435 protein-coding genes, 13 tRNA genes, 17 pseudogenes and 1 riboswitch (1 of these 466 running past the window's edge) are annotated in these 454,453 nt (G+C 71.2%); of the genes and pseudogenes, 199 read left to right on the top strand and 266 right to left on the bottom strand.

The features are described 5' to 3' along the window. Positions 1-106: 106 nt before the first annotated feature. The 6 genes from QRX50_RS27065 (at position 107) to QRX50_RS27040 (ending at position 6,948) form a co-directional block, all read left to right on the top strand. Positions 107-1,012: an ABC transporter ATP-binding protein gene (locus tag QRX50_RS27065; protein ID WP_285965973.1), complete on the top strand. Its 906-nt coding sequence runs from the start codon at positions 107-109 to the stop codon at positions 1,010-1,012. A 26-nt stretch (positions 1,013-1,038) separates the two neighbouring features. Continuing rightward, positions 1,039-1,764 (top strand): ABC transporter permease, encoded by a 726-nt coding sequence (locus QRX50_RS27060; protein ID WP_285965972.1) that lies wholly within the window; start codon positions 1,039-1,041, stop codon positions 1,762-1,764. Positions 1,765-1,818: 54 nt separating this feature from the next. Beyond that, positions 1,819-3,276 (top strand): glycosyltransferase family 39 protein, encoded by a 1,458-nt coding sequence (locus QRX50_RS27055; protein ID WP_285965971.1) that lies wholly within the window; start codon positions 1,819-1,821, stop codon positions 3,274-3,276. A 179-nt stretch (positions 3,277-3,455) separates the two neighbouring features. Next, positions 3,456-4,982 (top strand): glycosyltransferase family 39 protein, encoded by a 1,527-nt coding sequence (locus QRX50_RS27050; protein ID WP_285965970.1) that lies wholly within the window; start codon positions 3,456-3,458, stop codon positions 4,980-4,982. 20 nt (positions 4,983-5,002) lie between these two features. After that, positions 5,003-6,325 carry a sensor histidine kinase gene (locus tag QRX50_RS27045; protein WP_285965969.1) on the top strand — a complete coding sequence of 441 codons (1,323 nt, stop codon included), beginning with the start codon at positions 5,003-5,005 and terminating at the stop codon, positions 6,323-6,325. Further along, the gene (locus QRX50_RS27040) at positions 6,322-6,948 is read left to right on the top strand and encodes a response regulator (RefSeq protein WP_285965968.1); all 627 of its coding nucleotides are present in this window, start codon (positions 6,322-6,324) and stop codon (positions 6,946-6,948) included. Before QRX50_RS27045 ends, QRX50_RS27040 begins: the two co-directional genes overlap by 4 nt. Positions 6,949-7,122: 174 nt before the next feature. Here QRX50_RS27040 and thrS read toward each other — a convergent pair whose 3' ends face one another. Together thrS and coaE are read right to left on the bottom strand one after the other, a co-directional pair. After that, positions 7,123-8,361, bottom strand: a complete 1,239-nt coding sequence (thrS, locus tag QRX50_RS27035) for a threonine--tRNA ligase (RefSeq protein ID WP_285965967.1) — start codon at positions 8,359-8,361, stop codon at positions 7,123-7,125. Between the two features lie 185 nt (positions 8,362-8,546). Then, the gene (gene coaE, locus QRX50_RS27030; protein ID WP_285965966.1) at positions 8,547-9,734 is read right to left on the bottom strand and encodes a dephospho-CoA kinase; all 1,188 of its coding nucleotides are present in this window, start codon (positions 9,732-9,734) and stop codon (positions 8,547-8,549) included. Positions 9,735-9,949: 215 nt separating this feature from the next. On the opposite strand from coaE, the gene QRX50_RS27025 reads away from it, so the two are divergent. Beyond that, a complete protein-coding gene (locus QRX50_RS27025) occupies positions 9,950-10,165 on the top strand; it encodes a hypothetical protein (protein WP_285965965.1) in 216 nt (71 codons plus the stop codon). Between the two features lie 16 nt (positions 10,166-10,181). On the opposite strand, the gene QRX50_RS27020 is transcribed toward QRX50_RS27025, so the two are convergent. Together QRX50_RS27020 and QRX50_RS27015 are read right to left on the bottom strand one after the other, a co-directional pair. Next, positions 10,182-11,171 carry a GlxA family transcriptional regulator gene (locus QRX50_RS27020; RefSeq protein WP_285965964.1) on the bottom strand — a complete coding sequence of 330 codons (990 nt, stop codon included), beginning with the start codon at positions 11,169-11,171 and terminating at the stop codon, positions 10,182-10,184. Between the two features lie 17 nt (positions 11,172-11,188). Further along, positions 11,189-11,629: an OsmC family protein gene (locus QRX50_RS27015; protein WP_285965963.1), complete on the bottom strand. Its 441-nt coding sequence runs from the start codon at positions 11,627-11,629 to the stop codon at positions 11,189-11,191. Between the two features lie 225 nt (positions 11,630-11,854). On the opposite strand from QRX50_RS27015, the gene QRX50_RS27010 reads away from it, so the two are divergent. After that, on the top strand, positions 11,855-12,487 hold the full coding sequence (locus tag QRX50_RS27010) for a TetR/AcrR family transcriptional regulator (RefSeq protein ID WP_285965962.1): 633 nt from the start codon (positions 11,855-11,857) through the stop codon (positions 12,485-12,487). 162 nt (positions 12,488-12,649) lie between these two features. Here the strand turns inward: QRX50_RS27010 and rpsA are convergent, their stop codons facing one another. Continuing rightward, a complete protein-coding gene (gene rpsA, locus QRX50_RS27005; protein ID WP_285965961.1) occupies positions 12,650-14,155 on the bottom strand; it encodes a 30S ribosomal protein S1 in 1,506 nt (501 codons plus the stop codon). A 304-nt stretch (positions 14,156-14,459) separates the two neighbouring features. On the opposite strand from rpsA, the gene QRX50_RS27000 reads away from it, so the two are divergent. From QRX50_RS27000 to QRX50_RS26970, 7 genes and pseudogenes are all read left to right on the top strand, one after another. Further along, positions 14,460-15,332: a class I SAM-dependent methyltransferase gene (locus tag QRX50_RS27000; RefSeq protein WP_285965960.1), complete on the top strand. Its 873-nt coding sequence runs from the start codon at positions 14,460-14,462 to the stop codon at positions 15,330-15,332. A gap of 19 nt (positions 15,333-15,351) precedes the next feature. Beyond that, positions 15,352-16,269 (top strand): GNAT family N-acetyltransferase, encoded by a 918-nt coding sequence (locus tag QRX50_RS26995; RefSeq protein WP_285965959.1) that lies wholly within the window; start codon positions 15,352-15,354, stop codon positions 16,267-16,269. Positions 16,270-16,413: 144 nt separating this feature from the next. After that, the gene (locus tag QRX50_RS26990) at positions 16,414-17,100 is read left to right on the top strand and encodes an ATP-binding cassette domain-containing protein (protein WP_285965958.1); all 687 of its coding nucleotides are present in this window, start codon (positions 16,414-16,416) and stop codon (positions 17,098-17,100) included. Between the two features lie 26 nt (positions 17,101-17,126). Further along, a complete protein-coding gene (locus tag QRX50_RS26985) occupies positions 17,127-19,022 on the top strand; it encodes a YhgE/Pip family protein (protein WP_285974570.1) in 1,896 nt (631 codons plus the stop codon). After that, positions 19,019-19,591, top strand: a complete 573-nt coding sequence (locus QRX50_RS26980) for a TetR/AcrR family transcriptional regulator (RefSeq protein ID WP_285965957.1) — start codon at positions 19,019-19,021, stop codon at positions 19,589-19,591. Before QRX50_RS26985 ends, QRX50_RS26980 begins: the two co-directional genes overlap by 4 nt. Positions 19,592-19,870: 279 nt before the next feature. After that, positions 19,871-20,698, top strand: coding sequence for a DUF72 domain-containing protein (locus QRX50_RS26975; RefSeq protein WP_285974569.1), 828 nt, complete (start codon positions 19,871-19,873; stop codon positions 20,696-20,698). After that, positions 20,699-20,893 (top strand): annotated as a pseudogene (locus QRX50_RS26970) (DUF72 domain-containing protein); the annotation flags it as partial. 29 nt (positions 20,894-20,922) lie between these two features. On the opposite strand, the gene QRX50_RS26965 reads toward QRX50_RS26970, so the two are convergent. The 6 genes and pseudogenes from QRX50_RS26965 to polA form a co-directional block, all read right to left on the bottom strand. Beyond that, positions 20,923-21,045, bottom strand: coding sequence for a CU044_2847 family protein (locus QRX50_RS26965; protein ID WP_285965956.1), 123 nt, complete (start codon positions 21,043-21,045; stop codon positions 20,923-20,925). Next, positions 21,024-21,506, bottom strand: a complete 483-nt coding sequence (locus tag QRX50_RS26960; RefSeq protein WP_285965955.1) for a trypsin-like peptidase domain-containing protein — start codon at positions 21,504-21,506, stop codon at positions 21,024-21,026. Before QRX50_RS26960 ends, QRX50_RS26965 begins: the two co-directional genes overlap by 22 nt. A gap of 74 nt (positions 21,507-21,580) precedes the next feature. After that, positions 21,581-22,081, bottom strand: a complete 501-nt coding sequence (locus QRX50_RS26955) for a MarR family winged helix-turn-helix transcriptional regulator (protein ID WP_285965954.1) — start codon at positions 22,079-22,081, stop codon at positions 21,581-21,583. A 55-nt stretch (positions 22,082-22,136) separates the two neighbouring features. After that, a complete protein-coding gene (locus QRX50_RS26950) occupies positions 22,137-22,691 on the bottom strand; it encodes an EF-hand domain-containing protein (RefSeq protein WP_285965953.1) in 555 nt (184 codons plus the stop codon). A gap of 195 nt (positions 22,692-22,886) precedes the next feature. Further along, positions 22,887-23,796, bottom strand: a pseudogene (locus QRX50_RS26945) (IS5 family transposase). 35 nt (positions 23,797-23,831) lie between these two features. Further along, on the bottom strand, positions 23,832-26,573 hold the full coding sequence (gene polA / locus QRX50_RS26940) for a DNA polymerase I (protein ID WP_285965952.1): 2,742 nt from the start codon (positions 26,571-26,573) through the stop codon (positions 23,832-23,834). A 62-nt stretch (positions 26,574-26,635) separates the two neighbouring features. On the opposite strand from polA, the gene QRX50_RS26935 reads away from it, so the two are divergent. Next, positions 26,636-27,106: a PaaI family thioesterase gene (locus tag QRX50_RS26935; RefSeq protein WP_285965951.1), complete on the top strand. Its 471-nt coding sequence runs from the start codon at positions 26,636-26,638 to the stop codon at positions 27,104-27,106. A 167-nt stretch (positions 27,107-27,273) separates the two neighbouring features. Here QRX50_RS26935 and QRX50_RS26930 read toward each other — a convergent pair whose 3' ends face one another. From QRX50_RS26930 to QRX50_RS26905, 6 genes are all read right to left on the bottom strand, one after another. After that, positions 27,274-27,987, bottom strand: a complete 714-nt coding sequence (locus QRX50_RS26930) for an ABC transporter ATP-binding protein (protein WP_285965950.1) — start codon at positions 27,985-27,987, stop codon at positions 27,274-27,276. Then, positions 27,974-28,903, bottom strand: coding sequence for an ABC transporter ATP-binding protein (locus tag QRX50_RS26925; protein ID WP_285965949.1), 930 nt, complete (start codon positions 28,901-28,903; stop codon positions 27,974-27,976). Before QRX50_RS26925 ends, QRX50_RS26930 begins: the two co-directional genes overlap by 14 nt. After that, positions 28,900-30,048, bottom strand: coding sequence for a branched-chain amino acid ABC transporter permease (locus QRX50_RS26920; RefSeq protein ID WP_285965948.1), 1,149 nt, complete (start codon positions 30,046-30,048; stop codon positions 28,900-28,902). Before QRX50_RS26920 ends, QRX50_RS26925 begins: the two co-directional genes overlap by 4 nt. Further along, entirely contained in the window at positions 30,045-31,055 is a 1,011-nt protein-coding gene (locus QRX50_RS26915; RefSeq protein ID WP_285965947.1) for a branched-chain amino acid ABC transporter permease, read from the bottom strand. Before QRX50_RS26915 ends, QRX50_RS26920 begins: the two co-directional genes overlap by 4 nt. 93 nt (positions 31,056-31,148) lie before the next feature. Further along, complete coding sequence (locus QRX50_RS26910) at positions 31,149-32,327, bottom strand: branched-chain amino acid ABC transporter substrate-binding protein (RefSeq protein WP_285974568.1); 1,179 nt, start codon at positions 32,325-32,327, stop codon at positions 31,149-31,151. Between the two features lie 449 nt (positions 32,328-32,776). Further along, a complete protein-coding gene (locus tag QRX50_RS26905; RefSeq protein ID WP_220242049.1) occupies positions 32,777-33,388 on the bottom strand; it encodes an ANTAR domain-containing response regulator in 612 nt (203 codons plus the stop codon). A 171-nt stretch (positions 33,389-33,559) separates the two neighbouring features. Here QRX50_RS26905 and QRX50_RS26900 point away from each other — a divergent pair. From QRX50_RS26900 to pip, 4 genes are all read left to right on the top strand, one after another. Then, positions 33,560-33,636 (top strand) — tRNA-Leu (locus QRX50_RS26900). Between the two features lie 45 nt (positions 33,637-33,681). Next, on the top strand, positions 33,682-34,083 hold the full coding sequence (locus QRX50_RS26895) for a hypothetical protein (protein WP_285965946.1): 402 nt from the start codon (positions 33,682-33,684) through the stop codon (positions 34,081-34,083). Positions 34,084-34,090: 7 nt separating this feature from the next. Beyond that, positions 34,091-34,558 (top strand): GNAT family N-acetyltransferase, encoded by a 468-nt coding sequence (locus QRX50_RS26890; protein WP_285965945.1) that lies wholly within the window; start codon positions 34,091-34,093, stop codon positions 34,556-34,558. A gap of 248 nt (positions 34,559-34,806) precedes the next feature. Further along, positions 34,807-35,793: a prolyl aminopeptidase gene (gene pip / locus QRX50_RS26885; RefSeq protein ID WP_285965944.1), complete on the top strand. Its 987-nt coding sequence runs from the start codon at positions 34,807-34,809 to the stop codon at positions 35,791-35,793. Positions 35,794-35,999: 206 nt separating this feature from the next. On the opposite strand, the gene QRX50_RS26880 is transcribed toward pip, so the two are convergent. From QRX50_RS26880 to QRX50_RS26855, 6 genes are all read right to left on the bottom strand, one after another. Further along, positions 36,000-36,191 carry a hypothetical protein gene (locus QRX50_RS26880; RefSeq protein ID WP_285965943.1) on the bottom strand — a complete coding sequence of 64 codons (192 nt, stop codon included), beginning with the start codon at positions 36,189-36,191 and terminating at the stop codon, positions 36,000-36,002. Between the two features lie 165 nt (positions 36,192-36,356). Continuing rightward, positions 36,357-41,285 (bottom strand): AAA family ATPase, encoded by a 4,929-nt coding sequence (locus QRX50_RS26875; protein WP_285965942.1) that lies wholly within the window; start codon positions 41,283-41,285, stop codon positions 36,357-36,359. 857 nt (positions 41,286-42,142) lie between these two features. Beyond that, a complete protein-coding gene (locus QRX50_RS26870; protein ID WP_285965941.1) occupies positions 42,143-42,610 on the bottom strand; it encodes a hypothetical protein in 468 nt (155 codons plus the stop codon). 881 nt (positions 42,611-43,491) lie between these two features. Beyond that, the gene (locus QRX50_RS26865; protein WP_285965940.1) at positions 43,492-46,218 is read right to left on the bottom strand and encodes a bifunctional YncE family protein/alkaline phosphatase family protein; all 2,727 of its coding nucleotides are present in this window, start codon (positions 46,216-46,218) and stop codon (positions 43,492-43,494) included. Positions 46,219-47,045: 827 nt separating this feature from the next. Further along, entirely contained in the window at positions 47,046-47,306 is a 261-nt protein-coding gene (locus QRX50_RS26860) for a hypothetical protein (protein WP_285965939.1), read from the bottom strand. Positions 47,307-47,503: 197 nt separating this feature from the next. Then, positions 47,504-47,785, bottom strand: coding sequence for a hypothetical protein (locus QRX50_RS26855; protein WP_285965938.1), 282 nt, complete (start codon positions 47,783-47,785; stop codon positions 47,504-47,506). Between the two features lie 418 nt (positions 47,786-48,203). Between QRX50_RS26855 and QRX50_RS26850 the strand changes: the two genes are divergently transcribed. Both QRX50_RS26850 and QRX50_RS26845 read left to right on the top strand, forming a co-directional pair. Then, on the top strand, positions 48,204-49,382 hold the full coding sequence (locus tag QRX50_RS26850) for a TerC/Alx family metal homeostasis membrane protein (RefSeq protein WP_285965937.1): 1,179 nt from the start codon (positions 48,204-48,206) through the stop codon (positions 49,380-49,382). A 3-nt stretch (positions 49,383-49,385) separates the two neighbouring features. After that, positions 49,386-49,511 carry a hypothetical protein gene (locus QRX50_RS26845; protein ID WP_285965936.1) on the top strand — a complete coding sequence of 42 codons (126 nt, stop codon included), beginning with the start codon at positions 49,386-49,388 and terminating at the stop codon, positions 49,509-49,511. Between the two features lie 335 nt (positions 49,512-49,846). Here the strand turns inward: QRX50_RS26845 and QRX50_RS26840 are convergent, their stop codons facing one another. After that, entirely contained in the window at positions 49,847-50,083 is a 237-nt protein-coding gene (locus QRX50_RS26840) for a hypothetical protein (protein ID WP_285965935.1), read from the bottom strand. Between the two features lie 299 nt (positions 50,084-50,382). On the opposite strand from QRX50_RS26840, the gene QRX50_RS26835 reads away from it, so the two are divergent. After that, positions 50,383-51,453 (top strand): NAD-dependent epimerase/dehydratase family protein, encoded by a 1,071-nt coding sequence (locus QRX50_RS26835; RefSeq protein WP_434533142.1) that lies wholly within the window; start codon positions 50,383-50,385, stop codon positions 51,451-51,453. 9 nt (positions 51,454-51,462) lie between these two features. Continuing rightward, entirely contained in the window at positions 51,463-53,046 is a 1,584-nt protein-coding gene (locus QRX50_RS26830; protein ID WP_285965933.1) for a phytoene desaturase family protein, read from the top strand. A 62-nt stretch (positions 53,047-53,108) separates the two neighbouring features. On the opposite strand, the gene QRX50_RS26825 is transcribed toward QRX50_RS26830, so the two are convergent. From QRX50_RS26825 to QRX50_RS26800, 6 genes and pseudogenes are all read right to left on the bottom strand, one after another. Beyond that, on the bottom strand, positions 53,109-53,570 hold the full coding sequence (locus QRX50_RS26825) for an SRPBCC family protein (protein ID WP_285965932.1): 462 nt from the start codon (positions 53,568-53,570) through the stop codon (positions 53,109-53,111). Positions 53,571-53,728: 158 nt separating this feature from the next. Then, a complete protein-coding gene (locus QRX50_RS26820; protein WP_285974777.1) occupies positions 53,729-54,154 on the bottom strand; it encodes a hypothetical protein in 426 nt (141 codons plus the stop codon). A gap of 148 nt (positions 54,155-54,302) precedes the next feature. Continuing rightward, positions 54,303-54,425 (bottom strand): annotated as a pseudogene (locus QRX50_RS26815) (DUF2637 domain-containing protein); the annotation flags it as partial. 311 nt (positions 54,426-54,736) lie between these two features. Then, positions 54,737-55,754 (bottom strand): annotated as a pseudogene (locus QRX50_RS26810) (transposase). Between the two features lie 135 nt (positions 55,755-55,889). After that, entirely contained in the window at positions 55,890-56,381 is a 492-nt protein-coding gene (locus QRX50_RS26805) for a hypothetical protein (protein WP_285965931.1), read from the bottom strand. Positions 56,382-56,508: 127 nt separating this feature from the next. Beyond that, positions 56,509-57,078, bottom strand: a complete 570-nt coding sequence (locus tag QRX50_RS26800) for a deazapurine DNA modification protein DpdA family protein (protein ID WP_285965930.1) — start codon at positions 57,076-57,078, stop codon at positions 56,509-56,511. 168 nt (positions 57,079-57,246) lie between these two features. Here QRX50_RS26800 and QRX50_RS26795 point away from each other — a divergent pair, with 168 nt between their 5' ends. After that, positions 57,247-58,032: a class I SAM-dependent methyltransferase gene (locus tag QRX50_RS26795; RefSeq protein ID WP_285965929.1), complete on the top strand. Its 786-nt coding sequence runs from the start codon at positions 57,247-57,249 to the stop codon at positions 58,030-58,032. A gap of 1,066 nt (positions 58,033-59,098) precedes the next feature. Here the strand turns inward: QRX50_RS26795 and QRX50_RS26790 are convergent. Together QRX50_RS26790 and QRX50_RS26785 are read right to left on the bottom strand one after the other, a co-directional pair. Beyond that, positions 59,099-59,860 carry a DUF4389 domain-containing protein gene (locus QRX50_RS26790; RefSeq protein ID WP_434533141.1) on the bottom strand — a complete coding sequence of 254 codons (762 nt, stop codon included), beginning with the start codon at positions 59,858-59,860 and terminating at the stop codon, positions 59,099-59,101. After that, the gene (locus QRX50_RS26785) at positions 59,857-60,867 is read right to left on the bottom strand and encodes an NAD(P)-dependent alcohol dehydrogenase (RefSeq protein WP_285965928.1); all 1,011 of its coding nucleotides are present in this window, start codon (positions 60,865-60,867) and stop codon (positions 59,857-59,859) included. Before QRX50_RS26785 ends, QRX50_RS26790 begins: the two co-directional genes overlap by 4 nt. 168 nt (positions 60,868-61,035) lie before the next feature. Between QRX50_RS26785 and QRX50_RS26780 the strand changes: the two genes are divergently transcribed. After that, positions 61,036-61,746: a TetR/AcrR family transcriptional regulator gene (locus QRX50_RS26780; protein WP_285965927.1), complete on the top strand. Its 711-nt coding sequence runs from the start codon at positions 61,036-61,038 to the stop codon at positions 61,744-61,746. A gap of 131 nt (positions 61,747-61,877) precedes the next feature. Here QRX50_RS26780 and QRX50_RS26775 read toward each other — a convergent pair whose 3' ends face one another. Then, entirely contained in the window at positions 61,878-62,648 is a 771-nt protein-coding gene (locus tag QRX50_RS26775) for a GAF and ANTAR domain-containing protein (protein WP_285965926.1), read from the bottom strand. A gap of 93 nt (positions 62,649-62,741) precedes the next feature. Then, a complete protein-coding gene (locus QRX50_RS26770) occupies positions 62,742-63,470 on the bottom strand; it encodes a GAF domain-containing protein (protein ID WP_285965925.1) in 729 nt (242 codons plus the stop codon). Between the two features lie 1,238 nt (positions 63,471-64,708). Between QRX50_RS26770 and QRX50_RS26765 the strand changes: the two genes are divergently transcribed. The 4 genes from QRX50_RS26765 to QRX50_RS26750 all read left to right on the top strand — a co-directional run bounded on the left by QRX50_RS26765 (position 64,709) and on the right by QRX50_RS26750 (position 66,706). Then, complete coding sequence (locus QRX50_RS26765; protein WP_285965924.1) at positions 64,709-64,858, top strand: DUF5994 family protein; 150 nt, start codon at positions 64,709-64,711, stop codon at positions 64,856-64,858. A 585-nt stretch (positions 64,859-65,443) separates the two neighbouring features. Continuing rightward, positions 65,444-65,614, top strand: coding sequence for an RGCVC family protein (locus QRX50_RS26760; RefSeq protein ID WP_285974567.1), 171 nt, complete (start codon positions 65,444-65,446; stop codon positions 65,612-65,614). After that, complete coding sequence (locus tag QRX50_RS26755; protein WP_285965923.1) at positions 65,604-65,765, top strand: DUF6307 family protein; 162 nt, start codon at positions 65,604-65,606, stop codon at positions 65,763-65,765. Before QRX50_RS26760 ends, QRX50_RS26755 begins: the two co-directional genes overlap by 11 nt. Positions 65,766-66,055: 290 nt before the next feature. After that, positions 66,056-66,706, top strand: coding sequence for a phosphoribosyltransferase (locus QRX50_RS26750; protein WP_285965922.1), 651 nt, complete (start codon positions 66,056-66,058; stop codon positions 66,704-66,706). Between the two features lie 9 nt (positions 66,707-66,715). Here the strand turns inward: QRX50_RS26750 and QRX50_RS26745 are convergent, their stop codons facing one another. Then, the gene (locus QRX50_RS26745; RefSeq protein ID WP_285965921.1) at positions 66,716-68,260 is read right to left on the bottom strand and encodes a GAF domain-containing sensor histidine kinase; all 1,545 of its coding nucleotides are present in this window, start codon (positions 68,258-68,260) and stop codon (positions 66,716-66,718) included. 198 nt (positions 68,261-68,458) lie between these two features. Here QRX50_RS26745 and QRX50_RS26740 point away from each other — a divergent pair, with 198 nt between their 5' ends. Next, positions 68,459-69,364, top strand: a complete 906-nt coding sequence (locus QRX50_RS26740; protein ID WP_285965920.1) for a hypothetical protein — start codon at positions 68,459-68,461, stop codon at positions 69,362-69,364. Here QRX50_RS26740 and QRX50_RS26735 read toward each other — a convergent pair. Continuing rightward, positions 69,324-69,974 (bottom strand): response regulator, encoded by a 651-nt coding sequence (locus QRX50_RS26735; RefSeq protein ID WP_285974566.1) that lies wholly within the window; start codon positions 69,972-69,974, stop codon positions 69,324-69,326. The two genes, QRX50_RS26740 and QRX50_RS26735, sit on opposite strands and share 41 nt — an antisense overlap. A 116-nt stretch (positions 69,975-70,090) precedes the next feature. On the opposite strand from QRX50_RS26735, the gene QRX50_RS26730 reads away from it, so the two are divergent. From QRX50_RS26730 to QRX50_RS26695, 8 genes are all read left to right on the top strand, one after another. Then, a complete protein-coding gene (locus QRX50_RS26730) occupies positions 70,091-70,765 on the top strand; it encodes a BON domain-containing protein (RefSeq protein ID WP_285965919.1) in 675 nt (224 codons plus the stop codon). Between the two features lie 98 nt (positions 70,766-70,863). Next, positions 70,864-71,712, top strand: a complete 849-nt coding sequence (locus QRX50_RS26725; protein ID WP_285965918.1) for a slipin family protein — start codon at positions 70,864-70,866, stop codon at positions 71,710-71,712. A gap of 58 nt (positions 71,713-71,770) precedes the next feature. Further along, positions 71,771-72,901 carry a glycosyltransferase gene (locus tag QRX50_RS26720; protein ID WP_285965917.1) on the top strand — a complete coding sequence of 377 codons (1,131 nt, stop codon included), beginning with the start codon at positions 71,771-71,773 and terminating at the stop codon, positions 72,899-72,901. Further along, positions 72,898-73,917 carry a hypothetical protein gene (locus tag QRX50_RS26715; protein WP_285965916.1) on the top strand — a complete coding sequence of 340 codons (1,020 nt, stop codon included), beginning with the start codon at positions 72,898-72,900 and terminating at the stop codon, positions 73,915-73,917. The genes QRX50_RS26720 and QRX50_RS26715 overlap by 4 nt, the downstream gene beginning before the upstream one ends. Then, positions 73,914-75,287: a glycoside hydrolase family 130 protein gene (locus QRX50_RS26710; protein WP_285965915.1), complete on the top strand. Its 1,374-nt coding sequence runs from the start codon at positions 73,914-73,916 to the stop codon at positions 75,285-75,287. The genes QRX50_RS26715 and QRX50_RS26710 overlap by 4 nt, the downstream gene beginning before the upstream one ends. Continuing rightward, positions 75,254-75,400 carry a glycoside hydrolase family 130 protein gene (locus QRX50_RS26705; RefSeq protein WP_285965914.1) on the top strand — a complete coding sequence of 49 codons (147 nt, stop codon included), beginning with the start codon at positions 75,254-75,256 and terminating at the stop codon, positions 75,398-75,400. Before QRX50_RS26710 ends, QRX50_RS26705 begins: the two co-directional genes overlap by 34 nt. A gap of 201 nt (positions 75,401-75,601) precedes the next feature. Next, positions 75,602-75,973 (top strand): DUF5994 family protein, encoded by a 372-nt coding sequence (locus QRX50_RS26700; protein ID WP_285965913.1) that lies wholly within the window; start codon positions 75,602-75,604, stop codon positions 75,971-75,973. A gap of 433 nt (positions 75,974-76,406) precedes the next feature. Beyond that, the gene (locus QRX50_RS26695; protein WP_285965912.1) at positions 76,407-76,553 is read left to right on the top strand and encodes a hypothetical protein; all 147 of its coding nucleotides are present in this window, start codon (positions 76,407-76,409) and stop codon (positions 76,551-76,553) included. Between the two features lie 717 nt (positions 76,554-77,270). Here the strand turns inward: QRX50_RS26695 and QRX50_RS26690 are convergent. The 6 genes from QRX50_RS26690 to fmdA all read right to left on the bottom strand — a co-directional run bounded on the left by QRX50_RS26690 (position 77,271) and on the right by fmdA (position 86,133). Further along, the gene (locus QRX50_RS26690; protein WP_285965911.1) at positions 77,271-77,738 is read right to left on the bottom strand and encodes a hypothetical protein; all 468 of its coding nucleotides are present in this window, start codon (positions 77,736-77,738) and stop codon (positions 77,271-77,273) included. Positions 77,739-77,933: 195 nt separating this feature from the next. Continuing rightward, positions 77,934-78,932: an ROK family glucokinase gene (locus tag QRX50_RS26685; protein WP_285965910.1), complete on the bottom strand. Its 999-nt coding sequence runs from the start codon at positions 78,930-78,932 to the stop codon at positions 77,934-77,936. Beyond that, positions 78,929-79,717 carry an HAD family hydrolase gene (locus QRX50_RS26680; RefSeq protein ID WP_285965909.1) on the bottom strand — a complete coding sequence of 263 codons (789 nt, stop codon included), beginning with the start codon at positions 79,715-79,717 and terminating at the stop codon, positions 78,929-78,931. The genes QRX50_RS26685 and QRX50_RS26680 overlap by 4 nt, the downstream gene beginning before the upstream one ends. Next, a complete protein-coding gene (gene otsB / locus QRX50_RS26675) occupies positions 79,701-83,024 on the bottom strand; it encodes a trehalose-phosphatase (protein ID WP_285965908.1) in 3,324 nt (1,107 codons plus the stop codon). Before otsB ends, QRX50_RS26680 begins: the two co-directional genes overlap by 17 nt. Before the next feature lie 2 nt (positions 83,025-83,026). Next, positions 83,027-84,484: a sugar porter family MFS transporter gene (locus QRX50_RS26670; protein ID WP_285965907.1), complete on the bottom strand. Its 1,458-nt coding sequence runs from the start codon at positions 84,482-84,484 to the stop codon at positions 83,027-83,029. Positions 84,485-84,885: 401 nt separating this feature from the next. Further along, a complete protein-coding gene (gene fmdA / locus QRX50_RS26665; RefSeq protein ID WP_285965906.1) occupies positions 84,886-86,133 on the bottom strand; it encodes a formamidase in 1,248 nt (415 codons plus the stop codon). A gap of 396 nt (positions 86,134-86,529) precedes the next feature. Between fmdA and QRX50_RS26660 the strand changes: the two genes are divergently transcribed. The 8 genes and pseudogenes from QRX50_RS26660 (at position 86,530) to QRX50_RS26625 (ending at position 93,583) form a co-directional block, all read left to right on the top strand. Continuing rightward, on the top strand, positions 86,530-86,706 hold the full coding sequence (locus QRX50_RS26660) for a hypothetical protein (RefSeq protein WP_285965905.1): 177 nt from the start codon (positions 86,530-86,532) through the stop codon (positions 86,704-86,706). Positions 86,707-86,867: 161 nt separating this feature from the next. Further along, the gene (locus QRX50_RS26655; RefSeq protein ID WP_285965904.1) at positions 86,868-88,355 is read left to right on the top strand and encodes an FAD-linked oxidase C-terminal domain-containing protein; all 1,488 of its coding nucleotides are present in this window, start codon (positions 86,868-86,870) and stop codon (positions 88,353-88,355) included. Further along, a pseudogene (locus tag QRX50_RS49725) lies at positions 88,355-88,642 on the top strand (FAD-binding protein); the annotation flags it as partial. The gene QRX50_RS26655 and the pseudogene QRX50_RS49725, both read left to right, overlap by 1 nt. Before the next feature lie 89 nt (positions 88,643-88,731). Continuing rightward, a pseudogene (locus QRX50_RS26645) lies at positions 88,732-88,818 on the top strand (hypothetical protein); the annotation flags it as partial. 3 nt (positions 88,819-88,821) lie between these two features. Beyond that, complete coding sequence (locus QRX50_RS26640) at positions 88,822-89,625, top strand: FAD-binding oxidoreductase (RefSeq protein WP_285974776.1); 804 nt, start codon at positions 88,822-88,824, stop codon at positions 89,623-89,625. Continuing rightward, positions 89,626-90,942: a (Fe-S)-binding protein gene (locus QRX50_RS26635; RefSeq protein ID WP_285965903.1), complete on the top strand. Its 1,317-nt coding sequence runs from the start codon at positions 89,626-89,628 to the stop codon at positions 90,940-90,942. It begins immediately after the preceding gene. 43 nt (positions 90,943-90,985) lie between these two features. Then, complete coding sequence (locus tag QRX50_RS26630; protein ID WP_285965902.1) at positions 90,986-92,716, top strand: L-lactate permease; 1,731 nt, start codon at positions 90,986-90,988, stop codon at positions 92,714-92,716. Between the two features lie 465 nt (positions 92,717-93,181). After that, positions 93,182-93,583, top strand: a complete 402-nt coding sequence (locus QRX50_RS26625; RefSeq protein ID WP_285965901.1) for a VOC family protein — start codon at positions 93,182-93,184, stop codon at positions 93,581-93,583. Positions 93,584-93,932: 349 nt separating this feature from the next. Here QRX50_RS26625 and QRX50_RS26620 read toward each other — a convergent pair whose 3' ends face one another. Next, positions 93,933-95,444 carry an FAD-dependent oxidoreductase gene (locus QRX50_RS26620; protein ID WP_285965900.1) on the bottom strand — a complete coding sequence of 504 codons (1,512 nt, stop codon included), beginning with the start codon at positions 95,442-95,444 and terminating at the stop codon, positions 93,933-93,935. A gap of 426 nt (positions 95,445-95,870) precedes the next feature. Between QRX50_RS26620 and QRX50_RS26615 the strand changes: the two genes are divergently transcribed. The 12 genes from QRX50_RS26615 (at position 95,871) to QRX50_RS26560 (ending at position 103,359) form a co-directional block, all read left to right on the top strand. Continuing rightward, positions 95,871-96,551, top strand: coding sequence for a hypothetical protein (locus QRX50_RS26615; protein WP_285965899.1), 681 nt, complete (start codon positions 95,871-95,873; stop codon positions 96,549-96,551). After that, entirely contained in the window at positions 96,548-97,672 is a 1,125-nt protein-coding gene (locus QRX50_RS26610) for an SRPBCC family protein (protein ID WP_285965898.1), read from the top strand. The genes QRX50_RS26615 and QRX50_RS26610 overlap by 4 nt, the downstream gene beginning before the upstream one ends. Next, positions 97,669-98,079 (top strand): gas vesicle protein GvpJ, encoded by a 411-nt coding sequence (gvpJ, locus tag QRX50_RS26605; protein ID WP_285965897.1) that lies wholly within the window; start codon positions 97,669-97,671, stop codon positions 98,077-98,079. Before QRX50_RS26610 ends, gvpJ begins: the two co-directional genes overlap by 4 nt. A gap of 5 nt (positions 98,080-98,084) precedes the next feature. Next, complete coding sequence (locus tag QRX50_RS26600) at positions 98,085-98,870, top strand: GvpL/GvpF family gas vesicle protein (RefSeq protein WP_285965896.1); 786 nt, start codon at positions 98,085-98,087, stop codon at positions 98,868-98,870. Between the two features lie 4 nt (positions 98,871-98,874). After that, positions 98,875-99,141 carry a gas vesicle protein GvpG gene (locus QRX50_RS26595; protein ID WP_285965895.1) on the top strand — a complete coding sequence of 89 codons (267 nt, stop codon included), beginning with the start codon at positions 98,875-98,877 and terminating at the stop codon, positions 99,139-99,141. A 6-nt stretch (positions 99,142-99,147) separates the two neighbouring features. Continuing rightward, positions 99,148-99,477 (top strand): gas vesicle protein GvpO, encoded by a 330-nt coding sequence (locus QRX50_RS26590; protein WP_285965894.1) that lies wholly within the window; start codon positions 99,148-99,150, stop codon positions 99,475-99,477. A 3-nt stretch (positions 99,478-99,480) separates the two neighbouring features. Next, on the top strand, positions 99,481-99,840 hold the full coding sequence (locus QRX50_RS26585; protein ID WP_285965893.1) for a gas vesicle protein: 360 nt from the start codon (positions 99,481-99,483) through the stop codon (positions 99,838-99,840). Then, positions 99,827-100,597: a GvpL/GvpF family gas vesicle protein gene (locus QRX50_RS26580; protein ID WP_285965892.1), complete on the top strand. Its 771-nt coding sequence runs from the start codon at positions 99,827-99,829 to the stop codon at positions 100,595-100,597. The genes QRX50_RS26585 and QRX50_RS26580 overlap by 14 nt, the downstream gene beginning before the upstream one ends. Beyond that, positions 100,594-100,779, top strand: coding sequence for a gas vesicle protein (locus tag QRX50_RS26575; protein ID WP_285965891.1), 186 nt, complete (start codon positions 100,594-100,596; stop codon positions 100,777-100,779). Before QRX50_RS26580 ends, QRX50_RS26575 begins: the two co-directional genes overlap by 4 nt. Beyond that, positions 100,772-101,059, top strand: a complete 288-nt coding sequence (locus QRX50_RS26570) for a gas vesicle protein K (protein WP_285965890.1) — start codon at positions 100,772-100,774, stop codon at positions 101,057-101,059. Before QRX50_RS26575 ends, QRX50_RS26570 begins: the two co-directional genes overlap by 8 nt. 579 nt (positions 101,060-101,638) lie before the next feature. Then, positions 101,639-102,484, top strand: coding sequence for a mechanosensitive ion channel family protein (locus tag QRX50_RS26565; protein WP_285965889.1), 846 nt, complete (start codon positions 101,639-101,641; stop codon positions 102,482-102,484). A 362-nt stretch (positions 102,485-102,846) separates the two neighbouring features. Then, positions 102,847-103,359, top strand: coding sequence for a DUF2231 domain-containing protein (locus QRX50_RS26560; RefSeq protein ID WP_285965888.1), 513 nt, complete (start codon positions 102,847-102,849; stop codon positions 103,357-103,359). A gap of 15 nt (positions 103,360-103,374) precedes the next feature. On the opposite strand, the gene QRX50_RS26555 is transcribed toward QRX50_RS26560, so the two are convergent. After that, positions 103,375-104,019, bottom strand: a complete 645-nt coding sequence (locus QRX50_RS26555; RefSeq protein ID WP_285965887.1) for a phosphate signaling complex PhoU family protein — start codon at positions 104,017-104,019, stop codon at positions 103,375-103,377. A 522-nt stretch (positions 104,020-104,541) separates the two neighbouring features. On the opposite strand from QRX50_RS26555, the gene QRX50_RS26550 reads away from it, so the two are divergent. The 3 genes from QRX50_RS26550 (at position 104,542) to QRX50_RS26540 (ending at position 107,393) form a co-directional block, all read left to right on the top strand. Then, entirely contained in the window at positions 104,542-104,832 is a 291-nt protein-coding gene (locus tag QRX50_RS26550) for an iron-sulfur cluster biosynthesis protein (protein WP_285965886.1), read from the top strand. Positions 104,833-105,216: 384 nt separating this feature from the next. Next, on the top strand, positions 105,217-105,939 hold the full coding sequence (locus QRX50_RS26545) for a GAF and ANTAR domain-containing protein (protein WP_285965885.1): 723 nt from the start codon (positions 105,217-105,219) through the stop codon (positions 105,937-105,939). Beyond that, the gene (locus QRX50_RS26540) at positions 105,936-107,393 is read left to right on the top strand and encodes a PP2C family protein-serine/threonine phosphatase (RefSeq protein WP_285965884.1); all 1,458 of its coding nucleotides are present in this window, start codon (positions 105,936-105,938) and stop codon (positions 107,391-107,393) included. Before QRX50_RS26545 ends, QRX50_RS26540 begins: the two co-directional genes overlap by 4 nt. Before the next feature lie 100 nt (positions 107,394-107,493). Here QRX50_RS26540 and QRX50_RS26535 read toward each other — a convergent pair whose 3' ends face one another. The 4 genes and pseudogenes from QRX50_RS26535 to QRX50_RS26520 form a co-directional block, all read right to left on the bottom strand. Then, positions 107,494-110,745: a TIM-barrel domain-containing protein gene (locus QRX50_RS26535; protein ID WP_285965883.1), complete on the bottom strand. Its 3,252-nt coding sequence runs from the start codon at positions 110,743-110,745 to the stop codon at positions 107,494-107,496. 134 nt (positions 110,746-110,879) lie between these two features. Then, complete coding sequence (locus QRX50_RS26530; protein ID WP_285974565.1) at positions 110,880-111,236, bottom strand: STAS domain-containing protein; 357 nt, start codon at positions 111,234-111,236, stop codon at positions 110,880-110,882. Between the two features lie 270 nt (positions 111,237-111,506). Further along, positions 111,507-112,501, bottom strand: a pseudogene (locus QRX50_RS26525) (SulP family inorganic anion transporter); the annotation flags it as partial. Between the two features lie 655 nt (positions 112,502-113,156). Further along, positions 113,157-113,396, bottom strand: coding sequence for a hypothetical protein (locus tag QRX50_RS26520; RefSeq protein WP_285965882.1), 240 nt, complete (start codon positions 113,394-113,396; stop codon positions 113,157-113,159). A 43-nt stretch (positions 113,397-113,439) separates the two neighbouring features. On the opposite strand from QRX50_RS26520, the gene QRX50_RS26515 reads away from it, so the two are divergent. Further along, positions 113,440-113,856, top strand: a complete 417-nt coding sequence (locus tag QRX50_RS26515; RefSeq protein WP_285965881.1) for a hypothetical protein — start codon at positions 113,440-113,442, stop codon at positions 113,854-113,856. Positions 113,857-114,043: 187 nt separating this feature from the next. Here the strand turns inward: QRX50_RS26515 and QRX50_RS26510 are convergent, their stop codons facing one another. Then, positions 114,044-115,093, bottom strand: coding sequence for an aldo/keto reductase (locus tag QRX50_RS26510; protein WP_285965880.1), 1,050 nt, complete (start codon positions 115,091-115,093; stop codon positions 114,044-114,046). A gap of 106 nt (positions 115,094-115,199) precedes the next feature. Here QRX50_RS26510 and QRX50_RS26505 point away from each other — a divergent pair, with 106 nt between their 5' ends. Beyond that, positions 115,200-115,784, top strand: coding sequence for a TetR/AcrR family transcriptional regulator (locus tag QRX50_RS26505; RefSeq protein ID WP_285965879.1), 585 nt, complete (start codon positions 115,200-115,202; stop codon positions 115,782-115,784). Positions 115,785-116,274: 490 nt separating this feature from the next. On the opposite strand, the gene QRX50_RS26500 is transcribed toward QRX50_RS26505, so the two are convergent. The 6 genes from QRX50_RS26500 to QRX50_RS26475 form a co-directional block, all read right to left on the bottom strand. Further along, positions 116,275-117,486, bottom strand: coding sequence for a beta-ketoacyl-[acyl-carrier-protein] synthase family protein (locus QRX50_RS26500; protein ID WP_285965878.1), 1,212 nt, complete (start codon positions 117,484-117,486; stop codon positions 116,275-116,277). Positions 117,487-117,673: 187 nt separating this feature from the next. After that, positions 117,674-118,576: an LLM class flavin-dependent oxidoreductase gene (locus QRX50_RS26495; protein ID WP_285965877.1), complete on the bottom strand. Its 903-nt coding sequence runs from the start codon at positions 118,574-118,576 to the stop codon at positions 117,674-117,676. Between the two features lie 27 nt (positions 118,577-118,603). After that, on the bottom strand, positions 118,604-119,815 hold the full coding sequence (locus QRX50_RS26490) for an ABC transporter permease (RefSeq protein ID WP_285965876.1): 1,212 nt from the start codon (positions 119,813-119,815) through the stop codon (positions 118,604-118,606). Then, positions 119,806-120,492 carry an ABC transporter ATP-binding protein gene (locus tag QRX50_RS26485; protein WP_285965875.1) on the bottom strand — a complete coding sequence of 229 codons (687 nt, stop codon included), beginning with the start codon at positions 120,490-120,492 and terminating at the stop codon, positions 119,806-119,808. Before QRX50_RS26485 ends, QRX50_RS26490 begins: the two co-directional genes overlap by 10 nt. Beyond that, a complete protein-coding gene (locus QRX50_RS26480; protein ID WP_285965874.1) occupies positions 120,489-121,718 on the bottom strand; it encodes a hypothetical protein in 1,230 nt (409 codons plus the stop codon). The genes QRX50_RS26485 and QRX50_RS26480 overlap by 4 nt, the downstream gene beginning before the upstream one ends. A gap of 1 nt (position 121,719) precedes the next feature. Beyond that, positions 121,720-122,634: a hypothetical protein gene (locus tag QRX50_RS26475; RefSeq protein ID WP_285965873.1), complete on the bottom strand. Its 915-nt coding sequence runs from the start codon at positions 122,632-122,634 to the stop codon at positions 121,720-121,722. A 162-nt stretch (positions 122,635-122,796) separates the two neighbouring features. Here QRX50_RS26475 and QRX50_RS26470 point away from each other — a divergent pair, with 162 nt between their 5' ends. Both QRX50_RS26470 and QRX50_RS26465 read left to right on the top strand, forming a co-directional pair. Next, the gene (locus tag QRX50_RS26470) at positions 122,797-123,330 is read left to right on the top strand and encodes a DinB family protein (RefSeq protein WP_285965872.1); all 534 of its coding nucleotides are present in this window, start codon (positions 122,797-122,799) and stop codon (positions 123,328-123,330) included. Positions 123,331-123,379: 49 nt separating this feature from the next. Continuing rightward, positions 123,380-124,207 (top strand): SDR family oxidoreductase, encoded by an 828-nt coding sequence (locus QRX50_RS26465; protein ID WP_285965871.1) that lies wholly within the window; start codon positions 123,380-123,382, stop codon positions 124,205-124,207. Positions 124,208-124,212: 5 nt separating this feature from the next. Here QRX50_RS26465 and QRX50_RS26460 read toward each other — a convergent pair whose 3' ends face one another. After that, positions 124,213-124,857 (bottom strand): NAD(P)-dependent oxidoreductase, encoded by a 645-nt coding sequence (locus QRX50_RS26460; protein WP_285965870.1) that lies wholly within the window; start codon positions 124,855-124,857, stop codon positions 124,213-124,215. Further along, positions 124,854-125,773 (bottom strand): annotated as a pseudogene (locus QRX50_RS26455) (EamA family transporter). Before QRX50_RS26455 ends, QRX50_RS26460 begins: the two are co-directional and overlap by 4 nt. 54 nt (positions 125,774-125,827) lie before the next feature. Here QRX50_RS26455 and QRX50_RS26450 point away from each other — a divergent pair. After that, positions 125,828-126,697 (top strand): LysR family transcriptional regulator, encoded by an 870-nt coding sequence (locus QRX50_RS26450; protein ID WP_285965869.1) that lies wholly within the window; start codon positions 125,828-125,830, stop codon positions 126,695-126,697. A gap of 113 nt (positions 126,698-126,810) precedes the next feature. Here the strand turns inward: QRX50_RS26450 and QRX50_RS26445 are convergent, their stop codons facing one another. Continuing rightward, a complete protein-coding gene (locus QRX50_RS26445) occupies positions 126,811-128,301 on the bottom strand; it encodes a glycosyltransferase family 39 protein (RefSeq protein WP_285965868.1) in 1,491 nt (496 codons plus the stop codon). A gap of 143 nt (positions 128,302-128,444) precedes the next feature. Further along, entirely contained in the window at positions 128,445-129,143 is a 699-nt protein-coding gene (locus QRX50_RS26440) for a TetR/AcrR family transcriptional regulator (protein ID WP_285965867.1), read from the bottom strand. A gap of 79 nt (positions 129,144-129,222) precedes the next feature. Between QRX50_RS26440 and QRX50_RS26435 the strand changes: the two genes are divergently transcribed. Beyond that, a complete protein-coding gene (locus tag QRX50_RS26435; RefSeq protein WP_285965866.1) occupies positions 129,223-129,951 on the top strand; it encodes an SDR family NAD(P)-dependent oxidoreductase in 729 nt (242 codons plus the stop codon). 4 nt (positions 129,952-129,955) lie between these two features. Here the strand turns inward: QRX50_RS26435 and QRX50_RS26430 are convergent, their stop codons facing one another. Then, on the bottom strand, positions 129,956-130,561 hold the full coding sequence (locus QRX50_RS26430) for a nitroreductase family protein (protein ID WP_285965865.1): 606 nt from the start codon (positions 130,559-130,561) through the stop codon (positions 129,956-129,958). Positions 130,562-131,003: 442 nt separating this feature from the next. Between QRX50_RS26430 and QRX50_RS26425 the strand changes: the two genes are divergently transcribed. The 3 genes from QRX50_RS26425 (at position 131,004) to QRX50_RS26415 (ending at position 134,030) form a co-directional block, all read left to right on the top strand. Next, positions 131,004-131,738 carry a LysM peptidoglycan-binding domain-containing protein gene (locus tag QRX50_RS26425; protein ID WP_285965864.1) on the top strand — a complete coding sequence of 245 codons (735 nt, stop codon included), beginning with the start codon at positions 131,004-131,006 and terminating at the stop codon, positions 131,736-131,738. A 252-nt stretch (positions 131,739-131,990) separates the two neighbouring features. Beyond that, a complete protein-coding gene (locus tag QRX50_RS26420) occupies positions 131,991-133,139 on the top strand; it encodes an acyl-CoA dehydrogenase family protein (RefSeq protein ID WP_285965863.1) in 1,149 nt (382 codons plus the stop codon). Positions 133,140-133,229: 90 nt separating this feature from the next. Then, on the top strand, positions 133,230-134,030 hold the full coding sequence (locus tag QRX50_RS26415) for an alpha/beta fold hydrolase (RefSeq protein ID WP_285965862.1): 801 nt from the start codon (positions 133,230-133,232) through the stop codon (positions 134,028-134,030). A 42-nt stretch (positions 134,031-134,072) separates the two neighbouring features. On the opposite strand, the gene QRX50_RS26410 is transcribed toward QRX50_RS26415, so the two are convergent. The 7 genes from QRX50_RS26410 to QRX50_RS26380 all read right to left on the bottom strand — a co-directional run bounded on the left by QRX50_RS26410 (position 134,073) and on the right by QRX50_RS26380 (position 141,490). Beyond that, on the bottom strand, positions 134,073-134,765 hold the full coding sequence (locus QRX50_RS26410) for a TetR/AcrR family transcriptional regulator (RefSeq protein WP_285965861.1): 693 nt from the start codon (positions 134,763-134,765) through the stop codon (positions 134,073-134,075). A gap of 152 nt (positions 134,766-134,917) precedes the next feature. Further along, on the bottom strand, positions 134,918-136,834 hold the full coding sequence (locus QRX50_RS26405) for an oxidoreductase (protein WP_285965860.1): 1,917 nt from the start codon (positions 136,832-136,834) through the stop codon (positions 134,918-134,920). Next, entirely contained in the window at positions 136,831-137,025 is a 195-nt protein-coding gene (locus QRX50_RS26400; protein ID WP_285965859.1) for a ferredoxin, read from the bottom strand. The genes QRX50_RS26405 and QRX50_RS26400 overlap by 4 nt, the downstream gene beginning before the upstream one ends. Beyond that, the gene (locus tag QRX50_RS26395) at positions 137,022-138,275 is read right to left on the bottom strand and encodes a cytochrome P450 (protein WP_285965858.1); all 1,254 of its coding nucleotides are present in this window, start codon (positions 138,273-138,275) and stop codon (positions 137,022-137,024) included. Before QRX50_RS26395 ends, QRX50_RS26400 begins: the two co-directional genes overlap by 4 nt. Before the next feature lie 10 nt (positions 138,276-138,285). After that, positions 138,286-139,104, bottom strand: a complete 819-nt coding sequence (locus QRX50_RS26390) for a nuclear transport factor 2 family protein (RefSeq protein WP_285965857.1) — start codon at positions 139,102-139,104, stop codon at positions 138,286-138,288. Next, entirely contained in the window at positions 139,104-139,913 is an 810-nt protein-coding gene (locus QRX50_RS26385; protein WP_285965856.1) for an enoyl-CoA hydratase/isomerase family protein, read from the bottom strand. The genes QRX50_RS26390 and QRX50_RS26385 overlap by 1 nt, the downstream gene beginning before the upstream one ends. Beyond that, on the bottom strand, positions 139,910-141,490 hold the full coding sequence (locus QRX50_RS26380) for an acyl-CoA carboxylase subunit beta (protein ID WP_285965855.1): 1,581 nt from the start codon (positions 141,488-141,490) through the stop codon (positions 139,910-139,912). The genes QRX50_RS26385 and QRX50_RS26380 overlap by 4 nt, the downstream gene beginning before the upstream one ends. A gap of 159 nt (positions 141,491-141,649) precedes the next feature. Between QRX50_RS26380 and QRX50_RS26375 the strand changes: the two genes are divergently transcribed. After that, positions 141,650-143,401, top strand: a complete 1,752-nt coding sequence (locus QRX50_RS26375; protein ID WP_285965854.1) for an acetyl/propionyl/methylcrotonyl-CoA carboxylase subunit alpha — start codon at positions 141,650-141,652, stop codon at positions 143,399-143,401. Positions 143,402-143,410: 9 nt separating this feature from the next. Here the strand turns inward: QRX50_RS26375 and QRX50_RS26370 are convergent, their stop codons facing one another. From QRX50_RS26370 to QRX50_RS26335, 8 genes are read right to left on the bottom strand one after another with little or no spacing between them, the layout of a single operon-like run. After that, positions 143,411-144,211, bottom strand: a complete 801-nt coding sequence (locus QRX50_RS26370) for an SDR family NAD(P)-dependent oxidoreductase (RefSeq protein ID WP_285965853.1) — start codon at positions 144,209-144,211, stop codon at positions 143,411-143,413. Positions 144,212-144,235: 24 nt separating this feature from the next. After that, positions 144,236-144,997, bottom strand: coding sequence for an SDR family NAD(P)-dependent oxidoreductase (locus QRX50_RS26365; protein ID WP_285965852.1), 762 nt, complete (start codon positions 144,995-144,997; stop codon positions 144,236-144,238). Continuing rightward, positions 144,994-145,827: a mycofactocin-coupled SDR family oxidoreductase gene (locus QRX50_RS26360; RefSeq protein WP_285965851.1), complete on the bottom strand. Its 834-nt coding sequence runs from the start codon at positions 145,825-145,827 to the stop codon at positions 144,994-144,996. Before QRX50_RS26360 ends, QRX50_RS26365 begins: the two co-directional genes overlap by 4 nt. A gap of 48 nt (positions 145,828-145,875) precedes the next feature. Then, complete coding sequence (locus QRX50_RS26355) at positions 145,876-147,228, bottom strand: phytoene desaturase family protein (RefSeq protein ID WP_285965850.1); 1,353 nt, start codon at positions 147,226-147,228, stop codon at positions 145,876-145,878. A gap of 22 nt (positions 147,229-147,250) precedes the next feature. Next, a complete protein-coding gene (locus tag QRX50_RS26350) occupies positions 147,251-147,703 on the bottom strand; it encodes a VOC family protein (protein WP_285965849.1) in 453 nt (150 codons plus the stop codon). After that, complete coding sequence (locus QRX50_RS26345) at positions 147,700-149,265, bottom strand: class I adenylate-forming enzyme family protein (RefSeq protein WP_285965848.1); 1,566 nt, start codon at positions 149,263-149,265, stop codon at positions 147,700-147,702. Before QRX50_RS26345 ends, QRX50_RS26350 begins: the two co-directional genes overlap by 4 nt. A 31-nt stretch (positions 149,266-149,296) precedes the next feature. Beyond that, positions 149,297-149,707, bottom strand: coding sequence for a nuclear transport factor 2 family protein (locus QRX50_RS26340; RefSeq protein ID WP_285965847.1), 411 nt, complete (start codon positions 149,705-149,707; stop codon positions 149,297-149,299). A gap of 12 nt (positions 149,708-149,719) precedes the next feature. Then, positions 149,720-150,934 (bottom strand): cytochrome P450, encoded by a 1,215-nt coding sequence (locus QRX50_RS26335; RefSeq protein WP_285965846.1) that lies wholly within the window; start codon positions 150,932-150,934, stop codon positions 149,720-149,722. A gap of 107 nt (positions 150,935-151,041) precedes the next feature. Between QRX50_RS26335 and QRX50_RS26330 the strand changes: the two genes are divergently transcribed. Beyond that, positions 151,042-152,253 carry a Rossmann-fold NAD(P)-binding domain-containing protein gene (locus QRX50_RS26330; protein WP_285965845.1) on the top strand — a complete coding sequence of 404 codons (1,212 nt, stop codon included), beginning with the start codon at positions 151,042-151,044 and terminating at the stop codon, positions 152,251-152,253. On the opposite strand, the gene QRX50_RS26325 is transcribed toward QRX50_RS26330, so the two are convergent. From QRX50_RS26325 to QRX50_RS26315, 3 genes are read right to left on the bottom strand one after another with little or no spacing between them, the layout of a single operon-like run. Next, positions 152,248-152,619, bottom strand: coding sequence for a nuclear transport factor 2 family protein (locus QRX50_RS26325; RefSeq protein ID WP_285965844.1), 372 nt, complete (start codon positions 152,617-152,619; stop codon positions 152,248-152,250). The two genes, QRX50_RS26330 and QRX50_RS26325, sit on opposite strands and share 6 nt — an antisense overlap. Next, entirely contained in the window at positions 152,616-153,737 is a 1,122-nt protein-coding gene (locus QRX50_RS26320) for an LLM class flavin-dependent oxidoreductase (protein ID WP_285965843.1), read from the bottom strand. The genes QRX50_RS26325 and QRX50_RS26320 overlap by 4 nt, the downstream gene beginning before the upstream one ends. After that, the gene (locus QRX50_RS26315) at positions 153,738-155,123 is read right to left on the bottom strand and encodes a phytoene desaturase family protein (RefSeq protein WP_285965842.1); all 1,386 of its coding nucleotides are present in this window, start codon (positions 155,121-155,123) and stop codon (positions 153,738-153,740) included. Positions 155,124-155,247: 124 nt separating this feature from the next. Here QRX50_RS26315 and QRX50_RS26310 point away from each other — a divergent pair, with 124 nt between their 5' ends. Together QRX50_RS26310 and QRX50_RS26305 are read left to right on the top strand one after the other, a co-directional pair. Next, complete coding sequence (locus QRX50_RS26310) at positions 155,248-156,897, top strand: class I adenylate-forming enzyme family protein (protein WP_285965841.1); 1,650 nt, start codon at positions 155,248-155,250, stop codon at positions 156,895-156,897. Positions 156,898-156,913: 16 nt separating this feature from the next. After that, on the top strand, positions 156,914-158,539 hold the full coding sequence (locus QRX50_RS26305; RefSeq protein ID WP_285965840.1) for a class I adenylate-forming enzyme family protein: 1,626 nt from the start codon (positions 156,914-156,916) through the stop codon (positions 158,537-158,539). Positions 158,540-158,785: 246 nt separating this feature from the next. Here the strand turns inward: QRX50_RS26305 and QRX50_RS26300 are convergent, their stop codons facing one another. The 3 genes from QRX50_RS26300 to QRX50_RS26290 form a co-directional block, all read right to left on the bottom strand. After that, entirely contained in the window at positions 158,786-159,532 is a 747-nt protein-coding gene (locus tag QRX50_RS26300) for a VIT1/CCC1 transporter family protein (protein ID WP_285965839.1), read from the bottom strand. A gap of 138 nt (positions 159,533-159,670) precedes the next feature. After that, complete coding sequence (locus QRX50_RS26295) at positions 159,671-160,630, bottom strand: alpha/beta hydrolase (RefSeq protein ID WP_285965838.1); 960 nt, start codon at positions 160,628-160,630, stop codon at positions 159,671-159,673. After that, positions 160,627-160,977, bottom strand: a complete 351-nt coding sequence (locus QRX50_RS26290) for a nuclear transport factor 2 family protein (RefSeq protein WP_285965837.1) — start codon at positions 160,975-160,977, stop codon at positions 160,627-160,629. The genes QRX50_RS26295 and QRX50_RS26290 overlap by 4 nt, the downstream gene beginning before the upstream one ends. A 114-nt stretch (positions 160,978-161,091) precedes the next feature. Here QRX50_RS26290 and QRX50_RS26285 point away from each other — a divergent pair, with 114 nt between their 5' ends. Continuing rightward, a complete protein-coding gene (locus QRX50_RS26285) occupies positions 161,092-161,913 on the top strand; it encodes a MerR family transcriptional regulator (protein ID WP_285965836.1) in 822 nt (273 codons plus the stop codon). A gap of 40 nt (positions 161,914-161,953) precedes the next feature. Here QRX50_RS26285 and QRX50_RS26280 read toward each other — a convergent pair whose 3' ends face one another. Next, complete coding sequence (locus QRX50_RS26280) at positions 161,954-162,385, bottom strand: OsmC family protein (RefSeq protein ID WP_285965835.1); 432 nt, start codon at positions 162,383-162,385, stop codon at positions 161,954-161,956. 161 nt (positions 162,386-162,546) lie between these two features. Here QRX50_RS26280 and QRX50_RS26275 point away from each other — a divergent pair, with 161 nt between their 5' ends. Both QRX50_RS26275 and QRX50_RS26270 read left to right on the top strand, forming a co-directional pair. Continuing rightward, positions 162,547-164,307 (top strand): sulfatase, encoded by a 1,761-nt coding sequence (locus QRX50_RS26275; protein ID WP_285965834.1) that lies wholly within the window; start codon positions 162,547-162,549, stop codon positions 164,305-164,307. 81 nt (positions 164,308-164,388) lie between these two features. Continuing rightward, entirely contained in the window at positions 164,389-165,783 is a 1,395-nt protein-coding gene (locus QRX50_RS26270; protein ID WP_285965833.1) for a S8/S53 family peptidase, read from the top strand. Positions 165,784-165,971: 188 nt separating this feature from the next. On the opposite strand, the gene QRX50_RS26265 is transcribed toward QRX50_RS26270, so the two are convergent. Together QRX50_RS26265 and QRX50_RS26260 are read right to left on the bottom strand one after the other, a co-directional pair. Then, positions 165,972-166,859 carry an alpha/beta fold hydrolase gene (locus tag QRX50_RS26265; RefSeq protein WP_285965832.1) on the bottom strand — a complete coding sequence of 296 codons (888 nt, stop codon included), beginning with the start codon at positions 166,857-166,859 and terminating at the stop codon, positions 165,972-165,974. 69 nt (positions 166,860-166,928) lie between these two features. After that, positions 166,929-167,243: a hypothetical protein gene (locus QRX50_RS26260; RefSeq protein WP_285965831.1), complete on the bottom strand. Its 315-nt coding sequence runs from the start codon at positions 167,241-167,243 to the stop codon at positions 166,929-166,931. Positions 167,244-167,546: 303 nt separating this feature from the next. On the opposite strand from QRX50_RS26260, the gene QRX50_RS26255 reads away from it, so the two are divergent. Together QRX50_RS26255 and QRX50_RS26250 are read left to right on the top strand one after the other, a co-directional pair. Next, entirely contained in the window at positions 167,547-167,996 is a 450-nt protein-coding gene (locus QRX50_RS26255) for a group II truncated hemoglobin (protein ID WP_285965830.1), read from the top strand. Between the two features lie 48 nt (positions 167,997-168,044). Then, positions 168,045-168,956, top strand: coding sequence for a glutaminase (locus QRX50_RS26250; protein ID WP_285965829.1), 912 nt, complete (start codon positions 168,045-168,047; stop codon positions 168,954-168,956). 9 nt (positions 168,957-168,965) lie between these two features. Here the strand turns inward: QRX50_RS26250 and QRX50_RS26245 are convergent, their stop codons facing one another. After that, positions 168,966-169,550 carry a uracil-DNA glycosylase family protein gene (locus tag QRX50_RS26245; protein ID WP_285965828.1) on the bottom strand — a complete coding sequence of 195 codons (585 nt, stop codon included), beginning with the start codon at positions 169,548-169,550 and terminating at the stop codon, positions 168,966-168,968. Positions 169,551-169,575: 25 nt separating this feature from the next. After that, positions 169,576-169,824: a hypothetical protein gene (locus QRX50_RS26240; RefSeq protein WP_285965827.1), complete on the bottom strand. Its 249-nt coding sequence runs from the start codon at positions 169,822-169,824 to the stop codon at positions 169,576-169,578. 69 nt (positions 169,825-169,893) lie between these two features. Here QRX50_RS26240 and QRX50_RS26235 point away from each other — a divergent pair, with 69 nt between their 5' ends. Then, positions 169,894-170,043 carry a hypothetical protein gene (locus QRX50_RS26235; RefSeq protein ID WP_285965826.1) on the top strand — a complete coding sequence of 50 codons (150 nt, stop codon included), beginning with the start codon at positions 169,894-169,896 and terminating at the stop codon, positions 170,041-170,043. Positions 170,044-170,155: 112 nt separating this feature from the next. Here the strand turns inward: QRX50_RS26235 and QRX50_RS26230 are convergent, their stop codons facing one another. Continuing rightward, the gene (locus QRX50_RS26230) at positions 170,156-171,256 is read right to left on the bottom strand and encodes a helix-turn-helix transcriptional regulator (protein WP_285965825.1); all 1,101 of its coding nucleotides are present in this window, start codon (positions 171,254-171,256) and stop codon (positions 170,156-170,158) included. A 264-nt stretch (positions 171,257-171,520) separates the two neighbouring features. Between QRX50_RS26230 and QRX50_RS26225 the strand changes: the two genes are divergently transcribed. After that, on the top strand, positions 171,521-171,892 hold the full coding sequence (locus QRX50_RS26225) for a cupin domain-containing protein (RefSeq protein ID WP_285965824.1): 372 nt from the start codon (positions 171,521-171,523) through the stop codon (positions 171,890-171,892). Positions 171,893-171,920: 28 nt separating this feature from the next. On the opposite strand, the gene QRX50_RS26220 is transcribed toward QRX50_RS26225, so the two are convergent. The 15 genes from QRX50_RS26220 to QRX50_RS26150 all read right to left on the bottom strand — a co-directional run bounded on the left by QRX50_RS26220 (position 171,921) and on the right by QRX50_RS26150 (position 175,119). Then, positions 171,921-172,361, bottom strand: coding sequence for a hypothetical protein (locus QRX50_RS26220; protein WP_285965823.1), 441 nt, complete (start codon positions 172,359-172,361; stop codon positions 171,921-171,923). Positions 172,362-172,612: 251 nt separating this feature from the next. Continuing rightward, a tRNA-Arg gene (locus QRX50_RS26215) sits at positions 172,613-172,684 on the bottom strand. 26 nt (positions 172,685-172,710) lie between these two features. Further along, positions 172,711-172,800 (bottom strand) — tRNA-Ser (locus tag QRX50_RS26210). 34 nt (positions 172,801-172,834) lie between these two features. Further along, positions 172,835-172,924, bottom strand: a tRNA-Ser gene (locus QRX50_RS26205). 18 nt (positions 172,925-172,942) lie between these two features. Further along, positions 172,943-173,014 (bottom strand) — tRNA-Gln (locus QRX50_RS26200). Positions 173,015-173,024: 10 nt separating this feature from the next. Beyond that, a tRNA-Gln gene (locus QRX50_RS26195) sits at positions 173,025-173,097 on the bottom strand. A gap of 5 nt (positions 173,098-173,102) precedes the next feature. Further along, positions 173,103-173,176 (bottom strand) — tRNA-Leu (locus QRX50_RS26190). A 43-nt stretch (positions 173,177-173,219) separates the two neighbouring features. Continuing rightward, positions 173,220-173,293: transfer RNA gene (locus QRX50_RS26185), tRNA-Leu, on the bottom strand. A gap of 1 nt (position 173,294) precedes the next feature. Further along, positions 173,295-173,366: transfer RNA gene (locus QRX50_RS26180), tRNA-Glu, on the bottom strand. Between the two features lie 120 nt (positions 173,367-173,486). Next, positions 173,487-173,559, bottom strand: a tRNA-Asp gene (locus tag QRX50_RS26175). 12 nt (positions 173,560-173,571) lie between these two features. Next, positions 173,572-173,645, bottom strand: a tRNA-Arg gene (locus QRX50_RS26170). Position 173,646: 1 nt separating this feature from the next. After that, positions 173,647-173,721: transfer RNA gene (locus QRX50_RS26165), tRNA-Glu, on the bottom strand. A gap of 5 nt (positions 173,722-173,726) precedes the next feature. Then, positions 173,727-173,811, bottom strand: a tRNA-Tyr gene (locus tag QRX50_RS26160). 184 nt (positions 173,812-173,995) lie between these two features. Beyond that, a complete protein-coding gene (locus tag QRX50_RS26155) occupies positions 173,996-174,166 on the bottom strand; it encodes a hypothetical protein (RefSeq protein ID WP_285965822.1) in 171 nt (56 codons plus the stop codon). Positions 174,167-174,249: 83 nt separating this feature from the next. Beyond that, positions 174,250-175,119 (bottom strand): LysR family transcriptional regulator, encoded by an 870-nt coding sequence (locus tag QRX50_RS26150; protein WP_285965821.1) that lies wholly within the window; start codon positions 175,117-175,119, stop codon positions 174,250-174,252. Positions 175,120-175,223: 104 nt separating this feature from the next. Here QRX50_RS26150 and QRX50_RS26145 point away from each other — a divergent pair, with 104 nt between their 5' ends. Both QRX50_RS26145 and QRX50_RS26140 read left to right on the top strand, forming a co-directional pair. Further along, the gene (locus QRX50_RS26145) at positions 175,224-176,252 is read left to right on the top strand and encodes a nitronate monooxygenase (RefSeq protein ID WP_285965820.1); all 1,029 of its coding nucleotides are present in this window, start codon (positions 175,224-175,226) and stop codon (positions 176,250-176,252) included. A 99-nt stretch (positions 176,253-176,351) separates the two neighbouring features. Beyond that, entirely contained in the window at positions 176,352-177,047 is a 696-nt protein-coding gene (locus QRX50_RS26140; RefSeq protein WP_285965819.1) for a type 1 glutamine amidotransferase domain-containing protein, read from the top strand. A 25-nt stretch (positions 177,048-177,072) separates the two neighbouring features. On the opposite strand, the gene QRX50_RS26135 is transcribed toward QRX50_RS26140, so the two are convergent. Genes QRX50_RS26135 through QRX50_RS26105 form a run of 7 tightly spaced genes read right to left on the bottom strand, consistent with a single transcriptional unit; the run spans position 177,073 to position 183,067 of the window. Then, positions 177,073-177,423: a VOC family protein gene (locus QRX50_RS26135; RefSeq protein WP_285965818.1), complete on the bottom strand. Its 351-nt coding sequence runs from the start codon at positions 177,421-177,423 to the stop codon at positions 177,073-177,075. Between the two features lie 55 nt (positions 177,424-177,478). After that, positions 177,479-178,114, bottom strand: a complete 636-nt coding sequence (locus QRX50_RS26130) for a TetR/AcrR family transcriptional regulator (RefSeq protein WP_285965817.1) — start codon at positions 178,112-178,114, stop codon at positions 177,479-177,481. A 39-nt stretch (positions 178,115-178,153) separates the two neighbouring features. Then, on the bottom strand, positions 178,154-179,332 hold the full coding sequence (locus tag QRX50_RS26125) for a CaiB/BaiF CoA transferase family protein (RefSeq protein WP_285965816.1): 1,179 nt from the start codon (positions 179,330-179,332) through the stop codon (positions 178,154-178,156). 40 nt (positions 179,333-179,372) lie between these two features. Further along, positions 179,373-180,470, bottom strand: coding sequence for an ABC transporter substrate-binding protein (locus tag QRX50_RS26120; protein WP_285965815.1), 1,098 nt, complete (start codon positions 180,468-180,470; stop codon positions 179,373-179,375). Between the two features lie 41 nt (positions 180,471-180,511). After that, positions 180,512-181,381 carry an ABC transporter permease gene (locus QRX50_RS26115; protein ID WP_285965814.1) on the bottom strand — a complete coding sequence of 290 codons (870 nt, stop codon included), beginning with the start codon at positions 181,379-181,381 and terminating at the stop codon, positions 180,512-180,514. Then, positions 181,356-182,144, bottom strand: coding sequence for an ABC transporter ATP-binding protein (locus QRX50_RS26110; RefSeq protein WP_285965813.1), 789 nt, complete (start codon positions 182,142-182,144; stop codon positions 181,356-181,358). Before QRX50_RS26110 ends, QRX50_RS26115 begins: the two co-directional genes overlap by 26 nt. After that, positions 182,129-183,067, bottom strand: coding sequence for an alpha/beta hydrolase family protein (locus QRX50_RS26105; protein WP_285965812.1), 939 nt, complete (start codon positions 183,065-183,067; stop codon positions 182,129-182,131). Before QRX50_RS26105 ends, QRX50_RS26110 begins: the two co-directional genes overlap by 16 nt. 210 nt (positions 183,068-183,277) lie before the next feature. On the opposite strand from QRX50_RS26105, the gene ligD (QRX50_RS26100) reads away from it, so the two are divergent. From ligD (QRX50_RS26100) to QRX50_RS26090, 3 genes are read left to right on the top strand one after another with little or no spacing between them, the layout of a single operon-like run. After that, positions 183,278-184,222: a non-homologous end-joining DNA ligase gene (gene ligD, locus QRX50_RS26100; protein ID WP_285965811.1), complete on the top strand. Its 945-nt coding sequence runs from the start codon at positions 183,278-183,280 to the stop codon at positions 184,220-184,222. Further along, on the top strand, positions 184,219-185,085 hold the full coding sequence (gene ligD, locus QRX50_RS26095) for a non-homologous end-joining DNA ligase (protein ID WP_434533140.1): 867 nt from the start codon (positions 184,219-184,221) through the stop codon (positions 185,083-185,085). The genes ligD (QRX50_RS26100) and ligD (QRX50_RS26095) overlap by 4 nt, the downstream gene beginning before the upstream one ends. A gap of 37 nt (positions 185,086-185,122) precedes the next feature. Beyond that, positions 185,123-185,491, top strand: a complete 369-nt coding sequence (locus QRX50_RS26090) for a DUF5313 family protein (protein ID WP_285965810.1) — start codon at positions 185,123-185,125, stop codon at positions 185,489-185,491. Positions 185,492-185,629: 138 nt separating this feature from the next. Here QRX50_RS26090 and QRX50_RS26085 read toward each other — a convergent pair whose 3' ends face one another. The 6 genes from QRX50_RS26085 to QRX50_RS26060 form a co-directional block, all read right to left on the bottom strand. Then, a complete protein-coding gene (locus QRX50_RS26085) occupies positions 185,630-185,869 on the bottom strand; it encodes a hypothetical protein (RefSeq protein WP_285965809.1) in 240 nt (79 codons plus the stop codon). A 20-nt stretch (positions 185,870-185,889) separates the two neighbouring features. After that, entirely contained in the window at positions 185,890-186,255 is a 366-nt protein-coding gene (locus QRX50_RS26080) for a hypothetical protein (protein ID WP_285965808.1), read from the bottom strand. A 72-nt stretch (positions 186,256-186,327) separates the two neighbouring features. Beyond that, positions 186,328-187,113 (bottom strand): nucleotidyltransferase domain-containing protein, encoded by a 786-nt coding sequence (locus tag QRX50_RS26075; RefSeq protein WP_285965807.1) that lies wholly within the window; start codon positions 187,111-187,113, stop codon positions 186,328-186,330. 68 nt (positions 187,114-187,181) lie between these two features. After that, positions 187,182-188,567, bottom strand: coding sequence for a UDP-N-acetylmuramate--L-alanine ligase (gene murC, locus QRX50_RS26070; RefSeq protein ID WP_285965806.1), 1,386 nt, complete (start codon positions 188,565-188,567; stop codon positions 187,182-187,184). 116 nt (positions 188,568-188,683) lie between these two features. Next, positions 188,684-189,385 carry a phosphatase PAP2 family protein gene (locus QRX50_RS26065; protein WP_285965805.1) on the bottom strand — a complete coding sequence of 234 codons (702 nt, stop codon included), beginning with the start codon at positions 189,383-189,385 and terminating at the stop codon, positions 188,684-188,686. 113 nt (positions 189,386-189,498) lie between these two features. After that, positions 189,499-190,524 (bottom strand): LacI family DNA-binding transcriptional regulator, encoded by a 1,026-nt coding sequence (locus QRX50_RS26060; RefSeq protein WP_285965804.1) that lies wholly within the window; start codon positions 190,522-190,524, stop codon positions 189,499-189,501. Between the two features lie 89 nt (positions 190,525-190,613). Here QRX50_RS26060 and QRX50_RS26055 point away from each other — a divergent pair, with 89 nt between their 5' ends. Together QRX50_RS26055 and QRX50_RS26050 are read left to right on the top strand one after the other, a co-directional pair. After that, complete coding sequence (locus QRX50_RS26055) at positions 190,614-191,543, top strand: dihydrodipicolinate synthase family protein (protein ID WP_285965803.1); 930 nt, start codon at positions 190,614-190,616, stop codon at positions 191,541-191,543. Positions 191,544-191,579: 36 nt separating this feature from the next. Further along, positions 191,580-192,887: an MFS transporter gene (locus tag QRX50_RS26050; protein ID WP_285965802.1), complete on the top strand. Its 1,308-nt coding sequence runs from the start codon at positions 191,580-191,582 to the stop codon at positions 192,885-192,887. Positions 192,888-193,049: 162 nt separating this feature from the next. Here QRX50_RS26050 and QRX50_RS26045 read toward each other — a convergent pair whose 3' ends face one another. The 3 genes from QRX50_RS26045 to QRX50_RS26035 form a co-directional block, all read right to left on the bottom strand. Next, entirely contained in the window at positions 193,050-193,466 is a 417-nt protein-coding gene (locus QRX50_RS26045; RefSeq protein WP_285965801.1) for a hypothetical protein, read from the bottom strand. Positions 193,467-193,572: 106 nt separating this feature from the next. After that, complete coding sequence (locus QRX50_RS26040) at positions 193,573-195,459, bottom strand: FUSC family protein (protein ID WP_353073997.1); 1,887 nt, start codon at positions 195,457-195,459, stop codon at positions 193,573-193,575. 118 nt (positions 195,460-195,577) lie between these two features. Next, on the bottom strand, positions 195,578-199,039 hold the full coding sequence (locus QRX50_RS26035) for an indolepyruvate ferredoxin oxidoreductase family protein (protein WP_285965800.1): 3,462 nt from the start codon (positions 199,037-199,039) through the stop codon (positions 195,578-195,580). Between the two features lie 173 nt (positions 199,040-199,212). On the opposite strand from QRX50_RS26035, the gene QRX50_RS26030 reads away from it, so the two are divergent. The 3 genes from QRX50_RS26030 to QRX50_RS26020 all read left to right on the top strand — a co-directional run bounded on the left by QRX50_RS26030 (position 199,213) and on the right by QRX50_RS26020 (position 200,816). After that, complete coding sequence (locus tag QRX50_RS26030) at positions 199,213-199,656, top strand: Lrp/AsnC family transcriptional regulator (RefSeq protein ID WP_285965799.1); 444 nt, start codon at positions 199,213-199,215, stop codon at positions 199,654-199,656. Between the two features lie 33 nt (positions 199,657-199,689). Beyond that, positions 199,690-200,160, top strand: a complete 471-nt coding sequence (locus QRX50_RS26025) for a GNAT family N-acetyltransferase (RefSeq protein ID WP_285965798.1) — start codon at positions 199,690-199,692, stop codon at positions 200,158-200,160. A 164-nt stretch (positions 200,161-200,324) separates the two neighbouring features. Continuing rightward, a complete protein-coding gene (locus QRX50_RS26020) occupies positions 200,325-200,816 on the top strand; it encodes a GNAT family N-acetyltransferase (protein WP_285965797.1) in 492 nt (163 codons plus the stop codon). A 90-nt stretch (positions 200,817-200,906) separates the two neighbouring features. Here QRX50_RS26020 and surE read toward each other — a convergent pair whose 3' ends face one another. After that, positions 200,907-201,683, bottom strand: a complete 777-nt coding sequence (gene surE / locus QRX50_RS26015) for a 5'/3'-nucleotidase SurE (protein WP_285965796.1) — start codon at positions 201,681-201,683, stop codon at positions 200,907-200,909. 192 nt (positions 201,684-201,875) lie between these two features. Between surE and QRX50_RS26010 the strand changes: the two genes are divergently transcribed. From QRX50_RS26010 to QRX50_RS26000, 3 genes are all read left to right on the top strand, one after another. Continuing rightward, complete coding sequence (locus QRX50_RS26010; RefSeq protein WP_285965795.1) at positions 201,876-202,064, top strand: ferredoxin; 189 nt, start codon at positions 201,876-201,878, stop codon at positions 202,062-202,064. Positions 202,065-202,067: 3 nt separating this feature from the next. Then, on the top strand, positions 202,068-203,216 hold the full coding sequence (locus QRX50_RS26005; RefSeq protein ID WP_285965794.1) for an NAD(P)/FAD-dependent oxidoreductase: 1,149 nt from the start codon (positions 202,068-202,070) through the stop codon (positions 203,214-203,216). Between the two features lie 68 nt (positions 203,217-203,284). Beyond that, positions 203,285-205,024, top strand: a complete 1,740-nt coding sequence (locus QRX50_RS26000; RefSeq protein ID WP_285965793.1) for a PEP-utilizing enzyme — start codon at positions 203,285-203,287, stop codon at positions 205,022-205,024. 74 nt (positions 205,025-205,098) lie between these two features. Here QRX50_RS26000 and QRX50_RS25995 read toward each other — a convergent pair whose 3' ends face one another. Together QRX50_RS25995 and QRX50_RS25990 are read right to left on the bottom strand one after the other, a co-directional pair. Continuing rightward, on the bottom strand, positions 205,099-205,719 hold the full coding sequence (locus QRX50_RS25995; protein WP_285965792.1) for a MarR family transcriptional regulator: 621 nt from the start codon (positions 205,717-205,719) through the stop codon (positions 205,099-205,101). A gap of 3 nt (positions 205,720-205,722) precedes the next feature. Next, on the bottom strand, positions 205,723-207,258 hold the full coding sequence (locus tag QRX50_RS25990; RefSeq protein ID WP_285965791.1) for an AMP-binding protein: 1,536 nt from the start codon (positions 207,256-207,258) through the stop codon (positions 205,723-205,725). 169 nt (positions 207,259-207,427) lie between these two features. Between QRX50_RS25990 and QRX50_RS25985 the strand changes: the two genes are divergently transcribed. The 6 genes from QRX50_RS25985 (at position 207,428) to QRX50_RS25960 (ending at position 214,559) form a co-directional block, all read left to right on the top strand. Continuing rightward, positions 207,428-208,645, top strand: a complete 1,218-nt coding sequence (locus QRX50_RS25985; protein WP_285965790.1) for a cytochrome P450 — start codon at positions 207,428-207,430, stop codon at positions 208,643-208,645. After that, on the top strand, positions 208,638-210,059 hold the full coding sequence (locus QRX50_RS25980; RefSeq protein WP_285965789.1) for an aldehyde dehydrogenase family protein: 1,422 nt from the start codon (positions 208,638-208,640) through the stop codon (positions 210,057-210,059). Before QRX50_RS25985 ends, QRX50_RS25980 begins: the two co-directional genes overlap by 8 nt. Continuing rightward, positions 210,056-210,865 (top strand): SDR family oxidoreductase, encoded by an 810-nt coding sequence (locus QRX50_RS25975; RefSeq protein WP_285965788.1) that lies wholly within the window; start codon positions 210,056-210,058, stop codon positions 210,863-210,865. The genes QRX50_RS25980 and QRX50_RS25975 overlap by 4 nt, the downstream gene beginning before the upstream one ends. Next, the gene (locus QRX50_RS25970) at positions 210,862-212,355 is read left to right on the top strand and encodes a pyruvate, phosphate dikinase (RefSeq protein WP_285965787.1); all 1,494 of its coding nucleotides are present in this window, start codon (positions 210,862-210,864) and stop codon (positions 212,353-212,355) included. The genes QRX50_RS25975 and QRX50_RS25970 overlap by 4 nt, the downstream gene beginning before the upstream one ends. A 19-nt stretch (positions 212,356-212,374) precedes the next feature. Continuing rightward, on the top strand, positions 212,375-213,139 hold the full coding sequence (locus tag QRX50_RS25965; protein ID WP_285965786.1) for a TetR/AcrR family transcriptional regulator: 765 nt from the start codon (positions 212,375-212,377) through the stop codon (positions 213,137-213,139). A gap of 442 nt (positions 213,140-213,581) precedes the next feature. Continuing rightward, positions 213,582-214,559, top strand: coding sequence for an FUSC family protein (locus QRX50_RS25960; RefSeq protein WP_285965785.1), 978 nt, complete (start codon positions 213,582-213,584; stop codon positions 214,557-214,559). A gap of 444 nt (positions 214,560-215,003) precedes the next feature. On the opposite strand, the gene QRX50_RS25955 is transcribed toward QRX50_RS25960, so the two are convergent. Beyond that, positions 215,004-215,936, bottom strand: coding sequence for a hypothetical protein (locus QRX50_RS25955; protein WP_285965784.1), 933 nt, complete (start codon positions 215,934-215,936; stop codon positions 215,004-215,006). A 129-nt stretch (positions 215,937-216,065) separates the two neighbouring features. Between QRX50_RS25955 and QRX50_RS25950 the strand changes: the two genes are divergently transcribed. From QRX50_RS25950 to ku, 8 genes are all read left to right on the top strand, one after another. Beyond that, the gene (locus QRX50_RS25950) at positions 216,066-217,259 is read left to right on the top strand and encodes an amidohydrolase (RefSeq protein ID WP_285965783.1); all 1,194 of its coding nucleotides are present in this window, start codon (positions 216,066-216,068) and stop codon (positions 217,257-217,259) included. A gap of 27 nt (positions 217,260-217,286) precedes the next feature. Next, positions 217,287-218,387: a carboxylate-amine ligase gene (locus QRX50_RS25945; protein WP_285965782.1), complete on the top strand. Its 1,101-nt coding sequence runs from the start codon at positions 217,287-217,289 to the stop codon at positions 218,385-218,387. Positions 218,388-218,484: 97 nt separating this feature from the next. Next, a complete protein-coding gene (locus QRX50_RS25940; RefSeq protein ID WP_285965781.1) occupies positions 218,485-219,135 on the top strand; it encodes a response regulator transcription factor in 651 nt (216 codons plus the stop codon). A gap of 71 nt (positions 219,136-219,206) precedes the next feature. Next, positions 219,207-219,596, top strand: a complete 390-nt coding sequence (locus QRX50_RS25935) for an ATP-binding protein (RefSeq protein ID WP_285965780.1) — start codon at positions 219,207-219,209, stop codon at positions 219,594-219,596. Between the two features lie 43 nt (positions 219,597-219,639). Next, complete coding sequence (locus QRX50_RS25930; RefSeq protein ID WP_285965779.1) at positions 219,640-221,067, top strand: PAS domain-containing sensor histidine kinase; 1,428 nt, start codon at positions 219,640-219,642, stop codon at positions 221,065-221,067. Next, positions 221,064-221,438, top strand: a complete 375-nt coding sequence (locus QRX50_RS25925) for a response regulator (RefSeq protein ID WP_285965778.1) — start codon at positions 221,064-221,066, stop codon at positions 221,436-221,438. Before QRX50_RS25930 ends, QRX50_RS25925 begins: the two co-directional genes overlap by 4 nt. A gap of 184 nt (positions 221,439-221,622) precedes the next feature. Next, complete coding sequence (locus QRX50_RS25920; protein ID WP_285965777.1) at positions 221,623-222,042, top strand: DUF6292 family protein; 420 nt, start codon at positions 221,623-221,625, stop codon at positions 222,040-222,042. 62 nt (positions 222,043-222,104) lie between these two features. Next, entirely contained in the window at positions 222,105-223,031 is a 927-nt protein-coding gene (gene ku / locus QRX50_RS25915) for a non-homologous end joining protein Ku (protein WP_285965776.1), read from the top strand. A 21-nt stretch (positions 223,032-223,052) separates the two neighbouring features. Here the strand turns inward: ku and QRX50_RS25910 are convergent, their stop codons facing one another. Continuing rightward, positions 223,053-223,880 (bottom strand): alpha/beta fold hydrolase, encoded by an 828-nt coding sequence (locus QRX50_RS25910; RefSeq protein ID WP_285965775.1) that lies wholly within the window; start codon positions 223,878-223,880, stop codon positions 223,053-223,055. Positions 223,881-223,943: 63 nt separating this feature from the next. Here QRX50_RS25910 and QRX50_RS25905 point away from each other — a divergent pair, with 63 nt between their 5' ends. After that, positions 223,944-224,399 carry a hypothetical protein gene (locus tag QRX50_RS25905; protein ID WP_285965774.1) on the top strand — a complete coding sequence of 152 codons (456 nt, stop codon included), beginning with the start codon at positions 223,944-223,946 and terminating at the stop codon, positions 224,397-224,399. 111 nt (positions 224,400-224,510) lie between these two features. Next, entirely contained in the window at positions 224,511-225,482 is a 972-nt protein-coding gene (locus QRX50_RS25900) for a pirin family protein (protein WP_285965773.1), read from the top strand. On the opposite strand, the gene QRX50_RS25895 is transcribed toward QRX50_RS25900, so the two are convergent. From QRX50_RS25895 to QRX50_RS25885, 4 genes and pseudogenes are all read right to left on the bottom strand, one after another. Further along, a complete protein-coding gene (locus tag QRX50_RS25895) occupies positions 225,460-226,851 on the bottom strand; it encodes a pyridoxal phosphate-dependent decarboxylase family protein (RefSeq protein WP_285965772.1) in 1,392 nt (463 codons plus the stop codon). The two genes, QRX50_RS25900 and QRX50_RS25895, sit on opposite strands and share 23 nt — an antisense overlap. A 108-nt stretch (positions 226,852-226,959) precedes the next feature. Next, entirely contained in the window at positions 226,960-227,139 is a 180-nt protein-coding gene (locus QRX50_RS25890; RefSeq protein ID WP_285965771.1) for a hypothetical protein, read from the bottom strand. 274 nt (positions 227,140-227,413) lie between these two features. Continuing rightward, positions 227,414-227,470, bottom strand: a pseudogene (locus QRX50_RS49720) (hypothetical protein); the annotation flags it as partial. A 273-nt stretch (positions 227,471-227,743) separates the two neighbouring features. Next, positions 227,744-228,649 carry a phosphatase PAP2 family protein gene (locus QRX50_RS25885; protein WP_285965770.1) on the bottom strand — a complete coding sequence of 302 codons (906 nt, stop codon included), beginning with the start codon at positions 228,647-228,649 and terminating at the stop codon, positions 227,744-227,746. A 111-nt stretch (positions 228,650-228,760) separates the two neighbouring features. Here QRX50_RS25885 and QRX50_RS25880 point away from each other — a divergent pair, with 111 nt between their 5' ends. Genes QRX50_RS25880 through QRX50_RS25870 form a run of 3 tightly spaced genes read left to right on the top strand, consistent with a single transcriptional unit; the run spans position 228,761 to position 231,353 of the window. Continuing rightward, entirely contained in the window at positions 228,761-229,447 is a 687-nt protein-coding gene (locus QRX50_RS25880) for a response regulator (RefSeq protein WP_285965769.1), read from the top strand. Beyond that, the gene (locus QRX50_RS25875) at positions 229,444-230,874 is read left to right on the top strand and encodes an ATP-binding protein (RefSeq protein WP_285965768.1); all 1,431 of its coding nucleotides are present in this window, start codon (positions 229,444-229,446) and stop codon (positions 230,872-230,874) included. The genes QRX50_RS25880 and QRX50_RS25875 overlap by 4 nt, the downstream gene beginning before the upstream one ends. Then, positions 230,871-231,353, top strand: a complete 483-nt coding sequence (locus QRX50_RS25870) for a hypothetical protein (RefSeq protein ID WP_285965767.1) — start codon at positions 230,871-230,873, stop codon at positions 231,351-231,353. Before QRX50_RS25875 ends, QRX50_RS25870 begins: the two co-directional genes overlap by 4 nt. 19 nt (positions 231,354-231,372) lie before the next feature. On the opposite strand, the gene QRX50_RS25865 is transcribed toward QRX50_RS25870, so the two are convergent. Then, complete coding sequence (locus QRX50_RS25865; protein ID WP_285965766.1) at positions 231,373-231,954, bottom strand: NADPH-dependent FMN reductase; 582 nt, start codon at positions 231,952-231,954, stop codon at positions 231,373-231,375. 98 nt (positions 231,955-232,052) lie between these two features. Here QRX50_RS25865 and soxR point away from each other — a divergent pair, with 98 nt between their 5' ends. Beyond that, positions 232,053-232,550, top strand: a complete 498-nt coding sequence (gene soxR, locus QRX50_RS25860; protein ID WP_285965765.1) for a redox-sensitive transcriptional activator SoxR — start codon at positions 232,053-232,055, stop codon at positions 232,548-232,550. Here the strand turns inward: soxR and QRX50_RS25855 are convergent. From QRX50_RS25855 to QRX50_RS25845, 3 genes are all read right to left on the bottom strand, one after another. Continuing rightward, complete coding sequence (locus tag QRX50_RS25855; RefSeq protein WP_285965764.1) at positions 232,523-233,029, bottom strand: mycothiol transferase; 507 nt, start codon at positions 233,027-233,029, stop codon at positions 232,523-232,525. The two genes, soxR and QRX50_RS25855, sit on opposite strands and share 28 nt — an antisense overlap. A gap of 116 nt (positions 233,030-233,145) precedes the next feature. After that, a complete protein-coding gene (locus QRX50_RS25850) occupies positions 233,146-233,604 on the bottom strand; it encodes a hypothetical protein (protein ID WP_285965763.1) in 459 nt (152 codons plus the stop codon). Between the two features lies 1 nt (position 233,605). After that, entirely contained in the window at positions 233,606-234,271 is a 666-nt protein-coding gene (locus tag QRX50_RS25845; RefSeq protein ID WP_285965762.1) for a hypothetical protein, read from the bottom strand. 182 nt (positions 234,272-234,453) lie between these two features. Here QRX50_RS25845 and QRX50_RS25840 point away from each other — a divergent pair, with 182 nt between their 5' ends. Further along, on the top strand, positions 234,454-234,621 hold the full coding sequence (locus QRX50_RS25840) for a hypothetical protein (RefSeq protein WP_285965761.1): 168 nt from the start codon (positions 234,454-234,456) through the stop codon (positions 234,619-234,621). Between the two features lie 15 nt (positions 234,622-234,636). Here the strand turns inward: QRX50_RS25840 and QRX50_RS25835 are convergent, their stop codons facing one another. Both QRX50_RS25835 and QRX50_RS25830 read right to left on the bottom strand, forming a co-directional pair. After that, on the bottom strand, positions 234,637-235,020 hold the full coding sequence (locus QRX50_RS25835) for a VOC family protein (protein WP_285965760.1): 384 nt from the start codon (positions 235,018-235,020) through the stop codon (positions 234,637-234,639). A 27-nt stretch (positions 235,021-235,047) separates the two neighbouring features. Further along, positions 235,048-235,482, bottom strand: a complete 435-nt coding sequence (locus tag QRX50_RS25830) for a DUF6314 family protein (protein ID WP_285965759.1) — start codon at positions 235,480-235,482, stop codon at positions 235,048-235,050. A 160-nt stretch (positions 235,483-235,642) separates the two neighbouring features. Here QRX50_RS25830 and recQ point away from each other — a divergent pair, with 160 nt between their 5' ends. After that, positions 235,643-237,478: a DNA helicase RecQ gene (gene recQ, locus QRX50_RS25825; RefSeq protein ID WP_285965758.1), complete on the top strand. Its 1,836-nt coding sequence runs from the start codon at positions 235,643-235,645 to the stop codon at positions 237,476-237,478. An 87-nt stretch (positions 237,479-237,565) separates the two neighbouring features. On the opposite strand, the gene QRX50_RS25820 is transcribed toward recQ, so the two are convergent. After that, positions 237,566-237,766, bottom strand: coding sequence for an antitoxin (locus QRX50_RS25820; RefSeq protein ID WP_434533139.1), 201 nt, complete (start codon positions 237,764-237,766; stop codon positions 237,566-237,568). 143 nt (positions 237,767-237,909) lie between these two features. Here QRX50_RS25820 and add point away from each other — a divergent pair, with 143 nt between their 5' ends. After that, positions 237,910-238,881, top strand: coding sequence for an adenosine deaminase (gene add / locus QRX50_RS25815; protein ID WP_285965756.1), 972 nt, complete (start codon positions 237,910-237,912; stop codon positions 238,879-238,881). On the opposite strand, the gene QRX50_RS25810 is transcribed toward add, so the two are convergent. Together QRX50_RS25810 and QRX50_RS25805 are read right to left on the bottom strand one after the other, a co-directional pair. Next, positions 238,859-240,241, bottom strand: a complete 1,383-nt coding sequence (locus QRX50_RS25810) for a vWA domain-containing protein (RefSeq protein ID WP_285965755.1) — start codon at positions 240,239-240,241, stop codon at positions 238,859-238,861. The two genes, add and QRX50_RS25810, sit on opposite strands and share 23 nt — an antisense overlap. Then, positions 240,238-241,119 carry an AAA family ATPase gene (locus tag QRX50_RS25805; RefSeq protein ID WP_285965754.1) on the bottom strand — a complete coding sequence of 294 codons (882 nt, stop codon included), beginning with the start codon at positions 241,117-241,119 and terminating at the stop codon, positions 240,238-240,240. The genes QRX50_RS25810 and QRX50_RS25805 overlap by 4 nt, the downstream gene beginning before the upstream one ends. Before the next feature lie 182 nt (positions 241,120-241,301). Between QRX50_RS25805 and QRX50_RS25800 the strand changes: the two genes are divergently transcribed. From QRX50_RS25800 to mgrA, 3 genes are read left to right on the top strand one after another with little or no spacing between them, the layout of a single operon-like run. Beyond that, positions 241,302-241,478: a hypothetical protein gene (locus QRX50_RS25800; protein ID WP_285965753.1), complete on the top strand. Its 177-nt coding sequence runs from the start codon at positions 241,302-241,304 to the stop codon at positions 241,476-241,478. After that, positions 241,479-241,715: a hypothetical protein gene (locus QRX50_RS25795; RefSeq protein WP_285965752.1), complete on the top strand. Its 237-nt coding sequence runs from the start codon at positions 241,479-241,481 to the stop codon at positions 241,713-241,715. An 11-nt stretch (positions 241,716-241,726) separates the two neighbouring features. Continuing rightward, on the top strand, positions 241,727-242,755 hold the full coding sequence (gene mgrA / locus QRX50_RS25790) for an L-glyceraldehyde 3-phosphate reductase (RefSeq protein WP_285965751.1): 1,029 nt from the start codon (positions 241,727-241,729) through the stop codon (positions 242,753-242,755). A 56-nt stretch (positions 242,756-242,811) separates the two neighbouring features. Here the strand turns inward: mgrA and QRX50_RS25785 are convergent, their stop codons facing one another. From QRX50_RS25785 to QRX50_RS25775, 3 genes are all read right to left on the bottom strand, one after another. Then, positions 242,812-244,056 carry an RsbRD N-terminal domain-containing protein gene (locus tag QRX50_RS25785; protein WP_285965750.1) on the bottom strand — a complete coding sequence of 415 codons (1,245 nt, stop codon included), beginning with the start codon at positions 244,054-244,056 and terminating at the stop codon, positions 242,812-242,814. Positions 244,057-244,236: 180 nt separating this feature from the next. Beyond that, on the bottom strand, positions 244,237-244,692 hold the full coding sequence (locus QRX50_RS25780; protein WP_285965749.1) for a (2Fe-2S)-binding protein: 456 nt from the start codon (positions 244,690-244,692) through the stop codon (positions 244,237-244,239). A 28-nt stretch (positions 244,693-244,720) separates the two neighbouring features. Continuing rightward, a complete protein-coding gene (locus QRX50_RS25775; RefSeq protein ID WP_285965748.1) occupies positions 244,721-246,997 on the bottom strand; it encodes a xanthine dehydrogenase family protein molybdopterin-binding subunit in 2,277 nt (758 codons plus the stop codon). Positions 246,998-247,457: 460 nt separating this feature from the next. On the opposite strand from QRX50_RS25775, the gene QRX50_RS25770 reads away from it, so the two are divergent. Then, positions 247,458-248,606: an ROK family transcriptional regulator gene (locus QRX50_RS25770; RefSeq protein ID WP_285974563.1), complete on the top strand. Its 1,149-nt coding sequence runs from the start codon at positions 247,458-247,460 to the stop codon at positions 248,604-248,606. A 3-nt stretch (positions 248,607-248,609) separates the two neighbouring features. On the opposite strand, the gene QRX50_RS25765 is transcribed toward QRX50_RS25770, so the two are convergent. Continuing rightward, positions 248,610-249,098: an SRPBCC family protein gene (locus QRX50_RS25765; RefSeq protein ID WP_285965747.1), complete on the bottom strand. Its 489-nt coding sequence runs from the start codon at positions 249,096-249,098 to the stop codon at positions 248,610-248,612. A 178-nt stretch (positions 249,099-249,276) separates the two neighbouring features. Between QRX50_RS25765 and QRX50_RS25760 the strand changes: the two genes are divergently transcribed. From QRX50_RS25760 to QRX50_RS25750, 3 genes are read left to right on the top strand one after another with little or no spacing between them, the layout of a single operon-like run. After that, positions 249,277-249,645, top strand: a complete 369-nt coding sequence (locus tag QRX50_RS25760; RefSeq protein ID WP_285974562.1) for an ArsR/SmtB family transcription factor — start codon at positions 249,277-249,279, stop codon at positions 249,643-249,645. A gap of 10 nt (positions 249,646-249,655) precedes the next feature. After that, entirely contained in the window at positions 249,656-250,387 is a 732-nt protein-coding gene (locus tag QRX50_RS25755; RefSeq protein WP_285965746.1) for an HAD family hydrolase, read from the top strand. Then, complete coding sequence (locus QRX50_RS25750; protein ID WP_285965745.1) at positions 250,384-252,765, top strand: glycoside hydrolase family 65 protein; 2,382 nt, start codon at positions 250,384-250,386, stop codon at positions 252,763-252,765. Before QRX50_RS25755 ends, QRX50_RS25750 begins: the two co-directional genes overlap by 4 nt. 230 nt (positions 252,766-252,995) lie before the next feature. Here the strand turns inward: QRX50_RS25750 and QRX50_RS25745 are convergent, their stop codons facing one another. The 4 genes from QRX50_RS25745 to QRX50_RS25730 form a co-directional block, all read right to left on the bottom strand. After that, a complete protein-coding gene (locus QRX50_RS25745) occupies positions 252,996-253,178 on the bottom strand; it encodes a hypothetical protein (protein WP_285965744.1) in 183 nt (60 codons plus the stop codon). A gap of 42 nt (positions 253,179-253,220) precedes the next feature. After that, entirely contained in the window at positions 253,221-254,183 is a 963-nt protein-coding gene (locus tag QRX50_RS25740) for a Ppx/GppA phosphatase family protein (protein WP_285965743.1), read from the bottom strand. 210 nt (positions 254,184-254,393) lie between these two features. Next, positions 254,394-255,434 carry an LLM class F420-dependent oxidoreductase gene (locus QRX50_RS25735; protein WP_285965742.1) on the bottom strand — a complete coding sequence of 347 codons (1,041 nt, stop codon included), beginning with the start codon at positions 255,432-255,434 and terminating at the stop codon, positions 254,394-254,396. Between the two features lie 96 nt (positions 255,435-255,530). Further along, positions 255,531-256,124: a TetR/AcrR family transcriptional regulator gene (locus QRX50_RS25730; RefSeq protein ID WP_285965741.1), complete on the bottom strand. Its 594-nt coding sequence runs from the start codon at positions 256,122-256,124 to the stop codon at positions 255,531-255,533. Between the two features lie 292 nt (positions 256,125-256,416). Here QRX50_RS25730 and QRX50_RS25725 point away from each other — a divergent pair, with 292 nt between their 5' ends. After that, positions 256,417-257,688, top strand: a complete 1,272-nt coding sequence (locus tag QRX50_RS25725) for an MFS transporter (protein WP_285965740.1) — start codon at positions 256,417-256,419, stop codon at positions 257,686-257,688. Positions 257,689-257,812: 124 nt separating this feature from the next. Here the strand turns inward: QRX50_RS25725 and QRX50_RS25720 are convergent, their stop codons facing one another. From QRX50_RS25720 to QRX50_RS25710, 3 genes are all read right to left on the bottom strand, one after another. Then, a complete protein-coding gene (locus QRX50_RS25720) occupies positions 257,813-259,267 on the bottom strand; it encodes a phospholipase D-like domain-containing protein (protein WP_285965739.1) in 1,455 nt (484 codons plus the stop codon). A 121-nt stretch (positions 259,268-259,388) separates the two neighbouring features. Next, positions 259,389-260,594: a fumarylacetoacetase gene (fahA, locus tag QRX50_RS25715; protein WP_285965738.1), complete on the bottom strand. Its 1,206-nt coding sequence runs from the start codon at positions 260,592-260,594 to the stop codon at positions 259,389-259,391. Beyond that, complete coding sequence (locus tag QRX50_RS25710) at positions 260,591-263,920, bottom strand: DUF885 domain-containing protein (RefSeq protein WP_285965737.1); 3,330 nt, start codon at positions 263,918-263,920, stop codon at positions 260,591-260,593. Before QRX50_RS25710 ends, fahA begins: the two co-directional genes overlap by 4 nt. A gap of 227 nt (positions 263,921-264,147) precedes the next feature. Here QRX50_RS25710 and QRX50_RS25705 point away from each other — a divergent pair, with 227 nt between their 5' ends. Beyond that, positions 264,148-265,167: an AsnC family protein gene (locus tag QRX50_RS25705; protein ID WP_285965736.1), complete on the top strand. Its 1,020-nt coding sequence runs from the start codon at positions 264,148-264,150 to the stop codon at positions 265,165-265,167. On the opposite strand, the gene QRX50_RS25700 is transcribed toward QRX50_RS25705, so the two are convergent. The 6 genes from QRX50_RS25700 to QRX50_RS25675 all read right to left on the bottom strand — a co-directional run bounded on the left by QRX50_RS25700 (position 265,164) and on the right by QRX50_RS25675 (position 271,035). After that, positions 265,164-266,093: an RluA family pseudouridine synthase gene (locus tag QRX50_RS25700; RefSeq protein ID WP_285965735.1), complete on the bottom strand. Its 930-nt coding sequence runs from the start codon at positions 266,091-266,093 to the stop codon at positions 265,164-265,166. The genes QRX50_RS25705 and QRX50_RS25700 overlap by 4 nt on opposite strands. Next, on the bottom strand, positions 266,090-266,746 hold the full coding sequence (gene lspA, locus QRX50_RS25695; RefSeq protein WP_434533138.1) for a signal peptidase II: 657 nt from the start codon (positions 266,744-266,746) through the stop codon (positions 266,090-266,092). Before lspA ends, QRX50_RS25700 begins: the two co-directional genes overlap by 4 nt. A 24-nt stretch (positions 266,747-266,770) precedes the next feature. Continuing rightward, positions 266,771-266,983 carry a hypothetical protein gene (locus QRX50_RS25690; RefSeq protein ID WP_285965734.1) on the bottom strand — a complete coding sequence of 71 codons (213 nt, stop codon included), beginning with the start codon at positions 266,981-266,983 and terminating at the stop codon, positions 266,771-266,773. 439 nt (positions 266,984-267,422) lie between these two features. After that, complete coding sequence (locus tag QRX50_RS25685; RefSeq protein WP_285965733.1) at positions 267,423-268,766, bottom strand: aminotransferase class V-fold PLP-dependent enzyme; 1,344 nt, start codon at positions 268,764-268,766, stop codon at positions 267,423-267,425. A 40-nt stretch (positions 268,767-268,806) separates the two neighbouring features. Continuing rightward, a riboswitch (SAM riboswitch) is annotated at positions 268,807-268,921 on the bottom strand. 79 nt (positions 268,922-269,000) lie between these two features. Beyond that, the gene (locus QRX50_RS25680; protein WP_285965732.1) at positions 269,001-269,822 is read right to left on the bottom strand and encodes a phosphoenolpyruvate hydrolase family protein; all 822 of its coding nucleotides are present in this window, start codon (positions 269,820-269,822) and stop codon (positions 269,001-269,003) included. A gap of 1 nt (position 269,823) precedes the next feature. Further along, positions 269,824-271,035, bottom strand: coding sequence for a Tm-1-like ATP-binding domain-containing protein (locus QRX50_RS25675; RefSeq protein WP_285965731.1), 1,212 nt, complete (start codon positions 271,033-271,035; stop codon positions 269,824-269,826). Here QRX50_RS25675 and QRX50_RS25670 point away from each other — a divergent pair. Beyond that, positions 271,034-272,491 carry an aminotransferase-like domain-containing protein gene (locus QRX50_RS25670; RefSeq protein WP_285965730.1) on the top strand — a complete coding sequence of 486 codons (1,458 nt, stop codon included), beginning with the start codon at positions 271,034-271,036 and terminating at the stop codon, positions 272,489-272,491. The two genes, QRX50_RS25675 and QRX50_RS25670, sit on opposite strands and share 2 nt — an antisense overlap. 1 nt (position 272,492) lies before the next feature. Here QRX50_RS25670 and QRX50_RS25665 read toward each other — a convergent pair whose 3' ends face one another. The 7 genes and pseudogenes from QRX50_RS25665 to QRX50_RS25640 form a co-directional block, all read right to left on the bottom strand. Further along, positions 272,493-273,971: a potassium/proton antiporter gene (locus tag QRX50_RS25665; protein WP_285965729.1), complete on the bottom strand. Its 1,479-nt coding sequence runs from the start codon at positions 273,969-273,971 to the stop codon at positions 272,493-272,495. A gap of 215 nt (positions 273,972-274,186) precedes the next feature. Further along, positions 274,187-274,864: pseudogene (locus tag QRX50_RS25660) on the bottom strand (ArsR/SmtB family transcription factor); the annotation flags it as partial. 43 nt (positions 274,865-274,907) lie between these two features. Further along, entirely contained in the window at positions 274,908-275,129 is a 222-nt protein-coding gene (locus QRX50_RS49715; protein ID WP_353073996.1) for a penicillin-binding transpeptidase domain-containing protein, read from the bottom strand. Then, positions 275,126-276,550 carry a penicillin-binding transpeptidase domain-containing protein gene (locus QRX50_RS25655; RefSeq protein ID WP_353073995.1) on the bottom strand — a complete coding sequence of 475 codons (1,425 nt, stop codon included), beginning with the start codon at positions 276,548-276,550 and terminating at the stop codon, positions 275,126-275,128. The genes QRX50_RS49715 and QRX50_RS25655 overlap by 4 nt, the downstream gene beginning before the upstream one ends. 138 nt (positions 276,551-276,688) lie before the next feature. Further along, on the bottom strand, positions 276,689-279,868 hold the full coding sequence (gene ileS / locus QRX50_RS25650) for an isoleucine--tRNA ligase (protein WP_285974560.1): 3,180 nt from the start codon (positions 279,866-279,868) through the stop codon (positions 276,689-276,691). Between the two features lie 290 nt (positions 279,869-280,158). Further along, positions 280,159-280,365 (bottom strand): hypothetical protein, encoded by a 207-nt coding sequence (locus tag QRX50_RS25645; RefSeq protein ID WP_285965728.1) that lies wholly within the window; start codon positions 280,363-280,365, stop codon positions 280,159-280,161. 50 nt (positions 280,366-280,415) lie between these two features. Next, on the bottom strand, positions 280,416-281,780 hold the full coding sequence (locus tag QRX50_RS25640; protein ID WP_285965727.1) for an MFS transporter: 1,365 nt from the start codon (positions 281,778-281,780) through the stop codon (positions 280,416-280,418). Positions 281,781-281,845: 65 nt separating this feature from the next. On the opposite strand from QRX50_RS25640, the gene QRX50_RS25635 reads away from it, so the two are divergent. Continuing rightward, positions 281,846-282,583 carry an ArsR/SmtB family transcription factor gene (locus QRX50_RS25635; protein ID WP_285965726.1) on the top strand — a complete coding sequence of 246 codons (738 nt, stop codon included), beginning with the start codon at positions 281,846-281,848 and terminating at the stop codon, positions 282,581-282,583. Between the two features lie 11 nt (positions 282,584-282,594). Here QRX50_RS25635 and QRX50_RS25630 read toward each other — a convergent pair whose 3' ends face one another. The 11 genes from QRX50_RS25630 to QRX50_RS25580 all read right to left on the bottom strand — a co-directional run bounded on the left by QRX50_RS25630 (position 282,595) and on the right by QRX50_RS25580 (position 292,606). Continuing rightward, entirely contained in the window at positions 282,595-283,338 is a 744-nt protein-coding gene (locus QRX50_RS25630; protein WP_285965725.1) for a hypothetical protein, read from the bottom strand. Positions 283,339-284,055: 717 nt separating this feature from the next. Further along, a complete protein-coding gene (gene wag31, locus QRX50_RS25625; RefSeq protein WP_285965724.1) occupies positions 284,056-284,904 on the bottom strand; it encodes a DivIVA-like cell division protein Wag31 in 849 nt (282 codons plus the stop codon). Positions 284,905-284,956: 52 nt separating this feature from the next. Beyond that, a complete protein-coding gene (locus QRX50_RS25620) occupies positions 284,957-285,232 on the bottom strand; it encodes a YggT family protein (protein ID WP_091616814.1) in 276 nt (91 codons plus the stop codon). Between the two features lie 126 nt (positions 285,233-285,358). Continuing rightward, positions 285,359-285,955, bottom strand: coding sequence for a cell division protein SepF (locus QRX50_RS25615; protein ID WP_285965723.1), 597 nt, complete (start codon positions 285,953-285,955; stop codon positions 285,359-285,361). Between the two features lie 80 nt (positions 285,956-286,035). Then, positions 286,036-286,770, bottom strand: coding sequence for a YggS family pyridoxal phosphate-dependent enzyme (locus tag QRX50_RS25610; protein WP_285965722.1), 735 nt, complete (start codon positions 286,768-286,770; stop codon positions 286,036-286,038). Between the two features lie 49 nt (positions 286,771-286,819). Beyond that, a complete protein-coding gene (gene pgeF, locus QRX50_RS25605; protein ID WP_285965721.1) occupies positions 286,820-287,527 on the bottom strand; it encodes a peptidoglycan editing factor PgeF in 708 nt (235 codons plus the stop codon). Between the two features lie 88 nt (positions 287,528-287,615). Continuing rightward, positions 287,616-288,917: a cell division protein FtsZ gene (ftsZ, locus tag QRX50_RS25600; RefSeq protein ID WP_285965720.1), complete on the bottom strand. Its 1,302-nt coding sequence runs from the start codon at positions 288,915-288,917 to the stop codon at positions 287,616-287,618. A 318-nt stretch (positions 288,918-289,235) separates the two neighbouring features. Further along, positions 289,236-290,000, bottom strand: coding sequence for an anti-sigma factor (locus tag QRX50_RS25595; protein WP_285965719.1), 765 nt, complete (start codon positions 289,998-290,000; stop codon positions 289,236-289,238). Next, the gene (gene sigK, locus QRX50_RS25590; RefSeq protein WP_285965718.1) at positions 289,997-290,602 is read right to left on the bottom strand and encodes an ECF RNA polymerase sigma factor SigK; all 606 of its coding nucleotides are present in this window, start codon (positions 290,600-290,602) and stop codon (positions 289,997-289,999) included. Before sigK ends, QRX50_RS25595 begins: the two co-directional genes overlap by 4 nt. Then, positions 290,595-291,329 carry a DUF1365 domain-containing protein gene (locus QRX50_RS25585; RefSeq protein WP_285974559.1) on the bottom strand — a complete coding sequence of 245 codons (735 nt, stop codon included), beginning with the start codon at positions 291,327-291,329 and terminating at the stop codon, positions 290,595-290,597. Before QRX50_RS25585 ends, sigK begins: the two co-directional genes overlap by 8 nt. Beyond that, positions 291,323-292,606: an NAD(P)/FAD-dependent oxidoreductase gene (locus QRX50_RS25580; RefSeq protein WP_285965717.1), complete on the bottom strand. Its 1,284-nt coding sequence runs from the start codon at positions 292,604-292,606 to the stop codon at positions 291,323-291,325. Before QRX50_RS25580 ends, QRX50_RS25585 begins: the two co-directional genes overlap by 7 nt. Positions 292,607-292,700: 94 nt before the next feature. Between QRX50_RS25580 and QRX50_RS25575 the strand changes: the two genes are divergently transcribed. After that, positions 292,701-293,978: an SAM-dependent methyltransferase gene (locus tag QRX50_RS25575; RefSeq protein WP_285965716.1), complete on the top strand. Its 1,278-nt coding sequence runs from the start codon at positions 292,701-292,703 to the stop codon at positions 293,976-293,978. Next, complete coding sequence (locus QRX50_RS25570) at positions 293,978-294,763, top strand: DUF1295 domain-containing protein (protein WP_285974558.1); 786 nt, start codon at positions 293,978-293,980, stop codon at positions 294,761-294,763. Before QRX50_RS25575 ends, QRX50_RS25570 begins: the two co-directional genes overlap by 1 nt. Here QRX50_RS25570 and QRX50_RS25565 read toward each other — a convergent pair. Then, entirely contained in the window at positions 294,750-295,259 is a 510-nt protein-coding gene (locus tag QRX50_RS25565; protein ID WP_285965715.1) for a DinB family protein, read from the bottom strand. The two genes, QRX50_RS25570 and QRX50_RS25565, sit on opposite strands and share 14 nt — an antisense overlap. A gap of 135 nt (positions 295,260-295,394) precedes the next feature. Here QRX50_RS25565 and QRX50_RS25560 point away from each other — a divergent pair, with 135 nt between their 5' ends. Then, positions 295,395-295,829: an OsmC family peroxiredoxin gene (locus QRX50_RS25560; protein ID WP_285965714.1), complete on the top strand. Its 435-nt coding sequence runs from the start codon at positions 295,395-295,397 to the stop codon at positions 295,827-295,829. Between the two features lie 261 nt (positions 295,830-296,090). Beyond that, entirely contained in the window at positions 296,091-297,299 is a 1,209-nt protein-coding gene (locus QRX50_RS25555; protein WP_285965713.1) for an MFS transporter, read from the top strand. Between the two features lie 20 nt (positions 297,300-297,319). Here QRX50_RS25555 and QRX50_RS25550 read toward each other — a convergent pair whose 3' ends face one another. The 14 genes from QRX50_RS25550 to QRX50_RS25485 all read right to left on the bottom strand — a co-directional run bounded on the left by QRX50_RS25550 (position 297,320) and on the right by QRX50_RS25485 (position 316,319). Then, positions 297,320-298,153 (bottom strand): NAD(P)H-binding protein, encoded by an 834-nt coding sequence (locus QRX50_RS25550; protein ID WP_285965712.1) that lies wholly within the window; start codon positions 298,151-298,153, stop codon positions 297,320-297,322. Between the two features lie 104 nt (positions 298,154-298,257). Next, positions 298,258-299,127, bottom strand: a complete 870-nt coding sequence (locus QRX50_RS25545; RefSeq protein ID WP_285965711.1) for a cell division protein FtsQ/DivIB — start codon at positions 299,125-299,127, stop codon at positions 298,258-298,260. Next, the gene (gene murC, locus QRX50_RS25540; RefSeq protein ID WP_434533363.1) at positions 299,124-300,473 is read right to left on the bottom strand and encodes a UDP-N-acetylmuramate--L-alanine ligase; all 1,350 of its coding nucleotides are present in this window, start codon (positions 300,471-300,473) and stop codon (positions 299,124-299,126) included. Before murC (QRX50_RS25540) ends, QRX50_RS25545 begins: the two co-directional genes overlap by 4 nt. Positions 300,474-300,525: 52 nt before the next feature. Next, a complete protein-coding gene (gene murG, locus QRX50_RS25535; protein ID WP_285965709.1) occupies positions 300,526-301,650 on the bottom strand; it encodes an undecaprenyldiphospho-muramoylpentapeptide beta-N-acetylglucosaminyltransferase in 1,125 nt (374 codons plus the stop codon). Continuing rightward, on the bottom strand, positions 301,647-303,152 hold the full coding sequence (gene ftsW / locus QRX50_RS25530; RefSeq protein ID WP_285965708.1) for a putative lipid II flippase FtsW: 1,506 nt from the start codon (positions 303,150-303,152) through the stop codon (positions 301,647-301,649). The genes murG and ftsW overlap by 4 nt, the downstream gene beginning before the upstream one ends. After that, positions 303,139-304,542, bottom strand: coding sequence for a UDP-N-acetylmuramoyl-L-alanine--D-glutamate ligase (murD, locus tag QRX50_RS25525; protein ID WP_434533362.1), 1,404 nt, complete (start codon positions 304,540-304,542; stop codon positions 303,139-303,141). Before murD ends, ftsW begins: the two co-directional genes overlap by 14 nt. A gap of 21 nt (positions 304,543-304,563) precedes the next feature. After that, a complete protein-coding gene (mraY, locus tag QRX50_RS25520; RefSeq protein ID WP_285965706.1) occupies positions 304,564-305,646 on the bottom strand; it encodes a phospho-N-acetylmuramoyl-pentapeptide-transferase in 1,083 nt (360 codons plus the stop codon). Further along, positions 305,643-307,214 carry a UDP-N-acetylmuramoyl-tripeptide--D-alanyl-D-alanine ligase gene (locus tag QRX50_RS25515; protein ID WP_285965705.1) on the bottom strand — a complete coding sequence of 524 codons (1,572 nt, stop codon included), beginning with the start codon at positions 307,212-307,214 and terminating at the stop codon, positions 305,643-305,645. The genes mraY and QRX50_RS25515 overlap by 4 nt, the downstream gene beginning before the upstream one ends. Beyond that, positions 307,211-308,770, bottom strand: a complete 1,560-nt coding sequence (locus QRX50_RS25510; RefSeq protein ID WP_285974557.1) for a UDP-N-acetylmuramoyl-L-alanyl-D-glutamate--2,6-diaminopimelate ligase — start codon at positions 308,768-308,770, stop codon at positions 307,211-307,213. The genes QRX50_RS25515 and QRX50_RS25510 overlap by 4 nt, the downstream gene beginning before the upstream one ends. A 309-nt stretch (positions 308,771-309,079) precedes the next feature. Further along, positions 309,080-310,999, bottom strand: a complete 1,920-nt coding sequence (locus QRX50_RS25505; protein ID WP_285965704.1) for a peptidoglycan D,D-transpeptidase FtsI family protein — start codon at positions 310,997-310,999, stop codon at positions 309,080-309,082. Next, on the bottom strand, positions 310,999-311,736 hold the full coding sequence (ftsL, locus tag QRX50_RS25500) for a cell division protein FtsL (RefSeq protein ID WP_285965703.1): 738 nt from the start codon (positions 311,734-311,736) through the stop codon (positions 310,999-311,001). Before ftsL ends, QRX50_RS25505 begins: the two co-directional genes overlap by 1 nt. Further along, the gene (gene rsmH, locus QRX50_RS25495) at positions 311,733-312,686 is read right to left on the bottom strand and encodes a 16S rRNA (cytosine(1402)-N(4))-methyltransferase RsmH (protein ID WP_285965702.1); all 954 of its coding nucleotides are present in this window, start codon (positions 312,684-312,686) and stop codon (positions 311,733-311,735) included. Before rsmH ends, ftsL begins: the two co-directional genes overlap by 4 nt. Positions 312,687-312,901: 215 nt before the next feature. Further along, positions 312,902-313,333: a division/cell wall cluster transcriptional repressor MraZ gene (mraZ, locus tag QRX50_RS25490; protein WP_285965701.1), complete on the bottom strand. Its 432-nt coding sequence runs from the start codon at positions 313,331-313,333 to the stop codon at positions 312,902-312,904. A 1,000-nt stretch (positions 313,334-314,333) separates the two neighbouring features. Continuing rightward, complete coding sequence (locus QRX50_RS25485; protein WP_285965700.1) at positions 314,334-316,319, bottom strand: lysylphosphatidylglycerol synthase transmembrane domain-containing protein; 1,986 nt, start codon at positions 316,317-316,319, stop codon at positions 314,334-314,336. Between the two features lie 120 nt (positions 316,320-316,439). On the opposite strand from QRX50_RS25485, the gene QRX50_RS25480 reads away from it, so the two are divergent. After that, entirely contained in the window at positions 316,440-316,892 is a 453-nt protein-coding gene (locus QRX50_RS25480; RefSeq protein WP_285965699.1) for an Lrp/AsnC family transcriptional regulator, read from the top strand. A gap of 12 nt (positions 316,893-316,904) precedes the next feature. On the opposite strand, the gene QRX50_RS25475 is transcribed toward QRX50_RS25480, so the two are convergent. The 4 genes and pseudogenes from QRX50_RS25475 to QRX50_RS25460 all read right to left on the bottom strand — a co-directional run bounded on the left by QRX50_RS25475 (position 316,905) and on the right by QRX50_RS25460 (position 319,138). After that, complete coding sequence (locus QRX50_RS25475; RefSeq protein ID WP_285965698.1) at positions 316,905-317,624, bottom strand: ESX secretion-associated protein EspG; 720 nt, start codon at positions 317,622-317,624, stop codon at positions 316,905-316,907. A gap of 10 nt (positions 317,625-317,634) precedes the next feature. Next, positions 317,635-318,186 (bottom strand): annotated as a pseudogene (locus QRX50_RS25470) (PPE domain-containing protein); the annotation flags it as partial. Between the two features lie 33 nt (positions 318,187-318,219). Then, entirely contained in the window at positions 318,220-318,765 is a 546-nt protein-coding gene (locus QRX50_RS25465) for a DUF3558 family protein (protein WP_285965697.1), read from the bottom strand. Continuing rightward, positions 318,758-319,138: a hypothetical protein gene (locus tag QRX50_RS25460; protein WP_285965696.1), complete on the bottom strand. Its 381-nt coding sequence runs from the start codon at positions 319,136-319,138 to the stop codon at positions 318,758-318,760. Before QRX50_RS25460 ends, QRX50_RS25465 begins: the two co-directional genes overlap by 8 nt. Positions 319,139-319,410: 272 nt before the next feature. Between QRX50_RS25460 and QRX50_RS25455 the strand changes: the two genes are divergently transcribed. Genes QRX50_RS25455 through QRX50_RS25445 form a run of 3 tightly spaced genes read left to right on the top strand, consistent with a single transcriptional unit; the run spans position 319,411 to position 324,359 of the window. Further along, positions 319,411-320,487 (top strand): AAA family ATPase, encoded by a 1,077-nt coding sequence (locus QRX50_RS25455; RefSeq protein WP_434533137.1) that lies wholly within the window; start codon positions 319,411-319,413, stop codon positions 320,485-320,487. A 33-nt stretch (positions 320,488-320,520) separates the two neighbouring features. Then, entirely contained in the window at positions 320,521-321,792 is a 1,272-nt protein-coding gene (locus QRX50_RS25450; RefSeq protein WP_285965695.1) for a DUF58 domain-containing protein, read from the top strand. After that, complete coding sequence (locus QRX50_RS25445; protein WP_285965694.1) at positions 321,789-324,359, top strand: transglutaminase TgpA family protein; 2,571 nt, start codon at positions 321,789-321,791, stop codon at positions 324,357-324,359. The genes QRX50_RS25450 and QRX50_RS25445 overlap by 4 nt, the downstream gene beginning before the upstream one ends. A 207-nt stretch (positions 324,360-324,566) precedes the next feature. Here the strand turns inward: QRX50_RS25445 and QRX50_RS25440 are convergent. The 4 genes and pseudogenes from QRX50_RS25440 to QRX50_RS25425 all read right to left on the bottom strand — a co-directional run bounded on the left by QRX50_RS25440 (position 324,567) and on the right by QRX50_RS25425 (position 328,358). Next, positions 324,567-325,375, bottom strand: a pseudogene (locus QRX50_RS25440) (SCO6745 family protein). A gap of 263 nt (positions 325,376-325,638) precedes the next feature. Continuing rightward, the gene (locus QRX50_RS25435; RefSeq protein ID WP_285965693.1) at positions 325,639-326,046 is read right to left on the bottom strand and encodes an SCO2097 family morphological protein; all 408 of its coding nucleotides are present in this window, start codon (positions 326,044-326,046) and stop codon (positions 325,639-325,641) included. A gap of 232 nt (positions 326,047-326,278) precedes the next feature. Next, positions 326,279-327,496, bottom strand: coding sequence for a DNA polymerase IV (locus tag QRX50_RS25430; protein WP_285974555.1), 1,218 nt, complete (start codon positions 327,494-327,496; stop codon positions 326,279-326,281). A 124-nt stretch (positions 327,497-327,620) separates the two neighbouring features. Next, positions 327,621-328,358 carry a methyltransferase domain-containing protein gene (locus QRX50_RS25425; RefSeq protein ID WP_285965692.1) on the bottom strand — a complete coding sequence of 246 codons (738 nt, stop codon included), beginning with the start codon at positions 328,356-328,358 and terminating at the stop codon, positions 327,621-327,623. 116 nt (positions 328,359-328,474) lie between these two features. Between QRX50_RS25425 and QRX50_RS25420 the strand changes: the two genes are divergently transcribed. The 7 genes and pseudogenes from QRX50_RS25420 to QRX50_RS25390 form a co-directional block, all read left to right on the top strand. Further along, entirely contained in the window at positions 328,475-329,344 is an 870-nt protein-coding gene (locus tag QRX50_RS25420) for a ParA family protein (protein WP_285965691.1), read from the top strand. Between the two features lie 3 nt (positions 329,345-329,347). Beyond that, on the top strand, positions 329,348-330,151 hold the full coding sequence (locus QRX50_RS25415; protein WP_285965690.1) for a DNA-formamidopyrimidine glycosylase family protein: 804 nt from the start codon (positions 329,348-329,350) through the stop codon (positions 330,149-330,151). Positions 330,152-330,687: 536 nt separating this feature from the next. Beyond that, entirely contained in the window at positions 330,688-331,254 is a 567-nt protein-coding gene (locus tag QRX50_RS25410) for a GNAT family N-acetyltransferase (protein ID WP_285965689.1), read from the top strand. 142 nt (positions 331,255-331,396) lie between these two features. Further along, complete coding sequence (locus QRX50_RS25405; protein WP_285965688.1) at positions 331,397-331,714, top strand: alpha/beta fold hydrolase; 318 nt, start codon at positions 331,397-331,399, stop codon at positions 331,712-331,714. A gap of 33 nt (positions 331,715-331,747) precedes the next feature. Next, positions 331,748-331,948 carry a hypothetical protein gene (locus QRX50_RS25400; protein WP_285965687.1) on the top strand — a complete coding sequence of 67 codons (201 nt, stop codon included), beginning with the start codon at positions 331,748-331,750 and terminating at the stop codon, positions 331,946-331,948. A gap of 123 nt (positions 331,949-332,071) precedes the next feature. Continuing rightward, positions 332,072-333,103, top strand: coding sequence for a quinone-dependent dihydroorotate dehydrogenase (locus tag QRX50_RS25395; protein ID WP_285965686.1), 1,032 nt, complete (start codon positions 332,072-332,074; stop codon positions 333,101-333,103). Positions 333,104-333,368: 265 nt separating this feature from the next. Further along, positions 333,369-333,479, top strand: a pseudogene (locus QRX50_RS25390) (quinone-dependent dihydroorotate dehydrogenase); the annotation flags it as partial. On the opposite strand, the gene atzF reads toward QRX50_RS25390, so the two are convergent. The 9 genes from atzF to QRX50_RS25345 form a co-directional block, all read right to left on the bottom strand. After that, on the bottom strand, positions 333,448-335,193 hold the full coding sequence (atzF, locus tag QRX50_RS25385) for an allophanate hydrolase (RefSeq protein ID WP_285965685.1): 1,746 nt from the start codon (positions 335,191-335,193) through the stop codon (positions 333,448-333,450). The pseudogene QRX50_RS25390 and the gene atzF overlap by 32 nt on opposite strands. Positions 335,194-335,541: 348 nt before the next feature. Next, positions 335,542-336,525, bottom strand: coding sequence for a phage shock envelope stress response protein PspM (gene pspM, locus QRX50_RS25380; protein WP_285965684.1), 984 nt, complete (start codon positions 336,523-336,525; stop codon positions 335,542-335,544). 35 nt (positions 336,526-336,560) lie between these two features. After that, positions 336,561-337,406, bottom strand: a complete 846-nt coding sequence (locus tag QRX50_RS25375; protein ID WP_285965683.1) for a PspA/IM30 family protein — start codon at positions 337,404-337,406, stop codon at positions 336,561-336,563. 241 nt (positions 337,407-337,647) lie between these two features. Further along, on the bottom strand, positions 337,648-338,118 hold the full coding sequence (locus QRX50_RS25370; protein WP_285965682.1) for a helix-turn-helix domain-containing protein: 471 nt from the start codon (positions 338,116-338,118) through the stop codon (positions 337,648-337,650). A gap of 100 nt (positions 338,119-338,218) precedes the next feature. Further along, the gene (locus tag QRX50_RS25365) at positions 338,219-338,710 is read right to left on the bottom strand and encodes a CinA family protein (RefSeq protein WP_285965681.1); all 492 of its coding nucleotides are present in this window, start codon (positions 338,708-338,710) and stop codon (positions 338,219-338,221) included. Continuing rightward, positions 338,710-339,420: a CDP-diacylglycerol--glycerol-3-phosphate 3-phosphatidyltransferase gene (gene pgsA / locus QRX50_RS25360; protein ID WP_285965680.1), complete on the bottom strand. Its 711-nt coding sequence runs from the start codon at positions 339,418-339,420 to the stop codon at positions 338,710-338,712. The genes QRX50_RS25365 and pgsA overlap by 1 nt, the downstream gene beginning before the upstream one ends. Further along, on the bottom strand, positions 339,417-340,865 hold the full coding sequence (gene rimO, locus QRX50_RS25355) for a 30S ribosomal protein S12 methylthiotransferase RimO (RefSeq protein ID WP_285965679.1): 1,449 nt from the start codon (positions 340,863-340,865) through the stop codon (positions 339,417-339,419). The genes pgsA and rimO overlap by 4 nt, the downstream gene beginning before the upstream one ends. A 118-nt stretch (positions 340,866-340,983) precedes the next feature. Continuing rightward, positions 340,984-343,725: an AAA family ATPase gene (locus QRX50_RS25350; RefSeq protein WP_285965678.1), complete on the bottom strand. Its 2,742-nt coding sequence runs from the start codon at positions 343,723-343,725 to the stop codon at positions 340,984-340,986. 581 nt (positions 343,726-344,306) lie between these two features. Continuing rightward, a complete protein-coding gene (locus QRX50_RS25345; protein ID WP_285965677.1) occupies positions 344,307-346,355 on the bottom strand; it encodes an acyltransferase family protein in 2,049 nt (682 codons plus the stop codon). A gap of 167 nt (positions 346,356-346,522) precedes the next feature. Here QRX50_RS25345 and QRX50_RS25340 point away from each other — a divergent pair, with 167 nt between their 5' ends. After that, positions 346,523-347,047, top strand: coding sequence for an amino-acid N-acetyltransferase (locus QRX50_RS25340; RefSeq protein ID WP_285965676.1), 525 nt, complete (start codon positions 346,523-346,525; stop codon positions 347,045-347,047). 178 nt (positions 347,048-347,225) lie between these two features. Further along, on the top strand, positions 347,226-347,852 hold the full coding sequence (locus tag QRX50_RS25335) for a nitroreductase family protein (protein ID WP_285965675.1): 627 nt from the start codon (positions 347,226-347,228) through the stop codon (positions 347,850-347,852). Here QRX50_RS25335 and QRX50_RS25330 read toward each other — a convergent pair whose 3' ends face one another. Further along, on the bottom strand, positions 347,853-348,293 hold the full coding sequence (locus QRX50_RS25330; protein ID WP_285965674.1) for a hypothetical protein: 441 nt from the start codon (positions 348,291-348,293) through the stop codon (positions 347,853-347,855). It lies immediately after the preceding gene. Positions 348,294-348,337: 44 nt separating this feature from the next. Next, a complete protein-coding gene (locus QRX50_RS25325) occupies positions 348,338-350,668 on the bottom strand; it encodes a DNA translocase FtsK (protein ID WP_285965673.1) in 2,331 nt (776 codons plus the stop codon). Between QRX50_RS25325 and QRX50_RS25320 the strand changes: the two genes are divergently transcribed. Beyond that, on the top strand, positions 350,640-350,903 hold the full coding sequence (locus QRX50_RS25320; RefSeq protein ID WP_285974775.1) for a hypothetical protein: 264 nt from the start codon (positions 350,640-350,642) through the stop codon (positions 350,901-350,903). The genes QRX50_RS25325 and QRX50_RS25320 overlap by 29 nt on opposite strands. Positions 350,904-350,990: 87 nt before the next feature. Here QRX50_RS25320 and QRX50_RS25315 read toward each other — a convergent pair whose 3' ends face one another. Beyond that, entirely contained in the window at positions 350,991-351,338 is a 348-nt protein-coding gene (locus QRX50_RS25315) for a DUF732 domain-containing protein (protein ID WP_285965672.1), read from the bottom strand. A 482-nt stretch (positions 351,339-351,820) separates the two neighbouring features. Here QRX50_RS25315 and QRX50_RS25310 point away from each other — a divergent pair, with 482 nt between their 5' ends. From QRX50_RS25310 to QRX50_RS25300, 3 genes and pseudogenes are all read left to right on the top strand, one after another. After that, positions 351,821-352,660, top strand: a complete 840-nt coding sequence (locus tag QRX50_RS25310; protein WP_285965671.1) for a lysophospholipid acyltransferase family protein — start codon at positions 351,821-351,823, stop codon at positions 352,658-352,660. A gap of 29 nt (positions 352,661-352,689) precedes the next feature. After that, complete coding sequence (wrbA, locus tag QRX50_RS25305) at positions 352,690-353,310, top strand: NAD(P)H:quinone oxidoreductase (RefSeq protein WP_285965670.1); 621 nt, start codon at positions 352,690-352,692, stop codon at positions 353,308-353,310. Positions 353,311-353,352: 42 nt separating this feature from the next. Further along, positions 353,353-354,298, top strand: a pseudogene (locus tag QRX50_RS25300) (EamA family transporter). On the opposite strand, the gene QRX50_RS25295 reads toward QRX50_RS25300, so the two are convergent. After that, the gene (locus QRX50_RS25295; protein WP_285965669.1) at positions 354,295-355,035 is read right to left on the bottom strand and encodes an SDR family oxidoreductase; all 741 of its coding nucleotides are present in this window, start codon (positions 355,033-355,035) and stop codon (positions 354,295-354,297) included. The pseudogene QRX50_RS25300 and the gene QRX50_RS25295 overlap by 4 nt on opposite strands. Before the next feature lie 96 nt (positions 355,036-355,131). On the opposite strand from QRX50_RS25295, the gene QRX50_RS25290 reads away from it, so the two are divergent. Beyond that, positions 355,132-355,704 carry a TetR/AcrR family transcriptional regulator gene (locus tag QRX50_RS25290; protein WP_285965668.1) on the top strand — a complete coding sequence of 191 codons (573 nt, stop codon included), beginning with the start codon at positions 355,132-355,134 and terminating at the stop codon, positions 355,702-355,704. On the opposite strand, the gene QRX50_RS25285 is transcribed toward QRX50_RS25290, so the two are convergent. The 7 genes from QRX50_RS25285 to thyX form a co-directional block, all read right to left on the bottom strand. After that, complete coding sequence (locus tag QRX50_RS25285; RefSeq protein ID WP_285965667.1) at positions 355,701-357,266, bottom strand: substrate-binding domain-containing protein; 1,566 nt, start codon at positions 357,264-357,266, stop codon at positions 355,701-355,703. The two genes, QRX50_RS25290 and QRX50_RS25285, sit on opposite strands and share 4 nt — an antisense overlap. A 360-nt stretch (positions 357,267-357,626) precedes the next feature. Further along, a complete protein-coding gene (locus QRX50_RS25280; protein WP_285965666.1) occupies positions 357,627-359,324 on the bottom strand; it encodes a ribonuclease J in 1,698 nt (565 codons plus the stop codon). Next, the gene (dapA, locus tag QRX50_RS25275) at positions 359,321-360,346 is read right to left on the bottom strand and encodes a 4-hydroxy-tetrahydrodipicolinate synthase (protein ID WP_285965665.1); all 1,026 of its coding nucleotides are present in this window, start codon (positions 360,344-360,346) and stop codon (positions 359,321-359,323) included. The genes QRX50_RS25280 and dapA overlap by 4 nt, the downstream gene beginning before the upstream one ends. A 103-nt stretch (positions 360,347-360,449) precedes the next feature. Beyond that, a complete protein-coding gene (locus QRX50_RS25270; RefSeq protein WP_285965664.1) occupies positions 360,450-361,937 on the bottom strand; it encodes a serine/threonine-protein kinase in 1,488 nt (495 codons plus the stop codon). Between the two features lie 86 nt (positions 361,938-362,023). Then, positions 362,024-363,265, bottom strand: a complete 1,242-nt coding sequence (locus QRX50_RS25265; protein ID WP_285965663.1) for an Nramp family divalent metal transporter — start codon at positions 363,263-363,265, stop codon at positions 362,024-362,026. A gap of 150 nt (positions 363,266-363,415) precedes the next feature. Continuing rightward, positions 363,416-363,814, bottom strand: coding sequence for an ACT domain-containing protein (locus QRX50_RS25260; RefSeq protein ID WP_285965662.1), 399 nt, complete (start codon positions 363,812-363,814; stop codon positions 363,416-363,418). Then, positions 363,814-364,566 carry an FAD-dependent thymidylate synthase gene (gene thyX / locus QRX50_RS25255; protein ID WP_285965661.1) on the bottom strand — a complete coding sequence of 251 codons (753 nt, stop codon included), beginning with the start codon at positions 364,564-364,566 and terminating at the stop codon, positions 363,814-363,816. The genes QRX50_RS25260 and thyX overlap by 1 nt, the downstream gene beginning before the upstream one ends. A 132-nt stretch (positions 364,567-364,698) precedes the next feature. Here thyX and QRX50_RS25250 point away from each other — a divergent pair, with 132 nt between their 5' ends. Then, on the top strand, positions 364,699-365,205 hold the full coding sequence (locus tag QRX50_RS25250; RefSeq protein WP_285965660.1) for a toxin-antitoxin system HicB family antitoxin: 507 nt from the start codon (positions 364,699-364,701) through the stop codon (positions 365,203-365,205). A 15-nt stretch (positions 365,206-365,220) separates the two neighbouring features. Beyond that, positions 365,221-366,210, top strand: a complete 990-nt coding sequence (locus QRX50_RS25245; RefSeq protein WP_285965659.1) for a DUF4097 family beta strand repeat-containing protein — start codon at positions 365,221-365,223, stop codon at positions 366,208-366,210. A 537-nt stretch (positions 366,211-366,747) separates the two neighbouring features. Here QRX50_RS25245 and QRX50_RS25240 read toward each other — a convergent pair. Then, positions 366,748-367,962 (bottom strand): winged helix-turn-helix domain-containing protein, encoded by a 1,215-nt coding sequence (locus QRX50_RS25240; RefSeq protein ID WP_285965658.1) that lies wholly within the window; start codon positions 367,960-367,962, stop codon positions 366,748-366,750. A gap of 64 nt (positions 367,963-368,026) precedes the next feature. Between QRX50_RS25240 and QRX50_RS25235 the strand changes: the two genes are divergently transcribed. Further along, the gene (locus QRX50_RS25235; RefSeq protein WP_285965657.1) at positions 368,027-368,587 is read left to right on the top strand and encodes a GNAT family N-acetyltransferase; all 561 of its coding nucleotides are present in this window, start codon (positions 368,027-368,029) and stop codon (positions 368,585-368,587) included. On the opposite strand, the gene QRX50_RS25230 is transcribed toward QRX50_RS25235, so the two are convergent. Then, positions 368,577-369,056 (bottom strand): GtrA family protein, encoded by a 480-nt coding sequence (locus QRX50_RS25230; RefSeq protein WP_285965656.1) that lies wholly within the window; start codon positions 369,054-369,056, stop codon positions 368,577-368,579. The genes QRX50_RS25235 and QRX50_RS25230 overlap by 11 nt on opposite strands. Before the next feature lie 166 nt (positions 369,057-369,222). Between QRX50_RS25230 and QRX50_RS25225 the strand changes: the two genes are divergently transcribed. Further along, positions 369,223-369,750, top strand: coding sequence for a YqaA family protein (locus QRX50_RS25225; protein WP_285965655.1), 528 nt, complete (start codon positions 369,223-369,225; stop codon positions 369,748-369,750). A gap of 108 nt (positions 369,751-369,858) precedes the next feature. Here QRX50_RS25225 and QRX50_RS25220 read toward each other — a convergent pair whose 3' ends face one another. The 12 genes from QRX50_RS25220 to QRX50_RS25165 form a co-directional block, all read right to left on the bottom strand. After that, positions 369,859-370,305, bottom strand: coding sequence for a tetratricopeptide repeat protein (locus QRX50_RS25220; protein WP_285965654.1), 447 nt, complete (start codon positions 370,303-370,305; stop codon positions 369,859-369,861). Continuing rightward, positions 370,302-371,051, bottom strand: a complete 750-nt coding sequence (gene dapB / locus QRX50_RS25215; protein ID WP_285965653.1) for a 4-hydroxy-tetrahydrodipicolinate reductase — start codon at positions 371,049-371,051, stop codon at positions 370,302-370,304. Before dapB ends, QRX50_RS25220 begins: the two co-directional genes overlap by 4 nt. Beyond that, on the bottom strand, positions 371,048-372,412 hold the full coding sequence (locus QRX50_RS25210) for a M16 family metallopeptidase (RefSeq protein WP_285974554.1): 1,365 nt from the start codon (positions 372,410-372,412) through the stop codon (positions 371,048-371,050). Before QRX50_RS25210 ends, dapB begins: the two co-directional genes overlap by 4 nt. An 86-nt stretch (positions 372,413-372,498) precedes the next feature. Continuing rightward, entirely contained in the window at positions 372,499-374,757 is a 2,259-nt protein-coding gene (locus tag QRX50_RS25205; protein WP_285965652.1) for a polyribonucleotide nucleotidyltransferase, read from the bottom strand. A gap of 233 nt (positions 374,758-374,990) precedes the next feature. Continuing rightward, positions 374,991-375,260 carry a 30S ribosomal protein S15 gene (rpsO, locus tag QRX50_RS25200; RefSeq protein WP_285965651.1) on the bottom strand — a complete coding sequence of 90 codons (270 nt, stop codon included), beginning with the start codon at positions 375,258-375,260 and terminating at the stop codon, positions 374,991-374,993. A gap of 141 nt (positions 375,261-375,401) precedes the next feature. Beyond that, complete coding sequence (gene thpR / locus QRX50_RS25195) at positions 375,402-375,905, bottom strand: RNA 2',3'-cyclic phosphodiesterase (RefSeq protein WP_285965650.1); 504 nt, start codon at positions 375,903-375,905, stop codon at positions 375,402-375,404. Positions 375,906-375,910: 5 nt separating this feature from the next. After that, on the bottom strand, positions 375,911-376,384 hold the full coding sequence (locus QRX50_RS25190; protein ID WP_285965649.1) for a helix-turn-helix domain-containing protein: 474 nt from the start codon (positions 376,382-376,384) through the stop codon (positions 375,911-375,913). Positions 376,385-376,534: 150 nt separating this feature from the next. Continuing rightward, entirely contained in the window at positions 376,535-377,500 is a 966-nt protein-coding gene (locus tag QRX50_RS25185) for a bifunctional riboflavin kinase/FAD synthetase (protein WP_285974553.1), read from the bottom strand. 47 nt (positions 377,501-377,547) lie between these two features. Next, positions 377,548-378,390, bottom strand: coding sequence for a tRNA pseudouridine(55) synthase TruB (truB, locus tag QRX50_RS25180; protein ID WP_434533361.1), 843 nt, complete (start codon positions 378,388-378,390; stop codon positions 377,548-377,550). Between the two features lie 118 nt (positions 378,391-378,508). Next, entirely contained in the window at positions 378,509-379,831 is a 1,323-nt protein-coding gene (locus QRX50_RS25175) for an MFS transporter (RefSeq protein WP_285965647.1), read from the bottom strand. A gap of 123 nt (positions 379,832-379,954) precedes the next feature. Beyond that, positions 379,955-380,773, bottom strand: coding sequence for a PhzF family phenazine biosynthesis protein (locus QRX50_RS25170; RefSeq protein ID WP_285965646.1), 819 nt, complete (start codon positions 380,771-380,773; stop codon positions 379,955-379,957). A gap of 20 nt (positions 380,774-380,793) precedes the next feature. Continuing rightward, on the bottom strand, positions 380,794-382,137 hold the full coding sequence (locus tag QRX50_RS25165; protein WP_434533136.1) for an MATE family efflux transporter: 1,344 nt from the start codon (positions 382,135-382,137) through the stop codon (positions 380,794-380,796). A gap of 204 nt (positions 382,138-382,341) precedes the next feature. On the opposite strand from QRX50_RS25165, the gene QRX50_RS25160 reads away from it, so the two are divergent. Further along, positions 382,342-382,569: a hypothetical protein gene (locus QRX50_RS25160; RefSeq protein ID WP_285965645.1), complete on the top strand. Its 228-nt coding sequence runs from the start codon at positions 382,342-382,344 to the stop codon at positions 382,567-382,569. 194 nt (positions 382,570-382,763) lie between these two features. Here QRX50_RS25160 and QRX50_RS25155 read toward each other — a convergent pair whose 3' ends face one another. Further along, positions 382,764-383,789, bottom strand: a complete 1,026-nt coding sequence (locus QRX50_RS25155; protein WP_285965644.1) for a DHH family phosphoesterase — start codon at positions 383,787-383,789, stop codon at positions 382,764-382,766. A gap of 25 nt (positions 383,790-383,814) precedes the next feature. Between QRX50_RS25155 and QRX50_RS25150 the strand changes: the two genes are divergently transcribed. Beyond that, positions 383,815-384,855: a TRM11 family SAM-dependent methyltransferase gene (locus QRX50_RS25150; RefSeq protein WP_285965643.1), complete on the top strand. Its 1,041-nt coding sequence runs from the start codon at positions 383,815-383,817 to the stop codon at positions 384,853-384,855. 13 nt (positions 384,856-384,868) lie between these two features. Here QRX50_RS25150 and QRX50_RS25145 read toward each other — a convergent pair whose 3' ends face one another. Further along, positions 384,869-385,840, bottom strand: a complete 972-nt coding sequence (locus tag QRX50_RS25145; RefSeq protein WP_285965642.1) for an amidohydrolase family protein — start codon at positions 385,838-385,840, stop codon at positions 384,869-384,871. A 70-nt stretch (positions 385,841-385,910) separates the two neighbouring features. Between QRX50_RS25145 and QRX50_RS25140 the strand changes: the two genes are divergently transcribed. Next, entirely contained in the window at positions 385,911-386,393 is a 483-nt protein-coding gene (locus tag QRX50_RS25140; RefSeq protein ID WP_285965641.1) for a MarR family winged helix-turn-helix transcriptional regulator, read from the top strand. 180 nt (positions 386,394-386,573) lie between these two features. Here the strand turns inward: QRX50_RS25140 and rbfA are convergent, their stop codons facing one another. From rbfA to rimP, 6 genes are all read right to left on the bottom strand, one after another. Further along, on the bottom strand, positions 386,574-387,068 hold the full coding sequence (gene rbfA / locus QRX50_RS25135; protein WP_285965640.1) for a 30S ribosome-binding factor RbfA: 495 nt from the start codon (positions 387,066-387,068) through the stop codon (positions 386,574-386,576). Positions 387,069-387,098: 30 nt separating this feature from the next. Next, positions 387,099-387,392, bottom strand: a complete 294-nt coding sequence (locus tag QRX50_RS25130) for a DUF503 domain-containing protein (RefSeq protein WP_285965639.1) — start codon at positions 387,390-387,392, stop codon at positions 387,099-387,101. Between the two features lie 148 nt (positions 387,393-387,540). After that, positions 387,541-390,594: a translation initiation factor IF-2 gene (infB, locus tag QRX50_RS25125; RefSeq protein ID WP_285974551.1), complete on the bottom strand. Its 3,054-nt coding sequence runs from the start codon at positions 390,592-390,594 to the stop codon at positions 387,541-387,543. A gap of 121 nt (positions 390,595-390,715) precedes the next feature. Continuing rightward, on the bottom strand, positions 390,716-390,937 hold the full coding sequence (locus tag QRX50_RS25120) for a YlxR family protein (RefSeq protein ID WP_285965638.1): 222 nt from the start codon (positions 390,935-390,937) through the stop codon (positions 390,716-390,718). Positions 390,938-391,089: 152 nt separating this feature from the next. Beyond that, complete coding sequence (gene nusA, locus QRX50_RS25115) at positions 391,090-392,136, bottom strand: transcription termination factor NusA (RefSeq protein ID WP_285965637.1); 1,047 nt, start codon at positions 392,134-392,136, stop codon at positions 391,090-391,092. After that, positions 392,133-392,681, bottom strand: a complete 549-nt coding sequence (gene rimP, locus QRX50_RS25110; RefSeq protein ID WP_285965636.1) for a ribosome maturation factor RimP — start codon at positions 392,679-392,681, stop codon at positions 392,133-392,135. The genes nusA and rimP overlap by 4 nt, the downstream gene beginning before the upstream one ends. 128 nt (positions 392,682-392,809) lie before the next feature. Between rimP and QRX50_RS25105 the strand changes: the two genes are divergently transcribed. Further along, positions 392,810-393,724: a ferritin-like domain-containing protein gene (locus QRX50_RS25105; protein ID WP_285965635.1), complete on the top strand. Its 915-nt coding sequence runs from the start codon at positions 392,810-392,812 to the stop codon at positions 393,722-393,724. Positions 393,725-393,801: 77 nt separating this feature from the next. Here the strand turns inward: QRX50_RS25105 and QRX50_RS25100 are convergent, their stop codons facing one another. From QRX50_RS25100 to QRX50_RS25080, 5 genes are all read right to left on the bottom strand, one after another. Further along, complete coding sequence (locus tag QRX50_RS25100; RefSeq protein ID WP_434533135.1) at positions 393,802-394,356, bottom strand: hypothetical protein; 555 nt, start codon at positions 394,354-394,356, stop codon at positions 393,802-393,804. A 236-nt stretch (positions 394,357-394,592) separates the two neighbouring features. Then, the gene (locus QRX50_RS25095; RefSeq protein WP_285974549.1) at positions 394,593-395,252 is read right to left on the bottom strand and encodes an HAD family hydrolase; all 660 of its coding nucleotides are present in this window, start codon (positions 395,250-395,252) and stop codon (positions 394,593-394,595) included. A gap of 84 nt (positions 395,253-395,336) precedes the next feature. Beyond that, positions 395,337-396,113 carry an isocitrate lyase/PEP mutase family protein gene (locus QRX50_RS25090; RefSeq protein ID WP_285965634.1) on the bottom strand — a complete coding sequence of 259 codons (777 nt, stop codon included), beginning with the start codon at positions 396,111-396,113 and terminating at the stop codon, positions 395,337-395,339. Positions 396,114-396,241: 128 nt separating this feature from the next. Continuing rightward, positions 396,242-396,856 carry a GPP34 family phosphoprotein gene (locus QRX50_RS25085; RefSeq protein WP_285965633.1) on the bottom strand — a complete coding sequence of 205 codons (615 nt, stop codon included), beginning with the start codon at positions 396,854-396,856 and terminating at the stop codon, positions 396,242-396,244. Beyond that, positions 396,853-398,319, bottom strand: coding sequence for an ArnT family glycosyltransferase (locus QRX50_RS25080; RefSeq protein ID WP_285965632.1), 1,467 nt, complete (start codon positions 398,317-398,319; stop codon positions 396,853-396,855). Before QRX50_RS25080 ends, QRX50_RS25085 begins: the two co-directional genes overlap by 4 nt. Before the next feature lie 157 nt (positions 398,320-398,476). Between QRX50_RS25080 and QRX50_RS25075 the strand changes: the two genes are divergently transcribed. The 4 genes from QRX50_RS25075 (at position 398,477) to QRX50_RS25060 (ending at position 401,692) form a co-directional block, all read left to right on the top strand. Next, positions 398,477-399,688 carry a sensor histidine kinase gene (locus QRX50_RS25075; RefSeq protein ID WP_285965631.1) on the top strand — a complete coding sequence of 404 codons (1,212 nt, stop codon included), beginning with the start codon at positions 398,477-398,479 and terminating at the stop codon, positions 399,686-399,688. Further along, positions 399,685-400,335, top strand: coding sequence for a response regulator (locus tag QRX50_RS25070; protein WP_285965630.1), 651 nt, complete (start codon positions 399,685-399,687; stop codon positions 400,333-400,335). The genes QRX50_RS25075 and QRX50_RS25070 overlap by 4 nt, the downstream gene beginning before the upstream one ends. Positions 400,336-400,393: 58 nt before the next feature. Then, on the top strand, positions 400,394-400,564 hold the full coding sequence (locus tag QRX50_RS25065; protein ID WP_285965629.1) for a KOW domain-containing RNA-binding protein: 171 nt from the start codon (positions 400,394-400,396) through the stop codon (positions 400,562-400,564). Positions 400,565-400,669: 105 nt separating this feature from the next. Further along, the gene (locus QRX50_RS25060) at positions 400,670-401,692 is read left to right on the top strand and encodes an alcohol dehydrogenase catalytic domain-containing protein (RefSeq protein ID WP_285965628.1); all 1,023 of its coding nucleotides are present in this window, start codon (positions 400,670-400,672) and stop codon (positions 401,690-401,692) included. Between the two features lie 13 nt (positions 401,693-401,705). Here QRX50_RS25060 and QRX50_RS25055 read toward each other — a convergent pair whose 3' ends face one another. The 3 genes from QRX50_RS25055 to QRX50_RS25045 form a co-directional block, all read right to left on the bottom strand. Next, positions 401,706-402,059: a VOC family protein gene (locus tag QRX50_RS25055; RefSeq protein ID WP_285965627.1), complete on the bottom strand. Its 354-nt coding sequence runs from the start codon at positions 402,057-402,059 to the stop codon at positions 401,706-401,708. A 10-nt stretch (positions 402,060-402,069) separates the two neighbouring features. Further along, positions 402,070-402,441, bottom strand: a complete 372-nt coding sequence (locus QRX50_RS25050) for a winged helix-turn-helix transcriptional regulator (RefSeq protein WP_285965626.1) — start codon at positions 402,439-402,441, stop codon at positions 402,070-402,072. A gap of 121 nt (positions 402,442-402,562) precedes the next feature. Continuing rightward, entirely contained in the window at positions 402,563-402,997 is a 435-nt protein-coding gene (locus QRX50_RS25045) for an SRPBCC family protein (protein WP_285965625.1), read from the bottom strand. Positions 402,998-403,047: 50 nt separating this feature from the next. Between QRX50_RS25045 and QRX50_RS25040 the strand changes: the two genes are divergently transcribed. From QRX50_RS25040 to QRX50_RS24990, 11 genes are all read left to right on the top strand, one after another. Beyond that, on the top strand, positions 403,048-403,605 hold the full coding sequence (locus QRX50_RS25040; RefSeq protein WP_285965624.1) for a TetR/AcrR family transcriptional regulator: 558 nt from the start codon (positions 403,048-403,050) through the stop codon (positions 403,603-403,605). A 38-nt stretch (positions 403,606-403,643) separates the two neighbouring features. After that, the gene (locus tag QRX50_RS25035) at positions 403,644-404,654 is read left to right on the top strand and encodes an Lrp/AsnC family transcriptional regulator (RefSeq protein ID WP_285965623.1); all 1,011 of its coding nucleotides are present in this window, start codon (positions 403,644-403,646) and stop codon (positions 404,652-404,654) included. Then, positions 404,651-405,547: a polysaccharide deacetylase family protein gene (locus QRX50_RS25030; protein ID WP_285965622.1), complete on the top strand. Its 897-nt coding sequence runs from the start codon at positions 404,651-404,653 to the stop codon at positions 405,545-405,547. The genes QRX50_RS25035 and QRX50_RS25030 overlap by 4 nt, the downstream gene beginning before the upstream one ends. Continuing rightward, a complete protein-coding gene (locus QRX50_RS25025) occupies positions 405,544-406,842 on the top strand; it encodes an MFS transporter (RefSeq protein WP_285965621.1) in 1,299 nt (432 codons plus the stop codon). The genes QRX50_RS25030 and QRX50_RS25025 overlap by 4 nt, the downstream gene beginning before the upstream one ends. Continuing rightward, positions 406,843-407,646 carry an SDR family NAD(P)-dependent oxidoreductase gene (locus QRX50_RS25020; protein WP_285965620.1) on the top strand — a complete coding sequence of 268 codons (804 nt, stop codon included), beginning with the start codon at positions 406,843-406,845 and terminating at the stop codon, positions 407,644-407,646. It begins immediately after the preceding gene. Further along, the gene (locus tag QRX50_RS25015) at positions 407,639-408,634 is read left to right on the top strand and encodes a ketopantoate reductase family protein (RefSeq protein ID WP_285965619.1); all 996 of its coding nucleotides are present in this window, start codon (positions 407,639-407,641) and stop codon (positions 408,632-408,634) included. Before QRX50_RS25020 ends, QRX50_RS25015 begins: the two co-directional genes overlap by 8 nt. Further along, positions 408,631-409,782: a M20 family metallopeptidase gene (locus QRX50_RS25010; RefSeq protein ID WP_285965618.1), complete on the top strand. Its 1,152-nt coding sequence runs from the start codon at positions 408,631-408,633 to the stop codon at positions 409,780-409,782. The genes QRX50_RS25015 and QRX50_RS25010 overlap by 4 nt, the downstream gene beginning before the upstream one ends. 108 nt (positions 409,783-409,890) lie before the next feature. After that, a complete protein-coding gene (locus QRX50_RS25005) occupies positions 409,891-410,313 on the top strand; it encodes a hypothetical protein (protein WP_285965617.1) in 423 nt (140 codons plus the stop codon). Further along, on the top strand, positions 410,310-410,498 hold the full coding sequence (locus QRX50_RS25000; RefSeq protein WP_285965616.1) for a hypothetical protein: 189 nt from the start codon (positions 410,310-410,312) through the stop codon (positions 410,496-410,498). Before QRX50_RS25005 ends, QRX50_RS25000 begins: the two co-directional genes overlap by 4 nt. 51 nt (positions 410,499-410,549) lie before the next feature. Continuing rightward, the gene (locus QRX50_RS24995) at positions 410,550-411,236 is read left to right on the top strand and encodes a response regulator transcription factor (protein ID WP_285965615.1); all 687 of its coding nucleotides are present in this window, start codon (positions 410,550-410,552) and stop codon (positions 411,234-411,236) included. After that, a complete protein-coding gene (locus QRX50_RS24990) occupies positions 411,233-412,615 on the top strand; it encodes a HAMP domain-containing sensor histidine kinase (protein WP_285965614.1) in 1,383 nt (460 codons plus the stop codon). Before QRX50_RS24995 ends, QRX50_RS24990 begins: the two co-directional genes overlap by 4 nt. Here the strand turns inward: QRX50_RS24990 and QRX50_RS24985 are convergent. Further along, a complete protein-coding gene (locus QRX50_RS24985) occupies positions 412,569-412,772 on the bottom strand; it encodes an ester cyclase (RefSeq protein WP_285965613.1) in 204 nt (67 codons plus the stop codon). The genes QRX50_RS24990 and QRX50_RS24985 overlap by 47 nt on opposite strands. 230 nt (positions 412,773-413,002) lie before the next feature. On the opposite strand from QRX50_RS24985, the gene QRX50_RS24980 reads away from it, so the two are divergent. From QRX50_RS24980 to QRX50_RS24950, 7 genes are all read left to right on the top strand, one after another. Then, positions 413,003-413,143, top strand: a complete 141-nt coding sequence (locus tag QRX50_RS24980) for a hypothetical protein (protein ID WP_285965612.1) — start codon at positions 413,003-413,005, stop codon at positions 413,141-413,143. A gap of 69 nt (positions 413,144-413,212) precedes the next feature. Beyond that, positions 413,213-414,121 (top strand): LysR family transcriptional regulator, encoded by a 909-nt coding sequence (locus QRX50_RS24975; RefSeq protein ID WP_285965611.1) that lies wholly within the window; start codon positions 413,213-413,215, stop codon positions 414,119-414,121. 125 nt (positions 414,122-414,246) lie between these two features. Next, complete coding sequence (locus QRX50_RS24970; protein WP_285965610.1) at positions 414,247-415,407, top strand: CaiB/BaiF CoA transferase family protein; 1,161 nt, start codon at positions 414,247-414,249, stop codon at positions 415,405-415,407. A 29-nt stretch (positions 415,408-415,436) separates the two neighbouring features. Further along, entirely contained in the window at positions 415,437-416,201 is a 765-nt protein-coding gene (locus tag QRX50_RS24965; protein WP_285965609.1) for a crotonase/enoyl-CoA hydratase family protein, read from the top strand. 5 nt (positions 416,202-416,206) lie between these two features. Continuing rightward, the gene (locus tag QRX50_RS24960) at positions 416,207-416,953 is read left to right on the top strand and encodes an acetoacetate decarboxylase (RefSeq protein ID WP_285965608.1); all 747 of its coding nucleotides are present in this window, start codon (positions 416,207-416,209) and stop codon (positions 416,951-416,953) included. Beyond that, positions 416,950-417,909, top strand: a complete 960-nt coding sequence (locus QRX50_RS24955; RefSeq protein ID WP_285965607.1) for a 3-hydroxyacyl-CoA dehydrogenase NAD-binding domain-containing protein — start codon at positions 416,950-416,952, stop codon at positions 417,907-417,909. Before QRX50_RS24960 ends, QRX50_RS24955 begins: the two co-directional genes overlap by 4 nt. 1 nt (position 417,910) lies before the next feature. Further along, positions 417,911-419,107: an acyl-CoA dehydrogenase family protein gene (locus QRX50_RS24950; RefSeq protein ID WP_285965606.1), complete on the top strand. Its 1,197-nt coding sequence runs from the start codon at positions 417,911-417,913 to the stop codon at positions 419,105-419,107. 12 nt (positions 419,108-419,119) lie between these two features. On the opposite strand, the gene QRX50_RS24945 is transcribed toward QRX50_RS24950, so the two are convergent. Next, positions 419,120-420,361: an LCP family protein gene (locus tag QRX50_RS24945; RefSeq protein WP_285965605.1), complete on the bottom strand. Its 1,242-nt coding sequence runs from the start codon at positions 420,359-420,361 to the stop codon at positions 419,120-419,122. 194 nt (positions 420,362-420,555) lie between these two features. Further along, the gene (gene dprE2 / locus QRX50_RS24940; RefSeq protein ID WP_285974318.1) at positions 420,556-421,299 is read right to left on the bottom strand and encodes a decaprenylphospho-beta-D-erythro-pentofuranosid-2-ulose 2-reductase; all 744 of its coding nucleotides are present in this window, start codon (positions 421,297-421,299) and stop codon (positions 420,556-420,558) included. Positions 421,300-421,400: 101 nt separating this feature from the next. On the opposite strand from dprE2, the gene QRX50_RS24935 reads away from it, so the two are divergent. The 3 genes from QRX50_RS24935 (at position 421,401) to QRX50_RS24925 (ending at position 424,691) form a co-directional block, all read left to right on the top strand. After that, positions 421,401-422,009, top strand: a complete 609-nt coding sequence (locus QRX50_RS24935) for a TetR/AcrR family transcriptional regulator (RefSeq protein WP_285974317.1) — start codon at positions 421,401-421,403, stop codon at positions 422,007-422,009. Positions 422,010-422,138: 129 nt separating this feature from the next. Then, complete coding sequence (locus QRX50_RS24930; protein ID WP_491700792.1) at positions 422,139-423,653, top strand: MDR family MFS transporter; 1,515 nt, start codon at positions 422,139-422,141, stop codon at positions 423,651-423,653. 15 nt (positions 423,654-423,668) lie between these two features. Next, positions 423,669-424,691 carry an RNA polymerase subunit sigma-70 gene (locus QRX50_RS24925; protein ID WP_285974315.1) on the top strand — a complete coding sequence of 341 codons (1,023 nt, stop codon included), beginning with the start codon at positions 423,669-423,671 and terminating at the stop codon, positions 424,689-424,691. A 119-nt stretch (positions 424,692-424,810) separates the two neighbouring features. Here QRX50_RS24925 and QRX50_RS24920 read toward each other — a convergent pair whose 3' ends face one another. After that, on the bottom strand, positions 424,811-425,080 hold the full coding sequence (locus QRX50_RS24920) for a WhiB family transcriptional regulator (protein ID WP_285974314.1): 270 nt from the start codon (positions 425,078-425,080) through the stop codon (positions 424,811-424,813). A 272-nt stretch (positions 425,081-425,352) separates the two neighbouring features. Between QRX50_RS24920 and QRX50_RS49710 the strand changes: the two are divergent. Beyond that, positions 425,353-425,817 (top strand): annotated as a pseudogene (locus QRX50_RS49710) (RNA polymerase sigma factor); the annotation flags it as partial. A 216-nt stretch (positions 425,818-426,033) separates the two neighbouring features. After that, entirely contained in the window at positions 426,034-426,582 is a 549-nt protein-coding gene (gene shbA / locus QRX50_RS24910; protein ID WP_285974548.1) for an RNA polymerase sigma factor ShbA, read from the top strand. 129 nt (positions 426,583-426,711) lie between these two features. Here the strand turns inward: shbA and QRX50_RS24905 are convergent, their stop codons facing one another. Continuing rightward, positions 426,712-427,560, bottom strand: a complete 849-nt coding sequence (locus tag QRX50_RS24905) for a LysR family transcriptional regulator (protein ID WP_285974313.1) — start codon at positions 427,558-427,560, stop codon at positions 426,712-426,714. Between the two features lie 97 nt (positions 427,561-427,657). On the opposite strand from QRX50_RS24905, the gene QRX50_RS24900 reads away from it, so the two are divergent. From QRX50_RS24900 to QRX50_RS50420, 3 genes and pseudogenes are all read left to right on the top strand, one after another. After that, the gene (locus QRX50_RS24900) at positions 427,658-428,692 is read left to right on the top strand and encodes a bile acid:sodium symporter family protein (RefSeq protein ID WP_285974312.1); all 1,035 of its coding nucleotides are present in this window, start codon (positions 427,658-427,660) and stop codon (positions 428,690-428,692) included. 135 nt (positions 428,693-428,827) lie between these two features. Further along, a pseudogene (locus QRX50_RS50425) lies at positions 428,828-429,134 on the top strand (hypothetical protein); the annotation flags it as partial. 9 nt (positions 429,135-429,143) lie between these two features. Beyond that, positions 429,144-429,254, top strand: a complete 111-nt coding sequence (locus tag QRX50_RS50420; RefSeq protein WP_434533360.1) for a hypothetical protein — start codon at positions 429,144-429,146, stop codon at positions 429,252-429,254. 138 nt (positions 429,255-429,392) lie between these two features. Here QRX50_RS50420 and QRX50_RS24890 read toward each other — a convergent pair whose 3' ends face one another. Then, a complete protein-coding gene (locus tag QRX50_RS24890; protein WP_285974310.1) occupies positions 429,393-430,238 on the bottom strand; it encodes a PIN domain-containing protein in 846 nt (281 codons plus the stop codon). A 289-nt stretch (positions 430,239-430,527) separates the two neighbouring features. On the opposite strand from QRX50_RS24890, the gene QRX50_RS24885 reads away from it, so the two are divergent. The 6 genes and pseudogenes from QRX50_RS24885 to QRX50_RS24860 form a co-directional block, all read left to right on the top strand. After that, positions 430,528-431,880, top strand: coding sequence for an MFS transporter (locus QRX50_RS24885; protein ID WP_285974309.1), 1,353 nt, complete (start codon positions 430,528-430,530; stop codon positions 431,878-431,880). Further along, on the top strand, positions 431,880-432,899 hold the full coding sequence (locus tag QRX50_RS24880; protein ID WP_285974547.1) for an alcohol dehydrogenase catalytic domain-containing protein: 1,020 nt from the start codon (positions 431,880-431,882) through the stop codon (positions 432,897-432,899). Before QRX50_RS24885 ends, QRX50_RS24880 begins: the two co-directional genes overlap by 1 nt. After that, positions 432,896-433,864, top strand: a complete 969-nt coding sequence (locus QRX50_RS24875; RefSeq protein ID WP_285974308.1) for a CaiB/BaiF CoA transferase family protein — start codon at positions 432,896-432,898, stop codon at positions 433,862-433,864. The genes QRX50_RS24880 and QRX50_RS24875 overlap by 4 nt, the downstream gene beginning before the upstream one ends. A gap of 1 nt (position 433,865) precedes the next feature. After that, a complete protein-coding gene (locus tag QRX50_RS24870) occupies positions 433,866-434,393 on the top strand; it encodes a type II 3-dehydroquinate dehydratase (protein WP_285974307.1) in 528 nt (175 codons plus the stop codon). Positions 434,394-434,478: 85 nt separating this feature from the next. Next, complete coding sequence (locus QRX50_RS24865; RefSeq protein ID WP_285974306.1) at positions 434,479-435,267, top strand: IclR family transcriptional regulator; 789 nt, start codon at positions 434,479-434,481, stop codon at positions 435,265-435,267. 69 nt (positions 435,268-435,336) lie between these two features. Next, positions 435,337-435,627 (top strand): annotated as a pseudogene (locus tag QRX50_RS24860) (IS481 family transposase); the annotation flags it as partial. Between the two features lie 8 nt (positions 435,628-435,635). On the opposite strand, the gene QRX50_RS24855 reads toward QRX50_RS24860, so the two are convergent. After that, positions 435,636-436,070, bottom strand: coding sequence for a VOC family protein (locus QRX50_RS24855; protein WP_285974305.1), 435 nt, complete (start codon positions 436,068-436,070; stop codon positions 435,636-435,638). Between the two features lie 231 nt (positions 436,071-436,301). On the opposite strand from QRX50_RS24855, the gene QRX50_RS24850 reads away from it, so the two are divergent. Beyond that, positions 436,302-436,835 carry a DUF1062 domain-containing protein gene (locus tag QRX50_RS24850; protein WP_285974304.1) on the top strand — a complete coding sequence of 178 codons (534 nt, stop codon included), beginning with the start codon at positions 436,302-436,304 and terminating at the stop codon, positions 436,833-436,835. A 56-nt stretch (positions 436,836-436,891) separates the two neighbouring features. Here the strand turns inward: QRX50_RS24850 and QRX50_RS24845 are convergent, their stop codons facing one another. The 8 genes from QRX50_RS24845 to QRX50_RS24810 form a co-directional block, all read right to left on the bottom strand. Further along, positions 436,892-438,022, bottom strand: a complete 1,131-nt coding sequence (locus QRX50_RS24845; protein WP_285974303.1) for an Rv3169 family protein — start codon at positions 438,020-438,022, stop codon at positions 436,892-436,894. Positions 438,023-438,032: 10 nt separating this feature from the next. Further along, entirely contained in the window at positions 438,033-438,431 is a 399-nt protein-coding gene (locus QRX50_RS24840; RefSeq protein ID WP_285974302.1) for a hypothetical protein, read from the bottom strand. 1 nt (position 438,432) lies between these two features. After that, the gene (locus QRX50_RS24835) at positions 438,433-439,416 is read right to left on the bottom strand and encodes a phosphotransferase family protein (protein WP_285974301.1); all 984 of its coding nucleotides are present in this window, start codon (positions 439,414-439,416) and stop codon (positions 438,433-438,435) included. Next, positions 439,413-440,615, bottom strand: a complete 1,203-nt coding sequence (locus QRX50_RS24830) for an acetyl-CoA hydrolase/transferase family protein (protein WP_285974300.1) — start codon at positions 440,613-440,615, stop codon at positions 439,413-439,415. Before QRX50_RS24830 ends, QRX50_RS24835 begins: the two co-directional genes overlap by 4 nt. Further along, positions 440,612-441,487 carry a cyclase family protein gene (locus QRX50_RS24825; RefSeq protein ID WP_285974299.1) on the bottom strand — a complete coding sequence of 292 codons (876 nt, stop codon included), beginning with the start codon at positions 441,485-441,487 and terminating at the stop codon, positions 440,612-440,614. Before QRX50_RS24825 ends, QRX50_RS24830 begins: the two co-directional genes overlap by 4 nt. After that, complete coding sequence (locus QRX50_RS24820) at positions 441,484-443,079, bottom strand: class I adenylate-forming enzyme family protein (protein WP_285974298.1); 1,596 nt, start codon at positions 443,077-443,079, stop codon at positions 441,484-441,486. Before QRX50_RS24820 ends, QRX50_RS24825 begins: the two co-directional genes overlap by 4 nt. A 197-nt stretch (positions 443,080-443,276) precedes the next feature. Then, the gene (locus QRX50_RS24815) at positions 443,277-444,455 is read right to left on the bottom strand and encodes a CaiB/BaiF CoA transferase family protein (RefSeq protein WP_285974297.1); all 1,179 of its coding nucleotides are present in this window, start codon (positions 444,453-444,455) and stop codon (positions 443,277-443,279) included. Continuing rightward, on the bottom strand, positions 444,452-445,630 hold the full coding sequence (locus tag QRX50_RS24810) for an acyl-CoA dehydrogenase family protein (protein WP_285974296.1): 1,179 nt from the start codon (positions 445,628-445,630) through the stop codon (positions 444,452-444,454). Before QRX50_RS24810 ends, QRX50_RS24815 begins: the two co-directional genes overlap by 4 nt. A gap of 105 nt (positions 445,631-445,735) precedes the next feature. Here QRX50_RS24810 and QRX50_RS24805 point away from each other — a divergent pair, with 105 nt between their 5' ends. Further along, positions 445,736-446,533 carry a methyltransferase domain-containing protein gene (locus QRX50_RS24805; protein ID WP_285974295.1) on the top strand — a complete coding sequence of 266 codons (798 nt, stop codon included), beginning with the start codon at positions 445,736-445,738 and terminating at the stop codon, positions 446,531-446,533. Between the two features lie 16 nt (positions 446,534-446,549). Here QRX50_RS24805 and QRX50_RS24800 read toward each other — a convergent pair whose 3' ends face one another. After that, complete coding sequence (locus QRX50_RS24800) at positions 446,550-446,828, bottom strand: hypothetical protein (RefSeq protein WP_353074143.1); 279 nt, start codon at positions 446,826-446,828, stop codon at positions 446,550-446,552. 365 nt (positions 446,829-447,193) lie between these two features. Here QRX50_RS24800 and QRX50_RS24795 point away from each other — a divergent pair, with 365 nt between their 5' ends. Continuing rightward, entirely contained in the window at positions 447,194-448,129 is a 936-nt protein-coding gene (locus QRX50_RS24795; protein ID WP_285974294.1) for a TIGR03619 family F420-dependent LLM class oxidoreductase, read from the top strand. Between the two features lie 36 nt (positions 448,130-448,165). On the opposite strand, the gene QRX50_RS24790 is transcribed toward QRX50_RS24795, so the two are convergent. Genes QRX50_RS24790 through QRX50_RS24770 form a run of 5 tightly spaced genes read right to left on the bottom strand, consistent with a single transcriptional unit; the run spans position 448,166 to position 453,301 of the window. Continuing rightward, positions 448,166-449,023, bottom strand: coding sequence for an NAD(P)-dependent oxidoreductase (locus QRX50_RS24790; RefSeq protein ID WP_285974293.1), 858 nt, complete (start codon positions 449,021-449,023; stop codon positions 448,166-448,168). Next, positions 449,020-450,072, bottom strand: a complete 1,053-nt coding sequence (locus tag QRX50_RS24785; protein WP_285974292.1) for a zinc-dependent alcohol dehydrogenase — start codon at positions 450,070-450,072, stop codon at positions 449,020-449,022. The genes QRX50_RS24790 and QRX50_RS24785 overlap by 4 nt, the downstream gene beginning before the upstream one ends. Before the next feature lie 8 nt (positions 450,073-450,080). Further along, on the bottom strand, positions 450,081-451,061 hold the full coding sequence (locus QRX50_RS24780; protein WP_285974291.1) for a zinc-dependent alcohol dehydrogenase: 981 nt from the start codon (positions 451,059-451,061) through the stop codon (positions 450,081-450,083). Between the two features lie 14 nt (positions 451,062-451,075). Continuing rightward, positions 451,076-452,461, bottom strand: a complete 1,386-nt coding sequence (locus QRX50_RS24775; protein WP_285974290.1) for a M24 family metallopeptidase — start codon at positions 452,459-452,461, stop codon at positions 451,076-451,078. Positions 452,462-452,521: 60 nt separating this feature from the next. Continuing rightward, a complete protein-coding gene (locus QRX50_RS24770; protein ID WP_285974289.1) occupies positions 452,522-453,301 on the bottom strand; it encodes an SDR family NAD(P)-dependent oxidoreductase in 780 nt (259 codons plus the stop codon). 170 nt (positions 453,302-453,471) lie between these two features. Between QRX50_RS24770 and QRX50_RS24765 the strand changes: the two genes are divergently transcribed. Beyond that, positions 453,472-454,170: a cupin domain-containing protein gene (locus QRX50_RS24765; RefSeq protein ID WP_285974288.1), complete on the top strand. Its 699-nt coding sequence runs from the start codon at positions 453,472-453,474 to the stop codon at positions 454,168-454,170. Positions 454,171-454,274: 104 nt separating this feature from the next. Here QRX50_RS24765 and QRX50_RS24760 read toward each other — a convergent pair whose 3' ends face one another. After that, positions 454,275-454,453: the 3' portion of an SDR family oxidoreductase gene (locus tag QRX50_RS24760; RefSeq protein ID WP_285974287.1), read on the bottom strand. It continues 901 nt past the right edge of the window; only the last 179 of its 1,080 coding nucleotides appear in the window; its start codon lies off the right edge, out of view — the gene reads right to left on this strand; it ends in the stop codon at positions 454,275-454,277.

Genomic DNA, 454,453 nt, shown 5'->3' with positions numbered 1-454,453 from the left:
GCCTGGCGGTGGATGCCGGTTCTGGCCGTTCCGGCGATCCTCCGCGCCCCTTCCCCGCGGGACTCTTCTTCACGACGGAAGAAGAGCTCGAGAGGGGACGGCGGACATGCCGGTGATCGAGGTCCAGCACCTCCACAAGACCTACGGGGACAAGGTCGCGGTGGACGACGTGTCGTTCACCGTCGAGCCGGGCGAGATCTTCGGGATCCTCGGCCCGAACGGCGCCGGCAAGACCACCACGGTCGAGTGCCTGGAAGGCCTGCGCACGCCCGACGGCGGCACGCTGTCGGTGCTCGGGCTCGACCCGCGCCGCGACCGGCACGAGCTGCGCCAGCGCCTGGGCGTGCAGCTGCAGGAGAGCCGGCTGCCCGACCGGCTGCGCGTGGGCGAGGCGCTGGAGCTGTACTCGTCCTTCTACCGCAAGCCGGCCGACACCGAGCGCCTGCTCGACCTGCTGGGGCTCACGCACCAGCGCGACACCGCTTACAAGAAGCTCTCGGGCGGGCAGCAGCAGCGCCTGTCGATCGCGCTCGCGCTCGTCGGCAGCCCCGAGATCGCGGTGCTCGACGAGCTCACCACGGGCCTCGACCCGCAGGCCCGGCGCGACACGTGGGACCTGGTCGAGGCGGTGCGCGACGAGGGCGTGACGGTCGTGCTCGTCACCCACTTCATGGAGGAGGCCGAGCGTCTCTGCGACCGCATCGCCGTGATCGACTCGGGCCGCGTGGTCGCGATCGACACGCCCGCCGGGCTGGTCCGCCAGGTCGGCGACGAGCAGCGCATCCGGTTCCGCCCGTCGGCGCCGGTCGACCTCGCGCAGCTCGCGGCGCTACCCGACGTGCTCGAAGTCGAGCGCCACGGCTCGCAGCTGGTGGTCACGGGGCGCGCCACCGCGCTGCAGACCGTGACGTCGTTCCTCGCCCGCAACCAGGTGCTCGCGGGCGACCTGCGCGTGGACCAGGCGAACCTTGACGACGCCTTCGTCGCGCTGACCGGCCGGAAACTGGACTGAGGGGACTGACCGCAATGCTCACCAAGATGACCGCCGTCGAGGCGAAGCTGTTCCTGCGCGACCCGGGGGCACCCGTCACCGTGGTCGGCATCCCGCTCGCGCTGCTGCTCGTGTTCGGCCTGATGCCGGGTTCGAGCAAGCCCAGCGCCGAGTTCGGCGGCTACGCGCCGCTGCCGACCCTGATCGCGCCGATGGCCGCGGCGATCCTCATCGCGATGCTCGCGGTGATGATGTTCCCGGCCGCCGTGGCCACCTATCGCGAGAAGGGCGTGCTCAAGCGCCTGTCCGCGAGCCCGGTGCCACCCGGGCGGCTGCTCGCCGCTCAGCTGCTCGTGAACCTCGCCGCCGCAGCGGTCGCGATCCTGCTCGTCCTGGGGGTGGGCAGGATCGCGCTCGGCATGGCGTTGCCGGAGAACCTCGGCGGGTTCCTGCTCGTGATGGTGCTCGGCGCGCTGGCGTTGTTCTCCGTCGGCACGCTGATCGCGGCGCTCGCGCCCACCAACCGCGCGGCCAGCGGCATCGGCGCCGCAGCGTTCTTCCCGATGCTCGCTCTCGGCGGCGTCTGGGTGCCGAAGGAGCAGCTGCCGCCCGTGCTGCAACACGTGGCCGACGTCCTCCCGCTCGGCGCGACCATCAACGGCCTGCGCGAAGCGGCCGCCGGGAACTCGCCCGAGCTGCTGCAGCTCGGTTCGCTCGTCGCCTTCGCCGTGGTCTGCTCGGCGATCGCGGCCCGCGCCTTCCGGTGGGAGTGACCATGTCCGTGACGACACGGCCGGCCGCCAAGCGTGTGGCCGCCCCGTTCGCCCGTGTCCCGGTGTTCGTGCTCGCCGGCCTGCTCGGCGTGGCTGCTGCTCACCGCGAGCCGCTACGGCTACATGGGCGACGAGCTCTACTTCCTCGCCGCCGGCAGGCACCTGGCGTGGGGCTACGTGGACCAACCTCCGATGCTGCCCCTGATCGCCCACGTCATGGACACGATCGCCCCGGGTTCGGTGTTCGTCCTGCGACTCCCGGCGGTGCTCGCGATGGTCGCGTCGGTGGTGTTCGCCGCGCTCATCGCCCGGGAACTGGGCGGCCGCGCGAAGGCCCAGACCCTGACCGCGGCCACGTGCGCGGTGTCCACTCAGTTCATCGCGTCCGGCCACTACCTGGCCACCTCGACGCTGGACCCGTTCCTGTGGACCGTGGTGATCTGGCTGCTGGTCCGCTGGATCCGCACTCGCAGCGACAACCTGTTGCTCTGGGCGGGGATGGTCACCGCCGTGGCGCTGTACGTGAAGTTCCTGATCGGTGGCTTCTGGGTGGTCGCGATCGTCGCCCTGCTGGTCTTCGGGCCGCGGGAGCTGCGGCGCCGCCCGAAGCTGTGGGCGGGCGCGGCCATCGCGGTGGCGGCGCTGGTCCCGACGCTGATCTGGCAGGCCACGCACGGCTGGCCGCAGCTCGGGATGGGCGAGGCGATCGCGGCCGAGGTGGACCAGACGTGGGGCGGACGCCTGGTGTGGCTGCCTTCGGCGCTGCTCACCGCCGGGTTCCCGATCGGGATCGCGCTGCTGTGCTACGGCGTCTGGCGCCTGCTGCGCTCGCGGCAGCTGCAGCCGTACCGCTTCCTGGCGTGGGCCACGCTCGGCCTGGCCGTGGTGTTCATCGCGGTCGACGGCCGCTCGTACTACATCGCCGGCATGTTCGGGCCGTGCTGGGCGGCGGCCGCCGTCGAGCTGGAGACCGGCCGGGCCGCGCGCTGGTGGCGCTGGCTCGCGACCTGGCCCGTGTACGTCGTCGCGGCGCTGCTGGCCTTGCCGATCTCCCTGCCGGTGTGGCCGCAGGTGTGGCTCTCCGCGAACCCCGCGCTGCCCTCGCCGACGTTCGCGTTCGCCGAGATCGGCTGGCCGGAGGCCGCGCGCTCGGTGGCGGACCAATTCGCCAAGCTGCCCGACCCGGCGCACACGGCCCTGGTCGGCGAGTCCTACTGGTCGGCCGGCGCGCTCGACCACTACGGCCGCCCGCTCGGCCTGCCCGAGCCCGCCGGCCCGAACCGCGGCTACGCGACACTGGTCGTGCCGCCCGACTCCGACACCAGCGTGCTGTTCCTCGGCGCGGACCCGCAGCCGCTGCTCGGCCACTTCACCGACCTGCGCCAGGTCGGGAAGGTCGACACCGGCACGGCCCTGCCGAGCGTCGCCGACGACACGCCGCTGTGGCTCGCCACCGGGCGCCTGCAGCCGTGGCAGCAGATCTGGCCGCACCTGGTGAACACGCACAACTGACCCCCGCGTGTGCCCGGCGCCACACACCAGCCGGTGGCGCCGGGCCCCGGGCCGTAGGGTGCCGCGCAACAGGCCCGACCGGCGACCGTGCCTGACCGGTGACTGTGCCTGACCGGTGACTGTGCCTGACCGGTGACTGCCTGAACGATGACTGTGCCCGAACGAGGACAGGGAGCACGATGGAAGCCGTGACCACGGCAGGCGCGCCCACCAGGCCGGACGTGGGCGTCGCCGAGTTCGCGCGGCGACCGGTGGCGCTGCTCGCGGCCGGGACCGCGGCGATCCTGCTCGCCACGGCCGGCCGCTACGGCTACTTCGGCGACGAGCTGTACTTCCTCGCCGCCGGCAAGCACCTGTCGTTCGGATACGCCGACCAGCCGCCGGTGCTGCCGCTGCTCGCCGCGCTGATGAACGCGATCGCACCGGGGTCGCTCGTCGTCTTCCGGATCCCGGCGATCCTCGCCACTGCCGCCGGGGTCGTGGTGGCCGCGCTGATCGCGCGTGAGCTCGGCGGCGGTCGCAAGGCGCAGACGCGAGCCGCCGCCGCGTACGCGATCTGCGGCCAGTTCGTGGGCAGCGGCCACTACCTCGCGACCTCCACCGTGGATCCGCTGCTGTGGACGCTCGTGCTGTGGCTGCTCGTGCGCTGGCTGCGCACCCGCGACGACAACCTCCTGCTGTGGCTGGGCCTGATCACCGCCGTCGCGCTGAACGTCAAGTTCCTCATCGGCGCGTTCTGGGCCGTCACCGCCGTGACGGCGCTCGTCTTCGGCCCGCGCGATCTGCTGCGCCGGCCCAAGCTCTGGGCCGGCGCGGGGATCGCCGCCCTCGCGTGCGTGCCGACGCTGCTGTGGCAGTCGCTCCACGGCTGGCCGCAGCTGGGCATGGGCGACGCGGTCTCGCGCGAAGTCACCGAAGGTGGCGGCCGCACGGAATTCCTGCCGGGCCTGCTCGCCGGCGCCGGGCTCGTGATCGGCACCCTCGGCGTTTGCTACGGCCTCGGTGTGCTGCTCGCCGCGCGAAGCCTGCGGCCGTACCGCTTCCTCGGCTGGACGGCGATCGGCGTGGTCGCGGTGTTCCTCGTCGCCAACGGCCGCTTCTACTACGCCGCGGGAATGTTCCCGATCCTGTGGGCCGCCGCGGCCGTGCACCTGCAGGACCACCGGCCCGCACTGTGGTGGCGGTGGGTCCCGGCGTGGCCGGTCTTCGTGCTTTCCGCGCTCTACAGCCTCCCGTACGCGCTGCCGGTGTGGCCTGCGCAATGGCTGGTGGAGCACCCCGACGCGCCGCATCCCGCGTACGCGACCGAAGAGGTCGGCTGGCCGGACCTGGCCGGCTCCGTCGCGGACGTCTACCGGCTGCTGCCGCCCGAGCAGCGCTCGCACACCGCGCTCGTCACCGCGGGCTACTGGCAGGCCGGCGCGCTCGACCGCTACGGCCCGGAAGCCGGTCTGCCCCAGGCGTATAGCGGCAGCCGCGGCTTCTGGTACTTCGGGCGGCCGGCCGATGACGCCGACACCGTGCTGTTCGTCGGCGCCGACCCGGCGACGCTCGCGCCACACTTCCGCGATGCCCGCGTCGTCGGCTCGGTGCGGAATCACCTGGGTGTGCTCAACGCCAGCGAGCACCTGCCGATCTGGCTGCTCACCGGTCGCACCGAAAGCTGGCCGGTGATCTGGCCCCAGGTGAAAGACCTGAAGGCATGAGGTTCGACCAAGAGCGACCGATGAAGCTCGACTGGCGGGGATCGCTGCTGGCGCCCCTGCCGAGCCGCGGCGGAGATCCCCCGCTGCGGTGGCACTGGTGGTTCAACCGCGTCGAGTCGACGGTCCCGTTCGTCCTGCTGGCGATTCCCGCCCTGCTGAGCGCGCTCCATTCCGACCAGACGGCGGCCCACCGGCTCACCACGCTCGCGATCGCGGCCGGCGCCGCGGTGTGGCTCGTGCTGACCCAGGTGCTGCCGAGCCCCCGGATACGCGAGAACGCGGCGTTCGCCGCGCTCACCTTCGTCGGCGTGATCAGCTTCGCTTCGGTGCTCCAAGCGCGCGAGACCTACTTCCTGATCTTCACGGTGCACGCCTTCTTCCCGGCCATGCGAATGCGCCCGATACCGGTGTCACTGCTCGCCGTGGCCACCACTTCGCTGCTCATCAACACCGTCTCGAACGGCGGCCCGATCCAGGCGCTGGCCACGGCTCCGGCGATCTGGGTGACGATCGTGATCGTGCAGACCACCGCGATCGGCGGGGGCGGCGCCGTGTTCGCGGCCGTCGGCAGGCAGAGCGCGGACCGCAAGCGGATGCTCGACCAGCTCGCCGCCGCCGAGGCGGAAAACCGGGGCCTGCAACGACAGTTGCTCACCCAGGCCCGCGAAGCCGGCGTGCTCGACGAGCGCCAGCGGCTGAGCCAGGAGATCCACGACACGCTCGCCCAGGGCTTCACCGGGATCATCACGCAGCTCGAAGCCGCCGCCCAGGCCCGGGAAAACCCCGCCGAGTGGCAGCGGCACCTCGACACCGCGAAGGCGCTCGCGCGCGAGAACCTGACGGCGGCACGGCGGTCCGTGCACGCGCTGCGGCCGGAGCTGCTGGAGTCGGCGACGCTGCCCGACGCGCTCGCCGAGGTGGCGCGGCTGTGGAGCGAACGCACCGCCGTGCCCGCCGCGTTCTCGACCACGGGCACGGCCGAGGCGCTGCACCCCGAGATCGAGGCGACGCTGCTGCGGATCACGCAGGAAGCACTGTCCAATGTGGCCAAACACGCCCAGGCCGGGCGCGTGGGCCTCACGCTGTCGTACATGGGCGACGAGGTCACGCTCGACGTGGTCGACGACGGCGTCGGCTTCGACCCCGAAAACCCGCCGCCAAGCGAAGGCGGCTTCGGGCTGCCCGGGATGCGAAGCCGCGTGCAGCGGCTCGCGGGCACGCTGCACGTGGAGTCGGAACCCGGTGGCGGCACGGCGATCTCGGTGAACCTGCCCGCCGTCCCGGCTGCCACACTGGGCGAGCTGAAAACCGACGGGATCGACCACCAGGGGGCGTCAGCATGACCGTCACGCTGCTCATCGCCGACGACCACCCGATCGTCCGCGACGGCCTGCGCGGCATCTTCACCGGCGAGCACGGTTTCGAGGTGCTCGGCGAGGCCGCGAACGGCGGCGAGGCCGTGACGCTCGCGGTCTCGCTCAAGCCCGACGTCGTGCTGATGGACCTGCGCATGCCGGGCACCGACGGCGTCTCCGCCATCACCGAACTCGCCCGCCTCGGCAACCCGGCGCGCGTGCTGGTGCTGACCACCTACGACACCGACTCCGACGTCCTGCCCGCCATCGAGGCCGGCGCCACCGGCTACCTCCTCAAGGACGCGCCGCGCGAGGAGCTGTTCCGCGCCGTGCGCGCGGCCGCCCGCGGCGAGGCCGTGCTCTCCCCCGCCGTCGCGAGCCGGCTCATGGGGCAGATGCGCGCGCCGGCGAAGGAACCGTTGTCCCAGCGCGAGATCGAGGTCCTCACGCTCGTCGCGCGCGGCTCCACGAACAAGGACGCGGCGAAAAAGCTCTTCATCAGCGAGGCGACGGTGAAGACGCACCTGATCCACGCGTACGCCAAGCTCGGCGTGAAAGACCGGGCCGCCGCCGTGGCCGTGGCGTTCGAACGAGGCCTGCTCGGCACGTGAGGTATCTCGGGCTGCCGCTCACCGGCACCCGGTCGCGCGAGGCACCCGCGGCCCTGTGTTCGGCGTGACGGTCGAATGAGGCGCCCGTGTGAGATCGCGCCGGTCTCTGGACTGAGCGATTTCGCCCGGCCCCACGGGCCGGGCGAAATCGGGAGGGAAGAAACCGGCGCGATCTCACCACCTCAGCGGAGCCGAGGGAGAAAATTCAGTCCACAGCACGCCGCCGCGCGCCGCGACGCGCTCGGCGACCGCGGCCACGAACTCCGCCGCCGGCAACGGATCCAGCCGCCGGGCGTCACGCAGGCGTGGCGCGACGAGGTCCGCCTCGGCCTCCCGGGCGCCGATCACCGCCTGGTACGGCACGAGCCGGTGGTCCCGGATCCGGGCACCGAGACTCCCGCGATCGGGGCCGGCGAGCTCCACCCGCAGACCGGCTTCCTGCCCCCGCCGCACGAGCGCGTCGGCCTGCGGGAGTTCGGCGTCGGACACCGGCAGCACCACCACCTGCACCGGCGCGAGCCATGGCGGCAAGGCGCCGCCATGCTCTTCGAGCAGCTGCGCCATCGCGCGTTCCAGGCTGCCGAGCAGGCTGCGGTGCACCAGCACGGGCCGGTGCTCGGCGCCGTCGGAGCCGACGTACCCGAGGTCGAACCGCTCGGGCTGGTGGAAGTCGACCTGGACGGTGGACAGGGTGGCCGAGCGCCCGGCGCTGTCGGTGACCTGGACGTCGATCTTCGGGCCGTAGAAGGCCGCCTCGCCCGGCGCCACGTCGTAGTCGAAGCCCTCCAGCGCCTCGACGAGCAAGGCTTCGGCGCGCGCCCAGTGCTCGGCGGAGCCCACGTAGTCCCCCGCGCCGCCGGCGAGCGAGAGCCGGTAGCGCGCCGGACGCAGCCCGAGGTCCGCGTGGACGCGGCGGATCAGCTCCAGCGCCCCGCGGGCCTCGGCGGCGACCTGGTCGAGGCGGCAGAACAGGTGGGCGTCGTTGAGCTGGATCGCGCGTACGCGACCGAGCCCACCGAGCACCCCGGACAGCTCCGCGCGGTACATCCCGCCCAGCTCGGCGATCCGCAGCGGCAGCTCGCGGTAGCTGCGTGACCGGGAACGGTAGATCAGCGCGTGGTGCGGGCACAGGCTGGGCCGCAGCACGAACTGCTCGCCGCCGACGTCCAGCGGCGGGAACATGTCGTCGCGGTAGTGCGCCCAGTGTCCCGAAATCTCGTACAGCTCGCGTTTGCCGAGCACCGGCGAGTACACGTGGCGGTAGCCCGCGCGGCGCTCGACGTCGCGGACGTACTCCTCCAGCTCGTGCCGGATCACGGCACCGTCGGGCAGCAGGTAGGGCAGGCCGGCGCCGATCAGCGGGTCGGTGCCGAACAGGCCGAGCTCACGGCCGATCCTGCGGTGGTCGGGCATCGGGGTCTCCTCGGGGACGGCCGAGGCGGAAACCCTGGGACACGACGAAGCCCCGGGGTGACCACCCCGGGGCTTCGTTCGCTCAGGTTTCAGCGCGCCGGGACGGTGTCCGGCGTCGTCGTGCTGGCTGAGCGCTGCATGCCGGCGACGCTAACAGCGCCACCGCCGGCCGCGCACCCGGTTTTTCACGGCCGCCACGACGTCTGCTCGGCCCAGACCTCGGCGCGGGTGAACGCGTCGTTGACCCAGCCCTGCTTGGCGTCGGTGTACTTCGCGACGGTGCCGTCGGCTGAGTGCTCGCGCGCGAGCTGCTCCTTCACCGCCGCGTACGCGTCGCGCTCCGCCGGGTTCGCGCGCATCCAGTCGCGGAACAACAGCGCGAGGCGCCACGCCGGCGTCTCGGATGTGCGCACGTGCAGGTTCACCGGGCGCTTCGGGTCGGCTCCGACGTGGAGGCGCTTCGGCCACGGCGACGCCGAGCCGTCCTGCGGGTCGTCCCACCAATCGCCCTCCAGCCGGGGGAAACCGGCGTCGGCCAGTGGCTCGGCGAGCGCGTCGGCGTCGGCCGGCGTGGGGACGGTGAGCTGCAGGTCGAGGACGTCCTTGGCGGGCAGCCCCGGCACTGCGGTGGACCCGATGTGGTCGGCGCGCAGCAGGCGTTCCCCCGCGATCTGCCGCAGGCGCGCGAGCCGGCGTTCGGCCTGCAGCGGCCATGTCGGGTCGTACGGCGCGATCATCGGCGACATCGGCGGGCGGGGCTTGCGCAGCCGCAGGTTGGCCTCGAACGGCACCAGCCGGTCGGCCCACAAGGCGTCGACCTCGGCCAGCACGGCGTCCTGCGCGCCGCCGTTGTCGAGCCAGACGTCGGCGACCGCGCGGCGCTGCTCGTCGCTGGCCTGCGCGCGGATCCGCGCCCGCGCGTCGGCCTCCGCCATGCCGCGCACCTCCACGAGCCGGCGCACGCGGACCTCCACGGGCGCGTCGACGATCACCACGAGGTGATACGCCGACGCCAGGTTTCCCTCCACGAGCAGCGGGATGTCGTGGACGATCACCGCGTCGTCGGCGGCCTCGGCCATCAGCTCGGCCGTGCGCTTGCCGACGAGCGGGTGGACGATCCCGTTGAGGCGCTTGCGCGACGCGTCGTCGGCGAACGCCTTCGCCGCCAGCGCCGGGCGGTCGAGCGACCCGTCGGCGGCGAGGATGTCCTCACCGAACGCCTCCACCAAGGCCGCCAGCCCGGGCGTGCCCGGCTCCACGACCTCGCGCGCGATCCGGTCGGAGTCCACGAGCACGGCGCCGTGCTCCGCGAACCGGTTCGCCACCGTCGATTTCCCCGCGCCGATCCCGCCCGTCAGACCCACTCGCAGCATGACCTCACCCTAGCCAGACCCGAGCGCCACCCGATCAGGGGACGTCAGAGCCCTGCACGTGCACTCGCACGGGTACACGCACACCCCAAGTCGAAAATCAAGGGCATTGTCCGGAACTCGCTGACTGATCCGGGTGACACGCCGAGCGGCTACCCGGTTTTACCGGCGCGATTGCGTACCGTGCGCGGCGGAAGGGTCGCCCACACGGAGGAACGATGGCGGAAAAGCACGTCGGGAAGCACCGGCTCGGAACGCCGGGGCTGGTGCACTGCGTCGGCTACCGCCCGGTCGCGGAAGCCCTCGCCGAATACCGGCGCACGTGGCTCAGCGCCCTCCTCGTACCCGCCCAGCACAGCTTCGCCGGCCTCCGCCGCCGCGCCCGCGCCGCGGCGCTGGAACGCATCTGGGTTCCGGTCGTCTCTCCCTCTTGAGCGGTGACCGGCTGACTCAGCGACCGGCGCCGGCCAACGCCGGTGTGACCGTGGTCCGGAAGCGGGCCCGGTAAGCGCTCGGCGGCACCCCCAGCTCGCGGGTGAACACCCGGCGCAGCGTCTCCGCCGAGCCGAACCCCGTGCGGCGCGCGACCACGTCGAGCGGGGCCGTGCCCGTCTCCAGCAGCTGCTGCGCCGCCTCCAGCCGCGTGCTCTCCACGAACCGGGCAACCGAGGTGCCCATCTGGTCGCGGAACAGCCGCGTGAGGTGGCGGACGCTGACGCCCGCGTCGTCGGCCAGCAGCGACAGGCTGTGGTCGGCCGACGGGTCGGCGGTGATGCGGTCCATGATCCCGCGCAGCAGGTCGTTTCGCGCGGGCTGGGCCGCCAGGCGAACGCTGAACTGCGACTGCCCGCCCGGCCGCTGCAGGAACACCACCAGGTGCTTCGCGACGAGCCGCGCGGCCTCGGAGCCGAGGTCCTCCTCCACGAGGGCCAGCGACAGGTCGATGCCGGAAGTGACGCCGGCCGAGGAGATCACCGGGCCGTCACGCACGAAGATCGCTTCGCAGTCCACTTCGACACCCGGGTAGCGGCGCGCGAGCTGGTCGGCGAGCTCCCAGTGCGTGGCCGCGCGGCGGCCTTCCAGCAGGCCGGCGGCCGCGAGCGTGAAGGCGCCCGCGCACACCGACGCGGTGCGCCGCGCCTGGCGGGACAGGCGGCGAACCTGGTCGAGCAGGTGCTCGTCGGTCACGGTGATCTGCCAGTTCGGGCTGCCCGGCACCACGAGCGTGCCACCCTCGACGTCGACGTCCTCGAGCGCCACGTCGGCACCGAGGCGCGTGCCGGTGGTGGTGCGCACGTCGGTGCCGCCCGGCGACGCGGTGAGCAGCTCGTAGTGCGCGCCGTGCTCGTTGGCCATCCCGAACACCTCGAGCGGCCCGGTCACGTCCAGGAGCCGCACCGCGTCGTAGACGACCACGACGACCCGCTCGCTTCGCTCCATGGCGCGCACCCCGTTCCTCAGACCAACTTCGTCTGGACGTCGATTTCGTGCTCCAGCGTGCGGTGCACGGGGCACTTGTCCGCGATCTCCAGCAACCGCGCGCGCTGCTCGTCGTCGAGGTCGCCTTCGAGCTCGATCTCGCGGCTGATGCGGCTGACCATGCCGACCTCGGTTTCGCAGCGCTCGCAGTCGCGGGCGTGGATGCGGTCGTGGCGCAGCCGGACGCTCACGTTCGCCAGCGGGATGTTCTTGCGGTCCGCGTACATCCGCAGCGTGATCGCCGTGCAGGAGCCGAGCGCGCCGAGGAGCAGGTCGTACGGAGTCGGGCCGCTGCCGTCGCCGCCGACCGACTGGGGCTCGTCCACGACGAGCTCGAAACCACCCGCGGTCACGTGCTGGGTGAAGCGGCCTTCGCCTGCTTCACTGACGACAACACTGCCCGGTTCCGGCTCAGTCATCCGGTTGTCCTCCTGCTCGGGATACTCGACGGTGCCACTGCGCCGCTCCACCTAACCGAACGTCGCTTGTGGACGAAGTGGTGCCACGCCGTGGCGAGGTCCACAAGACGAAGATCCCACAGATCCGGCCGCATGGCGAAGTTCCCAAGCGAGCGTGAATATCGTATCTTCGGCAGGCGAGACGCGGACCTGTCCTGCGCGGCACGGGCGAAGGGGGTAACGGTCGTGGCCACCCGCCATCTGTCGACGCAGCCTGCCGACCAGCACAACCGGAGCCGGTTCCTCGACGCCGCGTTGACCGTGCTCACCGACCGCGGCGTCGGCGGCCTCACCGTGCGCGGCGTGGCCGAGGCGGCCGGCGCGTCCACCATCACCGTCTACACGCGCTTCGGCGGCCGCACCGGTCTGCTGGACGCGCTGTACGAGCGCGCGTTCGACCTCCTGCGCGACGAGCTGCTCGACGTGCCGCCGGAGACCGACGACGGCGTCGCGGACCTCCTCGAGGTCGCGCTGGCCTACCGCCGCTTCGCGCTGGAGAGCCCGGCCCGCTACGCGATGATGTTCGAACGCTCGGTCCACGGCTACGACCCGGACCCGGAGCTGCGCACGGCGGTGCTGCGCACGACGTTCGCGATGTTCGTCGGCAAGATCCGCCGCGTCAGCGATCGCGGCACGGACTCGCGTGGCTACGGCTATCTGCTGTGGACGTCCATGCACGGCTTGGTGAGTGTCGAGCTCACGATCCGCTCGCAGACGCCGCTGAGCGACTGGTTCATCGAGCCGACCGACGAAGCCAACGAGGCCATGTACCGCAGCGGCGTGCTGTCGATGATCACCGGGCTCGGCCTCCACAACTGACACCGGCGCACGCCAGTGCGTTCTGCCGGCCTTCCTGCAACCCGACGTCGGGGCGGTCCACTTCGCACACCTCAAGCGCACACGAAAACATCGCGGCCCCGGTCCGAACTGGACCGGGGCCGCGATGTCAGAACTCAGTGGCGCTCAAGCGTCAGGCGTGACTCAGCCCTGGCCGCCCGACAGCTTCTCGCGCAGAGCCGCGAGCTGCTCGTCGCTGGCCAGCGTGCCGCCGCTCTTGGCCTCTGCCGGAGCGGAGGTGTAGGTCTGGTCGCCCCCGCTGCTGCCACCCTCGATGCCGGTGGCGGCGTCGGCAGCGGCTTCGGCGTCGGCCTCGGCAGCCTTCTTGACCTGCGCCATGTGGGCCTCGTAGCGCGTGAGGGCCTCGGCGTACTGCCGCTCCCACTCCTCGCGCTGCTTGTCGAAGCCGTCCTGCCACTCCTGGGTGTCCGGGTCGAAGCCTTCGGGGTAAATGTAGTTGCCCTCGGCGTCGTACTCGGCGGCCATGCCGTACTGGGTCGGGTCGAACTCGGTGTCCGGCGTGACGCCCTCGTTGGCCTGCTTCAGCGACAGCGAGATGCGACGGCGCTCGAGGTCGATGTCGATGACCTTGACCATGACGTCGCCGTTGACCTGGACGACCTGCTCCGGGATCTCCACGTGGCGCTCGGCCAGCTCGGAGATGTGCACCAGGCCCTCGATGCCCTCCTCGACGCGCACGAACGCACCGAACGGGACGAGCTTGGTGACCTTGCCCGGCACGATCTGGCCGATCGCGTGGGTGCGGGCGAACTGGCGCCACGGGTCTTCCTGGGTCGCCTTCAGCGACAGGGACACGCGCTCGCGGTCCATGTCGACGTCGAGGACCTCGACCGTGACCTCCTGGCCGACCTCGACGACCTCGGACGGGTGGTCGATGTGCTTCCAGGACAGCTCGGAGACGTGCACCAGGCCGTCGACGCCACCCAGGTCCACGAAGGCACCGAAGTTGACGATGGAGGACACGACGCCCTTGCGGACCTGGCCCTTGGCGAGGTTGTTGAGGAACTCGCTGCGGACCTCGGACTGCGTCTGCTCGAGGTAGGCGCGGCGGGACAGGACCACGTTGTTGCGGTTCTTGTCCAGCTCGATGATCTTCGCCTCGAGCTCGCGGCCGACGTACGGCTGCAAGTCGCGCACGCGGCGCATCTCGACCAGCGAGGCGGGAAGGAAGCCACGGAGGCCGATGTCCAGGATGAGACCACCCTTGACGACCTCGATGACGGTGCCCTTGACGGGCTCGTCCTTCTCCTTGAGCTCTTCGATCGTGCCCCAGGCGCGCTCGTACTGAGCACGCTTCTTGGACAGGATCAAGCGGCCTTCCTTGTCCTCCTTCTGGAGAACGAGAGCTTCGACCTCATCGCCGACGGAGACAACCTCAGCCGGGTCGACATCGTGCTTGATGGAAAGCTCGCGCGAGGGGATGACGCCCTCGGTCTTGTAGCCGATGTCGAGCAGGACCTCGTCGCGGTCGACCTTGACGATCGTGCCTTCGACGATGTCGCCATCGTTGAAGTACTTGATGGTCTTGTCGATAGCCGCGAGGAAGTCTTCCTCCGACCCGATGTCGTTGATGGCGACCTGCGGGGCCCCGGTGGGGGCGGTCGGGGCGGTGGCGGTGTCGGTGGTCATTAGGCGGGTTGCTCCGGAGGATGGGATCGTAGGGTGTCCAGTTGGCGGCGCGATGGGGCGTGAGACGGGAACATGCGACGACCCCACGAGCAACGTCCACCAGTGAACGACCGCGGCATGACCCGCAAACGGTGCGCTCCCCCGGCAAGTGAAGACCCAGGCAGCGCGAACCCACTGCGCTAACACGTATCGTACGCGGGCCCCGGTAGGGCACACAATCAGGGTCCCCACAGCTCCCGGTACCCTTCCGCCAACGTTTCGGCCGGTGCCGGCATTCCCCCCGTCATTCCCGGAAGGACCCAGCATGTCCGACCACTCGGCAGCCCCCACCGCGGACACGGCGGACACGGCCGACCGCCACGCCCAGGCCGAGCTGCAGCTCGGCACGGCCGGCGTCGCGCACCGCGCGGTCGGCGGCGGCGAGGCGGCCGCGGCGAACCTCGCCTGGTGGGACGCCGATGCCGACGACTACCAGGCCACCCACGGCGAGTTCCTCGGCGACACCGACTTCGTGTGGTGCCCGGAGGGCGTGCGCGAGGAGGACGTGCGGCTGCTCGGCGACGTGCGCGGCCGGCGTGTGCTGGAGGTCGGCTGCGGCCAGGCGGCGTGCTCGCGCTGGCTCTCCTCGGCGGGCGCCGAGGCCGTGGCGACCGACCTGTCCGGCGGGATGCTGCGCCACGCGCGCGAGGGCAACGAGCGCACCGGCGTCGCCGTGCCCCTCGTCCAGGCCAACGCCGAGTACCTGCCGTTCGCCTCGGGCAGCTTCGACGCCGCGTGCTCCGCGTTCGGCGCGCTGCCGTTCGTGCCTTCGCTCGCGACGGTGTTCGCCGAGGTGCACCGCCTGCTGCGCCCCGGCTCGCCCTGGGTGTTCTCGGTGACCCACCCGATGCGGTGGATCTTCCCCGACGACCCGGGCCCGCTGGGCCTCACCGTCGCGCAGCCGTACTTCGACCGCACGCCGTACGTGGAGGTCGACGACGACGGCGAGGCCACCTACGTCGAGTACCACCGCACGCTCGGCGACTACGTGCGCGCGCTGGCCGCCGGCGGGTTCGCGCTCGAGGACCTGCTGGAACCCGAGTGGCCCGAGGGCCACACGCGCACCTGGGGCCAGTGGAGCCCGTTGCGCGGCAAGCTCTTCCCCGGCACGGCGATCTTCCGCACGCGCCGCTCCTGAGCGGCTACGCTGCGCTTTCGTGGCCACCACCGAACCCGCGACGCGGTTCGCCGCGCTCGACCCGCTGCTGCCGCCGCCCGCGCCGTCGATCGGCGACACGGCCGGCGAGCGCGTCAGCGCGGTGACGGGCGCGGGCGAGCGCGTGTCCGGAGTCGTGCAGCGCCATCGCCACGGCCCGGGCGACACTCCCCTGCTGTGGTCGGCCGCTCAGGTGTGGCAGCTGTTCCCCGACGCGGACACCGCGGGCACCGAGGGGTTCGACCTCCTGCTGGGCGAGCTGCGGTCCCTGCTGGACACCGAGCCCGCCGAAGCCGACTCCGCGTGCGTCGTGAACTGGCCGAGTCGCGACGCGGAGGCGATCCGGGCGTTCCTCGACCACGGCCTCGCCCCGATGTCCGCGCTCGCCGTGCGGACGGACCCGCCGCCCCTCGCGGCCGCCGGCACCGACGGGATTGCCGTGCGCCTGGCCGGGCCGGGCGACTTCGACACCGTGCTGGAGCTGTGCGCGGCCACGTTCGACTACACCGGACTGGTGGCGCACCGCCGCCGGGACCAGACGGCGGAACTGCTGGCGCCCGCGTTGCGCCGCGCACTCGACGAACCGGCCACCTGGCTCGCGGAAGCCGGCGGCCACCCGGTGGCGCTGGCCCAGTGCGCGTGGGTGGACTCGGCTCCGGGCACCGAGGCGGCCGAGCTCCTGCCGCCGGGGAGGTGGGCCTACGTGAACAACGTCGTGACCGCGCCCGGCCACCGCGGCGGCGGGATCGGGCAGGTCCTCATGGACCACGTCCACCGCGAGCTGCTGCGTCCCGGCACGGTCGGCGCGTACCTCTACTACAACCCGATGAACCCGCTCTCCTCGGTGTTCTGGCACCGGCAGGGCTATCGTCCACTGTGGACCTCATGGGAAGCCCATCCGGCGACCGCGCTGCGCTGACCAGCACTGCTCACCGGGACACGGCCGCCCCGGTCGTGTGACGTGTGACCACCCGACTTGCCGCCCGTTGATCTTGTGCGCTAAATTTTTGCACTGACCGGTCAGTTCAAAAGTCCGGTCAATGGAAAAAATTGGAGTGTCCTCGTGCAGGTACGAGCCGACCAGGTGTCCCTGGAGGGACCCCACGGCACACTGTTGCCACCCACCTCGCTGACCGTCGAGGACGGCTGCGTGACGCTGGTCCACGGCGAGCCCGGCGTCGGGATCACCGCGCTGGGCCTCGCACTGGCCGGCCGCGTCGAGCCGAGCACCGGCACGGTCACCGCCGACGTCCCCGGCCTGCTGCGCGACCTCGTCGCCGTGGTCGACGCCCCGAGCGTGAGCGAGCCCGACGAGGCGCTGGCCCTGCGCGTGGTCGCCGGTGAGGAGCTCGCGCTGGCGCACCGGCCGGCGGGCAAGGAGGACGTGGCGCGCTGGCTCACCGAGCACGACGCCGCGCCGTTCGCCGGGACCCGCTTCGAGAACCTCGAGCCCGCCATGCGCACCCGGCTGCTCGCCGAGCTGGCCGCGGAGCGCACCGGCGTCCGCGTGCTCGTGCTCGACACTCCCGACCGGCACACGAGCCTCGTCGAGACGTGGACCGCGGTCGCCGAGGAGCACGCGAAGCGCGGCCTCGCCGTCGCCGTGCTCACCGCGACGACGCCCGCTTCCGCCCTCCCCTACTCCCCGACTCGCATCGGGTCGACCGACCAGCCCGCGCCGGTGCGGCTGCTCGCCCTCACCGAAGAAGATCGCGCCGAAGAGTTCAGCGCCGAAGGAGAACCGGCATGACCGCCCCCGACAAGCGCGCCGGCGGCCTGAACGCCTTCCGCATCGCCCTCAACGAACTGCGCCGCCTCTCGGCCGGCACGCTGCCGAAGCTGGCGATGGCCGCGCTCGTGCTGGTGCCGCTGCTCTACGCGTCCTTCTACCTGTATGCGAACTACGACCCGTACGGCCGGCTCGACAAGCTGCCCGCCGCCATGTTCACCAGCGACGCCGGCGCGAAGGACTCGACGGGGGCCACGCGCAACGTCGGGCGTGAGGTGACCGGCGAGCTCGTGAAGTCCGGCACCTTCCAGTGGCACGAAGTGTCCGAAAAGGACGCCCGCGACGGCGTGCGCGACGACAAGTACTCCTTCGCCATCGGCATCCCGCGCGACTTCTCCACCGCGCTGCTGTCGTCGGGCAACTTCACGCCGCAGCAGGCCACGATCACGCTCACCACCAACGACGCCAACAACTACCTCGCGGGCACCATCGCGAAGCAGGTGGCCGACCAGGTGCGCAAGACCATCGCCGAGAAGGTGGGCGGCGAGGCGGCCGACCGGTTCCTCGTGGGCTTCTCCACGATCTACGGCAAGATCTCCGACGCCGCCAACGGCGCGAAACAGCTCGCCGACGGCGCCGCGCAGCTGCAGACCGGCCAGCACCAGCTCGCCGACGGCGCGAGCCAGCTGGCCACCGGTTCCAGCACCCTCGCGACCGGGCTGAACACCCTGAAGACGAGCACGGCGCAGCTGCCGAGCCAGACGCAGCAGCTCGCGACCGGCGCCGGCCAGGTCGCCGACGGCAACCAGCAGGTGGCCGACGCCGCCTCGCTCGCCGCGTCCGCGTCGGCCGACATCCAGGGCAAGCTCGACGGCTATCGGACACAGCTGAACACCGACCTGCACAACGCGGGCCTGTCCGACACCCAGGTCAACGGCATCCTGGCGCAGCTCGACCAGCTGCGCTCGCCCGTCGACCAGGCGAACACGAAGATCCAGACCGCCAACGGTGACCTCGCCAAGCTCGCCGGCGGCGCTCGTCAGGTGTCGGACGGTGCCCACCAGCTCGCCTCGGCCACGCCGCAGCTGACCAGCGGGATCGCGCAGGCGTCCGACGGCGCGAACCAGCTCCGCGACGGCGCGGCGAAGCTCAACGACGGGGAGAAGACCGCCGTCACCGGCACCGACCAGCTCGCGAGCGGTGCGAACCAGCTGCGCGACGGACTGTCCTCGGGGCTGTCGCAGATCCCGAACCCGGACGACCCGACGCGCACCGCCACGGCGAACACCATCGCCGACCCGGTCGCGGTCACGGCCAACGGCGTCGCTTCGGCGGGCACGTACGGCGCGGGGCTGGCCCCGTTCTTCATCTCGCTGGCCACGTGGATCGGCGCGTTCGTGCTGTTCCTGCTCATCCGGCCGCTGTCCACGCGGGCGCTCACCGCGGGCGCCGCGCCGCTGCGGGTCGCGCTCGGCGGCTGGCTGTCCTCGGCCGTGCTCGGCATCGCGCAGGTGATCGTGCTATTCGCCGCGGTGACGTGGCTGGTCGGCATCCACATCGCGCATCCGTTGGGCGCCCTCGGGTTCGCGATCCTCGTCTCGCTGGCGTTCACCTCGGTGGTGCACGCGCTCAACGCGTTCTTCGGCGCCGTCGGCAAGTTCCTCGGCCTGGTGCTGCTGGTGCTGCAGCTGGTGAGCGCGGGCGGCACGTTCCCTTGGCAGACGATCCCCGACGCGCTCTACCCGCTGCACATCGTGCTGCCGATGGGCTACGCCATCGACGGCTTCCGGCACCTGCTCTACTCCGGCGCGTCGCTGCAGATCCTCGGTGACGTCGGGGTGCTGCTGGCCTACCTCGTCGGCGGGATCGTGCTCTCGACCCTGGCGGCGCGCAAGCACCGGGTCTGGACGGTGTCCGCGCTCAAGCCCGAGCTCAGCCTGTGAGGGAGACGACCAAGCGGAGGCTCTTCGAGGCGACCCTGCGGCTTTCGGCCAGCAGGGGCCTCGTGGGGCTGACGGTGGACGAGATCGCGACCGAGGCCGGCGTCGCCAAGGGCACGGTGTACTACAACTTCGGGTCCAAGGACGGGCTGATCGACAGCCTGCTCCGCTTCGGCGTCGACCTGCTGGCCGGGCGCCTGCGCGCGGCTGTGACCGACGACGAGCCCCTCGACGTGATCGAAGCGCAGGTCGACACGACGCTGCGGTTCATCGCCGAGTACCCGGGGTTCTCGCAGATCGTGGTGAGCGAGCTGTGGCGCACACCGGGCCAGTGGCACGACACGCTGGCTTTGCTGCGCGAGGAGATCATCTCGATCGTGAAGGCGCAGCTGTACCGCCTCGACGAGGCCGGCCGGCTGCCCGCGGGCGTCGCCATCGAGACCGCGGCGGCGGGCCTGTTCGGCACGATGCTGGTCGTCGCGCTCGACTGGCAGGTCTTCCAGCCCACCCGCACCCGGGCCGACGTGCGCGATTCGGTGATGGTGCTGATCCGGGGCCTCGGCCGTGGCTGAGACCCCGGACGGTTCTTTCGCGCGCCGGGTCAGCCGCAGTTGGCGCAGCAGCCGCAGCCCTTGCCGGTGCACGCGGCGCAGCAGCCGTGGCGCATGACGAACTTGAAGAGCCGCTTGATCATCTCTCGGTCCTCCGCTATCGATCGACACCAACGCATGTCACGCTAAGTGAGGCGGCCGTGACGCGGGTACCGCTGACCGGGCGGGTGACGCGGGTGAATCACCTGACCGTGGTGTCCCCACTAGGCTGGCGGCGTGAAACTCCACGTCGGCTGCGCGATGTGGACGCACGCGCCCTGGCAGGGCCGGCTCCTGCCGCACCCCCTGGCCCCTCGCGAGCGCCTGCGCGCGTACGCGACGTGGTGCAACGCGGTCGAGGGCAACACGACGTTCTACGCCACGCCGTCGCGCGCCACGGTCGAGACCTGGGCCGAGCAGACGTCGGCCGATTTCCGGTTCGTACTCAAGCTGCCGAAGCCCATCACGCACGAACGCGGTCTCGGCGACGGCGACGCGCTGCTGACCCCGTTCCTGGCGGCGATCGAGCCACTGGGCGAACGCGCCCACACCCTGTGGATCCAGCTTCCGCCGTCGTTCTCGCCGGAGGCCCTCGGTGCCCTAGCCGGTTTCCTGCGGCGCTTGCCCCGCGAGTACCGCTACGCCGTCGAGGTCCGCGACCGCGCGTTCTTCGAAGACGGGCGCGCCGCCCAGGCCTTGGAACGTGTCCTCGCCGGCGTCGGCGCCGAATGGATCACCTTCGACACCACGGTGCTGTTCGCCCAGCGACCGACGTCCGAAGCCGAACAAGAGGCGTGGCTGAAGAAGCCCCGCATGCCCCGGCGGATCCGCGCCCTCACCGCGAACCCCGTCGTCCGCTATATCGGCCGCGACGACCCCGAGCAGACCGCAGCCGGCTGGCTGCCCTGGGCCGAGGCCGTGGCGCACTGGCTGCGCGAAGGCCGCTCCCCCACGGTCTTCCTCCACACCCCGGACAACGCCGACGCGCTGCTGCTGGCCCGCCGCTTCCACGACGACGTGCGGGCGCGCGTGCCCGAGCTGGCACCGCTGGCCGAACCGACGCCGGTGGGACCGCCGACGTTGTTCTGAGGCTGGCTGCCCTGGGCCGAGGCCGTGGCGCACTGGCTGCGCGAAGGCCGCTCCCCCACGGTCTTCCTCCACACCCCGGACAACGCCGACGCGCTGCTGCTGGCCCGCCGCTTCCACGACGACGTGCGGGCGCGCGTGCCCGAGCTGGCACCGCTGGCCGAACCGACGCCGGTGGGACCGCCGACGTTGTTCTGAGCCGGACCGTCCACACCGGACCTGCGGTCTCACCCCCCGTCGGCACCGTCTCGGCGCCACTTGAGCTTGATCTCGAGCTGTCCCTCCACGCCGGTCTTCGCGATGACGGCGCCCGCCTCGGCGCTGAGCTTCACCCCGAACTTGATCTCCACCTTCCTCGGCCTGCACGGCCGCGCCGGAGAAGCCGCCGGTGATGGGGTGCGCTTCGTGGTCCCGGGCGAGCTGCACCCATTCGCAGCCCGGCCCGCCCTCGTCGACGATCCGACCCTGCCACCAGAGCCCGTGGTCCGAGCCTGGCGGGAAGCATCCGGTGCAGCGGCGCGGCCAGCGAACCCGGTTGCCGGTTCGCGAGGCGCAGCACCGCGATGTCCCCGCGTTCGTCGCGCGCCGGTGGGAACCACGCACCGGGCACCACTTTCGCGACCGTGCCGCCGGATTCGCGCATCCCGACGAAATCCACGGACAGCTCGGCTTCGGGGCCGCCGGCGTCCTCGACGACGTGGGCGCAGGTGAGCACGTGGTCCTCGTCGAGCATCGTGCCCGCGCCGTGGATCCGGCCGCCGTGGTCGCGCAGCCGCACCCGCCAGCGTCTTCGCTCGGCCGGGAAACCCACTCAGGCGACCCTACGCGGGGACCCGCCGGGATTGGGCCCGCTTCGGGAAAGTGGACCAGCCCGGGCCAGCGCACTCACCCGTTCGGCGCCGTCCGCAAGGCACCCTCCGCCGTCAGTGGTCCAGACCTTTCGCGGCTCTCCGCGACGGAACGGAGTTCGCGGGCGAGCCGTTCCGCGGCGGGGCCGAAGAAAGCGCTGTCGAACTCGGCCGCGACGGCCGCGGCGTCGGCCGCCAGGTCGCGTCCCGCGAGGGTGAGGGAGACGCGGACGGCGCGGGCGTCGCGTTCGTGGGCCGTGCGGCTGAGCATGCCGCGGACTTCCAACGCCCGCAGGACTTTCGACGTCATCATGCGATCGGCGCCGGCGTGTTCGGCCACTTCCTGCTGGGTGGCGGGGCCGGCGGTGCGCTCGAGGCGGGCGGCCGCGGACAGCAGGAGGAACTGCGTCGGCGTGAGGCCCAGCGGGCGCAGCCGGACATCGAGTGCGGCGCGCCAGGCCAGGGCCGCCTGGTGGAGCCAGAAGCCGGCGCCGGCAGCGGCGCCGTCCTCCGCGAGATCGGAGATCTCGTACATCATGTCTCCCCGTTCGCGTGCCGCGGCCGCCGGAGGTGCGGCCGCGGCACGCAAGTCGTCAGCGGGCGCCCAGCGGCAGGTCGAACCGGCCGAACACCCAGGTGCCCGGTGCGTCGGCGTTGTCGCCGGCCCAGAACTCGAGCCAGTGCTCGGTGAACTCGTCGGCCGCGAGGTAACCGTCGCCGTTGAGGTCCAGCACCGGGAACACCGTGTCGGTGTCGGTGGCCGTGCCGTTCCAGGTCTCGATGAGCCGGCGGTACTCCTCGCGCGAGATGCGCTCGTCGCCGTTCTCGTCGATGGCCTCGAACATCGCGGCCGCCGTGCCGCGTACCGAATCGGGCATGTCCCCCAGCTGGTCCACCACGAGCAGGACCTCGTCGAGCGTCACCTTCTCGTCGCGGTCGATGTCGGACGCGGCGAGCAGCGTGGTCCACCAGCCCATCATGATCTCGCTCAGGCGGGTGGCCTGGGGCGAGCCGGGAATGAGGCCGCGTGCCTTCGTCCAGCGGTCGGTGAGCGCCTGGAAATCGGTCTCGGTGAGGAATCCGTCGCCGTCGACATCCATCGCACCGAACACCGTGGAGATCTTGCGTCTCTGCAGTTCACTCGCCATCGTTCGCCGTCCTTTCTCCGATCCCCCTTGGCCGGGGACCCCGTGGGCGAAGCTCAGCGTTGTCTCGACTCAAGATCACCTGCACCGGCACCCGGGTTCTCCCCCGGCCCGACCTGGTGATTTCGTTAGTGACGCGAAGTAACCAGAGAGGCTCCTTCCCCGCGGGGAAGGAGCCTCTCTGGTCCGTTCGGAGTCCTAGAGCACGTCTGACAAAGCCTTGGTCCAGGTGATCACGGCGTGGAGGAGTACGGCGGAGCGGTAGACGATGGCCAGCTTGTCGAAGCGGGTGGCCAAGCCACGCCATTGTTTGAGCAGGTTGAAGCCGCGCTCGACGACGTTGCGGCCGCGGTAGTCGAGGACATCGAACGCTGGTGGGCGGCCGCCGCGTGAACCCCGGCGTGTGCGGTGCCCGACCTGATCGGCAGGTTCGGGGATGACGGCGGTGATGCCGCGGGTGCGCAAGTGCCCGCGGATCGCTCGCGAGGAGTAGGCCTTGTCGCCCCGGACCCGGTCGGGACGAGTACGTGCCCGACCACGCCCAGCCCGACGGATCCGCAGGTGCCGCATCAGGTGCGGAAACATCGGTGCGTCGCCGGCCTGACCGGGACCGACCAACGTCACCAGTGGTCGGCCGTTCCCGTCGACGAGGTGGTGGACCTTCGTGCTCCAGCCGCCGCGCGAGCGGCCGATCGCATGATCAGGCGGCTCGGCGAGCAGATCCGTGTAGTTCGACCCAGCCCCCTGTGACACGCCTGATGTTGGTGGCGTGCTGATGCGCCCGCGCGATCGTGGAATCCACCGACACCGCCCAATCCACCATCCCGGCCGCATCCGCAGCGGTCAGCAGCCGCTGCAACACGGTGTCCCACGTGCCGTCACCGGCCATGCGACGGTGCCAGGTCCAGATCGTCTGCCACGGACCGAACACCGCCGGCACATCCCGCCACGCGATCCCGCACCGATACCGGTAGATGATCCCTTCCACCATCGCCCGCGCGTCCGAAAACGGACGACCCCGCTTACCGGTACGCACCGGCAACAGATCCTCGATCAACACCCACTGCTCATCCGACAGCAACTCAAACCGCGACACGACCGACAGCATCCCAGCCGCCACACACGACGTTTGTCAGACACGCCCTAGTGCGCGGCTTCGTTCCACGAACGGCCGTAGCCGACGGAAACCTCCAGCGGCACGGCGAGGTCGTAGGCCGACCCCATGCCTTCGCGCACGAGCTTCTCGACCTCGGCGCGCTCGCCCTCGGCGACCTCCAGCACGAGCTCGTCGTGCACCTGCAGCAGCACACGGCTGCGCAGCTTCGCCTTGACCAGCTCGCCGTGCACGTTGAGCATCGCGACCTTGATGATGTCGGCGGCGCTGCCCTGGATCGGTGCGTTGAGCGCCATCCGCTCCGCCATCTCGCGGCGCTGGCGGTTGTCGCTGTTGAGGTCGGGCAGGTAGCGGCGGCGGCCGAAGATCGTCTCCGTGTAGCCGGTCTTCCCGGCTTCGCCGACCACGGACTGCAGGTAGTCGCGCACGCCGCCGAAGCGGTTGAAGTACGCCTCCATCTGCGATTTCGCGTCCTCGGTCGAAATGCGCAGCTGCTGCGAAAGCCCGTAGGCCGACAGCCCGTACGCCAGGCCGTAGGACATCGCCTTGACGCGGTAGCGCTGCTCCGCCGTGATCTCGTCGGCGGGCACAGAGAACGCGCGCGACGCGACGAACGTGTGCAGGTCCTCTCCGCTGTTGAAGGCCTCGATCAGGCCCTCGTCCTTCGACAGGTGCGCCATGATCCGCATCTCGATCTGGCTGTAGTCCGCGGTCATCAGTTCGGCGTAGCCCTCGCCGACCACGAACGCGTCGCGGATGCGCCGGCCCTCTTCCGTGCGCACCGGGATGTTCTGCAGGTTCGGGTCGACCGACGACAGCCGCCCGGTCGCCGCGATGGTCTGCTGCAGCGTGGTGTGGATGCGCCCGTCGTCGGCGACCGACTTGATCAGGCCCTCGACGGTGGTGCGCAGCCGTGTGGCGTCGCGGTGCTCCAGCATGTGCTGCAGGAACGGGTGCTCGGTCTTCTCGAACAGGCTCTGCAGCGCCTCGGCGTCGGTGGTGTAGCCGGTTTTGGTGCGCTTGGTCTTCGGCATGCCGAGCTCTTCGAACAGCACGACCTGCAGCTGTTTCGGCGAACCCAGGTTGATCTGCTTGCCGATCACCTTGTACGCCTCTTCGGCGGCCTGCGTGACACGGCCGAGGTAGTGGGCCTCCAGCTCGGTGAGCTGCTCCACGTCCACGGCGATGCCCGCGGCCTCCAGCTCGGTGATGACCTCGAGCAGCGGCAGCTCCAGCTCGGCGAGCAGCTTCGCGCCGCCGAGGTCCTCCAGCTCCTTGCCGAGCGCACCGGCGAGCTCGTAGATCGCACGGGCCTTCACCAGCTCGTCGGAGATCTCCTTCTGCTCCAGACCCTCGGCGCCACCGTCGAGCAGCGACAGCTGGCCGTCGCCCTCGGCGGCCTCGGAGCGCAGCTCGCGGTGCAGGTAGCGCAGCGCCAGGTCGTCGAGCTCGAAGGTGCGCTGGCCGGGGCGCACGAGGTAGGCCGCGAGCGCGGTGTCGAGCACCAGCCCCGCGAGCGTCCAGCCGCGGGCGCGCACGGCGTGCAGCGCCACCTTGAGGTCGTGGCCGATCTTGCGGATCTTCTCGTCGGCCAGCCACGCGGCCAGCGCCGTGTCGTCGGCCTCGTCCATCGCCGTGACGTCGATGTACGCGCCTTCACCGTCGGCGCACGCGAAGGCCAGCGCCCGCAGGTCGGAGCGGATCGACGTGCCCGTGGCGCGGAACGCGACCGCCACCGGCTCGCCCTCGCCGGTGTGCGCGGCGAGCCAGGCGCCGAGCGCACCGGGCGCGAGCGCTTCACCCGAGACGTCGAAGCCTTCCTCGGCCTCCGGCTCGGCGCTGCTGAGCGTGGCGAAGAGCCGGTCGCGCAACACGCGGAACTCCAGCTCGTCGAACAGGCGGTGCACCGCGTCGCGGTCCCACGGCCGCAGCTCCAGCTGGTCGGGCACCAGGTCGAGTTGCACGTCGCGAACCAGCTCGGTGAGCTGGCGGTTGAGGGTGACCGACGTCAGGTTCTCGCGCAGCGCGTCGCCGACCTTGCCCTTGACCTCGTCGACGCGGTCGATGAGGTCGGCCAGCGTGCCGAACTGGCGGATCCACTTCGCCGCCGTCTTCTCCCCCACCCCGGGGATGCCCGGCAGGTTGTCCGAGGGGTCGCCCCGCAGCGCCGCGAAGTCGGGGTACTGGGTCGGCGTGAGGCCGTATTTCTCTTCCACCGCGTCGGGCGTGAAGCGAACCAGGTCCGACACGCCGCGCTTCGGGTAGAGCACGGTGACGTGCTCGTTGACCAGCTGCAGCGCGTCGCGGTCGCCGGTACAGATCAGCACGTCGAAGTTCTCGACGCCGGCCTGCGTGGTGAGGGTGGCGATGATGTCGTCGGCCTCGAAGTTCTCCTTGACCAGCGACGGAATGCCCAGCACTTCGAGCACCTCTTTGACCAGGTCGACCTGGCCGCGGAACTCGTCGGGCGTGGTGCTGCGGTTGGCTTTGTAGTCGGCGAACGTCTCCGACCGGAAGGTCTTGCGCGAGAGGTCGAACGCCACCGCGAGGTGCGTGGGCTCCTCGTCGCGCAGCAGGTTGATGAGCATCGAGGTGAACCCGAACACCGCGTTGGTGACCTGACCGGTCTTCGTCTTGAAGTTCTCCGCGGGCAGCGCGAAGAAGGCGCGGTAGGCCATCGAATGACCGTCGATGAGCAGCAGGCGGGGCCGCTCGGCCGTGGTCGTGGCTGCTGTGGCGTTCACTACGGTTCGGTTCTCACTCGGGCTCACGGGAGCGAGTCTAAGGTGAGGGTCCGACACTCTTACGTGTCGCATAGGTTGAGGAGCATTGCGTGACCGAGCAGGCCGGCGACTTGGCGCTGGAAACCCGCGCGGGGATCGACCCCGCGGCCGCCGACCAGCAGCTGAACGACAAGATCGGGCTGAAGATCCTCGAGGCCACTCCCGAGCGCGTCGTCGGCACGATCCCCGTCGAGGGCAACCTCCAGCCCTACGGCCTGCTGCACGGCGGAGCCAACGCCACCGTCGCCGAAGCACTCGGCTCGATCGTCGCCGCGCTCAACGCGGGCACCGACCGCGCGGCAATGGGTCTCGAGCTGTCGTGCACGCACCACCGCGCCGTGCGCTCGGGAATGGTCACCGGCGTCGCCACTCCGCTGCACGTCGGGCGCGGCATCATCACCGCGGAGATCGTGCTCACCGACGACGAAGGCCGGCGCACCTGCACCGCCCGCCTCACCTGCGTGGTGCGGGACCGGCCGCCGGGAGCTGTGTCTTCTGCCTCGGCTCCGCCGAGGCGGTGAGATCGCCTCAAGCCGATTTCTTCCCTCCCGATTTCGCGCGGCTCGAGGGGCGGCACGAAATCGCTCAGTCCAGAAACCGGCGCGATCTCACACCGGGTTTCGCCGGCTGAAATGGCAACGGCCCCTCACCCACCGGGGCGAGGGGCCGTCGCACAGGGTCTCCTGCCTCAGCCGACGCCGAGGTAGGCCTCCTTGATGCTGGTGTCGGCCAGCAGTTCCTTCCCGGTACCGGACTTCGTGATGCGCCCGGTCTCCAGCACGTACGCGCGGTGCGCCCGCGAAAGGGCCTGCTGCGCGTTCTGCTCCACCAGCAGCACCGTGGTGCCCTGGCGGTTGATCTCCGTGATGATCCGGAAGATCTGCTGGATGAACTGCGGCGCGAGCCCCATCGACGGCTCGTCGAGCAGCAGCAGCCGCGGCTTCGCCATCAGGGCGCGCCCGATGGCCAGCATCTGCTGCTCGCCGCCGGACATCGTGCCGCCCATCTGGGTCTTGCGTTCCGCGAGCCGCGGGAACAGCTCGAAGACACGGTCGAAGTCCGGCTGAAGGTTCTTCCGGTCCTTGCGCGCGTACGCGCCCATGTCAAGGTTCTCGAGCACCGTCATGCCCGGGAAGATCCCCCGGCCCTCGGGCGACTGCGAGATCCCGCGGACCACGCGCAAGTCACCGCGCAGGCGCGAGATGTCCTCGCCGTCGAAGCGGATCGCGCCGGCCGAGATCGGCCGGATTCCGGAGATGGCCCGCATCGTGGTGGACTTGCCCGCGCCGTTGGCCCCGATCAGCGTGACGATCTCGCCCTCGTCGACCGTGATGGACAGGTCCGACACGGCCTGGATCCGGCCGTAGTGGACCGAGACCTCGGACAGCTCAAGCAACGTCATCGTCGGGCACCCCCAGGTAGGCGGCGATCACGGCGGGGTTCTCCCGGATCTCGGCAGGCACCCCTTCCGCGATCTTCTTGCCGAACTCCAGCACCACGATCCGGTCGGTCACGCCCATGACCAGCTTCATGTCGTGTTCGATCAGCAGGACGGTGTAGCCGTCGTCGCGGATCGTCCGGATCAGCCCCATGAGCTCTTCCTTCTCCGCCGGGTTGAACCCGGCGGCCGGCTCGTCGAGGCACAGCAGCTTCGGCTCGGTCGCGAGCGCCCGCGCGATCTCCAGGCGCCGCTGGTAACCGTAGGGCAGGTTCTTCGCGCGGTCGGCCGCCCGGTCGGCGATGCCGACGAACTCCAGCAGCGCCATGCCCTTCTCGATCGCCTGCTTCTCCTCGCGGTGGTGGCGAGGCGTGCGCAGCAGGGCGCCGACGAGGCTGGTCTTGTGGCGGGCGTCGGTGCCGACCACCACGTTCTCCAGCGCCGTCATCTCGGAGAAGAGCCGGATGTTCTGGAACGTGCGCGCGATGCCGAGCTGCGTGATGGCGTGGCGCGAGGCCTTGCCCAGCGGCTTGTCCTCCAGCAGCACCTGGCCGGAGCTGGGCCGGTAGACGCCGGTCATCGCGTTGAAGCACGTGGTCTTGCCGGCACCGTTGGGCCCGATCAGGCCCAGGATCTCGCCGCGGCGGATGTCGAACGACACGCCGTCGAGCGCCACGAGACCGCCGAAGCGCACGGTGACGTCGTCGACCTTGAGCAGGGTCTGCCCGATCGCGACGTCGATCTCACGGTCCGCTGCGACGACCTCGGCGACCTCCGCCTCGTGCTCGGCGAGCTGTTCCGCGTTCATCTGGGCGACCTCGGCCACGAGGCCGCCCTCGGCCGGGACCTCGGGGCCCGTGCCGCTGCCAGGGGCGGTCATGCCTTCTCTCCCGTGGGGTCGGAGGCCAGCGAGCCGTCGCTGCTGACCTGCTCGCCGCGGCCGAGCAGCCGCTGGTACGCCTGCCTGCCGTACGTGAGCAGCCGTTGCCGCGCACCGAGCAGGCCCTGCGGGCGAAAGATCATCAGGATGATCAGCGCGAGACCGAAGATCAGGTACTTGTACTCGGCGATCGCCTGGAACCGCAGCGGGATGTAGGCCACCACGATCGCGCCCAGCAGCACCCCGACCTTGTTGCCCGCACCACCGAGGATCACCGCGGCCAGGAACAGCATCGACGTGACGACGTCGAACTTCTGGTTGTTCACGAAGCCCAGCTGCCCGGCGTAGAGCGCGCCGGACAGGCCGCCGACCGCGGCGCCGGACACGAACGCCCAGATCTTGAACTTGTACGTCGGCAGGCCCATGATCTCGGCGGCGTCCTCGTCGTCGCGGATCGCGACCCAGGCGCGGCCGACGCGGCTGCGTTCCAGGTTCCCGACGAGGAACAGCACCAGGATGATGAGCGTGACGCACAGCCAGTACCACGGTGTGCCGTCGGAGTTGTTGAACAGCGGGCTGCCGTCGGCGTTGGTGCCCGGCGGGTGCCCCACCGATTGGAAGCCGCGGTTGCCGCGCAACGGGTCGACGTTGTCCGCCAGCAGACGCACGATCTCGCCGAACCCGAGCGTGACGATCGCGAGGTAGTCCCCGCGTAGTCGCAGCGTCGGTGTCCCGAGGATCACGCCGAAGATCATCGTGACCACCATGGCGATCGGGAGCACGACGAGGAACGGCAGCTTGTGCAGCGTCGAATCGGGACTCGTGAACAGCGCCATCACGTACGCGCCGACCGCGAAGAAGCCGACGTACCCGAGGTCCAGCAGGCCGGCCTGGCCGACCACGATGTTGAGCCCGATGGCGACCAGCGCATAGCGGGAGACCTCGAACATCGCGATCGGGAAGTCGTACCCCGGCTGCGTGGTGATGATCGGCGGGTTGAGCACGGGCAGCAGGTAGATCAGCGCCACCAGGGGCACGAGCACGAGCCACTGCTGCACGCGCGGCAGGTTGTTCCACCAGTCCGAGATCGGCCGCTTGCGCTTCGCGGGGGCGGTCGCGGCCGGCGGCGTCGAGGTCACCGTCATACCCGTGCCTTTCCGAGCGACTCGCCGAGGATACCGGTCGGGCGGACCATCAGGATCAGCACGAGGAGCACGAACGCGACGACGTCGCGCCACTCGCCGCCAAACAGCGACTGGCCGTAGTTCTCGACGACCCCGAGCAGCAGGCCGCCGAGCAGCGCGCCGCGCAGGTTGCCGATACCGCCCAGCACCGCGGCGGTGAACGCCTTGATGCCGAGGATGAAGCCGCCCTGGTACGAAGCGCCCTGCGGGATCTTCATCATGTAGAACAGGGCCGCCGCGCCGGCGAGCAGACCGCCGATGAGGAACGTGAGCGTGATGACGCGTTCCTTGTTCACGCCCATGAGCGTGGCGGTGTCCGGGTCCTGCGCCACCGCGCGGATGCCGCGGCCGAACTTGGTGCGGTTCACGAACGCGTTGACGGCGAGCATCAGCACGATCGACGCGATGACCGTGATGATCGTGACGTTGGTGACGTCGGCGCCGAAGATCTTGAACACCGGTTCGTTGCGCATCAGGCGGATGCCCTGCTCGGCGTTGCCGCCGCGCCAGATGAAGAGAATCTGCTGCAGTACGAAGGAAGCGCCGATCGCGGTGATCAGGAAGACCAGCTTCGGCGCGCCGCGTTTCCTCAGCGGACGGTAGGCCACGCGTTCGAGGAGTACCGCCGTGCCGCCGGACACGGCCATCGCCGCGATCAAGGCCAGCAACAGGAACCCGATCAGCTCGACGACCGGGAGCTCGGGCGTCGCCCCGGACCGGAAGCCGAGGCCGAAGAAGGTGAACCACACCGCGTAGGCGCCGTAGATGAACACCTCGGAGTGGGCGAAGTTGATGAGCTTCAGGACGCCGTAGACGAGGGTGTAGCCCAGCGCCACGAGCGCGTAGATGCTGCCGTAGGCAAGACCGTCGATCGTGTTGGCCCAGAAGTTTCCAACGAAGGCGCCCACGTCGAAGGTGATCCAGCTGTCGCCCTGCGCGAGGACGAGCGAGCTCAGGTCATGGGTCATCGACACACTAGTTCTCCATGTGGGTCCGGGGTGCGGGCCCGGCGGGATCGATCCGCCGGACACGCACCCCGGTGAGTGGAACGGAAGCTTGGGCTACTTGATCTCGGTGTTGCGCACGATCTTGCCGTTTTCGACCTTGTAGGTCCACACGGTGGTCGACGACAGCTCACCCTTGTCGTCCCACTTGAAGTGCTTCGTGAGGCCCTGACCGTCGTAGGTCTTGACGAAGTCGAGCAGCGCCGGACGCGTGGTCTTGCCGCTGTCGATGCCCTTCAGCAGGATCGTGGCGAGGTCGTAGGCCTCGGGCGAGTAGGTGCCCGGGTCCTTGCCGGCCGCGGCCTTGTACGCGTCGGTGAACTTCGTGAACTGGTCCGCCGGCACACACGGGCAGGTGAAGTACGCGTTCGCGGCGGCGTCGCCGGCGTTCTTCACGAACTCGTCGTCCTTGACGCCGTCCGGGCCCACGAACTTCGCGGTGACGCCGGCGTCGTTCAGCTGCTGCGCGAACGGAGCGGCTTCCTGGTAGTAGCCGGAGTAGAACACCGCGTCCGGAGCGGCGGCCTTGACCTTGTTGACCACGGCCGAGAAGTCGGTCTGCTTCGTCTTGACCTTGTCCTCGCACGCCAGCGCGCTGCCGAGGCCCTGCTTGGTCGTCGCGGCGAGACCGGTGCCGTACTCGGAGTCGTCCTCGATGACGCAGACCTTCTTGGCGCCGAGCTCACCCGTCATGAACTTCGCGGCGGCCGGGCCCTGGCTGTTGTCGTTGCCGAGGCCGCGGAAGAAGGTCTTCCAGCCGTTGGTGCTCAGCACGGGGGCGGTGGCCGACGGCGTGACCGTGACGAGGCCGGCGCCGTTGAAGATGTTGCCCGCGGCCTTGGACTCACCCGAGAACGGGAGGCCCACGACGCCGATGATCCCCGGGGTGTTCACGATCTGGGTCACGATGCCGGGCGCCTTGTCGGGCGTGCCTTCCGTGTCGAACTGCTCCAGCTTGACCTGGCAGCCCGGGTTCGCCTTGTTGTGCTGGTCGACCGCGAGCTTGGCGCCGTTCAGGATGTTGATGCCGAGGGCCGCGTTGGCGCCGTTGATGGTGCCGGCGTAGGCGATGGAGGTCGGCGAACACTGCGCCTTGCCGTCACCCGCCGGGTCGGCGGCGTCGGCGGCGGCCGACGGAGCCGCGGCCTGCGGCGCGCTGCTGTCGGATCCGCCGGATCCACTGTCGGTACGCGCCGCGCACGCGCTCAGGGAGATGGCCCCCGCAGCCGCCAGCACGAAGATCTTCGTGAGTCGTGCTCTCTGCACTCTTCCTCCAAATGCCACCCAACCGTTCGAAGCGAACGGCTCGTCCCTATGTGGGAACTGACTGGCCGCTGAAAGTAGCCGCCCCGCGAAGTGTTGCACAGAGTTACCCACTGTCTTGTATCCACATCGTGACGGTCGTCACCGGCAGTAATGGACGTTCTCCACCCGATTGTCGCAATCTGACAACCGGGTGATGACACTGAGTACTCGGATAGCACCTCAATCGGCGTACTTGACTTGCGGTCAGATCGATGTCGGCAGTCTAGGGGCTCCGCTCAGCAGGTGAAGAAGCAACGAGCCATGATCGGACTCGAAGGTAGCAAACGTGCCCTCTCGCACCGCGCAGAGCGACGGAAGACCACACCAAAACGGGCGCGACCCCCTGGTCACGCCCGTTTTGCCACTCGAATGGGTGAGACCTAGCCGATGCTCTCCACCACGGCCTCGGCCACCGCCTTCATCGTCGTGCGGCGGTCCATCGCGGTGCGCTGTATCCACCGGAACGCGTCCGGCTCGGTGAGCCCCTGGCGGCTCATCAGCAGGCCCTTCGCCCGGTCGATGACCTTGCGGGTCTCGAGCCGGTCGGTGAGGCCCGCGACCTCGGCCTCCAGCGCCTGCAACTCGGAGAAGCGGCTCACGGCCAGCTCGATGGCCGGCACGAGGTCACGCTTCGCGAACGGCTTGACCAGGTACGCCATCGTGCCCGCGTCACGGGCCCGCTCGACGAGGTCACGCTGGCTGAACGCGGTGAGGATGACGACCGGCGCGATCCGGTCGCTCGTGATCTTGGCAGCCGCCTCGATGCCGTCGAGTTTCGGCATCTTGACGTCGAGGATGACGAGGTCGGGCTTGAGGTCGGTGGCCAGGTTGATGGCTTCTTCACCATCGCCGGCCTCGCCGACCACCTCGTAGCCCTCTTCACGCAGCATCTCGACCAGGTCGAGCCTGATGAGCGCCTCGTCCTCGGCAACGAGCACCCGACGCTGCGGCACGGTGGCGGCACCGTTGGCCTCGGTAGCCTGTTCGGTCACCGGGGTCCTCCTGAAGGCTCGGCGGGACGGTTGACTCGCGGTAACCCGCGAAAGGTCAGACTACCGGGAACGATCCAGTTCCCAAGATGGCGTTCACCACGAAGTGGCGACCGCGACACCCCGCCCCGCCACACGCGCGTCACCGGTGATCGCGTAAAGTTCCCCGCGCTCGCCCCCGTAGCCCAACTGGCAGAGGCAACGGATTCAAAACCCGTCCAGTGTGAGTTCGAATCTCACCGGGGGCACCAAGGCCCACCAGCACAAATCGGCCCCTGACCAGGTGCAATCCGGTCATGGGCCGATCTTGTGTCAACCGGTGGCGCGCGACGGCGACCGGCAAAGTACGGCTGCGCGCGGTCTATTCGCGGTCTACATCGTCCTCGGCCGGTAGGCCCGGGAAGCGCGGTCCGCGCCCGGCCCCTACTGGAAGGCGCTGGCAGGCGCTCTCGGGGTACCTCACCGTCCTCGCACTCGTCGGTATCGCCGCGCTCGCCTGCTGGCACCTCGACGGCGACACGACCATGCTGGTCATCACCATCGGCTCGGCCGTGCTCGCCACCGCCACCATCGCCGTCGCCGTCGCCGTCGGCGGCGCGAAGACGAACGACCTCGATGTGCAACCGATACGTCGTACGTTCACCCTTCCTCGCATGGGGAATGTCGGGTGGGAGGACTGGCGGGTCCCGGGCCGATAATGGCCAGGTGACCGAACACGTCGAACTGCGTGAGATCACCGACGACAACCGCGACGCGGTGTGCGCCGTACGTGTCCGGCCGGACCAGAAGAAGTTCGTCGCTTCGGTGAAGAAGTCGCTGAAGGACGCACGCAAGAAACCACACTTGTCGCCCTGGTACCGCGCTGTGTACGCGGACGACGTGCCTGTCGGTTTCGTCATGCTGAACTGGGCGGTGCCGCCAGGTACGCGCGGCGTGGTCGGCTCATACGTCCTGTGGCGGCTGCTTGTCGGAGCGGAGTTCCAGCACCGCGGCTACGGGCGCGCCACGCTTGCCAAGGTCATCGAACTGGTCAGGGCGGACGGCGGCACCGAACTGTTCACCAGTTACCAACCTGGAAAGGGAGAACCGTGGCCGTTCTACCGGGGCTTCGGCTTCCAGCCGACCGGCGAGATCGACGACGGCGAGATCGTCCTGCGGTGCGCACTGACCTAATCCGCCAACCGCGACGACCGGAGGGGTGTTCCGTAGTCCCGTCGCCGCTGGTGGAAGACGGCCTCACGATCCGCCAGCGCAGGCAGCGAAGTGGGAGGTGCGGTTCGACCCGCACGAACTGTGAACCAGCCGCCGACGGGACTCCGCGCGTGCGGGGGTAGCCCGTCCGTGACGACGAACGGTGCTTCACGTTTCTGCTGGTGTGGGCCGCTTAGTCTCGTCGGGCACCGGCGCGCGATCATGCCTGTATGGCGAGTACATCCGACGACGGGCGATATCCATCGATCGAGCCGCACGAGTCAGGCATGCTGGCGGTCGGCGACGGCCATTCGCTGTATTGGGAGGTGTCGGGCAACCCCAACGGCAAGCCGGCCGTCGCGCTGCACGGCGGTCCCGGTTCGGGGAGCTCTCCGCGATACCGGAGCCTGTTCGACCCGAACCGCTACCGCGTGGTCGTGTTCGACCAGCGCAACTGCGGGCGCAGCACCCCTTCGGCGACCGACCCGGTCGTCGACCTGTCGGCCAACACCACCCAGCACCTTGTCGCCGACATCGAGGCGCTGCGCGTTCACCTGGGAATCGATCGCTGGCTGGTAGAAGGTGGCTCGTGGGGCGTCACCCTCGCTCTCGCCTACGCGCAGGCCTACCCGGAGCGGGTGACCGAATTGGTGCTCGCGGCCGTGACCAACGGCAACCGCAGCGAGACTGACTGGATCACTCGTGACATGGGCCGCGTTTTCCCGCGCGAGTGGGAACGGTTTCGCGACGGCGTACCCGCCGCCGAACGCGACGGCGACCTCTCAGCCGCCTACAGCCGGCTGCTCCACGATCCCGACCCCGAGGTCCGGGCCAAGGCCGCCCGCGGGTGGTGCGAGTGGGAGGACACGCACATGTCGCTGGCCCCCGACGCCGCACCGTCCCTATCGGTCGCCGACCCGGCATTTCAGCTGGCCATCGCCCGTATCGTGACCCACTACTGGTCCCACGGCTGCTTTCTCGACGAGGGGCAGATTCTGCGTGACATCGAGCGGCTCCACGGGATTCCGGCCGTGCTGATCCACGGGCGTTACGACGTCAGCGGTCCACTCGGCACAGCCTGGGCGCTGCACCGGGCCTGGCCCGGAAGCGAGCTCGTCGTGCTCGACGACACCGGCCACGGCGGCGACAGCATGACCGCAGCGATCATCGCCGCCACCGACCGCTTCGCCCGAATGGCCGCGGACCAGATCCACTGACCGCTGGCACCCGAAACCCGTCCAGTGAGAGTTCGAAATCTCTCCGGAGCACCAGGCGTCGCCAGCAGAAAATGGCCCCTGACCAGGAGGTACCTGGTCAGGGGTCAGATCTTGTGTCGTCCGGCAGCGCGGGGAGCCGCCCGGCAATGTACGGCTGTGCGCGGTGTTTCGCGGTCCACGTTTGTCGCGGCGAGAACGGCTAGCGCCTACTCGTCCTCGACCAGACCGAGGATTGTGGCGATCTTCGCCAGCGAAACCTCTTCCAGCCCTGACAGCACCTTGGCGTACACCTCGTGCAGTACAGCAACTGAGTGCCCGGCCCAGGCAGCCACCTGGGCGGACTGTACGCCTGGCGGCTGCGTGTGCTCCAGCTGATTCGTATCTAGAGTGATCGCCAATGAACGCTCCGCATCCCTCGATCTCTGCATCGCAGGCACGTCGAAGGGCGACTGCGCACTCGGCGTCGTGGTGCTTGGCGACGGTCAAGTAGTGATGAAGCAGGACCTGTCGGGACCGTTCGCACCCCGACCTGACAGCGGGAAGCCCCCACCTTGCGGCTCAGGTCATCTTCGGGGGTCCCGGGCCTTGTGGGCGTGTGACAGCGGGAGTTCGGCATGCAGGGTGGTGCCTGCGCCGGGGGCGCTGTGCACCACCAGTCGGCCGCCGAGTGCTTCGGCCCGGTCTTTGAGTCCGACGAGGCCGGTGCCGCGGGTGAGGTCGGCGCCGCCGCGCCCGTCATCGCAGACGCAGACGCGTAGGACGTCGCCGGTCTCCTGGTCGGTGGTGTCGACCGTGACGCCGATGGTGGTGGCGTGCGCGTGTTTGGCTGTGTTGGTCAGGGCTTCGGCGACCAGGTAGTAGGCGGCGATCTCGAGTTGTTCGGGTAGCCGCCGCGGGATGGTCACGTCCAGCTCGACCGGGACCGACGAGCGGCGGGCCAGGGCTTTGAGCGCGGATTGCAGCCCGCCGTCGGCGAGGATGGCCGGGTGGATGCCGCGGGCGAGCTCGCGCAGTTCGTCGAGTGCGGTGATGGCTTCGGTGGCGAGGTTGTCCAGCTGGGCCCGGAGCTCACTGGCGTCGAGAGGTGCTGATGCTTGTGCCGTGCGGGCGTGGAGAGCGAGGGAGACCAGCCGTTGTTGCGCGCCGTCGTGAAGATCGCGCTCGATGCGCCGGCGGGCCTGGTCGGCGGTGGTGACGACGCGGGCGCGTGAGGTGGTCAGCTCGGCGTAGAGCTGCGCGTTGTCCAGCGACACAGCCAGTTGCCCGGCGATGAGGCTGACCGCGTCGAGCCGCCCGGCAGTGAACGCGGCGCGGATGAGCCGGTTCTCCAGCAGCAACACCGCCCGCAGGCTGCCGCGGCTGAGGATGGGCACGGCCAGGAGGGAGCAGCGGTCGAGGTCGGAGAAGTAGGGGTCACGGGCGAAGCGGTCGTCCTCGGTGGCGTCGGCGACCAGCACCGATTCGCCGAGGCGTTGGACATAGCGCAGCACAGACAGCGGGACCATGGGTTCCCCGGCGGCGCTCGGGGCGGTGCGTGCGATCTGAGTGATGTCTTGGAACTGGGTGGTGCCGGTGTCGCTGTCGGGAGCGGGGAGCAGCCAGTCGTCGCGTTCGGGGTTCCACAGCAGCAGCTGCACACCGGTGGCGCCGGTCAGCGCGCTGAGGACCTCGACGACTCGGGTGCGCAGGCGTTCGATGCTGGTCTCGGAGCTCAGTGCCTGAGAGGCGGCCAGGATGCCCAGCAGGTCCAGGGTGCCGGTGGTGACCGGGCCCGTTTGCTGCGACAGATGAGCGGGCTGGTCTCCGCTCAGCCCAGTGGTCGCGTCGGAGTGTGGCCGCAGTCTGGGGTAGGCCCAGTCGAGTTGGTCGACCTTCGCGCTCGCACCCCAGGCGGCATAGGTCTGGCGGGCCTGGGCGAGCAGCTCACCACCGACGCGGTCCAGGCCGTGGGCCAGATAGAAGCGGGCTGCGCGTTCGGTGATCAACGCCCGGTGCCAGGGCCGCGCACGGCCGGCGACCTCGCGGCGGGCGGCGTCGAACGCCAGCTCGGCGGCCCGGTAATCCCCCACCACCCACGCCCGCTCGGCCTCCAGCCACCGCTGCAGATGCAGGAAGTTGTCCGGCACGGCTGCGGCACGTGCAGCCAGCCACCGCGTCGTCTCGTCCAGCTCGGCCAGCAGAGCGGCGCGCTCGTCACCGGCCGTGTTGCGGGCTTGCCCGGCCAGGGCCAACCCACGCAGCAGGCGGGCCACGGCGGTCGAGTAGTGGCCCAGGACGGCCGGTAGTAGCGGCATCGCCGCCGCGGTGTGCTGTGCCAAGCCGGATGGATCGCCGAAGACGGCGGCGGCGAGCGCCCGGCTGAGATGCGCGTACAAAAGCGCCATCGGATTGTCGGCGTACCTGTCGGTGGGATCCGCCGTACCAATCGCGTCCGAGCTTCCGCCACACAGCACACCGGCCAGCCATCGGTGACCGTCGAGCACCTGGCCGATCTGTTCGTTGCCGGTGCGCCGTGCAAAGGCGACGCCCGCCTCCAGCTGCTCGACGAGGTGGTCGAGGGTTGGCGGGCAGTCGAGCAAGAAGTACTCGATCGAGTGATAGGTGTAGCCGGCGTACGCCAGGTCGCCACCTGCGATCAGCCCCTCGCGGGCACGCAGCATGGCGTGGAGACCGTTTTCGAGGGGCTCGAACCAGCAACTGAGGATGGCGAAGTAGTAGTGCGCGTACGAGGTCTCGGGCTCATAGCCGCGGGCTTCGCCCCACGCCAGGAGCCGCCCCAACGCCCGATATCCGGCGCTGTCGCCGCGCTGTACCACAGCGTAGTAAGAGGCGAAGCAGGCGGGGCAGACCAGGGTACGTCCGGGCCCGTGCTCGAGCCAGATCCGCAGGGCTTCCAGGCTCAGCCAGGCGAGCCTGGTGTGGTCGGAGAGGAAAGAGACCGGCGGCAGGGTCGCGTCGAGCAGGCGGGTCGCAGCGAGCAGCGTGGGGTCGGTGATCTCCGGCCGAACCAGATCCTCGGCGGTGTCGGTTTCCAGCCACCGGTACAGGTACTCGTACTGGTGGTCGAGATCGGCGGCGAGCTGGTCGGCGGCCGGGATCGTGATGCCGCACGCGCGCAGCGACTTCAGGCCCAGATCGATCGCCTCTGTGAAGCGTTTGCGGTGGGTCAGGCTGCGCACCTGCACCGCTGTCGCGTCGGCGCGTCGGATCGTGCTGGGACACAGCCGCTCGATCGTGTGGTACTCCGCGTCCGCCTCGTCCAGTCGCCCGAGGCTGTACAGGGCGGCGTGGCGGCCGATGTGCACCTGGATCAGCGTGGCAGTCTCCCCCGGGCCGATCAGCCGCAGCGCGGCGACCAGCAGCGCGTTCACCGGCGTGTACTCGCCGATCAACGCCGCTTGGTCGGCGGCGCGGCGCAGCAGCCCCACCACCAGCCGGCGCTCCGCCGCCTCGACGACGGCGTCGATCACCGGCAGGTACTGCTCGGCCGCCACCGCGAACAGCTCCGGCACCCCGGCCAGTCGCCGCGCGATCGCCAGCTGCAGGGCACTTCGCCGCAGAGGCTCCAGCCCACTCAGGATGACCTCACGGGTGCGGTCGTGGCGAAACCGCACGGCCTCCTGCGGTCCCGGCTCGACCACCAGGACACCCTCGTCGAGAGCGGGCGCCAACTGCTGGTCCACCACGCCCGCCTCTGTGGCGGTGGCGATCTGCAGCAGACTCACCTCGGCTCGCCCGCCCAGACACGCCATCGCCTCGACCAGCGCCCGCGAGGACGGCGGCATCGCCGCGACCCGCGCCGCCAGCAGCCCTGCCACCTCGGACCGGCCCAGCCGAGCCCGCACCGCCGCGTCGTCCCACCGCCACCCGACGGCGGTCGCCGCCAGCACCCTCTCCCTGTGCAGCGCGTTGAGCAGCTCCACCGTCTCGTACGGGTTGCCGGACGTGCGCTCGCTGATCATCTCGGCCAGTCCAGCCACGGTGGCGCGATCCGCGTGCAGCGTCTCCGCCATCATGGTGACCAGGCTCGGCACCGCCAAATTGTCCAACCCCAGCCAGCGCACGCCGACCTGCTCGCGCCACCGCGACAGCAGCGCGGTCAGGGCATGCGCCGAGTCCACTTCCACGTCACGATAGGCGCCGACCAGCAACAGGCCTTCGACCGGTTCCTCGGACAGCACGAGATCGACGAAGCCGAGCGGGGTGCGCCCACCCCACTGCAAGTCATCGAGGAACACCACCACCGGCCGGGTCCGCGACGCGACCGCCCGCAGTCCCTGCACACCTGCTTGCTGCGTGCGCGCCTGCGCGGTCAACGGATCCCCCGCATCCGGCGGCACCCCCAGCAGCACCGCGAACTCCGGCACCACCGCGCTCAACAGACCCGCGGTCGCCCCGACCGAATCGACGATCCGTTCACGAATAGCGGCGAGCACATCCTCCGGCTCGGCCAGCAACAGCCGACCCAACGCCCGGAACGCCTGAAAACCCGCGTTGAACTCGACATCCCGCCGGTACTGGTCGAACTTGCCGGCCACGAACCAGCCGTCCCGGCCCGTCACCACCGGCCGCAGCTGATCGACCAACGCGGTCTTGCCCACCCCCGGCGCCCCACCGACCAGCACACCCTGACAGCGGCCGGCCAGCGCCTCCTCGAACGCCGCCTCTAGCGCTGTCACCTCGGCATCGCGTCCCACCAGCCGTGAGGGTGGCAGCAGCCGCTGCGGAACGTCGTGCTCGCCGATGTGCACCCGAGCCGCCGGATGGGCCTGGACGTCGCGGACCTGGTGCAGGTCGTGGGCCAGGCCCTCGGCGGACTGGTAGCGGTGGTCGGGCTCCTTCTCCAACAGACGCATCACGATCTCGGACAGCAGACCGGGCACCGCCGGGTTCAGCCGGGCCGGCGGTACCGGCACTCGTGCCAGGTGATCGTGGGTCAGGCGCAGCGGGTCACCGGTGCCAAACGGCGGCCGGCCTGTGGCCAGCTCGTAGAGCGTCGCGCCCAACGCGTACAGGTCCGCGCGCTGGTCCACCGACCGGCCGGTGCGCCCGGTCTGCTCGGGGGCGAGGTAGGCGAGCGTCCCGACGATTTCGCTGTGGTGGGCGAACTCGGGACGGATCTCGGAAACGGACATGGCCAACGCGAAATCCACCAGGCACGGGTCCCCGTCCCCGGAGACGACGATGTTGGCGGGGGTGATGTCGCGGTGCAGCACTCCGCGGCGGTGCATTCCCGCGACCGCTTGGGCCAGCTTGCCGGCCAGCCGGATCACCTCATCGACGGCCAGTGGCTCTGTCGGCCCGGCCAGGGTGGTGTCACCGGCGTCCACCAGCACGATCGATCCCGGGTACCGCGGCGCGTCCACCAGTTGCGCAACACCGTCGACACCGCGCAGCCGCTCCAGGATCGCCACCTCGTGCCGCAAACGCCGCTGCGCGTCCGGCCCGAGCGGCTCCTTGCAGACGACGGCGACGCCCCCCGGCAGGGACACGCGGGTCACCCGAGTGCGCGCGCTCTGCTGCAGAAGGACCGCGTCGGGCGGATCCCGGGCAGGCAGGGCCCTGCCTGTCCCCATCCACAGTGTCTACGCTTTACCGCCTGCTTGCACAAGTTTCTGCCCATCGCGGCACGTCCCTCAGGACAAGAGCCAAGCTGGTGACGGATACCGCTCACCAGTGACAGATAAAGATCACCGTCACAAGCATCGGGCCCGACGAGCGCGTCGGCAGACCTGATCGTGCCACGCCTCAACCGACGGGGACGCCGAATCGATTAGACGGCCACTCACGACCGGGCTGGCCGTCGATGGCTCGGAACGTCGTCGCTTCGCTAGAAGTCGGCTCGAACACGGACGACGGACAGGCGGTGACGGTACCGCCCGAATTCGAACGCGCGGTGCGCGCGCGCCTCGACAACCACACCAGGCTCGGCCGGCCAGAAGCTGAAGTCTTCGCTGCCGGGCAGGCCAGCGATGATCCTGGACGCCCGCTGCGGGCCACCCCTCGGCAAGCCGGAGCTTCCCGACCAGCGACGTGAGCGCCGACCGCGACCGCGTCGTCGACAGCCCCACCGCGCGCACCCGCCCTTGGCGGTCAGCCTGGCCGAGCACGAGCGCCGTCGGCCGGGACGGGCTACCGGTCACGCCGAGCACGAGGGCGTCGACGTCGTCGTAGTATCTGACCTTGTTGCTGTGCTCACAGAAGCGATACACCCAGGCACCGACAGTACCGACCCTCGCAGACGGCTCGCCTCTCGTTGACCACCCGTTCGGCCCAGCCAACGCGTGCTCGAACGACCTGCCACCCCCAATATGCCCCCAACTCAGGCCGACAAGGCCATCTGTGCAGGTCATCCGGGGTTTCCGGGCCGGTTTCGAAACCCGTCCAGTGTGAGTTCGAATCTCACCGGGGGCACAGTCCAGAACCCCACAAGTGGTCCCGGCCTTACTGCCGGACCTTGCTTGGGCTCCACCTGGTCGTAAATCCTCTTTGCTGTGCCCGCGACGTCCGTCAGCTGATCCGCGGGCAACGTGATCGTCAGTGTCGCACGTTCACCTTCGTCGTGGACCTGGATGTGGAGCTGAACCACCTCGAAGAGTGCCCGGAGGAGATCTTCCGGAGCGCCGGCGAGGTTCACGGCGAGGCACGGGAGGGCGTCGAGCAGCGACACCGCTTCCGCATCCGGCCTGTCCGACATCTGTGTGGCCGCCTCGCTAAGCGCGGCCAGCTTCGAGACCAAGCCCTGTCTCTGGGCCTCAAGATCGTTGTAGCGGCCACGTAGCGCCTTCGTGAACGCGTCGTCTGGGTCTCCGTCCATCGCCTTGCCTCAGCACGGACTCCTGCTTCTTGGCGAGGCCCTCAGAGGCCCGTTCGAGTTGCTCCGCTCCTGGTCTTCTCCGGTTCCGACGCTAGCCGGCTGGGCCTCGAGAATGGGAAGACGCCTTTGGGCGCTACCCACCGGCAAGGAGGTGCCGTCATGCCGTTGTCCTGGAAGGCTAATGACGGAAGTCGGCAGCAGCTGCGCCGCGGTGATGTGCGGGCTGCGCAGCGGGTTCGGTCACGCGAATGCGTCGCCCTCGGGTTTCGACGTCGTCCGGAGTGAGGTCGAGGCGCACGCGGTGCACTCGGGGCCAGGCCGGTTGATGAAGGCCAGGACAAAGCTTTCGGCGTGGATCTCCACGACCAAGTTGGGGTGCACCGGGAGGCGCACGCGGTGCACTCGGGGCCAGGCCGGTTGATGAAGGCCAGGACAAAGCTTTCGGCGTGGATCTCCACGACCAAGTTGGGGTGCACCGGGCGGTATTCAGTCACACTGTGGCGGCCGAACACGCCGGTGGAGATCCTCCGCGGTGGCTCGCCGGTGAGCGCGAGATGCGGCCGGCTTCGGTGCGTGCGGCGGCGCTCAAGGCCTGGGAGACGCCGATGCTCTGCAGCGCTCCCGAGGGGTTGGGGCGCGTGAGCACGCTGCTGACGCCGTCGCGGCGAGATTGGCGGGTCGGGACACGTCGGGCCTACGACGTACCTCACCAGAACAATCACACACGGTACGTTCGATCGCCTTCCTTTGCCGGGGGCGTCGATCGTCTCGCGCCGCCGCTTCGAGTGCCGCCTCGCGAGGCGAGACATCTGGCACACTGCGGAAATGTCGGCCGGGGCCCAAGAGCGGGCCCCGGCCGACACTCGGTGACGGCAGGCTGTTTAGTCGTTGTCTCCGTTGAACAGGTAGCGGCCGGGAACCTCGTCGGGCCGGAGGATCTTGTTGTCTCCGGGGAACGGCTTGGTCCACCCGGTCGAGGTGTACCAGTCGTACCGGCCCAGCTGCGGCTGGTTCACTCCGTCGACCTGAGCGTGTTCTCCAGTGAGCTTCGGCATCGCCTCGTCCTGGTGCCACTTGGCCCAGGCATCGGCCGTCTGCTGCTGGTCGGCGGGAGCGGCCGGGGCCACGCTCGCCTGAGCCGACGAGGAACCCGCCGCCGGAGTCACCGGGATCAGGTTGCTCACGCCTTCGGTGAGCGGGATCTGGTTGGCCACCGTGGTGTAGGGCGTGAAGTCCGGCGTGTCGGTGAACGCGCTGAACATCGGCGTCGCGGCGCGGTCCTCCTGGTTCAGCGGCTGCATCCCGAGGATTTGTTCGATCGTCTTCACGGCGTTGACCTGCGTGAAGTACTCACTGTTGACGACGCCGCGCTTGGCGTACGGGCTGGCGATGAAGAACGGCGCGCGGTGTCCGTCGACGTGGTCGGTGCCGGCCTGGGTGTCGTCCTCGAACACGAACACGGCCGAGTCCTTCCAGAACTGGCTGTGTGAGATGTCGGAGATCATCCGACCGACGGCCAGGTCGTTGTCGGCGACCTGGGCCCGCGCGGTCGCGGGTCCACCGGTGTGGTCGTTGGGCAGCGACATGGTCGTCAGAGCCGGCAGATCACCGGTCTGCTCGGCCTTCTTGAAGTCCTGCTCCCAGACGTCGACCTTGTACTGGTCGGGGATGGCCAGGTTGAACTGCGGGAAGTTCGGGTTGCTGATGGCGTTGTTCGACGGCACGTCGGAGTACGACTTGTACGCGTCCATCGCCACCGGGAGGTTGCCGGTGGCCTTGCCCTCGAGGATCTGCGAGTCCGCGTAGTACTGCTGCCACGAGCCGGGGGTTCCGCTGGCGATGGCCTCGTATTCGCCGTAGTTGCGCGCCGACTTGCCGGCGCGTGCGGCGGCGTCCCAGATGAACCCATCGCGCTGGTAGGCCAGCGCGTCGCGTGCGTTGTAGGGGTAGCTCCGGGCCCAGGCGCTGGCCGCGTCCTGCGCCAGGTAGTCGTTGGGCTCGGCCTGCGTCAGCCAGTTGTGCCCGTCCGCCGACAGCATGCCGTTGTCGTAGAAGTTGTCGAACGTCGTGAACGTGTTCGCCATGCTGTGCTCGTTCGGCGTGACAGCGGCACCGAAGTTGGTCCGTGACGGGTCGCCGTTGCCCTTGCCCAGGTCGCCGAGGATCTGGTCGTAGGTCCGGTTCTCCTTGATGATCATGAACACGTGCTTGATCGGCGACGTCTCACCGTGCTGCCGCGGGATCGCGGTCAGCCGGCCGTGGCCGTTGGCGTCCGACTGCTCGTTCCCGGCCTGCGCCGGGCGGTCCCAGGCGTTGTTGCTGAACACCTGCCGGGTCGTGTCGGCGAGCTGCCGGCCCTCCGGCATGGCGAAGGAGGTCAGCGTGCCCTTGTAGGCATGGCTCTGCGGAGCGCCGTCGGTGCCGATGCCCTGCTGGTTGCTGACGACGACCTTGCCCAGCTTGGCGTCGAACTGAACCTGGTTGGGGTACCAGTCTGTCGGGATCAGGCCCTGGTACTTCACCGGTCTGCGGGGGCCGTCGTATTCGAACTGCGCGAGCGCATTGTCACGGCCGACGCTCACCAGCATGTGCTTCGCGTCGGTGAACGCGATCGAGTTCGGCGACGAACCGACCTGGATGCCGGGCAGCGGCTCCACGTTGACGGTCTGCGTCACCTTGTGCGTGGCCGCGTCGATGACCGAGACGGTGTCGCTGTTGGTGTTGGTGACGAACACGGCGCCGTCGTGCTGGGTCAGTGACGTCGGCTGGAGACCGACGTTGACGGTGTCGACGACCGTGTTGGTCCCGAGGTCCACCACCGAGACCGTGCCCGTCGCCGAAGCACCGGTCACCGGGTCGGACACGATGTTCGTGCCGTCGGACTTGTTGGTCGTGTCGCCGGCGACGGCCGTACGGCCACCACGGTTCGACACGAACGCCTTGTTCCCGACGATCGTGACGGCCTGCGGCGCATTCCCCACCGCCACCTGGACGATGAGCGTGTTCGTGGCGGTGTCGACCACGCCGAGCTTGTTGCTGCCGCTCAGCGCGAGGTACAGCTTCGCGCCGTCGGATGACAGCGTCAGCCCGTACGGCAACGACCCGCCCGGCAGCGCGAGCTTCGCCGGCGCGGTCGGGTTGGTGATCATGCCGTTTGAGGCGACCGTGTACTTCAGGACGCTGGACGTCGTGGCGGCATACAGTGCTGAGCCGTCGGGCGAATACACCGGCGCCGCGACACCGGTGCCGCCGAACGTCTGCAGCACCGAACCGCTTGCGGCGTCAAGGATGGTGATCGACGGCTTACCGGAGTTGTCGCCACCCGTCTGCACCGCCACCTTCGAACCGTCCGGGCTGATGGCGCTACCGATCGATTGCGCGGAGAACGTGGCCGCACGCGCTCCGAACGGGGAGAGCCAGTGGTTGTCCGACGTCAGGATCCGCCCGGCCGCGTCGTGCTGCCCGAGCGTGCTCGTGCCGAACGGGTTGGCCGGGACGTGGGCCACCGCGGCGGACGCGACGCCGCCGACCGTGAGCATGACCACGGCAGAGCCGGCGAACGTCCAGCGCTTGCGCGCTGCAAACCGTCGTCGTTGAACTTGCACCATCGATCCTTTCACAGAACAAATGTTCGGAGGGGACTCCGGGAACTAAACAACCCCAAGACGGCGCGGCACCGAACGCGTGATTGCACTGGCGGAGTAAAGGGATGGCCAGCGGGTTACGGCTCGCCGTCAGAACAGGGTCAGACGAGCACCTGCCACCGTCAAAGACGGCAAACCAAACAATACGGTGAAATCGACGAGACCCGTTCGGCATTGCCGCTGGCCGTGCGAACTCAACCGCCGATCGAGCGCAGGGCCCGTCCACGACTTTTAGCCGAGCTACCAATTGGCCCACAGCTTACCTGTTTTAACTTCTAGCTTACCTATTTAACTCATCACTTTGCTTTTCGGCGATTAGTCGCTGGCGGCTTCAGGCCTGCCGGACGACGATCGCGAAACTGGCCTCCTCGATCACTCGCTCCGGTCATCGCCTGACCGCCGGCGCTGGGCCCTGTCAGCCCTCAGGACGGCGACCCCGGGCCGGCGGCCCGTGTCGTCCGCGGCGCTGCGGCCGGGAGGAGACACTGCCCTCCAGGTGTCACGACCGGTACGTGCCGTTAGTGGTGGGCGTCGACGGAGTCTGTGCGGGGTCTGCGCGGGCGGGGTGCTCGATCTCTGATCGCCGACCGTCACCTCGGCCTTCTACTTGGCGGTGACGGCGTGCTACTTCCCGGTCGCCACATCGGACGTGACCATGCCGGACTGTTCCCGGGCCTTCCGGTAACCGGAATCGACCACGTCAGCGGCCGCATCGCGCCCACCGAGCGCGCGACGATCCCCGGTGAAGTCCCCAGCTGTGTGAGGATCATGAAAACGGGCGATCCCCATGATCATGGCCGGACGACGGTGCGGACGATCTTCCCCGTCGGGGTGTCGCCCGTGGTGCGGCGCACCAGCCCCCCGATCGCGCGGGCGACTGTTGCGGCGACGAGGAAGATCAGGTAGGTCCACGCGGTTGTCTGACAGGAACGTGGCCTGCGCAAAACCTGCGCGATCGCCTTGTCAGTGCGGCAAAAGCTGCTCTTCAACTCCTCACCGAGCTTGGGCCGGTCCGGATTGCCCATGATCACCGGAGCCATCACCGCCGACAAGCCCAGGTAGTTCGCATCGAACGAGTCGAGCAGCTCCTCGATATCCGCAAGCTGCGCGAAGAGACCGATCTAGACCTGGCCGGTGTGGATCCGAAGATTCTGACGCGGACTTACGTGGAGCGGCCGGCCGCGGTGTGAACTTGCTTGATAAGGGACCCGGGCCGGAATCTGTTTTGGCCCGGGTCCCTTCGCCTCGTTTAGGCCACCGCACCGCGGAGTGTGTAGGTGCCGGAGTCGGCTGGGAACACCACGTAGTCATACGTTGTGCCGACCTCGGTACGGCTCGCCTTCAGCCCGGCGCCGGCTTTGGCAGCCGATTTGCCGGCGTTCTTCAGGTCCGCACCCAGATCTCGGACGAGGGGTTGGCCGGCACCGGCACGGTCCTCGAAACGGAGTTGCGCACGCGCGTCCACGCGCTCGAAATCGTGCCTTGGGGCCGAGCGGTACTCGCCCCTCGCGGAGGCCAGGTCACCGACCACCGCGGGCTTGACGATGATCTTCGAGTAGCCCTGGGACCCCGGGCGCCTGCTTGATCCCGGCCAGGCCTGAGGAGAACCACTCGTCAATCGCACCGAGCCTGAAGTGATTCTGCGAGTCGCCCGAGGTAGGAATGCCTGGGTGACGTCGCGGAGCTTGATAGTGGTGTCCTGTGATCGTCCACCAGCAGCGCGAACGCCTCGTGCGGCGCACGGCAGCGCTGACCCATCAGCACCCCAGTGGCCACCACTATCTTTTCACTGATCTTCACTTTCAACGGGCACGGAGCGATACTGGCTGCGAGGGGAGTACTTCCGCAGGGTTTGCCCGGTCAATACGGACATCCCGTTGATGTCCCCGGGAGTCCGCCCGACGTCGGCGCCACGAGTGTCGGTGTACCGGGTGAAGGAGACCTCGAACATGCGCCAGTGTGCGCGCTCGTTCGAGGAGGTCCTGATGCCCGCCTTGTCCATCGCCGACCCGGCCGCCGCAACGGCGGCAGCCCCGCCAGCTTCTGCGGAGGTCGTGGTGGCGGCTCCGACGGAGTCGGTGGGGTCCCCGTGGTTGTGGCTGATCAGCATCGCGGTCCTGGTGGTGTTGCTGGTCGCTGACTTCATGATGACGCGGCGTCCCCACGAAGTGTCCATGCGAGAGGCCGTTGGCTGGTCAGCGTTCTACCTGACGTTGCCGGTGGTGTTCGGCGCCTGGCTGTGGGCAGCGTTCGGGGGCGCGCAGGGGGTGGAGTTCCTGACCGGCTTCGTCGTCGAGAAGTCCCTGTCGGTGGACAACCTGTTCGTGTTCATGCTGCTGCTGGCCGCGTTCGTGGTCCCACCCGCGCTGCAGCAGCGGGTGTTGCTTTACGGCATTGTGGGCGCGCTGGTATTGCGGGGTGTGTTCATCGCGGCCGGCGCCGCACTGCTGGCGGCGGGAACCTGGGCGTTCCTCGTGTTCGGGCTGGTCCTCTTCGCGTCGGCGGTGAAGATCCTGCACCAGGCGCTGACCGGTGCGGATGCCGAGCCGGATACCTCGCGGATGCGATCAGTGCGGCTGCTGCGCAGGTTCGTCTCGATCACCGATGACTACAGGGGAGCCCGGTTGTCCGTGCGTGAGCATGGGAAACGGGTGTACACCCCGTTGGTGGTCGTGGTGGTGGCCGTGTTCACCACTGACGTGGTGTTCGCGGTCGACTCGGTGCCCGCGGTCTATGGCATCACCGAAGATCCCTATTTGGTGTTCGCCACCAACGCCTTCGCCTTGCTCGGTCTGCGCGCCCTGTACTTCGTGCTGCACACCGCGCTGGCGAAACTCCGCCACCTCAACCACGGCCTCGCCATCATCCTCGCGTTCATCGGGGTGAAACTGGTCTTGCACTGGGCACACGGCGTCTGGCCTTCCGTGCCGCAGATCCCCACCCCGATCTCCTTGGCGGTCATCGTCCTCATCCTGGCCACCGTCACCGCCACCAGCCTCCGAACACCCCACCGCACGCCCGAACCCGCCAACCACACCAACGGGCACACCGACATGCAGGCCCGCGAACACACGCCCGACGTCCCTCGAGACGCGAGTGACAGCCCGGCTGACAACCGACAGGACTAAGCCATGGCAACCGAACTGCTCGTCAACGCCCTGATCGAGCTCTTCCTCACCCTGCTCATCCTCGCTGCACTGGTGATCACCTGTGCGGCGTTGACCCCACCTCGACCACCCAATGGCCCAGACTCTTGAACCCGACGATCCGATCACAGTGACCTGTCACAGCCGGCAGCCTCGGACCACCGAGCCCGCACACGGCCCTCCGCATCCTGAAGCTCAATCCTGTGGACCACCCTCGGTGACCTGCCCGGCCTGCGCGCACGCGTGCCGTCTGTCGACTTCAAGAACTCCTGTCTCGAGCCGGCCACCGGCGAAACACAGCCGAACCCTTCCGACGCCAGATCGGCATCGAGATCATGCCCCCACCCCCACCACCAGGAGACTGATCGGGCCACGCTCAAGAGCGCGTGTCACACATTCGCGACCACGGAGCGAATGGGTGAGAATTTCGTCAACCAGGCGGCGGGTCACCGATTTCTCATATTGCCCTCGCTCCGGCTCTGGCGTTCGAGGTGCATGCAGACGGCGATGTTGCCCAGGACGAATCCCGCGAAGGCCACCGGTAACACCACGAGCACGCCGAACAGGATCAGCGCCAGCGCGATGACGTCCAAGGCGAAGTTCACCGCCAACCAGCCGCGACCCAGGGGCCACGCGACCTCACCGAAGGTCCGCCGCACCCAGACCGCGTCCGTGGCTTTCAACTGACGTTCGGTCGCTCGGAGACGTCGAGCCGCGTTCCGCGCTGAGACGGTCCTCCGCCCGCCCGGAACCGTTGAGTCCATCGCCGCCACCTCGATCCGGAAAACGGTGCTGTCGGCTGCGCTCGGCGCGTGGCATACCCGCACCGGGCGTCATCAACCATCGATTTTTTCAAGCACGGGTTTACCGACGGCCGGAGCGGGTAGGTGCGGGCCGTCAGCGATGAGGATGTTCCGCCGACGACGAAACCGAGGACCCGATGACCGGGTTACCGTGTTCTGTACCGGGGTAGTTCTGGAAAGTGCGAATCGTGATCACCGGTGCGAGCGGGAACATCGGGACGGCGCTGCTGCGCGAGCTGGGCTCCTCGTGGGAGGTGACCGGCGTCGCGCGGCGCGTTCCCGACCTCGCCGCCGAGCCGTACTCCGGTGTGTCCTGGCTGCAGCTCGACCTCGGTGAACCCGGGGCCGAGGAAGCACTGGCGCTGGAGTTCGACGGTGCGGACGCGGTCGTGCACCTCGCGTGGGCGATCTCGCCGGCGTGGCGCGAGCCGGCAATGTGGCGCACCAACGAGGACGGAACCCGACACGTGCTCGACGCCGCGGCGAAAGCGGGCGTCGGGCACGTGGTGTGCGCTTCGTCGGTGGCCGCGTACGGGCCGGGGCCGCGCGGCGAAAAGGTGGCTGAAGATTTCCCGCGCACGGGGATCCCGGCCAGCGCCTACAGCCGCGGCAAGGCGGAGCTGGAGACGGTGCTCGACGCATTCGCCGCGGCACACCCGCAAGTCGAGCTGGCACGGATCCGGCCGTGCGCGGTGCTACAGCGGCCGGCGGCGGGCGAGTTCACGCGCTGGCTGCTGGGCCCGGTGATCCCACCCGGGCTGCTGGGCGGGCGGTTGCTGCCCATCCCGCTGTGGAACGGCTTGCGAGTGCAGGCGGTGCACTCCGACGACGTGGCCTCGGCCGTGCGGCTGATCCTGGAGCAGCGCGCGACCGGACCGTTCAACCTCGCCGCGCCGGACGTGCTGGACGCCAACGCCCTCGCACGGCTCTTCGGCGGCCTGCGCCTGCCGGTAGGCAAGCCGGTGGCGCGGTTCGCGGCCCGCCTCGCCTGGACGGCCGGGTTGCAGCCGCTGCACCCCGGATGGCTCGAGCTCGCCGACCGGGCGGCACTCGTGGACACGACCCGTGCGGAGCTCGTGCTGGGGTGGCAGCCTCGGCACAGCACCGAAGAGACGCTGGCGGAGCTGGTCGAGGGGTTGCGCGGCAAAGCGGCCGGGGCGTCGCCACCGTTGGCCGGGACGGCCACCGGCTTGCGCGCGCGAGTGCGCGCACTCGCGCGCCGGCGGCCGACGCACCAGTCGCAGGCGTGAGGGGGCGTGGTGGAGACCGTCGACGCGATCGTGGTCGGGGCAGGGCACAACGGACTCGTGGCCGCGAACCTGCTGGCCGATGCCGGCTGGGACGTGCTGGTGCTGGAGGCGACGGACACGCCGGGTGGTGCGGTGCGCACCGCCGAGGTGACCGCGCCGGGCTTCCGCAACGACCTCTGCAGCGCGTTCTTCCCGATGTCGGCCGCGTCGCCGATCATGCGCGGGCTGGGACTGGAAAACCACGGCCTGCGCTGGCGGCACGCGCCCGACGTGCTCGCGCACGTGCTGCCGGACAACCGGTGCGCCCTGCTGTCGCGCGACGTCGACCGCACGGCCGCGTCCGTGGACCGGTTCTCCGCCGGTGACGGCGACGCGTGGCAGGAGTTGTTCGCGCAGTGGCAGCACCTGCGCGACCGACTGCTCGACGCGTTGTTCACGCCGTTCCCACCCGTGCGGCCGGCCGTCCGGTTGCTGCGGCGCACCGGCACCGCGGAGGCTCTGCGCCTCGCGCGGATGTTGACGTTGCCCGTCCGCCGGTTCAGCGAGGAACGGTTTTCCGGGGCGGGCGCGCGGTTGCTGCTGGCGGGCAACGCCGCGCACAGCGACCTGTCGGTGGACAACGCCGGCAGTGCGGTGTTCGGCTGGCTGCTGGCGATGCTGGCGCAGGACGTCGGGTTCCCGGTGCCCGAAGGCGGGGCCGGGGAGCTGGTGTCGGCGTTGGTGAAGCGTCTGGGCGACCGCGGCTCGGTCCAGTGTGGACGGGAAGTCGACGAAGTCCTCGTGGCCGGCGGGCGGGCGGTGGGCGTGCGGTGCGCCGACGGCGACGCGATCCGCGCCCGGCGGGCGGTGCTGGCCGACGTGCCGGCGCCTGCGCTGTACGGAAAGCTGGTCGCGCCGGAGTGGCTGCCTGCCCGGCTGCTCCAGGATCTCAACGGGTTCGAGTGGGACAGTGCGACCGTGAAGGTCGACTGGGCGTTGTCCGGCCCGGTGCCGTGGACGGCGCACGAGGCCGCGGGTGCCGGGACCGTCCACTTGGGCTGCGACGAGGACGGCTTGGCCGCCTTCGGCGCCGAACTCGGCCACGGCCGCGTGCCCCGGCGGCCGTTCCTGCTGCTGGGCCAGATGACCACGGCCGACCCGACCCGGTCACCAGAGGGGACCGAAGCGGCATGGGCCTACACCCACGTGCCGCGCGGTTCGGTCGCAACGCCGTCCGCGTTGTCGCGGCGGGCGGCAGCCATCGAGGACTCGATCGAACGCCAGGCGCCGGGCTTCCGCGACCGCATCCTGGCTCGCTACGTCCAGGGCCCGGCCGAACTCGCCGCGCACGACCCGAGCCTCGTCGGCGGTGCCATCAACGGCGGCACCACCGCGATCCACCAGCAGCTCTTCTTCCGTCCCGTGCCCAGCCTGGGCCGCGCCGACACCCCCGTGGACCGTCTTTACCTCGCCGGCGCTTCCGCCCACCCCGGTGGCGCCGTCCACGGCGGACCGGGTGCCAACGCGGCCCGCGCGGCGTTGGCGCGCAACGGAATCTTCGGTGGGGGTTACGCGACGCTGATCAAGGCGGCGCACCGCGCGGTGTACGGCTGAGAGCCGTCCGCGCGGCGTCTGTTCAGAATTCATGAACCGGCGCGCCCGCGCGAGGTTGGAAGCTACGACTCGACGGTCTTGCGCGCCCGGCCCTCCGCCAGCGCGGCCAGCCGCGCCAGCGACTCGCGGTTGCGCGGCCGCAGCACCAACGCCTGCAACGCTTCCGGGAGAAGCTTTCCCGGCCCCCGCAATGCGCGCTCGCGCATGCGTACCAGCGTGCCTCCCCCGGACCCGCCGTCGGCGGTCAGCGTCACCTCGACATCCGCCGTACCGAAGGGCCAGCCCTGCGCCTCCAGCCGGAGCGATTCCCCCGATGAGACGGCGAGGACGACCGTGGTGTCCTCCAGCTGCAACGGCCACACGCCGACACTGTGATGCAGGCGCGCGCCGACCGCAGGCCAGGCGGCATCGACGTCCCGAATGTGGGAGCTGCCGACCACCCAGCCCGAATACATCCAGCCGTCGGCGAGGACGGCGAACACCGCGGACGGTGGGGCGTCGACCACGCGGGTCACTTCGATCATCGGTCCCTCCTCGGCGGCCGGCGATCAGCCCGGCCGCAGTGGTCGTGGGCGCTCACTCGCGGTGGCACCCCTCGCGGTGCTGCGGACATTCGTGTCCGACGCGTTCCGGAGGCGTGGCTGACCTCGGGCATCGGTGGCCCCTTTCGTTTGCGGTCCGGTTACCCGCGGGTGAGCCGGGTAATCAGGCGCCGATGAGCCGCCGATGAAGTACGGCCAGATTCCTTCCAACGACGTAGCACACGACGGCCGTAGTTGTGGGTCCCGGCGACCCGGTCCAGCTCGGCGCTCGAAGGCTCACGACCGCTGCCGGCCTGCTCCACGTAGTACTGCCACATCCGCTCCTCTGCCGTGAGAGCGTCACGCGCTCCCGAGGTGTCATCGCCGCAGACCGATTCTTCGATGCGGCGCAGGTAACCCTCGGCCTGAGCCAGGCCGGGCCCGATCTCGACGGCCCGACTGACGTGGTGATCTTTCATCGCACGGTTGAGCAATTCGACGGCAAGCAACAGAGCAAGCGGCGGGCAAGCAGCCACCGTCACCCCGAAGACGCTCAGCGACGGCGCCGAGCCGATGTTCGCGCACAACGACAGCGAGATCCCGAACAGAAAGGCAGCCCAAGCCGGCCCCGACCTCTTGCTGGTTTGCCCCTTTCCTCGCTCCGCCAGAGCTCGTCGCGAGGGTCAGCAGACCGTCCACGATCAACGGCCAAATCGACGCAGTCGTCGCATCTGCACCGAATCGGCCAGCAAACGCGCGGCAGTGCTGGTACGACGCGTAAGTCGCACCCAGCGCGACCAAGCCCGTCGCGCCGCACTGGATCCACAGTGACCACGGACGCGCGGGTGGCTGCTTCATTGCTCCGATCGAGTGGTCGAACCCTGGCTCCTGAATCACCTCGACCGTCGCGCCGAATCACTTCGACGAGTGCGGCGACAGCTCGCGATGCCCATAAACGCGGAAAACCGCAGCTCAGAGGCCATTTCAGTTGATGTAGATGTCGTCCGAACCCGCCCGGGGGCACCCCTTTCCATCAGCACAAACCGGCCCCGCGACCAGCGAAACAGGTGCGGAGCGCTTCTCGTTTTGTCCGGCTGCACCGGGCCGTATCGCGCCGTCCACGGGCATCCGCCCCCAATACCCCCCAAAAATATTTTGGCTCTTATGAGCTATGTGTGGGTGCGGTTGGGTAGTTCGGGGCGGTAGCCGCCGAGGGCGAGGAGCGCGAGGGAGATCAGGGCGTGGGGGTGTTTGAATCCGAACGCGAGGCGTGTCAGCAGCCGGATCTTGGTGTTGGTCGACTCGATCAGTGCGTTGGACAGGCGGTGATCGAGGGTCGCGTGGATCGCCGGCAGTTCGGACTGAATGGTTCGTGCGAGTTTGACGAACTCCGGTATTCGGCACCGCCTGGCCCAGGACAGCCATCGTTGCAAGGCGTCTTTTCCGGCGTGGCCGCCGACGGCGAAGACGTGGCGGAGGCCTTCTTTGAGGAGGTAGGCGCGGTGGAGGCGGGGGTCGGTCTTGGCGATCCAGGCAAGTTTGTGGCGCTGGTGCTCGGTGAGGTTCTCCGGGTTTTTCCACAACGCCCATCGGGCTCGTTTCATGCCTTGTGCGGCGCCGGCCGAGGCCCGACGGCCACGCCTGTCTTTGTGGCTGCCACCCGGTTGACGGCGCGCGATGTTCCAGCTCTGGCGCCGGACCTGGTCCAGTGCGTCGGTAGCCCATTTGACCACGTGGAACGGGTCAGCGCAGCGGATCGCGTCCGGGCAGTACCGCTCGACAGTGCGGGCGATCCACGCAGCCGCGTCCGCCGAGACATGCCGCGGACCTCGACGTCGCGGTCGCCAGCCAGGCGACGGTGTCATCGAACGCACGGGTATGCCCTGCGCCGTGCCGCGCCCAGGGCACCGCACTGACCACGACTCCATGTTCGCGACACCGCACCCGGGACGCGTCCGCTTCCACGAACGCCCGCACGGTCCCCAGGTCCAGCGCACGCCATCGCCGCCGACCCCGGCCGGGGTCATACCGCGGGCAGCGCCGCGAGCACACTCCACACCGGTCACGATCCCGCCGCCGGACCCGCACCGCGGCCACCAGCACCTGCTCGGTCTCATCGAACTCGACCGACTCCACGACCGCTGTGCCGACACCCAGCAGCCGACCCCATACCCTGGTTGAGGGCACGTCGTTCTCCGTCTATCCAGTTTCTGTTCCTCGACAGCTCAGAAACCTAGACCCAGCAACGACGTGCCCTCCTGCTACCTGGGCAAACCCACCCACACATCACTACGAAGAGCCCAAATTTTCGACCACCCGCGTTCACTTGGATGTACCAGTGTCCTCGTCCCAGTCGAGCGCTCGCTCGATCCGCTGGTGCGCCTCCGACTCCAGGCCGGCGATCACCGCGGCGTAGGTCTGGTGCAGCACCGGGGTGGAGATGATGCGGCGCGGCACCGGCAGGCCGGGCCAGGACTGGCGGGCCGGCACCGCCGCGAGCACCGCGGCCGGGGGTGAGACCTCCACGTCGTGGGTGTCACCCTTCTCGTTCACTTTGGACTGGACCACGTCGGTGTGGTGGGCCAGCAGCCCGGCCAGCAGTTCCGGTTTGAGCGTCGAGGACGACAGCGGCAGCACCACGTCGTCGTCGCCCGCGGTCGGGCCCGCCGCCCCGGACACCTGTTCCACGACGACGGGTGCGCCGTCGCTGACGTAGGTGTCGGGGATGATGCGGGCGTCCAGCGCGGCGGTGAGCACCCGGATGGTTTCGGGGGCGGCGCCGGTGCGCAGCCGCGGGCGACCGCCCGCCCCCACCGACTACAGGTGCTTCGGCGAGGGCGAGCTGTCAGGCGTGCTGGGCATGACGGTTCTCCGATCGAGCAGGTGGTGGGTCGGTGGCGCTGCCGCACGGGGCGCGCTATTCCCCGTCTCGGGTGCGGCGTCAGGCAGCTGGTGCGGCGCCGATCGCGGTGTGGTTCCACAGCGGCAGTTGCTCTGCGCGGGTGCGGTGGCGGTGGCGGTGGCGGTGGCGGTGGCGGTGGCGGTGGCGGTGGCGGTGGCGGCGAAGCTTGTCCGTGAGCGCCGCGCGCCAGGTGAGCAGGTAGTGCAGGTGGTTGGCGCAGTTCTTCACCCACGGCCGCCGGCAGTCTTCGGTGGGTCTGCCACGACGGCGGGCGCCGTCGGACCAGGCGAGCGAGTCCGCCGAGTCGATGTAGGCGTGGTGCTTGAGCAGGCCGAGTTTGAATCCGAACCCGTGGATGCGTTGGACGCCGTGGCGGCGCACGGCGCGGAGGAACTCTCCCGCGAGGGTGGTGTCCTGCAGTCGGCGCACATTGCCGGCACACACGTGGTTCGTGGTGACGTCGATCCCGGCCAGCTGGTCGTAGAGGTCGGCGTGTCGCCGGTAGTCGTCGGGGGTTCGACCTTGTAGCCCGGGCCGCCCCGGCAGTTCCGGCGCAAGCGTTCGCAACTCGACCGCGTTGATCACGCCCAGGTATTGGTGCTCAGGCACCGACTTTCTTGGTGCCGTGGAACCACTGCCCCCGAACAGTAGATTTGCCGGCACCGACGCCACCTCGGCGGCCATGAGCCATGATGAAAAACGCAGTTTCGTGAGCAGAGACCACCGAACCGGCGAAATGTGGTTGACCATCTGCCGAGGCGACACCCACCATGGCCCATGACCACTGACCTTGTGCGGCACTACACCACCAACACGGAAAGCATTCGACTGGCTAGGACCCCGCACGGCCGCCTGGAGTTCCTTCGTACGCAGGAACTCCTCCGCCGGTTCCTCACGCCGCCAGCAACGGTGCTCGACGTGGGAGGCGGTACCGGAGTGCACGCCGAGTGGCTTGCCCGCGACAGGCACAGAGTGCATCTCATCGACATTGTTCCGGCACACGTCGACGCGGCGGCGACGTTGCCTGGAGTCACGGCACAGGTGGGTGATGCTCGTCAGTTGCCCTTCTCGGACAGCAGCTTCGACGCCGTGCTGATGCTTGGGCCTCTCTACCACCTTACTGATCCGGCTGACCGCGCACGAGCACTGACAGAAGCGCGGCGGGTGCTGCGGCCAGAAGGCGTGTTGGCAGCAGCAGGGATCAGCCGCTATCTCTCTGCCCTGGAGGCAGGGACCAACGGCACGCTCGATACGAACCTGATTCCGTCGGTCGAAACGGTAATCGCGACGGGGGACTACGACGGACACGTTGGATTCACCTCGACCCACTGGCACACCGCGGACGAGTTGCGAGCCGAGATCCAAGCCGCCGGTTTGGACGATGTCGAGGTCTATGGCGTCGAAGGACCAGCCTGGGCGGCGCTCGACGTCGCCGGCGTAGAGGAGTTCCCCACACGTATGCACGCGGCACTGCACTGCGCACGTCTGGTCGAACAGGATCCGCTGCTGATCAACGCGAGCGCGCACTTCCTGGCGTTTACGCGATCGCCATCCGACGCCTGATCCTCCGCCTGCACCGAACTGGCCGCGAAACTGGACTGCGTCCGTGCCTGCCAGGCCTCGCACGACTTCAACGAGGGGATCCGCGCCTTCGGTGAGCAGCACACCCCCTTCTTCACGGGAAAATGACCGCGCCGAGGAGTATCACCATGGAGAACAGCCGCACGGGTTGTCGTGTTCTCCCATCGTGAGGCGGTACCGCACAAGTTGGGCGGCACCGACGTACTCGCCAATGCCGGTGCGGTTGATCCGATCTCGGCTGTCCCGGTCGGGGATCGCACGTCGCAGGTCGCCCCCATCGAGCCGATCACAGTCGCGATCGAGTAGCACTCGCTTGAACGCGCTCAGCACGTCCCACTCTGGTGGGCGGAGCTTGTCGACGGGCCGGAATCGAGCCCATTCGTGCCCGGAGCGTCGCGACGAGCCAGTTCGACTCGCGCAGCCGGTGAACCATCCCCGCAGTCACCCGCCACCAGCCAGGAATCGGTCCAAATCGTCCAGCCAAATGACATGGCCACGGGGGAGGGCGTCTGCTTTGTCCAGATCGACGAGCGCAGTCGGACCATCCGGCAGCAGCAGCGGAGCGTCCGGCAGCACCTGGGCGACTACTGCAGCGTGTACTGAACCAGAGCCAGTCCCCCAGCCACCGCCGGCACCGCAATCACCGTGAGTTGGTCCTCCGGGCGTAGCCCGTGCCTACCCACCGCGACCCTCCCCGTGCTTCCGCTGGCGTCGCACGGCACCAGGAAAACGAAACCAGCCAACCCATCCTGGCTTGTCCTTACGATGATCGCAGGATACGACCGTCGAAGGCCAACCCACATCATCTGATGAAGAGCGGCACGACCTTGGAGACAGCCTCAGTCCGGTCAACGGTGTAGCGCCGCTACCGCTGAAGTCTGACACGAGGACCAGACTGTCCACATAGGACAAAGTCTGGTCCTCTGCTTGAAAGCAACGATCAGATGACACGAATCATGTCTGAGACCAGCACGGGCGCTTGCAGGAGAACGAACGGCGCATATGAGACCAGCCCGTACCCTTCAGGCACAAACATGCCAGGTTGCCGCTACCCGGCGCGGCCAAGGGTTTCACCGGCCGGCTGCCCTGCGGCCGGCGGCCCGGAGGGCGACGGCGGAGTGGGGTCGGCGAATACCGGGTCGGCGCCGCCCTGGTCGAGTCGGAACGGCGGGTAGCGGTCGGTCATCAGTGCGGTGTAGGCGGCCACACGCAGCGCCCAGCGGTCGATGCCGAGTACGAAGTCGTACAGCGACTTCGGGTACCGGCCGGTGAACAGCAGCACAATCGCGGCGATCAGCAGGAGCAGCGTGAGGAGGCCGGCACCGCCGGCGCCGGCGTACCAGCCACGGTCGGTGGTGGCGCCGGAGCCGGCCCACAGTCCGCCGCCGACCAGGATCGACAGCACGATGTAGTGCGGCAGGACCAGCAGCCACCACTTGACCAGCACCAGGCCGCGGGACAGCCGCTCAGGGTAGGGCACGTCGAGGTGTGCCGGGTAGTCGGCCATCTCGGCGAGGGTGAAGGGCGGATAGCGGTCGGTGCCCAGGGCGCTGTAGCCGTAGTAGTTCACCCGCCAGCTCCAGCGCAGCACGCCGACGTTGAAGTCGAACAACGGTCGCGGATAGCGCGCGGTGATCAGAATGGCGAAGAACGCGATCACGCTGACTACGCAGAAGGCGACCCACAGGAAGAACAGCACGATGAAGTGCGGGATCAGCAGCAACCATTTGACCAGCCACAGGCCGCGGGAGCCGGACGGCTCGAGCGCCGCGTCGACGCGGACCGGGTAGGGCGTACGGGGATCGGTCATGGTGTGCTCCCTGTGGCGGGTGCCGGGGGGAGGACGGAGACGACGAGCTTGCCTCGGGTCTTCCCGTCGAGCAGGTGGCGGATGGCCGCGGCGACCTCGGTCAGTGGGTAGGTGCGGTCGATCGCAAGGGTGAGCTTTCCGCCCTCGATGAGCGCGCCGAGCGCGATCAGGTCGACGGCGGTTTCCTTCGCGACGAAGGTGCCCAGCTGCTGGCGGACGAACGGCGAGAGCAGCTTCGCCCGGATCTGGCGGTCGCTGCCGCCGAGCAGCCGGCCGCCGGTCTCTCCGCCGACTATGACCAGTCGTCCCCGTGGTGTCAGAGCCCGCCGTAGATCGGACAGCCGGGCGTTGCCGCCGATGTCGAGGATGACGTCGTAGCGGTGTCCGCCGTCGGCGAAGCCGGCACGGGCGTAGTCGATGACGTGGTCGGCGCCCAGGGCGCGGATCATCTCCACCTTGCCGACGCTGCAAACGGCGGTGACGTTCGCGCGGCATGCCTTCGCGATCTGCACGGCGAACGTTCCGACACCGCCCGAGGCGCCGATGATCAGCACCTTCTCACCGGCCCGGACGCGTCCGTGGTCGCGAACGGCCTGCAGGGCAGTTGCCCCCGAGCCCGGAACGGCGGCAGCCTGTTCGAAGGAGAGGTTCGCCGGCTTCGGGGCGAGCTTGCCGGGGCGGGCGGTCGCATACTGCGCGAAGGTGCTGGTGGACGTCCCGAACACCTCGTCGCCCGGGGCGAAGCCGGTGACGCTGCGGCCGACCGCCTCGACCGTTCCGGCCAGGTTCCTGCCTGGGTTGGCGTACTTCGGGCGGCGAAGTCCGAAGCCTGCGAGCCGGATCGGATAGGGCAGGCCGGACATGATGTGCCAGGTACCCCGGTCCACGCCGGCGGCGTGCACTCTCACCAGGATGTCGTCGTCTCCGATGGTGGGAGTGTCGATCTGCGCGACCCGGAAGAGGTTCTCGGGAGCGGCGCTGTAGTGGTCCTGCACCACCGCCGTCATCGTTGCCCCTCCGGTCTCGAGAGGGGGACCCCTGAGCCTGTCGACGTGAGTTGTGCGCATCGTGACCTTCGCTTTCACCGTTGATCACTGAACGGTGTACAGGATTTGTACGCCGTACAAAGAACCGCCTACCCTACTGGTACCGAAGTCAAGAGGAGGAAGGCACCAGTGTCCGAATCAGGGAGGCGACGCCCTCGCGGTCCGCGGCGCGCACTCACCGAGGACGAGATCCTCGACGCGGCGCTGAGCCTGCTCGACCACGGCCCGGATACGGCGTCCGTGCGGGCGATCGCCGCGCGGGTGGGCGTGGCCCCGAACGCGATCTACACCTACTTCCCGGACAAGGCCGCCGTGGTCGATGCGCTCGTCGAGCGGCTGCTCGGCGAGGTGGACCACGACGTCTTCGCCGACCGTGCGCAGCCCTGGCGCGAACGCGTGGAAGCGCTGGCCCTGGAACTGCGAGCGAAACTGTCCGCACATCCGGGCGCGGTCAGCCTGATGGTCGGCAGCCGGATGGATGGGCCTATCGCGCAGGCCCTCACCGAACGGCTCCTGCAGCTGCTGGCCGACGCCGGACTCGACGCCACCGACGCCGCGCAGGCGTCCTACCTGCTGTTCGTCTACATCTTCGGCTCACTCGTCCTGGAAGTCGCCGATGTGCAGCACAAGGTCCCGCTGCCGGCGGAGTCGGAACGGATCGCCACCCGCCGGCTCGCCTTCTCGGCGAGGCCGCCTGAACACTTCCCGCACAGTGCCGCCGCGGCGGCGACAATGGCCGGCTACATCTCCACCGAGCAGTACCTCTGGGGCCTTCGCCGGATCCTCGATGGCCTCACCACCCGCGTGGCTACGGGGCGGAAGTCCGTCGGATCCGACTGAGCCGCCTCCCCTCGACGCAGCCCGCAGGCTTAGACCGTCTTCAGAATCGCCGTCGCATCCGTAGGTTGCGGATGGGCGCTCGTGAAGGATCGGCGATCCGGCCCCGTGCTTCTGTCCTTCCCGCGTTGCGGTTACTGCTGCGGTGCCGGGTGGTGGCGATGGTTGAGAACGGTTAGGGGGTCCAGGGTGGCGGTGGCCAGTTGGGTGGCGATATCGGAGAGCCGCGTGGAATGGTCGCGGGCGTACGTGCGCATGACTTCGAATGTCTGGCCCATGTCGAGGCCCCCGGCGTGAAAGAGCACACCTTTGGCTTGCTCGATGATGACGCGACTGTTCAAGGCGGTCTGCAGTTGCTCGGTGAGGACTTCGCCGCGGTGGATAGCGCGTTCCTGGAGAATGCCGATGGTGGCGGTGTCGGCGAGCGCTTGGGCGAGGTGCAGGTCGGCCTGGGTCAGGGGGCCGGCGTGGTAGCCGAAGAGGTTGAGTGCGCCGATGACCTCGTGCCGCAATCGCAAGGGCACGGCGTGCACGGCGGCGAACCCCAGACTGACGGCTTGCGGCGCGAAAGAGGGCCACCGTTGCACGCTACGGGTCAGGTCGTCGACGAGGATGGGCTCTCCTGCACGGTAGGCGTCCACGCACGGGCCTTCGTTGGCCTGCAGCTGGAACAACTCCAGCAGCCGGACGCCCTCGGTGGAGGAGGCCAGCACCTGCAGGCTCCCCCGCTGGTCGGCCAGCATCAACCCGGCCGCGGCCGCGTCGAGCAATTCGACGGCGTGCGTGACAAGCCGATGCAACACATCGGCGACGTCGTAATCGTCGACGAGGGTGTCGGCCATTTCGACGAAAGCTGCGACCATCCGGGTCTCTCGGACGCTGGCAGTGGAGGACTTGTCAGTCATCGTCGGTATCTCCCATCCTCTCAATCCAGAGTAGTGGTGCTGATCCGCTCGAAGCCGGTCGTTTCTGTGCCGGTGCGGTATCAAGCGGTGAGGTCACGGGCTGATCTCGCGGGGGTGCGTGCGGCGCGTGACCAGGTCGGCGGCGACCTCGTTGATGAGCCGGCCGTTGGCGAAGGCGTAGCCGCGTAGCCGCGCCAGCGCCTCGTGGGCCGGGATGGCGTACTCGGCGATCAGCATGCCGGTGACTTGATGCACCTGCTCGCTGTTTCGCGGCAGCACTGCCAGCCAAACCTCGCCGAGTCCGGTGTCCAGGCCACCGCGGTGCGGCGCGATCAGGGCGGAGGCGGCGATGTCGGCGATCCGCAGCGCGGTGGCCAGTTCGGTCGGCGTCAGCCAACCGGGGGTCCGCCGGTACATGTCGATCGCACCGACCCGGGCGGCACCGAGCAGCAGGGGGAACGCGAAGATCGCGCCAACCGGCTGACCTGCCATCTGCGTGGCGAACACCGGCCAGGCACTGGCGGCGTCCGCGGCGAGGTCCGCGATCAATACCGGCCGGCCGGTCGTGAACGCCTCGAAACAGGGCCCTTCGCCGAGGCTGAACTGCAACGTCTCGATGTGCCCCACGACCGGGTCGCTGGCGTACAAGGTTTCCCGGTGCTCGGCGCCGGTCATCAGCGAGACCGACGCCCCGTCGACCGGTAACAGCTGCACACAGGCGCGGCACAACCGGGCGAGGGGGTCCGCGACGTCGGTGTGGTCGCGGAAAGCGTCAGCGACCGCGGCACGCAACCGGGCCAGCAGGACCTCCCGGTCGGACATCTCGGTCATTACGGCGCACGGCCGTGCTCTGCGGAGAGTGATTGACGCTGCGCACTCCGCATGTGCCACCACCCTCACCTGGGGTACCGCCGACCAGAGGTTTCCCGGCGGTGACGGGATCCGGGCCCCGCACCAAGACGCATTGCCGCGTCAGCGTAACTGTTCACAGGTGTCGCCGCCGGACCCGCCGTGCCCGGAGACGTCCGGCTGTTCGAGCATCTCGTCCAGCGGCCTGACGCGGGGCCAGGCCATGGCCATGCGGCCGCATTTCGCCCAATCCCCCGGCGGCTCTGCTCACTGCTCTGAGCAGCCCGTCCCGGAGACCCCCGCGGCCTCGGCCTTGTCGCTGGCATTGCTCACTGAACTGGGGAACACGCTGGCCCAATTTCACCCGCCGTGCGGAGGCGCGAGGTGTCGCAGCGATCGCGTGTGTCCACCTTCGGACGGCGCCGTCGAAACAGCCTTTTGTGTCTCCCGGTTACTGTAGCCGCAGCCTATGCCCGATGGCGAAAGAGTTGATCACGGTGGTCGAAGCACCGTTGCCTTGTACAAACTTCATGGCCGACGGAGTCGGACTTCGATTCGCTCAGGCCGAGGTGTCAGCGTGCGCCACATCAGCGGGTCAGCTGTCACCGTTCACAGTGGAGCGGATGCGTAGAAGGGCACGGTCAGCGTCGGCGCTGCCGCCGCGTGCGCACTTGCGGCTCGCGCGGATGCGTTGCCGCGAGTTCACCGGGCCGGGCGGCCGGGTTCCGGAACAAGCTGTCGTAACGGGTTTCCTGCGGCTCGACGAGGGCGTCGGGCCAAGAATCTTCTGCGACAGGATGGCTGAAGAGTGGCTTGCCCAAGGGTGAGGTACTGATGGTTTCCTTTCGAGACAACGTGATCGATGTCCGCCACCGAGTATCGGGAGCGGGCCACGTCGCACCATCGCCGTACCCTGGTGGGCGCTGTCGGCTGGCACCGCGGACGCGGTCGGAGCCGGAGCGGCTCGACGGCCTTGAGGCCGATGGGTGACGATGGTGTGTCGTGGGCCCGGCGACATGCCGTGCTCCCGTCCTCGGCCGGATCCGACCGGAGGAGGACCGAGGACGGCGCAGGCTCTATCGCCCACACACGAGATGCTCTCGGACACCTTCCACACTACACCGACAAGCCAGCGAGCGCGCTGTCGAGGCGCACCCCGCGACGAGTGCTCCGTGCGACGGCCGGACACCCGTTGCGGGACAACGGGACGAATGAAGCAGGCCGGCGCCGAACGCGGCCACGTCGACGGCGGCCGGTGGCCGCGCGCGACGGATCTGGCGGCGGAGCTGCCGTCCCTGGCGACCGCGCTCGAACAGCGGGACGGAAATCCTTCCGGCAACTGGGTTTCCGCGCACCCGTGAGCGACCGCAGGGCCGGTGCGGTGTCCCTGGTGGACGGTTCGGCCCACCAGTGGCCGCCGGAATCAGCGCCATGTCGGACGGCTGATGACCGAAGAACCGCTCGCGGCGGTCCGTGCACGTTGTCCTCGTGGCGTACCGTGGTCCGGCCGGGCGTGCTGTCGTGACTTTCCCGGACCTGGCCACGTGTAGTGTCAGTGGTGTCCGGACGCATCCCGTGCGATGGCAGTAGGCCCCACCCGTGCCCGGCTCGTAGCACGCCTGGCGATCATCAGCGCCGAAGGCGAGTCGCCGGTCGCAGCGGCGCTGGGCGAGGCATCGGACACGATGATGACGCACCCGCTTGCGGTTGCTGTGCGATCCGCAGAGCCTCGTGGAGCTCGGTGTGGACAAGAACACCACCGTGGTGTTCCCGCCCAGCTGATGAGCACCATCGGCGAGCCGGGCCCTTCGTCGCCCGCGAGAACGCGGCCGCGAACGCCCCGCCGCCTCTGTTCGTCGCGCCGGTGGTGACGTCGAACGGAGCCAAGGCGGCCGACCAGTGAGGAGCACGAATTGATCACCGAACTCGCCCCATCGCCGACAGGCGTGCGGACCGGCGTCGGCGGCTGCCCTGTTTGTCCACATGAGACAGCCGGCCACGACACGATCGCGAGCCGCTTCTGCGCGGCGACGGCCGCGGGTGAGCTCCACCGTGGCTGCGCCTGCCCTGCAAGAAGCCGGGAAACCGAGGAAAGAGGAAGAGATCATGACCAGTGAGGTGGTCTTCGTGTCGCGGTACGACCAGCGGGTCGTACTGGTACGCGATGTGCTGAAAGCAGACACGGGCTTGACCGAAGCGGCGTGCCAAGCACTTGCGGTGCGGCTACTGCACCTCATCGACGAGGCACCCGAGAAAGTGCGGCGGTAGGAGTTCGCCGTGCCGGTCCAGAAGGCAGCTCGGCGACGCCCCCGACTACTGCGGGCAAGCCGCTGATGCGGGCTCTGTCCTGACCTGTCAGCTCGACACGACGAGCGTGCACACCCATCCCAAACTCATCCTGCGCAGCGGAGGCCAACCCGGGTACATGCCGATTCGCCACGGCGGAGGTGTCGAAGGCGCCGCGGCCCGGTGACCAACGGCCCTCGTCGGGAGCCGGGGCATCGGTAACGCTGAGCAGGCCCTTCAACCTCCCACGACGAGACCAGACCAGGAGTCCCGTGCGGTTTCGCGATCGCCGGCAAGCCGGCGCGGAGCTGGCGCTTCGCCTGCGCTACCTCCGCGGCCACCACACCGTCGTCCTCGGTTCGTCCGGGGGCGGGCTGCTGGTCGCCAAGGAGATCGCCGACGTGCTCCATGCGCCGCTGGATGTCCTGCTGACCCACCGGATCGAGTTCGGGCCGCCCACGACGACTCTGGGCGCTGTCGGTGAAGGTGACGTGCTGGTCTCGGATCACGACGCGCTCCGCAGGTTCTCCCTTACGCCGGAACAATTTTCCCAGCTCGCCGGGCAGGCACGCGCCGAGCTGGCCCGGCAGATCGCCGGTTACCGCCGCCCCCTGCCGCCGGTGCCGATCACCGGTCAGACCGTCGTCCTGGCCGACGACGGTGTCGCCACCGGTGCCACAGCCCATGCGGCGATCCGCGTCCTGCGCGCCCGCGGCGTGCGCGAAGTCGTGCTCGCGGTTCCGGTCGGCCCGGCGCGGACGCTCGATCGCCTCGCCCGCGAGGTGGACCAGCTCCTCTGCCTCCGCCCGCTGCCCTGGATGCACGCCGTCCGCAACAGCTACACCGACTTCACCGGAGTCGCGGACACCGACGCGATCGCCCTGCTGGGCGGCGAGCCCGCGCCGCCGGTCGCGGCCCGGTAGCGGCCGCGGTCAAGGCAGAGGCGCCAGCCACACCAGCCGGGTCCCACCCTCGTCGGGACGCTCGATCCGGAACGATCCGCCGGCTTCGGCTGCGCGTTGTCCGAGATTGCGAAGCCCACTTCGCGCCCCGGCTTCCGGCATGCCGATTCCGGTGTCGGAGACGACGATGACCAAGTCCTCGTCGAGCGTCACCGTGATCGCCAGCTCAGCAGCCTCGGCGTGGCGCAGGACGTTGCTGATCGCCTCGCGGACCACGGCCTGGGCGTGCTCGGCCAGGCCGGCGGGTACGTCGTCGAGTGGTCCCGAAATGTGCACCGTGGCGCGGACGCCGGAGTCACCGATGGAGTCGGTGATCACGGAGCGCAGTTTCGCGCGCAGTCCCCGGTCCTCCCCCGGTGCCGGGTGCAGGTCGAAGATCGAGCTGCGGATCTCCTCGATGACCTCCTGCAGCTGCCCGATGTGCCGGGCGAGGCGATCCCCGATGGCCGGTGAGCCCGCCCGGCGGAGGGTGCCCTTCATCGCCAGCCCCACCGCGAACAGCCGCTGGATGACGTGGTCGTGCAGATCGCGGGCGATCCGGTCGCGATCCGCCACGACGTCCAGCTCCCGGCGGGCGGACTGGCTTTCGGCGTCCCTCAACGCCAGCGCGGCCTGGTCGGCGAACGCGGACACGATCTGGAGCTCGTGCTCGTCGAAGGTCGACTCACCGGGAGCGCGAACGGCGACGAGCACACCCGCCGACGCCTCCCCGGACCGCAGGGGCACCACGAGAGCGGGCCCGAGGCCCACCCCCAGATCGGACGCCAGGCCGGGCACGCTGCGCGGCACGTGATCGTGCAGCACCGCACCCGAAGTCGACCTCTCGACCGGGATCCGCCGGCCGGTCAGCGCGTCGGCGTCCGGCCCGGAGCACACAGTGACCACGAGAGTCCGCTTGTCGCCTGGGCGCGACGGCAGCGCGATCAGCGCGTTGTCGGCTCCGCTGAGTTCGGCGGTACGGCTCGCGATCAGGCGCAGCACGTCAGTGACGCCGGTGCCGCCCAGCAGCTCCGCCGAGATCTCGCCGACGGCCTCCAGCCACCGTTGCCGGGCGCGGCTCTCCTCGTACAGGCAGGCGTTGTCCACCGCGATACCGGCGGCGGCCGCCAGCGCCACGACCACTCGCTCATCGTCGCCGGTGAAGCCCTGTCCGTCTTCCTTCTCCGCCAGGGACAACCGGCCGAGCACCCGGCCGCGGGCCAGGAGCGGAACGTCGAGGAAAGTCCGCATGGGTGGGCCGATCAGCGCCGGGGTGACGCCATCGACACCCGCGGCAACGAACGCGGTCGTCGCCCCGTCGTCACCGAGGAGCGAAAGAGTGCTGTACCGCGCGCCGACGAGCTCGCGGGCGGCGGTGACGATCCGGTCGAGGGTCTTGTCGAGCTCCAGACCGGAGGAAACCGCGAGCACAGCCGCCAGCAGCGCGTCCATCCGGGAGCGGACCGAGATGGCCTCGTCGATCGAGTTCCGCGCGTCATCGGCTCCGGGCGGGCCGCGGCCGTCGACGTCGGTCATGTCGTAACAGTGGCACAGGCTACCGCCCGGCGGGCGGTTCGGCGGGGCCGTCTCGGGTTCGCAGCCGACGACCTTGTCCGCTCGCCGGGCGACCTTCGGCACTAGGCCCCTGCGTCCGGCGGGGCGGATGGTGGACCGGCACCACCAATCAGCCACTCGATAGACCGGATCCGGAGCCGCCGTATGAAAACCGGGGTCATGCCCGTCGGACACCTGACGTTGGAGCAGGTGCGCTCTGTGCTGCTCGCGGCGACCACCCCGCCACCGCTGGCGGGCGGGCGGCCGTGGCGTTTCCGCTGCACGCCGGAGGCCATCGAGCTGTACGCGGACCCCGTCCCCGTGGCGTGGGACGCCGGCTCCGGACACCGGGACCAGCTCCTGGACTGCGGTGCCGCGCTGCTGAACCTCCGGCTGGCGATCCGGGCACAGGGGTGTTATCCAGACGTCCGGTTGCTCCCGGATGCGGGCCGGCCGGAGCTGCTGGCCGTCGTGCGGCCACACGGCCGGGACCCGGCCGCGCCGGTCGATCAGCGGCTCGCGGACGCCGTTTCGCTCCGCCGGAGCAATCGGGCGCCCTTCACCCCCGCCACCGTAGATCCTTCGGTTCAAAGGGAACTCCGTCGCGCGGCCGAGATCGAGCGAGCCTGGCTCGCCACGGTGTCCCCGGCGCAGCAGCCGCAGCTGCGGGAGATCTTGCGGCGCGCCTGGCAGGACGATCAGGCGATGCCGGGATCCGAGGCCCGGCTGTCGGATCTCGACGTCGAGCCCGATCGGCTGCTCGTGGTCATCGGCTCCCTGAACGACGTTCCGCTGTCCCGGCTCCAGGCCGGTCAGGCGTTGCAGCGAGTGCTGTTGACCGCCACCGCCGCGGGTCTTTCCGCGTCGTTCCTGCCCCAGGTCGTGGCGCCGATGACGCTGCGGCGAGAGCTCCGGCAGCTGCTCGGAGGTGGTCTCTGGCCGCAGATCATGCTGCGGCTGGGGCACGGCGCGCCGGTGCACCAGGGGGCGCGGGCCGACCTGGAAGACGTCGTGACCAGCGACGAGCGCCCCTTCCGCGCCGTCGCTAGCCGGCTCGACCGCGTTCCTCCTCGTGCACCACGGTGACCAGGACCGCCGCCTGGCTTCGCCGCTCCAGGCCCAGTTTGGTCAGCAACCGAGACACATAGTTCTTCACGGTCTTCTCCGCGAGGAACATCCGCTCGGCGATCTGCCGGTTCGTCAGGCTTTCCCCGAGCAGGTCCAGCAGGGTGCGTTCCTGCTCGGTGAGACCCGTCAGCGGCCCCGGTTTCCCGTCGCCGGCACGGAGATTGGCCATCAGCGCCGCGACGGCCCGGTCGTCGAGCAGCTTCGCCCCCGCCCCGACCCGGCGGATCGCGTCGACCAGCCGCAGGCCCTCGATGTCCTTGATCACGTAACCGTCGGCGCCGGCCTGGATGGCGTTGATCATCGCCTGTTCGTCGGTGAACGACGTCAGCATCAGGCAGTGCAGGCCCGGTAGGCGGGCACGCAGCTCGCGGCACAGCTCGACGCCGTTGCCGTCCGGCAGCCGCACGTCCAGCACCGCGACGTCCGGGCGCAACGCCGGTACCCGGGCCAGCGCGGCGGCGACGCCAGATGCCTGGCCGACCACCGTCATGTCGTCCTCGTCGTCCAGGATCTCGGCCACGCCGCGGCGCACTAGCTCGTGGTCGTCGACCAGGAAGACCTTGATCACCCGAGGGTCGGGCTGTGCTTCGTCGGCCACAGGTTCACGCTACGCCTGCTGAACGGCACCCTCGGGAAGGTCGGATGACTCTACCCGCGGAGCGCGGGAGGGCGCACGGTCGGCGGATGACACAGACCCAGCACAGGGCCGATCATGAGCTCCAGAACGCTATCGCCGATGAGCTGGTCTGGACTCCCAGCGTCGACGCCGAACAGATCGGAGTGGCCGTCACCGATGGCGCGGCGACGCTGACCGGCACCGTCGGGACCTACCCCGAGAAGGAAGAAGCCCTTCGCGCGGCGACCCGCGTCCACGGCGTGACCGTGACCGGCGACCAGATCGTCGTCCAGCACAAGGGCGGCATCCCGCAGGACGCGGATCTTGCGCGCGAAGCCGCGATCGTCTTCGACCGCCGCACGGTCGTGATACCGCGCGGGTCGGTGCAGGTCGAGGTCCAGGATCACGTGCTCACACTGCGGGGCTCGGTGGCCTGGCAGTATCAGCGCGAAGCCGCCCGGCACGCGATCGCCATGCTGCCCGGGGTGAGCGGGGTACGAAACCTGATCGTGGTGAAGCCCTCGGCGGAGGTCACTCCCGCCGAAACCCAGGGCAGGATCGCCGCGGCCCTGCGGCGGCATGCGCCGTCGGGCGCCCAGCACGTCGAGGTCGAGGTCACCGGAAGCCAGGTCACCCTGACGGGTACGGCCTCCTCCTCGACCGAACGCCGTCAAGCCGAACAGGCCGCCTGGTTCGCCACAGGCGTGACCGCGGTCGACAACCAGGTGACGCTCGTCGGCTGAGGCGTCACCCATCCGGCCGGCACGCGTTTCCCCCGCGGGTGCCGGCTCACCCGCGGCCTGTCGCAGCGAGCGTTTTCTGGAGCGCCATGAACATTGTCGTGATCATCGTGGTCATCGCCGCGCTGGTGATCCTGCTGGCATCCGCGGTGCGGATCGTCAAACAGTACGAACGCGGTGTCCTGTTCCGGCTCGGCCGGGTGCTCGGCGTCCGCGAGCCCGGGCTGCGGCTGATCATCCCGGTGGTCGACGTGCTGCGCCGGGTGCCGCTGCGGATTGTCACAATGCCCATCCAGTCGCAGGGCATCATCACCCGCGACAATGTGAGCCTCGACGTCTCGGCAGTCGCCTATTTCCGGGTTATCGACGTAACGAAGTCCGTCGTCGCGATCGAAAACGTCTACGCCGCGATCGATCAGATCGCCCAGACGACCCTGCGGAAGGTCGTCGGCCAGCACACGCTGGACGAGACGTTGTCCGAGACCGACAGCATCAATCTCGACATCCGCCGGATCCTCGACATCACCACGCTCGGCTGGGGCGTGGAAGTCACCTTGGTGGAACTGAAGGACATCCAGCTGCCCGAGGCCATGAAACGCGCGATGGCCCGGCAAGCCGAGGCAGAACGCGAGAAGCGCGCCAAGATCATCAGCGCCGAAGGTGAATCACTGGCCGCGGCAGCGCTCGGCGATGCCTCGGACACCATGATGGCGCACCCGCTCGCATTGCAGCTGCGCAACCTTCAGAGCCTCGTCGAACTCGGTGTCGACAAGAACACCACCATCGTGTTCCCCGCCCCGCTGATGAGCACCATCGGTGAGCTCGGCACCTTCCTCGCCAGGGAATCCGCCGCGGCCGGGACCGTGCCCGCCGCCAAAGCCCCCGAAACGGCCGCGATCGTGCCCGCGGCCTCGGCGACGAACGGGTCAGCCGCACCCGGCGAGCTCTGAACCGGCCGTGTCACCCCCATCTGGTTGCCGCGCGCAGCCGCGTTCCGAAAGGCTCCGCGTGATCACGTTCGGTTTCCTGAGTACCTATCCGCCGACGCTCTGCGGACTCGCGTCGTTCACCGCCTCGCTCCGCGCGGCATTGCCGCCAGGATCCGCGGGCGGGGTGGTGCGGGCCGTGGAGTCCAGGGACTCCGCCGGTGCACCGGAGGTGGTCGGCGATCTGGTCGCCGGCTCACCACGCAGCTGGCAGGACGCGGCCACCCTGCTCGACCGGGAAGACGTCGCGATCGTGCAGCACGAGTACGGCATCTACGGCGGTGAGGACGACGAGGACGTCCTGCGCGTCCTGGAACTGCTGCGGGTCCCGGCGATCGTCGTCCTGCACACCGTGCTCACCGCACCGACACCACACCAGCGCGAAGTGCTCAACGGCGTGCTCGCCGCGGCGACCGCGATCGTGGTGATGAGCGAGGCCGCGCGAACCCGGCTCGTCGCCGGCTACGACGTCCCCGCCGGCCGACTCACGGTGATCCCCCACGGTGCCACCGATACGAACGGCACGGCACCGGTACCGGTGCCGCACCGCACCCAGCAACGCCAGATCCTCACCTGGGGCCTGCTCGGCCCCGGCAAGGGCATCGAGTGGGGCATCGACGCGATGGCCCTGCTGCCTGCCCTGTGGCCGGAGCCGCGCTACCTGGTCGCCGGGCGGACCCATCCCAAGGTGCTTGCCCAGCAAGGGGAAAGCTACCGCCATTCGCTGCTGGTCCGGACCGAGCGGCTCGGCGTGGGAGACCGGGTCCGGTTCGACTCGCGCTACCTCGACACCGTGTTGCTGCGCCGTCTGGTGGCCCGCGCCGAGGTCGTCCTCCTGCCCTACGACTCACGCGACCAGGTCACCTCCGGAGTGCTCATCGAGGCCGTCACCGCACGGACGCCGGTGGTGGCGACCCGTTTCCCGCACGCCGTCGAACTGCTCTCCGGTGGCGCGGGCACACTCGTCAACCACCAGGACCCGGCGGCGATCGCGGCCGCGCTCCAGACGATCCTGACCGACCGGGACATCGCGACGCGAATGGCCGGTGCTGCCGGGATCGTCGCCCGCACCCTCGGCTGGACATCAGTGGCGAAGCAATACGACAAGCTCGGTGCCGAACTCGTGTCCGCCGCGGCTCCGGTCGTGGCGTGATGCTGGACAGCCGCCACCTCCTGCGGCTGTCCGACGACGTCGGCCTCTTCGAACACGCATGCGGAGCCATCCCGCGCCGGGAGCACGGGTACTGCCTCGACGACGCCGCCCGTGGCCTGGTCGTGCTGAGCCGTGAGCGGGGCCTCTCCGCGGAACTGCTGGGCCTGCAGGAAACGCTGTTCGCGTTCACCGCGCACGCGCACCAGGACGGCTGCTTCCGCAACCGGCTCGGCTTCGACCGTGGCTGGCAGGATGCCCCCGGACTCGGTGACTGGTGGGGCCGGGCGCTCTGGGGACTCGGCAGCACGGCCGCCTATGCCGAGCGGGCCTGGCTCCGCACGGAGGCACGGCTCCTCTTCGACGCGGGGGCACGCCGACGGTCTCCTTCACCGCGCGCGATGGTGTTCGCCGCACTGGGCGCCACCGAAGTGCTCTTCCGGACTCCCCAGGACGAGCCGGCACGGCGACTGCTCGGTGCCGCCGTCACGGCGATCGGGCCGATCCCGGCCGGCCACGACTGGCCGTGGCCGGAGCCCCGGCTGGCCTACGCCAACGGAGCGGTCGCCGAGGTCCTGATCGCCGCCGGCGCCCTGTTGTCCCGGCCGGACGTGCTCGCCGACGGATTGCGCGTCCTCGGCTGGCTGGTGGACTTGCAGGCCCGCGACGGCCGGTTGTCGGTGGTTCCCGCCGGGGGCTGGTCCCCGGCGGATTCGCCGCCGGGATTCGACCAGCAGCCGATCGAGGTGGCCGCACTCGCCGCGGCCTGCGCCCGTGCCCACGCGGTCACGGGGACGGGCCGCTGGGCGTCCACAGTGGAGCTCGCCCGCACCTGGTACCTGGGCGCGAACGACGCGAACACGCCGTTGCTGAACCGCGAGACCGGTGGCTGCGCCGACGGGCTCCGGGCCGACGGCGTCAACCGGAACCAGGGCGCCGAGTCGACGCTGGCATTGCTGTCCACGTTTCAGCTCCCCCGGCTGCGGGCTGACCGGTTCTCGGGCATCGGTGTGTCGTGATCGGCGAGACGCCGGGCCTGGTGACCCGGCACCCGACCCCGTTCCGGCCCGACCCCGGCCGAGTCGTCACCAAGCTGTTCGTGCCCGGCGAGGAGATCCCGGAGACCCGGTCTCGGGCAGGCGCGCTGATCGCGCGTGTCCTCGCGCTGCCGGAGAGTTCCGTCGAGTCGGCTCTGGAACGCGTGCTGGCCGATTTCTCCGGCCGGCACCGGCAGTTCGCCGCGGTCCTGGAACGCAACGCGTCGATCATGAGCCACCGGATCCTCGATCCGCGTTCCCTCAGCGCGCGACGCCGGCTGCTGCTCGGCGCGTGCTTCACCCACGAATACGCGGTCGAGGCGGCGGCGCTGTGCAACCCCTCCCTCGTGCCGCATCCCCGGCAGGACGGGCTGGCACCGGGCCGGCGGCGAGTGGTGCTCAGCCTGCGCGGCATCGGCGAAGGTCACCTCTCCTCGATCGGTTTCGCCACCGGCGTGCTGGGTCCGGGGCCGCGCACCGCATGGGAGCCGCGGACCGGACCGGTCACCACCGGTGAACGCCAACGGGATTCGTGGAGCCGCGACTGGCTCCGCGCCGCGCTGGCACACGAGGGATGCGACAACGAGATCACCGCCACCGTGATCTCGACTCTGCCGAATCCCTTCGACCAGCACGATCTCGATCGCGGGCTGTCCGCTCTCGACTCGCGCCTGCTCGAACGACCTGGGGCGGGCGACACAGCGCAGCGAATCCGCGCGGTCACCGCTGCCAGCTACACGGTGGGTTTCCCCGGCGACACCGATCTCGCGCAACGGCTGCTGTGGCCGATCAGCACGACCGAAAGCCACGGGATGGAAGACGCGCGCTTCGTTCACTTCACCGCCGACACCGGCGAGACCAGCTACCGGGCTACTTATACCGCGTACGACGGCATCTCGGTAATGCCTCGGTTGCTGGAGAGCGCCGACCTGACGTCCTTCAGCGCGTTCGCCCTCACCGGGCCGGCCGCACGCAACAAGGGCATGGCGTTGTTCCCTCGGCTCGTCGGCGGCAGGCATCTCGCGTTGTGCCGCGGGGACGGGGAAACAACGAGCCTGGCGACCTCGCCCGACGGCCGGTCATGGTCCGGCGAGGTGCCCCTGCGCGGTCCGAAGGCCGCGTGGGAGCTGTTGCAGGTAGGCAACTGCGGCTCTCCCCTGGAAACGCGGGCGGGCTGGCTCGTGCTCACCCACGGCGTCTGCCCCATGCGGACCTACGCCATCGGCGCACTGCTGCTCGACCTGACCGACCCGTCCCGGATCGTGGGCGCGCTGCCCGACCCGCTGCTCGTGCCGGACGACGACGAGCGTGAGGGGTCGTGCCCAACGTCGTCTACTCCTGCGGCGGGCTGATCCACGACGGCACGCTGTGGCTGCCCTACGGCAGCAGCGACACCAGGGTCGCACTGGCCACCGTGCCCCTGGACGCCCTGCTGGCGCTGCTCGAAAAGACCGGCGGGGTGTAGAATCGGTGTCACTGAGAGCATTCCGCGCGCGGGCAGCAGAGTCGGCGTCGTCCTCGGGTCACTCCTTGTCGGTCGATCGCGATCGGGACGGGAGTTCGGCATGACGCCGAATCCGCGCACCCAGACTGGAGGCCGGGCACGGCCGCCACCCATCACCTGCTGCGGCTTCGCCTGAAGCCCAAGGACGCACCACCGGGCACTTTGGACGGTGCCTGGTGGCCACGATCGCGCGATCTGGTGGCAGAACTGCCGCCGCTGGTCGAAGTCCTCGCCATGCGCCTCGGATACACCACGCGGGTGACCTACGCGACGACCGAGTGGGACAAGGCCCCACGGCGACTGGAGATCGCCGGTCACGTCGTGCGCCTGCACGGTGTCCGAGCCGCGGCCGGACATCTCGTGACCGTGACCGGACCGGAACCACACCGGGTCAGCCTGCTGACGATCCCTCCGGGCGCACCCGAGGCGGCCGGCCACGACGCCCTCATCGCCGCGTCGCGCCGGGACAATGGCGATCGGGCCGAGGAAATCCTCGCCGCGCGCGGAGTCCCGGAGACGGCCCGTCCCTCGTAACCGCACAAGAAAGTACGCCGAGGCCCGAATACTCCGGCGGCTCCCGCACCCTCGCGAGGAGACGACATGTCCGTCACCACCCCACCCGTCAAGGCGCTCCTGTCCGACGGCGAGATCGCCTGGGTGCGAAGGCTGGACGCCGGTGACGTCGTGGCCGTCCTCGCTCTGCAGGCGCGCCTGTCCGGGCGCGACCGGTGCTTGTGGTTCTTCGGACTGGGTACGGCTCGGCTGGGCAGGCTCGCGACACAGCTCGCGCGGAATTCCGGAGTCGGGCACACCGCGGTCGGCTGCTTCGTGCACAACCACCTGGTCGGTGTCGCCAGGTACCAGATCCTCCCCGATCCGGCCGAGGCCGAGATCGCTTTGGTGGTGGACACACGGGGTCGCGACGCTGCTGCTCGATCAGCTCGTCGTCTCGGCGGGCCACGAGGGCGTGCGGAGTTTCATCGTCGAAGTGCCGGCGCAGGACTCGAGGATGCTCGGCGTGTTCGCCGCGCTGGGCCTGCCCTACCGTATCGGCCGGGGCAGGCCGGAGCGGAAGGTCACCCTGTCGCTCGCTCCGGCGGCGAAGCATCCATGATCCCGGCTGGGAAAAGGCAGGTACCGATCCCCGTTCGAACCTGGCCGAACCAGCGTCACTACGAGCAGCGAACCCATCGTGGACGGCGCGGGCAGCCGACACGGAAGCTTCCGTTCACGCTCCCACTGGGCTCTGACTGCCGCCTGCGGGAATCCCGAGCAGCGCACGCTCCGACTCAACAGGACCCGGTATCAGCGCGGCGAGAGTAAGTCCAGCCGGCGTCCGCATCCGTCAGCATCGAGATGCGTGGCATCGCCGCGGCCTCGGTTCTCCGCACCACGAAAGAACTCGCACGATTCGGCGTCACTGTCAACGCCATCTCCCCCAATTGGCCGGCCGGCATGCGAGCGGGGCCCAGACGCCGCCGATCGCATCGGCGGAGTTCACGAACACGGCGGTCCACACCTCTGTCTGAGTCGGCCGCCCGCACGCAGACAATTCCCGTGCGGCCGGCCCGACAAGGCTGTTCATCTGACCCGGGGCGAGGCGTCTGAGATGGCCACAGTGGTCCGCGCCAGGTCGGGCCGCGGGGCGATTTCGGCTAACCGACCGGTGCGGTGAAAAGTTCGTCGTGGAAAGCAGTGTGAGCTGCCGCGGACTCACGAGAAAAAGTTTCCCTCGCGATCCTCGGTCACCAGATCCGCGACTCTCCAACGAGGTACCTGATCAAATAACAGGTGATCACTCCCGCGTCGAATTCATTGCCGCGCTGGCCGGTCAGTGTTTTGTGGTGATCGTGGTGACCGGCAGGCCGAACCGGCGCTCGGCTTGGTGCGGCAGGTCGGCCCGGAGCCAGCGGGAGGCGCGCCGGGGCAGTGTGGCGACGATGATCTCGTCGAACTCGCGGCCCGCGAGCACCTTCTCGATGGCTTCGAGCGGTTGTGCGCTCCCGAGGTCGCCGTCCGCCTGAACCTTCCGCGCGGCGAGGTCGGCGAGCACCTGGCCCAGCCGTTGCCGGGCCTGCGCTGTCGCCTCCTCGTCGGAGGCAGGTCGACCGAAGTCCATCACCACGCTGGGCATCGGCATCAATCCGCCGGCGGCGGGCACCGTGTGGTAGTGCGCGGCGGCGGTGTTCGGGACGAGCACGTAGAAGACGCTCGGCCCCGCCTCGATCCTCTTGTGGAGCTCGTTCAGCAGCTCCGGACCCAGAAGGGTCTGGTTCGCGACCACGAGGTAACTGCGCATGAAGACCACCCACTCGGTCAGCCCTTGACACGCTGTGCAATCCCATGCTACTTCGCGGCACGTGCCGTGGTCTACGGGCCAAGGGCTGCAGCGGTCGCTGTCGAGACGAGCTGGAACCCACGCACCACCCAGCCAAAAGGTCCACAAAGGACTTGCCGGTCGGGAATCCCGACCGATACCTCGAACCCGCCGGGCTCACCGCAGGTGGGACAAGTCGGCAGCGCCCACGAGTCCGGCCTCGTTGCCCAGCTCGGCGATACGCACCTTCGCGGTCGGGCGGTGGCCGCGGCCGGTGAGGTTCTTGCGGAAGACGGCCTCCGTCGGTGCGCGGAGAATTTCGCCGGCCTCGCACACGCCGCCGGCGATGACGAACATGCCCGGGTCGAGGATCGCGGCCAGCGCGGCCATCCCGCGCCCGAGCCATCTGCCCAGCTCGTCGAAACAGTTCAGGGCGGTCACGTCGCCGGACCGCGCGGCCTCGGTGACGATGTGGCCGGTGATGCCCGCCGGACGCCCCCCGGCGAGCCGCAGCAGCTCCTGGGCCATCGAGGGCGCGACGGTCGCCTGCTCCTGCGCCTCGAGTACGAGCGCGCGCCCGCTGCCGTACTGCTCCCAACAGCCGTGCAGGCCGCATCCGCAGCGTCGCCCGTCGGGGACGATGGTGAAGTGCCCGATCTCGGCCGCCAGCCCGTAGCGGCCCCGGAAGAGCTTCCCGTCGAGGACCACACCGCCGCCGATCCCGGTACCGATGGTGAGGATGACGACGTGGGTCTCGCCACGGGCGGCGCCGAACCGGGCCTCGGCCCACGCGGCGGCGTTGGCGTCGTTCTCCACGATCACCGGCATGCCGAGCCGGTCCTCCAGCGATTCCCGCAAATGCTCGTCCCGCCAGGCGAGGTTCGGCGCGAACATCACGGTCGAACGCTTCTCGTCGACGAAACCCGCCGCGCCCAGACCGACCCCGACCACGGTGTACTCGCTGGTCAGTTCGCGAACGGCGTCGGCGATGGACTCCTGGGTCTTCGACGGGTCGTCGGCGGGGGTCGGACGCCGGGTGCGGGCGACGATGTGCCCGCTCTCGTCGACCACCCCCGCGGCGATCTTGGTGCCGCCGATGTCGACGCCGATGGCGAGCGTCCCTTCAGCGGCCTCGTGGACCGGCCGGGGAACCGCCTGCGCCGCCGGGCTGCTCATGACGCCCGCCCGGCCAGCACGTGACGGCCGAGCGCCGCGACGTCGATCTCGTCGAGGGACGTCACCACGAGGTCGGCCCGCGCGGCCGCGAGCAGCGCCTCGTCGTCGGCCCTGGCGACACCCAACGCCGACATCCTGCCGGCCTTGGCGGCCTCGATGCCGCTGGCCGCGTCCTCGACGACGAAGCAGTCTTCGGGGGCGACGCCGAGTTCGGCCGCACCGGTCAGGAAGATCTCCGGGTGCGGTTTGCCGTGGGCGAAGTCGCGGCCCGAGATGTCGGCGTCGAAGGAGTCGAGCAGGCTCAGTCCGGGCGTCACGAAGTCGTGGGAAAGGCCGTTCTGCGCGGCGAAGGTGTCGAGGCGGATTTGACGCAGGAAAAGCCCGGCGTTCTTCGACGACGACGCCGCGGCGGTCGGGATGCCCGCGGCCTTCACTGCGAGGACGAAGCGCAGCGCGTCGGGGTAGGCCTCGAACTCGCCGGCCTCGATGAGCTTGATGACCATGTCCTGTTTGTGCGCACCGTAGACCTCGACGCGCGCCTTCGCGTCGGGGACCTCGAAGTGCTCGAGGGCGGCCAGCGCTCCGGCGGCCCGGGGTTTGCCGGACATCACCTGCTGATAGACCTGGGGCGTGAAGCGGTCGTCCGACCACGTGGTCCGGTCGCGGATGTCGGCCCACTCGGTCTCCATCAGCTCGCGCAGCGAATCCTTCCAGGCCCGCTCATGCGGGGAGTCGACGAGCACGCCGTCGACGTCGAAGATCGCGCCCTCAAAGCCTTTCGCCATGATGACTCCCTTCCGCGTGGCCCGGGTGGCTCTCCACCGCCGCCGGCTCGGGCTCGCGGGGCAGGGTGAAGACCCGGCTGTCCCCCGCCCCGAGTTCGTGGACCTCGTCTCCGACGCCGATCAAGACCGGCCCGCGGAAGCCCTGGGGAAGCGCGAAGACAGTCAGCTCGTCGCCGGTGATCGACACCCGTAGCGGTACGCCCCGGTACTGCATCGAGAAAACCAGGCCGTCGAGCCGGTTGAGCTGGGTCGGCGCGAAGTACAGCACGCCGTCCCGCACGGCGCTGCCGACGTAGTAGCGCTGCAACAGGTCCAAGGTGCCGGACATGACACCCACGTGGATGCCTTCCTTGGTCGTTCCTCCTTGGACGTCACCGATGTCGCTCTCCAGCGCCACGATGAACCGGTCCCAGGAACTCTTCGGGTCCAGCGCGGCGAGCACGCCGGCGTGGGTGACCAGACTCAGCGTCGAACCGTGGGAGGTGCGCCGGTCGTAGTAGTCGATCGTGCGCCGGGTCAGCTCCGCATCGGGCTCGTAGCCGAGCCGGCGGAAGAGAGTGCGCAGCTCCTCGTCGGAGAACAGGAAGAACAACATGACCGCGTCGGCCTGCTTGGCCAGTTTGAAGCGGTCGGGTTCTTCGCCGTCGGCCTTGAGGATCCGGTCCAGCCGCTGGATGTTGGCGTGCGCGGCCCGGTAGTGCTCCCAGTCGAGTTCGTCCAGGTCCAGGTAGCCCTCGAACTGGCTGATGATGCCGTCCGGGTGGAACGGCACGTACATCTTGCGGCTCATCTCGTCCCACGTGTGCAGCTCGTCATCGGTCAGTCCGAGGCGGGCGCGCAGCGCGGCGCGGCGGCTGGCCGGCAACAGCCTCAGCACACGCGGGGCGGTGTCGGCGATCCAGGCCACCATCACGTTGGTGTAGGCGTTGTTGCGCAAACCGCCTTGTTCGCTGCCGGGATAGCGCTCGTGAAACTCGTCGGGTCCCATCACGCCGTGGATCTCGTAGCGGTCGCGCTCCGGGTCGTACCGGGCGATCGAGGCCCAGAACCGCGCGATCTCGAGCATCAGCTCGGCGCCGTAGTCGCGCAGGAACTCCCGGTCGTCAGTGGCCTGGTAGTACTGCCAGACGTTGTAGAAGATGGCCGCATTGACGTGGCGCTGGTTGTGGCTGAGGTCGGGGTCCCACTGACCGGAGAGCGGGTTGAGGTGGACGACCTGGGTCTCTTCGGTGCCGTCACTGCCGCTCTGCCACGGGAACATCGCGCCCTGGAAGCCCGCTTCCCGGGCAGCCGCGCGGGCCTCGGTGAGCCTGCGATAGCGGTAGAGGAGCAAGCCGCGGGTGATGTCGGGTAGCCGGAAGTTGAGGAACGGGTAGATGAAGAGCTCGTCCCAGAACACGTGCCCGCGGTAGGCCTCGCCGTTGAGCCCGCGGGCCGGGACACCCGCGTCGTGCCGTGCGGTGTGCCGGGAGCAGACCTGCAACACGTGCGCCACGTGGAACCGCAGCAGCAGTTCGACCCGTGGTTCCCGCGGGAGCTCGAGGTCGCACACCTCCCACAGCTCCGTCCACGCCGAAGCATGCTCCACCAGTGCCTCGGCGAAGTCCGGGTAGCGCAGGACGCCCCGGCCCGCGGCCGCCAGCGTCTCGGTGATCGCGTTGTCGTGCGAGGTGAACAGCGACACCATCTTCTCGACCCGAACCGGCCGGCCCCGCGCCACGTCGAACGAGATGACCTGCTGGATGTAGTCGTCCATCTGATCCAGGGTGCGCTCCACCGGAAGCTGCTCACCGTCGAGGAAGACGCGGGTGCGCGCGGCCTCGGTGACGTAGATGTCCGACTGCCGGGTCTGCACCTTCAGCGCAATGGTCTCCGGACCGAAAGTGCGCGGAGACACCGGGTCGAGGTGACGTCCCTCCAGCTCGCGGTAGCGGGCGACCATCTGGTTGGTCACCCGGCCGTCCAGCCCGGAGATCACCTCGACGCGACCCGACCAGTTCTCGGGCGTCAGCGTCCACTCGATGCCGGCCTGGTGGCTGTGGGCCATGCTCACGAAGCGGCGGCTGCGCAGCGTCGTCTCCCGGCCGGCGCGGTCGCGGAAGCGCAGGACGCGCTGAACGGTCGCGAGCCGGATGTCGTAGGAGTGCTCGTAGGAGATCAGGTCGACGTTGCCGAGCCTGATCGCCTCCTCGCCCTCGATGCGCAGCTTGAGCACCAGCCAGTTCGGCAGGTTGACCAGGTCCTCGTTCTGCACCGGGCGTCCGCCGAGGATGGTGGTTTCCCGGTTGAAGCCACCGTGGGCGTAGGTACCCGGGTAGTGGACCTTGTCGGCGTCCTCCCACTCGGCTGCGCCGCGGGTGCAGAAGTATCCGTTGCCCGTCGACGTCAGCGACTCCCGCAGACCCTCGGTGCCGGGGTCGAAGTGGTCGTAGACGAGCACGCAGTCGGACGCGGACTCCCCCTCGTCCGGGGACCGGCCCTCGCCGACGGCCAGAGTGGACAGCAGCTGAGCCACTTCTTCCGGGGACGAGAGGATGAACTCGGCCGACGTGGTCCGATCGCCCACTTCGGGATCGTCAGCCGTGCCGACGAAGATGCCGGCTCCCCCGCGATCGGCCACTGCCCGGAAGGCATCCTCGTCGGTGATGTCGTCGCCGAGGTAGATCGGGACCACGTCGGGCGAGTCCAGGTGCAGGGCGCGGAGCAGGTGGAGCACGGCTTTGCCCTTGTGCCAGTCGATCTTCGGCTGCAGCTCGTAGACCATCTTGCCCGGCGTCATCTTCAGCCGGTCCGGATGCTCGGCGAGGAGAGTCTCGACGACGGTGGCGATCCGTGGGCGCCGGTCCGGGTCGACGAGCCGGTAGTGCACCGCGACCGAGGCCTTCTTCGGTTCGATCACCACGCCCGGGATCGAACCGGTTTCGGTGCGCAGGCGATCGGTAACCTCGCCGATGACGTCCTCGAACCCGCTCGCGGCATCGTGGTGGATCTCGCCGGCGGCCGGGCTCCAGATGTCGAAGCCGTGGCTGCCGGCGACCACCAGGTCGTCGACCCCCATCAGCCGCTGCACGTCGAGCCGGTCACGCCCGCTGACCACACACACCGGGCACCGCATCGCCAGCGCCCGCACCGTATCCCGCATGCGTTCGGAAATCAGGGCGTCCTCGGGGTGGTCGACGATCGGGGCCAGCACACCGTCGTAGTCGAGGAACACCGCTGGGCGACGTCCGGCCAGCCGCCGGGCGAACCGATCACCGTCACGCAACGCGTGGGGAAGCTCCCGGACCATCGACGTCGGCTCGGTCATCGTCAAGCCATCTCCTCCAGCTCACGCCCCTTCGTCTCCTTGACGTACTTGAACACGAAGAAGATCGACACGAAGGCGAAGAACGTGTAGACGCCGTACGCGAGCCCCAGCCCGACATCCGACAGCGCGGGGAAGGTCGTGGAAATGGCGAAGTTGGCCAGCCACTGGGCCGCCGCGGCGACGGACAGGGCCATCGCGCGGATCTTGTTGCTGAACATCTCACCGAGCAGCACCCACACCACCGGGCCCCACGTCGCTCCGAAGAACACGACGTAGACGTTGGCGGCGACGAGCGCGATCGGTCCGGCCGAACCCAGGTCCGGCGCGCCGTTCACGATCGGCGCGGTGCCGAAGAGCAGGGCGAGGACGCCCAGGCAGACGAACTGACCGATCGAGCCGATCACCAGCAATGGTTTGCGGCCGATCCGGTCGACCAGGGCGATGGCGATGACGGTGGTGAGGATGTTGGTCACCGACGTGATCACGGTGATCGCCAGAGCGTTCTGCTCGCTGAACCCCACCGCCTGCCACAGAGCCGAGGAGTAGTAGAAGATCACGTTGATGCCGGTGAACTGCTGGAAAACCGACAGTCCGATGCCGACCCAGACGATCGGCAGCAACCCCAGCTTCGGGCCGCGGATGGTCACGAAGCCGGTACGCTCGCTCTTTCCCCTGAGCGTCCGGATGATCTCCGTGATCTTCGCGTCGACGTCGCCGCCGACGAACCGCCGCAGCACCTCGGCCGCTTTGGCCAGCTGCTCCTTCTGGACCAGGTGTCGCGGCGACTCCGGGATCGTCAGGGCCAGGAGGCCGTAGGCGAGGGCCGGAACGATCAGCGACAGGAACATCCACCGCCAGGTGTCGAGGCCGAACCAGAGGGGGTCCGACGCGCTGCCCGAACCGGCGACGAGTGCGTAGTCCACCAGCAGCGCGACGAAGATGCCGGTCACGATGGCCAGCTGCTGCAGCGAACCCAGCCTGCCGCGCAGGTACGCCGGTGAGATCTCCGCGATGTACGCGGGCGCGATCACGGACGCGGCACCGACTCCGAGACCTCCGACCAGCCGCCAGAACGCGAGATCCCAGATCGAGAACGAGAAGCCGCTGCCCAGCGCGCTGATGGCGAACGCGATCGCCGCGAGCCACATCACGCGGATCCGGCCGTAGCGGTCCGCGATCGCACCCGCGAACCAGGCGCCGATCGCGCAGCCGATCAGCGCCGCGGCGACCGCGAAACCGAGGACGAAGGCCGACGCACCGAAGTTCTCCCCGACCGCCTTGACGGCTCCGTTGATCACCGCGGTGTCGTAGCCGAAGAGGAAACCACCGAGCGCCGCCGTCGCGGCGACGAGCACGGTGCGGCCGGTACTCGGGGTGGCATAGCCGATCTGCTGGGCAGGATTGCCCGGCGGCTGGGAAGATTCGCTCGGCGGTGGCTGGCCGCCCGGTGTGGTCCCCACATGGACCTCCCCTGCGCGAGGGTCTCCGAGGCGGTCTGCGCTCGACGGCTCCCTCGCACCTCCTTACAGACTGTGTCTGAAATCACATTCCGTCAAGGGGGCAATGCGTGAACCGGATCTGAGGATCCACCAGCTCGGCTGTCCGCGACTCGAGGTGAACCGCGAAGAGAAGATCTTCCTCGACGATCCGGAGCCTGCCACGACCTGCGCCGGTGTGGGTCGAGGGCGCCGCTGTCTTCCGCCGTCCGAACCGGTTCCGCGGCGCGGTGGCGTTCATCGGGCACGGCGCGCGGGGACAGCGCGGCGGCGTGGAAACGCTCGGCCGGGAGTCCCGGTCGAGCGTTTCGCCACTCTCGGTCGAGACCGAACGAAGTCCGGCCTCGCTGAAACCTCTCTGCCGGTCAGGACGTGACCGCGCACTGTCCGCGATCGGCCATCACTGGGCCTTCGCTCGTCGGGCGCACGTCGAAATCGAAGATCTCCGTGGGCACGTAGAGCGTGCAGCAGGCGTTGGGGATGTCCACGATGCCGCTGATCCGGCCCTCGATGGGCGCCGAACCGAGCAGCAGGTAGGCCTGTTCACCGGTGAAGCCCCACTTCTTGAAGTACTCCACCGCGTTCAGGGCGGCATTGCGGTAGGCCATGGTCGCGTCGAGGTAGAGGTTCTCGTCGGTCTCCCGGTCCACCGAGACGCCCACGAACGACAGGAACTCGGAATACCGTGGTTCGACGTTTCCCGGCATGAACACCGGATTCGTGGTGATGCCGTACTTCTCCATGCCACCCTTGATGAGGTCGACGTGGAAATCGATGTACCCGCCCATCTCGATGGCGCCGCAGAAGGTGATCTCGCCGTCGCCCTGGCTGAAGTGCAGATCTCCGCCGGAGAACTTGGCGTCGTCGACGTAGACGGGGTAGAAGACCCGCGATCCCCGGGTGAAGTTCTTGATGTCGTGGTTTCCACCGTTCTCCCGGGCCGGCACCGTGCGGGCGCCCTCGCGGGCTATGTGGTCCGCGGTCGACCCGTCGGCCGTTCCGGCGAGCGTCCCGTCGAGCAACGGCGGCAGGCCCAGCGGCGGTACGCGGTCGGGCTCGCGGTCGACCAGCGCCCGCTCCCTGCGGTTCCACCGCGCGAGCAGCTCGGCCGACGGCGCGGTGCCGAACAGGCCGGGGTGGGTGATTCCGGTGTACCGGATGCCCGGCAGGTGGCGCGAGGTGGCCTGCTGACCGTGGAAGTCCCAGATCGCCTTGTAGGCGTCGGGGAAGTAGTCGGTCAGGAACCCGCCGCCGTTGGCCTTGGCGAACACCCCGGTGTAGCCCCAGCCCTGCCCCGGCGCGTCGCCGGTCTCCTGCGGGACCGGGCCGAGGTCGAGGATGTCGACGACGAGCAGGTCGCCGGGCTGGGCGCCCTCGACGCCGATGGGACCGCTGAGCATGTGGCAGCGCGACAGGTCGACGTCCCGCACGTCGTTGGCCGAGTCGTTGTTGCCGAGCTGGCCATCGGTCCATTCCCGGCACTCCACGCGGAACTCCTGCCCGGGACGGACCATCGCGGCGACCGGGACGTCCGGGTGCCACCGGTTGTGGCCCGGCACCGCCTGGTCACGCATGGATTTCGTCTGGTCGACACTGAACACTACTTCTGGCATGCGAACTCTCCTCCGTTTGCGGGCCCTTGATCTGGTTTGCCCGCCGTTCTCGGGTCAGTACCTGTGAACCTCCTGGTGATATCGACGACGTTCGGCAGAAAAACCGACGCCTGAATTACCGACTGCTTGCGGGCTACTTTCCGTGACGGCCTGGGCCGGACTCACGAGGACGTTCGGCTACTCCCGAGACCAGGACGACACTGGCCCGACGCCGCATCGCGAACGGGATCGCGCTGTGCGCAGCGTATTCGCACGTCGAGCAGGGATGTCAAGGGCAACGAAAAACCACGTTCCGGCTTGACTTGACGTATATCGTTTCGTTATCTTGCCTCGTCTTGTACCGGCTGCCCCTTACGGGCGCCGGACTATTGCTGATCAAGAAATCGGTGGAGCGTCGTGGAAGCGAAGTCCGACGACGACGGCTCGATGGAGTTCGTCGTCCTCACCGCGTGGGAATGCGCCAGCTGCGAGGTCGCGGGGCGGACTCCGCCGGGGATGGCGGTCGAGTGCTGGAGTTGCGGCGGCTCGGTCGTGATCACCGCACGGCCCAGCATCCGACGCTTGACCGGGTAGCCGCACGCGGCCCACCTGCGGTTTCCTCCGCGACCCGCGAGGCCCCGTGCGCCGCCCGTTGACGAGCCTTCCGGAGCGTCTTACGGTGCTGAAAGGCGGAGTTACTTTCTGTAGCTCAAAAGCCGTCCGTATCCACAGTCAAGCGGGCTGGGAGGGCGCGCATGACGACCTACGAGCCACGAGATGTGCGACCGGGGATCGCGGCGCTGGCCGAGCACTTGCGGGCGGCGCTGGGTCCTGATTCGGTCATCGACGATCACCAGCGGCTGCGCACCTACGAGTGCGACGGCCTCGCGCACTACAAGGTCACTCCCGCGCTCGCCGTGCTCGCGCGGGACACGGCCGCCGTCGTGGAGACCGTGCGTGCCTGCGCCGAGGCCGAGGTGCCGTTCGTCGCGCGCGGGTCCGGCACGGGCCTCTCCGGGGGTGCGCTGCCGCGGGCCGACGGGGTCCTCATCGTCACCTCGCGGATGCGGCACATCATCGAGGTCGACCGGGAGAACCAGCGCGCGGTGGTCGAGCCGGGGGTGATCAACCTGGACGTTTCCCGCGCTGCGCGTCCCGAGGGCTACTACTACGCGCCGGACCCTTCGAGCCAGCAGATCTGCTCGATCGGCGGCAACGTCGCCGAGAACTCGGGTGGCGCGCACTGCCTGAAGTACGGCTTCACCACCAACCACGTCACGGGGATCACCTTCGTAACCGCCGACGGCGAAGCCGTGCGGCTCGGCGGCAAGGCGCCCGACCCCACCGGGTACGACCTGCTCGGGGCCATCGTGGGTTCGGAAGGCACGCTCGGCATCGCCACCGAGGTGACGGTGCGGCTCACCCGGCTGCCGGAAGCGGTCCGCACGCTGCTCGCGGCCTTCCCGAGCACCGACGACGCCGGCGCGGCGGTTTCGGAGATCATCGGCGCCGGAGTCGTGCCCGCGGCGATCGAAATGATGGACGCGCTGGCGATCGAGGCGGCCGAAGCGGCCGTGCACTGTGACTACCCCGCTGGTGCGGGTGCGGTGCTGATCGTGGAGCTGGACGGACCGGCCGACGAGGTCGAGCGGCAGTTCGAGGAGGTCGAGCGGCACTGCCACACGCACCGGGCCTTCGAGATCCGCATCGCCAAGGACGACGTGGAGCGCGCGTTGTTCTGGAAGGGTCGCAAGTCGGCGTTCGCCGCCGTCGGGAGGATCAGTCCCGACTACATCGTCCAGGACGGTGTCATCCCGCGCACCGCGTTGCCCGAGGTGCTGCGCCGGATGACGGAGCTCTCGCGCAGCAGCGGCGTCCGAGTCGCCAACGTCTTCCACGCCGGGGACGGCAACCTGCACCCGCTGGTGCTGTTCGACGACGCGGTGCCCGGCGAAGCCGAGCGCGCCGAGGAGGTTTCGGGGGCGATCCTCGACCTCTGCATCGAGTACGGCGGATCGATCACCGGCGAGCACGGCGTCGGGTCGGACAAGGCGAGGTACATGCCGCGGATGTTCACCGAGGCGGACCTCGACACGATGCAGCTGGTGCGCTGCGCGTTCGATCCCACCGGGCTGGCCAATCCCGGCAAGGTGTTCCCGACGCCGCGGCTGTGCGGCGAGGTGCCGGGCCGGCACAAGGGCGCGCATCCCTTGCAGGAAGCCGGAATCGCCGAGGTCTTCTGATGAGCGGGCCCGATCCGGCGACGCTGGACGCGCTGTGCGCGGCGACCGCAAAGCACGCCCGGCCCGCGGAGGCGGGTGACGAGGTCGACGGCATCGCGCCGGCGTTCGTCGCGGCACCGGGCAGCACCGCGGAAGCGGCGGACGTCATGCGGATCGCCGCTGACATCGGGCTCGCCGTCGTCGTCCGGGGCTCGGGGACGAAACTCGGCTGGGGGCAGCGGCCCGCGAAGGCCGACCTGCTCGTGGACACCGGCCGCATGGGCCGTGTCGTCGAGCACCGCTCCGGCGACCTTGTCGTTCACGTGGACGCGGGCCTGCGCCTCGCGACGCTGCAGGACCGCCTCTCCCCGCCGGTCAGCGGCTGGCAGCGGATCCCGTGGTGCCGCCTGGTGCGGCCGACGCCGGAACGGTCGGCGGGCTCATCGCAACCGCCGCGTCCGGCCCACTGCGCTTCTCCCACGGCGCGGTGCGCGACCTGCTCATCGGCATCACCGTCGTCCGAGCGGACGGCGTGGTGGCGAAAGCCGGTGGAAAGGTCGTGAAGAACGTCGCGGGTTACGACCTGGGCAAGCTGTTCGCCGGTTCCTGGGGCACGCTCGGCCTGGTCACCGAGGCGGTGTTCCGGCTGCACCCGCTACCGGCGCTGGCCCGCTGGGTCGTGGTTCCGGTGGACTCGGCAGGCATCGCGTACGAGCGGCTGCGGCGGGTGTTGCACGCCCAGCTCGTGCCGAACGCCGTCGAACTCGACCGCCCGCACGACGCGACGGGGACGCTGGCGGTGCTCGTCGAAGGCATCCCACAGGGAGCCGCCGGCCGGGTCGAGAAGTTCCTCGACCTGCTCGGGGACGGCGCCGAACCGTGCGACGCTGCGCCGCGGTGGTGGGGCCGGGCCCCGTGGCAGCGAGGCGACGTGGCCCTGCGCCTCACGCACCAGGTCACCGGGCTGCCGGCCCTGCTGAACGCGCTCGACGAGCAGGCGCGGCGCCACCGTGTGCCGATCTCGGCCCGTGGTTCGGCCGGCGTCGGTCTCCTGTACGCCGCGGTGCCGGGTGCCGCCGACCCGGCCGTGGTCGCCGAGCTGGTCCAGGTCTTACGCGACCGGTCGGCCACCTGGGGCGGGGACGTCGTCGTGCTCGACGCGCCACCTGCGGTCAAGGCGGCGCTCGACCCGTGGGGGCCGGTACGGGGGTTGAGCTTGATGCGCCGGGTGAAAGATCAGTTCGACCCGGAGCACCGGCTCGCTCCCGGTCGCTTCGCAGGAGGGATCTAGATGTCCGGACCTGCCTTCGATGACCACCACCCGCCGTCGGCGGCGCTCGTCGGTGACTGCGTGCACTGCGGGTTCTGCCTGCCGACCTGCCCCACGTACACGTTGTGGGGCGAGGAGATGGACTCGCCGCGCGGGCGGATTTACCTGATGGAGATGGGCCTCGGCGGCGAGCCGATGACACCGGAGATGGTGCAGCACTTCGACGCTTGCCTCGGCTGCATGGCCTGCGTGACCGCGTGCCCGTCCGGGGTGCAGTACGACAAGCTGATCGAAGCCACCCGCGCGCAGGTGGAGCGCCGTCACCACCGCCCCGCCCGCGATCGGCTGATGCGCCGCGCGATCTTCAGCGTCTTCCCCTACGCCAAGCGATTGCACGCCCTGCGTGGTCCGCTGCGGGCCTACCAGGCCACCGGGCTCAGCCGCCGGTTGCGCCGCGGCGGCCTGCTGCGCAGGGCTTTCCCGGCGCTGGCGGCGCTGGAGTCGCTGGCACCGGAGCTCGAGCCGTTCGAGCAGGTGCCGGAACGGTCTTCTGCCCAGGGCGAGAAGCGGGGCACCGTCGGCATGCTCCTGGGTTGCGTGCAGCGGGAGTTCTTCCCCGGCGTCAACGCGGCGACCGCCCGTGTGCTGAGCGCGGAGGGCTTCGACGTGATCGCGCCCGCCGGGCAGGGGTGCTGCGGTGCGCTGAGTGTCCACAATGGCCGGGAGCAAGAGGCGCAGTCCTTCGCCCGCAAGCTGATCGACACCTTCGAGGCCGCCGGGGTCGAGCGGGTCGTGGTCAACGCCGCCGGTTGTGGTTCGGCGATGAAGGAGTACGCGGACCTCCTCGCCGACGATCCCGCCTACGCCGAGCGCGCGCGAAGCTTCGCCGACGGGGTCCGTGACATCACGGAATTCCTCGTGGAGCGGGGCACGGTGGCCACCCGCCACCCGCTGGCGGTCACGATCGCGTATCACGACGCCTGCCACCTCGGGCACGCGCAGGCGATCCGGACGCAGCCGCGCGCGCTCTTGCGGGAAATCTCCGAACTTCAGCTGCGGGAGATCGCCGAAGCCGACCTGTGTTGTGGTTCTGCGGGGATCTACAACATCCTTCAGCCCGAGGCCGCGGGGGAACTCGGGGACCGCAAGGCACGCAATGTTCTCGCCACCGGCGCACCCCTGCTGGTGACGGCCAACCCGGGCTGCCTGATGCAGCTGGCCGCGTCTGCCGAGCGGCTCGGTGGGCAGCTGAAGGTCGCCCACACCGTCGAGGTTCTCGACGCTTCGATCCGTGGCCTGGCAGCGGACGCTGTCGGGCGGTCCCGCTCCGGGGCGTAAGCCGGCAAATCCCCAGTTGTCGTCCTCAACGGCGAGGTGACACATGTACACGCAGATTCTCGATCCCGTCGCGGGTTCGCTCGCGTGGTCGTCGCTCGTGGCGGCCATTCCGCTGATCGTGCTGTTCGTCCTGCTCGGCATCCTCCGGATGACGGCGTGGCTCGCGGCGCTGATCTCACTGGTGGTCGCGCTCGCGGCGGCGATCTTCGTCTACCCGATGCCGGCAGGCCCGGCGTTCCTCGCGGCGGCCGAAGGCGCCGCGTTCGGGTTCTTCCCCATCCTGTGGATCGTCATCAACGCGATCTGGATCTACAACATGACTGTCCACACCGGACATTTCGACGTGCTGCGCCGCTCGTTCTCACGGGTCAGCGACGACCAGCGGATCCAGGGCGTGATCGTCGCGTTCTCGTTCGGTGCGCTGCTCGAAGCGTTGGCCGGGTTCGGCACCCCGGTCGCCATCACCAGCGTCATGCTGATCGCGCTGGGCTTCCGGCCGTTGAAGGCCGCGGTCGTCGCACTCGTCGCCAACACCGCACCTGTCGCCTTCGGTGCACTCGCCGTGCCGATCACCACGCTGGCCACCGTCACCGGCCTGCCGCTGCACGACTTGTCCGCGATGGTCGGACGCCAGACCCCGCTGCTGGGGTTCATCGTCCCGCTCGCGCTCGTGTTCATCATCGACGGCACCCGCGGGGTCCGCCAGACCTGGCCGGTGGCGCTCGTCTGCGGCGTGGTCTTCGCCGTCGCGCAGTTCGCGATCTCGAACTACGTGAGCGCACCGCTCACCGACATCGTCGCGTCGCTGCTGAGCGCCGGCGCGGTCGTACTGTTCCTGCGGGTCTGGCAGCCGGTCGAGGGGTTCACCGAGACCGGCGGACCCGAGGTCACCCGCACCGGCGCGGGCACGGACGGGCGCGCGGAGGCGGCGGCGACCTCGACGGCCACGATCGACCGGCAGGCTCCCCGGGCGGGCCGCGACGGTCCATCGTTTGGAGGCGGTGACGGTGCCACCGAAGCCGGCCGCCGCGACAGCGGCGCCGAGGTGTTCCGCGCCTACTCGCCCTACCTGATCATCATCGTGGTGTTCGGGCTCGCGCAGATCCCGGCGATCCAGCACGCGCTGACCAGCGTCACCCGCACCTTCGCCTGGCCCGGGCTGCACATCGCATCCGCGAGCGGGAAAGCCTCGACGCTGCCGATGTTCAAGTTCGACTGGCTCGCCGCGGCCGGCACGCTGCTCATCATCGCCGGGCTTATCACCATTCCCGTGATCCGCATCCGGCCCGCGACCGCGCTGCGCACCTATTTCGCCACGTATCGCCAGCTCGCTCCCGCGATCGTGACCGTGATGGCCGTGCTCGCGCTCGCCTACGTCATGAACGCGAGCGGGCAGACCACGACGCTCGGCACGTGGATGGCCGGCGCCGGCGGGATCTTCGCGCTCATTTCGCCGATCCTTGGCTGGCTGGGCGTCGCCGTGACCGGCTCGGACACGTCGTCGAACTCGTTGTTCGGCGCACTGCAGGTGGTCGCCGCGCAGAAGGCCGAGCTGAGCGCCACCCTGCTCGCCGCCGCGAACTCGTCCGGCGGGGTGCTCGGCAAGATGATCAGCCCGCAGAACCTCGCCATCGCCGCGGCGGCGGTGGGGATGTCCGGGCGGGAGGGCGATCTCTTCCGCAGGGTGTTCCTCTGGAGCGTGGTCTTCCTCGCGGTGATGTGCGTGCTCGTCTACCTGCAGTCCACCCCTGTGCTCTCGTGGATGGTGCCCTGACCGCGACCGCCGCGCCGCGCGGTGGGCCGTCCGCGTCCCCCGGGGAGTGCACGATCGGCACGGACGACAATCGCGTGAACCGTTCGACGAGGCGCTCCTCCCGCTCGGTGGGCAGGTGCGGCCGGTCGTCACAAACATCTTCTGTTGAGAATCCGTCGCGGTTAGCGTGCGACAGGTACTGATTCCGAGTTCGTGCCGATGTCGCTGCTGCCTGGTCGTGTGCGTTCGACCGACAATTGGGGGGGTCCTTGCCGCGCCCGTACGCCAGCGGCGTCGTCGCCGCGCCCGGTGAAAAGGTCGGAGCCCAGGTCCGCGAATTCGGCGACGCTACGGGTCCGCGTCATCGCGGTCCACCGGCCGCGTAGCCACCCGACCGGCGCACTCGACCCGACATCGCGGATCGCATTCCGATGTCTCGCGCCCGGAGCCCTTATTCGATACCGATCAAGGAACGGAGTCGCTCACATGGCTTTCCCCGGACTGCAGCACCTCGCGATCACGGTTTCGGACCTCAAGCGCAGCACCGAGTGGTACAGCCGCCTGTTCGATGCCGAACCCGTGCTCGACGAGGACGAAGAAGGCGGCGAGTTCCACCACACGGTCTTCGCCCTCGAAGGCGGAATGCTCTTCGGTCTGCACACCCACCCGGGCCGCGAGTCGAAGGACCGCTTCGCCGAGACGCGCACCGGCCTCGACCACGTGGCCTTCGCACTGTCAGGCACCGCTGAGCTCGAGCAGTGGCGCGATCGCCTCGACGAGCTCGCCATCACCCACGGCGGCATCAAGAAGGCGCATTACGGCTCGGGCGTCTCTTTCCGCGACCCCGACAACATCGCTCTCGAGTTCTTCATCGCACCGGGGACATGACCACCGACCCCTGCCGGCTCGTTCCTCTTGTCGCCCAGCCCGGAACGGGTGCCTCGACGAGGCGGGAACCGCTCAGGCGGCGCCGGCTCTGTGCCTTCGAGCAGACACGAGTGCCGCCAGCGCGTCGTTGCGGCGTGCGAGCGGGACCGGAGGGTGCAGGTCTACGAAGTGCACTTCGAGCTCAACGCGTCGCGCAGCTGTCGCTGACCGCAGGTGTTGACGGTTGCGTCGGCACGGCGTGCTCGAGCCGCGGCACGCGCGACCTCCGGGCCCGGCGGCACGAGAGGTGTCCGGGTGTCGAGTGGTTCCGGCGTCGCGCCAACCTTGCCGAACGGCGGGATCGGTCGCCTCAGTGGGAATGGCGGCGCAGTGGTCTCACCGCGGGTCCTTGGACCACGCCGCCGTCGATGTCGAAACGGGAGCCATGGCACGGGCAGTCCCAGGTGCGTTCCGAGTCGTTGAACGCGACCAGGCAGCCGAGGTGCGTGCAGTGCGCCTCGACAGTGTGCAGCTCGCCGCCCTCGCCGCGGTAGGCGGCCACGAACTCGACACCCGCCCGCACCACTGCCGCCCGTCCCGGTTCGATCTCGTCCAGCGAGCGGTTCTGCCACAGCAGGGCCAGGTGGTCGCCCACCAGGTGCCGCCCGACGGTCACGTTGTCCTCCACGACGCTCAACGCCGAGTGCAGGTCGAAGCGGTGGGGGTCGAACAGGGCCGCGGCCGGGTGGTCTTCGCCGAGGATGCGAGCTGCCAGCACGTGCCCCGCAGCCGTCCCCCCGGTCATGCCCCACTGGCCGAACCCGGTGGCGACCCACAGGTGCGCCGCACCCGGGAAGTACCGGCCGACGTACGGCAAGCCGTCCGCAGTAGACATGTCGTGGGCGGACCAGCGGTGCGTCACGCGGTGCAGCCCGGCGTGCTCGGCGGCCCAGGCGGCGAGCCGGCGGTACCGCCGGTCGATCTCGGTTTCGGCGCCGACGCGGTAGTGCTCGCCGCCCGCGATGACCGTCGTCGTGCCGTCCGCCGTGTACGAGCGCACTGAGTGGTGGGTGTCCGCGTCGAGGTACATCCCGGCGGGCGCGACGTTCGCGGCAGCCGGGCCCGCCACGACGAGATCGCGCACCGGGTCGAGCCGCGCGAAGTACATCCCCCGGTCAAACACGGGGTAGTGCGTGGCGACGACGATGTCTTTGGCCTCCACATCGCCTTCGGATGTCCGCACGGCGCGCCCGCGCAGGTCGAGGCTCGTCGCCCGGGTGTGCTCGAGGATGGTGCCACCGGACCGTTCGACTTCGGCGGCGAGGCCGAGCAGCCAGCGGCGCGGGTGGAAGTGCGCTTGCCGCGTGACGCGCACTGCGCCCAATGCGGGCACGGCCAGCTCGACGTCGCCCACGAACGACGCCGCGAGCCCCGCTTCGGCGGCCGCGTCGGCTTCGCGTCGCAGCGTCTCGACGGTGCGGGCGTGAGTCGTGTACACGTAGCTGTCGGCCCGCGTGAACGCGCAGTCGATCCGGGCTTTCGCCGCAGTCGCCGCGATCCACTCCAACGCTTCGCTCTGCGCGGTGGCATACGTCTTCGCCGCCCCGGCGCCGTGGCGGTCCTCGAGCATCGAGTACTTCACCGCGTGTTGCGCGGACACCTTCGCCGTCGTGTGGCCGGACACGCCGCCGGCCACCCGGCCGGCTTCCACCACGACGACCGATCGCCCGGCCCGCGCGAGCAGTAAAGCGGTGGTGAGACCGGCGATCCCGGCGCCGAGCACGACGACGTCGGCCGACGACGGGAGCGAGGCAGCCCCGCGGTCCGGTGCGGGTGCGGTATCCACCCACAACGAGAGCGGGACCGGCAGGGCAGTGGTCATGCCCGCGTGGGTTCCCCACCACTGGCCGGTCAAACCTCGGACGCCGGCGCAGCCTCCTGGGTGATGACGACCGTCCAAGTTGGGCCAGTGACATTCTGCGTTGGACGGTGCGTTGAAAAACGGGCACATTGGGCCGACGCACATCGATTCACACATTTTGTTGAACACCCGATGAACCAACACTATTTTTAACGAATCTACCCACAATTATCGGAGATGACGATCTTTGAAACCGCTCCCGTGAGCAGTTTTCATACTTGCCACACAAAGAAGAAACCCGTTTTCCATGATCCCGTGTTTTCGCACAGAAGGATGCGGGTAGCTGACTTGGATGACGAAGCCACATTCCTGTTCGCCTTGTTTTCGGGGGCGGCGTGCGGGTTGTGCGTGGGGATCTCGCTACCGCAAGAGTCAGGAGGAGCGGCAATGAAAGCAGGGACACGGATGGCGCTCGGCGTCGCAGCCGGTTATCTGCTGGGGCGGACGAAGAAGGGGCGCCTCGCGTTGATGATCGCGGCCGCCGGGGCTACCGGCAAGGCCGGGGTGTCGCCGGCGAAGCTCGTCCAAAGTGGTCTCAAGCAGCTGGGGACGTCTCCGGAGGTCGGCCAGCTGACATCGCTGGCACGCGACGAGCTGCTCAGCGCGGCCAAGTCGGCAGTGGTGACGGCGGCCAGCGGGAGGATCGAGTCGCTGAGCGAACGCCTCCAGGACGGTGGCGCGCTCACCCACGGCAAGAAGTCCAAAGCCGACGACGAGCACGACGAAGAGCCGAACGGCGAGGACGAAGCCCAGGAAGAGACGGAAGACGAACCCGAAGTCGTCGACGAGGACGAGGACGAGGACGAGGCCGAGGCCGAGGCCGAGGCCGAGGCCGAGGAAGAGGAAGAGGAAGAGGAAGAGGAAGAGCCGGAGCCCGAGAAGCCCCAGCGTCGCCGTGCGGCGAGCCGCCGCGCGAGCGCTGACAACAAGGACAAGGACAAGGACAACGGTGGCGAACGGCCGCGGCGGTCGTCCGGCCGGCGGGCCGCGTCCTCCGGTGACGGCGAAGGTTCCGGCAGTGCACGCACCGCCACCAAGCGCTCGCCCGTCCGACGGACGAGGAGGTGAACGCAGTGGTCACCAAGACTTTGAAAGACACCACCGACAAAGCGACGGACACAGCCGGCACAGCCACCGACACCGTCTCCAAAGCGACCGGCGGGGACACGAGTGAGCTGACCGATGCCCTGCGCGGGCTGGGCCAGGCGGCGATGGGCCGGGCAACGGGCGCGCTGACGAAAAAGATGTCTTCGACTGCCGGGCGGCTGACCGACTTCGCCGGAGGAGCCGGCGGTGGCCTGCTCGAGGCCGTGACCGGCGGCAAGGGCAGCATCAAGAGCCAGGCGATCAAGGGTGCCCTCAAAGGCGGCCTTTCCGGCATCGCGCAGAAGGTGAAGGACGCGTTCAGCGGCGGGGGCGGCCGTAGCAGCGGCAAGGGTAACAAGATCAAGCTCACCAATATTGTCGAAGAGATCGACATCGGCGCGCCGATCAACCTCGTGTACGACCAGTGGACCCGGTTCACCGACTTCCCGGCGTTCATGAAGAAGGTCAACAACGTCGAACAGGTCAGCGACGAGAAGACCGAGTGGAAGGCGCAGGTTTTCTGGTCGCACCGCACCTGGGAGGCCAGCATCCTGGAGCAGGTGCCGTTTGAGCGGATCGTCTGGCGTTCCAAGGGAGCCAAGGGCCACGTCGATGGCGCGGTGACGTTCCACGAGCTCACGCCCGACCTCACCAAGGTCGTGCTGGTCCTCGCCTACCACCCCCAGGGCCTGTTCGAGCGCACCGGCAACATCTGGCGGGCCCAGGGCCGCCGGGCGCGGCTGGAGCTCAAGCACTTCCGCCGCCACGTGATGACCGAAGACCTGCTCAACCCCGACGACATCGAGGGCTGGCACGGCGAGATCCACGACGGGCAGGTCGTCGAGCAGGAGGACGAGGACACCGACCGCGACGAAAGCGCCCCCGACCAGGACGAGGAGGCCGCCGACACCGGTTCCGAGCAGGACGAGGACGTGGAGTCCGAGGAGGAGCCTGAGGAAGAGTCCGAAGAGGAGCCGGAGGAAGAGGAGCCCGAAGACAGCGACGAGACCACGGAAGACACCGACGAGGAGCCCGAAGAAGAGCGGCCGCGCCGTGGCCGTGCCCGTGCGGGCGCCGGCAGAAGTCGAGGGAGCAAGCGATGACGACAGCCATACAGCCCTCCGGTGGGGGCGGTGGCCTCGACCGGCCGTCCTCGAGCAGCCTCGCCGACGTGATCGACACGATCCTGGACAAGGGTCTCGTGATCGACGCCTACGTGCGGGTGTCCCTGGTGGGCATCGAGCTGCTGACCATCGACGCCCGGATCGTGGTGGCCAGCGTCGACACCTACCTGCGGTTCGCGGAAGCGGTCAACCGCCTGGACATCTCGGGCACCGAGCAGAAGGGCCTGCCCGACCTTTTGGAGGACGTGACCTCCGGCGGCGCCAAGGCCAAGACCCGCGGTGCGCTCGACGCAGCCGGCGACAAGCTGCGCGGCATCCTCGGCGACGACGAGGACGAGGACGAGGACGAGGAAGAACCCGTGAGCCGCGGCCGGAAAGGACGGTGAGGCCGGTGGCCGCCGAAGCAGACACCGGAACCGAGATCGGGACCGAGACAGCGATCTACGTCTACGGCATCCTGCCCGCTGACGTCGAGATCGACGACGACGCACGCGGAGTGGGAGATCCACCTGCCGAGGTGACCACAGTGCACAGTGGCCCGATCGCCGCGCTCGTCAGCGAAATCCCGCGGGACGCACCACTGGGCCGGCCCGAGGACTTGTCCGCGCACGCGAGTCTGCTCGACTCCGCGGCCGCCGAGGTCCCGGTGCTGCCGCTGCGCTTCGGCGCGGTGGTCGCGGACGAGCGGGCAGTGGTCGACGAGCTGCTCGACGCGAACCGCGACGACTTCACCGCCGCGTTGGAACAGCTGGAGGGCATGGCGGAGTACGTCGTGCGGGCGCGCTACGACGAGCAGGCCATCCTGCGGGAGATCCTGTCCGAGAACGACCGCATGGCCCAGCTGGCGGAGGCGATCCGGGGCAAGCCCGAGGACGCCACCCGCAACGAGCGCATGGCACTGGGCGAACAGATCACCCAGGCGATCGAGGCCAAGCGCGCGGTCGACACGCAACTGGTGGCCGACGCGCTGACCGAGCTGGTCGCGGAGTTCGCGCCGCGGCAGCCGACCCACGACGAGGAAGCAGTGCACTTGGCCGTGCTGGCCGAGACCGACCGGCAGGACGACCTCGAAGCCGCCATCGGCGAGCTCGCGACGGAATGGGACGGCCGCGTCGCGGTCCGCCTGCTCGGCCCACTCGCAGCGTACGACTTCGTCGTCACACGGACGCCGGAGTAACGCCATGGGTCTGTTGTCGGGAATCCTCGGCCTGCCGCTGGCACCGGTGCGCGGGGTCCTCGCCCTGGGCGAGCTGATCCAGCGACGGGTCGACGAAGAACTGCACGACCCGGCGTCGGTCCGGCGTGAGCTGGAGGCGGCGGAGCAGGCGCGGGCCGCCGGCGAGATCTCAGCCGAAGAAGAAGCCGAGGCGCAGCAACGGGCCTTGAGCCGGCTCACCGCCTCCCCGCCGAGCCGGCCCGTGCGCCGAAGTGACGAAAGGGAAGGGTGACGGCCGATGGCCATCGCGAAAGGTGAAGGCCGGGCCCCATCGGCCCGCCGTCGATCAGAGCGCGACGGGCTGGTCGCCTCGACCGCGGCCGCCGCGGCGGTGCGTCAGCTGGCCGAGCTGATCACCAACGAACCCGTGGGCGTCACGTCGATCGAACCGGTCGAAGACGGCTGGATCGTGGAGGTCGAGGTGATCGAGGAACACCGCATCCCCTCGTCAGCCGACATCCTGGCGCTGTACGAGATCGAGCTGGACGCCGAAGGCGACCTGCTCGCGTTCCACCGCACGAGGCGCTACGCCCGCGGAAAGTCCGGCACCGGCAACGAGGGGAGCTGAGAGATGGAATCGGGACAACCGGCCACCCGGTCCCAGGGCGGCCTCGGGGCGCCAAGCGGCCAGTCCTCGAACCTCGGCGACATCCTCGAGCGGGTCCTGGACAAGGGACTCGTCATCGCCGGCGACATCCAAGTCAACCTGCTCGACATCGAACTGCTGACGATCAAGCTGCGGCTCGTGATCGCCTCGCTGGAAACCGCCCGCGAGGTCGGCATCAACTGGTGGGAGAACGATCCATGGCTCACCGGCGACAACGGAAAACTGCAGAACGAGAACCGGCAGCTACGAGCGCGCATCGCGGAGTTGGAAGCGGCGCCGGAGTCCATCGAGGCCGGCGGAGACGGGGACGATGAAGGCGACTGAGGAGACCGGCGTGTGGCTGTACGCCGTGACGTCTGAAGCCGGGGCGGCCGTGCTCGGCGGCCTCGCTGGCGTCTCGGCCGAACGCCCGCGGGCCGTCACCGCGGGCGGGCTGGCCGCGGTGGTGGGTGACGTGCCGTTGAGCTCCTTCGGCGAGGAAGCCTTGCGGCACAACCTGGAGGACCTCGACTGGCTGTCCACGGTGGCGCGAGCGCACGACTCCGTGATCGCGGCGCTGGTCGAGGAGGGGCCGGTGGCGCCCGTCCGGTTGGCGACGGTGTACCACGACGATGCCTCCGTGCGCGGCGCCGTCGAGGAGCGCTGCGCGGACTTCGAGCGGACGCTCGAGCACGTCTCCGGCCGGGTCGAGTGGGGGGTGAAGGCGTTCCTGCAGACCGAACCGGAGCCCGCCGCCGACGTGACATCCGGCGAAGGTGCAGGGGCTGCGTACCTGGCGCGGCGGCGCAAGGCACTCGCGTCGTCCGAAGAACGTCAGCGGCACGCGGCAGAGCAGGCGAATCACATCCACGCCGAGCTGTCCGAACTGGCGGCCGACGCCTGCACCCACCCACCGCAGAGCCGGGCGCTGACCGACCAGGACGGGCCGATGATGCTCAACGGCGCGTACCTCGTCGATGCACAGCGAGCCGAGCGGTTCGCCGAAGCGGTGGCCTCGTGCGGCCGGGGCAGCCCCGTGCTCACGGTGACCTTGACCGGGCCGTGGCCGCCGTACTCGTTCTCTTCACTGGAGGGATCATGACCTTGCCGGCGCGTGCCGGGAACCGCAACGTCGCCCTGATCGACCTGCTCGACCGCGTACTCGCGGGCGGGGTCGTGGTGAGCGGCGAAATCACCCTGTCGATCGCCGACGTCGATCTCGTGCACGTCTCCCTGCGCACCCTGATCACGTCGATCACGGCATTGCAGGCCCCTCATGAATAACGAGCAAGAGAACCGGATCAACGCCGACCCCGAGACCGCGGAACGCAGCCTCGTCAGCCTGGTGCTCACAGTGGTCGAACTACTGCGCCAGCTCATGGAGCGCCAAGCGCTGCGCCGAGTCGACCACGGAGACCTGGACGACGACAAAGTCGAAGAGATCGGACAGACGCTGATGTACCTCGATCTGCGCATGGACGAATTGTGCGATCACTTCGGGCTGGACCGCCGCGAACTGAACCTCGATCTCGGACCACTGGGGTCTCTGCTTCCCGACGAATAGGTCTCCGCGCTTGTTCTCCGGGCGCGTCGTCGTGCTGGGTTTCGGCAGCGACGAGCGGAACCCCTTTCGTGAACAAACGACCAGGAAACGACGCACGCCGTGGGGTGACAACGGCGCGTTTGGCCCGCTCTCAACCGGGTACGCAGCGGAAATACAACCCGATTGGGTTGCACAGCCCGGCCGAGAGGAGCGCATCATGCCCGGCGAGGCCGCCGAGGGTCACAAGGGCGCCTCACAGCGCCTCTACGGTAGTTCGCCCGCGTAGTACCCGAGGACCCGAAATAGGGTTGACACCCTGCAGACCAGGGTTGTTTCCACTGACCGGCCGGCCCGCCACCGGTGACGAACCGACTGCTGCCGCAAGAGCCACACAGGCTTCTCCCACACCCCGGTCCTCGGTGTTCGGCTTCGACGCGACAACCGATCCGGGGTTTTGCAGTGCCGGCGAAGGCACCCATCCACTGAATGGGAAATGCCTCGCGTCGAAACCGGATCGAAACGCCAGAGCCAAAACTGCCACCGCACGTTCGAGCCGCGTCCACTATTTAACCACAATTTGTCCACGAAAGGACAAGACCAATGAACACCGGTTTCAACATCCTGCAAAGTCTGCAGAGCGCGTTCACCACATTCGTGGGCTACCTGCCCCAGGTGATCGGCGCGCTTCTCGTGCTGCTGATCGGCTTCATCATCGCCAAACTGCTCGACAAGGCCATCACCAAAGGCCTGCAGAAGGCGAAGGTCGACGACAAGCTGAAGACCGGCGGCGGCGCCAACTACGTGGAGAAGTTCTCTCCCCAGGGCAGCCCCTCCAAGCTCGTCGGCATGGTCGTGTTCTGGGTGATCATGTTCTTCGTGATCTCCTCGGCCATCGGGACGCTGGGAATTCCGGCGCTGACCGGGTTCATGAACCAGGTGCTGAGCTACCTGCCCAACGTCATCGCCGCACTGCTGATCTTCATCGTCGCGGCCGCAGTCGCCGGCGCGGTCGCCGGGCTGGTGCACCGCACCATGGGCGAGACGCCGACGGGCAAGATCGTTGGCACCCTGGTGCCGGCCATGATCATGGGCATCGCCGTGTTCATGATCCTCACCCAGCTGGGCATCTCGCCGGTGATCGTCACGATCACCTACGTCGCCCTGGTCGGCGCCGCAGCGCTGGCCGCGGCACTGGCCTTCGGCATCGGCGGCCGCGACGCCGCCGCGAAACTGGTCAACTCCGGATACGAGAAAGCCAAGGAGCAGAACGACACCATCAAGTCCGACCTGGCGATCGGCAAACAGCGCGCCGCCCAGGACGCCGCCGACACCAAGCACAAGGCCGAGCAGAAGATGAGCGGCCAGGAGCAGAGCGCACCCCCCGCCCAGTCACCGCCAACGCAGACCCCACCCAGGGCCACCGCCGATGGCGCTCATCGAGCCTGACACCCGGGCGGGATCCGTGCTCCCGCCGGCGTCTCATCGAGCCGGCGGGAGCACGGAGCACGAGGAGCAGGCCGGATGACGACCGAGCCGCTAGCCAAATGGGCGAACGTCTGGACCGGCCGTACACGCGTTGGGGAACTAGCCGTGTCCCGGCCGAGCCGACGTTCTGCCACCGCTTCCGCCGCGTCGCACCGGCCCGTTTCTCGGAACTGCGGCGGGAGCGCGAAGAATTCGCGTCTGCGGTGAGGATTGGAGCGCGACCGGGGGGGTAGGCCCTTGTCATGACCGAAAACACACCATCAGCCATCAGGTACAGAACCCAGACTGCGGCGGAGGCCCCGCCGCACCGATTGTTGTCCACTTTGGAAGACGTACAAGCGCTGGACGAGCCCGCCGCCGCAGTGGCGAGGCCGGTGAACAAGTTCTTCAGCGGCCAGGTCGGCGAGGAGCTGCGAGGTCGCAGTCTCGGCCATCCGCTGCACCCGATCGCGGTCACTCTCCCGATCGGCGCATGGGCGTGCTCGTCTTTGCTCGACCTGGTGCCAGGCAACGAAACAGCTTCCCGTCGGCTGGTCGGAATCGGGCTGCTGTCGGTTCCGGCGGCAGCGGTTCTCGGTGCTGCCGACTACCACGAACTCAGCGAGCGGCAGCGCCGGGTCGGGTTCTGCCACCTCGTGCTCAACCTCCTCGCGACCGTGATCTTCACCGCCTCCTACCGCAGGCGTCGCCGTGGCGCGGCAGGAGGCAAATTGCTCGGCGTACTCGGCCTGCTCGTCATCGGCGCCGGGGGTGCGCTCGGTGGCCACCTCTCCTACGCCCAGGGCGCCGGGGTCTTTCGCTGGGAGCCTCCCCCCGTGGGGATGGACGGCCGGTGACCCTCGCAGTCGGAGTCAGACGGGCAAGGCCCCGGTCACGGTGAATTCGAGACGCCTGGCCACCGACACGCATTGGTCGCCGAAGCGTTCGTAGTACCGAGCCAGCAGGGCGGCGTTGGCCGCCGCAGCGGCCCCGTCTTTCCAGTCCTGACTCGTGATCAGATCGAGTATTCGCGCGTGCAGGTCGTCCACCGCCTCGTCGGCGCTGTCCAATTCGGCGAACATGCCGGCGAAGGGCGCGGCGATCATGTTCGCGAGCCGGTCGGCCATGCTCGCGGTGAGGTCACCGAGGCAGCGAAACCCCTCTTTCACCTCAGCGGACTCGAAACGGCCCGGATACTGAAGGCGTGCAGTGCCGGCGATGTGCGCGGCCAGATCACCCATGCGCTCGAGCTTGTCGGCGCAATACACCGCGGCGAGCACCAGTCGTAGCTCATGGGCGACCGGGGCCTGCAACGCCAGCAGCGCCTCAGCGTGTTCTTCGCACTCGGCGCGCTGGAGATCCAGCTCGATGTCACTACCGAGCACCTGCTCGGCCAGCTCCAAGTTCGCGGTGAGCAACGCGATCGTGGCCTGCCGCATCGCCTGCGCGCAGATGACGCACATTTCGGTCATCTCGGCGCCGAGCCGAGCCAGCTCCTGATGGAATGCCTGTCGCATACCAACCACAACCCTCTCGCGCACCTCGGACGACCGCGTCAGCAGGCTCGACGGCCTGGCGGACGGCCACGACCGGGCCGCCGGATTTCCGAAGTCCTCATCGACCTTCGCGGGTACCCGGACGGGAGCCGGTGAAACTTCTCGTCCACGGCCGCGCCGGGCGTGAAGCTCGGCTGCCGCTGGGGCACGCAACGGGGGTGAACTGTGCAGCGTTGCAGCGAGGCGAAGAAGCGTAACGCCTAGGGCCGCTCCAGCATGGCGAGGAAGGAATTTCAGAGCGCTGAGCCGGAGGCCGTGGTGACCGGAACTCCGGCAGGCAATGCGGCGGGGCGCTGAAGTCCGAGCAAGTGGCAGGGGTGCCTGCGAGCGCAGACGCTTCGCACACGCCCCCCGTCCCATCCCCCGCGACCCAGGTCAACCGCCGACCCGCGCGGCGGTTGGGCGCCGACCGAACCGGGTACTCGTGGCCACCGGAACTGCGGAAACCGCCGACTCGCCGACGCGGAGAAAGTGAAACCATCGATGTTCACCATCACGGAATCCGCCGCCGAGGCGATCAAGCAGCTGATCGCGGCCCAGAACATCGATGCTGACGGCGGCCTCCGCCTCACCCTCGATGGCCCGCCAGAGGACAGCGCCGCGCTCAGCGTCGCCGTCACCGCGCACCCCGCCGCCGGGGACGATGTCGTCGCGAGCGCCGGCGCCCATGTGTTCCTCGCCCGCGAAACGCGGACCCGGCTCGCCGACAAGGTCCTTGACGTCCGTAAAGACATTGACGGGCACTACACATTTCTGATCACGATCACACATTGAGCAGCACTGAAAGCGCGTCGCGGGTCGAACGTCGCAGTTTGGTGTAACCGCATGATTTGCGGGAACCCACAGCGCAGGTGGCAGCCGGTTGAGCAGTCAGCCGACTGCCACCGCAATCCGAGCAGTGCCACCATCGAGTGGGGCGAGAACGAGCCGGCCTGGCTGCCGGTCTGCACCGGCTGATCGGCATGAACGGGACCAGCTGCCCACGGCCATCGGAGGCGAGGGCCTGGAGCGTCGCGCGGGCGACCAGCTCCGGGAGCGGCAGGGCAAGAAATCTCTTGCGACGACCGGGTTCAGATTCTCCCCACGGCGTCCCGATTGGACACGACCCCGGCCGGGTAGCCACCCCTGCAACGCCGCATTGCGGGGAAGAAGGACCCGATGGAACCCGAGCTGCCCTTGGCCGACGAGCTCGCCGCCGTGTTCGCCCGGCTGTCCGGCCTGCTGCTCACCACCGAAACGGTGCAGTCGCTGCTGAAGCTGATCACCGCGACCGCGCGGGAGGTGTTCCCCTCGGCGCTCGGGTCGGCGGTGACGGCGGTCGGCGACCAGGGCGCGCCGGTGACCTGGGCGGCCACCGGCGAAGAGGTCGAACGGGCGGACCGGCTGCAGTACGAGCTGGGGGCCGGGCCGTGTCTGACGGCGTGGCAGGAGAGTTCGGTGATCGACGTCGGCGACCTGCACGACGACGACCGCTGGCCGGAGTGGGCGGCGTCGGCCGCGCGACTCGGCCTGCGATCCGTGTTGAGCGCTCCGATGGTCACGGGCTGCCGCAGCCTCGGCGCCGTGAAGGTGTACGCCGGCCGGCCGCACGCGTTCGACGAGCGGGACCGGACGCTACTCACGATGTTCGCGTCGCAAGCCGCGGTGTTGGTGGCGAACGTGAGGTCGGCCGATGCCGCGGTAAGACTCAGCACCGAGCTGCGGTCGGCGCTGCGTGCCCGGGACATCGTCAGCATGGCCAAGGGAGTCGTGATGGGCCGCGACCACGTCTCTGAGGAGATGGCGTTCCTGGTGCTGGCGGACGAGGCCTCGCGAGTCGGCAAACCTTTGCGGGACAACGCCGAGGCAATGCTGCGCGCGGCCATCCGGTCACGCCGGTGAACGGGGCCGACGGCGTGCAGCGTCGCGAGATCGTCCTCGCCCGCCGGCACGCCGACCTGACGCCGGAACAGCTCTGGACGCGTTACTTCACTCTCGGCGGCAGCCACGACCTGGTGGAGGTCGAGGCGTACCTCCACGGTGCCGCCGGACTACCTCGGCACCAATGTGACCTGCTGGCCCACGCGGTCAACGAGTGCCTCGACGAGATCACCTGGACCCGCCGCGCCCCGTACAGCAGCGCACTCCGCCCCCGCAGCCCGCACGACGACTCGCTGGCCGCCCTCGTGCACCTGCTCGAAGGCGCGGAGCTGGCGCCGCCCGAACGGCTCCCCCGCCTCGTCGAAGCCGCGGGCAGGCTGATCGGGATCGGGTTCAGCGCCTACCTCGTCGACTACGCCCAGCAGTTCCTGCACCCGGTGTCCGCCGCCGCGGATCCCGGGCCACCGTTGCCGATCGACAGCACACTGGCCGGCCGCGCATTCCGCAGCCTCGAGATGCTGCCCGCGGATTCGGCCGGCCGGCCGTGTTTGTGGGTGCCGCTCGTCGACGGCGCCGAGCGGATCGGCGTCCTGCGAGCCACCGTGGCCGACGAGGCCACGCTCGAGGACCCCGGGCTGCGTGCGCAGTGCCGGTGGGTGGCCCTGCTCGTCGGGCACCTCGTCGTGCTGATGACGCAGTACGGCGACGGCCTCGATGCGCTGCGCCACCGCAGGGATCGAACGATCCCCGGCGAACTGATCTGGTCCCTGCTGCCTCCACTGACCGCAGGTGTCGACGGTTTCGTCGTCACCGGCGTGCTCGAGCCGCGGCACGCCGTCGCCGGGGACGCCTTCGACTACTCGCTCTCGGACACCACCGCCGTGCTGTTCATCGTCGACGCCGTCGGACACGACCTGCGCAGCGGCCACATCGCCGCGACCGCACTGGCCACCCACCGCAGCGCCCGCCGCGCCGGCTACGGGCTCTTCGAACAGGCCCGGCAGATCGACGAGACGATCGGCGCGGCGTTCGGCAACGTTTCCTTCGCCACGGCCGTGCTGGCCGAGATCGACCTCACGACCGGACGGATGCGATACATCAACGCCGGCCACCCGGAGCCGCTGCTGATGCGTGGCGGCAAAGTCGTGAAGCAGCTGACCGGCGGGAGGCGGGCCGCGCTGGGGCTGGGCTCCGGCGAGCTGGTGGTCGGCGAGGAACGGCTGCAGCCCGACGACTGGCTGGTCCTCTACACCGACGGCATCACCGAGGCCCGCGACAGCGAAGGCGAGTTCTTCGGAGAGGCACGGCTGGCCGACTTCCTACGCCGCGAGGCGTCGACCGGGTACCCACCGCCGGAGACCGTGCGGCGGCTGATCCAGGCCGTGCTCGCCCACCACGACGGCGCTTTGCAGGACGACGCCACCGTCCTGCTCGCGCGGTGGACCGACGCTCGCGACATCGATCCGGGAAAGTGACGCTCTTTTCGGATGAAGGGCGGCTCGGCTGGGCGCACTCAACGGGACGCCTGGCGCCGGGGAAGGCGGCATTGCGCGCCGCCTCCCCCGAAACGGTGGACTACGAGGTCAGCAACCGCACGGTGAGCGGGCGGGCAGCCGGCTGCGCCGGCGTCCGGACGGTCACGGTTTTCGTCGCCGGGTCCCAGGTCCACGTCTTCTCGGCGCTGCGGTGCCCGTCGACGAACACCGCCGACGGCGCCTTCGCGTCGGTGAACCGGACGGTCCAGGTGCGCTGCGCCGGCCTGCCCGGGTACGACCCGTGCGGGGCGATCGCGAGCGTCGCCGAGTGGGCGTCCTCGGTGTAGGTCATGCCGGTGGTGGCGCCCTTCGCCGAAGGCGACTGCCCGTCGTCCTCGTAGAGGGTGAACGCGCCCTGGTGGCCGCCGGCCACGGTGACCGTCGGGGCGGTCAGCGGCTGGCCCTCGTCGCCGGTGACGTCGCCGCTGCGGGTGACCATGATGCCGCCTGAGCGCAGGAACACCGGCATCGTGTCCCAGCCCGTCGTGATCTGCGCGGTGGTCCCGCCGTGGTAGGTCTTGCCCGTGAAGTAGTCCGTCCAGTCGCTGCCGGGCGGGAACCACACGCTCGTGGTGGCGGTGGTGCCCGGGCTCGTCACGGGAGCCACCAGCACGTCCGGCCCGTACAGGTACTCCCCGCCCGCCTGGGCGTAGGCCTCCTGCTGCCCGGGGTACTGCAGGTACAGCGGCCGCACGATCGGCAGCCCCGTGGCGGTGGCCTGCTGCGCGAGCGTGTAGGTGTACGGCACGAGGTCCTCGCGCAGGTTCAGGAACTTCGTCGCCGACGCGTCCGCGGCGGCCCCGTACTGCCACGGCAACCGGTCGCTGTGGTTGGAGTGCAGCCGGTCGATCGGCTGGAACGTGCCGAACTGCACCCAGCGCGCGTACAGGTCGTCCGGCAGCTTCGTGCTGCCCGGCTCGCTCCCTGGTTCCTGCAGGCCCCCGGTGTGGCCGCCGATGTCGTGGCTCACCGAAGCCAGCCCCGTCGCCGCGGATTCGCCGGGCGTGTAGCCGACCTCGAATCCCAGCGTGGCCCAGTCGGAAGTGGTGTCACCGGTGAAGTGCAGGGTGGTGCGCTTGTCGGCCCAGGGCCCCGTGGGCACCGCGGTGGGCGAGCTGTAGCCACCGGCCTGCAGCGAACCGTACGCGCGGGAGAACGCGAATCCGCGGCCGACGGTCTTCGCCGCGTCGTCGGCGTACTGCTGGTTGATCCACGAGTCCGGGGTGACGCCGGCGAGGCCGGAGTTCGACCCGTCGCAGCACCAGTCGAGCCACCAGAGGTCGTTGCCCTGCTGTTCCATCGGCCGGTGCAGGTCGAAGTAGGCCCGCAGCTGGTCCGGGTCGCCGAAGTCGAACACGTAGCAGTCGGTGCCGCCACCGCCGCAACTGCCGGGCTTCAGCTTGCCCTTCGCGGTCGCCTGCGCCGCGGCGAACTGCGGATCGGAGGCGAGGATGCTCGGGTGGACGTTCAGCCCGGTGTGCAGGCCCTGATCGTGCGCCCACTGGAAGAACGCCGCCGGGTCGGGGAAACGGGCCGGGTCGATCTCCCAGCCGTTCCACTTGTTCGGCGTCTTGAAGTCGGTGTCGACCACGAGCATGTCCAGCGGCACGTTCTCCGACCGGAACTTCGGCAGGATGGTCTGCTCGAAGTCCCCGGCCGTGCGGTCGTAGTACTCGGAGTACCAGACCCCGTACGACCAGCGCGGCAGCAGCAGCGACGGCCCGGTCAGCTGGGCCAGCTCACGCAGCGCGCGGGCGTAGTCCTGGCCGTAGGCGAACACGTACCCGTCCTGGTAGGCCTTGCCGCCGTGCGCGGGGCGCTGGGTGACGACCTTGGTACGCGGGTCGTACAGCGCCGAGGCGGTGTCGTCGAGCAGCGACCAGCCGTCCTGGTAAAGGATTCCCGGGGCGGTGACCGCGGTGCCGTCCACTCCGTCGAGCCCGCGCCGGTAGCCACCGAGCGCCGCGTGTGGGGCGAGCAGCGCCGAGTGCGGCCTGGTGATCGCGACGGTGTCGACGTTGAGGTGGCAATTCGTCGAGTCGGGGCAGCCGAGCCTCACGGTGTTGGTGCCGGCCGCGAGCTTGACCGGGACGGCCGTGGTCCGCCACGAGTTCCAGCTGCTCGTCGCCGGCAGCGTGAGGCTGGTCGGTGCGGCACCGTCCACCTGGAGGGACAGGGTGGTGGGCTGGGTCTGGCCGGAGACGGCGGTCGCGTCGGCGTAGCGCAGTTGCAGGTCGTACGAGCCGTTCGCGGGAACGCCGGTCACTGTGAACGCGCCGGACGCGTCCACGCGCTCCATGCCCGCGAGGAAGCCCTTGCCGGAGTAGCCGTCGTGGTCGCTCGCCGAGCGCGCACCGCCGGCCAGGGCGCCCTGCTCGGCTTCGCAGAGGGCACCGAAGGCACAGGGTGCGGGTGCGGGTGGGACGGGCTGCGGGTACGAGGCGCCCGTCGTGACCACGGCGAGACTGTCGACGTTGACGTTGCCCGAGTCGGTGGCGGCGCGCGCGACGCTCACCTGGTGCTCCCCCGCGGACAGCGTCACCGGCACGGTGGCGAGCGCCCAGGTGTCCCAATCGGCGGTGGGCGGCAACGACACCGTGTGCGGATCACCGCCGTCCACGAGGACCGTGAGCGTGCGTGTGGTGTGCTGCCCGTCGCCGCCGGATCCGTTGGCGTACCGCAGATCCAGCTGGTAGTCGCCGGCCGCCGCGGCGGTCGTGCGGAACGCCAGGTCGTCGCCGGCATTGGCGAAGCCCGCGGCGAAGCCGGCGCCGGTGTAGCCGCGGTGGTCGTTCGCCGCACCCGGCCCGGAAAGCTGCAGATCCTCGGCCTCGCACAGGGTGCCGAACGCGCAGACGGGGGTCAGTTTGCCCGCCCAGGGACGGGCCGTGACCTCCTGGCCGCCCGCGCGCAGCTCCACAGTGAGGTTGCCGTCGGAGAACGCCCCTGAGCCGAGCTTGTACCGCACCTGGACGGCGCTGGTCCGGATGGTCAGCCAGCCGTCGCGCTTCGTTGCGGTGTAGGGGGTCCTGGCAAAACTGCCGCGGCCGACCGCGTTGAAGGTACCGGCGTCGACGAACGCGGAGTCGCCCGCGTACTCCGTCCGGATGAGCGTCGGCGACAGGACTTCGAACCGCGCCTGCCCGGCAGTCACGGTTTGCGCGGCCAGAGCGGAGTCCGATGCCGCACCGGCGGAAACTCCGGTGGACACCAGCGTGCCCGCCAGGCACGCCACGGCCAAGAGCCGCACCAGAAGTCGTCGTCGGACCGACGTCGCCCGTCTCGCCACCATTGCCTCCTCGACAGATCCTCGGCGAGGGTACTTCGGGAACGATCAAGGATGAAGACGCGCGCTGCAGTCTGTCCGATGGTCTGTCCTGTCGGCTCACCGCAAAGCGGGGAGTAGGCCGGGCGGCTCCGGGGGGATCATCCGTGTGAAGAAGGTCGTTCTGGTTCACCCGTGCGGAAGGGAACCCAGTCGGCGCTCGTCTCCTCGCGGAAAGCGGCCACGGCAGCGCCGATGGTGGGGTAGAAGTGAGCCGGGTCGAGGGTGCGGGTGAGCTCGTAGCGGTCGATCTTGCGCCGCACCGGGTCCTTCAGCTCGGCAAGCACCAGGTGGGTGTCGCGCGCGTTGAGCTCATCGTCGAGATCACGCAGCATGTCGGCGGCGGTGGTGTCCACATCGGTCACCGGCTCGGCGGCCACGACGATCCACCGGGGAGCGGGGCCGGCCGCCACCAGCCGGCGGACCTCGTTGCGGAAGGTTTTGGCATTGGCGAACATCAGTGGCGCGTCGAACCGGAAGATCACCAGTCCCGGCAGGCGCAGCGCCCGCGGATAGGACCGGACATCGTGGAAGCCCGGCAGGTCCGGGACTTTCCCGAGCATCGTGTGGTAGGGCAGCCACGAGCGCCGGAACACGTTCAGGATCGACAGGACCACCGCGATCGCGATCCCGGGCAGCACACCGAGCAGCGCGACTCCGGCCAGCGCGGCGATCGACAGCAGGAACTCGGTCTTGCGCTGGCGCCACAGCCGCACCGTCCCGGGCACGGAGGCCAACGACACCGCGGCGGTGATCACGATCGCCGCCAGCACGGGCTGCGGCAAGTTCCGGAACAGGCCGGGCACCACCACGATCATCACCGTGATCAGCACGGCGCCCACGACCCCGGCCAGCTGGGTCCGGGCCCCCGCCTGCTGGGCCACCGCGGTCCGCGAGCCACTGGTGCTGACGGGAAAACCCTGGAACAGCCCCGCCGCCAGGTTCGCCACCCCGATCCCGGCCATCTCCCGGTTGCCCTGGACCTCTTGCCCGGTGCGGGCGGCGAAGGCCGAGGCCGTGGAGATCGTGTCCGCCAGCGACACCACCGCGATGCCCACCGCTCCGGCGAGCAATGGTGCGAGATCGGCGAGCCCTACGTGCGGGATCGTCAGCGGGGGAAGCCGGCGGGCAGGACGCCGACCAGCTGCACGCCGCGGGCGCCCAGGTCGAACAGCGGTACCGCGGCGATCGCGAGCACGACGACGACCAGAACCGCCGGCACCTTGCGCACCCAGCGTTGCAGCACGAGGATCGCCGCGACACCGCAGACCCCGACCGCAGCGGCCGCGCCGACCACCTCGCCGCCGGCGATGCCCCGCACCACGGCGCCGATCTCGGCGATGAGCCCTTCCGCGTCGACGCTGAACCCGCACAGTTTGGGCAGCTGACTCACCACGATGGTCAAGGCCAGCCCGTTGAGATACCCGATCATCGTGGGCTTCGAGATGAGGTCGGCGATGAAACCGAGCTTCGCGACGGCGGCGACGATCGTGATCACCGCGACCATGATCGCCAGCATCGACGCGAGCGCGACGGCTCGCGCCGGGTCCCCGTCCGCCGCGACGAGGGGCAGGACGGTCGCGGCGATCATCGGCCCCAGCGAGGAATCCGGCCCCAGCACGAGGATCCGCGAGGGCCCGAAGAGCGCGTATCCCAGCAGGCACAGGATGGACGTGTACAGCCCGGTGATCGCCGGCAGCCCGGCGAGTTCCGCGTAGGCCATGCCCTGCGGGACCAGCAGCGTCGTGAGAACTACACCCGCCACGAGGTCCTTGACCAGCCAACGGCGCTGGTAGGTTCGCACTTGGTGTAGGCCGGGGATCCACTGGGCCATGGCGCCGATCCCTTCTTCCAGCGGGCAGTGCTTGCGACGCTAACCAGGCTGGGGCCGCCGGCCCTCGCCTCAGAAGGACGAGCCGTCCACCCGCGCAGGCCGGCGCCGAGCCCGGTAAACGCGGCGATGACCTGTCGACGCTGAAAAGCCTCCCCTCGGTCAGCTCAACCCGGCGAGGGGCGTGCGGGGCCGACGAAGCTTCCCGCCACCGCGTCGCCGCCCTCCCGCGTTCGACGCCCGCACCACAAAGGAGTCCACGGCGACGAGAAGATCCCGCTCACCGATGGGCAAGAGCGGAGGACCGATCCGGGCGGTCGCTCGCACGTGCCTCCAGCCCTGCGGCAGCGCACGAGCCGAGTAGCGGCCGGAGAGTTCGCGTGCGGCTGCGGCGTTCACCAGGACACGGTGACCGCCGCGGACGAACTCGCCCCCACCCGAGCTGGGTGAATTCTTGGCCCCTCGCCACCAACGGATCGCGCCCGAGCGGTCGGAAACACGACGGCACCACCGACACCCTGCGGCCGGCCGGAAAGGCCCGTGCAGCTCACTCGGCACCATCCGACAGGCCAAGCAGCGAACAGTCAACCAGCGGGGACGACGGTGAGAGCGTCAACATCCTCCGGGTGTATTCGTGGAGTGGGTCGTAGTTGTGGGTTCCCGCGACCCGGTCCAGCTCGGCGCCCGAAGGCTCACGACCGCGGTCGGCCTGCTCCACGTAGTACTGCCACGTCCACTGCTCCGCGGTCAGGGCGTCACGCGTTGCGGTGACTCCGAAGAAGCTCAATGACAGCGCCTAGCCCACGTTCGCGCACAACGACAGCGTCGCGATGGCGGTCGCTTCGACCGCCGGGGTCGCCGCGCTGGCTCCTGCCGCGGCGGACGCCGCGACTTCATGCTCCAGCGTCACCACGCCGACCCTGCTCCGGGGCTGTTCGCTGTACGACAACCAATTCATCCTTTCCGCGCCCGAGGAGAACTACAACCTGTTGATGCGGCCTGACGGGAACCTCGTCGAGTACAGGGCCCGCGCCTGCTGGTCGTCGCGGACGTCAGGGGCGGGGAACTACGCGACCTACACCCAGCTCGGCAGCCTCGTCGTCTACAACAATCGCGGCGTGCCGCTGTGGTCGAGCAACACCAACGGCGGCGGCACGACGGTGAGCATCAACGACCTCGGCGGAGCTCTCTACGTCGGCACCACGAAGATCTTCGGCGGATCCTGTGCCCCGGGGAATCCCGTGTAATGGCCGGGTAGTGGCCGCCCGGGGCCGCTGGGGGTGGTCCGCGGCTTCCGGCCTCCGAACAGCACACGACGTAGCCGCCGTCCCGCGTCACGACCGGGGCGGCGGCTACGTCGCGTGCCGGGATGGTCGTCTCGCAGGCCGAACGCCCGGCCGTGCCGGCAAGAGGCGCAAACTGCCCCGCCGTCCGCTACGACAGGGCCATACCCGGCACGCGGGCGCGGATGGCGTCGAGCTCGGCCTCGTCGGAGATGCCCTGCCAGTCGTGGCGCGGGGTGTACGGGGTGATGAGCGCGCGGACCTCGTCGTCGGTGAGGGTGACGTCCAGGGAGGCCACGGCGTCGTCGATCTGCTGTACCGAGCCGGCGCCGACGAGCGGGGCGGTCACCACCGGCTGGCGGTGCAGCCAGGCCAGGGCGATCTGCGCGCGGCTCACGCCGTGGGCGGCGGCGACCTGGCCGACGGCGTCCACGATCGCGCGGTTCGACGCCTCTTCCGCGGGCGAGTAGAGCAGGTCGGCGAAGTCGCCGTCGGTCGCGGACCGGGCGGTCGTCTTCGCGTCGTCCCAGGCGCGGGCAAGACGGCCGCGCGCGAGCGGGCTCCAGATGATCGTGCCGACGCCCTCGTCCAGGCACAGCGGGATCATCTCGCGCTCCTCTTCGCGCTGCAGCAGGTTGTAGTGGTCCTGCATGGACACGAACCGCGCCCACCCGTGCTCGCGCTGCAGGTGCAGGGCCTTCGCGAATTCCCAGGCGCGCATGGAGGACGCGCCGAGGTAGCGCACCTTGCCCATCTTCACGAGGTCGCCGAGGGCCTCGAGGGTCTCCTCCAGCGGCGTCGCGTGGTCGTTGCGGTGCACCTGGTACAGGTCGATGTAGTCGGTGCCCAGCCGTCGCAGCGAGTGGTCCACTTCGGACATGATCGCCTTGCGCGAGAGCCCCCGGCCGTTCGGACCGGGCCGCATCGGGTGGCGCAGCTTGGTGGCGATCACGACGTCGTCGCGATCCGCGAAGTCCCTGAGCGCGCGGCCGAGGATCTCTTCGCTGGACCCGTTCGAGTACATGTTGGCGGTGTCGAAGAAGTTGATGCCGGCCTCGAGCGCGTGCTTGATCAGCGGGCGGGCGTCCTCTTCGCCCAGCGACCAGACGGGGTGGCCGCGATCCGGCTCGCCGTAGGTCATCGCGCCGATCGCGATGGGCGAGACGTCGAGGCCGGTGGTACCGAGCTTCACATAACGCATGAGCGGGGGGTCTCCTGTCGAGGCAAACTTGCGGAGAATCCTCCGCAAGTAACTCCAAACTAGCGGAGGATTCTCCGCGAGTCAACCGTGAGGCATGATCGGAGGTATGACCGACGGGACGCCGAGCACCTACGGCACACAGCGCAAAGCGGCCGCGCGCAACCGGGTCGCGATCATCGAAGCCGCGCACGAGCTGTTCGCGCAGAACCCCCTCGTGCCGCTGAGCGAGGTCGCCAAGCGCGCCGGCGTCGGCGCCGGGACGCTCTACCGGCACTTCCCCACCCGCGAGGACCTGATCCTGGCGGCCTACCAGCACGACATCGAGCGCCTCACCACCACGGCCGACGAGGTGCTGGCCCGCCAGCCGTCCGCGAAGGCCGCCTTCATCGAGTGGTTCGAGACGCTCGCCGCGTACATCCGCATCAAGCACGGCCTCGGCGACGCGCTGCACAGCGCCGCGGCCCAGGACGTGATCACCGCCTCCTGGGCCCCCGCGACCGCGGCGGTGGCGAAGCTCGTCGACGCCTGCGTCGCGGAGGGCACCATCGCGCCCGGCCACGACCCGGCGGACATCATCCTGCTGATGAGCTTCCTCTGGCGAGTCGCGAACGACGACGCCGGTGCCGCACAGGGGCGGCGTCTTGTCGCTGCGGTTTTCTCGGGATTGCAGGCGCCGCCGCAGTCGGTCTGACGCGGCGCGAGCCTGGCGGCCACCGGAAAGGCGCCCGCCGGCTCCCGGCCAGGTGGCGGCGTCGAAGAGCGATTTGCCGAGGTATCGGCCACCGGACCGGTCGGTGCCAGGAAGTCCGCGGCAGGAGTAGCCGCGGCGGAGGATTCGGTTCGATTCCGTGCCGGGGATCCGTGGGTTGGCACGGCCGATGTGGGCGTCGAGGGTGCATTCCGTAGATCTCCCAGGCCGCTTCGGGAGCCAACTGGGCCATTCGCTCATCTGGGACATCAGGCACGATGTACCTGCTCCAAGCAGCGTGCCAGACGAACTCCGGGTCGAGTTCCACCCTCGCGTAGCTTGTCGGCAGCGTACGCCAGAGCCTCAGGCCGGCTGCCTCACGAGTACACGCCAGGACCGAGATTTTCACGATTCGGAGCCGTGGGCCACGGCTCCCCTCCAGCGGTGAGGCTCGCCGCGTCCTCAGAGCCCACGGCGGTGGCCCGAACGAAGGTCAGCCGACCGGTGAGAACACCAGGCTGCCGTTGTGCCCGCCGAAGCCGAAGCTGTTGGACAGCACCGGGCCCGGCGTCCAGGGGGTGGGTGAGCGGGCCACGTCGATGTCGAAGTCCGGGTCCTGGGTGGACAGTCCGAGGGTCGGGGGCACGGTCGCGTGGGCGATGGTGAGCGCCACGGCGACGGCTTCCAGGGCGCCGGCCGCGCCGAAGGAGTGGCCGGTGGCGCCCTTGATGCTGGTCACCAGTGGCCGGGAGGCGCCGAAGACGCGGCGGATGGCGAGGGCCTCGGCGTCGTCGTTGAGGGGGGTCGAGGTGCCGTGGGCGTTGATGTGGGTGATGTCCCCCGGCGTATAGCCCGCGTCTTCGATCGCGAGGCGCATGCAGCGCTCGGCGCCGGAGCCGGTCGGGATGGGTGCGGTCGTGTGGTGGGCGTCGGCGGTGGCGGCGGTGCCGTCGACGGTCAGGTAGACGTGGGCATCGCGAGCAAGCGCTTTCTCCAAGGGCTCGAGCACGAGCACGCCGCTCGCCTCGGAGGCAGCCGTTCCGTCTCGGTCCACATCGAACGGACGGGAGATCCCCGTGGGGGTCAGCGCGCGCATGTTGGTGAACCCGGCGGTCAAGGTCGGCGTGAGGCTGGAATCGCTGCCGCCGGCGAGGACGACGTCGGCGGCACCGGAGGCGACGAGCTTGGCTCCGGCGGCGATGGCGTCGGTGGCGTCGGTGCCGGCCGCGCAGGCGGTGGTGATGGTGCTCGCGCTGCCGCGCAGCCCGTACCGGATGCTCAACGCCGCCGCGGCCGCGTTGGGGATCGCCATCGGGACGAGGTGCGGGGAAACCTTGCGGTCACCCAGCCGGGCCAGGACCTCGGCCTGCGCCTCCAGCGTCGTCAGGCCGCCGGTGGCCGTGCCGAGTACGACGGCCGCGCGGTCGGGATCGACGTCGGCCAGGTCCGGCCCGGAATCCGCGAGCAACCCCGCGTCGGCCAAGGCCTCGTCGGCGGCGGCGATGGCCATCTGCGTCGTGATGTCGGTCGTGCGCGCCAGTTTGTGGGAAAGCCGCAACCGCGGGTCGAAATCGGTCAGCCGCCGGATGGCCTGCGCGGCGGCGGGGCGCGAAAGCCCGTCCCAGAATTCCTTCACGCCGATGCCCACGGGTGAGATGACCCCGATTCCGGTCACCGCCACCCGTCCGTTGAGGGCTGGCTTCATCGTTCACTCCTTCGAGCACCCAGTGATGATCACGCTAGGCGCCGAGAGAGCGTTTCCCATGTGGGGCCACCACAGTGATGACAGCCGGGCGCTCCGGATGCCCTTCACGCCACCTTCCCACGGGGCGACCAGAGGTGATCGCCGAAACCGCCGAAGTCGTTTCGGGTCAAGGGTGTGACGGTCACCTCTAGGACAGCGCGGGGATGATCTCCTTCGCGATCACGTCCGCGTGCCGGGCCTGATCGTACAGCGGGGTGAACAGGACGAGCTCGGCGCCGGCGTCGATCACCTCGCGCACGGCGCGGACGCAGTCGTCCGGAGTGCCGGCGATCGCGGCCGCTTCGATGGCGGGCGGAAGGCCGCCGTAGAGGCCGGTGAGCTCGGCGTTGACGCGTTCCCGGGCCCGGGCGGCGTCGGCTTCGATCGCGATGTAGACGCGTTTGGCGATCTCGAAGTCCGGACGATCACCTTGCGCACGCACGAACCGCACCTGCTCGGCGAAGTCGGCCGTCGGGGCCGAGCCCGCGCCGAAGAACCCGGTGCCCAGGTCGAGGGCGCGCCTCAGCGCCTTCGGCCCGCTGCAGCCGAACCACAGCGGCGGGTGCGGCTTCTGGAACGGGCGGGGCGTTATCGTCGCGCCGGACAGCTGCCAGAACTCCCCGTCGTGGTCGACGCTGTCCTGCGTCCACAGCTGTTTGAGCAGCTCGACGCCTTCGGTGAACCGGGCCAGGTAGCGCTCGGACCGCATGCCGAACGCCGGGAACGGCCGGTTCTTGCCGCCGGAGCCGACGCCGACCTCGAGGCGCCCCCGCGACAGCTGGTCGAGGCTGCTGGTGCTCTTCGCCAGCTGCGCGGGGATGTGCAGCGTGGACACGAACACCGTGCAGCCCAGCCGCAGGGTGTCGGTGCACGCGGCGGCGAACGTCATGGCCTCCAGCGGGCTCAGCTGCGGGCGCTTGCCGAACACGGCCTCCTGCGTCCACGCGCTGTGGAAGCCGGCCGCTTCCGCGCGCTGCAGGTAGTCGCGGAACGCACCCGGATCGAACGAGCCGTCGGCGTAGTACTGCGGAATCGCGATCGCGTACCTCATGATGACCGATCCTACGGCCGGCGCGCCTCAGGTGCCCGAACGCAGCGCCTCCACCGGTTCCATGCGCGCGGCCCGCACCGCCGGGTACAGACCGGCGAGCAACCCGACCAGCGCGCCCGTCACTGGCGCGCCGGCGGCGAGGGACAGGTCCAGCACGGGGGTCCAGCCGTTCGCCGCCGACACGATCACCACGGCGATGATCCCCGCGCTGCTGCCAAGCAGGCCGCCGAAGAGGCCCACGGTCACCGATTCCACGAGGAACTGCGCCGCGATGTGCCGGCGGCGCGCGCCGAGCGAGCGGCGGAGGCCGATCTCGCCCACACGTTCCATCACGGTCACCAGGGTGACGTTCGCGATGCCGATGGCCCCGACCACCAGCGACACCAGCCCGAGCACCACGAACAGCCCGTTGATGTCGTGCTCGACGCCGCCGCGCAGGCTCGCCGGGTCCGGTGGCGCCAGGACCTGCAGCGAGTCGTGACCGTTGGGGCTCAAGGCGATCGGGGCCTGGCGCGCGATCAAGCTCGCCGCGCCGAGGTCCGTGCGGATGAGGACCTTCGTCGGCGCGCCGGCGCCCAGCCGGTCGGCCGCCGTCGTGTACGGGAGCACGACGGAGGTGTCCAGCGCGCGGTCCAGGTCCAGTCCCCCATCGCCGAGGATGCCGATCACGGTGAACGCGCGGTCGTCGACGAACACCGCGGGCTGGTCGTCCACCCGCGTGATGCCCAGCAGTTTCGCCGCGCCGGCACCGAGAACGGCGACGCGGTCGCGGCGGCTGACGTGGCCGTTGTCGAAGAAGCGGCCCTGGGCGATCGTCGCGTTCACCACGGCCGGCAGTCCGGCCGTGGCCGCGACCACCGGCAACGCCCGGTCGGCGACGGTGGTCGGGTCGTCGAGTTCGTTGGCGCGCACGGACAACGCGCCGGTCCCGCCGGTGTCCAGCTCGGCGATCGACGCCGCGGCGTGCACCCCGTTGAGCCGCTGCAGGTCGGCCAGGCCCGCCCAGTCGACCAGCGGCGGGCTCGACGGGGCGGGAGGCGGCGGCACGGTCACGGTCACCCCGGTCGCGGTCACGGCGTCGAACCGGCCTGCGATCTGGTTGCCCGCCGTCGCCGCGACGCCGAGCGTGACCACCAGCGTGGTGATGCCGATGAAGGTGCCCAGCACGGTCAACGCCGTGCGCACCGGCCGGGCCGCGATCCCGGCGAGTGCCTCGTCCAGCAGGTCGCTCAGGCGCACACCTGCTCCTCGGCGACCCGGCCGTCCTCGATGCGCACCCGCCGCCGGGCGCGGCCGCTGACCTGCTCGTCGTGCGTGATGACGACCAGCGTCACGCCCTGCGCCGACAGCTCGTCGAACAGATCGAGCACGCTTTCGGTGTTCGCCCGGTCGAGGTTGCCGGTCGGCTCGTCGCACAGCAGCAGCGCCGGGCGGCCCAGCAGGGCGCGGGCGATCGCCACGCGCTGCCGCTCGCCGCCGGAGAGCCGGTCGGGCCGGAACCCCACTCGGTGGGCGAGCCCGACCCGGGCCAGCGCTTCCCGCGCGCGCTCCGGCCGGTGCTTGCGGTCGGTGTGCCGGTACAGCTCGGCCATCGCCACGTTGTCCGCGGCGCTGCGGTGCGGCAGCAGGTGGAACGCCTGGAACACGAACCCGATGCGGCTGCCGCGCAGCTCGGCGCGGGCGCCGTCGGCCAGACCGGTGGTCTCGACACCGTCCAGCCGGTAGCTGCCCGACGTCGGCCGGTCCAGCAGGCCCAGGGTGTTGAGCAGGGTCGACTTGCCCGAGCCCGACGCGCCCACGATCGACACGTAGTCGCCCGTCTCGACGCTCAGGTGGACGTCGGCGAGCGCGTGGACCGGCGGGTCGGCGGGGAACACCCGGCCGAGACCGTCTAGCCGGATGACCGGGTCGCTCACTTCGTGCCCGCCGCCACCCGGTCACCGGCCGCGAGCCCGCCGCCGGAGGCGGTGACCTCCACCAGCCCGTCGGCGGTCAGCCCCGTGCGCACCGGAACGTCTTCGACCGCGCCGCCGGCGCGCTGCACCTGGACGCGGGTCGCGCCGTCGGCGCTCGTCGCGACGGCGGCCACCGGGACGACCAGCACGTCACCCGAGGTCGCACCCACCTCGATGTCGATCCGCACCGCTTGCCCGGCGTACGCGGCCAGCGTCTTCGGGTCCGCCGCGGCGAAGCGGACCGGCACGGAGTCGGCCGCGGCCGGCTGCTGCCCGGCGCCACCGGTCTGACCTGTGCCGTTCGCCTGGTCCCCTGAGCCGTCGGTGTCGCCGGCGTTCCCGCTCGCCGGTTCGTCGGCCGGTGGCGGCGCCGCGTCCGGCCCGATGGCGTCCACCTTCGCGGACGTTGTGGTGCCGTCGGGCAGCGACAGCTTCGCCGTCATGCCGGCCCGCACGAACTGCGCGTCCGCCGTCGGCAGGGTGCCCCGCAGGTCCACTTTGCTCGACGTCGCGGTGCCGATCCGGCCGGTCGCCTGCGCGCCCGCGCGGGTGATCACCGAATCGAGGCGCACCGGCAGCTCGGGCAGGAACAGGATCTCCCCGGACGGGATCGTCACCTTCGGCGGCGTGTCCGTGGTGGTCTGCGGTTCGTAGCCGGCGCGCTCGTACCAGCGCTGCACCTGGATCTGGGTCGCGGCGTCGAACTTCCCGCCGCGCGGGTGCCCGAACCCCAGTGCGGTCAACGCGGCCTGCAGCTGCTTCACGTCATCACCGGTCATCCCGTCGGCCAGCGTGCGGTACATCGGCACCGCGCCGGGCAGGAGGAACACGGGGCGCCCGCTGACCTCCAGCAGCCGGGCGCCCGAGCCCACGGTCGCGCCCGCCTCCGGTGCCTTGGTCACCAGCTGGGTCGCCGGTGTCGCCGCGTCGCCGGCCGGGGCGCCGACCGAACCGGTCAGCGTGAGCGGGGTCGCGCCGGTGTAGGCGACGGTGCCCTGGGCGGTCACGGTGCTGGTGAGCTTCTGCTTGCGCACCGCGACCGTGATGAGCGACGCGGGCGGTGGCTGGTGCGCCGCCGCGGCGTCGGCGGGCGAGGTGATCCGCGAGCCGACGACCCAGCCGACCGCGCCCGCCGCCAGCGCCACGCCCATCAGCACGAGGACGACGCGCCGGGGGTTGGTGACCACGTCAGCCGACTCCCGCCTGCAGCAGCGCCTGGACGAACGGCTTCGCGACGGCTTCGTAGGCCTTGCCGCACTCCAGGTCGTCCAGCGAGGTCTTGATCTCCTTGCTCAGGCCCTGCTGCTTCGAGGCGGCGGGGTTCGAGTCGTACTCCTGCTGCGCGGCCTGGCTGAGGGTGTGCTCGACGACGCCGGGTTTGGTGCTCGGCACCGCGTAGCCCTTGCGACGCAGGCAGCTGCCGTAGTCCTGGGCGGCGGCCAGCACCCGGGAGTCGGTCTCGAACCTTTGCGAAGCTTCGCGCGCGGCGGCCTGCTGGCCGGCGTCGGACTTGCTTTCGCCGCCGGTGTTGCCCATCTGCCGGTTGACCTCGGCGATGCACCCGCCCTGGGGCTTCTTGGCGTCCGCGTAGCTCAGCTCCCGGGGCGCGCCGTAGGCGGTGTCGTAGGCCGTCTGCTGGGCCGCGGGCAGCGCCGCGCGGATCGCGTTGTTGGGATTCGGCGGGTTCACCGGGACGGCGACGGCCGGGTCGTTCGGGAAGACGTCCTTGGCGTACCCCGTGCCGTAGCCGTACTTCTGGCGGTAGGCCTTGAGCGCCTCGTACGACGTCAGCGCCGGGTCGATGCCCGCGATGTTGCTCTTCGAGACCGCGTACCGCATCGGGTGGGGCACGTACTTGAACCCGGCCCGCTTCATGCAGTCGGCCATCAGGTTCTCGGACTTGACGGAGTCCGCCTCGGCTTTGCCTTCCGGCGTGCTCGTGTCCGGGGCTGTCCCGCCGGTGGCGGCCTCGGTGCTGCTCGCCGCGGAGGAGGCGGCGGCGGGCGCGGGCGCGTTGTCGGTGCTCCCGCCGCAGCCGGCCAGCACCGCGGTGCCTGCGGCCAGCGCGAACAGCAGCGCCGTCTTGGTGATCTTCGTGCTCATACCGGGACAGACGAGTGACGACCGGAAAAAGTTGATCCGATCGAGCGCGGCCTGGTTGCGACGGCTATCCGCCCTTCGATCATCCGTGCCACCGGCGAGCCACACTGGGTGGGCGCCTACTCCGGGCGTCGCCGGAAACCTCACACACCCCAGGTGATCACGATGCACGAAGTGACCGAGCTCCTCCGCGAGTACGACCGTGCCCGCGCCTACACCGACCTGCTGTGGAAAGACCTCAGCGCCGACGAGGTGACGTGGCGCCCGCACGAGAACTCCAGCGCCATCGGCTGGCACCTCGGCCACCAGGCGCACGTCGCCCACTTCATGGTCCGCAACCTCACCGCCGCCGAGCCGAGCCCCGACCCCGAGCTCGACGGGCTGATGGACTCGGCCCGGCCCGAACAGTTCCGCGGCGCGCTGCCGACGGTGGAGCGGCTCACCACGTTCCGGGAGACCGTCGCGGCTCGCGTCCACGCTCGGCTCGACGCCATCGCCGGCGGCCGCGTGAGCTCGCCCGACCAGCTCACCGTCGTGTGCCGGCACCTGCTGATCGCGCTGATCAACCACGAGTACCAGCACGACCAGTGGATCGGCGAGGTCCGCTCCGAGAACCTCGGGCACGCCCTGCCGCCGGACCCCGACACCGACCAGGTGAACCGCCTCGACGGTTACCTCGTCCTCACCTCCCTGATGTGACCCTTGAACCCGACCGGAACACCCGAGACGAACGGAATCCACACCCACCATGACTGAGAAGGTCTGGTTCATTACCGGCACGTCGCGCGGCTTCGGCCGCCAGTGGGCCGAAGCCGCGCTCGCCCGGGGTGACAAGGTCGCCGCCACCGCACGCGACACGGCGACCCTCGACGACCTGGCCGCGAAGTACGGCGAGCACGTGCTGCCGCTCGCCCTCGACGTCACCGACAAGTCCGCTGTGGACAGTGCCGTCGCCCGCGCGCACGACCGCTTCGGCCGGCTCGACGTGGTCGTCAACAACGCCGGCTACGGGCTCTTCGGCGCCATCGAGGAGATCAGCGAAGAGCAGGCCCGCGCGCAGATCGAGACCAACCTGTTCGGCGCGCTGTGGGTCACCCAGGCCGCGGTCCCGATCCTGCGGGCCCAGGGCTCCGGCCACATCCTCCAGGTGTCCTCGATCGGCGGTGTGCTCGCGTTCCCCAACCTCGGGCTCTACCACGCGTCGAAGTGGGGGCTCGAAGGGTTCAGCACCTCCCTGGCCCAGGAGGTCGCACCGTTCGGCGTGCACGTGACGATCGTCGAGCCCACGGGCTACAGCACGGACTGGAGCGGCCGCTCCGCCGTGCACGCCGAACCGCTCGCCCAGTACGAACCCGCGCGCCAGGCCCGCGCCGCCCGCACCCGACCCGGCATGGTCGGCGACCCGACCGCCACGAGCGACGCCATCCTCACCCTCGTCGACGCCGCCGACCCGCCCCTGCGCCTGTTCCTGGGCCGCGACCAGATCCCGCGCGTTGAACAGGAGTACTCGGCGCGGCTGCGGACCTGGCGCGACTGGGACGAAGTGGCTGCGCAGGCCCACGGCACGCAGGACTGAGCGGATCACCCCTCCCGGTCTCGGCCGACCGTGAAGTGGTGTTCACCGCCCGGGTTCTCGAGTTCGTCGAGCACCGCGATCGCGAGGTCGGGCGCGGTGATCCGCGAGTCGCCGTTGCCGTCGGTGAGGAGTGTGGTGCTCCCCCGCCGGTAGCCGCCGGTGCGCGTGCCCGGTTCGAGGATCGCCGGTGGGCTGAGGTACGTGCAGGCGTCGTGGGGATGGTCCCGGCAGACGCGGAATTGGTCGAGGCTGGCCCGGGCGATGGTCTGCCATTCGTCGGGAACGTAGGCGGGGTCGTCGATGAGCAGGCGGCCGGCGTCATGCGGAGAGCGCAACGGCGCCGAGCCGCCGACCACCAGGACCCCGGTGCCGCATCGCTTCGCCACGTCGAGGAAGGCGCGGGTCAGGGGCGCCAGCAGCTGCTCGCTGCCGGGGGCGAGGCGGATGGCGAGGACGGCGGCGTCCGCCGCGGTCAGAACCGGCTCCAGGTCCTCGGTTCGCGCGACGTCCAGGGCACGCACGCTGAGCCGGCCGGTTTCCGCGCCGGCCGGCCGGCGCGACACGGCCGTTACGGCGTGCCCGCGGGTCAGGGCCTCGGTGACGACGGCGCGGCCGGCCATCCCGGTGCCACCGAAGACTGCGATTCTCATGGTTGGCTGGTTTCCTTCTTCTTCGGTGGGTTGAGTTGCCCGGCAACCGTCGCGGTGAGGGCGAACGCGAAACCGGCGAGCTGGACGAACGTGAGAGCTTCCCCGGCGACGGCGGCGCCGAGGACCGCGGCGACGAGCGGTGAGAGCAGCGCGAGCAACGCGGTGGCGGTGACCGGCAGCCGGCGGATGCCGGCGAACCAGAGCGTGTAGGTGAGCAGCGCGCCGACGAGCCCGAGCCACAGGTACCCGGCGACGGCCGGTCCGTCGATGTCGCTCGGGACACCGTCGATCACCAAAGCCGGGATCAGGAGAAAAAGCCCGGCCGCGGTGAGCTGCCACCCGGCCAGGCCCAGCGCGCTGACGCCTTCGGGCCGGCCCCAGCGTTTCGTCAGCGACGCCGGTGGCCATGGACACGGCACCGGCCAGCCCGGCGAGGATGCCGACGGGATCGAGCGCCGCGTCGGGCCCGAGCACGACCAGGGCGATGCCGGCCACCCCGACGACACCCCAGGCGACGCGCCAGGTGGAGAGCCGTTCGCGGAGGATCGCGACGGCGAGGAACGCGACCACGACCGGCTGTGCCGCACCCAGCGTCGCCGCGACCCCGCCGGGCAGGTGCTGCGCGGCGAGGAACAGCAGCGGGAAGAACGCCCCCATGTTCAGCACGCCCAGCACAGCGCTTCCACCACCACGACCCGTGAGGCAGGCGGCGGGCCAGCAGCAGGGCGATCAGCCCTACCGGCAACGACCGCATCAGCGCCGCGAACAGCGGGTGCCCGGCCGGCAGCAGGTGGGTGGTCACGAGGTAGGTGGTGCCCCACACCGCCGGCGCGAGGGCCGTCAGCGCGGTCCACCCGACGCGCGTGGTGGCGGGATGTGCGGTCGTTGTCACCGGTTCATCGTCCGCCCGCGGCATCGATGAGTCCAACACATGGATGTCATGGCAGCGATGAGCGGCAATAATCGGTGCATGGAGCTTCAGCAGATGCGCTACGTCGTCGCGGTGGCCGAGGAGTGCAGCTTCACCCGTGCCGCCGAACGCTGTTTCGTCGTGCAGTCCGCGCTCAGCCACCAGATCAAGGCCCTCGAGACCGAGCTCGGCCTCACGCTGTTCGCGCGCACGAGCCGCCGCGTCGACCTCACCGCCGCGGGCGAGGCGTTCCTCTCAGCCGCGCGCATGAGTCTGGAAGCCGCGGACCGCGCTGTCGCGGACGCCGCCGCCGCGACCGGGCAGGTCCGCGGCACCCTCACCCTCGGCGTGATCCCGACCGTCACCGGCCTCGATCTGCCCGCCGCACTCGGCGATTACCGCCGGGCGCACCCGGCCGTGCGCATCAGGCTCCACAGCGGCGGCAGCGACGAGTTCATCGCGGCCACCGCCGAGGGCAGCGTCGACGTCGCTGTCCTCGGCCTGCCCGAGCCCACGTCGGCGAAGGGAGTGGCCACCCGCGAGCTCGCGCGCGAACGCCTCGTCGCTGTCGTGTCCGCGACCCACCGCCTCGCGGACCGCCGACGGCTGAAACTGGCTGACCTGGCAGACGAGACCTTCGTCGATTTCCCCGCCGGCACCCCCGGCCGGGCCCCCTCCGACCGCGCCTTCCAGGCCGCCGGCGTCCACCGCGAGGTCGCGTTCGAGGCCATGAGCCCCACTCTCATCCTCGACCTCGTCCGGCACAACCTCGCTGTCAGCCTGCTCTCACCCTTCGTCCTCGCAGGCGACGCGGACCTGCGCACGATTCCGGTGAGCGACGGCCCGAGCCGCATCGAGTACCTGGCGTGGAGCTCGTTCAACCCTTCCCCTGCGGCGCAAGCGTTTCTGGACCAGGTACGGCCGCGGTGAGCCTGCACATCTCGCCCCGCACGGTGGAGAAGCACGTGGTGAGCCTGGGCCGCACCGGGCGGGCCGAGCGGACGGAGTGCGCGTCTGCGCTGCCGGAGCGGTGCCGCGAGTACTTAGTCGAGATGGCTGAGCCCTGGCCACAGCTGCGCCCAGGTCCCGTGGGGTCGGTGGCACAGGTAGATCGCCGCGTGGTTCGTGGTTTCTTCGTTCGCAACGCCGCCGGGCGTGGTGATGGGTGCGATCTCGCGGACGTCGGACCAGAAGCGGCGCAGGTAGTCCGGGCCCCACTCCCCCACGCACAGCACGGTGTCCGGGGTGCCGGCGGGCGGGCCCCACAGGAGATAACCGTTGTGGGCACTGGAAACCGGCAGCCTCAGGCCCGCGTCGGGGCCGAGGAGGGTCAGGGCGCCGGCTTCGCCGTAGTTGCTGGTGAAGACGCTGGAGCCGGGCGGCAGGGTGTCGGCGACGGCGGTGACCTGGTGGACGAAGTCGGGCCAGCCGTAGGTCTCCACCAGCTGCGGGTTGACCGAGGCGAACACGCGTTCCGCGCTCACCGGCAGCACCGGCAGGCCGATCAGCACCGCGAACACCGCCGAGAGGGCGATCGCGATCCGCCATCGCCGTGGGGTGAGGGCGGCCCGGGTTTCGGCCCACACCCCGCCGGCGGCGAACAGCCCGAGCAAGGCCGGCGCCGCGTAGTAGCTCTTGCCGCCGCCCGCGGTGAACACGACCAGGGCGGTCACCGCGACGACGAGCACCCACCGGTGAGCACGCTCCTCGGCCAGCCACCGCACGCCGGAGACCCACAGGGCGATCAGCGGCGGACCGGCGAGCACCAACAGCAGCAGCGGCACGTTCGGCAGCGCCCCGAGCGGCCCGCCCTGCTCGGCCGAGAGCACGCCGGCCATGCGGAACTGCGCCCAGCTGTGCTGCGCGTTCCACACCACGTTGGGCGCGAGGAGCACCGCGGCCAGCGCACCGGCCAGCCACGGTCCTGGCGTCCGCAGCACGCTGCGCCGGAACAGGGCAAGCCCCACGACAACGCCGAGCAGCAGCACGCCGACGGTGAACTTGTTCTCCAGCCCGATCCCGGCCACCGCGCCGGCGAGGAGCCACGCGCGAACGGTGCCCGACCGCAGCGCCCGCGCCACCGTGACGAGCACCGCGGCCCAGGCCAGCTGGTCCGTCACCGTCGTGCCGAACAACGTCGAGCCCGCGACGAACACGGGACACGCCGCGATCGTCGCCGCCGTGATCGTCTGGGCCCGCGCGCGACCGCCGAACTCGGCCGCCAGCTTGGCGGCGAGCAGGACGCAGCCCAGCTGCGCGGCGATCGCCAGCAGCCGCAGGGGCAGGACCCCGCCGGGCAGATCGGCGGCCAGCCGCGCCAGCAGCGGCGTCAGCGGCGGCTGGTCGGGGTAGCCCCACGCGAGGTGCCGACCGGCGACGACGTAGTAGAACTCGTCACGGTGCCAGCCGAAGCGCGCCGCCACCGCCAGATGCACCGCACCGGCCACGGCGACCACCGCCAGTAGCGGGCGCCACGCCAGCCGTTCGGCTCGGCCGGCCGGTCTGTCGGTTTCGAGTTTTCCCGTGTCGTGCATGCCTTCTCGCCTTCCGGACAGGACAGGGGACGGGATTACGAACGCGGCCGGCGCCACAGGGCGAACCTTGGCCCGGCAGACGTGGCCGGCCGGTCTGTCCGTTTCGAGCTTTCCCTTGTCGTGCATGGCTTCTCGCCTTCCGGTCAGGACGAGGGACGGGGCACGAACGCGGCCAGTACGAGATGGCGCACGGTGGCCCGGCAGGCGTCGTCGTCGAGGCGGGTGGAGTCGGGGTCGCCGAGGCGGTGCCAGGCGAACCACGCGATGGTTTCGACGATGAAGCGCGCCGCGGCCGGGACGTCGGGGACGGGGTCCAGCGCGCCGGAGCGGATGCGCCGGGTGAGGTAGTCGGCGAGGGTGTCGAGCATGCCCCGGCGCCGTTGGACGAAGTAGTACTGCGCGAGCTCGGGCAGGTCGGCCGCGCATCGTTCGACGAGGGCGAGCAGGTGGCGGTTGCGTTCGATGAAGCCGTAGAGCTCGTCGACGATCGCACCGAGTTCGTCGGCGACGGGTCGCTGCCGGCGGCCGGCGGACGCGGCCAGCGCGGAGAGGCCGCTGTCGTCGGCGGCCCAGCCGTCGATCAGCGCGACGATCTCCTCCGGCGTCGGCGTGGGGACCGGGGTGGTCAAGTCTTCCAGGGCTTCCGGCCGGATCAGGCGCAGCAAAGCCAGGTACAGCAACGCTTCCTTGCTCTTGGCGTAGGTATAGACCGCGCCGTGGCTCAGGCCGAGGGCCGCGGACACGTCGGACACCCCGGCCGCCTGGTAGCCCTTGGCCATGAACACCCGGGCCGCTGCCTCGGCGATCTCCCCCACCGGCCGTGCCGGCACTCTCCCTCGCACGAGCCCAGTATTGATTGACTGACCAAGTCAGTCAATAGACGGCGCACTACTATGGACGAGAACGAAGGAGGGCCGGCACGTGACGACGAAGAGCCCGGTCGCGCTGGTGACCGGCGCGGCCGGGGGGATCGGCGCCGCCGTGTGCCGCGCGCTGGCCGGGCAGGGGCACCGCGTCGTGGTGCACGACTTCGGCAAACCCGAGGCGGGCGAAGCGCTCGTCGCGGAGCTTCCGGACACCGGGTACGTCGACGGCGACATCTCCGACCCCGAGGTGGCGCCGAAGCTGGTGGCCGCGGCCGTCGAGCGATGGGGCCGGCTCGACGTGGTCGTGAACAACGCCGGCATCGCGCGCCAGATCCCGCACCGGGACCTCGACGCCGTGCCGGACGAGTGGTGGCACCGGGTTCTCGGCGTCAACCTGCTCGGTCCGTGGCACCTCTCGCGCGCCGCCGCGCCCGCGTTGCGCGCCACTCGCGGCGCGATCGTCAACGTGGCGTCGGTGGCCGGGCTCACCGTGAGCGGCAGCTCGATCCCCTACGCGGTCAGCAAAGCCGGGCTGATCCATCTGACCAAGCTGCTCGCGGTCGCGCTGGCGCCGGAAATCCGCGTCAACGCGATCGCCCCCGGCTACATCGACACCCCGCTCACCCACGATTGGACCGACCTGCGCGACGCGGTGGACGAGCGGGCTCCGCTGGGCCGGCTGGGCGCGCCCGAAGACGCGGCGGCCGCCGTGCTGAGCCTGCTGAACAGCCCGTACACGACCGGCGCCGTGCTGACCGTCGACGGCGGCCTGAACCTGACCTGACGGCTCAGGTCCGCCAGGTGATCAGCTCGTCCAGCGGCAGCTTCCGGCGCTTTCCCGCACTGCCGCTCGGCGGCGCGGCCGGATCTTCGGCCGAGTAGCCGAGCGTCAGGACTCCCGTCAGCGCGACGTCTTCGGGGAAGCCGGTGAGGGCGTGGACCGCCGCGAACTGGTCTCGCTCGCCGGGGCCGAAGAAGCCCGTGGCGAGGCCCTCGTCGGTGGCGGCGAGCTGCAGCAGCGACAGCAGCGCGCCGCTGTCGAACCACCAGTACGGGACGGTCCATTCACCTTCGGCGCCGTCTTCGTCGGTTTTGTCGGCTTCCTGGTAGCGCTCGTGGTAGGACGCCTCGCGAATCCCGACGGCGATGTGCACGGGTGCCTCGGAGATCCACGCCGGGAGGCCGAGGGCGAGGTAGGGCTGCTCGGCGATTTCGGCGATCCGGGCGCGGACGTCTCGTGCCGTGATCACCGCGAGCCGGTGCCCCTGGCTGAAACCGGCACTCGGCGCGCGGCGGACCACGCGCACCAGGCGGCGCAGGACGTCTTCGGGCACGGGATCGGGCCGGTAGGCCCGGACCATCCGCCGGTGGCGCAGAACCTCGGAGAACTCCATGCGATCAGCATGGCGCAAGATCCACCGCGCGCGCTGGGGTTTCGCGAACTGTCGAACCGTGACGCGCGGACCGCGAAAACTAGTGCCGACTGGCGAACTGATCGCCGGGTGGGAAATTTTTCGCCGTGACCGGTTCCGCGCCGAACCGAGGCTTCACCGCAAGGATTTCCCTGCGGTTGAGCCAAGATCTACTTTCCGACTTACGCCGACTTGACCTGACGCACCGTCGCGCCGTCACTACGCCACCAGATGATCTGTGTCGCTTCCCACGGACTCTGTACACATGTCGTTGCTTGTTCTTAACCTGCTCGTGCTTTCGCGGTGACCTGCGATCCACCCCCGAGGATCAGCGGCCGGAAGCCACCGCGAGACTCCGGCAGACGCCGCCCCTCCCCGGGCGCGGAGCCGGGCGTGCGGTGTGAAAAAGAAGGAGCCCACCCCCGTGGGGCGACACAGCAAACCGAGCCACACCAAAACCGTCCTGAAACGCACCGGCGCGACCGCGGCTCTCGCGGGCGCCACGCTCGGCGGCATCAGCCTCGTCGGCGCCGGCCCGGCCAACGCCTTCCCCGGGCAGGCCGGACTGGTCAAGTGCGAGAGCTCCGGCAACCCGACCGCGGTCAACAACACCGCGGCCGGCCAGCGCGCCGGACGCCCGGCCGGACTGTTCCAGATCGTGACCAAGACCTGGCTCGCGAACGGTGGCGGCCAGTTCGCCCCGACCGCGGACAAGGCCTCCCCCGCCCAGCAGCAGGTCGTCGCGGACCGGATCTACGCCAAGTCGGGTTCGGCGCCGTGGGAGTGCAGCACGGGCTCCGGCCCGGCCGGCTTCGGCTCGTTCTCGGGCCAGCTGAACACCGGGTCCGCCGACAGCGGCGCCGCCAAGAGCCACAGCAAGGCCAAGGCGGCCAAGCCCGAGGCGAAGACCAAGCTCAAGGCCAAGGCGAAGCCGCAGGTCAAGCAGCAGGTCAAGCCGCAGGTCACGAGCACGCCCACGGCCGGCGCGACGCGGTCGAACCCGAACGGCGACTACACCGTCGTCGCGGGCGACACCCTGTCGGGCATCGCCGCGCGCATCGGCATCACCGGTGGCTGGCAGCACCTGCAGCAGCTGAACTCGGCGTACGTCCCCAATGCCGACCTGATCCTGGTCGGGCAGAAGATCGCCACGAAGTGACCCCCGTCCGCATCCGCGCCGCTTTCCCCCGGGCGCCGCGGACGCGGACGGCGAGCCACCGCGGATCCCCCGCCGCGGGTGCGCTCGGGCACCTTCGGCGAGTTCGCGGCGGAAGGCGCGCGGGGTAAGCGGGCTCTCGTTGTGGGAACACCGGCCCGCCTACCCCGCTCGTCCCCGCCGGCAGCTCACGGCTTTACTCACCAAACAGACGTCAGGTAGTTTCGCCCCAGCCGATAGAAGCGGGGTGGGGCGGTGCAGCGCGCGGTGTACGACGCCGAGCACGAGGCGTACCGGGACAGCGTCCGGCGGTTCGTGGCGACCGAGGTGGTTCCGCACCGCGAACGGTGGGAAGCCGCCGGCCGCGTCGACCGCGAGCTGTTCCGCGCCGCCGGGAAAGTCGGGCTGCTCGGCATCTCCGCACCCGAGGAGCACGGCGGAGGCGGCAACGCGGACTTCCGCTTCAACGCCATCCTCAACGAGGAGCTGGGCGCCGCGGATGTCTTGGGCGCGGGGCTCGGCTTGTCCCTGCAGGCCGACATCGCGTTGCCCTACCTCGTGGACCACTGCACCCCCGAGCAAGCCGCCCGCTGGCTGCCCGGCGTGGTCGCCGGCGAGGCCATTCTCGCGCTGGCGATGACCGAACCCGGCGCGGGTTCCGACGTCGCCGCGATCACCACGCGGGCCGTGCGCGACGGCGAGCACTACGTCGTCAACGGCACCAAGACCTTCATCACCAACGCCCTCAACGCCGACCTCGTCATCACCGCGGTGAAAACCGACCCCGCGGCGGGCCGCAAGGGCATCTCGCTGCTGGTCGTCGAGGCCGACCGCGCGGGCTTCCGCCGCGGCGCGAAGCTGGCCAAGGTCGGGCAGCACGCGGCCGACACGGCCGAGCTGTTCTTCGACGACGTCCGCGTGCCGGCGGCCAACCTTCTCGGCGAGGAGGGCCGCGGCTTCTACCTGATGATGAACCACCTCAGCCAGGAGCGCCTCGCCGTCGCCGTGCAGGCCACCGCGCAGGCACGCCGGGCCTACGAGCTGTGCGCGGAGTACGCGAAGAGCCGCGAGGCGTTCGGCAGCCCCATCGGTTCGTTCCAGCACAACCGGTTCGTGCTGGCCGAGATGAAAACCGAGACCGAGATCGCGCAGTCCTACGTCGACCGGCTGCTGCTCGCCCACAGCCGTGGCGAGCTGGACGCCGTCGAGGCGGCGCAGGCGAAGTGGTGGACCACCGAGCTGTGCCAGCGCGTCGTCGACCGCGGGGTGCAGCTGCACGGCGGCTACGGCTACATGGCCGAGTACCCCATCGCCCGGGCCTGGACCGACAGCCGGATCCAGACCATCTACGCGGGCACCACCGAGGTCATGAAAGAGATCATCGGCCGCTCGCTGGGCTTCTGACCCGAGCGGGCGACGCGTCCGGCTTGGCTGTGGCCCCGCCCGCTGTTACGCTCGGCCACCAAACGACCGGTAGATTCGAGTGAGGCAACGATGCCCGACCTGACGATGCGTGACGACACCCGGCTGCACGTCCGCGACGAAGGAGCCGGCCCCACCCTGCTGCTCCTGCCGGGCTGGGGCGTCTCGACGTGGTGGTTCCGCAAGCAGTTCGAGACGCTCACGGATTCCTTCCGGGTCGTGTCCTACGACCCGCGCGGGCAGGGCGAGTCGGACAAGACCACCCGCGGCCAGCGGACCGCGCGGCTGGCGGCGGATCTCGCCGAGGTCGTGGCGTGGACGGGCGACGAACCGGTGCACCTGATGGCCTGGTCCGGCGGCGGGTCCACGGCATTGCAGTACGTCGAGCTGTTCGGCACGGACCGCCTGCGCACGCTGACACTGGTCGGTGCGAGCCCGAAACTGCTCAAGTCCGAGGGCTGGGACCTGGGTTTCGCCGACCTCGAAGGCCTGCTGGGCTGGGTCGGGCTGGTCGGCAGCGACTTCGGCGCCGCGGCGGAAAGCCTGCTGCCGGCGTTCTTCGCCGCAGCGCTTTCGCCCGAGGACCGCGAGGCCACGCTGGCCGAGATGCGCCGCTGCGATCAGGCGGCGATGGCGCTGGCGTCGTGGGACTTCATCATCCAGGACTACCGCGACGTGCTGGCGCTCATCAAGGTCCCGACGCTGGTCGTCACCGGCGCCGACGACGTCGCGGTGCCGGCGGGCAACGCGCCCTACCTGCACGAGCACATCACCGGATCCCGGCTGGAGATCATCGAGAAGGCCGCGCACTGCCCGTTTCTGGAGCAGCCCGACCAGTTCGACGCGGTGCTGCGGAAGTTCCTCGACGCCTGACACTCCCCCGCTGCGGGCCGGGACCACCCGGCTCGCGGCGAGTCAGCTTTCCGGCGCCGTGGTTTTCTTGCCCCGCTTGGGTTTGGCGGGCTTCGCGGCCGGCAGCACGCCGTCGGCCGCGAGGCTGTGGACGATCAGATCCGCGAAGTGCTCGCCGATCTGCTTCGGCGTGAACTCGCCCCCGGGCCGGAACCAGCGGTACACCCAGTTCACCGACCCGAGGATCGACAGGCTCGCCAGCTTGGGGTCGATGTCGGCGCGCACCAGGCCTTCGGCCTTGCCCTTCTGGACCAGGTCGAGGAACACCGAGCGGTACGCGTGCTCGCCGCCGAGGATCTCGGCCTGCCGTTCCTCCGGCAGCGCCGCCATCTCGTGCAGGAACACGGTGGTCCCGGTGAGGTTGCTGCACATGTGGTCGACGTGCCCGATCACCACGTTGCGCAGCCGCTGCAACGGGTCGCCCGGCCGGCTCGCCAGTTCGACGATGTTGGCCAGGCCCTGGCGGTGGACCTCGCTCATGACCTCGAAGAGCAGGTCTTCCTTCGAGTGGATGTAGTAGTAGAGGCTGCCCTTGAGCAGCCCCAGCCGGTCGGCGATGTGCTGCAGCGAAGCGCCTTCGTAGCCCTTTTCGTAGAAGACCTCGGTGGCGACCGCGAACAGCTCCGCCCACCGTTCCTCACGGGGTTTGCGCGAACCACCGCCGCGCCTCTCCGCCCTGCCCGCCGGCTGCCGCACCCGGACCACCCTCATTCGTGAGCTTCGCCGCCGGGCGCACTGGGCACGAGCGGACCTTCGAAACCATCAATCTACCAAACGACCGATTAGTCAACCACCGGCCGAGGGCCCGGCGCGTGGCGATCACGCTACCGTCGGCGAGCGACCGGCCCTCAGACGGCGAGCCCCGTGTCGGCGCCGGCGTTGATCGCGCGCACGAAATCGGCCGGGGTTTCGGCGTCACCGAGGATGCGGACGTCGACGCCGTCGGCCGCGAGCTCGGCGGCGACTTGCGGTCCCGTCGCGCGCCAGCCGATGGCCAGCGCGACGAGATCAGCCGGCACGGTCTCCTCGGCCGCAGTGTCATCGTCGGCCGGGCGCCAGCGGACGGAGCCCGGCTCGATCCCGACGACCACGGCCTTCGTCAGAATGCCGACCCCGTCGTGGCGCAGCTGTTTCACCAGCTGCCGCCGCGTGATCGCCTCGATGCCGCGGCCGATGCTGCCGCGCATCTCGACGATCGTCACCTCGGCTCCGCGGGCCCGCATCAGCTCCGCGGTCTCACACCCGGTCGCGCTGCCGCCGACGACCACCAGGCGGGTCCCGGGCGCCACCGCGATTTCCCCGCGCAGCAGCCGTTGCGCGTCGTGCACGTCCGGCCCGTCGATGCCGGGCACGGGCGGCACCAACGGAACCGCGCCCGTCGCCACGACCACGACGTCCGGGCATTCCTCGGCCACCGTCCCCGCGGAGACCGGCGACGACGTGCGGATCTCGACCCCCAGCTCGGCCAGCCGGCGAGCCTGGAAATCCCGGAACCGCAGCACTTCCCGCTTGCTCGGCGCCGCGCCCGCCACGGACAGCTTGCCGCCGAGCGCGTCGTCGGCCTCCCACACGGACACGCGGTGCCCGCGCAGCCGGGCGATCCGCGCGGCCTCCAGCCCGGACGGCCCCGAGCCGACCACCATGACGCTTCGCGGCGCCGCGGCCGCCTCGACGGACCACGTGAGCTCGCGCCCGACCTCCGGGTTCACCGAGCACCGCGCCCGCTCGCCGCGGCCGACCAAGTCCACGCAGGCGTTGCACGCGATGCACGGACGCACCTCACCCAGCCGGCCGGCGCGCACGAGATCCGGCCAGTCCGGTTCGGCGATCAGTCCACGCCCGAGCAGCACCAGATCCGCGTCGCCGGAGGCCACGATCTCGGCGGCCAGCGCCGGGTCGTCGAGGCGGCCGACGGCCATCACCGGCACGGACACGGCCTGGCGCACGGCCTGGACGAGCGGACGCATGTGGCCGCGCCGAACCGCCATCGGCGCCAGCGTCTCGTGCAGCGTCAGCCAGGTGCCCGAGGACACGGAGATCGACGCGACACCCGAATCCTGCAGCAGTTTCGCCACTGCGACGGCCGAGTCCAGGTCGAACCCGCCGGGCTCGGCGTCGGTGCCGTTGAGCCGCCAGACGAGCGGAAGGTCCACGGCCGCGACGATCGCGCGCGCCACCTCGAGCGAGAACCGAGCGCGGTTTTCGAGCGTCCCGCCGTAGCCGTCGGTGCGCAGGTTGTGCCGGGGCGACAGGAAGTTCGACGGCAGGTATCCGTGGGCGCCGTGCACCTCCAGGTAGTCGAATCCCGCCTCGGCCGCGAACCGCGCCGCCCGCGCGTAGTCGGCGACGATCCGGTCGATCTCGGGCTCGGTCAGCTCGTGCGGGGTGGGCGCGGCCGAGTTCAGCGGAACCGGCGACGGTGCCACGGACGGGCCGGCCACGACCTGGCGGCCCGGGTGCATGAGCTGCACGCCCACCACGGTTCCGTGCGGGCGCACCGCCTCGACGATCCGCCGCAGCCCCGGCACGCACTCCGGCGCGCACAGGCGCGGCTCGGGCCCGACCGTGTCCGCGGAAACCAGGCAGCCCTCGACGGTGATCGCGCCGACGCCGCCCTCGGCGCGGCGCCGGTAGTAGGCCACGGTGTCGTCGGTGATGTAGCCGCCCTGGTCCAGGCACGTGCCCATGGGCGCCATCACGAGCCGGTTGCCGAACGTCAGCCGGCCGACCCGCACCGACGTGAACAGGACGTCCAGCGCGCTCACGGGAGGATCCGCAGCGCCGCGACCGGGCACGCCTCGACGCCCATCTCGGTGGTGTCCTCCTCCCCCGGCGGCACCTCCTGTTCCGCGGCGACGCCGGAGAACCCGTCGTCGTTGAGGGGGAACAGGTCCGGGTCGATGATGTAGCACTGCGCGTGGCCCTGGCAGACGTCGGGCACCTGGCCGATCTTCACGAGGTCCTCCCGGCGCCGTGCGTTACGGGGAGCGTCTCCATGGCCCGCGACGCCAGGCTCGGCTTCCACTGTGGATCGCCGGCGAGGGCCAGTTCGGGCAGGCGGGCGAGGATCCGGCTCACCGCGATCCTCGTCTCCATCCGCGCGAGCTGTGCGCCGATGCAGGCGTGGATGCCTTTGCCGAACGCCAGGTGCGGGTTCGGCGCGCGGCCGAGGTCCAGGGAGTCGGGGTCGGTGAACTTCGCCGGGTCGCGGTTGGCGGCGGCGAGTACGAGGTGGACACGTTCGCCGGGCGAGATCGTCCGGCCGCCGACCGCGGTCTCCGCGACGACCCAGCGGATCAGGACCTTGATCGGCCCGTCGAACCGCAGCAGCTCCTCGACCGCGGGCCCGATCAGCTCGGGCTCACGACGAAGCCGGTCGAGCTGGTCCGGCCGCCGCAGCAACGCCAGCAGGGAGTTGGCGATGGAGTTGGTCGTGGTTTCGTGGCCCGCGAACAGCAACAGGGCGCACATGGCCACGAGCTCGTCGTCGGAGAGGTGGTCGGCGTCGCCGTCGTGGGCCATGAGCGCCGAGAGCATGTCCTCGCCCGGGTCGGTGCGGCGCTTCGCGATGAGCTCGCGGATGTAGGAGTCCATTTCGCGCAGGCCGCGCAACGCCCGCTCGTGGCGTTCGGCCCGCGCGGTGCCGCCGGCGCCGAACGCGACCAGCGCGAGCTCGTCGGACCACTCGCGGAACCGGTCGCGATCCTCGGGTGCCGCGCCGAGCATCGTGGCGATCACGGTGGTGGGCAAGGGATACGCGATGTGCTCGATCAGGTCCTGGGCGCCGGAGCCGCGGAGGAAACCGTCGATGTGCTCGTCGACGATCCGGGTGATCATGCCGTCCATCCGCGCGATCCCCTGGCCCTTGAACGCGCCCGCGGCGAGCTTGCGCAGCCGGGTGTGCGCCGGCGGGTCGGAGACGACCATCCAGCTCGCCATCAGCCCGAGCACCGCGGTCGTCGCCTCCGGCTGGTCGGGCCGCTCGGCGCGCGCGGCGAGCAGCGGCCGCACGCGGTCGCTGGAGAACGCCTTGTTCTGGAACGCCGCCGAGACGTCGTCGTAGCGCGTGAGCAGCCACGCGCGGTGCTTCTCGCTCCAGTGCACCGGGTCCGCGGCGCGCAGCTCGTGGAGCGCGGGGTATGGGTCGGCGCTCGCCGACGGTTCGAGCAGGTCGTCGGGGACGGCGGGGTTTTCGGTGGCAGACATGAGTGTCCTCTCAGGAGCCGGCGGCGGCCGGCTGCGCGAGGCCGCGGGCCAGCCCGAGCCGGTCGCGGACGATCCAGCCGCCGATCCGGCCGCCCGTGACGGAGACCAGACCGACGAGGTGCAGGGTCGCGGGCGTGCCGACGGCCGCGTCGCCGCCGTCGGGACCGAGCCCGCCGGCGTAGGCGCCCGTGGCGGTGATCCGGAAGGCGACGTGCTCGCCCGCGGAGAACAGCTCGTCGATCCTCGACGTGACGTCGGTGAGCAAGGCGGGCCCGGCGTCGCCGTCGTCGAAGCGGACCGCGGCCGGGGAGTCCTGGAGCTGAACGGCCCCGCCCGCCAAGATCCATTGCCGCACCATGGATTCCGCGGCGGGGTTCGCCGGCTCGGCTTCGGTGTCCCACGGCGCAGGCGCGGGCGGGTCGACCGGCGCGGGGTTCCCGGAGCCCAGCTGGCGGCGGCGGGAGAGGTAGTCCTGCTCCACGAAGTTCGTCTCCAGCCGGCGGCCGTTCCAGCGGTACAGCCCGATGCCCGTCCACACGGCGACCTGCCCGTCGCGGGCGCGCCGGCCGTGTTCGGAGAACCGCAGGGCCAGTTTCCGGCCGTCGGTGACGATCGAGTGGACCGTCAGGCACAGCCCGGGATACTGCTCGAACTGCCGCTGCGCCGCCGGGATGTACGCGTCATCGCGCCCGGCGACTTCGTGCGGGCCCATGCGCAGGACGTAGCCGGGCTCCATGATCTCCGCGCACACGGACACGTCGTGGCGGTTGGTGTAGTCGTTGACGTAGCGGCGCATCAGCGCCACGAACGGGTCCGGGCGGCCGGTCATCAGCGGCCCTCGAACTTGGCCGGCCGCTTGCCGAGAAAGGCGGCGACGCCCTCCGCGGCGTCCGCGGTGGCGTGCAGGGTGGTGAGCGCGGCGGTCGAATGGTCGAACTCGCCGCGGTCGACGCCGCGGTTGACCAGGTTCTTGCCGCTGGCCACGGCGAGCGGGGCCATCGCCGCGAACCGCCCGGCGAGCTCGCGCGCGGCGGTCATCAACTCGGCCGCGGGAACCACCTTCTGCGCCAGGCCGATCCGCAACGCCGTGGCCGCGTCGACCCGCTCGCCGCCGAACATCATGAGCTTCGTCCAGTGCCGCCCGATCACCGACGGCGCGCGCAGCACCCCGAACCCCGGCACCAGCCCGACGCCGCACTCCGGCATCCCGAACGTCGCCGTGTCGGCGGCCACCACCACGTCGCACGCCAGCGCCAGTTCGCACCCGCCGCCGAGCGCGAACCCGTTCACGGCCGCGACGATCGGCAGCGGCGACTCCTCCACCGCGGCGAAGGTGCGCATGCAGTCCTGCTGGAACTCCCGCTTGGCCACGACGTCGGTCAGGTCGGCGAAACTCGCGATGTCGCCGCCGGCCGAGAATGCCTTGTCGCCGGCGCCGGTGATGATCACGGCTCGGGTGCGGCCGTCGGAGGCCAAGTGGGCCAACGCTTCCCGCAGCTCCGGCCAGAAGTCGCGGCCCATCGCGTTGAGCTTGCCCGGGGTGTCCAGGGTGAGCACCGCGACCGCGCCCGAGCCGTCGCCGGTGTCGTCGACCTCGACCCGCAAGGTGCGGGCCGCGGCGGGATTCCAGGTGCTCACGCAAATCCTCCCGAGGCGATCTCGATGCTCGTCGCGATGACCTCCCGCGTGCGGGCGGGCTCGATGACGTCGTCCAGCGATAGGTGCGCGGCGGCCTCCCACGGCTCGGCCTCGCTGATCCACTCCTCGGTCAGCTCGGCGACGAGTGCCGCGTGCGCCTCCGGCCCTTCCTCGGCCAGTACGCGTTCCAGCCGGCGCCGGTGGATGGTGCGGATGCCGGTCTCGGGCGCCATGAACCCCAGCTCCGCACTCGGCCACGCGTAGAGGAAGTCCGGTTTCGTCGGGCGCCCGCCCATCGCGAAGTGCCCGCCGCCGTAGGCCTTGCGCAGCACCACCCCGACCTTCGGCACGGTGGCTTCGGCGATCGCGGAGACGAGCCCTTCGTAACCGTGCAGGATGCCGCCACGCTCGGCCTGGGTGCCGATCATCAGGCCGGGCACGTCGTGCAGGAACACCAGCGGCAGGCCGAACGTGTCGCACAGCTTCACGAACGTCCGCTCCTTCGCCAGCGTCGGCGGCTCCAGCGCCCCGGCGCGCACGATCGGCTGGTTGCCGATGAGCCCGACCGGCCGCCCTTCGATCCGCGCGAGAGCGCACAGCAGGCCCGGCCCCCAGCCGTCGGCCCACGGCAGCACGCTCGCTTCGTCGGCGATGCACGCGAACACGTCGCGCATGTCGTAGCCCGAGCGCGGGCCCAGCGGCACGATCGACTCGAGCTCACGCGGGTCGCGAGCCGGTGGCCGCGGCGGGGCGAGCGGCGGCGTCAGCGTCGAGTTCTGCGGCAGGTAGGACAGGAACGCGGCGATGGCGTCCATCGCGTCGGCCTCGGTCTCCACGACGAGGTGCGCGTTGCCCGCTTCCGTCGCGGCGGCCGGGCCGCCCAGCTCGGTGTCGGTGACCTTCTCGCCGATCGCCGGCTCCACGACCGACGGGCCCGAGAGCGCGATCGACCCGCTGCGCACCATCACCACGAAGTGCGCGGTCGAGGCGTGCAGCGCGGAGTCGCCGTAGCTCGGGCCGAGCACGGCCGCGGCCCTCGGCACCACCGGCTCGCCGGGCGGCGGCTTGAGGAACGTGGTGAAGTCCAAGGGGAGACCGGAAAACCGCCAGCCGGAGACGTCCGGCATCCGGCCGCCGTCGGCGTCGCACAGCAGGACGAGAGGGAACCCGTGGCGTTGCGCGTGCTCGATGAGCCGGCCCTGCTTACGCATGCTGATGGGGGCGGTCGTGCCGGCCACCACGGAGGAGTCGATGCCGATCACGCCGATGCGCCGGCCGTCGAGCAGACCGAACCCGGTCACCACGGCGTCGCCGGGGATCGGCTTTTCCCGGCGCAGCTCCGGCAGCGCGAGCGCGCCGATCTCGAACCACGAGCCGGAGTCGACGAGCAGCTCGATCCGCTCACGCACGGGCAGCCGGCCGGATTCCCGGTGCCGGCGCAGCCCTTCCGGGCCGCCGCTGGCGTGGGCGGCCGCCTGCTTCTCGCGGAGGACGGCGAGCCGGTCGGCCATCGTGACCTCGGCCGGTTCGGCGGTGTCGTCACCCGAGTCGTCGCGCACGGTGCTCCTCGTCGTCACGGGACCTCCCCTGGCCGGGATCGGGTGGTCCGTCCCCGGAGCCGACCCTAGACTATCAGACGACTGGTTGGTAGACAGTTCTCCACGGGGTGCTCGTCGTCCGCGACGGAACCCCCAAGACGGGTGTGCAGCGACACCACGGACGTGAGGGACACCGACATGCCAGAGGCGACCGTCCTGGTGGCGAACCGCGGCGAGATCGCGGTGCGCATCATCCGCGCGTGCCACGAGCTCGGCCTGCGGGCCGCCGCCGTCTACAGCGACGCCGACGCCGGCGCGCTGCACGTCCGCCTGGCCGACGAAGGCTTCCGGATCGGACCGCCGCCGGCGCGAGCGTCCTACCTGGACGTCGACGCGGTGCTGGGTGCGGCGAAAGCGGCCGGCGCGAGCCTCGTGCACCCCGGTTACGGCCTGCTCAGCGAGGACGCCGGGTTCGCCGAGGCCGTCACCGCGGCGGGGCTGATGTTCGTCGGGCCGTCCGCGGCGGTCATCGCGCGGATGGGCGACAAGGTCGCGGCGCGTGCGGTCGCCGGGAAGTGCGGCGTGCCGGTGCCGCCCGGCACCGCGGATCTCACCACCGACCAAGCGGCGGCCGAGGCCGACCGGATCGGGTTTCCCTTGGTGGTCAAGGCTTCGTTCGGCGGCGGTGGGCGCGGCATGCGGGTCGTGACGTCGGCCGACGGGCTGGCCGAGGCGATGGCCGCCGCCGCGCGGGAGGCGGGTGCCGCGTTCGGCCGGTCGGAGGTGCACCTCGAGCGCTACCTCCAGCCGGTGCGCCACGTCGAGGTGCAGGTGTTCGGCGACGCGCACGGCACGGTGGTCCACCTGGCCGACCGGGACTGCTCGGTGCAGCGCCGGCACCAGAAGCTCATCGAGGAGGCGCCGGCGTTCGGCCTGCCGGACCGGGTGCGGACCGCGCTGCGGGAGGCGGCCGTGGCGCTGGCGCGCGAGGTCGGTTACGTCGGCGCGGGCACGGTCGAGTTCCTCGTGCTCCCGGAGACCGGCGAGTTCTTCTTCCTGGAGATGAACACGCGGCTGCAGGTCGAGCACGGCGTGACCGAGCTGGTGACCGGCCTCGACCTCGTCGCGGCGCAGCTGCGGGTCGCGCTCGGTGAGCCGCTGCCGTTCACGCAGGACGACGTGGTGGTGCGCGGGCACGCGATCCAGGCCCGCATCGCGGCCGAGGATCCGTCGGCGGGTTTCCGGCCGGCGCCGGGCACCGTGACCGGCCTGGCGTTGCCGCTGGGGCCGGGGATCCGCAACGACTTCGGCGTCGAGACCGGCGACGCGGTGCCGGCGATGTACGACTCGCTCTTCGGCAAGGTCCTCGCCCACGGTGCCGATCGCGACAGCGCGCGACGCCGGCTCGTCGGCGCGTTGGGCGAACTGCGGGTCGAGGGTCCGCCGACGACCGCGCCGTACCTGCGCACGATCCTCGCATCGGCGTCGTTCACGGAAGGCAGGCACGACACGGGATCCGTCGAACGAGAGTGGGTGCCGGCCGCAGCGCCGGCTGCGCCCCCTGCACCACACGCCTGCGCGACGAACGCCGTGCCCGCCAGGCTGGTCCGGATCGCCACGGACCGTGGACCGGTCGAGATCGCGGTCTACGGGCGCGCCCAGCGGCCTGGGGTTGCCGCCGTGTCGGCACGACCGCCGCGCGACACCGAATCCGGCAGCACCGCGGGCGCGACCGCCGGTGGGCCGCCCACCGCGCCGATGGACGCCACGGTCGTGGCGGTCCGGGTCGAGCCCGGGCAGGAGGTCGCCGCGGGTGACGTCGTCGCGGTGCTGGAGGCGATGAAGATGGAGATGCAGGTGCGCACGGACGTCGGCGGTGTCGTCGGGACCGTCCTCGTCTCTCCCGGCACGTCCGTCGCGGCCGGGGCTCCGCTGATCACGCTCGGCTGAGCGCGGCGGTCACCGCCCCGGCACGGCGACGATCGGCACATCCGGCCCGCCGCCGTCGACGAGGATGCGTTGCGCTGTCAGGTAATCGGCGTCGGCAGAAGCGAGGAACGCCACGACGCCGGCCACGTCCTCGGGCCGCGCCACGCGGCCGAAGGGGTAGCGCGCGTCGAGGTCGGCGATCGCCGGCGCGCCGGACGCCGCGACGAGCCGCTCGCCCATGTCGGTCGCGACCAGGCCGGGCGCGACGATGTTGACGCGCACGCCGTGCGGCCGTTCCTCGTGGGCCAGGGTGCGCGCGGCGGTCTCCATCGCGGCCTTGGCCATCGTGTACGCGGCGCCGCCCGCCGGCGTGGTCTCGACGATCGCGCTCGACATCACGATCACGTCGCCCCGGGCCGCGGCGCGCAGCCCCGGCAGCAGGGCGCGGATCAACGCGAGCGGCCCCAGCGTGTGGACCCGCAGCAGCCGCAGGTACTCCTGTTCCTCGGTGTCCGCGATCGGCGTGCCGCGGCTCGCCGTTCCGGCGTTGCTCACGAGCAGGTCGACGGGGCCGAGGTCGGCGCGGATCCGTTGCACCATGGCGCCGACGGCGGCCTCGTCGTCCACCGAGGCCCGGTAGGCGACCGCGGTCCCGCCCTCGGCCGCGATCCCCGCCACGACCTCCTCGGCCGCGCCCGCGTCACGCCGGTAGTTGACCGCGACGGCGGCGCCGTCGGCCGCGAGCCGCGTCGCGATCGCGCGGCCCACGCCACGCGAGCCGCCGGTCACCAGCGCGATACGGCCCGTCAGCGGCGTGGCGTTGCGGGACATCGGAAACTCCTCGTCGATCGGGGGTCAGAGGCGGGTCGCGGCGTCGAGCCGGACCACTTCGCCGTTGAGCAGCTCGTTTTCCATGAAGCTCGTGACAAGCCGGGCGAAGTCTTCCGGGCGGCCCAGGCGTTTCGGGAACACGTGCAGGTCCATCAGCGCGGCGCGGCGTTTCTCGTCGGCCCCGGCCAGCATGCCCGTGTCCATGATCCCCGGGCACACCGTCATCACACGGATCCCCCAGATCGCGAGGTCCCGCGCGAGCGGCAGTGTCAACGCGACCAGGCCGCCCTTCGACGCCGAATACGCCGCCTGCCCGGCCTGCCCTTCCAGCGCGGCGGCCGACGAGACGTTGACGATCAGCCCGCGTTCGCCGTCCGGTCCCGGCTCGTTGCGGGCCATCACGGCGACGGCGTGGCGCAGCACGTCGAACGCGCCCACGAGGTTGATCTCCAGCGTGCGCCGGAAAAGATCGAGCGGGTGCAGCTCGCCCTTGCGCGAGAGCACCCGCGCGGCCGGGCTGATCCCGGCCGCGTTCACGCACACGTCGATGCGCCCGAACCGCTCCGCGACCGCGCCGACGGCCTTCTCGACCGCAGCCTCGTCCGCCACGTCGGTCGGCACGAACAGCGCGGCTTCACCCAGCTCGGCCGCGAGCTCGGCGCCGGCCGAGCTCGCCAGGTCGAGAATGCCCACCCGGCCACCGCCCGCGACCAGCCGCCGCGCGGTGCCGGCGCCGAGCCCCGACGCCCCACCGGTGACCAGGCCGACGGAACCTTCGATCCTCATTTGATCGTGGCCCCTGCGTCGACGGGCAGCGCCACCCCGGTCACGTACCGAGCCTCGTCGCTGGAGAGGAACAGCACCGCGTTGGCGATGTCGATCGGGTCGACCCACGGCACCTCGAGCGCGTTGAGCGACAGGAAGCCCGGCATCGCCGCCTCGCGCGTCGGCGCCGGGTCGTCGGGGGCGAACATCCCCCATGTGCCGGGGTTCTGGATCATGTGGGTGTCCACATTGGTCGGGTGCACGGTGTTGACGCGGATGCGGTGCCCGGCGAGCTCGTTGGCCATCGTGCGCATCAGCCCGACCATCCCGTGCTTGGCCGCCACGTAGTGCCCGACCTGCATGATGCCCTTGAGCCCGCCGATCGAGCTGGTGAACACCATCGACCCGCCGCCGCGGCGCATCAGGTGCGGCACCGCGGCCTTCGCCGTGTGCCAGACCCCGGTGAGGTTGACGTCGAGCATGTCCTGCCACATGTCCTCGGTGAGCTCCCAGGACATGCCGTAGGTCGCGATGCCGGCGTTGGCCACGACGATATCCAGCCCGCCGAACCGCTCGACACCCTCGTCGAGAGCCACCTGCAGGCCTTTGGCGTCGCGGACGTCGGCCTTGCTCGCCACGATCTGCCCACCGGCCTTCTCGACCAGCGCGGTGGTCTCGGCCAGGTCCTCCTCGGTGGCCGGCGGATACTTGTCCACCGTCTCGACCGCCGCGCACGCGTCGATCGCGATGATGTCGGCGCCCTCCTCCGCGAGCCGCACCGCGTGTGCGCGGCCCTGCCCACGTGCCGCGCCCGTGATGAACGCGACCTTTCCCGCGACCCGTCCCGCCATGTCCGCCTCCTTCAGTCGAAGAAACCCGTTGCCGTTCAAAGACTTCCGTCAGTAGCGCAGCGTTCCGGCGAACGCCTCGAGCCGCTGCCCGAGCACGGCCTCGGCCGCGGTGATACCCGAGCGCGCGGCCTTGTCGATCCCGATACCGCGGGCGCGTGTCGTGTCACCGGTCAGCCACAGGCCCTCGACGCCGCGGACCATCGCGTCGGGCCGGACCGGGCCGACCAGTCCCGGTTTGGTGATCACGCCGTAGCTGGTGACGACGTGCGGCTTCGTCCACAGTGCCCCGCGCGCCGCGGGCAGCATCTCCTCGATGTCCTCCCACAGCTCGGCGAACTTCCGGTCGAGCCAGGCCCGGTCGCCGTAGTGGGTCGTCGCGTCGAACGAGGCGCCGACGCACGTCAGGTACTCCCCGGCGGGCGAGACCCCGCCGTCGTACCCGGTGAAGTTGAGGGTGAAGCCGGGCAGACCGCACCGGGGCGTGGACAGGAACGACGCCATCTCGCGCTCGGTCATCGCGATCACCGGCTCCTTCGCGGCGATCCAGTAGCCGATCCAGCAGGCGCGGTTGCGGTTCGCGGCCAGCATCCGGATGCGCGCCGCGAGGTCCCACGGCAGCACGTCGTCGTCGAACAGCCGCAGCAGGTCCCACACCGGCGCGGACACGACCACCTGAGGCGCCTCGATCTCCTCGCCGTCGCGCAGCGTCACCCCGCGCACGGCGCCGTCGCGCACGTCGACCCGGCGGACCGGTGCGGACAGCCGGAGCTCACCACCGTGGGCCTCGAACGCCGACACCATGTTGTGCCACAACGCATCCCAGCCGTCCATCGGCCAGAACGAGTAGCCGGCGGTACGCCGCGTCGAGTAGTGCAGCTTGCGCGTGTAGAGGTTTTCCGAGGCCGAGTGTTCCCACGGCCGCAAGGTGATCTGCTCCAGCACGGAGATGGCTTCCCACACCGTGTACACACCTTCATCGGAGGTGTACTGCGCCATCCACTCCCGCAGCGAAGCGTGGTTCCAGTTCTCCAGCTCCTCGTACGACGTCTCGTTCAGCGCCTGGATGCACCGCTTGAGGCCCTGCTTCGCGCTGCCCGCGTACTGCTCCTGGATCGGCGCCCAGCCCCGGCCGTTGGTCCAGAACGGCATCGAGTCGCTGCGCTCGGAGTGCACGAGGTCGAGCCCCGTCAGCGCGCACACCCGTGTCAGCGAGTCGCCGGGATCCTCGACGAGGTGGCTGCCGAGGCCGAGCTGGTGCCCCTGGTACCGGTACTCGCGCGCCCGCCCGCCGAGGTACGCGTGCTTTTCCAGCAGCAGCACGCGTTGGCCCCGTTCGGCCAGCAGTGACGCCGTGACCAGGCCGGACACGCCGGCACCGAGCACGATCACGTCGTAGGACAAGAAACCTCCTCCTGCCGGTCGTTCACGGGGCGACCACGTCGGCGACCGCCCGCAGCGGCGCGTCGAGCAGTTCGAGCACCGTCCCGTCCGGATCGCGCAGGTAGACCACGCGCACCGGACCCCACTGCTTCGGCCGGTTCCACAGCCGCTGCCCGCCGGCCGCCTCGGCCCGGGCCAACGCGGCGTCGACGTCGTCGACCCGGATGCCCAGGTGCGGCAACCGCGCCGCCGGCTCCGGCGGAGCGCACCACTGCGGCGCCGGCTCGCCGAACTCGAACAGCTCGATCCCGCTGCCGTCCGGGAACCCGAGCAGCGCGACGCGCACCTCGCGGTCGGTGTTCATCGCCAGCGCTGCCGCAGCGGGGTCGAGCGTGAACTCCCGTGCCAGCGGTTCAGCGCCGAGCTCGCGGTAGAAGGCCACGGCCCGCTCCAGCTCCGCCACGCGCACGCCGAGGTGGTGCAGTCCCGCCGTCACACCGACCGGCCGCGGTCCGCCCAGTACGCGCGGCGCAGGTCGCGCTTGAGGATCTTCCCGGTGGGCGCCTTGGGCAGGGCGTCGACGAACTCGACGGACCGGGGCTTCTGGTAGGAGGCGAGGTGCTGTTTCGCCGTGGCGATGATGTCGGCCTCGGTGGCCGTCGTCTCGGGTTTGAGCACCACGAACGCCTTCACCGCTTCGCCCCACTCATCGTCGGGCACGCCGATCACCGCGCACTCCAGCACCGACGGATGCTTGTTCACCGCCTCCTCGACCTGGATCGAGTAGATGTTCTCGCCGCCGGAGATGATCATGTCCTTCGCGCGGTCGACGATGAACACGTAGGACTCGGCGTCCCAGGTGGCGATGTCACCGGTCCACACCCAGCCGTCGCGGATCGTGTTCTCGGTGAGGTCGGGCCGGTTGAGGTAGCCCAGCATGTTGGCCTCGGACCGCACGATGATCTCGCCCGCGGTCCGGCCGTCCTTGGGCACCTCGCGCCCGTCCGGGTCGACGACGCGGACCTGCGTGACGAAACCCTCGCGCCCGCAGGACATCAGCCGTTCCGGGTGGGTGCCACGCACGGCGTCGAGGTGGTCTTCCTGCGACAGGAAGCACATCGTGGTGCCCTCGGTCTGCCCGTACCCCTGGATCAGCGTGCAGGGGAACTGGTCCAGCGCGGCCTTCACCACCGACGAGGGCATCGGCCCGCCGCCGTACTGGATGTTGCGCAGCGCCGAGATGTCGTAGGAGGAGAAGCCCGGCACGGCCATCATCCAGTTGAGCATCGTGGTGATGCCGAGGAACGCCGAGACGCGCTCCTCCTGGATGAGCTCCAGCGCCGTGCGCGCCTCGAAGTTCATCAGCACCAGCGGGCAGCCGTGGCGGTGGTAGTTCATCGAGAGCACCACCGGGATGTGGTACATCTGCCCGGTCAGCATGTAGACGTCGGTCGCGACGATGCGTTCGGCGACGGTCTGGTTGAGCATCCCGAAAGACACGCTCGTGTGGCTGTGCAGCGCGCCCTTCGACTCGCCGGTGGTGCCACCGGTGTAGAGGATGAAAAACGGGTCGGCGTCACCGACCGACGACGACTGCACCGGCTCGTCGGTGCTGCTGCGCGCCAGCAGGTCTTCGTAGCTGCCATCGCCGGATTCCCCGAACTGCAGCCAGTTCGGCACGTCGACCGCGGCCTGCAGCTGCTTCGCGGTGTCGAGCCACTCGTCGGAGGCGATCACCGCTTTGGGTGCCGCGTCGGCGACGATCCGGGTCAGCTCGCCCGCGCCGAGCCGCCAGTTCAACGGCTGGGTGACGAGCCCGGCGCGGCCGGCGGCGTAGTACAGCTCCTGGTACTCGATGGAGTTCTTCGCCAGGATCGCGACCCTGTCCCCTTTGGACAGACCCAGCCCGCCTTCGCCCGCCAGCCCGTTGGCGAGCCTGCGGACGCGTTCGTCGAGCGTTCTCCAGTCCATCCGCCGGCCGCTCGGGGCGTCGACGATCGCGTCCCGGCTGGGCGTGAGCGCCGCCCACTTCTCCGGGATCCGTCCGATGTTGACCATGGGTGTCCTCTGGTAGGTGCCGGTGCGGGGATCAGTAGGGCAGGTCGAGGTAGATGTGCCGGGTCGCGATCAGCCAGCGGTCCCCCTGCTTCACCAGCTCGTCGCGGTACCAGCCGCTGGAGAGCACCCGCGCCGCGCCGTTCTCGATCGAGAGCAGGGTGAGGTTCGCGGTCGTCGCCGCACTGTCCGGGGTTTCCTTGGTGAGCACCAGGTTCGAGAGGTTGTGCCGGCGCTGGTCGGTTTGGGCGACCAGCGAGTCGGCGTGCAGCTTGCGGATCGCCTCGCGGCCCTCGAACGGCCCGATCGTGTCGCCTTCGCGGCCGATCTGCATGGTCATCGTGGCCGTTTCGGTGAACTGGTCGGCGATCAGGTCGACGTCGTTCTCGTCGTAGCCCCACGAAGCCTTGCCCAGGACGTTTTCGATCTCGGCGCGTGCGGTCATGCGGGTGCCTCCTCAGGCGGGCGTGAAGGTCAGCAGCAGCGAACTGGGAGCGCGGGTGAACACGCCGTGCTCCGGCGGCGCCGCGCCGTCGAAGCGGATGTCGCGCATGGCGTCGAGCAGGTGCGCGATTCCGGTGTCGAGCTCGGTCTTGGCCAGCATCGCGCCGACGCAGAAATGCCGGCCCAGGCAGAACGCCGTGTGGTTGGCGCCGGCGGTGTAGGCCCGGCCGAGGTCGAGGTCGGTGCGCAGGAGGTTGAACGAGTCGGGATCGGCGTACTTGGCCGGGTCGCGGTTCGCCGCGCCGATCAGGCACGTCACGGTCTTGCCGGCTTCGACTACCCCGCCCGAGAGCTCCACGTCTTCGGCCGGCTGGCGCATGATCATGTGCACCGGCGGAGAAAACCGCAGGGTCTCCGCGAACGCGGCCGCGATCAGCGAGTGGTCGGCGCGGACCGCTTCGAGCTGGTCCGGGTTCGCGACGAGGTTGCGCATCAGGCTGGCGATCGCCTTGTCGGTCGTCTCCCCGCCCGCGGTCAGCAGCAGGCTGCAGAAGGCCTTGATCTCCTCGTCGGTCATCCGCACGCCGTCGATCTCGGCCGAGCACAGCGTGGAAAGCAGGTCCTCGCCCGGGCTTTCGCGCCGCTCGCGGATGATCGGCAGCAGGTAGGCCTCGAACTCCTCCTTGGTGCGGATCCCGTCGGCCATCACCTGCTCGTCGCCTGAGAGGTTCGACAGGAACGCCATGATCGAGCTGTACCAGCGGTGGAAGTGCTCGTGGTCGGACTTGGGCAGGCCGAGCATGTCCACGATCACGTTGATCGGGAACCGCGTCGCGTACTGGTCGACGAGGTCGACGCGCCCGTCGCGGCGGAACGCGTCGACGAGATCGCGCGAGTTCTGCTCGATGACGGGCAGGAACTTCGCCATCAGGTCCCGGCCGCGGAAGGCCGGCGCGACCAGGTTCCGGTGCGTGGAGTGCTCGCGTCCGTCCATCTGCAGGATGGTGCGGCCGTGCACGGGCTCGAGCTGCCAGTCGTAGTTGTGACTGGTGAACACCGGGTCCTTGAAGGCGCGCTCGACGTCCGCGTACCGGCTGATCACGTAGCTCTGCGTGGCTTCGTGCCAGATGAGCGGGTGCTGCTCGCGCATCACCCGGTACGCGCGGTAGGGATCCGCGGCGAACTCCTCGGACAGGATGTCGGGTCCAGCGGTGGCGGCTACGGACATCGGCGTCCTCCATGACGTCATCGTCACTGACTAACGGCCGTTTGGTAGCGGTGAGATTAGCACCACACCGGTGCCCCAACAAGGGTCTGTCAACCAACCGTTTGACAGTGAAGATCGAGGTTGCCATGCTGCGGACAGGACTCGCGCAGGGAGGCTCCAGTGCACGACGACCGCAGGCCGCAACGCTTCCCCCGAACGGCCCGGGCCTGATGGGCCGCGCGCTGGTCGTCGGCGGCACGGGCCCGACCGGCCCCCCGATCGTGGCCGGGCTGCTCGCCCGCGGCCACGAGGTGACGATGTTCCACACCGGCCGCCACGAGGTCGCGGAGCTGCCGGACGTGCCCCACGTGCACGGCAGCCCGTTCGAGGCCGGCGACATCGCCCGAGCGGTGGGCGAGGGCGGGTGGGACGTGGTCGTCGCGACCTACGGCCGGGTCCGGCTGATCGCCGACGAAGTCGCGAACCGCTGCGCGCACCTGGTCGTGGTCGGCGGGGTGCCGGTCTACCAGGGTTACGTCAACCCGGGTTCACGCTTCCCGTACGGCGTGGCGCTGCCCGTGCGCGAGGACTCGCACCCGCTCGTGGCGCCGGACGAACCGCGCTTCGCCGGCTATAGCACGGGCCCGATCCGGCGCACCGAAGACCACGTGTTCTCGTTGGGCGCCAAGGGCTCCTTCGGCGCCACCTACCTGCGCTACCCGACCGTTTACGGGCCGCGCAACCCGTATGCGTGGGAGTGGAACGTGGTGCGCCGCGTGCTCGACGGCCGGCCGTGGCTGATCCTCGCCGACGGCGGGCACGGCATCCACTCGCGCATCGCCGCCCGCAACGCGGCAGAGGCCGTGCTACTGGCGGTCGACCGGCCGGCGATCGCGGCGGGCAAGGCGTACAACGTCGCCGACGACGACTTGCTCACCGTGCGGCAGTGGGCGCAGCTCGTCGCCCGCGCCGCGGGCTGCGACCTGGAGATCCGGTCACTGCCCCGGGAACTGCCCAACCCCGGCCTCGCGGTGTCGGCGTTCGGCGGCCAGGAGTCGCCGACGTGCATTGTGGACACGAGCCGGCTGCGCGAGGACCTCGGCTACCGCGACGTGGTCTCGGTTCCCGACGGGATCGCCGAGACCGTGGAGTGGATGCTGGCGAACGAACCGGTCCTGCGGGCGTCGGGCACCACGGATCCCTTCGACTACCCCGCCGAAGACGCGTTGGTGGCCGCCTACGAGCACGCGTTGGCGAGCCTCGCCCCGCAGGCCGCGCCGTTCGGGACGGGCATCGAGCGGATGGACATGGTGCAGACCGCGAAAGGCCGCGCCCTATGACGCCAGCACCTGGCGGCGCACGTCGCGGGTGTCGTACCAGGTGGCGACTTTCGCGATCCGGCCCTCGCGCAAGTCGAACACGTCGAGGGCACTGAAAACGATCGGCCGGCCGTCGCGCAAGCGGCCCGTGAAGTCGATCTCCGTCACGACGGCGTCGCCGGCCTCGATCCAGCGGGTGACGCGGTCGTCGTGCTCGGCGTAGCCCGCGAGGAGCTTCGCGAAGTGCGCGATCGCCGCGTCCCGCCCGACGACCGGGGCCGCGCCGACGGTGCGGATCTCCACGTCGTCGGCGAAAACCCCGGCCAGCTCGGCGAAACGCTCGGCGTTGATCGCGGAGAAGTACGCCTCGACCGCCGCCCGGCTCACGACCCGACCAGCTTCTTCAGCTCCGTCATCGCCTGGAACGACCACCTCGCCAGTGACGGGTCGCCGAACGCGGTGATGTTCCACATGACGAGGTGGCGCAGCCCGGCCTCGCGGTACTCCGCCAGCTGCTCGGCCACCTGGGCCGGGGTGCCGCAGAACGCGTAGTGCCGCACGACTTTCGGCGGGATCGCCTCGATGATCCGCAGCGACTCGGCGCGGGACACGGCCGTGGGGATGAAGTCGTGGAACCCGGATCCGCCCGGCCCGCCGTCCAGCGGCGGTTCGACCCCGAGGTCGCGGAAGACCTGCGCGGGCAGCAAAACGCACAGCGCGCGCACGAGCGGCGCCTCGGTGAGCCGCTGCACCGTCTCCTCGTCGGGCCCCATGAGCAGGTACCCGAGCATGCCGGGCGTGATCGCCTCGGGATCGCGGCGCGCGTCCTGCGCCGACTGCCGGATCGTGTCGAGCGACTTGGCGTACTCGACCGGCGACATCTTGGTCGGCAGCCAGCCGTCGGCCTTGGCCCCGGTGAGCTCCAGCATCCGCGGGCCGTGCGCAGCCGTCCAGATCTCGGGCGCCTTCCCCTGGTATGGCCGCAATCCCAGGACGGCGTTCTCCAGGGAGTGGAACTTCCCGGAGTAGTTGACAGGTCCGTCGGCCTCCCACAGCAGCCGCATCACGTCGATGCCTTCGCCCAGCTTCGCGACGGGCTTGTCGAACGACATCCCGTACGGCGTGATGTTGAGCCGCTCCCCCGAGCCGAGCCCGATGATCGCGCGGCCCTTCGTGACGTGGTCCAGCGTGAGCGCACTGGCCGCGGCCATCGCCGGGTTGCGCCGGATCAGGTCGGTGACGACGACGCCGACCTTGATGCGCTCGGTCTGTGCCCCGACGACCCCCATCATGATCAGCGGGTCGAAGTACGCGTGCGGGTTGGGCTGCACCGCGGCCAGCGGTGTCAGATCCTCGGTCCACATGGTGTCGGCGTGCCAGCCCATGAGGTGGTCGGGCCACCAAACGGCGTCGAAGCCCTCGGCCTCGCTGCGGCGCGCGAACTTCACCGCGGCGTCCGCGGGCGGCATGATCTGACCGGGCACACCGAGCTGCAGACGCTCCACTCAGTACCTCCATCCATCGCCGAACGTCGGGATCCGCGCCCCGAGGTAGTCCTCGACGCACGTGAGGGCGGCGCGGGCCGCGCGGTCCGTGCCGACGCCGCGGCTGCGGAAGGTCTCGCTGGCGAACCAGAGCCCCTCGACGTTGGGCGCGCGCCAGTGCGGCCGGTACTTCCCGACCAGGCCGGGCATCTGGATCACACCGAAGCTCGGCTCGAACACCAGGTGCCGGCGCCGCCAGACCGGGTTCGCCAAGCCGGGCCACATCGTCTCGACGTCGCGTTCGAACGCCTGCATCGTGGCGCGGCACCACTCGCGGTCGCGGCCCTTCGCGCCCGGGATGATCGCGCCCAGCGCGTGCAGGTGCGTGCCTTCGGGCGAGCACGACGGGTCCATCGCCGACTGGTCGAACATGAACCCGGAGCAGTCCGTCGACGGCGTCGCGGTCCAGGTCGAGAGCTCACGCGGGTCGAACCGCGTGACCGGCTCCTCGGTGGCGAGGTAGAGGCCGAGCCAGGCGATGCGGAACTTGTCCTGCGCCAGGAACTCGATCTGCGAGGCGTACCACTCCGGGAGCACGCTGCGCGGCACCACGTTCAGCACGTGCCACACCGGCAGCGTGGAGATCACCGCCGGGGCCTCGAGGATCTCCTCCTCGAAAAACTCGTTGGGCAGCACCTTCGGCTCGCGCGCGACCGCGACGCCTTTCACCGCACCGTTTTCGACGATCACGCGCTCGACCGAGGTCCCCAGGCGCAGCTCGCCGCCGTGCCCGGTGATCGCGTCGGCCAGATCGCGCCACAGCCCGTCCCAGCCCTGGCCGGGCCAGCACGAGTAGGCGGCGGTGTTGCGCTCCTCGTAGTGCATCTTGCGCACGTAGAGGTTGTCGCTGGCGGAGTGGTCGTACCAGTTGTCGGTCATGCACTCCAGCACGGAGATGAACTCGAACAGGTCCACCACACCCTGGTCGGAGGTGTGCTGGTGGATCCACTCGCGCAGCGGCCGGTCGTCCCACTCGTCGAGCTCCGAGTACGGGGTGTCGGCGAGGGCCTTGACGACCTTCTTGAGCTCCGCGCGGTCGGTGTAGCGGTCGCGGATCGAGCCCCAGCCCGACCCGTTCTCCCAGATCGGCATCTCCTTGCTGACCTCGCCGTGGATCAGCTCCTTGCCGACGTGCTCGAACACCTTGGTGAGGCCGGATCCGCCGTCTTCGATCAGGTGCCCGCCGAGGTTGACGGTGAACCCTTCGTCCGGCACGGCCATCGCGCGCCCACCCAGGTACGGGCTGCGGTCGAGCACGACAACCCGTTTGCCTTCGCGCGCGAGCAGCGCCCCCGCGCACAGGCCGGCCGCGCCCGCCCCGATCACCACCACGTCGTAACTCGACACGGCATCACCTTTCTTCGCCGCAGTCGCGTTCAACGCACTGTCGCGGCTGGGTTTTCCGGCTTGTCCACCATCGAGTACCCACGCTAGTTTGTCAAACGGTCGGTAGATAGAGCGGGGAGTCGCCATGACGAGCAGATCCGCCGGTTCCGTCCGGCCCGTGGCCGCCACCACGCTCGGCGATCTGGTGCGCCGTGGCGGGCTGGCCCATCCCGACCGCGAAGCCCTCGTGTTCCCGGCCGAGCGGGCCACTTACGGTGCGCTCGCCGACCGCGTCCGGGAGTTCACCCGCGCGCTGCTGGGGCTGGGAGTGCAGCCGGGCGACCGGGTCGGGATCCTGCTGCCCGCGTCGGTCGACCTCCTCGCGCTGCTGGTGGCCGCGACCGAGGCCGGCGCGATTGCGGTGCCGGTCAACGCGCGGTTCAAGTCCGTGGAGCTCGAAGGCATCGTCACGCACTCGGGGATGCGGGTGCTCGTGACCGCTCCCCCGCGGGCCGGCGAGCCGGACTTCGCCGAGCTGCTGCACCGGACGTTTCCGAGGCTTGCCGAAGGTGCTGCTGCCGAGCTGGAGCACGTCGTGCACCTGGGTGGTCCCGGTGGCCGCGGGCTGATGTCGTCCGCGGAGTTCTTCGCGGCGGCGTGTCCTGCGGCCGAGGCCGACCGGGCGGCGGCGAGCGTGCGGGTCCGCGACACCGCGTTGCTGGTCTACACGTCGGGGACGACGGACTCGCCCAAAGGCGCGATGCTCAGCCACGAAGCCCTCACGCGGCTGGCCGACGGGATCGGCGGCGAGCGGATGCCGTTGACCGCGCAAGACCGGGTGTGGACGGCGATCCCGCTGTTCCACGGTGGCGGGATCACCTTCGCCCTCACCTGCCTCACGGCCGGCGCGACGTTCGTGCACCCGCGGTTCTTCGACCCCGCCACGACGTTGGACCTCCTGGTCCGCGAGCGCGTGACGGTCGCGCTGGCGGCGTTCGAGACGATCTGGCTGCCGGTGCTCGACCAGCCGGACTTCGCCTCGCACGACCTGTCCCGGATCCGGGTCGTGATGGTGGTCGGTGTGCCCGAACGGCTCCGCGCGATGGCGGCGCGGCTGCCGGACGCGGTGCACGTGTCCTGCGTGGCGATGACCGAGTCCGCCGCGTTCCTCACGCTCAACCGGCTCGACGACCCACCGGGCAAACGCGCGGAAACCGGTGGGCACCCGATGCCGGGGATGCGGTGCCGGGTCGTCGATCCCTCGGGTGACGACGTGGCCCCCGGTGTGCCGGGTGAGCTGCTTTTCCGTGGCCCCAACACGTTCGACGGCTACTTCCGCGACTCCGACCTGACCGCGCGCGTGTTCGACTCGGCCGGCTGGTTCCACACCGGCGACGTGGTCGTCGCGGATTCCGACGGGCGGCTGACGTTCGTCTCCCGGCTCAAGGACATGCTCAAGGTCGGTGGCGAGAACGTCGCGGCGGCCGAGGTCGAGGGGCACCTGCTCACGCATCCGGCCGTCGCGATCGTGGCCGTGGTGGCGGCTCCGGACGCGCGCTATGTCGAGGTGCCGGCGGCGTTCGTCCAGCTCAAACCGGGGTGGTCGGTGACCGAGCGAAAGCTGATCGACCACTGCGTCGGGCGGATCGCCTCCTACCGGGTGCCGCGCTACGTGCGCTGGGTGACCGAGTGGCCGATGTCGGGGACGAAGATCAAAAAAGTGGAGCTGCGCAAGAGGATCGCGGACGAGCTGGCGGCCGCCGGCATCACGGAAGCGCCGCGGGTACGCCGATAGTCGCTCTGGAGGAGCCATGTCCACCATCCCGGATCTGCTCGAGTTGTGCGCCGCCGAGCGCGAAGTCGTGTTCCCTGACGGGCGCTTGAGTTACGGCGAGATCGCCGTTGAGGCCCGACGGTTGGCGGGATCGTTGTGGGCGGAGGGAATCCGCCCCGGCGATCACGTCGGCGTGCTGGTACCCGGCGGGATCGCGAGTGTGACGACCTGGCTGGGGATCGCCTACCTGGGCGCGGTCACCGTCCCGGTGAACCCTCGGCTCAAGGCCGCGGAGCTGGCCTATGTCGTGGAGCACGCGGACCTGCGGCTGCTGTTCGCCGACACCGCGCTCGGGCCGGTGCTCGCTTCGGCGCTGCCCGGGCTCGCCGCTTGTTCCGGGCAGCTTTCCTTGCGGGTGGCGCCAGTCCTGCGAGCGGTCGTCGCCGTGGACGACGGCCCGACGCCCGCCGGCTGGCTCTCGCGCACCGCGTTCTCGGCGAATTCCGCCGACGCGGCAACGGTGGCCGCGGCCCGGGCCGGTGTGCGCGCCGAGGATCCCGCGTTGATCCTCTACACCTCCGGCACGACGGCCCGGCCCCATGGTTGCGTGCACGACAACGCTTCTCTGGTGGCCGAGGGTGGAGCCGTCGCCGAACGGCTCGGGCTCACCTCACAGGACCGCTTCTGGACCGCCCTGCCGATGTTCCACTGCGGCGGCTACGACGTCGTCCTCGCGGCGCTGGCGGCCGGGTGCGCGATGGTCCACACCGGACCGTTCGAGCCGGGTCTGGCGCTGCGTCAGCTGTCCGAAGAACGGTGCACGGTCGCGTTTCCGGCGTTCGAGACGATCTGGCTGCGCGTGCTCGACCACCCCGAGTTCCCTCGGACGGATTTGTCCGCGCTTCGCCTCGTGCTCAACGTCGGCGCGCCCGAACGGCTGCGCGCCATGCAGGCTCGGATCGCCCCGGCCGTGCAGATGTCGTCCCTCGGCTCGACGGAGTCCCTCGGCTTCTGCTGCGTCGGCTCCCCCGACGACCCGGCCGACGTCCGCGCCACCACGAGCGGCAAAGTGCTGCGGCACATGGAAGTCCGCGTCGTCGACCCTCAGACGCGAACGGTCGTCCCCGCGGGCACCCGCGGCGAACTCCAGTTCCGCGGCACCTCCCGCTTCTCCCACTACCACCGCGACCCCGAGCTGACCGCCGAACGCCTCGACCCCGCCGGCTGGTTCTCCACGGGCGACCTCGTCGTCGCCGACCCCGCCGGCCGCCTCTCCTTCGTCTCCAGGCTCAAGGACATGCTCAAAGTCGGCGGCGAAAACGTCTCCGCCGCCGAAGTCGAAGGCTGCCTCGCCGACCACCCCGCCTGCGACGTCGTCCAGGTCGTCGCCGCCCCGGACGCCCGCCTGGGCGAAGTGGCCGCCGCCTTCGTCCAACTCCGCCCCGGCGCCACCGTGACGGAACGCGCCCTGATCGACCACTGCCTCGGTCGAATCGCGACGTTCAAGGTGCCGCGCTACATCCGCTTCGTCACGGACTGGCCGATGTCGGGCACGAAGGTGCAGAAGTTCCGCCTGCGGGAGGTTATTGCCTCGGGACTGCGCGCTGCGGGCATCACGGAAGCACCTCGGCTGTCGTCGCGTTCGACCGGGCTGCACAGCTAGTTCGTTCGCCGGTGGGACTCGAGACGCTTGAACAAGTAGCCGACGACCTCGCCTTGACCGCGACGTTCTGCCAGGAGGACAGGAACTTGTCCCGGCTTTCCTGCCCCGGCTCGACGAACACGAACGAGCCGTTGACCAGGTCCCACCCTTCGCGACACACGGAGTTGAGCACGTCGGCCGGGTCGGTCCCCGCTGACTCGTCCTCCCACCGACGACCGCGAGCTGGGCCGGTGACCACGGCCGTCCTCAACTGACGGGCGCGCCGATCAGCTGGCCGATGCCGTAGGTGACGGCGACGGCCAGCGCCCCGAGGACGAGCTGCCGCAGTCCGGAGTGGACCAACGGCCGCCCGGTCAGCTTGCCGACCGTCATCCCCCCGGCGAGCAGCGCGACCGCCGTCAGGATCAGCGACACGACCAGTGTGCTCGCGCCGAACAGGTACGGCAGCAACGGAAGCAGCGCGCCGATCGAGAACGCGACGAACGACGCGCCGCCCGCCAGCGGCGCGGACGGCAGGTCCTGTGGGTCGACGCCGAGCTCTTCGCGCGTATGCAGCCGCAGCGCCTGGTCGGGGTCGCGCGCGACGGCTTCGGCCATGCGGCGGGCGGTGTCGTCGTCGGCGCCGTAGGAGACGAAGCGGCTGACCAGCTCGTCGTGCTCCTGCTGCGGGAAGCGCGCGTGCATGTCGGCTTCGAGCGCGACCTCGGCCTGCACGAGCTCGTTCTGGTTGGTCACCGACACGTACTCGCCGGCGCCCATCGAGAACGCCCCGGCGACCAGCCCGGCCAGCCCGGTGAGCACGATCGTGTGCGGCGTGACGCCGCTGCCGCCGACACCCGCGATGAGGGCCGCGTTGGTGACCAGGCCATCGACCGCGCCGAACACGGTCGGGCGGAGCCAGCCGCCGGAGACGTCGCGGTGGCGGTGGGCCCATCCGGTGGTCGCGGCGGCGGGCCCGGTCCGGCGGCGATCGGGTTCGGGGTGCGTGGTCATGCCCCCGATTCTCGCCGCGCCGGTCACGGCTCGCCCACCGGCCGGCACGTAGACGACCAACGGCCTCGCGCCGGGCGTCTTCCCGATATTCCACAACGGACAATCACCACAGGCCCTGATCGCGGCGGAGTCGGTGGCTCACAGCTCACCGAGAACACGCAACCGGTCACCGAAGGCCCTCCGGCTGACGTGAGCATCCGGGGCGAACCGGTCCCAGCCGTGGGGCACGCCAGGGTGGACGTGGAGTTCGACGGGCACACCGACGGCCCCCAGGGAACGTGCGTACGCGATGTCCTCGTCGCGGAAGAGGTCGAGGTCGCCGGTCTCCACGTACGCCGGAGCCAGACCCGCGAAGTCCGTCAACCGGGCAGGAGCGGCGACGGGCGAGACCGAAGGCGTCCCGAGAGTGTCACCCAGCACCGCGCTCCAGGCGGTGAAGTTGTCGTCCGGGGTCCAGGTGAAGTACGGCGCGCGGGCCGGGTCCAGGGCTTGGGTGCGGTCGTCGAGCATCGGGTAGACCAGGATCTGCCGGGCCAGGCGCACGTCCCGCTCGCGCGCCAGGATCGCGGCGCCGGCGGCCGGGGCGCCGCCGCCGCTGTCGCCCATCACCGCGATCCGGGCGGCGTCCACGCCCATCTCGGGCGCGTGCTCGACCAGCCAGGTCAGGCCGGCGAAGACGTCCTCGGCGAGCGTGGTCCCGGTGACCTCCGGCGCGAGCCGGTAGCCGACGGACAGGAACGGCACGCCGCTGCGCGCGACGTACCAGGACAGCAGCGTGTCGTACAGGTCGAGGCTGCCGAGAACCATGCCGCCGCCATGCGCGTACACGACGGCCGGGCCAGGCCGGGCGGTCGCACCGGTGGTGTACCAGCGCAGTTCGATCGCGGTGCCGTCGGGCGCGGTGGCGTCGGGCGCGGTGGCGTCGGGCGCGGTGGCGAAGTGGGTGGCGGTCGTGACGCCGGCGGCCGGCGGGACCAGCGTCGCCAGGTACGCCTGGCCCGCGTTGCCGGACTCCCGCAGCGCCCGCCAGTCCCCACGCTCGCGCGCGGCTACCCCGTTCGGGACGGGCCCGAGCTCCGGGTCGAGGGCGTAGGTCATCGGCCCTCGTTCCGGATCACGAACATGCTGTCGATCTTGCCGGCGCGAACGGTGAAATAGTTCGTCATGATCAGCGGATCCGGCAGGCCGGCCTTGGGATAGTCGCCCTCGTACGCGGCGCGGACCAGGGTGACACCGTGGTGGTCGACGACGTCGGTGACCCGCAGCGTCACATGGTCGCCGACCATCTCGGCGGCGGCCCAGGCCCGGATCGCGTCGATACCCCAGAACTCGCGGCGGGCGTCGTTGACCAGGGCATCCTCGGCGAACGTGGCGACGATGCCGTCCAGGTCGAAGGCATTGACGGCCCGGACGTGGTCGGCCAGGACTCCGGTGAGAGCGGTCATGGGTGGTCCTCCTCGGCTTGACGACAAGACCAGGTTCACCGGTCCGGCCGAGGGAGGGTCAACAGCCCGCGTCGAGCTTGGCCCTCCCGCACGGGCAGGGTTGAGGATGGGCACATGGGCCCGCGGCTGACGATCGGCGATTTCTCCCGCCTCACGCACCTGAGCGTGAAGACCCTGCGCCACTACCACCAGGTCGGGCTGCTCGAGCCCTGTTCGGTCGACCCGCACACCGGCTACCGGTTCTACGACCTCGAGCAGATCCCGTCGGCACAGGTCATCCGTCGGCTCAGGGACCTGGAGATGCCGGTGGCCGACGTCCGGGCCGTATTGGCCGCACCCGAGGTGGCCATGCGCAACAGCCTGATCGCAGCACACCTCGACAGCCTCGAGGCGGAGCTCGCCCGCACGCGCCAAGCAGTCGACACGCTGCGCGACCTGCTCCGGCGCCCCGACACGGCGTTCACGGTCGAGCATCGGACGGTCGCGCCGGCGCCCGCGGCGGCCATTCAGCAGACGGTGGACCGCGAGGACGTGCTGACCTGGTGGCAGGGCGCGCTGGGTGAGCTGCACGCGACCGTCCGCGCCCAGGGCCTGACGCCGGCCGGGCCCGCCGGCGGCCTGTACGAAAGCGACGTCTACCTGCACGACCGGGGCCGGGTCACGGTGTTCGTCCCCGTCGAGGGCACGCCACGCGAGGTCGGGCGGGTCGTGGGTCTCGTGGTGCCCGCGGCCGAGCTGGCGATCGCCTACCACCGCGGGTCGCTGGACGACGTCGACCTCACCTACGGCACGCTCGGCGCGTACGTCACCGGCCACGAGATCGGCGTCGACGGCCCGCTGCGCGAGTACTACGTGCGCGGGGCGGACGACACCCGCGACACCGCCGAGTGGCGGACCGAGATCGGCTGGCCCGTCTTCCGGGCGGACGCCGGCTGAAGGAGCGCTCGCCCCGCGCGGGAGCGAGCGCTCGCGCGGCTCAGCCGGCCAGCGACGCCTGCAGGGTGATCTCGGGGACGCCCGCCAGCGCGCGGCTGACCGGGCAGCCGGCCTTGGCCTGCGCCGCGTACTCCTTGAACTGCTCCGCGTTGACGCCGGGCACGCGGCCCTCCGTCACGAGCTCGATCTTGATGATCGTCGGCGCGCCGTCGACCGGGCGCAGCGTGACCGAAGCGTCCGTTTCGATCGACTCGGCCGGGAATCCCGCACTCGCCAGCGTGTTGGCCAGCGCCATCGAGAAGCACGACGCGTGCGCCGCGGCGATGAGCTGCTCCGGGTTCGACCCGGGCCCGTCCTCGAAGCGCGACTTGAAGGTCACGCTCCCGCTGATGCTTCCTCCCCCGGCGGTGAACTGCCCGGACCCGGTGGGAAGATCGCCGTTCCAGTTCGCGTGCGCCTTCGAGACGGGCATGCGTCCTCCAGAATCGTCTTGGGTGTCTGATGCCCGGCCGAGCCGGACAGCCACAGTCAATCAGGCGGGGGCCGCGTTCGCCAAAGTTCGGTCGCTGCCCGTCCCGCGGGTTCCCTAGGCTGGGCGGGGTGGAACCCGCCTGACGAGGAGGAGCCCGTCCGATGCGCGCGATCGTCGTGCTGTTCGACACGCTCAACCGCCGGCACCTGCCGCCGTACGGCGCGAGCGGGGTGCACGCGCCGCAGTTCGAGCGGCTGGCCGAGGCGGCCGTGACGTTCGACAACTGCTACGCGGGCAGCATGCCGTGCATGCCGGCGCGCCGCGAGCTGCACACCGGCCGCTACAACTTCCTGCACCGGTCGTGGGGGCCGCTGGAACCCTTCGACGACTCCGTGCCCGAACTGCTCTCGCGCCACGGCGTGCACACCCATCTCGTGACGGATCACCAGCACTACTGGGAAGACGGCGGCGCGACCTACCACAACCGCTTCGACACCTACGAGTTCTTCCGCGGCCAGGAAGGCGACCGCTGGAAAGGCCAGGTCGCCGATCCCGAAATGCCCGAACCGGCGGTCGGGGCGCGGCGGGCGTCGGCGATGATCCGCCAGCACTGGGTCAACCGGCAGCACTTCCTCAAACCCGGACAGCACCCGCAGACACTCACCGTCGACGCCGGCCTGGAGTTCCTCGACACCAACGCGGGCGAGCAGGACTGGTTCCTCCAGATCGAGTGCTTCGACCCGCACGAACCGTTCGTCGCCACCGAAGAGCACCGCGCGCGGTACTCCCTGACGCACGAAGGCCCGGAGTACGACTGGCCGGGCTACCGCCGCGTCACCGAACAACCCGGCGACACGGTCCGGGTCCGCGACGAATACCGCGCCCTGCTGTCCATGTGCGACAGTTCCCTCGGCCGCGTCCTCGACGCCATGGACACCCACGCACTGTGGGACGACACCCTGCTCATCGTCTGCACCGACCACGGCCTCCTGCTCGGCGAACACGGCTGGTGGGGCAAGAACGTACAACCCTGGTACGACGAGAACATCCACACCCCACTGTTCGTCTGGGACCCCCGCAGCGGCGCCCGCGGCGAACGGCGGGCCGAGCTCGTGCAGACTGTCGACTTCGGACCGACCTTGCTCGACTTCTTCGGCGTGGCAAGGCCGAACGACATGCAAGGCCTCCCCCTGACGGGCACAACCACGCGCGACGCCTGCCTGTTCGGCAGCTTCGGCGGCCACGTCAACGTCGCCGACGGTCGGCATGTCTACATGCGAGCGCCCGCCACGGCCGCCAACGAACCGTTGTTCGAGCACACGCTCATGCCCACCCACATGAACAGCCGCTTCTCCCCCGCCGAACTGCGCGACGCCGAACTCATCCCACCCCTGCCGTTCACCAAAGGCGCACCGGTGCTGCGCCTACCCGGCTACGCCTGGGGCGACCCGCACGCGTTCGGCACGCTGCTGTTCGACCTCGAAAGCGACCCCGGCCAGGAAAACCCCCTCGTCGACGACGAACTCGAACTCACGATGGCCACCTGCCTCGTCGACCTGATGCGAGCCGCGGACGCGCCCGCGTCCCAGTTCGAGCGTCTCGGCCTGCCCGCTCAGGGGCCCGTCACGCGGGAGCACCTCCTCGCCCGCGCCCAACGCGACGACGCCCTCGCCGTCCTGGAGGACCTCCCACCGGCGACCGAGTTCGGCTCCGCCGTCCGGACCGCGATCGGTGAACTTCCTCCGGCCGACCGCGAAATTCTCGCGCGCCACCTGCCCATGCTCGCCAACGCCGACTTCGCCACCTCGGTCGCGGCGCTGTCCGTCTGGGAACTGGCCGCCACGACCCCCAGCCTCACGGCCCGAACCCTTCGCTCACTCGACGCGCGGCTGTCGGAGCCGAAGATCCACACAACTTCCTGACCGGATCCGCAAGATCGTCACCCAGGATGGGCCCGCGCGGCGGCGATGGCGCCGCCGACGGTCCTAGGAGGCGAATCGTCCTTGTCCAAGGGAAAAGTCACAACCAGGCGGGTCCGCACCGTGGTCGCCGTGGTGCCGGTGCTCGCGGCGATGGCCGTCGCGGGCACCTCGGCGCAGGCCGCACCCGGCACTTCGGACATCGCGGGACTTCAGGCCCAGATCCACGACGGCACTTTGCTGAGCGACCACGGCGTGCGCACCGCCTGCGTGGCCGGGTGCGGGGCCGCCGTCGTAACCGAGAGCCCGGGCTCGGCGAAAGCGTTGTCGACGACGACTCCAGTCGGACTCGGGGCCACGGACCTCGCGCACGCCTACTCGCTGCCGGCCGCGGGCGTCGGCCGGAAGGGCACGATCGCGGTGATCATCAGCGCGGGCGCGAACACGCACCTGGAGTCGGACCTGGCCGGCTACCGCGAGCAGTACGGGCTGCCCGGGTGCACGACGGCGAGCGGGTGCCTCACGATCACCGAGTTCCACGGCGGGCCGCCGGTGAAACCCCGGACCACCGACGAGTTCAAGGAGTCCGAGGAGGACTGGGCCGTCGAGACGTCGCTGGACGTCGACATGGCCTCGGCGGCGTGCCCGGCGTGTCGCATCATGGTGGTGCAGACGCCGGACATCGACGCGACCGGCGAGCCCGACCCAGACCAGAAGGCCGCCGACTACGCCACTGCCTACCAGACGGCGGTCCGCCTCGGTGCGAACGCCGTGAGCCTCAGCGACATCGAGGTCCTCGACTCGGCCACGATCGACGCGCCCTACAGCAAGGCCCTGAACCACCCGGGGGTGCCGCTGTTCGCGTCGATCGGTGACGTCGGCAGCGCCGACGCCACGGCATTGGGCTCGGCTTCGGCCGAAAGCAAGGCCGACACGAGCTTCTACACCTGGCCCGCCAACCTGCCGTGGGCGGTCGGCGTCGGAGGCACGGCGCTGAAGCCCGTCGACGCGTCGCGCACGAAATTCACCGAGCAGGCGTGGCACAACCTCGGCGGCGAGTGCGCCCTGACGTTCCCACCCGCCGCCGGCCAGCCCGCGTCGATCGCTGCGAACTGCGGTGGGCACCGCGCCTCCGCCGACGTCTCCGCCATCGCCGACCCGGCGAACGGCCCGGCGGTGTACGACACCTACGCGCCTTTCACCGGCAGGCCGCAGAACTGGATCGTCAGCGGTGGCACCAGTGCTTCGTCGCCGTTCGTGGCCGCGTGGTATGTGCGCAGCAGCGGCCACACCACCGGCGCGACGGGCCCGAGCGCGTTGTACGGGGCGCCGGCCTCGGTGTTCCACGACGTCACGACCGACGGCGCTGCCCCGTCCCTGCGCGAGGGCCTGGGCTGGGGCCCGAAGGTGTGCCAGGCCGGACCCGGCTGGGACGGCCCGACCGGTCTCGGCTCGCCGCACGGCCTCGGGCGGTTCTGAGCCGGTCCGGGACCCGAGTGGCCGCGGTGCAGACCCACCGCGGCCACCGGCCTCAGCCGGCCGGGGCACGACCGGGAGCAGGAGGTACGACGGGTGCTCGCCGCCGCTGATGAGGGTGGTGGTCCCGTCGTGCACCTCGGATCCGCGGTCGTGCGGGTGCTTGGTGTCGATTTGGCGACGTCGGGGGCTCAGGTCTCCGCGAAGAAGTCCCGCAACGCTTCGGCGACAACCTGCGGTTGTTCCTCCGGCAGGTAATGGTCACTTTCGACGGCCAGGGTGCGCAGGTCCCTCGCGTACTCGCGCCACACCGCGGGCACGTCGTAGGACTGGCCGACGAAGCTGCCACTCCCCCACAGCGCGAGCAGCGGGCTGGTCACGAGCCGGCCCGCGGCCGCGTCCGCGTCGTCGTGCTCGAGGTCGATGCCCGCGGCGGCGCGGTAGTCCGCGCACGAGGCGGCGATCGCCTCCGGTGTGGAGAAACAGCGCACGTACTCGGCGACGGCGGCGGGATCGAAGGGCGTGCCGCCGTCGTGGCGGGAGTGCATGCGCGAGGTGACCCAGAACTCGGGATCACCGGCGAGCAGCCGTTCGGGGATGCCGTTGCCGGCCGCGAGGAAGAACCAGTGGTAGTAACCGAGGCCGAAGTTCTTGTCGGCGTGCTGGAACGCGTACCGCGTGGGGACGATGTCCAGCACCGCCAGCGCTTTCACGGCTTCGGGCGCGTCGAGCGCGAGCCGGTGCGCCACCCGGCCGCCGCGGTCGTGCCCGGCGACGGCGAAGCGGTCGAAGCCCAGTTTCGCCATGACCTGGAGCTGGTCGTTAGCCATGGCCCGCTTGGAATACTCGTGGTCGCCACCGGCCGGTTTGTCGCTGTCGCCGTACCCGCGCAAATCGGTCAGCACCACCGTGAACTCCTCCGCCAACCGCGGCGCGACGTGGTGCCAGATCAGGTGCGTCTGCGGATAACCGTGCAGCAGCAACACCGGCGGCCCCTCCCCGGCGACCGCGCAGCTGATCCGCACGCCCCCCGCGTCGACCCGCCGGTACCCGAACTTCTCCGGCAAGGGAACACTCATCGAGACCTCCGGTGGCGCGGCTTCATGATCGACTGTAACCGGTTGGTCGCTCACCGCACTGTGCAGACCTCAGGCCTGTGCACTGTTCGCGACGGTGAAGACCAGGTTGAGCACTCCAACCGGGGCGAAGATGAAGAACCACCACTTCAGGCTCTTCAGACATGCACCCCGCAACCACGTCTCGCTGCGGCCGTAGACCCCAGAACTCGTCGTGGCCCAAGCCAGAACGAAGCCCAGCGTCGCGAGATACTGCAGCACCGTCTGTGCTGCGCCGCTGACCACGATCGACACACCCGTAAGCACGATTGCGGCAACGAACGCAACCATGGCGAATCGGGTCGCGGCCACCACGCGCTCGAGCCCCGCCGCGACATCGGTGCGCACATAACCAGGCCTGACTTCCCCAGACGCGACCGCGCAACAACCAGATCACCACCGAAATCGCCGCGACGTAGATCGGGAACAAGAGGCCGATCCACAGAGGCCACGGCACGTCCGACACGGACCCCAGCCGGTTCGACACCCAGTGCGATGTCGATGGCAACGGTGGCTACCGCGTTCGCCGAGGCTGTAGTGACGCTTGTGAGGGGCCGTCGCTCACCGCGGCCGGCGCCGGGTGGTTCATCACCGGCTACGCCACCGGCGAAACTGCCCCGCCACGGGCGATACCGGGCCTACGCTGGCCCCATGCCCTCACTGTTCGAGCACGCCGGCGGGGAAGCCGCCCTGCACCGGTTGGAGCAGGTGTTCTACGACAGCGTGCTGGCGGACCCGCTGCTGCAGCCGTTGTTCGGCACGGGACAGCCGCGGCACGTCGAGCACCTGACGTCGTTCACGGCCGAGTCGTTCGGCGGCCCGGATCGCTTCTCGCGCGAGCTGGGGTTCGCGCACCTGATCGCCGTCCACCGGGGGCTGAAGATCACCGAAGCCCAGCGGCAACGGTTCGTCCGGCTCTACCTCGCGGCCCTCGACACCGCCGGCCTGCCCGCGGACGCGCCCTTCCGCGACGCCGTCCGCGAACACGTCGAGTTCGGCTCCCAGGTCGCCCTGCAGAACTCCCGCGCCGGAACCGACGCCGACCTCCACCCCCTGCGCGAGGTCCCCCACTGGACCTGGGCGGGCGACGACCCGCGGTAGTCGTGACATCATCGAGCCCGCTGAGATCACGTGCGGGAAGGGCGGCCGGTGGACTACGAGCGCGCTGTCGGTGAGGTGTGGGCGGCCACGCGGCCCCACATCGGGGCCGGCAAGGTGGCGGACTACATCCCCGACCTGATCTGCGTGGACCCGGTGCAGTTCGGGTTCGCGGTGGCGACCGTCGACGGCGAGCTGCACCAGGTGGGTGACGCGGAAGTGCCGTTCTCGATCCAGAGCATCTCGAAGGCCTTCGCGCTGGCGCACGTGCTCGGGCATGACGACGCGTCGATCTGGCGGCGCGTGAACCGGGAGCCGTCGGGGACGCGGTTCAACTCGCTGATCCAGCTGGAGATCGAACGCGGGGTGCCGCGCAACCCGTTCATCAACGCGGGCGCGCTGCTGGTGACCGACCAGCTGCTCGCGGACACCGGCGACGCGTGCGGTGCGCTGTGCGCGTTCCTGGCCGCGGAGACCGGCAACCCCGACCTCACCTACGACCCGGCGATGGCCGAGTCCGAGACGCGCACCGGGAACCGCAACCGTTCGCTGGCCTACCTGATGGCCGATTTCGGCAACGTCCTCAACCCCGTCGACGAGATGCTCGACCACTACTTCCGCCAGTGCTCGATCATGGCGTCGTGCGTCGAGCTCGCCCGCGCGGGGCTGGTCCTGGCGCGCCACGGCGTCCGCCGCGACGGGACGCGCCTGCTGTCCAAACAGGACGCCCGGCGCATCAACGCGATCATGCTCACCTGCGGCACCTACGACGCCGCCGGCGAGTTCGCGTACCGCGTGGGGCTGCCGTGCAAGAGCGGCGTCGGCGGCGGGATCCTCGCGATCGTGCCGGACCGCTGCGCGATCGCCGCGTGGGGGCCGGGGCTCGACGAGAAGGGCAACTCCGTGACGGCCGCGATGGCGCTCGAGACGTTCGGCAACGTCACGGGGCTCAGCATCTTCTGATGCGTCCACTCAGGACTTGAGCGCGGCCGCCACCAGCGTCCGCAGCTCCGGCACGACCTCCTGCTCGAACCACGGGTTCCGCAGGTGCCACCCGACGTTCAGCGGCGACGGGTGCACCAGCGGGATCGTCGAGGGCAAGTAGTCCCGGAACGACCGCACGGTCTCCGTGAGGCTCCGCGCGCGCCCGGCGTGCAAGTAGTACTTCTGCGCGTAGCTGCCGACGAGCACCGTCAGCCGGATGTCGGGCAGCTCGGCGAAAATCCGCGGGTGCCACTTTTCCGCCACCCCGCGGCGCGGCGGCACGTCACCGGAGGCCGCCTTGCCGGGGTAGAAGAAGTCCATCGGCACGATCGCGAACAGCGCGGGGTCGTAGAACTCCTCGTCGGTCACGCCGAGCCATCCGCGCAGCTTCACTCCGCTGGCGTCGTTCCAGGGGACGCCGCTCTCCTGCGCCTTCCGCCCCGGCGCCTGCCCGATGAGCGCCACCCTCGCCGACGGCTCCGCGGTGTAGAGGGGCTCGTAGCCGGCTTCCTTCGCCCACGCGTTGTCGGGGTCGGCGATGAGGTCGGCGCGGATCCGGTCGAGGTTCGTCATGGTCCGGCCAGAATATCCGGCCCCCTCACGCGGGCCAGAGCTGGATCAGCCAGCGCTCGGCGCCCGCGGCGAACGTCCCTTCGCCCAGCTCGGCCGTCGCGGCGCGGCCGCCTTCGTGCACCCGGGCGTGGTGCGGACCGGGCCGCCCCAGCGTGAGCACGTCAGGCGCCATGGCCGCGGTGACGGACTGCAGGCGCACCTGCTCGGCCAGGTCACACACGACCGGACCACCCGATCCCACTCGCCGCGAGCCGCCGGCGGCTCGGTATCCCACAGCTCCACCCGCACGGCCGGGTCGTGGTCGTTCCCGGCGCTGTGCAGCAGCAGTCCCCCGGCCCCGCCCATGACGAGCCAGTCACCGCTCGGCTCCCCCACGGACAGCGCGTTGCGGTCCATCGGGATTTCCTGCAGCACGAACTGGCCGTACTCGACTGTGACGCTGCTGTCGATCGCGCTCAGCAGTTCCGACATCGGCGGGTCCCCCTCGGTGTGACGATTCCCCGATCGTAGCGAGATCCGTCACGCCGGGACGCGCGAGCCGTCTCGGCCGCGGGGGGTTCCTGGTCGCGAAACCGCGCCCAGTGGACGACGGCACCTGACGCCGCTCACGGGTCGTCGGTCGCGCCTTGCCACACCGCTTGGACCAGCTGCGCCCGGCTGTGCACGTCGAGCTTGCCGAAGATCCGCTTCAGGTGCTGGCGCACGGTGTTCTCCGACACCACGGCCAGTTCGGCGATCCGCCGGTTGGTCAGGCCTTCGGCGACCCACGCGACGATCTCCCGCTCCCGCGCGGAAAGGGGTGACCGCTCGACCGGAGTGGCCACGTCTTTCCGCTGCACGAAAGCAAAGGACACCACCGCGCCGATTCCGCGACGGAGCACAGTGGACTTCACCGTGAGCCGCAGGTCCGCCGGTGCGTCGTCGGCGCGGCGGGAAACCCGGCCGGCGGTGAAGGTTCCGGACGCGACGGCCACGCGCTGCGAGCCGCGGGCGAGGTCGCGCAAGTTGCGGGACAGCAGCTCGGCCAGGCGCGGTCCGGCGTGGTGATGGGTGCGGTGCAGGCGCCGCAGGGCTTTGCTGTCGAGCAGCACCTCGCCGTCGGCGGAGGTGACGACGACCGGAACGTCGAGCTCGTCCAGCGTCCGTGCCAGCAGCGACGCCCGGCTGTCGAGCTCCTCGTGGCGGGTCGCGCGGTGCAGGGCCGCCTCGACGTGCTGCTTCGCGACCGCCATGGCCGAACGGTCGAGCTCCGAGAAGGGCTCTTCGTCGGCGCCGCGCGCGAGGTACAGCGCGCCGAGCACCCGGCTCTGGGCGATCAGCGGGACGACCGTCGAGTGGTAGAGCCCGTGTCCGCCGAGCACGCCGCACAGCGACTGCTCCCCCCAGGCCTGCGGTGACATCAGCGACGCGTTGTCCACCGGCGAGCCGGCGGCGACGGCCGCGACCAGCAGCGGATCGCGGTCGGCGCCCAGGTCGTTGTAGGCGGGCACGAGGCCCTCGGGCGCTCGACGCGTCTGCACGGTCAGCGGCGTGAGCCGTTCGCCGAGCGGGCCGAAGCGCGAGAACCCGTACGCGCCGGCGGCGACCAGGTGCCCGACGCGGTCGAGGTATCCCGACTGCACCTCGCGCACGTCGAGCCCGGTCTGCAGCGCGAGCAGCAGTTCGGCCAGGGCGCGTCCCCGGTCGTCGCGCGGGTGCTCGGACATCACGGCCGACCTCTCACCGATGAGTGGACGCCCGATCGTATCCGCGCAGGTGAAGCCCCGGCAGTCCGGCGCGGGCCGCCCGATCGCCCGACGCTACGCAACCACCGGCGCCGCTCGTGTCACCCGCACGGGGACATTCACGACATCCCCCGCCACCCGTGGCGACCTCGGAGAATGTCCCCGTCGGTGTGACAGGCGACGCGGCGCCCGGTACCTACGCTCTCGCCATCGAGCCCGACGGCTTCCCCCGGCGAAGGAGCAGACATGCCGAAGTTCACGCAGGTTGGCGAGCGCGAGTGGATCCACGAAGACGTGGTCGGCCACGCCATCGACCGCTGCAAGCTCTGGTACGACGGCCACGGGCTGTCGTTCTCGCTGGTGAAGATGCCCCCGGACCACGAGCTCAGCCTTCACCGCCACGAAACCTGGGTCTCGGTGTTCGTGGTCGACGGCGTGCTCAAGTGGGAAGGGGGCGGGCAGGAGCGCAAGCTCGGCGCGGGCGACTTCTACTTCGTGCAGCCCGGCGAGGAGCACGTCGAGACCTCACTCGAGGACACGACGGTGCTGATCATCAAGGCCGAGCCCAACGTCCAGTACTCGATCGACGGAACCGGCGGCGACCGGCGGCAGTCCTGAGTGGACTGTCACCGGCCGCCGCCCGGGTTCACCGTCGAGAAGCTGAGAGGTAGGCGTTGGACGGCGGCAGGAACGCGAGCACCAGCGCAACCACCGCCGCCCCGGCGCTGAGGTAGCCGAGCACGGTGCCGCCGCGGCCCGCGACGAGCGAGACGATCTGCAGCAGCGTCAGGATCGTCAGCGTGATCCGCGCCCAGTTGCGGCCGGCCTTCAGTTTGAATGCGAGCCACAGGTAGATCAGCGCGATGACGACGGCGACCGCGACCGCCACCCACAGGCCGACGTTCGCCGCCTGCTGGATCTGCGGGTCGGTGAGCTGACCGCGGCCGGCGGTTCTGATTGCGTCGACGATCGTCTGCTTGTCCGCGACAAGCACGACCGCGCCGGCGATCGCGACGACGGTCGACACGAGGTAGAGCCAGAAAGCTCCGAGAACGGTGCTGGGAGCCCGGTTGTCGTATTCGTTCATGGTCCGGACCCTAAGAGCGCATTTTCCTTGCCGCACAATGGAAAGGTCCGGCGACGGGAAGTTCGTACCTGCGAACGAGATCAAGAGTCGTCGCCCTCGTTCGCAGGTACGAGACCGGGCCCCGGCCCGCGAACGGGCCGGGCGACCACCAGCGGAGCAGAGTTCGGTCGCGCGTCCTGGTGTCGATCCAGGCGATCCGGGGATATGAGCCCGGCCGGCCACTGGGCCCCGCGCGTCGCGGTGTGTCGCGGTGCCCCCGGCAGAAGTCGAACCTGCGTTCCCGGCTTCGGACGCCGGAGTCGTGTCCGTTGGACCACGAGGGCTTCGCCGGGTTCGCGCCGGCGAGGTGCGGAGGATGCAGGAGTCGAACCCACGCGGGTGCTCGGCACACCCGACCACCGTTTTCGAAACGGCTGCCTTACCACTCGGCCAATCCTCCTGGCCCGGCGGCACCCGGGTGCCACCGTCGTGCGCGGAGGGCGCGCGGATCGAACGCGCGCCGGGACGCGACGTCCCAGACCACGGATCAGCAATCCGGTGCCTTGCCACTCGGCCAGCCCTCCTTGTGTTGCCGCGCTCGGCTGCCCGTCGAGGGTTCGAACCTCGATTGCCGGATCCAGGGTCCGGAGTCCTGCCGGTTGGACGAACGGGCATCGCGTGGCGCTCCCGGGCCAGGACTCGAACCTGGCTCTGCGGAGCCAAAATCCGCTGTGTTGACCGGATACACCACCCGGGAAAGCGTGCCCTCGCCAGGAGTCGAACCTGGACTGTCCGGAGCCTGGGTCCGGTGCCTCTGCCGGTTGGGCTACGAGGGCGCGGGGTCCCCTCGCAAGGGGACCCGTCTTCGGTGGAGCCGTGTGCGGTTGCGGGGATTCGAACCCCGACTGGCCTGGCCCTCAGCCAGGTGCCTCTGCCAGTTGGGCTACAACCGCGTAGCGCGTGCGGGAGTCGAACCCGCGTCTTCGGCTTGAGGGGCCGGTGTCCGTTCCGCTGGACCAACGCGCCGTGCCGGTGGTGTCGTCGAGTGCCCGCGAGTCGAACGCGGTGTCTTCCGCTCCCGAAGCGGATGGGTTCCCGTCTCCCTCGCACTCGTCGGCCGGGCACCCCCCTCGGGTGCCGGACCTGCGCTCACGACGGGACTCGAACCCGCGATCGTCTCCTCGACAAGGAGCTGCCCTCGCCACTGGGCCACGTGAGCCTGAAACCCGCGTACCCCTACCAGGACTCGAACCTGGGACCTCCGGATCCGTAATCCGGCGCTCTGTCCAACTGAGCTACAGGGGTGTGGCAGCCGATCCGGGTATCGATCCCGGTCCCCCGCCTTGAAGGGGCGGTGACCTGGCCGGCAGTCTCATCGGCCTCGCGTGGTGGGGGACGGAGTCGAACCGTCAAAGCCGCCGAAGGGCGTCCGGGTTACAGCCGGGTGGGCTCACCTGTGCCCAGCCCCACCGTGCTCGCCGCGGCCGGCGAGCGTGTTTCTGCTCCGCTGTGTAGTTGACAAAGAACAAGCGCCAAAAATGAGCGCAACATATCGACCAAGTTGATTTAGCACCATTTTTTGAGGTGCACGAAATAGAGAAAGCCGCCCGAATCGGTTTCCCGATGGGCGGCTCCCGGTCACGACGTCGACGACGTCACGGTGGGGAGCCCCCGGTGCTCAGCAGCTGCTCTTCAGGCAGCATCAAGCCGCTGAGCCGCTCTTGCGGCAGGCGCGGCATCGATGACAGCGCATCCGACGAGCGCAGCGCATCGCGCAGATCGCCGGGATAACGGCGCTGCGACCCTCGCTTCTCCATGCTCGCCACGACGACTCCTTCTGAGTTTGTGCGATCTCTTGCGTTCAGCTCCATTACATAATCGCGAATCCACACCCGGGTGTCAATCTTTATTACCGAACCACTTTCCTCACCCGAGCGCCGCTTCCACGAACTGCCGAAGCACCGGTCCGTTCGCGTTCGACAGGAACGCCAACGCGACCGGGATCGCGGGCGCACCGGTGATCGGGAGGAACCGCACCGTGGGGTGGATGTTGCGCCGCACCGCGACCTCCGGCACCACCCCCAGCCCGCGCCCCGCGGCGACGCTCTCGATCCACGTCGAAGTTGGCCGTTTCGAGGACGGTCGTCGGCCCCTGCCCCTCGGGCCAGGACCCCGGCCCGGTGGTGCCGTTGACGACGTTGACCACCAGCGGCCAGTTCGGCACGTCGGCCCACGCCAGCTCGGACGCACCGGAGTGGGGGAACGTCTCCGCGAACACGGCCACCCGGTCCTCGTCGAAGAGGTGCACGACCTGCAGCTGCGGCGAACGCACCTGCCCGCGCACGAGCGCGACGTCCACTTTCTCCTGCTGCACCGCCGCGAGCGGGTCGTCGATGCGCACGAGGTCGACCGAGCTGCCGGTGGTGTGTTCGAACCGCGCCACGGTCTCCTGCGCCCACGGCGTGGGCAGCAGCCAGCTGAATCCCAGCTTCACGGTGCCCCGGCTCCGCGCCGCGCTTACGCCGCGGTCGAGCTCCGCCAGCACACGTTGGGCGTGCTCCAGGAACGCCTGGCCCGCATCCGTCAGCTCCACGTGCCGCGACGAGCGGTCCGGCAGCGTCACGCGCAGCAGCTCTTCGAGCTGGCGAACGGTCCGGCTGAGCGCGGGTTGCGTGATGGCGAGCTCCTGGGCGGCGTGCGTGAACGACGCCAGCCGGGCCACCGACGCGAACGCGCGCAGGTGCCGGATTTCGATGCCCGCCGGTGTGCCCTCAACCATGCCCGCAGAGCATAGCCGCGGCCGGACGCGCATTTCCCAACGCGGCCGCCGGTGCTTAGCGTGGAGGCGAAGGGTTCGCACGGCGAAGAGAGAAGGCGTTCGACATGCACAGCTCGCTGTCCGGTCTCGGGGTGACCTCGCCCGTCCTGGCGGCGCCGATGGCGGGCGGGGGCACCACGCCCGCCCTGGTGGCCGCGGCGGCGAGCGCCGGGGGCCTCGGCTTCGTCGCCGGCGGGTACAAGACGGCCGAAGCGCTCGCCGAGCAGATCAGCCAGGTCCGCGCGCTGGGCATCTCGTTCGGGGTCAACCTGTTCGCACCCAACCCAGTGCCCGTCGACCCAGCCGCCTACCGGCGCTACGCCGGCGCGCTGCAGGCCGACGCCGACCGCTACGGCCTCGACCTCCCGCAGGCGATCACCGAGGACGACGACCACTGGCAGGCCAAGCTCGACCTCCTGCTGGCCGGGCCCGTCCCGCTGGTCAGCTTCACCTTCGGCCTGCCGGACACGTCGGTCTTCACCCGGCTGCACCGCGCCGGCACGCTGGTCGCGCAGACCGTGACCTCGGCCGACGAGGCCCGGCTGGCCGCCGACGCCGGCGCGGATCTCCTGCTCGTGCAGGCCGCGGCCGCGGGCGGGCACTCAGGCACCCTCACGCCCGACCGCGTCCCGCCGGCGGTCCCGCTGCCGCGGGTCCTCGGCGAGGTCGGCGCCGCGGTGTCGCTGCCCCTGGTCGGCGCCGGCGGGCTCGCCACGCCCGAGGCCGTGGCCGAAGCGCTGAGCGCCGGTGCCACCGCCGTGGCCGTCGGCACCGTGCTGCTGCGGTCCGACGAGAGCGGGGCGTCGAAACCCCACCGCGAAGCGCTGGCCGACCCGGCCCGCCGGGAGACGGTCGTCACCCGCGCGTTCACCGGCCGCCCGGCGCGAGGCCTGCGCAACGCGTTCACCGACGACCACTCGGGTGAAGCTCCCGCCGGTTACCCGGCCCTGCACCACCTGACCAGCGCGCTGCGCAAGGCGGCCGTGCAGGCCGGCGACGCCGAGCGCGTCAACCTGTGGGCCGGCACCGGCTACCGGCACGCCACCGCCGAACCCGCCGCCGACATCCTCACGCGGCTCTCCCACCGGCTCTAGCCGTCGGCCGAACGGGTGAGATCGACAACAGGTCGGCGGCCGCCGGAACGGGTACCCCATCCAGACCATCCGCATTCGACCAGAGGAGAACCGAGAACCATGGCACGAGTCCTGTTCGTCATGACGGGCGCCGACCACTGGACGCTCAAGGACGGAACTCGGCACCCGACCGGGTACTGGGCCGAGGAGTTCGCCGCCCCCTACACCGCGCTCAAGGACGCGGGCCACACGATTGTGGTGGCGACCCCGGGCGGTGTGGTGCCGACGGTGGACCAGGGCAGCCTGAACCCGGACATGGCCGGCGGCCAGGAAGAGGCCGCGAAGCTCGCGCAGGTCCTCGAGTCCGCCGGCGAACTGCGCCAGCCGATCGCGCTCACGGACGTGAACCTGCCGGACTACGACGCCGTCTACTACCCCGGCGGCCACGGCCCGATGGAGGACCTCGCCCACGACGCCGGCTCCGGCGCCCTGCTCAACGCCGCCCTCGCGTCGGGCAAGCCGCTCGCCGTGGTGTGCCACGCGCCCGCGGCGCTGCTGGCCACGCGCGACGAGCGGGGCGAGTCGCCCTTCGCCGGCTACCGCGTCACCGGGTTCACCAACGACGAGGAGAACGCCGTCGGTCTCGGCCCGAAGGCGAAGTGGCTGCTGGAGGACGAGCTGGGCAAGCTCGGCGTCGCATTCGAGCGCGGGCCGGACTGGCAGCCGTACACGGTCGTCGACCGGACCCTCTACACGGGACAGAACCCGGCCTCGGCCGCGCCGCTCGCGCAGGAACTCCTCAAAGCCCTGAAGTAGGCCCGATCGCCGGCGGGGTGCGCGGCTACGCGGGCTCCGCCGGCGACTGCGCGAGCGAGAGGCTGTTCCCGTCCGGGTCGAGGACCACGACGTGGCGCACGCCGTTGGCGTAGGTCTCGACAGGCTCGTGCGTGATGCCGTGCGCGGCGAGGCGGGCGAGGATCTCGTCGAGGTCGGTGACGCCGAGGGTGACCATCGCCCGGCCCACGCGCTCGCCGCGCACCTCCCGTGCGTCGACCACGAGCCACGCGGCTTCGCCGAGCTGCCACAGGTGTTCCTCGCCGATGGCCTCGTCCGCGGGCCGGCCCAGGAACGCGGCGAACCACTCCAGCGCCCGGGGCAGGTCGCTCACGCACATGATCGTGTAAAGGTCCACGGAACCACTCCTCTCGACGGCTGACGGACGGGCAGACTACCGCCGGCGCGAAAAGTCATCGGTCCCGCGCGTCGCCTTCGGTCATCGCTCCGGCCACCTGGTCGTGCACGGCCAGCACGCGGGCGTCGAGCTCCTCGACCGGCACGCCGACGTCGCGCGCGAGCGCTTCGCGGAAGATGAGGTAGCCCTTGTAGGCCGCGACCATGAACACGTGCATCGCGATCGCGTCGCCGTCGGCGGGCAAGGCGCCGGTGGCCTGGTCGCGTTCGAGGGCGGCTCTGGTCTTCTCGATCTCGGGCAGGGCGTGGTAGTCCGGGTCGCCGTCGATCGCGAGCAGGGCTTCGACCAGCGTGGGTGCGGGGTTGGCGAGCGCGCTGCGGAACATCGCCTTGCGCCGGCCGAGGAACGACGCTTCCCAGTGCCGTTTCGCGCCCGCCGCCCATTCGCGGGCGCGGTGGGCCACAGCCGCCCTCAGCAGGGATCGCCGATCGCCGAAGTACTGGTAGATCTGGCCGCGATTCACCCCGGAGCGGTCGGCGACCTCCTGCAGGTTCAGCCCGGCGAAGATCCCGTCGCGCTGGAGCAGGTCGAACGTCGCCTGGAGGAGGTCGGCCTCGGTCCGGGCCCGGTCGCGCCCACGCCGGTTCGACGCCTGCCCGGCGGTGTCGTTCACATCATCTCCCGTGTGCACTCTTCTCACCTGCCTCCGACCTCGCAGTCTAGTGATCGCTCACACCACACCCCGGTCCCGCAACCCGTCGAGCTCCGCGGCGGACAGGCCCAGCAGGCCGCCGAGCACCTCGTCGGTGTGCGCGCCCAACGTCGTGCCGGCCCAGCGGACGCTGCCGGGTGTCGCGCTCAGGTGCGGCAGCGGCGCGACCATCGGGACCTCGCCGAACTCCGCGTCGTCCACGGTGATCACCGACCCTCGGGCCCGGCAGTGCGGATCGTTCATGAGGTCGGCGACGCTCATGATCGGTGACGCCGGGATGTCGGCGTCGCTCAGCAGTTTCACGACCTCGTCGGCCGTCAGCCGCGAGACCCACTCGCTGATGAGCGGGTACAGCTCGTCCTGGTGGCGGATCCGGGCGGGGCGGTCGGCGAAGCGCGGGTCGTCGGCCAGTTCCGGCCGGCTCATCACCGCGGACAGGCGCCGGAACAGCGAGTCGGTGCCGGCGTGCAGCGACACCCGCCGGTCGTCGGACGTCACGAAGTCCGACGCCGGGACGATGGCCGGGTTCTTGTTGCCCAGCCGTTCCCGGACCTGGCGGTCGAGGCCGTAGGCGGTCACCGAGTCCTCACTGGACCGCAACGCCGCCTCGTACAGCGCCAGGTCGATGACCTGGCCCGAGCCCGAGCCGAGGTCGCGGTGGTACAGCGCGGACACGACCGAGAACGCGGCGAGGTAGGCGCTCATGTAGTCGATCACCGAGTACCCGCTGCGCACCGGCGGCCGCTCCGGCTCGCCCGTGGCGTAGGTCAGTCCACTGTAGGCACTCGCGATCCGGTCGAACGCGCCCCGGTCGCGGTACGGCCCGGTGAGGCCGAACCCCGTGAGGTACAGCAGGATCGCCCGCGGGTTGAGGGGTTGCAGGTGCTCGGGCAGCATGCGGTAGCGCTCGAGCGTCGGCGGGCGGAAGTTCGTGACCACCACGTCGAAGTGCGGCACCAGCCGGTGGAACACGGCCTGCCCTTCGGGCGTCCGGAGGTCGAGCGCGACGGACTTCTTGTTGCGCCCCTCCTGGAGCCAGCCCGGCGACCGCCCGCCACTGCGGGTGAAGTCGCCGACCTTCGGGTCTTCGATCTTGACCACCTCGGCTCCGAAGTCGCCCAGGATCGTCGCCGAGACCGGTCCGGCGAGGACGGTCGCGGCGTCGAGAACCCGGACACCGGCCAGCGCGTCGCTCATCGTGTGGTTGTCCTCCGTGCTCGCGTCGGGATGCGGGGGTTCACTTGCCTTGCGCCGCGTCGATCACGAGCGACAGGTCGATCAGCTCTTCGGGCTTCACCGGGGAGTCGATCTGCAGCGTGTTCGGTACGGCCTGGTACATCTTCTGCAGGCTCGCCACCGATTCGGCGGGCACGTTGAAGTCGAACGGCACCGACGGCGCGATCCGCAGTGTCTCGACGGTGGTGCCGAGCTGCTGCGCCATCTTGGTCATCACGTCGGTGTCCTGGTGGTAGTCACCGGACAGGTGTGTGTTCACGGTCCGCTCGACCGCGCGGAAGAACGCGACACCCGCGTCGCGGTGTTCGCCGAGCAGGACGGTGGTCGCGAAGTAGCCGGCGATCTGCATGCTGTCCGGGTACCCGCCTTCGGCGTTGAACGCGGTGCCCGGCTTGATGCTCGCGGTGAACGGCGGGCCGAGGGTGGCGCCGTCGATCGAGCCGTTGTTGAGCGCCTGGACCATCGCGGCGATGTCGCTGAACGGCGTCATCCGCACGTCGTCGGGCTTGAGGCCGCCTTTGGTGATCAGGTCGTACAGCCCGTACTCCGACGGAGCCGCCAGCGCACCGGGGTTGACGCCGATGTTCTTGCCCTTCAACGAAGCCGGGTTGAAGTCGCTCGCCTTGCTGCCGTACTTGGTGCTCATGTAGACACCACTGTCCGGAGAGGACGAAGCGACACCGGAGACCCAGCGGATCGGCACACCGTGGCGCAGCGCGTTGAAGACCAGGGCCTGCGCGCCGGCGTAGACTAGGTCGATCTTGTCCTGTCCCAGCAACGTGAGCAGGTTCGGCACCGTGTCGGTGACGAAGGTGACGTCGAGGTTCTCCTTGCCGAACTCGCCGTAGACCTGGGCGAGCAGCGCCGGCGCTTCGAGCTCCAGTTTGGACGGGATGCCAACCTTGAGCGAAGCGCGCTGTGCCAGCGGTTTGGGCGCGGGCGTGCCCGTCTTGCCCGACAGGCTCACGCCGGCCGGGAGCACTGACACCTGCTTGGCGTCGGTGGCCTGGTTCTGCTGCGACGACGGGGCACACGCGCTCGCGAACAGCAGGCCGGCCGCGACGGCGGTGGCGCAGAGCGCCCGGGTGGTTCTGGACATGGCTCTCCTGAGGAAGGGGGGACTTGGCGGAGACGAGTGACTCAGGACCGGCGTAGGCGCGGCCGCTGCTGGGGGACGGCGAACTTCAGTGCGAGGGTGACGAGACCGGTGAAGGCCACGCCGATCACCCCGGCGATGATCACGCCGGCGTACATCGTCGCGGGGTCGAACACCTGGGAGCGCTGGAAGATCAGGTACCCGAGGCCACTGTCGCCCGACACCATCTCGATGCCGACGATCACGAGGATGGCGATGCCCGCGGTCAGCCGGATCGAGGTCGCGATGGCGGGCAGTGCGGCCGGGAGGATGACGTGGCGCAGCAGCTGGGTGCGCTTGGCGCCGAGCACTTCCGCGGCGTCGCGGTAGCCCTGCTCGACCGACAGGACCGCGGTGGTCGAGGCGAGCACGACGATGAAGAACACCGACACGCCGACCAGCACGATCTGCGGCAGCGAGCCCAGGCCGAACACGAGCAGGAACACGGGGAACAGCGCCAGCTTCGGCAGCGTGTACAGCGCGACCAGCGTGTGTTCCAGCGCCGCCCGGGCGAGCCACGACAGTCCCAGCAGGACTCCGAGCGCCACGCCGGCCACGACGCCGATCCCGTAGCCGATCACGAGTTTGCGCACGGTGTCGACAATGGCGTCGGTCATCACGCCGTCCTGAATGGACCGCGCACCCGCCTGCCAGATCACACTGGGGGCCGGGAAGAACCGCGTGTCGAGGATGCCGAACTGCGCGGTGAGCTCCCAGACCACGATGATCAGCACCGGGGTCGCCCATGCCAGCGTGAGGGTCACGCCACGGCGGCGCCGGGCGTGCCGCTGGGGCGCCAGCTCGGCGGGGCCGGGCGTGCGCCGGACGAGCTCACGACCTCCGAGCTGGTCATGCGACGTCATGAGCGTGCTCACGTTCTTCCACCTCACCTTTCAGGAGCCGCCAGATGTGGTCTTCGAGAGCGCCGAACTCGGCCGCCGAACGCGCGGCGCGGGTGCGCGGCCGGGCGAACGGGACCTCGATGTCGTCGAGGATGCGTCCGGGCCGCGAGGACATCACGACGACGCGGTCGGCCAGCAGCAGCGCCTCGTCGATCGCGTGAGTGACGAACAGGATCGTGCGCCGGTGTGCCTCCCACACCCGCAGCAGCTCCTGCTGCAGCACCAGGCGCAGCTGCGCGTCGAGGGCGGCGAACGGCTCGTCCATGAGGAGGATCTCGGGGTTGGCCACGAACGCCCGGGCCAGCGCGACCCGCTGGCGCATGCCGCCGGAAAGCGTGGCCGGGTATGCGGATTCGAAGCCGGCGACGCCGGCGCGCTCGATCCAGTCGCGGGCCACCTCGTCGGCCCTCGGCCGCGAGACGCCGGCGATGTCGAGCGGGAGCCGCACGTTGGCGAGCACGGTTTTCCAGGGGAAGATGCCGTAGTCCTGGAAAACCATGGAGCACAGTGGCGAATCCGCGTCGGCGCGGTCGATCACGATCTCGCCGGCCGAGGGTGCGGCCAGCCCTGCGACGATCCGCAGCAACGTCGACTTCCCGCAGCCGGACGGGCCGACGATGGCGACGAACTGTCCTCTTTCGACAGTCAGGTCGACCGGGCCCAGCGCGTGGACCGCGTGGCCGCGGGAAACGAACGTCCGCTCGACGCCCGTCGCGCTGATCACGACGTCGGACATGCGGCCTCCTCCTGGTGGGTGTGGTCGAAGATCGCCGGGAAGGGCGCTGACGCGAGCCACTCCCCCGCGGCCCGGTCGCCGTGCACGCGCTTGACGAACGCCGTGGCCACCGCGGAGATCGCGGCCGCGGTCGGGCTGTTTTCGGTGTCGTGGCCCGGGATTGCGCCGAGCTGGTGATCGCCGTCGTGGACCACGGCGAGGTGCTTGAACCGCGAGCGCGCCCGGTCGTAAGGCTCGCGGCGCCATTCGACGCCCTCGCCGCGGGCACCGACGTCGCGCGTGCCGGTGACGACCAGCAGGGGCAGCTCGACCTCGCGCCAGGAGTTCGGCGTGAGCCCGCGGTCGCCGCTTCCCTGCGGTGACAACAGGATTCCGCCCGCGACGGCCGGGTGGGTGAAGGTGCCGTAGCCGCTCAGGCGCGTGCCCAGGAGGAGCTGGGCGGTGTACGCGCCGAACGAATGCCCGGCGAGGAGGACGTGGTCGGGTTTCAAGTTCCACTTGGCGGGAAGTGCGTTGAGCACCGCGTGCACCCGGTCGACGCGGGACAGCCAGTGTTCCGGGTCGAACAGCAACGCGTGCATGCGTTGCCTGGCCACGGGATCCGCGGCCCAGGTTCGTTCGTCCACACCGGACAGGCCGAGCTCGGGCCCCGCGAGCTCGAAGGCGTCGCGGAACTGCGGGTGCAGCACCGCGTAGCCGTAGGACGCGAGGTGGTGGCCCAGGCCCGCGTAACCGCGGTGGCTCCCGCCCAGCCCATGACACAGGACGACGACCGGCTTTTCCCCGGCACCGTCCGGTTCTTGCGAGAAAACGGCGACCCGCTGCCCGTCGGCGGTCGCCCATTCGTCGACTTCGCTCTCGACGACCTTGTTGCGGGCCGGCCGGGCCCACCGGGGGTCCGGGTGCTCGTTGCAGCCCACCATGGCTCCTAACTAGCGACTTGTTAGTAACGTAATGCTAGTTAATCGGCGTTGACAAGACTCGTCGCGGAAGTGGCAGGACACGAGCACTCTCCGTGGCTGCACCGCGAACACCGGGACCGCGGCGCCGACCGGCTCCGCGCCGCGCTGAGCTGGGGTTTCGAACGACGGCGGGCCGGGCACTCCGCAGCGAGGTGCCGAAAGGAATACGCGATGACCACCCCAGGCTGGCGGGAACCGACCCTCGCGACGTTGACCGACCGCCGGTTCTCCGACGCGGGCTGGATGTTCGAGCGCAAGCTCGACGGCGTCCGCGCCATCTGCGTGCGCGACGGCGGCACGCCGACGCTCTACTCGCGCAACCACAAGGTCATGGACAACGCCTACCCGGAGCTCGTCGAGGCGCTCGACCGCCAAGGTGGCCCGCGGTTCGTGGCGGACGGGGAGATCGTGGCGTTCGACGGCGACAACACCAGCTTCGCCGCATTGCAGCCGCGGATCCACCTCACGGATCCGGCACGGGCGCGGGCAACCGGGGTGCGCGTGTACTACTACCTGTTCGACCTGCTGCACTTCGACGGGCACGACGCCACGCCGTTGCCACTGCGGGAACGCAAGGCACTCCTGAAGGACGCGTTCGAGTTCACGGATCCGCTGCGGTTGTCGGCGCACCGCAACACCGACGGGGAGAAGTTCTTCGAGGAGGCCTGCCGGCGCGGTTGGGAGGGCGTGATCGCGAAGCGGGCCGACGCGCCGTACCACTCGGGAAGGTCGGCGGACTGGCTGAAGTTCAAGTGCGCCCAGGGCCAGGAGCTCGTGGTCGGCGGGTTCACCGACCCGCAAGGCGCGCGGCACGGCTTCGGCGCGTTGCTGCTGGGCTACTACGACGGCGACGAGCTGCGGTACGCCGGCAAGGTCGGCACCGGGTTCGACGAGAAGCTGCTGGCGTCGCTGCACGATCAGCTGCGCGAGCTCGAGACGGGCCGGTCGCCGTTCGCGGATGCCGTGCGTGAGCAGGGGACGCACTGGGTGCGGCCGGAGCTGGTGGCGCAGATCGGGTTCTCCGAGTGGACGCGCGACGGGCGACTGCGGCACCCGCGGTTCCTGGGCCTGCGCGACGACAAGAAGCCGGCCGACGTGGTGCGGGAGAAGCCGTGATCGAAGTTTCCCATCCCGACAAGGTGTTCTACCCCGAGGACGGGCTCACCAAGGGCGACGTCGTCGAGCACTACCGCGCGGTGGCCGACGTGATGCTGCCGCACCTGCGCGGGCGGCCGCTGACGTTGCGGCGCTACCCCGACGGCATCGACGGGCAGGGCTGGTTCCAGAAGCACCCCGGCGAGCACTTCCCGGAGTGGCTGCGCGTCGAACGGGTGCCGCGGCGCGGCGGGGGCACGGACGAGTACGTGGTCTGCGACGACACCGACGCCCTCGTCTACCTCGCCGGCCAGGGGACGGTGGAGTTCCACGTGTGGCTGTCCACCGTGGAGAAACCGGAGCAGCCGGACCGGCTCGTGCTCGACCTCGACCCGCCGGACGGCACGCCGGTGGCCCGCCTGCGCGAGGTGGCGCGCAAGATCCGCGGCCAGTACGAGAAAGCGGGCCTCACCGCCTTCGTGCAGGCGACCGGCGGCCGCGGCTTCCACGTGCTCGCCCCGCTCGACGCCCGCTCGGACACCGACGTCGTGCTGGAACTCGCCCGCACGCTCGCCGACCGCGTGGCCGAGGAAGACCCGGACCACCTCACCACCGCGCAGCGCAAGGACAGCCGCGGCGACCGGATTTTCCTCGACGCCAACCGCAACGGCTACGCCCAGACGTTCGTCGCGCCGTACTCCCTGCGCGCCCGCCCCGGCGCGGCGGCCGCGACGCCGCTCGACTGGCGCGAGCTCGGCAAGGCGGATCCGGACGGATGGCCACCGGCCAAACAAAAGCAACGCTTGGCGCGCAAGGCCGACCCGTGGCGGGACCTGGCGAAGCACGCGGGCTCGGCGGAGGCAGCGCTCGCTTCGCTGGAGTAACGCGACAGCACCCGGCAGACAGCACACTGGAGTGACGATGGTGACCCCACGACCAGGTCCGATCCGGTGGCTGCGCTACGTCTACGGCGCTCGGCTGCCCGACGAGTACCGCCCGTGGGTGCTGCACGACGCGACCGCCCGAACGTGGGTGCTGAGGTTCGCGCTCCGCGTGTTCTTCGAGGCGCTGCCGTGGCTCACCGCCGCGTTCCTGCTGCTGGTGTTCCTCACGCCGCTGCCCGCGGGCCTGGTGCTGCTCGGGCTGCTCATGGCCCTGGTCCTGGGCCTGTTCCTCACCCTCGGCAGCGCCGACGAGCTCGCTGAAGTGCGTCTGGCCAAGCACGGCTACCCACCGGGCACCGGCAAAGCAGTCCGCAAACGCCGAGGCGGGGCCGCCACCTGGCCGTGAGGCGAAGTTCCGCGCGGCCACGAGAATCACGGGCGTCACCGTCGTCCTCGCCGCGAGCTGGCTCAGCTTCGTCCTGGGCAGCTGAGCACGAGAGCGCGCTCGTCGCCATCCTCGGCTTCGTCGCCAACGCCTGAGGCGCTACCCGCCGATGGTGACGGTGCGCCGCGCCGGGCCGTTGGCGCTGCGCGGCACGATCGGAACGACGCCGAGGGCGCTCAGCACCGCGACGAAGCCGTTTTCGATCTGCGTTTCGGTGCTGGGCCAGTAGCCGACGGTCTCGCACATGAACTCGTCGCACTGCTCGGGCGGTGGCCCGGCGCAGCTGGCGGCGAGCAGGACGACGGCGGCGGCCGTGGCGGCCAGACGCAAGCGTGGCACGGCGGAACCCCTTCCCGGGCTCAGACGACGGCGGGCTGCCGGCGGCGGACGATCAGCGTGATCACGGCGATGGCCAGCAGGATCGCCACCACGGCTTGGTAGTACCCGGTGAGCACGCTGATCAGGGCGCTCACCGCGCCGATCACCTCCATGGCGACCCCCAGCGTCGCCGCCCACGCGTGCCGGGCCAGGAACCCCGCGGCCACGGCGACGAGCACCGCGATCACGGGGTTCAGCACGAGCACGAGCCACACCGACCCCGGCACGTCCTGGCCGTGGTCGAGCCGTTCGAGCACCGCGAGCAGCTGCACCACCCAGATCCCGATCGACGCCACGGCCTGCACGGCCATCACCCACCGCGCGGTCCTGACCTGCCACCCGCCCACGACGCACCCCTCCTCCGGTCGATCACCGGGGACGGTAACCGCGGGCGGCGGGAGCCCTCCCGAGCGGGTCCGCTACCTGCCACCCGCTGACACGACACCGGCGAGGTACCGCACCGCGAGCTCCTCGGCCCGGTCACGCCGTTCGACGTCGCCACGCCAGCGCCGGTAGAGCTCGACGCTCGCCAGCACCGCCGCCGCGGCCTCCTTCGCGTCGTAGCCGCAGACGGTGGCCTGCAGCTCGCGCGCCGCGTCCGGGGCGGCGAACTCCAGCCGGCGCACACCCCGGGGCGGCAGGCCGGCGCGCGCGGCGATCAGCGGTCCCAGCACCGTTTCCCGCAGGAAAGCCAGGAACCCGAGGACGTCGTACAGCTCGCCGCGCCCGAGTTTCGTCGCCGCGTAGTGGACCCAGACCCAGAAGCGGTCTTCGAGCCACTGCTCGTCCAGCGGCTCCTTGGCCGGCGGCGCGGCGGCGAGGGCCCGGGTCAGCGCTCCGTCGCGTTCCCACCGGATCTTCGGGTCGCTCGTCCGCTCGCCGAAGTCCGCCACGCGCACGAACTTGAAGTCCACATGCAGCAGGCGCGGCCCGGTCAGGGTGATGACCAGCCGCGGTTCGCCGACGTGCTCGCCGGTGAAGGCCGCGACGAGGTGGGCCCACGAGCCGATCAACGCGAATCTCTCGGCCAGCACCGCTTCGAACGCGTCGTCGTCGACGACCACGACAATGTCCACATCGGAGTATTCGTCGGGCTCACCGTGGGCGATCGAGCCGCCGACAGCCACCCCGGCCACGCGCTGGTCACGGCGGATCTTCGGGAGCACGTCGTCGAGGAACTCGCGGTGCCGCGCGGGAACGGTCATGAGCTTCCTTTCGTTGAGAGCACGGCAAAGTAGCACGACAGTGCTGCGGCCGGCACGCGAATAGGCGCTCAGCCCTCGTGCAGCGCCTCGACGATGCGGCCCGCGAGCATCGCCATCTCGGGCGACCCGATGGTCACGACGACGTCGCCCCGCCGCACGCGCCGGACCACCTCCGCACACGCGACGGAACCGGACCTGGCATACACCTTGTCCTTCTCCGGTAACGGAATCGCGGCCGTGAGCGCCTCGCCGTCACAACCCGCCGAGACGGTCTCGCCGGGGCCGAAGACCGGCAGCACCACCGCCTGGTCGGCCCGGCTCAGCGACTCGGCCATCTCGCCGAGGAACTGCCGCACCCGGTAGCCGCGGTTGGGCTGACACACCACGAGCAGCCGATGCTCCTGCGCGACCGACCGCAACGCCGTCAGCGAAGCGGCCATCGACGTGTGGTGGCACGCGTAGTCGTCGTACACCCGCACGCCACGCGCGACACCGCGGAGCTCGAACCGCCTACGCACGCCGGGAAACCGGCGCAAGCCACGCGCCGCACCGGGGATGCCCAGGCGCTGCGCGACGAGCAGAGCGGCCGCGGAGTTGAGGCCGAGGTGCCTGCCCACCACCGGCACGTGCACCGCGCCGACGAGGGCGCCGTCGAGCACGGCGTCGTAGCGGATCCCCGTGCTCACCGACGAAAGCCCCACCACGACGAGGTCGGCGCCGTTGGCCTCGCCGTAGGTGTACACGGTCCGGCCTTCCGCCCGCAGCGCCGCGGCGACCCGGCGGCACCGCTCGTCATCGGCGTTGGTCACCACGAAGCCACCGGGGCGCACGCGGCGGCAGAAGTCGAGGAACGCCTGCTGCAAGCCGTCGACATCGCCGTAGGTGTCGAGGTGGTCGGAGTCGATGTTCGTGACCACGGCGACCTCGGGCATGTAGGCGAAGAACGAGCGGTCGCTCTCGTCGGCCTCGACCACGAAGTACTCCCCCGAGCCGAGGCCGCCGGCGCCGAGCGTGCGGACGTCCCCGCCGATCACGTAGGACGGGTCGGCCCCGCCGGCGCGCAGTGCGACCGTGATCATCGCGGTGGTGGTCGTCTTGCCGTGGGTGCCCGCGACCGCGATCGCCCGGCGGCCCGTCAGCACCGCCGCGAGCGCCTCGGACCGGTGCAGCAGCGGCAGCCCGCGATCCCGGGCCTCGGCGAGCTCCACGTGGTCGTCGGGGATCGCGGTCGAGTACACCACGGTGTCGGCGTTCCAGAGGTGCCCGGGCGAGTGCCGGCGGTGCACGGTGGCGCCGCGCTCCTCCAGTGACGCCAGGGCCGGCCGGTCGCCCACCTCGCTGCCGCTCACCGGCGCCCCGTGGCGCAGCAGGATCTCCGCGAGACCCGACATCCCCACCCCGCCGATGCCGATCAGATACACGTGGCCCAGGTCCCGCACGGTCAGCTCGTTCATCACGCACCCTCTTCTGTCCGGTGAGGACTCCCTGCCCCGGATTCGAGGGTGCGCCCGGCTTGTCCTCGGACTGCGCGCTGTTTGTCGCGGCAAGGCAACAGCCGGGTGCCGATCCGTCAGCGCGGCACGGAGAACGGCTGCCGGTCCGGGTGCCCGGGCGCCGGCTGCGGCGTGGCGAGGACGACGGTCGTGGCGTCGGCGGGCAGCCGCGGGCCGCGGCGCTCGACCACGCACGCCGAGGCCAGCGCGTAGCCGGCCGCCGCGAGGAAGAAGCCGCCGAGGCAGTCGCTGGGGCGGTGCCAGCCGACGGTGAGCGTCGAGACGCCGACCGCGACGATCCACGCCACGCCCAGCGGCGCCGCCACGAACCGCCCCACCCGCGGCAGCACGAGCAGCAGCGCGAACACACTCATCGCGGCCACCGTCACGTGGCCGCTGGGGAAGCTGTTGCTGGTGGAGTGGATGCGCTCGGCCAGGTTCGGCCGGTCGAGGGCGACCTTGAGCAGCTGCGCGAAGCCCGCGACCGCCACCATGAGCCCGACGGCCGCCGCCGTGCGCCGGTACGCGCGCCGCACCAGGCCGATCACCACGACCAGCATGAGCGCGAGGGTGAACAGCACCGGCGCCGGAACCTCCAGCGGCAGCGGCACCTCCCCCGACGCGCGGGTGAACGACGGGTCGAACGTCTCCAGGGCCCGCTGGTCGGCCTCCTGGCCGGACTCCGTGCGGACCAGCAGCAAGTACGTCACCCCCGTCGCCACGACGAGGAGGACGGCGGCCACCAGCCGCCAGGCGATGCTGAGCACTCGGTTGTTCACCCCGTCCAGCCTGCCAACTCTTCGTCCGCGGCGGGCCCGGGAAATGTCATGGGTCTGCAACAACTGCGCACTGGTTCCGCACGGACCAGTCCCCTGTGGACGGACGTGACCCGTCACCCCACTCGCAGCGTGGTGCCCCGCGGGATCAACGTCGGCGCGAACCGGCGCGTGGTGGCCGGCACGCCTGCGCCCGCGTCGATCAGCAGGTCCACGGCCGCGCCGGCGATCTCCGTGAACGGGACCCGGATCGTGGTGAGCGGCACCGGCAGGCGGGCCGCGAGGGGAATGTCGTTGTACCCCACCACGGACAGCTCGTCGGGCACCCGCACGCCGGCGCGCTGCACAGCCGAGAGCAGCCCGACGGCGGTGTTGTCGTTCACGGCGAAGACGGCGGTCGGGCGCGGGTCGAGGGCGAGCAGGGCACGCCCGGCGTCCTCGCCGCTCTCCATGCTGAAGGTCGAGGGCAAGACGAACGCGGGCAACCCGGCTTCGCGCAACGCGTCCTCGTACCCGGCGCGGCGGCCGAGCGCGCTGGAGGCGTAGGCCGGGCCCGCGACCAGCGCGATCCGGCGGTGCCCGAGGTCCAGGAGGTGCCGCGTGGCGAGGTAACCGCCGAGGCGGTCGTCGCCCACGGCGGCCGCGCTGTCGCCGAACGTGCGCATCGCCAGCACGTGCGGCACCGCGCGTTCGAGCAGTTCCTGGCAGAAGCCGCCTTCGGTGCGCGCGGTGGTGAGGATCAGGCCGTCGACCCGGCGGCCGAGCAGCATCCGGCCGTTCTCGCGTTCCAGCTCCGGCTCGTCGTGCGAGGTCGCGACCAGCGCGTGGTAGCCGCGGCGCGTGCACGCCGAGGCGACCTCCTCGTAGAACATCGCCATCACCGTGTCAGTCAGGCGCGGCACGAGCACACCGAACGTGTTGGTCTGCCGGCGCCGCAGGTTGGCCGCGACCGGGTTCGGCTCGTAGCCCACGCCCTCGGCGATCTCGCGGATCCGCGCCGCCGACGGGCTGCGGAAGAACCGGTGCTCGGGGTTGAGCGCGCGCGAGACCGTCGACTTGCTGACGCCGGCCGCCAGCGCGACGTCGCTGATCGTCGGACGAGCCCCCGGCTCTCGGGTGCTCTCCGGTGTTCGCTCGCTCATGCGGCTCCTTGACTCTCGGGCAATCCGCAGCTTACCGTTGTGCAACCGATTCCCCCATCGTTTGCACAACCAAAACTCCAGGGAGTGTCATGAAGTCTCTCGACCTGCGCGGCCTCGTCCCGGCGTGCGTCACCCCGTTCACCGAGAGCGGCGACGTCGACCACGAGGCCCTGGCCGTGCACGGGCGCTGGCTCGCCGGCCTGCCGGGCGTCAAGGGCATCGTGTGCAACGGCCACGCCGGCGAAGGCGCCAGCATGACCGAGACCGAGCGCGGCGACGTGGTGAAAACCCTGGTCGACGCCGTGGAGGGCAAGCAGCCGATCATCACCGGCGTGATCAGCGACGGCAGCCGCGTCGCGGGTGAAGAGGCCAAGCGCTACGGCGAGGCCGGCGCGGCGGGCGTGCTGCTCTACCCCGCCCACAGCTGGCTGCGCTTCGGCTTCCAGCCCGGCGCCGCCGCGGACCGCTACCGCATCGTCGGCGAGATCTCCGGCCTGCCGCAGATCCTGTTCCAGTACCCGGACGTGACCAAGGCCAGCTACAACCTCTCCGAGCAGCTCAAGATCGCCGAGCTCGACTCCGTGTTCGCGATCAAGAACGGCGTGCGCAACATGCGCCGCTGGGACACCGAGGTCCCGGTGCTGCGCAAGGAGTTCCCCGACCTGCAGATCCTCACCTGCCACGACGAGTACCTGCTGCACACGATGTTCGACGTCGACGGCGCGCTCGTCGGCTACGGCGCTCTGGCGCCCGAGGGCATGTGGGAGCTGCTGCAGGCCGGCAAGCGCCGCGACTACCCGGCGGCGCGCGCGGTGCACGACCGGCTGCTGCCGCTGACCAAGGCCGTGTACCACCGCGGTTCGCACATGGAGGGCAGCGTCGCGCTGAAGCTGGGCCTGGTGCAGCGCGGGGTCATCCCCAACGCCTACGTGCGCTCGCCGCTGCTTCCGCTCGCACCGGAGGCCGACGACGAGGTCGCCGCCGCGCTGGCCCACGCCGGTCTCGGCAAGGTGCTCTGACCCCCTCCCCACCGCTTCGCTTCGGAAGGCACACCAATGACCGCTGTGTCAGCAGAGGCACCACCGAGAACCGGGTCCCGCCGGGAGCTGCGGTTCATCCTCGTGTTCGCGTTCCTCGGCTCGTTGTTCGACGGCGCAGAGCTCAACCTCGTCGGCTACCCGCTCACCTACCTGTCCGGCTCGCTGCACGTGTCCACGGTGACGCTGGTGAGCGTGGCGACGTTCCAGGGTTTCGCCTCGATCGCGGGCGGGTTCCTGTTCGGCTGGCTCGGCGACACACTGGGGCGCCGCCGCACCTACGCGATCTCCGTGCTCGCGTTCGGCATCGCCGCCGTGCTCGGCGGGCTGGCGCCGAACTTCGGGACGTTCCTGGTCACCCGGCTGCTGGCCGGGCTCGGCATGGGCGGCCTGTTCGGCCTGTCGTTCTCGATGTTCACCGAGTGCTGGAAAACCACCCGCCGCGGCACGATGGGTGGCCTGATCCAGTCGATGTACTTCCTCGGCGAGATCGTGACCGTCGGCGTGCTCTACGCGTGCCTGTCCTGGTTCGGCAACGACCTGGGCTGGCGCACGGGTTACGTCGTGATCGGCGTGGTGAGCGTGGTCATCGGGCTCGCGGCGTTCCGGCTGCTGCCGGAGTCGCGCCACTGGCTCGAGTACCAACGGCGGCTGCGTGAAGGCACGCTGCCGCCCGAGCTGCGGCGCACGCGCGTGCCGATCCTGGACGTGTTCCGCTCGAAGGTGGTCTACGGCAGCGTGATCTTCATGGTGTTGTCCACGGCCATGTTCCTCACGACCAACTCCGTCGGCGTGTACCTGTCCACTTACCTGCTGAAGGTGCAGCACCTGCCGCTGGGCACGGCGAGCGGCGTGGTGCTGATCGGTTACGTGTTCACAATCCTCGCGTACTCGGCGACGGGCGCGCTGTCGGACCTGGTGCGGCGCAAGTACGCGTTCCTGGCCAGCTGCGTGTTCGGCGTGGCCGGCTTCGGCTGGTTCCTCGGCCAGGTCCTGAGCGGCACGGACCACGTGAGCTCGTCCTTCTGGGGCGACGCCACGTTCTGGGCGCTCATGTGGTCGGCCGCGGCCTGCGGCGGCTTCGGCGTGCTGGGCGTGTGGATGTCGGAGTACTACCCGACGCGCATCCGGTCCACGGGCGCGAACAGCAGCTATTACGTCGGCCGCGGCCTCGGTGCCGGCGTGTACCCGCTTTTCGCGCTGACGCTGGCGGGCGGCGGTATTCCGCTCGCGTTGGCACTGGGCATTCTGGGGCCGTTGGCGGGTATTGTTTTCTCCGCGATTGCGCCCGACCGAACGGGACGCGACATCGTCGCCATCGAATAGCGAATTGCTGTTTTCAGTTACTGATCCGACCAAAAGTAGGCCGACCGCACGCCGCACGTAATCGTTGCTACGAAGCCATTTGGCCGTGGCCGGATTGGTAACGATCGGCACAGTATGGTTCCGGTGCCCGCCGGAGAATGGCCGGCGGGCACCGGGATCAGCTCACTGGCGCCAGTCGACGATCACCGCGATGCTGCCGCCCATGCTCTTGACCCGGACCTGCGGGTTGGCGGCCATGTTGCCCCACGGCACCGTCAGCTTGCCGCTCTTGCCGCAGCCGAGGCTGAACCAGCCGCCCTTCGGGTGCTTGGCGTCGAAACCCCAGCCCTGCACGCACGCGGACTGATTGATGCCTTCCTGCACGTTCCAGCCGTAACCCGCGCGGAACCCCGCGCGGCCGAAGATCGCGCAGTTCGACTTGCTGACCGGGCCCCACTTCCCGATGATGCCCGAGGCCTGGTGCGGGTCGGTGCACGCGTTGGCCGGCGCCGCGTTCGCGGCCCCCGCCCCACCCACGAGCGTGCCGGCCGCCGCGACCGCGGCGACGAGCGCACCGATCCGCGAAATCCGCTTCCCCATGTATTCTGTTCCCTCCAGTAGGAGCGGCAAGATCATCTCGCCGCGAACTGAACGTACAACGGAACGGCCGAGCAGCGCACCTCGAAAGTGGCCATTTAGGAATGACTTAGGGTTGCCGCGAATTCCTTCGCAGAAAATGAATCGCATTCACGCCGGGGTCAGGACCGCGCGCCCGTGGCTGATCCGCAGCACGTCGGCGAGGACCAGATCGGCGAGCAGCCGCTCCTCCTCGTCCGGCAGGTCCGGCCGCACGGGCGGCGGCGCGCCGGTGGTCAGCGCCGCGGCGGCGTCGGCGGTGAAACCGGCCAGCTCGGCCGAACCGGTGCGGCGCTGGAGCATCGCGCCGGCCGACGCCGCGAGGCCGCGCAGGCCTTCCACGGACTGGTCGAGGGCGTCGCGCTGCGCGGAGTCCGGGCCTCGGCTGCCCGGCTCGGGCGCGAGCAGGTCCTGGTAGGTGCGCACGGCCGTGCGGAAGCGCGGGCCGACCTCGCGCGTCGCCGCCTGGTTCTCCGCGCAGGCGCGCTGCGACGGACCCGAGCAGCTCGCCCATCGCCGCGGTCGCGTCGGAAAAGCGTTGCGCCACCGGGGGTTTCGGCACGCCCGGCACGACGGCGAACCCGAACAGCAGCGCGATCGCGACGGCGAGCGCCACGAGCAGCACGTACTCCGCGAGCGTCGCGTCGGGGTCGAGGTGTTTGGTGACGGCGTTGACGCTCACGCTCATCAGGACGATGCACCCGTTGGACACCATGGGCTGCGCATGCACGAACGGGAACCCGGCGAGCAGCGCGACGAGCCCCAGCGGTAGCAGTGCCGAGTGCGGCAGCAGCCACAGCGCGAGCACGAGCACCACCGCGCCGGCCACCGAACCGGCGACGCGCTGCCAGACCCTCGCCAGCGTGTCGCGCCATTCGGGCTGCATGATCGCGAACGTCGTCATCAGGAAGGACACCGTGAGCGGGTCACCCGGGCGCAGCGACGCGATCACGACGGCCAGCAGCATGCCCACCGCGCACCGCACGGCGTGGCGCAGCTGGGCCGAGTGCCACGACAACGCGCCGGCGGCTTCGCGGCGCAACGCCGTGCGCACGATGTGGCGGGGGAAGCCCACGAGGGACTCGTCGCGGGCCGAGACGGCGTCGCACACGGCGTCGAGCGCCGTCCACAGGTCGCCGATCAGCACGCGGGTGTCGCCGGGCAGGTCGACGGCAGAGCCGACGCGCTCGAACTCCGGCACGCCGGCCGGGTCGAGAGGCTCGGCGCGCACCGCTTCCGCAAGGTGGTCGAGCGCCACGTGGACGGCGTCGAGCACGGCTGTGACGGCCGCCGCCTGGTCCTCGTCGAGCACCCGTAGCCGGTCGCGCAGCACCGCCGCCGTGCCGTGGCAGCGCAGCCCCGCCGCGACCACCCGCGCCTGCCAGCGCAGCGGCCGGTCGGCCAGCCACAGCCGCACGGCGCGTTCGGCGCTCTGACGGTCCGGGCCGGCCAGCGCGTCGGCCAGCGCGACGCGGGTCGGCTTGCCCGGGTCGCCCAGACCCGTGAGCAGCCGCAGCACGAACACCACACCGATGGCCAGCGCGGGCGCGCCGAGGATCTGCACCACACTCGCCGTGCCGGTGAGCTGGAAGCCGTAGCCGAACACCGACGACATCCCGAGCCCGAGGCCCACGGTCACGTACCGCGCGCCGAGGGCCGGCAGCAGCGCGGCGCAGAACACCACAAGCACGAGCAACGCGATCGCCGCGCCGGGCGAGACCTGTCCCAGCAGCCGCGGCCCGGCCGCGCCGATCACCAGCGCCGGTGCGAACGCCGCCAGCAGCTTGAGGTCCGGCACGAGCGGGCCGCCGTTGGCCGCGATGAAGCAGAACAACGATGTCAGCCCGGCGAGGATCATCGTGCCGCCGAGGCCGAGCACCGCCCCGAGCCCGGCCGTGCCGCCGACGACCACCAGGATCACGACGAGCAAACCGCCGCCGCGCGCCAGAACGTTCACCCGCACCTCACCGTCTCAGCGATCTTCCCGCGGAAGCCTCGCATCCCGGAGTCGGTGGCGCCACTCCCGGTCCGAGTCCTTTGTGGCTGAGTCCTTTGTGGAGCGGGACCGGGAGCGTTCAGGCGGTGATCGTGGCCAGCAGCTCCGCCGCGCGGGTGCGGAAGGTCTCGACGTTGGCGAGTTTGATGTCCTCGTAGCCGCGGACCACGTCGGGCAGCTCGGCGAGCTCGATGAACGCGTCGGCCGTCTTCGGGGTCAGGTGGGCGAGCGCGCGCTCCACGAGGTGCTGGTACTCCCCCGGCAGCGCGCGCTCGACACGGCGGACCTTCGCGTAACCGAACACGTCGGCCCGGGTGCCCCGCAGGCGGCGCGCGCCGCGAAGCGTGCGGAAGGCCACCGTGGCGGTGCGCCCGCGCAGGCGGATCTTCCGCTTGATGCCCATCGCGCGCAGCACGGGCGGGTGCAGCAGCACGGCGACGTCGGCGTCCGCGCCGAACTCCGCATCGCGGCGCGCCTGCTCGACCGGGTCGAGGTGCAGGCGCGCGACCTCATACTCGTCCTTGTACGCCAGCAGTTTGTGCAGCCCGCGCGCGTACGCGGCGGCGATGCGGGCGCCGGTGTCCGCGTCCGTGCGCTCGGCCGCCTCCGCGGCGAGCTGCCGGACCTGGGTGGCATAGCGGCGCGCGAGTGTCTCGTCCTGGAAGCCGATCAGGTCCGCGACGCGCGGCGCCAGCACCTGCTCGAAGTCACCGGCGGCGATCGTCGCGGCCACGGCGTCCACCGGCACCTCCGCGACGGCCGGGGCGATCGCGGCGGCCCGCACGGCGGCCGGGTCGACGACCGCGGCGCGGCCCCAGCGGAACGCCGCCAGCGTCTTCTCCACGGCCGTGCCGTTGAGCCGGATCGCCGCCTCGATCGCGTCGGCCGAGATCGGCACCACGCCGTGCTGGTAGGCCGCGCCGATGAGCAGCATGTTGGCCGGCATGTGGTCGCCGAAGAGCTCCTCGGCCAGCTCGTTCGCGTCGAGCGCCACGAGGTCCCGGGTGACCGCGCCGATCTTCTCCAGCGCGTCGTCGTTCGAACCGGGCAGCACCACGCGGTGGGTGACCATCGCGGCCGTGGGCACCAGCGCCGTGTTGACCACGGCGACGGTGTGGCCCGCCCGCGCGGTGGCGAGGTTACCCGCGTCGGCGGCGCCCAGCAGGTCGAAGCCGACGAGCACGTCGGCGGTCGCGCGCGAGGCCCGCAGCGAGCCGGTGACCGGCGACTTGGAGATCCGGATGTCGGAGACGACCGGGCCGCCCTTCTGCGCCAGGCCGGTCTGTTCCAGGCCTGCGGCGAAGCGGCCGTCGAGGTGCGCGGCCATCTGCAGCACGGCCGAGATCGTGACCACGCCCGTGCCGCCGATGCCGGGCATCCGCATCAGCACGGTGTCCACTTCGGACAGTCGGGCCACCGGTTCCGCCAGCGCCACGGGAAGTTCGGGTACCTCGCGGCGCGGCTTCTTCGTGCCGGGCGTCACGAGCAGGAACGACGGGCAGTCGCCCTTGAGGCAGGTGAAGTCGCTGTTGCACGAGGACTGGTGGATGCGCGTCTTGGCGCCGAACTCCGTCTCGACCGGCCGCACCGACAGGCAGGTGGACACGTCACCGCAGTCGCCGCAGCCCTCGCACACGCGCTCGTTGACCACCACGCGCTCGGCCGGCGTCGGCAGCTGCCCGCGCTTGCGCAGCCGCCGTTCCTCGGCCGCGCACCGGTCGTCGTGGATCAGCACGGTGACGCCGTCGGTCGCGGCCAGCTCGGCCTCCACCTCGGCGAAGTCGTCGCGGTGGCGCACCGACGCGATCGGGTCGAGTGTCACGCCGCGGTAGTCGGCCGGGCTCTCGGTGGTGATCACGATCCGGCGCACGCCTTCGACGGCCAGCAGGCGCGTGATGGCGGGGACGTCGAGGCGGCCCTCGGCGCGCTGGCCGCCGGTCATGGCGACGGCGTCGTTGTAGAGCAGCTTGTACGTCATGGTCACGCCGCCGGCCACGGCCGCGCGGATGGCGAGCGAGCCGGAGTGGTGGAACGTGCCGTCGCCGAGGTTCTGCACGAAGTGGCGGTCGTCGGTGAACGGCGCGAGGCCGAGCCACTGCGCGCCCTCGCCGCCCATCTGTGTGAGGCCGATCTGGTGACCGCGGCCCGCGCCGTCGATGGCCACCATCGCGTGGCAGCCGATGCCGACGCCGACGAGGGTGTCGTCGCCGGTGCGCGTGGAGACGTTGTGCGGGCAGCCGGAGCAGAAGAACGGCGTGCGCGGCGCGGTGGCGGTGGGCAGCGCGATGCGCGCCGGGCGCGGCGGCGTGATCGCGTCGAGGTGCACGGCCGCGGTACGCGGCAGCCGGTCCGGGCCGACGACGGCTTCGATGCGCTTGACCAGCGCCTTCGCCACGTCTTCCGCGATGAGCTGGCCCCGGCCGGTGAGCAGCGGCCGGCCGGTCTCGTCGTGGCGGCCGACGACGTTCGGCGCGCCCGGGCGGCGGTAGAGGGCCTCCTTGAGGTGGCCTTCGAGGAACGGCACCTTGTCCTCGACCACGAGCACCTCGTCGAGGCCCTCGGTGAGCTCGGCCAGCACGTCGGCGTCGACGGGATAGGGCATGGCGAGGCGGATCAGCCGCAGGCCGAGCGCTTCCATGGCGGCCTCGTCGAGCCCGAGGTCCTGCAGCGCGCGCTGCACCACGGCGTAGCCGGTGCCCGAGGCGAGCACGCCGAGCTTGGCCGCGCGGGCGGTGAAGGTGACCCGGTTGAGGCCGGTCGCGCGCGCGTACGCGCGGGCCAGATCGAGGCGGCGGGTGAACATGTCGTGTTCGGCGTCGAGCGCGGGCGCGCCGACCAGCGCGGACCCGGTCGGCCGGATGGTCGCCGGCGGCATCGGGATGCCGTGGGCGAGGGTGTCCATGTCGACGGTGGCCGACGCGTCGGCGATGTCCGCGACGATCTTCAGACCGGTCCACAGCCCGCTCGCCCGCGAGAGGGCGACCGCGTGCAGGCCGAACTCGATGATCTCGGCGACGCTGCCGGGCGCGAGCAGCGGCATCGCCAGGCTCTGCGCCATCGGCTCGCACGAGCTGGGCACGGTCGAGGACTTGCACGCCGGGTCGTCGCCGATCCACGCCACCGCGCCGCCGAGCGAGGCCGTGCCGGCGAGCGTGCCGTGGCGGATCGCATCGGCCGCGCGGTCCAGCCCCGGGTTCTTGCCGTACCAGAAGCCGGTGACGCCGGCGTGGCGACGGCCGGGGACGTTGCCGAGCAGCTGCGTGCCGGCGACGGCGGTCGCGGCCAGCTCCTCGTTCACCCCGGGCCGGAACACGATCCCGGCCGGGTCGAGGAACTTCCTGGCGCGCCCGAGCTCTTGATCCAGCCCGCCGAGCGGGGAACCCTGGTAGCCGGAGACGAACACACGCGTGTCGAGGCCGCGGGCCTCGTCGAGCCGGCGCTGCTCGAGCGTGAGCCGCACGAGCGCCTGGACGCCGGAGATCAGTGCTCGCCCGTGATCGGCGACGTACTTGTCGTCCAGCGAAACCGGTTCGGTGAGCACGTGGGCGCTCCTCTCGCAGGGGCGTGGCGGGGCCCGGGTGGGGCCGTCGTAACGTGGGACACAGGAGAAACCTCAGCCTCTCACGGCGCAAGATCAGTGCGCGGCCTGGCCACGATGACGCAACTATGTAACGTGGACCTGGTATCCAGTTTAATTTCTTGTCAGGAGGCGGGATGGCCGGCGTCGACGACATCGACCTGCGCCTCGTGGAGTTCCTCCGCCTCGACGGCCGGCGCTCGTATGCGGACATGGCCGCCGAAGTCGGACTTTCCCTGCCCGCCGTGAAGCGCCGCGTCGACCGCCTGCAGACCACCGGCGTGATCACCGGCTTCACCGCGCAGATCGACTACACCAAGCTGGGCTGGAACATCGAGGCCTTCACCGAGCTGCGTTACACCGGCCGCACGCGGCCCCCGGACATCGAACGCCTGGCGCGCGACCTGCCGGAGGTCCAGGCCGTGTACCTCATCGCCGGCGACCCGGACGCCCTGTGCCACATCCGCGCCCGCGACGTGACCCACCTGCGCCAGGTGATCGACGCGATCCGCGTGTCGGGCGGCGTGGTGGGCACGAAGACGTTCATCACGCTGGGCAGCTCGACGGAGGCCGTGGTGTGACACCGGCGGTGGCCGGCCCGGACAATCACGATCATGAAGCAAATACGACTGCGCGCGGCTGAACCTCACGAAGCGGACGACATCACGGCGTTGGCGCGTCGTTCAAAGGCGTACTGGGGCTACGACCAGGTGTTTCTTGACCGTGTCAATGACGTGCTGACTGTGTGGCCGGAGCAGGTCCGCGATGAACAGGTTGTTGTCGCCGAACGTGATGGCACGATGCTCGGCTATTACCGGCTCGTCGGCGAGCCGCCTGACGGTGAGCTGGCCGACTTGTTCATCGAGCCCGGCGCGATCGGCACAGGCCTGGGCCGCAGGCTGTGGGAACACGCCACGAACTCGGCCGGAGAACGCGGATTTCGCGCTCTGGAGCTGGAATCCGATCCCCACGCGGAGTCGTTCTATCTGCACATGGCTGCCCACCGCGTGGGCGAACGTGAGGCCGCACCGGGACGCTGGTTGCCCATCATGAGAATCGATCTTGACCTCACTCACCCACACTGACGAAACACGCGTTCATGCCGGTGCTTGACGCCATCGCGGTCAGCCGGGCCTCAGACCGGCCAACTACAGCACGCAACCGGCCGGCTGATCTCCGAGCCGCGGTATAGGTCGTTATACGGAAATCTCCTTGCGGGCCGGGGTTCCCGGCCGCGATCGTGGACGGCGTGGCAGAGATCCGGGAACTGACGGCGGACGACTGGCGCGCGTGGCGGGCCCTGCGGCACATCGCGTTGTCCGAGTCGCCGAACGCGTTCGGCGCGCGGCTCACCGACTGGCAGGGCGAGGGCGACACCGAGGCGCGCTGGCGCGGGCGGCTCACGGACCTGCCCTTCAACGTGCTCGCCTCCGTCGACGGGCGCGACGCGGGCATGGCCAGCGGCACGGCACCCGACGACGCCGGCGTGGTGGACCTGCAGACGATGTACGTGGCCCCATCCGCCCGCGGCCACGGCGTCGGCGACGCCCTCATCGAGGCGGTCACCGCGTGGGCCACGAGCCAGGGCGCGAACTCCGTGCGGCTGCAGGTCTTCGAGGACAACGCGGCGGCCATCGCCCTCTACCGCCGGTGCGGGTTCCTCGACGACGGCACGGTGCAGTACCGCCGACGGGCGCTGAAGATGGTGCGGGGTCTCAGGCACCCGTCACGGTCGGCATAGTCGGGCAAGTGGTCGGCACCGTGGCGCGGTACGTCGTGGCCCGCCACCTGGAAGAGACACGCACCCTTCTCCTCCGTCCCGCCTGATCGCTCAGCCGACAGGCAGCACGCCCTCCAGCGAACCCAGGTCCGAGACCTCCCGCGGACCGCCCAGCAGCCCCGTCACCGCGACGCACCGGGCGGCCACCAGGGCGGCGTCGGTGTCGGCGTGCTCGTCCAGGGACAGCACGTCCTGGGCCGTCGGGAAGCGTTCCAGGCGCAGGCCGTCGGCGGCGGGTTTGATCATCAGGCCCGACGAGCCCACGCGGCCGAGCCGGGCCCAGCGGACGCCGCGCAGGTCGCCGAGGTCGACGTCGGGCACGTTCACGTTCAGCACGGTGCGTTTGGGCGCGTGGGCGACCAGCCAGTCGAGCACGGCGACGCCCACCGCCGCGGCCGTGTCGAAGCGCGCGCCCGGGCGGTCGCCGCAGCTCACTGCGAGCGCGGAGCGGCCGGCGGTCGACGCGGTGAGCGCCGCGCCGACGGTGCTGGAGTGCAGCACGGAACGGCCGGTGTTGTGGCCGTCGTTGATGCCCGCGACCACCACGTCGGGCGGCGGGCCGAGGGCGCCGAAGCAGGCCGCGAGCACGGCGAACGCCGGTGGCGCCGACACGCGGTGCGCCGGCACGCCGTCGAGGCCGGGCAGCGCGTGCGGCTCGCACGCGACGATCGTGCCGTGGTCGATGGCGCCCAGCGACGTGCCGCTGCCGCTGCTGTCCCCCGCGGGCGCGGCCACGACGAGGTCGTGCCCCGCGTCCCGCAGGGCGTGGGCCAGCGCGAGCAGGCCCGGGGCTTCGATGCCGTCGTCGTTCGTGAGCAGTACCCGCACTGTCGCCCGCTCCCGGTTCGTCGGAGTGTTCGGATCGCTAGATTGTGACCACACGTTCGCTGTTGTGTCCACGCCCAAGCCAAAAGAAATGAAGCTGTCCAGCCAAAATACGCACGTCTCCCCCTTGACCAGAAGCCCACGGATCCGCATTATGTGATCTGCACGTCACAAACTGGCCGCGAGGAGTAACCCGTGAACGTCGAAGTCGACCCGGTCCTGTGCGAAAGCCACGGGCAGTGCGAGTTCGCCGCGCCCGAGGTGTTCAGCCTCGACGACGAAGCCGTGTTGCACATCGACCTCGGGCCGGTCGCGAACCTGCGCGAAGCGGTGCACCGCGCCGCCCGCGCCTGCCCCACCCGCGCGATCCGGATCGCGGAGTAGCCGGTGCGAATCGTGGTCGCGGGAGCGGGGCTCGCCGGCTGGCGGGCCGCCAAAGCGCTGCGCGCCGAGGGGTTCCGCGGTGAGATCGTGGTGGCCGGCGCCGAAGCGCACCGGCCCTACGACCGGCCGCCGCTGTCCAAGGGCCTGCTCACCGGCGCCACCGGAGAAGCCGCGCTGGCCCTGTCCGACAGTGACACCGAAGTCACCTGGCGCCTCGGTAACCCCGTCGCCACCCTGCGCGGCCGCACCGTCGTCCTCGGAGACGGCGAAGAGCTCGACTTCACGGGCCTCGTGATCGCCACCGGCTCCGCCCCCGTGATCCCTGCCGGCCTCAACCGCCCGCCCGGTGTGCACGTCCTGCGCACGCTCGACGACGCCCGCGCCCTCAAAGCCGACCTCACCGGCCGCGTGCTCGTGCTCGGTGCCGGCTTCATCGGCTGCGAGCTCGCCTCGACGTGCCGCGACCTCGGCCTCCCCGTGGCCGTCGCCGACCCGCTCCCCCACCCGCTCGTCCGTGTGCTCGGCGAAGACGTCGCCCGCCGCGTCGAGCGGCTGCACCGCGAACGCGGCGTGCGCTGGCTGCTCGGCACCCAGGTCGTGAAGTTCCTCGGCCGGGACCGCGTGAGCGGCGCGGTGCTGTCCGACGGCCGCGTGGTGCGCGCCGACGTGGTCGTCATCGCGACCGGCGTCCGCCCGGCCACCGGCTGGCTCGCCGGCAGCGGCGTCGACGTGTCCGGCGGCGTCCGCTGCGACGAATACCTGCGCGTGCTCGACGAATCCGGCGCTGTGGTGCCGGACGCGGTGGCCGCGGGCGACGTCGCCCGCTGGACCCACCCGCTGCTCGGCGCGCCGGTGCGCGTGGAGCACTGGACCACCGCCGCGCTCGGTGCCGCCGCGGCCGCGCGCACGCTGCTGCACGGCCCGTCGGCCCCGTTCGACGCCGTGCCCTCGTTCTGGTCCGACCAGTGCGGCCTGCGCATCCAGGGCGTCGGCCTGCCCGGCCGCGGCGAGCACGTGGAGCTCGTGCACGGCAACCTCGCCGGGGACAAGTTCGTCGCCCGCTACTCGACGGGCGGCCGGCACGTCGGCTCCGTCGCGTTCGGCCTGCCCAAACAGCTCGCCCTCGAACGGCGGCGGCTCACGTCCGCCTGAGTCACCGCACCGCAAGAAAACCACCACTACCACCCAACTGCCCAACTCAAAGACGAGGAGAGGTCTCCATGACCCAGTGGCCCATCTACGACGACGCGTCGGCGGTCTTCCCGATCTACTCGCGCGCCAACATCGGCGAGATCTTCCCCGACCCGATCAGCCCGCTCAACGCGTCGGCGGGCTTCCAGGCGAACCTCTCGCCCGGCTGGGACGACGCGTTCGTCGCGTGCGGGGTGTGGGACCACGCCACCTACGACTCCGCCGTGCAGCACAACGTGCTCCCCGCCTTCGGCAGCTACCTCTACATCAACATGTCCCTGATGCGCCTGTTCGGCGTGCGCGTGCCCGGCATGACGCCGGAAGCGGTGGACCTGCAGTACTTCGGCGACATGCCCGGCATCCCCTCGTACGAAAGCGAAAAGCGCGACTTCGACGAGAACCCCGAGTTCGAGGCCACGGCCGGGCAGTGGCTGGCCGAGCAGGTGCTCGGCGCCACGGACCTCGCGGCCTACGACGCCGACCGCCGCACCGTGGAGGACATCCGCAAGAACCGCCCCGCCATCGGGGACCTGGGCGACCAGGAGCTGCGCGAGCGGATCACGTCGTTCAACGACGTACTGCAGCCGCTGCTGAGCCGCCACATCGAAGCAAGCCTCAAGGCGGGCGTCGGCCTGGGTGCCGTCGCGCAGTTCACCGAGGCGATCGGCAAGCCCGAACTGGCGCTGACGCTGGTGGCCGGCATCGGCGACATCGACTCGACCGGCCCGTCCACCGGCATGTGGGCACTCTCGCGCCTGGCCCGCACCGGCCCGGTGGCCGCGTTGTTCAACGAGGGCCTGGACGGCCTGGTCGAGCGCCTGCGCGCGAGCGGCGACCCCGAGGTCGTGGCCTTCACGCGTCAGCTCGACGAATTCCTGACGGCGTGGGACTTCCGCGGCCCGTCGGAGTGGGAGATCCGCGCGAAGACGTGGGGTGTCAAGCCTTCGCTCGTTCTGTCCACTGTGGACCGCATGCGCCAGGCTGACGACTCCGCATCGCCCGCGGTGAAGAACGCCGAACGCGTCGAGCAGCGCGAGGCGGCCTCCGCCGGTGTGCGGGCCGCGCTGGCGGGCAACGACGAGGCGCTGGGCCAGTTCGAGGCCGTGCTGCACGCGGCCGCGCTGTGGCTGCGGGGCCGTGAGCGCGGCCGCACGTCGTGCGCCATGGTCATGCACGAGCTGCGCCTGCCCGCGCTCGAGCTGGGCCGCCGCTTCACCGCCGAAGGGCACCTGGAGCGCCCCGAGCAGATCTTCATGCTGTTCGCCGGCGAGCTCGACGCGTTCCTGGCCGACCCGGCGAGCTTCGCCACGACGCTGCGCGACCGTGAAGCGGCCTACCTGGACCTGTTCGACCGCGAGCCGCCGTTCGTGGTCGTGGGCCAGCCGGAGCCCGTGGAGAACTGGCCGCGCCGCTCGGGCCGTGAGGTGCGGCCCGCCGTCGCCGGCGAGGTCATCCAGGGCGTGCCGGGCTGCAACGGCTCGACGCGCGGGCGCGCCCGCGTGGTCACCAGCGCCGACGACCCGTCGGCGCTGGAGCCCGGTGAGATCCTGGTCGCCCCGCTGACCGACCCGTCGTGGACGCCGCTGTTCGTGCCGGCCGCCGCGGTGGTCGTGGACGTCGGCGCGCCGTTCTCCCACGCCGCGATCGTGAGCCGCGAGCTCGGTATCCCGTGCGTGGTCTCGGCGACGGCCGCCTCCGCCCGGATCCCGAACGGCGCCCTCATCGAGGTCGACGGCACCACCGGCACCGTCACGGTGCTGGAAGTCTAGCCCCGGCAATGGAAAGGGCCTGCACTCCGCGTGGGGTGCAGGCCCTTTCCGTTGCCGGACAAGCCTTCGGCGGCTCAGCCTTCGTCGGCGGCCGAGCGTTCCCGGCCGGCGGACAGCAGGAGGTCCTGGTGCAGTTCCATCCAGATGTCGTGGTACGAGTCGGCCATCGGCCGGGCGAACGCGGCGGTTTCCCCCGCCCGCACGCGCTCCAGCGCCCCGGCGAGGCGCACCGGGTAGGTGCCGAACCGGCCGGCGGACGCGGTGAGCGTGTCGAGCAGGCCGGCCACCTTCCCGTTCACCTCCGCCAGCGCCTCGACCACCTCGGCGTCATACGCGGCGTCGGCGTGGTCGTTGGGCTCACCGGAGGGCCGCAGCTGCCAGGCCGAGCAGACTCGCTTGAACTCGCCGTTCACGGGCAGAAATGCTTCGTACGCCGTGGAAAGCGCCTCGGTGGAGTCCGCGACATCGGCCGCGAGCAGCTCCGGGTGGGCGGCGCGCCCGGCCGGCGTCGGCATGGTCCCGGCGAGGCGGCCTTCCCGGCGCACCGCGAGCCCGTCCGCCACCAGCGCGGCGACCTCGGCGGCCACCTCGTCCGCCAGCAGTCCGGTGAGCGCCTGCAGCACGGGGTCGGGGGCCAGGCCCTTCACTCGCAACGCGTGGAGCACGAGGAACCGCGCTCGGGTGGACGTCGTCATGGGTCATGCTCCTTCGCCGGTTGCACCGGAGTCGCCGGACAGGATTCGGTCTCGCAGCAGGGTTTTGTTCAGCTTGCCCGTCGGCAGCCGGGGCAGGCTCGCCACGAACTCGACGCGCCGCGGCGCCTTGAACCCGGCCAGCCGCTCGCGGCAGTACTCGATCAGCTCGGCCCCGCTCACGTCGCCGGCGCGCTCGACGGTCAGTTCAACGACAGCCGCCACGCCCTCACCGAACTCGGGGTCGGGCAGGCCGATCACGGCGGCGTCGGCCACGGCCGGGTGGGTGAGCAGGGTGTCCTCGACCTCGGTCGGGTAGACGTTCACGCCGCCGGAAATGATCGTGTGTCCCTCGCGGCCGACGAGGTAGAGGAACCCGTCCTCGTCGAGCCGGCCGAGGTCACCGACGCTGCGCAGGTCGGCGCCCGCGTCGCCGGCGTTGCGGTAGACCGAGCCGCCCGGCGCGAACCACACCTTCCCGACGGTGCCCGCCAGGACCTCGCGCCCGGCGTCGTCGGTCACGTGCACGCTGCCGGACAACGGTTTCCCCACCGTGCCCGGGTGCGCCAGTGCGTCGTGCGGGCCGACGTAGGTGTGGCCGTAGCCCTCGGACGCGCCGTAGTACTCGTGCAGGATCGGGCCCCACCAGTCCATGATCGCCGTCTTGACTTCGGGAGGGCACGGCGCGCCGGAGGTGAACGCGACGCGGTGGCTGCTCAGGTCGTGGCGCGCGCGGGCTTCCGGGGACAGGCGCAGCAGCCGCAGCAGCATCGTGGGCACCCACTGCGAGTGCGTCACGCCGTGCGCCGCGATCGCCGCGAGCGAGCGCTCCGCGTCGAAGCGGTCGAGGCACACCACGGTGCCGCCGAGCGAGAGCGTGATGAGCTGGAAGGTGAACGGCGCGGCGTGGTAGTTCGGCGCAGGCGAGAGGAACACGGTGTCGGCGGCCAGCTCCAGCTTCGCCGCGAGCCCCGCGTGGCGGGCGGGCGCGTCGGCCGGGTGCACGCCGAGCAACTGCTGGCGGAACGCCTTGGGCCGCCCGGTGCTGCCGCCGCTGTAGAGCACCCGCGCGCCGAGCAGCTCGCCTTCGATCGGCGTCTCAGGCAGGCCCGCCACGGCGTCGCCGAGGAACTCCAGGTCACCACCCGCGTCCACGGACAGCAGCAGCGCCGGCTTGCCGACCTCGCGCAGGGCTTCGGCGACGACGTCGGCACAGCGGGCGCTGGTGACGATCGCGCACGACGCGCCGTCGCCCACCGCCTCCGCGAGCAGCGGGCCGAGCTCGCCGGCGCGCAGGTGCCAGTTCACCGGCGTCACGTAGAGTCCGGAGCGCATGCCCGCGGCGACGAGCACCGGCCACTCCAGCCGGTTCTCGAGGACGAGCAGCAGCGTGCCGCCAGGGCCGATCCCCCGCTCGCGCAGCAGGTGCGCGACCTGGTTGGAGCGGGCCTCGAGCTCGGCGTAGGTGAGGCTCTCGCCGCTCGGCGCCATCACGTACGCCCGGGCGCCGGGCCGCTCGCGCGCAATCGGGGCGGGGTACACGCCATCAACCTCCTTCTCGACTGTTTGTGAATGCTATGTCACGAACGAGCGCCACCGCAACGCTCTTGCATGGCCCTTCTCTTCGTAAACGGCTCTTCCGTTCTCGGACGGGATGTGCTGTAGTGATTGAGCGTTCGCAATCCAGCAAGGCGCGACAGAAGGGACAGCGGTGTCCGAACAGACGTCCGGCGCGACAGCCGTCGACCTCATGGATCTGGACCTGTTCGCCACGGGGTCCGACCACGAGGCGTTCCGCGAGCTGCGTGAGCACGATCCGCTGCACTGGAACGACGAACCCGGCGGCCGCGGTTTCTGGTCGGTGACGCGGTACGCCGACATCAAGCGCATCGCCGCCGACCACGAGAGCTTCTCCTCCGCCGAAGGGACGCAGATCCCGGACCGCCGCGCCGAGGGGCACGGCGAACCCAGCATCCACAACATGGACCCGCCGCGCCACGGGGCGCTGCGCAAGCTCGTGGTGCCGCACGTGCGGCCCGCGAAGGTCCGCCCGCTCGAGGGCGACATCGTCACGGTCATCGACGAGCTGCTCGACACCGCGCTGGCCCAGGACGGCACGTTCGACTTCGTGCACACGGTCGCGGCCCAGCTGCCGCTGCTGGTGATCGGCCGCCTGCTCGGCGCGCCGCCCGAGGCGTGCCCGCACATGCAGCGCTGGACCAACCAGATGGCGTCGGACGATCCCGAGTACAGCTCGGGTCCGGAGACCGCCGCCCGGGCGCGCGACGAGATCTTCGCCTTCTTCCACGAGCTGGAGGCGCAGCGGCGCGCGAACCCCGCCGAAGACCTGGTGAGCGTGCTAGCCCACGCGGCACCCGGTGGCGAGCCGCTCAACCGCGGCCAGCTCGACGCGTACTACCTGCTGCTCATGGTCGCCGGCAACGAGACCACCCGGAACCTGCTCACCGGCGGGATGATCGCGTTCGGCGCGTTCCCGGAGCAGTGGGCCGCGCTGCGCGCCGACGCGGACCGGATCCCGGGCGCGGTCGAGGAGATGGTGCGCTGGGTGTCGCCGGTGCTGTGCATGCGGCGGACCGCGACGCGCGACGTCGAGCTGCACGGCCGCACGATCGAGGCCGGGCAGAAAGTGGTGCTGTGGTTCGCCTCGGGCAACCGCGACGAGACCGTGTTCGCCGCGCCCGACGAGTTCCGCGCCGAGCGCACGCCCAACGAGCACCTCGGCTTCGGCTGGGGCGTGCACGCCTGCCTCGGCGCGCACCTCGCGCGGCTGGAGGCCCAGCTGTTCCTGCGCCGCCTGCGTGAGCGCGGCCTGCGCGTGGACGTGCAGGCGCCGCCGGAACGCTTGCGCAGCAACTTCTTCCGCGGCGTGAAGCGGCTGCCGGTACGGCTGGTGAGCGACCGTGGCTGAGCAGTGGCTGGGGCGCGCGGCGTGCCTCGTCGGCGGCGAGTGGCGGACGCCCGACGGCCCCGCGATCCCCGTCGTCGACCCGTACACCGAGCAGCCGATCGGCGAGACGGCCGAGGCCGGCCCCGGTCTCACCGCCGAAGCCGTCACGGCGGCGGAGGCGGCGCGCCCGGAGTGGGAACGGACCAGTCCGGCCGATCGCGCCGACCTGCTCGACCGCCTGGCCGACCTGTTGGCGGCCCGCTCGGGTGAGCTGGCGGCGCTGATCACGCGCGAGATGGGCATGCCCGCCACGCTCTCGGCGGCGAGCCAGGGCGATCTGCCGCCGCGGGTGCTGCGCGCGTTCGCCACCGCCACGCGCGCGTTCCCGTGGACCGAGAAGATCGACGGCGCGCAGCTGCACCGGGTGCCGCTCGGTGTGGTCGGCGCGATCACGCCGTGGAACATGCCGGCGCACCAGATCATCGCCAAGGTCGGCGCGGCACTCGCCGCGGGCAACACCGTGGTGCTCAAACCGAGTGAGGCCACGCCGTTCGACGCGAACCTCATCGCGGCCGCCGCGCTCGAAGCCGGGTTCGGCCCGGGAGTGCTCTCGGTCGTGCAAGGCACCGGGCCGGTGACCGGCGAGGCACTCGTGGCCGACCCGCGGGTGGCCCACGTGTCGTTCACGGGCAGCGTCCCGGCCGGGCAGGCGGTCGCCGCGCTCGCCGCCGGGCACACGGCGTCGACCACGCTGGAGCTGGGCGGGAAGTCGGCCGCCGTGCTGCTGCCGGACGTGGATTTGGCGCGCGCGGTCCCGGCAGCGGTGAAGAGTGGCCTCGTGAACTCGGGCCAGGCGTGCAACGCGACCACGCGGATCGTGGTGCCGCGCAGTGCCCTCACCGACGTCGAAGCACTCGTCATCGACGCGCTCGACGCGATGGTCGCCGGTGATCCGCGTGACCCGGCCACCACGTTCGGGCCGCTGGCCTCGGCGCGCCAGCGCGACCGCGTGCGCCACCTGCTCGACACCGCCGGCGACGACCGCGCGGTGACACCACCACTGCAGCTGCTGCCCTCGCACGGATTCTTCGTCGGCCCGCGCGTCTACTTCGGACTCGACGCCCGGCATCCGCTGGTGCGCCAGGAGGTGTTCGGTCCCGTGCTCGTCGTGCAGCCCTACACCGACGAGGCGGACGCCGCCGCCGTCGCGAACGACAGCGACTTCGGCCTGTCCGCCGAGGTCTGGTCCGCCGACCCCGACCGGGCCGAGAGCTTCGCGCGGACGCTGCGCGTGGGCCAGGTCAAGATCAACGGCGTGCGCACCCGCGAGCGCCCCGGCGTGCCGTTCGGCGGGCGCAAGGCCTCCGGCTACGGCCGCGAGCTCGGCGCCGAAGGCATCGCCGACCTCACCGCGGTGCAGGCGGTGCTGCGATGACGCGCCGGATCCTCGTCACGGGCGCCGCGTCGGGCGTCGGCCTCGCGCTCGCCCGGCAGCTGGCCGACGAAGGAGTGGCCGTGATCGGCGTCGACCGCGCTGAGATCCCCGTGCCCGTGGACCGGGCCCTGCGGGTGGACCTCACCGACTTCGCCGCCGTGCGCGAGGCCGCGGCGAGCGTCCCCGAGCTCGACGGCATCGCCAACGTCGCCGGCGTGCCCGGCACCGCGCCGGCCGCCACCGTGCTCGCGGTGAACGTGGTCGGCACGCGTGTGCTCACCGACGCGCTGCTGCCGCGACTGGCCGAGGGCGGCGCCGTGGTGACGGTGGCGTCCATCGCCGCCCACCGCAACACGCTCCCGGCCGAAGCTCTCGACCGGCTGTGCACTGTGGACAGTGACGCCGAGCTGGCGGACTGGCTCGCGGAGTTCCCGCTCTCGGGCGCCGCCGCCTACGACACGTCGAAAGCCGCGCTCGTCGCGTGGAGCGCACGACTGGCGGCCCGGCTGCTGCCGCGCGCCCGTGCGGTGAGTGTGAGCCCCGGCCCCGTGCACACGCCGATCCTGGCCGACTTCCGCGAGTCGATGGGCGCCGAGTCGATCGACCGCGCCGGCGCCATGGTCGGACGGCACGCGCAGCCCGGCGAGGTCGCCGCGGCGGCCGCGTTCCTGCTCAGCCCGGCGGCCTCGTGGGTCAACGGCATCGACCTGCCCGTCGAAGGCGGTCTGGCCGCCGCGCGCACGCACCTGGCCGCGGTGCGGGAACCCGGCACCGCCGAGCCCAGCACCGAAAGGACCTCCCGGTGACCACCACGGCGCTTCCCGAGTCGACCGAGACCGTGCTCCCCCTCGACGGCACGCGCCCGCTGGGCCGCGACCTCGTGGGCGGCAAGGCCCACAGCCTCAACCGGATGCGTTCGCTCGGACTGCCGGTGCCCCCGGCGTTCGCGATCACCGTGGACGTCTGCACCGCCTACCACGCGGGCGGCACGCTGCCCGACGCCGTCTGGGCACAGGTCCTCGACCACCTGGCGCACCTGGAGGAGCGCACCGGCCGCCGCTTCGGCGGACCAGGCTGGCCGCTGCTGGTGTCCGTGCGTTCCGGCGCCGCCCGCAGCATGCCCGGGATGATGGACACCGTCCTCAACCTCGGCCTCACGCAGGAGCTGCGCGACGCGCTGGCCGAACAGTCGGGCGACCCCGCGTGGGCGGCGGACACGTGGGAACGGTTCGAGCGCTCGTACTCCGGCATCGTCGGCGGCCCGCCGCCAGCGGACCCGCGTGAGCAGCTGCGCGCGGCGATCGGCGCCGTGTTCCGCTCCTGGTTCTCGCCGCGCGCGGTGAGCTACCGCGAGCACCACGGCATCACCGATCTCGGCGGCACGGCCGTGACCGTGCAGGCCATGGCGTTCGGCAACCGCGACGCCGAGTCCGGCACCGGCGTGCTGTTCAGCCGCGATCCCGGCACCGGCGAGCCCGACGTCTACGGCGAGTGGCTGGCCCGCGCGCAGGGTGAGGACGTGGTGTCCGGCGAGCGCACCCCGGCCCGGCTGGACGAGCTCGCGCGCACGCAGCCGGGCAACCACCGTGAGCTGCTCCGCCTGGCCGGGGTGCTGGAGCGCGAGTACCGCGACATGGTCGACGTGGAGTTCACGATCGAGTCCGGCACGCTCTACGTGCTGCAGGCGCGGGCCGGCAAGCGCACGCCCGGCGCGGCGGCGCGCATCGCCGTGGACCTCGTCGGCGAAGGCCTGATCGACACCGACACGGCGCTCACGCGCGTGACCCCGGCCCAGGCCACGCAGCTGCTGGAGACGGCCGGCGCGGCCGAGGGCGTCGAGCTGGCCCGCGGCACCAGCGCGGGACCCGGCCTGGGTGTAGGCCGGGTCGTGACCGACCCCGACGAAGCGCTGGACGCCTCGGACGACGGGACGGCCGTGGTGCTCGTGCGGCCGTTCACCTCCCCGGAGGACGTGCCGGCGATGTTCGCGGCGGCCGCCGTCGTGACCGAGCACGGCGGGTCGACCTCCCACGCGGCCCTCGTGTGCCGTGAGGCGGGCATCCCCTGCGTGGTCGGCTGTGGCGACGGCACCGTCGACGCGCTGCGCGGGCGGCTCGTGACTGTCGACGGCACGACCGGCGCGGTGCTCGACGGCGACCGGGCGAGCGGAGCGGGCACGACCGTCGACGGTCCCGCGGCGACACTCACGGAGTGGGCCACCGCGCGGACCGGCGGCGACGGCGCGCTGCCTGAGCTGCTCGCGCTGGTGCACAGTAAGGTCGGCGGACGCGAATGACCGGTTGGGTGAGCAGAAGATGAGCAGTAGCACGCAGGAGACGACCGGCGAGGACCGGGCAGAGGCCGCGCGCGTACGCGTCCGCGAGCTGATCGCCGCGCTGCAACCCGACGCGGTGGACAAGCGCCCCAACAAACGCGGCGCGCAGACCCGCGACAAGCTCGTACAGGCCGCCACGGCGTGCTTCTCCGAGTACGGCTACACGCGCACCCGCGTCTCGGACATCACCAACCGGGCCGACACCGCGCAGGGCAACTTCTACCGCCACTTCACCAGCCTCGACGACATCTTCCTCGCGGCACTGCAGCCGGCGCTGGAAGAGCTCGCGGCGGCGTCGGCCACCGCGCCACGCTCCGGCGACGAGCAGCACCACCTGGTGGAGCAGACCATCGCTTATCTGCACTCGTACGCGCGCAACCGCCACCTGCTACGCGTGATGCGTGAAGCCGCGGCGGCGAGCGAGAACGAGGGATTCCTCAAGCTGTGGCTGCAGGTGCGCTCCGGCTTCGTGCACCGCACCGAACGCTGGCTGCGGCGGCTGCACGAGGCCGGCGTGATCGAGGCGACCCACTACGAGCTCCACGCCGAGGCCCTCGGCTCGCTCATCGAGCAGATGGCCTACGTCCACATCGGACTCCTGCCCGTGACCCCCCGGCCCGAGCGCATCCAGGACCTCGGCGCGGTGATCGGCCAGATCTGGTACCGATCTCTACCTTTTGCTGTATCTTCTGCCCCGGCTGTATCTTCTGCCCCGGCTCCGCCGGGGCGTGCGAGATCGCTTTAAGCCGGCTTCTTCCCTCCCGATTTTCGCGCGGCCAAGGGGCCGCGCGAAAACCGCTCAGTCCAGAAGCCGGCGCGATCTCGCGGAGGGGTTACGTCGCGGGTGAACTCGCCGATGGCCGGCCCGCCGCTGTTGGTGAGACCGCCCACGCCCAGCCCGCCGCGGTCGGTGAAGTCGCTCACTCCCGGTCGTGCCCGCCGCGGTCGGTGAAGTCGCCCGCTCCCGGTCCTGCCCGCCGCGGTCGGCGAGGTTGCGTGCGCCCGGCCGGGCCAGGTCGGTGAGGTTGCGTGCGCCCTGCCCGGCGCCGTCGGTGAGACCGCCTATGCCCTGCCCGCCGCCGGTGAGGTTGCGTGCGCGTAGCGCGCTCCGGGCGGGGGCCTGCCCAGGCCTTTTCTGCTGCAGGGGTCAGCTGGACGGATCCCGCGCCCGGCCCGAGGATGGGGCGATGACCGGAGTCCTCGCCCGTCACGTGGGCCGCGCGGGCGAGCTGCTGCGTGCGGACGGGCCGTTCGCGCTGCGGATCGTGGTGACGGCGGCCGTGGCGTGGCAGATCTGCGTGTGGCTGGGCGCGCGGCAGCCGCCGGTGTACGCGGTGGTCGTGCCACTGGTGTCCATGCGGGACGCGCCGTACTCGACGTTCAACGTGTCCCTCGCGCGCGTGGCCGGCGTGGTGTGCGGGCTGTCGATCGGGATCCTCGTGCTGCGCGTGGTCCACCCGTCCACCGGGGCGCTCACGCTCGTGCTGGCGCTGGCCCTCGCCATGGGCATCGTCCTGCGCATCGGCGGCACGCTCAACATCCAGGTCGCCGTGTCGGCGCTGCTCGTGTTCGCCAGCACCGACCCGGACTCCTACGCGGTGTCGCGCCTGTGGGAGACGGCCGTCGGCGCCGGGGTGACCGTGGTGCTCGCACCGTTGCTGGTGCCGGCGAACCCGGCCCGCACGTTCGTGAACGAACTCCACGAGATCGCGGCCGAGCTGGCCCAGAACCTCCGGGCGCCACTCGGCGAGGAGTCGGTGCGCGCGGTCGAGTCCCGCGCCCGCGCGTTGCCCGGAAAGCTCGCCCTGGCACGGAAAGCGGTGCGCGCCCACCCGTGGTGGCGCCGCACCGAGACCGACCGCCTCGCCGCCCTCGTGCCCCTCGCCCGCACCGCCGCCGACATCGGCACCCTCGTGCGCATCCACTTCGAGGACACCACCGAGCTCACCGCCCGCGGCGAACCGACCGACACGTCGGAAGTCGCGGGCCCCCTCTCCGACGCCGTGACCGCCGTCCTCACCGGCACGCCCGACCCCTCGGCCCTGGCCACCGCCGAAGCCGCCCTCCTGCACAACGCCGAAACCGACGGCACCCGCCTCGGCGCCATCGCGCGCCGACCACTGCGCCGCATCACCGCTCTGCTGCGCCAACCACCCGCGAAGTAGGCATTCGCCACCACACGCCACCCTCACCCGACCCAGCCACGGACGGCAGCCCCTCCGCGCCATCGCGCGCCGACCACTGCGCCGCATCACCGCACTGCTGCGCCAACCACCCGCGGAGTAGCCCTTCGCCACCACACGGCGCCCTCACCCGACCCAGCCACCGACGGCAGCCAACTCGGCGCCATAGCGCGGCGCCCGTCGCGCCGCATCGCCGCTCTCCTGCGCCAACCACCCGCGGCGTGACCCACCACTAAGCCACCCTCACCCGCCCCAGCCCACACGCGAGATCGCGCCGGCTTCTGGACTGAGCGGTTTTCGCGCGGCCCCTTGGCCGCGCGAAAACCGGGAGGGAAGAAGCCGGCTTAAAGCGATCTCGCACGCCCGGCGGAGCCGGGGCAGAAGATCCAGCCGGAGCCGGGGCAGAAGATCCAGCCGGGGCAGATATTACTGCGAAAAGCCGAGGAACTCCCGCTGTTCGCGGTCATACCGCTGCGTGAGGCCGTTGCCGTAGCGGTCCCACCAGTTCTGGGTGTGTCCGCCTTGTGTGGTGGTCGTGGCGCCGTAGACCTGGCGGTCGTACTCGATGCGGGCGTCGTGGAAGTCCTGTTGGAACTGTTCGGGTGTGAGGCCCTGGATGTGCTGCACGGCGGCCGGGTCGAGGGTGCCCGCGCTGCGGACGATGTCGGCGCCGCCCATGTGGTTGAGGATGGCGCGCACGCCGCCGGCGCCGCGCATGTGGGCGCCGGACATCACGGCGGCCTGGGTGCCGGGGTCGGTGAAGTTGAGGGCGCCGGCCGTGCGGGCGTTGTCGGACATCAGGCGGGCGACGACGGCGTGCTCCTCGGGGCTGCCGATGCCGTACTGGTTGCGCGCGGCCATGATGTCGTCGTAGCCGTTGTGCATGTTCTGGCGGAAGCCGTAGACCTCGGGCACGCCGCCCTGCTCGCCGGTGGCGCCCTCCGATCGCATGATCGAGTCGACGACGCGGTCGTCCAGCTGCGCCGGAGTGGCGGCCGGTGCGGCAGCGCCACCCCCGGCAGCCGGCGCGGCAGCCGGGGCTGCGGCAGCCTGAGTACCGCCACCGAGCCCCTGCGCCACAGCCGTATCGGCGTCGGTGTACCCCTGCACCGCCGACTGGACCTTGCCGCTCACCTCGCCGATGAGGCTCACGAACTTGCCCAGCGAAGAGACCAGCTGCGACTGCAGCGCCGAGTTCGCCGCGGCCACTCCGCTGCCGATCCCGGCGAACGAGAGCGCGTCGATCACGAGCGACTCGAGGTCGCGTGTCGAGGACAACGCCGAGGAGCCCAGGCTCTCCACGTTCTTCACGATCGATGACACCTCGGTCGGCAGTACCCGGTAGCTTCCCGCTGTCATGCCTGCTCCGTCCGACTCGGCTGCTTTCTCGTCGAGAATTCCCCACCGACCGCGCCCGGCACACGGCCGAATTACCCACTCGCGGACCCCGCCGGTATCGAATCGGAGCCGGGTGGGTATGTGTGGCGCATGGAAGCGGACGAAACCCGGCACGAGCGGGTCGACGAGGAGATCGAGCGGCTCGACGAGCGGTTGTGGTCGATCGCCCGCGCGCTGCACTCCCAACCCGAGCCGGCGAACGCCGAGCACGAGGCCGTCCGCGCGCTCACCGGCGAGCTGGCCGAGGCGGGGGTCGCCGTCGAGCACGGCGTCGCCGGCCTGCCCACGGCGTTCACCGCGCGCCGCGGCGGGGCCCGGCCGTGCGTGGCGCTGCTGCTGGAGTACGACGCGGTGCCCGGCCTCGGCCACGCGAGTGGGCGCAACCTCGTCGCGGCGGCCGGCCTCGGGGCGGCGCTCGCCGCGCGCGAAGTGACCGGTGACGACCGCGGCTCGATCCTCGTCGTCGGCTGCCCCGCCGCCGAACCGGCCACGGGCAAGGGCGCCCTCGCCGCCGCCGGGGTGTTCGACGACGTCGACGCGGCACTGGTTTTTCACCCCGGCACGCACACCTGGACGTGGGCGCCGCTCACCGCCCGCACCGACGTGCGCGTGACTGTGCAAGGGCGCGCCGCGCACCCGACCGCCGAGCCCCGCCGTGGCGTCGACGCGGTGGCCACGCTGGTGCAGACCTTCACCGCCGTCGCCGCGCTGCAGTCGCGCCTGCCCGCCGGCTTCCACGTACAGGGCATCATCACGCGCGGCGGCGAGTCCACCGCGGTGGTGCCCGACCTGGCCGAGGCGCGGTTCGGGCTGTCCGCACCGACCACCGCGGCGCTCGAAAAACTGGTGTCCGACGTGACGGCGTGCGCCGAGGGCGCGGCCCTGGCCACCGGCGCGAAAGCGCAGACCGACCGGCTCGGGCCCGGCTGCGCGCACTTGCGCGACAACCCCGTGCTGTCCGGCCATTTCGCCCGCCACCTCGCCGCGCGCGGCATCCACGCGACGCCGCCGGACCCGGGTGTGTTCCCCGGCTCCTCCGACGTCGGTGACGTCAGCCTGAAAGTGCCTACGATCCACCCGTTCGTCGCGATCCTCGACCCCGGCCACGCCGAGCGCACGCCGGAGTTCACTGCGGCGGCCGCGTCCCCGCGGGCCCGTTCGGTGCTCCTCGCGGCGGCCGCGGCGCTCGGAAGGACCACTGTGGACCTGCTGGCACACCCGGCTCTGGTGAGCCAGGCGTGGGACTGCTTCGCCGACCAGGCCCGCGCCGAGCGCGCGGGCTGACCCGAAAGAACACGGAAAGGACCCACCATGGCCGACGTGCTCACCTTCGGGATCGAAGAAGAGTTCCTGGTCGTCGACGACCGGGGCCGCCCGGCGCACGCGGCCGCCGCCGTGCTCGATTCGGCCGACGACAGCGGCGCGGGAGAGCTCCAGCAGGAGCTCACCAAGGCACAGGCCGAAACCGCCACCGGCATCTGCGTGACCCATGACGAAGCGGTCGAGCAGCTGCAGACGATGCGCACCTCGCTCGCCCGGGCAGCCGACCGGCACGGGCTGCGGATCCTCGCCTGCGCCAGCTCGCCCGTCTCCGCCGGCGAGCTCCCCGCCATCACCGCGACCCCGCGCTACCAGCGGATGGCCGCGCACTTCGGCGCCACCGCGCGCACCACGCTCACCTGCGGCTGCCACGTCCACGTCGCCGTGCCCGACCCGGAGACCGGTACGCGTGTGCTCGGGCACGTGCGGCCGTGGCTGCCGGCGCTGCTGGCCGTCACGGCCAACTCGGCGATCGCGGACGGCCGCGACACGGAGTACTGCAGCTGGCGCCACCAGGAGTGGGCGCGCTGGCCCTCGGCCGGGCCGCCGCCGCGGTTCGCCTCCCACGCGGACTATGAGGGCGTCGTGGACGCGTGGCTGCGCGCGGGCGCGATCCTCGACCGCGGGATGGTCTACTGGGACGTGCGACTGTCGGAGCAGCAGCCGACGATCGAGTTCCGCGTCGCCGACGTCGCCGCCACCGCCGAAGAGGCCACGCTGCTCGGCGTGCTGTGCCGGGCGCTCGTGGCCACGGTGCTCGACGCCGGTGAACCCCCGCACCTGTCCAACGAGGTGCTGCGCGGCCGGCTCTGGCGCGCCTCCCGCGAAGGCGTCACCGGCCACTGCTCCGACCCGGGCACCGGCGACCTGCTGCCCGCGGTCGAGGTGCTCAAGCGGCTGACCGAGTTCTGCGCGCCCGCCCTCGGTTCCGCCGGGGACACCGAATTCGTCAGCGAAGGCCTCGCGCGGCTCGCTCGCGACGGCGGCGGAGCCGACCGCCAGCGGCGGGTCTTCGCGAACCGGGAAAGCGCCCTCGACGTCGTCGACCGCTTCGCCGTCCCGGCCGGCGCGGCGAGACCGGCGCCGGCCTGACCCGCCCGGACGGTGGCCGTGCCGTCACCCGGTTACGATGAGTGGCCCAGTTCGGAAACTCCGCCCCAGTCCCCGGCGCCAGTGGAAAGGCAGCGACATGCCTGTCGAGCCTCGCTTCGCCGACCCGGTGCGGGTGCTGCTCGTGGAAGACCACGACATGGTGGCCCAGGCTCTCGAACTGGCCCTCCAACGCTCCCCCGCCATCTCCGTGGTCGGGCGCGCCCGCTCACGCGAAGCCGCGACGACCGACACGGCCCGGCTGCGGCCCGACGTCGTGGTCCTCGATCGGCGCCTGCCCGACGGCGACGCCGTGGCCGCGATCGGCGACCTCGCCGCACTGGGTTCGCAGGTCCTCGTTCTCACCGGCGACGCCACTCCGGCCGTCGCCGCGCGCGTGGCCGAGGCCGGCGGCCGGGGGCTGCTGCTCAAGTCCGCGCCGCTCGACCAGCTGGAGTCAGCCGTGCAGCGCGTGGCCGAAGGCGAGGTGGTGTTCGACGCGGCCCTGCTGCCCGGGGTGCTCGACCGGCTCACCGGCCGCGTCCGCGGCAACGGCTCGGCGCTGACCGCGCGAGAGCAGGAGACGCTGCAGCTGCTGGCGGAAGGCGCGAGCACGGAAGAGATCGGCGACCGCCTCGGCGTCACCCGCAACACCACCCGCAACCACGTGCAGCGCGTGCTCGAGAAGCTCGGCGCGCGCTCAAAGCTCGAAGCGGTCGCCTTCGCGCGGCGCGAGGGCCTGCTGGAGTGATGCACCTGCGTCAGTGACGCGGTGGTGATCTGCGTCTGCCGCGCCGCCGCTGTTTCGCCGAGAGTGGGGACGTGGAGGTTCCCGCCCCTGTCGACGCCGAGTGCGCGCTGCCCGAGTCGGTGGCCGGTCTCGCGTCGGCGCGCGACTTCACCCGGGCGACCCTGACCGGGTGGGGTTTCGGCGCCGTGGCCGACGACGCCCAGCTGATCGTGACCGAGTTGGCGACCAACGCGGTGCAGCACGGCAAGGGGAAACCCGTGCTGCGGCTCAAGTACACGGGCTCGGTGGTCCGGCTCGAGATCGCCGACGACAGCACCGCGCTGCCCGCGACCCGCGAGTCCGGTCCGGACGGTGGCTGGGGTCTGCGGCTGGTGCAGGAGCTCTCGCTCGCGTGGGGCGTCACCCCCGGCGCGTCGGGGAAGGTCGTGTGGTGTGAGCTGGGCCGCACTCCGCGCGAGTGAGCCGGAGGCTGCCCCGCTGACCTCGATGGGGCACAGTTGGGGCATGGACGAACCCGCGGGCGACGACCTCGGCCTGTTGGTGCGCGGCGTCCTCGACTACGCGATCTTCATGCTCGACCCGACCGGCCGGGTCGTCAGCTGGAACGCGGGTGCCGAACGCATCAAGGGTTACCGGGCCGAGGAGATCATCGGGCAGCACTTCTCCGTGTTCTACCCGCCGGAGGAGATCGCCGCGCGCAAACCCGAGCGCGAGCTCGAAACCGCGTTGATCGACGGCCGCCTCGAAGACGAAGGCTGGCGCCTGCGCAAGGACGGCACCCGCTTCTGGGCCAACGTCGTCATCACCGCCCTGTTCGACGACGCCGGCAACCACCGCGGCTTCGGCAAAGTCACCCGCGACATGACCGAACGCCGCACCGCCGAACAAGCGCTGCGCGAGAGCGAGGAACGCTTCCGCCTGCTGGTGCAGGACGTGGTCGACTACGGCATCTTCATGCTCGACCCCGGCGGCCGCATCGTCAGCTGGAACGCCGGCGCCCAGCGCATCAAGGGTTACCGGGCCGAGGAGATCATCGGGCAGCACTTCTCCGTGTTCTACCCGCCGGAGGAGATCGCCGCGCGCAAACCCGAGCGCGAGCTCGAAACCGCGTTGATCGACGGCCGCCTCGAAGACGAAGGCTGGCGCCTGCGCAAGGACGGCACCCGCTTCTGGGCCAACGTCGTCATCACCGCCCTGTTCGACGACGCCGGCAACCACCGCGGCTTCGGCAAAGTCACCCGCGACATGACCGAACGCCGCACCGCCGAACGGGCCCTGGTGCAACGGAGCCGCCTGGTCGGGCACCTCGTGGACGCCCAGGAGGTGGAACGGCGGCGCATCGCGTGGGACGTGCACGACGACTCGATCCAGTCGATGGTCGCCGTCGGCATGCGGTTGCAGCTGCTGGCCGACCGGCTGCCCGAGGAGCACCGCGAAGGCCTGTACACGCTCGACGAGTCGGTGCGCGCGGCGGTGGGCCGGCTGCGCACGCTCGTCTCCCGGCTGCGGCCGCCCGACCTGGACCGCCACGGGCTCGTGATCGCGCTCGCCGGTCACCTCGAAGAGGTCCTGCCCGGCTGGGGCCTGGAGTACACGCTGCGCCACGACCTCACGGCCGAGCCCACCTCGGAAGCCGCCGTGACGGGATACCGGATCTGCCAGGAAGCGCTCACCAACGTGCACAAGCACGCCCGCGCGGCACGAGTGGAGGTTTCGTTGTCCACAGTGGACAGAGGCACGCTCTTCCGCGTGACCGACGACGGGGTCGGCACCGCCGTGACCGGCACCGACCCCGGCCGCGACCACTTCGGGCTGATCGAGATGCGCGAACGTGCCGAGTCGGCCCACGGCTGGTGGTCGATGTCCAGCAGACCCGGTGAAGGGACGAGTGTGGAGTTCTGGCTGCCGAGCGCCCCGGACGAGCAGCGATGACCGGCCCCCTGCGCGTCGTGATCAGCGACGATGACGACATGATCCGCGACGCCCTGCGCGAGGTGCTCGAGGAGCAGCCCGACATCGAGGTCGTCGGCGTCGGGCGCGACGCGGAAGACGCGATCACGCTCGCCGAGCGCCACCGGCCCGCCGTCGCGGTGCTCGACGTGCGCATGCCCGGCGGCGGCGGGGCCCGCGCCGCGCGCGAGATCGTGACCCGCTGCCCGGGGACGGCGGTGCTCGCGTTCTCCGCCTACTCCGACCACGCGTCCATGGCCTCCATGGAGACCGCGGGCGCGGTCGAGTACCTCGCGAAGGGTGTGCCGAACCGCGAGATCGTCGCGGCGGTGCGGCGGCTGGCCGGACGGTAGCCGCGCGCTCACGAGGGGTTCCGGTCGCCGGGACCGCGTACGTCCGATCGGAGCCACTTGCGCCGGATCGCCCGCGTGGCAGGAAATTCACCCGAAAATGGGGTGTGAGGCGACCCGGATCCGGGTAGCCGATGCTCGCCTGACAGGGCGATCCCCTTCCCCGGCGACAGAGAGGGTGTCCCTCGTGAGCAGCTTCGTGGATGCGGACCTCGGCGTGGACCACCGCTTCGACCGCGCGTTGCGCGGCTACCTCTCCCGGGTGGCCGCCGCGGTCGGCGTGGGACTGGAGTCCTGCACGGTCGACCTCGACCTGCCGGTCTCGGCCTACATCGCCCTCGACCGGCGGCTCGAACGGTTCCCCGACCGGGACCTGGCGCTGCTGTGGGACGAGGTGCACGGCTGGTCGGCGGCGATCGAGGCCTCGTGCGGGGAGGACCTGATCGTGCTGGCCTACCTGGACGGTGACGACGTGCTCGCCGAGCCGGCGGCCGTCGAGCGGTTCCTGGGGGCGCTGCGCGCGGCCGACCACTCCCTCGGCCGCCCCGACCCGCGCAAGCTGCGCGACGCGGGCGGGCACGACGAGCTGCTGGACCGCCTGGCCTGACGCGGGGCGATGCGTCGGCGCGGGCGAAAGCGGGTACTCCCCGGTCGGGAAAGGAGTGCGCCATGGCACCGAAACGGCCCGTCTGGAGCGGCTCGCTCACCCTCGGCCTGGTGACGGTGCCGGTGCGGCTCTACAGCGCGATCGAGGACCACACCGTGCACTTCCGCCAGTTCGAGCGCGGCACGAGCGACCGTATCCGCTACCGGCGTGTGAACGAGCGCACCGGCGACGAGGTGGAGCTGGCCGAGATCGTGAAGGGCTACGAGCTCGACGACGGCGACTACGTGCTGGTCGAGCCCGAGGAGCTCGACGAGATCGCGCCCGGGCGCAGCAAGTCGCTCGACGTGGAGGCATTCGCCGACATCGCCGACATCGACCCGATGTTCTTCGACCGCACCTACTGGCTCGCCCCCGCGAGCTCCGACTACGACAAGCCGTACTCGCTGCTGCTGGCGGCGATGGCGAAGACGGACAAGGCGGGTGTGGCCAAGTTCGTGCTGCGCGGGCGCGAGTACCTGGCGCTCGTGCGGGCCGGCGACGGCGTGATGCTGCTCGACACGCTGCACTTCGCCGCGGACCTGCGGGACCGGGAGAAGTCGCTGCCGGACCTGCCGGAGAAGGCACCGGCGCGCGGCAAGGAGTTCGACATGGCCGTGGACCTCATCGAGGCCCTCACCGAGGACTGGCGGCCCGAGGACTACCGCGACTCGTTCACCGACCGCGTCCACGAGCTGATCGCGGCCAAGCGCAAGGGCGACAAGGTCACGCCGGCCGCCGAGGCCGCGGAGCCGACGAAGGTGGTCGACCTGTTCGAGGCCCTGCAGCGCAGCGTGAAGAACGGGAAGCGGCGCGGCAAGAAGGAGAAGGGACCGCAGCTCTCGGACCTCACCAAGGCCGAGCTCGACGAGCTGGCCAGGGAACGCGAGATCAAGGGCCGCTCGAAGATGAAGCGCGCGGATCTGGAACGGGCGTTGGAAGAGGCGTCCTGACCGTCCGCCGGGAAACCGGAGTCACCGGGCTCGCGCGAGCAGCCAGTCCAGCGCGGTGGGCAGGGCGTTGAGTACCGAGATGTGCCCGTCGCGGGGCCGCAGCCACAGCTCGGCGTCGGGCAGGTGCGTGAACAGGTGCTGCGCGTGCGACGCGGGGACCACGCGGTCGGCGCCGCCCTGCGCCAACAGGACCTGCGTGCGCACGTCGGCGAGTTCGAAGCCCCAGCCGGACGCGTAGGCGACGTCGTCGTCGACCTCACCGTCGTGGCCCGCGCCGCCGGCCTCCCCGGCGTCCGCGCCGAGCGGTCCCCACGCGCCTTCCAGCGCGGCCCAGTCGAGCGCGACGAAGCTCTCCGGGTCGAACTCGTGCGTGAGCGCGTGGGTCATCCGCGCGTCGCGGCCTTCGCGCGCCGCGCGCAGCGAGGTCGGGTCGGCCATGCCGGCGAACCAGTCGAACTCCTCGGTGTACGGCGCGACCCCGGCCAGCGCCACCGCCGCCGTGACGCGGTCCGGCAGCTGCGCGGCGGCCGCCAGCGCGTGCGACCCGCCGCCCGAAGCGCCGACCACCGCGAAGCGGCCCAGCCCCAGCGCGTCGGCGAGCACGCGCACGTCCTCGGCCGCGGACCCGACGGTGCGGCCCGGCACCGTCGTCGACCCGCCGTAGCCCGGGCGGCCGTAGGAGACGACGCGGATCCCGCGCGCGTCCGCGGCCTGCAGAACCGGTGCCAGCAGCGCTCCGGTCTGCGGCGTGCCGTGGAGCCAGACCACGGTGAGGGTGTCGCCGCGGCCGCTGTCGTGCACGCGCAGCACGCGGTCGCCGGCGAGGGTCAGGTCGTGTGAGGGCCCCATGCGGCGCGACTCTAGCGGCCGCGGCGCGTGAGGGAACGGCGTTCGCGGGGTACTTCGCGAGGTATGGACCCAGACGCGCACCCAGACCTCCGGCTCGACGACACCGCGGCCGAACACCTCGAACCCGACCGCGCGACGCTCGAAGCCGTCGGCAAGATCACCGAGGCGATGGAGACCGTCGAGATCGCCCGCGGCCGGCTCTACGAGTTCCACCAGCTCACCGGCTCCGCGGACGAGAAGCTCTCGGCCGGCATCGCCATGCTGCGCGCGGCGGGCCACCCCGGCCACGCAGACCGCCTCGCCGAGCACCTCCTCGGCCGCAACGTGCTGCACGGACGCTGGACGTTCCAGATCGTGGAGGAGTACGACACCACCTACTACCGCGTGTTCCACGACCACGAGACGCGTGTGCGCGAGCTCACCCGCGGCGTCCGCCACCTCGCCGAGGCCCGGGTGAAGCGCGAGAACCGCACCCCCGGCTTGCCCGGGCACGAAGCCACGCCCAACTCGCACGACTGAGCCGCCGCTTCGAACCCACCGCGCTTGGCACCCCAGCGCCTCGAAAACGACGCGCCACAAGCCTTCCCGCTAAGGTTTCGGTGACGGAACCGCGCGAGTGGAGGCACCAGGATGAGCAACGTCGAGACCGAGCCACCCGTCCTGGACTGCGGGGACGACGCGGCCGGCCACGGCGGCGTCGAGGTCCTCGGCGCGCGGGACGTGCCGCTGGGCGGGCCGCGTGCGATGAAGGTGCGCCGCACGCTGCCGCAGCGCAAGCGTTCGCTCGTGGGCGCCTGGTGCTTCGCCGACCACTACGGCCCCGACGACCCGAGGACGACCGGCGGCATGTCCGTCGGCTCGCACCCGCACACCGGGCTGCAGACGGTGAGCTGGCTGTTCGCCGGCGAGATCGAGCACCGCGACAGCCTCGGCTCCCACGCGATGATCCGCCCGGGCGAGCTGAACCTCATGACCGGCGGCCACGGCATCTGCCACTCCGAGGTCTCGACGCCGGAGACGACCGCACTGCACGGCGTGCAGCTGTGGGTCGCGCTGCCTGACGCGCACCGCCATGCCGAACGCGACTTCCAGCACTACGCCCCGCCCGCCACCGACCTCGGCGACGCCACCGCACGCGTTTTCCTCGGCACGCTCGCCGGTGCGACCTCGCCGGTCAAGACGTTCACCCCGCTGCTCGGCGCGGAACTGGTGCTGGAGCCCGGCGCCCGCGTGACGCTCGACGTCGACCCCGAGTACGAACACGGCGTGCTCGTCGACACCGGCGAGGTCGCCTTCGCCGGCTCGGCGCTGCACAGCACCGACCTCGGGTACCTCGGCATCGGCCGGGCCACGCTCGAGCTCGCGAACACCGGCGACGGCCGCGCGCGCGTGATGCTGCTCGGCGGGCCGCCGTTCGGCGAGGAGATCGTGATGTGGTGGAACTTCGTGGCCCGCACGCACGAGGAGATCGTGGAGTACCGCAAGGCGTGGCAGGCCGAGGCGCCGCAATTCGGGGCGATCCCCGAGGTGCCGGGCGCACCCGCGCGGTTGCCCGCGCCGGTCCTGCCCAACGTACGGATCAAGCCGCGCCGGAACCGCTGACGAGCGCCGCGAAGATCCGGTCCACGTCCTCTCGCCCGGTCCGCCAGTTGCTGAACGCGGCCCGCAGCGCGGGCACGCCCGCGTAGACCGTCGGCGTCACGAACGTCTCGCCGCCGGCGGCGACGGCGCGCACCACGGCGTCGATGCGCTCCTGCGTCGGGTCTTCGGCCAGCGTGAAGCACACGACGTTGAGCCGCACCGGCGCGAGCAGCCGCCACTGCGGCGTCCCCGCCAGGCGGTCGCCGAGGTCACGGGCGTGGGCGACGCAGCGTTCCACGATCTCCCGGTGGCCCGCCCGGCCGTACGCCGCGAGGGTGCACCACGCCGCCAGCGCCCGCAGCCGCCGCGACGATTCGGGCGTGCGGTGCACGAAGTCCGGGTTGTCGCCCGGGTGGCCGAGGTAGGCGGCGGAGTTCTGGAACACGCGCACCTGCAGGTCGAGGCGGCGGCTGAACTGGATGGCCGAGTCGTAGGGCACGTTGAGCCACTTGTGCAGGTCGACGCACACCGAGTCGGCCAGCTCCAGCCCGCCGACGAGCGCCGCGTGCTCGGGCGAGAGGGCGGCGAACCCGCCGAACGCCGCGTCGACGTGCAGCCAAAACGGGTACTTCGCCTTGAGCGCGGCGATCGCCCGCAGGTCGTCGAAGTCGACGGTGTTGACCGTGCCGGCGTTGGCGATCACGATCGCGGGCCGCCCACCCAGCGCGGCGAGCTCCCGGTCCAGGGCCTCGACGTCCACGGCCTCGCGCTCAGGCTGCACGGTCACCGGCCGCAGGGCCGAGCGGCCGAGACCCAGCACGGACATCGCCTTGAGCGCGCTGGAGTGCGGTGATCCGCTCAGCACCTCGACCGGGCCGAGCGCCGCGACCCCGGCGTCGGCGACCGTGACGCCGAGCCGCTCCCCCAGCCACTCGCGCCCGATCGCCAGACCGACCACATTGGACATCGTCGCGCCGGACACGAACGCGCCGCTGAACTCCGGCCCCAGGCCGAACAGCTTCGCGAGCCAGCCCACCGTCTCGCGTTCGAGGTCCGAAGCCGAGGAATCCAGCGACGACACGGGGTTCTGGTCCGCCGCGGCGGTGAGCCAGTCACCGGCCACCGCCGCGGGCGTCGCGCCGCCCGTGACGAAGCCCAGGTACCGCGGCCCGGCGCTCGCGGCGAACCCCGGCGCCCAGCGGCGCCCGAACTCCGCGAGCGCGGCCCGCGCACCCACGCCGTCCTCCGGCAGCTCCGCGGGTTCGAACGTCCCCGGCGGCACCGCCACCGGGCGGTCCGCCACCCCCGCGAGCAACTCGCCGGCCTGCGCCCGCGCGGCGTCGAGCAGTGCGGGCAGGCCGTCGAGGTCTTCGACCAGCTTCGAGTACACAGCCACCTCCTGCGGCGACCCTAGCTGCGCGCGGCCGCGCCCGTCGCAGGCCAATCCCCGGGAACTGGTCTTGGCGCGGTGATCGCGCACCTGCGTCACCAGCACAGGTCACGCCGTGGACAGGAGCGCGTCGACCGCCATCCCGGCGCGTGTCTCCGCGGTCGCGATGCGCTGCCGGTGCTCGACGCGCACCGAGCGGCCCAGACGGCGGGCCAGCGGAATCTGGGTCATGGGCGAGACCGGTGAGACGACGGTGAAGTGCAGGACTTCCCTGGAGATCCGTGCCATCCGGTTCGCCTCTGCGCAAGGTGGGCTCGACGTAGCACGTGTAGAGGTAGTCCAGCGGTCGGTGTCCCGGGAGAACTCGTCCACGCACACCCGGCCGAGGCCAGGGGGTGTCCACAGTCGTCCGGTAGAACGCGGTGACGATCGAGCGCAGCTGCTCCGCGGGGTCGGCCGGCGGGATGCGGGCGAGCTGCGGCACCATGGCCGCATCCACGACCGCGCGCCAAAAGGCGGCCTTCGATCCGTACCTGTCGTTGATGAAGTTGTGGCTGGCCCCGAGACGCCGGGCCAGCTCCCGGGCGGACGCCGCGTCATAGCCCAGCTCGGCGAACACTTCGAGCCCCTTCGCCAGGACCTCGTTGTCGTTCGGTACGGCGGGTGAGCCCACGCTCGGGCGCCCCGGTCGCCGCGCGGTCTTCGGGCGCCCTGCAGATCAAGACTCGCGATGAGGAGTTCCGGATGAAGGACAAGGACATCGCGCTGGTCTGAGCCTCCGAGCCGGCGCGGCCAGTTTCGCTCGTCGCCACGCGGTGCGCCAAGTGAACCGTGTGGCGACGAGCGAACCGTACGACACCGCGGGCCTCTCTTTCCCCGGGAACTGGCCCGCTCAGCGGCTCAGCCGCGTCCGCGTCCGCCCCGGGTCGAAGTTCACCTTGCGCACCGGACCGGCGACCAGCAGCACCAGCGCCACGGCCGACACGCCCGCGAGCACGAGCGCGGCCACGAACTGCGCGGCCTCCGACGTGGCGGAGGCCAGTACCGCGAACCCGGCGAGCACCACGACGGTCGGGCCCGCCAGTGCCACCACCGTCGCGAGCACCGGTACCCGCCGTCCGTCGGGACGCCGGGCCGAGACGACCGCCGCGCCGGCGCACACCACTGCGGCCACGAGAAGGCAGCCGCCCACGGTGTCGGAAAGCCGGTGCCAGCCGAGCGCGACGGTCGCCGCGGCGACCCAGGCGACGCCGAGTGAACCCACGGCGAGCACCCAGGTGCGCATCCGGGCGGGCAGTACCACCGCCAGCGCGAACAGCACCGCCGTCGCCGCGCTGACGTGCCCGCTCGGGAAGCTGTTGTGGCTCGCGACCGCGTAGCCGTCGTGGCTCCCGGGCCGGTCGAGCACGTAGATCTTGAGCAGCTGCGCCGCGACCAGCGGGGTAGCCAGCAGCACCAGCGCCGTCACGCCAAGGGCGAACCGGCGCCGCACCAACGCCAGCGCGAGCACGAGCACCGCGACCGCGCCGAGCAGCACCACGAGGTCCACGTCGCGCAACGGCATCGCCCAGTCCACAGTGGACGGGCCGGTGGCCTGCGCGCTGTGCACCACACCGTTCTCCGCCTCCTGGCCCGCCGCGGTGCGCACGAAGAGCAGGTACGCCGCGAGGAACGCGACCGCGCAGCCCACCGCGCTCGCGACGAGCAGCACGGTGCGCGACGGTGTCCGCACCTCGAGCGCGTGGCGCGAGGAGCCGGACGGGGTGATCGGGGGTGCCTCGGGGAACGTCACTGCCATGGACCCGAGTCTCGGCGCGGGATTTAGCGGTCGGGTCAGTGCCGTGTCATGGTTTTGCTACAAGATCGCCCCGGTTCGCCCCACGCTGCGGTTTTCCGAATAATGGCCGGGGTGGCAGAGGTGTTGGTGGTCGAGGACGACGCGGCCGTGCGGGAAGGACTCCAGCTGGCCCTGCGCAGGCAGGGCCACGTGGTGCACACCGCGGGCTCGGGCGAGGCGGGGCTGGACCTGGTGCGCAAGCACCTGCCCGACATCGTGGTGCTCGACCTGATGCTGCCCGGGATGGACGGGTTCGAGACCTGCCGCCGGATGCGCGCGCTGGGCGAGGTGCCCATCATCATGCTGACCGCGCGCAGCGACGACTTCGACGTGGTCGCGGGCCTGGAGGCCGGCGCCGACGACTACGTGGTGAAACCGGTGGAGCCGCGGGTGCTCGACGCGCGGATCCGCGCGGTGCTGCGCCGCGCGGTCAGCGATCACGACGCGCGCGCGGGCGAGGTCGAACGTCACGGCGAGCTGGTGATCGACCGCGCCGGCATGCTCGTGACGAAGCGTGGTGCGCAGGTGGCACTCACGCCGACCGAGCTCAAGCTGCTGCTCGAGATCTCCCGCACGCCGGGCCAGGTCTACAGCCGCCAGCAGCTGCTCACCGCCGTGTGGGACCACGACTACCTCGGCGACTCCCGCCTGGTCGACGCCTGCGTGCAGCGGCTGCGGTCCAAGATCGAGGACGTGCCGGCGCGGCCCGACCACGTCCAGACCGTGCGGGGCTTCGGCTACCGGTTCGGCCGCTCGTGAGGGTTCCCCGGCTGCGGCCGTGGCTCTCGGGGCTGCGGCCCCGGCTGGTGCTGTCCTTCGCGGCGATGACCCTGGTCGGCGCGGCCGCGGCGGCCGGCGCCAGCTACGGGACGGCGCGCACGACCATCCTGCAAGGGGTGCAGGACCCGGCCATGGTCCAGCTGCGCGACCAGGTCACCGCGTACCTGCCGCAGATGACGCTGCCGCCGGACCAGCGCCAGCTCGACAACCTCGCCGACAACCTCAAAGGCACCACCGTCGCGATCTGCCGGGACCTGCATTCGCGGTCGGCGCTCGATCCCGCCGAGCTGCCCGCCGACCTGCGCCAGGAGGTTGCCACCGGCGCCACGATCCAGTTCAAGCGGGTGATCCGCGGTGATACTCCGCTGCTGATGGTCGGGATGCCGGTGCTGCAGCGCGGCGACAACGGGGTGGCGCACACGGGCGTCGAGGTCTACTCCATGGTGTCGCTGGCCGCCCAGCAGACCGCGATCGACCAGCTGGCCACCCGCGCGTGGCAGACGGCCGCACTGGCGCTGCCGATCGCCGTCGCGCTGGCGCTGCTGGCCGCCCGGCAGGTGCTGCGCCCGGTGCGCGAGCTGAACACCGCCGCCCGCAAGCTCGGCCACGGCCAGCTCGACGTCCGTCTGCGCGCCAAGGGCTCCGACGAGCTGGCCCAGCTCGTGACGACGTTCAACAGCACCGCGGCCGAGCTGGAGCGCACCGTCGGCACGCTGCGGGAGATGGAGGCCGACGCGCGTCGCTTCGTCGCCGACGTCTCCCACGAGCTGCGCACCCCACTGGCCGCGATGAACGCGGTCACCGACGTGCTCGACGAGGACGCCGAGCAGCTGCCCGCCGACACCGCCGTGGCCGCGCGCCTGGTCTCGGCCGAGACCCGCCGGTTGACCCGGCTCGTGCAGGACCTGGTGGAGATCTCCCGCTTCGACGCCGGGCGCGCCGAGCTGCGGCTGGAGGAGTGGGACGTCGCGCAGGGCGTGACCGACAGCCTCGCGGCGCGCGGCTGGACCGCCGCCGACGGGATCGTCGCCGACCTGCCGGCCGGCGTCGTCGCGACCGTCGACCCACGCCGGCTCGACATCGTCGTCGCGAACCTCGTCGGCAACGCCCTGCGCCACGGCGAACCGCCGGTCGAGGTGCACCTGGCCGCCGACGCGCACACCGTGACGCTGGAGGTCACCGACCACGGTCCCGGCATTCCCGACGCCGTGCTGCCCCACGTGTTCGACCGTTTCACCAAGGCCGACTCCGCGCGGGCGCGCTCGGAGGGCAGCGGGCTCGGCCTGTCCATCGCGCGGGAGAACGCCCGGCTGCACGGCGGCGACGTCGAAGCCGCCAACACCGGTTCCGGCGCGCGATTCACCCTGTGGCTGCCCCGCCACCCCCGGCCCGGAGGGGCGCGATGAGGAAGCTCGTGACCGCGCTCGCCGTGCTCCTGCTCGTGACCGCGTGCGGCATCCAGCCCACCGTCGTCGTGCCCGCCGGCCCCGCCCCGACCGCCCTCGGCCCCAGCGCCCGCGCGAACCAGCTCACGCTGTACTTCCTGGTCGACGGCCAGCTCGCACCCGTCGTGCGCAGCTGGGGCAGCCCGGTCTCTCCGGAGCTGGCGGTGAACGAGCTGTTCCAGGGCCCCACCCCGGCCGAGCAGGAGAGCGGCTACTACTCGCTGCTGTTCCCCGGCAAGGGCCAGGTCACCATCAACACCACCAGCGTGCCGCCGACGGTGACCATCCCGTTCTCGATCAAGCCCCTCTACCTCGGCGTGGACCAGGTCGTCTGCACCACCGTCGCCGCGATGTCGGCGGCGGGGCTGCCCGTGGACCTGCGCGGCGTTTCGGTGGTCACGCCCGATTCGCGGATCGGTCCCGCGCTCTGCACCTTCTGAAGCGGGGTTCTAGGCGGAATCAGGCGGGGTATGCCCGCTGGGCCCGCGCGTCGGCCAGCGAACGCGCCCACCACTCCAGCTGGTCGAGCAGCTTCTTCACCGCCGCACCGGTGGTTTCGGCGTCGGTGGGGCTGCCGGACTCGTCGAACCGGCCGTGGGCGCCGTGAAAGCTCACGGTGTCCCGGATGGTCACGGCGTGCAGCTCGGCGAAGACCGGGCGCAGGTGCTCCACCGCGCGCAGGCCGCCGGAAAGCCCGCCGTACGCCACGAAAGCGACGGGTTTGGCCTCCCACCCGGAGCGGAACCAATCGACGGCGTTCTTGAGCGAGGCCGGGTAGCTGTGGTTGTACTCGGGCGTGATCACGACGAACGCGTCGGCCCCGGCGAGCCGGGCCGCGAGGTGCCGGACCTCCGGCGCGGGCTCGGAGCCGAACGCGGGAAACGCCAGTGGCAGGGCCAGATCGGCGCAGTCGACCACGTCCACCTCGAAGCCACCGTGCGCGGCGGCCTCGCGGGTGAACCAGTTCGCGACCGTCGGCGCGAACCGTCCTTCCCGGACACTGCCGACGATCACGGCAACCCGGACGGGAACTTCCGACACGATGGTTCTCCTCGAATCCCTGTGCGGGACCGGGTGTCCCGCACGGGAACCGAGTCTGGAACTTCAAGCATTGTTGAAGTCAAGCTATCCTCGCCCGCATGACCAAGACGGAGCTGCCCGAGCTGAGCGTGGGCGAGCTGGCGCACCGCACGGGGGTGCCCGCCTCGGCCCTGCGCTTCTACGAGGACGAGAAGCTGATCCGCAGCCGGCGCACGGCGGGCAACCAACGCCGGTACCGCCGCGACACGCTGCGGCGTGTCACGTTCATCCGGATGTCACAGCGAGTGGGCATGCCGTTGTCGCAGATCCGCGAGGTCCTCGCGCTGCTGCCGGACGACCGCACCCCCACCCGCGCCGACTGGGCGCGCATCTCCCACCGCTGGCGCGAGGACCTCGACGAGCGCATCCGGCAGCTGGAGCAGCTGCGCGACCAGCTCACCGACTGCATCGGCTGCGGCTGCATGTCGCTCACGAAGTGCCGGCTGGCGAATCCCGGCGACCGCCTCGGCCGCGAGGGCCCGGGGCCGCGACGGCTCCCGGACCACCGTGGGGACGGCTACGCAGACCCTCAGCCCAGCACGAGTCCGCGCACGTAGGCGGCCTGCCCGGCGTGCTGCAGATCGTCGGACAGCACGCTGACCAGCCGCACGCCCAACGTCACGGGTGGGTCCCAGCGTTCGTCGACGACGGCGTCGAGCGCTTTGCCCTCGAGGCTGCCGACCCACGCCACGGTCTGCTCGTGCACGGCGTCGTAGTAACCGGTCAGCAGCTTGGGGTCGTCAACCTGCACGGCCGCGACGTCGTCGCTGCTGTGCGCGTAGCCCGTGTCCGCGGGCGGGAAGGGCAGGCCGAAGCGGCGATGCCAGTCCTGTGCGGTCCAGATCTGCTCGGTGCCCGCGGCGTCGGCCACGTGGTCGTCCTGCACCCGCGTGAGGTGCCAGACGAGCCAGGCGATCGAGTTGGCGCCCGGCACGGGCCGGGTGACGAGCTGGTCACCGGTCAGGCCGTCGACCGACTGGTGCACGACCTCCTGGATCCGGCCGAAGCCGTCCACGAGCAGATCGGCCACGTTCATCCGTAGTCCTCCTCGGTTCGTTCCTGCCTGCTACCCCGATCATGCCGCACGCAAACCGCCGCGCCACCACCGAATTCCGGCGGTCTGGCGCGGCGGCGGCCGACCCGGCGCTCCGGCTACGCTCCGAGCAGCTGGTCGAAGAACGAGCGGTAGCGGCGCAACGCGATCCGCAGGTCCTCCGTGGCGGGCTCGCCGTCGCGCCACTGCGCTTCCAGCTCGCCCTTGTGCGCGGCGAAGGTCTCGGCCAGCGAGCTGATCACGGAGGCGACGAGCTCGTCGGCGTCACGCACGGCGCGGCGCGGGTCGTCGACGAAGTCCGTCTGCACCTCCTGCCAGCGGTTGCGGAAGCGCTCGACGTCGCCGCCTTCGAACAGCGGCGGGGCGCTGTCGGTGCGGGCGCCGCGGTCCGCCGTGGTGTCCGCGTCCCTGGTGATTCTGCCCTGACCGTCAGCGTCCACATCGGACACTTCACGCGGGCGCTCTTCGGGACGGTCCCCGCGCTCTTCGGTCCTGGGCCGTTCGGCGGCACCCGCCAGATCGGCGGTGCTCAGACCCCGGGTTTCCTGATCGGTCATGTCAGTGTTCTCCGTTCCGCTCGTGGGCGCTGCGGTGGTTGCTGCCGCGTGCCGCGGTGTGCTCGGGGCGGCGCTCGTCGGTGCGGCTGCCAGTACGCGTGTCAGTACGCGTATCACTGCGGCTTTCGGCGCCGGTGTCGTCGGTCAGCAGGTCCTCGAACACGGTGCGGTAGTGCACCATCGCCGAGCGCAGTTCCTCTGTGGACAGTGCCGTCTCCGCGTGCCGGCGGTGCGTCTCGTGCGCCGCGCGATAGTGCTCCAGTGTGCGGGAGTGACGCACGGACAGGTCCGAAAGCTGCTGGTCGAAGCCCTCGGTCGGGTACCCGCGCTCGGACATCACGGCCACGAGCAGGTCGTCGGCCTCGTCGAGCGCCCCGGCGGGCTGGTCCACGAACTTCTCCTGGATCAGCGCCCAGTGCTGGGCGTAGCGCTCGCGCGCCGAGGCCGAGAGCGGCCGGATGTCGAGGTCACGGTGCCGGCGTTCGCGTTCGGCCAGTTCTCGTTGCGCCGCCCGCGGGCTGTCGTTCTCCTCCACCGCACGCGAGTACTCGGGACCGAACTGCTGCTGCAGTCGTTTCCTTTGCCGTTCCTGGACGACGAGCCAGGCCACGGCACCGATCACCACGACGGCGACCACCACGATCACGACGATGAGCCAAGTGGGCATCGCACGAACTCCTTCACGGATTTTGTCGAGCCCCCCGTACCGACCGGGTGCCCGCCGCTGTCCAGGCGAAACGCGAATGCCGCCGAATGAACGGCGTTTTCGGCCGAGTGGCCCTGCCCGTACCCCCGGATGCGGTACGGTTCGGACATCAGGGCGGAACCCGGCGGACGGGAGGACAGCGCGTGGACACCACCGTGCGGCTCGCTTCCGGCGCGCTCCGCGTCGTGCCCGGCTTCGGCAACATCGCCGGCGTCCCCGTCCCCGGCTGGGCCGGCACGCTGCTGACGGTGGTGTGCATCGTCGCGGCGCTCGCGGTGCTGCTGCTGATCCTGCGCAACCGGCGCCGGTGAGCCGTTTCTCCGCTGTCAGCTCAGGTAGTTGCTGACCTCGATCAGGTTCTCGTCGGGGTCGCGGAAGTAGACGCTGCGGATCTCGCCCGTGGCGCCGGTGCGTTCGACGGGCCCCTCCTCGATCGGCACGCCCGCTTCGCACAGTTCTGAAATCACGTCGTCGAGCGCGTCTTCGGTGATGAGGCACAGGTCCGCGCTGCCCGGTGTCGGGCGCAGGGCCTTGGGTTCGAACTCGTGGCCCGCCTGGTGCAGGTTGATCTTGCTGCTGCCGAACGCCAGTGCCTTGCGCCCGCCCTTGAACGTCACCTCCGCCATGCCCAGCACCCGGGTGTAGACCGCCACCGTAGCCTCGACGTCGGCGACGGTGAGCACGAGGTGGTCCAGGCGGTCGATGCGCATCGAGTGTCCCCTTTTCCGGCGGTCGGGTCAGGCGCGGGTGAAGCGGGTGGTGATCACGTGGTCCTTCGCCGGGCCGGCGACCACCCACTCCTGGCGCCAGTGGTCGGCGTCGAGCACGCGGTATTCGCCGCGGTAGAGGTCGTCGCGGCACGGGTGGTCCGTGCTCCACCGGCCGGTGGCCAGGTCGAGGTCGTGGAAGAACCCGCCGTGGTCGAAGTGCACGGCGGCGCGGGCGCCCTCGGTGTGGTAGAGCAGGGTGCGGCTCACCGGCCCGGCGTAGCCGGCCAGCCGCAGCTCGCCGGTCTCGTGGTAGACGAGCACGCCGGCACGGGCGCTGTCGGGGGTGAACGTCGCGGTGCCGGTGACCTCGCCCATCGGCTCGCCGTCAGCGGCCACGATGTCGCGCGAGAGCCGCCAGGCGCCGGCGAAGTGCGCGGCGAGGTCGGTGATCGCGAAGTCCACCCCGCCATTCTGCGCCCGCGCGTGCGACGTGACGCGGTGGCAGGGTGGGGATCACACACAGCGTGACTTCCGTGGCGCGAGCGGGACACTCGTGCCGGAAACGCGCCGAGGCCCCCGGGGTGGCACCGCGGTGTCGGTCCCGGCGCCTAGAATCGGCCGGGTGGCTCACCCCGACCAGGCCCAGCGCTCCCCCGCCGTCGAAACCCTGCAGCGCGTGTTCGGCTACGACGCGTTCCGCGGCGATCAGGCGGACATCGTCGAAACCGTGATCTCCGGCGGAGACGCGCTGGTGCTGATGCCCACCGGCGGCGGGAAATCGCTGTGCTACCAGATCCCCTCTCTCGTGCGGCCCGGTGTCGGCGTGGTGATCTCGCCGCTGATCGCGCTGATGCAGGACCAGGTCGACGCGTTGCGCAACGTCGGCGTGCGCGCGGGATTCCTCAACTCCACGCAGGATTTCGGCGAGCGCCAGCGCGTGGAGGAGGCGTTCGTCGCCGGTGAGCTCGACCTGCTCTACCTGGCGCCGGAACGGCTTTCGGTCGAGTCGACCGTGCGGCTGCTCGACCGCGGGAAGATCGCGCTGTTCGCGATCGACGAGGCGCACTGCGTGTCGCAGTGGGGCCACGACTTCCGGCCCGACTACCTGATGCTGTCGTCGCTGCACGAGCGCTGGCCGGACGTGCCCCGCATCGCGCTCACCGCCACGGCCACCGAGGCCACGCACAAGGAGATCTCCGCGCGGCTCAACCTCGACGGCGCGCGCCATTTCGTCGCGAGCTTCGACCGGCCGAACATCCAGTACCGCATCGTCGGCAAGAACTCGCCGCAGAAGCAACTGCTGGAGCTGCTGCGCACCGAACACAAGGGCGACGCGGGGATCGTCTACTGCCTTTCGCGCGCGTCGGTGGAGAAGACGGCGGAGTTCCTGGTGCAGAACGGAATCCGCGCGGTGCCCTACCACGCGGGGCTCGACAAGCGCACCCGCGCCGAGAACCAGTCGCGGTTCCTGCGCGAGGACGGGCTCGTGGTGGTGGCGACCATCGCGTTCGGCATGGGTATCGACAAGCCGGACGTGCGGTTCGTCGCGCACCTGGATCTGCCGAAGTCCGTGGAGGGCTACTACCAGGAGACGGGCCGCGCGGGCCGCGACGGGCTGCCGTCCACGGCGTGGCTCGCCTACGGGCTGCAGGACGTGATGCAGCAGCGCAAGATGATCGAGAGTGGCGAGGGCGACGAGGCCCACCGCCGGCGGCAGGCCGCGCACCTCAACGCGATGCTGGCGCTGTGCGAGACCGTCGAATGCCGCCGCACGCAGATCCTCGCCTACTTCGGCCAGACCGGCGAGCCCTGCGGCAACTGCGACACCTGCCTCGCCCCGCCCGAACGCTTCGACGGCACCATCCCCGCCCAGAAGCTGCTCTCCACTGTCGTGCGCTTGCGCAACGAACGCCGCCAGAAGTTCGGCGCCGGGCAGATCATCGACATCCTGCTCGGCAAGACCACCCCGAAGGTCACCCAGTTCCAGCACGACACACTCAAGGTCTTCGGCATCGGCACCGAACTGCGCGAACAGGAGTGGCGCGCCGTCGTCCGGCAGCTGCTGGCGCAGAACCTCCTCGCCGTGGAAGGCGACTACGGCTCCCTCGTCCTGACCGACGGCAGCACCTCGGTACTCAACGGCTCACGCACCGTGTCCCTGCGCCGCGAACCAGAACGCCCGGCCCGCGCCGCGCGCACCTCCCGCCGCAGCACCGCCGCGGCCGTGGAAATGCCCGCGGAGGCCGCCCCCTTGTTCGATCGCCTGCGCACCTGGCGCGCCACCACGGCCAAGGAACAGGGCGTCCCCGCCTACGTGATCTTCCACGACGCCACGCTGCGCCAGATCGCCGCCCAGCGCCCTGGCTCGCTCTCCGACCTGGGCACCGTCAGCGGCGTCGGCGAGGCCAAGCTGGCGAAGTACGGCGAGAGCGTGCTGGCCGCGTTGGCGGAGGAATAGGGGCGGCGGCGGAGCAGGGGCGGCACCCGGCCGCCGGCACCCCGATCTCCGTTCGCCGCGACGGGCGGGATCGGGGTGCCCTCGAGGTCAGTGGCCCGGCTTCGGTTTCGTCGCGTCGGAGACCTTCTGGGTCACGCCGTTGATCTTCGCGTGGTACTTGCCCTTGGTCTTCTGGTCGACGAAGTTGGCGGCCTTGCCCACGGCCTGGTTGACCTTCTCCGGGTTCTTCTTCGCGTACGACGTGACGGCACCGGCCGCACCGGCCAGTACGGCGAGTCGTTTGAGCATTGCCATTGGAGTCCTCCCGCGGGTTGCTCGTCATCCCCTCAACGCTGTGATGAGTACCCGGAGTTCCCCGATCCGAACATTCCGGGCGTGGACCCGCGGAAATCCACGCGACCCGCGGCGGCTGACCAGGCATGATCGGCCCCATGCGAGATCTCGCGGCGCTGCCGAAGGCGCACCTGCACGTCCACCTCGAGAGCACCGTGCGGCCGGCGACGCTGCGCGAGCTGGCCGATGCGAACGGTGTGGCGCTGCCCGGTGAGACGCGAACGTTCACCGGGTTCCGCGACTTCGCCGACTACAACTCCCTGATCCGCGCCTGCCTGCGCACGCCGGAGGACTTCGAGCGCGTCGCCCGGGAGTTCTGCGTGGACGAAGCCGCGCAGGGCACGCGGTATGCCGAGGTGACGTTCACGGCCGCGTCACACGGGGAACGGCTGGGGGACCTGGAGATGCCGCTGGTGTCCGTCCTCAAAGGACTGTCCGAAGGAGAGCTCGAGACCCGGGTGATTCTCGACCACTCGCGCCGCCGGTCCGTCGAACGTGCCGAGCGCACCCTGCGGCTCGCCCTCGCCCACGACGAGGTGGTCGGCCTCGGGATGGCGGGCGAGGAGCGCCACTCGCTCGTCCCGTTCGCCGGCGTCTTCGCCGAAGCGCGCGAGGCCGGGCTTCACCTCGTGCACCACGCGGGCGAGCACGCGGGGCCCGAGAGCATCCGCGAAGCCCTCGACGTCGGCCGCACCGAGCGCCTGGGCCACGGCATCCGCGTCCTCGACGATCCCGAACTGGTCACCGAGGTCCGCGACCGCGGGATCGCGCTCGAGGTGTGCCCGACGTCCAACGTCGTCCTCGGCCTGGTGCCGAGCCTGGCGAAGCACCCGCTCCCCCGGCTCGTCGGCGCGGGCCTCGCCGTCACGCTGAACACTGACGTCCCCTCGGTCACGCGCACCACGCTGACCGACGAGTTCACCACCGCGCGTGACACGTTCGGCTACGACGACACCGCGCTGACGGCGCTGGCCGAAGCCGCCGTGACGGCGTCCTTCGCGCCGGAGGAGACGAAAACCGTGCTGCGCAAGGAGATCGCCGCGTGGCTCACACCGGCAGCAGGCGCGTGACCAGCGTGCTCAGCTGCTGGACGTTGCGGCACTCGTGCATTTCCACGAGCTCCGCGTACGCCAGCGCCGCCGAGTCGCCCGTGGACCACAGGGCGCGACGCTCGGGGTTGAGCCAGTAGACGTGCCGCGCCCGGTCGCGGATGGCGCGGACGGCGTCGAGGTTGGGGTCACCGCCGTTGGTGCGCGCGTCGCCGAGGATGAGCACGGAGGTGCGCGGGCCGACCGCGTCGAGCCATTTGCCGGTGAACCCGCGCAGGGCACCGCCGTAGTCGCTGTGCCCGTCCCAGCGCACCACGGCCGCCTCTTCGAGAATGCGCGCACCCAGGTGCTCCGGGTCGGCGACGCCCGCGGTGACCAGGTGCGTGACCTCGTCGGTGCTGTCCACGAACGCGAACACACGCACCTTGCTGAACTGGTCGCGCAGCGCCTGCACCAGCAGCATCGTGAAGTTCGCGAACCCCGCGACCGAACCCGACAGGTCGCACAGCAGCACGATCTCGGGCCGGCCGGGCCGTCGGTGCCGGAACGCCGGGCGCACCGGCACCCCACCCGTCGACAGCGACCGCCGCAGCGTGCGCCGCAGATCGATCTGCCCGCGCGTGGTGCGCTTGCGACGCGCGGCGAGCCGGGTCGCGAGCTTGCGCGACAACGGCTGCACGGCCCGGCGCAGCTGCGCCAGCTGCGCGCGGCTGGCGATGAGGAAGTCCACGCGGTCCGCGGCCGGCGCGATCGCGTGCTTGGCGACGCGGTCGCGCCCCCGCACCTCGGCCGCGCGTCGGCGGGCCTCCGTGCGCACGTTTCCGCGGAAGTCCTCGACTCGGCGGCGGACCTCGTCGCGCGTGAGCCGGTCGGTGAACTCGCCACCCTCGTCGGAGCCGCCGCCCGCGGCCCGGATCGCGGCGAGCACGCGCACGATCAGCGTCTGCGGCTGCAGCCGGTCCAGCGTCTGGTGTGCCGAGAATCCGCCGCCGGCGCCGGAACCCGCGCCGTACCCGCCGAGCATCTCCACGGCGACGCCGGCGAGCTGCGCCAGCGCCTGCTGGTCGCCCTCGGCCAGCGCGGCCGCCACGGCCTCCCGCAGCTGTTCGAGGTCCCGCGGCCGGTCGTCGCGCGCCAGCTCGGGTACCCCCACACCGGCCGGGAAGTACAGGTCGAACGCGGCGTCGAACACCGCCCGCTGCCCGCCGCGGCGCACGAGCGCGGCGGCGAGCCCCTCCCGCACGAGCTCGCGGTCGTCGAACCCGAGCACCTCCAGCGCGGCCCCCGCGTCGACGGTCTCGGCCGGGCCCGCCGGGATGCCCTGCGCCCGCAGCGCCTGCACGAACGCCGTGAGCCGCTCGGTGACGCCGGGCGCGCTCAAGACGCGTCCAGCACCTGGTCGAGCTTGAGGCCCGCGCCGGCCTTGGTGATGTCGTCCTGGTGCTTGAGGACCACGCCGAGGCTTTCGCGCACGATCTGCTCGTCGAGTGTGCCGGCGCCGAGCTCCAGCAGCGTCCGCGCCCAGTCGATGGTCTCGGCGACCGACGGCAGCTTGCGCAGGTCCATGGCACGCAGCGCGGCGATCACGCGGACCACGGAGTCGGCCAGCGCCGCGTCGATCCCGGGCACGCGCAGCTTCACGATCCGCAGCTCGAGCTCAGGGTCGGGAAAGTCGATGTGCAGGAACAGGCAGCGCCGCCGCAGCGCCTCGGACAGCTCGCGCGTCGCGTTGGACGTGAGCACCACGAACGGGTCGCGGGTGGCGGTGATCGTGCCCAGCTCGGGCACGGTGACCTGGAAGTCGCCGAGCACCTCCAGCAGCAGGCCCTCCACCTCGACGTCGGCCTTGTCGGTCTCGTCGACCAGCAGCACGGTGGACTCGGTGCCGGAGATGGCCTGCAACAGCGGGCGGCGCAGCAGGAACTCCTCACCGAAGATGTCGGTGCGCGCGTCCTCCCACGTCTCGTCGCGCCCGGCGGTGATGCGCAGCAGCTGCTTGGCGTGGTTCCACTCGTACAGCGCGCGCGCCTCGTCGATGCCCTCGTAGCACTGCAGGCGCACGAGCCGCGAACTGCTGACGGCGGCCACCGCCTTGGCCAGCTCCGTCTTCCCCACGCCGGCCGGCCCCTCCACGAGCAGGGGCTTGCCCAGCCGATCGGCGAGGAACACGGTGGTCGCCACCGCCGTCGAGGCGAGGTAGCCGACCTCGGCCAGCTGCGCCGACACGTCGTCGACGGACGAGAAGAACCCGGTGCCCACGTGACCTCCTAAGCGGATGCTCACCTCGCACTGTACTGGCCGGCCCGCGGTCCGTCTCCACGATCCGCGCGAGTGCGCGGTTGAGCTCCGCCGCGGTCTCCTCGCCCAGCCGCTGCGCGAGTTCCCGCTCGTCGTCGCGGATCGCGGCGAACGCGACCTCCAGCGCCTCGACGCCCGGGTTGGTGAAGAGGATCAGCTTCGCGCGCCGGTCGGCCGGGTCCGGAACGAGGCTTGTCGCAACCCTGCGCGGCACCGTCGGGTCACGGAAGAGCCCGATCAGCACTGGACCACGCGAACGGCTGCTCGACGTCGTGATCCACGGCCAGGACATCGCGCTCCCGCTGGGCCTCGACCGGTAGGTGCGAGCGGTCGAGGCGACGGGCGCGCTGGATCGTGTGTGGGAGCGCGGCTGCCCGTTCCACGCCCGGCGCCGGCTCGCCGGCCTGCGGCTGGTCGCGACCGACGCGGACCGGACGGGCGGCGAGGGCGAACTCGTCGAGGGCCCGGTCACCGCGCCGCCGATGCTCGCCGCGGGCCGCGGCGCGAGTGTGGCCCGGCCGCACGGCGAGGGAGCCGAGCGGCTGCTCGCGAGCTAGCATCTGGCCACGTGACCTACGTTGCGGCGACCAGCCGATACGACTCGATCCCCTACCGGCGCTGCGGGCGCAGCGGACTGAAGCTGCCCGCCATCTCCCTGGGCCTGTGGCACAACTTCGGCCACGACCGGCCGCTGCAGGTCCAGCGCGACATCCTGCGCCGCGCCTTCGACCTCGGCATCACGCACTTCGACCTGGCCAACAACTACGGCCCGCCCTACGGCTCGGCCGAGTCGAACTTCGGCCAGATCCTCGCCACGGACTTCAAGCCCTACCGCGACGAGCTGGTGCTCTCGACGAAGGCCGGCTACGACATGTGGCCGGGCCCGTACGGCGACTGGGCCTCGCGCAAGTACCTGCTGGCCTCGCTCGACCAGTCGCTGGGCCGCATGGGCCTGGACTACGTCGACATCTTCTACTCCCACCGCTTCGACCCGGAGACGCCGCTGGAGGAGACCGTCGGGGCACTCGACCGCGCCGTGCGCTCGGGCAAGGCGCTCTACGTCGGCATCTCCTCGTACAACTCCGAGCGCACCGCCGAGGCCGCGCGCCTGCTGCGCGAGCTGGGCACGCCGCTGCTGATCCACCAGCCCTCGTACTCCATGTTCAACCGGTGGACCGAGGACGACCACCTCCTCGACACGCTCGAAGAGGCCGGCGCCGGCTGCATCGCGTTCTCACCGCTCGCCCAGGGCCTGCTCACCGACCGTTACCTCGGCGGCGTGCCGGCCGACTCGCGAGCGGCGCAGGGCAAGTCCCTCGACCCGGACACGATCACCGAAGACCGGCTGGCGAAGATCCGCGGCCTCGGCGAGATCGCCACGCGCCGCGGCCAGTCGCTGGCGCAGCTCGCGCTGGCCTGGGCCCTGCGCGACCCGCGCATGACGTCGCTGGTGATCGGCGCGAGCAGCGTCAAGCAGCTCGAGGACAACGTCGCCGCGCTCGACAACCTCGACTTCACCGCCGAGGAGCTGGCCGAGATCGACCGGTACGCGACCGAGTCGGACATCAACCTCTGGAAGCAGTCCAGCGACGCCTGACGTCGCAGGTGGCCGGTGGCGTTCGCGTCACCGGCCACTGTGGACGGTCCGGGAGCTCAGCCGGCGCGCGTCGGCCGCGGTGCCGGCAGGTGCGAGGTCTCCGGGAACAGGTGCAGCGCCCGCAGCGCCGCACCCAGCTCGGCGATGTCCGCCGGGTCTGTGAGCGAGCGGCCGAGCTCGTCGGTGATGCGGCGCAGGCGGTGGCGGATCGTGTTGGGGTGGCAGAACATCCGTTCCGACGTGAGTTTCGTCGAGCCCTGGCAGTCAAACCACGCCCGGAGCGTCAGCAGCAGCACGTTGCGGTCGTCGCCGGGCAGGTCGAGGATCGGGCGCAGCACGTGGTGCGCGAGCTGCACCGACGCCTCCGGCGCGCTGGCGACCAGGCCCGCGAGCGGCGACTCCGTGAACTGCACCAGGCCCGTCGAGCCGGGCGCCATGCTGGACAGCGCGACTCGCGCGAAGTGCAGCGCCCGGGAAGTGTTGCCCAGCCCCGAGAACACCGGGCTCATGCCGACGCGGCCCACCGGGGCTTCGCGCAGCAGGTCGATGGTCACCTTGCACGCCGACGGGTCGCGCAGCGACACCACCCCGACCTGCAGGTCCGGCGTGAGCCGCCACGCCGAGGCGTGCTGGGCCTCGCGCAGGCGCTGCTCGATCTTCGGTAGCGGTTCGTGGCCCAGCCGCGGCGTTTCGGCCGCGACGACCACGAAGCTGCCGTCCACCGTCAGCTCCAGCACACGGGCGATGTCCCACAGCGTGCCCTCGGTCGCGGCGCCGCCGGCGAACAGCGCCTCCACCAGAGCCGAGCGCCGGTTCTGGTGCGCCACCACGACTTCGGCCGCGGTGTCCCGATAGGACGACGTGAGCGCCTCGGCGTAGTCGTCGACCAAGGCCCACACGGCGGACGTCGCGGCGACAAGCCCCGCGAGGTCCTGGTGCTCCCCATGAGCGGTCAGCAGCACGAACCGGTGCCACACCTCAGTGAGCCCGATCCGGTACGCACGCAGGACTTCCGGTAGCGGCGCGCCCTGCAGCGCCCGCGCACGGCCGGTGGCGCGCGCCTGCGACAGGTCGGGCACGTCCTCGCCGCGCAGCGTGCGCATCACGTAGTCGAGGTTGGCGCGCACGGACTTGCGCAGCTCGGCGTGCGTGACGAACCGTTCGTCCCGGTAGACCGGCATCTGCTCGAGGATCTGGTGCGTGGTCGCTTCGATCAGCTCGGGCATGGCGGTGTCGACCTCGGCGGCCAGCGCCGAGACCACGGGCGCGAGCCCGTCGCGCAGAACTGTCTGGTAGTGCATCAACGCCCTCCAGGCCGGGGCGAAGGGCGCTCGCGCGCCCCTCGCCCGTGACCGTACGGGGACTCGTCGTTGAGCCCTCGGGAAGGTCATCTAACACGACACCCGCTCACTCGGCCGGGTGAACTTGTGACACTTTCCGCCAATGCGGAGGAACTGGTGTAGAACTTCCGCATTCGCGGGTCACATCTTCGCGGCGGCCGCCTTGATCGCCTCGCGGATACGGAAGTACGAACCGCAGCGGCACACGTTCTCGATCGCGTCGATGTCGGCGTCGGTGGGGTTCTTGGTCTTCTTCAGCAGCGCGACGGCGGCCATGATCTGGCCCGGCTGGCAGTAGCCGCACTGCGCGACGTCCTGCTCCAGCCACGCTTCCTGCACCGGGTGCAGGGTGTCGCCATCGGCCAGGCCCTCGATCGTGGTGACCTCGCGGCCCTCGCACTCGGAGACCGGGACCACGCACGGGTTCACCGCCTCGCCGTCGAGGTGGCTGGTGCAGGCCTTGCAGACGTTGATGCCGCAGCCGTACTTGAGGCCGCGCACCTTCAGCTTGTCGCGCAGCGCCCACAGCAGCGGCAGATCGGCGGGCGCGTCGACGGTGACGGTCTTCCCGTTCACTTCGAAGGTGTAATTGGGCATGCGAGAACTCCTTGGTGTGGTGGGGAGATCAGCGGGGGAACGGGTCGAAGTCGACCGGGAAGTTGATCGGGAAGCTGCGCGGCTTGATCCCCGTGGCACGCGCGTAGGCGTTGGCGATCGCCCCCACCGGTGCGGGCAGGCCCAGCTCGCCCGCACCGCCGATTTCGCTGCCGTTGGCCGGCATCACGAACACGTTCACGTCCGTCGGCGCGTTCTTCTGCCGCGCGTAGTGGAACTGTGAGTAGCTGCCTTCGAGCGGCAGGCCGTTGTCGATGTGCAAGCCCGCGGTGAGCGTGGTCGAGATGGCGTCGGTGAGGCCGCCGAGCATCTGCGACTGGATGCCGCGGGGGTTCACCGGCTTGCCGACGTCCACCGCGATCGTCGCCTTGGTCACGCGCGGGTGCTTCGGGTCGCGCGCGTCCATCTCCACCAGGCAGGCGGTGTAGGACTTGTACTCGCCGTGCACTGCGATGCCCTGGGCGAAGCCCTTCGGCATCTTCTTGCCCCACTCGCCGAGCTCGGCGACCTTGTCCAGCACCGCCTTCTGGCGCGGCTCCTTGATGAACTCGCGGCGGAAGGCCAGCGGGTCCTTGCCGAGCTTGGCCGCGATCTCGTCGACCATGATCTCCTCGGCGCCGCGGGTGTTCGCGGAGTACACCGAGCGCCACGCCGAGGTGTGGAACTTCAGCGGCACCTCGTTGAGCAGCTGCGTGGTGACGCCGAAGTTGTAGGGCGACTTCACCGTCAGCAGGAACACCGTCTGCGCGAAGCTCAGGTTGCCGCCCACGGGCAGCTTCGCGGCGAACGCGGTGAGGATCTCGCCGAGGCCGTGGCCCCAGTCGGTCTCGATGCTGGCCACGCGGTGCTCGAACGTGAGCACCTGGCCGAGCGCGAACGTCGCGCGGATCTTGTGGTGGCTCGCGGCGCGGGCGCGGCCGTGGCGCATGTCGTCGATCCGGCTCCACATGAGCCGGACGGGCTTCTTCATCGCCTTGGAGATGTGCGCGGCTTCCAGCGCGGCGTCGAAGAACAGCCGGCGGCCGAACGAGCCGCCGCCCTGCTGGACGTGCACGGTGACCTTGTTCTCCGGCAGCCCCAGCTCCTGCGCGATGGTCTGCTTCGCGACGATCGGCGACTTCAGCCCGGCCCAGATGGTGGCGCTGTCCTCGCGGACGTCCGCGACCGCGGAGTTCGACTCCATCGGCGCGTGGCTGACGAACGCGAAGTCGAACTCGGCGTCCACGTACTGCGTCAGCAGCGGCGGCACCACGAACGGCAGCGCCGCGGCCTGCAGCTTCTTCGTGATGGACGCGTTGTTCTCGCCGTCGACCGTGCCCGCGTTCCAGGTGACGTCGAGGGCGTTCTTGCCGTCGAGCGCGTGACCGAACGTCTCGGCCATCACGGCGACGCCGGTCTGCACCACCGCGATGTCGATGATGCCGGGCATCGCACGCACGGCGGCCTCGTTGTTGACCTTCTTCACCGTGCCGTTGATCGTCGGCGGGCGCCGCACCATCACCGGCATCGCGCCGGGAATGTCTAGGTCGAGCGTGTAGACCTGCTTGCCGGTGACCATGGCGAGCGCGTCCTTGCGCGACGTCGGCGTGCCGACCAGCGTGTGGGCCGACTCGGCCTTCGGCTTCACAGCCGCGGTGGGCAGGTCCGCGCGGGCGGCCGGGCCGGCGAGCACGCCGTAGGAGGCCTTGCGCCCGTCCGGGGCGCGCACGAGACCGTCGCGGGTGGACAAGCGCGCGGCCGGGACGTTCCACTGCGAGCTCGCGGCGGACACCATCCGGGCGCGGGCCGTGGCGGCGGCTGTGCGGATCGGGTCGTACAGCGACCGCATGGTGTTGGAGCCGCCGGTGAGCTGGTTGAACAGCAGCTCCGGGCGCGCGTCGGCCAGCACCACGTCGACCTTGTCGAGCGGCAGGTCCATCTCTTCGGCCACGAGCATCGCGCTGGCCGTGTTGATGCCCTGGCCCACTTCGGCGCGCGGCAACTGCAGGCGCACGCGGCCGTCGGTGGTCACCTCGAGCAGGAGCATGCCGGACGTCGGCGCGCAGGAGAGCGTGAGCACGTCGCCGAGGTCGAGGATCTCGGCGGGCTGCGGCAGCGTCGGCACCACGGCTTCGGCCTTGTCCGGCACGAGAGTGTCGAACGACAGCTTCGTCGCGACGGTCAGCGTCGGCGCGGCGACGAGGTAGGTGAGGAAGCGGCGGCGGCCGACGCGCCCGTCGTCGTCCGGCGCGGCGTTGTCCGATTCGGAACCGCCCTGTGGTCCGGGGCTGGTGGTGGGGCTGGCCATCGGGAATCCCTTCGGGGGACCCGCGCCGCCGCTGCGGTGCACGGGGTGGCGGGGTGGTGGAACGGGAGGTATGGCGCGCCACGCTAAGGACGTGACAGAAACGACGCAACGCGCAGTAGTCGTGTCGACTGATGTCTGTGACGAGGTAACAGCCGACCGCCTTCGAATGTGCGTCGTGACACATTCACCGCTGGTCGGATCGGGCGTTCACGGGCGTGCGGACGGGTGAGCGCGGGCTGCGCCGGATGGCCCTTCGGACACCGGGCCCCGCGCGCCCTCCCGCGGGATGGCGGCGACAACCCGTATCGTCGTCTGGACGCTCTGCCGCTGGTCACCGAACGGGTGAAAAGAAGGTTTCCTGCCGAAGCCGGTTACCTTGGCAAGGGTGACATCGGCACGAGTAGGAAGCGGGCGGCACGTGGTGGGCGCGGTGACTCCGCCGGTCGGCACGCCGGCCGGGATGCGCAGGATCAACCAGCGGGCGGTGCTCGACCTGCTGCGCCGGGGCGGGCCGGCCACGCGGCCGCAGGTCGCGAAGGACACCGGGCTGTCCAAGCCGACGGTGAGCCAGGCGCTGCTGGCGCTCGAAGCCGCGGGCCTCGCGCGGGCGACCGGGCACACGTCCACCGGCACCGGCCGGTCCGCCGTGCTCTACGAAGCCGACCCCACCGCGGGATACGTGCTGGGCGTGGACATCGGGCGCGAGCACATCCGCGTCGCCGTGTCGGACCTGGGCCGCACGATGGTCGCCCGCCGCGACGCGCGCAACACGGCCCGCTCCGGCAGCGCGCTCGTCGCCTCCGTCGGCCGGCTGGCGCGCGAGATCGTGGCGGAGGCCGGGTTGACCGACGCCGACATCGTGGTGCGCGTGCTGGGCTCCCCCGGTGTCGCGGACCCGGCGAAGCGCTGCTTCCGGCACGCGCCGAATCTGCCGGGCTGGGGCAAGCCCGGCCTGCTCGACGACCTGGAGGCCGCACTGGGCGCCGGCCTGGTCGTGGAGAACGACGCCAACCTCACCGCCGTCGGCGAGTGGGAAAGCGGCGCCGCCCGCGGCGCGTCCGTGGTGGGCTGCCTCATGATCGGCACCGGCGTCGGCATGGGCCTCATGGTCGACGGCCGCGTCTTCCGCGGCGCGACGGGCGCCGCCGGCGAGATCGGCTACCTCCCCTACGGCCGCACGCAGTCCGGCGGTGAGGTCCCGGCCCGCGGCCACCTCGAAGAGGCCACCGCCGCCCAGTCCGTGGTCCGCGGCGCACGCGAACTCGGCCTGGGCACAGCGAAATCGGCCCGCGAGGTCTTCCGCCTGGCCCGCGAAGGCGACGAACTCGCCCAGCGCGCGGTGCGCACGGAAGCCGACCGCCTCGCCTACACGGTCGCCTCCGTGGCCGCCGTGGTCGACCCCGAGCTCATCGTCCTGGGCGGAGGCATCGGCACCGCCGCCGACTTGCTCCTGGACCCCATCGACCGCGCCCTGCGCTCCTTCACGCCCCTCGTCCCGACCGTCGTCCAAGGCGAACTGGGCGACGACGGCGTGCTGACGGGGGCGATGAGTGTGGGGTTGAGGGCTGCGGAGGGACTGGTGTTCGAACGTCGGGTCGGGGCGGCCTGAACCTCACTGCGAGCCGGCCACGAGCCAGGACGCCTTGGCCAGCGCGGCCAAGTGGTGCAGCGAGTTGACAAGGTGGTCAGGGGGAAACGGCGGGAACCGGATACCGCGATCGCGGATGAACGAGGGTACCGCCGACCAGTCGTAGGAGAGCGTGACTTCGGTGTCGCACGGACCGAGCGGCCTGAGGTCGTAACGCCAGTTCCAGCCCCCGAACTCCAGCTCGCCGTCTTCTTTCTCCTGCCCCGTGAACCAGCCGACGACGCGCGGCGGCTCGAGCACCTGAACCTTGTTGATCACCCGGTAGCCCTCGCCGTAGCACATGTCCATCCGGAACAGCTGCCCCACCTCGGTCAGCAGCGCCCGGTCGACGGGTTCCCGGACCCAGCCGGTGCCGTCGATCGCGGAGTGGGTCGCCGGGTCCGCCAGGACCGCGAAAACCGTGCTGGCGGGTACTGCGATGGTCAGGGTGGCGCTCACGTTCTCCTCGGCCATGATGGGCTCGCTCCTCGTCGGCTCGTCTCGGGCTACCTCCGGTGTGAAGCCCTGTGCACCCACTCGACGAACGCACCGGCGGCGGTTCGACACCGCGACTGAACATTCCCCGCGCGACGGACAGCTCGGCCGCAGTGGTCCCCACGAGCGCCGGGTGGAATCATCGGCCCCTGTGAGCATCGAGCCCGACCGGCGTCTGATCGACCCGGAGCGCGTGGCCGCCGCTGTCGCCGGGCTGGGTGACAGGGCGGTCATCGAAGAGTGGGCGGGGCGGTTCGCCGTGGTGGCCGATCCGTCGCGGCTGGCGTTGCTCGTGTCGATCCACTACGCGCGCGAGATCAGTGTCACCGACCTGGCGGCGGCCACGGGCATGACGGACACCGCCGTTTCGCAGGCGCTGCGGCTGTTGCGGGCCCACGGATTGGTGACCGCGCACCGCGACGGGCGCGTGGTGCGGTACCGGCTGGCGGACGCGACGGTGCACGAGCTGATCCACCGTGTCCGGCCCCACGACACGGGTGCCGCGGAAGCGGATCCGGACCGGTAGGTTTGCACGCATGATCGGACTGCCGGACACCATCACCGCTTGTCTGTTCGACCTCGACGGCGTGCTGACCGGAACGGCCGTGCTCCACCGTGAAGCGTGGAAACGGACGTTCGACGAGTTTCTCCGCAGCCGGGACGGCGACACGTTCCGGGAGTTCACCGACCACGACTACGCGGCCTTCGTCGACGGCCGCCCGCGCGCCGACGGCGTGCGCGAGTTCCTGCGCTCCCGCGACATCCAGCTGCCCGAGGGCACGCCCGACGACGGCGTGAACGAACCGACCGTGAACGGCGTCGGCAACCGCAAGAACGAGCTGGTCCTGAAGATCATCGAAGAGCGCGGTGTGAACCCCTACCCCGGCTCCGTGCGCTACCTCGAAGCGGCGAAGGCGGCCGGCCTGCGCATCGCCGTGGTGACGTCGTCGGCCAACGGCGCGAAGGTGCTCGACGCCGCGGAACTGACGAAGTTCGTCGAGGCCCGGATCGACGGCCTGGTCATCCGGCGCGACAACCTCAAGGGCAAACCCGCCCCCGATTCCTTCCTCGCCGGCGCGAAAGCGCTCGGGGTCGAACCCGCGCACGCGGCCGTGTTCGAAGACGCGCTCTCGGGCGTGCAGGCCGGGCACGCCGGGCACTTCGGTTACGTGGTGGGCGTGAACCGCGCCGACCAGGCCGACGAACTGCGATCGCACGGCGCCGACTTCGTGGTCGACGACCTCGCCGAACTTCTGGAGAAGGCATGACCGAAACGCTCTTCGGCTACGAGTGCTCGCCGTGGGAGCTGCGCTGGCGCGGCCTCGACGTCGACGCGCTGCAGCGCACGGAGTCGGCGTTCGCGTTGTCCAACGGCCACATCGGCCTGCGCGGCACGCTGGAGGAGGCCGAGCCGCGCGGGCTGCCCGGCACGTACCTCAACGGCTTCTACGAGCAGCACGAACTGCCCTACGCCGAAGGCGGCTACGGCTACCCCGAGGAGGGGCAGACCGTGGTCAACGTGACCGACGGCAAGATCCTCCGGCTGCTGGTCGAGGACGAGCCGCTCGACATGCGCTACGGCACCGCGCTGGAGCACGACCGCGTGCTCGACTTCCGCAGCGGCACCCTGACCCGCTCCACCGAGTGGTCCTCCCCCACCGGCCGGCGCGTGCGCGTGAAAACCGAGCGGCTCGTGTCGTTCACGCAGCGCGCGATCGCGGCGATCCGCTACGAGGTGGAGCCGCTCGACGAGGACCTGCAGCTCGTGGTCCAGTCCGACCTGCTGGCCAACGAGCCGATCGAGTCCGAGACCCGTGACCCGCGCGTCGCCGCCGCTCTCGACACGCCGCTGGTGTCGCAGTTCAACCGCGCGGCGAACTACCAGGCCGTGCTCGTGCACCAGACGCGCAATTCCGGCCTGCGCATGGCCGCCGCGATGGACCACAAGATCGAGGTCGACGACGGCATCCGCACCCGCATCCACAGCGAGGACGACCTCGCGCGGCTCACGGTCGCCGTCGACGTGCCGAAGGGCGGGCGCCTGCGGATCACGAAGTTCCTGGCCTACGGCTGGTCCGCGCAGCGGTCCGTGCCCGCCCTGCGCGCGCAGGTCGAGGCCGCGCTCGCCGGCGCGCGGCAGACGGGGTGGAAGGGGCTGATCACCGAGCAGCGCCAGTACCTCGACGACTTCTGGGCCACCTCGGACATTGAGATCGACGGCGACCCCGAGCTCCAGCAGGCCGTGCGGTTCGCGCTCTTTCACCTGCTGCAGGCCGGTGCCCGCGGCGAGCAACGCGCGATCGCCGGCAAGGGCCTCACCGGCCCCGGCTACGACGGGCACGCGTTCTGGGACACCGAGACCTTCGTGCTCCCGGTGCTCACCTACACGATTCCCGACGCGGCGCGCGATGCGCTCAGCTGGCGGCACTCCACAATGGACAAAGCGAGGGAACGAGCCACCCAGCTCGGCCTGCACGGCGCGGCGTTCCCATGGCGGTCCATCACCGGCGCGGAATGTTCGGCCTACTGGCCCGCGGGCACAGCGGCGTTCCACGTGAGCGCCGACATCGCCGACGCCGTGCAGCGCTACGTGAACGCCACCGAAGACGAGGACTTCGAACGCGGCTGCGGCGCCGAGCTGCTCGTGGAAACGGCGCGGCTGTGGGCTTCGCTGGGCCACTACGACCGGCACGGGCACTTCCGCATCGACGGCGTGACCGGCCCGGACGAGTACTCGGCGGTGGCGGACAACAACGTCTACACGAACCTCATGGCGCGCCGGAACCTGATCGCCGCCGCGCAGGTGTGCGAGAAGTACCCGGACGCCCGGCAGCAGTTCGAAGTGGACGTCGCCGAGCTCGACAGCTGGCGCTCCGCGGCCGACGCGATGTTCCTGCCGTACAACCAGGAACTCGGCGTGCACCCGCAGTCGGAGGGCTTCCTGGAGCACGATGAGTGGGACTACAAGGGAACCGGCCCGGCGTTCTACCCGCTGCTGCTGAACTACCCGTACTTCGACCTGTACCGCAAGCAGGTCGTGAAGCAGGCCGACCTCGTGCTGGCGCTGCACCTGTGTGGTGACTCGTTCAGCCCCGAGGAGAAGGCCCGCGACTTCGCGTACTACGAGGCCCGCACGGTGCGCGACTCGTCGCTCTCGGCCGGCACGCAGGCCGTGATCGCGGCCGAGGTGGGCCACCTGGACCTCGCGTACGACTACCTGGCCGAGGCCGCGCTGACCGACCTGCAAGACGTGCACAACAACGTCCGCAACGGCCTGCACATGGCCTCGCTCGCCGGCGCGTGGCAGGGCACCGTCGCGGGCTTCGGCGGCCTGCGCGACCACGGCGGGCAGCTCTCGTTCGCCCCACGCCTGCCCCGCCAGCTCGGCGGCATCACCTTCCGCCTGGCCTTCCGCGGCACCCGCTTCCAGGTCTCCATCCGCCCCGGCGAGGCCACCTACCACGTCCTCGAGGGCGACCCTTTGGAACTCGTCCACCACGGCGAGCGCTTCACGGTCACCACGGACCCCGTGACACTCCCCATCGCGGACGTCGACGCGGGCACCCCACCGGTCCAGCCCTACGGCCGCGCACCTCAACGCCGGGACTCGTCGAAGCTGCGCCAGTTCGTGTCCCCGGAGGCCTGAGCCAGAGGATCCCCGCGGACACCCATGCGGTCCGCGGGGTTCTCGAACCGCGCACCTGAGCCCGCGGCCACTCGGAAAACCGCCGGCCAGCCACCCAACTCACCAGTGCACCCAGCCCTGGCCCTGCACCTCGATCCCCCGCCTTCCCCCGGCGATACTCAAAGATCGGGGTGCCGTCCACCCACCCCACGCGCACCGTCGCGCGCCAGCGCAACGAGCCACGCCACCACTCAGGCGTCCTCCGGGTCTTCGACGCCGGTCCCCGGCGGCGCCTCCACTTCCTTGGTCTCACCCGGCGTCAGATCCGGCCCCGGCACCGTCGGCACCTCAGACCGCACCCGACTGGGATCAGGCAGCGCCAATTCGTCTTCGTCGTCCTCGGATCGATCCCGCGGGAAGAGCTCACGTGTCATAGGTCCGGAATACCCCGTTCCACCCTGGCCGCACCAGGGATGTCACGCGGCCGGACGCGAACCCGTGCTGTCCGGGGTCGTGACGAGCGCGTCGAGCAGGGTGAGCAGAAGGCCGTCGCGGGTCGACCACGGACAGATGGCCATTCGTCCGCCCGCAATGGTCAGCAGTGCTTCCGCCACAACAGCGCCGCCGAGGGCCTGCTGGGCGCGCTGGCGCGAGATGCCGGGCAGTTCGGCGCGTTTCGCCGACGGCATGGCGGCCAGGCGCGGGATCCAGACGCGCAGATCCTCGAGGTGCAGTTCGCGGTCCCTGCCGGGGCGGTCGCCCGCGAGGCGGGCGAGCTGGCGCAGCACCTTCGAACAGCCGACCACACGGTGGTCGGCGAGGTGTTCCGTCGCGTCACCCAGTGCGCCGGCCACCTCTTCCAGCACGTGCTCGCGCAGCGCGCGGACCTTCTTCGTGCGCACCGGCGGCTCGGCCGGCAGCCAGTCGCGCGTGACCGAGCGGGCGCCGAGCGGAAGCGAACGGGCGAACTCGGCCTGCGAGCCGCGCCCGGCCGACAGCTCCACCGTGCCGCCGCCGATGTCGAGCACCAGCAGCGGGCCCGCGGACGCGCCGTACCAGCGCCGCGCGCCCACGTAGGTCAGCTCGGCTTCGCGGCGGCCGGAGAGGAACTGCAGCTCCACGCCGGTGTCGCGGCGGACGCGGCGCACCACCTCGCCGGCGTTGGCCGCGTCGCGGATCGAGGACGTCGCCAGCGGGAACACGTCGCGCACGCCGTGCTCTTCCGCCACGGCCACGCCGCGGGCGACCGCCGCGGAAATGGCCGCGATGCCGCGCGGGCTCAGCCGGCAGTCGTCGTCGAGCTCGCGGTCGAGGCGCAGCCGCGTCTGGTGGCTCAGGGCCGGTTCCAGCGGCGTTCCGCCCGGCTCGAGTACGACAAGGCGGGCGCTGAACGATCCCACGTCCAGAACCCCGGCAGCCGGCCCCGCTTTTCTGCGCACAGTCAGGCCTACCTCGCTTTCGCCTTCGCCGACGTGTTCCCCCGGAAGACCGTTCCTACACCTGATGAGATCCATCGGCGGCAGATTTACGGTTTTCCCACCACGGCCTCGGGCCCGAGGTGCGACTTCTTCACACCTTCTATCACGACATGATAAACCGAACGCCTGAGCGAGTCTGATTCGTCTCGCTCACCGGCGCGTCGGACCAGGTCAGCCGACGATCTCCTTCAGCTTCGCCACCGCGTCGAGCCGAGCCTCGCGACCGGGCTGCAGTGGACTGACCACGAGCGTGGTCACCCCCGCTTCCGCGAATGCCGCCACCCGTTCCTTGACATACGACGCGGGGCCCACGAGCGAGATCGCGCGCAGCAATTCCAGGGGCACGGCGGCCGCGGCCTCGTCCTTCTTGCCGTCGAGGTAGAGGTCCTGGATCTGTTTCGCCTCGGCCTCGAAGCCGTAGCGCTGGGCGAGGGTGTTGTAGAAGTTGTTGCCGCGCGCGCCCATCCCGCCGATGTAGAGCGCCAGGTGCGGCCGGACCTGGTCGAGCAGGTGCTCCACGTCGTCGCCGATCGCGAGCGCCGGGCCCGCGAACACGTCCAGCTCGCCCAGCGCCGGGTCGCGCTTGGCCTTGCCCTCGGCCAGTGACTCGCCCCAGACGTCGTTCGCCTTCTCCGGGTGGAAGAAGATCGGCTCCCAGCCCTCGGCCAGCTCCGCGGTCAACGCGACGTTCTTCGGCCCCAGCGCCGCCAGCAGGATCGGGATCCGCTCGCGCACCGGGTGGTTGATCAGCTTCAGCGGCTTGCCCAGCCCCGTGCCCTGCTCCGGCGGCAGCGGAATGGTGTAGTGCTTGCCCTCGTGGACCACGCGCTCGCGCCGCCACACCTGCCGGCAGATCTCCACGATCTCGCGCGTACGGGCCAGCGGCGCGTCGTACTTCACACCGTGGAAGCCCTCGATCACCTGCGGGCCCGACGCACCGAGCCCCAGCGTGAACCGGCCGCCGGACACGAAGTCCAGACCCGCCGCCGTCATCGCCGTAAGGCTCGGCGTGCGCGTGTAGATCTGGAAGATCCCGGACGCCAGCTGCACCCGTTCGGTCTTCGCCGCGAGGTATCCCAGCTGGCTCACCGCGTCGAAGCTGTAGGCCTCCGGGACGAAGGCGATGTCGAGCCCCACCTTCTCCAGCTCGACGATGTCCGCCACGCTGTCGGCGAACCCGCCGGAGTAGTTGATGCCCGTCCCGATCCTCATCGTGCTCCTCACGTTCCCACGGCCCGGCGCACCAGCCTGGCTAAGCGTGCGCTTAGCCTAGCGGGGCACGACCCGCCCGGCCACCACCGGCGCCGATCACCGCTCCGTGGGCAGGCAGCCGACGATCCGCAGGGCGAAAGTGCCGTACAGCGCGGCCACTTCGGCCGCGGTGTAGTGGCCGTCCGGGTGGAACCAGGCCTTGGCGTTGTTGCCCATCTCCAGGATCGCGAACGAGGCGACCCGCGGTTCGGGCACGTCGAACAGGCCTTGCGCGCAGCCGCGGTCGACGATGGCGAGGATCTGCGCGCCGTAGGCGTCGCGTTTGTCGATGATGGCCTGGCGCAACGGTGCTTCCAGATTGCGGATCTCGCTGTTGCAGACCGTGACCTCGGCGGGGTTCTCGAGGAAGTCCAGCACCGTGACCTCGGTGGCGCGCCGCAGCTGGTCCGCCAGGTCGGTCACACCGTCGAGGGCGGTGGCGAGTGCGGCGAGAGCGCGGTCCATCGCCACGTCCATGATCCGGTAGAGCAGATCCTGCTTGGACGTGACGTGGTTGTAGAGGTTCGGCGCGGAGACTGCCAAGACCTGCGCGATGTCCTTCATCGAGGTGCCGCGGTATCCCCGGCTCGCGAACAGGTCGCGAGCGGCTTCGTGCACGGCCTGCGGCGAGACGGCCGTTGACTTGGTCACAGCTCCACACTATCGTCCCTTTTCACCCATTAATGAACGTTAATTAACCCATCGATCGGCGACGCTGACCGATCGATCTCGCGAACGGCCGGTCCAGCCACAGCCACACGGCCGCCCTCGCTCCTGGATGCCAATGCAGTCATCAGGTTCGGACGGCGTTTCCCGCCGTCCCCAAAACGACGAGGAGAAGTACATGGCGAGTGAGCCGACGCCAGACCGGTCACGAGGTCCGTCGAGATCCACGACCGCGCAGGATGCTCCAGCGGGGCCGTCGCCCCAAGCTCGGCCACCGATGCGGCGGGTCGCCCTGTCGGTGCTGATCGGCACGACCATCGAGTGGTACGACTTCCAGCTCTACGGGATCGCCGCCGCTCTGGTCATCGCACCGCTGTACTTTCCCTCCGCGGACCCGCTCGCCGGCTCGTTGCTCGCGTTCTCGACCTTCGCGATCGGGTTCGGGGCCCGGCCGATCGGCGGGATCATCCTCGGCCACTTCGGCGACCGGATCGGCCGGAAGAAGATGCTGGTCCTCTCGCTGACCATGATGGGGTTCGCGACGTTCCTCATGGGCGTGCTGCCCACCTACGCGCAAGTGGGCGTGTGGGCGCCGATCCTCATGGTGCTCTTGCGCCTGGTGCAGGGCTTCGGAGTCGGTGGCGAATGGGGCGGCGCCGTGCTCACGGCCGTGGAGTACGCCTCGCCCCGCAAGCGCGGCCTCTACGGCAGCCTCCCGCAGATCGGCGTCCCGGCCGGGCTGGTGCTGTCCACCCTGGTGTTCCTGCTGGTCTCGCAACTGCCCGAGCAGCAGTTCATGGCGTGGGGCTGGCGGATTCCGTTCCTCATCAGCATCGTGCTGGTGGCCGTGGGGCTCGTGGTGCGGTTGCAGCTGCGCGAGACGCCGGTGTTCGAGAAGGTCCGTGAACGCAAGGAGGCGCAGCGCGCGCCGCTGATCACCGCGATCCGCGCGTACCCCATGCAGATCCTGCTCGCCATCGGCTCGATGATCAGCACCGGCGCCTACTACTACATCGTCAACACCTACGCCCTGAGCTACGCCACCTCGGCGAAAACGATGGACCGGGGTTCCTTGCTCACCGCCATCATGGTCTCCGGTGTGGTCGCGTGCGCGGCACTGCCGTACTTCGGCTCGATGAGCGAACGGTTCGGCAGGCGCCGCATGATCCTGATCGGCCTCGCCGCGATGGCGGCGTGGATCTACCCGACGATCCTCGCGGTCGCGAGCGGCAACTTCGCCGCGGTGCTGGGGGCTTACCTCGTGGGCGCGATCTTCTTCAGCGTCAGCTACGGACCGCAGGCCACGTTCATCGTGGAGATGTTCGACGCCCGGGTCCGGTTCAGCGCCGCGTCGACCAGTTTCCAGATGGGTGTGCTGCTGGGTGGCGCGCTCGCGCCGATCATCGCGGCTTCACTGGTCCGGGCCACCGGCTCGGTCGTCTCGGTGGCCGTCTACGTCTGCCTGGTGTCGTTGCTGTCGCTCGGCTGTGTGCTGGGCGTCAGCCGGGCGGCGCTGGCCCGAGGGAGTGCCGACCTCGACTCCGTGTGATCACTTCCATCCCCGATCACCTCGGAGTTTTCGGCTGCGCGGATCCGTCCGCGCGCTTCGGGGGCCGTACCCACGCGGGTACGGCCCCTCGGGGTGTCGGCGGGCGGACGCCGCGGATGCCTGCTCAGCCGTCCACGAGGAGACCCCGCAACGGGCCCTGCAGCCGGCCGGCGCGGCGGGAGACGCCGGGGAGCAGCACGAGCCGGTGGGTGCGCCGCTCGCCGCGCCGTTCACGGTCGGCTTGTTCCTCCGCGAGGGGCCGCCACAGGTGGTCGATCACGTCCGCCGGGTCGGTGTCCAGTTCCGCGGCGGGGCGGCCCAGGTGTTCGGACCACAAGCGCAGCCTGGTGGCGCGGACCAGAGCACGGTCGTCGGTCGTGATGTTGACTTCCGTGTCGTTGAAGAGCGAGTGCTCGTTCAGGTTCGCGGATCCCACGGTCAGCCACTCGTCGTCCACGATGCCGAGTTTCGCGTGGACGTACACGGGGGCGGCGGAGTCGCCGTCGTGGGCGCTGATCGTCGTCGCGAGGAGCCGGTTGTTCCCGTCGTCCGCGTCGATGAGCCGGCCCAGCTGGCCGCGAGTGGTGTCGGCACCGTTGCTGGGTTTGCGCGGCAGCACCAGCACCACGCGGAAGCGGTCGTCCGGCGGCTCGCGCAGTTTGGCGAGGAGCACTTCGATGATTTCGGGCGACCACAGGAACTGGTTCTCCAGGTAGACCAGCCGCCGTGCCGACCGCAGCGCGCGAAGGTAGCTGTCGAGGATCGTGAATTCGCCCTTCGGCGCGAACGCGTAGGTGTTGTCGGGCACCGTCCGCAGCAGCTGCACGCCGCTGTCGCCCGCGGGCCCCGGCACATCCGGGGCCGGCAGGTCTTCGCCCGCCACTTCGGTCCACCGCTGCCGGAAGTGCTCCGCGACGTCCGCGACGACCGGCCCTTCGAGCCGGGCCACCAGATCGTGCCAGCCGATCGCCCGCGGCGGGTGGTTCGGGCTGTCGTGCCGGTCGCCTTCCAGCGCGGTGAAATCCACGCCGCCGACGAACGCCACCGTGTCGTCGACCACCACCAGTTTCTCGTGGTGGCAATGCATGGTCCGCTCGCGGGAGTCCAGCACGCAACGCACGCCGGTCCCCGTGGAGAGCTGCCGCTGCTCCTTCCGCGCCAGGCCCCGCGTCGGCTGGAACGCCGGCAGCGGTGGGCCCGCCCACAGCAGCACGCGTACGCCGACACCGCGTCCGGCGGTCTCGGCGAGCAGCTCCCGAAGCGTGAGCGCGCCAGGTTCGCGCGTGAGCCGGAAGTCGGCGCTCGCGTGCCAGCCGGCGATGTGCACGTGGGACCGGGCGCGCCGGATGGCGTTCTCGATCACCGGCAAGGACTCCTCGCCGTCGATCAGCACTTCGACCCTGTTGTGCCGGCGGATCGGGGCTCGTCCGCCGAACCGGTCCTGCCCACCGACCGGTTCGAGCACGGCGCCCCAGCCGAGCCCACGCAGCCGCCGCCGGTGATGGGCGCACAGGACGCGCTCGAGCCCGTCGCCCAGCCGTTCGTCCGCCTTGTCCAGGAAAGAGCGAAGTGTCTTCACCTATCCCATATCACTACACATCGGCCCGCCCCGCCGTGCGGCGACGCTCCGCCGACGGCGCCGCCGGCCTCCATTGCTCTCCGGACGTGACCGTTACCCCAGTCAGGTTTGGCGTGCCGGCTCAGCGCGGCACGACCCTCCCGGTCACCTCCCCGAAGCCGATCCGGGTGCCGCCGGGCCCGGGCGCGGTGGCGCTGATCGAGACCTCGTCGCCGTCTTCCAGGAACGTCCGCGTTTCGCCGTCGCCCAGGGTGAACGGTTCGCGCCCGCCCCAGCTCAGCTCCAGCAGCGAACCACGCTGCTGCTTGGCCGGGCCGGTGACGGTGCCCGACGCGTACAGGTCGCCGGTCCGCAGGCTCGCGCCGTTGACGGTGAGGTGCGCGAGCTGTTGCGGCGCCGTCCAGTACTGCGTGGCGAAGGGTGGGCTCGACACCAGATGGCCGTTGAGCCGGATCTCCAGCGCCAGGTCCAGCCCCCACGGCTCGGTGACCCGCAGGTACTCCAGCGGCCGCGGGTCCTGTGCCGGCTGCGGCACCCGCGCGTGCTCCAGCGCGGCCAGCGGCACGATCCACGGCGCCACCGACGTCGCGAACGACTTCCCGAGGAACGGCCCGAGCGGCTGCGACTCCCAGCCCTGGATGTCGCGCGCCGACCAGTCGTTGACCAGGCACACGCCGAACACGTGTTTCTCGAAGTCCTCGACCGGCACCGGCGTGCCCAGCGTCGACGGGGTGCCCACCACGAAACCGACCTCGGCCTCGATGTCGAGCAGCTGCGACGGCCCGAACGACGGATCCGTGGCCGCGCGCGGCTTGCGCTGCCCCGAAGGCCGTACGACCGGCGTTCCCGACACCACGACCGTGCCGGCTCGGCCGTGGTAGCCGATCGGGAGGTGCTTCCAGTTCGGCATCAGCTCGTCGTCGGCACCGCGGAAGATCCGCCCGGCGTTGATCGCGTGCTGCTCGCTCGAGTAGAAGTCGACGTAGTCCGCGACCTCGAACGGCAGGTGGTTCGTGATCTCAGTGCGGGGCACCAGGTGCGGGCGCACCTGGTCGGCGTAGCGACCGGCGGTGAGCCACTCGCGTATCTGCTCACGCACGTCGTGCCACGTCGCGGGCCCGGCCGCCAGCAGCGGGTTGAGCACGCCGCTCGTGAGCAGCTGCGCGAACGGCGCCGCCGCTTCCTCGGCCGCCGCCGACAGGTCGAGCACGTGCTCGCCCACCGCCACGCCGACGCGACGTGCCGGCTCGCCGCCGCGGGAGAACACGCCGTAGGGCAGATTGTCGAGCCCGAAGTCCGTGTCCTCGGGCAGGTCGAGCCAGGTCACCGCGCGACCCCCGCCTGCCGGGCGGCGATCCACTCCGTCACGAGTGTGTCCAGTGCAGACAGTGGCAGGTTTCCGTTGCCCAGCACCACGTCGTGGAACTCGCGGATGTCGAAGTCCGCGCCCAGCGCCTCCTCGGCCGCGGCGCGGACGCGCTCGATCTCCAGGCGCCCCACCATGTAGCCGAGCGCCTGGCCCGGGTTCGCGACGTACCGGTCGATCTCCGCCTCGATCTCGATCCGCGCCATCGGCGTGTTGGCCACCGCGTAGTCCACGGCCTGCTGCCGGGTCCAGCCCAGCGCGTGCAGGCCGGTGTCGACCACGAGCCGGGCGGCGCGCATCGAGTCCTGCGTGAGCATGCCCAGGCGCGTGACGTCGTCGGAGTACAGGCCCATCTCCTCGGCGAGCCGCTCGGAGTAGAGGCCCCAGCCCTCGATGTAGGCGTTGAACGGCACCAGCCGCCGCAGCAGCGGCAGATCCGTGAGCTCCTGCGCGAACGAGAGCTGGAAGTGGTGCCCCGGCACGGCTTCGTGGAACGCGATTCCCTCGCTGGTGAACCGCGGCCGCGAGCTCGCCTCGTGGGTGTTGGCGTAGTACGTGCCCGGCCGCGAGCCGTCGAGCGAGGCGGGCAGGTAGTAGGCGATGGTGCCGCTGGCCGCGTCGGCCTCGGGCACCGGCGCCACCACGCACTTCGCCGCGGGCACGCGCGAGAACCACTGCGGCGCAACGGCTTCCGCCCGCGTGATGGCAGCGCGAGCGCCGGCCAGCAGCTCCTCGCCGTCACGCCAGCGCAGCTCGGGGTCGCTGCGCAGGTGCTCGAAGATCTCGGCGAGGTCCTCGGTGCCGAACACCCGCCCGCCGAGCTCGCGGTACTCCCCCGCCAGCTTCTCGGCGATCCGCAAGCCCGTGTCGTGCAGCTCCTGCGCCGTACGGTCGGTGGTGGTCTCGGCGCGGATCAGGCCCTGGTACTTCTCCTGCCCGCCCGGCAGATGTCCGATGCCCGGCTCCGACTCGGGCTTGGCGACCGGCGCCACCTCGTCGGCCAGGAACGTGCGGTAGCGCGCATACGCCGGCCGCACGACCTCGGCCAGCAGCCGGTCGCGTTCCTCCGCGAACCCGGCGACCTCCACGGCCGGCGTGACGCGCAGCGGGTCGGTGTCCTCGGCCGCGAGGTAGCGCTCGACGTACCCGATGCCCACGCGCACCAGGAAGTCCGGCGGCGCGAAGCCGTCGGCCACGGTGGCGCGCTGGGCTTCGATCACGGCGTCGAGGTAGTCGCCGACACCCGCGAGGCGGCGGAGGTAGCCCTGGGCCTTCTTCTCGTCCTCCGGCACCAGCGCCGAGAGGTTGGTGATCAGCTGCAACGCAGGTGAACTGAAACCGTCGCTCACGGCGAACCCGGACAGTCGCGAGTCGAGCGAGTCGACCACGCCGCGGGCGCGGGCGATGATCACGTCGCGCGTCACGGCGTCGGTGGCCGACAGCCCGGCCCGGTCGATGGCCTCCGCGCGGTCGGCGAAGTCGGCGAAGCGGGCGCGGAAGCTCGCGGTCGCGGCGAGGCTCGGGTCTGGCAGCACACCGTCGTCGCCGGGCAGGCCGTACAAGGTGCGCTCGATCGGCTCGCGCTCGAACTCGAGCTCCAGCAGATCCTCGGCCAGGCCCGCGACGGTGTCACCGTGACCGGCGACCCACTCCGCGACCACCGTGTCGAGCACCGACAGCGGCAGCGCGCCGCCGGAGAGCACCACGTCGTGGAACGCGCGGACGTCGAACTCACTGCCCAGCCGGGTCTCGGCGGCGGCGCGGATCCGCTGGATCTCCAGGCGCCCCACCAGGTACGCGAGCGCCTGGCCGGGGTAGCCGATGTAGCGGTCGACCTCGGCCTCGATCTCCAGCCGGCCCATCGGCGTGTTGCCGACGAGGTAGTCCACGGCCTGCTGCCGGGTCCAGCCCAGCGCGTGCAGCCCCGTGTCGACCACGAGCCGCCCGGCGCGCATCGACTCCAGCGTGAGCATGCCGAGCAACGAGACGTCGTCGGAGTACAGGCCCATCTCGTCGGCGAGGCGCTCGGTGTAGAGGCCCCAGCCCTCGACGTAGGCGTTGAAGTCGCCGAGGCGGCGCAGCAGCGGCAGGTCGGTGAGCTCGAGCGCGGTGCTCAGCTGGAAGTGGTGGCCCGGGATCGCCTCGTGGAACGCCGTGGCCTCGGCCGTGTGCCGGAACCGTTCGGTGGCCTCGTAGGTGTTGGCGAAGTAGGTGCCCGGGCGCGAGCCGTCGACGGCCGGCGGCATGAAGTACGCGGGCGGCGCGCCGGGCGCGGAGTCCTCCGGCACGGCCTCGACCGTCCACGGCTGCGCGGGGATCGTGCCGAACCACTTCGGCGACTCGCCTGCCGCGCGCGTGATCGCCGAGCGTGCGGTGTCCAGCAGCTCTTCGGCGCTCGTCCAGCGCAGCTTCGGGTCGGTGCGCAGCCGCTCGAAGATCTCCTGCAGGTCGCGGGTGCCGAACACGCGCTCGCCCAGTGCCTGGTACTGCTCGACCTGGCCCGCGATCACCTCGAGGCCGGTGTCGTGCAGCTCCTGCGGCGAGCGGTCGGTGGTGGTGTGCATGCGCGCGAGGCGCGCGTAGATCTCGTCCCCGCCGGGCAGCCACGACACTCCCGCACGGTCGTCGGGCCGGCCGTGGGCGAGCACTTCGGCTTCGAGGAAGTCGCGGTACTCCTTGAACGCCGGGCGCACGACGTCGCGCAGCAGCTCCTCGCGCCGGTTCGCGAACGCCTCGTCCGGCGCCGGCTGGCGCAGCAGCGGGTCGCCCGCGGGTTCGGCGAGGTAGCGGTCGACGTGGGCGATCGCGCCCTTCACCAGCCGCTCGACGGGCACCATTCCGGCCTCGATGCCCTCGCGGTGCCGCAGCGCGACTGCGCGCAGGAAGGCCGGGATCTCGGCCAGCCGGTCGAGGTGCACCGACGCCTTCTCCCCCGGCAGCACCGGCACCATCGGCAGCGCCGAGAGCAGGCCCGCCGCGGGCCCGACGAACAGGTCGGTCACGGTGAACTCGCCGAAATGGCTGTCGATGAGGTCGAGCTTGCCCTCGATCGAGTTGATCACCACCTCGCGGGTTACACGGTCCGTCGCGTCGAGCTCGCCGGCCTCGATCGCCCGCGCCCGCGCCAGCAGGCCGGCGAGCCGCTCGCGGTACACGGCTTCGGCGGCGGCGCTCGGGTCGCCGAGCCCCGGTGCGTCGGGCTTGATGCCCAGGATCGCGGCGGAGAGCGGTTCGAAGCCGAACATCTCGTCGACGAGCTCGTCGGCGAGATCGGTGACGACGGTCATGGGTGCGGACTCCCGGGGTTCGGTGGTGCCGTGCGATTCCGACCCTAATGGAGACCGGGACCCCGGAGTGGCGTTCCGGCACGAGCGTCCCGTTCACCCATTGTGAACGGCGGATCCGGGCCGTGCCGGATACCCGGAGCCACCTGAACCGGGCCGCCGCCACCGGACCGGGCGACGCGGCCCGGCCTTGCCGCGCCCGAGGTGACCCGGAAGGTAGCGTTCCCCGGGTGGCCGTGACCGATCCCGCCGATGTCCGCCTGCTCGCCGCCCTCGCCGAGCTGGGCAAAACGGCCGTGCACGACCTGGCCGCGAAAGTGGGCATGGATCCGCGGGAGGTCGCCTACCGTCTGGTTGCCTTGTCCGGCAGCGGGTTGCCGCTGCTCGTCGGCGTCGAGAGCGATCCCGCCGGGCTGCGCGCGGCGATCGCGGGTGCGCCGCCGTCGTGGCAGCAGGCCCAGCCGCCCTCCGGGGCGATGCCCGTCGCCGCGCCCGGCGGACGGCCCGGCCCCGGCATGCCCGCCGGAGCGGGTCCCGGGATGCCGACGGGACAAGGGTTCCCGGCCGCGGCCCCGCCGAGCGCCCCCGTTCCGCGTCCCGGGAACGGACCCGGAATGCCGGGTGCGCCGTCCGTCCACGGTGGAGGGTCGGGCCCCGTGCACGGCGTGCCGTCCGGCCCGTACGGCGTGCCCTCGGGTCCCTATGGCATGCCGTCTGGCTCATACACGGCCCCGCCGCGGCTCGACCCCGCGCTGAGCACGTGGGGCGTGCCGCAAACTGCGTCCTGGGCGCGCGGCGACGAACCGCGCCGCGCGGGCCCGGCCGAGGGCAGACACGGCCGGATCGGCGAGACGCTCACGACGCAGGGGCTCGAAGGCGAGCAGCTCACCGTGCAGTTGCTGGAGGTGCAGGACCCGGCCGACTACCTGTTCGGCGCCGCCGGCTACCGCCTCGACGCGGGCGAGCGGGCGGTGGTCGTGCACACCGAGATCACCAACCGCGGCAACGTGTCCTTCGCGTCGCTGCCCGACAACTACTTGGAGCTCGTCACGGCCGACGGCACGACGGTCACCAAGGCGCCCGTGTCGCTGACCTCCCGGCCGCCGCACAAGATCGGCGTGCGGCCCGGCGAGACGCTCGGCGGCCACACCGTCTACGTCATCCCGGACACGACGCGCGTGGTCTCGGTCCGCTGGAGCCCCCGGCCGGAGCCGGACGACCGCACGCTGACCTGGGCCGTCGAGGGCTAGTAGCTCTCCTCGCGCAGGGTCTCCAGCGCGCGGGCGAGGTCGTCGGGGTACTCGGCCTCGAACTCGACCCAGCGGCCGTCGGCCGGGTGCGCGAAGCCGAGGGTGCGGGCGTGCAGCCACTGCCGCGTGAGGCCCAGGTGGCGCGCGAGCACCGGGTCGGCGCCGTAGGTCAGGTCGCCCACACACGGGTGGCGCAGCGCGGAGAAGTGCACGCGGATCTGGTGCGTGCGGCCCGTCTCGAGCTTCACGTGGGCCAGCGACGCGGCGCGGAACGCCTCCACCACCTCGTAGTGCGTCACGCTCGGGCGCCCGCCCGCGACCACGGCGAACTTGTAGTCGTGGCGCGGGTGGCGGTCGATCGGCGCGTCGATGGTGCCGCGCGTCGGGTCCGGGTGGCCCTGGACCACGGCGTGGTAGCCCTTGTCGACGGTGCGCTCCTTGAAGGCGCGCTTGAGCACCGTGTACGCGTGCTCGCTCTTGGCCACCACCATCACGCCGGTGGTGCCCGCGTCGAGCCGGTGCACCACGCCCTGGCGCTCGGCGGCACCCGACGTCGAGATGCGCAGGCCCGCTGCGGCCAGCCCGCCGACGACCGTGGGCCCGGTCCAGCCCGGGCTCGGGTGCACCGCCACGCCCACGGGCTTGGAGATCACGACGATGTCGTCGTCGTCGTGGAGGATCTTCATCCCCGCGACCGGCTCGGCGATGACCTGGATCGGGGACTCCGGCTCCGGCAGCGTCACTTCGAGCAGGCCGCCGGCGCTCAGGCGGTCGGACTTGCCGGCGGGCCGGCCGTCGACAAGCACGTCGCCGGCCTCGGCGAGCTCCGCCACGACCGTGCGGGACAGGCCCAGCAGCTTGGCGAGGCCGGCGTCGACGCGCATGCCGTCGAGCCCGTCGGGGACGGGCAGCAGGCGCGCAGTCACGCGGTCTCCTTCTTGGTGTTCTTGTCGCGGGTGGAGGTGCCGTCGTAGTCCTTGCCCAGCAGCGACAGCAGGACGATGAGCACGCCGCCGCAGCAGATCGCGGAGTCGGCGATGTTGAAGATCGCGAAGCCCTCGCCGTTGGGGGCGAAGGCCGAGATGAAGTCGATGACGTGGCCGCGCAGCGGGCCGGGGGCCCGGAAGATGCGGTCGGTGAGATTGCCGAGCGCGCCCGCGAGCACCAGGCCGAGGCCGATGGCCCAGCCGACGCTGCGCAGCCGGCGCGAGAGCCAGACGATGGCGACCACCACGGCCGCCGCGACCAGCGCGAGCACCCACGTCATGCCGGTGGCCATCGAGAACGCGGCGCCGGCGTTGCGGATCACCTGCAGGTAGATGACCCCGCCGAGGATGCGCACGGGCTCCTTGCCCTCGAGGTTGGCCGCAACGAGGTTCTTCGACACCAGGTCGATCACCCAGATCAGGGCCGCGACCGCGAACACGAGCCCGACCCGGCGCTTGGGCAGCACCACGGGTGCCTGCTCGGCGGCGGGCTCCTCGGGAGCCGCGTCGCCGGTCACCGCCGGTTCGGGGGCATCAGCGGGCTTCGCGCCTTCGGACAGGCCGCGTTCGGACGAGGAGGACTCGGTGCTCACACCCCTATTGTCCACGCCCCGGGCTCACCCGGTCGCGGCGGCAGGCCGTGACCGCCACTTCGCCGGTCCGGCGACCACCACGAACGCCGTCGCCAGCAGGATCGCGGCCGACAGCACGATCCCGCCGAGCCCGGGCAGCACCACCGCCGCGACCAGGGCGAAGACCACCGCGACCACCAGCACGACGACGCTGCGCTCGTACCACGCGAGCACCACCAGCCCCAGCGCTGCCAGCACGGGTCCGCGCACGTCGGCGCCGAGATCGAGCCAGCCGAACGGCGACCAGGTCCAGCACCGGCACCGCCAGCACGCCCCCGGCGAGGACGGCGGCGAACCGGCCGGTGCTCAGGGCCTTCCCGGCACGCGTGTACCCGACCAGCAGCAGCGCGACCACCACGGCGAGCGCGATCGGCCAGCCGAGCGCCGTCGCGTACGTCGACGGCGGCAGCGGCACCTGGTCCTGGGTGAGGAACCGCAGCCCGCCGGGACCGGGGCCGAGCAGGCCTTCGGGGACCGGGTGCAGCGGACCCGCGTACAGGTCGACGAACCCGCCCTGCGCCCCGTGCTCAGCGGTCACGAGCTGCACCGCCGCCAGGATCAGCTCGGCGAAACCCAGCACCGCCAACGGAACCCAGAACCCCCACGTTCTCCCCATGCGGGGAGCCTAGCGAGCGGGTCAGGCGCAGAACGGCGGAAGCTCCCGCGGGTCCCCCACCGGCGCCCACCGGCCGTCGACCTTCGTGTACTCCCAGCGGGCACCGCGGGCGACGATCTGGCGCAGCGCGAGCACGAGGCGGTCCACGTGCTCCTCGGTGCTGCCCAGGCCGAGGCTCACGCGCACGGCCTGCTGCCCGTCGCGGCCGCATTCGCCGATGAGGCGCTTGGTGGCGACGTGGGCACAGAACGCGCCGTCGCGCACGCCGATGCCGTATTCGGCCGAGAGGACCGCGGCGAGCCAGCCGGGTTCGAAGCCGTCGACGACGAAGCTCACCGTGCCCACGCGGTCCACCGGCGCGTCGAACAGGCGCAGCTCGGCGCAGCCGGGCACGCCGGCCAGGCCCTTGCGCAGCCGCTCCAGCAGCGTGGCCTCGTGCTCGCCCACCGCAGTCCAGTTCGCGGCCAGCTGCTCGCAGGCGACGCCGAGCGCGTAGACGCCGACGGTGTTCGGTGAGCCGGCCTCGTGCCGTTCGGCACCGGTGTTCCACACGACGGCGTCGGAGGTGACGAGCTTCGTCGCTCCCCCGCCGGCGAGGTACGGCTCGGCGGCGCGCAGCCAGTCGGACCGGCCGATGAGCGCGCCGGCGCCGAAGGGCGCGTAGAGCTTGTGCCCCGAGAGCGCGACGTAGTCGACGTCCAGCTCCCGCAGGGAAATCCTGCGGTGCGGCGCGAGTTGCGCGGCGTCCAGCGCCACCCGGGCACCGTGTTTCCTTGCCACGGCGGCGATCTCGGCCACCGGCAGCAGCTCGCCGGTCACGTTCGACGCTCCGGTGACCACCACGAGCCGCGGTCCCTCCGGGCAGGCGGCGAGCGCCTCGTCCACAACGGACACCGCGGCCAGGCGCGTGCGCGGCAGCTGCACGCGGCGCACATTCGGGCCGCGCCAAGGCAGCAGGGCCGCATGGTGCTCGGTGTCGAACACGACCACCGACGTGCGCCGCGGCAGCGAACGTGCCAGCAGGTTGAAGGAATCCGTGGTGTTGCGCGTGAAGATGACCGTGTCGGTGGTGCGCGCGTCGACGAACCGGCGCAGGATGTCGCGCGTGCGCTCGTAAAGGCGTGTCGAAACCTGCGAAGCGAAGCCCGCGCCGCGGTGCACGCTCGCGTACCAGGGCAGGAACTCGTCGACGGCGGAGCGGACCGAGTCGAGACACGGCGCGCTCGCCGCGTGGTCGAGGTTCGCGTAGCCGATCTCGCCGCCGGTCACCAGCGGCACCCGCAGCGCCGCCCCCGCGACGCCGGGAATCCCCTGTGCGGCAACAATTTCGGTGTTGTCCGCGGTACGGTCCAGAGCGAGAGTCATGGCGGTGCCTCCTCGGCAGTCCGGGGGACCCCCGGCGAGGGGCCCGCGCTTGCCCGTCGCACAACACGACCGGCCTGGTCCTCACCCGGGGCACCCCACCGCGGTAGGAGGGTTGCCGGCCAGCAAGCCGGGGCTGAACGCTGGCACTCATGACCTGTTGATGAAGGTAACCGAACGACGCCCGGTGACGCCAGAGGTGTCCCGTGAGCTGAGACGGTGCTCACAGACCGAAGATCACCGCCGCAGCGCGCGGAAGGCCTCCGTCTGCGCGCGGATCGCGCGCTCGGCCGGGAGCCGCTCGATCGAGGAAGCACCGAAGAAACCCACGATTCCTTCGGTGTGGTCGAGCACGTACTGCGCGTCGGCGGGTTCGGCGATCGGCCCGCCGTGGCACAGCACGAGCACGTCCGGGTTCACCCGCTTGGCCGCGTCGTGCATCGCCTGCACCCGGGCGACGGCCTCATCGAGCGTGACGGCCGTCCGCGCGCCGATCGTGCCGCTCGTGGTGAGCCCGAGGTGCGGCACGAGCACGTCGGCTCCCGCGCGGGTCATGTCGGCGGCCTGCTCGGGGTCGAACACGTACGGCGCGGTCAGCAGATCGCGTTCGCGAGCCAGCGCGACGAGGTCGACCTCCAGGCCGTAGCCCATACCGGTCTCCTCGAGGTTCTGGCGGAACACGCCGTCGATCAGCCCGACCGTCGGGAAGTTCTGCACGCCGGCGAACCCCATCCGCTTGAGCTCGTCGAGGAACGGACCCATCAGCCGGAACGGGTCGGTGCCGTTGACGCCCGCCAGGACCGGCGTGTCGCGCACGACCGGGAGCACCTCGCGCGCCATGTCCACGACGATGCCGTTGGCGTCGCCGTAGGCCAGCAGCCCGGCGAGCGAGCCGCGGCCGGCCATGCGGTAGCGGCCGGAGTTGTAGATGATCAGCAGGTCGATGCCGCCGGCCTCGGCGGCCTTGGCGGACAGGCCGGTACCCGCGCCGCCGCCGATCACGGGCCGGCCTTGCGCCACCGCGGCGGTGAGCCGGGCCAGCGCTCGTTCGCGGTCCACGTCAGGACCTCCTTTCACCGATGAGCCGGTGCAGTTCCCGCGCGGCGGCCGCGCCGAACCCGGCGTCGTTGATGGCTTCTTCGCGCCGCGTCACGGTCGCCGTACCACCGGACAGCGCTTCGGTGAGGTGGGCGAACAGTTCGGCGTCGGCCGCCGGGTCGTGGAACGGGCCGTCCGGAACGTCCACAGCGGACACTCCGCCGAGCGGCAGGAACACCGAGACGGGCCCTTGTGCCGCCTGGAGTTTGCGTCCGAGCAGCGTGCCCAGCCGAGCGGACTCCTCCGCGGTCGTCCGCATCAGCGTGACGGTCGGGTTGTGCACCAGCAGGTTCCGGTCCGCGAACCGCTCGGGCACGGTGTCGGCCGGGCCGAAGTTGACCATGTCGAGCGCGCCCACGCTGACCACCTGCGGCAGTCCCGCGCGCCCGGCCGCCTCCAGCCGGTGCGGGCCCGCGGAAAGCACCCCGCCGACGAGCTCGTCGGCCAGCTCCGTCGTGGTCAGGTCGAGCACACCGGCGAGCAGGCCGTCGGTAACGAGCTTCTCCATCGCTCGGCCGCCGGAGCCGGTGGCGTGGAACACGAGCACCTCGTAGCCGAGCCGTTCCAGCTCGGCTCGGGCCTCGTCGGCGGCGGGAGTGGTGACGCCGAACATCGTCACCGCGACCGCGGGCCGATCGGTGGTCTCGCGGCCGGTGTCGTGGTGGCGGGCCATGGCGGCGATCGCGGCCGCCGCGTTGCCCAGCACGGTCTTCGACACCGCGTTGAGCCCCGCGATGTCGACCACGGAGTACATCAGCGTCACGTCGGTCTCGCCCACGTACGGGCGGACGTCGCCGGAGGCCATGGTGGAGACCAGCAGCTTCGGCACGCCCACCGGCAGCTCGCGCATCACCGCCGCCGCGATCGACGAGCCGCCCGAGCCGCCGACCGCGAGCACGGCATCGACGCGGCCCTCGTCGAACAGCCGCCGCACGGTCACCGCCGCACCGCGGGCCATCGTCTCCACGGCGCGCCCGCGATCGCCCCGCAGTGATGCGAGGTCGACGCCGGCGGCGCGGGCCACTTCCTCGGCCGGCACGTCGGCTCCTTCCGACGGAGCCGAACCGGCGTCCACCAGCAACGTGTGCACGCCGTCGACTTCGAGGCGGGTGCGCAGCCAGTCGTATTCGGCGTGTTTCGTGTCGAGGGTACCGACGAGGCAAACCGTGGCCATGCCCGCCATCGTCGCCCCGCCGCGGGCGCGGCCGCTGGGCCAGTTCGCCGGAAGTGGTCCAAACTGGCTGGTGAAGGAGGTGTACGTGCACCGAGTCACGCCCGCCGAACTCGTTCGGCTGCTCGGCGCGTGGCGCGGCGGCGGCCCCACGCTCCCCGCCGCGCTCGCCGCCACGCTGGCCGAACTGGTCGACTCCGCCGTGCTGCCCGAAGCGGCGGTCCTGCCCGCGCAACGGCCGCTCGCGCGAGCGCTGGGCGTCTCCCGGGGCACGGTGACCTCGGCCTACGACCAGCTGACGGCGGGCGGGCGGCTCACGGCCGAGGCCGGCTCCGGTTCGCGGGTGCGCCGGCGCCAACCCGGCGGCCCGGGCGTGCCGGGTGGCCGGCTCGTTTCGTTCACCGGCGCGGCCGCCCCGGCGGACCTGTCGAGCGGCGCCCTGCCCGGCTCGGCCCTGACCGCGGACGGGCTGGCCGCGCTCGGCCCCGCCGACCTGGAGCCCTACCTCGGCACCGACGGCTACTTCCCCGCCGGCATCCCGCGGCTGCGGGCCACCATCGCGCGGCTGCTCACCGACGACGGCGTGCCCACCACCCCGGAGCAGGTCCTGGTGACCGCGGGCGCCCAGCAGGCCGTGTGGCTCGTGGCGAACACGCTGGTCACGGCAGGCGACCTGGTCGTGGTGGAGGAACCGAGCTACCGCGGCGCGCTCGAAGCGTTCGCCGGGGCCGGGACCCGGCTGCGGGGCATCCGCTGGACGGGCGACGGGATCGACCGCGACCAGCTGCAAGCGGCGCTGCGCCGCTCCCCCGCGCTGCTGTATTGCCAGCCGTCCGTGCACAACCCGACCGGCGAGCGCATGCCCGCGGCGGCGCGGCGCGAGCTCGGGAAGCTGATCACCGCCGCGGGCCTGCGCACGGTGGAGGACCGCAGCAGCGCCGACCTGGCGTTCCGCGGGCCGGCGCCCGGGCTGGCCGCGCACGTGCCGCCGGAGCTGCTGGTGAGCATCGGCACCGCGTCGAAGCTGTTCTGGGGTGGCGTGCGGATCGGGTGGATCCGCGCGGACGCGCCGACGGTCGCGCGGCTGACCGAGGCTCGCAAGGCGATCGACCTCGGTTGCTCGGTCGTCGACCAGCTGCTCGTCGCCGGGTTGCTGCGCCGTGTGGCCCAGGCCCGCGAGGCGCGGCGCGCTCTGCTCGCCGCGCGCTGGGAGTCCACTGTGGACGTTCTCGGCCGTGTGTTCCCGCACTGGCGCTGGACGACGCCGGCCGGCGGTACCGGGCTGTGGGCCGACACCGGCGAAGACGCCGTGCGCCTCGCGCAGCGCGCGCTCACCGCCGGGGTGAAACTGGCGCCGGGGCCCGCGTTTTCGGTCTACGACGGCTTCCGGACCCACCTGCGGCTGCCGCTGTGGCACGCGCCGCGGGATCTGGAGCCCGTACTCGCCTCGCTGCGGTGACTCAGCGCCCCAGCTCACCGCGCCACCGCGCGAGCCGCCCGGCGCGGTCGACGGCGCGGAGCCGGCGCTCGGTCGCGTCGCGGACCTGGGCCGTGGTGACCACCAGCAGCTGGTCGTCCTCCTGCAGGCGGCTGGTCTTCTGCGGTGTGAACCCGGAGCCGCGGCGGACCACGAGGCTCACGGTGGCGCCGGCGGGCAAGCCGAGCTCGGAGATGTAGACGCCGTGCAGTTTCGAGCCCTTCTGGATGCGCACCTGCAGCAGCTCGGCGCCGAGCTCGTCCAGCGGTGCGGCGTCCACCTCGACCTCCTGCGCCTCGGAGCTCTTCGCGAGGCCGAGCCGGCGCGCGAACGGCCCGAGGGTGGCCCCCTGCAGGAGCGTGAGCACGATGACCAGCACGAACACGGCGTCGACCAGCCGCTGCGCGCCCGGCACGCCCTCCGACAGCGGGATCATCGCGAGCACGATCGGCACGGCTCCGCGCAGGCCCGCCCACGAGAGGAACGTCTGCTCCCGCCACGGCAGCCGGAACGGCAGCAGCGCGATCACCACCGACAGCGGCCGCGCCAGCAGCAGCACCACCGCACCCGCGACGAGGCCAGGCACCAGCGTCTCCAGTAGCCGGCTCGGCGACGCGAACAGCCCGAGCAGCACGAAGAGCCCGATCTGCGCGAGCCAGCCGAGGCCTTCGGCGAACGAGAGCGTGTCGGACCGGTGCGGCAGCTTGGAGTTGCCCAGCACCAGCGCGGCGACGTACGTGGCGAGCAGACCGGACGCGTGCGCCAGCTGACCGGAGGAATACGCGACGATGCACACGGCCACCGTCGCCAGCGGGTACAGACCGGTGGCCGGCAGCGCGGACCGGCGCAGCGCCATCGCGCCCAGCCAGCCGAAGAGCAAGCCGATCGCGAGCCCGGCGGCGAGTTCGTAAACGACCAACAGCGGCAGGGTCCAGTCCACTGTGGCCCCCGACGAGAGCACGATCACCGCGATGTAGGCGGGCGCGTCGTTGATGCCGGACTCCAGCTCCAGCGCGCCGACGATCTTCGGGCGCACCCCTACCGAGCGCAGCACTGAGAACACCGCCGCCGCGTCGGTCGACGCGAGCACGGAACCCCACAGCAGCGCGAGCCGCCAGTCGAGCCCGAGCAGCCAGTGCAGCGCCGCGCCGGTCACCGCGATGCTCACGACCACGGCCACTGTGGACAGCAGGATCCCCAGCCCCAGCGAGGGTTTCACCGCCTGCCACCGCGTGGTGAGCCCGCCCTCGGTGAGGATCATGACGAGGGCGGCCAGCCCGAGCGACTGCGTCAGGCCGGGATTGTCGAACTGGATGCCGATGCCCGATTCGCCGAGCGCGACTCCCATGCCGAGGTACAGCAGCAGCGAAGGCAGGCCGAGCCGGGTCGATACGCGCACGGCGACCACGGACGCCAGCAGCACGACCCCGCCGATCCCCAGCAGGACGGGAAGCTGGTCCATGTCCGCCCCTCCCGGTCGCCGTGGGCTTCCAGCTTAGTGAGAGAGGGGCGTTCACTCGTTCGTGCACCACCGGACAACTCGGGCAAAGTGGTGTGTTACCGATCCGGCCAATAGCGGGCGGGAACGCCACCGGGCGTTACCCCGTCCGGCGACTGCTCCCGCCGTGACTGTGGTCGGATCGGTAACGATCGGCGCTGGAGGACATTCAAACTGCCACCGAGTGTCGCCAGATCGACACCGAGCGCCGCGAACGGCTGCTCCCCGGCCGGCTTCAGCCGCACCGCGCGTTGCCGGTCCCGCGTCACCCACCCCGCGTCGACGGCCCGCGCCAGGATCGCCGCGGGCACGGCACCGGCGAGGTGGTCGCGCCGTTCCGTCCAATCCAGACAGTCGCGCAGCAGCGGGCGCCGGCCGCGCTCCGGCACAGCGACGCCGAGCTCGTCGAGCACTTCGCGCCCGGTCGCGGTCAGCGTCAGCCCGTGCCCGGTGTCGACGATCCCCTTCGCGATCAAGCCTTCGCGCAGCGCGACGCCGACGGTTCCGGCGAGGTGGTCGTAGCAGCTGCGCGCGAAACTCAGCCGCTGCGTGCGCAACGACGCCTTCAGCCCGACGGGTTCGCGGTGCTCGGCGTGCTGCGCCAGGTGCTCGATCAGCTCGGCCACGCGCGGGTCGGCGATGCGGACGTACGCGTGCCGGCCCTGCTTTACCCGGGCGACGAACCCGGCGTCGTGCAGCCGCGTCACGTGCTCGCTCGCAGTCGACACCGCGATCCGCGCCGCCGCGGCCAGCTCGCCGATCGTCCAGGCGCGCCCGTCCAGCAGGGCGAGGCACATCGTCGCCCGGCTCGGGTCGGCGAGCACCGCGGCCACCTCGGCCAGCGCGACGGTCTCCATGCCCCCACCGTAGGAGCCCGACGCTTCGGCCGCCGCCGAAGCGCTACTTCACACCGGTCAGGAACCTGGCGCCCAGCGTCACGGCCGGGCCGGAGTCGTTGCCGCCCTCCAGGAACACGCAGAACGCGACGTCGCCGCGGTAACCCACGAACCAGCCGTGCGCCTCGGCGCCGTCGCCGAACTGCGCGGTGCCGGTCTTGCCGTAGACGGTGCCCGAGCGCGCCAGTCCGGTCGCGGTGCCGCCCGTGACCACCTCGCGCATCATCGCGCGCACCGAGGCCAGCACGCTCGCCGACGGCGCGCGGTAGCCGTCGTTGACGGTCGTGGCGGAATGGGCCCGTCCAACCACAGCTTCGGCGTCACCGCCTTGCCCGCGGCCACCGTCGCAGCCATCACGGCCTCGCCGAAGGGGCTGACCTGCACGGTGCCCTGGCCGATGCCGTCCTCCACCTGCTCGTCGGCGCTGCCGGCGGCGCCGACTTTGCCCATCTCGGTGGTGAGGCCGGGGATGTCGAAGTCAGCGTTGAGGCCGTACTGGCTCGCGGCGTTGGCGAGCGCGTCCGGCGGCAGCTGCGAGGCGAGCTGGCCGAAGGAGGTGTTGCACGAATGCGCGAACGCGCGGTGCACGGTGGTGGTGCCGAGGTCGAAGCCCTCGTTGGAGATCGTGCGGGTGCCGATCCGTGCGGTGAGCGGGCACGCCACCTGCGAGTCCTTCGTGACAACGCCGGCTTCCAGGGCCGCCGTCGCGGTCGCGATCTTGAACGTCGAACCCGGCGCGTACAGGCCGTTCAGCGCCGAGGGGCCCGTGCCCGCCGCCGCGTTCTGCGCCACCGCGAGCACCCCGCCGTTGGACGGCTGGATCGCGACGATCACGGCCTTGCCACGGTAGGAGTCGACGGCCGCCTGCGCCGCGTTCTGCACGGAGACGCTCACCGTGGATTTCACCGCCTGCTGCCCGCTCTCGGTCTTGCCGAAGAGCGTCTCCAGCGCCTTGCCCGAGGTGTCGACCCGCTGGACCGCGAAAGTGTCGGACGGCGACGACGTGCCCTGTCCGGTGAGCGCCTGCGTCAGCAGCGGGAACTTCGCGGCGGGATCGAGGTGCGTGCCACCCGGTCCGCTGATGACCACCGGCTTGCCGTCGCGGTCCACCACCACGGCTTCGTCGGCCGGCGCGGTCGCGATCACGAGCCGCTGCCCGGCCTGCAGCTTCGGGTGCAGCGCGGCGGGGGTCCAGTGCACGCGCCAGCTGTCGCCGGAGTGCACGAGGTCGAGGCTGCCGTCGTACGACCACACGTGGCCGGGGCCGAGGTCCCAGGTCAGGGTGTACGCGGCGGTGCTCTTCGGTGCGTTCGCGGCGGCGTCGCTCACCTTGCCGAGCTTTGCCTGCAGCCCGTCGGGCTTGAGCGTGTCCCAGGCGTCACGCAGTGCGGCGGCCGCGCCGTGCGGGTCGTCGGTCAGCAGGCTCGCGCCGTCGGTGTCGTGGCCCGCGAAGTCCTTGAGGTAGAGCTGCGCCGCCGACGTCGGGTCCGGGGCGACCGGCCCCGCCGCGGCCGAGGTCCCGGTCGGCTCGGCCGCCGCCTCGGGCGCCGGCGAACCGCCGGTCAGCAGCACCACAGCTGCGACGACGATCGCGACCATCGCGACCGCACCACCGATGAGGACGGCTCTCTTTCCGGCAGGACTCACTTGCGACTCTCCCCCAGGCCCGTGCGGCGTGCGCGCACTCGGCCCAGCTTGCCCATCGCTGACGGACAAGGGGTGTTACAGGTGAGAAAGCCGCCGTCCCGACGCTGATTCGTGATCAACGCCGGGACGGCCGGTTCGCTACGCCTTCTCGACCGCCACGCGGAACTTCACGCCGTCGCCGACAGTGCCCTCGAAGCCCTCGGGCGCGTCGCCGTAGGTCACGGAGGTGGCCAGCGTTTCCGAGGCCACGAACTCCTCGAACTTGCGCCCCGCGGCCACGACCTCGTCCGGCGCGTCGATCGTGAGCGCGATGCGGTCGGACACGTCGAGGCCGGCCTCGCGGCGGGCCTGCTGCACCACGCGCACCAGGTCGCGGGCGACGCCCTCGTCGGCCAGGTCGTCGGTGACCTCGGTGTCGAGCTGCACCAGCCCGGACCCGCCCGGCAGCTCGGCCGCCGCGCCGCCGTCCTTGGCCACGAGACGCCGCTCGTACTCGCCTTCGAGCAGCTCGACGCCGGCCGCCACCACGGCGCCGCCCGACGTCGTGGTCCAGTCGCCGGCCTTCACGGCCTTGATGACCTTCTGCACGTCCTTGCCCAGCCGCGGCCCGGCCGCACGCGCGTTCACGGCGACCTCGAACGAGCCGTGCGCCGCGACGTCGGTGGTCAGCTCCACGGACTTCACGTTCACCTCGTCACGCAGGATGTCGGTGAACTCGCGCAGCGCCTCCACTTCCTCGCTCGCCACCAGCAGCTTCGCCAGCGGCAGCCGCACGCGCAGCTTGTTGGCCTTGCGCAGCGACAGCGCCGTCGACGCCACCTGCCGCACGCGGTCCATGGCCGTGACCAGCGCGGCGTCGGCCGGCAGGTCGAGCGAGCTCGGCCAGTCGGTCAGGTGCACCGAACGGCCGCCGGTGAGGCCGCGCCACACCGTCTCGGTCGTGAGCGGCAGCAGCGGCGCGACGACGCGGGAGGTCACCTCGAGCACCGTGTGCAGCGTGTCGATCGCGTCCTGGTCACCCGCCCAGAACCGGTCGCGCGAACGGCGCACGTACCAGTTCGTGAGCACCTCCAGGAAATCGCGCACAGTCTGGCACGCGCCGGCGATGTCGTAGTTGTCCAGCGCGTACTCGACGTCCGTCACGAGCTCGTGGGTCTTCGCGAGCACGTACCGGTCGAGCAGGTGCGTCGAATCCGTGCGCCACTTGCCTTCCACGCCCTCGGCGTTGGCGTAGAGGGCGAGGAAGTAGTACGAGTTCCACAGCGGCAGCACGGCCTGGCGCACCGCATCGCGGATGCCCCGGTCGGTGACGACGAGGTTGCCGCCGCGCAGGATCGGGCTCGCCATGAGGTACCACCGCATGGCGTCGGACCCGTCGCGGTCGAACACCTCGGTCACGTCCGGGTAGTTCCGCAGCGACTTCGACATCTTCTGCCCGTCGGAGCCGAGCACGATGCCGTGGCTGATGCAGGTCCGGAACGCCGGCCGGTCGAACAGGGCCGTCGCGAGCACGTGCAGCAGGTAGAACCAGCCGCGCGTCTGCCCGATGTACTCCACGATGAAGTCGCTCGGGTAGTGGTGCTCGAACCACTCGGCGTTCTCGAACGGGTAGTGCACCTGGGCATACGGCATCGAACCCGAGTCGAACCACACGTCGAGCACCTCTGGCACGCGGCGCATGGTGGACTTCCCGGTCGGGTCGTCCGGGTTGGGCCGGGTCAGCTCGTCGATGTACGGGCGGTGCAGGTTGTCCAGCCGCACGCCGAAATCGCGCTCCAGCTCGTCGAGCGAGCCGTAGACGTCCGTGCGCGGGTAGGTCGGGTCGTCCGACTGCCACACCGGGATCGGCGAACCCCAGTAGCGGTTGCGGGAGATCGACCAGTCGCGGGCGTTCTCCAGCCACTTGCCGAACTGGCCGTCCTTGACGTTTTCCGGGTACCACGTGATCTGCTGGTTGAGCTCGACCATGCGGTCCTTGAACTGCGTCACCGCGACGAACCACGACGACACCGCGCGGTAGATCAGCGGGTTGCGGCAGCGCCAGCAGTGCGGGTACGGGTGCTCGTAGGTCTCGTGACGCAGCAGGATCGGGCCCTGCTGAGCGGTGGAACCCGTGCCGTTCTTGAGGTCGCGGATGATGTTCGGGTTGGCCTCGAACACCTGCTGGCCCTCGTAGTCGGGCACAGTCGCGTCGAAGCGGCCGCGTGCGTCGACCGGGGTGGCGGGCGTGATGCCCGCGGCGTCGGTGACGACCTTGTCCTCTTCACCGTAGGCGGGCGCGATGTGCACGACGCCGGTGCCGTCTTCGGTCGTGACGTAATCCGCCGACAGGACCCGGTGCGCGTTCTCGCGGCCGAGGAAGTACGGGAACGGTGGGGCGTAACGGTTTCCGAGCAGCTGGGCACCCGTGTAGTGCGCCACGACGGTCAGCTCTTCACCGAGCTCACGCGCGTACGCGCCGACGCGGGCTTCGGCGAGCAGGAACCGCTTGCCGGGGAAGTTCTCGCTCTCCACCACGACGTAGCGCACCTCGGGGTGCACGGCGGTGGCGAGGTTCGAGGGCAGCGTCCACGGCGTGGTCGTCCAGATGAGCAGGTAGGTGCCGTCGAGCTCGTTCCCGTTGCCCTCCAAGCGGAACCCGACCGTGACGGCCGGGTCCTGGCGGGTGCGGTAGACGTCGTCGTCCATGCGCAGCTCGTGGTTGGACAGCGGCGTCTCGTCGCGCCAGCAGTAGGGCAGCACGCGGTAGCCCTCGTACACCAGGCCCTTGTCCCACAGCTGCTTGAACGCCCAGATGACCGACTCCATGTAGGGCAGGTCGAGCGTCTTGTAGTCGTTGTCGAAGTCGACCCAGCGCGCCTGGCGGGTGACGTACTCCTCCCACTCCTTGGTGTAGCGCAGCACGGACTCGCGGGAGGCCTCGTTGAACTTGGCGACCCCCATCGCCTCGATCTCTTCCTTCTCCGTGATCCCGAGCTGGCGCATCGCCTCGAGCTCGGCGGGCAGGCCGTGGGTGTCCCAGCCGAAGCGGCGGTCGACGTGCTTGCCCTTCATCGTCTGGTAGCGCGGGACGATGTCCTTCACGTACCCGGTGAGCAGGTGCCCGTAGTGCGGCAGCCCATTGGCGAACGGCGGGCCGTCGTAGAACACGTACTCGTTGTCGCCGTTCTCGCCGGCCGGGCGCGCGTCGATCGAGGCCTGGAACGTCCGGTCCGTCTCCCAGTACTCGAGCACGCGCTGCTCCAGCGCGGGGAACGACGGCTGCGACGGGACCGCGGTTTCTCCGGTCTCTCCGTCGAGCTGGGCCTTCGGGTACATCGGGGTGCGCTCCTTGCGTTCGTCGCTCACGTACGGACGACCGGCGCCTACCGGTCACCCACACGGGGACGAGACGCTCGCGCGTCACGCGGTACCACCCCGCTTGCCCGGCGGCGGTGCTGCCGGGCCACTCGTTCGTCGGCTGTCACGGGCCGCCCCGTCCGGGTCTACTGGGGACGCACGCGCCCTGTTCTTCCGGAAGCTCCCCGGTGATGGCCGGATCAACGCCTTGCTGGTACCAGATTAGCTCGGGCGCGCAACCACGTTTGCGGTGGCCCGGGGTCCGGTCGTCACCGGTCTGCGCGGCGACTGCGAACGTACGCGGTCCAGTAGAGCACGGCACTGGGTGTGTTGAAGACCGCGAGGACGAAGTAGAGCCACGCCAGGAGAGGTGACAGGTCGGGGATCAGGAACAACATGCACAGCCAGATGACGACTATCCCCGTGTGCAGAGACGCCAGGAGCAATGCGGTCTTCGGCGGCACCGGCCTCGGCATGAACCACCTCTGCAGCCGGCCCATCCACCACCCCCCTCGCCGCGCCCCCATCAAGACGTGCCCCGCATCCTCGGCGGCCAACCTGCTCCATTCGCACCCCGGGTCCGAGGTCCCGTCGTGAAGGCGGCGAGGGCCGCGGCGGCGAGCCACAGCGCGGCCGAGAGGACGCCGAGGGTGTGGAGGCCGCGGACGAAGGCCGGGTGGTTCGCCGGATCTCCCGCGACGGCGCCGAAAACGGCGACGCCGAGGGCGCCGGCGGCTTGGCGGGCGGCGTTGTTCACGCCGCCGGCGATGCCGGCGCGTTCGGCAGGTGCGTCGGTGACGGCGGCCGTGACGACGGCGGCGGTGAGCAGGCCCATGCCGGCGCCGAGGCCGAGGAGGGCGGGCAGAAGGGAGGCGTAGGTGGTTGCCGTGTCGACGCGGAGGATTCCGGCGAGGCCGAGGGCGCCGAGGAGGAGTCCGGCGATGATCGGCGGGCGGGGGCCGAGTTTCGCGGTGAGGCGGCCGCTGAGGGGGCCGAGCAGGACCAAAGGCAGGAAGAGCGGGAGCAGGGCGAGTCCTGCGTCGAGTGGTTTGAGGTGCAGCACGCTCTGCAGGTAGAGGGTGAAGACGAGGACCGCACCGAGGCCGACGAAGTTCAAGGCGGCGGAGATGGTGGTGGCGCCGGCGGTGCGGCGGGATTCGAGTAGGCGCAGGGGCAACATCGGGGCCTCGGAGCGGTGTTCGATCACGAGGAAGGTGGCTGCTGCTGTCACTGCGATCCCCGCGGCGAGGGGTTGGTGCGCGATCACGGCGTAAACGCCGGCGCCGAGGGCGAGTGCGGCCGTGGCGGCGCCGGGCAGGTCGATGCGGCCGGGTGTGCGGCCGCCGGGCCGGACCAGCTTTCGCACGGCGAGTGCGGCTGCCCCGACGATCGGCACGTTGAGCAGGAAGACGGGTCGCCAGCCGGCGAGGGAGACGAGCACCCCGCCGAGCAGGGGGCCGGCGGGCAGGGCGAGGGCCGACACGCCGGCCCAGACGCCGAGGGCGCGGGCCCGGGTGCTCGGATCCGGGCACTGCCGGTTGATCACGGCGAGCGTGCCCGGCAGCAGCAGCGCGGCGCCGATCCCCTGGACGGCCCGGGCGGCGACCAGCCAGGCCGCGGACTGGGCGAAGCCGCACGCGGCGGACGCGGCGCCGAACACCACCAGCCCCGTGAGCACCACGCCGCGGTGGCCGAAGACGTCGCCGAGCGCGGCGCCCGCGAGCAGCAATGCGGCGAGAACGACCGAGTATCCGTCGACGACCCATTGCAGCGCGGTGAGTCCTGCGTGGAGCTGTTCGCCGAGGGTGGGGAGGGCGACGTTGACGACGGTCACGTCGAGCTGCACCAAGAACATCCCGGTGCACAGGGTGATCAGGAGCACCGGTTTCATGGTCTCCAGTGGACCTCGCGGACGCTTCCGTCGCGGTGGAAGTGTCGCGGGTCACTCTGGACGTCGTGGACGGAGATGCCGACATCGCCGCGACCGCGGCCCTCTTCGCGGACCCGGCGCGGGTGCGCGTGCTGCTCGCCCTGGGCGACGGCCGTGCGCTGGCCGCGTCGGTGCTGGCCGCGGAGGCCGGCCTGTCCGCGCAGGGCGCGAGCTCCCATCTGGCCAAACTGCTGGCCGCGGGGCTCGTCACCGGCGAACGCTCCGGGCGGCACCGCTTCTACCGCCTCGCCGGCGATGCCCCGGAACTGCTGGAGACGTTGGCACGGTTCTCCCCTGCCCGACCGGTCCGTTCGCTGCGCGAAGGCACGCGCGCGGCCGCGTTGCGCTCGGCGCGGACTTGCCACGACCACGTCGCCGGCCAGCTGGGCGTGGCCATCACCGCCGCCCTGGTTTCCCACGGCGCACTGGCCACTGTGGACGGTGACCCGACCACGGCGAGGCGGCCGGGTGACCGGATTTCCTCGCAGCTACGGGATCATCCGTACGTTTTGGGGCCGGCGGCTCCGGCGGTGTTCTCGTCTTTGGGCGTCGATCTCGAAGCGGCTTCGTCGGCGCGGCGGCCGTTGCTGCGCTTCTGTCTGGATTGGAGCGAACAGCGGCATCACCTGGCCGGTGCGCTCGGTGCCGCCGTTGCCGAGCGGTTGCTGGCGGCCGGCTGGCTGCGCCGCCGCACCCAGGCCCACCGCGCGGTCCTGCTGACGCCCGCGGGAAGCGCCGCGCTGGGCGAGATCCTGGGGATTTAGCGCGGCGGGCGTCAGCGGTGCGCGGCGGCGAGAACGGCGTCGGGGCCGCACCGCGCACACGGAGTGAAGCCCAGCTGGCGCGCTTCGCCGACGCCGATGGGGATGGGGTCGCGGCCGGAGAGCCAAGGGCAGTCGACGAGGTGGTAACGGGGGTACTCGTCGACCACCACGACCTCGTCCTCGAGCTCCTTGACGACCGCGAGATCCTCGGCGCTCGTGTTTTCCTCGGCGGGCGGGGTATCGCGAACGGGCGGCGCCTTTTCGTTGGCGGTCGCGGCGTTGGCGGTCGCGGCGGTCGCGGTTCCGGCCGTCGCAGCGTTGGCCGTCGCAGCGTTGGCCGTTGTGGCGTCCGCGGTGGCCGCGGCGGTGGCTTCGGTGGCGTCGCCGTCCGCAGCGGCTTCGGACGGCTGAGGCGCGGGCACGGTTTCGGCCTCCGCCTCGGGCGCCGGCTCGATCTCGGGCTCGGGCACGTCGGCCGGGTTGCCGAGCTCGCCCCGCGAAGGCAGCAGCGCGGTCTGCTCGGCATCGAAGTTCTCGACCTTGGCGGCCTTCTCGCCCGCCTCGTCCTCAGGGTTCGGCTTGGCCTCCCCCGGCTCGGGGCGGTTGCGCCGCCGCAGCCAGTCCACGAGCAGGATCAGCCCGGCGAGCACCGACAGGCCGATCGAGACCCACGCCCACAGCGAGGTTGCCGTGATGAGCGCCGTGACGAGCAGCGCGAGCGCCGCCAGCACCAGAACGAGGACGATGTAGAGCACGCTGAATTACAGCACGCGAAACCCGGATCCCGGGTCACGACCCGCCCACGCCGGGTACCGCACCGGCTGCATTCCGTGGCCACCTCGCCGCCACACCCGCCCGCAAGATGCACCCCACCCCAGCGACGACCAGCCACCCGCCCTCCGGCCACCCAGTCGCCGAGCGGTTGATCATGTGCGCCGAACCGCACAAACCACCAATCGACCCCGCCACCGGACTCATCGGGCGGGCCCGCTCGCGGCGGCGGGAGAACGGCGAGCCGGCCCGTGAGGCTCAGGTCACGGAAAGTCGATTCGGCCCCCGGGCGCGTCGCGTACCGACCGGAGCCGCCCGAGCCGGCAGGGGCACACCCCGGTCTCGCAGAGCGCAAGCGGTCCAGCGCACTCCGTACGCACCACCCGGAACGACCACCGGGAAATCGCCAGGCCACCCGGAAAAAAACTCGTGATCAAGGTCAGCCCGAACGGGCAGTTTCCCGACCCGAAAAGCCCACCCCGGAATTTCGCGCCCGCAACATTCCGTGCGCATTCCATCACCGAATGCGCAGGGACATTCCGGGCCGCCGAAATCGACGATCACGAATTGCCACGACCCGACTACCGAAAATGCGGAAACCGCAGGACGACCGGGCCGTCGATGCGCATGACGAAGCCCCGCCTGGTCCCGGAAAGCGGGACCAGGCGGGGCGTCAGCCAACGTCAGACGAGAGAGGAACCTCAGCCGGCTTCGGCGCGGGGGCCGAAGGAGTAGCCCTGGCCGCTGTTGGAGCCGGAGGACTGGCCCGAGTTCGACGACGCCGAGGCCGGGGCCGCGGAGCCTCGATCGTCGAGTTCGCGCAGCTGGGACTCGAGGAAGCCGCGCAGGCGAGTGCGGTACTCGCGCTCGATGGTGCGCAGCTCTTCGATCTTCTTGCCCAGCGAACCCTTCTCGGCGTTCAGGTTGTTCATCGTCTCGGTGTACTTGCGCTGCGACTCGCGTTCCATGGTGGTCGCCTTGTCGCGCGCCTGGCGCTCGAGCGTCTCGGCGCGCGTGCGCGCGTCGTTCAGCATGGTCTCGGCGCGGGTGCGCGCCTCGTTGACCATCGAGTCGGACTTCGCCCTGGCGTCGGAAAGCAGCTGCTCGGACTTGGTCCGCGCCTCCGCCAGCATGCCGTCGGACTCGGTCTTCGCCTCGGCGGTGAGCCGGTCGGCCATCTCCTGGGCGAGGCCGAGGACCTTGGCGGCCTGAACGTTCGGCTCACCACTGTCACCGACCATCGAGTGCGCCTGCGTCTGCTCCATCGCCGAGGCCGGCGGCGGCACGGGCGCCAGGCGGCGGGACGGCTCGTCCCGCACTGGCGGAGGACCGCTCACCTTCGCGTTCTCGAGCTCGCCGCGGGTCGATTCCAGCTCGTTGTCGAGCTGTTCGACCTGCTGACGCAGCTCGTTGTTGTCCTCGATCAACCGGGCAAGCTCGGTCTCCACCAAGTCGAGGAACGCGTCCACCTCGTCCTCGTTGTAGCCCCTCTTGCCGATGGGCGGCTTGCTGAACGCGACGTTATGCACGTCAGCGGGGGTCAACGACATCAGATCACCTCACGCACTCCATGGCCTGCAGGGTCCACCCAAGTTTCCCCGATCACCTGGGAGTTGCCAGTTGCATCGCAAAGAACACAACCAACAGCAGCACCATAATCGATAAGTCCAGTCCCATCCCGCCGATCCGAACCATCGGGATCATTCGCCTGAACAGACGAACCGGCGGGTCGGTCACTGTGTAGATGGTCTCGAGCGTGACCGCAACCCCTCCGGCGGGACGCCACTCTCGTGCGAAGGTCCGCACGAGCTCGATCACGATACGCGCCGTCAACAGAAGCCAGAAGGCGAACAGCACGTACCAGACCACCAGCCACACAGCATTCACTCGGCCACTCTAGCGGGGGACGCCGGGAGAAGTCGCCGCCAGCGGCCCCGGCGTGGCGCCGAGTCGACAAAATCACGTCTGGCTGCGCCCAGCGGTCCGCCGGGCTTCAGCCCCGCGTCAGCCGCGAAGGAAAAGCCCGCCCTCGGCGATCCGCCGGCGGTCCTCCGCGGTCACGTCGACATCCGGCGGTGAGAGAAGGAACACCTTGTTGGTGACCTTGTCCATCGACCCCCGGAGCGCGAACGCGAGCCCCGCGGCGAAGTCGACGAGCCGCTTGGCGTCCGCGTTCTCCATCTCCGTGAGGTTGATGATCACGGGGATGCCCTCGCGGTAGTGCTCGCCGATCGCGCGCGCCTCGACGTAGCTCGTCGGGTGCAGCGTGGTGATGCGGCTCAACGGATCGCGGACGGGCGCGCGCACGGGCTCGGTGACCGGCCGCAGCCGGGCGACGGGCTCGGGCTGGCGGTCCACGGCGAGCGCGCCGTGTGTGGTCGGTTCCGCAGCGGTGACCGACCGTGAGCGGGCCCGCGGAGCGGGCTCGTCGTACGTGTCATCGGCCTCGCGGTACCGTGTGCGCGATCGCGCCGGCGGTTCGTCGTAGGAGTCGTACTCGTCGTCGTAGTCACGCCGGTATTCCTCGTCCTCGACGTCGTAGCCGTCCTCGTCCGCGGGCACCATCCCGAAGTAGGCCTTCAGCTTCTGCAGCGCGCTCATGCCTCTCCCTAGCCCTAACCGCTCCCGCACCGTGCTACCCCACCCGACCGATCACGAAACGTGACGGCCACGCGGACTCCCTACGGCGAGGCTAAACCGCGCCCACCGAGCAGTGCGGTTCCGACACGCACACACGTCGAGCCGTGCGTGATCGCCTGTTCGAGATCATGGCTCATCCCGGCGGAGACTTCTGCGGCATTCGGGTGATCTTTGCGAAGTCGCTCCGACACCTGGGCAAGCAGGGCAAAGGCCCTGCCCGGATCCTCTTCCCGGGGTGCGACGGCCATCACGCCACGCAACCTGAGCTCACCCACGTGGGTGATGTGATCGGCCAGCGCGCCGAGGTCGGACAGGGGTGTGCCACCCCGCGCCGGGTCACCGTCGAGGCTCACCTGGATCAGCACGTCGAGCGGCTCGGACCGCTCCCCCGCCTCCCGCGCGCTGCCGGCCGCACGGCCCAGCGCGTCGGCCAGTCGCGCCGAGTCGACCGACTGGACTTCCGCCGCCCAGCGCACGACCGAACGCGCCTTGTTGCGCTGGAGGCTGCCGACCATGTGCCACCGTGGGGCGGCGTCCGGACGCAGCTCCCCGACCTCCGCGGCCTTCGGACCCGCCTCCTGGTCTCGGTTCTCGGCCAGGTTCCGCAGCCCCAGATCCACGAGGAGCGCCGCGTCGGCTGCCGGGAAGGTCTTGGTCACCCCCAGCAACCGCACCTCGTCACGCGCGCGTCCCGCGGCCGCGCACGCCGCGGCGATCCGGTCCTCGATCCCGGCGAGCGAGGCCGCTAGTTCGGCGCGCCGCTCGGCACTCGTCACGCCGCCCCCCGGGTCTCGCGGGACACCGGCACGCCAGCGAGACGGGTGCTCATGCCGCCTCCAGCCACGTGATCCCGGCGATCCGGCCGGTGGTCCCGTCGCGGCGGTAGCTGAAGAGCGTCTTGTCCTCCGCCGTGCACCGCGGATCCACGCCGATGCGCCCGACGCCGAGCCCGGCCAGTTGCTGCCAGAGCCCGGCACGCAGGTCGAGGCCCGGCGTGCCCTGGCGGGTCTTGCAAGCGCTGCCGGGCACGTGCTTCTCGACGTCGGCCGCCATGTCGGCGGGCACCTCGTAACACGCGCCGCAGATCGCGGGGCCGAGCAGCGCCTCGATACGGGCCGGTTCGGCGCCGAGGCTGCGCATGGCGGCCACCGCCGCCGGAACCACCCCGATGCGCGCGCCGACGCGTCCGGCGTGCACCGCCGCGACCACGCCCGCCTCGGGGTCGGCCAGCAGCAGCGGCACGCAGTCGGCGACGAGGACCACCAGCGCCACGCCCGGCTTGTCCGTCACCAGCGCATCGGTGGCCTCCGCCGCCCGGGTCTCGGTGCCGTCCACCACGGTCGCCGTGCGGCCGTGCACCTGCTCCATCCACGCCAGCCGCTCCTGCGCCAGGCCGAGCTCGGAAGCCAGCCGCTCGCGGTTCGCGAACACGTTGCCCTCTTCGTCGCCGACGTGGTCGCCGAGGTTGAAGCTGTCGTACGGCGGCCGGGAAGCCCCGCCCGCCCTGGTCGTCACGACTCGTCGTACTCGCACCGGGTCCATCCTTCCAAAACGCGCCGGGACACGCCGAAGGCCACCTCGACCGCGGGGTCGGGGTGGCCTTCGAAGCGAAACGAATTTCCTAGCGGCGCATGAACGGCGGCACGTCGACCTCGTCGTCCGACGGGTCGTCGTGCACCGTGGCCGGACGGCTCGGCAGGCTGCCCGACGTCGGCCCGGAGCCGATCGGCGAGTAGCCGCGCGAGCCGCCGCCCGGCTGGGGCAGGCCGCCCGGCGGGGTGCCGGGCTGCGGCAGCGGCGGCTGCGTGCGCGGCGGTGCCACCGGGTAGCCGGAGCTGCTCGCCGGCGGCACCGGCGTGGCCCCGCCCGACGGTGCGGGCGGCTGTGAGCCGCCCACGTGCCCGGCCGCGGCCGACGCCGTGGTGCCGCCCGAACGCGAGCCGAACGCCGGCGGGTCGAGCTTCTTGTGCGTGGGCGCGCCGGCGTCGAAGCCGGCCGCGATCACCGTGACGCGGACCTCGTCGCCGAGGGAGTCGTCGATGATCGTGCCGAAGATGATGTTGGCGTCGGGGTGCGCCGACTCCTGCACCAGCGACGCGGCCTCGTTGATCTCGAACAGGCCCAGGTCGGAGCCGCCCGCGATCGACAGCAGCGCGCCGTGGGCGCCGTCCATCGACGCCTCGAGCAGCGGCGAGTTGATCGCCTTCTCCGCCGCCTGGATGGCGCGGCCCTCACCGCGTGCGGACCCTATTCCCATGAGCGCGGACCCCGCGCCGGACATCACGCTCTTCACGTCGGCGAAGTCGAGGTTGATCAGACCGGGCGTGGTGATCAGGTCGGTGATGCCCTGGACACCGGACAGCAGCACCTCGTCGGCCGACCGGAACGCGTCCATGAGGGACACGCCGATGTCGCCGAGCTGCAGCAGCCGATCGTTCGGGATCACGATCAGCGTGTCGCACTCGTTGCGCAGCGACTGGATGCCGTCCTCGGCCTGCTTGCCGCGGCGCTTGCCCTCGAAGGTGAACGGGCGGGTCACCACGCCGATGGTCAGCGCGCCCAGCTTGCGGGCGATCTGCGCGACGACCGGCGCGCCACCGGTGCCGGTGCCACCGCCCTCGCCGGCGGTCACGAACACCATGTCGGCGCCCTTGATGACCTCTTCGATCTCCTCGCGGTGGTCCTCGGCGGCCTTCTGCCCCACTTCGGGGGCGGCGCCGGCACCGAGACCGCGGGTCAGTTCGCGGCCGATGTCGAGCTTGACATCGGCATCGGACATGAGCAGTGCCTGCGCGTCGGTGTTCACCGCGATGAACTCGACGCCCTTGAGGCCGACCTCGATCATCCGGTTCACGGCGTTCACGCCGCCGCCGCCGATGCCGACGACCTTGATCACCGCAAGGTAGTTGTGCGGGGGCGTCATCGTGGCCGCCTTCCTGATCGTGATGTGCTCGTGCTGCCCACCGGGGCCGCAACCCTGACCCTCAAGCCGAGAATGAGAGTTATGTCAACCACCGGCGTTAGAGCAGGACGGTAGGCACCGGGCAGGCTCTAATCCAGTAGCCACGCCGTGTGCGGCAAAGGTGTTTTGCCACAACGCGAACGAGGGCGCAAGGCCGGGAACCCGATCTCCCCGTGATCCACCCGTCTGCTATGGCGCCGCGGAAACACGGGAGCGGCGGTACCGGTGGGAAACCGGTACCGCCGCTCCCGGCGGGGTCAGCGCAGCGTCAGCCCGAGATCAGGCCGGCATCGACATCACGAGAACCACGTCGTCGGAAGGCTTTCCGGTCGGCGAGCCACCGGCCTGCTCCACGCTGATCGCGAACTGGTCCGCGCCGGCCAGCCCGTCGGCCACCACCAGCGAACCCGCGGGTCCGCCCGGCAGCAGCCCGGCCGGGCGCGGCGCGAGGTTCGGGCCCATCAGCCACGCCTGGTAGACGTGCCCGGCGGGATACGGCGGCAGGTCCGATTCCATGAACATCATGCGGTCGAGCCGCTTCGACACGACCACCGTGCCCCCGCCTCCGCCGGGCGCGGTGCCGTGGACCGCCTGCGCGTCCGGCGCGGACAGGATCTCCGCGACCGGCTGGTAGCGCACGCGCGCCTGGTCCAGCTGCGACTGCGCGGCGTCGAGGCGCCCCTGTGTGGTCGCGGCGAGCCCGCCGAACACCCCGGCGAGCGCGAGGCCGACCACCGCGGCCGCCGTGGCCAGGATCAGCGGCCAGCGACGCCGGCCGCGCGAGCGCTCCCCCGGCTCCGGCCCGGTCAACGGCGGCAGCTGCGGCGTCGAGCGCATCTCGGCGAGCACGCGCTGCTTCAGCGACGCAGGCGGCTCCTCGGCCATCGCCGCGCCGAGCCGGCCCGCGGTCGCCCGCAGCTCGCGGACCTCCTGCGCGCAGGCCTCGCACTGCTCGAGGTGCCGGCGGAACTGGGCGCGCTCGGTGTCCGACAGGGCGTCGAGCGCATACGCACCGGTCAACGTGTGCATCTCCGGCGAGTTCACGCGGTCACCCCCAGGCAGTCGCGCAGCCGGATCAGCCCGTCACGCACCCTCGTCTTGATCGTCCCCTGCGGAGTCGCCAGCACGTCGGCGACCTCGCGGTAGGTGTAGCCCTGGTAGTAGGCCAGGAGCACCGACTCGCGCTGCAGCTCCGTGAGCGACTCGAGACAGCGGCGTACCTGCGAGCGCTCCAGCCGGGCGGTGACCGATTCGGCCACCTCGTCGAACGGCCGGCCGCGCGCGGCCTCGAACGTCGCCTTCTGTTCGCGTTCGGTGCCGGCCCGGGCGGACCGCACGCGGTCCACGGCGCGGCGATGCGCCAGCGTCATCGCCCAGTTGAGCGCGCTGCCCTTCTCGGGCGAGTAGCGCGTGGCGATCTTCCAGAGCTCGACGAGCACCTCCTGCGTCACCTCCTCCGACTGCGCCGAGTCGCGCACGATCCGCCGCACGAGACCGAAGACCGGTCCCGCCAGCCGGTCGTAGAGCAGCTCGAACGCGCGCTCGTCGCCCTTGGCGACCTGGGCCATGAGGTCCTCGGCGGTGGGCGCCTGCTCGGCGCCCGCCGGCACGGCCGCGACCGGGCGCGGGCGGGCGGTCTCATCCATGGAGCGCTCCTGACGAGTCCTGCGGGGTCCGGCCGGCGACCGGGGCCTTGCGCAGCCACAGCGCGACGCCGTGGCGGCGGATCAGTGCGGCCACGCGCTGCGGCTGCAGGGGCCGGCCGAGCACGAGCCGCGCGAGCGAACGCGCGCCGGCCGGCCTCCGGACTCCTCGCAGCGTAGCGAGCAATGGTGTCTTCGCGCCTTGGTACAACGCGACCGTTAGGTCGAGCAGCGCGTCGGGCCGCGGCAGGCGCATGCGGTACTCCCCCGCCATCTCCTGGAACGGCGACACGTAGAACTCCTTCTCCGCGCGGGACTCGCCCGCCGCGTCAGGACGCAGCAGGTACGCGTGCCGCCCGCCGTAGGTGTTGTGGACCTCGGCGACGACGCACTCGAGCGCGCCGTCGGGGGTGTGGCACCAGTAGACGGTGATCGGGTTGAACACGTACCCCAGCACGCGCGCCGACGCGAGCATCGTCACCGGCCCGCCGCGCAGGTCCACTCCGCGGTGCGCGAGCCAGCGGTCCAGTTTGGACCGGATGTCGCCCGCCGCGCCGGGCTCGAAGTGGTCGCGGCCGTCGAAGGACGCGAACGGCCGCAGCCACCACGGCAGCCGCGGCGGCGAGTCGAGGTCGGTCAGCCACAGGTAGAGCTTGTGCACGAACGCGTGCGGCGGGTCGGCGCGGCGCACGTGGCCGACCGTGGCGTCGTACAGCGCGGCGGTCACCAGCCCACCCCGAAGCTCTCGGCCGCGCGGACGCCCGACGAGCAGCCGTCCTCGTGGAACCCCCAGCCGTGGTAGGCGCCGGCATACGCGACCACCCCGTCGTTCAACGCCGCGAGCTTCCGTTGCGCGGCAACCGACTCCGGCGTGTACACGGGATGTTCGTACGTCATCTTCGCGACGACCGACGAAGCGCCGGGCTCGTCCCGCGGGTTGAGTGTGACGACGTAGCCGGTGGGTTCGTCCAGGCGCATCAGACGGTTCATGTCGTAGCTCACCTGCACGGCGTCGCTGCCTGCGCCGCACACGGGCGTGCGGTAGTTCCAGCCGGAGCGCGCGGCCTCGGCGTTCGGCAGCACGCTCGTGTCGGTGTGCAGCCAGGCGTCGTTGCGGGAGTAGCGGAACGCCCCGAGCACCTCGCGCTCCGCGGGCGTCGGGTCGGCCAGCAGCCGCAGCGCCTGGTCGGCGTGGGTGGCGACCACGACGCGGTCGACGCGGTGGCGGGTGTCGGCGTCGTCGCGGATCTCGATGCCCCGCGCGGTCCGCCGCACCGAGCGCACCGGCGTGGACAGGTGCACGGCGGTGAGCTGCTTCGCGGCCAGCTCCACGTATTCGCGCGAGCCGCCCTCGACCGTCCGCCAGGTCGGCGAGTTCTTCACCGTGAGCATCCCGTGGTTGCGCAGGAACTCGAACAGGTAACGCGCCGGGTACTTCAGCGTGTCGGTGCGGTCGGCCGACCAGACGGTGGACACGAGCGGCAGCACGAAGTGGTCCACGAAATAGCGCGAGTACCCGCCGATCGCGAGGAACGCGCCGAGCCCCACGTCGCCGGCGTCCTCGCGCTGCAGCAGCCGCGCCGCGTGCCGGTGGAAGCGCTTGACCTCGGTGAGCAAACGCAGGTAGCGGCGGTTGGTGACGTTGCGCCGCTGCGCGAACAGGCCGCGCCCGCCCTTCGCACCGGCGTACTCGAGGCCGCAGCCGTCGCAGCGGATGCTCATCGACATCTCGGTCTCGCGGGTGCGCACGCCGAGCTCGCCGAACAGGCGCAGCAGCGTCGGGTACGTGCGTTCGTTGTGGACGATGAAGCCGGAGTCCACGCCGATCGTGCCGCCGTGGGCGCTGGGCACGTCGTGGGTGTGGGCGTGCCCGCCGAGCCGGGGGTCGGCTTCGAACAGCAGCACCTCGTGGCGGCGCTGCAGCAGGTAGGCGGCGGTGAGGCCGGCGACCCCGCTGCCGATGACAGCGATGCGGTGTCCTGTGGGGTGTCCCGTGGTCTGGTGCACGGCGGGGATTCGGGACCGGTGCCGTAGTGGATTGGTGGCAGCCGGATCGAAAATCGGGACCCATCCGCGCCGCCGAGGGCTCCGAACCCCGGGTATGCCGAACAGCATCGCGAACCGCCTGGCCACCTTCGTCGAACGCCTCCTCGGCGCGCCGCTGCCGGTCGCCGTCCGCGCGTGGGACGGCGAGCGGGTGGGCCCCGAGGGTCCGACCGTCGTCCTGAAGAACCGCCGCGCGCTGCGCCGGCTGCTCTACGCACCGGGCGAGCTGGGCCTGGCGCGCGCGTACGTGTCGGGCGACCTCGACGTGGAGGGAGACCTCACCGAGGGGTTCCGGCGGATCTGGGCGCTGACCCGCGCGGGCGAGCTGAGGAGGGTGCAGCTCGCCCCGCGGGACTGGGCCGGCGCGGCCGGGCTCGCCGCGCGCCTGGGTGTGCTGGGCCTGCCGCCGAAACCGCCGGCGGAGGAGGCGAGGCTGACCGGCGTGCTGCACAGCCTGCGGCGCGACCGGTCGGCCATCGCCCACCACTACGACCTGTCCAACGCCTTCTACCAGCTGCTGCTCGACGACTCGATGGCCTACTCGTCGGGCTACTGGACCTCGGACGAGCCCGGTTACGGCCTCGCGCAGGCACAGCACGACAAGCTGGAGCTGATCTGCCGCAAGCTCGGCCTGCGCCCCGGCATGCGCCTGCTCGACGTCGGCTGCGGCTGGGGTTCGCTGCTGGTGCACGCGGCCAAGCACCACGGCGTGCACGCGGTCGGCGTGACGCTGTCGGCCGAGCAGGTGCAGCACGTGCGGGGACGTCTGAAGCAGCACGACCTCGAAGACCGCGTCGAGGTGCGACAGCAGGACTACCGGGAGCTGACGGACGCGCCGTTCGACGCCGTCGCGTCCGTCGAGATGGGCGAGCACGTCGGCGAAGAGAACTATCCGACGTACGCGAATACGCTGTTCCGCATGCTCAACCCGGCCGGGCGGCTCGTGCTGCAGCAGATGTCGCGCGGGCGCGCCGGGGACACAGCGCCCGGCGGCGGCGCGTTCATCGAGCGCTACATCGCGCCGGACATGACGATGCGGCCGCTGAGCCGCACGCTCGGGCACCTCGAGACGGCCGGGTTCGAGATCCGCGACGTGCACGCGCTGCGCGAGCACTACGTGACGACCGTGCGCGAGTGGGCCGAGACCCTGGAGTTCCACTGGGCCGAGGCCGTCGCGCTGGTCGGCGAGGCCGAGGCCCGCGTGTGGCGGCTCTACCTGGTGGGCGGCGCGCTGGCGTTCGAGGAGAACCGCATGGGCGTGGACCAGGTCCTGGCCGTGCGGCCCCTGGACACCGGCGGCTCCGGGATGCCGGCCACGCGGGAGTGGGCGTGATCGGCCTCGGTCCGCTCGTCGCGATCACCGCCGGCGTGGTGCTGGTGGCGGTGACCGCCACGTTCGGGATCGCCCGCCTGCGCGGCCGATACGACACCATCGACACGTTCTGGGGGCTCGGTTTCGCCCTCGTCGCCGTGGTCGCGTTCCCCTTGGGCAGCGGACCGCTCGTGTTGCGGCTGGTGACGGCCGCGCTCACGGTCGGATGGGGCGTGCGGCTCGCGGTCCACCTGCACCTGCGCAACCGCGGCGGTCCCGAAGACCCGCGCTACCAGCGCATGGTCGAACGCGCCGGGGACAACCCGGGGGCGCGGATGTTCGTCCGCGTGTTTCTCGCGCAGGCCGCGATCCTGTGGTTCGTCTCGCTGCCGGTGCAGTTCGCGATGTACGGCACCGGCCTCGGCGTGCTCGGGTGGATCGGCGTGGCGGTGTGGGTGCTCGGCTTCACCTTCGAGTCCGTCGGCGACGCCCAGCTGAGCCGGTTCCGCGCGGACCCCGGCAACCGCGGCAAGGTGCTCGACACCGGGCTGTGGCACTACACGCGGCACCCGAACTACTTCGGCGACGCCTGCGTGTGGTGGGGCCTGTACCTGCTGGCGTGCTCGACGTGGCCCGGCGCGGCGACGATCCTCTCGCCGATCGCGATGACGTTCACTCTTGCCCGCGGCACCGGGAAACCGATGCTGGAGAAGGGCTTGGCGCGCACGCGGCCGGGCTACGCGACGTATGTGGAGCGCACCAGCGGGTTCTTCCCGTTGCCGCCGAAGAAGCTCACTCGCCGGTGAGGCCGTCGGTCATCTCGCGCAGCAGGTCGAGGTGGCCGAGGTGGCGGGCGGTCTCCTCGATCATGTGCGTCACGACCCAGCGCACGTTGACCCGCCGGTCTCCCTTGTACGGCGCGGTGTCGGTGAACTCGCGCGCCGCCACGACCTCGCGGCAGCGCGCGATCTCGGCTTCGTAGCCGGCCACGAGCTGCTCGATCGGGGTTGTCAGCGCCGCGCGGAACTCGGCGTCGCGGTCGAGCTCCAGGGCCGCTTCCCACTCGTCGGGCTGACCGTCGAGCACCACGCGGAACCAGTAGTTCTCCACCAGCGTGAGGTGCCCGAGCAGGCCGGCGATGGTGGTCAGCTCGCTGGGCAGGTGGCGGCGGCAGGCCTGCTCGTCGGTGAGCCCGCCGGTTTTCCAGACGACGCTCGCGCGCAGGAAGTCGAGAAAGCCGGTGAGCTGGGTGCGCTCGTCGGCGTCCATGGGCGGGTCGGGGCGTTGCGGTGGTGTGGTCACGAGGTGCAGCCTTCCGCACCGGGCAATCTTTTTCGCCAGATAGGTTGTGCACAATCTTGTTGCGCACTACTGTTCACGACAGACGAACCACAGCGATCCCCCACCCCGGGCGGATCCGATACCGAGGAGGCAGTTGTGCCCAGCCGCGACGCGACGACCCACTGGACCGGCGGACTGCAGAAGGGCAAGGGCGAGGTCACGCTCGACTCGTCCAACGCCGGCACGTTCGACGTGTCGTTCCCCACCCGCTCGGGCAACCCCGACGGCCAGACCAGCCCCGAAGAGCTCATCGCCGCCGCGCACTCCTCGTGCCTCGCGATGAACCTGTCGGGCGTGCTGGAGTCCCAGAAGCTCGAGGCGGAGTCCATCGACGTCTCCGCCGAGGTCACGCTCGGCCCGGCCCAGGGCGGCGGCTTCGAGATCAGCGGCATCGCCATCACCCTGCGCGCGAAGCTCGACGGCGTGACGCCGGAGCAGTTCGCGGAGCTGGCCGAGACCGCCGAGAAGACCTGCCCGGTCACCAAGGCCCTCGCCGGCACCACGATCACGATGGACGCGGCGCTCGCCTGATTCACCAGGCGGTGAAGCCCCCTCCGGCTGGAGGGGGCTTCACCGCACTGTCCGATCCGCGAGGGTCTGCCGGCCTGCTTGACGCCAGTGCACAGGACAACTGTCCACAGTGGCCGGAGCGGGCTCCGGGTAACCCGGACACGCCGGGCGGAAACCGGCGGCGCGCAAGTGGTTCCGGGTCGCGTAGATCACCCCGGGGCGCCCGTTACCGGCTGTTAGACTCGGGAACCGGTTGTTCCGGTTGTCGAGAACGAGGTGCCCGTGGCCCAGCCCGAAGCCGAGACCGCGTCGCCCACGGCGCCCCAGCAGGCGCCACCCTCGTGGCTCGTCCTGCTGCTCGCCGTCTCTTGTGGACTGACGGTCGCGAACCTCTACTACGCGCAGCCGTTGCTCAACGAGCTGCGGACCACGTTCGGTGTGGGCGAGGCCGCAGCCGGCGGGGTGGTCACCGCCACCCAGATCGGTTACGCGGCGGGCATGCTGCTGATCGTCCCGCTGGGCGACCGCGTGGAGAACCGCAGCCTGGTGTCGCTGCTGCTGGCCATCGCGTGCGCCGGACTCGTGGCCACCGGCCTCGCGCCGCAGTTCTCCGTGCTGCTGATCGCGTCGCTCATCGCCGGCTCGACGTCGGTCGTGGTGCAGATCCTGATCCCGCTCACGGCCGACCTCACGCCCGACGCCGTGCGCGGGCGCATCGTCGGGCGCGTGATGAGCGGGCTGCTGTTCGGCATCCTGCTCTCCCGCGTCGCCGCGAGCCTGCTGGCCGAGGTCACGACTTGGCGGGTCGTGTTCCTCATCTCGGCCGGGCTGATGGCGATCCTCGCCGTGGCTTTGCGCTTCAGCCTGCCGCGGCGCGCGCCGAAGACGTCCGTCCACTATGGAGAGCTGCTGCGCTCGACGCTGCGGCTCGCCCGCGACCACCCGGCACTGCGCCGCCGCGCCCTGTACCAGGCCGCGCTCTACTCGGTGTTCAGCGCCTTCTGGACCACGATCGCGTTCGTGCTCACCTCCGCGCCGTTCCACTACTCGCAGCTGGGCGTCGGGCTGTTCGCACTCGTCGGCGCGGCCGGGGCCGCGATCGCGCCGCTGGCCGGGCGCTGGGCGGACCACGGTCACGGCCGGGTGGCCACCGGCGCGTCCTTCCTGCTGTGCGCGGTGGCGTTCGGCGTCGGCGGGTTCGGCGCGCACAGCGTGATCCTGCTCGCCGTGGCGGCGATCGCCCTCGACATGGCCGTGCAGACCACGATGGTGTCGGGCCAGCACGTGATCTACCAGCTCGACCCGAACGCCCGTGCCCGCGTGAACAGCATCTACCTGGCCACGTTCTTCGTGGGCGGGGCGATCGGGTCGGAGATCGGCTCGGTCCTCTACCACCTGGGCGGCTGGACGGCCGTGTCGATCTTCGGCGCCGTCATCCCACTGATCGCGCTGGCCTGGTGGACAACAGAACGGCGCTCTGCTGATAACTGAGGCCGACAACTGACCCGCGCTCAGGAGAACACACCGGTGTGGCGAGCAGCCCACTCGGAGTAGGTCACCCCGCGGTGGCCCAGCAGGTCCTCAACGACGCCGGTCGCCACCTCCGGCCGCGCCACCGCGGCGGCGAACCCGTCGAGCAGCCAGTCGGCGATCTCCCCCGGGATCCCCAGCTCGACCCACTCGGCGTGCTGCTGCTCCCGGGTCAGCTCCACGAACGGCACGTCGCGGCCCAGCGCCGCGGCGATTTTCCCGGCCATTTCCCGCAACGTGAGCGCCTCCGGTCCACTGAGGACATACGTCCGCCCGTCGTGGCCCTCGGTGGTGAGCACGTGCGCCGCGACGGCCGCGATGTCGGTCAGGTCGATCGGCGTCTGCGTCGCTTCCGCATACGCGGCGCGGATTTCCCCGTGCGTGTGCACGGAATGCGCCCAGCCGAGCGAGTTCGCCATGAACACCCCCGGCCGCAGGAACGTCCGGGCGAACCCGGCCTTCGTCACGGCGGCCTCCACCGCCGCGAACTCAGGCCCGCTCGACCCGGCCTGCTCGTCCCCGACGCTGCTGCCCGACAGCGCGACCACCCGCCGCACGCCCGCCTCGGCGGCGAGCTCGCAGAACCGCGTGACCGTGCGCGCCATCGGCGCGAGGTACACGTCCTCGACGCCCTCAAGGGCCTGCGGCAGCGTCGACGGTCGCGCGAGCGACCCCACGACCACCTCGGCCCCGGCCGGCAGCGCTGCCTGCGCCGGGTCCTTCGTCAACGCGCGCACCGCCGCGCCGCGGGCCAGGAGTTCGTCGACCACGAGCCGCCCGACGTTTCCGGTGGCACCCGTCACCAGGATCGGCATGACTTCCCCACCTCTTCTCATCTGCCACAAAGTCTCTCGTATGCCGTACGGAATAAAACAGCGTACAGCATACGGAGAAGATGGTGCCAGTGGAAAAGACGAGGTCAGGACGTAATGGTCGGCAGCTCGGGCGCGGAGACGTCGTAGACCTTGCCCTTCTGCGTGAGCAGGGCGGCCAGGACCTTCGCCTTGCGGTCGGTCTTGCCGGCGTCACCCCAGCGGACGGTCTTGCCGTCGGTGAGGGTGAACTGGACGCTGGCCGGGGTCTGCGCCGTGGCGGTGGTGACCTGCTTGAGCAGCGCCTGCGGAATCACGCCGAGCACCGCGGTGACGGCACGCGTCACCGGGTCGTCGGCCGACACCTTGGGCAGCTTGAGCTCGGGCAGCCCCGCCGGGCGCGTCTTCACGGTCTTGAACACGACCCCGCCGCCGTCGACGAGGTGCACCCCGTCGCCGCCCGGGCCGCTGTCGAAAAACGCGATGGCCGTGCGCTCGGTCACCGAGATCTCCACGGTGCTCGGCCACGAGCGCGACACGTCGACGGTCGCGACACCCGGCATCTCCGCCACGCGGTCGCGAATCCCGTCGACGTCGACGAGCAGCATCGGCTTGTCGACCGGCACGGCGGCGACGGCCCGGATCTGCTCCGCCGACACCGTTTTCGCGCCCTGCACCGCCACGTCCTTCACCCCGAGCATCGAGCTGAAGAACAGCAGATATCCCAGGCCCACGAGCGTGACGACCACGAGCAGCGCGACCCAGCGGCGGCGGATCTCCTTCTTCCGCGTCGGACGCGCGCGCAGGCTCTCCGCGCGAGTCGCCCGGCCCGAACGCGGCGCCGAAGAGCGGCTCGAGCGGGTGCGGCGGCGCTCCTCTTCCGAGCGCCGCCCCCGCCGGGCGCGGGCCAGGGCAGCGCGATCCCGCTCGTCCTCTTCGGACGAGGGCGGGTTGCGGCGCTCCCTGGTCGACGTCATGCGCCCGCGATCCTCCGGTCGAGCTCGGCCAGGATCTCCGGGCCCAGCTGGGTCACGTCACCCGCGCCCATGGTCACCACGAGGTCACCCGGCTTCACGAGGTCGGCCACGAGCTTCGCCGCGAGGTCGAACGCGGGCTGGTAATGCACCGGGCTCGTCACGCCGTCGGCGATCAGCGCGCCCGTCACACCCGGCACCGGCTCCTCGCGAGCGCCGTACACGTCGAGCACCACGACCTCGTCGGCGAGCGACAGCGCTTCGGCGAACTCCGCCGCGAACGTCTGCGTGCGCGAGTACAGGTGCGGCTGGAACACCACGAGCACCCGGCCGAGCCCGGCCGCCGTGCGCACGGCCTTGAGCTGAGCGGCCACCTCCGTCGGGTGGTGGGCGTAGTCGTCGTACACGCGGACGTCGCCGGAGCGGCCCTTGAACTCGAAGCGGCGGCGCACCCCGCCGAACGCGGCGAGCCCCTCGGCCAGGCCGGCCACGGGCGCGCCCAGCTCGAGCCCGGCCAGCAGGGCGGCGACCGCGTTGAGCGCCATGTGCTCGCCCGGCACGGCCACACGCAGGTCGAGCTCTTCGCCGTCGAGCGCCAGGCGCACCTGGCCGCCGTCCGGGGCGGGCTTGTAGTCGAGCACGCGCACGTCACCCTCGCCGGTGGCGGTGCGGCCGTAGCGGCGCACCCGCACGCCTTCGGCGGCGGCCTCGTCGCCCAGCACCGCGGCGCCCGGGTCGTCGGCGCACACCACGAGCAGGCCACCCGGCTGCAGGCGCCCGACGAACTCCGTGAACACCTTCACGTAGGCCTCGGCCGTGCCGTGGTGGTCCAGGTGGTCGGGCTCGACGTTGGTCACCACGGCGACCGACGGCGAGTACGTGAGGAACGAGCCGTCGCTCTCGTCGGCTTCCGCGATGAAGACCCCGCCCTCGCCGTGGTGCGCGTTGGCACCCGACTCGTTGAGGTCGCCGCCGATCGCGAACGACGGGTCGAGCCGGCAGTGCTGCAGAGCCACGGTGAGCATCGACGTGGTCGAGGTCTTGCCGTGCGTGCCGGCGATGCAGGCCACGCGGTGGCCCTCCATCAGCCCGGCGAGCGCCTGCGCGCGGTGCAGCACGGGGATGTTCCGCGCGCGAGCCGCGGCCAGCTCGGGGTTCGACTCCTTGATCGCCGTGGACACCACGACGGCCGACGGGGCTTCGGCGAGCGCGTCGAGGTTCTCCGCGCGCTGGCCCACGAACAGCTCGGCGCCCTGGGCGCGCAGCGACAGCAGCGCGCGCGACTCCTTGGCGTCCGAGCCGGACACGGCCGCCCCGCGGGCGAGCAGGATGCGCGCGATGCCGGACATGCCGGCCCCGCCGATGCCGATCAGGTGCGCGCGGCGCAGTTCTTCGGGCAGCTCAGGCACCTGCGGCCTCCAGCACGATCTTGGCGAGCGTCTCGTCGGCCTCGCGGTGTCCCAGGCCCACGGCGGCCACGCTCATCTTCGCGACGCGGGCGGCGTCGGTGACCAGCGGCACCACCAGCTCGGCCACCTTGGCCGGGGTGAGCTCCCCGTCGGCCACCAGGAAGGCGGCACCCGCGTCGACGGCGGGCTGGGCGTTCACGGCCTGCTCGCCGTTGCCGTGCGGCAGCGGCACGAACACCGCGGGCAGCCCGACGGCGGACACCTCGGCCGCGGTCATCGCGCCCGAGCGGCACAGCACCACGTCGGCGGCGGCGTAGGCGAGGTCCATGCGTTCTAGGTACGGCACCGGCACATACGCCGGCTTGCCCGGGAACTCCTGCACCACCAGGGTGTTCTTCGGGCCGTGGGCGTGGAGCACACCGACGCCGGCCTCGGCCAGCTCCTTCGCGGCACCGGACACGGCGCTGTTGATCGACTGCGCGCCCTGCGAGCCGCCGAACACCAGCAGCGTCGGGGCGTCCGGGTCGAGGTCGAAGAACTCGCGGGCTTCGGCGCGCAGCGCGGCGCGGTCCAGCGAGGTGATCGACCGGCGCAGCGGGATCCCGACGACCTCGGCCTTCGGCAGCGGCGTGCCCGGCACGGCCACGGCGACGCGCGCGGCGAAGCGGGCGCCCACCTTGTTGGCCAGGCCCGGCGACTTGTTGGCCTCGTGGACCACGATCGGCGTGCGGCCCCGCGCGGCGAGGTACGCGGGCAGCGCGACGTAGCCGCCGAAGCCCACCACGACGTCGGCGCCGACGCGCTCCAGCACGTCGCGGGTCCGGCGCACGGAGTCGCGGACCTTCAACGGGAGCCGCAGCAGCTCCGGGGTCGGCTTGCGCGGCATCGGCACCGGCGGGATCAGCTCAAGCGGGTAACCGCGAGCCGGCACGAGCTTGTTCTCCAGGCCGCGCGCCGTGCCCAGCGCGATCACCTTCGCGTCGGGGCGCAGCCGCATGACGGCGTCGGCCAGGGCGAGGGCGGGTTCGATGTGTCCTGCGGTGCCACCTCCGGCGACGACCACCACGGGCACCTTGCCCGAGGGGGATCGCTCGGCTCCCTTGACGGGGTTACTCACCAATGACCTCTCCGGTTCGCGGTACCCCTGGCACCGCGGTTCGCTGTTGTCCGCGCCGCGTTCGTCCGTGCGGCAGTGCTGCGCCGCGTCGGCTGGCGGACCGACCTGCGGCGCTCCTGCGCCGGTGCGGGCCGGGCCGCGCGTGGCGCCGGCCGGGCCGCCTTGGCACCCGAACCGGTCCCCCGCCCGGCCAGTCCCTTGCGGGTGGTCGTGGGCGGGCGGTACGGGTCGGGCGCGGGCAGCCTCAGCAGGCGTCCGAATTTACCCGGGCCCTGCGAACGCAGTGCGGCCACCGCCTCCGGTTCGTGCCGGGCGGCGTTGGCGAGCACGCCCATGATGAGCATCGTGATGAGCAGCGAGGTGCCGCCGTAGGAGATCAACGGCAGCGTGACCCCGGTGACGGGCAGCAGGCCGACGACGTAGCCGATGTTGATGGCGGCCTGCGCGACCAGGAACATCGTGAGCGTGCCCGCGACGATCCGGATCCACGGATCGATGTTGCGCGTCGCGATCCGCAGCCCGACCACCGCGACCAGCGAGTACAGGGCGAGCACCACGGCGCAGCCCACAAATCCGAGTTCTTCACCGACGAGGGCGAAGATGAAGTCGTTCTGCACGTTGGGCAGGTAGCCCCAGTTGGACGCACCCTGGCCGAGGCCCTTGCCGAACAGGCCGCCGTCGGCGAGTGCGAGCTTCGCCTGGTTGGCCTGGTAGCCGGCGGAACTGAGGTCGGTGTCCGGCGAGAGGAACGACAGCACGCGGTCGAGCCGGTACGGCGCGATGATCGCCAGCGCCAGCACCCCGGCCAGGCCACCGGCCATGATCACGCCGAAGAGCCGCTTGGGCGCGCCCGCGAACCACAGCAGCGCCAGCAGCACCACGGCGAGCGTGACCGTGCCGCCGAGGTCGGGTTGCAGCATGACCAGGGCGAACATCACGAGGGCGACCGGCACGACGGGCACGAGCAGATGGCGCCACTGGTGGATCACGTTGTACTTGATCACCAGGATGTGCGCGCCCCAGAACGCCAGCGCGACCTTCGCGGCCTCCACCGGCTGGAACGTGAACACGCCGAGCTTGAACCAGCCCTGCGAGCCGTTCACGGTGGACCCCAGCGGCGTGAGCACCAGCATCAGCAGGCCGAGGCAGATCACCACCATGGTCGCCGACATCCGGCGGATGCGCTCGAGCTTGATCCGCAGGCCGATCCAGAACACCACGGTGCCGATCGCCACGAACATCAGCTGGCGGTAGAACAGCGAGTACACGCTGCTGCCCGTGGTCGGGTCGTAGGAGGTCACCGACGACGCGGACAGCACCATCACGATGCCGATCACGGTGAGCACCCCGGTGAGGGCGAGCACGAGGTGGAAAGACGCCAGCGGCCGCGAGAGCCACGCCGTGAGCGCGGTGCGGAAAGCCACGAACGCGCTTACCTTGCGCTCCCGCCGCTTCGGCCGGTCGGGCCGGTCCTGGGTCCGCTTCTCGTCAACTACCGTCATTCGCCGCCCCCGCCGCACCGCCCGCGAGGACACGCACCGCCGCGATGAACGCGTCGCCGCGCTCGCCGTAGTTGCGGAACATGTCCAACGAGGCGGCGGCGGGCGCGAGCAGCACCACGTCACCAGGGTGAGCCATTGCGCTGGCCGCATCCACCGCCGCAGTCATGGGTTCATGGTCACCCGGACGGAGGCGGTTCACCGGGACATCCGGCGCGTGTCGCGCAACAGCAGCTGCGATCACGGGTGAATCCACACCGAGTAGCACAACTCCGCGCAGCCGGCCAGCGATCGAGGCCACGAGTTCGTCGACCGCCGCGCCCTTGAGCTGTCCCCCCGCGATCCACACGATGCTCTCGTGGGCCCGCAGCGAGCCACTCGCGGCGTGCGGGTTGGTGGCCTTCGAGTCGTTCACGTAACGCACGCCGCCGATCTCGGCGACCTCCTGTGCGCGATGCGGCGCCGGCTGGTACTCGCGCAGCCCCTTGAGCACGGCCTCGGTCGACACGCCGTGGGCTCGCGCGAGGGCGGCAGCCGCCAGCGCGTTGGCGACGTTGTGCGGCCCGGGCGGTCGGACGTCGGCGATGGTCGCCAGCTCTTCCGCGCTCGTGGCGGGATCGGCGACGAAGGCGCGGTCCACCAACAGGTCCTCGACCAGCCCCAGTTCGCCGGCGTACGGCGTGTCCAGGCGGAACCCGACGCGGCGGGCGCCCTCGGGCGCGTGCTCCTCGGCGAGGCGGGTCGACCACTCGTCGTCGGTGTTGTGCACGACCACGCGCGAGCGTTCGTGGGCCCGGCCCTTCGCGGCGCCGTACTCCGCCATCGAGCCGTGCCAGTCGATGTGGTCCTCGGCGAGGTTGAGCACCACCGACGCGTCGGGCGCGAGCGTCGAGGACCAGTGCAGCTGGAAGCTGGAGAGCTCCACGGCGAGCACGGCGTGGCCGGCCCGCACGGCGTCGAGCACCGCGTAGCCGACGTTCCCGCAGGCCACAGCGTCGACGCCACCTGCGCGCAGCATCGACTCGAGCATGCCGACGGTGGTGGTCTTGCCGTTGGTGCCGGTGATCACCAGCCACGACGGCGGCCGCTCGCGCAGCTGCCCGATTCGCCAGGCCAGCTCGACGTCGCCGATCACCTCGATGCCCGCTGCGGCCGCGGCGGTCAGCAGCGGCGACGTGGGCCGCCAGCCCGGGCTCGTCACCACGAGCACGGTGCCCGGCGGCGGAACGCTGAGGCCCGGCACCAGCTCGGCGCCGAGGCCGGCCAGCTCTTCGAGCCGCTCGACGTTGCCGTCGGTGACCGTCACGTGGGCGCCCAGCTCCCGCAGGACCGGAACCACCGACTTCCCGGTGACGCCGGCGCCCGCCACGAGCACGTTCTTGCCTTCGAGCAGGAGCTCCCTGTCGATCAAGACCTAGCTCCCGACGCCGAGCTGTTCGCTGTAGAACAGCCCCAAGCCGAACATGCAGCAGATGGCCGAGAGCAGCCAGAACCGGATGATCACCGTGGTTTCCGCCCACCCGGCGAGCTCGAAGTGGTGGTGGAAGGGCGCCATCCGGAACAGCCTTCGCCGCGTGGTGCGGAAGACCGCGATCTGGGTGACCACCGAGATCATCTCGACCATGAACAGGCCGCCGATCACGATCGCCAGCAGCTCTGTGCGGGTGGTCATCGACAGGCCGGCGACCAGACCGCCGAGCGCCAGCGAACCGGTGTCACCCATGAAGATCTTGGCGGGCGCGGCGTTCCACCACAGGAACCCGACGCACGCGCCGGTCGCCGCGGCGGCGACCACCGCGAGGTCCAGCGGGTCGCGCACGTTGTAACACGCGGTCTGGGGACCGTCGGCGCACGAGAGGCGCGCCTGCCAGAAGGAGATGATCACGTAGGTGGCCAACACCATCGCGGCGGCGCCGCCGGCCAGACCGTCGAGGCCGTCGGTGAAGTTCACCGCGTTCGACCAGCCGGAGATGACCACGTAGCAGAAGATCACGAACACGATCCACGGGAACGTGATCAGCGCCAGGTCACGCACGTAGGAAAGGCTCTGCGACGCGGGCGTGAGGCCTTGTTCGTCGGCGAACTGCAGCGACAGCACCGCGAACAGGATCGTGACCACGAGCTGTCCGACCAGCTTCGCGGTCTTGTTCAGGCCGAGGTTGCGCTGCTTGCGGATCTTGATGAAGTCGTCGAGGAACCCCACGATGCCGAGTCCCACGGCCAGCATGAGCACCAGCAGGCCGGACGCCGAGGGCGCCGAGCTGTGGGAGTTGCCGAGCCAGCTGATCAGGTGTGCGACGAAGTAGCCGAAGACCATCGCGATGATGATCGCGACGCCACCCATCGTCGGAGTGCCGCGCTTCGACTTGTGGCCCTGGGGCCCTTCTTCGCGGATCTCCTGCCCGAAGCCCTGCCGGGAGAAGACCCGGATCAGGTAGGGCGTGAGCAGGATGGAGACCAGCAGACCCGCCGCGGCCGCGATCAGGATGTTGATCACGCGTGACCACCGTTCGAGCGTTCAGAGGACGGGGAGGGGGAAAGTGATGGGGCTTGTGCAGCGTCTTCGGAGGGGGCGAGCAAGGCCTCGGCCACGTGCCACAGGCCGGCGGCGTTGGAGGCCTTGACCAGCACCACGTCTCCGGGACGCAGCTGATCATGCAGCAGGGCCACGGCGGCGTCGCCATCGGGTACCAGCACCGACTCCTCGTTCCAGGAGCCCTCCTGCGAGGCCCCCTGGTGCATCGGCGCGGCCTCGTCGCCGACGACCACGAGCTTGTCGATGTTGAGGCGCACCACGAGGCGGCCGATGGAGTCGTGCTCGGTCACGGAGTCGGCGCCGAGCTCGCCCATCACGCCGAGCACGGCCCAGGCACGGCGGCCGGTCCGGCGCATCGACGCGAGGGCCTTCAGCGCGGCTCGCACTGATTCGGGGTTGGCGTTGTACGCGTCGTTGAGGACGGTGACGCCGTCGGCGCGCGTGGTCACGGCCATGCGGTGGGCCGAGCGGCGCTCGAGGGCGGACAGCCGCTGCGCGACCTCGGCCGGTGTCGCGCCGAGCTCCAGCGCGATCGCGGCGGCCGAGAGCGCGTTGCCGACGTGGTGCTCGCCGTGCAGCGGCAGCGTCACTGGCGCTTCGCCGTCGGGCGTGATGAGCCGGAACGACGCTCGGGCCTCGGCGTCGAGCGTGATGTCGGCGGCGCGGACCTGCGCGGACGCGGTCTCGCCGACGCCGACCACGCGCGCGCTCGTGCGGCTCGCCATGGCGGCCACCAGCGGGTCGTCGAGGTTCAGCACGGCGACGCCGCCCGCTTCGGCGCTCGGCAGCGCCTCCACGAGCTCGCCCTTGGCCTTCGCGATGGCTTCGCGCGAGCCGAACTCGCCGACGTGCGCGCTGCCGACGTTGAGCACGGCGCCGATGCGCGGCGGCGTGATCGCGGCCGCGTCGGCGATGTGTCCCATCCCGCGCGCGGACATCTCCAGCACCAGGTACTTCGTGTCGTGGTCGGCGCGCAGCGCGGTCCACGGGTGGCCGAGCTCGCTGTTGAACGACCCGGGCGGCGCGACCGTGGGGCCCATCGGCTCCAGCAGCTGCGCGATGACGTCCTTGGTCGAGGTCTTGCCCGACGAGCCGGTCAGCGCCACGACCGTGAGGCCTTCGGCGGCGAGCCGGCCGACGACGTGGCTGGCCAGCTTCGCGAGCGCGGCCAGCACGGCGGCGCCGGAACCGTCGGTGTCGCCCGCCAGCGCGACCGAACGCTCGTGGGCCTGGCCCTCGGGCAGCGGCGGCACCACGATCGCCGGGGCGTCGACCTCGCGGCCGGCGAGCACCGCGACGGCACCGGCCGCCACGGCCTTCGCGGCGAAGGTGTGCCCGTCCACGCGCTCGCCGGGCAGAGCGACGAAGAGGCCGCCGGGCCCGACCTTGCGCGTGTCGAACTCGACAGTGCCCGTGACAAGAGTTGCGCCCGTGACAAGAGTTCCGCCCGTGACGGTCAACGAGCCGTCGGCTCCGTGCAGCCGGCCGCCGACGACGTCGGCGATCTCGGCCAGGCTGAGCTCGATCACTCACTCACCTCGAGATGCTTGCGAATGGCGGCCTCGAGCTCGTCGCGGTCGGAGAACGGGTGCACGACACCCTGGACCTCCTGGCCGGTCTCGTGGCCCTTGCCGGCGATGAAGACGATGTCGCCCGCGCGGGCGAGCGACACGGCGTGGGTGATGGCCTCGCGGCGGTCGCCGATCTCCACGACCTCACCGCCGTGGGACGGCCCGACGCCCCGCGCGCCCTGGAGCATCGCGGCGCGGATCAGGGCGGGGTCTTCGGACCGCGGGTTGTCGTCGGTCACGATCAGCACGTCGCTGCGGCGCACAGCTTCCTCGCCCATCATCGGGCGCTTGGCCGTGTCGCGGTCGCCGCCGCAGCCGAGCACTGTGATGATCCGGCCGTCGGTGCGGGCGCGCAGCGCGTCTAGCCCCTGCGCGACGGCCGCGGGCTTGTGCGCGTAGTCGACGACGGCGGTGAAGTCCTGGCCCAGGTACACGCGCTCCATCCGGCCCGGCACCTCCACGGCGCCGAGGCCCGCGACGATGGCCGCCGGGTCCACGCCGGCGCTGCCCAGGATCGCGGCGGCGAGCACGGCGTTGGCCACGTTGAACGTGCCCGGCAGCGGGATCTTCGCGGCGACCGCCAGGCCGCCCGGCCCGTGCAGCGTGAAAGTCTGCTCCCCCGCCGCGGTGGGTTCGATGTCGGAGGCGCGCCACGCGGCGTCGACGCCCTGCTCGATCGACACCGTCACCGTCTGCGGCGTGAGCAGCGCCCGGCCCCACGCGCTGTCCACGACCACGACCTCGGTGGTCGAGCGGCCGTCGAACAGCAGCGACTTGGCGGCGAAGTACTCCTCCATGTCGCGGTGGAAGTCGAGGTGGTCCTGCGAGAGGTTCGTGAACGCGCCGACCGCGAAGCGCGTGCCGTTGACGCGGCCCAGCGAGAGCGCGTGGCTCGAGACCTCCATCGGCACGTGGGTCACGCCGCGCTCCAGCATCACCGCGAGCAGCGCCTGCAGGTCCGGCGCCTCCGGCGTGGTGAAGCCGCTGACCAGGCGCTCGCCCGCGATCCGCGTCTCGACCGTGCCGATCAGGCCCGTGGTGAGGCCCGCGGCGCGCAGCCCGGAGTCGACGAGGTAGGAGGTGGTGGTCTTGCCGGACGTGCCGGTGACCCCCAGCACGGACAGGTGCAGCGACGGCTCCCCGTAGATCCACGCGGCCATCTCGCCGAGCGCGGCCCGAGGGTCCGGGTGCACGAGGACCGGGATGCCGGCGTCGCGCAACGCGGGGCGCTCGGCGCCCTCGGCGTCGGTGAGCACCGCGGCCGCACCGGCCGCCACGGCCTGGTCGCTGAAGTCGGCGCCGTGGGCGCGTGCGCCGGGCAGGCCGGCGAACAGGTCGCCCGGCAGCACGTGCTGCGCACGCAGCGTGGTCCCGGTGACGGTGAGGTCGGCGGCCTCGGGGCTCTCGGCGATCAGCCGAGCGCCCGCGCGGGCGAGCAGAGTGGCCAGCGGGACCGGGTCGATCCGGGCCGGGCGGGGCGGTGCGGCGACCGCCTTCGCCGGGCTTTCCGGCAGCGACGACGCAGCCGGCCCGCTCTGGGGCTTGGACGAGGACACGGACACGCCCGAGAGGTTACCGAGAGCGCGATCGGGTGACCCAAGGCGGTACGGCGAACGCGCCGGCGCGCACCGCGTGTGCTATGCGGCGCGCGCAACGTCGTTGCGGGGCAAGCGTTTCCGCCTGCCGCCACCAGCCGATGTGGACTATCGCAGGCGGAAACAGACGACAAGGGCCGCCTCGCAGCGTGTTGACAACGGCGAGGCGGCCCTTGGCCGAGTGTCGCGAAGGCGTTCCAGTCGTGTCGCGGGAACGTCTCGGGCGCGTCACGGGAGGATGAGCGGGACCTCCGGCGACGGACCGTCGGACAGCGGGATCTGGTAGCGCTGCGTCAGGTACGAGGCGATGGAGTGGAACAGCGGGCCCGCCGAGTGCCCGGCCGGCAGTGTGGTGTCGGGTGCGTCGAGGCGGATGCCGACGACGAACCGCGGGTGATCGGCCGGCAGGATCCCGGCGAATGTGATGTTGGCCAGGCTCTGGCTGTAGGCCTTCGTACGCGGGTCGACCTGCTGGCCGGTTCCGGTCTTGCCCGAGATCTGGTAGCCCTCCAGCGCTGCGGAAGGCGCCGTGCCCGCGTTGGGGCTCTTGGCGTCCTGCACCACCGCGCGCAGCATGTCGCGCACCGTCGTCGCGGTCTGCGGGCTGACCACCTGGACCGGCTTCGGCGCCGGCTCGGGCACGACTGTGCCGTCCGGGTTCTTCTTCGCCTTCACGATCCGCGGCGGCACGCGCACGCCGTTGTTGGCGATTGTCTGGTACATCCCGGCCATCTGGACCACGGTCATCGACAGGCCCTGGCCGATCGGCAGGTTGCCGAACGTACTGGCCGACCACTGGCTGCGCGGCGGCACGTAACCCGGGCTCTCACCGGGCAGGCCGAGGCCGGTGCGCTGGCCGATGCCGAACTTCTTCAGCAGGTCCGAGTAGCGGTCCGGGCCGATCTTCTGCGCCAGCTCCAGCGTGCCGACGTTGGAGGACTTGGCGAAGATGCCCGTGGTGGTGAAGTTCTGCGTGCCGTGCACCCACGCGTCGTGCACCGTGCGGTCGGCGATCTTGATCTCGCCCGGCACCGGGATCGTCGACTGCGGCGTGGCGATGCCCTCGTCGATGGCCGCGGTGGCGGTGACGATCTTGTTCACCGAGCCCGGTTCGTACGGTGTGGTCACCGCGCGGTCGTTGAGCAGTTCGTCCTGGAAGGTCGACTGGTCGTTCGGGTTGAACGTCTTGTCGTCGGCCAGCGCGTAGATCTCGCCGGTCTTCGAGTCCATGATCACGGCCTGGCCGCCCTTGGCATGCGACTGCGCGACGTAGTCGCTCAGCTGCCGCTGCAGCTCGTACTGCAGGTCCGAGTCGATGGTCAGCTCGAGGTCCGAACCGGGGATGGCCGCCTGCAGCACGTGCTCGGAGCCCGGCAGGTACAGGTTGTCGTTGCCGTTCTGGGTGTTCACGATCTCGCGGCCCGGCGTGCCCGCCAGGTCGTTGTCGCGCGACTGCTCCAGCCCGACCACGCCGTGGAGGTTGTGCTTGGACACGTCGGAATCGTTCATGCGCCAGTTGGCGAGGCCGACGATGTTCGACGCGAGCGTGTCGCCCGGGTACTCGCGCATGGCGCGGTTCTCCACGCCGATCCACGCGAAGTTCTTGACGATGTCAGTGGCCACGGACGGCTCGACGTTGTCCACGAGATAAGTGAACGACTGCGGCTTGTGCAGCTTCGTCAGCAGTTCCTGCTCGGTGGTCAGGTTGGGCACCTTCGAGGCGATGTACTTGGCCGCCGCGGTGCCCTCGGATTCGAAGTTGACGCCCTTTGTGGGGTTCTTCTTCGCGTAGTCGTCCATCGTCTTGTGCAGCACACGCAGGTTCACCGACAGCGTGCGGGTTTCCACGCTGAAGGCGAGCTTGTTGCCGTTACGGTCCACAATGGACCCGCGCTGCGCGGGAATGTCGATGGTGAGGCTGCGCTGCCGCTCGGCCGCGGCCGAGAGCGTGGGCGCCTCGAACCACTGCACCTGCACGAGCTTCACGCCCGCGACGACCATGAGCGCCACCAGCAGGATGCGCACCGCTGAGAAGCGGCTGCGCTGGCCGCCGTTGCCGCGCTTGGCCACCGCGCGGCGCGTGCCCGCGGCGTAGGTGCGCCGGGCGCTGCCCGCGGCGCGCGCCCGGCTGGCCCCCGAAGCCACCATCAGTGCCCCACCGGGGTGGCCGGCAGGTCGCCCTCGATGCCGCCCTGCTGCTGACCGGAGGCGGGCTGCCCGGCGGGCGCGCCCGGCTGCTGCGGCGGCGTCTCGGCCGTCGAGCCGGCGGCGGGCTGGGCCTTCGTCGGCTCGCCGACGACCGTGGTCTTGCCGTCCGGCCCCACGACGATGCGGGCCGGGTCGCCGCCGGGCACCATGCCCAGCTGCTTCGCGGCGGGCGCCAGCGACGCGGGCGACTGCGCCTTCGCGACGTCGCGCTCGAGCCGGTCCTTGGTCTCGGCCAGGCTGGCGTTGGTCGTGCGCAGCTGCTCGAGGCGGTAGGAGTCGGCGATGGCCTGCGTCGTCAGCCACAGCGTCGAGGCGACGCCGACGGCCAGCAACCCCATCATGACCAGCACGAAGGAGGCCCGCGAACGCGGCCAGCGCAGCAGCAGCCGCTTCGGCTTGACCGCGACCTCGGTGCGTTCGAGCTGGGGCTGGGGCTTCTTCGGCTCACGCTGCTGCAGCAGGTCGGCCCGCTGCGCGCGGCGCGCGTAGGCCCGCTCCGCGGCCGTGGTGCGGCCGCGCGAGGACCGGCGTGGCGCGGTTTCCGGCTGCGCCGTGGTGGTGCGGGCCGTGCCGGTCCGGGTGGTCTGCGGTTCCTGCTCGACCGTGGTCCCCGCTTGCGCGCTCCGGCGCGTCGCCGGCGCGCCGGAGCGGCGGCGGGACTTCGTGGGTGCGGTCATCGCGGCTCTCCGATCCTCTGTGCTGCCCGCAGCCGCACGGAGGCGGCCCTCGGGTTGTGCTCGATCTCGCCTTCGCCTGCCTTCTCGGCTCCTCGGGTCAGGAGTTTCAGCTCGGGACCGTGCCCGGGCAGTTCGACCGGGAGCCCCTCCGGGGTCCGCGACTTCGCGAGCTCCGCGAACGCCTGCTTCACCAGGCGGTCTTCGAGCGACTGGTAGGACTCCACGACGATGCGGCCGTCCATCGCCAGCGCCGAGAGCGCCGCCGGCATCGCCCGCCGCAGCACTTCCAGCTCGCCGTTGACCTCGATCCGCAACGCCTGGAACGTGCGCTTGGCCGGGTGCCCGCCGGTGCGGCGGCTCGCAGCCGGCACCGCGTCGTAGAGCAGCTCGACGAGCCGCGCGCTGCGCGTGAACGGTTCCTTCTCGCGCGCCGCGACGACGGCCTTGACGATCCGCTGCGCGAAGCGCTCTTCGCCGTAGTCGCGCAGGATCCGGATCAGCTCGCCCGGCGCGTAGGTGTTGAGCACGTCGGCGGCGGTGAACCCGGTGGTCGGGTCCATCCGCATGTCCAGCGGGGAGTCCTTCGAGTACGCGAAGCCGCGCTCGGCGCGGTCCAGCTGCATCGAGGAGACGCCGAGGTCGAAGAGGATGCCGTCCACAAGGGACAGTCCGAGCCCCTCGATGGCCTCGGGGAGTCCGTCGTAGACGGTGTGGACCAGGTCGACGCGGTCACCGTGCCGCGCGAGCCGCTCGGCCGAGCGCTCGAGCGCGGCGGGGTCGCGGTCCAGCGCGACGAGCCGCAGCCGGGGAAAAGCCGCCAGGAGCGCGTCGGAGTGGCCGCCGAGGCCGACGGTCGCGTCGACCAGCACCGCGTCGCGGTCGGCGAAGGCGGGGGTGAACAGTTCGACGATGCGGTCCAGCAGCACCGGAACGTGCTCGTGCTCGGTCATGCCCCTCCCCCTTCCGTGCTCCGTACTCCCGGGGAAGATGCGGCGGATGCCGTCAGGTCCCTGCCCGCCCGCGGTCCGACCTGGCACCGGGGAAGGTGCGCCAGGGCCAAAGAGCGGACAGAGGCCTCACGGCATCCGCGGGGACGTTTCCCGGTTCCACGGCCTCGGCGGACCCGCGTCCCCCGACGACGCAGGTGCTCCGGTGTCCGTGTCCCCTAGAAGACGCCCGGTAGAACTTCCTCTCGAGCCTTCGCGTAGCTGTCCTCGTGTTCGTCCAGGTAGCCCTGCCACGCCTGGGCGTCCCAGATCTCCAGCCTGGTGATCGCACCGATCACCACGCACTCCTTGTTCAGCCCGGCGTAGCGCCGGAGCTCGGACGCGATGGTGATGCGCCCCTGCCCGTCCGGGCGTTGTTCGTCGGTTCCGGCGAACAGGTAGCGCTGGTAGGCCCGAACCGCCTCGTTCGTGAACGGGGCTTCGGCGACCTTCCGAGCCATCTGCTCGAACTCGGCGCGGGGGAAGACGAAGAGGCAGTGGTCCTGCCCCTTGGTGACCATCAGCCCGCCGGCCAAGGCATCGCGGAACTTCGCGGGCAGCGCGAGCCGCCCTTTGTCGTCCAGCTTCGGGGTGTGGGTGCCGAGGAACACCGGCCTCCACCTCCCCTACCGATTCCGGCTGGCGAACCACCCGGCTCCGGCTACGGGGCTCCCTTCCGCCCCACTGGTCACCACCGTACCCCACTTTTCACCACAGTCAACGCGACTTGCTCCCCGTTAACTCCGTCGTGTCACGCGTTTACGCAGGTCAGCGCTGTGGGGCCTGGTGGGGGCCGGGTGGGGGGCCGTGGCCAAGATCCCCCGCGCCGGGGTCTCGGAGCAACCCGCGCCGGGTGTCGAACGTCCGCGGAACGGCAGCGTGAAGACCAGGAACCCCTGGGTGGGGCCCAGTGGGGAGCCCGGGTGGGGGCCGGTGGGGATCGCGGTGGTGCGCGGTGGGGGCCACGGGTGGGGTGCGGTGGGGGCGCCCGTGGGGGGTGGTGGGGACACCGGTGGGGCCGGTCCGGGGCCGACGGTGGAGCGGCGTGGGGAATCGGGGAAACGCCTGGTCGCCGGGCGCCGGGGGTCATCGGGCGCCGAAGTGCGGGCGGATCAGGCCGAGCACAGCGGCGGCCGTTGTCGGCTCATCGCCGCGAGCCGCTCCAGCTTCCGGACTCGGATGGGTGACCGGATCACGCCCGCAGCAGGACGGCAGCCCGTCGACTCGCCGCCGCGGGCACCCGATCGCGAACCGCCCCAACCGCCAGACCCGGACGGCGAGCCGGTCAGGCCTGCGGCAACACGGCAGCCGCGGTCGACTCGCCCCGCACATCGGCGTCGCGTGCCCTTGGTCACGAGCCGCCCCAGCTGCCGAGCCCGGACGGGCGAACGGATCAGGCCCGCAGCAGGACCGGCAGCCACGGTCGACCCGTAGCCGTGAGCCGGCGACGCAGACACCCAGTCACGACGCGGCCCAGCTGCCGGGCCGGACGGACGAACGGATCAGGCCCGCAGCGGCGCGGCACCACCGTCGACTCGCCGCTGCGGGCGGGCATCGCGAAACACCCGGTCACGAGCCTCCCCGACCGCCACACCCGGACGCCCGAGCCGGTCAGGCCTGCGGCAGCGCGGCAGCCGCGGTCCGCTCGTGGCCGTGGGCCGGCGTCGTGTGGGGTTGGAGGGCGTAGACGACCCAGCCGACGAGGGACAGGCCCGCCCAGCTGAGCGCGCGGTAGATCAGCACGGTCGCGGCGGCCGGTGCGGCGGGGACGCCCGCGGCCACCAGCACGCCGAGCAGTCCGGCTTCGGCGAGGCCGGCGCCACCGGGGAGGATCTGGAGGGCGATGCTGGCCTGGACGACCAGGAAGCCCACGGCGAGGACGTCCCAGCGGATGTGCGTGCCGGTGCCCTCGGCGCTGGCGATCAGGGCGAAGAAGTCGAAGCCCCAGCTGGCCAGCGCGAGGACCAGCAGGATGCTCCAGCGGGCGCCGCCGGGGCGCAGCCGCGCGACGCGTTCCGAAAGCTGGAGGGCGGCGGCGTCGGCTTTCTCGAGCCAGGTCTTGCGGCAGGTGGTGCACGTGCCGGGAGTGCGGCCGAAGACCCGCAGCAGTGAGGTGAGCCCGCGTTGCAGGACCGCCGGGTGCGTCAGCAGCGCCCACACCCCTGCGGAACCCACCGCGACCACGATGGCCGCGGGCACGGCCAGGCGCAGCGGCACGCGGCCGGCCCATGCGAGGGCGAGGAAGCCGAGGACGATGAGCAGCACGGTGGTGATCACGCCGGCGAGCAGGACCGCCCAGGCCGACAGCGCGCTGTCGACGCCGCGGCGGCGCAGCTGGTTGATCGCGTAGGCGAGCGAGCCGGCTCCGCCCACCACGGGGACCGTGGTGGAGACGGCGTTCTGCGCGAAGGTGATGCCCTGCACGGCCGAGGCCGGCACGTGCGCTCCCCCGACCAGCAGCAGCTGGCGGTGCAGTTCGCCGTAGACGGCCAGCGCCGCGAGCCCGGCGAGCCCGGCCGCGGCCACCCAGCCCCACTGCACGTGGTCGAGCTGCGAGAACTGCGTGGCCAGCTCCGGCACGCGCCACACGAGGTACCCGAGTGCGGCGGCCACCACGGCCCAGTGGAGCACCGGCCGCCAGGGCAGCCGACGGCGCGCCCGGGTGCGGTGCTCGACCGCTCCGGGCTCCGTGCCCGCCATCTCGAGGCTCGTCACGCCGGCCTCCTTCCACGCTGGTCCTATGGGCGACAACCCCAGTGTGCGGCTGAGCATTCCGCTCACCGCGGCGTGAAGTATCACGCCACGAACGGGGGTCAGCGGGCTTGACCGGCGCCGATCGGCTGCCGCGCGGCCGGCAACCGGCCGACGGTGGTCGGCCGCCACCAGTCCGGCCCCCGCCAGAGCGAACGCCGCTACCGGCCCGAGCGGCACCACGCACCACGCCGTGACGACGCCGAACACCAGCGTCCCGGGCAGCGAGCGCAAGGCGGAGCGCACGAGGGTTTCCGCGGCGGCGAAGCCGGATCCATGGTGGGTGGTCGGGGTGAGGATCGCCAGGACGACCGGCGTGCACGCGAGCACGCCGGCCAGGTGCGGGCCCAGCAGGTTCGACAGGACGGCCAGCGCCGTCACGACGGCCGCCGCGGCGCCGACTCGCACGGGCATCTCCCAGCGTGGGGCCGGCGCGACGACGTCGATCCGCGGCGCCGGCGGCCAGGTCATCAGGCCGGTGAGCACGACCACGCCGGTCACCGCCGCTGCGAGCCACGGCGACTGAACTTCGGCCACCAGCGCCAACGCCCCGGCAGCGACGGCGAGCGCCACCGTGACCGCGACGGCCGGGCGCCGCACCCGCCGGGCGACCCGGCCGTAGCCGAGGCAGAAGGCCGCCACCACCAGCTGGCCGGCGATCGTCCCGCGCGCCGCGTCGGCCACGGTGCCGGCGCCGGCGCGCGCCAGGAGGACGAGGAGGAACGGGAAGGTGGTCGTCGGGAAGCCCGCGAGCCGGCCGCCGAGCCGCGGCCCGTAGCGGCGCTGGACGACGGTCACGAGCAGGACGCTGAACACGGGCAGCAGGGGCGGCAGCAGGACTTTCATGCCCTGAACGTTTCCAGGAACTCCGCCGAAGATGGCTCGGAAATCACGGCCCGAACGCCGTCGTCTCCGATCTTTCCTCGGCCCTTGCCCGATCACGCCGAGTTCTGCACAATTGCCTCTGTGGACGCCATCGACCGCTTGCTCGTCCGGCTCCTCGAAGAGGACGCCCGCCGCACCTACAACGAGCTCAGCGCCCAAGTGCGCCTGTCCGCGAACACCGTCGCGGACCGGGTCCGCCGCCTCCGCGCCGCCGGCGTCATCCGCGGCTTCCGGGCCGATCTGGACCCCGCCGCCCTGGGCCGCGGCCTGACCATGGTCAGCGACGTGCGCCTGCGCGAAGACGTCGACCGCACCCACTTCGAACGCGAGCTGCACCGTGTCCCGCAGGTCGTGTCGGGCGCCCGCATGACCGGTGAGTACGACTACCAGCTCCGCCTCGCCTGCCTGGGCCCCGCGGAGTTCGAAACGGTCGTCGACCGCCTCAAACGCGAGCACGGCGTGCGCGAGCTGCGCAGCCGCCTGGTGCTCCACGAGCTCGACGTGAGCGCGACCGGCCTGCTCGACCTGGCGTGAGCCGCCGGCGGCTCAGCCGAACAAAGCCAGGACCCGTTCGATCAGCCGCGGCCCGTCGACCGGGGCGACGTTCACCCAGTCCTGCCCGCCGCGCCCACTCGACACGCCGGCGGAGTACGCGCCGACGTCGGTGTCGAACCAGGTCAGCCCGCCGCAGCGCTCGATCCGCCCGCCACTGATACGCGTGTAGACGCCGAACTGCCCCGCGGCGAACACCGGCCGGGCCTGGATCGCGGCGACCTCCTCAGCCTGGCGCGCCGTCGAAGCCGAAGTCGCGGCCGACGTGGAGTCCCACCCCGAAGCCGGCAGGCTCACGCCGAACCCGGGCCCGGCCGACAGCTCCGGCAGCACCTCGACGAGCGCCGAAACGAGCTCTCCCTCACGGATCCCGCGGAGCCCCACCGTCCGTTCCGGCTGCACCGCCAGCACCCCGCTGTGTCCGCGCACGGCGGTCACGGCGCGGAACGGCGTGTCGGCCGTCATGTCGACCAGGGCTTCGCACGCGACGTAGCGCGAACCGCTGTCGAGCAGCCGCAGCCGGTTCTCCAGCTCGGGAGCGAGCTGCCCGGCGAAGAGGCCGCGGTCGGTCAGGCCGCGGTAGACCTCGGCGCGCACGGCCGCGCGTTCGTCCTCCGTCGCGCCGACGCTGGGCACCGCCAGGGGCACCGGGACGGGGCCGAGCCCGAGGTCGTGCCACACCACGTCGAAGGCCGACGCGGAGAGCCGGATCAAGCCGGCCCGAGCCGAGGGCCGGGGTGTCCGGAAACGCGACCCCCGGCACGAGCCCGTGCAGCGCCGTGTCACGGGTGCGCACGACGTCGATCGCCTTCTGCCGCGCCGCTTCGGCTTCCGCGCGGCGCGCGTCCATCGCGAACGACAATCCGGCGAGCTCCAGGACGTTGCCGCTCGCGGCGGCCGAGCGGATCATCGCGGCCGGGTCGAACTCGACCGGCGGCGGCATCTCGGTCCGGGCCCGCGCCGCCACGTCGGCCTGCCCCGCCACGGAGTCGCCGACCACAGTGGACACGGCGGCGGACTCCCCCAGCCAGCCGGCCGCTCGCGCGAGCACCGCCCTCATCGCGTCGCCCGCTTCGCCTTCCCACGTCTCCTGGCTGCCTGCCGACAGCGCGGCGAGCGACGCGGTCGAGTCCTCGAACCTGCGCGCCAGCTCGGTCCAGCGCGCACCGGCCTGACCGGCGGCGACGGGGTCGTTGCCCTGCTCGACCTGCGCGGCCAGCGCTTCGTGGCTGAAGGACTCGTAGCGGGCCGTCGGCTCGGGCACGGCTGCGGACACGGCACACCTTCCGGTAGACGGGATCGGGAACGCTCAGGGCAGCTTCGGCTCGACCAGCCCGGCGACGGTCGTCGCGCGGGAGCACGCCAGCGTGGTGTCGGAGAAGCTCGCGTTGCTCACGTCCACCTGCACGCTCGCCGAGGCGCCGACGCCGAGCAGCACGGCGCACGTGCCGGCGGCGGCCTTCTTGTCCGCCACCTGCAGCGCCTGGTGCGCGCCGACCTTCTTCTTGGTGCGCGTGCCGTGGGAGAGATCGAGGTTGGCGAGCCCGGCGGTCTCGTCGAGCGTGACCGTGACCCCGAACGTCGAGGGCACCGTCCAGTCGCACGCGCGCGCCTCGCCGATCGTCTTCGGCTTGCCCAGCTCGGTGAGCCCGGCGCTCGAGCGGTCGCTCGGCGAGAGCAGCGCACACGGGTCCAGGTCGGCCAGCGCCGGACCGGCCGCGCTCGACGGCGCGGGTTCCGGGCCGTCGTCGGCCGCGACCGCCTTCGGGGTCACCGGGCGACCGCACGCAGCGAGCACGACGAGGGCCGGGACGACCGGCACGAGCAGCAGGAGCTTGCGCACGGGCTCAGCCACCGGCGCAGTCCACGCCGTCAGCCGCCGCATCGTCCTCGCGCCCGTACTTTTTCAACGCGCTGTCGATGCGTTCCTTGAGATGTTCGATCTGCTTGCCGAACGCGGTCAGCTGCGCGACCGCCGACCCGTCGCGGCCGAAGCCGTACTGCGCCATGAACGCGCCGACCTCGCCGGCGTACCCGCTGCCCAGCGGCACCGAGCGGCCCAGCACGTTGGCTTCGCGGACCATCTCGCCCACCACGTCCTGCAGCTCGCCGAGCTTCGTGTAGGTGGCCGTCGCGAGCTCCGGCGCCACCGCGAACCGGCCGGCGCCGGATCCGGAACTCGTCAGGCCCGGCACGTCGGGCAGCGGTGCGGCCCCCACCTCGCTCATGAGCGGTTACGCCTCTCCGTAGTCGAGCGACCTCGGTTTCGGAGCATACGTGAGAGCCCTCCGTCAGCGGGAGCACCCGAAAACGCGGCTCCGTACACCCGAACGGCGGACGGACGGCATTACCGGAGAGTCATCGGCAGCCGTTCGCGGGGTTCCGGCGCCGAGTTCGCCCGAGTTTGACACACTGGATGGAAGGCTGATCGCTGCGCGGACAGCGAGCGACCCGGCGGAGCCGGTGAAAGCCGCACAGGCATGCGCCACCAGGAGGACGAGTGACGTCGAGAATCCAGTCCGCCACCCCTGCCGGACCGCAGGGCGGCGGGGCCGGGCAGCCGCCCTACGCCTCGGCGGATGCCCCGAACGGGCGAGGCAACGGGTACGCCCCGAGAGTGTCCCTCGACGAGCTGCACGACACGGCCCGCCGGGTCGCCGCCAACGTCGAACGCGTGCTGGTCGGCAAGCCCGACGTCATCCGGATCGCGCTGGTGACCCTCCTCGCCGAGGGTCACCTGCTCGTGGAGGACGTGCCGGGCGTCGGCAAGACCTCGCTGGCCAAGGCGCTCGCGCGGTCGATCGACTGCACCGTGAGCCGCGTGCAGTTCACCCCCGACCTGCTGCCGAGCGACGTCACCGGCGTGTCGATCTACAACCGCCAGACCGGCGAGTTCGAGTTCCGGCCCGGCCCGGTGTTCGCGAACATCGTGGTGGGCGACGAGATCAACCGCGCCTCGCCGAAGACGCAGTCGGCGCTGCTCGAATGCATGGAAGAGCACCAGGTCACGGTCGACACGAGCACGTACCTGCTCGGCGCGCCGTTCATGGTGATCGCCACGCAGAACCCGATCGAGATGGAGGGCACCTACGCCCTGCCCGAGGCCCAGCGCGACCGCTTCACCGCGCGCGTTTCGATCGGCTACCCGGACCAGCAGGCCGAGCTGGCCATGGTCGACGAGCACGCGGGCCACAACCCGCTGGCCGAGCTGTCGGCGGTGTCCGACGGCGCGACCGTGCAGCGGCTCATCGAGACCGTGCGCGCGGTGCACATGGCGCCCGAGGTCCGCCGCTACGCCGTGGACCTGGTGTCCGCGACCCGGCAGGTACCGGAGATCCGGCTGGGCGCCTCGCCGCGCGCGACGCTGCACCTGGTCCGCGCCGCGCGGGCGCAGGCGGCGCTGTCGGGCCGCGAGTACGTGGTGCCGGACGACCTGCACACGGTCGCCGTGCCCGTGCTGGCGCACCGGCTCGTGCTCACCACGGAGGCGCACGCCGCCCGCCGCTCGGCGACCGACGTGGTCCGCGCTGTGCTGCACCGCGTCCCCGTCCCCCAGGGCTCCACCGGCACCCGCTGACCGGCGAACCCCTTACCCGAATCCGAGAACCGCATGCTGCGTGCACTGTCCGGCCTCACCACCCGCGGCCGCTGCCTCCTGGCCGCAGGGATCGCCGCGGCCGTGTGCTCGCTGGTGCTCAACGAGCGTGACCTGCTGCGCGTCGCCGTCTTCGTGGTGGCGCTGCCGCTGCTGGTCGCAGCGTTCATCTCGGCGACCCGGCTTCGCCTCGGCGCCACGCGTGCGCTGCGGCCCGAGCGCGTGGCCGTCGGCGCGAGCGGCGAGGTGCACCTCGAGCTGTGGCGCAGCGGCCGGCTCCCGGGCGGCGAGGTGCTGCTCGAGGACGGCGTGCCGTACGCGCTGGGTTCGAAGCCGCGGTTCGTGGTCGAGCGGCTGCCGCACGACCGCCGGGTGCTGCTGCGCTACCCGCTGCAGCCGTCGCTGCGCGGGATCCAGCAGGTGGGGCCGCTGCGCGCGACGATCACCGACCCGTTCGGACTGTGCGAGTTCGAACGCGAGCTGATCGGGCACTCCCGGCTCGTGGTGGTGCCCCGTGTCGTCGGTCTGTGGGGGCTGCCGGGCGGCGCCGGAGTGGGCGCGGGCGACGACGGCACGGTGCGCCTGCACGCCGGGCAGGGTGAGCCCGACGTGATCGTGCGTCACTACCGCACCGGCGACGACATGCGGAAGGTCCACTGGCGCTCCACCGCCCGCCGTGACGAGGTCATGGTGCGCGTGGAGGAACGGCCGTGGCGGGGCGGCACGACCGTGCTGGTCGACCACCGCTCCGCCGCCCACCACGGCACCGGCCCCGCGGCCAGCCTCGAGTGGGCGGTGTCGTTCGCGGCTTCCGTGGCACTGCACCTGCGCCGCTCCGGCCACCGCGTCCGCCTGGTCACCGAACACGGCATCACACTCGCCGACACCCCGGGTGAGGGCGGCGAAGGCTACGACAACGTGGTGCTCGACGCGCTGGCCGGGCTGCAGCCCGCGCACCAGCGCGACGTGACGCTCGGGCACGACCCGGCCGAAGGACAGGAGCTCATCGCGGTGCTCGGCACGGTCAGCGCGGAGTCGGTGCACGAGCTGGCCCGCTACCGCCCGCGCGGGGTCCGCAGCCTCGCGGTGCTGCTGGACACGCCGAGCTGGGCCGGGTCCGGCTCGTCCGGCCACCAGGCCGCGGCCACGAAGGACGCCGCCGAGCTGCTGCGCGCGAACGGCTGGGGCGTCGTGATCGCCGGCCCGCAGACGCCGATGCCGCAGGCCTGGGCCGAGTTGTGCCGCACAGGTGCCCACCGCGGCGCCCTGATCGGCGGTGCTCGATGACCACGACGGCACCCCGTCCGCCCGTTTCCCAGGCTCCCCCGCCGATCCCGCACACCCCGACCCCGCAGCCGGCCGCCCAGCCGCCGGTGTGGTCGAGCGGGATCCTGCCGCCGGTCGCCGCGGGCATCGCGACGCTGTGCGCGGCCACGTCGCTGACCGGCGTGGTTTCCGGGTGGGCGTGGTTCGGCTACCTGTTCGTGGCCGTCATCCTGATCGCGTCGACCGGCCTGGCGCTTCGGTCACTGCGTGCCCCGACGGTGCTCGTCGGCCTCGGCCAGCTCCTGGTGCTGCTGTTCCTGGTCACGGGCGCGTTCACCACGCAGGGTCTCCTCAAGATCATCCCGGGCCCCACGGCCTTCGGCGAGCTGCAGGCGACGCTCGCGGCGTCGGCCGAGCAGATCCGCACCGGGCTGCCGCCGGTCGAGGGCACGCAGCCGATCCTGTGCCTGGTGACGATCGCGATCGGGCTGGTCGCGGTGCTCGTCGACACGCTCGCGGTGGCCGCCGCGGCACCGGCGGCGACTGGTCTGGTCCTGCTGTGCGTGTACGCGGTGCCGGCGGCGCTGTCCGACGAAATGCTGCCGTGGTGGACTTTTCTGCTCGGCGCGGCCGCGTTCGCGTGCCTGCTCGCCCTCGACGGCAACCACCGGCACCGGCGTTGGCGCAACCGTGAGGCGCCGGGTTCGGGCGGGCCCGCGCGCGCGTTGCAAGCGCCCGTGGCCGTGGTCAGCGCGGCCGTCGTGCTCGGTCTGCTCGGCGGCGGGATCACGTGGGTGGGCACCGTCGGGAAGATCCCGTTCGGCGCCGGCTCCGGTGCTGGCGGAGACGGCAGCGGCGGGTTCGGCGTCGCGCCGTTCACGCAGCTGCGCGGCCTGCTCGACCAAGGTCAGAACGCCGAGCTGTTCCAGGTCCGCGGCCTCGGCAACGACCGGCGATACCTGCGGGCGTTCACGCTCGACACCTACACGCCCAACCAGGGCTGGGGCCTGCGCGGCGGCGGCCAGGCGCAGACGGGTGTGCTCGCCAACAGCACCCTGCCCGCCGCGCCCGGCGACGACGGTACCGGCGTGTCGCGGCAGATCCAGATCCAGCCCACGCAGTGGGTGGACAACTGGCTGCCCGTCTACGGTGCGCCGCGCGCGCTGCGCGGGCTTTCGCCGCAGTGGCTGTACGACCGGGTCAGTGGCGCTGTGTTCACCACGAAGAGCGAGTCCGCGCCGACCTACACCGAGGTCGCGTCGCTGAAGGAACCGACGGCCGCCGAGCTGCGGGCCACCGACCCGAAGTCCGACGAGGTGCCGGCGTTCTACTCGCAGATCGGCCGCGTGGACCCGCGGGTCGTCGCGAAGACCAACCAGCTCATCGCGGGCAAGACCGACAACTTCGACAAGGCCACCGCGCTGTGGCAGTTCTTCAGCGCACAGAACGGTTTCGTCTACGACACGAAGACCGCGGACGCCACTGACGCCGACGCCCTGGCCGACTTCATCCTCAACGGCAAGCGCGGCTACTGCGAGCAGTACGCGTCGGCGATGGCCGTGATGCTGCGCGTCGCCCACATCCCCGCGCGGGTGGCCATCGGCTTCACGCCGGGCGTGCCGAAGGGTGACTACCAGTCGATCAGCTCGCAGGACGCGCACGCGTGGGTCGAGGCGTACTTCGGCGACAAGGGCTGGGTCAGCTTCGACCCGACGCCGCTCGCCGACGGCCGCGGCATCGTCCCGTCGTACCTGCAGCAGAAGAACTCGAACTCCCAGCAGCCCGACGCCACCGACGACCTGCCCACCGCGCCGCACTCCAGCGCCCCGACGGCGGACTCGCCGCTCGACAAGGGCCAGAACGAGGCCACCCCGACCACCACGGCCACGCCTGAATCGCACGACGGCTGGCTCGTGATCCTCGCCGCCGTACTCGCGGTCCTGGGCGCTGCGGCGGTGGCCACGGCGTACGTCTTGCGGCGGCGGCCTCCCGCCCCGGGTGCGGCGGCTCCGGATCTGCCGCCCGGCGCGGTCCCGGATGGCGACGTCCTCGTCCGCGCCCCGGCTCCCCCGGCCGCGCGCACGAGCCAGGCCGCCCTGTGGCTGCCTCTTGCGGGCGGCGTGCTCCTCGTCGCGGCGCTGGGGTTCCTGGCCGGTCTCGTGGCCTGGTGGTTCGCCGTGATCGTCGTGCTGCTCCTGGTCGGCTTCGGCGGCCCGGCGGCCCTGCGCGACGTCTCCCGCCGCCGCCACCTCCAGGCGATCGTCACCCACGCCCCCGGCTCCGCCGACGCGGCGTGGCGCGAGCTCAAAGCCGAGTGCGCCGACCGCGGTCTGCCGCTGGCCGACAGCGACACCGTCCGCGTGGCCGGCCAGAAGATCGCCGAGCGCCACCACCTCGACGACTCGGGGCGCGACAGCCTGCGCACGGTCATCGGCGCCGTCGAGCGCACTTGGTACAGCGATGCGACCGCGGCGGACCCGGAGCTGGCCCCGGCCTTCGACCGCCTCCGCCACAGCCTGCGCACCACGGCCCCGCTGTCCTGGCGCGGGCGGTTGTTCCCGAAGTCGATCCTGCGGCGCCGGCCCTGATCGACGGGGCTTGAGGGTGGGGCCGTTCGTCCTCGATGCACGAACGGCCCTACCTGTCCCGGTCCGGAGTCGAGCAGCGACACCCGCACCCGAGCGAGCCGTCGTCGAAGGCGATCGCACCGCGCCGGCAGCGCCGGCGCGGGGTCGTTCCGATGGGCGACGAGGCGATCGTGGCCACTTTGACGCGCCCGCGCGGTCGTTGACGGCCTACAACACGGCAGCGATCGGTTCGAGCCCGGCGATCAGCTCGTCGAGCTCGGCCGCGGTGAGCACCTCGTACGCCGGTGCCGCCAGCTCATCGGTGAGCACCTCGATCCGCTCCCTGATCTCCCGGCCGGCGTCGGTGAAGCCGCCGGCGGCATCCACGAGGCCACGGCCGCGCAGCCCGTCGACGACCGCGGCCAGCCGCGCCTTCGGCAGGTGGTGGATCCGGCCGAACTTCTCCGCCTTCATCCCGAGGGACAACGCCATCAGGACGTGGGCCTCGGTGCCACCGATGCCATGGGCGAGGAGGGCGGCGTTGTGGCCGTCACCGCGGTGCTCCCGCAGCAGGGTCGCTGCGTGCCAGAGCCGGGCCACCGGCTCCTCGGGTACGGCGAGCGCCCGGAGCCCGGCATAGAGCGCCCGGCCCTCGGTCGGCGCGCTGAGGCCTGCTCGGGTGGCGAGGTCGGCGACCCGCGCCAGACCCGGCGATTCGGCGAGCTCCCCGATGCTCTGCCGCAGCGCGGTGGCGCTGCCCCGCTCGCGCACGGCGATCGCCTCTTGCGGGGTGACCTTCCCCCAGACCCTCGGGATGTGGCGCGCGACCTCGCCGTCGGCAAAGTTGTAGAAGACCGCGTGCACCACCTCGGCCGGTGCCGGCCCAGCGGGGCGGCGCGGCCGGCGAAGTACCCGTCCCAGTAGTCGCGCATGCCCAGCGCCAGGAACTCCTCGTTCGGCACGTCGGAGAAGGTGATGGTGCCGATCGGCTCGACGAGCTCGGACATGCGGTGGACCTTGGACTGGAGGTGCGGCATCGGTCGGCTCCCGTGGTCGTGGCCGCGCCCTCGTGGGCGGCCTCTCACCCCGCCTACGAACAACGCGGCCCGGATTCGACACCTCCGGCCGGGCAGCGCCCCAAGATTTTCGCCCGGACTCGGTCGCCGTGATCCGGTCACCGGCCGGACCTACCCGTACGGCCCGACCGTGGAGCAGCAGCTGCCGGAGCCCCGCGCACACGAGAATCCGCGCTCCACCCCAGCCGGGTGAAGCGCGGATCCCACGAGGTGACCGAAGGGAGCTACTGCTCCTCGAAGCGCTGGCGGAAGCGCTCTTCCATGCGTTGCGTGAACGAGCTCTTGCCGCCCGATCCCTTGCCGCCGCCACCGCCGCGGCCGGTGTCCTTGCCGCCTCCGCCGCTGTCGCCGTGGCGTATCGACGTGACCGCCATCAAGACCCCGAAGAACATCACGAGGAACCCCAGCACGCTGATCAACGGGATGTCGGCGACCCGCAGTACGGGTACCACCACGCCGAGCACCAGGAGCGCTACCCCCACCACGAACAGCGCGATCCCTTGGATGCGCCGTCGACGGGCGGGGCGGCGCATCCGGGTGCCACGCACCGTGGATGCGAACTTGGGGTCCTCGGCATAGAGCTCGCGCTCGATCTGATCGAGCAGCCGCTGCTCATGCTCGGAGAGTGGCATCTTTCCTCCTCCGGCACAGCTGTCGCGGGCGCCGGGCCGCGCAACGTTCTGGACCCAACTGCCGGCCCCAGGCGGGGCGGCACTGTCCAGGATACGAGCCCCGCGCGCGTCCGACTACCCGATCCCGCATCCAGAAGGGATCGAATTGGGGGAAATCACGACTGACGTGGGTTGACACTGGGTCACGACGGCCCGGTGACGGTACAACGGACGACACAACGGGCGACCCAGCTCACGTTTCCCGGGGCGTCAGCAACGACGCCGGGCGCACCGCGGCCGACCCGAACTTCGATCTCGCCACGTCGGCGGCCACTTCCGCGTCGCGCCAGCGCGGCTCGGCGGAGGCGAACTGCAGCTGCTCGCCGCCCTCACCCGTGTCGAGGCCCTCCACGCGCACGCCGATCAGCCGCACGGCTCCCGTGGGCGCGTGCTCGGCCAGCAGCTCCACGGCGGTCCGGTGGATGTCGCGCGCGACATCAGTGGCCGCGTACAGCGTGCGCGCCCGGGTGATCGTGGTGAAGTCGGCGAAGCGGACCTTGATCGACACCGTCCGCCCGCGCAGCCCACGGGCCCGCAAAGTCGCGCCGACCCGTTCGGACAGCCGCAGCAGCTCCAGCCCGAGCTCGTCGCGACTGTGCAGGTCGACGTCGAACGTCCGCTCCGCCCCGATCGACTTCTCCGCCGCCTCGGCGACCACGGCGCGGTCGTCGTGCCCGTTGGCGAGCGCCCACAGGTGGTCCCCCATCGCGTTGCCCAGCGAGCGCCGCAACCGCGCGGGCGGCGCGGCGGCGACGTCGGCGATCGTGTGCAGCGCCTGCCCCCGCAGCTGCTCCTCGGTGCGCTTCCCGACGCCCCACAGCGCCGAGACCGGCAGCGGGTGCAGGAACGCCAGCGTCTCGGCCGCCGGCACCACGACCATCCCGTCGGGCTTCGCCATCCCCGACGCGAGCTTCGCGACGAACTTGACCTTCGCCACGCCCACCGAGCACGTGATCCCGTGCTCCGCCTGAACCCGCGAACGGATCCGCGCGCCCAGCTGCGCGGGCGTGGCCCCCAGCCGCCGCAGCGCCCCGCTCACGTCCAGGAAAGCTTCGTCGAGGCTCAGCGGCTCCACGAGCGGCGTCAGCTCGCGGAAGATGTCCATCACTTGCCGCGACACCTCGCCGTAGAGCCCCGACGTCGGCGTGATGCAGATCAGGTGCGGGCACAGCCGTTTCGCCGTGGAGAACGGCATCGCGGAGTGCACGCCGAACTTGCGCGCCGGGTAGTTCGCCGCGGCCACCACCGACCGCGGCCCGCCGCCGGACACGACGACGGGCTTGTCCACCAGCTCAGGCCGCGTCCGCAGCTCGCACGACACGAAAAACGCGTCCATGTCCACGTGCAGGATCCCGCAGCCGGTGTCGTCCGGCAGCGTCTCGGCACCCGTGGTGACGCGGTAGCGGGCCATGCCGCTGGGCAGTTCGGCGTTTCTGCTCCCCACGGGAACCGACGCTACCGGGGACCACCGACAATTCCGGGAAGGCCCTGCTCAGGGCAGGTTCAGACCTGCGTCAAACCCGTTCGGCCCTGTTTCAGACCTGCGCGGGCCGCGCCATCGCGTGCAGCCGCCCGGCCACGTCGCGCAACGCCGGCACCGCGGCCGCCGCCAGCTCGAACTCCGCCAGCTCGTCCTCGCGCACCTCACCCGGCACGACGTCGGCGATCACGCGGTCGCCCTGCAGCAGCGTCACCTCGAGGCCCGCGGCCACCAGCAGATCGGTCAACCCCGCGCTGTCGAAGCGGCGCAGCACGGTGTCGCGCCCGCCGGGCACCACGCCGTCGGCGCCGACGAGCAGCCGCTGGGCCTCCGCGATCCGGCCGGCCAGCGCGCGGTGCAGCACGGCCGCGTTGCGGTTGGCCACGAGCACGGACAGCGCCCCGCCGGGTGCGACGGCCGCGGCCAGCGCGGCGAGCGCCACCGCCGGGTCGTCGACGACCTCCAGCAAGCCGTGGGCGAGCACGAGATCGGCCGAGCCGGCCTCGACGTGGGCGCCGAGGGCGTCGGAGTCGTCCGCGATCACCGTGATCCGGTGCGAGACGCCCTCCTCCTCGGCGCGGCGCCGCAACGTCGCCAGCGCGTTGGGATTGGGCTCGACCACGGTCACGAGGCAGCCCGCCGACGCGAACGGCACCGCCCAGCCGCCGCTGCCGCCGCCGACGTCGACGACGGAGGGCTGCTCCACGCCACGGGCGCGAGCCGCCCGCAGCTCTGCTTCGAGCGCCCGGCGAACGGCGCCCGAACCCCGGGCCGCCACGGTGTCCGTCTTCATAGTCGGACAGGGTAGTGCCCGCCCACCGGTCACCCGCCGTCACCCGGCCTGCCCGGACGAGGTGTTCGGCACCTTCCTCGCGACCCGCCCCACCCGCGGCCCGTAGGCTGTATCAAGTGCACACGGTCGCCGTTCTCAGCCTCAAGGGTGGCGTCGGTAAAACGACGGTCGCGCTCGGTATCGCGTCGGCCGCTCTGCGTAGGGGTACCCGCACACTCGTGGCCGACCTCGACCCGCAGGGCAACGCCACCACCTCGCTCGACCCGCCCTACACCGACGCGACGCTCGCCGACGTCCTCGAGACCCCCGCGCGGGCCGTCCTCGAACGCGCGATCGCGCCCAGCGTGTGGAGCGACGAGGTCGACGTGCTGGTCGGCGCCGAGGAGCTGGAGCTGCTCAACGAGCCCGACTCCGACGGCCGGCGCCTGGAGAACCTCTCGCGCGCCCTCGACGAACTGCACCAGAATCCGCTGCGCGAAGACCCGTACGAGCTCGTGGTCATCGACTGCCCGCCGTCACTCGGCCGGCTGACGAAGTCGGCTCTCGTGGCGGCCGACAGCGCACTGATCGTCACCGAGCCCACGATGTACGCCGTGGCGGGCGCCCAGCGCGCGCTGGAGGCCATCGAGCGCATCCGCGAAGAGAGCAACCCGGGCCTGCGCCCGATCGGTGTGCTGGTCAACAAGCTGCGCGTGCGCTCCTACGAGCACCAGTTCCGCGTCGCCGAGCTGCGCGAGAACTTCGGCTCGCTGGTGATGCCCACGGCGATCCCCGACCGGCTGGCCGTGCAGCAGGCACAGGGCGCGTGCAGCCCGATCCATGAGTGGCACTCCCCCGGCGCCCAGGAGATCGCGCTGACCTTCAACATGGTGCTGGCGAAGATCCTGCGGTCCAACCGCGCCGGGCGCCACCGCGTGCGCGGCGAGGAGGAAGTCCCCGAGACCACCGCCGAGTCGCCCGCGACCGTGTCCGACACCGCGGGCTGAGCCGTGCCCGAGGGCGACACCGTCTTCCTGACCGGCAAGCTGCTCGACAAGGCGCTGGCCGGGAAGACGCTGGTGCGCGGAGAGTTCCGCCACCCCGAGCTGGCCACTGTGGACCTTTCGGGCCGCGACGTGCTCGGTGTCGGCACCGTCGGCAAACACCTGTTCACGCGCTTCTCCGGCGACCTCACGCTCCACAGCCACCTGCGCATGGACGGCAGCTGGGACATCTACCCCGCAGGCGGTCGGTGGCGCACCCCGGCCCACCACGCGCGCGTGGTCCTCGCGACCGCCGACGTGCAGGCGGTCGGCTTCCGCGTCCACGAACTGAAACTCGTGCCCACGGCAGGGGAACACGACCTCGTCGCGCACCTCGGCCCAGACCTGCTCGATCCACAGTGGAGCGACGGGCACACGGAGAAAGCCGCGGCCGCGCTGGCCGCTCAGCCGGAGCGCGAACTGGGTGACGCGCTGCTCGACCAGCGTGTGATGGCCGGCGTCGGCAACCTGTACAAGGTCGAGATCTGCCACCTGCTCAAGGTGTCGCCGTGGACGCCGGTGTCCGAAGTGGACACCCGGAAGGTCGTGGCACTGGCCCGGAAGCTGCTGCTGGCCAACGCGTGGCGCCACGAGCAGGTGACCACCGGCGACCTCGAGCGCGGCCGGCGCAACTGGGTGTACGAGCGCACCCGCCAGGGCTGTTTCCGCTGCGGCGGCCGGGTCGAGGTCCTCGACCAGGGCGAAGGCGTCTACCGGCGGCCCACATGGTTCTGCCCGCGCTGCCAGCCGGGTCCCCGACCGCCCACCTGAGCCGCGCCGCGAAACCGCCCGGGTCCGCCACCCTTGTTCGACGTCCCTGTTCGCCGTCCCCGTTCGCGCCGGGCGAACGAATTCGGACATCCCAGGCAGGCAACCGTGAGTTCGCCCAAATGATGTTGCCGCGCACCGGCATTCGCGGTTAGCGTGGTCTTACACGAGAGAGGAGGTGGTCCTAAGTTGTATTCTCACAGGACTCGTGAGGTGGCTGTCCGCTAGCGGATGGCACGCGTAGGGACTTTGAGCAGCGATACAACCTGAGCCACCTTCGGCTCATCGCCTGCTTCGCGTGTTTGCCTGATAGCGAATACCAGGCAGTCACCGGGCTCCCGGGGCTTTCGAGCACCGGTCCGGCTTGGACTCGGACGTTTGACGGCGTCCGAGAGGCGCCCCGGGAGCACCCCTTCATATACGAGATCTCGCCGCCGGGCCCCCGCTGGGCGACCGTCCGGCGATCGATCCCCCTTCTTCGCCGATCAATAGACACGGGCGTATACCCCGAACGGCCGTACGTGGCTAGCCTGAACGGCATGCTCAGGCCCGACTACCCGATCACGACGGAACGGTTGCTCCTGCGCCCGTTCAAGCTCGAGGACCTCGACGCGCTGAACTCCTTCCAGTCCCGGGCCGATGTCGCCCGCTACCTCTACTGGGGACCACGCAGCCGGGCCGAATCCGCCGCCGCGCTCGCGAAGCGTGTGCACAGCTCCACGCTGACCCAGGAGGGCCAGTTCCTCGCCGTCGCGGTCGAGCTCGCCGAGACCGGCCAGCTGATCGGCGACCTCAACCTCGAGTACCTCAGCTCCGAGCACCGCCAGGGCGAGATCGGGTTCGTCTTCCACCCCGACCACCACGGCCGCGGCCTCGCGCTGGAAGCCACGAGAGAGCTGCTGCGTCTCGGGTTCGAGGACCTGGGCCTGCACCGCGTCGTCGGGCGCTGCGACGGCCGCAACAGCGCGTCGAGCGCCCTGATGGAACGCCTCGGGATGCGCAAGGAAGCGCACCTGAAGGAGAACGAGATCGTCAAGGGCGAGTGGACCGACGAACTGGTCTACGCCATGCTCGAAGACGAGTGGAAGGAAAGCGCAGCCGGCTGAGGCAGGACGAGAAGGACGACCGTCTCCTCGGTCGAGCGGAATGGCGACCATCGGCCGTCTGACTTTGCACTGACTCTGCGCCTTCGTCACCCCCTCATCGCAGCTGCGTCGGTATCATTCGGCCGGCCGGCCCGTGGTGCTGGTGGGCCACAGCTGGGGCGGGTTCACCGTCACACAGGTCGCCGAGCGGATTCCGCACCGGATCGCGCGGCTGGTCGACGTTTCGGCGTTCGTCCCGCTCGACGGGCAGACGTTGCCCACGCTGGTGGAACTCGAGGAGTTCCAGTCGTCGCCCGCCGGGCGGTACCAGCGGGTGGATCTCGACGCGAGTCTTTCGTCGATGCCGACCGAACACGCTCCCGACGTGCTCTTCGGTGACTGTGCGGAAGAGATCGCCTGGGCCGCCGCCGTCCGGTCGGTGCACGAGACCTGGCCGACGGCGGCCAGCCGGTGTCCGTGACCGCGGGCGGCTTCGGCGCGGTCCAAGGCGTACGTGGAAACGCTTCGAGACGAGGCGGTCCCACCGGCGGCCCAGCGGGCGATGCGCCGGGCCGTCGGCTGCAAAGTGGTCGTCGCAATCGACTCGGACCACTCGCCGCAGCTTTCGCGGCCGTGGGAACTCGCCGACGTGCTGGAGCGGCTCGCCGGGCTCGTGCCCGGCGCCACTTCGGCGGTGCGCACCGCCGAAGTGTGAGTGCCGCGCCACTGCTGCCTGATCGAGGCCGGGCCTGCGCCGTTTTCCGGCCGCTCGCGACGGGCGCCACAAGCGGGCTGGGTTCCGGGCGCCGCCGCGGAGCCGATGAGGCAGCATGGGCGCGTGCTCTTCGAGAAGATCGCCCGCCCCGGGCTGTACCGGCTGGCCTACCACGATCCCGAGCTGGTGCACGAGCGCACCGTGCGCCTGCTGAGCCGCGTGGGCCCCGCGCTCGGGCCGCTCGCGCGGGTCTACGGCACCGACGACCCCGTCACCGTGCTGGGGCTGCGGTTTCCGAACCGCGTCGGGCTGGCCGCGGGCATGGACAAGAACGGCCGCGCGCTCACGGCGTGGCCGGCGCTGGGGTTCGGGTTCGTCGAGGTCGGCACCGTCACGCGGCACGCACAGCCGGGCAACCCGAAGCCGCGGCTGTTCAGCCTCCCCGAGAGCGACGCCGTGATCAACCGGATGGGCTTCAACAACGACGGCGCCGAAGCCCTCGCCCGCCGGCTCGCCGCGCAGGGCAAACCCCGCGTGCCGCTGGGGATCAGCATCGGCAAGTCCAAGGTGACCCCGCTCGACGAGGCCGTGGCCGACTACCGCTTCTCGCTGCGTGCCCTGCACCCGTACGCCGACTACTTCGCCATCAACGTCAGCTCGCCCAACACCCCCGGGCTGCGCGCGTTGCAGGACAAGGCCGCGCTGGGCGAGCTGCTCGCCGAGCTGCGCAAGACGTCCGCCGAACTGGGCGGGGACACGCCGCTGCTGGTGAAGGTCGCGCCGGACCTCACCGACGAGGCGCTCGCGGAGCTGCTCGAGGTGTGCCTCGGCCACGGCGTCGCGGGCCTCATCGCCACCAACACCACGCTCTCGCGCGACGGCGTCGCCCCGGCCGAAGCCCACCTCGCCACCGAGACCGGCGGCCTGTCCGGCCGCCCCCTCACAGCGCGCTCGCTCGAAGTCGTCCGCTTCGTCCACCAGCACACCGAAGGCAAGCTGCCGATCATCGGCGTCGGCGGCATCCTCGGCCCCGACGACGCCGGCCGCCTGCTCGACGCGGGCGCCAGCCTCGTGCAGCTCTACACCGGCTTCGCGCTGCACGGACCGGCTCTCGTGCGCCGCGTCAGCCGGGGAGTCGCAGGCCGGCCGGCCTGACCGCTCCGGAATCGGCCACTGGCCGAAGCCAGCGCACCCGGCAACCCGAACGGCATACCCACGCCGCTCAGCACCTCCTCAACGCGGGCGCCAGCTTCGTGCAGCCCCAGGCCCCAGCATCGGCTTCGCCCCGCACGAGCCGGCTCTCGTGCGATCCCGTCAGCCGGAGGATCGCGGGCCCGGCCGTTGCTGACCGTTCCCGAACATGCGCGCGCCCGACCGAAGCCACAGCCCAGCGGACAAGCCGACGACACTCGACGCCTGACGCCTGCTCGACGCGGGCGCCAGCCTCGTGCAGCTCTACACCGGCTTCGCGCTGCACGGACCGGCTCTCGTGCGCTGCGTCAGCCGGGTGGTCGCAGGCCGGCCGTGCTGACGAAGCGCAGGTAGCCGCGCCACGACTCGTAGCGGTCGAGGTTCGGTGCGCCGCCGGTGGCGGAGGGTGGGCAGAGCACCGCGAGTGGCGTGCTGCCGTCCTCCAGCTCGATGTGGCCGAGCACGAACGGTTTCGGCAGCGCGGCGGCGAATCGGCCGAACGCGGCCGGCGAAAGGCGCCAGAGTTCGCCGTCGATCGTGCCGCTGCCGGGGATCACGCCGGGCTGCGGTGGGTCGGTGTCGAGCAGGACCATGCGGTAGCGCTCGGCGGTCTGGACCGGTGTGACGAACCGCGCGCCGCGCAGGGCGTCGTGCAGGGGCTGGCCGCGCAGGTGTGCGCCGAACACGACCAGGTCGACGCCTTCGGCCGGGTACGGCTCGCGAGCCTGCTCCCCGGTGAGCACGGCGGCGAGGTCGAGTGCGATCTGATCCTCGAACGCCCGCACGGCGATCGTGACGCCGAACGGCCGCTGGTCCCCCGGCGCGACCGGCACGGTCACGGCGGCGAGGTCGAGGACGTTCACGAACGCGCTGTAGGTCCCCAGCCGCGCGCTGACCCCGACCGGGTCGGCCAGCGCCTCGCCGAGGTCCGGGTGGTCGGGCACGGTGGGCAGCAGCAGCGCGTCGCACTCGCCGAGCGCTTCGCGGGCCGCGGCGCGCAGGCGGGCGACCTGGCCGTGGGCGTCGGCGAGCTCGTGGGCCAGATGTGTACCTGCTGCGGCGACGATGCCGGCGACCGTCGAATCGACGCCTTCCGGTTTTCCGGCGAGGACGTCTCCGACCGACGCGTAGCGCTCAGCCACCAGCGCACTGCCGTAGAGCAGTTCCCCGGCTTCGAAGAACACCCCGAGATCGATCGGCTCGATCACCGCGCCGGAAGCCTCCAGCGACGCCACCGCCACGCCGAACGCGCGCCGCGCCGGTCCGGACAACACTGCGAGCCCGGCGTCGTCGGGGATCGCGACGCGCGGCCGCTCCCCCGCGCCGAGCCGGACGTCGGCGGGCCATTCGCGCACGGACGCGTCCTGGCCGTCCGGGCCGCTCAGCACGGCGAGCGCGCGCTGGCCGAGCGTGAGGCTGCTCGCGAACACCGAAACGCAGTCGAACGACGGCGACGCCGGGAAAACGCCGGTCTTCGGCACGAGCCCGAGGGTCGGCTTGAGGCCGACGATGGCGTTCAGCGCGGCGGGTACGCGGCCGGAGCCGGCGGTGTCAGTACCGAGCGCGAGGTCGGCGATCCCGAGCGCGACGGCCACGGCAGAACCGCTGCTGGACCCACCCGCGACCTTCTGGGGGTCGCCGGCCGAAGCCACCGCGCCGTACGGGCTGCGCGTGCCGGCCAGCCCGGAGGCGAACTGGTCGAGGTTCGTCTTGCCCAGCACCACGGCACCCGCGCCGGTGAGCCGCGTGACCGCCGTGGCGCTGGTCACGGGCACCCGCGAAAAACCCGGGCACCCCGCGGTGGTGGGCAGCCCGGCGACGTCGATGAGGTCCTTGACCGCGAGGACGGTCCCGGCCAGCGGGAGGTCCTCCCCGGCGCGGACGCGCTCGTCGACGGCCTTGGCGTCGACCAGCACCTCTTCCAGCGTGCGGAGGCTGATCCAGAGTTCGGGCCGGTCGACCTGCGCGAGGCGTTCGAACGCGGCCACCACCCTCTGGTGTGCGCTGGGCGGCGGGACGGGCACGGGTTCCGGTTCGGGCGGGAGCGTGGTCACGGAGGGTCCTTTCCTCGACGGAACGGAGGAGTCCACTGTGTACGTCCGGCGCCACGGAACCTCAGGCCACGGCGCCGATCCTGGCGGGTGCCACCACTGACTTCATAAGAAAAACGTTAAACCGCACGCGTTTCCGTAACCAGCTGTTTCGCATTACGCCATTGTTTCGGTATTCGGGGAGACTCACCCACCGTCGGCGCAAGGTGACGAAGACTAGGCCGACCGGAAACCCAAACTGCGCCATCCGGCTCGTTCCGGTGCTTTGCGCAGCACGCGGTCACCGCACGGGAATCCGCACACGCGGGAAAAATCACCCGCGGAAACTCCGCCGAACGGCGTGACGAGCCGCTAGGACAGGTCCCGCAACGCCAACGCGAGCCCCGCGAGATGGTCGGTCGCGTCGGTCAGCGCCTGCTTGGACGTGCCCATGCCGTCGCTGCTGGCCGCGACCGCGCGTCCCGCCGCGGCGACGAGGCTGCCGAAGCCTTCGATCCCGTCGTCCAGCTGTTCGCGCAGCTTCGCCACGGCCGCGTCCAGCGCACCGCGCTCACGTTCGGGGGCGGAGTTGCGGCCGCGTTCGATGGCCTGGATGCGTGCGGCGAGGCCCCGCAGGGCGCGAGCCGCTTCCTGGGCCGTGGCGCGGGCGTCGGCCACGGAGACCTCGGGGACGGTGGTGGTGCCCAGCGACGTGGGCACGGACAGCTGTCGCAGCAGCTCGCCGAGGGAGGCTTCGGACTCCGCCAGCCGTTCCATCGGTTCGCGGGCGGCCGAGGCGGCCGGAGGCAGCGGCGGCGGCGCCGCGCTGCTCGCCTGGGGAAGTTCGAGCTTCTTCAGCTGACGCAGCTTCAGGCCGGTCCGCACGCTGAACGTGCCGAACACGACCGTGCCGAACCCCGCGAGCACGGTCTGGGCCACGTCGGTGCCGCCGGCGCCCATCAGGCCCGTGCCGGCAAGCACGGTCAGGACGCCGAGAAAAATCGTGATGAGCAGCCACAGCGTGAGCACCCGCGAGGTGCGGGTGATGCGGCGCTGGTGCTTGGCCGCGGGTTCGTTCCACCGCTGCCACTTCGCACGCGCCTCGGCGACGGCCGGGACCTGCCCGGCCACCTGCGCGAACGCGGTGGGCACGGCGGTCCGGCGCACCACGGGCGGCGCGGGACGCTTCGGCGGGGACGGCTTCTCGGCGGTCTTCCCGCCGGCCTCATCGGCCGGCGGGAAGTACCGCTGCAGCTTCTCCTGGGCACGCTGGGCGTAGTCCGGCAGCTTCTCGATGTGCTTCTCGAGCTTGGCGTTGAACTCGTTGAAGTCCCGCCGTCTACCGCTGCCGGCCATGACCCACCCCCGGAATTCGTCCTCGCGCCCGGCGGTCAGGCCGGGTTCTTGCCCTGCTCGGCCTGCACGCGGGCCTGGATCTCACGCTGGACGTCCGCGCCGCCCGCCGTGCCGGCCGACTTCGCGGCGCCGCCACCGTCGGTAACCTGCGCGACCGAGTCACCGCGCATCGACGCGCGGATCTGCTCCAGGCGCGAGTGGCCGGCCATCTGCGTGGCGGACTCCTGCACCTCGAGCATGCGACCCTGCACCGAGTTCTGCGCCAGCTCGGCCGAGCCCAGCGCGGTGGTGTAGCGCTTCTCGATCTTGTCGCGGACCTCTTCCAGCGACGGCGTGTTGCCCGGCGCGGCCAGCTGGCTCATCTGGTTCAGCGACGCGGAGACCTGCTCCTGCATCTTCGCCTGCTCCAGCTGCGAGAGCAGCTTGGTGCGCTCGGCCAGCTTCTGCTGCAGCATCGTGGCGTTGCGCTCCACGGCCTTCTTGGCCTGGGCCGCGGCCTGCAGCGACTGGTCGTGCAGCGTCTTGAGGTCTTCGATGCTCTGCTCAGCCGTGACGAGCTGCGCGGCGAAGCTCTCCGCCGCGGTCTCGAACTCGGTCGCCTTCTGCTCGTCACCCTTGCCGCGGGCCTCGTCGGCGAGCACCAGGGCCTGCCGGGTCGACGCCTGCAGCTTCTCGACCTCGCCGAGCTGCCGGTTGAGCTTCATCTCCAGCTGGCGCTGGTTGCCGATCACGGAGGCGGCCTGCTGCGTCAGCGCCTGGTGGTTGCGCTGTGCCTCCTCGATGGCCTGCTGGATCTGCACCTTCGGGTCGGCGTGCTCGTCGATTTTCGACGAGAACGACGCCATGAGGTACTTCCAGAACTTCACGAACGGGTTGGCCATCTCCTCCGCCTGCCTTCTTGCGTCCCACGGGCCCTTGAGCTGTCTCGAGGTGGGGCGTCGCTCCCCTAGTTCACAACGTCCCGACCCCGGCGTTGGGTTCCATCGTGTCAGGTCAGCCCGTGCTGTTCCAGGCGACCCCGGGGGAATTCAGGGACGACCCTGATCGATCCTGTGAATACGCGTACGGCCCCGGGGTCACTACCCGGGGCCGTACGCGTACGAAGCGTTTCTCTGCGCGTTCCTAAGCGGCGATCGTGGACGCGAGCTTCGGCGCGCCGATCGTGGTCCGCAGCTGGGTGTTCATCCGAGGAGCGGGCGAAAGCCGCAGGTCGGACAAGTCGTCGCCGACCAGCTCGGAGACCAGGCGGCCGCCTTCGAACCCGCTCGCCGACGCGGTGGCTTCCCGCTCCGCCGGCACGGTCTCCCGCGGAGCGCCGTCGACCACGCGCTCGTCGACCGGAGCGACCTCCACCGACTCGAGGGCCGTCACGTCGGCCGCGACCTTGTGGAGCAGCTCGCCGAGCGGAAGGTCCAGGGCGTCGCAGATGGAAGCCAGCAGCTCGCTTGAGGCCTCCTTCTGACCGCGCTCGACCTCGGACAGGTAGCCGAGACTCACCCTGGCGGCGCGGGAGATGTCACGCAGCGTTCGACGCTGGTTGGTGCGGGCATGACGGAGCCGATCACCGATCGCCTCACGCAACAGCACGGTCATCACGCGCCTCCCTTCCCGAACTGGTGCCTCCTACGTTACCCAGAGCGGCGCCCCGAGCGCAGGACTTGACACGTGCGTCCGCCAAGGGCGAACGCCCCATTCAGTGTAGATGTTCCCCGAGCAGGGCAAACGCCGAACGCACCGACGCGGTCCTGATCATGTCCCGGTCACCGGTCTCCGCCAGAGTACGGACGATTCGCGTCGAGGGCCCGCTGAGCCCGATGTACACGGTGCCCGGAGACACCCCGTCCTGGGCGGTCGGGCCCGCGACGCCGGTCAGCCCCAGGCCCCACGTGGCGCCGCAGCGCTCGCGCGCGCCGTCGGCCAGCTGCGCCGCCACCTCGGGGTGCACGGCGCCGTGCTCGGCCAGCAGCTGCTCGTCGACACCCGCCAGCACGGCCTTCAGCTCCGTGGCGTAGACGACGAGCCCGCCGCGCAGCACCACGCTCGCGCCCGGGATGCGGGCGACGGTGGCGCACACCAGCCCGGCGGTCAGCGACTCGGCCGTGGCCACGGTCTCCCCGCGCCGGGTCAGGACGGCCACCAGCTGCGCGGCCACCCCATCGAGTTCCACCCCGCCGCGCTCGGCCATCAAGCGCCCGTCGCCCGGCGGCCCGCCGCGCGCAGGCGGATCGCGCGGATCAGGTAGTCGACGCCGGTGACCACGGTCAGCAGCACCGCGAGCCCCATCAGCACCCAGCGCACCGGTTCGGCCCCGGCCGGCAGGGGCAGCAGGTAGACGACGATGGCCAGGATCTGCGTCATCGTCTTGGCCTTGCCGCCGCGGCTCGCTGGGATGACACCGTGACGAATCACCCAGAAGCGCAGAAGTGTGACACCGATCTCCCTGACCGCGATCACGATCGTGACCCACCACGGCAGCTCGCCCAGCACGCTGAGCCCGACGAGCGCGGCGCCGATGAGCGCCTTGTCGGCGATGGGGTCGGCGATCTTGCCGAAGTCGGTGATCAGGCCGTACTTGCGGGCGACCCAGCCGTCGACCTGGTCGGTGGCCGAGGCGATGACGAACAGGCCGGTGGCGATCGCGCGCCACGTGGTGTCCACGCCGTCGCCGGCGAAGAGCGCGAGGACGAACAGCGGCACCAGCACCAGCCGCGAGAGCGTGAGCAAGTTCGCGACGTTCAGCGTCGGGACGGGCGTCGGTTCGGGTACGGCAGGCTCGGGCATGCGAGCGGCCCCCGTTTCAGCAGGCACCTCGTGGGGCTGGGGGGCCGCGCCCTGGGACGACACCTCCGCGGCGCGGGTCATGCCCTCGCCGGCGTCGCTGGGTGCGGCACTCACCGGTCCGCGTCCGGCACCGGGCGGACGATCAGGTCGACCCCGGCGGAGTCGACGACCTCGCAGCGCACCAGATCGCCCACCTCGACGGCGGCGCGGTCCGGGTCTTCGAGGATCACGCACTCGCCGTCGACCTCGGGCGCCTGGTGGGCGGCCCGGCCGACGGCGTCGTCGCCGTCCTCGGCCGGTTGCTCCACCAGGACGTCCACGAACGTGCCGATGCGATCCTCGGCCCGCTGGGCGGTGAGCTCTTCGACCAGCGCCGAGATCCGGGTGACACGCTCGGTGACCACGGCGGGGTCGAGCTTGCCGTCGAAGGTCTCGGCCTCCGTGCCGTCCTCGTCGGAGTAGCCGAACACGCCGACGGCGTCGAGGCGCGCGCCGGTGAGGAAGCGTTCGAGCTCCGCGAGGTCGTCCTCGGTCTCGCCGGGGAAGCCGACGATCACGTTGGTGCGGATCCCGGCCTCCGGCGCGTACTCGCGGATCTGCTCGGTGAGCGCGAGGAACGAGTCGGTGGACCCGAACCGGCGCATCCGGCGCAGCACCTGCTCGCTCGAGTGCTGGAAGGACAGGTCGAAGTAGTCGGCGACGCCCGGCGTGGTCGCGATGGCCTTCACCAGCTGCGGCCGCGTCTCGGCGGGCTGCAGGTACGACACGCGCACGCGGTCGATGCCCTCGACCTCGGCCAGGCGCGGCAGCAGCAGCTCCAGTGCGCGCGTGCCGTCGCGGCCGAAGTCCTTGCCGTAGGAGGTGGAGTTCTCGCTGACGAGAAACAGCTCCTTCACGCCGTTCTCCGCGAGCCACTGCGCCTCGGCGACGATCTCCTCCGGCTGACGAGAGACGAACGAGCCGCGGAACGACGGGATGGCGCAGAACGAGCAGCGCCGGTCGCAGCCGGACGCGATCTTCAGCGCGGCCACGGGCGAGTCGTCGAGCCGAGTGCGCAGCACCCGCGGGCCCCAGCCGCGCTGGGCGTGCCCGGGGACCTCCACGGTCTCGGCGGCAGCGGGCCGCTGAACCGGGCTGATCGGCAGCAGCTTGCGCCGGTCCGACGGCGTGTGCGACGCGACCGTGCGGCCCGCCACGACGTCGTCGAGGCGGTCGGACAGCTCGGCGTAGTGGTCGAACCCGAGCACGGCGTCGGCCTCGGGCAGGCTCTCGGCCAGCTCCGTGCCATAGCGCTCCGCCATGCACCCGACGGCCACGACCTTGCGGCCGGTGTCGGACGCGGCGAGCAGCGTGTCGACCGAGTCCTTCTTCGCCGACTCCACGAAGCCGCACGTGTTCACCACGACCACGTCAGAGTCCTCGGGGTCCGCCGCCAGCTCCCAGCCCCCGGCCGCGAGCCGTCCGGCCAGCTCCTCGGAGTCGACCTCGTTGCGGGCGCAGCCCAGGGTCACGAGGGAGACACGACGACTGCGGGCTGGCTCAGTGGTGGGAGAAGGCACGACGTTCAGGGTAGCCGCCGCACCCACGCCGGTCGGCGACGGCGTCACCCAGTGCGGTGGCCCGGCCCCGCCGGTGGGCGGGCTTTCCTGCTCCCCCACCGGCGGCGCGCGCCGAAGCTCACCCGTGCGGGGGCAGATCCGCCGGCGTCAGGAGCGTCAGCTCGGCGTCGTCGACGGACTCCAGGTCGACGTCCGGGCCGGCCAGCCGCAGCGCCTGCGCGGCGATCGCCTGCTCCAGCAAGCCACGCGCCGAGCGGCCGTTGGCGAAGCCGCTGCCGCGGTCGAGCCCGGCCATGACCGCGGGCAGCGCCGCGGCGAGCTCGGGGGCGAGCCGGTAGCCGCGCTGGGTGGTCATCGCCGTGAAGATCGCGGCGAGCTGCTCGTCGGTGTAGTCCGCGAACTCGACGGTGCCGCCGAAGCGCGAGCGCAGGCCGGCGTTGACGTCGAGGAAGCGGTCCATGTCGGCGGGGTAACCGGCCGCGATGACGATCAGGTCGTCGCGGTGGTTCTCCATCTGGACCAGCAGCTCGGCGACGGCTTCGTCGCCGTAGTCCGCGCCGCCGCTGCCGTAGACCTGCACGAGGTTGTAGGCCTCGTCGATGAACAGCACGCCGCCGAGCGCGCGTTCGCACACCTCGCGCGTCTTGGGCGAGGTCTGGCCGAGGTACTCCCCGACCAGGTCCGGCCGCGCGACCTCCACCAGGTGCCCGGACGACAGCAGCCCCAGCTCCCGGTACAACCGCCCCATCAGCCGCGCGACGGTCGTCTTCGCCGTGCCCGGGTTTCCGGTGAAGACGAGGTGGCGGCTGCTCGCCCCGACGGGCAGCCCGGCCTTGCGCCGCCGCGCGTCCATCCGCGCCCCGGCGACGAGCGCGCGCACGCGTTCCTTCACGGCGTCGAGGCCGATCATGCCGTCGAGCTCGGCGAGCAGGTCGTCCAGACCGCGGCGCGGGCCGGCGTCGTCCGTGACGGCGACGCCGGATTCGCCGCGGTCCGGCAGGTCGGCGGCGACCAAAGTGGACAGTGCGGACGCGGGGGCGTCCGGTTGCGCCGCGAGGCGGGCCGACTGCTTGCCGATCGTCGTCTCCAGCACGCCGCGCGCGGAGCGGCCGTTGGCGAAGCCGCGGCCCCGCGGGATCTGCCGCATGGCCTCGGGCAGCTGGGCCAGCAGGTCGTCGGCGAGGTCGTAGCCCTGGCCCTTGGCGAGCACGCGGTAGATGCCGGCCAGCTCGTCGGCGGTGTAGTCGGGGAACTCGATCTTGGAGGCGAAGCGCGAACGCAGGCCCGGGTTCGTCTCCAGGAACCCGTCCATCTCCTTCGGGTAACCGGCGGCGAAGACGATGAGGTCGTCGCGGTGGTTCTCCATCTGGAGCAGGAGCTCGGCGACGGCTTCGCGGCCGTAGTCGTCGTCCTTGTCCAGCGCGAGGCTGTAGGCCTCGTCGATGAAGAGCACCCCGCCGGACGCGCGTTCGCACACCGCGCGGGTCTTCTTCGACGTCTCGCCGACGTACTCGCCCACCAGGTCCGGCCGCGCGACCTCGACGACGTGGCCCTTCGGCAGCATCCCGAGCGCCTGGTAGATCTTGCCGACCAGTCGTGCGACGGTCGTCTTCGCCGTGCCCGGGTTCCCGGTGAGCACGAGGTGCCGGCTGCGGGTGGCCACGGGCAGGCCCGCGTCGCGGCGCCGGGCGTCGATCTGGGCCTCGGCGACCAGCGCGCGCACGCGCTGTTTCACCGAGTCGAGCCCGATCATCCCGTCCAGCTCGGCGAGCAGCTCCTCGATCGGGCGCCCACCCCGCTGCTGGGCCGCCGCGACGAGCGGCGCGAGGTGCTGCGGCGCCAGGTGGATCCGGCCGTCCGCCGACGGACCGCTCGCGACGGCTTCGCGTCCGGCCGCATCCAGCAGGGCTTCGACGCCGCGCGCACCCGCGGAGAGGTTCGCCAGCTGCGCCAGCCGGTCGCGGACGTCCGGGGGCAGGACGAAGGACCGTTCGGCCGCGACGACGTCCAGCAACGCGGCCGCGTGCGCGGGCCGGGTGAACCGCGGCATCCGGTACTGCAGCACGGAGGAAAGCAGGTCCGGCGCCTCGGTGCGCAGCCGCTCGACCGCGCGCTCGGTGCCCGCGAGCACGAGCAGGCGGCAGCTGCTTTGGTCGTGCGCGTAGTCCCGCAGTGCCCGCACGACGCCGGTGAGATCCTTCTCCAAGAGCGGCTCGACGTCTTCGACGAGGATCATCGCCGGATCGGTGCACCGCGAGACGAACCGGCGCAGCGCGTCGCCGGCCGAGTCGTCGTCGCCCAGCACCTCGGCCGCGCCGACCGTGACGAAGTCCTCGAAGCTGACCTCGGCCGCGCCGAGCGCGTCACGAACCGACCGCCACAACCGGCGCTGCCCGGTGTGCGGCTCACCGACGAGCAGCACGAGCGGGTTCGGCTGGCGCGTGCCGGAACCGTTGCGGCGCTCCCATTCCTGGTACGCGACGGTCCACTCGGCATGCGCCTTCTCGTACCGCTCCTGCTCTTTGCGGCCCCACACCCGGTTGCCGGCGGCGAGCAGGTCGAAGGTCGTGGAGCGGGTGTTGCGGGCGAGGTCGTCGAGGAGCCCGCCCTTCTTGCCCTTGGGCTGTTCCGGTTCCCGCGGCGGCGGTTCACCCGAGCCACCCTGGCCGTGCCGGGTGCGGTCGGCCCACGAGACGACCTGCACCACCCGGCTCACGAACTCGGCCGCCGACTCGTCCCCGGAGACGAACGACCCGCCGGCGAAGTTCTCCACCCGGATGGGGCTTTCCTCCGGACGCGCGGGCATCGGCGGCGCGACGGGACCGGCCGGACGGCTCTGCTGCGTGGGTTGGGCGGGCAACGGCGCGGACTGGACCGGCGGTGGCGTCGGTTGAGCGGGGATCGGCCCGGACTGGACCGACATCGGCACGGATCGACCCGGCCACGGCTGCGCGGGCACCGGCCCGGACTGAACCGGGGGCGCGGGCGGAAAGCCCGACTGCACCGGCGGAGGCCCGGTCTGGACCGGTGGTGCGGGCGGCGGCCCGGAAGGCATCGGCCGTCCGCCTTGCCCACCCGGAGCACCAGGGCCGGCGGGCGGCACGAACTGTCCCGTCCCGCCACCTCGGCCCGGCTGCCCCTGACCTTGACCCGGCCGTCCGCCTCCGGGCGGCGGCACCATCCGCGTTCCGGCCCGGTAAGCCGGATCCGGCGGCACCACTCCGAACTGCCACGCACCACCCGGTCGTAGCCACTGCCACGGCTGTCCCGGCACCAGCAGCCACGAAGTGCCGTCCGGCCCGGCCAGCAATGTCGTCCGGCCCGCCGCCGCCTCGGCCTGGGCGGCCTGGAACGCGTCCCACCCCGCGCGTGTCATCTCCCCCGCTTCCCCCTGTCGATCTTCCGGTGCCGCAGCATACGGGGATCAGGGAACCAGGGCGATCACCACTTCAGGGCGGCCTTCACCTGCTTGTCGGCGATGGGTGCCAGCGTGGTCAGAAAAGTGGCGGTGAGGTGGTTGTCGTCCATGTACACCAGCACGTTGCCGACCACGGGCGGGCAGGTTTCCTTGTCGCAGAAGTAATCCGTGAAGTCCAGGAACGACACATTGCCCGGCACGCCGCGCGTGTCCGTGTACGACGGCGCGGCGGGCTGCACGGCGTCGCGGTCGAGCACGCACGCCGGGTTGGCCGGCCCCTGCTGCGCGACACAGGCGGCCATGCTGAACGCGAACCGCGGGTTGTCACGCAGGGCCACCACCGGGATGCCGGCCTTGTCCATCACCGACCACTGGTTCACGAAGCCCGCCGGGGTCGTCTCGGGGACGCCCGCGTGGGTGTTCACGCTCGCCAGCGTGACCACGGCGTCGGGGCGCATCGCGACGATCTCGTCGGCGGCGGCCTTGTTCCAGTCCATGCAGGCCTGGTCGCCGGGCATGAGGTCGGCGTTGCTGGAGAACGGGCACGCGCCCTTGAGCATCGACGTCACGGCCCAGCCCTCGGTCTGCACCATCGGCAGGAACGCGGCGAGGTACTGCTGCATGTGCGAGTCGCCGACGAGGACCACGCGCTTCTTGGGCGGGCCGTCGGGGTTCTGCGTGCAGACCTTCAGTTCCTCGTTGCGCGGTGACATCGTGCACTTGTCGTCGGGGATGCCGGCCCAGTCTTCGGGCAGCTTCAGCGTCGGCGGCACGATCGAGGGCTCCGCCGAACCGCGGTAGACGAACCCGGGCGCGTGCGCCGCGGCGCCGGGGTGGTCGGCGTCCGCGAGCGAGATCGTGTAGTTGGCCTGCGCCGAGGTGTACGTGCCCCACACGCCGGCCGCGATCAGCACCGGCGCCAGCGCGAGGATGCCGAACCGGTAGGCGCCCCAGCGCTTCACGGTGCCGATCTTCGAGAGCCGGATCGGGTTCTCGATGAAGTGGTAGGTGAGGATCGAGAGCACGAACGACGCGCCGATCACCACCGCGCCGCCGAGCAGCCCGACGGCCGCGCGGTCGCGCACGACCAGGTAGAACACCAGCACCGGCCAGTGCCACAGGTACAGCGAGAAGCTCAGGTTGCCGAGGTAGCCCAGCGGTTTCGAGCTGAGCCAGCGGTCGGCGCCGAAGACGGTGTTCGTCTGGCCGGCCACGAGCACGAGCCCGGCCGAGAGCGTCGGCCACAGGGCGATCCAGCCGGGGAACACGGAGTCGACGCGCAGCACGATGCCGCACAGCACCAGCCCGGCCACGCCGATCCACCCGAGCACCACGCGCAGGCTCCGCGGCAGCGTAAACGCGTCGAGGAACATCACCATCAGCCCGCCGAGCGCGAACTCCCACACGCGGGTGAGGCCGTGGAAGTAGGCGAGCGGCTGGTCGACCGCGGTGAGGTACACCGAGTACGCCAGCGAGGCCACGAACAGCGTGATGAGCAGCGTGTTCACGGTGTGGCGCAGCGACAGCCCGAGGCGGCGCACGAGGAAGCCGAGCGCGACGAAGATCAGCGGCCACAGCAAGTAGAACTGGCCCTGGATCGACAGCGACCAGAAGTGCTGGACCAGGCTCGCGCTGTTGTGCTGGGCGAAGTAGTCGACGGAGTCGGCGGCCAGCTGCCAGTTCTCGTAGAACAGCGCGGAGGCGAAGACCTCGCGGATGGTCTGGAACCAGCGGTCCGCGGGCAGCAGCAGCGTGGAGACGACCACGACCGTCAGCAGCACGGTCATCGCGGCCGGGAAGAGCCGCTTGATCATCCGGCCCCACATCGGCCGCAGCTCGATCTTCCCGCGCAGCAGCGCGCGGTAGAGCTGGCCCGTGATCAGGAAGCCAGACACGAGGAAGAAGACGTCGACGCCACCGGAGATCCGGTCGAGCCACACGTGGTAGACCACGACCAGCAGCGAGGCCAGGGCTCGCACGCCCTGCAGCTCGGGCCGGAAGCGGCTCTGCGCCGCGGTGGGCGCCGGAGGCTGACCGGGTCGTTCGGGGGCGACCACGGTGGTCCCGGACATGCACTTCCTCCCCATGAGGCCACCTGGGGCGGCCGCATGTTCTGAGCGGCTACTGATCGGTCGGGGCGTGCAATAGCTATACGTGAACGCTCTTCCGCTCGCGCAGCCGGGGTACCTCGATCGAGCCGTCCGGGGCGCTGGGCACCGCGATCGATATCTTGGACCGTGTGCCCCCTGACTCCGTCCGACCCACCGTCCGCCGCGCGCGCATAGCCGACGTCCGCAAGATCAAAGCCCTGGTCGACGCCGACGCCGGCCGCGTGCTGCTCGAGAAAGACCTGGTCACGCTGTACGAGGCGATCCAGGAGTTCTGGGTGGCGGTGGACGAGGACGGCACCGGCGACGAGGACGTGCTCGGCGCCGCCGCGCTGCACGTGCTGTGGGAGGACATCGCCGAGCTGCGCACGGTCGTGGTCGACAAGGCCGCGCGCGGCCGGGGCATCGGTCACGCGTTGGTGGGCCGGCTCGTCGACGAGGCGCGCGACCTGGGCCTCAAGCGCCTGTTCGTACTGACCTTCGAGACCGGCTTCTTCCTGCGCCACGGCTTCGTGGAGATCGACGGCACGCCCGTGTCACACGAGGTCTACGAGGAGATGCGCCACTCGCTCGACCCGGGCGTCGCGGAGTTCCTCGACCTGCCCTACGTCAAGCCGAACACCCTGGGCAACTCGCGCATGCTGCTGGAGTTCTAGACCGGCCCGGGCTCGCGATGAGACGTGCCAGGGCGCGGCCTCGTCCGGAAAGCCGAAAATCTCGGACCCTTCGCTCACGCTCCCGCGGTTGCGGGCGCGCGCCGGCCGCCCGGCGGCGAAGATCGAGTGCGGCCGCCACGGCGGCCGAGCCGATCTTCGCCTGCGACAGGGAGCCCTGATGGGGTTCGACCACGTCCTGACCACCACGCCGTCGGTGCGGCGCAAGCTGGACCTGCGGCGTCCGGTGGAGAACGAGGTGCTCGCCGAGTGCCTCGAGCTGGCGCTGCACGCGCCCGCGCCCGGCAACCAGCGGTCGTGGCGCTGGCTCGTCGTGCGCGACCAGGACGTTAAGAACCGCCTGGGCGAGCTGTTCCGCCGCGTCGGCCTGGCGTACCTGGAGCAGCACGCGGACGTCGCCGCCGCCGACCCGGCCATGGCCCGCTCGGTCGCCTCCGGCCGCCACCTGATCGACGTGATCGAGCAGGTCCCGGTGTTCGTCGTGCCGTGCGTCGAAGGCCGCACGACCGGCGCGAACGTGGCCGACGCGGTGCTCTACGGCGGCATCTTCCCGGCCGTGTGGAGCTTCCAGCTGGCGCTGCGCTCGCGTGGCCTGGGCTCGACGCTCACCACGTACCACCTGCAGACCGAGGCCGAGGCGGCCGAGATCCTGGGCGTGCCCGAGGGGTACACGCAGGCCTGCCTGCTGCCCGTCGCCTACACGACCACGACGGACTTCAAGCCGACCCCGCGCCGTCCCCTGTCGGAGGTCGCCTACCTCGACCACTGGGGCAAGTCGCTCGGCTGATCAGCTCACCCGCAGCGTGATCCGCTCGCCCGCGCGGCTCACGTCGACGAGCTCGACGTGAGCCGCCGCGTACGTCAGGTCGTGGGGCCCGCGCCGGCCGGTGTGCAGCTGCGCCGCGGTCTGCTCCCCGCGCCCCGGCTGGCTCAGCTGGATGGCCACGACAGCGTCGCCCGACCACACGCACGTGACGTGCTCCGAGCAGCGCGAGTCCTCGACCAGACGCGTGTACCGCACGGTCAGGTCCTTGGTGCTCAGCTGCGCCTCCTGGCCGGCCCTGAGCGTCACGTCCCGCCCCGGCTCCGCCGGCACGGTCCCCGCCGCCGCGGCCCGCGGCGCCCCGCCCGCCCCGTCGAGCGTGTGCGCGAGCGCCACCGAACTCCCCGCACCCACCGCGAGCACGGCGACGGTCCCGATGGCCAGAGCGAGCTTGTGCGCGTCCATGTGATCAGGACGGAAGGATCACCGGTCCCGGTTGCACGGGCGCGTCAGAAGTCCTCGTCGTCCGAGTCTCCGGCCGGAGCGTCGCCGCCGCGGATCATGAACAGGACGCCCTCCAGTTCTTCCGGCTTGATGAGGACGTCGCGGGCCTTCGAGCCCTCCGACGGGCCTACCACGCCGCGGCTTTCGAGCAGGTCCATGAGGCGGCCGGCCTTGGCGAAGCCGACGCGGAGCTTGCGCTGAAGCATGGACGTGGAGCCGAACTGCGAGGTGACGATGAGCTCGGCCGCCTGGAGCAGCACGTCGAGGTCGTCGCCGATGTCGGAGTCGATTTCCTTCTTCTCGCCCGCCTTGGCGGCCGTGACGCCGTCGGTGTAGTCGGGCTGGGCCTGGTCCTTGGCGAACGCGACGACGGCCGCGATCTCCTCGTCGCCCACGAACGCGCCCTGGATGCGCACCGGCTTGCCCGCGCCCATCGGCAGATACAAGGCGTCGCCCATGCCGATGAGCTTCTCGGCGCCCGGCTGGTCGAGGATGACCCGCGAGTCGGTGAGCGACGAGGTGGCGAACGCCAGGCGCGAGGGCACGTTGGTCTTGATCAGGCCGGTGACGACGTCGACCGACGGCCGCTGCGTGGCCAGCACCAGGTGGATGCCCGCGGCGCGCGCCTTCTGCGTGATGCGCACGATCGCGTCTTCCACGTCGCGGGGCGCGGTCATCATGAGGTCGGCCAGCTCATCGACGATCGCCATGATGTACGGGTACGGCCGGTACTCGCGCTCGCTGCCCGGCGGCGCCGTGATCTCGCCCGAGCGGACCTTCCGGTTGTAGTCGTCGATGTGGCGGACCTTGTTGACCTGCATGTCCTGGTAGCGCTGCTCCATCTCCTCCACCAGCCAAGCCAGCGCGGCGGCGGCCTTCTTCGGCTGGGTGATGATGGGCGTGATCAGGTGCGGGATGCCTTCGTACGGCGTGAGCTCGACCATCTTCGGGTCGATGAGGATCATGCGGCACTCGTCCGGCGTCGCGCGGGCGAGCAGCGACACCAGCATCGAGTTGACGAAGCTCGACTTACCGGAACCGGTCGAGCCCGCCACCAGCAGGTGGGGCATCTTCGTGAGGTTCGCCGTGACGAAGTGGCCCTCGATGTCCTTGCCGAGGCCGATCACCATCGGGTGGTTGTCCTTGACCGTGGACGGCGCGCGCAGCACGTCGCCCAGGCGCACCATCTCGCGGTCCGAGTTCGGCACCTCGATGCCGACGGCCGACTTGCCGGGGATGGGCGCGAGCAGCCGGACGTTGTCCGTGGCCACGGCGTACGCGATGTTCTTCGTGAGCGCCGTGATCTTCTCGACCTTCACGCCCGGGCCGAGCTCGACCTCGTAGCGGGTGACCGTGGGGCCACGGGTGAAGCCGGTGACCTGCGCGTCGATGCTGAACTGGTCCAGCACGCCGGTGATCGCCTCGATCATGGCGTCGTTGGCCTTGCTGCGGGACTTCGGTACGTCGCCGAGCTTCAGCAGATCGGGTGACGGCAGCTGGTAGTCGCCCTCGACGGTCCGCGTCATCGCCATCGGCGGCTCCGGCGCCTTCTTCGGCTTCTTCTCCGGCACCTCTTCGGCGGGCTTCGGCTTGGGCGGGCGCACCGGCATCGGTGGCTCTGCGAGCATCGCATCGAGGTCGAGCTGCTCGCCCTCGGCGTCGGCGCTGCTCTGGCGCCGGCGCGACGGCTTGCGCAGCCGCACGGCCTTCGGGTCGGCCTCGACGACCTCGTCGGCCTCCGGTTCCGCGGTGTCGCCCTCGAGGTCAGCCAGCTCGTCCTCGTCGAGGCCCCACGTGCGCAGGCGGTGCGGGATCTCGCGCACAGGCGTGCCGGTGAACACCAGCACGCCGAACAGCAGCGCCAGGATCAGCAATGGCACGGCGACCCACGTGGTGACACCCTTGGTGAGCAGCCCACCGGAGAACAGCCCGATGATGCCGCCGGCGTACATGCGGCCGTCGTTGGTTTCGGGCAGCGCCGTGAAGATGTGCAGCATCCCCAGCACGGACAGCACGACCAGCAAGGTGCCGATCACCATCCGCGGCCGAGTCTCGGGGTTCGGCTCCGACCGCATCAACGCGACCGCCACCACGACCAGGACCAGCGGCAACGTGACCGCGCCCGCGCCCAGCACCGTGCGCGTCGCGACCTCCACGGCCGCGCCGATCGGCCCCGCGGCCCGCCACCACACGCCCACGGCCGCGATGATCGCCAGCGCGATCAGCCCCAGCGCCAGCCCGTCCCGGCGGTGTTCCGGCTCCAGCTCGCGCGTGCGCCCGACCGTGCGGGCCAGCGAGCCCACACCCTTGGCCACCAGGTTCCACGTGCCGCGCACCCCGCGCCCGAACGCGCCGGACTTCGCCTTCCCCCGCCTCGGCGCGGGCTTGCGCGCCGTGCTCCTCGGCCGCGCCCCGGAGGAACGCGACCCGCCCGACCCCGACGAGCGCGCCCCGGAACCCCCGGACGACCGCGGCTTCGCCGGCGTGCGCGAACCACGCGCCGGTGCCTTCCCGCCGCTTGCCGCCGTGCTCCGCTTCCTCGTCGCCGACCCAGACATGCCTCCACGGTAACGGCCCGGGACCGATAGTCCCACGCGCCACTCTCAGCGCAGGTGAAACATTCGTCTCGGATGCCCCGCGGACCTGGTGGATCTCCGCTCAGCAGAGCATCTGTGCCGTCGCGACGATCCGCTCGGCCTTCGCCTGGTCGACCGACACGTCCGCGCCGATGAAGTACCAGGTCGCGCTCGCCAGCACGGCCGCGTGTTCCGTGCCCCGCGCGAGGTCGGCGCACAGATCGTGCGCGTGCACGACCGCACGCGCCTGGTTGGTGACGAGGCCGGGATCGATCGAACCGAGGGCCGCGAGGTAGGCCCGCTCGCGCGGTCCGATCGCGACGGACCGAGGCGAAGGCGAGGGCGTCGGCGCCGGCGCCGGGGCGGGGTCCGGGCTGCCGCAGGCGGCGAGGAGGACCAGCGCGGTGGGGATCAGGACGAATTTGCGCACGGCCGCTACAGCGTGGGGGCGCGCGGGTTCGTTACGGAGCCGAGGTGACGCGGTGAACCACCCTTGATCCGGGCCGGCCTGGCGGCGCTCGGTGAACACCGGTCAGCGTTCTCGGTGATCTGGCCGAAGACCCTGGCGGCCGTAACGCTCCAGGCACCTGGGCGACCTCGGGAACGTCGCGGTGCCAGTCGAGATTGCGCACGACCGCAGCGATGCGGACGCCCGGGCTGGGCGAAGCGACACCAACGACCAGCGCGTGGGCGTAGCGCAGCGTCGCGGCGGTCCGCTCACAACACCAGCTCGGCGGACGAACCGTGGTCGGGACCGCCCAGTTCCCCATCACAGCGAGCACGTCAGCGCGCCGTTCCGGATCTTGACCACCCACGCGTAGCTGCGATAGCCGTCGCGCGCGCTGCCAACACCTCCGCACTGCTCCGAACCACCCCCTCGGCCCGAGATCCACCCCATGACAAACTCTGCCCATGTTCGCGCTGCAACAGGACGACTTCCCGGCCCCGCGTCGTGCCCCGGCGATCTGGCGGACGATGCTCAACATCGACCGCGGGCTGGTCAACCTCGTGGGCCGGCTCACCGTGTCGGGGGCGGTGCCGCGGGAGCTGCGGGGGCGGCCGTTGCTGATGGCGGCGAACCACATCGGCGTGTTCGACGCGTTAGTGCTGATGGCGGCGTGCAAGCGGATCGGCATCAACCCGCGGTTCATGCTGGCCGGGGGGATCCTGGACGCGCCGGTGATCGGTCCGGCGTTGCGCGTGAGCGGGCACCTGCGGGTGGACCGCAAGCACGCGGCGACGGCCATCGGGCAGTTCGCCGAGGCCGTGGAGGAACTGAAGACCACGCGGGAGCCGATCATCGTCTACCCGGAGGGCCGGATCAGCCACGACCCGGGCCTGTGGCCGGAGCGCGGCAAGACGGGGGCGGCGCGCCTGGCGCTGGCCGCGGGTGTGCCGGTGATCCCGATCAGCCAGTGGGGCGCGCACGAGGCCGTGTACTGGGGCACTGAGACCGTGAACGGGCCGGCCGACCTGGTGCCGCTCGCCCGTTCTGGCCTGAGCGCGCCGCTGCGCCGGCCGAAGTTCAAGGTGCACTTCGGGGCGCCGGTGGACCTGTCGGATGTCGAACCGGAGCGCCCGGGCGCCGGCGTGCGCGCGCACGCGAAGATCATGCAGGCGATCACCGACGGCATGGTGCCGCTGCGCCGCGACGAGCCCGTGCGGCCGCGGTTCAACGACCCGACACGGCCGACGGACACCGTGAGCCCGTGGAAGCCGGGACCGCCCACCCCTCGGACATCACAGTCCTGAACCCGCGCTTTCGCCTAGAGTCGCGGGGTGTGAGCACACGCATCCTCGTCGTTTACTACAGCGCCACCGGCAATACCGCTGCCCTCGCCTCCGCGCTGGCCGAGGGAGCCCGGGAGGCCGGTGCCGAAGTCCGGGTCCGGACCGTGCGCGAGACCGCGCCGCCCGAGGCCGTCGCGAGCAACCCGCGCTGGCAGGCGTGGGTGGACTCCGGTCCGCACCACGAGTACGCCACCCTCGCCGACCTCGAGTGGGCCGACGGCCTCGCCGTGGGCAGCCCCACGCGCTTCGGCGGCCCCGCGGCCCAGTTGAAGTCCTTTTTGGACAGCACGGGTGGCCTGTGGGCGCAGGGAAAGCTGGCCGACAAGGTCGCGACGTCGTTCACCACGGCGTCGACCGCGCACGGCGGCCTGGAGGCGACCGTGCTGGCCACGAACAACATCTTCTACCACTGGGGCGCCATCGTCCTGCCGCTCGGCTACGGCGACCCGCACCTGAAGGAGTCGGGCAACCCGTACGGCGGCTCGTTCGTCTCGCGCAAGTCCGCCGCGCCGGACGACCTGGCACTCGGCGCGCTGACCCGGCAGGGCAAGCGCCTCGCGACGATCACCACCCACGTCGCCACCGGACTGAAAGCGGACGATAACCGCTAAATCGGTTTCGGTGGTGACGCCGAAGTCGTACTGTCGTCCACCGTGACCACCGAACTGCCCGTCGTCACGCCACCCCGCGTCGCGCACCGCGGCCGCGGGGTGGCGTTCGTGCTGCTGGCCGCGCTGTTCTTCAGCACGTCCGGCACGCTCGGCAAGCCCGCGATGGCCGCCGGGATGACCCCTGAGCAGGTCGCGACGTTCCGCATCGGCTTCGCGGGCCTGTTGCTGCTGGCCGGCACGGCCGTCATCGCGCCGCGCACACTCAAGGTCCGCCGCGGCGAGGTGGCCGATGCTGCTCGCGTACGGCCTGCTCGGCGTCGCCGGCACGCAGCTCGCGTACTTCATCGCCGCCGACCGCGTGCCCGTGGGCATCGCGATCCTGCTCGAGTTCCTCTCCCCCGTGCTGATCGCGCTGTGGGTGCGCGTGGTCCGCCGCACGCACCTGCCGCACGCCATGTGGGCCGGTATCGCGCTGGCCGTCGTCGGTCTCGCGCTCGTCGGCCAGGTCTGGCAGGGCCTCACGCTCGACGCGATCGGCGTCCTCGCCGGCCTCGGCGCCGCGGTCTGTTCCGCGGGCTACTTCCTCATCGGCGAACGCGCCGTCGCCGACCGCGATCCCCTCGGCTTGGTCACGTGGGGCATGGTCATCGGCGCCGTGATCGTGTCCGTGGTCAGTCCACCGTGGACAATCCCGTGGTCGCTGCTGGACCACGCCGTGGAGTTCGGCCCGTGGACGCCGCCGATCTGGCTGCTGCTGACGTTGCTGGTCCTGGTCTCGACCGTGTTGTCCTACCTGCTCGGCATCACGGCCCTGCGGCACCTGCCCGCGTCGGTCGCCAGCGTGCTCGGCCTCCTCGAACCCGTCACGGCGACGGCCTTCGCGTGGGCCCTGCTCGGCGAGGCGCTGGCGTGGCCCCAGGCGCTCGGCGCGGCGATCCTGCTCGGCGGAGCGTATGTGGTGCAACGGTTTTCGAAAGGCGTGACCTAACCCTGCCGCGCCGGCCGGATGGTCAGGTCGCCGATCTCGACGTCGTCCGGCTGCTCGATCGCGAACGCGATGGCGCGCGCCACGGCCTCGGGGGCGATGCCGAGCGCCGCCATGGCCGCCTGGGCCTGCGCGCGCTGCGTCGGATCTGCCACGTAGTCGACGAGCTCCGTGCGGACGTACCCCGGCGAGATCGACGTCGTGCGCAGCACGCCGTCGGTGGACTCCTGGCGCAGCGCCTCCAGCAGCGTGCGCACGGCGTTCTTGGTCCCCGCGTACACCGCCTGCGCCGGCACGATCTTGAGCCCCGACGTCGACACCGTGGTCACGAGGTGCCCGCTGCCCTGCTCGCGGAACACCGGCAGCGCGGCGGCGATGCCGTGCAGGACCCCGCGCAGGTTGACGTCGATCATCGCGTCCCAGCTGTCCACGTCGAGCTCACCCACCGGGGCGATCCGCGCGACGCCGGCGTTGGCCACCAGCACGTCGAGCCGGCCGAACCGGTCCACGGCCAGCGCCACCAGACGCTCGAGATCGGCCCGCTTCGTCACGTCGACGTCGAGCATCTCCGCGCGCCCGCCCGCGGCCCGGATCCGCGCCACGAGCGAGGCCAGCCGTTCGGTACGCCGCGCGCCCAGCACCACGGCCGCACCACGGGTCGCCAGCTCCAGCGCCGTGGCCGCCCCGATCCCGCTGCTCGCGCCGGTGATCGCGACGACCTTGCCTGCCAACGTGCTCATCTCGACCTCTCCACTCTAAGCTGACAAGTGTCCGCTTACAGCTCCCACCGTACCGGACACTTGTCCACTTGGTCGAACGGAAGCGAGGTGACGCCGGTGGCGAGCCGTGAGCTGCGGTCCGACGCGGTGGCCAACCGGGACCGCATCGTCGAGGCCGCGCGGGCCGAGCTGAGCAGGTCCAACGGGGCGATCGACGACCTCAGGCTCCACGGGGTCGCGAAGGCCGCGGGCGTCGGCCAGGGCACGCTCTACCGGCACTTCCCGACCCGCGAGCACCTGCTGGCTGAGGTGTATCGCCACGAGCTGACCCAGCTCGTCGACGCCGTGCCGTCGTTACTGGCCGAGCACCCGCCGCTGACGGCCCTGACCCACTGGCTGCACCGGCTGGTCGAGTACGCGCGGGTCAAACGAGGCGTCATGGCGGCGATCGAGGCCTCGGCTTGGCACGACCTGTACTCCGGCCAGCACCACCGGCTCGACGAAGCGCTCGGCACGCTGCTCGAACGCGGAAAAACCGCCGGTCAGGTGCGTGCGGGGGTCGACGCCGCCGACGTCATCCTGCTCTTGGGCGCGCTGTCGCGGATCCCCGAGGCGGAGTGGGATCCCCGGGCGAACACGGTCGTCACGGTTGTGGTCGACGGCCTCCGCCGGCCGAGCGAGCCGGCCTAGCGCGCCACGAGCTGGGCCAGCGCCCCGTAGAAGACTTCGCCGATCTTCGTCGGGTCGCGCGTCACATACGCGCCGCCGCCGGTGATCGCGGTGATGGCGGACAGCTCGGTCTCGTCGGCGTCCGCGCCGATGCCGATCGCGATCACCGGCAGGGGGTGCGCCGGGTCGGCGAGGCGGGTGAGGCCGGCCAGGAACGCCTCGCGGGAGATGCCGGCCATGTCCTCGTTGTGGCCGTCGGTCATCACGATCACGACGTTGAGCACACCGGGCTGCCAGTCGCGGCGGGCGGCCCCGTAGAGGTCGAGCAAGGTGTCGTACAGGCCGGTGCCCGCGTTCGGAATGGCGCGCACCGCGGTGAGCCGCGCGAGGTCGCCGGGCGTGAGGTGCTGGGCGACGGGTGCGAGCGGCAGCACCTCGCGGTAGTCCTTCGTGCCGTCGAGCCCCGTGGCGAACTCCCAGATCCGCAGCTGCGTGGAGGGCCGGAACAGGTGCAGCGCCTGCTCGGCGGCGGCAACGGTCACCTGCATGCGGTTCAGGTTCGTGCCCCGCACGCGCGCCTCCATCGAACCCGAGACGTCGAGCAGCACCTCCGCCCGCGCGTCGAGGTTCACGCCCGCCCACTGGCTGAGCAGCACCTTGAGATCGGCGCCCGACGGCACGGGCGCGCTGCGCTGCCCGGCGGCCACCAGGTGCGGGTCGCCCGCGTGCCCGGCCAGCGCCTGCCCGGGCACGCGGAGGCCGGCACGGGCGAGTGCCTCCGTCCCCGCGCTGCCCAGCACCGCCTGCTGCAACGCGTCGATGGCGGCGCTCTGCTCGGCGCCGGCGCCGGTCAGCCGCGCGAACGGGTAGTCCAGCGCGGGCGCACCGGCCGAATACACCGCCACCAGCGGCGAAGCGCCCGAAGCTGCGTTGTGTTGCACCACGGAACTCTCCGAAGCGGGATACGCCGTCGCTCCCCCGCCGCCGACGGTGAACCGCCGCAGCACCGCCGTGAACGCCCCCGCCGGGTCCGGCGCCGAGCCCACCGCGTCGCGCAGCCCGACCAACGCCGAGGTGCCCACCGGATCGCGGGCCGGGTCCGGCGTGGTCAGCACGGCGTCCGGCGCGTCGACGACGTCGGTCCAGGTCAGCGTGCGCTCCGGCCAGCCGAGGCCGCGCGCGGCGCCTTCCGCCACGGCCAGCACCACCGGGGAGCTCGCCACCGACGGTCCCGACTCCGGCACATCCGTCGCGCCGAGCTGGCGCGCCCGCTGCAACGCGATCGTCGAGTCCGGCACCCAGACCCGCGCCCGCTCCCCGCCGGGCGCGCCGAACTCGGCCACGGCCTGGGCGGTGTCGCGCGGGCGGATGTCGTACGACCGGCACGACGTCGAAAGTCCTTGCGCCACCTGGGAGAGCACCGGGGCGACGTCGGGCGAAGCCGACACCAGCACGTGGCCCTGCGCGCACCGGCTCTCCAGCGCGGCCGCGGCCCACACCGAGCCGCCGAGCACGAGCAGCACGGAGACAGCCAGCGGCGCCACCAGCCGGCTGTGTCCTCGCACGCTCGAATGACGCCCCATCGGCGCGTCCCTCCTGCTCAAGGCAGGTTAACGCCGCCGCGGCCCGCCGCCGTAGGACGAACGGCGTAAAGCCGGACTCGTACTTGAGGGGGAGCCAGGACCCGCCTCGCGCGGGATGTGCCGGGCCGCCGCACGAGCGACCATGGGACCGACCACGAGAAACGGGGGCAGCCGTGACCACACCGAACAAGTCCGAGCAGCGCCGGGCCCGCAACGCACTCGCCCGTCAGGGCGCCGTCGTCGCCTTCGCGCTGCTGATCGCCGCCATCACCCGCTGAAAAAACCGGTCGGCCGCGCTGAAAAAACCGCCGCCGCTCCCCCGGCGAAGGGAGAGCGGCGGCGGTCGTCGACGCGAAGAACTCAGACCGGGATGACCGTCGGCACGATCATCGGCCGGCGCCGGTAGGTGTCGGCGACCCAGCGCCCGACGACCCGGCGCACCGCCTGCGCGATGCGGTGGGTGTCGGTGATGCCCTCGGCCTCCGTGCGCGCCAGCTCCATCTCCACGAGCGGCACCACGGCGTCGAGGGCCTTCGGGTCGTCGGAGAAGCCGCGGCCCGACACCGTCGGGCTGCTGACCGCGCGGCCCGTGCTGGAGTCGACGGCGACGCTGATCGAGATGAACCCGCCCTCGCCCAGCACCAGCCGGTCGGACAGCGTCGACTCGCCGACATCGCCCACCGACAGGCCGTCCACGTACACGTGCCCCACCTCGACGCGGCCGGTCCGCGAGGCCTTGCCGTCGACGAGGTCCACGACCACGCCGTCCTCGGCGATCACCACGTTGTCCGGCGACACGCCCGTGCGGATGGCCAGCTCGCCGTTGGCGCGCAGGTGCTTCCACTCGCCGTGCACCGGCATCACGTTGCTCGGGCGGACGGCGTTGTACAGGTAGAGCAGCTCGCCGGCCGACGCGTGGCCGGACACGTGGACCTTCGCGTTGCCCTGGTGCACGACGTTGGCGCCGAGCCGGGTCAGGCCGTTGACCACGCCGAACACGGCGGTCTCGTTGCCCGGGATCATCGAGCTGGCGAGCACGACGGTGTCGCCCGCGCGGATCGAGATCTGCCGGTGCTCACCGCGCGCCATGCGCGAGAGCGCCGAGAGCGGCTCGCCCTGCGAACCGGTCGAGACGAACAGGACCTTGCTCTCCGGCAGCGTGCTCGCCTGGTCGAGGTCCACGAGCAGGCCGTCCGGCACCTCCAGCAGCTTCAGCTCGGCCGCGATGCCCATGTTGCGGACCATCGACCGGCCCACGAACGCCACGCGGCGACCGTGGCGCACCGCGGCGTCCAGCACCTGCTGGACGCGGTGCACGTGGCTCGCGAAGCACGCGACGATCACGCGCTGGTCGACCCGGCGGATCACGTCGTCGAGCACCGGGCCGATGTCGCGCTCGGGCATGACGAACCCGGGCACCTCGGCGTTGGTCGAGTCGACGCAGAACAGGTCCACGCCCTCGTCGCCCAGGCGCGAGAAGCCCGCGAGGTCGGTGAGGCGCCCGTCGAGCGGCAGCTGGTCGAGCTTGATGTCACCGGTGTGCAGCACGACCCCGGCGGGCGTGCGGATGGCGACCGCCAGCGCGTCCGGGATCGAGTGGTTGACGGCGAAGAACTCGAGGTCGAACGTGCCGACCTTGCGCCGCTCGCCTTCGCGCACCTCGATGAGGTTCGGCCGCTGGCGGTGCTCCTTGGCCTTGGCCGCGAGCAGCGCGTTGGTGAACCGCGAACCGTAGATCGGCAGGTCGGGCCGCAGCCGCAGCAGGAACGGGACGGCGCCGATGTGGTCTTCGTGCCCGTGGGTGAGCACGAGGCCCTCGACGTCGTCGAGCCGCTCCTCGATCGCGCGGAAGTCGGGCAGGATCAGGTCGACGCCGGGCTGGTCGTCCTCGGGAAAGAGGACGCCGCAGTCGACGATCAGCAGCCTGCCGTCGTACTCGAAGACGGTCATGTTGCGTCCGACCTCGCCGATGCCGCCCAGCGCGACGACGCGCAGGGCGCCTTCGGGAAGGGCGGGCGGGAGGTTCGTGGGTCCGGGTCCGGGGGGAAGTGAGCTCACCGGGGCAAGGTCCCAACGCTGGTGTGTGAGGTGGGGGCGACGTAGGCCGCCTGGGAATCCGCTTGTGCCACCCGTGCACCATGCCAGTCCCGGGCCGCGCTGTCGCCCAGCGGCACGCCGCCCTGGGCCAGATCGGCGGCGATCAGGGCACTTTGCTCCTCCGTGGCGGGCACGATGGGCAGCCGCGGGTCGCCGATGTCGAAGCCGCGCAGCCGCAGCGACGCCTTGGCGAACGCGACCCCGCCGACGCGCGACATCGCGCGCATCACCGGCAGCATGGCGCGGTGGTTCGTGCGGGCGGTCGAGTTGTCGCCGTTCTCGTACGCGTCGATCATCGCGCGGATCCGGCCGGCCACCACGTGGCCGATCACGCTGACCACGCCGACGCCGCCGACGGCGATCCACGGCAGGTTCAGGCCGTCGTCGCCCGAGTAGTAGGCCAGGTGCGTGCTGGCGATCACCTCGGAGCCGGCGATGAGGTCGCCCTTGGCGTCCTTCACCGCGACGATGCGCGGGTGCTCGGCCAGCCGCAGCAGCGTGTCGACCTCGATGGGCACGATCGAGCGCGGCGGGATGTCGTAGAGCAGCACGGGCAGCTCGGTGGCGTCCGCGACCGTGGTGAAGTGCGCGAACAGGCCGGCCTGGCTGGGTCGCGAGTAGTACGGCGTGACCACGAGCAGGCCGTGGGCGCCCGCCTCGGCGGCGGCGCGGGCCTGCTCGACGCTGTGCGCGGTGTTGTTGGTGCCGGCGCCCGCCACCACGGTGGCCCGGTCGCCGACGGCCTCGACGACGGCGCGGACCAGCGCCGTCTTCTCCTCGTCGCTCGTGGTCGGGCTCTCGCCGGTGGTGCCGTTCACGACCAGTCCGTCGTTGCCCAGCTCCACGAGGTGCTCGGCGAGCTCCTGGGCCCGCTTCAGGTCCAGCGCGCCGTCGCGGTCGAAGGGCGTGGCCATCGCGGTGAGCACGCGGCCGAACGGGCGTCCGGGCGCGGCGGTGGGTGGGGTGGACGGTGGAGTGGACATGGTGTTGACGGTACCTCGTCGAACGAGTGAACCCGGGCCCGACCTGGTGAAGATCGGAGATTTTCCCGGGTGAGCCCGCCCGGGGCGGAACATCTCGCCCAGGTCACTTGATCTTGGTGGTGATCTGCGCCGGGATCTGGGCGTTGCCGGGCTTCGCGAGCACGCAGTAGAAGTCGCGGTGGTAGTCCCGGTGGTCCTCCGTGGGCACCAGCTCCCACTCCTGCTGCGTGGGCACGATCGCCTGGTAGGTGAGGCCTGTGCGCTGCTGCTCGGGTACCGCGGACGAGTGGAACGACGCCGTGCAGCGCGCTTCGGCGAGCCGGCTGGCGGACTCGAGGCCGGGGTAGGCGGCGACCTTCGCGTCGTCGTCGGTGTAGCTCTCGACGGGCAGCACCGAGCCGATGTCGTAGACCTCCAGGGTGTGGGGCTTCTCGCACGTCGCGCTGTTGTCGTCGCTGATCACGGCGCCTTGCTGCACCGCCGCGTTGAAGCAGCGGTAGTAGGTGCCGATTTCCGCTTTGAGGAAGCCGCCGGGGCCGTAGGTGACGGTGGGCTGCAGCTGCGGGTCGGCCTTCGGCGTCCACACGGGTTTGCCGAGGAAAAAGCCGCCGACCAGCGCGGCGACGGTGAGTACGGCGGCGCCGGCGAGCCACCAGCCGCGGCGGGACCGCTTCGGCGAAGCCGCGACGCGGGTCGGGGCGGTGCTGAGTGCCGGGGCGGTGCTGCCCGACGGCGGTGTGGGCGATTGACCGGCCGCGGTGGCGAGCAGGTTGCGGGCCTGCGGGGCCGTGAGCCGGGCCTCCGGCTTGGCCACCAGCAGCCCGAGGATCGCCGCGGCGAGCGGGCCCTGGCCGCGGGTGAGGTACGGGACCTCGGTCATGATCGCGTGCAGCGTCGCGGCCGTGGTCGGGCGTTCGAACGCGACGATGCCCTCCACGGCGAAGAACAGCGTCGCGCCGAGTGACCACAGGTCGGACTCGGGCATGGCTTCGCGGCCCTCGACGCGTTCGGGCGCCATGAACGCCGGCGAGCCCACGATCACCCCGCTCGTGGTGAGGCGCGGGTCGTCGATGGCGTGGGCGATGCCGAAGTCGGTGAGTTTCACGCGGCCGTCGGGCGCGACCATGATGTTGGCGGGCTTCACGTCGCGGTGCACGATCCCGGCGGCGTGCGCGGCCTGCAGGGCGGCGAGCACGCGGTCGCCGATCACCGCGACGTGCGCGGCCGGCATCGGGCCCTGGCGGCGCACGAGGTCGGCCAGCGTCGGGGCCTCGACGAGCTCCATCACGATGAACGTGGTGCCGTTGTCGGTGACCACGTCGAAGACCGTGACCACGGCCGGGTCGTTGAGCCGCCCGCCGGCGCGCACTTCGCGCAGCACGCGTTCGGAGAAGACCGCCTGGCCCTCGGTGTCCGGAAGCCTGAGCTCCTTGATGGCGACCTGGCGGCCGATCACCTGGTCCTGCGCGCGCCACACCACACCCATGCCGCCGCGGCCGAGCTCGCCCAGCAGCAGGTAACGGCCCGCGACGAGCCGCGGCCCGGGCGCCGGGCGGGTCGGGTCGTACGGACGCGTCTGTTCGTCGGTCACGGGGCCGGGCTCCTCGTTCGGGGTCGCGCAGATGCTAGTCGGACCGCGCGAGGCCCACGCCGGTTCCTCCGGGTCTCAGCCCGGTTTCAGCCCGCGACGGTGAGGTAGATGAGCGCGACGTTCAGCGTGATGATCACGGCCGCGACACCCCAGGCCAGCACCGTGGTGATCCGCCGGTTCACGTCGGTGCCCATGAGCTGCGCGTCCGACGTGAGACGGATGAGCGGCACGAGCGCGAACGGGATGCCGAACGACAGCACCACTTGCGACACCACCAGCGCGGCGCTCGGGTCGGCGCCCAGCGCGAGCACCACGATCGCGGGCGTGAGCGTGACGAGCCGGCGCACGAGGATCGGGAACTTCTTGCGCAGCAAGCCCTGCATGATCATCGCGCCCGCGTAGGCGCCCACCGACGTGGACGCGAGGCCGGAGGCCAGCAGCCCGATCGCGAACAGCAGCGCGATGGTCGGGCCGAGCGCCGTGGCGACGGCGCCGTGCGCGCCCTCGATCGAGTCGACGCCGGGCAGGCCCTGCAGGTTCGTGGCGGCCAGCAGCAGCATGCCGAGGTTGACCGCGCCGGCGAGCAGCATCGCGAAGCCGACGTCGTAGCGAGTGGCGCGAAGCAGGCGTCGCCGCTTCTCGGGCGCGGGCGTGCCGTGGCGGTCGCGGACGAGACCGGAGTGCAGGTAGACCGCGTGCGGCATCACGGTGGCGCCGAGCATGGCGGCGGCGATCAGCACGCTGTCGGCGCCGTCGAAGCGCGGCACGAGCCCGCTCGCGATCCCCGAAGCCGAGGGCGGCTCCACGAACAGGCTCGCCAGGAAGCCGATGGCGATCACGGCGAGCAGGCCGGTCACCACCCGTTCGAACGTCCGCTGGCCACCGCGGTCCTGCACCGCCAGCAGCGTCAGTGACACCAGTCCGGTGATCAGGCCGCCGATCACGAGCGGCAGGTCGAACAGCAGGTTCAGCGCGATGGCGCCGCCGACGACCTCGGCCAGGTCGGTGGCCACGGCGACCACCTCGGCCTGCGCCCAATACGCCAGGCGCGCCGACCGGGGCAGCCGTTCGCGCAGCGCCTCGGGCAGCGACCGGCCGGTGACCAGGCCGAGCTTCGCCGACAGGTACTGCACCAGCACGGCCATCAGGTTCGCCGCGACGATCACCCACACCAGCAGGTACCCGAACCGCGCGCCCGCGCTGATGTTCGACGCGACGTTGCCCGGGTCCACGTACGCCACGGAGGCGACGAACGCCGGACCGAGCAGGGCCGAGCCCGCGCGCAGGCGGGCGAGCCGCCGGGGCCGGACCGCTTCCGCCACCGCCATCACGTCGCCCTCCGTCTGTCGGATATCCCAACTCGAAGTTTAGGCACGCCGAACTTTCCAGGGCAAGGGTGCGCTCGACCACCAGCCGGTTGGCCGTACCGGCCGCGACGGTCCTCCGTCTTCGCGGGCGGAGAACCGTCGCGGCCGGTTTCAGGCAGGCAGGCCGACCTCGTGGCCTGCGTCGCGGAACGCCTTCACCGCGCGGTCGAGCTCGGCGGCGCGCACGAGGATGTGGTCGGTGTCGAATGTGGACAGTGAGAACAGGGCGACGCCGGCGGCGGCGAGCTCGGACGCGAGCGCCGAGATCACGCCGGTGAGCGTGAACTCCAGCGGGCCGCGCACGCTCATCAGGCGCCAGCCGTGCTCGACGACGCCGCCCGAGGGCTCGCGGCCCGTCGGGCAGATCACCGAAAGCTCCTCCGGCGTGCGGGTCACGGACACGAGCGCGGGCCCGGCCGGGTCGAGCAGGTCTGCGGGCACCGGTGCGTCGGCGGGCAGGCGCACTACCGAGTAGTCGCCCGGGCGGACGTCGATCGCGAGTCGTTTCATCAGCCTTCGAGCACCTTCGGGCTCGAGGCGACCTCGGTGCCGTCGGGCAGGGTGGAGATGGTGAAGTCGGCGAACACGTTGCCCGCCGCCTTCTGCAGCTCCCGCAGGCACTCGATGGCCAGCGCGCGGATCTCGACGTCGGCGTGCTCGGTGGCCCGCATGGCGACGAAGTGGCGCCAGGCGCGGTAATTGCCGGTGACGACGATGCGCGTCTCAGTGGCGTTCGGGAGCACGGAACGAGCGGCCTGGCGGGCCTGCTTGCGGCGCAGTGTGGCGCTCGGCGCGTCGGCGAACTTCTCCTCGAGCCCGGCGAGCAGCTCGGTGTAGGCGTCGGCACTGGCCTGCGCGGCCTTGAGGAACTTCTCGTGCAGCTCGGGGTCGTTCGCGATCACATCGGGCTCGACGAAGGCCGCGTCGCGCTCGGGGACGTAGCGCTGCGAGAGCTGCGAGTAGGAGAAGTGGCGGTGGCGGATCAGCTCGTGGGTGAGCGAGCGCGAGAGGCCGGTGATGTAGAAGCTCACGGAACCGTGCTCCAGCACGGAAAGGTGGCCGACCTCGATGATGTGGTCGAGGTAGCCGGCGTTGGTGGCCGTCTTCGGGTTCGGCTTCTTCCACGACTGGTAACAGGCGCGCCCGGCGAACTCGGCCAGGGCCTGCCCCCCGTCGGCGTCCGTCGTCCACGGCACGTCCTCCGGTGGGAAGAACTCCGTTTTCGCGACCAGTTGCACTCTGGGCGACACGGTCTCGACCACGTCAGCACTCCCTCTCCGGCTTGCGGCTCTCCCGGCCCGCACTCTAACCGCTTGTGTGTTCGATGCCGGCGTGACACCACGTGCCGTCACGGCTTCCTTGACTGACGTCATAGATGACGTCATAGTGGTGTCATGGACCTGACGCCGTATATCGCGAACCTTCGCGAAGACCTCGCGAACACGGCCTCCGCCGGGGACGAGCAGACCCGGCGCACGGCCGCTCTCCTGTCGTCCGCACTCGAACCCTCGGCCCGGCTGACGTTGATGAACGCGCTGGCCGACCTCGCCGCCGAGGTGACCGCCGCCCTGCCGGGCCAGGTCGTGGACGTCCGGCTCGACGGCCGCGACGTGCGCGTCGTCGTGACCGGCGCGCCCGAATCCGGCGAGCCGGCGCGGGCGGACCAGCCGCGCACGCCTACCCCGCCCCTCGACGGCGGGGACATCTCGCGCATCACGCTGCGGCTCGTGGAGCAGATCAAGAGCCAGGCCGAGCAGGCGGCGGCCGCGCAGGGGGTCTCGCTCAACACGTTCGTCGCCCAGGCCGTGCAGGGCGCACTCGGCCAGGCGCAGCACCACCAGCAGCGGCACCACACGGGCGGCCGCTCGGAAACCAAGCTGCACGGCTGGGTTCAGAGCTAGGAGGGGGATGCGACGATGAGTGAAGACAAGTCCCATGGGGACGAAGCCGCCGAGGAAGCCGTCGCGGGTGCGGCGGAGGAGGCCGTCGCTTCGGCCGATCTTGGTTCGTCCACTTCGGACGATCCGCTGGCGCGTTCGTCGGAGTTCGAGGCCGACGGCCCGCTGGAGCTCGACGTCGGCGTGACGATCGGCCGCGTGGAACTGGTGCTGGACCGCGAGTCCGGCGCCCGGGTCGAGCTGCGGCACGACGCCGGTGAGCAGCCGCCGTGGGTCAGCGGGGTGAACAACTTGCTCTCTTGGGTTGGCGAGCGTTTCGGTGACCAGCTGGGCGTGACCGCGGACGCCTCGCCGGCCGACGCGGTGCGCCAGGCGCGCATCGAGAAGACCGGCAACCGGCTCGTGGTGCGGGCGGCGAAGGCGTGGCAGCTGCGGAACGTGCCGGTGTCCGTCACCGTGCACGCGCCGAAGGGCTCCCACGTGGAGGTGCGCGCCGGCGCCGCCGACGTCACGGTCACCGGCACGGCCGGGCGCGCCGACATCCTGACCGGCTCCGGCGAGGTCACGCTGGAACAGGCCGACGGCGCCGCCATCGTGCGCACCGGCACGGGCCGCGTGAAGCTCGGCCCGACGCCCGCCGGCCTCCAGCTGCGCACCGGCAGCGGCTCGGTGGAGGCGGCGTCCGTCTCCGGCTCCGCGACGCTGGCCACCGGTACCGGCAACGTCTGGCTCGGCTCCGTCACGGGCGAAGTCATGGCCCGCACCGGCAGCGGAGATCTCTCCGTCGCCGAAGCGTCCTCCGGCTCGGTCGACCTGATCACCGGCTCCGGCGAAGTCCGCGTGGGCATCCGCCGCGGCGTCGCGGCCGAGGTCGAGCTGGCCTCGTCCGCGGGCCGCGTCCACAGCGAGCTGGACGTGTCCGACGTGCCGCCCGAAGCGGGCGCCACCCTGCGCGTCCGCGCCCGCACCGGCACGGGCAACGCGGTGGTGACCCGCGCGGCCGGCTAAGGGGGAGGCGGCGGGCCGGACCGAGGCATCCGGTCCGGCCCGCCGCTTCGCAGCTGCAGCTATTTTGGCGCGAAGTCCTTGTCCCGCAGGGTATTCCGTCCGGAATCAGCTCGCGGCGGCAACTGCGTTGCTCGGGCGGCACCTGCGCGTTGATCAGCGGCCGATGTTGGTCGCCGGCGACCAACATCGGCGCGAGATCCCTGCCGGGCAACGGATTCAGGGCCGGCTCGGCGCACCGCACTCGCCACCAACGTCGCTGTGACACCGAAACGGCTCTCCCGCTATCTGCCCAGCGCCCGTGCGGCCGGCACCTTCAAGCGACACAACCGGCTCCGGCGAAGGGCCTCGCCCCGCAATGCGTTCGGATTCGGCAGACCGCAGCACACGTGACAACCGCACCAAGGCACCACGCCACGGGAACCGGCCCTGCGGCCAGGTGAGCGGCTCCCCCGGCGCCAGGGATCCATAGCGGCCCGCCACTTCTCGCCAGCCACCTCCGGACCGAACTCCTTGCCCCGCAACGCGTTCAGGCGCCAGTCAGCGCACCGCGCGCGCCAGCGGCCCCGCCAGGTCGCCGCGCGGGCCGACCGCGACGCCGGCCAGGCCGAGCCACTCCGCCATGTGCGCCAGCTCGGCCGCCAGCTCGGCGGCGACCCGCGGCACGTCGGCGCCCTCCTCGGCGAAGGAGCCCTGCACGCGCAGCACGCCGGCCGCGCGGTCGGACTTGAGGTCCACGCGAGCGACCAGGGAACCGTCGAGAAGGAACGGGAAAACGTAGTAGCCGTAGAGCCGCTTGGGTTCCGGCACGTAGATCTCGATGCGGTAGCGGAAGCCGAAGAGCCGCTCAGTGCGAGCGCGTTCCCAGATGAGCGGGTCGAACGGGCACAGCAGGGCCCGCCCGGTCACAGCACGCGGCGTGCGGGCGGCCGTGTGCCGGTAGGCGATGCCGCGCCAGTCGCGGACCTGGACGGGTTCCAGGGTGCCCGCTTCGACCAGCTCCGCGACAGCCTGGCGCGCGACGTCCGGGCCGAGCCGGTAGTAGTCGCGCAGGTCGGTCTCCGTGGCGACGCCCAAGGCGCGGGCGGAGCGGTCGATCAGGCCGCGGGCACCCTCCTCGGCCGACATCTGCCGGGACAGGATCGCCGGCGGCACCACCCGTTCGGTCAGGTCGTAGAGACGTTCGAACGACCGGCGCGTGCCCGTGGACAGGCGGCCGAGGCCGAACAGGTACTCGCACGCCTTCTTGACCACCGAGCGTTCCCACCACGCACCGGGCCCCCGCCCGGCGACCTCCGCTTCGAGCACCTTCTCGATGGCGCCCGCGCCGATGGGGCCGTGTTCCTTGACGATGGCGAGCACGTCGTCGATCAGGCCCGGCACGGTTTCGACGACGCGGGTGTAGTTGCGCCACCAGCCGTCGCGTTTGGCGCCGGAGCGCAGGAGCGGCCAGTCTTCGACGGGCAGCAGGCTCGCCTCGTGGGCCCACGACTCCACGAGCATGCGCGGTCTGCGCGCGGTGTCGGCCCAGGCGGCGTCGTCGACGAGCGCCTGGTCGTAGGCGCCCAGGCGCGAGAACACAGGCATGTAATGCGCGCGCACGGCGACGTTCACGGAGTCCAGCTGCAGCAGCTGGACGCGCGAAAGCACCTTGGCCAGGTGCCGGCGGGTGGGCGGCGCGGCGGGGCGCGCGTCGGCGAACCCCTGGGCGGCCAGCGCGGTGCGGCGGGCCGCTTGAAGGCTGATCGTCTGCATGGTCCCGCCATCGTGCCAGCCGCCCCCGACAGTTTCCGCGACGGCGGGCGGTAGATTCCCCCGCGTGAGTGCCGCCGAAGTCCGTCCCGCGAGCCTGTCCGATGCCGCGGAGATCGCCCGCATCCAGCGTCTCACCTGGCGGGCGGCCTACACCGACCTGCTGGGCGCCGAGGCCATCGACGCGCTCGACGCCGCCGACCTCGAAGGCACGTGGGCCGAGACCATCGAGTTCCCCGGCACGCGGGTGTACCTCGCGGTGGAAGGCGAGTTCACCGTCGGCTACTGCGTGGCCGGCCCCGCGCCCATCGACGAGATCGCCACCGCCGACGGCACCGCCCCGCCCGACGCCGCCACCACCGCGCTGATCGCGACGCTCGTCGTCGAGCCGCGCTGGGGCCGGCGCGGGCACGCCGGCCGTCTGCTCGGCACGGCCACCGCCGACCTGCGGTCAGACGGGCTCGACCGCGGCGTCACGTGGGTCGCGCAGTCGGACCACCCGACGCTCGGCTTCTACCGCCGCGCGGGCTGGGCGCCCGACGGGACCGTCCGCACGCTCGACACCGGCCGCGGCATGCTGCGCGAAGTGCGCCTCACCGGCACGTTGCAGCTGGAGCTCACGCACTGAAGGCGGGCTCTTCGCGCTTCGCGAAGACGACCCAGCGCATCACCGAGTACATGAACACGCCCTCGCAGGCCCCCGCGATCAGCCGCGACAGGTGGTACTCCATGCCCAGCGCGGCCAGCCCGGCGCCCACGCCCAGCAGGAACGTCGCGTAGTTCACCCCGATCGCCACCACGTACAGCACCGCCTGCCGCCCGACGGGCGCGTGCGAGCGGAAGTTCAGCGCGCGGTTGAGCACGAAGCTGAGCCCGAACGCGAGCACGTAGGACACGCTGATCGCCAGCCAGACCGGCCAGCCGAAGCTGCCGTGGAACACCGTCAGCAGCCCGAGGTCGACGCCGAACGTGAACCCGTTGATGATCACGAACCCGAGAAAGCTCGGCGCGACGAGGCGCGAAAGCCCGAAGGGCAGGACTCGGACGACGGCCGCGCAGAACCCGGCGAAGCGATCGGCGAAGGGCACGTCGGTCACGCCCGAATGGTGGCAGTCCGAGGTGTCCTGAACCGAACGTCCAGGTGATCTTCTGGAGTCAGCACCCGCCGGAATAAGGGGGTTAGCCCCCGTGACCTTTTCGTGACGACTGCTAGCCTCGAATGACGAGGATCACTTCAGGGGGTCACACCAAGGGGGAGGCACGATGGGCTGGTTGCTCGTGACGCTCGGCGTCGCGTTCGGCTCGGCGATCGTGCCGGTCGTGAACGCGGAACTGTTCGTGGTCGGTCTCTGCGCCAGCCAGCACAACCCGCACTGGTTGTGGCTCGGCGCGGCCGTCGCGGTCGGGCAGATCGCCGGCAAGCTGCTGTACTACCTCGCTGCCCGCGGCACCATCCGGCTCCCGCCGCTTTTGCACGACCGCCTCCACCACCGCCTCCACCGCGAACACGCCCCCAGCGCCCGCCGCGACCGGTGGCACCGGCGCACCAAGGTGCTGCGCTCCAAGATCGAAGCCCTGCGCGAACGCTGCCAGCGCCACCCGCACTGGATGGCGGGCACCTACGGCGTCAGCTCGCTCATCGGCCTCCCGCCCTTCATGGCGACGAGTGTGCTCGCGGGCATGGTCCGGATGCGGCTGGTCACGTTCCTGGCCGCCGGGCTCGCGGGCCGCTGGGTGCGGTTCAGCCTGCTGGCGGCGTCACCGGCGCTGCTCACGGGCTGGATGCACTGAGCGAGCCGAGCCGGAATCGCCGCCCCGCACGGACGCCGCGGAAGGGCAACCCCTACTCCGCGGCGACCCCAGTTTGAGCGCGCAGCGGCCCCGCGAAACCCGCGGTCTTCAGCGGTCCGCGGCTTCCAGTTCCACGGCCTTGCGCATCGTCGCCCTGGCGCGGCGGCGGTCACCCGCGATGTCGTAGGCGTACGCGAGGCGGTACCACGCGCGCCAGTCCTCGGAGTTGGCCTGGACTTCCTCACGGCGGGCGTCGAACCAGGCGTCGGCGGCGGTGCGGTCGACGCGGCCCGACGGGCGGCGCGGGAGGTCGGACACATCGGGCAGCGCACCCTCGGCGTCGAGGCGGCGCGAGAGGCGCTGGATCTGCAGGCCGGAACGCCAGGTGGCCACGACGATCCACACACCCAGCACCGGCAGCACGAACACGCCGACACCGAGCGCGATGCCCGCGGGCGAACCGGTGGCGAACAGCTCCACCGCCCGGTCGGCCAGCAGGACCAGGTAGACGACCAGCGCCGCGGTCAGCAGCAGCGCGACGTTGCGGGCCCTCACAGGTCGAGCACGTTCTCCAGGCCGACCGTGAGGCCGGGGCGCGACACCACCGAACGCACGCCCAGCAGCACCCCGGGCATGAACGACGTGCGGTCCAGCGAGTCGTGCCGGATGGTCAGGGTCTCCCCCTCGCCGCCGAACAGGATCTCCTCGTGCGCCACCAAGCCCGGCAGCCGCACGGAGTGCACGGGGACCTCGGCGACACGGGCGCCGCGGGCACCATCCAGTTCGGACGTCGTGGCGTCCGGACCCGGTTCCAGGCCTGCGGCCGCGCGCGCCTCGCCGATCATGCGCGCGGTGTGCGACGCGGTGCCCGACGGGGCGTCGGCCTTGCGATTGTGGTGCAGCTCGATGATCTCGGCCGACGCGTAGAACCGCGCCGCCTGAGCCGCGAAGCGCATCGCCAGCACCGCGCCCAGCGCGAAGTTCGGCGCGACCAGCACGCCCAGCGAAGGCTTCTCGGCCAGCAGCGAACGTACTTCCGCCAGCCGCTCCTCGCTGAACCCGGTCGTGCCGACCACGGCGTGCAGGTCGTGCTCGATCAAGTACCGCAGGTTGTCCATCACGGCGTCGGGGTGGGTGAAGTCCACCACCACCTGGGCCTCGCCCAGCGGCGTGAAGTCGTCTCCCGCGTCGAGCGCGGCCACCAGCTTCAGGTCGGCGGCGCCCTCGACGGCGTTCACCACCGTCGCACCCATGCGGCCGCGCGCGCCCAGCACGCCGACGCGGATCGGGGAGTCGGTCATGACGCGATCACCTCGTGCAGATCGTCCGGCAGGTCGTCGGCGTGAGCGTACGGCCCCACCACCGCCGCGGCCGACACCCCACCGGGGCGGCGCAGCAGAGTGCGAGCCAGCGCACACACCTCTTCGGTCGTCACCGCATCCACGCGCGCGACGGTGTCGTCGACCCCCAGGTACAGGCCGTAGTTCAGCTCGTTCTTGCCGATGCGGGACATGCGCGACGACGTGTCCTCCAGCCCCAGCACCAAGCCGCCCCGCAGCTGCCCCTTGGCGCGCGCCACCTCGGCGTCGGTCAGCCCGTCGGCGGCGACGCTGTCGAGCACCTCGCGGATCACGCCCGCGACCTGCCCGAGCCGCTCCGGCTGGCAACCCGCGTACACGGCCAGGTGCCCGGTGTCGGCGTAGCTCGCCACCGACGAGTACACCTGGTACGCGAGCCCGCGCCGCTCCCGGATCTCCTGGAACAGCCGCGAGCTCATGCCGCCGCCCAGCGCCGCGTTGAGCACCGACAGCGCGAAGCGCCGCTCGTCGTGACGGGGCAGCGAACGCAGCCCGAGCATCACGTGCGCCTGCTCGGTGTCGTCAGTGTGCAGCGCCAGCTTCGGCACGGTCTGGATGCGCGCACGGCCCGCACGCGGGGGCACCGGGAAGCCCGCGCCGTTGAGCCGATCGCCCAAAGCCTTGCGCACCAGGCGAAGCACCTGGTTGTGCTCGATGTTCCCCGCGACCGCGAGCACCATCCGCGGCATCGTGTAGCGGCGCTTGTAGAAGCCGCGCAACGCCGCGGGCGACATCTCCGTGATGGACTTCTCGGTGCCCAGCACCGGCCGGCCGAGCGGGTGCTCGCCGAGGATCGCGCCCACGAACGTCTCGTGCAGCAGGTCCTCGGGGTCGTCGTCACGCATCGCGATCTCTTCGAGCACCACGCTGCGCTCGGTATCCATGTCGCGGTCGGTGCACAGCGCCTCGAAGACCACGTCGGTCACGAGGTCCATGGCCAGCGGCAGGTCGGCGTCGAGCACCTGCGCGTAGTAGCAGGTGTGTTCCTTGGCCGTGAACGCGTTGAACTCGCCGCCGACGGCGTCGATCTCCTCGGCGATCTGCGTGGCGTCCCGGTTGGCGGTTCCCTTGAACAGCAGGTGTTCCAGGTAGTGCGCGGCCCCCGCGACGGCGAGCGGCTCGTCGCGCGAACCGACGCCCACCCACAGCCCCACCGTCGCCGAGCGCGACGCCGGGACGTGCTCGGTGATCACCCGCAGGCCACCGGGGAGCACGCTGCGCCTGACGATCGCACCGTCCGGAGTGGACTCGAGCGTGCGGGTGCTGCCGACGGGCTGCTCGTGCCCGGAAACCTGCCGTGCCATGGGTTCCTTACTCACGATGCCGCGAAGGCCTCCTCGCGCTCTTCCGCGAGGAGGCCTTCGACGGGATTTCTTTTTTTGAACGAGGCTTACTGGGCGTCGGCCTTCTCGGCGTCGGCACCTTCGGCGCCCTCGGCCGGCTTGGCCTCGGCGGCGTCGTCCTCCTTGACCACGATCAGGCTGATCTTGCCGCGGTTGTCGATGTCGGCGATCTCGACGCGGAGCTTGTCGCCCACGTTGACCACGTCCTCGACCTTGGCGATCCGTTTGCCGTTGCCCAGCTTCGAGATGTGGACAAGGCCGTCCTTGCCCGGCAGCAGCGAGACGAACGCGCCGAACGCGGCCGTCTTCACCACGGTGCCCAGGAAGCGCTCGCCGACCTTCGGCAGCTGCGGGTTGGCGATCGCGTTGATCAGGTCGATCGCCGACTCCGCCGACGGGCCGTCGGCCGCGCCCACGTAGATCGTGCCGTCGTCCTCGATGGAGATGTCGGCACCGGTCTGCTCGGTGATCGAGTTGATCATCTTGCCCTTCGGGCCGATCACCTCGCCGATCTTGTCGACCGGGATCTTCACCGACGTGACGCGCGGGGCGTACGGGCTCATCTCGTCCGGGCCGTCGATCGCCTCGGCGATGACCTCCAGGATGGTGAGGCGAGCGTCCTTCGCCTGCTTCAGCGCGGCCGCGAGGACCTCCGACGGGATGCCGTCGAGCTTCGTGTCGAGCTGCAGCGCGGTGATGATGTCCTTGGTGCCGGCGACCTTGAAGTCCATGTCGCCCAGTGCGTCCTCGGCGCCGAGGATGTCGGTCAGCGCGACGTAGCGCGTCTCGCCGTCGACCTCGTCGGACACCAGGCCCATCGCGATGCCCGCGACCGGCGCCTTCAGCGGCACACCGGCGTTGTACAAGCCCATGGTGGACGCGCAGACCGAGCCCATCGACGTCGAGCCGTTGGAGCCCAGCGCCTCGGAGACCTGGCGGATCGCGTACGGGAACTCGTCGCGCTTCGGCAGCACCGGAACCAGGGCGCGCTCGGCGAGCATGCCGTGGCCGATCTCGCGCCGCTTCGGCGAGCCGACGCGGCCGGTCTCACCGGTGGAGAACGGCGGGAAGTTGTAGTGGTGCAGGTAGCGCTTCGTCGTCTCCGGGGAGAGCGAGTCGATCTGCTGCTCCATGCGGAGCATGTTCAGCGTGGTGACGCCCAGGATCTGGGTTTCGCCGCGCTCGAACAGCGCCGAACCGTGCGCCCGCGGGATCACGGCGACCTCGGCCGAGAGCGACCGGATGTCGGTCAGGCCGCGGCCGTCCATGCGGATCTTCTCGGTGAGCACGCGCTGACGCATGATCTTCTTGGTCAGCGCCTTGAACGCGCCGCCGACCTCGCCGTCGCGACCCTCGAAGGCCTCGCCCTCGCCCAGGCCGAGCTTCGCCAGCACGGTGGCCTTGACCTCGTCGGTCGCGCCGTCGCGGTCCTGCTTGCCGGCGATGGTCAGCGCCTTCGCCAGGTCGTCGGTCGCGATCGCGGCGACGGCCTCGTACAGGTCCGGCTGGTAGGCCGGGAACAGCGGGAACTCGCCGGTCGGCTTCGCGGCGTCGGCGGCCAGGCGCTGCTGCGCCTCGCACAGCACCTTGATGAACGGCTTCGCGGCCTCGAGGCCCGCGGCGACCGCGGCCTCGTCGGGCGCCTTGCCGCCGGCGGCGATCAGGTCGAGCGTGTGCTCGGTGCCCTCGGCCTCGACCATCATGATCGCGACGTCGTCACCGACGATGCGGCCCGCGACCACCATGTTGAAGGTGGCCTTCTCCAGCTGCGACCAGGTCGGGAACGCGACCCACTGGTCCTCGATCAGGGCGACGCGCACGCCGCCGACCGGGCCGGAGAACGGCAGGCCCGCGATCTGGGTGGAGGCCGACGCGGCGTTGATCGCCAGCACGTCGTACGGGTCGTCCGGGTTGAGGCTCTGGACGGTGATGACGACCTGGATCTCGTTGCGCAGACCGCTGGTGAACGACGGGCGCAGCGGGCGGTCGATCAGGCGGGCGGTGAGGATCGCGTCGGTCGACGGGCGGCCCTCACGGCGGAAGAACGCGCCGGGGATGCGGCCCACGGCGTACATACGCTCTTCGACGTCCACGGTCAGCGGGAAGAAGTCGAAGTGCTCCTTCGGGTGCTTCGACGCCGTGGTGGCCGAGAGCAGCATGGTCTCTTCGTCGAGGTACGCGACGACGGAGCCGGCGGCCTGCTTGGCCAGGCGGCCCGTCTCGAAACGCACGGTGCGGGTGCCGAACCGGCCGTTGTCGATCACGGCTTCGGTCTCGTGCACGGTGACTCCGGTGGAGTCGGTCATAGGGTGTATCTCCTCTTTTGTGCTTCGTCCGGCGCGAGTCTCCCACCCTGGGACCCGGTTCGCCCGCGGACGCTCGAGGAATGAGGCCGGTCTTCGATCGAAGCCCCCGGGTCTTCTCACCCGGGAACCACTACCGAGGACCGGCGGACGGATCCTCCAGCGCGCTCGCGCCGTTTCTTCTCTTCTGGCACCGAGGGGGAGCGACCGGACCGGTCACTCCCCCTCGGGTCACGCTATCGGCGCAGGCCGAGCCGCTGGATCAGCGACCGGTACCGCTCGATGTCCACCTTCATCACGTAGTTCAGCAGCCGGCGGCGACGGCCGACCAGCAGCAGGAGCCCGCGACGCGAGTGGTGGTCGTGCTTGTGAGCCTTGAGGTGCTCGGTGAGGCCGACGATGCGCTTGGTCAGCAGCGCGACCTGGGCCTCGGGGGATCCGGTGTCCGAGTCGTGCACGCCGTACTCGGAAAGGATCGACTTCTTCTCATCGGTGGACAGCGCCACTGGTGTTGCTCCTCGTTGAATCAGTGCCGTGGGGCCCGCACCGCGCTGCGCGGCCGGGTAGTCGGTCTCGGCCGCCACGGACTGCAGCCGGACCCGATTGTCAAGGTTACCAGCCGTGTGATCAGTGCCTTCAGGCGCGGTTCACGTTCCGGCGGGGCCCAGTGGGAACGTCAGCAGCTCCCGGTAGCGCGGGCCCACCGTGCCGGCACTGCCCATGAGCACCACCTCGCGGGCGGTCCACTCGCGACTGGAGAACCCGGCCAGCCGCCGCGTCCACGGTCCGGCCGCGTCCCGGCGTTCACGCGGATACCGCGCCAGCGTGAGGTGCGCCCGGTAGGGACGCTCCTCCTGGTCCACGCCCGCGGCTTCCGCGAGCCGGGTCAGCCCATCCCCCGCGACGCCCAACCACAGCACGCCGGGAAATGTTCCCGGGCCGGTCAGCCGGACCTCGACCGCGGGGCGGCCGGCCAGCGCGGGGCCGAGCTCGGCGGCCCGTTCGTCCGGGTCGGCTTCGCCGTAGTACGCGAGCGTGACGTGCCAGTCCGCCGGCGGCGACCAGCGCAGGCCGGGGCCGGGCTCGCCGAGGGACAGCGCCACCGCGGCCACGACGTCGGCCGGCGGGCGCAGCGCGGTGAACAGCCGCACGACAGCTAGTGGCTGGCCCCGGCGCGGCGCAGGAGCTCGGCGAGGATCGGGAAGTCGTCGTCGAGGCGCTTCGCGGCCTCGGTGAGGTCCTCCTCCTCGGCGACCTCGCGCAGCGCGGCGAGCACGAGCCGCTCGTCGGAGCCCACCGGGATGTTGTCGCGCCCGACCGTGGGCCGCGAGTCGCGCACGTCCTCCAGCGCCGCCTGCATCGCGTCGCGGTTGCCCGCCGCGACGTCGGGCACGAGGATCTTGCGCTCGAGCATGATCATGCGGGCGAGCACTACGGGGTTGCCGATCTTGGCGCGCCGGCCGCTCATCACCTGGCTGAGCATCGGGGCGCTGATGCCGAGGACCTCGGCGAGGTAGGCCTGCGAGATGTCGAACGCGACGACCAGTCTGCGCACCCGGTCACCCAGCGGTTCGCCGTACCACTCCCGCTGCAGCGCGACGTTCCGCTGGACGATCTTGTGGTCCTCCACCAGTTCCGCTCCCCTTGGTCCCCTCGTCCGGCCGGACCGGCGTGCCCGGACCGTTTCACCCGCCCGTGAGTATCTTGCCACCGGACCCGCGCCCGGGCGGCCGGAACCGCCCATTCCGCCCCCGGCCGGACCCCGTCCGGGGGAACCACGTCAGTCTTCGGCGCCCAGCACCTCGCGGGTGCGCACCACGTCGTCGTCGATCCGCTCCACCAGCTGCTCGGACCGGCTGAACCGCTCCTGGTCGCGCAGCCGGGTCACGAAGTCCAGCGCCACGTGCTGGCCGTAGAAGTCCTCGTCGACGTCGAGCACGAACGCCTCGACGGTGCGCTCACGGCCCGAGAACGTCGGGTTCGTGCCCACCGACACCGCGGCCCGCAGCTTCCGCCCCGGGTCCGACAGGCGGGTGAACCACGCCGTGTAGACGCCGTCGGCGGGCACGGCGGCGAACCGCGGCGTCGACAGGTTCGCGGTCGGGTAGCCGAGGTCGTGGCCCCGGCCGTCGCCGCGCACGACGATGCCCTCGAGCCGGTGCGGGCGCCCGAGCGCGTCGGCCGCGGCCACCACGTCGCCGGCGTCGATGCACGAGCGCACGTACGTGGAGGAGAAGGTGATGTCGTTGGCGATGCGGTCGTCGGCCAGCGAACGGCCCTGCAGCTCCGCGCCGTAGGCCACGAAGCCGAAGCGGCTGCCGAGCTTGCGCAGGAGCGTGACGTCGCCCGCTGCCTTGGCGCCGAAGGTGAAGTTGTCGCCCACCAGCACGGCGGCGGCGTGCAGCCGGTCCACCAGCACCTCGTGCACGAACTCGTGCGGCGAGAGGCGCGAGAGCTCGAGGGTGAAGGGCAGCACGGCGAACACGTCGACGCCGAGGGCCTCCACGAGCTCGGCCTTGCGTCGCAACGTGGTCAGCTGTGCCGGGTGGCTGCCCGGGCGCAGGACCTCCGACGGGTGCGGGTCGAACGTGAGCACCACGCTTGGGACCCCGCGCTCGGCCGCCGCCCGCACCGTGCGCGAGATGAGCACCTGGTGCCCGCGGTGCACGCCGTCGAACACGCCGATGGTGACCACGCACCGTCCCCAGCCGCCCGGGAGATCCCCGAGGCCACGCCACCGCTGCACTGTCGTCAACTCTCCCCGCGCCGGTCTCTCGCCCAACCGCGACCACCCTATGCGGGCAGCAGGACCACCACCGACCGGGCCACACCCTCGGTGTCGGCGGCCAGGGCGAGCACCCGGCCGTCGGGCGCGAAGAGGCCGTAGGTCCCGTCGATGCCGGCCGCCGGGATGGCCCGGCCGTGGCGCACGGCCTGCGCTTCGGCGGCGTCGACGTCGCGGCGAGGGAAGGCCGCGGCGACGGCGGCGTCGAGGTCCAGCGACAGCTCGGGCGTCTCCTCGAGCTGGTCGAGCGTGCGCGCCCGGGCGAGGGTGAAGGGCCCGACCGTGGTGCGCCGCAAGGCAAGCAGGTGCCCGCCGACGCCGAGCCCGGCGCCGAGGTCGCGGGCCAGCGCGCGCACGTAGGTGCCCGACGAGCACTCGACCACGGCGTCGAGCTCGATCCGGTCGTCCTCGCGGCGCGTGGCCAGCACGTCGAAGCGGTAGACGGTGACGGGCCGCGGCGGGAGCACCACGTCTTCGCCCGCGCGCACCCGCGCGTAGGCCCGCTTGCCGTCGATCTTCACGGCGCTGACGGCGCTGGGCACCTGCTGGATGTCGCCGGTGAGCTCGGCGACGCCGGTGGCGAGCTGCTCGTCCGTGATCTTCGCGAGCAACGCCGGGTCACCCTCGGTGAGCACCTCGCCCTCGGCGTCGTCGGTGGTGGTGGAGCTGCCCAGCGACAGCGTCGCGAGGTAGGTCTTGCGGTCGAGCGCCAGGTGGCCCAGCAGCTTGGTGGCGCGCTCGATGCCGAGCACCAGCACGCCGGTGGCCATCGGGTCGAGCGTGCCGGCGTGGCCGATCTTGCGGGTGCCCATGATCCGGCGAGCCCTCGCCACGACGTCGTGCGACGTCATTCCGGCCGGTTTGTCGACGATGAGCAGACCGGGCGGCGGAGCGGGGCGGCGCGGTTCTTTCGGGCGAGACACGGGCCGAACCCTATCGAGCCGTCCGGTTCGGACCGGCGAGCACCTGTCAGGCGGCGACGGCCGCGGCTTCGGCCGGCACCTCGCCGTCCCAGCGCCGGCGCGTGAGCCGCACCGGCACGTCCTCGCCGCGGGCTTCGGCGGCGAACACGTGCGCCCTGGCGCGGCGCCACCACACGAGCATCCGCCACGTGCCCAGCGCGAGCACGACCACGATGCTCAGCAGGGACACGCGGAAGTTCCCGCCCGTCCACTGCAGCAGCACGCCGACCACGAGCGAGGTGACCGTGGTCGCGACGAACCCGGCGACGTTCACGAGACCGGTCGCCGTGCCGACGCGCTCGATCGGGTTGTAGTCCCGCGCCAGCGCGAAGCCGATCATCGAAACCGGGCCGCCGAGCGACAACAGCGCGAACGCGGGCCCGAGCACCCCGAGCGGGACGTGCCCGTTCCAGCCGAGCAGCACGGCCCACGTGACGGCGGCGGTGCCGAGGTAACCGCCGACGATCGGCATCCGCAGCTCCGGATGACGGCTGATCACCGTGCCCAGCACCGGGCCGCCGGCCAGCGAGCCGAACACGAACACGGTCAGCATCGCGCTCGCCGTGGCGGCCGGGATTCCTTGTCCTTCAACGAGAAACGGGACGCCCCACAGCAGCGTGAGCACGTTGGGCGCGAACATAGTGCTGAAGTGCGTCCAGAAGCCGAGCCGGGTGCCGGGCACGCGCCACGCGGCGCGGATCTGGCGCGCGAGCAGCGCCGGGTGCACCGGCTTGCGCTCGGGCTCGGGCACGCCGAGCGGGGTGTCCCGCACGCGCAGCACCACCGGCACCGAGACCAGGAGCGTGAGCGCGCCGACCGAGACGAACGTGACCGTCCACCCGGGACCGGCGAGCAGCAGCGTGAGCGGCACGGTGGCGGCGAGGTTGCCGACATAGCCGACGGCGGAGGTGAACGACGCGATCAACGCGTACTGCCGCGCCGGGAAGTGGGCGGCGATCAGGCGCAGCACGCTGACGAACGTCAGCGCGTCGCCCAGGCCGAGCACGCCGCGGGCGAGCAGGCCGACGCCGTAGCTTTCGGCGAGGCCGAGCAGCAGCTGCCCGGTGCCGAGGATGAGCACGGCGGCGGTGAGCACGCGGCGCGGGCCGTAGCGGTCGACGAGCACGCCGGTGGGGATCTGCATGGCGGCGTAGACCCCGACCTGCAGCACGGTGAACGTGCCGAGCGCCGCGGCGCCGACGCCGAACCGGTCCGCCGCTTCCAGGCCCGCGACCCCGAACGAGGTGCGGTGGAACACGGCGAGCAGGTACACGAAGACGGCGGTGAGCCAGATGAGCCAGGACCGGACGGTGGCGCGGCCGGGCGACAAGGTTTCCTCCTGCGGGTAGCGGTCGTCGGGGAAGGACGACGACGCTGCCGCCTCAATCGTTGTATCGCCTCAGCAAGCTCGAAACATAGCCGTTACCTCGGTGGGATTCGCCACATCACCCGTTCACCGCAGCGCCACTTGACCGGCGATTCCCACCACTGTGTCGCCGCCCACCCAAACGTCGCCTTCCGCGCGCTCGACGTGCACGCGCCCGCGCCGGCCGAGCCGGGTGCCCTGCGCGGCCACGTAGGACTCCGGCGCCCGGCCCGAAGCGATGAGCCATTGGCCGATCGCGGCGTTGAGGCTGCCGGTCACCGGGTCCTCGACCTGGCCGGTGAAGGCTCGGACCTCGAACGCCGCGGGCGAGCCGGCCGGATGGGGTCCGACGATCCCGACCTTGTACTTCCCGAGCGCCGCGACGTCGCGTTCGACCGCCAGGACCGCGTCGGCATCGGCGAGGAGCACGGCGAGCCAGCCGGGGCCGTTGTCGGCCCACTGCGCGTCGACGACGTCGCTCTCGGCCAGGTGCAGGGCTTTCCGGACGGCGGCGAGGTCCTCGGGCGCGACGGGGCCGCCGCGGGTGAGCGGCGGCGCGGCGAAGGCGAGCCGCTCGCCGGTGCGCCGCACGCGGACCAGGCCGGCACCGCACTCCTGCACGAGATCTTCGCTCTTCGGCGTGCCGCCCGCTTCGAGCCACGCGCGGGCCGAGCCGAGCGTGGGGTGCCCGGCGAAGGGCAGCTCGCGCTCGACGGTGAAGATCCGCACGCGGTAATCGGCCTCGGCGTGCGCCGGCGGGAGCAGGAACGTGGTCTCGCTGAGGTTGGTCCACCGCGCGAAGGCGGCCATCTTGTCGTCGGAGAGGCCTTCGGCGTCGTGCACCACGGCGAGTGCGTTGCCGAGGGTGAGCTCATCGGTGAAGACGTCGACCTGGCTGAAGCGCATGGCTCCACCTTGGCACGGGCTCAGGCGCCGCGGACGGCCCCGACCACCGCCCAGCGGCCGGAGCGCCAGCGGATCAGCACGGCGGCCAGACGGAACACCATGAACAGCGACAGGCCCGTCCAGATGCCCGTGAGCCCCCAGCCGAACGCGAGTGACAGCCAGATCAGCGGCAGGAAGCCCAGGCCCGCGCTGACGAGCGTGGCGGTGCGCAGGAACGCGGCGTCGCCGGCGCCCAGCAGCACGCCGTCGAGCGCGAACACCACGCCCGCGATCGGTTGCAGCGCCACGAAGAACCACCACGCGTGCGGGATCTCCGCGAGCACCCCCGGATCGGACGTGAACGCGTGCGGCAGGGTGCTCCACAACGCGCCGAAGAGCACGCACAGGACGCAGCCGAGCACCAGCCCGTACGCGACGATCTGGTTCGCGACCCCGCGCGCCTGCCGCGCGGCTCCCCCGCCCAGGGCCGCGCCGACGAGCGACTGCGCGGCGATCGCGACGGAGTCGAGCACGAGCGAGAGGAACGTCCACAGCTGCAGCACGACCTGGTGCGCGCCGACGGCTTCCGTCGACGTGCGCGCCGCCACGGCCGCCGCCGAGACGAAACACGCCTGGAACGCGAGGCTGCGCAGCACGAGATCGCGGCCCAGGCTCAGCTGCGCGCGCATCACGCCGAAGTCCGGCCGCAGCGGCACGCGCTCGCGCACCAGCGCCGCGAAGAACAGCGACGCCGAAACCACCTGCGCCACGACGTTGGCGATCGCCGAACCCTCCAGGCCCAGCCCCGCGACGTAGACGAGCACCGGGCACAGCACGGCCGAGATGCCGTTGCCCGCCAGCACGTAGCGCAGCGGGCGGGCCGCGTCCTGCACCCCGCGCATCCAGCCGTTGCCGGCCATGGTGACGAGGATCAGCGGCGCCCCGAACAGCGCGATCCGCAGCCACGACACGGCCTCCGCCGCGATCTCGTCACTGCCCGACAGCGCCCGGGCGATCGGCCCGGCCAGCAGCTGGCCCGCCACCAGCAGCACCAGCCCCACGAGCACCGCCAGCCACGTGGCCTGGACGCCTTCGCTCACCGCGTCGCGCCGCCGCCCGGCGCCGTGCAGCCGCGCGGTGCGCGAGGTCGTTCCGTAGGACAGGAACGTGAGCTGCGTGGAGATCTGCGACAGCACCACCCCGCCCAGCGCCAGCCCCGCCAGCGGCAGCGCGCCGAGGTGCCCCACCACCGCCGTGTCCACCAGCACGTACAACGGCTCCGCAGCGAGCACCCCCAGCGCGGGCACGGCGAGCCCGAGCACCCGGCGCGCGGGGATCCGGTCCTCGGAGGTCACGGGCGGAGCAGGCGGGGCTTCATCAGGCACCCCGGGAGCGTAACGACCGCGGCCGACATTCCGGACGTCAAGCGCGCAGGATCACCGGCAGGGTCGCCGGCCCACGGCTGCGGAGCGACGAGCGCCACACCGGGTCGCCGGCCGGGGCCATCGCCGGGAAGCGGCGCAGCAGGGTGTCGAAGCCGATCTCCAGTACGAGGCGGGCCAGGGGTGCGCCGAGGCAGAAGTGGGGGCGTGGCCGAAGGCGAAGTGGGGGTTGTCGGGGCGGTGGGCGTCGAAGGTGTCCGGGGCTTCGAACACCGTGTCGTCGCGGTGGGCGGAGGCGAGGCGACCAGGACGGTGTCGCCGGCCGGGATCATTGGTGTCGCCTGTTCCGAGGTCCGGCAAGGGAAATCGGCGGATGACGAGCTGCACCGGGGACGTGTGGCGCAGGACCTCGTCCACAAAGGACTCCGCCTGTGAGGTCCGGGGCGACGACGAGTTCGCCTTGTCCGGCGAGAGCCGTGGGTCGACGAGGCCGGCCTTGACCTCGGCGTAGCGCGTGACCAGCCAGGTCGGCGCGCCCTCGGGGGACTCCGCGCGGTGCACGGCGGCGCGCAGCCGGGGGTACGCGCGCAGCCGGGCCGGCCGGGAACTCGTCGTCGGACCGGACGGGTTCAGGCACTCCGGTTCCCCAGCAGCGGCGCCCGGCCGAGCGCGTCGCGCAGCCGCGCCAGCACGTCGTCCGACGTACCCTCCATCGTGCAGCCCGCGGCCATCCGGTGCCCGCCGCCGCCGAATTCCGAGGCCACCGACGACACGTCGACCCGGCCCGCGGACCGCAGCGAGACCGTCCACACCGAACCCCGCGAGGCGGGCGCGAACTCCTTCAGCACCCCGGCGACGCCGGCCTCCCGCGTCGCGCGGACCACGTCGATCACCGACTCCACCTCCTCCGGCCGCACGCTCGCCGCGACGGCCGAGCGCACCACCGCGTGCACGAACCCGAAGCCCTGCGCGGCTTCCGGCTCCAGCTCCGCTTCGGACAGCACGGCCGAGAGCATCGGCAGCCACGCGAACGGGTGGTCGTCCACGATCCGCCGCGCCACCTCCGTCGGGTCGACGCCGGCCTCCAGCAGGCGCGCGGCGATCCGGTGCGTTTCCGGGCGGGCGCGGCGGAAACCGCTGGTGTCCGTGACTATCCCCGCGTACAGGCAGCGCGCGGCCGGTTCGTCCAGCTCGACACCCATCGCCTCGATGATCTGCGTGACGAGCACGGCGGTCGCCTCGGTGGCCTCGTCGACCACGTGGTGCGTGCCGTAGAACGCGTTGGTGGCGTGGTGGTCCACCACCAGCACGGCGCCACCGGCGGCGCGGACGGCGTCGACGCGTCCGGCGAGCCGGCCCAGACGCGCGGGCACCGGGGTGTCGAGCGCGACCAGCAACTGCTCCGACGCAGGCAGGTCGCCGGGCTTGGTGAGCAGCCCGTCGACGTCGAGCCAGGTCAGCGTCTCGGGGGCTTCGTCGGGCTCGCCGAAGGACACGCGCACGCGGGCGCCGCGCCGGCGCAGCACGTGGCCGAGGGCCAGTGCGCTGCCGAGCGCGTCGGCGTCCGGGCGCACGTGGCCCAGCAGCGTCACGTCGGTGGCCCCGGCGAGCAGGGCGGCGGCGGCTTCGATGTCCTGCGCCAAAGTAGCTGTCACAGTGCGTCACGCTACGCTCTGCGGGATGCCTGAGTACGCGATCCTCGTTCACCCGTCCGCCAACCGGGTCTACGCCGCCTCGTCGCCCGCGCTGCTGCGGGCCGAGCTGGCGGTGTTCGGCGCGGCCGGGCTCTCCGCCGAGCTGTCGGAGGCCGAGGAGGTGGAGCTCGGCGGCGTGGGCTACGTCAAGTTCTCGACGCCGGTGCCGCTGAGCGAGCCGGACGTGGCGCTGCTGTCCAACCTGTCCTCGCTCTACGCCCTGTTCGAGCTGGGCGACGGCGTGCTGCGCCCCGTTCTGGTGCGGCCGCTGGCGAAGACGGACTCGGACCTGCTGACGATCCAGAAGTACGCGGGCAAGACCAATGAGCAGTTCACGAAGCTGCTGCTCAACGTCACCCTGCTCGCCACCGCCGACCCGACCGGGTGGCTCGACCGCCCGCGGACGCTGCTCGACCCGCTGTGCGGCCGCGGCACCACGCTGAACCAGGCCGTGATGTACGGCTTCGACGCCACCGGCCTCGACGTGGACGGCAAGGACTTCGAGGCCTACGAGCAGTTCCTCAAGACCTGGCTGCGCACCAAGCGCGTGAAGCACACCGCCGACTCCGGGCAGCTGCGGCGCAACAAGGTCCGCCTCGGGCGCCGCCTCGACGTCGAGTACGCGTTCGACAAGGACGACTACAAGGGCGGGCAGACGCGCCGGCTCACCTACTTCAACGCCGACACCCTCACCACCGACGAGCTGCTGCGCGCGAACTCCGTGGACGTGATCGTGACCGACGCGCCGTACGGCGTGCAGCACGGCAGCCACCGCACGCAGGACGCGAGCCTCGCGCGCAGCCCGCGCGACCTGCTGGCGGCGGCCGTTCCCGTGTGGACACGCGTGCTCCGCCCGGGCGGGGCGCTCGGGATCTCGTGGAACCTCAACGTCCTGCCGCGCGAGGAACTCGTCGCGGTGCTCGCGCGCGCCGGCCTCGACGTGCGCGAAGGCGGGCCGTACGAGGAGTTCGCCCACCGCGTGGACCAGGCGATCGAGCGCGACCTCGTGGTGGCGTCGAAGCCTTGACCGTCCTTTGCGGTCAGAGCTCGAGGAGCTTGCGCGCGTTGCCTTCCGCGATCTTCTCGTGCACCTCGTGGTCGAGGTCCAGCGCGTCGAACCACGCGGCGGCCTCGCCCATCGACTCGAACGGGTAGTCCGCGGAGAACAGCACCCGGTCGGCGCCGACCTCGTCGATCGTGAACAGCAGCTCGGGCCTGGCGAAGTTGCCGCTCGTGGTGAGGTGGAAGTTCGCACGCAGGTATTCGCGCAGCGGCTTGCGCGCCGGGATGCCCGCGGGCTTGACCTTCAGCCGGTGATCGGTGCGCCAGATGTTGAACGGCAGCAGCTCGCCCAGGTGCCCGAGGATCACCTGTACGCCGGGGTGTTCGTCGAACAGGCCGCTCGCCATGAGCCGCAACGCGTGCGTGCCGGTTTCCACCGAGAAGCCCCACGCCGAGCCGTAGAGCCACGGGTGGCCTTCGAGCATCCGGCTGTCGCGCGGCAGCGGATCACGCGGGTGCAGGTACACCGGCACCCCCAGGTCTTCCACGGCAGCCCAGAACGGCCGGTACTGCGGCTCGTCGAGATAGGCGATCCGGTCACCGTCCACTTCGGAGAACCCGTTCACCAGCGCGCCCTTGAAGCCCAGCTCGGTCACTGCGCGGCGCAGCTCGCCGACGGCTTCTTCGGGATCCTGCAACGGAAGCGCGGCGAACGCGGCGAACCGATCCGGCCTCAGCTCCACGTGCCGGGCGGCGACATCGTTCGTGCGCCGCGCCCAGTCCACGGCCTGCGCGCGGTCGGGCAGGCCCTGGATTCCGGGCGCCAGCAAGGAAAGCGCGACGAACTCGATGCCGGCCTCGTCCATCAGCCTCAGGCGCTCGTCCTGCACGTCCAGCAACTGACGGCGGTGCGGCGGCCACGTCTGCTCGGTGAAGTGCTCGCGCGACTGCTCGACGATGTCGGGGTCGGCAGTGCCGAAGTGTTCCTCGAGGGCAATCTTGCGGACCATGCTGCGTCGCCTCTCGGTTCCGTGAGCTGAACATAGCATGCTATGTACTTCGGTGATCTAATCTTTCCGGGTGACCGTGCCCTCCGGGTCAACCGAACCCGCCGACACCGACGTCGACCGCTTCGCCGACGCCTGCAACGCGCTGTACTCGGCCATGCGCACCAACCGCGCCCGCCTCGACGCGCTGGCCGCGGCCGCCTCCGCCCTCAGCGACTCGCAGGCCCAGCTGGTGACTCCCCTGGCCCGACTGGGCGCCATGACCATCGGCGAGCTCGCGCAGGAGGCGAAGCTCGCCCAGCCCACCGTCACGCGTTCGGTGAAGGCCCTGGAGTCCGCCGGCCTCGTCCGCCGCACCCCCCACGCCCACGACGACCGCCGCGTCGTCGTCGCCCTCACCGACCGCGGCCGCGCCCACTGGGACCGCGCCCGCACCCGCCTTCGCGACAACCAGCGCGCGGCGTGGGACTTGCTGCCCGACGAGCTGCAGCCCCAGGTGCTGGACCTGCTGAAGGCCCTGACCGACGCGGTGACGGCCACCCGGCCGGTGGACTGAAGGGACAAAAAAACCGCCGGCCCCGAACGTCGTGCGTTCAGGGCCGGCGGCCTGGTGGGCGGGGTAGCCGCGGGCGGCGTACCCAGCGGGGCGGAGCGCCCGGAGGAGGTGGCGACGAACGGCGCGGCGCCACCGAACAGCGCGCCGCGTCGTGGGACGTCGAGGGTCCTCCGGAGCGCTTCAGCCTCGGGTCTCCTCTTCGGCTTCGGCGAGGTCGTGGTCGAGGTCGGTCTCGTCCTCGTCTTCGCGCGGGGCCTTGTACGGGTCCGCGTCGCCGGCGTGCTGGGCGCCCGTGGCCCGGCGGGCCACCTCGGCGTCGGCCTCGCGGGCCTTGGCGAGGAGTTCCTCGATGCGGCGCGCGTCGTCGGGGATGCTGTCGGCGACGAAGGTGAGAGTCGGGGTGTAGCGGACACCGGTGCCCTGCCCGACCTTGGTGCGCAGGACCCCGCGCGCGGACTCCAGCGCCGCCGCGGCGCCCGCGAAGTCCGGTGCCGAGTCGAGGTTCTCGCCCAGCACCGTGTAGTACACCGTGGCGTCGTGCAGGTCCGCGGTGATCTTGGTGTCCGTGACGGTCACCGCACCGAGCCGCGGGTCCTTGATGTCGTGCTCGATCGCCGACGCCACGATCTGCGAGATCCGCTTGGCGAGCTTGCGAGCCCGAGCAGGATCGGCCATGGGAACGTCCCCTTCTGAAATGTCTCCGGTCTAGTCGTCCGGTCCCAGCACCCGGCGGTGTGCCGACAGCAGGGCGAACTCCGGTCGCGAGGCCACGAACCGCTCGCACGAGTCGAGCACGTCCCGGACGTGCTCGCCACCCGCGGCGACGACGGCCACCCCGATGAGGGCTCGCCGGTGGAGGTCAAGGTGACCGGCTTCGGCCACCGAGACGGCGAAGCGTTTGCGCACCTCCGCCACCACCGGTTTGATCACGGACCGCTTCTGCTTCAACGAGTGAACATCGTCGAGCAGGATGTCGAGCTCGAGAGCTCCGACGTACATAGTCTCCTTCAAGGACAAACGTGAGAACAGCGAGGGTCCAGGGGGCTTGCCCCTGGCGGGGGTTCGGAGGTGCGACCCCCAAGAAACACCGTGACGGCGGGAGAGGGGCGGGCGCAGCCTGCGAGCACGCCCCTCTCCCCACTAGCCGTTACGAACGGGGCTTCTCCCGCTGCTCGTAGGTCTCGATCACGTCGTCGACCTTGATGTCACTGTACGAACCCAGCGTCAGACCGCATTCGTACCCTTCACGGACCTCGACCACGTCGTCCTTGAACCGCCGCAGCGAGCTGATCGGCAGGTTCTCGGCGATGACGGTGCCGTCGCGGAGCAGGCGCGCCTTGGCGTTGCGCCGGATCTCGCCGGACATGACCAGGCAACCCGCGATCGTGCCGATCTTCGAGGACTTGAACACGTCGCGGACCTCGGCGCGGCCGAGCTCCACCTCCTCGAACTCCGGCTTGAGCATGCCCTTGAGGGCCTGCTCGATCTCGTCGATCGCCTGGTAGATGACCGTGTAGTACCGGACGTCGACGCCCTCGCGGGTGGCCCGCTCGGTCGCCTTGCCCTGGGCCCGGACGTTGAACCCGAGCACGATCGCGTCGGACGCGGTCGCCAGGTCGATGTCCGACTCGGTCACGCCACCGACACCGCGGTGCACCACGTTCAGCTCGACGTCGTCGCCGACGTCCAGCTGCAGCAGTGCCGCCTCGAGCGCCTCGACGGTACCCGAGTTGTCACCCTTGATGATCAGGTTGAGGCTGCTCGTCTCCTTCAAGGCGGAGTCGAGGTCCTCGAGGCTGACCCGCTTGCGGCGCGACGCGTTGAGCGCGTTGCGCGTGCGAGCGGAGCGGCGCTCGGCGATCTGCCGGGCGACGCGGTCCTCGTCGACCACCAGGAAGGTGTCGCCCGCGCCCGGCACCGAGGTGAACCCGATGACCTGGACGGGACGCGAGGGCAGCGCCTCGGTGACGTCCACGTTGTGCTCGTCCACCATGCGGCGGACGCGGCCGTAGGCGTCGCCCGCGACGACGGAATCGCCGACGCGCAGCGTGCCTCGCTGCACCAGCACCGTGGCCACCGGACCGCGACCGCGGTCGAGGTGCGCCTCGATCGCGACACCCTGGGCCTCCATGTCCGGGTTGGCCCGGAGGTCCAGCGCCGCGTCGGCCGTCAGCAGGATCGCCTCGAGCAGCCCGTCGATGTTGATGTTCTCCCGTGCGGAGATGTCCACGAACATCGTGTCGCCGCCGTACTCCTCGGCGACCAGGTTGTACTCGGTGAGCTGCTGGCGGATCTTCTGCGGGTTGGCGCCTTCCTTGTCGATCTTGTTGACCGCGACCACGATCGGCGCCTTGGCGGCCTGCGCGTGGTTGATCGCCTCGACCGTCTGCGGCATGACCCCGTCGTCGGCGGCCACCACGATCACCGCGATGTCCGTCGAGTTCGCACCACGGGCACGCATGGCGGTGAACGCCTCGTGACCCGGGGTGTCGATGAAGGTGATCAGCCGCGGCGTGCCCTCGAGCTCGGTCTCGATCTGGTAGGCGCCGATGTGCTGGGTGATGCCACCGGCTTCACTCTCGCGCACCTTCGTCTTCCGGATCGTGTCCAGCAGGCGGGTCTTACCGTGGTCGACGTGACCCATGATGGTCACGACCGGCGGCCGGACCCGCAGGTCCTCCTCGCCACCGGCGTCGTCGCCATAGGTGATGTCGAACGTCTCCAGCAGCTCGCGGTCCTCCTCCTCGGGGGACACGACCTGGACGACGTAGTTCATCTCGCCGCCGAGCAGCTCGAGGATGTCGTCGGACACGGACTGCGTCGCCGTGACCATCTCGCCGAGGTGGAAGAGCACCTGCACCAGCGAAGCCGGGTTGGCGTCGATCTTCTCGGCGAAGTCGGTCAGCGAGGCACCACGCGGCAGCCGGATCGTCTCGCCCTGGCCCTTGGGCAGGCGGACGCCGCCGACGCTGGGCGCCTGCATGTTGTCCATGTACTCCTGGCGCTTCTGCCGCTTCGACTTGCGACCCTTGCGCGAGGGACCACCGGGACGCCCGAAGGCACCCGCGGTACCGCCACGGCCACCGGGACCGCCACGACCGCCGCCGCCACCACGGAAGCCACCGCCACCGCCGGCAGGAGCACCAGTGCCGCCACCAGGACGGAAGCCGCCACCGCCGCCACCGCCACCGGGACCGCCGCGGAAGCCACCGCCACCGCCGCCGCCACCAGGACGGAAACCGCCGCCACCGCCGCCGCCACCGGGACGACCGCCGCCACCGGGACCGCCACGGGCACCGCCGCCGGGGCCACCACGGGCGCCACCGCCCGGGCCGGCCGGACGCGGGGTGCGGCCCGGCATCATGCCGGGGTTCGGCCGCGGGGGCATGTTGCCCGGGCTCGGCCGGTTGCCACCGGCGCCACCGCCGGGACGCGGCGCGGGCCGGTCACCGCCGCCACCGGCACCGCCGGGACGCGGCGGACGGTTGTCGCCGCCCTGACCCGGACCGGGGCGCTGGGCCGGCGGACGCGGGGCCGGGGCGCCGGAACCGACGCCGAACGGGTTGTTGCCGACGCGCGGGGTGCGCGGGCCGGGCTTGGGACCGCCGGGCTTGGGGCCCTGCGGCTTCGGCGGCACGACCGAGCCGGACGAGGACGACGAAGCGGCGTCCTGCTTCGGAGCGGGCTTCGACGCCGCGGTGCTGCCACCGGACGGCTCGGCCTTGGCCGCGGGGGCCTGCACCTGGGGCTGCGGTTCCTGCTGCTGCGGCTGCGCCGGAGCCGGGGTGGCCGGGCGCGGGCCGGGACGCGGGCCCGGACCGGGACGGCTGCCCGGGGTGGCCGGACGCGGGCCGGACTGCTGCGGAGCGGCGGACGGAGCGGCCTTGGCGGCCGGCGCCTGCTGCTGGGTCTGCTGCGGAGCGGGCGCGGCCGCGGGCCGGGGGGCCTGCGGAGCGGGCGCGGCAGCGTTCGAGTTGCCCGAGCTGGCGGCGGGCGGCATGGGCCGCGGGCCGGGCGTCGGGCCGGACTTCTTCCCGCCCTTGGCGGGGTATGCGTCACGCAGACGGCGGGCGACGGGCGCCTCGACCGTGGATGACGCGGACTTGACGAACTCGCCCTGCTCCTTGAGCTTCGCGAGAACTTCCTTGCTGGTGATGCCGAGCTCTTTCGCGAGCTCGTGTACACGGGCCTTGCCTGGCACAGCTCTCCTCATCTAGGGGAGGCCAGGCGGTGAAGAGACCCGCTGACCTCGTCCTTATCGTCGCGCGTTCATGGCGTCGGCTTCACGGCTGACTCATGACGGGTCGACCTGCTTCCTTGTTTCACTGCGGTTCCAGGTGTGTCCCGGAACCGATCTCCGTAGTGGGCGCCGCGAATGCCACGTGCTCACGCAGCCCTGCGGCTTCGAGCGTGCCCTGGGCCCGAAGTGCCCGGGGAAATGCCCGCTTCCGCTCGGCCTTGGCCAGACAACCCGGTGCGGGGTGCAGCCACGCGCCCCGCCCCGGCAGCCGCCGACCTTCGTCGACGACCAACCGTCCGGCCACCGCGACCACTCGCAGCAGCTCACCGATCAGGACCCGCTGCCGGCAACCGACACACGTGCGAACCGGGAAGTGCCGGTGGCGCTGGAGGTCGGTCGTGTCGCCACATCCCCGCGGCGGACCCTGAACCAATGATGAGTCTAGCGCTTCGACCTTCACTCAGCCGAACCGGTTGTCGCGGCGGGCCGCGCCTGTCCGGCGTGGTCTTGATCACCCACCGGTTCGGCGGGTGCGGCGTCGCTGCGAATGTCGATGCGCCAGCCCGTGAGCCGGGCCGCGAGCCGCGCGTTCTGGCCCTCCTTGCCGATGGCGAGCGAGAGCTGGAAATCGGGCACGACGACGCGGGCCGTCTTCGCCCGCTCGTCCACGACACGTACCGAAACAACCTTCGCCGGGGACAATGCATTCCCCACGAAGCGGGCCGGATCCTCCGAGTAGTCGATGATGTCGATCTTCTCGCCGGCCAGCTCGCTCATCACGTTGCGCACGCGCGCGCCCATCGGGCCGATGCAGGCGCCCTTGGCGTTCACCCCGGGCACGGTGGAGCGCACCGCGATCTTGGTGCGGTGCCCCGATTCGCGCGCCACAGCCGCGATCTCGACGGTGCCGTCGGCGATCTCGGGCACCTCGAGCGCGAAGAGCTTGCGCACCAGGTTCGGGTGCGTGCGCGAGAGCATGATCTGCGGCCCGCGGTTGCTCCGCGAGACCCCGACCACGAACGCCTTGAGGCGCGTGCCGTGCTCGTAGGACTCCCCCGCGACCTGCTCACCCGAGGGCAGGATCCCCTCCGTGTCACCGACCTGGACCACGACCATGCCGCGGGCATTGGCGCGCGCGTCGCGCTGCACCACGCCGGCCACGATCTCGCCCTCCTTGGCGGAGAACTCGCCGAAGGTCTTCTCGTGCTCGGCGTCGCGCAACCGCTGCAGGATGACCTGGCGGGCGGTCGTCGCGGCGATCCGGCCGAAGCCCTCCGGCGTGTCGTCCCACTCCTCGTCGACCTCACCCTCGGGGGTGAGGGTGTGCGCGAGGACGCGGACGAGGCCGGTCTTCTTGTCGATGTCGATGCGCGCGTGGGGCTGGTGCCCCTCCGTGTGCTTGTAGGCGGTGAGCAGGGCCGTCTCGATGGCCTCGATCACCGTGTCGAAGGGGATGTCCTTGTCCCGTTCGATCGCCCGCAGCGCGGCGATGTCCACGTTCACTTCGGCTCCTCCTTCGCTTCCGTCTGGCCGGCAGGGGTGCTGCGCTTGCCGGACGCGTCTTCTTCCAACAGTTTGAGCTCGTCGACCGGTGGTTGCTTGAACTCGATCTCCACCACGGCCTTCGCCACCGACTTGTAGTGCACGTCCTTCAGCCGGCCCTCGAGGAGCACGGTCACGCGCTCTTCGCCGGCGTGGCCCACCCGCGCGACGAACTCGGCGCCTTCCGCGGGCGTGATGCGGACCAGGCGGAACTTCGCGCGCCGCCAGTGGCGCGGCTGCGAGAGTGGGCGGTCCAGCCCCGGCGAGGTGACCTCGAGGGTGTAGGCGCTCGCGAGCACGTGCTCGTTCTCGTCGAGCGTCGCCGACACCTTGCGGCTGATCTCGGCGACCTCGTCCAGCCCGACCCCGTCGTCGGAGTCGACGACGACCTTGACCAGCTGCTTGCGGCCGGCCTGCTGCACCTCGAACGAGTCGAGGTCGAAACCCGCGGCGGTGACGGCTTCGGCCACTATCGGCTGAAGCCGGCTGGCGAGTTCGTTGGGCACGTGGAGCACTCCTGTTCGGCCGAGGTGACGCGGGCTGGTCACGACAGTGGTCGGTGGTGGACCAGCTTATCCTGCGCCCCCGCGGGGACGCGCGAGCGGCGGTGCCGGGCCTGGCAGGATGGGCCGACGTGACCGCAAGACCGACCGACCTTTCCCGGCGCGGCGTTCTGCGCCTGGGCGCCGTCGCCGCCTTGGCCCTCCCGCTGGTGGCCTGTTCCGGGGGATACGACGAGAGCCCCGACCCGCTCGCGCCGCTGCTGTCCGCCGCCGACACGGACGCCGCCGCGGCCAGAGCCCTCGGCGGCGGCGTCGCCGGGCAGGTCGCCGACGCGCGCGCCGCCCAGGCCGCCGCCCTGAAACCCGAGGTGGACCGGCTGAACCGGCCCAAGCCGACCACGGCGCCCCCGGCCGCGCCCGCCGACCTCGGCGCGTTCAAAGAGCGCCTGGCCACGGCCCGCAAACAGGCCGAGGACCTCGTGCCCACCCTCCCCGCCTACCGCGCCGGCCTGGTCGCGGGCGTCGCGGCGGGCTGCGCGAGCCTGCAGCGCCTCGCCTCGCTCGGGCCCGGCGAAGACGCCCAGGCCGTGGTCGCGCCGGCCGGCACCGCCGCGTCCGACGCCGTCGACCCCCTGCAGAAAGCGCTGGCCTCGGAACACGCCGCGCTGTGGGTGTACGGGCTGGTCACGGCCTTCCTGCCGGGCGAGTTCGGCGACGCCCTCAAGGCCGGGCGCGCCGAGCACACCGCGCGCCGCGACGTCGTCACCCAGATGATCGAGGCCGCCGGCGGCACGCCGGTTGCCCCGGAGGCGGCGTACGTGCCGCCGAAGCCGGTCAACGACACCGCCTCGGCCGCCGCACTGGTGGCGAGCGCCGAGGAGGACTCCGCGGCCGCGTGGCTCGGCGTCGTCACCCACACGGACGACGCGGGGCTGCGGAAGATGGCTTTGCAGGCGCTGATCGCGGCGGCCCGGCGCGGCACGCCGTGGCGCCAAGAGGCGGGCGAGAAGCCGACGGCGCTGGCGATGCCGGGGCAGCCCGCTTAGGTTTCGGCGGCTTGAGTTTGCGGTGAAAAAAGGGCCGTTCCCGGTGTCTGCGGGAACGGCCCTTTTGCCGAAAGGGGTCAGTGCAGGTCGGCGCCGAGGTCCAGCGCACCGGTGGCGATGCGCTTGAGCAGCACGTCGTCGCGGTGCTTGGCGTAGAAATCGGCGAGGACGATGGTGACATCGGTGCCCGTGACGGCCGATTCGTACTCCGCCTGATCGCCGCTCACCTTGGGCGCGCCCGCGGCCTTGTAGGTGCCGTCGCGCACCAGGTCGTTCACGTTGCCGGTGCCGTCCCGGTCGGTCAGGGCCTTGAGCTGCCCCGCCTGCGCCGCGGTCGGCATGCTCACCTTGACGACGGAGACGAGCGCCTTCGCGTCGCCGTATTCGACCGTGTAGAGCCCGCGCGCGAGCGAGGAGCACGGGTTGGTCTGGAAGAACTTCTTGGTGTCGTCGTAGGCCTTCGCCACGCAGTCGGTGGACTTGTTCGGGCCTTCCACCAGCTTGTAGTCGAAAGGGTTCGTCTTCACCGGATCCTGCGCCACCGCTTCGGGCGTGCTGTCGTGCCGGATGAGAAACCAGACCAGCCCCGCCACGACGGCGATCACGACCAGCCCCGCGCCACGCAGGAGCAACGTCTTGGTGTCCCGCGGCGGGGTTGGGATTTGGCCTGGGCCCGCGCTACTGCCGGGCGGCGACCCCGGGTGCGCGGGCACCGCAGCGAGCGGCGCCGTGTCCGAGGGACCGGGGGTGAATGGGGGACCGACCACGGGCACATACGGTAGTTCACCGCGCTGAGCGCCTTCAGCCGAATGCGGTGAGACGGCGTTCGACGTCGTCAAGGGCCTGCGGAGAGCATGATCGCCGGGCGTCAAGAGGGGGGCAGCAGCGCGCCCAGCGGGCTGTCGTCGAGGCCGGCGAGCAGGCTCGCGGGGTCGGCGTAGATCGCGACCGCGCCGGCCTCCCGCAGTTCCGCCGCGCTGACGCCGCCGGAAAGCAGCCCCACCGTGTGCAGCCCGGCGCGGTTCGCGGACTCCACGTCCCACACCGAGTCACCGACGAAGAGCGTGTGCCCGGGGTCGGTGCCGGCGCGCTCGATCGCCGCGTGGACCGGTTCGGGATCCGGTTTGGTGGCTTCGACGTCGTGGCCGGCGACGATGCCCCAGATGACGTCGTCCACGTCGAGGATCCGCCGGAGCAGGTCGATCTCATCGGGCCCGGCCGACGTCGCCAGCACGACCCGCACACCACGCCCGGCCAGCGTGCGGATGAGGTCCGGCGCCCGGTCGAACGCCCGCAGCAGCTCGGCCTGGTCCCGGTAGAGGGCGCTGTGGCGGTCCTTCACCGCGGAGCCGATCTTCTCGGCGTCCGCCTCACCCAGCAGGGTGTCGAGCAGCTTGCCCGAGCCCATGCCGATCGCCCGGTGCACGCGCCAGGAGTCGACGGCCCGGCCGGCTTCGTGGAACGCCCGGCGCCAGGCGTGGACGTGGAGGTAGTTCGAGTCGACGAGCGTGCCGTCGACGTCGAACAGGACTGCGGTGGCGATGGCGGGCCTCCTCGGGATCAGCGGGATGAACTGGGACCGAGTACCCGCCCCGAGACCGCCTGAACCCGCCTACCGCGGCGGCGGCAGCAACCCCGCCACCTCGGCGTAGGACGGCGGAGGCAGTGGCAGCGAAGTCCCTTCGCGGGCGGCGTCCACAGTCGCCAGGGCGGCGGCCAGCGCGACGCGGTAGGGCGTCGAGCCCAGGCTCACCCTCGCCACCCCCAGCTCGGCGAGGCCGGCCGGCGTGCCGCGGCCTGGGAGGAACAGGACGTTGAGCGGCACCTCCACCGCCGCCACCACCTCCGCGACCTCTCCCGGGTCGGCGAGGCCCGGGACGAACACCCCGTCGGCTCCGGCGTCCCGGTAGGCGAGGGCCCGTTCGACCGCGAGAGAAACCGGTCCGGCACCGAGCCAGTGGGTGTCGGTGCGAGCGTTCAGGAAAACGCCGGGCGACGAGGAGCGGACAGCCGCGATCAGTGCGCGCTGGACCTCCACCGGCGCGAGGGTGCCGTCGGCGCGGCCGTCTTCGAGGTTCACGCCCACGGCGCCCGCCTCGGCGAGCTCCGCGACCAGGTCGGCGACCTCGCCCGGGTCCACGCTGAAGCCGTCGGCGATGTCGACGCTCACCAGCACGTCCAACGGCGCCAGCGCGCGGGTCAGCGCCACCGTCGCCGCCCGCGAGGCCGGAGCGCCGTCGGCCAGCCCGGCGGCGGCCGACACGCCGAGACTCGTCGTGCCGACCGCCGGGTACCCCGCCGCGGCGAGCGCGGCCGCGAACCCGAACTCCCACACATTCGGCAGCAGCAAGGGTTTCCCGGGCACATGCAGCGCGGCGAACGAAGTCATGCCCGCAACCTACGCGCGCGATGCTTCGGTGCCGCCGAAGCGACCCGCTCGACTGCTCGCTGCGGCGCTTCGGCAGCCGCCGAGCTGAGCGTGCGATCGCCAGAATCGGCCGTCGCCCGACCACTCACTCAGCTTCCACCCGACATGATCACCGCCCGGCGACTGCGCAGCAGGCCGCGCAGCGCGGGCACCGCCGAGCCCGCGGCGGCGTCCAGTTCGGCGAGGCGCGCGGCGTGCCGGTGGGACGAGCGGCGGGTGAACCCCACCTGCGCCGCGGCGGCGAGGGAGGTGAGCGCGGCCGCGCGGGTGTCCACTTCGGACAGCGGCGCGCGCAGCGCTCGGTCCACAGTGGCGCGTGCCGCGTCGGCCGGCGACCGGTCGTCGAGGCGCAAGACCTTCCGGCGCAGCACCGGCGTGACGTGCTGCCGCAGGATTCCCGCGGCGGCCAGTTGCAGCTCCAGCGAATGCAGGGTGTCGCCCGAGTCGCGGCGCAGCAGGCGGCGCCAGCCGGTCGGGCCCGTGTCGGTGAGGTCGGTGAGCAGGTCGTCGAGCAGCAGGTCGCCGGTGGGGCCGCGGCCGGTCGCCGAGATGCGGCCGCCGGTGACCGTCAGGTGCCCGCGCAGCAGCAGGTCGGTGACGGCGGACGCGCGCACGAGCAGCGCGGCGCGGCTGCGCCTCCCGATGCGGCCCGTGTCCGGGTCGCACGCGAGCAGGTAGGCCTGGGCGGCCAGCGAGCGAGTCATTGGCGCTTCACCAGCGGCCAGATCCGGTCCCACGATTGAGTCCTTCCCGAGTAGAGCCACACGAGTCCCGGCACGACCTCGGTCACCGACGCGAAGTAGGGCTTCAGCAGCGTCGGGTCGAAGCCGGTGAAAAGCACGTCCCGCGCCCGGTCCGGTGGCCGGTCGAAGTACCAGTAGCCGCGGTGTCCACTGTAGACTTCGGTGATCCCGTACCGCGGGCCGTAGTACTCGACGGCCGCCGCGAACGGGTAGATCTCCGCGTACACCGCCGTCTGCGCCTTCACCGCGGGTGGCAGCGCCGAGTACGTCTGCCCGACGACGTCGGCGACCTGCTTCTGCGCCGTCTCCCCGCCCGCGAACACCGTGCCGAGCGAGAACGGCCCGAACGACGTCGCCGTGACCGACGCCGGCCAAACCGGCAGCGCGGCCACGGTGACGGCGGCCGACAGCCCGAACGCGATCCCCACCGGGAGCCGCCACCAGCGCACCAGCTTCCGCCGGCTCAGCTCCGTGGCCGCGGCCGCGAACGGCAGCGCGTAGAGGCTCATCAGGTAGTACGAGCGGCCGTGCGTCAGCAGCACCACGACGGCGACCAGCAGCAATGCCACGGCGAGATAGCGGTACGGCCGCAGCGAAGGCGAGCGGAACAGGCGCCACACGCCGTAGAGCAGCGCCAGCACACCGACGCCCATGCCCGCGCCGAGCAGCCCGTCGCGCGCGAAGGCGAAGTAGCCGGGGAACTCGGCGGCGACGACGCCGGACATGTGCGTGTAGGGCCAGTCGTTCGTGGCCTGCCAGACGAGCGCGGGGATCGTGGCGACCACCGCGATCAGCGCGCCCAGCCACAGTTTCGGGCGGCTGAGCAGGCGGCGTGGACCGAGAATCGCGGCCGAGACGAGCACGGCGGCCCACAGCGCGGGGATCAGGAACTTGACCTCCAGCGACACCGCCGTGACCGCACCCGCCCGCACGAGCAGGCCGTCGCGGCGCGTGCGGGTCCAGCGGACCAGCAGGAATACGACAACCGTCCACAAGAACGGGTCCAGCGCGTAGGTGGAGACCCAGTGGCTGAGGATCACCAGGTTGGACGTGGCGGACAGCCCGGCCGCCATCAGCTGCGCGGGAGGGCGGCCACCCAGTTCGCGGGCGATCAGCGCGGTGATCACCACGCCGGCGCCGACCGCGAGCGCCATCGGCAGCCGGAACGCGAGCAGCGAACCGGGGAACAGGCGGTCGAGCGTGCCCGCGAGCAGCGGGACGAGCGGTGGCTGGTCGAAATACCCCCAGGCCGGATGATCTCGACCAGCCACCAGGAAGTAGAGCTCGTCGAACCCGTGCGCGTAGCGGACGCTCGTGACCACGAGCAGCGCCGCCGCCAGCACGGCCACGGTGAGCACCGGCAGCCGGGCGAACGGGGCGATCTCCCCCGTACTGGTCTCGCGGCTCGTTCTGAGGCTCGTCATGATCCGAGTCCACCGCGCCGGCCCGGTTCCGCGTAACGGTGATCGGTAGCCGATGCGGACGACGAACGTTGTCCCGCGCGCAACTTTCGTCGCGGGTCCTCCCCCGGCCGGTGCGGTTGCGCCGCGGCGGTCCGGACCAGCCGTTACCGTGACCAGGGTGAGCGAAGTACGGCGTGGAGCCTGGCCCCGGCCGGTCGACCTGGTTTGGCTGCTGGTCGCGGCGCTCGTGTTCGCCGGGCTCGACTTCGCGTTGCACTGGGCCGGGCCGACGAGCGGGGTCTTCGGGCCCTACGCCGGGCTGGTGCTGCGGCTCGCCTGCGACTTCACGCTGCTGGCGGTGTTCCGCTTCCCCGACGCGGTGGCCGGGGTGCTCGTGGTGGCCTCGCTGGCGATGCTGGCGTCGGACCTGTTCTGGCCCGGGCTGCTGGTCCCCGCGCACCAGCCGAGCCTGATGACGGTGCCCACCATCACGCCGCTGGTGCTGAGCCAGCTCCCGCGCGTGATGGACCGGCGGCGCCTGTTGTGGATCGGCGGGGTGCTGGCGGTGCTGGCGACGAGACCGTGGGACCCGGCGTGGAACACGACGCCGTTCGGGCTGCTGAGCACCGCGCTGCCGGTGGCGGTGGCGCTGTACTTCGTGGCGCGCCGGGACCTGCTGCGTTCGCTGCGCGACCGGGCCGAGCGCGCCGAACGCGAGCAGCACCTGCTCGCGGAGCAGGCTCGCGCCGAGGAACGGCGGCGGCTCGCGGGCGAGATGCACGACGTGGTGACCCACCGGCTGAGCCTGATGGTGCTGCACGCGGGCGCGCTCGGCGTGGTGTCGACGGACCCGTCCGTGCGCTCCGCGGCCGAGGACATCCGCCGCGAGGGCGCGCACGCGCTCGACGAGCTGCGGGATCTGGTGGGCGTGCTGCGCGACGGTTCGAGCATCGAGCCCCCGGCCGCTTCCCCGGCCCCGGTCGCTTCGCCGGCGGATCTGGTGGCCGAGTCGGTGACCGTCGGCGTGGCCACGGAGCTTTCGGTGAGTGGCGACCCGGACCAGGTGTCGCCGACGGTGGCACGCACGGCGTACCGCGTGGTGCAGGAGGCACTGACGAACGTCCGCAAGCACGCGCCGGGTTCGTCGGCCGCCGTGACGCTGCGGTACCACTCCGGCGGCCTCGACGTGTGCGTCACCAACACCCGCGGTTGCCTGCCGCCCGACCCGACGCTCGCCGGCAGCGGCTCGGGCGCCGGGCTGAGCGGGCTGCGGCAGCGCGTCGAGCTCGTCGGCGGGCAGCTCGAGTCCGGCCCCGAGCCCGGCGGCGGGTTCCGCGTCGGTGCGATACTTCCCGCCTACGTCCCGACGACGGAAGGTGCTCCCCGGTGATCACGGTGGTCGTGGCCGACGACGAGCCGATGGTCTGCGCGCACCTGCGCACGATCCTGGGCTCCGCCGAGGACCTCACGGTGGTCGCTTCGGCTTCCGACGGCGCCGAAGCGGTCGAGGCCGTTGTCCGGCACCGCCCCGACGTGGTGCTCATGGACCTGCGCATGCCGGGCGTCGACGGTCTCACGGCGATCGCCCGCATCGTCGCGCTGCCGGACCCGCCCGCGGTCGTCGCGCTGACCACCTTCGACGCCGACACGTACGTAATCCGGGCGCTGCGCGCGGGCGCCGCGGGTTTCCTCGTGAAGTCCACGCCGCCCGAAGACCTCATCGGCCTCGTCCGCGTCGCGGCCGACGGCCACACCGTCCTGTCCCCCTCCGCGGCCCGCCGCCTCGTCGCGCTCTCGGCCGACGGCCACGCCCGCACCGACTCGGCGCTGCGCCTGACCGCTGCCCTCACCGACCGCGAACGCGACGTCCTGGCCTGCCTCGGCGAGGGACTGTCCAATGCGGACATCGCCGCCCGCCTGCACCTCGCGGAGGCCACGGTGAAGAGCTACGTGTCGCGGATGCTGGTGAAGCTGGAGTGCGCGAACCGGACGCAGGCGGGGCTGCTGGCGCACGAGGCGGGGCTGGCCAGCCGCTGAGGTCCGGCGGCGAACCGCGCCCTGCCGTGCTCGGTTTCCGCGGCTAGGGTCGTCGGTCATGGAGGACTTCGCGGTGGGAGAGACCGTCCGGATCACCGGCACCACGATGACCGGCAGCGTCGGCGCCGTCGCGCACGTCGACGACAAGCGGCAGAAGTACCTGGTGCGCGTCAGCGACGTCACTCAGAACTACTTTTCGGCCGACGAGCTGGAACACATCTCCGGGTAGCGCCGGTTCATTCCTCGAGTTCGCCGTTCAGGGGCCCGAAACGCGGTCGGCAGTCGCGTCTTGCGAACGATTGCAGTAGCCTCAGCGCCACTACGAGGAGGCGACGTGCGGGCTTTGCGGATCTCGGCGTGGGGTGGCGCCCTCGAACCGGTGGTAGTCGCCGAACCGGAGCCGTCACGGGGGGAGGTCCTCGTGCGGGTCGAGGCCTGCGGCATCGGCGTGACGGTGCTGCAGTGCATGAACGGGCAGCTCGGCGCGGAAGAGTCCCATCTGCCCCGGGTGCCCGGGCACGAACTGGTCGGGATCGTCGAAGCCGTGGGTTCCGACACCGACCCGGCGCTGGTAGGCCGGCGGGTGATGGCGTACTTCTACCTCGTGTGCGGCACGTGCCGCGAATGCCTGGCGTCGCGGGATTCCACGTGCCTGAACTTCCGCGGCAACGTCGGCGTCGCGATCGACGGCGGTTATGCCGAGTACGCGGTTCTCCCGTCCCTCAACGCGATCGAGGTCCCGCGCGAGGTCGACCCCGTGGCCGCGACCACGATTCCCGACGCCATCGCGACTCCGGTGCACATCGCCCGCCGCGCGGGGCTCGGACCGCGGACGCGGGTCGCGGTGCTCGCGGCCGGCGGAGGAGTCGGGCTGCACATGGTCCAGGTGGCGCGGGCGTACGGGGCCGAGGTGGTGGGGCTGGACGTGGTGCCGGACAAGCTCGAGTACCTCGAAGCGGAGCTGGGGGTGCGGGCCGTCGACTCGTCCGACTTCGGCGCGATCGCGCTTCCGCCGCCCTGGGCGGGAAAGGCCGACGTGGTGATCGACCTGTACGGCCGGGCGCCCGCGCAGCGCTGGGCCCTCGACCACCTGGCGAAAAACGGGTCGCTGATGTGCCTGACCTCGATGCGGGACGAGGAGTTCACGGTCTCTTCGCGTGAGCTCGTCCTGTCCCAGCTCGCCGTGCTCGGCTGCCGGTACGCCTCGCGGTACGAGGTCGGGCTCGCCGCCGAACTGGTCACTTTCGGGCGGGTCCGGCCGTTGGTGAGCGCCGTGGTCGGACCGGAAGAGGTGCGCGCCGTGCACGAGCGGATCCGGTCGGGGTCCTTTCTCGGGCGAGCCGCGCTGGCGTGGTGACCCACGGTCCGGGTCAGAAGTACTCGACCAGGCAGAACCCGTGCTGTTCCGGGTCGGCCATCACGACGACAACGCCTTCGACGTAGTCGTGCCGTTCACCGGTCGACCGACCGCCGAGAGCCAGCACCTGGGCGACGCCCTCGGCGATGTCGTCGACCGCGACGTCGAGGTGCAAGCGCACCTTGCCGTGGTTCGGTTCGGTCACGGGCTGGAAGACGAGGCGGGGCTGTGGGTCGCCCGCGTGGCCGAGGTAGACCCAGCCGGGCCTGGACCGGTCCTGCGGGCGGTCCAGCAGCGCGCTCCAGAACTCCGCGACCCGTTCCACGTCAACGCAGTCGACGGTCACGCCGACCCAGCGGTTCGTCATGCCCCGGCGCTCAAGCCGATGCCGGCGCGTGTTCCGCGTCGAAGGCTTCACGGGCGGCGGTCACCTGGTTCATGTGGTGGCGGGCCCAGCCGGCGAGCATGTCGAGAGGCTCGGCCAGGTCACGGCCCAGCGGGGTGAGTTCGTATTCCACGCGGGGTGGGATGACGGGGTACGCGGTGCGCGTGAGGATGCCGTCGCGGACGAGGCTGCGCAGGGTTTGCGTCAGGACCTTCTGGGAGATGCCCTCGACGCGTTTGCCGATCTGGGTGAAGCGCAGCGGGCCTTCGCGCAGCGAGCCGACGATGAGGACGGTCCACTGGTCGCCGATGCGGTCGAGGAGCTGACGGGTCGGGCAGTCGCGGTCGTAAGGGTTTCCCAGCACCACAGGCCTCCTCGGTGTCACTCTCCCAAAGAGAGTAACACTCCCGGACGCCCCCGGCCGGGACATCACCGGACAACGCCGCACCCCCGGCGCAGCGCTGCCCGAACCCCGGCGCCGGGCCCTACCGGGCCACCCGCGAAGTCTCCGCCACCAGACCCGCCACCACCCGGCCGATGAACCGCCCGAGCACCAGCCGGTAGAACCACCCCGTCCCCGGCACCTTGCCCGTGAACGACGAGTGCCAGTGGATCTCCGTGCCGCCGTCGACCGGGGTGAGGTCGACGTACGCGCGGTAGTCGCGCAGGGGCAGGCCGCTGCGCAGCGCGTAGCCGAACCGGCGGTCGGGGACCAGTTCGATCACCTCCTCGCACGAGCGCGTGCGGCCGGTGCGGAACACGCGCAGCGCGCCCAGCCCCTCGCGCTCGGCCGCGCCCGCCTGCGCCAGTTCGAACGAGCCCAGCGGCGACCAGCGCGGCCAGCTCTCGCCGTCGCGCAGGAGCGCGTAGACCGTCGCCGAGTCGGCGGACGTGTGGGCCCGGACCGAGATTCGTTGCATCAGGCCTCCTCGAAGCGCGTGTACCACGTGGTACATGTACCATCTGGTACATGACGGAGGCAAGGGCGAAGCTCCTCGACGCGGCCACCGAGCACATCGCGCGAAACGGGGCGGACCAGAGCCTTCGAGCGCTCGCGACGGCGCTGGGCACGAGCCACCGGATGCTCATCTATCACTTCGGCTCGAAAGAAGGCCTGCTCACGGAGCTCGCGCGCGAGGTGGAACGCCGGCAGCGCGCCGTGCTGGCCGACCTCGACTCGAGCCTGCCGCCGGACGAGCTGGCGCGCGCGTTCTGGCGCCGGCTCACCGACGAAGCGCTGCGCCACAACGAAAAGCTCTTCTTCCAGCTCTACGGCCAAGCCCTCGGCGGCGCGCCCGGCACGGCCGAGTTCCTCGACGGCGTGATCGACGGCTGGCTCGGGCCCATCGAGGTGCTGCTCGAACGGCTCGGCGTGCCCGAGCAGCACCGCGCGGCACAGGCCCGGCTCGGCCTCGCCGTGGCGCGCGGGCTGCTGCTCGACCTCGTCACCACGGGTGACCGGGAAGCCGTCGACGCGGCGATGGAACGCTTCCTGAGCCTCCAGAACGCTGGTTTCTTGCAGACCTGACCCTTGACTTGACGTTTTCCTGCATCCACGATGCAGGCATGCCCGACGACGTCAAAGTCAGCGATCTCGACCGGCGCATCGTCGCCGCGCTGCAGCTCAACGGGCGCGCGTCGTGGGGCGCGATCGCCCGGCACGTGGGCACGAGCGAGTCCACCGTGCTGCGCCGTGCCGGCCAGCTGACGGAATCCGGCCAGCTGCGCGTGATCGGCGTGGTCGACGTGCTGCGCTGCGGCCTCGGCGTGCCGGTGCTGGCGCGGCTGCGATGCCGGCCGGGCACCGCGGCCGCCGTCGCCGAGGAGCTGGCCGCGCGGCCCGAGGTCCGCTACGCCACCGTGCTCGCCGGCAGCGCCGACTGCTCCGCCGAGTTCGTGCTCCCGACCTACCGCGACATCGCCCGTCTGCAGGGCGATTTCCCCGCCGCCGACAACGTCCGCGACGCCGAGACCTTCGCGGTGATGCGCACGTTCACCTCCAACCACGACTGGAACTCCGGCGAGCTCAGCGCGGAAGCGGCGGCCGAGCTGCGCGGCGGCGAGGTGCGCCCGTTCGAGGAACAGCACTGGGAACGCCCGCCGGAGCAGCTCGACGAGCTGGACCTCGCGATCAGCGCCGCGCTCGGCGAAGACGGCCGGCTCTCGTTCAAAGAGGTCTCCCGCCAGGTCGGCACGAGCGAGTCCACCGTCGCGCGCCGCGTCGACTCCCTCGTACGCCGCGGCTGCCTGCGGTTCCGCACGCTCGCCGAGCCCGCGATGTTCGGCTACGCGCTGGAGTTCATGCTCTGGCTCTCGGTCGTCCCGGCCGAGCTCGACCGCGCCGGGCAGCAGCTCGCCGCGCACGCGGGCACCAAGTACCTCAGCGCCACGACCGGCCGCTTCAACCTCGTCGGCCAGATCGTGCTGCGCCACTACGGCGAGCTCTACCGTCACACCACCGACGTCGTCGGCGCCCTGCCGGGCCTGCGGGAAGCCGACGTGACCCTGCAGGTATCGACCCTCAAACGCGCCTGGTCGCCCACGCCCGCGGCCACAGCAACCTGGGAGGAAGCATGACCGAACAACCGTGGCTCTGGGACGAGAAGACGTGGCGGGGGCACGTCGAGCACGTCCGCGCCGGCCGGTCGCTGCGCCCGGCTTCGTGGCCGGGCGGCGCGAAGGTGGCCGTGGCGCTGTCGTTCGACTCCGACCACGAGACGCCCGCCCTGCGTGACGGCGAAGTGCTGCCCGGCAAGCTCGCGCAAGGCGAGTACGGCGCCCGCGTCGGCGTGCCGCGTCTGCTCAAGCTGCTGGACCGCTTCGGCGCGCCCGCGTCCTTCTTCGTCCCCGCCGTGTCGGCGCTGCTGCACGACGGCGAGGTCAAGTCCTATGTGGACGCCGGGCACGAGGTGGCCCTGCACGGCTGGATCCACGAACGCAACACCGCGCTCACGGAGACCGAGGAGCGTGACCTCGCCTTCCGCGCCGCCGACGTGCTGGAACGCCTCACCGGCACCCGTCCGGTCGGCATCCGCACGCCGTCGTGGGACTTCTCGGCCCACACGCTCACCATCACGCGCGAGCTCGGCCTGAAGTACGACTCCTCGCTGATGGCCGACGACGACTGCTACGAGCTGATCGAGAATGGCGAGCCCACCGGCATCGTCGAGCTGCCCGTGGAGTGGATCCGCGACGACGCGCCGTATTTCATGATGGACCGCTTCGCCTCGCTGCGGCCGTATACGCCGCCACGCGGGGTGCTCTCGATCTGGCGCGACGAGTTCGACGCCGCGTACGCCGAAGGCGGGCTCTTCCAGCTCACCATGCACCCGCACATCATCGGCCACCGCTCGCGCGTCGCGATCCTCACCGAGCTGCTCGACCACATCAGCGGCCACGACGGCGTGTGGTTCGCCACCCACGCCCAGGTCGTCGACCACGTCCTCACCAGCGGGGAGGCCCACCCATGACCACGGTCCCGTCCACTTCGGACACCTCCGTCGCCACCCATCGGCTCAACCCGCAGCAGCGCAAGGCGATCGTCGCCGGCGCCATCGGCAACACCGTAGAATGGGTCGACTGGGCGGTGTACGCCACGTTCTCCCCCGTGTTCGCCGGCCAGTTCTTCGCCGGCGGCAACGAAACCACGGCCCTGCTGTCCACGTTGGCCGTGTTCGCGGTCGGTTTCGTGATGCGCCCGATCGGCGGCGCGGTGCTCGGCGCCTACGCCGACCGGCGTGGCCGCAAGAAGGGCCTCACGCTCACCATCTCGCTGATGGCGGGCGCGTCGATCGTGATCGCGGTCTGCCCCACCTACACCCAGATCGGCGTCGGCGCTCCGATCGTGCTGCTGCTGGCACGGCTCGTGCAGGGCTTCTCGGCGGGCGGCGAGTTCGGTTCGTCGTCGGCGTTCCTCATCGAGTCGGCCGCCACCGGGCGCCGCGCGTTCGCCGGATCCTGGCAACAGGTCTCCGTCGGTGCCGGCTCGCTCATCGCCGCCCTGCTGGGCACCATCCTCAACTCGACGCTGTCCGACTCCGACCTGCACGGCTGGGGCTGGCGGCTCGCGTTCGGCGTCGCCGGGCTGCTGGGCCTGGTCGGCCTGTGGCTGCGCCGCTCGGTGCACGAGACGGAGGCGTTCGGCAAGATCACCGCCAAGCCGCGCCGCAACCCCGTCGTCGCCATGTTCCGCGACCACCCGGGTGCGGCGCTGCGCGTGGCCGGCGTGACGATCGCCGGCACGCTCATCTACTACGTGTGGGTCAGCTACATGCCGGCCTATGCCCACCTCGCCACCGGCATCCCGCTCAAGACGGCGCTGCTGGCCAACACGCTGGCCATGCTCGTGTTCATCTGCCTGCTGCCCTTCGGCGGCCTGCTGTCCGACCGCATCGGCCGCAAGCCCACGACGACGGCGTTCGCGGCCGGGTTCGTGATCTTCGCGTGGCCCGCGTTCCACTTCCTGGCCAACGGGTTCTGGAGCGTGTTCGTGATCGAGCTCATCGGGCTCGTGCTGATCGTCGGTTACTCGGCCAACTGCGCCGTGATCATGGCCGAGCAGTTCCCGCCCGAGGTGCGCACCACCGGCATCGGGCTGCCCTACGCGCTGGCCGTCGCCGTGTTCGGCGGCACCGCGCCGTACATCACGACCTGGCTCAACGCCAACCACCACGGTGACCTCGTGTGGATCTACGTCGCCGTCGCCGCGCTGATCGGCGTCGCCGTGTACCTCACGATGCCCGAGACGAAGGGAAAACAGCTCTAGATGCGTACTGTCCTGGTGACCGGCGCCGCCGGCGGGATCGGGGCCGCGATCGCGGCCCGCTTCGCCGCCGCGGGCGACCGGCTGGCGTGCGCGGACCTGCGTCCGGCCGAACTGTCCACAGTGGCCGAAAAGCTGCGCGCCGACCACGGCGCGGCTGTGACCGAGCTGCCCGGCGACCTCGCCGACGCCGCCTACGCCGAAGGCCTGGTGGACGCGGCCGGCGCGGTCGACGTGCTGGTCAACGCCGCCGGCATCTACCCCGCCACGCGGCTGCTCGACATGACGGCGCAGCGGTGGGACCGCGTGCAGGACGTGAACGTGCGAGCCGCGGTGCTGACTACCGTCGCGTTCGGACGCAAGCACGTGGCCGCCGGCACCGCCGGCACGGTCGTGAACATCTCCTCCGGCGCCGCCACTCGCGCGCGCCCCGGCGCCTCGCACTACGCGACGTCGAAGGCCGCGCTGGAGATGGCGACCAAGGCGTGCGCCGTGGAACTCGGCCCGCACGGCATCCGCGTCAACGCCGTGAGCCCCGGGTTCGTCACGGTCGACAGCGAAGCCAACCCCGTGACCGAGGCCTACGCGGCGGCCGTGTCGGTGAACCCGCTCGGCCGCCGCGGCGCGCCGGGTGAGATCGCCGGCGCCGTGTTCTGGCTGGCCGGCCCGGAGGCCGGGTGGATCACCGGCACGGTGCTGCGCGTCGACGGCGGCTCGACCGCGGGTGCGGCGGGCCTGCCGTTGCACTGGTCCGGCGAAACGGCGGTCCAAGAAGGCATGCCGCAGAAGGGAACCACGCATGTCTGAACGCTCGTACACGGTGGTCGGTGGCGGCGCGATCGGCGGCACGCTGGCGTTCCACCTCGCGAAAGCCGGGCACCCGGTGGTGGTCGTCGACGCGGACGCGGCCCACGTGGCCGCGATCAGCTCGCAGGGACTCACCCTGGTGCGGCCCGAAGGCACGGAGCGCGTCGACCTCCCGGCGTTCGTCCCCGACGAGGCGCCGCCGGAGCTGGGCCGCGTGCTGCTCGCGGTGAAAGCCCAGGCCACTGAGCACGCCATGCAGTGGCTCGAACCACGCCTCGCGGCCGACGGGTTCGTGGTATCGCTGCAGAACGGGCTCAACGAGCAGCTCATCGCCTCGTTCGTCGGCGCCGGGCGCACGGTGGGCGCGTTCGTGAACCTCTTCGCCGACGTCGCCGAGCCCGGCGTGGTGCGCGACGGCGGGGCCGGCGCCCTGGTCGTCGGCGAGCCCGACGGCCGGATCAGCGGCCGCGTCGAGGAGGTCGTGGCCGACCTGCAGGCGTGGGGCCCGGCGAAGGCGACCGCCAACGTCGAGGGTTACCTGTGGGCCAAGCTCGGGTTCGGCGCGATGCTGACCACGACCGCGCTGGCCGACGCGCCGATGGCCGACCTCATCGACCGGCACCGGCCGCTGATGCACGCTCTCGCGGCCGAGGTGTTCGCCGCGGCAGGCTCGCGCGTGCTGGAGCCGTTCGACCAGTTCGACCCGGCCGTGTACCTGCCGGGAGCCGACGGGCGGGAAGCGGCGACGGACCGGCTCGTGGCCTGGCTGCGCTCGCAGCCGAAGGACCGCAGCGGGATCTGGCGCGACATCGCCGTGCGCCACCGTCCGGTGGAGGTCTTCCACCACTACGCGCCGGTGCTCGATGAAGCCGCCGCGCTGGGGATCGGCCTGCCGCTGCTGAAAGCCGTGCTCAAGCGCCTGGGCGACGTCGAGGCCGGCACCGCGATGTCCGAGGACCACCTCACCGAACTGGAGGCACACCTGTGACCGGGATCCGGGAGCTGCACGAGTGGGTGCGCGCGCACCGCGACGACCTGCTCGCCGACCTCGCCGAGTACGTCGGCATCGAGACTCCCAGTGACGACAAGGAAAGTCTCACCCGCGGACTGTCCTGGGTGGACGAATGGCTGCGTACCCGGCTGGGCGAGCCGGCCGCCGTACGCGAAGTCGACGGCGGCCGCCACGGCGACATCAAGGTCTACGACTACCCCGGCGCCGGCGAGCAGCCCGTGCTCCTGCTCTGCCACTACGACACCGTGTGGCCGCTGGGCACGCTCGCCGAGTGGCCGTTCACCGTCGACGGCGACCGCGCGACCGGGCCGGGGATCTTCGACATGAAGTCGGGCCTGGTCCACGCCGTGTGGGCGCTGCGGGCGCTCGACGCCGCCGGTCTGCCGCGCCCGGCGATCCGCCTGGTCCTCAACGGCGACGAGGAGCTCGGCAGCCCCGCCTCGCGGCCGACGATCGAGGAGGCGGCCGCGGGCACTCGCGCGACCCTGGTGTTCGAGGCGAGCGCCGACGGTGCCGTGAAGACCTCGCGCAAGGGCGTGGGCCTGTTCCAGGTGCACGCGAAAGGCGTGGAGTCGCACGCGGGCCTCGACCCGACGAAGGGCGCGAGCGCGATCGACGAGCTGGCCCGGGCGATCCTGGCGCTGCACGCGCTGACCGACCTCGACGCCGGGACCACCGTGAACGTCGGCGTGATCTCCGGCGGCAGCAGGCAGAACGTGATCGCGGGGTCGGCCCGCGGCGAGATCGACGTGCGTGTGTCCAGCGCAGCCGAAGCCGCCCGCATCGACGCGGGCGTCGCCGCCATCACGGCCCACGACCCGCGTGCCACCGTGGTGGTGGAGGGCGGCTGGAACCGGCCCGTCATGGAACGTTCGGAGAGCATCGCACGGCTCTACGAGCTCGCCCGCGACCTCGCGGCCGAGCTCGGCGTGACCCTGCGCGAATGCTCCGTCGGCGGCGCCAGCGACGGCAACTTCGTGGCCGCCCTGGGCCACCCGGTCCTCGACGGCTTCGGCGCCGTCGGCGACGGTGCCCACGCGCGCCACGAGCACATCAGCGTCGAGGGCATGCTCGAACGCACGGCGCTCGCGGCCGCGGTCCTGCACCGGCTCGGCGCGGAGTAGGCCCGGGCTTTACGAAGCCCGAACATTCGCCCCACACCCCTCGTACACCGGGACGAGAAGGTACTGCGTGTACCCGGAACTCACCGGTCACGAGAGGGAGAACGAACGATGCGAGTTACCACCTGGACCCGGCGGCTGGCGTTGGCGGGCGGCGGTGTCGCGGCCGGGCTGCTGGTCGTGACACCGCTGGCTGTGGCGGACACCACGGCTCCCCCGGCGCCGCCGTCGGTGGCCCCGATCACGCTCAGCCCCGCGGAATCGCAGCAGGTCTGCGGCGACTGGGTGCCCAAGCTGCAGAAGCGCGCGCAGAACCTGACCGACCGCATCAACGGTGGCGCCGAGATCGCCGGCTCCGTCGCGAACCTCAAGGCGCGCGCGGCCGACCAGAAGGCCAAGGGCCACACCGCGGCCGCCGACCGCTTGCAGAAACGCGCGGACAAGCGTCAGAGCCGCATCAGCCAGCTCGGCGACGCGAAGGGCAAACTCGACGCCTTCGCCTCGGCCCACTGCAAGCCCGCGGGCACGAAGTGAGGGCGGCCCGGCTCGCGGCCGCGATCGGGGCGGCCGCGCTCCTGGCCCTCGGGTGCACCGCCTGCGACGGCGGCGACTCGGCGGCCCCGTCCGGCGGGGGCTCGCAGGCGACGAGTGAGCTCAACGGCATCCAGTCGACACTGGACAGCATCGAGTCGGACATGGCGGGCGACGGCTCACCCTGAGCCGCGTAGCCTCTCGGGCGACGTTGGCGGAGAGGGAGAACGGGAGCCCGCATGGGGTCAGCCGGGCGGGGCCTCGTCCTGGTCGTCGAGGACGAGGCCGCGATTGCCGAGCTCGCGGCGATGTACCTGCGGCGCGACGGGTTCGGCGTGCACGTGGAGTCGGACGGTGCGGCCGCGCTGGGGGCCGTCCGGCGGCTCAAGCCGGTAGCCGTGGTGCTCGACATCGGACTGTCCGGAATGGACGGGATCGAGATCTGCAAGGCGTTGCGTGCGGCCGGCGACTGGACGCCGGTCCTGTTCGTCACCGCGCGCGACGACGAGCTCGACCGGCTGCTCGGCCTGGAGATCGGCGCCGACGACTACCTCACCAAACCGTTCAGCCCACGCGAGCTCGCCGCGCGCGTGCGCACGGTGCTGCGCCGCGCGTCCGGGGGTACGCCGGCCGCGGAGACGTTCGAGTGCGGCGGCGCGCGCGTGGACGTGACGAGCCGGCGGGCGTGGGCGGGAGAGCAGGAGATCACGCTGACGTCCACGGAGTTCGACCTGCTCACCCACCTCGTGCGCCACCCCGGCCGGGTGCTCTCGCGCGACCAGCTGCTGTCCGCCGTGTGGGGCTACGCGGCCGCGGCGGGCACGCGCACGGTCGACGTGCACGTGGCTCAGCTGCGCGCGAAACTCGGTGCGCACAGTCCGATCAGGACGGTTCGCGGCATCGGCTACGCGGCGGACGCCGGATGAGAGGCACGCTCGCGCTGCGCATCACGGTCGTGTGCCTGGCGGTGGCCGGGATCGCCGTGATCGTCTCAGGCCTGGTGGCGACGCGGCTCGTGCGCACGACCGCCGACACCGTGCTGCAGCAGTCGCTGAAAGCCCAGGCCGACGTGGTCGCGACCCAGCTCGACGACACCGGCATCGGCAACCGCCTCGGCGTCAGCAAGGTCGCCGACGTGGTGCGTGGCCAGGGCATCGCCGTGGTCGTGCGGCGTCCCGGGGGCCAGGACGTGGGCGACGCGACGTCGACCCGCGTGGCCGAACGCGCCGGGCTCGCGTCGGGGACCAACCAGTCGGACCGGGTGATCGTGGACGGGCAGCAGTACCTCGTGGAAGTCCGGGCCGTCGGCCCGCGCGCGGCGGCGTTCGCGCTGGTCCAGCCCGCGCGCAGCGGCGAGGCGACGCAACGCGCGCTGGTCCGCAACATCGCGCTGGCGCTGGGCATCGGGCTGCTGGTGGCGGCCGTCGCCGGGTACGCGTCCGGACGGCTGCTCGGCCGGCCCCTGCGGAAGGCGGCGGCCGCGGCGGTCAGCCTGCGCACCGGCCGGCGCGACGTGCGCGTGCCGGTGGAAGGACCCGTCGAGGTCGCCGAGGTCGCGGGCTCGCTCAACGAACTGGCCGACGCCCTGGCCCACAGCGAGGCGCGCCAGCGGGAGTTCCTGCTGTCGGTGTCCCACGAGCTGCGCACCCCGCTCACCGCGGTGACCGGCTTCGCCGAAGCCCTCGCCGACGGCGTCGCCGAGGGTCCCGACGCGCGCCGCGCGGGCGAGACCATCCACCGCGAGGCTCAGCGGCTCGAACGCCTGGTGAGCGACCTGCTCGAACTCGCCCGCCTCGGCGCCGACGAGTTCCGTCTCGACCTCGCGACGCTCGACCTGGCCGCGCTCGTCGGCGACCGCGCGCAGGTCTGGCAGCTGCGCTGCGAACGCGAAAACGTGCCTCTGTACGTCGATTCGCCCGCCGCCCCGGTGCTCGTCACCGCCGACGCGCGGCGCCTGCAACAGGTGGTCGACGGCCTCGCGGAAAACGCCCTGCGCGTGACCCCGGCCGGCGCGCCGATGGTGTTCTCCCTGGTCGTGGACCAGGGGCACGCGCACCTCGCGGTGCGCGACGGCGGACCCGGCCTCGCGCCGGAGGACTACGCCGTGGCCTTCGAGCGCGGCGTGCTGAACAAGCGCTACCGCGACCACCGCCCCGTCGGCTCCGGCATCGGCCTGGCCCTGGTCCACGGCCTGGTCGAGCGCATGGGCGGCGCGCTCCGGGCCGGACCCGCCCCCGAAGGTGGCGCCGCGTTCACGATCACCCTCCCGCTCGCAGCTGCGCCGCCCGGTCCGTCACGTCCATGATCGCCCAGTGCTCGACGATCCGCCCGTCGTGCACCCGAACCATGTCCATGCTGGTCACGGCGTACGACCGGCCGGTGGAGACCTGAGTGCCGGTGCTCGTGTAGCGGTTCTCGGAGAACTCGCCGTCGCTCACGTTCTGCTCGACGCGCACCGCCATACCGCCACTTCCCCCGGCGGCGCGACTTGCTCGCGGCGGTCTACGCCGAAGAGGTCGAAACGCTCAGGGCCGAGGGCCAGGCCCTGCTCGCACACCGGGGACCCCTAGGCCGCGCTGTTCACGTGGCTCGGGCTCTTCCTCGACCACGTCCGGGACAAAGCGACCTCGCACTGTCCATAACGGACGATCCCGGCGGCGACCGCGAGGAGCTATTCGCCCGCTGGCACGCGGTGATCACCGACACAGCCACCTCCCTCACCACCCGCGCCGGCCTCGACGAGGACGTCGAGCCCCTCGACCTGCTGGTGCTCGTGACGGGAATCGCCTTGCCCGGTGCGGAAAACCCCGCACCGAACGGCTGCTGCGCGTGATCCGCCGAGGCAGCGCCGACACCCGGTCAGACCGGCGCCGGTCAAGCCCGCACGGGTTAAGCTCACGCCGTGGAAATGCTGCACCTGCGCTACTTCGTGGCCGTCGCCGAAGAGCTGAACTTCTCGGCGGCCGCGCGGCGGCTCCACATGGCCGCGTCGCCGTTGAGCCAGCGGATCAAGGACCTCGAGCACGAACTCGGCCAGAAGCTGTTCGACCGCAGCACCCACCACGTCACCCTCACCGCCGCGGGCACCGCGCTGCTGCCGATTGCGCGCGACGTGCTGGAGCAGGTGAACTCCATCCCGTGGCGGCTGCGCGAGGCGACGGAACCCCAGCGCAGCACCGTGTTCCTCGGCATGCCCGCGGGCGTGCACCCGGACCTGCGCGACCGCGTCACGGCGCTGGCCGAGCGGGTGCGCGAGCGGTTCGAGCTCAAGCGCTGGCCCGGCGCCAGCCCCGACCTCGTCGACGCCGTGCTCGACGGGCGGCTCGCGCTGACGCTGGCGCGCATGCCCGTGACCGATCCGGCGCTCGAAGCACTGCCGGCGATGTCCGAACGCCTCGGCGCCGTGGTGCCCGCCGACCAGTTCGCCGGCCGCCAGTCGGTGAGCCTGGCCGAGCTGTCCGGGTTCGCCTACCTCGCCGCACCCGAGGATTCCACGCCGGCGTATTTCGAACAGCTCGACCACCAATTGATGTCGCTGGGTATCAAGAAACGGCTCAAACTGGCGAACACCGGCTATTCGGGCGTCTCGGAAATCATTTCCTCCGGGCTGGCGTTTTCCATTTCCATGCTCGACGAGGCCAGCCCCATGCACCTCTACCGGCTCGAAAACGTCGCCGTGCTCCCCTTCACCGATTTCCAGCCCGAGCTGGAAACCAACCTGCTCTGGCGACGTGACCGGGGCGACAGCGGCGACCTGGCCGAGCTCGTCACCGCCGCGCGCGAGATCTTCGCCGAACCCCTGACCAGCTGAAACCGCGCAAGAATGGTGTGATCGCTGTGGTCATACCATTCTGCGCGACATGATCATTCCCTTTCTTCACCTGCGCTACTAACTTCGGTGGCAGAGCAAGAACAGCAGGTGCGAAAGGATCGAAGATGGACGAGCAGAACACCGCCACCGGACCGCTGGACGGGGTGCGCGTGATCGACCTCTCGACCGTGGTGATGGGCCCGTACGCGGCGCAGATCCTCGGTGACCTGGGCGCCGACGTGATCAAGATCGAGTCCCCCGCCGACACCGTCCGCGTGGGCCAGTACCGCACCACGCCGGGGATGACCTCGCTCAACCTCAACGTGAACCGCAACAAGCGCAGCGTCGCCCTGAACCTCAAGGACGCCGGCGAGCGCGAGCAGGCGCTGACGCTGATCGGCACCGCCGACGTGCTGATCACCAACATGCGCCCCGGCGCTCTGGCGCGGCTCGGCCTGGACTACGCCGAGGTCGCGAAGCGCAACCCGGGCCTGATCTACGCCCACGCGCAGGGCTTCCGCAGTGACTCCGACCGTGCCGGCAACGCCGCTTACGACGAGACCGTGCAGGCCGCCTCGGGCCTGGTCGACATCGCCAACCGCGCGATCGGCAAGCCGGTCTACCTGCCGACCATCCTGGGCGACAAGGTTTCGTCGCTGACGATCGTCTACACCGTGCTCGCCGCGCTGCACCACCGCGACCGCACCGGCGCCGGCCAGCAGATCGAGATCCCGATGACCGACACGCTCATCGCGTTCAACCTCGTGGAGCACCTCGCCGGGCACGTGTTCGAGCCGGCGCAGGGCCCGACGGGCTTCCCGCTGTCGATGTCGCAGGGCCACCGCGCGGCGCCGACGAAGGACGGCCTCGCCTGCGTGATCCCCTACAACCCGCAGAACTTCCGCGACTTCTTCGCCGCCGCCGGCCGCGCCGACCTGGTCGAGGACCGGCGTGTGAACGGCGAGGCGATCGACAACGCCGACGTCGACGCCCTCGCGGAGCTCATCGACGAGTGCGCCCCCGCGCTCACCACCGCCGAATGGGCCGAGGTCTGCGCCAAGCACAGCATCCCGTTCGCGCCCGTCCTCGAACTGGACCGCGCCCACGAAGACGAATACGTGCGTGAAGGCCACCTGCTCGACACCGTCGAGCACCCGACCGAGGGCACCATCCGCACGGTCGGCATCCCGGTGCGCTTCTCCGCCACGCCCGGCTCGATCCGCCGCCCGGCCCCGGTCGCCGGCCAGGACACCGCCGAAGTCCTCGCGGAACTCGCGAACCGCTGAACCTACAGTCGCAGAAAAGAAGTGACGTCATGACCACCGAAGTGCGCACCGAGCGGATCGGCACCACGCTGCTGATCACGATCGATCGCCCGCAGACCCGCAACGCCGTGAACGCGGCCGTCGCGGCCGGGCTGGCGGAAGCGCTGGACACCCTGGAGGGCGACCCGACGCTGCGGGCGGGTGTCCTCACCGGCGCCGAAGGCACCTTCAGCGCCGGCATGGACCTCAAGGCCGCGCTGGCCGGCGACAGCCCGGAGATCCCGGGCCGCGGGTTCGGCGGGCTGACCGAGGCCGAGCTGACCAAGCCGTTGATCGCCGCGGTCGAAGGTTGGGCCATGGGCGGCGGGTTCGAACTCGCGCTGGGCTGCGACCTGATCGTGGCCGGTGAAGACGCGAAGTTCGGGCTGCCCGAGGTGAAACGCGGCCTGGTCGCCGCGGGCGGCGGCGTGATCCGCCTGCCGAAGCGGCTCCCCCACCACCTCGCGATGGAGCTGCTGCTGACGGGTGAGCCGATCACCGGCCGCCGGGCCGGTGAGCTCGGCCTGGCCAATCGCGTGGTCACGGCCGGCGAAGCGACCGCCGTCGCGCTGCAGCTGGCCGAGCTGGTGGCGCAGAACGCGCCGATCGCGCTGGCCGCGGTGAAGAAGATCGTGCGCGCCGCCGGCGGGACTCCCGAGCCCGAGGCGTTCGCCGCGCAGCGTGAAGAACTCAAGACCCTGATGACCTCCGCCGACGTTCGCGAGGGCATGACCGCCTTCGCCGAGCGCCGCGCGCCCCAGTGGACCGGACGGTGACGACCATGAAGCAAGAAGACGTCGTGGCGCACGTGACCACGCCGCTCGTGAACCCCGCGTTCGCGCCGATGGTGCCGCGGTTCACCGACCGCGAGTACTTCAACATCGTCTACCGCACCGACCCCGAAGCCCTTCGTGCCGTCGTGCCGGAGCCGCTCGAGATCGAAGAACCGCTGGTGCGCTTCGAGGTCATGAAGATGGGCGACGTGAGCGGCTACGGCCCCTACACCGAGTCGGGCCAGGCCATCCCCGTCACCTTCGACGGCGAGCGCGGCGAGTACCTGCACGCGATGTACCTCGACAACTTCCCGGCCACCGCGTCGGGCCGCGAGGTCAGCGCCTACCCGAAGACCATCGGGGCGCCGAACCTCTATGTCGACAACGGCGCGCTCGTCGGCACGCTGGATTACGGCACGCTGCGCGTGGCCACCGCGACCATGGGCTACAAGCACTTCGCACTGGACCCGGCCGAGGCGAAGGCCCAGATCACCGTGCCGACGTTCATGCTGAAGATCATCCCCGGCTACGACGGCGCGCCCCGCGTGATGGAGCTCGTCCGCACCGAGATCACCGACGTCGTCGTCAAGGCGGCCTGGACCGGCCCCGCGCGGCTGCAGCTGTTCGAGCACGTGCTGGCGCCGCTGGCCGACCTTCCGGTGCGCGAGATCGTCTCCGCGAGCCACATCCTCACCGACCTGACCCTCGCCCCCGTCACGCCGGTCCACGACTACCTGAAGGGAGCACAGCGATGAGCACCGAATTCCGCAGTGTTGCCGAGTTCCACAGTGCAGCCGTGATCGGAGCCGGCACCATCGGCCTGTCCTGGACCGCGCTGTTCGCCGGCCACGGCCTCACCGTCAAGGTCACCGACCCGCGCCCCGACCTCGCCGAGGCCGTCGCGACCGCCTTGGCCGAGTTCACCCCGCACCTCGAGGCCCAGGGTCTGGACGTCGACGGAATCGCCCACCGCGTGCAGATCGCCGACGGGGTGGCCGACGCCGTGCGGGACGCCGACGTGGTGCAGGAGAACGGCCCGGAGAGCGTCGAGTTCAAAAAGGACCTGTTCGCCACGCTGGTGGCAGCCGCGCCGAAGCACGCGCTGCTGCTGAGCTCGTCGTCGGCAATCCCCTCGACCGCCTTCACCGGCGAGCTGGCCGACGCGAGCCGGATCCTCATCGGACACCCGTTCAACCCGCCGCACCTCATCCCGCTCGTGGAGGTCGTGCCCGGCGAGCGCACCGGTGAGGACGCAACGCAGGCGGCCGTCGACTTCTACACCTTCCTCGGCCGCGTGCCGGTGGTGGAGCGCAAGGAGATCCCCGGCTTCGTCGGCAACCGGCTGCAGAACGCGCTGAGCCGCGAGGCGATCTACCTGGTCGAGCAGGGTGTGGTGACACCCGAGAACCTCGACAAGGTGATGACCAACTCGCTCGGCATCCGCTGGGCCACGGTCGGGCCGTTCCTCGGCTCGCACCTGGGCGGCGGTCCCGGCGGCTACCGGCACATGGCCCAGCACATCGGCCCGTCGATGAAGAAGATGTGGGCCGGCCTCGGGCAGCCCGCACAGACCCCGGAAGAAACCGAACGGCTCGTCGAAGCCGTCGAAAAGGCTTACGGCTCCTCCACGTACTCGGAACTCGCCGAGGCGCGCGACCGCAAGCAGCTCGCTGTCCTGTCCGCACTGGACAGCACCAAGGAGGAGAACTGACATGGCCACCACCACTCTTGAAGACCAGCTCGTCGCCGACTTCTACGACTACGAGACGCTGCTGAGCGACGAAGAGCGCAAACTCCTGCTCAAGGCCCGCAGCTTCATGCGCGACGAGGTCAAGCCGCTGGTGAACGAGAACTGGGCCGCCGGCACCTTCCCGAAGGAGCTCATCGCGAAGTTCCGCGCGAGCGGACTCGCGGGCCTGCCGTACGAGGGCTACGGCGAGCACCGCGCCGCCACCAGCCACCTGCTCACCGGCATGATGGCCATGGAGATGAGCCGCACCGACGCCTCGGTCGCCACGTTCTTCGGTGTCCACAACGGACTCGCGATGTACTCGATCTACTCGGGCGGCAGCCAGGAGCAGCGCGACCGCTGGCTTCCCGAGATGGCCGCGATGGACAAGATCGGCGCGTTCGCGATGACCGAGCCGCTCGGTGGGTCCGATGTGGCCGGCGGCATGCGCACCACCGCCGAGAAAGACGGCGACTCCTGGATCCTCAATGGGGCCAAGCGCTGGATCGGCAACGCGACCTTCGCCGACTACGTGGTGGTCTGGGCGCGCGACGTCGACGACAACAACGTCAAGGGCTTCGTCGTCGAGAAGGGGACGCCGGGCTTCTCACCCGTGAAGATCGAGAACAAGATCGCGTTCCGCATCGTCGAGAACGCCGAGATCACCCTCACCGACGTGCGCGTGCCGGAGGCGAATCGCCTGCAGGGCATCGACTCCTTCCGCGACGTCGCGGAGATCCTGCGCGCCACCCGCGGCGGCGTCGCGTGGCAGGCGCTGGGCGTGATGATCGGCGCCTACGAGCTCGCGCTGGACTACGCGAAGGAGCGCAAGCAGTTCGGCCGTCCGATCGCGCGGTTCCAGCTGGTGCAGGACCTGCTCGTGAAGAGCCTCGGCAACATCACCGCGTCGTGGGGCATGCTCGTGCAGCTGGCCCGCCTGCAGGACGCGGGGATCTTCAAGGACGAGCACTCCTCGCTCGCGAAGGCGTTCGTCACCTCGCGGATGCGCGAGGTCGTCGCCTGGGGCCGCGAGATCTTCGGCGGCAACGGCATCGTGCTCGACCACGACATCGCACGGTTCTTCGCCGACGCGGAGGCCATCTACTCCTTCGAGGGCACCCGCGAGATGAACACGCTGATCGTGGGCAAGGCGATCACGGGGCAGAGCGCCTTCGTATGACCGAGCGCCTGGTCAGTTCACACAGCCGGTGGCGTTCGACGTCACCGGCTGTTGTGGCGTTCCGGCGGTGGAGGTGCCCGAGGGTGGGTTCACCGACTTCGTGACGGCGATCGGGCGCACACCACCGTGGCTGCCCGGTGTGGTGGGAGTCTCCGTCTTGCGGGTTCCGCCGGAGGCCGACACCGAAGACGAGCTCAGCTGGTCCTGCACGAACGTCTTGACCTGCTCCGGGTCCACCTTCACCGCGTCGCCGTCCGACGGTGTGGCCAGCGAAAGGCTCTGCACCGGGATCGTGACGAAGCCGATGGTGCCGGAGCTGATGCCGTGCAGCTGCTGGGCGAAACTCAGCACGTCCCAGCCCTTGTCGAGCACCACCGAACCCTGCAGCGCGTCGACGAGCGCCGACAGCTTGTCCGGGCTGGTCAGCGTGCCGGAGCCGAGCACGTTCTTCGCCATGCCGGCCAGGAACGCCTGCTGGCGCGCGATCCGGTCGAGGTCACCGCCTGCCAGGCCGTGGCGCTGCCGCACGAACGCCAGCGCCTGAGCGCCGGACAGCGTCTGCGGACCCGCCGCGAAGTTCGCACCGGAGTAGGTGTCGTGCACCGGGTTGTTCAGGCACACCTGCACGCCGCCGACGGCCTGGCTCAGCGCCGCGAACCCGGCGAGGTTCACCGCCGCGTAGTGGTTGATCGTGAGCCCGGTGAGCTTCTCGACGGTGGCGATCGCGGACTTCGCGCCCTCGGCATCGGCGGCCACCTCGAGCTGCGGCCCGCTGAGCCCCTGGCCCGACAGGTGCGAACGCGCGGACGCCCGCGCCCGGCTGTACGCCGAGTTGATCTTGTGCTTGCCGTAGCCCGGGACGTCCACATAGGAGTCACGCGGAATGGAGATCGCCGTGGCGGCCGCGCCGCCCGCCGGCAGGTGGACCACGATCATCGTGTCGGTGGTGCTGCCCCCGTCTTCGCCGCTGCCGGCGTGCAACGAGTCGAGCACGTTCTGTGGCAACGGGTTCCCGTTGGAGTCGGTGCGCGAGTCGAGTCCGACCAGGAGGATGTTCTGCGCCACCTGCAGCGGTTGTCCGGTCGGTGTCTCGGGAACCTGCGCCGCGGGCGGGATGACGTCAGCCGTGACGATCCCGGTGTCGAGCCGGTGCAGCTGCGACCACGCGTACCCGGTGGCACCCAGCACCAGCGTCGACACCACGCCCAGCACGACACGGCCGCCGATCCGGCGGCTCCGGGACGTGAGCAGCACGACAGAATCCCCTTGCTTCCCCGAAAGAGCCCGAGCGGGCCTGTCTTCGAGGATCACCGCGTTAGCTGGGAATAGCCTGAGAATCCTGTCGCAAAGATGTGATGATGCCCGTTCGGCCGACCCGCACTGGGCCGAAAGTGAGCTGTGCCACGGGGTTTCGCGACACCGCGTGGCAGTTCGGGCACGGGGAGCGCTCAGCGCGGCATTCGCCGCCACACCGCGCGCGGCAGCAGGCGCATCACCGCGAAGACCGGACGGAGCACTCCCGGCACCCAGACGACTGCGCGCTGTCGCCGCAGCGCCGCCACGGTCGCGTCGGCCACCTGGTCGGGCGTGCTGGAGAACGGTGCCGGTGACATGCCCTCGGTCATGCGGCCGATCACGAAGCCGGGCCGTACGAGCAGCAGGTGCACGCCGGTGCCGTGCAGCGCGTCGGCCAGCCCGCAGGCGAAGCCGTCGAGGCCGGCCTTGGCCGAGCCGTAGACGTAGTTGGCGCGCCGCACGCGGACGCCGGCGACGGAGGAGAACACGACGAGGCTGCCCGAGCCCTGCGCTCGCAGCAGTTCCGCCGTGTGGGTGAGCACGGCCACCTGGGCGACGTAGTCGGTGTGCACGATGGCCGCGGCATGCTCGGCGTCGGTCTCCGCGCGGGCCTGGTCGCCGAGGATGCCGAAGGCGAGCACGACGACGTCCAGCGGACCGTGCTCGGCGACGACGCGATCGAGGAAGGGCCGGTGCCGGGCCAGGTCGTCGGCGTCGAACCCGGCGGTCTCGACCACCTCGGCACCGGCCGCGCGCAGCGTCGTGACCTGTTCACTCAGATCGGCGCCCGGGCGCGCGGCCAGCACGAACCGCTTCGCCCCGCCCGCGGCCAGCCGCTGCGCGACCGCCGTCCCGATCTCGCTGCGTCCGCCCAGCACCAGCACCGTTCCGCTCACGCGCGGGAGTCTGCCAGCCCGGTGTCAGGCCCGCCCGCGGTGGCCTGTTTCATAAACTGCAACTTTGCAGATTGTGAAAGTTCCGCGCTACGCTCGTTCGCGTGTCCGCCCCCGGCCTGCGCGAGCGCAAGAAGCTCGAAACCCACCGCACGCTCTCGACCGCCGCCGTGCGGCTCGTCGGCGAACGCGGTCTGGACCACGTGACGGTGGAGGACATCGCGGCGGAAGCGGGGGTTTCCGCGCGCACCTTCTTCAACTACTTCGCGTCCAAAGAGGACGCCGTGGTGATCGCGCACGCCGACCACCGGGAACGCAGCCTGCGGCTGATCGAGCGGCTCGCCGCGGCGGAACCGGCTCTCGGCACCCTCGAGGCAATGGTCGCGAGCATGCGGGAGGACCTGGCGGAGATCGACGAGAACCGCGACGAATGGCTCACCCGCATCCGGATCATCAAGGAGAACCCGGGACTGACGCTGCGCGCCATGTCGCTCAACTCCGACGTCGTCGAACCGGCGGTCGCCGCCATCGCGAAGCGCAGCGGAACCGACCCGGCGACGGACCTGTACCCGTCGTTACTGCTGTCGGCGTTCGGCAGCGCGCTGAACGCCTCGTTGATGTTCTGGCGCGAGCTCGGGGGCTCACGTCCGCTGCTGGACCTGGTCGACGAAGCGGCGGCCACACTGGCCGCCGGGCTCGCCGACCCGCACTGACCCGAACCGCCCTGACCCGAACCGGGCCGCACTCTTCTCGACCGAAATCCCACCCCACCCACCCGAGCACTCCGAGGGGATCTCTCCATGACCGTGTCCGAAACCGAGGCGCCCGCAGCCTCGGGCGCGATGAGCCGGCAGCAGGTGCTGCAGGCGATGTCGGGGCTGATGATGGGCATCTTCGTCGCCATCCTCGCCTCCACCGTGGTCGCCAACGCGCTGCCGCGGATCGTGTCCGAGCTGGGCGGCTCGCAGTCGTCCTACACGTGGGTGGTGACCACGGAGCTGCTCGCGATGACGGCGACGGTTCCGCTGTGGGGCAAGCTTTCCGACCTCTACAACAAGAAGCTGCTGATCCAGCTGTCGCTCGGGCTGTTCGTGGTGGGCTCGCTGGTGGCCGGTTTCGCGCCGAACATCGAGCTGCTCATCGTCAGCCGGGTGGCGCAGGGCATCGGCGGCGGTGGCCTCACGGCGCTGGCGCAGGTGATCATGGCGGCGATCGTGTCGCCGCGTGAGCTCGGCAAGTTCTCCGGCATCTTCGGCGCCGTGTTCGCCGTGGGCACCGTGGCCGGGCCGCTGATCGGCGGCGTGCTCGTGGACACCTCGTGGCTCGGCTGGCGCTGGTGCTTCTTCCTCGGCGTGCCGTTCGCGCTCGCCGCGATCCTGCTGCTGCAGCGCACGCTGAAGCTGCCGACGATCCGGCGCGAGGCGCACGTGGACTGGGTCGGGGCGTTCCTGATCATGCTCGGGGTGTCCACTTTGCTCGTGTGGTCGTCGCTGGCCGGCTCGACGTTCGCGTGGGGCTCCTGGCAGACCGGTGTGCTCGTGCCGGTCGGCGTCGTGGTGCTGGCGGTCGCGGTGTTCGTGGAGACGAAGGTGCGCGAGCCGATCATCCCGCTGCGCCTGTTCCGCAACCGCACGGTCTCGCTGACCACGATCGCGAGCTTCTTCGTGGGTGTCGCGATGTTCGGCGGCACGGTGTTCCTGTCGCAGTACTTCCAGCTCTCGCTCGGCAAGTCGCCGACGGTCGCCGGCCTGATGAGCCTGCCGATGATCTTCGGGCTGCTGGTGTCCTCGACCGTGTCGGGTCAGCTGATCAGCCGCACCGGGCGGTGGAAGGGCCACCTGATCCTGGGTGCCGTGCTGCTGACCGCGGGCCTCGGGCTGCTCGGGCTCATCGACGCGCACACCAGCGTGCTGGAGCTGAGCCTGTTCATGCTCGTGCTGGGTGTCGGCGTCGGCATGCTGATGCAGAACCTGGTGCTGGTGACGCAGAACGACGTGCCTGCCCAGGACCTGGGCGCGGCGACCTCCACGTTGTCGTTCTTCCGCAGCCTCGGCGGCTCGATCGGCGTCAGCGCGCTGGGCGCGGTGCTGGCCAACCGGGTCACGGCGCTGATCACCGAGGGCCTCGGCCCGATGCCGGGGATGAGCGGCGGCGGCAGCGAGACGGTGCCGAACCTGGCCGACCTGCCCGCGCCGATCGCGAACGTGATCCGCGAGGCCTACGGCACCGCGACGAGCGACCTGTTCCTCATCGCCGCGCCGATCGCGCTGCTCGTGGTGGTGGCGGTGGCGTTCCTCAAGCACCTGCCGCTGAAGACCCAGAGCGGCCTCGAGCGGCTCGCGGAGGAAGCCGCCTGAGCTACGGTTCTCCGCGTGGACGACGACTTCGGCACGCTCCTCGAACGGCACCGCCGGGAGATCCGGGTGCACTGCTACCGGATGAGCGGTTCGTTCGAGGAAGCCGAGGACCTCACGCAGGAGGCGTTCCTGCGGGCGTGGAAGGGCCGGGGCGGGTTCGAGGGCCGGGCGAGCGTGCGGACGTGGCTGTACCGCATCGCCACCAACGTGTGCCTCGACGCCCTGGCCCGCCGGCCTCGTCGCGTCCTGCCGGACGAGCTGGGCGCGGCCGCCGACCCGGCCGGCACCCCGGCGGCGCTCGACGTGCCCTGGCTCGGCCCGATCCCCGACGCACTGCTCGACACCGCTTTGATCGACACCGCGGCGCCGGACGACACCGGCGCCGCGGTCGTCGAGCGCGAGACGATCGAGCTCGCGTTCCTCGCCGCCATCCAGCACCTGCCGCCCCGGCAGCGCGCGGCATTGGTCTTGCGCGACGTGCTGGACTGGTCGGCCAAGGACACGGCGGCGGTGCTGGAGACGTCGGTGGCGTCGGCGAACAGCGCGTTACAGCGCGCTCGCGAAACCCTGCGTACACACTTGCCCGCGCGGCGTGCCGACTGGGCTTCCGCGGGGGCGACCACGGCCGAGGAAGCCGAGTTGCTGCGCCGGTTCATCGCCGCGTACGAAGCGGGCGATCCGAACGCGGTGGCGGAACTGCTGCGTGAGGACGCGCGGGCCGTGATGCCGCCGTACCCGCTCTGGTTCGACAGCCGGGAGCGGATCATCGCCGCGCTGCGCACGAGTATGGACCCGGAGTCACCGTTTTTCACGGGCCGGTTCCGCATGGTCGCGGTACGGGCCAATCGGCAGCCCGCCGTGGCCACGTGGGTCTGCCGACCCGGCGCGAGTGGGTCCCGGCCCGGCGAGAGTGTGTTCCGCCGCTTCGGAGTCAGTGTGCTCACGGTCGAGAGCGGATTGGTCACGGCGATCGCCGCGTTCGAAACGCCGTCGTTCGCACCGTTCGGATTACCCGAGACACTCATCCTGATGAACTGAGGAAAGAAAAGACCCGGGTGGTGACCTGGATCAGGTCACCACCCGGGCACAAGCCGGTCCCCGTGGGGATTTCCGGGAAAGTCTCGCCTTCGCCTCCGGGAATGGTCACCGGCACGCGGTCAGGCGGCTTGATGCCGTTCGGCGGCGGAGCGGGTGCGGACCAGCTTGCGGCGCTCCAGCTCGGTGGTTCCCCCGAAGATGCCGTTGTCCAGCCCGTTGTCCAGGGCGTAGGAAAGGCACGCTTCGCGAACCGGGCAGCGCGCGCAGACCGCCTTGGCCTCGCCGACCTGACGGGCTCCGGGGCCGACGTCCGAAATCGGGAAGAACAGTTCCGGATCCTCGTCCTGGCAGGCTGCGCGGGACAGCCAGCCGGTGCTCGTGAGTTCCATTGTTGCGTTTCACCTCCTGTCGAACATTGTCTTTTCTCGGTCAACCGACTTCTCCGGGCGCACGGCGCAGCACAACTCACAAGGAGCTGTACAACTCGGGTGACGCTCGGTGGGCTTCGGCCGACCCCGCCGGCACCCCAATGAGGGCGGCCCGCGGACGACCGAAGTTCCAACTTACCACCGATGGCGGTTGTTCCTAAGAGTTACGGGCCCAGCTCACACTGATCTTTTGTTGTTCCAGGAGAGGTACCCACGCGATCTCGTCGTCACACGTGGTGCCGACATCGAATCGTTACACCTGGCGCCGTCCTCACCGCACCTGTTCCTACGGCAGCGCGGACAGGACAGGGGTGGGCGTGGACGAGTTCGACGGGTTCTTCCGCGCCGAGTTCCCGCCCCTGGTGGCCTTCGGCTGCAAGCTGGGCCTGGACCCGGCGGCGGCACGCGAGGCCGCCGTGGACGCGCTGCTGCAGGAGGCGCAGGTGTGGCCGCCGCCGGACGATCCGCGCGCGCGGGTGCGCCTGGCCGTACGGGGGTTCGCCGGGGAGCAGGTTCCGGCGGACGACGGTCTGACGGCGCTCGTCGAGCGGAACGCCCTGGGGGTCGAGCTGCTCGCGACGCTGCCGGACACGCAGCGCACCGTGCTGGCGTGGTCGCTCGACGGGTTCGCCCCGGCCGCCATCGGGACCGCCCTCGGGATGCCCGCCAGCACGGCGCGCTCGAACCTGCGCCACGCGCGGGAAAGGCTGAACCGCCGGGTGTCCTCGTGGCCTGATCTGCCGGTTCTACCGGCTTCACCGGCCTTACCGGATGGGGAGGACGCCGTCGTGACCCTGCTGCTCGAAGCCGACGCGACGCTGACCGGAGCGCTGCGCCGGGGCCTCGACGTCGAAGCGACGCTGCGGCACGTGAAGTCCCGCACCGCCCCGCGCTTCCCCGACCACTGGCACCACCTGGACGGCCCCGTCGCCGCCGCCACCGCCGGCGACCGCCTCGGCGCGGCGCAGCTGCTGGAGACCGTCCGCCCCCTGGTCGTCCGCTACTGCCGCGGCCGCCTCGGCGGCCCCGACCGCGCCTACGCCTCCGCCGACGACGTGGCCCAGGAGGTGTGCGTCGCGCTGCTCGCCGCCCTGCCCACGTACCGCGACCAGGGCCGGCCCTTCCTGGCCTTCGTGTACGGCATCGCGCAACACAAGGTCGCCGACGCCCACCGCGCGGTGGCCCGCAACCGCACCGACCCGGTCGCCGAGCCGCCCGATCGCGCGGATACAGCGGACGGCCCCGAGTTGCACGCCCTGCGCACCGAGCTCACCACCCGCCTGGCGCGCCTGCTGGACGTGCTGCCGGACCGCCAGCGCGAGATCGTCCTGCTGCGCGTGGTGGTCGGCCTGACAGCGGAGGAGACGGCGGACGCGGTGGGCTCTTCGCCGGGCGCGGTGCGGGTTTCGCAGCACCGTGCGTTGTTGCGGCTGCGGACCTTGCTGAACGGCGGGCAGGAGTGATCTGCCCGCCGATGGTCCCGCTGACCGTCGACCAGTCCCTCGAACCACCCGACAGCGGGTGCGTCACCCGCGTTGGTGACCTCGACGGTGACCTTGAACCGGGTCCCCGGCCCCGTTCGGCCGAACCGATCACTCCTCCCCGAGCTTCGCCACCACGAAATCCGCCAGCGCCGCCGCCGGGCCTTCCGTCGCGTCGCGCAGCAGGAGCATGAACTCCACCTCACCCGGGTCCGGCAGCCCCAGGTGGGCCGGAAGCTCGATCAGCCCGTCCGGGACGAGGCTGCGGGCGTGGACCGTGATGCCGAGCCCGGCGGCCGCCGCGGCGCGCAGGCCGGTGAGGCTGGAGGTCAGGCACGCGGCGCGCCATTCGAGGCCTGCGTGTTCGAGGGCCTCGACGGCGAGCTGACGGGTGACCGAGGGCATGGGGTACTGCACGAGCGGCACGGGCTGACCCGGTTCGAGCACCGTCGCCGTCGAGCCGATCCACACCAGGGGTTCGCGCCGCAAGACTCGGGCGGGGCCGGGGGCGCCGGGGCGGCGTTTGCCGAGCACGAGGTCGAGGCGGCCCTCGGCGAGGCGGCGGGCGAGCACATCGGACAGTTCGACGTGGAGCTCCACATCCACGAGCGGGTGGCTGCGCCGCAGCCGGCGCAGGATCTCGGGCACCTCTTCGAGCACGAAGTCCTCGGACACTCCGAAGCGCACACGCCCACGCACCTGGGTGCCGCGGAAGTGACGGGCGGCACGTTCCTCGGTGTCCACAATGGTCTGGGCGAAGCCCAGCATCGCCTGCCCGCGCGCGGTGAGGTCGACCGCGTGGGTGTCGCGTTGGAACAGCAGCCCGCCGGCTTCCCTTTCGAGACGCCGGATGTGCTGGCTGACTGTGGGCTGGCCCACACCCAGCCTCCGGGCCGCCGCGGTGAAGCTGCGGGTTTCGGCCACCGCGAGGAAGGAGCGGCACAGGCGCGAATCCAGCATGCGTCACATCTTATCGGCGCCCACAATGACAGTGAGTACGGTGATCGGGGTTCCGAATGACCGCGCCGCACCGGAGAATCGGGTGGAAAGGAGTTCCATGACGACCGTGTTCGCCCCGCTGACCCGCCCCGTTTCCGCACTGCTGGCCAAGCTGCGGATCGACCCGTTCATCGCCGCCATCCTGCTGACGGTGGGCGTCGCGTCGCTCCTGCCCGCGTCGGGCGGCACCGCCACCGGCTTCGGGATCGCGGCGAACATCGCGGTGGGGCTGCTGTTCTTCCTCTACGGCGCAAGGCTTTCGAGCAAGGAAGCGGTCGACGGCCTGAAGCACTGGCGCCTGCACGTCACTGTGCTGTCCGCCACATTCGTACTGTTTCCCTTGCTGGGCCTCGCCGCCTCATTCCTCTCCCCCGGGCTGCTCACGTCGCCGCTCTACACCGGTGTGCTGTTCCTCTGCCTGCTGCCGTCCACGGTGCAGTCGTCGATCGCGTTCACGTCGATCGCGAAGGGCAACGTCGCGGCCGCCATCTGCAGCGCGTCGGTGTCGAACCTGCTCGGCATCGTGCTGACGCCGCTGCTCGTCGCGCTGCTGCTCTCGACCGACGGCCCGGGCGTGAGCGGGCAGGCAGTGCTGGACATCGTGCTGCAGCTGCTCGTGCCGTTCGTGGCCGGCCAGCTCGCGCGCCGCTGGATCGGCGGCTGGGTCAGCCGGCACTCGGCGCCGCTGAAGCTCGTGGACCGCGGCTCGATCCTGCTCGTCGTCTACACCGCCTTCAGCGAGGGCATGACCGAAGGCATCTGGCACAAGCTCGACCTCGGCCCGCTGTTCGTGCTGCTGGGCGTGTGCGTGGTGCTGCTCGCCGCCGTGCTGACCACCACGAGCGTCGGCGCCCGGCTGCTCGGCTTCGAACGCGCCGACCGCATCACGATCGTGTTCTGCGGCTCCAAGAAGAGCTTGGCCAGCGGCCTGCCGATGGCCACCGTGCTCTTCGGCCACGGGCAGGTGGGCCTGATCGTGCTACCGCTGATGCTGTTCCACCAGATCCAGCTGATCGTGTGCGCGGCGATGGCCCGCCGCTACGCCCGCCAGGCCGCGGCCGACGAACCGGGCGAGCTGGTCCCGGCGAGCTGACCGTTTAGCGCGGAACGGTTCATCCGGTCGGGCGTTTTTCCGGCGATGTGCCCGCTTGGTCCGACCACCCGGGACTATCAGGCAACGCCGCAGCTCGGGAGCAGGACGATGCCCCGCCGCTGCTAGCGTGCAGGTGTGAGTCCGTTGATCGCGCAGACCCAGGACTCGACGAAGGCCTACTCGGGCATCTCACTCCTGGAATCCGCGAACGACTTGTCGACCGCGATCGGGTGACTGGGCTTCAAGGACGCGCTCAACGCCAACCGGCAGTCTTGTCCGGGTCAGTCTTGGACGTCTACCGGCAGCGCGGCCAGGAGATCTCGCGACGTCGTTGCAGGCGGCGCAGAAGGGCTACGAAGGCGCGTCCTCCGGTGTGAAGACCGCGGGTGAGGTGGTGGCCGCGGTCCGGACGCTGGTGCGGGACATCATTTCCGAGCTCCTGGACGCCGGCATGGTCCACGTCAACATCCCCGCCGCCACGTCCGCCGCCCTCCCCTTCGGCGGCACCAAACGCTCCGGCTTCGACCGCGAGCTGGGCCCGCTGGTGTCACCGAGTTCGTGAACCAGCGGCTGTTCTTCAACGCGGGCTGAGCACGATCTGCCCTGAAATGACGCGAGGTAATGTAGTCGCGCCGATACCCGGTCGCGGAGCATCGGGCTTCCCCCGATCGCAGCGAGGCGGAACTCCGCAACCACCACTTCAGGGTCGCTTTGCTCCAGGCGGATCTGATCGAGCCGCCCGGGTCGCCTTGGCCTTCGTCCTGTCCTGCCGAGCATCTCGCCGATCGAGCTTGATTTCTCGTAATCCGGCCTCGCGGGCCCGCAACGCCATGGACGTGTCACAGGTCAGCAAGGTGACCGGATTCGAGGCAAGCGTCTGCAACACGAGAGCCCGCGCGATGATCTCCTGGTCGTTGATCGGCAGCCGCCGGTGCCCGATGGGCTCACTCAGCATCTTGACCTCCACCCGGACCGGCGGCTTCCGCAACTCGCCACCGTCGCGCAGCACCCGATCCAGAACGGCCAGAGAATAGGAGGCTCTGCCCCGGAGGTCGTCGCTCTTGGTGCTGTCGAGCTCGTCGAGCACGATCGTCGGGACGGCGAGACACACTTCGTCGATGCCGTCGTGGCGCAGAATCCGGCGCCAGTCGACATCGTCCAGCTTGTCCTCATAGGACAGATAAACGGTGGTGTCGAGCACCACCGTTTCCGCGAACCCTGAACACCATCGGCTCTTGTAGTCACTCAGGTCGGTCCGGGCAGCCTCGAGCGCGGCCACCCGCCTGGCGATCTCGTCGGTCACCAGCGCGTGCAAGATCCGCTCCGGAGGGTTGCTCCCAACCACGGCCGCCCAAGCCGGGGCCATCGCCATCAACTGCTGATAGCCGTCCCAGTCGAGAATCTCGGAGGCAGTCACGGGAGAAACGATCCCTGACAACGTTCGCTCCGCTTTGCGCACCCATTCCAGGTAAGTCCAGAGCTTCGTCGCAGACGAGCCCACTCCATGGGCGAGATCGACCGAATGCAGATTGGTCGCTTCATTCATGAGTCTCAAGAGTGCTTCGTCGGCGTGTCCGAGATCCACGCCTGGCCGAGGAGTGACCTGCATGTATGGATTATCCGGCATCCTCTGCACGCCGTCCGCGTTCGCCTCAGTCTCGTGGCGTGACCTCGCCCGCCCACGAGCAAGGTCTCCCTCCGTCAACCCGCTCCGACCCGACCCTGCCCTGAGCCTTGTGGCGAAGCTCCCGACGAAGTACCGTCGCCTCATTCGAGTTTAAGAAAGATCTTTCGGTATTTCGAATCGAAGGGACTCGGGGTCAATGGCGACAACGATGAGGGCCACCACGGCGATGGGCAGACGGCGGGTCGCCGTCGCGTGCATCATCGGGAACTTCCTGGAGTACTTCGACTTCGGCGTGTACGGGTTCCTCGCCGTGGCCATCGGGCACGAGTTCTTCCCCGGCGGGTCGAGCGCCGTGGGGCTGCTGAAGTCCCTGGCGGTGTTCGGGGTGGCGTTCGCGGTGCGGCCGCTGGGTGGGGTCGTGTTCGGGCTCATCGGGGACCGGGCCGGGCGCAAGGTGTCGTTGTCGGCGAGTGTGGCGCTGATGGGCGTCGCGACGACGTTGATCGGGGTGCTGCCGTCCTACGCGGCGATCGGGATCGCGGCGCCGGTGCTGCTGGTGTTCCTGCGGTGCCTGCAGGGGTTGGCCGTGGGCGGTGAGTGGGGCGCGAGCTCGGCCTACCTGATCGAGACGGCGCCGTCGGATCGGCGCGGGATCCCGGGCAGCTTCCCGTCCATGGCGGCGGCGCTGGGGCTCATCTTCGGTGCCCTGCTGTCGCTGGCCTTCCAGCTCTCCCTCAGCGCCGCCGCCCTCGACAGCTGGGGCTGGCGCGTGCCGTTCTTCGTCGCCGCGCCGCTGGCCGCCGTCGGTCTCTACGTGCGCCAGCGGCTGGAGGACACGCCGGTCTTCCAAGAGCTCGCGGAGAGCGACGCGCCGCGGGCCCGGCTGAAGGACGCGCTGCGCCGCGACCAGGCGAAGGCGATCTTCGTGACCTTCGGGTTCTCCTGGATCTGCGGGGTGGGCCTGTATTTCCTCGGCACCTACGTCGTGAACTACCTGACCGCAACCGCGCACGTCGGCGGCACCCGCGCGACTGTGCTGACCTCGATCGGGCTCGCCGTCTACTGCGCGCTGTGCCCGCTCGCGGGCCGGCTGTCCGACCGGCTGGGCCGGCGCCGCACGCTGCTGTTCGGCTGCCTCGGCCATGTCGTGTTCGGCATCCCGGTGTTCATGGCGCTCGGAACCGGGTCGACACCGGTGGTGATCGTCGCGCTGATCGTGTTCGCGATCTTCCAGGCGCCGATCAACGCCAACACCTCGCTGGTGCTCATCGAGATGTTCCCGGCCTCGACGCGGCTCACCAGCGGGGCGCTCGGCTTCAACCTCGGCGTCGGCGCGCCCTCGGGCTTCGCGCCGCTGGTCGCCGCGGCGCTGGTGGTGTCGACCGGGCTGAGCTACGCACCCGGCATCCTGCTGGTCGGCGTCGCGCTGATCTGCGGGCTGATCCTGCTGTTCTGGCTGCCGGAGACGGCCGGGCGCGACCTCACGCTCGACGTCGACGCGACCAAGAACGGCCCCGCCCCGACGATCGCGGGCAAGGTGACCGAGGTCGTGTCGCCGTGATGCGAGCCGCCGTGCTGACCGCGCCGGACCGCTTCGAGGTGCAGAACCGCCCGGTCCCCGAACCCGCGGCCGACCAGCTGCTCGTGCGGGTGGCCGCGTGCGGGGTCTGCGGCCACGACGTGCTGGCGCGCAAGGGTTTGCTGGCGGCCCGGCCCGGCCAGGTGCTCGGGCACGAGATCGCCGGACGCGTCGAAGCCGTCGGTCCCGCGGGCGACACCTCGTGGCTGGGCCGCCGGGTCGCGCTCGTGCAACGGTTCCCGTGCGGGACCTGCGCCGAGTGCGCGGCCGGCCACACCAACACCTGCCGCGGCGGCCCGGGTTTCTACGGCGAGGACCTCCCCGGCGGTTACGCCGAATACGTCCTCGCCGGGCCGCTCAACGCGGTCGCCCTCCCCGACACCATCGACGACGAGGTGGGCGCGATCCTCTCCTGTGCCCTCGGCACCGGCCTCCACGCGCTGCGCCGCACCCGGGCCGCGGCAGGCGAAGTCGTGCTCGTGACCGGCGCGAGCGGCGGCGTCGGGATCCACACGGTCCGGATCGCCGCCGCGCTCGGCGCCACCGTGATCGCCGTGACCAGCAGCGACAGCAAAAAACAAACACTGCTCGGCTCCGGCGCCCAGGCCGTGGTCACCGTCGCCGAAGGCGCACCGGCCGTGCGCGCGGCCGCCGCGAACCTCGGCCGGCCGCGCGGAGCCGACGTCGCGATCGAGACCACCGGCACCCCGACCTTCGGGCTGTCGCTGAAAGCCCTGGCGCCGCGCGGACGGCTGGCCGTCGTCGGCAACACCGACCCCGGCGCCGTCGAAGTCCACTTGGGACTCATGATCCTCAAGGAGCTCGAGATCGTCGGCTCGGCCCACGCGAACCGCCGGGAGCTGCTCGACGTCGTCGACCTGGTCGCCGGCGGCAAGGTCACCCCGGTGTCCCCGCGGGTCTGGCCCCTCGACGACGTCGCGGCCGCCCACGCCGCCGTCGACTCCGGCGCGCTCGTCGGCCGGGCGGTGATCCGGCCGTGACCGGCTCGCTGCACGGCATGACCGTGCTCGACCTCAGCCAGCAGCTGCCCGGGCCGTACGCGACGTTCCTGCTCGCGTCACTCGGCGCCGACGTCCTCAAGGTGGAGCCGCCCGCCGGCGACCCCGCCCGGCGGTTCGACCCGCCGATGTTCGAGCGCGTGAACGCCGGCAAGCGCAGCGTTTTCCTCGACTTGAAGTCGCCCGCCGACCGCGAGCGGCTGCTGGAGCTGGCGGCCGGGTGCGCGGTGTTCGTCGAGGGCTTCCGCCCCGGTGTCACCGCCCGCCTCGGCTGCGACGAGAAGGCCGTGCGCGAGGTGCGCCCGGACGTCGTCTACTGCTCGATCAGCGGGATGGGCCAGACCGGACCGCTGGCCGGCCATCCCACGCACGACCTGTCGCTGCAGGCCATGGCCGGAATCCTCGGCGACGCGGGAAAGTCCGACCGCATCGGCGTGCCGTGGGTCGACCTCGGCACCGCGACCACCGCGGCGCTCGCGATCACCGCGGCGTGGCACGCGGGTGGCGGTACCTTCCTCGACCTGGCGATGCTCGACGTCGCCACCGCCTGGAGCTCGGTCAAACCCCTCGCCGTGACCGAGCCGGAGGCGACCTACGGCGTCGTCGGAGCCAAGGACGGCGCCGTCGCCCTCGCGCTGCTCGAAGACCACATGTGGCTGCGCCTGTGCACGGCGCTGGGCTGGCCCGACGACCCCGCTCTGGCCACCTACGCCGACCGGCGCGGCCACGCGACGGAGATCCGCGCCCGGCTGGAGAGCGCGTTCGCGCGCTACACCGTCGCGGAGCTCATCGCCTTGGCCCACGAGCACGACCTGCCTCTCGGCCCCACCGACGCCACGGGCGACCCGGACACGGTTGCCCAGCTCCAGGCCCGGGGCCGCGACAACAGCCCGGCCGCGCGCCACACCCCGTTGCCGCTCAACCTGATCGCCCCGCAGGAGTCCTGACATGCCCCTCTCGCGCTTCCGCGGACCCGAGGCGACGCCGTGGCGCATCGGTGTGATCGACGGCCCGAACATGCCCAACCTCGGCCACCGCTCGGAGACGATCTACGGCCCGATCAAGTCCCTGGCCGACCTCCAGCAGCTCGTGGCCGAGATGGCCGACGAGCTCGGCGTGTCCGTCGTCCCGTTCGCCTCCAACCACGAGGGCGAGATCCTCGACTTCATCCACCGCACCGCGCGCGGGGTCGACGGCTACGTCATCAACCCCGCCGGCCTCACCACCTACGGCGAAGCCACACGCCACGCCCTCGACGACACCACCAAACCCGTCGTCGAATGCCACTTCGCCAACACCGCCCGGCATTTCGCCGAGGTGTCGCCGCCGCAGCTCGTGCAGCAGTCGCGGTTCACCTACACCGCGACCGGCCTGGTCATGGGCCTGCGCCAGTACAGCTACCTCGGCGCGCTGCTGGCCCTGACGCTGGCGCTCGACGACCCGGATTTCCTCGCCGGCGGGGCCCGCCGGCACTGATCGCCCCCGGCCGTCTCGCCACCGGGCAGGGCCGGGGATCGGCTAGGCTTTTTGGCGGATGACCAGCGACGAAAGGCAGGGGTGCGTGGCAGCCGACGGAGGGGCGGAGCGGTTCTCGCGGGTGTTCGACACGCTCGAACTGCTCGTCGGGCACCCGGAGGGCATGACGCTCACCGAGATCGTGAAACGGCTCGGCATGCCGGCGAGCAGCGCCCACAACCTGCTGCAGCGGATGGCCGCCACCGACGTCATCGTGGTCTCCGACGACCTGCGCTACTCGCTCGGCTCCCGCGCGGTGCGCCTGGGCATCCGCATCGTCGACGGCCTGGAGGTGCGTGACGTCGCCCGCCGCCCCCTGCAGGAGCTGACCCGCGCGACCGGCGAGGACGTCTACCTCGCGGTGCGCCTGGGCACGCGCGTGTCCTACATCGACCGCTTCCCCGGCACGCGCCCGATCGCGGTCGACATCCGCCTCGGCCAGTCGCTGTTCCTGCACGCCACGGCCGTCGGCAAGCTGTTCGCCGCGTTCCACCCGCCGCTGCACCGCCGGCTGATGGGCGAACCACGGCCGCAGCTGACCGAGCACACGCTCACCGAAGAGGCCGACCTCGAGCGCGAGCTGGAGACGATCCGGCGCGCCGGCTACTCCGTGAGCCGCGAGGAAGCCATCCCCGGCGTCGTCGGCTACGGGTTCCCGATCCGCGACGCGTACGGCGAGATCACCGCCGCCATCCACATCTCGGTGCCGCTGGCGCAGATCGACGAGACGCACGAGAAGCTGCTGCTGGACAAGGCTTTCGAGGCCGCCGCCGCGATCGAAGCCGACCTGGGCCGCGGCAGCGCGGATCTGTCCCGGCGCGGCCGCCGGGCTTAGGTTTAGTCGGCCAGGACGTTGGTAGCGGAAGGGCCTGGTTGACTGGCCCGCCACCAGATCCCGCGACTGGCAGCGCCGGGCGAGCTGGTTCACATGGACATCAAGAAAAATCGGCCGCATCCCCGACGACGGAGGCTGGTCACCCCACGGCCGGGCCCACCGGGAAGCCACCCGCGACCGCAGCACCAAGATCGGATACGACTACGTCCACTCCCGGGTCGATGACCACTCCCGCCTGGCCTACTCAGAGATCCGCCCAGACGAGAAAGCCCAGCGTGCACTGCCTTCCTCACCCGGGCGATCGCCTACTTCGCCTGCCACGGCCTCACCCGCATCCAACGGCTGATGACCGATGACGCCTAGGCGCCTCAGTCGAGGCAGAACTCGTTGCCCTCGACGTCCTGCATCACCAGGCACGACTCGTTTTCCTCGTCGGCGACCAGCAGCTGCTGGCGAACCGCGCCGAGCGCGACCAGGCGGGCGCACTCGGCTTCGAGCACGGCGACGCGCTCCGCACCCACGAGCCCGGTGCCGACCCGCACGTCGAGGTGCACCCGGTTCTTGACGACCTTGCCTTCGGGCACGCGCTGGAAGTACATCCGCGGGCCCACACCGGTGGGATCACTGCAGACGAACCCCGCGTCCCGCTTCTCCGGCGGGAGCGAGCGGGTGAACTCGTCCCAGGTGGCGAACCCGTCCGGCGGCGGCGGGACGACGTAGCCGAGCACCTCGCACCAGAACCGCGCGACGCGTTCCGGCGACGCGCAGTCAAAGGTGATCTGGACCTGCCTGACTGACCCCATCGACCCACCCTAGCGGGACGACGTCTTCGCCCGCACGCGAAAACCGGTGGAGCCGCGCCGCCGTGCGCAGTTATTGTGCCGGCTGACCACGTTGCCCAGGAAAGGGCGTGCCGTTGTACACGCTGTGAGACTCCCGAGAGCTGATTCGTCGCGCGTCGCGCCTGTGCGCCGCGCTGACTTTTGCTGCGGACTTCTCACAGAAACCGGTGTATTTCCGTGCTCACGCATTGGGTGGTCGAACCCACCCGTCTTCCTGTTGTTCTCCGTCCTTGCGCTGCCTGTGCTCGCGGGCGTTTCCGGGCCAGTGGCAAATTTCGAGTCAACGCCAACCACAAGCTCCTCGACGCTTGGCTCCTCGTGCTCTGTACCTCGTGCGGGGTCACAGCGAAGCTGTCGGTCCTGGAGCGGGTGAACGTGCGCTCCGTCCGGCCCGAGCTGCTGGAACGCTTGCACGACAACGATCTCGGCCTGGTCGCCGAGCTGCTCCAGGACCCGGTCGTGCGGCACCGCAACCGCGTCGCCCTCGACTGGGCGGGTGCCTGGCGCCTCGACACTGGCGGATCGGCTCGCCTCGACCGTGAAGTGATCGACGTTTCGGTCCGCTTCGCCGTCCGGATTCCGATCCGACCGGTGCGACTGATCGCCGAAGGGTGCGGTCTTTCGCGGGCCGAGATCGAACGGCTGCTCGCCGACGGAAAGCTCGTCTCGGCGCTCCGGTTGAGCGGCAAGCTCTCCGACGACTTCACCTTCACACTCAAGCGCTGAATTGTCTGCCCCGGCTCCGCCGGGGCGGCAAGATCGCCGTTGAGCCGGTGTGGGGATCAGTCCAGAAACCCCCAGCCCGGTCGTCCCGACTTGCACGTCTCGTAGGCAACCGGGTCAATGGTCTGGTAAATCCCGATCACCGTCTCGCCTTCGCAGGTGACGCGGCACAGGTGCTCGTCCAGACCACGCAGCCCGATCCTCGTACGCGGGTCAGTCAGGTCGTAGGTCTCGCCCTCGGTCAGTTCCGGGCCGTCGTAGGAGCCCTGGTGGATGCCGCTTTCCGGGGTGCCGCCGTACATGCCGCAGCGCAGGAACGCCGTCTGCAGGCCGAGGTGCTCGTAGTGCAGCTGCTTGACCTCGCCGGTGCCGAGCCGGTAGTCGACGATGCCCTCGGCGAAGATGTCGGTGTCGGGGTCGAAGCGCAGCCGCCGCGTCGGTTTGGCCACGCGTGTGGCGCCCGGGCGGCTGTCGCCGAAGGGGTAGTACACGCGGTCGCCCCACAGCGTCCAGTCGGAGAACGGCACGAACGCGTTGCCGGACACGCCCACGTGGAGGCGTCCGCCGAGCGACATCGCCGGGCCGCCCACGCCGCGGCCGGTGCCCCAGTGCCGGTCGCGGGTGCCCGCCGAGCCGGCTCCGAGCTCGACGCGGGTGCCGTCGACCTCGACCCAGCCCTCGACCGTGCCGAAGCCCTCGAACCCGGCGGTGACGTCGTTGCGCCGGCCCGGTGGCGTGCCATGGGCCGAGTCGGACAGCGGCTCGCGGAACACCTGGCGGGTGGTGTCGCGGAAGGTCAGGTCGTAGCTGATGCCCTGCTCGTTGGGTTCGAGCACGTAGCGCCATTCCCGCAGGCCGCGGACGATCTCCGGGGCGATCGGTCCGATGCGCAGGTCGGCGCGGTCCACGCCGAGCGCGCGGAAGCTGCGCACGGAGGAGTGCCGGCCGCGGAAGTTGACGATCGCGTAGGCCTCGGCGCGGTCCAGGTTCGGGTAGAAGCTGCCGCCGGTCGCGACCATCACCTCGCCGCTGGGGTCATGGCAGATCATCCAGTACCGCTCGTAGGCGCGCGGGTCGCCGGTCGCCATCACGCGGATCGGGTCCGGTGTCTGGTGGATGAGGTAATCGTCCAACGGGGACAGGGGGAACTGCTCGGCGAAGTGCTCGTCGCCGACGGTCAGGTCGCTCATCGCCACCTCCTCAGCTCGGGTCGGCTTCGATCCGACGGACCAGGTACTCGGTGATCTCCCGCCGGGCGGCGGTGCCGTCCGGGGTGCGGGGCAGGTTCGTGATGACGCGGGACAACAGGGCTCGCAGCTCGCCGTTGCGCCGCGCGGCTTCGGCGACGTCGTAGCCGGCGGGTTCGGTCGCCGCAGGGATCCCGAAGTCGGGCGCGTGGCGCGTCAGCAACTGCGCCATCGTGGCGTTGTCGTTGACGTAAAAGGGAAGCAGCTCGGACCACGAACGGCCGATCTGCTTCAGCAGCCGCCGCACGTTGGCCAGGTTCTCGTGGGAGTCCCGGCTCAGTTCGGGATCGGTGGCGACGTCGTCCAGCAGGCGCTGCGCACCGTGCAGCTGGTCTTCGATGGTCGGGCGCACGTCAGCTCCTTTCGGCGATCGCGGTCAGCAGGGTCCGTAGCACGCGTCCGGTCGGGCGGTACGGTTCGTCGCTGCGCCCGTCGAGGAACGCCCGGAGCCCACTGACCTGCATGACCACGGTTTTGAAGGTCGAGAAGACCACCCACCACTCCAGTGCCGTCTCGTCGACGTCGAGGCCGGTGGTCTCGCGGTAGTGGCGGACCAGGTCTTCGCGTTCCCACGCGCCCTCGATGAGGTGCTCGCGGTGACGCAGGGGCTGAACGACCCAGCCGAGGTCTTCCAGCGGATCACCGAGGTGCGCGAGCTCCCAGTCGAGCAGTGCGGAAACGCGGTCGCCTTGCAGCAGGATGTTGCCAGGCTTGAAATCCGCGTGCACCAGCACGGTTCGCGCCGAGGCGGGAGCGTGCTCGCGCAGCCACGCGAGGGCGAGGTCCACTTCGGGCAGTGCTTCGAGCTGGTCCTGGCGCAGCACGGTATCCCAGCGCTCCAGCTCGGCCAGCGCCGCCTGCTCCCCCGGATCTTCGAACACCGCACCGAGGCCGGTGGAGCGCCAATCGACGGAGTGGACCTCGGCCAGCAGTTCGCAGAACCGCCGCGCCAGCCTGGTGCGTTCGGCCAGCGGGCGGTCGCCGTTGACCACGCGGTAGTCGCAGTCGCCGGGTTCGCGGCGCATGATCAGCGACGGTTTGCCGAGCCACTGGCCTTCGGAGTCCAGCCACCGGGCCTGCGGCGCGGGAAGTCCGCTCGGTTCCAGCGCGCGCAGGACGGCGAACTCCGTGCCGCGGTCGGTGTCGACCAGCCCGCCTTCGGGATCACGCCGCAGGATCAACGGTTCGCGGTCGCCGGTGGCGGGATCGACTAGGTCGAACACCCAGTTCTCCCGTGAGCGGCCGACGCCGACGCGGGTCAGGTCGACGATCTTCGGGACGGAGCCGAGCTGCGCCGAGAGGAACTCGTGCAGCTGCTCGTCGAGCGTGCTGGTCATGGCGTCTCCCGCAGAGAGGAACGGTGGCCGGGGGCCGCGATGGCGATGAGGGCTTCGGCTCGCTCGGTGAGGCTTTTTCCGCGCAGGTCGGCGATCCCGTGTTCGGTGACGACGACGTCCACATGGGAGCGTGGCGTGGTGACGGCACCGGCGTGCAAGCCGCGCACGATGCGCGACCGGGTGCCGTCGCCCGTCGTGGCGGGGAGCATCACGACCGAGCAGCCGTCCCGCGACTGCTGGGCCGCGCGCAGGTAGTCGGGCTGGCCGCCGATCCCGCCGACGTACCCGGAGCCGAGCTCCTCCGCGTTGACCTGACCCGTGAGATCCACCTGCAGCGCGGAGTTCATCGCCACGAAGTGGTCGGTGACCGCACCCGGCCGGGACAGCTCCGAGACGGGACGCACGAGCACCCCGCCGGCGACCACCCAGTCGTAGAGCTCCGGGGAGCCGGCGGCCTCGCAGATCGTCACGGCGCCCGGCTCGTCGCTCAGCGCGCCGGAACGGGCGAGCTCGAACAGCCAGGAGCCGGCGAGCGTCGAGTGCACGCGCAGGTCGCGTTTGGCCGCCAGCGCCCGGCCGATCGCCGACGGCAGCGTGCCGACACCGAGCTGGATCGTCGCGCCGTCGGGTACCAGGCCGGCGACGTGCCGAGCGATCGTTTCGTGCACCGGCCCGGTCGGGCCGGCCGTGATCGCCGGCATCGGCCGCGAGCTGGGCACGGTCGCCGTCAGCTGCGACGAGTGCACGCGGGGGGCGCTCGTGTGCGGCAGGCGGTCGTTGACTTCGGCGACGACGGCACGGGCGCGGCCGAGCAGGTCGTAGGTGTAGTCGACGGACAGGCCGAGGCTGTGGTGACCGGTCTCGTCGGCGCTCGACACCTGCAGTGCCACCACGATCTGCTCGGGGTTGCGGCTCGCGAGCGCGCGCGGGACGTCGCGGAAGTGGCACGGGATCACGGAAACCGTGCCGTTCGCGGCGAGCCGGCCGAGCGGGCCCAGCGCGCCGAACGACACCAGCGGCAGTTCGCGGGCGGCCGGGCCGGTGAGCGCGGTGCTGTGGCTGAGCCCGACGAATACCTCGACGTCGGGCGGAGCTCCGTGCACCAGCTGTTCGAGCAGGGGCGTCGGCTCGCCGGTACCCTGCGCGACCACCACCAGGTCGCCCGGTTTCAGGACGCCGGTGAGCCAGTCCGCGGTCACAGGACGACCACCGGTGTGACCGGGGTGGCCGTCGAGCCGACGAGCGGGATCGGGGCGAAGACGAACAGGAACGTCGACCGCGATTCGGCCGCCAGCGCGGTGCCGAGCTCGGCCAGCTCCAGGTTTTCCAGCAGCGGCACGCCGTGCTGGTGCAGGAGCAGCAGGTGCGCGGGGAACCCGCCGGCTGCCGACTGGTGCTCCACGGCGTAGTTGTCGGCGCCGACGAGCGCGACGTCTCGGTCGGCGAGGTAGCGCGCGGCTTCCTCGGTGATGCCGGGCTCGTCCGCGAAGTAGTCACCGCCGCGGCCCTGGGTTTCCAGCCATCCGGTGCGGATCAGCACGGCGTCGCCGGCTTCGGGCGTGACACCGGCTTCCGCGATGCCCCGGCGCAGCTCGTCGACCCCGACGGGGGCACTCGGCTCCAGCGGGCCGCCGGTCGCAGCCACCAGGTCCACGAGCACCCCGCGCGTCACGACCGGGGGCAGCTTTTCGGCGCCGCACCGCTGGGCGCCGCGTGTGGTGCGCGTCGAGGCCTGCGAGTGTCCATTGTAGAGCTCCTCACCCGTCCAGGCGTGGGACAGCGAGTCGACGTGGGTGCCGCTGTGCGTCGGGAACTGCACGGTGTCCTCGGCGAACCGGAACCCGCCCGGCGTGCGCGCGCCCAGGGCGTAGTCACCGGCGTCGCGGTTCATGAACCGCAGCGGCCCCGGCCGGTGGCGCGGCGACGCGGTGGCCGGGCCCAGCGGCTGGGCGAGGCCGATCGTCCGGCCCGACCGCACGAGCCCGGCCGCGCGGAGGGTGACGTCGGGGGTGACGAGGTTCAGCGCGCCGGCCTCGTCGTCGGTGCCCCAGCGGCCCCAGTTGCCCGTCATGGCGTGCCTGCTTTCAGCTTGTCCTGCACGAGTTTCCCCGCCTCGTCGCGCAACGTCCGGCGGACGAGCTTGCCGGTGCCGGTCTTCGGCAACTCCTCGACGATCGCCACCGCCCACGGCACCTTGTACCCCGCGATGCGCTCCTTGCAGTGCGCGATCACGTCCTGCGCGGTGAGCTTCCCGCCGCGCGCCACGACGAACGCCACCACGACCTCGTCGCGGCTCGGGTGCGGCGCGCCGAGCACCACGGCCTCGGCGACGTCCGGGTGGCCGGACAGGAAGCTCTCGACCTCGGCCGGGGAGACGTTGATGCCGGAGGTCTTGATCATGTCGGTGATCCGGCCGACGAACGAGACGGTGCCGTCGGCATTGACCACGCCGCGGTCGCCGGTGCGGAACCAGCCGTCGCCGGTGAAGGCGTCCGCGTTGGCCATGTCGTCGTTGAGGTAACCCGGCGTCAGGCGGCCGCGCACCTGCAGCTCTCCCGGCTCACCGGCCGGCAGCAGCGCGCCGGTTTCCTGGTCGGCCACCCGGATCGCGACGCCGGTCAGCGGCTCGCCCTGCGTGCTCAGGCGCGTTTCGAGCGGCATCCGGTGGTCGGTGACGCAGCAGTTGCCGTAGGTCTCGGTCGAGCCGTAGACGTTGCACATCTCGCCGATGCCCAGCTGCGTGATCGCGCGCTCGACCTCCTCGGGCCGGCCGATGGTCAGCCCGGTGCGCAACGACTTCACCGCCCGCACGCGCTCCGCCGGCCCGTTGGCGAGCGCGTCGACCATGGCGGGCAGCAGGTACGCGGCCGTCACGCGCTCCGCCGCCATCAGCTCGGCCGCCGCATGCGGTTCGAACTGCTCCTGCAGCACGAAACACGCCCGGTGCGTCATCGTGGCCATGAGCGCGTTGGCGCAGCCGAAGCTCCAGAACAGCGGGGAGCCGAACCACACGCGGTCGTCGGCGGACAGGCCCATGCGCTCGCCGATGTGGAAGCCGTTGAGGATCAGGTCGCGGTGGCACAGCGGGACGGCCTTGGGGTTCTTCGTCGAGCCCGATGTGTAGAGGACGAACGCGGGTTCGCCGGGATCGGGCTTTCCCGGAGTGGCCGGCGGCTTCGGCAGATCCCGCCAGGCCAGCGCCCCGTCCGGCACGTCGTCCCCGAGCACGACAACGTGCCTCAGCTCGGGAAAGACGTCTTGCGGTCGCGCCAGGTCCGGCACCAGCTTCCGCAGCTCGGCGACGAGGTCGTTGCCCCGCACCCGGTCCACCATCACGAGCACCGACGCCTTCGAGCTCGTCAGCAGGTACTCGATGTCGTAGGCCTTGACCCACGTGTTGAACGCGTCGACCCGAGCCCCGGCCGCCATCGCGCCGAACGCCACCGGCACCCACGCGGCGTCGTTCGGCGCCAGCAGCGCGACGACATCCCCTTCCCCGACGCCGATCCCCTGCAACGCCCTGCGCGCGTCGTCCATCCGCTCGGCCAGCTGCGCGTACGTCAGCCGCACCTCACCGACCACGAGGGCCTCCCGCTCCGGCACGGCCGCAGCACACGCGCGCAGCAGGTCGGGCAGGGTCTCGGCAGCAGGCGTCGTGGTCATCGCGACATCATCGTCACTTTCGTAATCTCGAATCGAAATTCGTATTTCTGTAAGCTACCGGCCGCGCGCCGAGGGAGTCAAGACGATCGACAGCTATGACGAGGCCAGGCCGCGGCACGAAAAGGCCGGCCCCGGAACCACCGCTGCTGCCAACGGGTTCGGCGGGGCCGCGACAAAGTCCGGCGGCAGCCGGTAGCTCACGCCCGGGGCGGGCCTGCGATTCCGCGGGCGATGACGTCGTCGGCGTCCACCCCGGACTCGGCGAGCAGGGCGCGCGTGTGCTGGCCCAACGCGGGGACGTCGCCCATCCGCGCTTCGACGTCGGCGAAGGTCGCAGGGGGCAGCAGGGCGTCGATCTCGGCGAATTCGGTGCCGACCTTGCGCCAGCGGTCGCGGGCGCGCAGCTGGGGGTGGTCGACGACCTGGCCGACTTCCTTCAGCTGCGCGGCGGGAACGCCGGCCGCGGCCAGGCGTTCGTCGAGCTCGGCGTTGGTCCAGCGGGCGGTGTGGCCGGCGACCGCGGCGTCGCAGGCGGCGCGGTGGGCGACGCGGTCGACGTTGGTCGTGAACCGCGGGTCGTCGGCGAGTTCGGGGGCAGCCAGCACCGAGGTGACCAGGGTGCGCCAGCCGCTGTCGTTCTGGACGCCGATGAGCATCTGGCCGTCACGGGTCGGGAAGGCGTCATACGGGGCGATCGAGGCGTGACTCAGCCCCATGCGGGTGGGCTGGGTGCCGGCGTACATCTGGGTGTAGAGCGCGTAGCCCATCCACTCGACGGTGGCCTCGAGCATCGAGACCTCGATCGTGGCGCCCTCACCGGTGCGCCAGCGACGCAGCAGTGCGGCCAGCACAGCCTGCGAGCAGTACATGCCCGAGGCGATGTCGGCGGTCGGGATACCGGTCTTCACCGGCGTCTCGGGCGTGCCGGTGATGGCGATGAGCCCGGCCTCGGCCTGGATGAGCATGTCGTAGGCCTTGCGCTGCTCCATCGGCCCGCCGGCGCCGAACCCGGACACGTTCACCACGACCAGTTCCGGATGCTCTGCACGGAGATCACCGAACCCGAGGCGGTCGGCGGCACCGGGGGCGAGGTTCTGCACGAACACGTCCGCGGTGGCGACGAGCCGGCGCGCGATGTCTCGGCCCTCCGGCACCTTCAGGTCGAGCGCGATCGACTCCTTGCCCCGGTTGAGCCACACGAAATGCGCCCCGGTGCCGTGGACGACGTGGTCGTAGCCGCGCGCGAAGTCGCCGCCGTCGATGCGCTCGATCTTGATCACGCGGGCGCCGAGGTCGGCGAGGTTGCGGGTGGCCAGCGGGGCGGCGACCGCCTGCTCGACAGCGACGACGGTGACCCCTTCCAGCGGGCGCGTCACGACTGCTTCCGCTTCTCGGCCCGCACGAGCCCGCCGCCGACGATGAGCCGCTGGATTTCACTGGTGCCCTCATAGAGCCGCATCAACCGCACGTCACGGTAGATCCGCTCCACCGGAACCTCCCGCAGATAGCCGCTGCCGCCGTGGATCTGCACCGCCAGATCGGCGGTCTTACCCGCCATCTCCGTGCAGAACAGCTTCGCCGCCGACGGCGCGATCCGGCGGTCCTCCCCCGTCACATACAACCGCGCCGCCTCGCGGGCCAGCGCCCGCCCGGCCAGCACACCCGTCTGCTGGTCGGCGATCATCGCCTGCACCAGCTGGAAATCCCCGATCGCCGTGCCACCCTGGGTCGCGGTAGCGGCGTAGAAGACCGACTCGTCCAGCGCGCGCTGCGCGGCGCCGACCGCCAGCCCGGCCATGTGGATCCGGCCGCGGGCCAGCGACGTCATCGCGGCTTTGTACCCGACCTCACCGTCCCCACCGACGAGCGACTCGGGGCCGACCCGGACCCCCGTGAAGGTGACCTCCGCGGTGCGCGAGCCCTCCTGCCCCATCTTGGCGTCCTTCGGGCCGACCGTGATCCCCGGCGCGTCGGCCGGCACGAGGAACACCGCGATACCCGTGCCCGCCTCCGACGCCGACCGCGTGCGGGCGAATACGACGAACAGGCCGGCCTCGGTGGCGTTGGTGATGAACTGCTTGCCACCGTCGATGACCCAGCCCTCACCGTCCGGCTTCGCGGTGCTGCGCAGGCCCGCCGGGTTCGATCCGGCGCCGGGTTCGGTCAGCGCGAACGAGGCGACGATCTCGCCCGAGGCGATGCCCGGCAACCACCGCGCTCGCTGCTCCTCGGTGCCGAACCCGACCAGTACCTGACCGGCGATGCCGTTGTTCGTGCCGAACATCGACCGCAGGGACAACGACGTGTATCCCAGCGCCATCGCGACCTCGACGTCCTGCACGAGATCCAGGCCGAGACCACCCCACTCCTGCGGGATCGCATACCCGAACAACCCCATCTCAGCGGCTTGCGCTCGAAGGTCGGCGGGAATGGCGTCCGTGGTCATGATCTCGACCTCACGCGGCATCACCCGGGTGCGCACGAAATCGTTGACCTGACCGAGGACGGCCGCGAACACGTCATCAGGGACGTCGGGGTTACCTGAGTACATGACTATCACTATCGAGCCATGATTGACATCAGTCCAGCGTTACCGGCTTGCCCAGATGACGAGAACACCGTCTCGATCACTGAGAAGCTGAGCTAAGCTCGCGAGGTGCCGTCCTACACCCATGGTCACCAGGAATCCGTGCTCCGCTCGCACCGCTGGCGGACCGCCGAGAACTCGTGCGCGTACCTCCTCCCGCGGCTCGCGCCCGGGCAGGCGCTGCTCGACATCGGCAGCGGGCCCGGGACGATCACGGCCGACCTCGCCGCGCTGGTGGCCCCGGGCCGGGTCACCGGCCTCGAGCTCACCGAGGCCGCCCGCCGGCTCGGCGAAGCGGAGGCCGCGCAACGCGGCGTGCACAACGTCGAGTTCGTGGTGGGCGACGTCCACGCACTCGACTTCCCCGACGACAGCTTCGACGTCGTCCACGCCCACCAGGTGCTGCAGCACGTTGCCGACCCGGTGCAGGCCCTGCGCGAAATGCGCCGCGTCTGCCGTCCGGGCGGCCTCGTCGCCGCGCGCGACGCCGACTACGCGGCCTTCACCTGGCACCCCGCGGACGCGGCGCTCGACCGCTGGCTCGAGGTCTACCGCCAGGCCTTCCGCGCCAACGGCAGCGAGCCCGACGCGGGCCGGCGACTGCTCACCTGGGCCCACGCCGCGGGCTTCACCGGTGTCACGCCTTCGTCGGCCACATGGTGCTTCGCCACCCCCGACGACCGCGCCTACTGGGGCGGCATGTGGGCCGACCGCGTGCTGAACTCCGACACCACCACCCAGATCCTGCGCGACGGCCTGGCGCAGCCGGCCGAGCTCGACGAGATCTCCACCGCGTGGCGCCGCTGGGTCGCCGACCCCGACGGCTGGTTTTCCGTGCTGCACGGCGAAATCGTGGCTGTCGCGTAAATTCTGCTCGCGAAAATCAGATTTCGTCGACCTGATACGCGACCACACTCGCGGGTGCGAGCAGCGCGCCGGTGCATTCCGCGGTCGCCGGGCCGAACCCATACGGGACGAAATCGCCCGCCGCGAACCAGAACACGTTGCCACTCGCACAGTGGGCGATCACGCGGTAACCGTGGCCTTCGCCAGGCAGGCACGAGACACTGATGCCCTGCCCGAAAAAGACGCTGTACCGCTCCCCGAAACAGCCCGCCGGCGCGAACTGGTCACCACTCGCCGCGGCGGGAACAGCGGACAAACCCAGCAAAGAAAACAACACCGCGGCAAGAACAAGCAGTTTCCGACGCACAATTCCTCCCAGATCCGAGGCGATCGACCTTTTCAGCGTAGAAGCGCGGGAGAATCACCGCCAATTCATCGGGCGAGTGAGCGAAAGCCAGCGGAAAGTCACAACGCTGCTCCATTGGAGCCGGTCCGGGCGCTCAGCGGACACGTCCGCGCGACGGCCCGGCACGCCACGCAGAAATCCGGACCTTTCGTTCGAGTGGAGACGCCCGTGCACTCCCCGAACTCCTGTGTCCGAGCCGACATTGACCTTCACATCGATGTGAATGTTCAGACTCGGTCCGGTCAGGACAATCACGACTCGCTCGGAGAACTCCCATGAAGCTCGGACTCCGCCTGCCCCAACGGCTCGGCGTGGACCTGCGGCACGACGTGGTCGAAGCGGCCCGCACGGCGGAAGCGGCCGGCTATGCCGGCTTGTGGACCTACGAACGGCTGCTGTTCCCGGAGCAGCCCCTCGAACCGTACGCGCCGCCGAACGTGCCGTGGCCCGCCGCGTCGCGGCAGGCCGCCGACCCCCTGGCCGTGCTCGCCGCCGCCGCGGTGGTGACCAACACCGTGCGCCTCGGCACGTCCGTCCTGGTCGCCCCGCTGCACCTGCCCATCCAGCTGGCGAAGGAGCTGGCCACGATCGACCAGCTCAGCGGCGGCCGCGTGATCGCGGGCCTGAGCACCGGCTGGTCCACCGACGAGCTCCAGGCCGCCGGCACCACCCGCGCCGGCCGCGGCCGCATCCTCGACGAGACCCTCGACGTCTTCGACGCCGCGTGGGGTCCGGACCCGGTGACCTTCCGCGGCGCTCGCACGGTCATCGAGAACGCGGCCGTCCTGCCGAAGCCCGTGTCGAAGATCCCCGTCATGCTCGGCGGCGGTGGCGACGCCCGTGCCCAGCAGCGCATCGCCCAGCGCGCCGACGGCTGGCTGCCGCTGCTCACCACGCCCGGCCCGGCCGGCGCCGCCGAACTGCGCACCGGCTGGGCCCGCATCCGCGAACTGGCCACCGGCTACGGCCGCGACGCGAGCCGGATGGAGATGGTCGTGGTCGGCAACGTCACCTTCACCGACCGCCCGGCCGGTCCCGGCCGCACCGCGTTCGTCGGCACCCTCGACCAGATCCTGGAAGACGTCCACACGGCCGCCGAGGCGGGCGCGGACGAGCTCATCGTCGATCTGAACCTGCAGGACTGGTTCACCAGCACCCGCCAGATGCTCGAGACCGCCGTGGAGATCCGCGAGCGGGCCGACGTCGGATGACCGACGCCGCACCCGGTTCCGCGGCCGCATGAGCGCTCAGCTCCCCTTGTACAGCCGCGCGAGCGTCGCCATGTCCTCCTGTCCGAGGCCGGCCGACTGGGCCCGGTGCACGACGTCGACGGCGGTCCGCACCGTCGGGCTCAGGCGCGCCGGGTCGGGAACCGCGTCGAGGAATAGTTCGAGGTCCTTGCGCACCAGGTCCACCGCGAAGGCCACCGGAGGGTCGGTCTCGGACAGGAAAGCGTCGCGCTTGTAGCGCACGAACGGGGCGGCGATCGCGGACTCGCCGATCGTGTCGTAGGCCGTGCGCAGGTCGATGCCCGCGCGAGTCGCGGTGCCGAGTACCTCGCCGAGGGTGGCGTTGAAGGTGTGCAGCAGGGCGTTGACGCACAGCTTCAACGTCGACGCGGTGCCGATCGGTCCGGTGTGGATGGTCTGTCCGCCCAGGAACCGCAGCACCGGTTCCGCCGTGGCCAGGTCCTCGGCCGCACCGCCGAACATGATCGTCAACGACCCGGCGCGGGCGGCACCGACCGACCCGGACACCGGGGCCTCGGCGAACCGGATCCCCTGCCGGGCCAGGGTTTCCGCCACTTCACGCGACAGCTGCGGCCCGGACGTGCCCATGTCGAGCACCAGCGTGTGCTCGGCGAGCGCGTCGACGACTCCGGTCAGCACGGCCCGCAACGCCGGCCCGTCGGCGAGCATGGCGATCACCACGTCGGCCCCGGTCACGGCGTCGGCCGCGGAGGCCGCGACCCGGTCCGGCGCGATCCCGGCTCGCCGCGCGCGTGCGGGATCGCGGTTCCAGCCGACGACGTCGACGCCGCTGTCGGCCAGCCGCATGAGCAGCTGCGAGCCCATCGCACCCAGGCCCAGCACCGCGACCTTCACGAACGCCTCCCCGGGTCGATGAGGACCTTCCCGTCCACGCCCCCGGCGGCCAGCCGCGCGAGGCCGCGGTCGGTGAGCTCGTCGAGCCCGATCACCGAGTCGAGCAGCTCGGCACCGAGCACCCCGGCGGAGAGAATCTCCAACGCGGGCACCAGATCCGCGCCGCACACGTGCGCCACCGTCGACTCGACGGTGATCTCCCGCAGCACCAGGCCGAACAGGTCGACCGCGGGCGCCTGCTTGGGCAGCCCGACGGCGAGGACCCGCCCGCCGTCGGTGACCATCCGCAGCGCGTTCTCGAACTGCCCCGGCGCGCCGCTGGCCTCGATGACCACGTCGGCACCACGACCACCCGTCAGCTCGCGCACCGCGTCGACGACGTCGCCCGCCGCGTCCACGGTCCGGGTCGCGCCGAGCCGGGCGGCCCGGTCCAGCTTGTCGCCGGCGAAGTCGACCACGGTCACGTCGGAGTCGTACAGGTGCCGCAACCCGGCCAGGACGAAGGACCCGATGGCGCCGGCCCCGATGACCACCACCGTGTCACCCGGCCGGACCCCCGCCCGCCGCGCGGCGTGCAGGCCGACGGCCAGCGGCTGCGCCAGCCCGGCGTGATCGAGGGAAACCCCGGCCGGGATCGGGCGGAGCATGCCGGCGGGGGCGGCGACGTACTCGGCCAGCCCGCCGGGGGCGTTGAGCCCGAGTGTGTAGTAGCGGCGGCACAGGTTGGTGCGGCCCTCGCCGCAGCGATCGCACTGTCCACACGAGACACCGGCACCGGCGGCGACCAGGTCGCCAGCGGCGAACCCCTCACCGCCGGCCACGACCTCGCCGACGAACTCGTGGCCGATGATCATCGGGCCGAGATGCCCGCTGCCGGGGTGGCGCCGGGTGAGCGGCACCATCTTCGGCCCGGCCGCCCACTCCGTGGCGTCCGAGCCGCAGATCCCGCTGCGCCGCACGGCGACCAGCACCTCGCCGTCGCGCAGGCGGGGCAGCGGCACCTCTTCGATCCGGACGTCCTGGCGGCCGTGGTAGACGGCCGCCCGCATGGTCGGGGTCACCGCGCGGCCCCGAACTCGAGGTGCACCTTGATGTTCTTCGCGGTGTCGCGCGAGGCGGTGATCGCCTCCGCGGCCCGCTCCACGGGGAACCGGCCGGTCACCAGGTCGGACAGGTCGAGCCCGGCACGATCGAGGAAGCGCAGCGTCTCCGGCCACACTCCCGGCGAGCCGATGATGCCGCGGATGCTCAGCTCCTTCGACTGGATCAGGCCCAGCTTCGCCGGTGCGCTGCCGCCCACGTCGATACCGACGTACACGACCCGCGCGCCGTGCGCGGCGACGTCGAGCACGTCGGCCATCACCGACGGCCGGCCCGTCGCCTCGATCACCACGGTGCCCCCGGCGCCGCCGGTCGCCTCGGCCACCTGCTCCGCGATCGGCCCGGCCGTCGGGTCGAGCACGACCTCGGCGCCGAGCTTGCGCGCCGCCTCCGCGCGCCCGGCCGCCGGCTCGACGGTGATCGTGCGCGCGCCCAGCGCCGCGGCGCCCGCGGTGACACCGAGACCGATCGGGCCGGCGCCGAACACCACCACCGTGTCACTGGCGTTGACGTTGCCCGCCTTCATCAGCGCGTGGTACCCGCAGCTGAACGGTTCGACGAGCGCGCCGTCGGTGAAGGACAGCGAATCGGGCAGCCGGTGCAGCCACGCGGGTTTGGCGACGAAAAACTCCGCCGCCGCACCGCTGATCGAGAAGCCGAAGTGGTCGTCGCCGATCACGCACTCGCCCACCACGCGGTCGCCGGGCGCGAACTCCGTGACGTCGGCTCCGGTTTCGACGATCTGGCCGGACCACTCGTGGCCCGGGATCACCGGGTAGGAGAACGGGATGATGTAGCGGCCTTCGAGCAGCTCGACGTCGGAGTGGCAGATGCCGACCGAACGGGCCGCGACCAGCACCTCGTCGGCGGCGATCCGCGGTACCTCCAGCTCGTCGACGGACACCGCGTCCGCCGCGGTGAACCTCAGGGCTTTCATCGTCTGGCTCCTTCTCAGGCGGTGGCTTCGCCGCGGCCGGCGGGCGTGTTGAGGTGCGACTGGGACTCGCGCGCAGTGGAGAGCGGGCCGTTCACGGCGATGTAGCGGGGGCCCGCGACCAGCAGGTCCTCGGCCGGGAACTTGGTGATCACCTCGCAGCCCTCGGGGGTCACCACCAGCTCTTCCTCGATCCGGGCCGCCCCGATGCCGTCGGCCGAGGGCCAGTACGTCTCGAGCGCGAACACGTTCCCGACCTCCAGCACCTCGGGGTGCTCCAGCGAGACCAGGCGCGAGAAGATCGGCTTCTCCCAGATGGACAGCCCGACCCCGTGCCCGTACTGCAGGGCGAACGCGGCTTCCTCGTCGGCGAACCCGAACTCCTGCGCGGTGGGCCACACCGACACGATGTCCGCCGTCGTGGCGCCCGGGCGCACCAGCGCGATGGCGTGGTCCATGTACTCGCGGGCCCGCACATAGGCGTCGCGCTGCGCGCGGCTGGCCGAACCGACCGCGAACGTGCGGTAATAGCAGGTGCGGTAGCCCTGGTGGCTGTGCAGGATGTCGAAGAACGCGGGGTCCCCAGGCCGGATCAGCCGGTCGGAGAACACGTGCGGGTGCGGCGAGCAGCGCTCGCCGGAGATCGCGTTGACACCCTCCACGTACTCCGAGCCGAGGTCGTAGAGCGACTTCGAGACCAGCCCCACGCACTCGTTCTCCCGCACGCCCGGGCGCAGGAACTGATACAGGTCGTCGTAGGCGGCGTCGACCATCGAGGCCGCCTGGGTCAGCAGCGAGATCTCGTCGGTGGTCTTCACGCGCCGGGCCTCCATGAAGACCTGCTGCCCGTCGGTGACCGTGATGCCCGCGCGCTGCAGGGCGGCGAGGATCGGCAGCTCGATCACGTCGACGCCGAGCGGTTCGTTGAGCAGCCCGAACTTCTCCAGCTCGCGCTTGATCTTCGCGGCGACGTCGTCGGCGATGCCCGCGTCCGGGTGGAACGCGCCGCGCAGCGTGGAGATCCCGGCGCGGGCCCCGGACTCGGCGCGCGGCCGGACCGCGCCGTGGTGCGGCGCGTGCGGGTCGGCGTCGGCCTCGGCGGTCGTGGTGGCGAGCCACGGGTTGTAGAGCTCGTGGTGCTTGGCCGCGGACCCGAAGTCCCACACGATGGGATCGGTGGTGCGGGTCAGCAGCGAGAACCGGATGAGCTTGTCCATGGCCCACGTGCCGATGTGGGTGGCGGACATGTAGCGGATGTTGGCGAAGTCGAACGCGAGGACGGCGCCGAGGCTCGACTTGTCCAGCTGCTCGCGCAGGCGCTGCAGGCGTTGGGTGCGCAGGCGTTCGTGGTCGATCCGGGTCTCCCAGTCGACGGCGTTGGGCCCGAACGTGGCGATCGGCATGAGTTTTCCTTTCCCCCGCGGCGGTGGACCGCCGGGAACGTGTGACGAACGGGACGGGCCTCAGACGAGGACCATCCCGCCCTCGATCGGGATCACCTGCCCGGTGATGTAGTCGGAGTCGGGGCCGGCGAGGAACACGGCCGTGGGCACCAGGTCCTCGGGTTCGGCGGGGCGGCCGAGGATGATGTCCCCGGCCATCGCGGCGAACCCGGCGTCGCCTTCCCCGATGCGCTCGAGGTCGCGGTCGAGCTTGTCCCACAACGGGGTCCGCACCACGCCGGGCGCGAACGCGTTGACGGTGATGCCGTGCTCCGCGAGCGAGCGGGCGCCCGACTGGGTCAACGAGATCACCGCGGCCTTGCTCGCGCAGTAGGGCGCGAAGCTCGCAAAGCCCTGGCGGCCGGCGATCGAGGCCGTGTTCACGATCTTGCCGCCACCGCCCTGCCGGATGAACTGGCGAGCGGCCTCCTGGCTGCCGAGCACGACCCCGAACGCGTTGACGCGGAAGATGCGCTCCCACACGGCTTCGGTGATGTCGAGGAACTTCTCCGGCTCGTTGAACCCCGCGTTGTTGAAGTACGCGTCGAGCCGGCCGAACTCGCTCACGGCGAGCTCGATCGCGGCGCGCACGTCGTCACGTTCGACCACGTCGACACGGCGGTGCACGGCGCGTCCGCCACTGTCGCGAATGGCCTGAGCCACCGCGGCGGCTTCGGGTTCGTCGCGGTCGGTGACGACCAGCGCGGCGCCCTCGGCCGCCATCCCGCGGGCGAGGGCGGCGCCGATCCCCCGGCCCGCGCCGGTCACCACCACGGTTCTGTCGGTCAGCCGAGCCGGCATGGTCACGCTCCTCTCGTCGAGCCACTGGACGTTCGCTCCCGCTGAACGAAACGTCGTCGATCTGCGGTGTTGCGCAGGTCGCACCTGGGCGTGTGTACAGCCACAACGCACGAACGTATGATCGAGTGAACAGTCGGCGATGGCGCCGCCAACGGAACGGGAGCGGCACCGTGGACGACCGGATCGGCCCTGCCCTGCGCGAAGCGCGGATCAGGCAGAAGCGCACCCTGCGCGGCGTGGCCCTGGCCACGGGGCTCTCGGCGAGCCTGCTGTCGCAGGTCGAGACCGGCAAGTCGCAACCGTCCGTGAGCACGCTCTACACGCTGGTCAGCCACCTCGGACTGTCGCTGGACGAAGTACTCGGCCTCGAGGTCGCCGGCCATCGCGCGAAGGCCGGGCCCGGCAGCCGCCCGGTCGCCCTCGAGCCCGGCGCAGCCGCCACCACCATCCAGCGCGCCGCCGACAACCCCGTGCTGGACATGGACAACGGCGTGCGCTGGGAACGCCTGGCGATCGCCGGCTCGCGGTCGGTGGAACCCCTGCTGGTGACGTACGAGCCCGGCGCGAGCAGCTCCGTCGACGGCGGGCTGATGCGCCACCCCGGCATGGAGCACGCCTACCTCCTCGACGGCGAGCTCACGCTGCGGTTCGAGTCCGACGAGCACGTGCTGCGCGCCGGCGACTCGTTCTCCTTCCACTCCGACCGCCCGCACCTCTACGTCAACCACACCGGCGCGCCCGCGCGGGGCCTGTGGTTCGTCGTCGGGCGCACCGGCTCCGCCCGGCCGCGCGACTGGCTCGCCGAGCCGCCGGCCGAACTGTTCGAGCTGCTCGGCCACCCACACCCGGCGACGAGCGACGAGCGCTGACCGAGCACCGATCCCGCGCATTGCGTCCGCTGTGCTCATTCCACTGTGCTCTTCCGTCGTGCTCATTCCGTCGTGCTCATTCCGTCGTGCTCATTCCGTCGTGCTCATTCGGTCGCGGCGGGCGGGATGATCCGCTCCGCGCGCAAGGTCTCGAAGAGCCGGGCGAAGGAGTCGAGCGTGCTGGTGTAGCCCGTGAACCCCGCCTTGCGGCTCTTGCTCATGTCGGTGAGGCACTCGATGGGCCGGCCGAGGTCGCTGTCGGTGTGCCACCACGACGCGACGC

Source organism: Amycolatopsis sp. 2-15 (genome assembly GCF_030285625.1).
GTDB lineage: Bacteria > Actinomycetota > Actinomycetes > Mycobacteriales > Pseudonocardiaceae > Amycolatopsis > Amycolatopsis carbonis.
This window is presented reverse-complemented; position numbering and strand designations above follow the sequence as displayed.

What these genes read in the sequence shown, in the direction of transcription:
- QRX50_RS27065 (WP_285965973.1), top strand. Translation starts at nt 107, where the DNA reads ATGCCGGTGATCGAGGTCCAGCACCTCCACAAGACCTACGGGGACAAG.
- QRX50_RS27060 (WP_285965972.1), top strand. Translation starts at nt 1,039, where the DNA reads ATGACCGCCGTCGAGGCGAAGCTGTTCCTGCGCGACCCGGGGGCACCC.
- QRX50_RS27050 (WP_285965970.1), top strand. Translation starts at nt 3,456, where the DNA reads ATGGAAGCCGTGACCACGGCAGGCGCGCCCACCAGGCCGGACGTGGGC.
- QRX50_RS27045 (WP_285965969.1), top strand. Translation starts at nt 5,003, where the DNA reads ATGAAGCTCGACTGGCGGGGATCGCTGCTGGCGCCCCTGCCGAGCCGC.
- QRX50_RS27040 (WP_285965968.1), top strand. Translation starts at nt 6,322, where the DNA reads ATGACCGTCACGCTGCTCATCGCCGACGACCACCCGATCGTCCGCGAC.
- thrS (WP_285965967.1), bottom strand. Translation starts at nt 8,361, where the DNA reads ATGCCCGACCACCGCAGGATCGGCCGTGAGCTCGGCCTGTTCGGCACC.
- coaE (WP_285965966.1), bottom strand. Translation starts at nt 9,734, where the DNA reads ATGCTGCGAGTGGGTCTGACGGGCGGGATCGGCGCGGGGAAATCGACG.
- QRX50_RS27025 (WP_285965965.1), top strand. Translation starts at nt 9,950, where the DNA reads ATGGCGGAAAAGCACGTCGGGAAGCACCGGCTCGGAACGCCGGGGCTG.
- QRX50_RS27020 (WP_285965964.1), bottom strand. Translation starts at nt 11,171, where the DNA reads ATGGAGCGAAGCGAGCGGGTCGTCGTGGTCGTCTACGACGCGGTGCGG.
- QRX50_RS27015 (WP_285965963.1), bottom strand. Translation starts at nt 11,629, where the DNA reads ATGACTGAGCCGGAACCGGGCAGTGTTGTCGTCAGTGAAGCAGGCGAA.
- rpsA (WP_285965961.1), bottom strand. Translation starts at nt 14,155, where the DNA reads ATGACCACCGACACCGCCACCGCCCCGACCGCCCCCACCGGGGCCCCG.
- QRX50_RS27000 (WP_285965960.1), top strand. Translation starts at nt 14,460, where the DNA reads ATGTCCGACCACTCGGCAGCCCCCACCGCGGACACGGCGGACACGGCC.
- QRX50_RS26975 (WP_285974569.1), top strand. Translation starts at nt 19,871, where the DNA reads ATGTGGACGCACGCGCCCTGGCAGGGCCGGCTCCTGCCGCACCCCCTG.
- QRX50_RS26955 (WP_285965954.1), bottom strand. Translation starts at nt 22,081, where the DNA reads ATGATGTACGAGATCTCCGATCTCGCGGAGGACGGCGCCGCTGCCGGC.
- QRX50_RS26950 (WP_285965953.1), bottom strand. Translation starts at nt 22,691, where the DNA reads ATGGCGAGTGAACTGCAGAGACGCAAGATCTCCACGGTGTTCGGTGCG.
- QRX50_RS26930 (WP_285965950.1), bottom strand. Translation starts at nt 27,987, where the DNA reads ATGACGTTGCTTGAGCTGTCCGAGGTCTCGGTCCACTACGGCCGGATC.
- QRX50_RS26925 (WP_285965949.1), bottom strand. Translation starts at nt 28,903, where the DNA reads ATGACCGCCCCTGGCAGCGGCACGGGCCCCGAGGTCCCGGCCGAGGGC.
- QRX50_RS26920 (WP_285965948.1), bottom strand. Translation starts at nt 30,048, where the DNA reads ATGACGGTGACCTCGACGCCGCCGGCCGCGACCGCCCCCGCGAAGCGC.
- QRX50_RS26915 (WP_285965947.1), bottom strand. Translation starts at nt 31,055, where the DNA reads ATGACCCATGACCTGAGCTCGCTCGTCCTCGCGCAGGGCGACAGCTGG.
- QRX50_RS26895 (WP_285965946.1), top strand. Translation starts at nt 33,682, where the DNA reads ATGGGCCGATCTTGTGTCAACCGGTGGCGCGCGACGGCGACCGGCAAA.
- pip (WP_285965944.1), top strand. Translation starts at nt 34,807, where the DNA reads ATGGCGAGTACATCCGACGACGGGCGATATCCATCGATCGAGCCGCAC.
- QRX50_RS26870 (WP_285965941.1), bottom strand. Translation starts at nt 42,610, where the DNA reads ATGGACGGAGACCCAGACGACGCGTTCACGAAGGCGCTACGTGGCCGC.
- QRX50_RS26865 (WP_285965940.1), bottom strand. Translation starts at nt 46,218, where the DNA reads ATGGTGCAAGTTCAACGACGACGGTTTGCAGCGCGCAAGCGCTGGACG.
- QRX50_RS26850 (WP_285965937.1), top strand. Translation starts at nt 48,204, where the DNA reads ATGCGCCAGTGTGCGCGCTCGTTCGAGGAGGTCCTGATGCCCGCCTTG.
- QRX50_RS26845 (WP_285965936.1), top strand. Translation starts at nt 49,386, where the DNA reads ATGGCAACCGAACTGCTCGTCAACGCCCTGATCGAGCTCTTCCTCACC.
- QRX50_RS26825 (WP_285965932.1), bottom strand. Translation starts at nt 53,570, where the DNA reads ATGATCGAAGTGACCCGCGTGGTCGACGCCCCACCGTCCGCGGTGTTC.
- QRX50_RS26795 (WP_285965929.1), top strand. Translation starts at nt 57,247, where the DNA reads ATGACCACTGACCTTGTGCGGCACTACACCACCAACACGGAAAGCATT.
- QRX50_RS26790 (WP_434533141.1), bottom strand. Translation starts at nt 59,860, where the DNA reads ATGACCGATCCCCGTACGCCCTACCCGGTCCGCGTCGACGCGGCGCTC.
- QRX50_RS26785 (WP_285965928.1), bottom strand. Translation starts at nt 60,867, where the DNA reads ATGACGGCGGTGGTGCAGGACCACTACAGCGCCGCTCCCGAGAACCTC.
- QRX50_RS26775 (WP_285965926.1), bottom strand. Translation starts at nt 62,648, where the DNA reads ATGACTGACAAGTCCTCCACTGCCAGCGTCCGAGAGACCCGGATGGTC.
- QRX50_RS26770 (WP_285965925.1), bottom strand. Translation starts at nt 63,470, where the DNA reads ATGTCCGACCGGGAGGTCCTGCTGGCCCGGTTGCGTGCCGCGGTCGCT.
- QRX50_RS26765 (WP_285965924.1), top strand. Translation starts at nt 64,709, where the DNA reads ATGAAGCAGGCCGGCGCCGAACGCGGCCACGTCGACGGCGGCCGGTGG.
- QRX50_RS26755 (WP_285965923.1), top strand. Translation starts at nt 65,604, where the DNA reads ATGACCAGTGAGGTGGTCTTCGTGTCGCGGTACGACCAGCGGGTCGTA.
- QRX50_RS26745 (WP_285965921.1), bottom strand. Translation starts at nt 68,260, where the DNA reads ATGACCGACGTCGACGGCCGCGGCCCGCCCGGAGCCGATGACGCGCGG.
- QRX50_RS26740 (WP_285965920.1), top strand. Translation starts at nt 68,459, where the DNA reads ATGCCCGTCGGACACCTGACGTTGGAGCAGGTGCGCTCTGTGCTGCTC.
- QRX50_RS26730 (WP_285965919.1), top strand. Translation starts at nt 70,091, where the DNA reads ATGACACAGACCCAGCACAGGGCCGATCATGAGCTCCAGAACGCTATC.
- QRX50_RS26690 (WP_285965911.1), bottom strand. Translation starts at nt 77,738, where the DNA reads ATGCGCAGTTACCTCGTGGTCGCGAACCAGACCCTTCTGGGTCCGGAG.
- QRX50_RS26685 (WP_285965910.1), bottom strand. Translation starts at nt 78,932, where the DNA reads ATGAGCAGCCCGGCGGCGCAGGCGGTTCCCCGGCCGGTCCACGAGGCC.
- QRX50_RS26680 (WP_285965909.1), bottom strand. Translation starts at nt 79,717, where the DNA reads ATGGCGAAAGGCTTTGAGGGCGCGATCTTCGACGTCGACGGCGTGCTC.
- otsB (WP_285965908.1), bottom strand. Translation starts at nt 83,024, where the DNA reads ATGACCGAGCCGACGTCGATGGTCCGGGAGCTTCCCCACGCGTTGCGT.
- fmdA (WP_285965906.1), bottom strand. Translation starts at nt 86,133, where the DNA reads ATGCCAGAAGTAGTGTTCAGTGTCGACCAGACGAAATCCATGCGTGAC.
- QRX50_RS26655 (WP_285965904.1), top strand. Translation starts at nt 86,868, where the DNA reads ATGACGACCTACGAGCCACGAGATGTGCGACCGGGGATCGCGGCGCTG.
- QRX50_RS26635 (WP_285965903.1), top strand. Translation starts at nt 89,626, where the DNA reads ATGTCCGGACCTGCCTTCGATGACCACCACCCGCCGTCGGCGGCGCTC.
- QRX50_RS26630 (WP_285965902.1), top strand. Translation starts at nt 90,986, where the DNA reads ATGTACACGCAGATTCTCGATCCCGTCGCGGGTTCGCTCGCGTGGTCG.
- QRX50_RS26625 (WP_285965901.1), top strand. Translation starts at nt 93,182, where the DNA reads ATGGCTTTCCCCGGACTGCAGCACCTCGCGATCACGGTTTCGGACCTC.
- QRX50_RS26620 (WP_285965900.1), bottom strand. Translation starts at nt 95,444, where the DNA reads ATGACCACTGCCCTGCCGGTCCCGCTCTCGTTGTGGGTGGATACCGCA.
- QRX50_RS26615 (WP_285965899.1), top strand. Translation starts at nt 95,871, where the DNA reads ATGAAAGCAGGGACACGGATGGCGCTCGGCGTCGCAGCCGGTTATCTG.
- gvpJ (WP_285965897.1), top strand. Translation starts at nt 97,669, where the DNA reads ATGACGACAGCCATACAGCCCTCCGGTGGGGGCGGTGGCCTCGACCGG.
- QRX50_RS26595 (WP_285965895.1), top strand. Translation starts at nt 98,875, where the DNA reads ATGGGTCTGTTGTCGGGAATCCTCGGCCTGCCGCTGGCACCGGTGCGC.
- QRX50_RS26590 (WP_285965894.1), top strand. Translation starts at nt 99,148, where the DNA reads ATGGCCATCGCGAAAGGTGAAGGCCGGGCCCCATCGGCCCGCCGTCGA.
- QRX50_RS26585 (WP_285965893.1), top strand. Translation starts at nt 99,481, where the DNA reads ATGGAATCGGGACAACCGGCCACCCGGTCCCAGGGCGGCCTCGGGGCG.
- QRX50_RS26580 (WP_285965892.1), top strand. Translation starts at nt 99,827, where the DNA reads ATGAAGGCGACTGAGGAGACCGGCGTGTGGCTGTACGCCGTGACGTCT.
- QRX50_RS26575 (WP_285965891.1), top strand. Translation starts at nt 100,594, where the DNA reads ATGACCTTGCCGGCGCGTGCCGGGAACCGCAACGTCGCCCTGATCGAC.
- QRX50_RS26570 (WP_285965890.1), top strand. Translation starts at nt 100,772, where the DNA reads ATGAATAACGAGCAAGAGAACCGGATCAACGCCGACCCCGAGACCGCG.
- QRX50_RS26565 (WP_285965889.1), top strand. Translation starts at nt 101,639, where the DNA reads ATGAACACCGGTTTCAACATCCTGCAAAGTCTGCAGAGCGCGTTCACC.
- QRX50_RS26555 (WP_285965887.1), bottom strand. Translation starts at nt 104,019, where the DNA reads ATGCGACAGGCATTCCATCAGGAGCTGGCTCGGCTCGGCGCCGAGATG.
- QRX50_RS26550 (WP_285965886.1), top strand. Translation starts at nt 104,542, where the DNA reads ATGTTCACCATCACGGAATCCGCCGCCGAGGCGATCAAGCAGCTGATC.
- QRX50_RS26545 (WP_285965885.1), top strand. Translation starts at nt 105,217, where the DNA reads ATGGAACCCGAGCTGCCCTTGGCCGACGAGCTCGCCGCCGTGTTCGCC.
- QRX50_RS26535 (WP_285965883.1), bottom strand. Translation starts at nt 110,745, where the DNA reads ATGGTGGCGAGACGGGCGACGTCGGTCCGACGACGACTTCTGGTGCGG.
- QRX50_RS26530 (WP_285974565.1), bottom strand. Translation starts at nt 111,236, where the DNA reads ATGTTCGCCAATGCCAAAACCTTCCGCAACGAGGTCCGCCGGCTGGTG.
- QRX50_RS26515 (WP_285965881.1), top strand. Translation starts at nt 113,440, where the DNA reads ATGGCGGTCGCTTCGACCGCCGGGGTCGCCGCGCTGGCTCCTGCCGCG.
- QRX50_RS26510 (WP_285965880.1), bottom strand. Translation starts at nt 115,093, where the DNA reads ATGCGTTATGTGAAGCTCGGTACCACCGGCCTCGACGTCTCGCCCATC.
- QRX50_RS26505 (WP_285965879.1), top strand. Translation starts at nt 115,200, where the DNA reads ATGACCGACGGGACGCCGAGCACCTACGGCACACAGCGCAAAGCGGCC.
- QRX50_RS26500 (WP_285965878.1), bottom strand. Translation starts at nt 117,486, where the DNA reads ATGAAGCCAGCCCTCAACGGACGGGTGGCGGTGACCGGAATCGGGGTC.
- QRX50_RS26495 (WP_285965877.1), bottom strand. Translation starts at nt 118,576, where the DNA reads ATGAGGTACGCGATCGCGATTCCGCAGTACTACGCCGACGGCTCGTTC.
- QRX50_RS26475 (WP_285965873.1), bottom strand. Translation starts at nt 122,634, where the DNA reads ATGAGCACGAAGATCACCAAGACGGCGCTGCTGTTCGCGCTGGCCGCA.
- QRX50_RS26470 (WP_285965872.1), top strand. Translation starts at nt 122,797, where the DNA reads ATGCACGAAGTGACCGAGCTCCTCCGCGAGTACGACCGTGCCCGCGCC.
- QRX50_RS26465 (WP_285965871.1), top strand. Translation starts at nt 123,380, where the DNA reads ATGACTGAGAAGGTCTGGTTCATTACCGGCACGTCGCGCGGCTTCGGC.
- QRX50_RS26460 (WP_285965870.1), bottom strand. Translation starts at nt 124,857, where the DNA reads ATGAGAATCGCAGTCTTCGGTGGCACCGGGATGGCCGGCCGCGCCGTC.
- QRX50_RS26450 (WP_285965869.1), top strand. Translation starts at nt 125,828, where the DNA reads ATGGAGCTTCAGCAGATGCGCTACGTCGTCGCGGTGGCCGAGGAGTGC.
- QRX50_RS26445 (WP_285965868.1), bottom strand. Translation starts at nt 128,301, where the DNA reads ATGCACGACACGGGAAAACTCGAAACCGACAGACCGGCCGGCCGAGCC.
- QRX50_RS26430 (WP_285965865.1), bottom strand. Translation starts at nt 130,561, where the DNA reads ATGGAGTTCTCCGAGGTTCTGCGCCACCGGCGGATGGTCCGGGCCTAC.
- QRX50_RS26415 (WP_285965862.1), top strand. Translation starts at nt 133,230, where the DNA reads ATGCCCGACCTGACGATGCGTGACGACACCCGGCTGCACGTCCGCGAC.
- QRX50_RS26395 (WP_285965858.1), bottom strand. Translation starts at nt 138,275, where the DNA reads ATGTCTGCCACCGAAAACCCCGCCGTCCCCGACGACCTGCTCGAACCG.
- QRX50_RS26390 (WP_285965857.1), bottom strand. Translation starts at nt 139,104, where the DNA reads ATGACCGGCCGCCCGGACCCGTTCGTGGCGCTGATGCGCCGCTACGTC.
- QRX50_RS26375 (WP_285965854.1), top strand. Translation starts at nt 141,650, where the DNA reads ATGCCAGAGGCGACCGTCCTGGTGGCGAACCGCGGCGAGATCGCGGTG.
- QRX50_RS26370 (WP_285965853.1), bottom strand. Translation starts at nt 144,211, where the DNA reads ATGTCCCGCAACGCCACGCCGCTGACGGGCCGTATCGCGCTGGTGACC.
- QRX50_RS26365 (WP_285965852.1), bottom strand. Translation starts at nt 144,997, where the DNA reads ATGAGGATCGAAGGTTCCGTCGGCCTGGTCACCGGTGGGGCGTCGGGG.
- QRX50_RS26360 (WP_285965851.1), bottom strand. Translation starts at nt 145,827, where the DNA reads ATGGCGGGACGGGTCGCGGGAAAGGTCGCGTTCATCACGGGCGCGGCA.
- QRX50_RS26345 (WP_285965848.1), bottom strand. Translation starts at nt 149,265, where the DNA reads ATGGTCAACATCGGACGGATCCCGGAGAAGTGGGCGGCGCTCACGCCC.
- QRX50_RS26340 (WP_285965847.1), bottom strand. Translation starts at nt 149,707, where the DNA reads ATGACCGCACGCGCCGAGATCGAAAACGTCCTGGGCAAGGCTTCGTGG.
- QRX50_RS26335 (WP_285965846.1), bottom strand. Translation starts at nt 150,934, where the DNA reads ATGTCCGTAGCCGCCACCGCTGGACCCGACATCCTGTCCGAGGAGTTC.
- QRX50_RS26310 (WP_285965841.1), top strand. Translation starts at nt 155,248, where the DNA reads ATGACGAGCAGATCCGCCGGTTCCGTCCGGCCCGTGGCCGCCACCACG.
- QRX50_RS26305 (WP_285965840.1), top strand. Translation starts at nt 156,914, where the DNA reads ATGTCCACCATCCCGGATCTGCTCGAGTTGTGCGCCGCCGAGCGCGAA.
- QRX50_RS26300 (WP_285965839.1), bottom strand. Translation starts at nt 159,532, where the DNA reads ATGACCACGCACCCCGAACCCGATCGCCGCCGGACCGGGCCCGCCGCC.
- QRX50_RS26295 (WP_285965838.1), bottom strand. Translation starts at nt 160,630, where the DNA reads ATGACCTACGCCCTCGACCCGGAGCTCGGGCCCGTCCCGAACGGGGTA.
- QRX50_RS26290 (WP_285965837.1), bottom strand. Translation starts at nt 160,977, where the DNA reads ATGACCGCTCTCACCGGAGTCCTGGCCGACCACGTCCGGGCCGTCAAT.
- QRX50_RS26285 (WP_285965836.1), top strand. Translation starts at nt 161,092, where the DNA reads ATGGGCCCGCGGCTGACGATCGGCGATTTCTCCCGCCTCACGCACCTG.
- QRX50_RS26280 (WP_285965835.1), bottom strand. Translation starts at nt 162,385, where the DNA reads ATGCCCGTCTCGAAGGCGCACGCGAACTGGAACGGCGATCTTCCCACC.
- QRX50_RS26275 (WP_285965834.1), top strand. Translation starts at nt 162,547, where the DNA reads ATGCGCGCGATCGTCGTGCTGTTCGACACGCTCAACCGCCGGCACCTG.
- QRX50_RS26265 (WP_285965832.1), bottom strand. Translation starts at nt 166,859, where the DNA reads ATGAGTGTTCCCTTGCCGGAGAAGTTCGGGTACCGGCGGGTCGACGCG.
- QRX50_RS26255 (WP_285965830.1), top strand. Translation starts at nt 167,547, where the DNA reads ATGCCCTCACTGTTCGAGCACGCCGGCGGGGAAGCCGCCCTGCACCGG.
- QRX50_RS26245 (WP_285965828.1), bottom strand. Translation starts at nt 169,550, where the DNA reads ATGACGAACCTCGACCGGATCCGCGCCGACCTCATCGCCGACCCCGAC.
- QRX50_RS26235 (WP_285965826.1), top strand. Translation starts at nt 169,894, where the DNA reads ATGACGAGCCAGTCACCGCTCGGCTCCCCCACGGACAGCGCGTTGCGG.
- QRX50_RS26230 (WP_285965825.1), bottom strand. Translation starts at nt 171,256, where the DNA reads ATGTCCGAGCACCCGCGCGACGACCGGGGACGCGCCCTGGCCGAACTG.
- QRX50_RS26225 (WP_285965824.1), top strand. Translation starts at nt 171,521, where the DNA reads ATGCCGAAGTTCACGCAGGTTGGCGAGCGCGAGTGGATCCACGAAGAC.
- QRX50_RS26220 (WP_285965823.1), bottom strand. Translation starts at nt 172,361, where the DNA reads ATGAACGAATACGACAACCGGGCTCCCAGCACCGTTCTCGGAGCTTTC.
- QRX50_RS26150 (WP_285965821.1), bottom strand. Translation starts at nt 175,119, where the DNA reads ATGGTTGAGGGCACACCGGCGGGCATCGAAATCCGGCACCTGCGCGCG.
- QRX50_RS26145 (WP_285965820.1), top strand. Translation starts at nt 175,224, where the DNA reads ATGCACAGCTCGCTGTCCGGTCTCGGGGTGACCTCGCCCGTCCTGGCG.
- QRX50_RS26140 (WP_285965819.1), top strand. Translation starts at nt 176,352, where the DNA reads ATGGCACGAGTCCTGTTCGTCATGACGGGCGCCGACCACTGGACGCTC.
- QRX50_RS26125 (WP_285965816.1), bottom strand. Translation starts at nt 179,332, where the DNA reads ATGAGCGACGCGCTGGCCGGTGTCCGGGTTCTCGACGCCGCGACCGTC.
- QRX50_RS26120 (WP_285965815.1), bottom strand. Translation starts at nt 180,470, where the DNA reads ATGTCCAGAACCACCCGGGCGCTCTGCGCCACCGCCGTCGCGGCCGGC.
- QRX50_RS26110 (WP_285965813.1), bottom strand. Translation starts at nt 182,144, where the DNA reads ATGTCCGACGTCGTGATCAGCGCGACGGGCGTCGAGCGGACGTTCGTT.
- QRX50_RS26105 (WP_285965812.1), bottom strand. Translation starts at nt 183,067, where the DNA reads ATGGTGGGCTGCAACGAGCACCCGGACCCCCGGTGGGCCCGGCCGGCC.
- ligD (WP_285965811.1), top strand. Translation starts at nt 183,278, where the DNA reads ATGACCACCCCAGGCTGGCGGGAACCGACCCTCGCGACGTTGACCGAC.
- QRX50_RS26090 (WP_285965810.1), top strand. Translation starts at nt 185,123, where the DNA reads ATGGTGACCCCACGACCAGGTCCGATCCGGTGGCTGCGCTACGTCTAC.
- QRX50_RS26075 (WP_285965807.1), bottom strand. Translation starts at nt 187,113, where the DNA reads ATGACCGTTCCCGCGCGGCACCGCGAGTTCCTCGACGACGTGCTCCCG.
- murC (WP_285965806.1), bottom strand. Translation starts at nt 188,567, where the DNA reads ATGAACGAGCTGACCGTGCGGGACCTGGGCCACGTGTATCTGATCGGC.
- QRX50_RS26060 (WP_285965804.1), bottom strand. Translation starts at nt 190,524, where the DNA reads ATGAGCGAGCGAACACCGGAGAGCACCCGAGAGCCGGGGGCTCGTCCG.
- QRX50_RS26055 (WP_285965803.1), top strand. Translation starts at nt 190,614, where the DNA reads ATGAAGTCTCTCGACCTGCGCGGCCTCGTCCCGGCGTGCGTCACCCCG.
- QRX50_RS26050 (WP_285965802.1), top strand. Translation starts at nt 191,580, where the DNA reads ATGACCGCTGTGTCAGCAGAGGCACCACCGAGAACCGGGTCCCGCCGG.
- QRX50_RS26045 (WP_285965801.1), bottom strand. Translation starts at nt 193,466, where the DNA reads ATGGGGAAGCGGATTTCGCGGATCGGTGCGCTCGTCGCCGCGGTCGCG.
- QRX50_RS26030 (WP_285965799.1), top strand. Translation starts at nt 199,213, where the DNA reads ATGGCCGGCGTCGACGACATCGACCTGCGCCTCGTGGAGTTCCTCCGC.
- QRX50_RS26025 (WP_285965798.1), top strand. Translation starts at nt 199,690, where the DNA reads ATGAAGCAAATACGACTGCGCGCGGCTGAACCTCACGAAGCGGACGAC.
- QRX50_RS26000 (WP_285965793.1), top strand. Translation starts at nt 203,285, where the DNA reads ATGACCCAGTGGCCCATCTACGACGACGCGTCGGCGGTCTTCCCGATC.
- QRX50_RS25995 (WP_285965792.1), bottom strand. Translation starts at nt 205,719, where the DNA reads ATGACGACGTCCACCCGAGCGCGGTTCCTCGTGCTCCACGCGTTGCGA.
- QRX50_RS25975 (WP_285965788.1), top strand. Translation starts at nt 210,056, where the DNA reads ATGACGCGCCGGATCCTCGTCACGGGCGCCGCGTCGGGCGTCGGCCTC.
- QRX50_RS25965 (WP_285965786.1), top strand. Translation starts at nt 212,375, where the DNA reads ATGAGCAGTAGCACGCAGGAGACGACCGGCGAGGACCGGGCAGAGGCC.
- QRX50_RS25960 (WP_285965785.1), top strand. Translation starts at nt 213,582, where the DNA reads ATGACCGGAGTCCTCGCCCGTCACGTGGGCCGCGCGGGCGAGCTGCTG.
- QRX50_RS25955 (WP_285965784.1), bottom strand. Translation starts at nt 215,936, where the DNA reads ATGACAGCGGGAAGCTACCGGGTACTGCCGACCGAGGTGTCATCGATC.
- QRX50_RS25950 (WP_285965783.1), top strand. Translation starts at nt 216,066, where the DNA reads ATGGAAGCGGACGAAACCCGGCACGAGCGGGTCGACGAGGAGATCGAG.
- QRX50_RS25945 (WP_285965782.1), top strand. Translation starts at nt 217,287, where the DNA reads ATGGCCGACGTGCTCACCTTCGGGATCGAAGAAGAGTTCCTGGTCGTC.
- QRX50_RS25940 (WP_285965781.1), top strand. Translation starts at nt 218,485, where the DNA reads ATGCCTGTCGAGCCTCGCTTCGCCGACCCGGTGCGGGTGCTGCTCGTG.
- QRX50_RS25930 (WP_285965779.1), top strand. Translation starts at nt 219,640, where the DNA reads ATGGACGAACCCGCGGGCGACGACCTCGGCCTGTTGGTGCGCGGCGTC.
- QRX50_RS25925 (WP_285965778.1), top strand. Translation starts at nt 221,064, where the DNA reads ATGACCGGCCCCCTGCGCGTCGTGATCAGCGACGATGACGACATGATC.
- ku (WP_285965776.1), top strand. Translation starts at nt 222,105, where the DNA reads ATGGCACCGAAACGGCCCGTCTGGAGCGGCTCGCTCACCCTCGGCCTG.
- QRX50_RS25910 (WP_285965775.1), bottom strand. Translation starts at nt 223,880, where the DNA reads ATGGGGCCCTCACACGACCTGACCCTCGCCGGCGACCGCGTGCTGCGC.
- QRX50_RS25905 (WP_285965774.1), top strand. Translation starts at nt 223,944, where the DNA reads ATGGACCCAGACGCGCACCCAGACCTCCGGCTCGACGACACCGCGGCC.
- QRX50_RS25900 (WP_285965773.1), top strand. Translation starts at nt 224,511, where the DNA reads ATGAGCAACGTCGAGACCGAGCCACCCGTCCTGGACTGCGGGGACGAC.
- QRX50_RS25890 (WP_285965771.1), bottom strand. Translation starts at nt 227,139, where the DNA reads ATGGCACGGATCTCCAGGGAAGTCCTGCACTTCACCGTCGTCTCACCG.
- QRX50_RS25885 (WP_285965770.1), bottom strand. Translation starts at nt 228,649, where the DNA reads ATGGCAGTGACGTTCCCCGAGGCACCCCCGATCACCCCGTCCGGCTCC.
- QRX50_RS25870 (WP_285965767.1), top strand. Translation starts at nt 230,871, where the DNA reads ATGAGGAAGCTCGTGACCGCGCTCGCCGTGCTCCTGCTCGTGACCGCG.
- soxR (WP_285965765.1), top strand. Translation starts at nt 232,053, where the DNA reads ATGACCAAGACGGAGCTGCCCGAGCTGAGCGTGGGCGAGCTGGCGCAC.
- QRX50_RS25855 (WP_285965764.1), bottom strand. Translation starts at nt 233,029, where the DNA reads ATGAACGTGGCCGATCTGCTCGTGGACGGCTTCGGCCGGATCCAGGAG.
- QRX50_RS25850 (WP_285965763.1), bottom strand. Translation starts at nt 233,604, where the DNA reads ATGACCGATCAGGAAACCCGGGGTCTGAGCACCGCCGATCTGGCGGGT.
- QRX50_RS25845 (WP_285965762.1), bottom strand. Translation starts at nt 234,271, where the DNA reads ATGCCCACTTGGCTCATCGTCGTGATCGTGGTGGTCGCCGTCGTGGTG.
- QRX50_RS25835 (WP_285965760.1), bottom strand. Translation starts at nt 235,020, where the DNA reads ATGCGCATCGACCGCCTGGACCACCTCGTGCTCACCGTCGCCGACGTC.
- QRX50_RS25820 (WP_434533139.1), bottom strand. Translation starts at nt 237,766, where the DNA reads ATGCTCAAACGACTCGCCGTACTGGCCGGTGCGGCCGGTGCCGTCACG.
- add (WP_285965756.1), top strand. Translation starts at nt 237,910, where the DNA reads ATGCGAGATCTCGCGGCGCTGCCGAAGGCGCACCTGCACGTCCACCTC.
- QRX50_RS25785 (WP_285965750.1), bottom strand. Translation starts at nt 244,056, where the DNA reads ATGCACTACCAGACAGTTCTGCGCGACGGGCTCGCGCCCGTGGTCTCG.
- QRX50_RS25780 (WP_285965749.1), bottom strand. Translation starts at nt 244,692, where the DNA reads ATGCCCAATTACACCTTCGAAGTGAACGGGAAGACCGTCACCGTCGAC.
- QRX50_RS25775 (WP_285965748.1), bottom strand. Translation starts at nt 246,997, where the DNA reads ATGGCCAGCCCCACCACCAGCCCCGGACCACAGGGCGGTTCCGAATCG.
- QRX50_RS25770 (WP_285974563.1), top strand. Translation starts at nt 247,458, where the DNA reads ATGCGCAGGATCAACCAGCGGGCGGTGCTCGACCTGCTGCGCCGGGGC.
- QRX50_RS25765 (WP_285965747.1), bottom strand. Translation starts at nt 249,098, where the DNA reads ATGGCCGAGGAGAACGTGAGCGCCACCCTGACCATCGCAGTACCCGCC.
- QRX50_RS25755 (WP_285965746.1), top strand. Translation starts at nt 249,656, where the DNA reads ATGATCGGACTGCCGGACACCATCACCGCTTGTCTGTTCGACCTCGAC.
- QRX50_RS25750 (WP_285965745.1), top strand. Translation starts at nt 250,384, where the DNA reads ATGACCGAAACGCTCTTCGGCTACGAGTGCTCGCCGTGGGAGCTGCGC.
- QRX50_RS25745 (WP_285965744.1), bottom strand. Translation starts at nt 253,178, where the DNA reads ATGACACGTGAGCTCTTCCCGCGGGATCGATCCGAGGACGACGAAGAC.
- QRX50_RS25735 (WP_285965742.1), bottom strand. Translation starts at nt 255,434, where the DNA reads ATGAGGATCGGGACGGGCATCAACTACTCCGGCGGGTTCGCCGACAGC.
- QRX50_RS25725 (WP_285965740.1), top strand. Translation starts at nt 256,417, where the DNA reads ATGCGGCGGGTCGCCCTGTCGGTGCTGATCGGCACGACCATCGAGTGG.
- QRX50_RS25710 (WP_285965737.1), bottom strand. Translation starts at nt 263,920, where the DNA reads ATGACCGTCGTCACCGATCTCGCCGACGAGCTCGTCGACGAGATGTTC.
- QRX50_RS25685 (WP_285965733.1), bottom strand. Translation starts at nt 268,766, where the DNA reads ATGACTCTCGCTCTGGACCGTACCGCGGACAACACCGAAATTGTTGCC.
- QRX50_RS25670 (WP_285965730.1), top strand. Translation starts at nt 271,034, where the DNA reads ATGCCCGCCATCGTCGCCCCGCCGCGGGCGCGGCCGCTGGGCCAGTTC.
- QRX50_RS25675 (WP_285965731.1), bottom strand. Translation starts at nt 271,035, where the DNA reads ATGGCCACGGTTTGCCTCGTCGGTACCCTCGACACGAAACACGCCGAA.
- QRX50_RS25665 (WP_285965729.1), bottom strand. Translation starts at nt 273,971, where the DNA reads ATGGACCAGCTTCCCGTCCTGCTGGGGATCGGCGGGGTCGTGCTGCTG.
- QRX50_RS49715 (WP_353073996.1), bottom strand. Translation starts at nt 275,129, where the DNA reads ATGATGCGCGAGGTGGTCACGGGCGGCACCGCGACCGGACTGGCGCGC.
- ileS (WP_285974560.1), bottom strand. Translation starts at nt 279,868, where the DNA reads ATGTACCCGAAGGCCCAGCTCGACGGAGAGACCGGAGAAACCGCGGTC.
- QRX50_RS25645 (WP_285965728.1), bottom strand. Translation starts at nt 280,365, where the DNA reads ATGCCGAGGCCGGTGCCGCCGAAGACCGCATTGCTCCTGGCGTCTCTG.
- QRX50_RS25640 (WP_285965727.1), bottom strand. Translation starts at nt 281,780, where the DNA reads ATGAAACCGGTGCTCCTGATCACCCTGTGCACCGGGATGTTCTTGGTG.
- wag31 (WP_285965724.1), bottom strand. Translation starts at nt 284,904, where the DNA reads ATGTCGTTGACCCCCGCTGACGTGCATAACGTCGCGTTCAGCAAGCCG.
- QRX50_RS25615 (WP_285965723.1), bottom strand. Translation starts at nt 285,955, where the DNA reads ATGAGCGCGCTGCAGAAGCTGAAGGCCTACTTCGGGATGGTGCCCGCG.
- ftsZ (WP_285965720.1), bottom strand. Translation starts at nt 288,917, where the DNA reads ATGACGCCCCCGCACAACTACCTTGCGGTGATCAAGGTCGTCGGCATC.
- sigK (WP_285965718.1), bottom strand. Translation starts at nt 290,602, where the DNA reads ATGGATGAGACCGCCCGCCCGCGCCCGGTCGCGGCCGTGCCGGCGGGC.
- QRX50_RS25575 (WP_285965716.1), top strand. Translation starts at nt 292,701, where the DNA reads ATGCCGAACAGCATCGCGAACCGCCTGGCCACCTTCGTCGAACGCCTC.
- QRX50_RS25550 (WP_285965712.1), bottom strand. Translation starts at nt 298,153, where the DNA reads ATGCCGATCCTGGTGACGGGTGCCACCGGAAACGTCGGGCGGCTCGTG.
- QRX50_RS25545 (WP_285965711.1), bottom strand. Translation starts at nt 299,127, where the DNA reads ATGACGTCGACCAGGGAGCGCCGCAACCCGCCCTCGTCCGAAGAGGAC.
- murC (WP_434533363.1), bottom strand. Translation starts at nt 300,473, where the DNA reads ATGTCCGGCATCGCGCGCATCCTGCTCGCCCGCGGGGCGGCCGTGTCC.
- ftsW (WP_285965708.1), bottom strand. Translation starts at nt 303,152, where the DNA reads ATGACGGTAGTTGACGAGAAGCGGACCCAGGACCGGCCCGACCGGCCG.
- QRX50_RS25505 (WP_285965704.1), bottom strand. Translation starts at nt 310,999, where the DNA reads ATGGTGGCTTCGGGGGCCAGCCGGGCGCGCGCCGCGGGCAGCGCCCGG.
- ftsL (WP_285965703.1), bottom strand. Translation starts at nt 311,736, where the DNA reads ATGACCGCACCCACGAAGTCCCGCCGCCGCTCCGGCGCGCCGGCGACG.
- rsmH (WP_285965702.1), bottom strand. Translation starts at nt 312,686, where the DNA reads ATGACCGAGCACGAGCACGTTCCGGTGCTGCTGGACCGCATCGTCGAA.
- QRX50_RS25485 (WP_285965700.1), bottom strand. Translation starts at nt 316,319, where the DNA reads ATGAAAGTCCTGCTGCCGCCCCTGCTGCCCGTGTTCAGCGTCCTGCTC.
- QRX50_RS25460 (WP_285965696.1), bottom strand. Translation starts at nt 319,138, where the DNA reads ATGAGCGAGGTGGGGGCCGCACCGCTGCCCGACGTGCCGGGCCTGACG.
- QRX50_RS25450 (WP_285965695.1), top strand. Translation starts at nt 320,521, where the DNA reads ATGCTGCGTGCACTGTCCGGCCTCACCACCCGCGGCCGCTGCCTCCTG.
- QRX50_RS25445 (WP_285965694.1), top strand. Translation starts at nt 321,789, where the DNA reads ATGACCACGACGGCACCCCGTCCGCCCGTTTCCCAGGCTCCCCCGCCG.
- QRX50_RS25435 (WP_285965693.1), bottom strand. Translation starts at nt 326,046, where the DNA reads ATGCCACTCTCCGAGCATGAGCAGCGGCTGCTCGATCAGATCGAGCGC.
- QRX50_RS25430 (WP_285974555.1), bottom strand. Translation starts at nt 327,496, where the DNA reads ATGGCCCGCTACCGCGTCACCACGGGTGCCGAGACGCTGCCGGACGAC.
- QRX50_RS25425 (WP_285965692.1), bottom strand. Translation starts at nt 328,358, where the DNA reads ATGAAGACGGACACCGTGGCGGCCCGGGGTTCGGGCGCCGTTCGCCGG.
- QRX50_RS25410 (WP_285965689.1), top strand. Translation starts at nt 330,688, where the DNA reads ATGCTCAGGCCCGACTACCCGATCACGACGGAACGGTTGCTCCTGCGC.
- pspM (WP_285965684.1), bottom strand. Translation starts at nt 336,525, where the DNA reads ATGGCCGGCAGCGGTAGACGGCGGGACTTCAACGAGTTCAACGCCAAG.
- QRX50_RS25375 (WP_285965683.1), bottom strand. Translation starts at nt 337,406, where the DNA reads ATGGCCAACCCGTTCGTGAAGTTCTGGAAGTACCTCATGGCGTCGTTC.
- QRX50_RS25370 (WP_285965682.1), bottom strand. Translation starts at nt 338,118, where the DNA reads ATGACCGTGCTGTTGCGTGAGGCGATCGGTGATCGGCTCCGTCATGCC.
- QRX50_RS25365 (WP_285965681.1), bottom strand. Translation starts at nt 338,710, where the DNA reads ATGGCCGAGCGCGGCGGGGTGGAACTCGATGGGGTGGCCGCGCAGCTG.
- QRX50_RS25345 (WP_285965677.1), bottom strand. Translation starts at nt 346,355, where the DNA reads ATGTCCGGGACCACCGTGGTCGCCCCCGAACGACCCGGTCAGCCTCCG.
- QRX50_RS25335 (WP_285965675.1), top strand. Translation starts at nt 347,226, where the DNA reads ATGGGGTTCGACCACGTCCTGACCACCACGCCGTCGGTGCGGCGCAAG.
- QRX50_RS25330 (WP_285965674.1), bottom strand. Translation starts at nt 348,293, where the DNA reads ATGGACGCGCACAAGCTCGCTCTGGCCATCGGGACCGTCGCCGTGCTC.
- QRX50_RS25310 (WP_285965671.1), top strand. Translation starts at nt 351,821, where the DNA reads ATGTTCGCGCTGCAACAGGACGACTTCCCGGCCCCGCGTCGTGCCCCG.
- QRX50_RS25295 (WP_285965669.1), bottom strand. Translation starts at nt 355,035, where the DNA reads ATGAGCACGTTGGCAGGCAAGGTCGTCGCGATCACCGGCGCGAGCAGC.
- QRX50_RS25285 (WP_285965667.1), bottom strand. Translation starts at nt 357,266, where the DNA reads ATGGGGCGTCATTCGAGCGTGCGAGGACACAGCCGGCTGGTGGCGCCG.
- dapA (WP_285965665.1), bottom strand. Translation starts at nt 360,346, where the DNA reads ATGTCCACTCCACCGTCCACCCCACCCACCGCCGCGCCCGGACGCCCG.
- QRX50_RS25265 (WP_285965663.1), bottom strand. Translation starts at nt 363,265, where the DNA reads ATGGCGGTGGCGGAAGCGGTCCGGCCCCGGCGGCTCGCCCGCCTGCGC.
- QRX50_RS25260 (WP_285965662.1), bottom strand. Translation starts at nt 363,814, where the DNA reads ATGAAACGACTCGCGATCGACGTCCGCCCGGGCGACTACTCGGTAGTG.
- QRX50_RS25250 (WP_285965660.1), top strand. Translation starts at nt 364,699, where the DNA reads ATGGACCTGACGCCGTATATCGCGAACCTTCGCGAAGACCTCGCGAAC.
- QRX50_RS25245 (WP_285965659.1), top strand. Translation starts at nt 365,221, where the DNA reads ATGAGTGAAGACAAGTCCCATGGGGACGAAGCCGCCGAGGAAGCCGTC.
- QRX50_RS25240 (WP_285965658.1), bottom strand. Translation starts at nt 367,962, where the DNA reads ATGCAGACGATCAGCCTTCAAGCGGCCCGCCGCACCGCGCTGGCCGCC.
- QRX50_RS25225 (WP_285965655.1), top strand. Translation starts at nt 369,223, where the DNA reads ATGGGCTGGTTGCTCGTGACGCTCGGCGTCGCGTTCGGCTCGGCGATC.
- dapB (WP_285965653.1), bottom strand. Translation starts at nt 371,051, where the DNA reads ATGACCGACTCCCCGATCCGCGTCGGCGTGCTGGGCGCGCGCGGCCGC.
- QRX50_RS25210 (WP_285974554.1), bottom strand. Translation starts at nt 372,412, where the DNA reads ATGGCACGGCAGGTTTCCGGGCACGAGCAGCCCGTCGGCAGCACCCGC.
- QRX50_RS25205 (WP_285965652.1), bottom strand. Translation starts at nt 374,757, where the DNA reads ATGACCGACTCCACCGGAGTCACCGTGCACGAGACCGAAGCCGTGATC.
- truB (WP_434533361.1), bottom strand. Translation starts at nt 378,390, where the DNA reads ATGACGTCGCACGACGTCGTGGCGAGGGCTCGCCGGATCATGGGCACC.
- QRX50_RS25170 (WP_285965646.1), bottom strand. Translation starts at nt 380,773, where the DNA reads ATGCGCTTCAGCCAGGTCGACGTCTTCACCGATGAGCTCACCCTCGGC.
- QRX50_RS25150 (WP_285965643.1), top strand. Translation starts at nt 383,815, where the DNA reads ATGCCTGAGTACGCGATCCTCGTTCACCCGTCCGCCAACCGGGTCTAC.
- QRX50_RS25145 (WP_285965642.1), bottom strand. Translation starts at nt 385,840, where the DNA reads ATGGTCCGCAAGATTGCCCTCGAGGAACACTTCGGCACTGCCGACCCC.
- rbfA (WP_285965640.1), bottom strand. Translation starts at nt 387,068, where the DNA reads ATGGCCGATCCTGCTCGGGCTCGCAAGCTCGCCAAGCGGATCTCGCAG.
- QRX50_RS25130 (WP_285965639.1), bottom strand. Translation starts at nt 387,392, where the DNA reads ATGTACGTCGGAGCTCTCGAGCTCGACATCCTGCTCGACGATGTTCAC.
- QRX50_RS25090 (WP_285965634.1), bottom strand. Translation starts at nt 396,113, where the DNA reads ATGACTTCGTTCGCCGCGCTGCATGTGCCCGGGAAACCCTTGCTGCTG.
- QRX50_RS25085 (WP_285965633.1), bottom strand. Translation starts at nt 396,856, where the DNA reads ATGACTCGCTCGCTGGCCGCCCAGGCCTACCTGCTCGCGTGCGACCCG.
- QRX50_RS25080 (WP_285965632.1), bottom strand. Translation starts at nt 398,319, where the DNA reads ATGACGAGCCTCAGAACGAGCCGCGAGACCAGTACGGGGGAGATCGCC.
- QRX50_RS25065 (WP_285965629.1), top strand. Translation starts at nt 400,394, where the DNA reads ATGGAGGACTTCGCGGTGGGAGAGACCGTCCGGATCACCGGCACCACG.
- QRX50_RS25055 (WP_285965627.1), bottom strand. Translation starts at nt 402,059, where the DNA reads ATGACGAACCGCTGGGTCGGCGTGACCGTCGACTGCGTTGACGTGGAA.
- QRX50_RS25045 (WP_285965625.1), bottom strand. Translation starts at nt 402,997, where the DNA reads ATGCAACGAATCTCGGTCCGGGCCCACACGTCCGCCGACTCGGCGACG.
- QRX50_RS25040 (WP_285965624.1), top strand. Translation starts at nt 403,048, where the DNA reads ATGACGGAGGCAAGGGCGAAGCTCCTCGACGCGGCCACCGAGCACATC.
- QRX50_RS25035 (WP_285965623.1), top strand. Translation starts at nt 403,644, where the DNA reads ATGCCCGACGACGTCAAAGTCAGCGATCTCGACCGGCGCATCGTCGCC.
- QRX50_RS25030 (WP_285965622.1), top strand. Translation starts at nt 404,651, where the DNA reads ATGACCGAACAACCGTGGCTCTGGGACGAGAAGACGTGGCGGGGGCAC.
- QRX50_RS25025 (WP_285965621.1), top strand. Translation starts at nt 405,544, where the DNA reads ATGACCACGGTCCCGTCCACTTCGGACACCTCCGTCGCCACCCATCGG.
- QRX50_RS25020 (WP_285965620.1), top strand. Translation starts at nt 406,843, where the DNA reads ATGCGTACTGTCCTGGTGACCGGCGCCGCCGGCGGGATCGGGGCCGCG.
- QRX50_RS25015 (WP_285965619.1), top strand. Translation starts at nt 407,639, where the DNA reads ATGTCTGAACGCTCGTACACGGTGGTCGGTGGCGGCGCGATCGGCGGC.
- QRX50_RS25005 (WP_285965617.1), top strand. Translation starts at nt 409,891, where the DNA reads ATGCGAGTTACCACCTGGACCCGGCGGCTGGCGTTGGCGGGCGGCGGT.
- QRX50_RS24995 (WP_285965615.1), top strand. Translation starts at nt 410,550, where the DNA reads ATGGGGTCAGCCGGGCGGGGCCTCGTCCTGGTCGTCGAGGACGAGGCC.
- QRX50_RS24990 (WP_285965614.1), top strand. Translation starts at nt 411,233, where the DNA reads ATGAGAGGCACGCTCGCGCTGCGCATCACGGTCGTGTGCCTGGCGGTG.
- QRX50_RS24985 (WP_285965613.1), bottom strand. Translation starts at nt 412,772, where the DNA reads ATGGCGGTGCGCGTCGAGCAGAACGTGAGCGACGGCGAGTTCTCCGAG.
- QRX50_RS24970 (WP_285965610.1), top strand. Translation starts at nt 414,247, where the DNA reads ATGGACGAGCAGAACACCGCCACCGGACCGCTGGACGGGGTGCGCGTG.
- QRX50_RS24965 (WP_285965609.1), top strand. Translation starts at nt 415,437, where the DNA reads ATGACCACCGAAGTGCGCACCGAGCGGATCGGCACCACGCTGCTGATC.
- QRX50_RS24960 (WP_285965608.1), top strand. Translation starts at nt 416,207, where the DNA reads ATGAAGCAAGAAGACGTCGTGGCGCACGTGACCACGCCGCTCGTGAAC.
- QRX50_RS24955 (WP_285965607.1), top strand. Translation starts at nt 416,950, where the DNA reads ATGAGCACCGAATTCCGCAGTGTTGCCGAGTTCCACAGTGCAGCCGTG.
- QRX50_RS24950 (WP_285965606.1), top strand. Translation starts at nt 417,911, where the DNA reads ATGGCCACCACCACTCTTGAAGACCAGCTCGTCGCCGACTTCTACGAC.
- QRX50_RS24930 (WP_491700792.1), top strand. Translation starts at nt 422,139, where the DNA reads ATGAGCCGGCAGCAGGTGCTGCAGGCGATGTCGGGGCTGATGATGGGC.
- QRX50_RS24920 (WP_285974314.1), bottom strand. Translation starts at nt 425,080, where the DNA reads ATGGAACTCACGAGCACCGGCTGGCTGTCCCGCGCAGCCTGCCAGGAC.
- QRX50_RS24905 (WP_285974313.1), bottom strand. Translation starts at nt 427,560, where the DNA reads ATGCTGGATTCGCGCCTGTGCCGCTCCTTCCTCGCGGTGGCCGAAACC.
- QRX50_RS24900 (WP_285974312.1), top strand. Translation starts at nt 427,658, where the DNA reads ATGACGACCGTGTTCGCCCCGCTGACCCGCCCCGTTTCCGCACTGCTG.
- QRX50_RS50420 (WP_434533360.1), top strand. Translation starts at nt 429,144, where the DNA reads ATGGTCCACGTCAACATCCCCGCCGCCACGTCCGCCGCCCTCCCCTTC.
- QRX50_RS24890 (WP_285974310.1), bottom strand. Translation starts at nt 430,238, where the DNA reads ATGAATGAAGCGACCAATCTGCATTCGGTCGATCTCGCCCATGGAGTG.
- QRX50_RS24885 (WP_285974309.1), top strand. Translation starts at nt 430,528, where the DNA reads ATGAGGGCCACCACGGCGATGGGCAGACGGCGGGTCGCCGTCGCGTGC.
- QRX50_RS24880 (WP_285974547.1), top strand. Translation starts at nt 431,880, where the DNA reads ATGCGAGCCGCCGTGCTGACCGCGCCGGACCGCTTCGAGGTGCAGAAC.
- QRX50_RS24870 (WP_285974307.1), top strand. Translation starts at nt 433,866, where the DNA reads ATGCCCCTCTCGCGCTTCCGCGGACCCGAGGCGACGCCGTGGCGCATC.
- QRX50_RS24855 (WP_285974305.1), bottom strand. Translation starts at nt 436,070, where the DNA reads ATGGGGTCAGTCAGGCAGGTCCAGATCACCTTTGACTGCGCGTCGCCG.
- QRX50_RS24845 (WP_285974303.1), bottom strand. Translation starts at nt 438,022, where the DNA reads ATGAGCGACCTGACCGTCGGCGACGAGCACTTCGCCGAGCAGTTCCCC.
- QRX50_RS24835 (WP_285974301.1), bottom strand. Translation starts at nt 439,416, where the DNA reads ATGACCAGCACGCTCGACGAGCAGCTGCACGAGTTCCTCTCGGCGCAG.
- QRX50_RS24825 (WP_285974299.1), bottom strand. Translation starts at nt 441,487, where the DNA reads ATGACGGGCAACTGGGGCCGCTGGGGCACCGACGACGAGGCCGGCGCG.
- QRX50_RS24820 (WP_285974298.1), bottom strand. Translation starts at nt 443,079, where the DNA reads ATGACCACGACGCCTGCTGCCGAGACCCTGCCCGACCTGCTGCGCGCG.
- QRX50_RS24810 (WP_285974296.1), bottom strand. Translation starts at nt 445,630, where the DNA reads ATGTACTCAGGTAACCCCGACGTCCCTGATGACGTGTTCGCGGCCGTC.
- QRX50_RS24795 (WP_285974294.1), top strand. Translation starts at nt 447,194, where the DNA reads ATGAAGCTCGGACTCCGCCTGCCCCAACGGCTCGGCGTGGACCTGCGG.
- QRX50_RS24785 (WP_285974292.1), bottom strand. Translation starts at nt 450,072, where the DNA reads ATGCGGGCGGCCGTCTACCACGGCCGCCAGGACGTCCGGATCGAAGAG.
- QRX50_RS24780 (WP_285974291.1), bottom strand. Translation starts at nt 451,061, where the DNA reads ATGAAAGCCCTGAGGTTCACCGCGGCGGACGCGGTGTCCGTCGACGAG.
- QRX50_RS24775 (WP_285974290.1), bottom strand. Translation starts at nt 452,461, where the DNA reads ATGCCGATCGCCACGTTCGGGCCCAACGCCGTCGACTGGGAGACCCGG.
- QRX50_RS24770 (WP_285974289.1), bottom strand. Translation starts at nt 453,301, where the DNA reads ATGCCGGCTCGGCTGACCGACAGAACCGTGGTGGTGACCGGCGCGGGC.